Origin of the sequence: Mycobacterium colombiense CECT 3035 (genome assembly GCF_002105755.1) — a bacterium.
GTDB classification, from domain to species: domain Bacteria; phylum Actinomycetota; class Actinomycetes; order Mycobacteriales; family Mycobacteriaceae; genus Mycobacterium; species Mycobacterium colombiense.
Map to the genome: position 1 here is coordinate 4,575,756 of NZ_CP020821.1, position 454,481 is coordinate 5,030,236.

Here is a 454,481-nt window from a genome sequence, read left to right on the forward strand (position 1 = left end):
TCAATGGTGCCATCACTGTCCACTGAAATTTGCTGTCAAGCGTGAAAGACGCAGGTCAGCGCTTGCCGGGGGGACGCGCCCCACGGGCGATGCCCAGGCCTTTGACCGGTGGCTGCGACGGCGCGTCGTCGCCGTCGGTCTGCTTTGCCGGCTCCGCCTTGGGCGCCGGCTCGGCTTCGGCCTTGGGTGCCTCGGTGGCTTCGGCGGGCGCAGCCTCGGCCTTGGGTGCCGCGGCCTTGGGCGCCGCTTTCTTGGCGCCGGGCCGCTTGGCGCCCGCCGCGATACCCAATCCCTTGACCGGCGCCGCGGGTGCCTTGGCTTCTTCCTTGGCCTCGGGCTCGGCGACGGGGGCCGCTTCGGCGGTCGCCTCGGCCTTGGGTGCCGCGGCCTTGGGCGCCGCTTTCTTGGCGCCGGGCCGCTTGGCGCCGCCGGCGATGCCCAGTCCCTTGACCGGCGCGGCGGGTGCCTTGGCTTCGCCGCCGTCGGACGGGGCCTCGGCCTTGGCCGCGTCGGCTTTGGGCGCCCCGGCCGCAGGTGCGGCCTTCTTGGCGCCCGGCCGCTTGGCGCCGCCGGCGATGCCCAGCCCCTTGACCGGCGCGGGGGCGGCCTCGGTCTTCGCGGCCGCCTCGGCCTTGGCGGGTGCCTCCTCCGCCGGCGCCTCGGCGGGCGCGGTCGCCGTGGCGGTCGAGGCCTTTGGCGCCTCAGCCGCGCGCTTCTCGGCCTCCTTGGCCGCCGTGCCCTTCTCCGGCAGCGTCGCCTTGTCGTACTCGAGGGACGCGAGCAGGATCTGGGCGACGTCGAGCACCTCGACGCCGCTGCGCCCGGCCTCCTCCTGGCGGTCGTTGACGCCGTCGGTGACCATCACCCGGCAGAACGGGCACGCGGTGGCGATGGTGCTGGCCCCGGTGGCCAGCGCCTCGTCGACGCGCTCGTGGTTGATCCGCTTGCCGATGTGCTCTTCCATCCACATCCGCGCGCCGCCGGCGCCGCAGCAGAAGCTGCGCTCGGCGTGCCGCGGCATCTCGGTCAGGTTCGCCCCGGAGGTCCCGATCAGCTCACGCGGCGCCTCGTAGACCTTGTTGTGCCGGCCCAGGTAGCAGGGGTCGTGGTACGTGATGTCCTGCGACACCGGGGTCACCGGCACCAGCTTGTTGTCCCGGGTCAGCCGGTTGAGCAGCTGGGTGTGGTGCAGCACCGAGTAGTTCGCGCCGAGCTGGCGGTACTCACGGCCCAGGGTGTTGAAGCAGTGCGGGCAGGTCACGACGATCTTGCGGTCGACGGTCTCGACGCCCTCGAACAGCCCGTCCAGCGTCTCGACGGCCTGCGCGGCCAGCTGCTGGAACAGGAACTCGTTGCCCGAGCGGCGCGCGGAGTCGCCGTTGCAGGATTCGCCGGTCCCCAGCACCAGGTACTTCACCCCGGCGACGGCCAGCAGCTCGGCGACGGCCTTGGTGGTCTTCTTGGCCTTGTCGTCGTAGGCACCCGCGCACCCCACCCAGAACAGGTACTCGAACCCGTCGAAGCTGTCGACGTCCTCGCCGTAGACCGGCACGTCGAAGTCGACCTCGTCGATCCAGCTGGTGCGGTCCGACGCGTTCTGGCCCCACGGGTTGCCCTTGGTTTCCAGGTTCTTGAACAGCACCGAAAGCTCCGACGGGAACTCCGATTCCATCATCACCTGGTAGCGGCGCATGTCGATGATGTGATCGACGTGCTCGATGTCCACCGGGCACTGCTCGACGCAGGCGCCGCACGACACACACGACCACAGCACGTCGGGGTCGATGACGCCGCCCTGTTCCTCGGTGCCGACCAGCGGCCGGGTGGCCTGCTCGGGGCCGGAGCCCATGACGCGGCCGAAGCCCGACTCGGGAACGTGGTGCGCCTCGGCGTGCTGCTCGCCGGACAGCTTCTCCCCGAGCCCGCCCTCCGGGGTGCTCTCGGCGGGAGACTCCTTATTACCCAGGATGTAGGGCGCCTTGGCCATCCAATGGTCGCGCAGGTCCATGATGACCAACTTGGGCGACAGCGGCTTGCCGGTGTTCCAGGCCGGGCACTGCGACTGGCAGCGGCCGCACTCGGTACAGGTGGCGAAGTCGAGCATGGCCTTCCAGCTGAAGTCCTCGATCTTCCCGCGGCCGAATTCGGCGTCGTCGGGCGGGTTTTCGAAGTCGATCGGCTTCCCGTCGTGTTCCAGTGGCAGCAGCGGGCCGAGTCCGTCGGGCAGCCGCTTGAAGATGACGTTGATCGGCGCCGTGAAGATGTGCATGTGCTTGGAGTGCAGCACGATGATCAGGAACGCGAGCATGACCAAGATGTGCAGCAGCAGCGCCGTCGTTTCGATGATCTCGTTGGCGGGCTGCCCCAGCGGTCGCAGGATGACACCGAACAGCTGCGACAGGAAGGCGCCGTTGCCGTAGGGCAGCGTGCCGTTGTTGACGGCGGCGCCGCGCACGAACACGTAGGTGAAGACGACGTTGAAGATCATGAACAGCACCAGCCAGGCGCCGCCGGTGTGCGAGCCGTAGAACCGTGACGAGCGCCCGATCTCCTTCGGGCTGCGCATCAAGCGGATGATGGCGAAGGTGACGATGCCGAGGAAGACGGCCGTCGCGAAGAAGTCCTGCAGGAAGCCCAGCGCGTCCCAGCGCCCGATGATCGGGATGTGGAAGTTGTCCTGGAACAGCAGGCCGTAGGCCTCGATGTAGACCGTCAGCAGGATGAAAAAGCCCCACATGGTGAAGAAGTGCGCCAGGCCGGGGATCGACCACTTCAACAGCTTGCGCTGACCGAAGACCTCGGAGACCTCGGCCCAGACGCGTTTGCCGGGTTCGTCGGTGTGCCCCGGGGCCGGCTTGCCGGACGTGATCAGCTTGAACAGCCACAGGACACGCCGTGCGGCGAGTGCGGCCACGACCAGCGTCATGCCCATGCCCACGATCAGCCTGATGAGCATCTGCGTTGTCACAGAAGGTCTCCCCAATGCATAGATAATTCGGCCTGTGCTTATTTGCCTGCTTAAGCCCCGCTCATAGTTACATCTTCGCGGCTTTCAGCGCGAGAAAGGCTGCCCTAACTTGGGGTTCGTCGGCGCCTCTGGCCTGCTGGTTAATACCCGCTAACCGGATGTGAGGTTCGTCGGAGTGATGAGCGCCACCAAATTTCGTTAATTGACCCTTTGCCGAAGCCCTTTGCCGATCGCGGGGTGATTCGGACCGTCAGCGCCCGAACGGGGGCTGAAAGATGGGCCGCGAGCGCGTGGTCGTCGGGGCCGCGGTGGTGGTCGCCTGCGACGTCGTGGTGGGCGCGGCGGTCGTGGTCGTCGTGGTCGGCGGCGGCGCCGTCGTGGTCGTGGTCGACGGCTCCGGCGCGGGCGTCGTGGTGGTGGTGGCCGGCGCCTCGCTGGACGGTGGCGGCGGCGCGGGGACGACGGTGACGGTGGTGCTGTCGTTCGGCCCGGTGATGGTCACCGTCTGCGGCGGTTGGCTGGGCGGCGACGTGGGAGCGACCGGCGTGGATTTGGTCAGCAGCAGGTTGATCGCCAATATCAGGGCCACCAGCACCGCCGCGCCCGCCCCGGCCACGCTCAACACCAGGGCCGTGCGTTTGTACCAGGGCAGTTTGCCCTGGCCCTGGGCGTAGCGGCTGCCCGTCGCGTCGTCGAATTCCCGTGCCTCGTTGGCGTACTCGCCCGTGGCGTCGCGGCCGGTGTAGGGCACCGGCTCGTCGTTATCCGCGTCCTGCGACCAGGCCAGGGCGTCGTCGACGTCGGTGGCCTGCGCCCCCCAGGCGGCCTGGGTCATGTCGAGCCCGGCGGTGCCGACCATCTCGGTCGGTGTCTCCACGGCGGCGGCTGCGGCGGTCGGGGCCGCGCCCGATGCGTAGTGCGGGCCCAGCACCGCCGCACCCACCGCGGCGCTGATGGCCGGCTGGGCGGTGCTGTGCACCGGCACCCCGAAGCGCTGCCCCAACCGCGCCTTGACCAGGGGGATGTTCGCGCCACCGCCGGCGATCCCCACCGCGCTCAGCCTGGCGCTCGGAATTGCGTTGCGCCGCAACGACTCGTCGACCGAGGACAGGAAACGGTCCAGCGGGGCGGAGATGATTTGCTCGAATTCGGCGCGGGACAGCTGGGCGCCGTCGCCGGATGCCCCGGCGATCGTGCCCACCGGGGCCGTCGATAGTTGCTCCTTGGCACGCCGGCAGGCGCCGAGCAGGCGGGCCTGCGACCCGACCCGCGCGGTGCCACCGAGCATGGCGGTGCTGACGTCGGAGGCCAGCAGGTGATCCAGGACCAGCTGATCGATCGCGTCGCCGGAGAAATCGGTGTACCGGGTGGCCTGGCCGACGGGCGCAAAGCCGGCCTTGGCGTCCATCAACGTGACGGTGGTGCCGCCGGCGCCGAAGTCGCACAGCGCGACGAACCCGTCGGCGGCGAATCCGGGTGTGCCGCGCAGCGCGGCGAGCGCGGCCGTGGCATCGGACACCAGCATCGGCGCCACGCCGCCGCGCGCCAGGTCGGACTGGGCGAAGAACTCGTCGCGCAGCGCCGCGAACTGGTCTTCAGACCAATACGCGGGCACCGCGATGGTGATCGGGGTCCCGTAGCCGACCGCGCGGGCCATGGCCTCGACCGCCTCGACCGTCAGCGCCGCGCCGAGGTACTTGGTGCCGTCGGCCGCCACCAACGGCGCCCGGTCACCGACGCGCTCGACGAACCCCCGCAACACCAGGCCGGGTTCGGTGAGGTTCGGATTCTCTTCTGGCAGGCCAACTTCGGTGGGCCGCTGTTCGAACAGGGTCAGCACCGAGCTGCGGGTTATCGGGGCGCTGCCCGCGCGGGCGGCAACCAGGTTGGCCACCCCGATCGATAGCCCGAGCGACTGGCTCATCTGCTACCACCCCTGTGTCAGTTGTCCCGTTGCTGGCGCACGCTGATCCTCACCGTAGCGGTGGAACCGTGATCGGGTTCGCCACCGACTCGCTAACGCAGGCCCGGCGGCACCGTGACCGGATTCGGCACCCCGGGGATGGTGATCACCGACGGCAGCTGCGGTATGTGGTGGTGATGCGACGGCTGCTGGGTCTGTCCCCCGGTGGGCTGTTGCTGCGTCGGCTGCTGCGCAGGCGGCTGTACGGCACTGCTGCTGGGCGAGGAAGTGGTGGTCGTGGTGGTAGTCGGGGTCGTCGTCGTGGTGGTGGTCGTCGAGCTCGGCGTCGTCTTCGGAATGTGGCCGACGGTCTGCTGTCCGTGAATGAGCTCGATGATGCCGAAAACGATCAACGCGATCAGGATGACGACCGAGACCAGCCACGCGATGAGCATCTTGGGCCTGCGATACCACGGGGTCGGCTCGGCCTCCTGGTCAAACGGGTCGACGTCGCTGAATTGCTCGGATCCCTCGGGCGGGTTCGGTGGATGGCCGGCCGGCGGAACCGCGCCGGTCGGCGGCTGTTCGCTCGCACCGAAGTCGCCACCCTGCGTCGGCTGGTTGTGGAAGTCGTCGCGTGGGCCATTGGATGCCACGGGACCGATGGTACTGACCGCGCCTGCCAATCTGCAGATGCCGACCCTGCGCGGCGCATTGGTGGTTAGGTCGAGGTCGTGGATTCCCTGGTGAAGCTGTTGCGCGACACGGTCGCGGTCCGCATATCGGTCTGCGTGAGCCTCGGGGTCGCCGTGGCCGTCGTGGTGGGCAACACCGCCGGCTGGCGCTATGCGCTGGCCGGCTGGATCGTCACCGCCGGAGCGTATGCGGCCTGGACGCACCTCATCCTGCTCGGCATGGACGCCGAACAGACGTGCCGATGGGCAACGCGGGAGGATCCGACCCGGTGGGTGGCCGACGCGGTCATCCTGTCGGCCAGCGTCGCGAGCCTGGGCGGCGTCGGCTACGTGGTGGCCGCGGGCTCACGCTCGGGCCATCAGGCGCTGGCGGCCGCCGTCGTCGGCGTCCTGACCGTCGCGGCGTCGTGGGTGGCCGTGCACACGCTGTACTCGGTGCACTACGCGCGGCTCTACTACTCGGATGACCCGGGCGGCATCGACTTTCACGACCCCGAGCCGCCGCGCTTCCGGGACTTCGCCTATCTCGCCTTCACCGTCGGAATGACCTATCAGGTGTCGGACACCGAGATCGGACTGACCTCGATCAGGGCGACGGTCTTGCGCCACGCGCTGCTGTCCTACCTGCTCGGGGCGGTCGTCCTGGCGGTGACGATCAATCTGATCGCGGGGCTGGGGTCCAAGATCTCCTGAGTTCTTGGCCGAATGTCGTTTTAGTACAATACGAACGATCGCCGCGTCACCTCGGCTTTCGTGCACTTCGTGTTCCGTTTCGATGCGGAAGTCAGGCGGCAGGCCCGTAACAAGCGCCGCGCCTGCCGGGCCCGGGCGCACTGATCAGCAAGCCGAGTGAGCTGGATACGCGGATACGTTGACCGCGCCGGCGACCAATACGCACAACCGTGCGGTACCGGTTATGGCGTCGGGCTGTGAGACAACCGCGGCGAGCGACCAGCGAATCCGAGCACGGGGGAGGCGATGACGATGCCGGGCCGGCCCGCCGACCAGCCCGGGGTTCGTCAGCTCTGCTCGGACGCGGCCGGCCTGACCGACGCGGACGCGCCGCACAGCCCGGTGCGCACCGCGGCGAACGCGGGAAAGCAACTGACCGGCGCCGTGGTCACCATCGCGCTCGTCGCGGCGATCTCGGGCATGCTCTACGGCTACGACACCGGGGTCATCTCCTGGGCTCTGTTGCAGCTCACCGAGGACTTCAACCTCACCGCGGGCTGGAAGCAGGTGATCGCCGCCAGCATCCTGCTCGGCGCCGTCGTCGGGGCGCTGACGTGCAGCTGGCTGTCGGATCGCTGCGGCCGGCGCGGCACGCTGGTGATGCTGGCGGTGGTGTTCATCATCGGCGCGCTGTGGTGCGCCGACGCGCCGGACGCCGTTGTGCTGTCGCTGGGACGGCTGGTGCTGGGCTTCGCGGTCGGCGGGGCGACGCAGACGGCCCCGATGTATGTCGCCGAGCTCTCGCCGCCGGCCTACCGGGGACGGCTGGTGCTGTGCTTCCAGATCGCCATCGGGGTGGGCCTCGTCATCGCGACCCTCGTCGGGGTCGCCGACACGACCTCGTGGCGCGGGCCGATCGGACTGGCCTGCATACCGGCAGCGATCATGCTCTGGCTGTTGCTGCGTCTACCGGAGAGTCCGCGCTGGCTGGTCAAGCAAGATGATCGAAAAGCGGCGCGCACCGTGTTGGAGCATGTCCGGCCCGAGGGTTACGACGTGGACGCCGAGCTGCAGGAAGCGATCGAACTCGCCCGCGTCGAACGCACCGCCAGCACCCGCGGCTGGCCGGGGCTGCGCGACGCCTGGGTGCGCCCGGCCCTGGTCCTGGGCTGCGGCATCGCGGTGTTCACCCAGATCAGCGGCATCGAGATGATCATCTACTATTCGCCGACCATCTTGACCGACGACGGCGTGTACAGGTCCGTGGCTTTGCAGACGTCGGTGGGTCTGGGTGCGGCGTACCTGATCGCACAGTTGGTCGGGTTGGCCATCATCGACCGGGTCGGTCGGCGCCGGCTCACCCTGATCATGGTGCCGGGCGCGGCGATCAGCCTGTTCGTGCTCGGCCTGCTCTTCGTCACCAGCGACCACCGTCACGGGGTCGTGCCCTACATCATGATCTGCCTGATCGCCTTCATGCTGTTCAACGGCGGCGGTCTGCAGTTGATGGGCTGGCTGACCGGCTCGGAGGCCTACCCGCTGGCGGTGCGACCGGCGGCCACCGCCGTGCAGTCCGCGACGCTGTGGGGAACGAACCTGCTGATCACGCTGACGATGCTGTCGCTGATCAACGCGATCGGGGTCGGGCCCTCGATGTGGCTCTACGCGCTGTTCAACGTGGCGGCGTGGATATTCGTTTTCTTCCGCATGCCCGACCTGACCGGTAGAAGCCTCGAGGAGATCGAGAACAAGTTATTCCAGGGGCAGTTCCGGCCATCGGACTTCAGGCGCTGACGAATTCGGTTGCGCGGCAGGCTATTCGGGTAACGGCGCACTTGCCCAGGTGTTCGCACCGGCTATCCCGGGCAAGCTGTCCTGATGGAGCGCGAATTGCTGACCGTGGGACACGGCGCGGCAGGACGGGAGCGACTGGCCGAGTTGCTCGCCGGGGCGGGGGTCGCGCTGCTGGTCGATGTGCGGCGATACCCGGCCAGCCGGACCAATCCGGACGTGCGGCGAGAGGCCCTGGAAGGCTGGCTGCCGCAATCGGGCATCGACTATCGGTGGGAGCCGCGCCTGGGCGGGCGCCGCCACGTCGCGGCCGGGGAACCGGAGCCGGACAGCTGGTGGACGGTGGCCGCGTTCCGGGCGTACGCCGCCTACACCCGGACGCCGGAGTTCGATGCGGCGCTGGACGAGGTGCTGGCCGATGCGGCGCGGCGCACCACGGCGGTGATGTGCAGCGAGAGCGTCTGGTGGCGCTGCCACCGGCGGCTGATCGCCGACGTGGCGATGCTCGCGCACGGGGTGCCCGTGCGGCACCTCATGCCGGACGGCCGGCTCAGTCCGCACCGCCCCGCCCAGGGTGCGCGCCGCCGCCCCGACGGCCACCTGGTCTGGGACGGCCGCGATTCAGGCACCTAGAACGTGGTGACCTTCTCGACGCTGACGAACATGCCGTGCTTGGTCTGGTCGTTGGTGAAGCGGGTGCCGTCGGCGTTGGCGATGATCGTCCAGCCCTGCGCCGCGTACGTCTTGTAGTCGATGGTGACGGTCGGGATGGCGCCGAGATTGCCCAGCACCCACTGCACCTTGCCGCCGGTGTTGATGCTGACGCCGTTGGCGTGCTCACCGTCCTGCAGCGGGGAGTTGGTGAACGGGGCCTCGCAGCCGACGGTGTCCTTGTTGATCTGGCAGCGCGTCACCCCGGACTTGGTCTCGATGAACACGTAGCCGTTCTGGTCGGGCGGCAGCGGGATGGCACCCGCCGGGTTGGTCGGGTTGCTCGGCGCGGCGGACGGGCCCGGGGCCGGCGCGGCGGTGGCCGACGGCGGCGTGGACCTGGGGGTCGGGAAAGAAGGTTCGGTGGGCCCCGCTCCGGGCGAGGCCACCGGCCGGCCCCCGATGATCGAGCTGCAGCCGGACACCAGCTCGGAACCGCCCAGCAGGGCCACGAGCAGCAGGGAGCCACCGGCCAGGCTCCGCCGCGCATTCTCCGAAAACCGCACCCGCCGCTCCCCAGACGATTCGAATAGCGGCACCCAGGTTACGCACCGGGAGGCGAAAGTCGCTGCCTGGCGCGGCCATCGATACCGAGCCGATGACCCAGGTTTATCGCCGCGTGACCGGCCCGTCGGCCCGGATCTGCCCGGGCGCTACAGCCCCAACAGCTTCTCGGCGTTGCGATGGCTGATCGCGGCCCGCTCGTCGTCGGACAGCGGCAAGCCGTCGAGGAAGGCGCGGGCGTCGACCATCGATCCGAACGGGTAATCGGCGGAGAAGGCCACCCGCTCGATTCCCACCTGCGCCACCAGGTTCGCGTACGTCGCGTGGTCGTTGAAGTTGGCGAACGTGTAGTGGAAGTTCTCCCGAAGATACGAGCTGACAGGGTGATTCAGGCCGGTCAGTTCCGGTTTCAGGGTGGCGTCGAAGCGCGGCAGCATGAACGAGGTCGCCTCGCCCATGTGCCCGATGATCATCTGCAACGACGGGTGCCGGTCGAAGACGCCGCCCAGGATCATGCGCAGCGCGTGGGTGGCGGTGTTGATGTGCCACCCCCAGCCCACCGTGGCCAGCGCGAACGTGACGGGCTCGGCGAAGCCGGCGTAGCTGGATTCGATGACGCCCGCCGGCGGGATGGTCGGGTGCAGGTAGATCGGTGCCTGCAGCTCGGCCGCGCGGGCCAGGACGGGCTCGAAGAACGGGTCGTCCAGGTAGCGGCCCGGCTGTGCCCGTTGATCACCGCGCCGGGAAACCCGAGCCCGCGCACCGCCCGCTCGAGTTCGTCGGCCGCCCGGTCGGGGGCGCTGGTGGGCACGGTGGCGAAGCCGCCAACCGATCCGGGTACCGCCGCACCGCCGCGGCGAGCTGATCGTTGCAGTCGCGGGCCAGCCGCACCGCGTCGTCCGGATCCAGCTGCTCCACCCCGGGCGCGGCCAGCGACAGCACCGCCAGGTCCACCCCGGCCTGGTCCATCGCGGCGATGCGGCCGTCGCCGAGGTCGCCGGCCGGTTCCACGATGCCGGGCCGCGACGCCAGCCAGGTGCCCGGACCGCGCAGGAATTCCGTTGTGGCGTAATGCTCTTCGAGCGCGATGACACGCATCTGGCTTACCCTTCGAGGACTCGGGTGGCCGCGTTCCAGTACGGCAGCTCGTCGCGGTTGGCGGCCAGGCGGATGGTTTTGGTGTAGCCGTATTCGGCCAGCGTCTCCTGGGCGTGCTCGCGGCCGAACCCGCTGTGGCCCACCCCGCCGAATCCGCTGCCGATGGCCACCCGCGCGTAGTTGTTGACGAAGACGGCCCCGGCGCGGATCTGCCGGCTCACCCGTAGCGCCCGGTCGCCGTCGGCGGTGAACACCGCGGCGACCAACCCGTACGGCGTGCCGTTGGCGATGCGCACGGCCTCGGCCTCGGCGCTGAACCGGATCAGGGCGACCACCGGGCCGAAGATCTCCTCCTGGGCCACCCGCATGCCCGGTGTGACGCCGGTCAGCACGGTTGGTGCGACGTAGAAGCCGCCCGCGAGGCGGGGATCCTGCGGCAGCGGCGCCTGGGCGGCGATGCGGGCGCCCTCGGCCACGCCGATGTCAAGGTATTCCAGCACCTGCTTCTGCTGCGCCCGGGTGACCAGCGGGCCCACGTCGGTGCCGGGGTCGGCGCCGTCGCCCACCCGCAGCCGGCGCACCGCGGCGCACAGCTTCTCTTCGAACTCGGCATAGATGTTGTCCTGCACCAGGATTCGTGACGCCGCGGTGCACGCCTCGCCCTGGTTGAAGAAGCCGCCGTCGATGGCGGCCAGTAGCGCGTCGCGCGGGTCGGCGTCGTCGAACACCAGCAACGGATTCTTGCCGCCCAGCTCCATCAGCGCCGGCGTCAGGTTGTCGGCCGCGGTGCGCAGCACGGCCGAACCGGTGCGTGGCGATCCGGTGAAGGAGATCTTGCCCACCAGTTGGTGCTCGGCCAGCGCTGCGCCCACCGCGCCCCCGCCCGGCACGGCGTGCACCACCGGATCGGGCAGCACGGATTGGATCAGTTCGACCAGTCGCAGCACCACTGATGGCGTCTGCTCCGGCGGTTTCAGCACGACGGCGTTGCCGACGGCCAGTGCGGGCGCGATCTTTCCGGCGGTGTGGATCGGCGGCCAGTTGAACGGCACGATGCCGGCGATCACGCCGTAGGGCTCCAGCGTGGTGACGTCGAAGACCGGGCCGTAGTCGCGCGCCTGGCTCGGCAGCACCTCGACCATCCCGGCGAAGTATTCGAAGATCCCGATCGCGGCTTCGACGTCGAAGCCGCGCGCCTGGCTGATCGGCTTGCCCATTTCCCGCGACTCCAGGGCGGCGATCTCGTCGGCGTGGGCGCGGATGACGTCGGCGATCCGCCGCAGGTAGCGGCCGCGCTCGCGGGCCGGGCGTTGCTTCCAGGTCAGGTGCGCGGCGTGCGCGGCCCGCACGGCCTGGTCGACCTGCTCGCGGCCGGAGCCTTGCACGACGGTGACGACCTGGCCGGTGGCGGGGTTCTCCACGCCGAACCTGTCGTCGGCGGACGCCGACGACCAGCGGGTGCTGATCACGGTGGGGGATGGCTGATCCATGGGCATTGCCACGGTATGCCCGGCGGCATGATCAGTACCAACGATATCTTCTGATGGTTGCCATCGCCTGCGGTGATAATCGCGGGTGTGGAGCTTCGCCATCTTGAGTACTTTCTGGCCGTCGCGGACACCCGGAGCTTCACGGCCGCGGCCAAGCGCCTGCATGTCGTGCAGTCCGGCGTGTCGGCCACCATCAAGGCGCTCGAACGCGAACTGGACACCGAGCTGTTCGTCCGGAACGCCGCCGGCGTGGCGCTGAGCCCCGCCGGCGAGGCGCTGCGGCCCCACGCGCGCGCCACCCTCGACGCCGCCCGCGCGGCCAAGGACGCGGTCGATGCCGCCCGGGGCAGCGTGCGCGGCACCGTCACGGTCGGCACGCTGACGTCGGTCAGCGTCATCGACGTGCCGACCGTGCTGGCCGAGCTGCACGCCCGCCATCCCGAAGTCGTGGTGCACCTGCGCGCGGCCAGCGCCGGGTCGGCCGGCCTGGCCGCCCAACTGCGCGACGGCGACCTCGACGTCGCCTTCCTGGTCTTCACCGGCCCGCCACCGGCCGACCTGCACACCCGGCTCATCGCCTCGGTGCCGTTGCTGCTGGTGGTGCCCGCCGAGCACCCGCTGGCCCGGCGCACGGCGGTTTCGCTGGCCGACCTGGCGGGCATGTCCTTCGTCGACGGGCCGCCGGGATACGGCAACCGCGCCGTGGTCGACAACGCGTTCGCGGCCGCGGGTGTCGAGCGGACCGTTGCGGTGGAGGTTGCCGATATCGGCACCGCGGCGACCTGCATCCGCAAGGGGCTGGGAATCGGTTTTCTGAGCTGGTCCATCCTCGAGGGCATCGACAGCTCGGGCCTGGTCAGCGTCCGGATCGCCGGGCACGACCTGCAGTGGCGGCTCTATGTCGCGACCTCGGCGACCCGGCAGGCCAGCGCGGCCACCCGGGCGCTGCTCGCGCTGATCGAGGAAGTTGCCGGCGAGGCCGCGAATATTTAGCCACCCCGGGAACAAGGCGGGACCAACCGCCGTTAACATGATCAACAAGTTGAGCGAACCACACTCAATACTGGGTTGACAGCCCACCGGCCCACGGGGCAGGCTTGAGCCTGGTTCACTCAGCATAGTGGCACCAAACAAGCTCTACATATTTCAGGAGGAATCACTATGGCTCGTGCGGTCGGTATCGACCTCGGGACCACCAACTCCGTCGTCGCAGTCCTCGAGGGCGGTGACCCGGTCGTCGTCGCCAACTCCGAGGGTTCGCGGACCACGCCGTCGATCGTTGCGTTCGCGCGCAACGGCGAGGTGCTCGTCGGCCAGCCCGCCAAGAACCAGGCGGTCACCAACGTCGACCGCACCATCCGTTCGGTCAAGCGGCACATGGGTAGCGACTGGTCCATCGAGATCGACGACAAGAAGTACACCGCTCAGGAGATCAGCGCCCGCGTGCTGATGAAGCTGAAGCGCGACGCCGAGGCTTACCTGGGTGAGGACGTCACCGACGCGGTCGTCACCGTGCCGGCGTACTTCAACGACGCCCAGCGTCAGGCGACCAAGGAGGCCGGCCAGATCGCAGGCCTGAACGTGCTGCGCATCGTCAACGAGCCGACCGCGGCCGCGCTGGCCTACGGCCTGGACAAGGGCGAGAAGGAACAGACCATCCTGGTCTTCGACCTCGGTGGCGGTACGTTCGACGTCTCGCTGCTCGAGATCGGCGAGGGTGTGGTCGAGGTCCGCGCCACCAGCGGTGACAACCACCTCGGTGGGGACGACTGGGATGACCGCGTCGTCGAGTGGCTGGTCGACAAGTTCAAGGGCACCAGCGGAATTGACCTGACCAAGGACAAGATGGCGATGCAGCGGCTGCGTGAGGCCGCCGAGAAGGCCAAGATCGAGCTCTCGAGTTCGCAGAGCACTTCGATCAACCTGCCCTACATCACCGTCGACGCGGACAAGAACCCGCTCTTCCTCGACGAGCAGCTGACCCGCGCCGAATTCCAGCGCATCACACAGGATCTGCTGGACCGCACCCGCAAGCCCTTCCAGTCGGTGATCAAGGACGCCGGTATCTCGGTGTCCGAAATCGACCACGTGGTGCTGGTGGGTGGTTCCACCCGGATGCCCGCGGTGACCGAACTGGTCAAGGAGCTCACCGGAGGCAAGGAGCCCAACAAGGGCGTCAACCCCGACGAAGTTGTAGCGGTCGGGGCGGCCCTTCAGGCTGGTGTTTTGAAGGGTGAGGTGAAAGACGTTCTGCTGCTTGACGTTACGCCGCTGAGCCTGGGTATCGAGACCAAGGGTGGCGTGATGACCAAGCTCATCGAGCGCAACACCACCATCCCCACCAAGCGGTCGGAGACCTTCACCACGGCCGACGACAACCAGCCGTCGGTGCAAATCCAGGTCTTCCAGGGTGAGCGCGAAATCGCTTCGCACAACAAGCTGCTCGGCTCCTTCGAGCTCACCGGCATCCCGCCGGCTCCGCGCGGCGTCCCGCAGATCGAGGTCACCTTCGACATCGACGCCAACGGCATCGTGCACGTCACGGCCAAGGACAAGGGCACCGGCAAGGAGAACACGATCAAAATCCAGGAGGGCTCCGGCCTGTCCAAGGAGGAGATCGACCGGATGATCAAGGACGCCGAGGCGCACGCCGAGGAGGACCGTCAGCGTCGCGAAGAGGCCGACGTCCGCAACCAGGCCGAATCGCTGGTCTACCAGACGGAGAAGTTCGTCAAGGATCAGCGCGAGGCCGAGGGCGGCTCGAAGGTCCCCGAGGACACGCTGACCAAGGTTGACGCCGCGATCGCCGAGGCCAAGACGGCTCTGGGCGGCACCGACATCACCGCGATCAAGGCGGCGATGGAGAAGCTGGGCCAGGAGTCCCAGGCGCTCGGACAGGCGATCTACGAGGCCACCCAGGCCGCCGGCGAACAGGCCGGTGGCGGTGCGGCCGGCGACGGGTCTGGCTCCGCTGACGACGTCGTGGACGCGGAGGTGGTCGACGATGACCGGGAGTCCAAGTGACGGAAGGCAACCCACAGGAACAGGTGACGGTCACCGACAAGCGGCGAATCGATCCTGAGACCGGTGAAGTACGGCAGGTCCCCCCTCCCGGCGATGCGCCGGGAGGGGCGCCGGCCGGCGAGAGCGCGGCCCAGCCCGAGGGCAAAGTCGCCGAGCTCACCGCCGATCTGCAGCGGGTGCAGGCCGACTTCGCCAACTACCGCAAGCGGGCGCTGCGTGACCAGCAGGCCGCGGCGGACCGGGCCAAGGCCGCCGTCGTCAACCAATTGCTGGGCGTGCTCGACGATCTCGACCGGGCACGCAAGCACGGCGATCTGGAATCCGGACCGCTGAAGTCGGTGGCCGACAAGCTGGAGACCGCGCTGACCGGCCTGGGGTTGACGGCGTTCGGCGAGGAAGGCGAGGACTTCGACCCGGTGCTGCACGAAGCCGTTCAGCACGAAGGCGATGGCTCCCGACCGGTGATCGGCACCGTCATGCGACAGGGCTACAAGCTGGGTGAGCAGGTGTTGCGCCACGCTCTGGTCGGCGTCGTCGACACGGTTGACGACGACGGCGACGCGGCGGCCGCCACCGGTGAGTCCGCCGCGGTGGCTGGGGAAACCGAGCCGGCCGACACGGACGATAACGCCGACACCTCCGGTGATTAAGGCACAGAATCAGGACAACAACGAGAAAGGTGTAAGGGGGTGACGCGACATGGCCCAGCGTGAATGGGTCGAAAAGGACTTCTATAAGGAGCTGGGCGTCTCCTCTGACGCCAGTCCCGAAGAGATCAAACGCGCCTACCGCAAGTTGGCGCGCGATCTGCACCCGGACGCCAACCCCGACAACCCCGCCGCCGGCGAACGATTCAAAGCGGTCTCCGAGGCGCACAACGTCTTGTCGGATCCGGCCAAGCGCAAGGAATACGACGAAACCCGAAGGCTTTTCGCCGGCGGTGGTTTCGGCGGGCGCCGGTTCGACAGCGGCGGGTTCGGCGGCTTCAACGTCGGCGGTGACGGCGCCGAGTTCAACCTCAACGATTTGTTCGATGCCGCCGGCCGAAGCGGTGGCACCAACATCGGGGACCTGTTCGGCGGCTTGTTCGGGCGCGGTTCGGGCGCCCGGCCCAGCCGGCCGCGCCGCGGCAACGACCTCGAGACCGAAACCCAGCTGGATTTCGTCGAGGCCGCCAAGGGCGTGGCGATGCCGCTGCGGCTGACCAGCCCGGCGCCGTGCACCAACTGCCATGGCAGTGGCGCGCGGCCGGGCACCAGCCCGAAGGTGTGCCCCACCTGCAACGGCTCCGGCGTGGTCAACCGCAACCAGGGTGCGTTCGGCTTCTCCGAGCCGTGCACCGATTGCCGGGGCAGCGGCTCGATCATCGAGCACCCCTGCGACGAGTGCAAGGGCACCGGCGTCACCACCCGCACCCGCACCATCAACGTGCGGATCCCGCCGGGCGTCGAGGACGGGCAGCGCATCCGGCTGCCCGGCCAGGGCGAGGCGGGGTTGCGCGGTGCGCCGTCGGGCGACCTGTACGTGACGGTGCATGTGCGCCCGGACAAGGTGTTCGGACGCGACGGCGACGACCTCACCGTGACCGTTCCGGTCAGCTTCACCGAGTTGGCCTTGGGCTCAACCATTTCGGTGCCCACGCTGGACGGCAAGGTCGGCGTCCGGGTGCCCAAGGGCACGGCCGACGGCCGCATCCTGCGGGTGCGCGGACGTGGGGTGCCCAAGCGCAGCGGCGGCAACGGGGACTTGCTGGTGACCGTAAAGGTCGCCGTGCCACCCAATGTGGAGGGCGCGGCCCAGGAGGCGCTGGAGGCGTACGCCGCCGCCGAGCGTGCCAGCGGCTTCGACCCACGGGCGGGATGGGCAGGTAATCGCTGATGGCCAAGGGCTCGAGAAACTCGAGAAATGAGGACGCCCGAACCTTTTTGATCTCGGTGGCCGCCGAGCTGGCCGGCATGCACGCGCAGACGCTGCGCACCTACGACCGACTCGGCCTGGTCAGCCCGCGCCGGACTTCCGGTGGCGGACGGCGGTATTCGGAGCACGACGTCGACCTGCTGCGAGAGGTGCAACGGCTCTCGCAGGACGAGGGGGTCAACCTCGCCGGCATCAAGCGCATCATCGAGCTGACCAATCAGGTCGAGGCGCTGCAGGCCCGGGTCAAGGAGTTGACCGAGGAGCTGGCGCAGACCCGGGCCAGCCAGCGCCGCGATGTGGCGGTGGTGCCCAAGAGCACCGCGCTGGTGGTGTGGCAGCCCCGCCGGGGCCGCTGATCACACCCGGATCGAAAACTGCGTCGCCGCCGGCTCTCCCGGTGCCGCACAGCGGTAGCCGCCCCGGCGCAGCGCGTCGGTCGGTGCGGTCATCGGCTCGAAGCACACGATCGCCTTCGCGGGCTCGTCGGCCGGCGGCGCGAAAATCTGCGCCGCCGGATAGCCCCGCTCGAAGTGCACCTCGATGCGGCGCCCGCCGCCGGACACCGCGAACACCGCACCCTCGGCCACCTGGTCATAGGCGTCGTCGAAAGCGTTGTCGCCCAGTGCCTCTTCGCGTGCCGGCTGCGGCTGGGAATCGCCCGTCGGCAGGCCCTTGCCGTCGAGGCTCAGATGCCGCAACGGCGGTGTCTCGATGATCCACTCGGCCCGCGGCGCCTCGGGGAGCTGCAGATAGGGGTGGAACCCGAAGCACAGCGGCACCGCACGGTCGCCGGTCGCGGTGACCGCGGTCCGGACCGTCAGCGCCCGGTCGGCCAGCCGCGCCGTCACCGTCAGCACGTGCGGGTACGGGAAGCTGGCCAGCAATCGGGGATCGGCCCCGAAGTCCAGTTCGGCGGTCAGCTCGTTGGCGGTCTCGGCCGTCACCCGCCACCCGGGGTAGGCGGCCAGGACGCCGTGGATGGGCAGCCCGTTGGGGTCGGCGCGCACCCCGTTTTCTCCCGGCGTCAGGGTCACGGTGACGTCCTGTGCGGTATAGGTGTTCTCGCCCAATCGATTCGCCCATGGATACAGGATCGGGATGCCCATCGTCTTGCCGTCCGAGATGTAGGCGTCCAGGCCGCGGCGCTGGCCCAGCAGTTCGACTCCGGCGTCGCGCAGCGACGTGCCGATCATGCCCGCCTCGGGGACGAACTGCGCGACAACCGGCGACGACGGATCGTGCAGGGTGACGACGTGCATGGCTACCTCCATAGCGGGTCATGCTGAATGTGTTCCGGTGGCGCGCCTTTGGCGATCAGGGCGGCCTTGGTGGCGCCGACCATCGCCGGGCCGCCGCAGACCAGGATCTGCCGATCGCCCCAGCCGCCGTACTTCGTCACCACGTCGGGAAGACGCCCGATCTGGTGCACGTGCAGGCCGCGCGGTGGGGTGACGTCGGGATAGTCTGCGGCCCAAGGGGGGTCGCTGTTGTACTCGGACACGGGCGACACCGACAGCCACGAATTGTGGGAGGCCACCTGCCACAGGGTCGGCAGATCGTAGAGTTCGCAGCGGTAGCGGGCGCCGAAGAACAGGTGTATGCGCGGGTTCACCGCGAACCGCGCCAGATCCATGATCAGCGCCCGCAGTGGCGCCAGGCCGGTGCTGCCGGCGACCATCAGCACGTCGCCGCCCTCGCGGTCGACCCGCAGGCCGCCGTGCGGGCTGGACAGCCGCCACCGGTCGCCGGTGCGGGTTTCGTTGACGATCGCGGGGCTGACCAGGCCGCCGGGAACCAGGCGGACGTGAAACTCGATCCCGCCGCCGGGGTCGGCCGGAATCGCCGGACTCAAATACCGCCAGCGGTGCGGGCATTGGGGCACGTGGACGTTGACGTACTGGCCGGGGTGGTAGTCCATCGGCTGGTCGAGCAGTAGCCGGACCACGGCCAGATCCCGCGACACCCGCAGGTGCTCGAGGACGGTGCCGTCCCACCAGGCGGGCCCCTCCTCGGCGTCCGCGGCGCCGCTCATCACCCCGGTGATCAGGTTCAGCGACTGTGTGGCCGCCTCGTCGACGGCGTCGGTCCACGCGGCGCCCAGGTGGGTTCGCAGGGTCGCCAGCAACGCGCGCCGCAGGGTGTCGTAATGGTGGGGCAGCACACCGTATTTGCGGTGATCGCGACCGAGCTGGGCCAGGAACGCCACCGGCTCCTGGGCGCGGCGCGCGACCAGCTCGCCGTACACCCAGTGCAGCGCGTGGCCGAAAGCGAGCCGCTGGGCGGCCATTTCGGGCGGGAACAGATCGCGCACCGAGCCGTCGAGGGCGAACCAATGGGTGTAGAAGCGGTGCACGAGCCCGCCGGGGTCGCCGGCGGAATCCGCCGCGCCCGGGGCGAAGGCGTCGCGCAGCACCCGCAGTGCGTCGGCGTCCTCCAGGCTCACGGGCCCCGATTCTAGGCTCGGCGCGCGTGACTCAGCCCTGTCGGACGACGTTGGCGGTCCCGACGTTGTCGACCTTCGGCGAACCCCAGTGGTAGAGAAGGACATTGCCGGTCCCCGATGCGCTGACCGCATCGGCGCTGTCGACCGCGACGCGGTTGCCGCTGCCGGAAACGCTGACGCTGGTGCAGTGCCCGGTGAGGGTGATGGCGTTCTTCTGCCCGCTCACCGACAGGTAGCCGGCGTGGCAGGGGATCGTCTTCGTCATGCCGGTCCCGCTGACCTGCAGCGTGCCGGAGTCGGGGACGGTCGTCGAGGGGTTGCCGCCGGCGAGATCGGTGTGCAACCCGACCGCGACCAGCCCCGCGAGGGCCAGTGCGGCGGCCACGGCGGCGAGCAAGAAGGTCAGGGGAACGCGGCGCGGGGTTCTGGCGGGCTCGGCGCGGGCCTGATCGGGGTGCTGCGTCGTCTGTGTCATCGGAACGGGGGTACCCCGTACACCGTATTGCCCAAAACTCGGTAGAGTTGAGCGGAACAGACTCAACCTTGACGGCGTTGAACAAGCGGACAAGCATTTTTGCCAACCTTTTGTACCCGAATGGAGCTCGTCGTGGACTCTTTCAACCCGACCACCAAGACCCAAGCGGCGCTGACTGCGGCGTTGCAGGCGGCCTCGGCCGCCGGCAACCCCGAGATCCGGCCCGCGCACCTGTTGATGGCCCTGCTGACGCAGGCGGACGGCATCGCCGCGCCGCTGCTGGAGGCCGTGGGCGTCGACCCGGCCGTCATTCGCGCCGAAACGGAGCGGGTGCTGGAGCGGCTGCCGCAGATCAGCGGCGCCAGCTCGCAACCGCAGCTGTCGCGCGAGTCGCTGGCCGCCGTCACCACCGCCCAGCAGCTGGCCACCGAGATGAACGACGAGTACGTCTCGACCGAGCACCTGCTGGTCGGCCTGGCCACCGGGGACTCCGACGTCGCCAAGCTGTTGACCGGCCACGGCGCTTCGCCCCAGGCGTTGCGCGACGGGTTCGTCAAGGTGCGCGGCAGCGGCCGGGTCACCAGCCCGGAACCGGAGGCGACCTACCAGGCGTTGGAGAAGTACTCGACCGACCTGACCGAGCGCGCCCGCGAAGGCAAGCTCGACCCGGTCATCGGGCGGGACAACGAGATTCGCCGCGTCGTGCAGGTGTTGAGCCGTCGCACCAAGAACAACCCGGTGCTGATCGGCGAGCCCGGCGTCGGCAAGACGGCGATCGTGGAGGGGCTGGCCCAGCGCATCGTGGCGGGCGACGTGCCCGAGAGCCTGCGCGACAAGACCGTCATCAGCCTGGACCTGGGATCGATGGTGGCCGGCGCGAAATACCGCGGCGAGTTCGAGGAGCGCCTCAAGGCCGTCCTCGACGACATCAAGAACTCCGCCGGGCAGATCATCACCTTCATCGACGAGCTGCACACCATCGTCGGGGCCGGCGCGACCGGCGAGGGCGCGATGGACGCCGGCAACATGATCAAGCCGATGCTGGCCCGCGGCGAGCTGCGGCTGGTCGGCGCCACCACGCTCGACGAGTACCGCAAGTACATCGAGAAGGACGCCGCGCTGGAGCGCCGCTTCCAGCAGGTGCTGGTGGGCGAGCCGTCGGTGGAGGACACCGTCGGCATCCTGCGCGGGCTGAAGGACCGCTACGAGGTGCACCACGGGGTGCGCATCACCGACTCGGCGCTGGTGGCCGCGGCGACTTTGTCCGACCGCTACATCACCGCGCGCTTCCTGCCGGACAAGGCCATCGACCTGGTCGACGAGGCCGCCAGCCGGCTGAAGATGGAGATCGACTCGCGGCCCGTCGAGATCGACGAGGTCGAGCGGCTGGTGCGCCGCCTCGAGATCGAGGAGATGGCGCTGGCCAAGGAGGAGGACGAGGCGTCCAAGGAGCGGCTGGAGAAGCTGCGCTCCGAGCTGGCCGACCAGAAGGAGAAGCTGTCCGAGCTCACCACCCGCTGGCAGAACGAGAAGAACGCCATCGACGTCGTGCGCGAACTCAAGGAACAGCTGGACACGCTGCGCGGGGAGTCCGAGCGCGCCGAGCGCGACGGTGACCTGGCCAAGGCCGCCGAGCTGCGCTACGGGCGCATCCCCGAGGTCGAGAAGAAGCTCGAGGCCGCGCTGCCGCAGGCCGAGGCCCGCGAGAACGTGATGCTCAAGGAGGAGGTCGGTCCCGACGACATCGCCGAGGTGGTCTCGGCGTGGACCGGAATCCCGGCCGGGCGGATGCTCGAGGGCGAGACGGCCAAGCTGCTGCGCATGGAAGACGAGCTTGGCAAGCGCGTCATCGGCCAGAAGCGCGCGGTGACGGCGGTCTCGGACGCCGTGCGGCGTTCCCGTGCCGGCGTCGCCGACCCCAACCGGCCGACCGGATCGTTCATGTTCCTCGGGCCGACCGGTGTCGGTAAGACCGAGCTGGCCAAGGCGCTGGCGGAGTTCCTGTTCGACGACGAGCGCGCGATGGTCCGCATCGACATGAGCGAATACGGCGAGAAGCACTCGGTGGCACGGCTCGTCGGCGCCCCGCCCGGGTACATCGGCTACGACCAGGGCGGCCAGCTGACCGAGGCGGTGCGGCGGCGTCCCTACACGGTGATCCTGTTCGACGAGATCGAAAAGGCGCACCCGGACGTGTTCGACGTGCTGCTGCAGGTGCTCGACGAGGGCCGGCTGACCGACGGGCAGGGCCGCACGGTCGACTTCCGCAACACCATCCTGATCCTGACGTCCAACCTCGGGTCGGGCGGCAGCGAGGAGCAGGTGATGGCCGCGGTGCGCTCGGCGTTCAAGCCGGAGTTCATCAACCGGCTCGACGACGTGATCATCTTCCACGGCCTGGAGCCCGGCGAACTCGTGTCGATCGTCGACATCCAGCTGGCCCAGCTGCAGAAGCGGCTGGCCCAGCGCCGCCTCACGCTGGAGGTGTCGCTGCCGGCCAAGCAATGGCTGGCGCACCGCGGGTTCGACCCGGTCTACGGCGCCCGGCCGTTGCGCCGCCTGGTGCAGCAGGCCATCGGCGACCAGCTGGCCAAGCAGTTGCTGGCCGGCGACGTGCACGACGGCGACACGGTTCCGGTGAACGTCAGCCCGGACGGCGAATCGCTGATCCTGGGCTGACCCCGGAGGGGGACCATCGATGGTCCGCGACACGCGGCCGGTGCCAGCTGTGATGGGGTTGTGACCTGGTCGCCTTCTGTGTTCCGGGCCAATAGCAGATACCCTGTTTTGGATGGTCCCCCTCTGGTTCACGCTCTCCGCGCTGTGCTTTGTCGGCGCGGGGGTGCTGCTGTACGTCGACATCGATCGGCGACGCGGTCGCAGCAGGCGCCGCAAGTCGTGGGCGAGGTCGCACGGCTTCGACTACGAGCGTGAATCAGCCGACATCCTCAAGCGCTGGAAGCGCGGGGTGATGTCGACCGTGGGCAACGTGGCCGCCCAGAACGTGGTGCTGGGTCAGATCCGCGGCGAAGCGGTCTACATCTTCGATCTGGAAGAGGTCGCCACCGTCATCGCGCTGCACCGCAAGGTGGGCACCAACGTCGTCGTCGACCTGCGGCTCAAGGGACTCAAAGAGCCACGGGAGAGCGACATTTGGCTGTTGGGCGCCATCGGGCCGCGGATGGTCTACTCCACCAATCTCGATGCCGCGCGCCGGGCCTGCGACCGCCGCATGGTCACCTTCGCGCACACCGCACCGGACAGCGCCGAGATCATGTGGAACGAGCAGAACTGGACGCTGGTCGCCCTGCCGATCACCAGCACCCGCACCGAGTGGGACGAGGGCCTGCGCACCGTGCGCCAGTTCAACGACCTGTTGCGGGTGCTGCCGCCGCTGCCCGAAGAGGCCCCGCAGGAAACCGGGGCGCCCTCGGGTCTGCGCAACGCCTCACCCAGCCGGCCGCTGGCCCCGGCGGGCCGCGCCGAGCTGCCGCCCCGGCGCGCGCAGCAGGACGTGGCGGGGCTGCTCGGTCCCGATCTGCAGCCCGGTCGTCGGGCCGCCGAGCCGGTGCGCCGCGACCAGCCTCGACCCGACGGGCGTTCGGAAACCGTTCGCCGCCCCCCGCCCTCCGGGCGCAACGGCCACCAGGCCAGCAACTACCAGCGCTGACGACGGGCCGCGGATGGCCCGGCGGCCGGCCACGCCGCCGTCATTAGGATGTCGCTCATGCCCCGCCCCGTCGCCCTGATCACCGGGCCCACGTCCGGAATCGGCGCCGGGTTCGCGCGACGCTACGCCGCCGACGGCTACGACGTGGTCCTGGTCGCCCGCGACGTCGACCGCCTGACCAGGCTGTCCGACGAACTGCAGCAGCACTCCGGCCGCGTCGAGATCCTGCCCGCCGACCTCGCCGATGCCGCGGGCCGGCAACGGGTCTGCGATCGGCTCGCGGCCGGGGAAGTGCGCGTCCTGGTGAACAACGCCGGCTTCGCCACCTCCGGCGACTTCTGGTCCGCCGACCCCGCGCTGCTGCAGTCGCAGCTCGACGTCAACGTCACCGCGGTCATGCACCTGACCCGCGCGGCCCTGCCGGCCATGCTGGAGGCCGGCGCCGGCACCGTCATCAACATCGCCAGCGTCGCCGGGCTGGTGCCCGGGAGAGGGTCGACGTACTCGGCGTCGAAGGCGTGGGTGATCTCGTTCAGCGAGGGCCTGTCCGTCGGCCTGCAGGGCACCGGTGTCTCGGTGCACGCCGTGTGCCCGGGCTACGTGCACACCGAATTCCACGAGCGCGCCGGGATCGACATGGCCAGGTCGCCGTCGTTCATGTGGCTCGAGGTCGACGACGTGGTCAACCAGAGCCTGGCCGATGTCGCCCGCGGCAAGGTGATCAGCATTCCGGGCCTGCAGTACAAGGCGATCATCGCCGCCGAGCGCCTGATGCCGCGGACCCTGATGCGGGCGGTCACCAAACGAATCGGGAGTGGCCGTGGCCGGACCTGACCGCAAAGAGCTGGCGGAGCTGGTGTCGCGCCTGTCGGTGGTGCACGGCCGGGTCACGCTGTCCTCCGGCAAGGAGGCCGACTACTACGTCGACCTGCGCCGGGCCACGCTGCACCACCGCGCCTCGGCGTTGATCGGCACGCTGATGCGCGAGCTGACCAGCGACTGGGACTACGACGTGGTCGGCGGGCTGACCCTGGGCGCCGACCCGGTTGCCACCGCCGTCATGCACGCACCGGGCCGGCCGATCGACGCCTTCGTCGTCCGCAAGTCGGCGAAAACCCATGGGCTGCAACGCCTTATCGAAGGCTCCGAGGTTTCCGGCAAGCGCGTCCTGGTCGTCGAGGACACGAGCACCACCGGCAACTCCGCGCTGACCGCGGTGCGCGCCGTCCGGGAGGCCGGCGGCGACGTGCTGGGGGTGGCCACCGTGGTGGACCGCGCCACCGGGGCCGCCGAGGCCATCGAGGCCGAAGGGCTGCCCTACCGGAGCGTGCTCGGCCTCGCCGACCTGGGGCTGAGCTAGTTGCCGGCGGAACTTCGTAAGTACCAGGTATCGCATGCGCCGCAGGTGCCCCCGGCGCGGGCGATGTTCGTTGTGCCCGCCTCACAGCGACAAGGACGACGTCGGAGCGCACAGCGACAAGGACGTCGTAGCGCGCGGGCGTCCGAGCTGTCGCTGAAAGGCGGGCAATTCGCCCATTCCCTACAGCGGGGAGCGCTGGGGCGGAGTTGCGTCGGCTTGACCCCGAGCCGCTGAATCATGCGTACCGCCCTTGCGATAGTCGCGTGCGTGGTGGCCTGCCTGGCGGGCTGCTCGTCCCCCAGCCGGCCCGTGCGGCCCTACGGCGCCCAGGGCGCGCGGTTCGGGGAATCGCTGGCCCTGCTCGGCTGGAACATGTCGGTGTCGAATCTGCGCTGGGACGGCGAGTACGTGCTGGTCGACGTTGACGCGAGCCCGACGTCGGCCAAGGACCCGCACGCCAAGCCCGAGGACATCCGGTTCGGGCTGTACGGCGCGCTGGCCCACCCGATGGAGGTCGCGGGCCTGGGCAGCTGCGACGCCGCCAAGATCAGTGCGCGGGACATTCCCGCGCCGCTGTCCGCGCCGCGCGACCGGCTCACCGGCACGGTTTGCCTTGGGCCGCTGAAGGATCGAAGCCAGGTGCGCGGTGTCTACGGCTACTCGCCGCGCGATCGGATCCCGAACAGTTCGTCGGCCTACCCGGTCGCCTTCCCGGTGGGGCTGCTGCCCACCAACCCGAACGACAGCGGCGGACTGGCGGTCAAGACGGCCAGCCTGTCGGCGTGGCGGGCCGACGGCACCCCGGTGACCAAGACGCAGCTGGGCGACCCCGGGGCATTCACCGGCAACGGCTACATGCTGCTGGGGGTGGAGGCGACGGCCATCGCGGCCCGCTACCGCGACGAGTCCGCCGCGCGCGGCGGCCCGATGATGCTGCTGGCCTCGCCGACCCTGCCCGGCCCGGGCTTGAACCCGGCCTGCGCGACGTACGGCTCGTCGGTGCTGATCCTGCCCGACGCCTCGCTGGACTCGGTGCACGTCAACGCGTCGCTGTGCACGCAGGGCGAGATCAACGACGCGCTGCTCTACGCGACGCTGGCCATCGACGGCACGCACGCCGGTGTGTGGACGCAGCGATGAGCGAACCACCCGGGCCGACCGAATGGGCCGTGGCACCGCCCGCCGGCGTCGGGCCGTGGCCGGGCGAGCCGCCCGACGACCCGCGGTATGACCCAGTCCTGTTGCGCGAGGGCGACACTCGCAACGTCGTCGACGCCTACCGGTACTGGTCCCGGGAAGCGATCATCGCCGACATCGACCGGCGCCGCCATCCGCTGCACGTGGCGATCGAGAACTTCGGCCACGACGCCAACATCGGTTCGGTGGTGCGCACCGCCAACGCCTTCGCGGTGCACACCGTGCACATCGTGGGGCGGCGACGGTGGAACCGCCGCGGCGCCATGGTGACCGACCGCTATCAGCGGCTGTGCCACCACGACAGCACCGCCGAGCTGCTGGCCTTCGCTGCCGACGCCGGGCTGACCGTGGTCGCGGTGGACAACGTGCCGGGCGCGGTGCGACTGGAGGAGGCCGCGCTGCCGCGCGAGTGCCTGCTGGTGTTCGGGCAGGAGGGGCCGGGCATCACCGACGACACCCGGACGGGCGCGGGGCTGACGGTATCGATCGCGCAGTTCGGCTCGACGCGCAGCATCAACGCCGGCGTCGCCGCCGGAATCGCCATGCACACCTGGATCGAGCAGCACGCCGATCTCTCACGCGCCTGGTGAGGGCGCCTCACCTGACGTCGCCGAGGCCGGCCGCTCGTGCGGCCACCTCATATAAGGCGGCGTAGTCGCTTTGGCCATACCCGTGGCCGACCGCCGTCTGAATGAGCTGGTAGGTGGTCGCTGCCACGGGCATCGGCACTTCCAGGGCGCGAGCCGCCGTCAGCCCCAAATCGAAGTCCTTGCGGAGGTTTTCGGTGGTGAACGTGGGCTCGTAGTCTCGGGTGCGGATGATCTGGCCCTTGCTCCCGATGAAACTCGAGCCCAGCACCGAACCGTCGATGAAATCCAAGAACGCCGAAGGGCTCACGCCCCCCTTCTCCGCCAGAGTCGTTGCCTCGGACAGCGCCTCGGTGATTATGCCCACAAGTAGGTTGTGCGCCAGCTTGACCAGACGCGCCTCTTCGCCCTCTCCTGCGTAGGTCACGCTGGGCGCGATCGTTTCCAACAAGGGGCGCACCGTGTCGAAGGCCTCCGCCGGCCCGGAGGCGATGATGGACCCACGTCCCTGGGCGACCATGCCCGGATTGCCGCTGATCGGCACCGAAATGAACGCGACGCCATGACGCGCGGCCTCGGAGCGCACCTCGGCACCGGCGTCGGCGGACACGGTCGAGGTGTCCACCATGATGCCGGCCGGGGGCATCGCGCCCAGCAGACCGTCCGGCCCCAGGGTCACCGCAAGAAGGTCCGGCGAGGAGGTCACCGAGGTGAACACGATGTCGCAGCCGCCGAGCTCGCCGATGGAGTCCGCGCGGGTTGCGCCCGATTCGACCAGCGGCGCGGTTTTCGACGCCGTGCGATTCCAGACCACCACGGCATGGCCGCCGGAAATCAGGCGTTCGGCCATCGCCGTGCCCATTCGGCCCGTTCCCAGCCAGCCGATGTGACGGTCAGTCGTCATCGTTATCCCCTTTCGCAGCAACATCTTTCGCGCGTGCCACCAGCGTGGGCGGAGTCGACTGCCCGGGTTGTGGCCAATTGCCGAACGCTTCCGCGTAGCTGTGGCTCATCAACTCGAGCACGGTCCCCCACGGGTCGGCGACGTAGGCGAGCCGCCACGGACGTCCGGGAACGAATTCGTACGGCTCCGCCAGGACGGTGCCGCCATGATCGGTGACGCGCCGCACCATGCCCTCGACGTCGGGGTGCGTGATGCACAGGTGCCAGAGCCCGCGGTCGAGCCAGGGCACCGGCTCGTCCGACCGACCGCGGGTGGGAGGGTCGAGGAACTGGAACAGTTCGATGCCCACGTAGTTTCCGGTAATCAGATGCGCCTGCCAGGCTCGGCGGAACGTGTTGCCGAAGACGGACGCGGCCTCTGCGTTCCCGGTGGCCTCGAGCACACGCGGGCCCATGATGCAGCGGAAGCCGAAGACGTCGCCGTACCAGTCGATCGCGGCGAAGACGTCCGGCACCGTGAGCCCGACGTGGTTGATCGCGAGTGCGGCCATCGATTCGGTCGTCATGCGGGGCTCCCTTGCGAATTGCGTTCCCACGGCCAGCTTTCGGCGTCCCAGCTGTTCTGCAGGTCGCGGTAGAAGGGCGCCTGGTCGCCGGACAGCGACGCCTTCACCTCGCGGGTGAATGCGTCCGCTAGCACCTCCTCGTCGCCGTGCCGGATGGCGTCCAGGGTCTGGCTGGCGACGTCGTGGGGGGAGATCATGGTGTCGGACACCGTCGCCGCCATATCCGTGTCGATCCAGCCCGCGTGCACGGCAACGACTAAGGTTCCCTGCGAACGCAATTCGATGCGGGCCGCGTTGGTCAGGGCCCACTCGGCGGACTTGGATGCCCCGTATGAACCGTTGAATGGCGACGTCAACCAGCTGGCCACCGACACTATGTTGACCAGCACGCCACCACCCTGGCTGGCGAGCACCGGCGCGAACGCGCGGCACATTCGCAGCGTGCCGAAGTAGTTGGTTTCCATCTCGTCGCGGGCCGCGCTCAGGTCGGGCGAAGCCAGCAACGGCGTCCGCAGCATTGCCCCGGCGTTGTTGATCAGAACTGAGACGTCGGCACAACGCTGCGCCGCAGCGCGGACATCGTCCGGTTTGGTGATGTCCAGCCCGAGCGGAACAGCCCGATCGTCCTCGATGGAGATCGTGGCCGGATTGCGCGCCGCGGCATAAACTTTCGCCGCGCCGCGGTCGAGCAGTTCTCGCACCAACGCTTTCCCGAGCCCGCGGTTGGCTCCCGTCACCAACGCATGTGCACCGGCGATCGCAACTCCGTTATCTGTTTCCATCTCGACACCTCCCTTGTGTTTAGAATAATGAACACTATGTGCAGTATCAAGTTCAACCCTGCGCAAAAACGATTTATCGCAGCGGATCACCGTAAAACCTGGTGTACGGTTTACTGCACAAGGAGGTGGCATGACGGAGGGCCTTGGTGCACGGCTGCGCCGGGTGCGCATCGAGCGCGGAATTTCAGTGCGGGAACTCGCCCGACGAGCGGGCTGCTCTGCCAGCCTCATTTCGCAGGTCGAGCGCGGGATCACCACGCCGTCCGCGAGCGTGGTCTACTCCCTGGCGAGCGAGTTGGGTGTCTCGCTGGACTCCCTCTTCGACGTCGCGCCGCATCCGGAACTGCGCGCGTGGGGCCGTGCCGACGGCCCCGATGGGGCCGGCCTCGTTCAGCGGGCGGCCGACCGCCGGGCGATCGATCTCTTCACGGGTGTTCGCTGGGAGCGCCTCACGCCCAACCACGACGACAAGGTCGACCTCCTTGAGGTCGTCTACGCTCCGGGCGGTCAGTCCTCCGACAACGGGCGGGCCGTGCGCCACGACGGGCGCGAATACCTGCTCGTCCTGCAGGGTGAACTGGAGGCCGTCATCGGCTTCGATACCCTGCTACTCGCCGAAGGCGATTCGCTGGCGTTCGACCCGGCGACACCGCACCACTACCGAAACCGCACGTCCGATGTGGTTCGGGTGCTCTCGCTGGTCGTCCACGATTCCGCTCATAGCGCCCACTGAGCGCACACCTCGGTAGGGCAGGATCGACAGGTATGGATCAGCTCTGGGCCAACCGCGCGGCCAGCAGCGAAGCCGCTGTCACCCAACGACACCTGAGGCGGCTGTGGGGGCTGCCCGCGACCCAGCTGGGCGTGGTGGCCTGGCCGGCGACGCGGCGCCACCGCTGGTTCGGCACCTGGCACTACTGGTGGCAGGCGCATCTGCTGGACTGCCTCATCGACGCCCAGACGCGCGATCCGCAGCCGCACCGGCACACCGAGATCAACCGGCAGGTCCGCTCGCACCGGCTGCGCAACAACTTCTCGTGGACCAATAGCTACTACGACGACATGGCCTGGCTGGCGCTGGCGCTCGAACGCGCCGCCCGGATCGCCGGCGTCGAGCGCAGCCGCGCACTGCCCAAGCTCGCCAACCAATTCCTCAGGGCGTGGGTGCCCGAGGACGGCGGCGGCATCCCGTGGCGCAAGTCCGACCAGTTCTTCAACGCCCCGGCCAACGGACCCGCCGGGATCTTCCTCGCCCGCTACGGGGACCATCTGAAACGCGCTGAGCAGATGGGCAATTGGATCGACCAGACGCTGATCGATCCGGAGACCAACCTGGTGTTCGACGGCATCAAGGCCGGCTCGCTGGTGCGGGCGCAGTACACCTACTGCCAGGGCGTGGTGCTCGGGCTGGAGACCGAGCTGGCCGCCCGCACCGCCGTCGAGGTCAGGCAGCGCCACGCCGCGCGGGTGCACCGGTTGGTCGCGGCCGTGCACGAACACATGGCGCCGGCGGGCGTGCTGGCCGGCGCCGGTGGCGGCGACGGCGGCCTGTTCGCCGGGGTGACCGCCCGCTACCTGGCGCTGGTGGCCACCACGCTGCCGGGGGAGTCGGCCGACGACGTGCTGGCCCGCGACACCGCCAAGCAGATCGTGCTGGCCAGCGCGAAGTCGGCCTGGGACAACCGGCAGACGGTGGACGGGCTGCCGGTGTTCGGCCCCTTCTGGGACCGCGACGCCCAGCTGCCCACGGCCGGCGGCAAACAGGCGGAGTTCGTCGAGGGCGCGGTGATGGCGTCCGAGGTCCCCGAGCGGGACCTGTCGGTGCAGCTGTCGGGGTGGATGCTCATGGAGGCCGCCTGTAACGTCTCCGCCGAGTCGGCGCACGAGAACAGGAGCACCCTGTGAGCAACAAGGTCCACCACGACGCGGAGTCGGCCCTGGACGGCCTGCTGAAGGACGGCATCACCATCGCCGCGGGCGGCTTCGGTCTGTGCGGCATCCCCGAGAAGCTGATCCAGGCTCTGGTCGACAGCGGCATCAAGGACCTCACGATCGTCGGAAACAACGCCGGCGTAGACGATTTCGGCATGGGGCTGCTGCTCAAGGGCCGGCAGGTGAACAAGGTGATCGCCTCCTACGTCGGCGAGAACAAGGAGTTCGAGCGCCAGGTGCTGTCCGGCGAGCTCGACCTGGTGCTGACGCCGCAGGGCACGCTCGCGGAGAAGCTGCGCGCAGGCGGCGCCGGCATCCCCGGCTTCTACACCCGCACGGCCTTCGGCACCAACCTCGCCGAGGGCAAGGACACCAGGGTCTTCGACGGCACCGAATACGTTCTGGAAGAAGGCATTCGGGCCGACGTCGCGATCGTCAAGGCGTGGAAGGGCGACACCGCGGGCAACCTCGTCTACCGCAAGACGGCGCGCAACTTCAACCCGATGATCGCCACCTGCGGCGCCATCACCGTCGCCGAGGTGGAGGAGCTGGTCGAGGTCGGCGAGCTGGACCCGGACCTGATTCACACCCCGGGCATCTACGTCGACCGCATCATCGAGGGCACCGGCTACGAGAAGCGCATCGAGTTCCGCACCACCAGCGGCGGCGCCGCGCTGAAGAGCGACAGCCCGGTGCGCGAGCGGATGGCCCAGCGCGCCGCCCGGGAATTGCGCGACGGCTTCTACGTGAACCTGGGCATCGGCATCCCGACGTTGGTGGCCAACTTCATCCCCGACGGCATCAAGGTGACGCTGCAGTCGGAGAACGGATTGCTCGGCATCGGGGCCTACCCGAGCGAGGACGCGATAGACCCCGACCTCATCAACGCGGGCAAGCAGACCATCACCAGCCTGCCCGGGTCCAGCTTCTTTTCCAGCGCCGATTCCTTCGCGATGATCCGCGGCGGCCACATCGACCTGTCCATCCTGGGCGCCCTGGAGGTCGCCGAGAACGGCGACCTGGCCAACTGGATGGTGCCCGGCAAGATGGTCAAAGGACCAGGCGGCGCAATGGATTTGGTGTCCGGCGTCAAGCGCGTGATCGTGCTGATGGATCACACCGCGAAGGACGGCAGCCCCAAGGTGCTCAGCCAGTGCTCGCTCCCGCTGACCGGCAAGAACGTCGTTGACATGATCATCACCAACCTGTGCGTGTTCGACGTCGAGCCGGGGCAGGGTCTGGTGCTCACCGAGCTGCAGCCCGGCGTCACGGTCGAGGAAGTTCGTGCCAAGACGGGCTGCGACTTCAAAGTCGCGGTCTGAGCCCGCGGCCGGCTACTCGGCCGCCGGCAGCCGCTCGGATTCCCGGCCGTCTGAGCTCGTCGCCTGCTTGCGCCCCCGGTAGCTTCGCCAGGCCGCAACGAACACCGGCGTCAGCGAGACGACCAGGATCGCCAGCAGGATCTTCTGCAGGTTGTGGTGCACGAACGGCACATTGCCCATGAAGTACCCCGCCAGCGTCACGCCGCCGCCCCAGAGGATGCCGCCGACGATATCGAAGCCCAGGAACACCGGGTAGCGCATGTAGGACACCCCGGCCACCACCGGTGTGAACGTCCGGATGAACGGCGCGAACCGGGCCAGGATGATCGCCCAGGGCCCGTACTTCTCGAAGAACGCGTGCGACTCGGTCACGTGGTGCTTCTTGAAGAACCGCGAGTCTTCCTTCTTGAACAGCGCCGGGCCGATCCGCCGGCCGATGAAATATCCGGTCTGATCGCCCAGTATCGCCACGGTGGCGACGGCGGGCGCCAGCACCCAGATGCTGGCCGGCGGGTTCGGGTGCGCGGCCAGCAGGCCGCCGGTGAACAGCAGCGACTCGCCGGGCAGCAGCGGAAACAGCAGCCCGGTCTCGATGAAGACGATGACCAGGATGCCGGGCAGCACCGCGGACCCGAAGACGCCGTCGGCGCCCAACCAATACATCGGGTCGAAGATGTGGGGCAGGGCCGTCACGGCGGTGCTCATGATCCCTCAACATACCGGCGAAACGACCCTGGTCCGCACAAAGGCCGGGCTAACCCGCGCGCCGGTCCGCCGGGTAGCTGCCGAGCACGCATCGTGGTTGGGTAGGAGCAGCCGTCAGGAGGTGTCTGATGCCCATCGCAACACCAGAGGTCTACGCCGAGATGCTGCGACGCGCCAAGGACGACTCGTATGCCTTCCCGGCGATCAACTGCACCTCGTCGGAGACGGTGAACGCGGCCCTCAAGGGCTTCGCCGACGCGGGCAGCGACGGGATCATCCAGTTCTCCACCGGTGGTGCCGAATTCGCGTCCGGGCTGGGTGTCAAGGACATGGTGTCCGGCGCGGTGGCTCTGGCCGAGTTCGCTCGCCCGATTGCGGCCAGATACCCGATCAACGTTGCGCTACACACCGACCACTGCCCCAAGGACAAGCTGGACACCTATGTCCGCCCGTTGCTGGCGATTTCGGCCGAACGGGTGGCCGCGGGCGGGGATCCGCTGTTCGGGTCGCACATGTGGGACGGCTCGGCGGTGCCGATCGACGAGAACCTGGCGATCGCCCGGGAACTCCTCAAGGATGCGGCGGCCGCCAAGATCATCCTCGAGATCGAGATCGGCGTGGTGGGCGGCGAAGAGGACGGCGTCGCCCACGAGATCAACGACAAGCTCTACACCACGCCGGACGACTTCGAGAAAACCATCGACGCGCTGGGTCACGGCGAGCAGGGCAGGTACCTGCTCGCCGCCACCTTCGGCAACGTCCACGGCGTCTACAAGCCCGGCAACGTCAAGCTGCGGCCCGACATCCTGGCCCAGGGCCAGCGGGTGGCGGCGGCCAAGCTGGGGCTGCCCGAGGATGCCAAGCCGTTCGACTTCGTCTTCCACGGCGGTTCCGGTTCGCTGACGTCGGAGATCGAGGAGTCGCTGCGCTACGGGGTGGTGAAGATGAACGTGGACACCGACACCCAGTACGCGTTCACCCGTCCGATCGCCGGTCACATGTTCGCCAACTACGACGGCGTGCTCAAGGTCGACGGTGAGGTCGGCGTCAAGAAGGTCTACGACCCGCGCAGCTACCTCAAGAAGGCCGAGGCCTCGATGTCCGAGCGGGTGGTGCAGGCCTGCACCGACTTGCACTGTGCCGGAAGGTCATTGGACTGACAATGGCTCGAGTGTGCGGCTGGCCGCACACTCGGCACCCAGCGTGCGGCTGGCCGCACACTCGGCGGGAGCCGACGGGCAACGGGGCTAGCCGCTGGCGGACTGGCAGACCTTCCACTGGTCGTCGCGGTACTGCAGATCCATGCTGCGGGTGGAGCGCAGCTGCGGGTCATACGCCATGAACGTGGTGACGTTCGCCTCGGCGTGCTGGCCGTTGACCACCACCTGATCGATGCTCGCGATCACCGGATACTGCTTGGCCGCCGACACCCGCCGGTAGGTCTCGTCCCAGGCGTGCTCGTCGTAGTCGGCGTAGCCGTCGCGGGTGGTGCCGCAGGTGATGGTGCGCAGGGTGGTCAGGTCACCCCGCTGGATCGCGACGTCGAAGTTCTGGATGGTGTGCCGAACCTGGTCTTCCTGCGACACGTTGGTGTGTTTGCCCCGGGTCAGCAGCACGGTGCCCAGGATGGCGATGGCCGCCAGCGCCAGCACGATCACGACCAGCGCCAGCACCCAGCCCCAGTTGATCTGCCGGGAGGTGCGCAACTTCCCGCCGAGCCGGGGTGGGATCGATTGCGGGACAGCGGGTTTCGGTGGGACGCCGAACTGTGCGGTGCCGTCCTGGCCCGGCGGCGTCGCGAAGACCTCGGTGGCGGGCTCGGCCGTCGTGGAGATGATCGCGGTTTCTTTGGCGTCGAAGCCCGGCGCGGTGAACCGGCGCTCGCGCTGCGGCCCGTCCGGCGTTTCCTGCGGGCCGCTGTGCGGGTCGGGTCTGTTGATCACCACGGTCTCGGTCTCGGAGTCGCCGGGGACCATCGGGACGCTCTCGGTGGCGTCGCCTCCGCTGTCGAAGCCGGACTCGGCCCCCCACTCGTCGCTCGGTTCGTTGCGAGACTCGCGTGGGTCGAACCCGGGCCGTTTCGGTGTGCCGCCGCGGCCGGGTTCGGATGGGTTGGGCATGAGTACTACTGTCCTCCCGCTTCGTGGGGTAGTTGCAGAGCTTAGCGACCGAGTCGCCGGCTCGGGGCGATGGCCGAGGTGCGTCACGCGGGCAAAAGGAGCGAGCTGCAGAATAGAGCCATGACGCCGATGGGAGACCTGCTAGGACCCGACCCGATCCTGCTGCCCGCAGACGCCGAAGCCGAGGCCGAACTGCTGGCCGGTGAGAAGCCCGGCATCGTCGCGGCCGCCCATCCGACGGCGTCGGTGGCCTGGGCGGCGCTGGCCGAGCGGGCCCTGGCCGACGACCAGGCCATCACCGCCTACGCCTACGCCCGCACCGGCTATCACCGCGGCCTGGACCAGCTGCGCCGGAACGGGTGGAAGGGCTTCGGCCCGGTGCCCTACTCGCACGAACCCAACCGCGGCTTCCTACGGTGTGTGGCGGCCCTGGCGCGGGCCGCGGACACGATCGGCGAAACCGACGAGTACTCGCGGTGCCTGGACCTGCTCGACGATTGCGACCCTGAGGCGCGCCCGGCGCTCGGTCTGTGACGCGTTAAAAGCTGTCCGAGCAATCGGTGTCGTCGGGGCAGTCGATCTGAACGGTGGCGTGCTCGAGCCCGCGCGCCGATAACACCGCGCGCGCGTCATGCAGCACCCGCGCGGAGTCGCCGGCGCTGATCAGGTGCGCGGTGCACATGTCCTTGCCCGGCGACAGCGTCCACACGTGCAGGTCGTGCACGTCGATCACCCCGTCGACCGCGCCGAGCGCGCTGCGCAGTTCCTCGACGTCGATGTGGGTCGGCGACGATTCGGACAGGATCCGCAGCGCGTCGCGGGCCAGTGCGATGGCCCGCGGTAGCACCCAGAGCGCGACCAGCACCGCCACCACCACGTCGGCGTAGGGCCAGTGTGTGGTCACGGTGACCACACCGGCGATCAGCACCCCCAGGCTGCCCACGGTGTCGGCGACGACCTCCATGTAGGCGCCCTTGACCGCGAGGCTGCCCGACGAGTGGGAACGCAACAGCAGCGCGACGGCGAAGTTGGCGGCCAGCCCGGCCAGCGCGACCACGATCATCGGCACGCCGGGGACGGCCGGAGCTTCGCTGAGTCGCTGGACGGCCTCGTAGAGGATGAACGCCGCCACGCCGATCAGCAGCCCGGCGTTGGCGACGGCGGTGAACACCTCGGCGCGGTGCCAGCCGTAGGTGCGGGCTGGCGACGCGCTGCCCCGGCGGGCCAGCGTGACGGCGGCGAGTCCCATGAAGACGGCGACGACGTCGGTCAGCATGTGGCCGGCGTCGGCCAGCAGGGCGATCGAGTTGATCAGCAACGAGGTGATCAGTTCCACCACGAAGAACGCCGCCAGAATCGCCGCGGCCATGATCATGCGCGGGATCAGCCGAGCGTCGTCCGTCTCGGCCGGGGTGTGGTTGTGGCCTGCGCCCATGGCCGGAAATATATGCGTAATAACGCATATATGGCAAGGGTCAGAACCAGCGGCTCCAGAAGCGGGTCAGCGCGTTGCCCCAGCCCACCAGGACGTCCGGCACGCCGGACGCGTCGAACAAAGACAACACGACCCCGAAGAACCAATGGTTGAGCACGGGTGCCAGCAGCAAGAACAGCAGGATGACGAAGCCCCACTGCTTGGCCGGCGCCAGCGCGCGCTGGGTCTCGGGACTTAGATGCGGTTCCAGGGCGTCGTATCCGTCCAGGCCCGGGATGGGCAGCAGGTTCAGCAGCACGGCGGTGAGCTGAAGGAACGCGAGGAACGCCACCCCCGACCACAGCACCACGTGCGCCGGGTCGAAGAACAACCGCGTCGCCGCCAGCAGCAGCGCCGCCAGCACCAGGTTGGCCGCCGGGCCCGCCAGGCTGACCATGGTGCGCCGAGCGGGCGTCATGAACCAGGTCCGCACGTAGACCGCCGCGCCGGGCAGGCCGATCCCGCCCAGCAGGATGACCACCATCGGCAGCGCCAGCGACAGCCCGGGATGGGCGTAGCGGCGCGGGTCCAGGGTCAGGTACCCGCGCACGGCGTCGTCGTGATCGCCGAACCGCCAGGCGGTCACCGCATGCCCGAATTCGTGCAGGCACAGCGACACCAGCCATCCCGCGATCACGAAGACGAACACCCCGGCGTAGGCCAGGGGACGGGTGCTGATCCCGGCCGACCAGGCCAGCGCCGCGCCGACACCCGTCAGCGCTATCAGGCCCAGGAAGATCGGGCTGGGCCGTACCGATTCGCGGCGGGAGGAGGGGAAGCTCACCGATCGAAACTAGCCGACCAGCAGCCAGCCCTCGATGTTGCGGTAGAACGCCGAGCGGCGCACGGCGCGCGGCGCGGCGACGCCGTCGCGCACCACGGCGGCGCCCGTGCTGCCCAGCTGGGCGGCGCGGCCGGTGACCCAGCGCGGCCACGGCCGGCCGAGGCCTCGGCCCGCGACCGCCGCCCGCAGGCCCGGTGCGGCCGGTATCGGCTCGACCCATACGCCTTCGACGTCGCCGTCGAACAACGTGGTGTCGTCGACCACCGCCTCGCCGTGGATCGACCGCGCGCCATCCGCCGGCACCCAGCCGGCCCGCCCCACGACCACCGACCCGGTCTCGTCGCGGATCAACGTCACCCGGCGCGCCGCACCCCGCCGGGCCCGCAGCGCCGCCCGGAATCCGGCCGGCAGGCGGTAGACCCGCGTGGCCCGGGTGCGGCGGCGCGGCACGTAGGCCACCTCGATGTCGAGCCGCTCGGCGCGCAGCAGCCGGGTCAGCACCGCGGCCAGCTCGGCGTCCCCGCCCAGCACGATCAACCGCCGGTACGGACCGATCGCGGCATCGATATCGGTTTCATCGACGACCCGGTGGGTTTGTATGCCCCGCAACGGTCGGTAGCTTCGCCGCCGGCCGAAGAGAAGTGTTACGGCGGCTCGATCTCCTTGCGTCACAGCCTATCCAATCGAGAAGCAGCCAAAGTCGTTGTCTTTCAACATCTCTGGCCGGGCATGAGTCCCGATGCCGAGTTGTCTCGCCATAACGACACGGTCACAACATGGTGTCGGACTGCGAAAGTTGTTGCAACGCCGCCGGGAATCAAGCGGATACTTTACTCCTGCCACAGGGCCGACGTTGCGCGGAATCCCGCCACGAGTGGTTGAGGGAACGGAGAATGACCATTCGCCGACTTACCGCCATCTTGTCAACCGCGCGAACCGCATTGCTCGTGCCGGGTGCCGGCCCCACACGCCTCCGGTGCTGACGAAGCCGCTGCGCCCCGTTGGCGCCGTGCTGCTTTCGATTGTCCTGCTGTGCACCGCATCCGCGACAGCCGCGGCGGACGAATCGATCGTGATCGACCTGGTGCGACACGGGCAGTCGACAGCCAACGCGGCGAGCCTGATCGACACGGCGCCGCCGGGCGCCTCGCTCACCGCGCTCGGTCAGCAACAGGCGCGGACCGTCGCCGGCGTTCTCGCGGCGAAGGGTCCGGTCGCCGCGATCTTCGCGTCGCAGCTGATCAGGACGCAGCAGACCGCGGCGCCGTTGGCGGCCGCGCTGGGGATGAATGTCCAGGTGATGCCCGGGCTCAACGAGATCGACGCCGGCGTTTTCAACGGCATGCCGCAGATCAGCCTCGCCGGGCTGGCCTATCTGCTGGCCCCTGTCGCGTGGATGCTCGGGCTGCGCATCGTGCCGATGCTGGCTCCTGGCTCCGCCGACCCCAACGGTTACGAGTTCCACAAACGTTTCGACGGCGCGCTCCAAACGATGTACGGCAACGCGGCGACCAGCGCCAGCGGCTTCAACGGCATGCTCACGACGATGTACGGCAGTGCGCTTGCCAACCCGGTCCGGGCGGCGGACGGCAGGATCACCGAGGTCGCGTTCTCCAGTGAATTCGACATCGGTATCGGGACCATGATGACCGTCAGAAACCCCATACAGTTGCTCCTGCTTTTCGATCCGCTGCCCAACGGCGGCATCGTCGAGATCGAGGGCAATCCCCACGATGGCTGGACGCTGGTCAGCTGGAACGGGAAACCGGCGTGGTCCGGTTGGGCGGCCAAGCGGCCCAACCGCGGCGCCAACGGCCTGTGCCTGATGCTGGACCCGGCCACCAGGACCGGCGTCTGCGCGGCCAAGCCGCCCTCGCCGGCCGGCGCTCAGGTCGCGGCGCCGTACGGGTGAGGTCGGCCAGCCGGCTTTACCGGCTCTGTCACACCGGTCTCACCGCGTCCTGGCTTAAGCTGATTTGCCCGGCTCCTCAGCTGGCCATCGGCGGCCCGCAGGGTCGCCAGGCTAGGGTGGGTCACCGGCTGGAACACAATACGCAGGCGAGATCAGGTTGGAGCGTGTCATGCCGGCAATCGTCCTCATCGGCGCCCAATGGGGCGACGAGGGCAAAGGTAAGGCCACCGATTTGCTCGGTGGGCGCGTTCAATGGGTGGTGCGCTACCAGGGCGGCAACAACGCGGGGCACACCGTCGTCTTGCCCACCGGCGAGAACTTCGCGCTGCACCTGATCCCGTCCGGGGTGCTCACGCCCGGCGTCACCAACGTCATCGGCAACGGCGTGGTGGTGGACCCGGGTGTGTTGCTGGACGAGCTCAAGGGCCTCGAAGACCGCGGCGTGGACACCTCCAGGCTGCTCATCTCCGCCGACGCGCACCTGCTGTTGCCCTACCACGTGGCGATCGACAAGGTCACCGAGCGCTACATGGGGAACAAGAAGATCGGCACCACCGGCCGCGGCATCGGCCCCTGCTATCAGGACAAGATCGCGCGCATCGGCATCCGGGTGGCCGACGTGCTGGATCGGGAAGTGTTGACGCACAAGGTCGAAGCCGCGCTGGAGCTGAAGAACCAGATCCTGGTCAAGATCTACAACCGCAAGGCGCTGGATCCCCACCAGGTGGTCGAGGCGCTGCTGGAGCAGGCCGAGGGCTTCAAGCACCGCATCGCCGACACCCGCCTGCTGCTCAACAAGGCGCTCGAGGCGGGCGAGGCCGTGCTGCTGGAGGGGTCGCAGGGCACCCTGCTCGACGTCGACCACGGCACGTATCCCTATGTGACGTCGTCGAATCCGACGGCGGGCGGCGCGGCCGTGGGTTCGGGAATCGGCCCCACCCGGATCACCGCGGTGCTGGGAATCCTCAAGGCCTACACCACCCGCGTCGGCTCGGGCCCGTTCCCCACCGAGCTGTTCGACGAGAACGGCGAATACCTGTCCAAGACGGGCGGCGAATTCGGCGTCACCACCGGCCGGCGCCGGCGCTGCGGCTGGTTCGACGCCGTCGTCGCCCGCTACGCCACCCGGGTCAACGGCATCACCGACTTCTTCCTCACCAAGCTCGACGTGCTGTCCAGCCTGGAGACGGTCCCGGTGTGCGTCGGCTACCAGATCGACGGCGCGCGCATCCACGAGATGCCGATGACGCAGAGCGATTTGGCGCGCGCCGAACCGATCTACGAGGAGCTGCCCGGGTGGTGGGAGGACATCTCGCACGCCCGGGAGTTCGACGACCTGCCCGCCAAGGCGCGCGACTACGTGCTGCGGCTGGAAGAGCTTGCCGGGGCACATGTTTCATGCATCGGCGTGGGGCCCGGGCGCGAACAGACCATCGTGCGCCGCGACGTGCTGGCGGCCCGTCCGTGACGGATGCCGCCCAGGACGCCAAAGACCTCGACCCCGAATACGAACACCACGGCGGCTTTCCCGAATACGGGGTGGCCGACCCCGGGCCCGGCTTCGGGCGGTTCGTGGCGGCCATGCGCCGGCTGCAGGACCTCGCCGTCTCGGCCGACCCCGACGACGCCGTGTGGGACGACGCGGCCGACCGCGTCGCCGCGCTGACGGAGCTGCTGGGCCCGTTTCAGGCCGCGGTGGAGGGCCGGGCGCCGGCCGGGCGGACGCCGGGCCTGCCCGGCATGGGCAGCCTGCTGTTGCCGCCGTGGACGTTGACGCGCTACGAACCGGACGGCTGCGAGATGCAGGGCCAGTTCACCCGGTTCCACGTCGGCGGCAATTACGCGGTGCACGGCGGCGTGCTGCCGCTGTTGTTCGACCACATGTTCGGGATGGTGTCGCACGCCTCGAACCGGCCGATCAGCCGCACGGCGTTCCTGCACGTCGACTACCGCAAGATCACCCCCATCGACGCGCCGTTGGTGGTGCGCGGACGGGTCACCCGCACCGAGGGCCGCAAGGCGTTCGTCTCCGCGGAACTGGTCGACGCCGACGGCGCGCTGCTGGCCGAGGCCAACGGCCTGATGGTGCAGTTACTCCCAGGCCAGCCCTGACGCGGGCCGGGCACACACCGAGCCGACCTATCCTTGACCCGTGACTGACGGCGTGACCGACGGACGGGACGACGAAACGACGGCGCTCGTCGTGCCCCAGCAACCTCCCGCGCGCGCCGAGGCCCAGCCGGACGCTCCCCCCGACGGCAGGCCGACGGTGGTGCTGCTGGGTTCCGGCGAGATCAGCCGGGAGCTGGCGATCGACCTGGGGCGCCTCGGGGCCCGGGTGATCGCCGTCGACGCGCGCCCGCACGCACCCGCGCACAAGGTGGCCGACCAGGCCCTGGTGCTCCCGCTGTCCGACGCCGCCGAGCTGTCCGCGGCGCTGCAGCGGCTGCAACCCGACTTCGTGGTGACCGCGACCGACGCCGTCGCCGCCGGCGCCCTCGACGCGCTGGCCACCGGGTCCGGCACCGACCACACCGAGCTGGTGCCCAGCGCCCGCGCCGTGCGCCTTTGCGCCGACCGTGAGGGCCTGCGCCGGCTGGCCGCCGACGAGCTGGGGCTGCCCACCGCGCCGTTCTGGTTCGTAGGGTCGCCGGGCGAACTCGAGGCGGTGGGCGCGCACGCCGGATACCCGCTGTTGGTCAAGCCGGTGGCCGGACCGACCGGGCCGGGGCAGTCGGTGGTGGCGCGGCGCGAAGACCTCGGGCCGGCGTGGCAACGCGCGGTCGGCGGCCACACGGGCCCCGGACAGCCGCGGGTGCTGGCCGAAACGGTGGTCGAGGTCGAGTTCTCCGTGACGCTGCTGGCGGTGCGCAGCGACGGGCCGGCGGGTCCGGCGATCGAATTCTGTTCGCCCATCGGTCATCGCGGCTCCGCCGGGCAGGTGCTGGAATCCTGGCAACCCCAGAAGATGAGCCCGGCGGCGACGGACGCCGCGAAGTCGATCGCCGCGCGGATCGTCAAGGCGCTGGGCGGGCGCGGCGTCTTCGCCGTCGAATTGATGATCAATGGCGACGAGGTGTACTTCGCCGACGTCACCACCCACCCGACCGACAGCGCCTGGGTGACGCTGCGCAGCCAGCGGCTCTCGGCGTTCGAACTGCAGGCCCGCACCATCCTCGGCCTGCCGGTGGACACCATGATGGTGTCGCCGGCCGCCGCCCGCGCGATCGACCCCGTCGACTCCCACGACCCCGCCGCGCTGGCCGGCGCGCTCAGCGTGCCCGAAAGTGACCTGCGCGTGCTCGGGCGGGGCTACCGGGCGTTGGCGACGGCGCCGGAGGTGGCGGCCGCCCGCGAGCGCGCCGGCCAGGTCGCCGGCCGGCTGGCCGCGCCGGGGCCGCGCGGCTGAGCCGTTTCGCGCGAACCCACCGCCCCCAACGGGCCGCGGCGACGGCCTCGATACGATCGCAGGTCAAGGTATCGCTGCGGGTACGGGGGCAATCCGGCCGGGGCTTGACCGCTCGGGCGCGGATAGGGTGGCTGACAACGAGCAACGAGGGAATACGAGCATGAGCACAGAGCGGGCACACTCCTACGCCGGGGACATCTCTCCGCTGGAGGCATGGAAGCTGCTCAGCGACAACCCCAACGCCGTGCTGGTCGACGTGCGGACCGACGCCGAATGGCAATTCGTCGGTGTGCCCGATCTGTCCAGCCTCGGCCGCGAGGTGTTGTTCCTGGAGTGGAACACGTCCGATGGACGGCACAACGCGAAGTTCGGCGACCAGCTGCGTGAGCAGGTGCCGCCGGCCGAAGGCGACGCGCAGCGGCCGGTGCTGTTCCTGTGCCGCTCCGGACACCGTTCCATCGGCGCCGCTGAGGCCGCGACCGAGCTCGGCATCACACCGGCCTACAACATCCTGGACGGCTTCGAGGGCCACCTCGACGCCAACGGCCACCGCGGCGAAACGGGTTGGCGGGCCATCGGATTGCCATGGAAACAGGGTTGAACAGGGCTGAACCGACGATGACCCCAGCCGACGACGACTCCGTTCGCACGCCCGCGGCGCTGCCGGAGGGAGTCAGCCAGGCGACCATCGGCGTGCGCGGGGGGCTGCTGCGGTCGGGCTTCGACGAGACCGCCGAGGCGATGTATCTGACGTCGGGCTATGTCTACGAGTCGGCGGCGATTGCGGAGCAGTCGTTCACCGGCGAGGTGGACCACTTCGTCTACTCGCGCTACGGCAACCCGACCGTGACGATGTTCGAGGAGCGGCTGCGCCTGCTCGAAGGGGCGCCCGCGGCCTTCGCCACCGCGAGCGGCATGGCCGCGGTGTTCACCTCGCTGGGGGCGCTGCTGGGCGCGGGGGACCGGCTGGTCGCCTCGCGCAGCCTGTTCGGCTCGTGCTTCGTGGTGTGCAACGAGATCCTGCCGCGCTGGGGTGTCGAGACCGTCTTCGTCGACGGCGACGACCTGGCGCAGTGGGAGCAGGCGCTGTCGGTGCCGACCACGGCGGTGTTCTTCGAGACGCCGTCGAATCCGATGCAGTCGCTGGTGGACATCGCCGCGGTGTGCGAGCTTGCCCACGCCGCGGGCGCAAAGGTGGTGCTGGACAACGTTTTCGCCACGCCGCTGTTGCAGCAGGGCATTCCGCTCGGGGTCGACGTGGTGGTGTACTCCGGCACCAAGCACATCGACGGCCAGGGCCGGGTGCTCGGCGGGGCCATCCTGGGCGACAAGGAGTACATCGACGGCCCGGTGCAGAAGCTGATGCGGCACACCGGCCCCGCGATGAGCGCGTTCAATGCCTGGGTGCTGGTGAAAGGGCTTGAGACGCTGGCGGTTCGGGTGGAGCACAGCAATTCCTCGGCCTTCCGGATCGCCGAGTTCCTGGAGACCCATCCGGCGGTGAGTTGGGTCCGCTACCCGTACCTGTCCTCGCACCCGCAATACGACCTGGCCAAGCGCCAGATGTCCGGCGGGGGAACGGTGATCACCTTCGCGCTCGACTGCCCCGACAGCGCGGCCAAGGGTCGCGCCTTCGAGGTGCTGGACAAACTGCAGCTGATCGACATCTCGAACAATCTCGGCGACGCCAAATCGCTTGTCACGCACCCCGCGACCACCACCCACCGGGCGATGGGCCCGGAGGGGCGCGCGGCGATCGGGCTCGGCGACGGCGTGGTGCGCATCTCCGTCGGGCTGGAAGGCACCGACGATCTCATCGCCGACATCGACCGGGCGCTGAGTTAACCGGCCTGTTTCTCGGCGGAGTCGACGTGCTCGGCCGCCGCCAGCGTGCCGTCCTGCGCTTGGCGCTCCAGCCAGTCGACCACCGGCCGGGCGTAGATCATCTGGCTGGTGATGGCCATCTGGCCGCGGGTGCGGCCCAGGAACGAGATGCCCCAGGCGAACATGGCGGCAATGCGGTTGCGGTGGCCGATCAGGTAGTACAGGTGCAGCAGCAGCCAGGCCAGCCAGGCGACGAATCCGGCGAACTCCACCTTGCCGACCTGCGCGACCGCGCTGTAGCGCGAGATCAGCGCCATGCTGCCCTTGTTGACGTATCTGAACGGCTTGCGTTCGGCCGGATCGTCGTGGCCCTTGGCGGCCTGCTTGATGATGGCGGCCGCGTATTTGGCGCCCTGGATCGCACCCTGCGCCATGCCGGGGACGCCGGGCACCGACATCAGGTCGCCGACCACGAAGACGTACGGGTGCCCTTTGACGGTGAGGTCGGGTTCGACGATCACCCTTCCGGCGCGGTCGGTTTCGGTGCCGTCGGACTGCTCGGCGATCATCGCGCCCAGCGAACTGGCCTGCACCCCGGCCGCCCACACCTTGCACGCACACTCGATGCGGCGCTCGCCGCCGTCCTTCTCCTTGATCGTGATGCCCATGTAGTCGACCGCGGACACCATCGCGTTGAGCTGGACCTCGACGTCCATCTTCTCCAGCCGCCGCTGCGCCTTGAGGCCGAGCTTGGGACCCATCGGCGGCAGCACGGCGGGCGCCGCGTCCAGCAGGATGACGCGGCATTCGCTGGGGGTGATCGTCCGGAACGCGCCGGCCAGCGTGCGCTCGGCCAGCTGGACGATCTCGCCCGCCAGCTCGACGCCGGTGGGCCCGGCCCCGACCACCACGAAGGTCAGCCGGCGCTGGCGCTCGGCGGGATCGGTGGCGACCTCGGCGGCCTCGAACGCGCCCAGGATGCGGCCGCGCAGCTCCAGGGCGTCGTCGATGCTCTTCATCCCGGGCGCGAAGGCGGCGTACTCGTCGTGGCCGAAGTAGGACTGCTGCGCGCCGGCGGCCACGATCAGGCTGTCGTACTGCGTCACCGTGTCCATGCCCATCAGGTGGGAGGTGACCGTCTTCGCCGTGAGGTCGACGGCCGAGACTTCGCCCCACAGCACCCGCACGTTTTGCTGTCGGCGCAGGATCAGCCGGGTGGTCGGCGCGATGTCGCCCTCGGACAGGATTCCGGTGGCCACCTGATACAGCAGCGGCTGGAACAGGTGCGTGGTCGTTTTCGAGATGACGGTGATGTCGACGTCGGCGCGCCTGAGCGCCTTGGCCGCGGACAGTCCGCCGAAGCCGCTTCCGATGATGACGACACGATGGCGCGACATGCCGGTCCCTTCTTCACGGGTGGGCCTGGGTGCCAATCTTCCCAGCGCATGTCCACCGTACGACGCCACCCGGGAGAAAGGCGAGGCATCCTCCGATTGCCGGAGCGCCGCGCGCGACAACCACAAGCGGCCGAAGGGACGTCACAGGACGAAAGCCGTTGCAGGGGGTCGGGTCTCGGCACTTCACGGTTGTGCCGGCGCGGCAAGGCGCCGCGCCACCACCTGCCCAGGTATGGGGGTGGGCTGGCGTTCACCCGAAATGCCTTGTGTGGTGCAGGATCCCAGCCGGAGCCGCGCAGGATCAGCGTCCCTTTCGCGGCTCCGGCCGGTCACCCGTTGGTCTTCGCTATACGCGAAGGTAGATCCGAACGAAAAGCCGGAAATTACTTGGTGGCCCGTTCGGTTACTGCACTGCTATCCGGTGCAGGTCAAACCGGGTCCGCAATCGATAACGAGCGGAACCGTGCACGCCGAGGTCATTGGTGCTGCGAGAGCGAGGACCAAGGCGAGGACAATTTTGCCGGTACGACGTGACATAAGAACCCCCTTCGTCTGGGAGACGATTGTCTGATGCCCGACGTGGGTTAGCTTACGTGCTCAACGGCTCGTGGATAAGGGATTTCGCGAATATCACCGCCCGATTCGTCAAACGGATGACTCGCGATCGCCGGCCGGACGCGGCCGGCTCGACCCGAATGCGATTTCAGCAAAATTGCGCACACCGCAGAAATGGAAATATCCTGCGCGGCTAAGTCGGTGCGGCTATATTGGGACGCTAATTTCCGGCTGCTCGGCGTCGCCGTGCGCTAGCGGGATATGAATTCAAGTCGGCGGCCAAATCGGCGGTGGCGACGTCGCGGCGAAACTGTCAACCGGGCAATCGGTTTCGAACGGCCGCGGGGCGGCGCCTCAGCTGGGCCTAGAACGGCCACGCGTTGGCGTCGCTCTTGTACTTGGCGTTGAGGTCGCTGCAGAAGTCGGCGGCGGTGCCGGCGAGCAGGATGTAATACGTCTCGCCGCGGCGGCTTTCGTAGGAGGTGGGAGTGGTCCAGCCGTTGTTGCACATCGCGGCTTCGCCGCCGGCGGTCGTCCTGCGCCAGTTGGTCTTGGCACAGGCGACCAGGCTGTCGACATTGGGGGTGGCACTCTTGGCCGCGACCAACATCGCGCCTCCCCACTGGCCGTCGTTGCGCCGATAGGCGCGGGCGCCGAATCCGGCGTTGTTGGTCTGGCAGGTCAACGCCCGGCGCAGCAGCGCGAAGGGGCCCGCGAGCTGCTGGTTGGCGGAGCCGGCCGCGGCCGTGATGAATTGCGCCGCGTCCGAGCCGTCCACCTCCTGGACCGTATTGGGGTTGCCAAAGCTGAAGAGCTGCTGCGAGATTCCCTGCCCGGCGGCCGAGCCTCCGCCGATGATCGGGCCGGCGCCGCTGGAGGTCATCGCGGGCAGCGCGGCATCGGCGCCCGCCGCGGGCATCCCGGTGGTGGCACCCAGGGCCAGCAGCGCGGCCATGGTGCGCATCGCGCGGGCGGTGATTCTCATGCCCTTCATTTCAGCACGTGCGCGTAGTCGGCGCGGCGGTCCTCGGCAATCAAGCCGGTCAGCACGTGGCGGGTCTGCAGCGCGATGTACTCATCGACGCTGTAGATCGGCCCGAAGTGCCACTGCTTGAGCGCCCAGCCGTGGGCGAGCAGCACGATGTCGACCACGGTGAGGTCGACATCGACGCGACGGAAGACGCCCTGGGCGATGCCGGCCTCGACGACCGCGCGCAGCGGTGCGGCGGTGGCGATTTCGAGGTCCTTGATCTGGCTGCGGCCCGGCGCCGCGAGGGTGCGGCTCTCGCGGTAGGTCAGCACCACCCCGTCGAGGTTCTCGTCGACGATCTCGATGTAGCGGCGCACACCCGCGGTCAACTGGTCGACGACGTCGTCGCCGGCCGCGGCGATGACCGGGGCCAGCTGATCGCGGAACGCGTCCAGGATCCGCACGATCGTCGCGAGCAGCAGGTCCTCCTTGCCGCCGAAGTACCGGTAGATCAGGCCGACGCTGACCTTGGCCTCGGCGGCCAGATCCTGCATGGACATCTGATGAAACCCGTTGCGGCCCATGACCTTGACCGCGGCGTCGAGGACCTGACGGCGCCGCGAGCCGGCCCGGGCCGCCCGCACCGCCTCCTCGACCGGCAGCTCGCTGTAATCGGTGACCATCACACCCTCAGATGCCCAGGTCCTTGGCGATGATCGTCTTCATGATCTCGTTGGTGCCGCCGTAGATGGTCTGAATGCGGGCGTCGACGAAGGCGCGCGCCACGCCGTATTCGCGCATGTAGCCGTACCCGCCGTGCAGCTGCAGGCAGCGGTCTGCGGTGCGCACCTGCAGGTCGGTGGTCCACCATTTCAGCCGGGCGGCACGGGCGGCCGTCAGCTCACCCTCCAGGTGCTCGGCCAGGCAGTCGTCGAGATAGGTACGTGCGATGTCGATTTCGGTCGCCAGCTCGGCGAGCACGAATTGGGTGTTCTGGAAGCTGGCGATCGGTGAGCCGAACGCCGTGCGGTCGCGCACGTAGTCGAGGGTCTCGGCGAGGATGCCTTCGGCGGCGGCCACCGCCCCCACCCCGAGCGCGAGCCGTTCCTGGGGCAGGTTCTTCATCAGCTGGTAGAAGCCCTTGCCCTCCTCCTCGAGCAGATTGGCCTTCGGCACCCGCATATCGGTGAAGGTGAGCTCGCTGGTGTCCTGGGCGTGCAGGCCGATCTTCTCCAGGTTGCGGCCGCGGGAGAAGCCGGGCGTGGCGGGGTCGACGACCAGCAGCGACAGCCCGTGGTGGCGGTCCGGCGAGGTGCGCACCGCGATGACGAAGAGGTCGCCGATCTGTCCGTTGGAGATGAACGTCTTGGCGCCGTTGACGACGTAGTCGTCACCGTCGCGCACCGCCGTCGTGCGGATTCCGGCGAGGTCGCTGCCGGTTCCGGGCTCGGTCATCGCGATGGCGAGCACCGTTTCGCCGGTGACCACGCCGGGCAGCCAGCGCTGTTGCTGTTCCGGCGTGGTCAGATCGGTGAGATACGGCAGTACCACGTCGTTTTGCAGCGTGAAGGCGATGGCCTCGGCGGCCGCCCCCGCTCGCTGCAGTTCGTCGATCACGATCGCGTTGTAGCGGAAGTCGCAGACGCCCGGCCCGCCGAGATGCTCGGGCACCGAGAAGCCCAGCAACCCGAGCTTGCCCGCCTCGACGAACAGCGAGCGGTCCCACTGGCCGTCCCGCTCCCACTTCTCGTGGTTGGGCACCACCGTCTGCCGGACGAAATCGGTGACCAGGTCCCGGAACTGGTGGTGCTCGGACGTGTACTGCAGGCGTGTGGCCATCGGTGCTCCTGTGTCAGCGGAAGGCGTCGCTGCCGGTGAACGCCTGGCCGAGGACGAGCTGATGCATCTCCGGGGTGCCCTCGTACGTCAGCACCGACTCCAGGTTGACCATGTGCCGGATCACGGGATATTCCAGCGATATTCCGTTGCCGCCCAATATGGTTCGCGCGGTCCGGCAGATCTTGATGGCCTCACGGGTGTTGTTGAGCTTGCCGAAGCTGACCTGCTCGGGTCGCAACCCGACGCTGTCCTTGAGGCGGCCCAGGTGCAGCGACAGCAGCTGACCCTTGTGCAGCTCGACCGCCATGTCGACGAGCTTGGCCTGGGTCAGCTGGAAGCCGGCGATGGGGCGGCCGAACTGGGTGCGTTGGGTGGCGTAATCCAGCGCGGCCTGCCAGGCCGAGCGGGCCGCCCCCATGGAACCCCAGATGATTCCGTACCGGGCCTCGGACAGGCAGGACAGCGGCCCACGCAGCCCCTTGGCCTCGGGCAGCATCGCGTCGGCGGGCACCCGGACGTCATCGAGCACCAGCTCACTGGTGATCGACGCGCGCAGCGACAGCTTGTGATGAATCGTGTTGGCGGAAAACCCCGGCGTCTTGGTCGGCACGACGAAGCCGCGGATCCCGTCGTCGGTGGCGGCCCAGACCACCGCGACGTCGGCGACCGAGCCGTTGGTGATCCACAGCTTGCGGCCGTTCAGCACCCAGTCCGAACCATCTTGGCGCGCGCGGGTTTTCATCGCGGCCGGATCGGAGCCGACGTCGGGTTCGGTCAGCCCGAAACAGCCGAGCAGCTCACCGGTGGCCATGCCGGGCAGCCATTGCTGCTTCTGCTCCTCGGACCCGAAATTCCAGATCGCGAACATCGCCAGCGACCCCTGCACCGAGACCATCGAGCGCAGGCCGGAGTCGGCCGCCTCCAGCTCCACGCAGGCCAGCCCGTAGTGCACGGCGGAGGCGCCGCCGCAGCCGTACCCGTCGAGGTGCATGCCCAGCAGGCCGAGGTGGCCGAATCCCTTGGCCAGTTCGCGGACCGGCAGGTCACCGATTTCGAACCACTCCGCGACGTGCGGCAGGACGTGCTCGGCGCAGAATTCCCGCACGGTGTCGCGCACCGCTAGCTCGTCGCTGGAGAGCGAGGCGTCGAGGCCGAGTGGGTCGTCGCGGTCGAAGGCGGGTGGCGTCTTGGTGCTCATGGGATCAGCCTGCCATCGTCGGGGCCCCGGTCACCACCGCCGGGCCGCCGGAGTGAATGGGCATTCATTCCCGACGAATCTAGGTTCACCGCGGCTGCGCGGTCAAGGAACGCGCGGCGTCCCGGTAGTCTGCCTGCATGCTTAGGCTCCAGCGGCCGGCCTGGCTCGCGGTGGACGTGATCGGCGTGCTGGTGTTCTGCGCCGTGGGGCGCCGCAGCCACGACGAAGGCCTCAATGTCACCGGCATCGCCGTGACGGCGTGGCCGTTTCTCACCGGCACCGTGGTCGGCTGGCTGATTTCCCGCGGGTGGCGGCGGCCGACTGCGGTGGCACCGACCGGGGTCATCGTGTGGTTGTCCACCGTGGTCGTCGGCATGCTGTTGCGCAAGGCGACCTCCGCGGGGGTGGCGGCGAGCTTCGTGGTGGTGGCGACGACGGTCACCGCGCTGTTGTTGCTCGGCTGGCGCGTGGCCGCCGGGCTGGCCCTGCGGCGTCGCTCCGGCGTCTGAGGCGACCATGGCGCAGACGGCCGACGTGGCGGTGACCGCAACCTTCGGAGCGGCCGCGCGGGCCGTGGCCACTCACAAAGGCCTGCTGAGCGACCCGTTCGCCGAGCCGCTGCTGTGCGCCGTCGGGATCGACTACCTCACCCGGGCGATCAAGGATCACGTGTTCGCCGAGGACGACGGGGACGACCCGGCGATGACGGCCTTGATGGACGCGCTGGCGGCGCACACCCGGTTCGTCGACGAATTCCTGGCCGACGCCGGCCGCGCGGGCATCCGGCAGGTGGTGATCCTGGCGTCGGGCCTGGACACCCGGCCGTATCGGCTGTGGTGGCCGCGGGGGACCACCGTCTATGAGATCGATCAACCTCAGGTGCTCGACTTCAAATCCGAAGTGCTGCACGAGCTGGACGCCGAATTGGCGACCCACCGATGCGCGATCGGCGTTGACCTGCAACAGGATTGGCCGGCGGCGCTGCGTCGGGTCGGGTTCGACGCCGCCCAGCCCACGGTCTGGGTCGCCGAGCAGCTGCTCGTCGGGTATCTACCGCCCGACGAGCACAATCAGTTGCTGAACGGCGTCACCGCCTCGAGCGCGCCGGGCAGCCGGTTCACCGCCGATCACATGCCCACCTGGAATCCGTTGCAGCTCGGGGCCGAGCGCGCCTTCGTCGACGGCTGGCGGCAGCGCGGCCTGGACGTCGACCTGGCCAGCCTGACCTATCCCGGCGAATACCACTACGTGCCAGAGTATTTGGCGTCGAATGGCTGGGAGACAGCCGGTCGGAGCATCAACGATCTGCTGGGCGCGATAGGGCTGGGCAGGCGGCGGCGCACCGGGGCCGGCGATTCGGAGTTCATCCCGGAATACGTCACCGCGACACGCGTTTGAGTGTTGGTGATGCCGGAACCTTGCCCGCCGCACGGCCAACTGCGGTTCGTGTCGGCAACTCACGACGACCCGCTGGCGCAACCGCTGCTGGCCGAGCTGGCCGTCGAGTATGCGCAGCGGTACGGCGGCACGCCGAGCACCCACCTGACCTGGCTGCCCGTGCCGCGGGCCGAGTTGGCGCCGCCCGACGGTGGCCTGCTGATCGGCGTGGTGGACGGCGTGCCGGTGACCGGCGGGGCGTTTCGCCGCTACGACGCCGACACCGCGGAGCTCAAGCGGATCTGGACCGACGGCGCCCACCGCCGCCGTGGCTACGCGAGGGCGCTGCTGGCGGAGCTGGAGGCCGAGACGCGGGCGCGCGGGTATCGGCGGCTCTACCTGATCACCGGCAACCGGCAGCCCGAGGCCGAGGCGCTGTACGACGCGACGGGGTATACCCGGATCGAGCCGGACCCGCTGCCGTCGTGGGGTCCGTTCCTGCCGATCGCCTTCGAGAAGTGGCTGATCTGACCGTCTGCTTCGGCCGTCTTCGGCCTTCGCCGGTTGAGTGTGAATCGTCGGCTTTCAGTGTGAATCCTTGGTGGCGACACGCCGACAACGGCCGCCGTAGGTTCACACTCGATACCAAGGTTTCACACTCAAAGGTGTGAATTCACAAGACTTCTCCGGTCACTGGGCCAGCACGATGGCCCGTGCGGTCGCCTCCCGGATGGGGCCGCGCCACACGTCGCCGTGCCCGGGCAGCAAGACCTCGGTGTCCAGCAGGGCCAGCGCGTCCAGGCTGCGCAGCGAATTCTGCTGGCTGTGGCTGAACACCGCCGGCAGCAGCTGCGGCCCGCTGCGGCGCAGCAGCGGGTGCCCGGTGATCAGCGCGTCGCCACTGACCAGCACGCCGTCGACCACGTACGAGCAGTGCCCGCTGGTGTGCCCCGGGGTGAACACCGCGCTGGGGTGGCCCGGCAGGCCGGCGGCGACCTCGGCGGTCAGCGGCCGGGTGGACGGGATGCCGTCGCGGATCAGGCCGCCGCTGCGCAGCACGTGCAACCCCCAGGCCGCCCAGCGCGGCCGCCAAATACGCAGGGCGACATCGAAAACCGACGCCTGTTCCAGGTACTCCCGCTTGGCGTGCCCCACCTCCTCGGCGTGGCAGTACACGTCGGTGCCGTACTCGTTGGCCAGCCAGATCGCCGAGCCCAGGTGGTCGATGTGGGCGTGGGTGAGCAGGACGGCGCGCACGTCGCCGGGGCCGTAGCTCAGTTCCCGCAGCGACGACAGCACGTCCTCGCGGTCGCCGGGATATCCCGCGTCGATCAGCAGCACGCCGGTGCCGTCGACCACCAGCGTCCAGTTAACGGCCTCGCCCTGGGCGAGGTACACCGTGTCGGTCACTTGCACGAGAGTCGGCGCCGATCCCATGCCCGCGAGTGTAGGAGCCGGGCGCGGCGGGTCGCGACCGTCGGCACAGGAGTAGAAAAGACTCGTGGCTGAACTGAAACTCGGATACAAAGCGTCCGCTGAACAATTTGCACCGCGCGAGCTCGTCGAACTCGCTGTCGCCGCCGAAGGGCACGGCATGGACAGCGCAACCGTCAGCGACCACTTCCAGCCGTGGCGGCACGAGGGCGGACACGCCCCGTTCTCGCTCGCCTGGATGACCGCCGTCGGCGAGCGCACCAAGAGGCTGGTGCTGGGCACCTCGGTGCTCACCCCGACCTTCCGCTACAACCCCGCGGTCATCGCGCAGGCGTTCGCCACGATGGGCTGCCTCTACCCCGATCGCATCTTCCTCGGCGTCGGCACCGGCGAGTCGCTCAACGAGATAGCCACCGGCTACGAGGGCGAGTGGCCGGAGTTCAAGGAACGCTACGCCCGGCTGCGCGAATCGGTGCGGCTGATGCGTGAGCTGTGGCTCGGCGACCGCGTCGACTTCGAGGGCGAGTACTACCACACCAAGGGCGCCTCCATCTACGACGTTCCGGAGGGCGGCATCCCGATCTACATCGCCGCGGGCGGCCCGCAGGTGGCCAAGTACGCGGGGCGGGCCGGCGACGGCTTCATCTGTACCTCGGGCAAGGGCGAGGAGCTGTACAAGGACAAGCTGATGCCCGCCATGAAGGAGGGCGCCGAGGCGGCCGGAAAGAACCCCGACGACATCGACCGGATGATCGAAATCAAGATCTCCTATGACACCGACCCGGACAAGGCGCTGGAGAACACCCGGTTCTGGGCGCCGCTGTCGCTGACGGCCGAGCAGAAGACCAGCATCCACGACCCGCTGGAGATGGAGAAGGCCGCCGATGAGCTGCCCATCGAGCAGGTCGCCAAGCGCTGGATCGTGGCATCCGACCCCGACGAGGCGGTCGAAAAGGTCGGCCAGTACGTCAAGTGGGGCCTCAACCACCTGGTGTTCCACGCGCCCGGCCACGACCAACGCCGGTTCCTGGAGCTGTTCGAGAAGGACCTGGCGCCGCGGCTGCGGCGGCTGGCCTGAGGGGCGGCCGAATGGTCTCCGGCGCTGTGTCAGTTCAGTGACAGCGATCTACATCGCCGCCCCCGAGCCGGAGACCGGCAAGTCGACCATTGCGCTCGGGCTGCTGCACCGGTTGACCGCGACGGTCGCGAAAGTCGGTGTGTTCCGGCCCATTACGCGCTCAGACGGCGACGAGCGCGACTACATCCTGGAACTGCTGCTGACGCGGACCACCGCGGGCCTGTCCTACGAGCAGTGCGTCGGCGTCACCTACCAGCAGCTGCACGCCGACGGTGACGCCGCCCTGGCCGCCGTCGTGGACGCCTATCACGCGGTGGCCGAGGCATGCGACGTCGTGGTGATCGTGGGCAGCGACTACACCGACGTGGCACGGCCGGCGGAACTTTCCACCAACGCGCGCATCGCGGTCAACCTCGGTGCGCCCCTGCTGCTGACGGTCAGCGGCAAGGGGCGCACGGCCGCCGAGATCGCCGGCGTCATCGACGTCTGCCTGGCCGAGCTGGACGCCCAGCACGCCCACACCGCGGCGGTGGTGGCCAACCGCTGTGATCCGGACAGGCTGACCGACATCGCCGCGGCCCTGCGCAATTTCGCGCAGCGCAGCTACGTGCTGCCCGAGGAACCGCTGCTGTCGGCTCCGACGGTGGCCGAACTGGAAAAGGCGGTCGGTGGAACGCCGGTCAGCGGCGAGGAGTCGCTGCGCGAACGCGAGGTCACCGGCGTGCTGGTCGCCGGGATGACCGCCGACCACGTCCTGGAGCGGCTGCGTGACGGCATCGCGGTCATCACCCCCGGGGACCGCTCGGACGTGGTGCTCGCCGTCGCCAGTGCCCATGCCGCGGAAGGTTTTCCGTCGCTGTCGTGCATCGTGCTCAACGGCGGTTTCACGCTGCACCCGTCCATCGCCGCCCTGGTCGCGGGGCTTCGGTTGCGGCTACCGATCGTCGCCACCGCACTGGGCACCTACGACACCGCCAGCGCGGCGGCGTCGGCGCGGGGCAGGGTCACCGCGACGTCGCAGCGCAAGATCGACACCGCGCTGGAGCTGATGGACCGCCGCGTCGACATCACCGATCTGCTTGCGCAGCTCGCCCTTCCGATCCCGACCGTCGTCACGCCGCAGATGTTCATTCACCAGCTGACGCTGCAGGCCCGTTCGGATCGTAAGCACATCGTGCTTCCCGAAGGCGACGACGACCGGATCCTGCGGTCCGCCGGTCGGGTGCTGCAGCGCCGCATCGCCGACCTGACCATCCTGGGTGACGAGGCCCGAATCCGCCAGCGCGCGGGCGAACTCGGCGTGGACCTCGGTGATGCCACGGTGATCGACCCACGTGAAAGCAGGCTGCGCGACGAGTTCGCCGACCAGTACGCCGAGTTGCGCAAGGCCAAGGGCGTCACCGTCGAGCAGGCCCGCGAGGTCATGCGCGACAGCACCTATTTCGGCACCATGCTGGTGCACAACTGCTACGTCGACGGCATGGTGTCCGGCGCCGCGCACACCACCGCCCACACCGTCCGTCCCGCGTTCGAGATCATCAAGACGGTCCCCGACGTCTCGACGGTGTCCAGCATCTTCCTGATGTGCCTGCCGGATCGTGTGCTCGCGTACGGCGATTGCGCGATCATCCCGAACCCGACACCCGAGCAGCTGGCGGACATCGCGATCTCGTCGGCGCGCACCGCGGCGCGGTTCGGCATCGAACCGCGGGTGGCGATGCTGTCCTACTCGACCGGCGACTCGGGCACCGGCGCCGACGTCGACAAGGTAAGGGCGGCAACCGGATTGGTGCGCACGCGCGACCCCGACCTGCCGGTCGAGGGCCCCATCCAGTACGACGCGGCGATTGAACCGTCGGTAGCGGCCACCAAACTGCGCGACTCGCCGGTGGCCGGCCGCGCCACCGTGCTGATCTTCCCCGACCTCAACACCGGCAACAACACCTACAAGGCGGTGCAGCGCAGCGCCGGCGCACTCGCCATCGGGCCCGTGCTGCAGGGCCTGCGCAAGCCGGTGAACGACCTGTCCAGGGGCGCGCTGGTCGAGGACATCGTCAACACCGTGGCCATCACGGCGATCCAGGCGCAGGGGCAGCCATGACCGGCGGTGGCGACGCGCGCCTGGTGTTGGTGATCAACTCCGGCTCGTCATCCCTGAAATATCAAGTGGTCGAACCGGATTCGGGTGAAGCACGGGCGACGGGCCTCGTCGAGCGGATCGGGGAGGAGGCCTCGTCGGTGCCCGACCACGACGCCGCGCTGCGCCGCGCGTTCGACACGCTGGCCGGCGACGGCATCGACCTGAAGGCCAGCGGCATCGTTGCCGTGGGCCATCGGGTGGTGCACGGCGGCAACACCTTCCACCGGCCCACGCTGCTGGACGACGCGGTGATCGGCAAGCTCGACGAGCTGTCGGAGCTGGCCCCGCTGCACAATCCGCCGGCCCTCAAGGGCATCGAGGTCGCGCGCAAACTGCTGCCCGACATCGCCCACATCGCGGTGTTCGACACCGGCTTCTTTCACGACCTGCCTCCCGCGGCGGCCACCTACGCCATCGATCGCGACCTGGCGCAGCGGTATCAGATCCGCCGGTACGGGTTTCACGGGACGTCACACCGGTACGTCAGCGAGCAGGCCGCAGCGTTTCTGGACCGATCGGTCGGCGACCTGAAACAAATTGTGCTGCATCTGGGTAACGGTTGCTCCGCTTCGGCCATCGCCGGAACCCGGCCGCTGGACACCTCCATGGGCCTGACGCCCCTGGAGGGTCTGGTGATGGGCACGCGCAGCGGCGACATCGACCCCAGCGTCGTCGCCTACCTCGCGCACACGGCCGGGCTGGGGGTCGACGACGTCGAGTCGATGCTCAACCAGCGCTCGGGCGTGTTGGGCCTGTCCGGTGAGCGTGACTTCCGCCGGCTGCGGACGATGATCGAATCCGGTGACGAAGCGGCGCAATTGGCGTACAGCGTGTTCACCCATCGGCTGCGCAAGTACATCGGGGCCTACCTGGCGGTGCTGGGCCACACCGATGTCATCAGCTTCACCGCGGGGATCGGCGAGAACGACCCGGCGGTGCGCCGCGACGCGGTGTCCGGCATGGAGGAGCTGGGCATCGTGCTCGATCAGCGCCGCAACCTGGGCGGCGGCAAGGGCGCACGCCAGATCTCCGCCGACGATTCACCGGTCGCCGTGCTGGTGGTCCCGACGAACGAAGAACTGGCCATCGCCCGCGACTGCGTGAACGTGCTAGCCGGATAGGAAGCCGAGGGTGTTGCGGCCGGCGCCGACCGACGGCGCGGGATCGGTCCCGACCGTTCGCGCCAGCAGCTCGGCGTAGATGTCACGAAAATCGGTGGTGTACTTCAGGTCTCCGTTGTCGAGGTCGGTGAGGCTGGGCTGCTCGCCGTAGAAGCCGCCGTTCACCCGGGTACCCGCGACGAAGACGGGGCCAGCGGTGCCGTGGTCGGTGCCCTGCGAGGCGTTGGCCCGCACCCGGCGCCCGAATTCCGAGTACGCCAGCAGCACCACGTCGCGGCCGGCCATCTCCTGGACGAACGCGGTCACCGCCTCGTCGAACGTCTGCAGGAGCCGCTGCTGGGTCCCGCGCTCGCCGGCGTGCGTGTCGAAGCCGCCCAATTGCACCGTGTAGACCCGGGTGGGGACGCGGGCCTTGATGGCCTGGGCCACCACGCTCAGCTGGGCGGACAGCGAATTGTGCTCCTTGGCGGCGGGTTTCATTGAGGCGAAGGTGGTATCGGCCGTGCGCGCGGCGCGGTAGGCCTTGCACACCGCGGCCATCGCCGGCGTGTCCTCGGGGTCGTCGTCGCCCAGGGCGGCCATCACCGCGTCGAATTTCTCCGCCTTGCCCGGCCCGCCGCCCGGCGAAAGCGCCGCGGCCGTGCACTTGGCGCCGACGGCCAGCGGGGGCAACACGGCGCCGATGTTGACCGCCCGCAGTGGATCGTCTCCGGTGGCATCGAGCCAGCGGCCGATCCAGCCCGTCGACACCGGCTCGGCCGGTGACGCGGTCTGCCAGATGTCCATGGACCGGAAGTGGCTGTGGTCGGGCTTCGGGTAGCCCGCGCCGCGCACAATGGCCAGGCGACGCTGGTTCCACAGCCCCGCCAGTCCCTTCATCGCCGGGTTGAGCCCGAGTTGCTGATCGAGGTGCAACACATCGCCCGGGGCGTAGGCGAGTTCGGGCCGGGCGTCGTGATAGGCGTTGTCCGCGTAGGGAATCACGGTGTTGATCCCGTCATTGCCGCCGTAGAGCGTGGCGATCACCAGGATGCCGGCGCCGTCGGCCAGCGGACGGTCCCGTGCCGCGCGCATCAGGTCCGGCCAGTCGACGGCGACGGTTGCGGACAACAGCCCGGCCGCACCGGCGCCCGCGCTGGCGATCAGGAATCGGCGACGGTTCATCTCGGTCATGGCTGATCTCGCTAGGACGTCAGGTATTCGGGGGTGTTGACGGCGGTCGCGACCAACTGCGCCGGCTGGCGCACCAGCGGCTGCAGCGCGCGGGCGGTGCGGTCAGACCAGGAGCCGACGCCGATCAGATAGCCGACCGCGTCGATGCGGTCGCCGGCGGCGGTGCCCTCGATACCGGAGAGATCGCCGGCGTGTGCCAGTTCGGTCGCGGCGCGCAGGCGGACCCCGGCGCTGGCCGTCGAAAGCCACACCTGGCCGCTGGGCCAGCCCCCGACGTTGGGTGGATAGAACGGGCGCTGGCCCAATGTGCGCAAGGTCGCGTCGATCATCTTCAGGCGCTTGGGATCGTCGACCGGCACCCGCAGGGCCCGGATGACGCCGACGAGCCATTCGGCCGGGGTGTTGACTTTGCTGTTCGGCGCGGCCCGCCCCGAGGTGAACTCGTCGTCGGTCAGGACCGCCCGCGTCAGCGCGCGCAGGTCGCGGTTGGGCCCGTACGCGGCGACCAGCCGCTCGAGCACCGGCGGCGACGCCGGATCGTCGGACGCCACTTGTCGCCACAGCCGTCCCGCGACGTATTCGGCCGATTTGGATTGCGCCAGCACGGCATCGCAGAATCCGGCGGCATCGAAGTTGCCGGTCCGCCCGAACAGCGTCTTGGCGTTCGCGTCATGGCGTTTGGGCGCCATCGAGGTCGTGCCGCCGGCGCCGATCACCCACCCCGTCAGGGCCCGCGCCCCGTTGCGCACGTCGCCCTCGGTGTAGCCGTTGCCATGTCCCAACGCGAACAGCTCCATGAACTCGCGGGCCAGGTTTTCGTTGGGCGCCTTGGCGGTACTGCTCTGCGCGTCCAGCCAGCGCAGCATCGCGGCGTCGGTCAGCATCGCGTACGCGAGGGTGCGAAAATTCCCCAGCGACCCCGCGCGCAGTTTCTGATTCTGCGCGGCCATGTACGCGGCGACCCGCACCTTCTGCGCCGAGGTGGCGAAGTGGTTGTGCCACAACAGGGTCAGCTTTTCGTGCACCGGCTGCCGCACGTGGACCATGCGACGGATCCACCAGTCCGACAGCACACCCAGCTGTTCGGTCACCTGCTCGTTGTATTGCTTGTGCGCGGCCGGCGTGGCGCGCTTGCCCGGCGGGCTCGCCGCGGCGAGGGCGGGCATCGGGGTGGCGACCGCGCCGGGATCGGCGGCGGGATCGGTGGACAGCATCGCGTCCACGTAGCCGGGCCAGTCCCGGCCGACGGCCGCGTCGACCTCGGGTCCGGTCACCCCGAACCCGGCCCGGCGCAGCATGCGGGCCGTGCTGACCCACGCGGGGGACTGGCCTGCCATGCGATAACTGTGCACGGACTTCCTTGCGATTTGCTTGCGACGCCTGTGTATGCAGGTACACGCCATGCCGCAGGCGCGTGCGATGGTCGCGGCATGGGAGATGCTCCGCTGATCGGCAGCGAGGAACTGGCGTCCGGACGGCTGAGTCGCCATCGGCTGCGGGCGGCCTACCGGCCGATCTTTCCGGACGTCTACGTGCCCGCGCACGTGGCGCCCTCGCTGCGGGTGCGCACCCGGGCGGCGTGGTTGTGGTCGGGGCGCAAGGCCGTCATCGGGGGAGCGGCCGCGGCGGCGCTGCACGGCGCGCAGTGGATCCCCGACGAGGTTCCGGTCGAGCTGATACACAGCAACAGCCGTCCACCGGACGGGGTGCTGACGCGCCGCGAAACGCTGGGTGTCGGCGAGACGCAGCTGTGCGACGGGCTCGTCGTCACCACACCGGAGCGAACGGCCTTCGACATCGGCCGCCGCGGGGCCGTCCGCTCCGCGGTGGTCCGCCTCGACGCGCTCGCCCGCGCAACCGGTTTCAAGGTCGACGACGCGCTGCGGGTCGCCAAGGCACACCCACGCACGCACGGGCTGCGGCGGCTGGAAGCCGCGCTCGACCTGGTCGACCCGGGCGCGCAGTCGCCGCGGGAAAGCTATCTGCGGCTGCTCCTCATCGACGCCGGCCTGCCCCGGCCGCAGACCCAGATTCCCGTGCTCGGGGTCGACGGCCTTCCGGTCGCCTACCTCGACCTGGGCTGGCAGGAACGCCTGGTCGCCGTAGAGTACGACGGCGACCAGCACCGCACCGACCGACGGCAATACGTCAAAGACATTCACCGCGCGGAGACGCTCGAGCGGCAGGGCTGGATCGTCGTGCGGGTCGTCGCCGAGGACCGGCCCGCCGGCATCGTCCGCCGGGTACGTGCGGCGCTGGCGAAATCGGCTGTGAATCCTCGGCTTTGAGTGTGAGCCCAGAGCGGGGCTTGCCGGCGTGTCGCCGCCCGGGATTCACACCGAAAGCCGTGAGTTCACACTCGACGGCCAGACCCTAGAAAGTGCTGGTCGGCCGCACCCGGTTCGCCATGTCGACCAGCGCGTAGCGGTGCCGCTGGGTCGGGGCGACGCGGGCGAGGTTGCGCAGCGACGCCTCGACGCCCAGCCGCAAACCGTGCTCGGTGAACGGGAATCCGAGGATGTGGTTGGTGCTGGCCTTGTTGTCTTCCAGCCAGTCCATCGCGCAGCCCAGCACCAGCGCGCGGATCTGCAACACGCGGGGCTCGGTGGGCGGCAGCGCCTCCACCCGCCGGGCCGCGTCGCGGATGTCCTCTTCGGTGATCTCGCTCTTGGTCCGGCCGGACAGCAGGGTCACCGCGCTGGTCAGCCGCGCGGTGGTGAAGTGCCGCGAGGTGGCCGGCACCTCGTCCAGCGTGCGCACCGCGGCGGCCCGATCCCCTTCCGCGGACAGCGTTCTGGCCAACCCGAACGCGGCCGAGATCACGCCGTCGTTAGTCTTCCACACCGTCTCGTAGAACTTGTGGTCGTCGACGTCGCCGGCCAGCTCGGCGGTGGCGGCCAGCGCCAGCTTGGGCGCCAGCTCGCCGGGGAACGTGTCCAGCACCTCGGTGAAATGCGTTGTGGCCGAATCGTAGTCGCCGGTGAGCAGCTCGGCGACGGCCTTGTACCACACCAGTCGCCACTGCCAGCCGACCCGCTCGGCCAGGTCGTCGAGCTTGCGGGTGGCCTTGGCCACGTCGCCCAGATCCAGCAGCGCGCGCACCTCCATCAGCGGCAGCTCCACCGACTCGGACACCTCGATGCCGTCGGCGTCGAGCGTCCCGTGCCGGGCCGCGCGCAACGAGTCCAGCGTCTGGACCGGCTGGGACAACACGGTCGCCTGCAGGACGGGGGCCGCGACGTCGGCCGGATCGACCAGCGGAACCTGAAGCGCGGTAACGATTTCGCGCGCGGTCAGCTTCTCCGAGTGGACCTGACCGTCCAGGTACACGTCGGTGTGTGCGACCAGCAGGTCCACCCCGAACGTCGAGCGGCTGGGGCTGAAGATGGTCGACAGGCCGGGCCGCGGCACCCCGGTGTCAGCGGCGACCACCTCGCGCAGCACACCCATCAACTGCGCGGACATCTCCTCGGTGCTCAAGAACCGGCGCCGCGGGTCCGGATCGATGGCGCGGCGCAACAACCGTCGGAAGGAGTCGTAGGTGGTCAACACCGGGTCGTGCTCGGGCAGGCCGTCGACGTAGCGGCCGTTGCGGGTCTGCAGGTTCAGCGTGAGCGCGGCCAGCGTGCGGCCCACCGTGTAGATGTCGGTGGCGACGGTGGGGCCGGTCCGCACGATCTCGGGCGCCTGGAAACCCGGTGTGCCATACAGGTATCCGAACGAGTTGATTCGCGACACCGCGCCCAGGTCGATCAGCTTGAGCTGCTCTTCGGTGAGCATGATGTTCTCCGGCTTCAGGTCGTTGTAGACCAGGCCGATGGAGTGCAGATAGCTCAGCGCGGGCAGGATTTCCAGCACGTAGGCAACGGCCTCGGCGACCGGCAGCTTCTCGCCCTTCCCGTGCCGCAGCGGCTGACCGCCGACGTACTCCATGACGATGAGGCCGACCGGATTTCCGTGCTGGTCGGTGTGCTCGACGAAGTTGAAGATCTGCACGATCTGCGGGTGGACCACCTCGGCCAGGAACTGCCGCTCGGCCATCGCGATCGCCTGCGCCTCCGCGTCGCCGGAGTGCACCAAGCCCTTGAGCACCACCGGCCGGTCGTTGACATTGTGATCGACCGCCAGATACACCCAGCCCAGTCCGCCGTGCGCGATGCAGCCCTTCACCTCGTACTGGTTGGCAACGATGTCACCCGGATTGAGCTGCGGCAGAAACGAATACGGGCTCCCGCAGGACGGGCACCAGCCTTCCGACGTGCCCTTGGCCTTCTTGCTGGACCGCCCGACCGGTTTGCCGCAGTTCCAGCAGAAGCGCTTGGACTCCGGCACCACCGGATTGGTCATCAGTGCCTCGCGCGGGTCGATGTCCCGCCCGCGCGGGATCTCGACCAGGCCACCGCCGAGCTGCCGGACCGCCGGCACCGAGCGCGTCGCCACCGTCATGCGGTCCTGCAGATCGGTGTCTGTAGCGCCCAGCGAGATGTGGGGAAAGTCGTCGTCGTCATCGTCGTCGAAGTCGGGACGGAACAGCGCCTGGGTCGCCTGCAGCCGTCCCGTCGCCGGACCGCCGGTCTGGACGTCGGCCGGCTGGGTGCCGGGGCCCACGTCTGCAGCCTCTTCCGGGCCGGAATCCGGCTGCTCGGATTGCTTCTCCGGCTCGGCCATCAGTCCAGGTACCTCGGTACGGGTGGAGCCGGCGCGGGGCCCAGCACCGTTAACCACTTGCGGTACAACGTGTTCCAGGTGCCGTCGCGACGGATCCGTTCCAGGGTTCCGTTGACGAACCGCACCAGTCCGGTGTTGTTCAGATTGACCCCGATGCCATAGGGCTGGGTGGCCATGTTCGGGCCGACGATGTGCAGGTAGGGGTCCTCTTCGACGAGCCCGGCCAGGATCGAATCGTCCGTGCTGACCGCGTCGATCTCGCGCTGCTGCATCGCCACCAGGCAATCGGCCCAGTTGACCACCGACACCACCACCGGTGGCGGGTCGATCTGCTGGATGCGGTGCAGCGACGTGGTGCCCTTGGCCACGCAGACCCGCTTGCCGGACAGGTCGGAGACCTTGACGATCGACGAGTCGCGCGGGGCCAGGATGCGCTGGTTGGCGTCGAGGTAGACGGTCGAGAAGTTCACCTGCTTGCGCCGATCGCAGGTGATGGTCATGGTCTTGACCACGACGTCGACCTCGGAGCGCTGCAGCGCGGTGACCCGTTCGTCCGAGGACAGGATCCGGTATTCGACGTGGGACGGCGCCCCGAAGATGTCGCGCGCGATCTCGCCGGCGATGTCGACGTCGAAACCGGTGATCTCACCGGTGATCGGGTCGCGGAAGCTGAACAGGTTGCTGCCGATGTCGAGCCCGACGATCAGCCGGCCCCGGGCGCGGATGTCGGCGACCGCGGCGTCCGCCTCCGCCTTGGTGGCAAAGGGCCGCAGGCTGGCCGTCAGGTCGCAGTTCTGGTTCGGGCCGTCGGGCGGCAGCGGCGGCTGCGGCGGCAACTGCTCCATGCCGACCGGTGTCGGCGGCGGCAACGTCGGGACGCTGGCCACCCGCAGCGATTCCGTGTGTCCGCAGCCCGCCAGCAGCACCGCGGCGGCGGCCACGGTGCACGCCCGGCGAAGCAGGGGCAGGCGGATCATTATCGATACTCTTTCAGCCTCGGCCACAGGCCCAGCGCCACTGCGATGGCGGCACCCAGGCTGAGCACGACGCCGCCGACCTGGGCGCCGGACAGCCCGCTGCGCGCGTTGATGACGTCGTTGCGCAGGTGGATCCGGCCCTGGTCCATCGCCTTGACCAGCTCGTCGTCCAGCTTGTCGAACGCCGGGGTGGAGTCTTCCTCGCTGCTGCCCAGCGCCACCTGGGTGGCCGCCCGGTAGTTACCCACCGAGATGTAGGAGGTGATCCGGTCGTTGGCCTGGCGCCAGCGCAGCAGCAGCTGATCGGCGCCTTCCAGGTCCGGCTTGTCCACCGCGTCGCTGCGGGACATGTACTGGTCGAGCTGGCGGTGCATGGAATCGAGGCGCTGATAGAACGACTGCTTGCGCTTCTCCTCGTCGCCGCGCCGGATCAGCGACAGCGTCTCGTCGGCACGCGCCTGCTGCGCGGTGATGGCGACATTGGTGACGGTCTTGAGGGATTCCGCGGCAGTGTCCTTCGCGCTACGACTGGCCGTCGTAGAAATGGTCAGCGCAGTTCCAACCCAAACCACCATGACGAGAATAGCGAGTGCGCCCACCACCAGGCCGGGGTTGATTCGGCGCCGCGTGCGCCGGGCCAGCCAGCGGTGCGAGAAGGCGCCGAAGACCACGGTGGCGCCGACCACCATGATGACCGGCGCCGGGATCTGCGTCGACGCGGTGGTCTCCGCGTCCACCCGCTCCGACGTCGCCTGATACAGCTTGGCCGCGTCGGGCAGGATCGTCGACTGCATCAGGCCCGACGCCTCCGACAGGTACGACGACCCGACCGGGTTGCCCTCCCGGTTGTTGGTCCGGGCGATCTCGATCAGCCCGGTGTAGACGGCCAGCTCGGCGTTGATCCGGCCCAGCAGCTGCACCAGCGGCTCGTCGGTGAGGCCGCTCGACGCCCGGGTCACCGCGACGGACGCGTCGGTGATCGCCTGCTCGTAGCGCTGGCGAACCGGCTGCGGCTCGGCCTCGGCGATGAACGCGGTGGCGGCGGCGGCATCGGCGACCGACAGTGTGGTGTAGAGCCGCCCGGCGGCGAACGACAGCGGCTCGGTGTGGTTGAGCACCGTGGTGAGCACCTGCTGCCGGTGGTTGATGGTGGTCGAGGTGGCGAAGGCGCTGATGCCGCCGAGCGCGGCCAGCACGATCCCGATGGTCAAGATGCGGCCCGGCGTCGTCGAGATGAACCACCAGCGTGGATGAGCCGGTTCGGCCGGTGACCGCGATCCCTGCGGCTCGGTCGACGGGTGCGCCAGCTCAACCGTCACGTCTTATCAGCCCTCATCTCTCGGCCATTTCGTTTCGCTGCACGGACCTCTATAAGCGAAGTCTAAGAGCATGTTCGGGTGGATGGGTGGAGGCGGACGCAATTGACGACGCCCAAACCAAGTCTGCATATCCTGAATCCGTGCAGGGCGACGGTGACGGCTGGGTGATCTCCGACAGCGGCGCCCATTACTGGGGCCGGTTCGGAGCGGCGGGTTTGCTGGTGCGGGCCCCGCAACCCGACGGCACGCCCGCGGTGCTGCTGCAGCACCGCGCGGTGTGGAGCCACCAGGGCGGGACGTGGGGCCTGCCCGGGGGCGCCCGGGACAGCCACGAGACGCCCGAGGAGACCGCGGTCCGCGAAGCGAACGAGGAGGCCGGGCTGGTCGGTGAGCGGCTCGCCGTGCGCGCGACCGTGGTCACGGCCGAGGTCGCCGGGATCGCCGGCACGCACTGGAGCTACACCACCGTCGTCGCCGACGCCGATGAGTTGCTGCACACCGTGCCCAACCGGGAGAGCGCCGAGATGCGCTGGGTCGCCGAAACAGAGGTGGCCGACCTGCCGCTGCATCCCGGCTTCGCGGCCAGCTGGCAGCGGCTGCGCACCGCGCCGGCGGTGTTGCCGCTGGACCACGGCGACGAGCGACGGCAATACCTGCCGCGCACGATCGAGATCGAGGCCGGCGTCTTCGTCTGGTGTACCCCCGGTGACGCGGGCCAGGAGCCCTCGCAGCTGACCCGGCGGATCAGCTCGCTGCTGCCAGCGCCGAGCTGAGCCGCCGCGCCGCGGCCCGCGGGTCAGCGGCCGCGGTGATCGCCCGCACCACCACGATGCGCCGGGCGCCGGCGTCGAGCACCTCGGGCAGCCGCCGCTCGTCGATGCCGCCGATCGCGAACCACGGCTTGTCGGCGTTGAACTCGGCGGCGGCCCGCACCAGGCCCAGGCCCGGCGCCGCTCGCCCCGGTTTGGTGGGGGTGGGCCAGCACGGGCCGACGCAGAAGTAGTCCACTTCGCCGCGCGCCGCCGCGGCGGCCTGTTCGCGGTCGTGGCTGGACAGCCCGAGCAGCACGTCCGGCCCGGCGATGTCGCGGGCGATGGCCGGCGGCAGGTCGCCCTGCCCGAGGTGCAGCACGTCGGCGCCGGCCGCGCGGGCGATGTCGGCGCGGTCGTTGACGGCGAACAAGGCGCCGTGCCGGCGGGCCGCGCCGGCCAGGATCTGGCACGCCGCCAGCTCCTCGCGCGCCTCGAGCGGGCCGAACCGCTGCTCACCGGCCGATCCCTTGTCGCGCAGCTGGATGATGTCCACGCCGCCGGCCAGGGCGGCGTCGGCGAACTCGGCCAGATCGCCGCGCTCGCGGCGCGCGTCGGTGCACAGATACAACCGCGCGGTCGCCAGGACGGAAAGTCGACTATCAACGGGACGCTGCACACCGAGACGCTAGCGCGCTAGCGTGGAGCCGAAGAGAACTACTAGACACGGGAGTCCCGGGTATAGCTGCGGGGCTGAGAGTGGGCACAGCCGGACCAGCCGGATCTGCCCTTACCGTCACACCTGATCCGGATCATGCCGGCGAAGGGAGGCTCCACAATGACCGGGATGCCCTCGGGTCCCCCGCTGGGGTCGCTGGCCGTCATCGGCGGCGGCGTCATCGGGCTCGCGGTGGCGCGGCGCGCCGCGCAAGCCGGGTGGTCGGTCCGGGTGCACCGCAGCGACCAGAAGGGCGCGTCGTGGGTCGCCGGCGGCATGCTGGCTCCGCACAGCGAGGGCTGGCCGGGTGAAGAGCGGCTGTTGCGGCTGGGCCTGGAATCGCTGCGGCTGTGGCGCGAGGGCGGCTTCCTGGACGGGCTGCCGGTCGAGGTGGTCACCGCGCGCGAGTCGCTGGTGGTGGCCGTTGACCGCGCCGACGTCGAAGACCTGCGCACCGTCGCGGACTGGTTGTCCGCCCAGGGGCATCCGGTGGTCTGGGAGTCGGCCGCCCGCGACGTCGAACCCCTGCTGGCGCAGGGCATCCGGCACGGCTTCCGGGCGCCCACCGAGCTGGCCGTGGACAACCGCGCGGTGGTGGAGGCGTTGGGCGCGGAGTGCGAGCGCCTCGGGGTGGCATGGGCGCCGGCGGTGCGCGACCTGTCGCGCGTCGAGGGCGACGCCGTGGTGATCGCCAACGGTATCGACGCGCCGGCGCTGTGGCCCGGGCTGCCGGTGCGGCCGGTCAAGGGTGAAGTGCTGCGCCTGCGGTGGCGCAAGGGCTGTATGCCGTTGCCGCAGCGGGTTGTTCGTGCCCGCGTGCATGGACGGCAGGTGTACCTGGTGCCGCGCGCCGACGGGGTGGTCGTCGGGGCCACCCAATACGAACACGGGCGCGACACCGCCCCGGTCGTGTCGGGGGTGCGTGACCTGCTCGACGACGCGTGCGCGGTGCTGCCGGCGCTGGGCGAATACGAGCTGGCCGAGTGCGCCGCCGGGTTACGCCCGATGACCCCCGACAACCTGCCGCTGGTGCATCGCCTGGACGCGCGGACGCTGGTCGCCGCCGGCCACGGCCGGTCGGGATTTTTGTTGGCGCCCTGGACGGCAGAGCAGATCGTTTCCGAACTGGCCTTGGTTGGAGCACACGGATGATCGTCATGGTCAACGAAAAAAACATCGACGTCGACGCGCACACCACGGTCGCCGCGCTGCTGGATTCCCTGGGGTTTCCGGACCGCGGCGTCGCGGTGGCGTTGGACGACGCGGTGATACCTCGATCCCGTTGGGCTACAAAACTTTTCGATGGTGCCCGGCTCGAGATAGTGACGGCGGTGCAAGGTGGCTGACGCTAAACTGACGATTGGCGACCGCAGCTTCGCGTCGCGGCTCATCATGGGCACCGGGGGAGCGAGCAACCTCGCGGTGCTTGAGGAGGCGCTGGTCGCGTCGGGCACCGAACTGACCACCGTCGCGATCCGCCGCGTCGACGCCGAGGGCGGCACCGGGCTGCTCGATCTGCTCAACCGGCTGGGCATCACGCCGCTCCCCAACACCGCGGGATGCCGCGGCGCGGCCGAGGCGGTACTCACCGCACAGCTGGCGCGGGAGGCGCTGAACACCAACTGGATCAAGCTCGAGGTGATCGCCGACGAACGCACGCTGCTGCCCGACGCCGTCGAATTGGTGCGAGCCGCAGAACAATTGGTCGATGACGGGTTTGTCGTGCTGCCCTACACCAACGATGATCCCGTGCTGGCGCGCCGGCTGGAGGACGCCGGATGCGCGGCGGTCATGCCGCTGGGGTCGCCGATCGGCACCGGCCTCGGCATCACCAATCCACACAACATCGAGATGATCGTCGCCCGGGCCGGCGTGCCGGTGGTGCTCGACGCCGGCATCGGAACCGCCAGCGACGCCGCCCTGGCGATGGAATTGGGTTGCGACGCCGTGCTGTTGGCCACCGCGGTGACCAGGGCCGCCGATCCCGCCGCGATGGCTGCCGCGATGGCCGCCGCCGTCACCGCCGGCTATCTGGCCCGGCGCGCCGGACGCATCCCGAAGCGATTCTGGGCGCAGGCGTCGAGCCCACAACGATGAGTCGTTATGTCGCGCTGGGTAGTTCGATGGCCGCGGGTCCGGGCATCCGGCCCCGCGCCGCGGGGCTCCGCGGTGGTCGGGCCGATCGGCACGCAACTACGCCCACCTGATTGCGCAGCGGTACCAGTACGACCTGATCGACGTGACCTTCTCCGGGGCGACGACCGCGAATGTGCTCGCCGAGCGCCAGAGCGGCGCGCAGGCGCAGATCGCCGCCCTGGACGGCACCGAGAGCCTGGTCACGGTGACCATCGGCGGCAACGACGTGGGCTACGTTCCCCTGTTGATGGCCGCGTCCCTGCCACGCCCGCTGCGGCACGTGCCGCTGCTGGGGAATCGCATCGCCGAACTGCTGGACCGTGACGCGCGAGATCGCGCCCTGGACGGGGTGTTTGAATCGCTGTGCGCGGTCGGTCGTGCCGTGCGTCAGCGATCCACCCGGGCGCGGATCTTCTTCGTCGACTACCTGACGATCCTGCCGCCGCCGGGCGTGCCGGCGGAGCCGCTGTCGGCCGCCGACGCCGACCTGGGCCGGCACGTGGCCGCCACACTGGAGACGATGACGGCCGACGCCGCCGCGGCGACCGGTTGCGACATCATCCGCGCCGGGGCGGCGGGCCGCGAACACCACGCTTGGTCGGCGGAGCCGTGGACGACGCTGCCGGCGCGATTCGGTGTCCCGCTACCGGGACGTCCCGCTCCGTTGCACCCGAACGCCGCCGGGATGCGCGCGGTAGCGGACTTGATTGCGGCTCAGCTGTAGACGTCAGCCGTTGGTGCGCCACCACTGGTAGAGCGCGTTGACGTCGGAATTGGCGGCTGTCAGGTGACCCAACACATTCTTGGCATCGGTGGTCCAGGTCAACGTCGCGTAGTTCTTATAGGTGCCACAGGCGATCTGGCCGCCCGTCTGGCCGTTCTGCTTCCAGGTTCCCGGCGACGCGCCCGCGTCCCCACACGCGGCCAGGGACACGTCCTTGATGGTGGAGCTGAACGCCGAGCCCAGATTCGTGCTGTTGGAGAAGAGCGCGTAGACGCCGGAGCCCGGTCCGTTGGAGTCGGGGCTTTGCCCGCAAAGGAGTTCGGCCAGTTCGCCGGTTTCGGTCAGCTCCTGCGGCTTGCAGTTGTTCAGGCCGTAGCCCTTGGACAGCGAGGCGGCCAGCGTATTCATGTCCGACGCGTTGCCGGTGTTGGGTTCGGCGTTCGCGGCGCCAACACCCGCGAAAGCCAAGCTGCCGGTGAAAGCTGCTGCCGATACGACGCGCAGCGCGGTGTTCCAATGTGACATTTTCCTGACTCCTTGTGTTGAGGGGAATAAAGAGGGGCGAACGTTTCTGGGTTAGCGGTTCACGGAATCGGTTGCGGCACAGCGGCAACCTCACCCGTTAGCGCGCCACCACTGGTAGAGCGCCGCAACGTCGGCGTTGGACGCGCGCAGGTAACTCAGCGTGTTGCCGGCGTCCGTGGTCCAGATGATCTCGGCGGCGTTTCGGTACGTGCCGCAGGCCGCCTGCCCGGCGCTGACGGTCGAACCGTCCTTGTGCCAGCTGGATGGCGACTGGCCGGCGTCCCCGCACGGAACCAGGGCGTCCTCTTTGATGGTGGCCTTGAACGAGGTGGCCAGATTGTCGGCGTTGGCGAACAGGACGTACTTGGCCTGAACCGGGCCGCGCGGGTCGGGGCTCTGCCCGCAGGTGAGCACCGCCAGTTGTGTGCCGCGGTCGATGTTCTGGGCGGAGCAGTTGTTCAGGCCGTAGCCCTTCGACAGCGAGGCCGCAAGCGCGTTGATATCCGAAGCGTTCCCGGTGGTGCCCGGATCCGCGCCCGCCGAGCCGCCGCCCGCTAAGGCCAGACCGCCACTGAGCGCCGTCGCCGTCGCCGCCCTCAGCGCGTTGCTGAAATCAGACATGAATGGCTCCTTAACGGCCGCTTCTAAACACGGATAGTAGGGCTATGTCGTGGTAAAGCAATACATTCCGCAGGCAATTGTCTGTGTGGGCATCCTTCCTCGGCTGAGCCCGCAGAGGCCCAGGAAAATGATAGTGCCGCGCCGCTCGTCGCGCAGGGTCACGAATTATGTTGAGGCGGCGCCATAATCCCGACTTTCGGGGAGCACGGGGGTGCCGGGGGCCCGTCTCGACCGTGGCCGCAAAACAAGATTTCTTCATTGCTAGTGCCGATCTCAGTCCGCTCGGGTATGGTTAGCACCGCTTTACGCCAGCTAACTCCCCTTGACTGGAGCATCCATGACACAACCCCCACCTCCTCCGCCGCCGCCCTCGCCCGGTTACCCGCCGCAGCCGCCGGCCGGCCAAGCGCCGAATAACTATCTGGTGTGGTCGATCCTGGCGACCCTCTTCTGCTGTCTGCCCTTCGGAATCGTGGCGATCGTCAAGTCGAGCCAGGTGAATGGGCTGTGGGCGCAGGGCCGTTACGCCGAGGCGCAGGCGTCCGCCGAAAGCGCCAAGAAGTGGGTGATCTGGTCGGTGGTCATCGGCGTCGTCGTGGGCGTCATCTACGGCATCCTGATGGCGGTCGGTGCGCTGAACACGAACACCAATGCGGCACTCGCCGCGATGTTCTAGAGCCCGATCATGGGGACCCGCTGGGGGGCGGCGCACGCGAATCTGGGTGCACCACTGGTGGTGGCCGCAGCCACGACGTTGATGTGCGCCGCCATCTGGGCGGGTGACCCGACCACCCCGCACGGCCCGCTGCCGGTATGCCCCACCAAGGCGTTGTTGGGGATCGACTGTCCCGGATGCGGCAGCTTGCGCATGGTGTATTCGCTGATGCACGGCAATCTGTTGGCGGCCGCCAGGTTCAACGCCTTGGGCCTGGCGGCGGTCGGGCTGTTGCTGTGGGCCTACTTCGCCTGGACCTACGGGCGCCTGGTGGGCCGGCGGATCCGCGGCTGGCAACACCGGCGCTGGGCCGCCGCCGTGACCCTGTCGCTGGTGCTGGCCTGGTTCGTGGTGCGCAACATCCCCGTCGCGCCGTTCACCGCGCTGTATGTCTGATACCGCCGTGTCCTGAACCGGGCCGGTCAGGGCGCGGTCTAACCTGGGGCGCGATGGTGAACAAATCCACGACGATTCCGGCGTTGGTCGCCGTGGTCGCAATGACCGCATTCTCAACCGGATGCTTTCATCGGTCGGCTGGTTCGCAGCAAACGCCAGCTGCCGCGGGCGAATTTGCCTCTGCGTTGCGGGGCAAGGTCACCACCGACGCGATGATGGCGCACCTGTCGAAGCTGCAGGACATCGCCAACGCCAACAACGGCACCCGGGCGGTGGGCACTCCCGGCTACGAGGCGAGCGTCGACTACGTGGTAAACGTTTTGCGCGGCAGCGGATTTGACGTACAAACACCCGAATTCTCGGCGCGGGTGTTCCATGCCGACAAGCCGGAACTCACCGTCGGCGGCAAGCCGGTGGAGGCGCACGCACTGGACTTCAGCCTGGGTACCGGGCCCGACGGGGTGAGCGGGCCGCTGGTCGCCGTGCCGGCGAACAACCTGGGCTGCGCGGCCTCCGACTACGCGAACCTGCCGGTGCAGGGCGCGGTGGTGCTGGTCGACCGCGGCACCTGTCCGTTCGCCCAGAAGGAAGACGCCGCGGCGCAGCGTGGCGCCGCGGCGATGCTCATCGCCGACAACGTCGACGAACAGGAGATGGGTGGCACGCTCGGCCCGGCCACCGACGTAAAGATTCCGGTGCTGAGCGTGACCAAGTCGGTGGGCGTGCAGCTGCGCGGGCAGCCGGGGACCACCACCATCAAGCTCAACGCCAGCGCCCAAAGTTTCCGGGCCCGCAACGTGATTGCGCAGACCAAGACCGGATCGGCGACCGATGTGGTGATGGCGGGGGCGCACCTGGACAGCGTGCCCGCCGGGCCGGGCATCAACGACAACGGCTCGGGCGTGGCTGCGGTGCTGGAAACCGCTGTGCGGCTGGGGAGTTCGCCGTCGGTACACAATGCGCTACGGTTCGGTTTCTGGGGGGCCGAGGAGCTCGGGCTGATCGGGTCGCGCAACTACGTCGAGTCGCTGGACCTGACGGCGCTGAAAAACATTGCGCTGTACCTGAATTTCGACATGCTGGCCTCGCCGAACCCCGGCTACTTCACCTATGATGGCGACCAGTCGCTGCCCGCGGACGCCCGCGGCCAGCCGGTGGTGCCCGAGGGTTCGGCCGGTATCGAGCGGACACTGGTCGCGTACCTGAAGTCGGCCGGAAAGACCGCGCAGGACACGTCCTTCGACGGCCGGTCCGACTATGACGGGTTCACGCTGGCGGGCATCCCGGCGGGCGGCCTGTTCTCCGGCGCCGAGGGCAAGATGTCCGCCGACCAGGCCAAGTTGTGGGGCGGGACCGCCGACCAGCCATTCGACCCCAACTACCACCAGAAAACCGACACCCTCGACCACGTCGACCGGACCGCGCTGGGCATCAACGGTGGCGGCGTGGCGTACGCGATCGGCCTCTACGCGCAAGACATCGGCGGGCACAACGGCGTCCCCGTCATGGCCGACCGCACCCGGCACGTGCTCAACAAGTCATGATCTCTCGGCTGGGCGCTACTCTGCTGTTGATCGCCGTGCTGGCCGCGTGCTCGGCGACGCGGCCGGGGGCGCCGGCGGCGACGCCGGACCTCGGGCACAGTTTGGCCAAAAGGGTGAACGCCGAAGGCCTGCTGACGCACCTGCGTGCCCTGCAAAACATCGCCAACGGCAATGGCGGCAACCGCGCGGACGGGACCCCGGGGTTCAACGCCAGCGTGGACTACGTTGCTAAAGCCCTGCGCGACAAGGGTTTCGACGTACAGACGCCGCAGTTCGACCGGCTCTACACCGTGTCCTTGGGCAAGCCCGCGGTGACCGTTGCGGGCCGCTCCTATCCCGTCGACCAGGCGTCGCTGCTGGTTCAGACGCCGCCCGGCGGACTGACCGGCCAGCCGATCCGGCCGGCGCGGCCGTCGGGTTGCGCACCCAACGACTACCCGGCCGCCGTGCCCAAGGGCGTGATCGCCGTCGTCGATGACGCCCAGTGTTCGGTGGTCGACAAGCAGAACAGCGCGGTGGCCAAGGGCGCGAGTGCGGTGATCGTGCTCAGTTCGTCCACCGGGCGGGGAGCCCCGCCCACGCTGTTCACCACCGGCTACTTCAAGAAACTGACCGTGCCGGTTGCCGTGCTGGGTTCCTCCGGCGCCGCCGCGCTGACGGGCTCCACCGCGCCGATACGTCTGGTGCTGGATGCGCAGAACGTCAAGATCACTTCCCGAAACGTCGTGGCGCAGACCAAGACCGGGTCGGCTCACGACGTCGTCGTGGTGGGCGCGCACCTGGACGGCTCGCGCGCCGGGCCCGGCATCAACGACGACGGATCAGGGGTGGCCGCCGTCCTGGAGACGGCGCTGCAGCTGGGTCCGCTCGCTCCGGTGAACAACGCGGTGCGGTTCGTGTTCTGGGGCGCCGACCTCGACGGCCGCAACGGCGTCCTGGACTACGTGTTCGGCATGGACCGCGACCAACTCAACGACATCGCGCTGTACTTGAACTTCACCATGCTGGGTTCGCCGAACGCCGGATTCTTCACCGACGACGGCGATCAGTCCGGGCCGCCCGGCCCGGGTGTCTCGCCCGCGGATGTGCCCGAAGGCTCGGCCGGCATCGAACGCACCCTGTCCGGTTATCTGAACCTCGCCGGCAAGCGGCCCGCGGACATGCCGTTGGACACCCGGGCCGACTACCACCCCTTCATGATCGCGGGCGTGCCCGTCGGCGGGATGACCACCGGATCCTCGCAGCCGAAAACGCCCGTGCAGGCGCGGCTGTGGGGCGGCCAGGCCGGCGTGGCGTTCGACCCGAACTTCCAGGGGCCACGCGACACCGTCGACAACATCAACCGGGAAGCGTTGGCCGTCATGGGTTCCGGCGTCGGATTCGCCGTGGGCAGCTACGCCGAGTCCATCGGCGGGGTCAACGGTGTGCCGCCACACAATAAGAGGCATCGCAGCCGGGTGCCGTAACCGCGCCGTCCATAGCGCGACCCTGCCAAAAAGTTTGAGTCAGTAGAGACTGATATACTCGAACACATGTTCGAGGACGTGCGTGCTCGGTTCGACGAGGAGTTCGAGCGTTGCTATCCCTCGGCGACGCCGGTGTCGGCGGGTCTGTTGGGGCGGATCGGTGCGGCCGCGCGGGCGGAGAATCGAGCGGCTGCCGCGCAGCTGGTCGCGATCGGTGAGTTGTTTGCCTATCGGTTGTCGCGGTGTGCGGAGTGCGAGGAGTGGGCGGTCGATACCGAGGCGGCGGTGAGTGCGGAGGTGGCCGCGGCGTTGCGGATCGGGCAGGGGTTGGCCGCCAGTCGGGTGCGCTATGCCCGGGCGATGCGCGAGCGGCTGCCGAAGGTGGGTGCGGTGTTCGCGGCCGGGGATATTGATTACCGGATGTTTCAGACGATGGTGTTCCGCACCGATTTGATCACCGACAAAGACGTGTTGGGTGCGGTGGATGTCGCGCTGGCCGCCAACGTCACCCGGTGGCCGTCATTGAGCCTGGGCCGGTTGGCTGCGCAGGTGGACAAGGTGGTGGCGCATGCTGATGCCGATGCGGTGCGGCGCCGCAAGGAGCGCGTGGCCGATCGCGCGGTGTGGATTGCCGATGCGGGTGAGGGCATGTCGCATATCGAGGGCAGTCTGCTGAGCCTGGATGCGCATGCGTTGGATCAGCGGTTGGATGCGTTGGCGGCAACGGTGTGTGAGCATGATCCGCGTAGCCGTGAGCAGCGTCGCGCTGATGCGTTGGGGGCGTTGGCGGCCGGCGCGGATCGGTTGGGGTGTCGGTGCGCGCGATCGGATTGCGGGGCCGGTAAACGGTCCGCGGCGGGCCCGGTGGTGATTCATGTGATCGCCGAGCGGGCCGTGTTGGATGGTGGTGGTTCGACGCCGGCAGTTCAAATCGGTGCGGAGGGGTTGATCGCGCCGGAGCTGCTGGCCGAGCTCGCGGCCTCGGCCAGGGTGGTGCCGTTGGTGCACCCCGGTGACGCTGCTCCCGAGTCCGGTTATGTGCCCTCGCGGGCGCTGGCCGATTTCGTGCGGTGCCGGGATCTGACGTGTCGCTGGCCGGGCTGTGACCGCCCGGCCACCGACTGCGATGTGGACCATACGATCCCGTACGCCGAGGGTGGGCCCACGCATGCGTCGAATCTTAAATGCCTTTGCCGCACACATCATTTGGTGAAAACTTTCTGGGGCTGGCGAGATACCCAGCTGCCCGACGGCACGCTGATCCTGGCTTCCCCGTCGGGGCAGGTCTACGTCACCACCCCGGGCAGCGCCCTGCTGTTCCCCAGCTTGTGTCTGGCCACCGGCGCGATACCGGCGGCCGAAGCCGACCCGCCCCCGGATTACTGCGCCGACCGCACCGCCATGATGCCCAGACGCCGCCGCACCCGCGCCCAAAACCGCGCCGCTCGCATCGCCACCGAACGCATGCACAATCGCGAGGCACGGCAACCGAAACGTCGCGGCCGCGAGGCCGCCTACTTCGGTCCCGCACCGCCGGCCGAAGGTGACGGTGATCCACCGCCCTTCTAATACCGTGCCGCAAGGAGCATGTTTGCTGGATCCCCCCATTCCCGCTGCCGGGTATGGTCGACGCCTCTAGGATGAGTCTCCTTGATGCTGCCCTATAGCCGGTCGGGATGAGGTTGGTCATGAATAGCGCTGCGCTCAGGTCGGCGATCGTCTGGGCAGCGGCAGCACTCCTGGTCGCCGGCTGCACGACGTTCGTCGACGGGCGCGCGCTGTCGATGCTCAACGACCCCTTTCTGGTCGGGGGACTGCCCGCGACCAACGGACCCAGCGGAATCCGTTCGAACGCGCCCCCTCCCACCGGCAAGGTGCTCAACACCGACAACGGGCCGATCGACAACCTGGCGCTGTTGTCGGTCAACGACATCGAGGACTACTGGCAGTCGGTGTACGACCAATCGCTGCAGGGCAAGTTCGTTCCGATCAGCAAGATGGTGTCCTACAACTCCAGCGATCCGCGCAGCCCGATCGTGTGCCACAACGAGACCTACAAGCTCGTCAACGCCTTCTACACCGGCAAGTGCAACCTGATCGCCTGGGACCGCGGGGTATTCATGCCCATCGCGCAGAAGTACTTCGGTGACATGTCCGTCACCGGTGTGCTGGCACACGAATTCGGTCACGCGCTGCAGCAGATGGCGAAGCTGGTGACCCGACGCGACGCCACCATCGTCCGCGAGCAGCAGGCCGACTGCTTCGCCGGCGTCTATCTGTACTGGGTCGCCGACGGCAAGTCGCCGCGCTTCACGCTGAGCACCGCCGACGGGCTCGACCACGTGCTGGCGGGGATCATCACCACCCGTGACCCGGTGATGGACAGCGAGACCGAGAACGACGACGCCCACGGGTCGGCCCTGGACCGCATCAGCGCCTTCCAGATGGGTTTCCTCAACGGCGCCTCGGCCTGTGCGGCGATCAACCGCCACGAAATCGAGCAGCGCCGCGGTGATCTGCCAAACGCGTTGCGGGTGGACAACTCCGGGGCGCCCGAGACCGGTGAGGTGCCGATCAACCAGGACACCCTGTCGAATCTGATGGAGCTGCTGGGAAAGATCTTCGCCCCGGCCAACCCGCCGGCTCTGTCCTACCAGCCCGCGGATTGCCCCGACGCCAAGGCCACCCCACCGGCGTCCTACTGCCCGGCCACCAACACCATCGTGATCGACTTGCCCGGGCTCGCCGCCATGGGCACGGTCGCCGACGAAAAGCAGCAGACCCTGCCGCAAGGCGACGACACCGCGCTGTCCGTCGTGATGTCGAGATACGCGCTGGCGGTGCAGCACGACCGCGGCCTGCCGATGCAGAGCCCGTGGACCGCGTTGCGGACGGCATGTCTGACCGGTGTGGTGCATCGCAAGATGGCCGAGCCGATCGACCTACCCTCGCACAACCAATTGCTCTTGACCGCAGGTGATCTCGACGAGGCGGTGGCCGGCCTGCTCACCAACCGCCTAGTGGCCAGTGACGCGGACGGCACCAGCGTGCCGGCCGGTTTCACCCGGATCGCGGCGTTCCGCGGCGGCGTGACCGGCAACGCGGACGCCTGCTACTCCCGCTATCCCGGATAACGAGGATCAACCTATTTCGGCGAGCCGGGGAATCACCTCGTCGCCCAGGCGGCGGATGAAGCCGACCGGATCGGGATTACCGGGGAACGGACCGGCATTGACCAGCTCGATGCCGAGATCGGCGTAGCCCTCGACGGTCCGGAAATACCCGTCGAGGTCCTCGAACGGATCGACGAAATAGCCGACCGTCTTGCGGATCTCGCCAGGGTCGCGTCCGACCGCGTCGCAATGACGGTTGAGGACCTCGATCTTGTGCTTGATCGCGTCGACTTCGGTCACCGTGGAATTCCACACGTCGGCGTATTGCGCGACCAGACGTAGCGTCTTCTTCTCGCCGTCCCCGCCGATCAGCACCGGGGGGCGCCGAATCGGTTGTGGCGCACAGATTGTCTCGGCGAGCTGATAATGCTTGCCTTCGTACGGGCCGTCGTTATCGCTCCACATCTGCCGACAGATCTGCAGCGTCTCCTCGAGCATCTCGAAGCGCCGGCTCACCGGCGGATACGGGAAGCCCAGGGCGGCGTGTTCCCGGTCGTACCAGGCCGCGCCGAGCCCCAACATCGACCGGCCCTGCGACAAGACGTCCAGCGTCGTGACCGCCTTGGCCAGCAGTCCCGGATACCGGTAGGTGACGCCGGTGACCAACAGGCTCAGGTCGATTGTTGCCGTCTGCGCGGCCAAGAAGCCCAATGACGTGTACCCCTCGAGGAACGGATCTTCCGCCCGTCCCATGGCTTCCATCTGGAAGAAGTGGTCGGCCAGGGTGAACAGGGTGGCGCCGCCCTGCTCGGCGGCCTTGGCCGCATCGGCCAGCGTCGGGCCCAGCCTCGCCGGGTCTCCGGGCAGAAAGTCGATGAAGTGCACTCCTACTTCCATTGTGGCACCTGTCCTTTCATTGTTCGGTCAAGCGCTCGAGCAGTGAGAGCGCGTCGACGATGACCCGCCGCTCGGACTCGGTGTAGCGCTCCTGGATGGTGCGGGCCAGCCACTCCTCACGGGCGCGCCGGTCGCTTTCGGCGCGCCTCTTACCCGCCGCGGTCAACGAGACCACTTGGCGCCGGCCATCATTCGGATCCGGTGCGCGCTCGACGAGCCCGCGTTGGCCCAGCGCGGCCAGGATGGTGGCCATCGACTGGGGGCGGACCTGCTCGGCGCCGGCCAGAGCGCTGGCCGACGACGGCCCGTCCTTCCATAACCGGGTGAGCACCGCCGTCTGCGACGGAGTCAGACCGTCGACCGCGATGTCCTTCAGTCGGCGCCGTAGCCTGCTGAAGACCACCCGGATATCGCGTGCCGCCGTCACGGCGGAGTCGCTGATGCCATCCACGACACCAGCCTAAATTAGACAGGCAGAACTGTCCAGTTTTAACTGTCTAATTGCGGCCGAGCAGCTGCAGTGCCGCGTCGACGGCCAACGCCGGCACGTTCAACGTCTTGGACCGCAGATCGTGGCGGGCACTGGCGATCTCGACGACCGCGGTCGTCCCGGCGATCAATGCGGCGGCGGCGCGCAGTTCGTCGGGCGTGCCGAACGGATCCGAGGTGCCGTGCGTGAACACCGTCGGCACTGTGATGTCGGGCAGATGCTCGGTGCGGGCGCGTTCGGGTTTGCCCGGGGGGTGCACCGGATAGGAGAACAGTGTCAGCACGTCCACCGCGGCCTCCCCGGCCGCGACCACCATGGACGTCTGCCGCCCGCCGTAGGAATGTCCACCGGCGATCAGCGGGCCGTCGGCAAGGCCGCGGCACAACGTGATGGCCTCGACGATGCCGGCCCGGTCGGTAGCGGCGGACCCGGAGGGCGGGCCGCTGGGCCGGCGGCGGCGGTAGGGCAGGTTGTAGCGCACCGCGAGCCAGCCGCGCTGCGCCCATTCATCGCAAACCTGTTGCAGCAGAACGGAATCCCGGTTGCCGCCGGCGCCATGTGTCAGTACCACCACGCCCTTGGGGCTACCCGAGGGTTCGTGCGCAATACCCGCGATCTGATCGAGGAGGCGGGCGTTCATGACAGCCGAAACAGCGGGGAGACGGGGCCGTGGCCGTGGCCCAACGGGTAAGCGGCGCGCAGACATTCGGTCACCCACCGCTTGCCGAACGCGACGGCATCGGGCACCGAGAAATCGTGCGCCAGCGCGCACGCCACGGCGCTGGCGAGCGTGTCGCCGCCACCGTGGTCGTTGCCGGTGGCGACGCGCTCCGCGTCGAACTCGTGGAAATCGGCGCCGTCGTAGAGCAGGTCGCAACTGCGATCCGACGACCGCAGGTGGCCGCCCTTGACCAGAACCCACCGCGGCCCCAGCGCATGCAGCGCCTTGGCGGCCGCCCGCTGCGACGCCGGATCCACCACGTCGATGTCGACCAGCAGCCGCACCTCGTCCAGGTTCGGTGTCACCAGCGTTGCCAACGGAAACAGTTGATCGCGAAGCGAATCCAGGGCGGCGGGCGCCATCAGCGCATCACCATGCATGGACGCGGCCACCGGATCGACGACGAGCGGAACCGTCAACCCGAGCCGGCGCCAGGTGCCGGCCACGGTGTCGATGATGCGCGGCGATGCCAGCATCCCGGTCTTCGCGGCCTGGATGCCGATGTCGCCGGCCACGGCTTCGATCTGGCCGGCGACGACATCATCGGGCACCTCGTGAAAGCTCTGCACGCCCAACGTGTTCTGCACGGTCACCGCCGTCACCGACACACACGCATGCACTCCCAGCAACGCCATCGTGCGCATGTCGGCTTCGATACCTGCGCCGCCCCCGGAGTCCGACCCCGCAATGGACAGCACTCGCCGCGGCGTCGTACCCGGCGCGGGTAGCGGCAGGAATGTCACTGGGCGAGATGGCGGCGACCCGCTGCGCCCGGCTGCGCCGCGCTTGCGATCACCGCGGCCGCGCTTGCGATCACTGCTGGGCCAGCGGGAGATACACCCGGTTGCCGTGCTCGGCGAACTCGCGCGACTTTTCGGCCATGCCCTCGGTCATCGCCGCCTCGATCGCTTCCTCGCTGTCCAGGCCGTGTTTGGCGGCGTAGTCGCGGACGTCCTGGGTGATGCGCATCGAGCAGAACTTCGGTCCGCACATCGAGCAGAAGTGCGCGGTCTTGGCGGGTTCGGCCGGCAGCGTCTCGTCGTGGTAGGACCGTGCGGTGTCGGGGTCGAGCGACAGCGCGAATTGGTCATTCCACCGGAACTCGAACCGCGCCTGGCTCAATGCGTTGTCGCGCTCCTGCGCGTGCGGGTGGCCCTTGGCGAGATCTCCTGCGTGCGCGGCGATCTTGTAGGCGATCACCCCGTCCTTGACGTCCTTACGATCCGGCAGTCCCAGGTGCTCCTTGGGCGTCACGTAGCACAGCATCGCGGTGCCGGCCTGGGCGATGATGGCCGCGCCGATGGCCGAAGTGATGTGGTCGTAGGCCGGTGCGATGTCGGTGGCCAGCGGGCCCAGCGTGTAGAACGGGGCCTCCTCGCACCACTCCTCTTCCAGCCGCACGTTCTCCACGATCTTGTGCATCGGGACGTGGCCGGGGCCCTCGATCATCACTTGCACGCCATGGGATTTCGCGATCTTGGTCAGCTCGCCCAGGGTGCGCAGCTCGGCGAACTGCGCGGCGTCGTTGGCGTCCGCGATCGAGCCCGGCCGCAGCCCGTCGCCGAGGGAGAAGGTGACGTCGTAGCGGGCGAAGATCTCGCAGAGTTCCTCAAAGTTGGTGTACAGGAACGATTCCCGGTGGTGCGCCAGGCACCAGGCCGCCATGATCGAACCGCCGCGGGACACGATGCCGGTGACCCGCTTGGCGGTGAGCGGCACGTAGCGCAGCAGTACGCCGGCGTGCACGGTCATGTAGTCCACACCCTGCTCGCACTGCTCGATCACGGTGTCGCGGTAAAGCTCCCAGGTCAGCTCGGTCGGGTCGCCCTTGGTCTTTTCCAGCGCCTGGTAGATGGGCACGGTGCCGACCGGCACCGGGGAGTTGCGCAGGATCCACTCGCGCGTCTCGTGGATGTTCTTGCCGGTGGACAGGTCCATGATGGTGTCGGCGCCCCACCGGGTGGCCCACACCATCTTGTCGACCTCCTCGGCGATCGAGGACGTCACCGCCGAGTTGCCGATGTTTGCGTTCACCTTGGTTGCAAACGCCTTGCCGATGATCATCGGCTCGATCTCGGGGTGGTTGTGGTTGGCCGGGATCACCGCACGGCCCCGCGCGACCTCGTCGCGCACCAGCTCGGCCGGCATGCCCTCACGGGCGGCGATGTAGGCCATCTCGGCGGTGATCTCGCCGGCGCGGGCCCGCTGCAACTGGGTGCCGCGATCGCGGACCACGCCCGGCCGGGCCGGCAGGCCGGCGGTCAGGTCGATCGTCGCGTCCGGATCGGTGTAAGGCCCCGAGGTGTCGTACAGGTCGAAGTCGTCGCCGGTGGACAGGTGCACGCGCCGCAGCGGCACGCGCAGGGTCACGCCGTCCGGACCCTCGATTTCGCGATAGGCCTTGCTGCTGCCCGCGATCGGGCCGGTGGTCACCGACGCGTCGACGGTTCCGGGAAGGACATCAGTCATTTTTCATCTCCCTACGCCGGCATTACCCGGTCAGGTTCCTACGGTCGACGGCCCCGAGCCGTCCTCTCAGCGCACTCGGCGTGCGCTCCCGCGTCATATGGATGGGTCCGCACGCGACGTTACCCCCACCCCGGACCGAGTGACATGGCTGACGGGCTTTTCCGCCGGGGCGGTAGCCGAGGGCATTCCCGGAGTGGAAAAATGCAAACGTGCAACAGCGCAGGCGAACAGGGGAATCGTCATCCGAGGGGGGCGGCGCGCGATTTTCCGAGCCCACCGAGCCGGCCCCCGGGTATCTGAACATCGGAGCGTTCCGCTTCTTCTTCGTCGGGCAGCGCTGGGAATGGTCCGACGAGGTCGCCAGGATGCACGGTTACGAACCGGGGGAGGTCGCGCCGACGACCGAACTGCTGATGTCGCACAAGCATCCCGACGATCGAGCGCATGTGCAGGAGCTGCTCGACCACGCCCTGCAGTCCGAGGAGTCGTTCTCGAGCCGGCACCGGTTCATCGACACCGCGGGCGCCGTGCACGACGCGATCGTCGTCGCCGACCGCATGCTGGACGAGTCGGGCGCCGTGCTGGGCACCGAGGGTTACTACATCGACCTCACCAACACGTTCGACGAGACCCGCAAGGCGGTGCTCGATACCGAACTGCCGGACCTGTTCGAGAGCCGCGCGGCCATCGAACAGGCCAAGGGCGTGCTGATGTCCGTGTACCGAGTCAGCGCCGAGCAGGCGTTTCGCGTGCTGCAGTGGCGGTCGCAGGAGACCAACGTGAAACTGCGTGCACTGGCCAAGCAACTGCTCACCGAGGTCGCCACCCTGCCGCCTCCGACGGCCGCCCTGCAGAGTCAGTTCGACCATTTGCTGCTGACCGTGCACGAGAGGATTCCGCCCGAGCACATCGGGTAACCAGCGAATCGGTAAACGAGCAGTTCGGCCAGGGGTTAGTCTCTGGTATCTGCGATGCGCGCCCGCGCATCCCCGCCGCGTCGTCGGGCTTAGCGGCTGCAGATACCCGTTGACTGCGGCGAAAGGCGTGAGGTTGTTGGCCGTCGAACACGAGGCTCACGACGACGTCGTGATCGTGAGCGTCAAAGGCGATGTCGACTCGAGTAATGTCGGTGAGCTCGCCGCTCACCTGGCCACCGCGCTCGAGCTTGCCTCGGCGCAGCCCATCCGACCGGTGGTGATCGACTTGCAGGCTGTTGATTTCTTCGGAAGCGCAGCGTTGAACGCCGTGCTCGACTGCCACGAGGACGCAAAAGCCGGCGGGACGTCGATTCGACTGGTCGCCGACCACGACCAGGTGCTGCGGCCGATCCAGGTCACGGAGTTGGACCGGGTCTTCGACATCTACCCGACGTTCGCCGCGGCATTGCAACGAAGACGACAGTGATGGACTCACTGCCGGCTGACTTGGCCGCTGCTGTTTCGTTGGGCGGCGAGATGGGCCGGCGGTTCGCCGAATACGACTGGGACGCTCACCCGCTGGGATCGCCGGATCAATGGCCACCCGAATTCCGTGCGGCGGTGGCGACGGCGCTGACGTCGCGGTTCCCGATCGTGCTGTGGCTGGGGGCGCAGGATCTTTTTCTTGTCTACAACGACGCCTACATATCCGCTCTGGCTGACAAGCATCCGGCCGCGCTGGGCCGGCGTGGCCGCGAAGTGTGGTGGGACATTTGGGACTCGATCGGTCCGATGCTCGCCGGGGTCGTCGCGACGGGTGAGGCGACCTGGTCCCGCGACCTGTTGCTGTCGATGGTGATGGAAGGCCGGCGGCAGGACCGATATTTCACCTTCACCTATGGCCCGATGATCGCCGCCGGCGGCGATGTCTCCGGCATATTCTGCGCGGTTACCGAGACGACTGAGCGGGTGATGGGCGAACGGCGGCTGCATGTGCTCAACGCCGTCGCGTCCGCGGTCATGAAAACCCAGACCATCGGTGACGCGGTGAGCGCGACCGTCGAGATCTGTGCGGCACAGCCGGCGGACCTCCCATTGATCGCCATCTATGTCGCCGATGCGGAGGGTGACACCACTCTGCGGGGTGCTACCGCCGCCGCGCTGGCGGTCCTGCCGAATTCGCTCGCTCAGTTGACCGACTCGGACCCGCCGTCGCGGTCTCGGGGCGACGTACAAGAAATCGGCGATATCGCGGCACGGGTCCCCGGCATCAAGGTGGCTTTGGGCGACGACTGCCCGGACCGCGTGCTGGTGCTACCGGTGGGTGAGGGCGCGACCGCTGGCGCCTTGGTCGTCGGCACGAATCCGCGCTGTCCCCTGGACACGCAGTACCTCGGTTTCTGCAAGCTGTTGGCCGATCAGCTGTCGTCGAAGTTCGCCTCGATCGTCTCCTACGAGCTGCAGCGGCACCGCGCCGATGCGCTGGCCGAGCTGGACCGGGCGAAGACCGCCTTCTTGACCAACGTCAGCCACGAGTTCCGCACCCCGCTCACGCTGCTGCTCGGCCCGCTGGACGACGCGTTGTCGGAAGCCGCGCCGGAAAGCGTTCTCGCGCAGCGCCTCACCACCGCGGGACGCAACGCGCGGCGGCTGCAGCGCCTGGTGGACTCGCTGCTCGACTTCTCCCGCATCGAGGCCGGCCGGGCCAACGCGAAGCTGGTGTGCACGGACGTCGGCGCCCTGACCGAGCAGATCGCGTCGTCCTTCGCCGAGCTGTGCCACCGGGCGGGGCTCGAGCTCGAACTGGACTGCGCGCCGGCGCTCGCCGACGTCGACCCGGGCATGTGGGAGACGATCGTCCTCAACCTGCTGTCCAACGCGGTCAAATACACGCTGCAGGGCACGATCTCGGTGCGGGTCCGAACCGACTCCACGGACTGCGAGCTCGCCATAAGCGACACCGGAGTCGGTATCGGCGCCGAGGATCTGAACCGGCTGTTCGAGCGCTTCTACCGGGCCGACAACGCTCGTGGCCGCAGCGTCGAAGGCACCGGGATCGGGTTGTCCTTGGTCCGCGGTCTGGTCGAACTGCACCGCGGCGCGGTGGCGATCGACAGCGAGTTGGACCGTGGGACGACCGTGACCATCCGGGTGCCGCGTTCGGTCTCGGGTGCGGTCGTCGACCCGTCGCCCATCGGGCCGGACGAGACCAATCCGTATGTCGCCGAGGCCAGTCAGTGGGTGACGACGGTCGCCGACCGCGTAGCGGCCGCACCCGGGGCAACCCGCCAGCTGGTGCTTATCGCCGACGACAACGCCGACATGCGGACGCACCTGGACCGGGTGCTGTCGGCGCGGTGGGAGACGGTTCTGGTCGGCGACGGAGAGTCGGCACTGGCCGCAACGCGGAACCTGCGTCCGGACGCGATCGTCACCGACGTGATGATGCCGGGGCTCGACGGGTTCGGATTCGTCGCCGCCGTCCGCGCCGATCCGGAATTGGCGGCGACGCCGATCCTGATGCTGTCCGCCCGGGCCGGCGCGGAGGCCGTCAACGAGGGCTACGCCGGCGGGGCCGACGACTACCTGCCCAAGCCGTTCCGGTCCCAGGAGCTGATCGACCGGGTGGCGTCGAGGTTGTCCGCGGTCGGCCGCGAGCGGGACCGGCAGCGCCGCGAGGCGCAGTCCAGCCTGGCCTCGGACCTGGTGCAGCTCGACTCGGCGTTGCAGGCCACCAGCTCGGTCGGCGGGATCATGGACGCCCTGCTGGGCTCGTCGTTCGGCTCCGGCGATGCCGGTGCCATGGCGATCGGGGTGGTCGACAGCGAGCAGTTCCTGCGGTTCGAATACGCAGGCGACCTGCCCGCGGAGTTCCGCGACCGCTACCACGTCGTCGCGCTCGATGCCCCGTTGATCGGAGCCGACGTCGCGCGCACCGGTGAGTCGATGATCGTCACCGACACGTTCGAGCTGCCCCCGCGCTACGAGCACGCCGTGCACGACAGCGCGGCCAGCATCCGCGCCTGCGTCTCCCATCCGCTGCGGGACGGCGCCGGCCGCATCCTGGGCGTGCTGGCGTTGTTGTGGCCGGCGCCGCGCCAATTCGACGCCGCCGAACTCGACGCCTTCGCCCGGATGGCCGAGCTGACGTCGGCGGCCCTGGACCGGGTGCGGCTGATGGCCCGCGAACACGAGATCGCCGTCGATTTCCAAGAGCACCTGCTCGACCTGGACCGCGGCTCCACCGCCGCGGTCGTGTCGGCCGTGTACCAGCCCGCGGGGGAGGCGATGCGGGTGGGCGGCGACTGGTATTCGGTCACCCCGCTGGACCACCCCGGACGCATCGCGATATCGGTCGGCGACGTGGTCGGCCACGGACTGGCCGCCGCGATCGTGATGAGCAGGCTGCGCGCCGCGGTCGCCGCCTCCGCGCTCACCGCGGGCGAGCCGGATGCGGTGCTGGGCGCGCTGGACCGGTACGCCGCCAGCGTCGACGGCGCGCGCTGCGCGACCGTGGCGTACGCGCAGATCGACACCGAGGCGCGCGACGGTGCCGCCACCGTCAGCTACAGCTGCGCCGGGCACCCCTACCCGCTGCTGGTGCTGCCCGAAGGGCGGGCGGTGTACCTGGAGTCCGGCCGGCGCACCCCGGTGTCGGTGACCGGGAACGGCGCCAACGGCGTGACGGGGGGTGACACCGCGACGGCCGAGCTGCCGGCGGGCGGTCTGATCCTGCTCTACACCGACGGACTCATCGAACGGCCCGGCGAAACGCTCGACGACGGATTCGCCCGGCTGCAGGCGGCCGCGGTGCAGTGCGCCGGGCTGCCGGTGGAACAGATCTGCGCGGAGTTGCTGTCCCGGATGGCGCCGCCATCCGGCTACCGCGACGACGTCGTGGTGCTCGCGCTCCGGCCAAGCCACCTGGCCGCGGGCAGCTTCGCCACCGTGCTGCCGGCCGCACCCACTGAGATACCCGTCGCGCGCGAGCAGCTGCGGGACTGGCTGAACACCATCGTCGTGGAGCCGCGTCGAGAGACGGACATCCTGTTGGCGACCGGTGAGGCCGTCACCAACGCGATCGAACACGGCAGTCGCGACCAGCGACGCCAGACGGTGTCCATCGAGGCCTTCCTGCATCGGGGCACCGTCGCGGTCACGGTCAGCGACACCGGTCGGTGGATCGGTGATTCGTCGGCGAGCCTGCGCAGCCGCCGCCGCGGCCGTGGGCTCACGCTGATGAGCGGATTGGCCGACGACGTCGAAACGCTGCGCACCCCGGCCGGCACCCGGGTCACCCTGCGCTTCGAGCGCGCCGTGGCGGGGACTCCGGCGGCGAACTGACCGGCTAGGCCTCCTCCATCGCCTCGCCGAGCTCCTCGAGCAGCTTGTTGTGGTGGTTGCTGGCCAGGAAGTGTCCGGCGGCGATGACCAGGGCCACCGGCCAGTCGATGAGTTCGAGGGCCGCCAGGGCCGCCAGCCCGCCGAAGTACGCCAGCTGCTCTGGCCTGGGGATTTCCACCTGACCGACCGCCGGCAGGTTCACCACGAATGTTTCGCCCTCGCGGACCTTCTGCACCGCCTCGCGCTGGGTCGTGCCGCGCCGCGACTTCTTTTCCACCATCATTTGCCTTTCGGTAACGAAGGGTTTCCCGTCTCGCTGGGTCGCGCGTCCACCGTCGGACTTATGTCGACGATGACCGACACCGGGGGCGATCCGCTAGTTTCATCGTTTGCTTCGGTGCTGAGGGTGCCGCTACTCGAACTCTATGCGCTGTTGTGGCGCGTGGGGGTTGTCGAGATCCGGCACAACGATCGGGCTCCTCGTCGCGGCGTAGACGTGCGGCCCCGGGTGGTTCGGGGCCCGATCTGCCCGGATCCGTCCGCCCACGCCGAAGATCGGGTGGCGCGCTGGCGGTCACCGCAACTGCCGTCGGCGGTGTACAGCCAAGCCACCGGCTGAATCAGCCGCCGGTTCGCCTAATTGGTGCTGCGCAGCCCCGTGGAGCCCGCGCGGCGCCCGGCCGTTTTCTTGGCCGTGGATTTGCTGGGGGATTTCGCGGGCGTCGACTTCTGCGGTGCCGGCTCCGCGGGTACCGCCTTGAGGCTCGCCTTGACCGCGCGGGGCTCGGCCTCCTGCTTACGGCTCAGCCGCTGCAGCAGCAGGGCGCTGCCGCCGACCGCCAGCAGCAGCGGCCACTCCACCAACCCGGCGACGCCCAGCGCGCCGAAGGCCAGCGCGGCCGCGGGCGCCGAGTGGCTGCCGCTGTTCATCCCGCGCTTGACGCCCTCCGCGGCGCCGGTGACGCCGCCGATGACTCCGTTGACCGCCGCGCCACCCACGGCACCGGCGGCCGCGGTCGTCGCGGTCGCCGCGCGGTTCACCGCCTGACTCACGCCTCGGACTGCTCCGCCGATGACACTCATGATGACTCCCTGCTCTTGCTACTGACTTTTAAAGCCTGCCACCAAGCCATCGCGCAGACAACGAGAAGCCGCGCCGAATTTGCCGGAGCTTAATCTGACGCCCGGCCGCGCTGCCGGTGGTTAGTCACGCCTCACATCGATGAGCACCGGCGCGTGATCGCTGGCGGCCTTGCCCTTGCGTTCTTCGCGGGCGATCTGCGCGTCGGTCACGCGGCCCGCCAAGGCCGGTGAACCCAGGATGAAATCGATGCGCATTCCCTGTCGCTTCGGGAACCGCAGCTGGGTGTAGTCCCAATACGTGTAGACCCCGGGACCCGGCGCGAAAGGGCGCACCACGTCGGCGAATTGCGCCTCGACGATGGCCTGGAACGCGCGCCGCTCGGGTTCGGAGACATGCGTGGCGCCGGTGAAGAACTCCATACTCCAGACGTCGTCGTCGTGCGGGGCGATGTTCCAGTCGCCGGCCAGTGCGATCGCGGCGCCGGGATCCTCGCGTAGCCAACCCTCGGCCGAATCACGCAGTGCCGCAAGCCATTCAAGCTTATACGTGTAGTGCGGGTCACTCAGGGCGCGCCCGTTGGGAACGTAGAGGCTCCACATCCGGACGCCGCCGCACGTGGCGGCCAGGGCGCGGGCCTCCGCGGTGGCGGCGACTTCGGGCTTGCTGCTCCAGGTGGGCTGGCCGTCGAAGCCGATCTGCACGTCGTCGAGGCCGACGCGCGACGCGATCGCCACGCCGTTCCACTGATTGAAACCGACGTGGGCCACCTCGTAGCCGAGTTCGAAGAACGGCAGGGTGGGGAACTGGCTGTCGGAGCACTTGGTCTCCTGCATCGCCAGCACGTCGACCTCCGCGCGGGCCAGCCAGTCGATGACGCGGGGCAGCCGGGAGCGAATGGAGTTGACGTTCCAGGTGGCCAACCGCAGCGGGTTGCCGGCATCAGTCGTCCCGTCGGGCATGGGACTAGACGCTATCCCAGCCGCCCGCGCGCACCGGGACGTAGCGCCGGCGGTGGTGCAGGCGGAATCCCGGCGCCACGGCAAGCGTCGTCGTACCGGTTTCGGGCACCCGCAGGTAGCCGCGCGTCGCCCCACGCCCGGCGCCCCACGCGAGCAACGCCTCGCGCAACTCCGCCGCCGGCTCGTCGGCGTCGTCCGCGGACCGCACGCACGAGATGCCCACCCAGCGCGCGCCATCGGGTGCGCGGGTCACCGCGGCACGCGCGACCGCCGCGTCGCCGTGCCTTGCGAACGCGAGCTCGCCGTCGAGGACGGCGGTGAGCACGTCGAGCGGAACGTCGTCGCCGAATACCCGCAGCCATGCGTCGTCGGGGCGCGCCGACAGGGCGGGGGGCGGGCCGGCCGCGCGGGCGGGTGCGTCGGAAAGTTCGCGCACCACAACCCGTTCCGTGCGTTCGCCGGTCAGCCCGGGCGGAGTCGGCAGCACCCGATCGGGCAGGGCCAGTCGTGGCGTCAGCCCGCGGCGTTCATACCAGTCGACGATCGCCGGGACGCTGCTCACCTGGGCCGAAAGATCCAGCGGGACCGCGGAATTGGCGGCGAGCCCGACGCCGTGACCGGCCCGCAGCAGCCAGCCGTCCAGCCAGCAGTGCTCCGCACCCGGCCAGGCCGCGGCGGCGGCATGCTCGAGCGCGCGGATCTGCGAGGTGCGGACGGGGGTGTCGGTGAGCACCCGCAGCGCCACCGCGTCCGACGGCGCGAACTCGACGATCGCGCCGGTCTTCGTCTGCACCCGCACCATCGGTTCGACCGCCAGCAGGTGGCCCACCGCGTCGGTCAACGGCGGGACCGAACCGGCCGGGCGGCGGTAGCGAACCGTCACCCGGGTTCCCGGGTCGGGCCACGAAACCATCAGTGACCGAAGGGGTCCGGTCCCTCGCCGGGCATCCAGGACAGGCCGGGGACGCCCCAGTTGTGGGATTTGACGGCGCGTTTCGCGCTGCGAGCGTGCCGGCCGATGAGGCGATCCAGGTAGAGGAAGCCGTCCAGGTGCCCGGTCTCGTGCTGCAGCATCCGCGCGAACAGGTCGTTGCCTTCGATGGTGACCGGCTGGCCGTCGGCGTCGAGCCCGGTGACGCGGGCCCACTTGGCGCGGCCGGTCGGGAAGGACTCGCCGGGCACCGACAGGCAGCCCTCGTCGTCGTTGTCCGGGTCCGGCATGGTCTCGGGTATCTCGGAGGTTTCCAGGACCGGGTTGACGACGACGCCACGGCGGCGTTCGGTGCGGCCCCGGTCATCGGCGCAGTCGTAGACGAAGACCCGCAGGCCGACCCCGATCTGGTTGGCCGCCAGCCCCACCCCGTGCGCGGCGTCCATGGTGTCGTACATGTTCGCGATCAACTCGGCCAGATCCGATGGCAGTGAACCGTCGGCAGCGACCGGCACCGGCTGTGTCGGCGTGTGCAGGACGGGATCTCCCACGATGCGGATCGGAACGACGGCCATGGTCGGCTAAGCTACCGCACGCCCGCGGGCCGCTCAGCCTGCGATCGCAGTCTGGGCAATCTTGGCCAATCCGCCGACTCGCGGGTCTGGATGACGGCTTGAGGGTTTGGCGCGTGTTTCAATATTCGCCGAAAGACGCCCTTAGCTAAGTCAAGTCATTCGAGCAGTTCGGAATTCGCCGGAAGGGTCCAGGGGAAGCGATATGGACAGCGCCATGGCGCGGGCAAATCGATCGGGGGACGACTCTGAGATCGCAGATGGGCTGACCCGCCGCGAGCACGACATCCTGGCGTTCGAGCGCCAGTGGTGGAAGTTCGCGGGTGTGAAGGAAGACGCCATCAAGGAGTTGTTCTCGATGTCGGCGACGCGTTACTACCAAGTGCTCAACGCGCTTGTCGACCGGCCCGAGGCGCTGGCCGCCGACCCGATGCTGGTGAAACGGCTGCGCCGGCTGCGCGCCAGCAGGCAGAAGGCGCGTGCGGCGCGGCGCCTCGGCTTCGAGGTGACCTGACTCGTTACAGTAGGGCTCGATGAAAGAACGAGTTCCCGACTCCACCGGGCTGCCCCTGCGGGCCATGGTGATGGTGCTGCTGTTCCTCGGCGTCATTTTCCTGCTGCTTGGTTGGCAGGCCCTGGGTTCGTCCGGGAGCTCTGACGACGATTCGGCGTCCGCGGGGTCCAGCGCGAGTGCCACCAGCTCGGCGTCGCCGTCGCCCACCGCCAAGCCGGCCAGCACCCAGGCCGAGGTGCAGATCTACAACATCTCCTCGAAAGAGGGTGTCGCCGCGCGCGCCAAGGACCAGCTGACGTCGGCGGGCTTCAAGGTCACCAAGGTCGACAACATGACGGTGCCCGACGTCTCGGCCACCACCGTCTACTACACCGATGCCGGCGACGAGCACGCCACCGCCAATGCGGTCGGCAAGAACCTGGGCGCGCCCGTCGAACCGCGGATCCCCGCACTCAGCGGCGAGCCGCCGGGTGTCATCGTCCTCGTCGCGGGCTAGGCCGGCGGGTTTGACGGCCCGCCTCCTCCGCGAGCCGTTCCGGCTCGCATCGTCGCCGGGCTAGGCTGCTGGCTATGCCTAAGCTGCCTCCGTTGGTACTGGCCGGATGCGTCGTGCTGTTGGGCGCCTGCTCGGTACCCCAGCACGCCTCGTCGGTTCCGGGCACCACCCCAGCGATCTGGACCGGATCACCGTCGCCGTCGGCCGCGAAAGCCGCAGAGCCCGGGCCCGCCTCGGTGCCGACCATCACCACGCACCTGAAGGCGCCGGACGGCACCCAGGTGGCCACCGCGAAGTTCGAATTCAACAACGGCTACGCCACCATCACCATCGAGACCACCGCCAACGGCGTACTGACGCCGGGCTTCCACGATATGCACATCCACAAGGTCGGCAAGTGCGAGCCGAACTCGGTCCCCCCGACCGGCGGCGCGGCCGGCGACTTCCTGTCCGCCGGCGACCACTTCCAGGCGCCCGGGCACACCGGCGAGCCCGCCAGCGGGGCCCTGCCGTCCTTGCAGGTGCGCAACGACGGCTCCGGCACGTTGATGACCACCACCGACGCGTTCGACATGGAGGATCTGCTCACCGGGCAGAAGACCGCGATCATCATTCACGCCGGCGCGGCCAACTCCGCCAACGCCCCGGGCAACAACCAGACCAACGGCACGCCGGGCCCCAGCGGCATGACGATGAGTACCGGTGACGCCGGCAAGCGGGTGGCGTGCGGTGTCATCGGTGCCGGCTAGCGGGGTCAACACCCACATCGACTTCGCCCGCTCGGCACGGCCGACCCTCGGGGTCGAGTGGGAATTCGCCCTCGTCGACGCGCACACCCGCGACCTGAGCAACGAGGCCACCGCGGTGATCGCCGAGATCGGCGAAAACCCGCGCGTGCACAAGGAATTGCTGCGCAACACCGTCGAGGTGGTCACCGGCATCTGCAGCTCCGCGGGGGAAGCCATGGAGGATCTGCGGCAGACCCTGGGCCCGGCGCGCCGCGTCGTGCGCGAGCGGGGCATGGAGCTGTTCTGCGCGGGCGCGCACCCCTTCGCGCAGTGGACTTCTCAGAAGCTGACCGACGCCCCGCGCTACGCCGAGCTGATCAAGCGCACCCAGTGGTGGGGACGGCAGATGCTGATCTGGGGTGTGCACGTGCACGTCGGTATCTCCTCGCCGAACAAGGTGATGCCGATCATGACGTCGCTGCTGAACTACTACCCGCATCTGCTCGCACTGTCGGCGTCGTCACCGTGGTGGACCGGTGTGGACACCGGCTACGCCAGCAACCGGGCGATGATGTTTCAGCAGCTACCCACCGCGGGGCTGCCGTTCCAATTCCAGACGTGGGCCGAATTCGAACGCTTCGTCTACGACCAGAAGAAGACCGGCATCATCGACCACGTCGACGAAGTCCGTTGGGACATCAGGCCTTCCCCGCACCTGGGCACGATCGAGATGCGGATCTGCGACGGCGTGTCCAACCTGCGCGAGCTGGGCGCGCTGGTCGCGCTGACGCACTGCCTGGTGGTCGATCTGGATCGCAGGCTGGAAGCCGACGAGTCGCTGCCGAGCATGCCGCCCTGGCACAACCAGGAGAACAAGTGGCGCGCCGCCCGCTACGGCCTGGACGCGGTGATCATCCTGGACGCCGACAGCAACGAGCGATTGGTCACCGAGGATCTCGACGACGTGCTGAACCGGCTGGAGCCGGTGGCCCGGAAGTTGAACTGCGTCGACGAGCTGGCCGCGGTGGCCGACATCCCCCGGCAGGGCGCCTCCTATCAACGGCAGCGCCGGGTGGCCGAGGAACACGACGGCGACCTGCGCGCGGTCGTCGACGCATTGGTGGCCGAACTGGAAATCTGATGACGGAACCCTTTGAGCTGGCGATGTTTCCGCTGGAGTCGGCGCTGCTGCCCGGCCAGGACCTGCCGTTGCGGATCTTCGAGCCGCGCTATGGCGCGCTGGTGCGGCACTGCACGGACACCGGCGACCCGTTCGGGGTGGTGCTGATTTCGCGCGGGCGCGAGGTCGGTGGCGGCGACGCCCGCTGCGACGTCGGTGTCTTGTCCCGGATCACCGAATGCGTCGACCAAGGCGCCGGGCGCTACGCGCTGAATTGCCGCACGGGCGAACGTATTCGGGTGTCGGAGTGGCTGCCCGACGACCCGTACCCCCGGGCGACGGTCACGCCGTGGCCCGACGAGCCCGGCGCCGCGGTGACCGACGATCAGCTGCTCGACGTCGAAGACCGCGCCATGGCGCTGTTCGAGCGGATCGCGCAGGCGCGCGACATCAAGCTCCCCGGCCGCGACGTGATCCTGGGCGACGACCGGGGCGGTCCGCCGGGAGAGCGCCTGTTCGCGTTGGCGTCTCGCATCCCGATCGGCACGGCCGACCGGTATTCGGTGCTGTCGGCACCGACGGCCGCCGACCGCCTCGTGGCGCTGCGCGAGGCCGTGGACGCGGTCGCCGAGGTGGTGGAGTTTCAGCTGTCCGAATGACCGGGCGCGGGAAGGGCGGGTGCATGAAGGTACATCTTCAGGTCAGCGGTTCACCGGCGGAGGCGGAAGCCAGCGCCGCCGACATCGCCGCGACCGGCGCGGACGGGTTGTTCACCTTCGAGGGCCAGCACGACGTCTTCTTCCCGCTGCTGATCGCCGCCGGAACGACCGGGCTGGACCTGATGACCAACGTGGCGATCGCCCCGCCGCGCAGCCCGCTACACCTGGCGCACTCCGCCTACGATCTGCAGCTCTACAGCGCCGGCCGGTTCCGGCTCGGACTCGGTTCGCAGATCAAGGTGCACATCGAGAAGCGTTATGGCAGCAGCTGGGACAGGCCCGCGCCGCGGATGGCCGAAGCCATCCGCGCGATCAAGGCGATCTTCGCCGCGTGGGAAGGCAAGGCCCGCTTGGACTTCCGCGGCGAGTTCTACACACATACCATCATGGCCCCCAACTTCAATCCCGGTCCCAACCCGTTCGGACCGCCGCCGGTGCTGCTCGGTGCGCTGGGCCCGGTGATGACGCGCACCGCCGCCGAGGTCGCCGACGGCCTGCTGGTGATGCCGTTCAACAGTGCCCGCCACTTCGCCGAGCGCACCGTGCCCGCCATCGATGCGGGGCTGCGCCGCTCGGGGCGGACGTTCAGCGAGTTTCAGATCATCGCCCAGGCGATGGTCGCCGTGGGCCGCGACGAGGCCGACCTGGCGACCGCGATTGACGGGGTGGCCTCCCTCATCGCGTTTTACGGCTCCACGCCGGCGTATCTGCCCGTGCTCCAGGTCGAGGGTTGGGACGACGTCCAGCCCGAACTCAACGCGCTGTCCAAGCAGGGCCGCTTCGCCGAGATGCGCCGGCTGATCACCGAGGAGATGGTGTCCCGGATCGGGATCGTGGGCACCCCCGAGCAGTGTGCCGAGCACATCGCCGCCCGGTTCGGCGAGCACGTCGACGAGGTGTGCTGTTACTTCCCCGGCTACACCCCCCGCCCCGCGGACGTCGCCGACATGATCGGCGCCCTGCACCGGGTGCCCGCGCTGCCATGAGCCCCGACCTGGCCGTCGACATCGACTCGGGCGTCGCGGTGCTCACACTCAACCGGCCCGACCGTCTCAACGCCTACACCGCCGAGATGGGTGAGCTGCTGGGCCGCGCGTACCGGGATTGCGACGAGGACGACGACGTCCGGGCCATCGTGCTGACCGGCGCCGGGCGCGCCTTTTGCGCCGGGGCCGACTTCGCCGGCGACACGAGCCCCTTCGACGCACCCGCGAACGGCGGCCCCACCGGCACGTTCTCGGCCTCGCCGATCACCCCGGCGGCGTTCGAGTTGCGCAAACCGGTGATCGCCGCGGTCAACGGCCACGCGATCGGTATCGGGCTGACCATCGCGCTGCAGGCCGACATCCGCATCGTCGCCGAGAACGCGAAATACGGTGTGGTGCAGGTGCGCCGGGGTGTGATCCCCGACTGCATGTCGCACTGGACGCTGACCCAGTTGACCACCCTGGGGGTGGCCGCCGACATCCTGCTCACCGGGCGCACGTTCGGCGGTGCCGAGGCCGCCGCGCTCGGTGTCGCCAACCGCGCGCTGCCCGCCGAGCAGGTACTCGATCACGCGCTGACGCTGGCCCGCGACATCGCGCTCAACGTGGCGCCGATGTCGGCGGCGCTGTGCAAGCGCCTGCTGTGGGACACCGCGATCAAGCACTACACGCCGCAGCAGGTCGCCGCGCTGGAAACCCAGCTGCACCAACGGGTGATGGGCGGCGCCGATGCCGCCGAGGGCGTCGCCGCGTTCCTCGACCGCCGTGCCCCGCGCTTCACCGCGGAGCTGTCCCGCGAATGGACCCCGCTTCCCGAGCTATGAACCGGCGTCCGCGGTGAGCAACTCGGCCAGCGCGGTACCGAGGTTGTGCAGGTTGGTGTCCAGCGAATAGGTCCGGTCCAGAGTCCAGTTGAGAATGCCACCGGACAGGGCGCCAACCATGATGTCCGCCAAGGTTTGTGCGTCGTGGCGCGCGCTCACCTCGCCGCGCGCCACCCCCTCCTTGACCAGCTCGACAAACGTGTCGTGCAGGCTGGATCCGCGCTGGATGCCGTAGCCACTGGTGGCAAGCATTTCTCCGATCATCTCGCGGTAGGTGTCGCCCGATCCGGCCAGCGTCCCGGCGATGTCGTCGAACACCCCCACGAGCCGCGCCGGGATCGCCTCGTCGGCGCGGTCGAACACCACGTCGTGCAGGTTGACCAGCCGTTGCTCGGCCAAGGCCCGGACCATGTCCTGCCGGGTGGCGAAATGATTGAAAAACGTTCGGTTTGCCACGTCGGCGCGTTCGCAGATCTCCTCGATGGTGGTGGCCCCGACCCCGCGGTCCAAAAACAGATCGAAGGCGGCCTTGAGAATCCGCTCCCGCACCTCACGTTTGCGTCGCTCGAGCCTGGTCATGCTGTGCCACAGAGCTTCTCGGAGAGATCCCAGAGTTCGGCGGCTCGCCGCTCGTCGCGCGCGTACGGTGCCGCCGCGTGGACCACGCAGTCTTGCAGGTAGAGGCCGCCGCGGCCCGCGAGGTCGGGGCTGACGGCGGCCCACACCTGAGTGGCCGCACCGTGTTCGGGCGCGACGAAATCCAGGAACCCGTCGGAGGGTTCCGGGCTGTTCTCGGCGGCAAGCTTGCGCAGCCGCGAGAAGTCGTCGCGGGACATGTACCGCGCGAGCGAGGTGGCCACCGTGCCGGGATGCACGGCATAGCAGCGGATCCCGAAGTCGCTCAGGCGCCGGTCGGCCTCCACCGCGTGCAGGATGTTCGCGGTCTTGGCGGCACCGTAGGCGACGAACTTGTCGTACTCACGGCGCTCCCAGTTGGGATCGTCGAAATCGACGTCGCCCATCACATGGCCGCCCGAGGACAGATTCACCACCCGGGCACCGCCGGCGGCGGTGAGCTGGGGGACAAGCAGCCGGGTGAGTTCGAAGTGCCCGAAATGGTTTGTCCCGATTTGTAGTTCGAAGCCATCGCTGGTGCGGCCGAACGGGGTGAACATGACGCCGGCGTTGTTCATCAATATGTGCACCACCGTCGTGAGCTCACCGATCGCGCTTGCCGCCGCGCGAACGCTGGACAGCGCGGTGAGGTCAAGCTGGACCGTCGAGGTCTGGGCACCGGGTATCTCGGCCGCGATCCACTGGACCGCCTCTGAGAGCGCCTCTCGATTGCGGGCGGCCAGGATGACGCGCGCCCCCGCGGCAGCGAACGCCCGGGCGGACTCGCGGCCCAGCCCCGAGGACGCGCCGGTGACGACACATGTCTTGCCGGACAAGTCGATCCCGTCGACGACCTGAAGTGCGGTTGGACGGTCGGTCATGCCCGTGCGGCCTGCCATAGCGGGACTACGACGTCCGGATCGCACTCCTCGTCGACGATCCATTTACACATCCGCCGGATGGGCTCGATGGCGTCCTGCGGCATGGCGAGTGCCACGCTGCAGGCGTACCCCAGGCTGGTCAGTCGTTGCGCGCCGAACAACGGCAGGGTGTCGCGCAGCAGTCGCTTGAGCGATTCGGGATAGATGCCGATGGTCTGCGTGTAGGCATTCACGGCCGCGGTCACCTTGTCGATGCTATCCACCGGGACGATGTTGGCGACGCGCCCCGACAGCATCGGCGAATAGTCGACCGGTTCGTCGATTTGAGAAACGACGATGGCACCCTCGCGGTGCTCGCCGCCGACCACGCGATAGAAATCCTCGGCCATTCGCGAAGCCTCGACATGGTCGAGCAGTTCGCGGTTGGGGTACCGCGGCGCGGTGCTGACGACCGCGGGCAAGCTGACCAGTGCGCGGTAAATCAGTTCGCCGAGCCGGTTGGCGTTGGCCAGGCCCGCGGCGTCGGTTCCGGTGAGTACGTAGATGACCCGGGCGTTGGCGCAGCCCTCCTGGTTGGCCACACCGATGTCGACCGCCGCGCGGCGGGCCACCTCGCGCAGCGTCTCGTCATCCGCGAATGCCTCGGCACCGATGATGGTCATACTGCGTTTGGGGTCCAGCGCGATCAGCTCCAGGCCGGGCTGAATATAGCGGGTCACATGTCTGACGGATGCCAGTCCGCCCCAGGCCACGATCTTTTCGATGTGATGAGGCTGGTAGAGCGTTTGCTCGACGGCCAGATCGCCGCCCTTCCAATAGCCGACGGCCAGATGCCTGGTGATCGGGTGATCCGGTGCGATGTCTGCCAGGGTGCGGGCAATGGCGATCGCGGTGAGGGGATCGTTGGACGGCGCCTTGATGATGACGTCGGAACGGGTGATCACAGAACGCAGGATGGTCACCGCCGAGACCAGGCCGCCGTTGCCCGCTGGGATGTGCAGCACGCGCGACCCGAACGCCCGCACCCGCAATTCACGGCCGTCGCTCAACTTCTGCGGCACCCAACCGTTCAAATAATCGAGCCCGACTTGTGTCTCGGCGATTTCGGTGACATTGGCGCGGGAAAACAGCGGCGGCAGAACGCGATAGCTGTTCTCGAGCATCGCCGCCGGCAACACGTTGGCAACGAGCGAGGCCTCGTAGGCCTCCTGCAGGTGGGTGTTCGTTTCGAAGTCCAGCGCGTCGCCGAGTGCGGCGAGGACATCGAGGATCTCGGCGAAGCTGAGCTCGTAGAGGTCGGTCAGCTGGCCCGGGCTTTTCAGCGGTAGGCGTTCGACATATTTGCTCATGTCCGGCGCCTGGAATTGCGAGGCGCCGATCCGGGTCTCGAACGACACGAGATCGTCGGCGATGACCTGGCCGCGCAGGAACAGCGGGACGGTGTACGCGATCACAGCTCCACGCCCTTCATGAAGTTCACCGCTTCGTCGTGCACCTCCTGCGTTGCGGCGCAGGTGATCCGGTCGTCCTCGACGCCCCGCTTCTCGCTGTAGCGGATGATGTCGTTTTCGAACGCGACGCTGGCCTGCCCGCACGGACACTGCAGATCCCAGTTGATCGTTACCTCGTCGCCGGAGATGACACCACCCCAGTGGGCACGCAGCAGGATGTCGTAGACGGCGGCGCGGCCGGTCTGCACACCGGTTCTGGGCAACGGCTCGCTGGTATCGGGATCGAGCACGAACGGGATGACCCACGGCGCGACGTGATAGCGGCCCTCGCTGCAGCCCCAGTGGAAGGTGCTCGACTCGGAGAAGCCATAGCCGACCTGGATGCGCTCGACGCCGAGGAACGCCTTGATGACGTCCATGAAATCATCGGGCAGCGCAACGCCTTTCATGCCGCCCCCGGTGAGAATCGCCGAGTCGGGCGAGAAGACGTTACGCACGCCGCGGTCCAGTCCCGCCTTGGCGATGTCGTACATCAGGTGGTAGGTGCCCAGCATGAACACGCGCTTCCCGCGCAACTGGTCGGTGATACGGGTGAAGAACGCATCCATGTCCTCGGCCTGGCGTGCCTGCATCGCGATGAATTCGTCCTTGCGGGCGGCCAGCGCCGGGTCGATCTCGAGCCGATCGAGTTCGCCACGCGATGCCGCCGCCCGCATTTTGGAGGCCAGGAACATGAGATCGGTGTCCACCGCAAACGGATACAGCGCGTGAAATCTGGTCTCGTCCCCGCCGGTGAAGCCCCGCTTGATCATGTCGGCGATGCGCAGATGACCGAGCTTGCCGCTGGCGAAATTGGGCCACACCACATCGACCGACGGGTTGAGCTCCGCCTCCGTCGGTTCGTGGCCAAAAGTCTGGAATAGGCAGATCTTCCACAGCGTCATGCCCTCTTGGGCGCCGCGCTTGTCCTTGGGCAGGATCGAGATGGTGCCCGTGGTGCCGCTGGAGGTGATGACCTCCAACGGCGTCTGTGTGTCGAGACGGTCGATCCAGTCGTCGATCCCCGTGCAGCCGGTGGTGTCCACGCCCGATAAGTCATAACTGGTGAGCTTGTCCAGCCACCCGGTCATCAGGTCGAAGCGCTTCTTGTCGATCAGCGCTGCCGGATAGGACTTGAAGGAGGTATGCGAGAACAACAGCGGCACAACGTCGTTGAATCTCTCGAGCGCGCCGATGCCCAGCCGGTCGGCCAGCTTGCGCAGGATCTCGATGCTTTGGTAGTGCTCGGCAAAGCGGATGCGCATGGCCTGGCGCTGCAGCTCTTCCAGTTCGAGGCGACCGATGCTGTGCATCCGCGTATAGGACTGGCCGAAGAAGCTGATCGGGTCGTTCATGAACTCGTGCACCCGCAACGCTGCGTTTGCCGTGGCCGTCATCAGGGATTCCTCGATTCGTTGCCGCCCCTGATGGCACCATAGTCACTTTATGCAGTTGTAGGCAAGAGTGCAGTAAACTGCAAAAACTATGCCTGCACCGCCGGGACGCGAACCCGGCGGGCGCTGCGCCGCATCAGCCGTGGCGCCACGACGCGATGCAGCGGACCGATCAGCGCCCAGGCCGCCGGGGCGGCGATCCGTCGGCGATAGTGCAGGCGGGTGGTGAGCACCGCCCGCCTGCCGTCCTGGCGGCGCAGCGTCAACTCCCCGCGCATCAGCGGCCCGCCGACCGCCAACACCAGCTCGTCGGGATCCGACCGGACGATCGGCCAGCCGATCAGGTGTCCGGAGGACCGGGCCGGACCCAATCGCAACCGCAGCACGTGGCGGTGGATCCACGACACCAGGCGCCCGCCGGCGCCCGGGCTGTCGCCGAGGCCGTCGCGAAAGGTTTGTTCGGCCGTGCGCGCGTCGCCGGCGCTGATCGGCACTTCGAAGACATCCACGTAGTCGGCCGCGGACTCGCCGGTCTGGGCTCGGGCGTCAAACACCGCCGCCGCAACACGTTTGAGGGTGTGCCGCACGACGACGCGGTGCCCGCCGGTGCCGATCACCAGCGCGCGGTAGGCCTTGCCGTGGACGCCGGGGAAGTCCGCCCAGGTGGCCGCCCGCAACCGGGTGCGCGCGGCGCCGTCGAGGGCGTCCAACTCGAAGACCCATCGGTAGACGGCGAACCAGTGGCGCCCCTTGAGCGCGAATCGCGCCGCTGGCCGGGCCTCGTCCAGGGCGAAGCCGAAGGGCACGGTCGTTGGGTCGTGCGGGTCGCGGCACATCACCCGCAGCAGCGCCGCCCACGTGTCGTCGCGGTTGGCGTCGATGGTTATGGCATGCTCATCGATATAGGGTAATCGTTCCATATAGAAGGAATGTACTAGATCATGGCACCCCCGCGGAAGCATGAAACCGATGTGATTCTCGACGCCGCCCGGGCGCTGGTGCTCGACGGCGGCCCGCGCGCGGCCAGCGTGGCCGCCATCGCGAAAGCCAGTGGCGCGCCGGCGGGCACGCTGTATCACCGGTTCGGCAACCGGGACGGCATCCTGACCGCGGCGTGGTTGCGCGCCCTGGACCGCTTCCAGGAGCGCGCGCTGGCGGCCGAGGGCGATACCCCGACGCAAACCGCCGTGGCGATGGCCGTGGCCGCGGTCGGCTTCGCGCGCGCCCTGCCACACGATGCGCGGCTACTGCTGACGATCCGGCCCGGCGACCTGCTCGACGACGAACCCGACGCGGCCTTCCAGCGGACGCTTGCCGCGATGAACGCCCCACTGACGCAGCGCCTCGCGGCGTTGGCCCGCCAGCTGTACGGCAACAGCAGGCCGCGATCCGTCGACGCCGTCGCGCGCGCGGTGGCCGACCTGCCGTACGCCGTGGTGCGCCGCCACGCACACGACGACCCGATGCCGAGCTGGCTGGAAAAGGATGTGGCGGCGTCGGCCCTGGCCGTGCTACAGAGCTTTGGCGAACGCCCGTAGCTCGTCGACCTGCGTGGGATCCAAAGAGGGACGGACGTTTTCACGCGCCGTCGCGAGGTCGGCGGCGGTCACGTCGGTGGCGTCGATGGATCGGCGCATCGCGGTCAGCGCGGCCTCCCGCAGCAGCGCCACGCAGTCGGCGGCGCTGTAGCCGTCGAGCCCGGCCGCCACCTCGTCCAGATCGACGTCGGCGCTCAGCGGGATGGATTTGCCTGCCGTGCGCAGGATCTCGCCGCGGGCCGCGGCGTCCGGCGGCTCGACGAAGACCATGCGCTCCAGCCGGCCTGGGCGCAGCAGCGCGGGGTCGATGAGGTCCGGCCGGTTGGTGGCGCCCAGCACGACCACGTCGCGCAGCGGGTCGACACCGTCGAGCTCGGTCAGCAGCGCGGCCACCACTCGATCGGTCACGCCCGAATCGAAGCTCTGCCCGCGCCGCGGCGCGAGCGCGTCCACCTCGTCGAGGAAGACCAGCGATGGTGCGGAATCCCGTGCTCGCCGAAACAGTTCGCGTACGGCCTTTTCCGAGCTGCCGACCCACTTGTCCATCAGTTCGGAGCCCTTGACGGCGTGCACGGACAGCTGCCCGGTGCTGGCGAGCGCCCGCACGATGAAGGTCTTGCCGCAGCCCGGCGGCCCGTACAGCAGCACCCCGCGCGGCGGCTCGACGCCGAGGCGGGCGAACGTGTCCGGATGCTGCAGCGGCCACAACACTGCCTCGGTCAGCGCCTGTCTGGCCTCGGCCATGTCGCCGACGTCGTCGAGGGTGATGTTGCCGACGCTGACTTCCTCACTGGCCGAGCGGGACAGCGGCCGGATGACGGTCAGCGCACCGGCCAAGTCCTCCTGTTTCAGCTCGGGCGGCCGGCCGTCGGCGCTGGCCCGCGACGCCGCGCGCAGCGCCGCCTCGCGCACCAGCGCGGCGAGGTCGGCGACAACGAAACCCGGTGTACGCGAGGCGATCTCGTCGAGGTCGAGATCGGCGGTGGGCACGTTGCGCAGCAACGACTCCAACAGGGCTTTGCGGGTGCCTGCGTCGGGAAGCGGCAGGCCCAGCTCGCGGTCGCACAGGTCGGGGGCCCGCAGCCGGGCGTCGAGCTGGTCGGGCCGCGCCGAGGTGGCGATCAGCGCGACGCCCTCGCTGGCGACCGCGTTACGCAGCTCGCCCAGGATCAGCGAGGCCACCGGCTCGGCGGTGGCCGGCAGCAGCGCGTCGACGTCGGTGATCAGCAGCACGCCGCCGCCGTCGCGGACGGTCTGCACCGCCGACGCCACGGCCTTGAGCCGGTCCTCGGCGCCCAGCGCGCCGACCTCCGGGCCGTCCAGCGTGACCAGCCTGCGGTCGCCGCACACCGCGCGCACCAGCGTCACCTTGCCCACCCCCGCCGGCCCCGACACCAGCACGCCGAGGTTGGCGCCGGCGCCCAACGTCTTGAGCAGGTGCGGTTCGTCGAGCGCGAGCTTGAGCCATTCGACCAGCTTGGCCGCCTGCGGCTGAGTGCCTTTCAGTTCTTCGACGACCATCTCCGGCTTGGCGACCTCGACCGAAATCCGCGGCGCGGCACCGGCGCCGGGCGGCACGCCGGCGCCCCAGGTGACCAGCGAGTTGGGCTGCACGCTCACCGGCCCGTCGGGGTCGACGCCGGTGACCGTGAGCAGCTCCGAGGTCCAGCTGATGCCGACCGCGGTGGCCAGCGCGCGGGTGGCCTCCGACGTCGAGGTGCCCGGGCCCAGGTCGCGGGGCAGCAGCGACACGGCGTCACCGACGGTGATCACCTTGCCCAGCAACGCTTGTCGCAGCGTGACCGGCCTGATCGACTGGCTGGCCAGCGCCGAGCCGGACAGGGTCACCGACCGCGCGCCGTAGACGGTGACGGTGCCGACCACCACCGCGGTGCCCTCGCGCAGTCCCGCGTTGGACAGCGTCACGTCGTCGAGCAGCACCGTGCCGACCGGCGTGTCCGGGCCGGCCAGGCCCGCGACGGCCACCGTGGTGCGCGAGCCGATCAGCGACACCGCATCCCATTCGCGAATGCCAAGTGCGGCAATGGCATTCGGATGCAGTCGAACGACACCGCGGCGGGAGTCGACGGCGGAGGTGTTGAGCCGGGCGGTCAGCGTGAGCTGACGGGCCGATCCGGCGCGGTGTACGTCGTCGCCGGAGCGACTCACGGCAAGCGCCTGCCCGGCTTGCGCAGGCCCAGCCGCGCCACCGACCGGCGGTTGGGCTGCGCCCGTCGAATCGCCCGCCGCGCGGCGCGGCGTTGCTTGGGTGCGTCGTCCCACGCCTCGGGGTGCGCGGCCAGCCAGCGCGAGTTGCGGATGGCGAACGGCACGTGGCACAGGTAGGCGACGATGATGACCCAGATCAAGACGTAGGGCGCCAGCACAGCGGCCGCCGCGCAGATCGCCAGGACCGCCAGCAGCGGCGCCGCCCAACTCGGCGGCACCGCGACCGCGTGCATCTTGCGCATCGGGATCTTGCTGACCATCAGGATCGAGGTCCCGGTGATCCAGATGCACAGGAACAGCGGCGACGTCCACCAGCCGTCACCGAACTGCAGCTTGAGTCCGATGAGGCCGATCATCGAGATCGCGCCGGCCGGTGCGGGCATGCCGACGAAGAACTCGTGCGCGTAGGACGGCTGGCTGCCGTCGTCCTGCAGGGCGTTGAATCGCGCCAGCCGCAGCACCACGCAGACCGCGTAGAGCAGGATCACCACCCAACCAGCCGGCGACGTGGTCAGCAGCGTCACGTAGAGCACGATCGCCGGGGTCACACCGAAGTTCACCGCGTCGGCCAGCGAGTCGATCTCCTCGCCCATCCGCGACTGGGCGTCCAGGATGCGGGCCACCCGCCCGTCGAGCCCGTCCAGGATGGCGGCCGCCGCGATCAACGCCATCGCGGCCTTGGGCTGGTGTTCCAGGGCGAACCGGATCGACGTCAGCCCCGCGCACACGGAGAGCACCGTCATCGCGCTCGGCAGGATTTGCAGGTTGACCGCCGGCCGTCCGCGCGGCTTGCTGATCATGGCAGCTCGGCCAGGACGGTCTCGCCGGCGATCGCGCGCTGGCCCACCTTCACCAGCGGCTCGGAGCCCGGCGGCAGATAGGTGTCCAGCCTGGACCCGAACCGGATCAGGCCGTAGGTGTCACCGATCGACAGCTTGTCCCCGACGTGCGCGTCGCAGATGATCCGGCGGGCCAGCAACCCGGCGACCTGCACGGCGACCACGTCCGCGCCGCTGGCGGTGCGCAGGTGCAGGCTGGTGCGTTCGTTCTCGGCGCTCGCCGCGGCCAGGTCGGCCGAGCCGAATCGGCCCGGCTGGTGCTGCACGGCGATCACCTCCCCGCTGACCGGCGCGCGCTGCACGTGGGCGTCCAGCAGCGACAGGAAGATGCTGACCCGCGGCAGCGGCGCGTCGCCCATGCTCAGTTCCGCGGGCGGGGTGGCGAAGTCGATCACGCAGATCTCGCCGTCGGCGGGCGCGACGATCGCGCCGGGCCGGCTGGGGGGCACCCGCGGGGGATGACGGAAGAACCCCGCGCAGGCCCCGGCGGCCAGCAGGCCCGCCCGCCGCACCCATCGGTGCCTGCGGCCGACCAACGCCAGCGCCAGCCCGGCGCCGATGAACGGCCGCCCGGCCGGATGCACCGGTGGGACCGCCGAGCGCACCAACTCCAGCGCGTGTTGCGGGCTGAAGCCCGGGTCCGAAGCTGAGGGGCCGATAGTGCGGGGGCGTCGTGCCACGCGGCCATCTTACGGAGCGTGCGGCTGATTCGTAGACGCCCGCAGAGGGAACGCTCTGCGTCGACATGCAATCGAACGATCGGCGGGCGACACCGTTGCGCCGGGCGAAGGCCACGGTCACCGCCGTCTTCGTCGCGCACGGTCTGGTGTTCTCCTCCTGGGCCGCCCACATTCCCCACGTCAAGGCCGAACTCGGCCTGTCCGACGCGGCGCTGGGCACCGCGCTGTTCGGCGCGCCGCTGGGATCGGTGGTGGCCACGCTGCTCAGCCACTGGGCTCTGCCCCGCTGGGGGAGCCATCGGCTGATCCCGGTCACGGTGGCCGGCTATGTGGCGGCCGGGGCGACGGTGGGGCTGTCCGGATCAGAAGCCGCGCTGTTCGGGGCGCTCGCGCTGTGGGGGCTGTTCCAGGGGGCGCTGGACGTCGCGATGAACACCCAGGCCGGCACGGTCGAGCGGCTTGCCGGGGCGCCGATCATGGCCCGATTCCACGGCATGTGGAGCGTCGGGACGTTGGTGGGCGCCCTGATCGGTGCGGCGTGCGTCGGCGCGGGCGTGGGCCTGACCGGGCAGCTGACGGTGCTGGGGCTGGTCGTCCTGATCGCGGTGGAACCGCTGGCCCGCCACCTGATGCCCGACGCGGCCGATCCGGTCGCCGCGTCGCCGGGGGCGGGTCGGGGCAGGCGGGCGTGGATGACGCCGGCGGTGGCGATCCTGGCGGCCGTGTCGTTCGCGTCGTTCCTCTGCGAGGGCGCCGCCACCGATTGGTCGGCCAACTACCTGCGCGACGTGATCGGCGCGGGCCCGAGCGTCGCCGCGCTCAGCTACGCCGCCTACACGTGCGCGATGGTGATCACCCGGTTCGGCGCGCCCCGGCTGCATGCCCGGGTGTCCAGCCGCCGGCTGCTCCCGGCGCTCGCGCTGCTGGCCGTCGCGGGCATGAGCGTCACGCTGGTGGCGGCCAACGCCGTTGTCAGCGTGCTCGGTTTCGCCGCGCTGGGCGTCGGCGTGGCGCTGCTGGTGCCCACCGCCTTCAGCGCGGCATACGGCGCGAGCGGGGCCGGGTCGGCGATCGCCATCGTGGCCGCGACCGGTTGGCTGGGCTACCTGCTGGGGCCGCCGCTGATCGGCCATTTGTCCGGCCGGGTGGGGCTGTCGGCCGCACTGGTCACCATTCCGGTGATGATGGCGATCGTCGGCATCGCGATCCGCTGCTCCCCGGCCTTCGGCAGGGCCGACGAGTTCCACCGCGACGTGGCCACGCCCGCCGGCTAGCGCAGATCCCAGACCTGCAGGCGGGTCCCCTCGGGCACCTCGACGACGTCCTCGGGGATGTCCAGCAGCCCGTTCGCCGACGCGAGCCAGCGCAGGTGATGCGACGCCGGCGGCCCGTAACTGGTGACCGTGCTGGCGTCGTCGCTCAGCACCGCGCGCCGGAACTGACGCTTGCCGCGCGGCGACGCCAGCGACTCGGCGAGGACAGCGGTGCGGTGCGGACGGTCGGGGTCCGGCAGGCCCATCGCCCTGCGCAGCGCGGGCCGGATGAACACCTCGAACGACACCAGCGCGCTCACCGGGTTGCCGGGCAGCGTGACGATCGTCGCGCCGGCTACCCGTCCCACGCCCTGCGGCATGCCCGGCTGCATGGCGACCTTGACGAACTCCACACCCTGGTCGCCCTCGCGCCCGAACGCGTCCTTGACCACCTCGTAGGCGCCGGCGCTGACGCCGCCGCTGGTGATGATCAGGTCGGCGTCGCCCGCGTATCGGTCGATGATCGAACTGAATTGGGCCACTTCGTCTTCCGCGGTCGCGACGGCGACCAACTCGGCGCCGGCATCGCGCACCGCCCCGGCCAGCATGATCGAGTTGGACTCGTAGATCTGCCCCGGCCGCAGGGCGGTGCCCGGCGTCACCAGCTCCGAGCCCGTCGAGATCACCAGCACCCGCTGGCGCGGGATCACCGGCAACGCGGCGATGCCCAGTGCCGCCGCCAGGCCGAGCACCGCCGGCGTCACAACCTGACCCCGGCGCAGCACGGTGGTGCCGGGGGAGACGTCCTCGCCGGCGCGGCGGATGTGCCTGCCGGCGTCGCGGGGCGCGCGGATCGCCACCACGTCCACGCCGCCGTCGGTGTCCTCCACCGGAACGACGGCCGTCGCCCCTGCCGGCAGCGGCGCCCCGGTCATGATCCGGTGCGCCGTACCGGGCCGCAGCGTCAGTTCGTCGGTGCGCCCGGCCGGAATGTCCTCGGCGACCGGCAACAGCACCGGCCGTTCGGGCGTGGCACCCGACGTGTCCTCGGCGCGCACCGCGTAACCGTCCATCGCGGAGTTGTCGAAGACCGGCAAAGCCAGCTGCGCCACCACGTCTTCCGCCAGGACCAGGCCTTGGGCCTCGGTGAGCGGCACCGCGGCCGGCGGCCGGGCGCGAATCAACTCGGTGACGACCCGCTGATGTTCGGCGACTGAGCGCATCGGAGCCATTATCTCCCGGGTCAGACCGGGAAGCTGACGCCGGTGAGCTCTTCGGAGACCGCCCAGAGCCGGCGCTGCGATTCCTCGTCGTGGGACTGCGCGCTGGACTCGACCAGCTTCGGGCGGCCACGTTGCTCGAGGAAGCCGGCCGGGCCGTAGTACTGCCCGCCCTGCACGGCCGGATCGGTGGCCGCCCGCAGTGTCGGCAGCGCGCCCATGGCCGGGCTCTGGAACAGCACCGGACCCAGCACGGCCTTCAGCGGCCGGAAGACGCCGGGCAGGTTGCGGGCCAGCTCGGTGTTGGAGCCGCCCGGGTGCGCCGCGACCGCGATGGTCCTGGCGTCGGCGTTGGCGGCCAGCCGCCGCTGCAGCTCGTAGGTGAACAGCAGGTTGGCCAGCTTGGATTGCCCGTAGGCGGCGATGCGGTCGTATCCGTGTTCCCACTGCAGGTCGTCGAAGTGGATCGCGGCCCGCAGCCGGTGGCCGAGGCTGCTGACCGTCACCACCCGCGAGTCCCGCACCGACAGCAGGTTGTCGAGTAGCAGCCCGGTCAGCGCGAAGTGGCCGAGATGGTTGGTGCCGAACTGCAATTCGAAGCCGTCCGCGGTGACCTGCTTGGGCGTCCACATCACCCCGGCGTTGTTGATCAGCAGGTCGATGCGCGGGTAGGCCGCGCGCAGCGCGTCGGCGGCCGAGCGGATCGCGTCCAAAGAGGTCAGGTCCAGCTGCTGCAGCGTGACGTCCGCGCGTGGGCTGGCGGCGACGATGCGCGCCAGCGCCGCGTTGCCCTTCTCCAGGTTGCGCACGGCCAGCACGACGTGCGCGCCGCGGTAGGCCAGCACGGCGGCCGTCTCATAGCCGATGCCGGTGTTGGCGCCGGTGACGACGACGACGCGGCCGCTCTGATCCGGGACGTCGCCCTCTGACCAATTGCGGTTCTCTGTGTCGTTGGAAGCCATGGCCCAAAACATACTCATCGGCGTCCGACCGCGCCGGGTCGGGCGACGGCCTCCCGAGGGGTCCTCGCCGGTCCCGGTATCGGCGCGGCCGCGAAGAAAACCGTTATCCGGACGGCGATTTGCTGGCGTTCGGCAAATTGGCCGGCCGCTTCACCGCGCCGACGTCGCCATCTGCCCGCGGACCCAGGCGATGATCTTCGGCACCACCTCGGGCGCCTTGCTCATGGCGACGTGGCCGGTGCCCTCGATCAGGTGCACCTCGGTGTTGCGGCGGCGACGGAAGTCCGGGGTGTCGGACTGCGGGATGAAATAGTCGTCGGCCCCGTTGATCACCAGCATCGGCGAATCACTGTGCCGGGCAAGAAGATCGGAGCGGCTCAATCGCTCCATGCCGGCGCTGAGCTCGTCGAGGTTGGGGGAGAAAAGGCCGTCGCGGCCATCGGCCCCGGCCTGCAGCGCTACGTCAACGGCGACCTGACGCCGGCGGCGTAGCAACGGCAGCCGGGCGGGGTCGTCGGCCCGCAGGGCGTGCCGCACGGGGCCGTCGGGCCATCGCGGGAGGCGCGAGGGACAGGCGAGCCCGGGCTCGGTCGCGGTAGCCCCGCCCGCCGCGCTGATAGCCGCTGACCCGGAAGGTGCCGCGTTCCGGCGCGGCCACCGCCGCCGCTGGGCGCGGCCGAAAGTCCGGTGTGCTCCGGGGTTTTGGGCGTTTGATCCGCAGGCTGATCATCACCGGCGCGCTCATCGACCAATCGATTCTTTGCCGCATCCAGGCCGCAGCCCGCTTCGACGGCTGTCTTGTCCGCACGGCCACACCCTACGCGCACCGCTCCGGGAGCGGTGCAAAGTCCAGAAACGTTACGGCTGAACAAATTTCAGATTAATGCAAGGGTTTACTGCACCCAGAAATTATCGTGGCGGATGAACCACTCCCGCCGCTCTTCGTCGGTCATATCGGCCAGGGCCGCAAAGCCTTCGAAGTAGGCCTCCCGCGGTGCGCCGGGTGCGAACAACATCAGAACCGACGCCGGCTCGTCGGCCTCGTTGCGAAAACCGTGCACGCCGCCCGGCGGCACGTAGAGGAAGTCACCCTGATGTCCGTCGGCCCATTGCGTGCCGTCGTACAGCTTCATCGTCCCGGACAGGACGAAGAACGCCTCGGACATGGCGCGGTGGAAATGCGCCGGGGGCCCGCCGCCGGCCGGGGCGATGTCGACCCGGTACAGGCCGTAGTCGCCGGCGGTGTCCTGTTGGTTGGCCAAATAGTGGTACTTGACCCCGGACGTCTCATAGTCGGGCGGCTGATCGGCCCGCTTGAGCCAGGCGCTGATCTCCGGTTCGTCTTTGGTGTATCGGGGTGGTGGGTAGGGCGGCACGACGAGGGACATGCTTCCAGTGTGCGCATAGCATCGCCGGTGTGGACCGATCGACCGCCGAGGACGTTCGCGTGCACCGGCTGCTGGACGCCGAGCGCAAAGCCGCGCAACTGTTCGACGAGATCGAGCGGCGCGCCATGATCCGCCCCGGGCTCGCGGAAAAGGAACTCTCCGACCAGATCCACGACCTCGCCGGCGAGATGTTCGGGGTGACCCGGCACTGGCACCGGCGGATCGTGCGGGCCGGGGAGAACACGCTGCAGCCGTTTCACGAGCGCCCGCCGGATCGCACGATCGCCGACGGTGACATCGTCTTCCTCGATCTCGGCCCGATCTTCGAGCAGTGGGAGGCCGATTTCGGGCGGACGTTCGTGCTCGGCGACGACCCGCACAAGACGGCCCTTCGCGATGCGCTGCCACGAGTCTGGGCGGCCGGGCGCGACCACTTCGCCGGCCATCCCGAGATCACCGGCGCCGAGCTGTTCGACTACGTCGTCGGGGTGGCCCGCACCGAGGGCTTCGAGTGGGGCAGCCCGATCGCGGGCCATCTGATCGGCGAGTTCCCGCACAAGAAGATCGCCGGCCCCGGCGTCGAGTGGATCATCATGCCCGGGTCGAACAAGCCGATGCGCCGCACCGATCCGCGCGGCCGCACCTGCCACTGGATCCTCGAGATCCACCTCGTCGATCGCCCGCGCGGCTTCGGCGGCTTCTACGAGCAGCTGCTCGATGTGGGATAGCTAGTCGAGCGGATAGACCACCCCGGTGAGCTCCTCGGAGACGGTCCACAGCCTGCGCTGCGCGGCGACGTCGTGCGACCTTTCGCTGGACGCAACGACTTTCGGGTGGCCCTGCATTTCACCGAGGCCGTCGGGCCCGTAGTACTGACCCCCGAGCACGCCAGGATCGGTCGCGGCGCGCAGTGTCGGCAGGGCGCCCATAGCCGCGTCCTGCGAGATCAGGCCGAACACCGGAGTCACGACGCGCTCAGCAAGCGGCGGCAGGTTGCGGGTGAGCTCGGTGCGCGAGCCGCCGGGATGGGCAGCCACCGCGATCGTCGTCCCCTGCGGTGCCAGCCGCCGCTGGAGTTCATACGTGAACATCAGGTTGGCCAGCTTGGCCTGCCCGTAGGCCGCAATCCGGTTGTAGCGGCGCTCCCACTGCAGGTCGTCGAAATGGATGTCGGCGAGGATGCGGTGGCCCAGGCTGCTGACGGTCACCACCCGGGAGCCGGCGACCGGCAGCAGCCGGTCCAGCAGCAGCCCGGTGAAGGCGAAGTGACCCAGGTGGTTGGTGCCGAACTGCAGCTCGAAGCCGTCCTTGGTGGTCGACTTCGGCGTCCACATCACTCCGGCGTTGTTGATCAGCAGGTCGATCCGGTCGTGCGCGGACCGCAGCTGCTCGGCCGCGGCGCGGACGGAGTCCAGCGAGGTCAGGTCGAGCTCCTGCAGCGCGACGTCGGCGTCTGGGCTCTGGGCGGTGATGCGCGCGGCGGCGTCCTTGCCCTTGTCCAGGTTGCGGACGGCCAGCACCACGCGGGCGCCGTGGTCGGCGAGCGCCAGGGCCGTTTCGTAGCCCAGGCCCGTGTTGGCTCCGGTGATGACGGCGACCCGGCCGGTCTGGTCGGGGATGTCCGCGGTGGTCCATTTGGCCATGGGAGGCTCCTTGAACTTGTAGAGTAAACGGGGCGGGCGCTCCGGTTGACTGTCACTATACGGAACGCACGCCCCGCTTTGTCAACCGCGGAGGAGTGAACAGATGGCGCAACCCGCACGGCCGTTGCGCGCCGACGCGGCGCGCAACCGGGCCCGCGTGCTGGACGTCGCCTACGACACCTTTGCGGCCGAGGGCCTGTCGGTACCCATCGACGAGGTCGCGCGCCGGGCCGGTGTCGGGGCCGGCACCGTCTACCGGCACTTCCCGACCAAGGAGGCGCTGTTCCAGGCGGTCATCGAGGACCGGATGCAGCGGCTGGTCGACGACGGCCGCGCCCTGCTGGATTCCGTCGGACCCGGCGAAGCGCTCTTCGCGCTGCTGCGGTCGATGGTGCTGCACTGGGGCGCGGCGGATCGCGGACTGGTGGACGCGCTGGCCGGATTCGGGATCGACATCGCCACCGCTGCGCCCGACGCCGAGGACGCGTTCCTGGCGATGCTCGACGAGCTACTGCGAGCCGCGCAGCGGGCGGGCACGGCACGCCAGGACATCAGCGTGCGCGAAGTGAAGGCGATCATGGTCGGGTGCCAGGCGGCGGAGGCCTACAACCCGGACTTGGCCGAGCGGGTGACCGACGTCGTCGTCGACGGTTTACGCGCTGGGCGATCGGGCTGACCTCTTCTTGCACTCGGCATAGGCGAGTGCTAAGAATGACTTGGCACTCGCGACCAGCGAGTGCTAGGTCGGGACGGTGAGGCCAGGGCCGCGTCAAGCGGGGGACACCTAGCCGTCCGTCGCGGGCACTGCACCCGGCCAGAACGTGTCATCCCCAATCCGGAGGAATCACTTCGCAATGGCCAAGACAATTGCGTATGACGAAGAGGCCCGTCGCGGCCTCGAGCGGGGGCTCAACGCCCTCGCCGACGCGGTAAAGGTGACGCTGGGCCCCAAGGGCCGCAACGTCGTCCTGGAGAAGAAGTGGGGTGCCCCCACGATCACCAACGATGGTGTGTCCATCGCCAAGGAGATCGAGCTGGAGGACCCGTACGAGAAGATCGGCGCCGAGCTGGTCAAGGAAGTCGCCAAGAAGACCGACGACGTCGCCGGTGACGGCACGACGACGGCCACGGTTCTGGCCCAGGCGTTGGTCCGCGAGGGCCTGCGCAACGTCGCGGCCGGCGCCAACCCGCTGGGTCTGAAGCGCGGCATCGAGAAGGCCGTCGAGAAGGTCACCGAGACCCTGCTCAAGTCGGCCAAAGAGGTCGAGACGAAGGACCAGATCGCTGCCACCGCGGCCATCTCCGCGGGCGACCAGTCGATCGGCGACCTGATCGCCGAGGCGATGGACAAGGTCGGCAACGAGGGCGTCATCACCGTCGAGGAGTCCAACACCTTCGGCCTGCAGCTCGAGCTCACCGAGGGCATGCGGTTCGACAAGGGTTACATCTCGGGCTACTTCGTCACCGACGCCGAGCGTCAGGAAGCCGTCCTCGAGGACCCCTTCATCCTGTTGGTCAGCTCCAAGGTCTCGACCGTCAAGGACCTGCTGCCCCTGCTGGAGAAGGTCATCCAGGCCGGCAAGCCGCTGCTGATCATCGCCGAGGACGTCGAGGGTGAGGCTTTGAGCACCCTGGTCGTCAACAAGATCCGCGGCACCTTCAAGTCGGTGGCCGTCAAGGCCCCCGGCTTCGGTGACCGCCGCAAGGCGATGCTGCAGGACATGGCCATCCTCACCGGTGGTCAGGTCATCAGCGAAGAGGTCGGCCTGTCGCTGGAGAGCGCCGACGTCGCCCTGCTGGGTAAGGCCCGCAAGGTCGTCGTCACCAAGGACGAGACCACCATCGTCGAGGGCGCCGGTGACTCCGACGCCATCGCCGGCCGGGTGGCCCAGATCCGCAGCGAGATCGAGAACAGCGACTCCGACTACGACCGCGAGAAGCTGCAGGAGCGCCTGGCCAAGCTGGCCGGCGGTGTTGCGGTGATCAAGGCCGGGGCCGCGACCGAGGTCGAGCTCAAGGAGCGCAAGCACCGCATCGAGGACGCGGTCCGTAACGCCAAGGCCGCCGTCGAGGAGGGCATCGTCGCCGGTGGTGGCGTGGCCCTGCTGCACGCGACCCCGTCGCTGGACGAGCTGAAGCTCACCGGTGACGAGGCGACCGGCGCCAACATCGTCCGCGTGGCGCTCGAGGCTCCGCTGAAGCAGATCGCCTTCAACGGTGGTCTGGAGCCCGGCGTCGTGGCCGAGAAGGTCCGCAACTCGCCCGCCGGTACCGGCCTGAACGCCGCCACCGGTGAGTACGAGGACCTGCTCAAGGCCGGCGTTGCCGACCCGGTGAAGGTGACCCGTTCGGCGCTGCAGAACGCGGCGTCCATCGCGGGCCTGTTCCTCACCACCGAGGCCGTCGTCGCCGACAAGCCGGAGAAGGCGGCCGCACCCGCGGGCGACCCGACCGGTGGCATGGGCGGGATGGACTTCTAAGTCCACGACTCAAGTACGGGAAAGCCCGGCCCCCACACGGGGCCGGGCTTTTTCGTGTCTGCCGGTTCCTTGTGCCCCAGCCGCACCACCCGCCCCTGGAAGGTTCGGTGCTGGTTTTGCCCGCCTCGCAGCGACAGGCCGAATTGTCGCTCAGAGGCGGGCAATTCGCCTATTGCCCTGGCGGGGCGATGGCCGATACGACCGGCCGCGGCGGCGCCACCCTCGGCGCCCTAGGGTAAAACCCGTGGCCCTTCCGACTCCCGCACCCACCAGCACCGCCGTCGTGACCGGCGCATCGTCGGGCATCGGCGCCGACATCGCGCGCGAACTGGCCGACCGCGGTCACGGCGTCACACTGGTGGCCCGCCGCGAAGACCGGCTGCGCGAGCTGGCCGACGAACTCGCCGGCCGCGTGCGCGTGGAGGTGATCGCTTGCGACGTCGGCGATTCCGCCGCCCGGGCCGGCCTTCTCGTGGAGGTCGAGCGGCGCGGCCTGACCGCCGACATCCTGGTCAACAACGCCGGCATCGGCACCATGGGGTCGGTGACCACACTGCCCGTCGACGACGAGGTTGCTCAGGTGCGGGTCAATGTCGAGGCCGTCATCGACCTGTCCACCCGTGCGGTCCAGCAGATGGTGCCGCGCGGCCGCGGCGCGATCCTCAACGTCGGATCAACCGCGGGCTACCAACCCTTTCCGGGCCAGGTCGGCTATGCGGCCACCAAGGCGTTCGTCAACAACTACACGCAGGGGCTGCGCGGTGAGCTTGCCGGCACCGGCGTCACCGTCGCGCTGCTGTGCCCGGGCCCGGTGCGCACCGAGTTCGTGAAGAGCGCCGGCATGGACGAGCGCGACTTCGCCGATGCGTTTCCGAAGTTTATGTGGAAGCCGTCGCGCGAGGTGGCGCGCGCCGGAGTCGACGCGCTGGAGCACGATCGCGGGACGGTGATACCCGGGTTGCCGAGCCAGATCAGCACCCGGCTGCTTCAATTCATGCCCAGGCGAATCCTGTTGCCGTTATTGAAGAATCAGCACCCCAGCCTGCGCAGGGACCGCTCAGCGCGCTGACCCGGGCCAGGGCCGCCGGTGACCAGCGCATCGCCGCTAAGCCGGCAGCGAGAACACCACGCAGTCGTGCAGGCATCCCTTTGCGGCGTCGGGGGAGTCGGCGTCGCGGTGGAGCAGCGCGCGGGTGGGCACCACGGTGAGGCGCGCGGTCTCCGCGCCGGCATCGGTCACTTCGGCGGTGCCGTCGACGATCAAGGAGTAGCCCCCAGGCTCGGCGGGCGGCCACAGCAGCGTCACGTCGGCACGCTGGGCGAGGTTGTTGCGGGTCCGTCCGCCGATCAGCCCGACGTCCAGCGTCGCCCCGCGCAGCTGCGGCTCGACCGTCACGGTGTGCACCCGGTAGCCGTCGTCGACCGTGATCAAGTAGGCGTACGGGTAGTCGGCCAGCGCGTCGGACAGCGCCTGGATATCGACCTTCTTCTTGGTGCGCATGATCTTCCAGGATAGGCGCGGGATTCCGGAGCTACTGGGGTGCCGAGGGCCGCAGGAACCCGGCGATGCGCGACGTGTACCCGCGGGCGACCGCGCCGGAGCTGGCCGGGCGCGTGACGGCCGTGCTGGTGTTGGAGAAGCCGAGGTTCTGCAGCACCTGGTTCCAGGGCGGCAGCTTGGCGACGGCCGCCGACGCGTCGGCGTGATAGCCGAACATCGCCGCCACGTCCGCGGCCCACATCTGCTCGTAGGCCGCCTCGATGTCTGCGATCGCCGCCGTGCTCTGACCCAGGTGATTGTTTGCCGCCAACGCCGACACCAGGGCGCGGTTGGCCGCCACCACGGCGGGTTGCACGGTGGCGGCGAGGGCCACCTCGAAGGCGGTCGCGATCGCCGACGCCTGGTGCGACACCTCCTCGGCCTGCGCGGCCGCCGCGCTGAGCCAGCTCACATATTGGCTGGCCACGGACATCATCGCCGCCGACGAGGCGCCCTGCCAGGAGCCGCTGGCGAGATCCGTCGTCACCGAAGAAAATGACGATGCCGACGATGCCAACTCTTCGGCCAGCCCGTCCCACGCCGCCGCGGCAGCAAGCAGCGGCCCGGGACCAGGACCGGAGAAAATTAGTGCCGAGTTGACTTCTGGCGGCAACCACGCAAAATGCGGGTTCGTCACGGACCCAACTTAGCTGGTATATGCCACTTTTGGTGGCGTTATCGCGAGGCTGCGGGATCAAGCTGGCGACCACGCACCAACTTGCCTGGCCGGGCGTCGGTGGGAACGCCGTTCTCGGCGATGACTTCCCCGGCCACGATCGTCGCGACATACCCCTCGGCGGTCTGGTCCAGGCGCCGCCCCCCGGCGGGCAGGTCGTAGCTGATGATGGGCTTGTGCAGCCGCAATGCGGCGTGATCGATGACGTTGAGATCGGCCTTGTAGCCGACCCCGATCCGGCCGCGATCGGCCAGCCCGGCGACGCGGGCCGGCACCGACGTGAGCTCGCGAACCGCCTCGGCCACCGTGAACCGCCCGGCCTTGCGGTCCCGTGCCCAGTGCGTCAGGAAGTAGGTCGAATAGCTGGCGTCGCAGATCATCCCGTAGTGCGCGCCGCCGTCGCCCAGGCCGAGCACCACGTCCTCGCGGTGCAGCAGTTCGCCGACGGTGTCCAGCGAGTTGTTCTGCAGGTTGCTGGTGGCGACCAGCAGCATCGCCTTGCCCTCGTCGTCGAGCAGCCGGTCGTAGGCCTCCTCCATCGGATCCACGCCGCGGGCGCGGGCCCGGGCCCCGATGCTGGTCGACGGGTCGGGCTCGTAGTCGGGGGTGTCGCCCAGTGGGAAGATCCAGTCCCACATCTGGGCCACGTACAGGATCGGGTGCCCCTGGCCCGGCTTGTCGGCCAGGATGCGGGCGCGGACCTCGGGCTTGCGCATCTCGGCGACGCGCTCGGCCAGCGGCAGGTGCGCGATCTCGCGGTAGCTGGGGTAGAGCACGAACGGGTTGGCGGACAGCTGCAACCCGATGATCAGACCGATCGGTCGCGGCAGCAGCTGGGCGGTGACTCGGATTTCGCCGCCATCGGCGGCGCTGTTGGCCTTCTCGATCATGGTGATGGCGTCCGGCCAGGACGGGTCGCCCGAGTTGGCGACGACGAGGGTGAAGGTGACCGGCAGTCCGACGTCCTCGGCGACGTCGAACACCGTCTGCAGCACCGGCTGGTACCCGCCCGCCGGGATGTCGGGAACGAACTGCAGCAGGCCGCCGCCGCCGTCCACGACGCCGCGGGCGATCTCCTCGATCTCCTCCCTTGCAGCCTCGTAACTCGGTATGGGCGAGCCGCTTTCGGTCTTGTGGATGGTCAGCCGCGACGACGCGAAGCCGAGTGCGCCGACCTCGATCGCCTCCCTGGCGAGCTCCCGCATCCTGGCCAGGTCGTCCGGGGTGGCCGGCTCGCGGTCAGCGCCGCGCTGGCCCATCACGTACACCCGCAGCGGTGAGTGCGGCAGGTACGCGGCGACGTCGATGTCGCGCTTGCCCGATTCGAGGGCGTCCATGTATTCGGGGAACGTCTCCCACGTCCACGGCAGCCCGTCGGTCATCACGACGCCGGGAATGTCTTCCACGCCGGCCATCACGTCGACGAGCACGTCGTGGTCGGACTGGCGGCAGGGCGCGAAGCCGACCCCGCAGTTGCCCATCACCACGGTCGTCACCCCGTGCGCCGAGGACGGGGTGAGGCGCTCCGACCAGATGGACTGGCCGTCGTAGTGCGTGTGCAGGTCGACAAAGCCCGGTGTGACCAGCAGCCCGGTCGCGTCGATCTCGCGCGCTGCGGCCGCGCCGTTGACCGCGCCGACCGCTTGGATGACGCCGTCTTTCACGGCCACGTCACCGATGTACGGCTCACCCCCCAACCCGTCGACGATGGTGCCATTACGGATGATGAGGTCGTAAGTCATTCAAACAATCTACGACCGTTGCGGCGGGTCGTGCCAGGATGTTTTCCGTGATCGACCACATCGGAATCAACTGCGCCGACTATCCGAAATCCCAGCGGTTCTACGACACCGTGCTGGGGGCACTCGGGTTCACCCGGCAGCTGGATTTCGGCCGGGCCATCGGATATGGCCGCGACGGGCATGCGGCATTTTGGATCTCCGACGGTGCGGGCATGGCTCCGAACCGGGAAAACCACATCGCGTTCGAGGCCGCCGGCGAGGACGCGGTGCGCGCCTTCCACCAGGCGGCGGTGGCATTGGGCGCCGAGTCGCTGCACGAGCCACGCGTGTGGCCCGAGTACCACCCCGGTTACTTCGGCGCGTTCGTGCGCGACCCGGACGGCAATAACGTCGAAGCGGTCTGGCACGCGCGCACGTAATGTCGGTGGCATGGCCAACTCGGACGCTGCCACCCAGGAACTGCTCCGCGATGCGTTCACCCGGTTGATCGAGCACGTCGACCAGATCACCGACGGGTTGACCGACGAGGTGTCCGGCTACCGGCCTGACCCGAACGCCAACAGCATCGCGTGGCTGCTCTGGCACAGCGCGCGGGTGCAGGACATCCAGCTGGCCGACATCGCCGGCGTCGAGCAGGTCTGGTTCCGCGACGGCTGGGTGGACCGGTTCGGACTGGACCTGCCGCGTGACGACACCGGTTACGGGCACAAGCCGCAGGAGGTGGCCAAGGTGCAGGCGCCCGCGGACCTGCTGTCCGGCTACTACCACGCGGTGCACAAGCTCACCCTCGAATACGTCGCGGGGGTCACCGCCGGGGAACTGGCCCGCGTCGTCGACACGAACTGGGATCCGCCGGTGACGGCCAGCGCACGGCTGGTGAGCATCATCGACGACTGCGCCCAGCACCTCGGCCAGGCCGCGTACGTGCGGGGGATTGCGTAGATTCGCAGGCGTGCGATTCGCGGCGACCGTGCTGTTGTGGCTCATCACCACGCTCGCGCTGGCGGTCGCGATCCCCGCGGGGTGGACGCAGCTCCACGTCGTCGACGCCGACGGTTACGCCGCGCTGGCGCAACACGCGGCGATCGACCCCGCCCTGCAGTCCGCCATGGCTTCCGAATTGACCACCCGGGCAATGACTCTCATCGCCGAGCACGGCGGCGGCCGCGCTCCGGTCGACAGTTCCGAGGTGCACGACGCCGCCCGCGCCTTCACCGCCGGCCCGGCGTTTCCGCCGCTGTTCGCCCAGGCGAACCGGGCCGCGCACGGCTGGCTGTTCGGCGACCCGGGGGCCGGCGACGGCGGCAACCAGTGGGCGGTCGACGTGGCACCGATGCTCAACGACGGTGCGATTGAGCCGCTGCTCAGCCGCCACCACGTCACGGTTCCCGCGAAAATCACTGTCCCGCTGACCGTTTCGGTCCCGCACTCGATGCGGCAGGGACGGCTGAGCCGGCTGACCACCTGGGGCCCGTGGGTGAGTGTGGGCGCGGCGGCGCTGTGTGGTGTCTGCGCGCTGCTCACGGTGGCCGCCGCGCGGCGGCGTGGCAAGGCGCTGAGCAGCCTGGGCGTCTCGGCGCTGCTCGTGGGCGCCGGCGGCTGGGCGGGCATCGAGGTCGCCGGGCGCTACGTCAACGACGCGCTCAACCGCACCGCCGGCAACGTCCGCACCGTGGCCGAGGTGATAGTCGGCCACGCGGAAGCCGGTCTGCACCAATGGCTCAACGCGACCTTGCTCGCCGGAGCCGCGCTGGTGGCCCTCGGCGTGGTCGTCGCGATGCTGGGCAGCTTCGCGAAGAAGCCGTGAGCCCGGCGGCTAGCCGAACGTGAACGAAAACACCTGCAGACCTTTGCTGACCTGCATGTCCAGCTGATCGCGGTGGGCGGAGTCGTCGGCGACGATCCGGTGCAACGTGGGCGCCCCGCCGATCGGCGTCGTGGTGGTCTTGCCGTCGCGGGTCACGGTGAGCGTGCCGGTGCCACCGACGACGGCGTAGACGTCTTTCGCGGTGTAGTTCAGCCGGACCACGGAGTCGTCACCGTCGGCCGTGGCCCCTTGGTCGTCCAGGTTCCAGCGGCCGCGCAGGGCGAACTTGTCCTCGGCCAGGGTCGGCGGGAAGCTCAGCGTGGCGGCGCCGTCTTTGTAATCCCCACTGCCACCGTAGTTTCCGGACTTGCCGACACCCAGATACGTCTCGGGCGTCAGCCTGGTCTGCGGAGTCATGTCTGCCGAGTTCGTCGGCGCGGGTAACGCAACGCCGGGATGGGCGTCGGCCAGCAGCGTGCGGATCAGCCTCTCGGTGCCGTCGTAGTCGCCTTCACCGAACTTGGTGTGCCGCACTTGGCCATTCGCGTCGATCAGGTACTCGGCCGGCCAGTACAGGTTCTGGAAGTTGTTCCACGTCGCGTAGTCGTTGTCCAGTGCGATGGGATAGGTGATGTGCAGGTCCGCGGCGTCGCTGGCCACATTGGCGGTCACCCGCTCGAAGGCGTACTCGGGGGTGTGCACCCCGATGACGAGCAACCCGCTGTCGCGATAGCGGTTGTACCACCCGATCACGTGCGGGATGGCGCGCTGACAGTTGATGCACGAGTAGGCCCAGAAGTCGATCAGGATCACCTTGCCGCGCACCGCCGTCGGGTCGAGCGGCTTGCCGTCCGGGGTGTTGAGCCATCCGGTGACGCCGGTGAGGGCGGGAGCGGGTCCGCACTGTTGCAGCTCGGCGGAGCCGCTGGAGCAATCGCTGAGCGCGCCGTCGACGGTGGCGCCGGGCGGGCTCAGCGGCACCCCGCTGCCCTGGTTCGGCTGTTGCACGGGGGCCGAACCCAGGCTGCGCTCGATGTCGTTGGCCCCCAGCCTGTTCTGCATCGCCGTCGTGTAGTCGGGGACGGCGCGTTGCAGCATCGCCGGCAGGTTGAACACCAGCGCCACGGCCAACACGATCATCGCGATCCCGCCGGCGATCTGAATCACGCGCTGCCGGCGGCGGAACGCGGCCACCCGTTCGGCGACGCGCCGCCCGGCCAGCGCGAAGGCCAGCAGCGGCAACGCGTTGCCGAGGGCGAACGTCGCGGTCAACACCAGCGCGCCGGGACCGATCGACGACGTCCCGCCCGCCACGACGATCGCGGCGAGCACCGGGCCCGCGCACGGCACATACAGGGCCCCCAGCGTCAGGCCCAAGCCGAAACCATCTGTCCCAGAGCTGATTTGGCGCTGTGGAAAATATGCGAACGGCCGCTCGAGCAGGTGCTGCACGGGCGGGAAGATCAACCCCAGGCCGATCAGGATCAACACCACTAGTGCGGTCCAGCGGATCGCGTCCTGCGGCAGGTGCAGCGCCGTCAGCAGCGCGGAACCGATCAACGTGGCCAGGCTGAAACTGCACACCAGGCCGGCGATCACCAAGTATGGCCGGGTAGCAGACTTCACGCTTCGCGCACCGGCCCGGCTGCTGTCCATGCCGGACAGCAGGATCACCGGCAGCACCGGCAGGATGCACGGCGAGATACCGGTGATCAACCCGCCGAGAAACCCGATCAGGGCGACGGTCTGCACGCGCTACTCGGAGGCGCTCGACGGCGGGCAAGCGATCAGCATGGTTACACCTTTACCTGGTTTGCCGCCGCCGAGTGACCCGGGTACAAATCACGCAGCGTGCGTTATGCAAATCACACAACGTGCGTTACGCTCAGCCGGTGGCGCAACTAACATTCCAGCGCGCCCGCACAGAGGAAAAGAAGCGCCAACGTGCGGAGGCCCTCGTGGAAGCCGCACGCTCGCTGGCCATGGAAACGGGCGTCGCGTCGGTGACCCTGACCGCGGTCGCCAGCCGGGCCGGAATCCACTACTCGGCGGTGCGCCGCTACTTCACCTCGCACAAGGAAGTTCTGCTGCACCTGTCCGCCGAGGGCTGGGTGCGATGGTCGAACACGGTGTCGGAGAAGCTGGCCGAGCCCGGCGCGAAGTCGCCGTCGCGCATCGCCGAGACGCTGGCCGAGGCCCTGGCCGACGACCCGTTGTTCTGCGACCTGCTGGCCAATCTGCACCTGCACCTCGAACACGAGGTGGACGCGGAACGGGTCATCGAGGTCAGGCGGATCAGCACCGCGGCCACGCTGTCGCTGGCCGATTCGATCGGGAGTGCGCTGCCCGAGCTCGGACGGTCGGGCTCGCTCGACATCTTGCTGGCCGCATACTCGCTGGCGGCCACGCTGTGGCAAGTCGCGAACCCGCCGGAGCAACTGACCGACGTCTACGCCGAGGAACCGGAAGTGGTTCCGCCCGAATGGAATTTGGACTTCGCATCCGCCCTCACCCGCCTGCTGACGGCGACGTGTGTCGGCCTCATCGCGGAATCCTCATGAACTCAGAAAGGGGGCCGGAGCGCCGTGGCTTGGCGAGTGCAACCGGTGAAGACGGGAAGGACCTGGAGCGCCCATGACGACGACTGAGCCAAGGACCGAGCCGCTGGATAAGCTGGGTTCCGCCGGCAGGGAGGGCAACATGGTCGGTCCGCAGCGCGCCAAGAAAAAGGGTTTTTTGGGGCGTTTCTGGCTGGTCCTCACCATCGCAGCTGTCGTCGCGGTGTCGGGATTCGTCGTATACCGATTGCACGGCGTCTTCGGCGTCCACCGCGGCTCTTTCGGTGGTGGCACCTCGGGCGAGGTCCTCGACGAGTTCAACGCCAAGACGATCACGCTCCAGGTCTGGGGCCCACCCGGCAGCACGGCGACCATCAACTACCTCGACGAAAATTCCCATCCGCAGCAGGCGCTCAATGTGCCCTTGCCCTGGAGCAAAGTATTGAGTTCAACGAAGCCCGGCATCCCGGCAAACCTGGTGGCGCAGGGCGACGGCAGTTGGATCGCCTGCCAATTCGTGGTGAACAAGCACGACGGGAGCGGTGACGTCATCAAGACTCCGAATCGCTCAGATCCCAACCAAACCGTGAACGCCTTCGTCTATTGCCTGGACAAGTCCGCATGAGCGAGCCGGCCGAGGCTCCGCCGCGCGTCGACCAGCCGCTGATCCCGCCGTTCCTGCCGCGGATGATCCACCGGCTGGCGCTGCCGATCGTCCTGGTGTGGTTGGGCATCGTGTTCGTCACCAACACCGTGGCCCCCCAGCTGGAGGTCGTCGCCAAAACCCACTCGGTGTCGATGAGTCCGACGGCCGCGGTGTCCTTTCAGTCGATGATGAAGGTCGGATCGACGTTCAAAGAGTTCAACTCCGACAACTCGGCCATGATCCTGCTGGAGGGTGACAAGCCACTCGGGGCCGAAGCGCACCGCTACTACGACGAGATCGTCCGGCGCGTCGAGCAAGACAAGAAACACGTTCAGCACGTCCAGGATTTCTGGAGTGATCCGCTGACGGCGGCGGGTTCCCAGAGCCACGATCAAAAGGCGGCGTACGTCCAGGTCTACCTCGCCGGCAACATGGGCGGCGGGCTGGCGAACGAGTCCGCCGAGGCCGTCCGCAAGATCGTCAACTCGGTGCCCGCGCCGCCGGGGATCAAGGCATACGTCACCGGCGCGGGCCCGCTCTTCGCCGATCAGTCCCACGCGGGTGAGAAGGGCGTAGCGAAGGTCACGCTCGTCACGTTCGCGGTGATCATCCTGATGCTGCTGTTCGTCTACCGGTCGGTGATCACCATGCTGATCATGCTGGTCATGGTCTTCGTCGAGTTGGCAGCGGCCCGTGGTGTCGTCGCAGTCCTGGGAAATTACGGAGTCATCGGGCTTTCCACCTTCGCCAATAACATGCTGGTGCTGATGGCGATCGCCGCCGGGACGGACTACGCGATCTTTGTGGTCGGCCGCTACCACGAGGCCCGTGGTTTGGGCGAGTCGCGCGAAAAAGCGTTCTACACCATGTTCCACAGCACGGCGCATGTCGTGCTCGGTTCGGGTCTGACCATCGCCGGCGCGATGTACTGCCTGAGCTTCTGCCGGTTGCCGTATTTCGAGTCGTTGGGCGTGCCGTGTGCCGTCGGCATGCTGGTGGCGGTTCTCGCGGCGTTGACGCTGGGCCCGGCGGTGCTGACGGTGGCTTCGTTCTTCAAGCTCATGGATCCCAAGCGCACGCTGCAGACCCGGGGCTGGCGTCGCATGGGCACCGCGGTGGTCCGCTGGCCCGCACCGGTTCTCGCGGTGACCATCGGGGTCGCGTTGGTCGGTCTGCTCGCCCTGCCCGGTTACAAGACCGACTACGACAACCGCCACTTCCTGCCGGCGGACACCCCGGCCAACGTCGGCTATGCCGCCGCCGACCGGCACTTCGACCAGGCCCGCCTTAATCCCGAGCTATTGATGATCGAGACCGACCACGACCTGCGTAACCCGGCCGACTTCATCGTCCTGGACAAGGTCGCCAAGGCGGTCTTCCACATCCCCGGCATCGGCCGGGTGCAGACCATCACCCGACCGTTGGGCACGCCGCTCGACCACAGCACCCTCGGGTTTCAGATGGGTGCACAAGCCGCAGGGCGGATCCAGACCCAGCACTATCAGGACGAGCAGGCGGCAAACCTGCTCAAGCAGGCCGACGAGCTGCACAAGACGATGGCAACGCTGCATGAGCAGATGCAGGTGACCCAGGATCTCAGCAACACCACGCACGAAACCACCAGGCTCACCAAGGAAACCGTGCAGATCACCGAGAAGTTGCGCGACGACATCGCGAACTTCGACGACTTCTTGCGGCCGATCCGCAGCTACTTCTATTGGGAGAAGCACTGTTACGACATCCCGGTCTGCTGGGCACTCCGGTCGGTCTTCAACGCGCTCGACGGCATCGACCAGGTGGCCGAGAACATCGTGAACCTCAGCGCGAATCTGGACAAGCTGGATCGGATCCAGCCGAAGCTGGTGGCGCTGATACCGCCGCAGATCGAGAGCCAGCAGCGCAACCTCGACACCATCATGTCGAACTATGCGATCACGCAGGGTCTTAACGAACAGGCGAGAGCGCAGTCCGACAACGCCACCGCCCAGGGCGATGCCTTCGACAAGGCGAAGAACGACGACACGTTCTACCTTCCGCCGGAGGCGTTCAAGAGCCCGGACTTCGCGCGGGGTCTCAAGCAGTTCATCTCGCCGGACGGGCGCGCGGTCCGGCTGATCATCTCCCATGAAGGCGACCCGGCGAGTCCCGAGGGCATCAAGCACATCGAACCGATCAAGCAGGCCGTGCACGAGGCGATCAAGGGCACCCCGTGGGAGGGCGCCAAGGTCTACCTCGGCGGCACCGCCGCGACGTACAAGGACATGCACGACGGCTCCAACATCGACCTGCTGATCGCCGGAATTGCCGCAGCCACACTGATTTTCATCATCATGCTGGTGATCACCCGAAGCGTCGTGGCGGCCTTCGTGATCGTCGGCACGGTGTTGCTGTCGCTGGGCGCCTCCTTCGGGCTCTCCGTGCTCCTATGGCAGTACATCCTGGGCCTGAAGTTGCACTGGATGGTGCTGGCGATGGCGGTCATCCTGCTGCTGGCCGTCGGCTCGGACTACAACCTGCTGCTGATATCGCGGTTCAAAGAGGAAATCCACGCCGGGCTCAAAACCGGGACGATCCGCGCGATGGCCGGTTCGGGCTCGGTGGTGACCTCCGCCGGTTTGGTGTTCGCCGCCACCATGGCCACGTTCATGTTCAGTCCGCTGCTGGTGATGGCGCAGGTGGGTACGACGATCGCGCTGGGTCTGCTGTTCGACACCTTGATCGTGCGGTCGTTCATGACGCCGTCGCTGGCCACCCTGCTCGGGCGCTGGTTCTGGTGGCCGCAGCACGTGCGTCCACGGCCGGCCAGCACGATGCTGCGACCGTACGGACCGCGTCCCGCCGTGCGCGAGCTGATCCTCAACGACGTCGACGAGCACCCGGCGGGCGGAGTGGTGCAGCCGCGCTGATCGTTACGTCACGTGAGTGTCGAGATTCCTGCCGGCGGGAAGAGCTGCGAATCGGCTTGAGTGCACCCCAAAGACGATCACGCAGTTTCTTGATCGCGTTGACGACCGTAGCCCTGACCCGCAACACGTGCTGCGGCCCTACGAACCTAGGCCGGCGCGTGGACTCTAGCCTTGGGGGGCGTCGACCCTACCCTTGACAGGCCCGGGCCACCCAGGTGGACCGGTCGGCTCGGCCCAGTCCCAGACGGACATGTCGCCGGGCGGGTAGGTGTTGCAGATGTCGGTGGCCTTGGCGACCACGCCCTTGTTGTTCCAGAAGATCTTCATGTGGTTGGGCCAGGCCAGCCATAGAGGGTCGGCCTGTGGCGCAAAAAAGTTCTCGGAATAGTTCCGGCGGTCCTCCGGCGACAACGCATAGAACCAGTGCGCCTTGTCGATGGTCGCCTGCTGCACGTTCGGGTGGTTGTCGAAGTCGATCATGTAGCGCTGGTAATACACCGGGCTGGTGTCCCGGGAGGCCGCCAGGATCTGCTCGGCGTCGCACGTCGTGTTGATCATTCGGCGGGGGATCGGGAAGTCCTCCGTGGAGTCGGCTACCGCGGTCGACGGAAAGATCGCAGCGGTAACACCCAGAGCAAGGAACGCGGCGCCTGCACGCAGGCCAGTACTCAGCCGAGACATAGCAATTACGGTAACACTTTTTGGGCCGCCACGAACAGTTCCCAGGTCACTGCCAGGCTTTGGCTAGTGCATCTCAGTATCAGTCGCGATCAGGGACGATGACGTGTGTCGGGTCGGGCCGCAGCTCCGGCGGGGCCTGGCTGTAGTCGCCGAAGGGGCCGTCGCGGCGCTCGATCGCGGCCCGCACGCCGTCGGCCTCGGCGGCCTTGATGAAGGCCAGCGCGTCGGGGGTGTTGCGCATCAGGCCGTCGAGGATGCCGCCCAGCGTCTGGGTGGAGGCCAGCCCCATGTTCTCGTAGGCCTGGTTGACGATCAGCTTCTGCGCCTGCAGCTGCGACAAGGGGATCTGCGCCAGCTCGGCCGCGATCTCGGCGACCCGGGCCTCCAGCCGCTCGAACGGCACCGCCTCGTTGATCAGCTCGATCTCGGCGGCCTGGACGCCGGTCAGCGGCCGGCCGGTCAGCGAGTGCCACTTGGCCCTGGCCAGGCTGAGCCGGTAGAGCCACATCCCGGTCAGATACGCCCCCCACATCCGGCTGTAGGGCGTGCCGATCACGGCGTCCTCGCTGGCGACGACGATGTCGGCGCACAGCGCGTAGTCGCTGGCCCCGCCCACGCACCAGCCGTGCACCTGGGCGATCACCGGCTTGGACGCCCGCCAGATGGCCATGAACTTCTGCGTCGGCCCGGTCTCCCGGGCGCTGACCATCGCGAAGTCCTTGCCGGGATCCCATTTCCCGTCGGTCATCATGGCCTCGCCCCACTGCTGGAACCCGCCGCCGAAGTCGTAGCCGCCGGAGAAGGCCCGGCCCGCCCCGCGCAGCACGATGACTTTGATCGCCGGGTCACGCTCCGCCAGGCCGATGGCGGCCTCGATCTCGTCGGGCATCGGCGGCACGATGGTGTTGAGCTGCTCCGGACGGTTCAGCGTGATGGTGGCCACCGGGCCTGCCGTCCGGTACAGCAGCGTCTGGAAGTCGCTGGTTGGCATCGCTTCCTTAGGGGTCGGGCTGACGATTCTCCGGCGAGGACGCGTAGATTCGCCCACCGATCTTCAGGTACGGGGTGGTGAGGTAGGCCGAGAACGCGATGATGGCGGCGAAGACCGCCGCCGCCGCGACGCCGTTCGGCCAGAGCTGGCCCGTCCCGAACGCAAAACAGACGATGCCGATGATCGCGGTCGCCCAGTAGAACCGCCGGCCGGCGCGGCGGTGCTTGACGAAGCGATAGCGCGCCTGTGCCGCCGAGGCCAGGATGAAGATCAATCCCGTCGCGAGCAGGGTGAGTTCGATGCGTTGGATCGCGGACACGTCGACGATCCTATGGCCGCGCGAGCGTCTGCCATAGGAACGAGTAGGTCAGCGCCGACTTGAACGCCACCTGCTCGTTGTCCGCCGCGCCGGCGTGACCGCCCTCGATGTTCTCGTAGTAGAAGACCGGATGACCGGCGGCCTCAAGCGCCGCCGTCATCTTGCGGGCGTGACCCGGGTGCACCCGGTCGTCGCGGGTGGAGGTGGTCATCAGCACCGGCGGGTACCGGCGCGTCGCCGAAATGTTCTGGTAGGGCGAGTATTCGGAGATGAACGCCCAGTCGTCGGGGTCGTCGGGGTCGCCGTATTCGGCGACCCACGAAGCGCCGGCCAACAGCAGGTGGTAGCGCTTCATGTCCAGCAGGGGCACGCTGCACACCAGCGCGCCGAACTTCTCCGGGTACTGGGTCAACATGATGCCCATCAGCAGGCCCCCGTTGCTGCCGCCCTGCGCCCCGAGCTGCTCGACGGTGGTAATGCCGCGATCCACCAAATCGGTTGCCACCGCGGCGAAGTCCTCGGCCACCTTGTGCCGTCCCTCGCGCATCGCCTGGGTGTGCCAGCCTGGGCCGTATTCGCCGCCGCCGCGAATGTTGGCCAGCACATAGGTGCCGCCGCGGGCCAGCCACAGCCGGCCCAGCACGCCGCTGTATCCCGGTGTGTTCGACGATTCGAAGCCGCCGTAGCCGTAAAGCAGGGTGGGCGACGGGCCCTCGGAGGCCTGCGGACCGCCGGGCCGCACCACGAAGTAGGGGATCGAGGTGCCGTCCTGCGACGCGACGAAATTCTGTGTCACCGAGATGTTTTCGGCATCGAAGAACGCCGGGGCGGACTTGATCTGCTCGAGTCGCCCGTCGTCGGTTCCGCGCATCAGCCGCGACGGCGTGTCGAATCCGCTGGAATCCAGGAAGAATTCGTCACCGGTGTCGTCGGCGGAAACGACCACGGTGTTGGTCGCGGCGGGGATGCCGGCCAGCGGCTCGCGGCGCCAGTCGCCTGGTGACGATCGCAAGCGCGGCGGAGCCGGGCGCAGCGGGTCGTCACGCGATGGCGGCGTGACGATCTCCACGCGGCTGGCCACGTCGACCAATGAGACGATCAGCAGCCGATCCCTGGTCCACGCGTAGTGGTTCAGGGCGGTGTGCTCGTCGGGTTCGAAGACCACCTGCAATTGCGCTGTGCCGGCGAGGAATTCGTCGTAATTCGCGGCCAACAGCGACCCGGCGGTGTAGGTCGCCTCGCCCAGCGACCACTCGCTGCGCAGTTCGATCAGCAGCCACTCGCGGTGCAGGCTCACGCTGGCATCGGTGGGCGCGTCGATGCGGATGAGTTCCGACCCGCGCAACTCGTAGACCTCTTCGTTCCAGAAGTCCAGCGCGCGGCCGATCAGGGTGCGCTCGTAGCCGGGGATCCGGCTGGTGCTCGCCACCACGTTGACATCGGAACGCGCCCCCTCGAACACCGTCTCCGCCTCGGCGAGGGGGGTGCCGCGCCGCCAGCGTTTCACCACCCGCGGATAGCCGGAATCGGTCAGCGAATCGGGGCCGAAGTCGGTGCCCACCAGCACGGTGTCCGGATCGGCCCAGCTGACCTGCGACTTGGCCTCCGGAAGCGCGAACCCGTCGTCGATGAATTGCCGTGTCAGCATGTCGAATTCCCGCACGATGGTGGCGTCCGAGCCGCCGCGGGACAGGCTGACCAGTGCGCGGGTGTATTCGGGATAGATGACGCCGGCGCCGGCCCACACCCATTTCTCGCCGTCGGCCCGGCCCAGCTCGTCCACGTCGATCAGCACGTCCCACTCGGGCGACTCGGTGCGGTAGCTGTCCAGCGTGGTGCGCCGCCACAGGCCGCGCGGGTTGGCCGCGTCACGCCAGAAGTTGTAGAGGTGCTCGCCGCGGCGGACCACGTAGGGAATCCGGGCGTCGGTGTCGAGCACCTCGAGCGCCTCGGTGCGCATGCGTTCGAAGTTCTCGTCGCGAAAACGCGCCAGCGTCGGCTCGTTACGCGCCCGCACCCAGTCCAGCGCCTCGTCGCCGGTGACGTCCTCGAGCCACAGGTACGGATCTTGGGTGTCTTCGGGGGCGGCGTGAGCTTGCGACGTCATGGAAGCCATTGTGGCGCCGGCGGTAGTGTGAGGTGAATTACACAGCCGATCGAGGGGTGAGAGCAGATGACTGTTTTCGCACGTCCAGGTTCTGCCGGGGCATTGATGTCGTATGAATCCCGCTATCAGAACTTCATCGGCGGGCAGTGGGTCGCCCCGGTGAAGGGGCGCTACTTCGAGAACCCGACGCCGGTGACCGGCCAGACGTATTGCGAGGTGGCCCGCTCCGACGAGGCCGACGTCGAGAAGGCGCTCGACGCCGCCCACGCGGCGGCTCCCGCGTGGGGCAAGACCGCGCCGGCCGAGCGGGCCGCGATCCTGAACAAGATCGCCGACCGCATCGAGGAGCACACCGCCGCGCTGGCGGTGGCCGAGGTCTGGGACAACGGCAAGCCGATCCGCGAGGCGCTGGCCGCCGACATTCCGTTGGCCGCCGACCACTTCCGGTATTTCGCCGCCGCGCTGCGCGCGCAGGAGGGATCGCTGTCCCAGATCGACGAGGACACCGTGGCCTACCACTTCCACGAGCCGCTCGGCGTGGTCGGGCAGATCATCCCGTGGAACTTCCCGATCCTGATGGGCGCCTGGAAACTGGCGCCCGCGCTGGCGGCCGGCAACGCGGTGGTGCTCAAACCCGCAGAGCAGACACCGGTTTCGGTCCTCTACCTGATGTCGCTGATCGGTGATCTGGTGCCGCCCGGGGTGATCAACGTCGTCAACGGCTTCGGCGCCGAGGCCGGCAAGCCGCTGGCGTCGAGCAACCGGATCGCCAAGATCGCGTTCACCGGCGAGACCACCACCGGGCGGCTGATCATGCAGTACGCCTCGCAGAACCTGATCCCGGTCACGCTGGAACTGGGCGGCAAGAGCCCCAACATCTTCTTCTCCGACGTGCTGGCCAGGGCCGACGATTACCAGGACAAGGCGCTGGAGGGCTTCACCATGTTCGCCCTCAACCAGGGCGAGGTGTGCACCTGCCCGTCGCGCAGCCTGGTCCAGGCCGACATCTACGACGAGTTCCTCGAGCTGGCGGCGATCCGCACCAAGGCCGTCCGCCAGGGCGATCCGCTGGACAGCGAGACCATGCTGGGGTCGCAGGCCTCCAACGACCAGCTGGAAAAGGTGTTGTCCTACATCGAGATCGGCAAGGACGAGGGCGCCAAGGTGATCACCGGCGGCGAGCGCGCCGAGCTCGGCGGCGACCTGTCCGGCGGCTTCTACATGCAGCCCACCATCTTCAGCGGCAACAACAAGATGCGGGTCTTCCAGGAGGAGATCTTCGGGCCGGTGGTGACGGTGACGTCGTTCGCCGATTACGACGACGCCATCGCGATCGCCAACGACACCCTCTACGGCCTGGGCGCCGGGGTGTGGAGCCGCGACGGCAACACCGCGTACCGGGCCGGGCGCGACATCCAGGCCGGGCGGGTGTGGGTGAACTGCTACCACGTCTATCCCGCGCACGCGGCGTTCGGCGGCTACAAGCAGTCCGGCATCGGCCGGGAGAACCACAAGATGATGCTCGACCATTACCAGCAGACCAAGAACATGCTGGTGTCCTACTCCGAGAAGGCGCAAGGGTTCTTCTGATGGCTCGGCCGGCCGGGCCCCCGCCCGGGGTGGTCATCACCGCCCCGGCCGCCGAGGTGCTGACGCGGCTGCAGGCAACCCACGGCCCGGTGATGTTCCACCAGTCCGGCGGCTGCTGCGACGGCTCGTCGCCGATGTGCTACCCGCTCGGCGACTTCCTCGTCGGTGACCGCGACGTGCTGCTCGGCGTGCTCGACGTCGGGACGGACGGCGTGCCGGTGTGGATTTCGGGCCCGCAGTACGCGGCGCACTATCGCGACAAGCACACCCAGTTGGTCATCGACGTGGTGCCGGGCCGCGGCGGCGGGTTCAGCCTGGAGGCGCCCGACGGGGTGCGGTTCCTGTCCCGCGGCCGCGCCTTCACCGACGAAGAGCGGGCGTCGCTGGCCACCGCCGCGGCGATCACCGGCGCCGACTACGAACGCGGCGAACGCCCGGCGGCCCGGGGCCCGGTGGTGGCTGACGCGGCCTCGGCGGCATGCCCCCCTCGCCGGTAACCGCAGTACAGTCGGGAAAGTGATCCCTCTTCCGCGCCCCTGGTTGTTGGCCAGCGGCATGCTGATCGGCAGTGCGGTCGGACTTTTGGCGGGTGTGGCGTGCACCGTGGCCGTCCACGCAGGCATCCGCCCGGGCATCGCGATCGCGTCGGTGGTCGGCATCCTCAGCGTCGTCGGGCTGACGACGATCCTGTTTTCCGGACGACGCTGGGTCACCACGCTCGGCGCGTTCCTGCTGTCGGTGGCGCCGGGCTGGTTCGGCGTCCTGGTCGCGTTGCGGGTGACCGCCGGTGCCTGACGACAAGGACGCCGCGAACCCGGGCACCGAGGCATTCGTGCCGGACTTCTCGGATGACGAGGACGACGCCGAGCACACCGGCACCCAGTCGTGGGTCCCCGATTTCGATGACGACACCGGCGAGCACCCCGCCGCAACGGAACCCGAGGCCGCCACCGGCACCGCCGAAGAGGCGGCCACGCCCGCGCCGGATGCCGGCGAGCCGGAGCCCGCCGAGCCCGTCGGCGTGGTGCAACCGATCAACGTGCCCGGCCGGTACCTCTACCTCAAATGGTGGAAGTTGGCCCTGGTGCTGCTCGGCGTGTGGGCCGCCGCGGCCGTGATCGGGCTGGGGCTGTTCTATTGGTGGTACCACTCGGTGGACAAGACCGCCGCGCTGTTCGTGGTGCTGGTCTACGTGGTGGCGTGCGTCGTCGGCGGGGTGATGCTGGCCATGACCGAGGGCAGGCCGCTGATCTCGGCGCTGTCGATCGCGACGATGTCCGGGCCGTTCGCCGCGCTGGTCGCCGCGGCACCCCTGTACGGCTACTACCACTGCGAGCGGGTGGGGCACTGCCTCGTCGGCGTCATTCCGTATTGACGCCTCGCCCGGGCGGCCACCAAGGGTGGTGGCCAACTAGGGTGGGCTCGTGACTTCTCACTATGACGTCGTCGTCCTCGGGGCCGGTCCCGGCGGATATGTCGCAGCCATTCGCGCCGCGCAGCTGGGCCTTAGCACCGCGGTCATCGAACCGAAGTACTGGGGCGGAGTCTGCCTCAACGTCGGCTGCATCCCGTCCAAGGCGCTGCTGCGCAACGCCGAACTCGCCCACATCTTCACCAAAGAGGCCAAGACGTTCGGCATCAGCGGCGAGGCGACGTTCGACTACGGGGTCGCGTTCGACCGCAGCCGCAAAGTGGCCGAGGGCCGCGTCGCCGGCGTGCACTTCCTGATGAAGAAGAACAAGATCACCGAAATCCATGGCTACGGACGGTTTACCGACGCCCACACGATCTCGGTCGACCTCAACGACGGCGGCACCGAGACCGTCACCTTCGACAACGCCATCATCGCCACCGGCAGCAGCACCCGCCTGGTTCCCGGCACGTCGCTGTCGGCCAACGTGGTCACCTACGAGGAACTGATCCTGTCGCGCGAGCTGCCGGAGTCGATCATCATCGCCGGATGCGGTGCCATCGGCATGGAATTCGGGTACGTGCTGAAGAACTACGGCGTGGACGTCACCGTGGTCGAGTTCTTGGCGCGCGCCCTGCCCAACGAGGACGCCGAGGTCTCCAAGGAGGTCGAGCGGCAGTTCAAGAAGATGGGCGTCAAAATCCTCACCTCGACGAAGGTCGAGTCCATCTCCGACAACGGCTCGGAGGTGACCGTCGTCGTCAGCAAGGACGGCAACTCTCAAGAGCTCAAGGCCGCTAAGGTGTTGCAGGCCATCGGTTTTGCGCCCAACGTCGAGGGCTTCGGCCTGGAGGCGGCCGGCGTCGCGCTGACCGACCGCAAGGCCATCGGGATCACCGACTACATGCGCACCAACATCGAGCACATCTACGCCATCGGCGACGTCACCGGCAAGCTGCAACTGGCCCACGTCGCCGAGGCCCAGGGCGTGGTGGCCGCCGAAACCATCGCCGGCGCAGAGACTTTGGCGCTTGGCGACTACCGGATGATGCCGCGGGCGACGTTCTGTCAGCCCAACGTCGCCAGCTTCGGCCTCACCGAGGAGCAGGCTCGTGAGGAAGGCCACGACGTTGTGGTGGCGAAATTCCCGTTCACCGCGAACGGTAAGGCCCACGGCGTGGGCGACCCCAGTGGGTTCGTCAAGCTGATCGCCGACGCCAAATACGGTGAGCTGCTGGGCGGACACCTGGTCGGCCACGACGTCTCCGAGCTGCTTCCGGAGCTGACGCTGGCCCAGAAGTGGGACCTGACCGCCACGGAGCTGGCCCGCAACGTGCACACCCACCCGACCATGTCCGAGGCGCTGCAGGAATGCTTCCACGGCCTGACCGGACACATGATCAATTTCTAACGTCATGCGCACCGTCACCCCCCAGGCCATCGTCGGTGCCGTCGGTGGCCTGGCGGCCGGTTATGTCCTGTGGTTGCTGGCCATTTCGAACGGCGACAACGCGACGGCCGGCCAGTGGGCCCCGCTGGTGCTGCTGGGCTCGGTGGTGCTTGGGGCCGGTGCCGCGCTGTGGGGCTTGCGGCAGCGCCGGCGCGGCAAGCAGGCGTGGGCGGTGTTCGCCTTCGCGCTGCCGGTCCTTCCGGTGATACTGACGCTCGCCATCCTCGTCGACGTCTACCTCTAGCTAGCGCGGATGGTCCAGCGGAATGTCGAGCGCCGACATGGTTGCCGCAAGGCCGTCGTATTGGCTTGCCAATAAACAGAATTCAATCAGCTGCCGCCGATCCAGGTGGGCCGCCAGCTGCCGCCAGGTGTCGGCGGTGACGGTCCGGTCTTTGACGAATTCGTCGGTGGCCGCCAGCAGCGCCTGCTGACGCACGGTCAGGCGGGCATCGACGGGGTCCAGCTTCTCGGGCCAGGCGAAGATGGCGGCCTGCAGGTCCGCGTCCAGCCCGGCCTTGCGGGCCATCCGGCGGTGGTGCTGGAGTTCGTATTCGCACGCGCGCAGGTGCGCGACCCGCAGGATCACCAGTTCGGTGTCGACGGTGGGAAGCTTCCCGCGCAGCAGCCGGCCGCCGTACGCCAACCACGTCCAGAACAGCAGCCGGCGCTGTCCCAGCGTGGTGAAGAGGTGCATCTCCGGGGCGGCCACGGTGCGTGCGCCCAGCTTCGCGATCACCCAATTGATCGGTCCCAGTTCGCGAAACCGCCCCGGTGGGATCCGGCCGTCCGGTGGGATCACGGCTGGGTCACCAGGTAGGGAGACACCGTGCTGCGGTGCTCGTCGAGATCGAGTGCGCGTCCGAGCGCCGGGAAGGCGCGCTGCGGGCAGTTGTCGCGTTCGCAGACCCGGCAGCCCGCGCCGATCGGTGTGGCCACTGTCCCTGGTTCCCCCGAAACGTCGAGTCCTTCGGAGTAGACGAGCCGGTGAGCGTGGCGAAGCTCGCAGCCCAGCCCGATCGCGAAGGTTTTACCCGGCTGACCATACCGGGCCGCGCGACGTTCCACGGTGCGGGCCACCCACATGTAGTTGCGCCCGTCGGGCATCTGGGCGATCTGCACCAGGATCTTGCCCGGGTTGGCGAACGTCTCGTAGACGTTCCACAGCGGGCAGGTACCACCGCTGGAGGAGAAGTGAAAGCCGGTGGCGGACTGACGTTTTGACATGTTCCCGGCCCGGTCGACCCGGACGAACGAGAACGGCACACCGCGCATCGACGGGCGCTGCAACGTCGAAAGCCGGTGCGCGATGGTCTCGTAACTGATCGAGTAGAACGACGACAGCCGCTCGACGTCGTAGCGGAAGTTCTCCGCGACGTCGTGGAACTGGCGGTACGGCAGCACGGTGGCCGCGGCGAAGTAGTTGGCCAGCCCGAGCCGGGCCAGCGTGTGCGACTCGTCGCTGGTGAACTTGCCCTCCTCGACCAGAGTGTCGATCAGATCGCCGAATTCGAGGTAGGCCAGTTCGGCGGCCATCTTGAAAACCTGCTGGCCCAACGACAGGTGATTGCTGAACTCCAGCGTCTTGGTCGTGGGGTCGTAGCGGTGCAGCACGGTGTCGCCCAGGTCGATCCGGCGGTTGATGTGCACCCCGTGCACCTCGGTGAGCCGGCGGGTGAGCTCACGCGCCAGATCGCCGTGGTGCAACCGCATCTTGATGGTGAGGTCCTCGGCGGCGGTGTCCAGCTCGTGCAGGTAGTTCTGCCGTTGGTAGAAGTAGTCGCGCACTTCCTCGTGGGGCATGGTGATCGAGCCGCTGCCGCTGCCGTCGGAGAAGCGCTCCTCGGTGGCGGCCGCGAGCTGCGCCGTGGTGATCCGGTAGCGCCGGTGCAGGTTGACCACCGCACGGGCCAGCCCGGGATGGGCGCTGACCATCTCGGCGACCTCGGTCGGGTCGACGTCGATGTCGAGATCGCGGTCCATGGTGACCTCGCGCAACTCGGCCACCAGCCGGGTGTCGTCCTGCGAGGAGAAGAAGGTCGCATCCACCCCGAACACCTCGCTGATGCGCAGCAGCACCGCCACCGTCAGCGGGCGGACGTCGTGCTCGATCTGGTTGAGGTAGCTCGGCGAGATCTCCAGCATCTGGGCCAGCGCTGCCTGGGAGAACCCGCGTTCGTTGCGCAGCTGGCGCACGCGGGAGCCGACGAACGTCTTGGACACTTCTCCGAGGTTACCGGCCGTGCGAAGATCTGGTTCGCAGACTTGGCAGCGCAGGCCGTCGCGTCGAAATTGGTGTTCGGCGCACCTCGTTGGCATGATGCGACCGGGGCCTCAGGCCTTAGCCTGGGGTAACCACGAGGAGGAATCGGGGAGCGACGCCGTGAGCCTGGACAAACAACTGATGCCGGTGCCCGACGGTCACCCTGACGTTTTCGATCGCCAGTGGCCGCTGCGGGTCGGCGACATCGACCGCACCGGCCGGTTGCGGCTCGACGCGTCCGCGCGCCACATCCAGGACATCGGCCAGGACCAGTTGCGCGAGATGGGCTTCGAGGAGACCCACCCGCTGTGGATCGTCCGGCGCACCATGCTCGACCTGATCCGCCCGATCGAGTTCAACGACATGCTGCGCCTGCGCAGATGGTGTTCGGGCACCTCGAACCGCTGGTGTGAGATGCGGGTCCGCATCGATGGGAAGCGCGGCGACGGGCTCATCGAGTCCGAGGCCTTCTGGATCAACATCAACCGCGAGACCCAGATGCCCTCGCGCATCGCCGACGACTTCCTGGCCGGCCTGCACAAGACGACCTCCGTCGACCGGCTGCGCTGGAAGTCCTACCTGAAGCCGGGGAGCCGCGACGACGCGGTCGAGATCCACGAGTTCCCGGTCCGGGTCACCGACATCGACTTGTTCGACCACATGAACAACTCCGTGTACTGGAGCGTGATCGAGGACTATCTGGCGTCGCACCCGGAACTGCTGCAGCCGCCGCTGCGCATCACGATCGAGCACGAGGCGCCGGTGGCGCTGGGCGACAAGCTGGAGATCATCTCGCACGTCCACCCCGCCGGATCCACCGAGCAATTCGGCCCAGAGCTGGCCGATCGCACTGTTACAACGCTCACATACGCCGTCGGCGACGAGGCGAAAGCCGTCGCCGCGATCTTTGCTCGCTAAATCGGACAAGCGTCCCGTTAACCGCCGTTGACCTGCGCATTCTTGTTACCGGCGGGTAGCTTCTGAAACGGTTAAGTGAGTTCGCAACTTAGCAAACTTCGCAAATTTAAGCGTTCCCGTTGCTTAAATTGGCAACTGAAACGGGTGGACCAGCCCCTATGAGCTGTGTCATCTTCGACTTAGCACACCAGTGAAGTTGAGCCGCTAGCTACCGCCGGTGAGGCGTCCACTAACTCAGTAGTGAAGATCGTGAAGGAGCATGCCCAATGTCTGTCGTTGGCACCCCCAAGAGCGCCGAACAGATCCAGAAGGACTGGGACACCAACCCGCGTTGGAAGGATGTCACCCGGACCTACACCGCCCAGGACGTCGTCGCCCTGCAGGGCACCGTCGTCGAGGAGGCCACCCTGGCCCGTCGCGGCGCCGAGGTGCTGTGGGAGCAGCTCCACGACCTGGAGTACATCAACGCGCTCGGCGCCCTGACCGGCAACATGGCCGTGCAGCAGGTGCGCGCCGGCCTGAAGGCCATCTACCTGTCCGGTTGGCAGGTCGCCGGTGACGCGAACCTGTCCGGCCACACCTACCCCGACCAGAGCCTGTACCCGGCCAACTCGGTGCCGCAGGTGGTGCGCCGCATCAACAACGCGCTGCTGCGCGCCGACGAGATCGCCGCGGTCGAGGGTGACACCTCGGTGAAGAACTGGCTGGCGCCGATCGTCGCCGACGGTGAGGCCGGTTTCGGTGGTGCGCTCAACGTGTACGAGCTGCAGAAGGCCATGATCGCCGCCGGCGTGGCGGGATCGCACTGGGAGGACCAGCTGGCCTCGGAGAAGAAGTGTGGCCACCTGGGCGGCAAGGTGCTGATCCCGACCCAGCAGCACATCCGCACCCTGACCTCGGCCCGCCTGGCCGCCGACGTGTGCGACGTTCCGACCGTCGTCATCGCCCGGACCGACGCCGAGGCCGCCACGCTGATCACCTCCGACGTCGACGAGCGCGACCAGCCGTTCATCACCGGTGAGCGCACCAAGGAGGGCTTCTACCGGGTGCGCAACGGCCTCGAGCCCTGCATCGCCCGCGCCAAGGCCTACGCGCCGTTCTCCGACCTGATCTGGATGGAGACCGGCACTCCGGACCTCGAGCTCGCCGCCAAGTTCGCCGAGGGCGTCAAGTCCGAGTTCCCCGACCAGATGCTGGCCTACAACTGCTCGCCGTCGTTCAACTGGCGCAAGCACCTGGACGACTCCACCATCGCGAAGTTCCAAAAGGAGCTCGCGGCAATGGGATTCAAGTTCCAGTTCATCACGCTGGCCGGCTTCCACGCGCTGAACTACTCGATGTTCGATCTGGCCTACGGCTACGCCCGCAACCAGATGAGCGCTTACGTCGAGCTGCAGGAGCGCGAGTTCGCCGCCGAGGAGCGTGGCTACACCGCCACCAAGCACCAGCGCGAGGTGGGTGCCGGTTACTTCGACCGCATCGCCACCACGGTGGACCCGACCTCGTCGACCACCGCGCTGGCCGGCTCCACCGAAGAGGGTCAGTTTCACTGAGGACGAGCGGGCCGTGCCCGCGAGGACGAAGTGAAACCGAAGGCTTGAGTCACTGAGGACGAGCGGGCCGTGCCCGCGAGGACGAAGTGAAACCGAAGGCTTGAGTCACTGAGGACGAGCGGGCCGTGCCCGCGAGGACGAAGTGAAACCGAAGGCTTGAGTCACTGAGCGAGCTCGCGGCGCACGCCGCGCCCTGAAAATGAGATGAAGTAGCGTAGGCCCCGCCCGGCTAAACCTGGGCGGGGCCTATTGCGGTGCAAGACGATACGACACCGGAGAGAAATCAGTGAGTGACGCAACGATCCAGCGGGTAGGAGTTGTCGGGGCGGGCCAGATGGGGTCCGGCATCGCGGAGGTCTCGGTCCGTGCCGGCGTCGACGTGACCGTGTACGAGACCACTGAGGCCCTGATCACGGCCGGCCGCAACCGCATCGTGAAGTCGCTGGAGCGCGGCGTCAGCGCCGGCAAGGTGACCGAGCGGGAACGGGACCGGGCGCTGAGCAAGCTCACCTTCACCACGGACCTGAAGGACCTCGCCGACCGTCAGCTGGTCATCGAGGCGATCATCGAAGACGACGCCGTCAAGGCGCAGGTCTTTGCCGAACTCGACCGGGTCATCACCGACCCCGATGCGGTTCTGGCGTCCAACACCTCGAGCATCCCGATCATGAAGATCGCCGCGGCGACCAAGAACCCGCAACGCGTGCTGGGGCTGCACTTCTTCAACCCCGTGCCGGTGTTGCCGCTGGTCGAGTTGGTCAGCACGCTGGTCACCGACGACGCCGCCGCGGCACGCACCGAGGAATTCGCGAGCGCCGTGCTGGGCAAGCAGGTCGTGCGCTGCTCGGACCGGTCCGGCTTCGTGGTGAACGCGCTGCTGGTGCCGTATCTGCTGTCGGCGATCCGCATGGTGGAGGCCGGCTTCGCCACCGTCGAAGACGTCGACAAGGCCGTGGTGGCCGGGCTGTCACACCCGATGGGCCCGCTGCGGCTGTCGGACCTGGTCGGCCTGGACACCCTGAAGCTGATCGCGGACAAGATGTTCGAGGAGTTCAAGGAGCCGCAGTACGGGCCCCCGCCGTTGCTGCTGCGCATGGTCGAGGCCGGCCGGCTGGGCAAGAAGACGGGCCAGGGCTTTTATACCTACTGAGTAACAACTGGTGGCGCACCGGTGCCGCGATGACCGCCTATTGACGGATCGGTTAGTATGCTCGCGTTAAATAGACGAAAGGTTTGTGCCGAGTATGACCGGATTGGAACCCTATTACGAGGAGTCGCAGTCCATCTACGACGTCTCGGATGAATTCTTCGCGTTATTTCTAGACGACACGATGGGCTACACGTGCGCGTATTTCGAGCGCGATGACATGACGCTCGAAGAGGCGCAGATCGCCAAGTTCGACCTGGCGCTGGGCAAGCTGAACCTCGAGCCCGGCATGACGCTGCTGGACATCGGCTGCGGCTGGGGTGGTGCGCTGAAGCGGGCTATCGAGAAGTACGACGTCAACGTCATCGGAATTACCCTGAGCCGCAACCAGTTTGAGTACAGCAAGAAGAAGCTGGCCGGATTGCCGACGGACCGCAATATCGAGGTGCGCCTGCAGGGCTGGGAAGAATTCGAAGACAAGGTTGACCGAATTGTCACTATCGGCGCCTTCGAAGCGTTCAAATTGGAGCGCTATCCCGCATTTTTCGAACGCGCCTACGACATCCTTCCCGATGACGGCCGGATGCTTTTGCACACGATTTTGACCTATACCCAGAAACAGCAGCACGAACGCGGCGTTGCGCTCACGATGCGCGATTTGCGATTCGCGCAATTCATCGGCAAGGAAATTTTTCCCGGTGGACAGCTGCCGGCCCAGGAAGACATTTTCAAGTTCGGTGAGGCGGCGGGCTTCTCGGTCGAGCGGGTGCAGCTGCTGCAGATGCACTACGCGCGGACCCTCAACATCTGGGCGGCCAATCTGGAGGCCAACAAGGAGCAGGCCATCGCCCTGCAGTCGCAAGAGGTTTACGACCGCTACATGCACTATTTGACCGGCTGCGAGAACTTCTTCCGTCGGGGCGTCACCAACGTGGGCCAATTCACGATGGTCAAGTAGGCCAGGTCATTTAGACCAGATCAATCAGCCCCGAACGGCGATCCGTTCGGGGCTGATTGCTTTTAGCGAGCCGGTTACTTCTCCAGCGTGAATTGATTGACGTCGGTGTAGCCCTCGCGGAACAGTTTCGCGCAGCCGGTGAGGTACTTCATGTAGCGGTCGTAGACCTCTTGAGACTGGATCGCGATGGCCTGCTTGCGATTCGCCTCGAGCGCCTCGGCCCACAGGTCCAGAGTCCTGGCGTAGTGCAGCTGCAACGACTGCACCCGAGTCAAATCGAAGCCCGCCGTGACCCCGTACTCCCCGACGGTCTGGGGCGTCGGAAGCCAGCCTCCAGGGAAGATCTCGGCCAGGATGAACTGCGAGAACTGAACAATCTCGTGGGTCAGTTTCATGCCCTTGGCCCGGGCATCCTTGAACGAGGGCCGAACGATGGTGTGCAGCAACATCACCCCGCCGGGCGGCAGCGCGTCGTAGGCCATCTTGAAGAAGCGGCCGTAGCGCTGGCGGCCGAAGTGCTCGAACGCGCCGATCGACACGATGCGGTCCACCGGCTCGTGGAATTTCTCCCAGCCTTCCAGCAGCACCCTCCTGGTGCGGCCGGTGTCCATCTGGTCGAAGGACTTCTGCACGTGTTCGGCCTGGTTCTCCGACAGCGTCAGGCCGACGACGTTCACGTCGTATTTCTCGATGGCGCGCCGCAGGGTGGCCCCCCAGCCGCAACCGATGTCCAGCAACGTCATCCCCGGCTCGAGCTTCAGCTTCCCCAGTGCCAGATCGATCTTCGCGATCTGGGCCTCTTCGAGGGTCATGTCATCACGCTCGAAGTAGGCGCAGCTGTAGGTCTGAGTGGGATCCAGGAACAGCCGGAAGAAATCGTCAGACAAGTCGTAATGGGCTTGCACGTTTCCAAAGTGCGGCGTGAGCTGCACAGACATGTCGACACGAGCCTTTCTATATGCGGGGGACAGGGGTAAACGGCCAAACGGAAACCCCGCTACATCCCCCGATACCCCTCTGCATGCTAGTCCCTGCGACGGGCCAAGTCGCCCTCCCGAGGCGCGTCCATACCCTCACATGCGGCCCGCGCAATCCCCAAAACGAGCTTGTGCGGTCCGAGGGCCTTATTCGGGTCCGAGGCCGTCCTGACGCTCCCGGGGCGGCACGATCGGTGAAGGGTGCGGCTCCCCGCGAAACTTCTCCAGCGACCCGCCGACTTCGACGATTCCCTTGAGAGCGTTCCAACTCAACATGGTCAGGTAGTCGATCAATTCATCGCGACTCATCCGCGGGTACGACATCCAGGAGTGGGTGGCCAGCTGGACGCCGCCGACGATCAAATACGCCCACGGTTCCACACCGCCGGTGTCCATTCCGGCGTGTTGCATGCGGCGGCGCATCAGCACCGCGAGCATGCGCGCGATGATCCGCTCGGAGTCGGCGATGACTTTGCTTTTGCTGGCCGAGCTGTTGGACATCACGAACCGGTATGGCTCGGGCTCGTTCGCGACCGTCTCGACGTACACGCGGATGACCTCGCGGGTCAGGTCGAAGCCGTCAAGGCCCGAGGTGAGCGCCCCAGCCATGTTGGGGATCAGGGTGGTTTGAGTGAACCGCATCATCACGGCCGTCGTCAGGTCGTTCTTGTCGACGAAATAGCGGTACAGCACCGTCTTGGAAACGCCGATCTCGGCGGCGATCTCGTCCATGCTCAGCGTGCCGCCGAGCCTGCGGATCGCGTCGATCGTGCCGTCGACCAACTCGTTACGACGCTCCACCTTGTGTTGATGCCAACGCCGCTTGCGCCCGTCCATTTTGACGCTCACAGCCGTCATTTGCTCTGCCACTGTCGCCGAATTCCCATTCCCTAGACGCCCTTGATCTTACGGCGTGAGGGGGTCGGTTTCTTGTCCTGGCCGGGCGTGGGTGAGACGTCGTGAACAGTGTCGTCGCCCCAATTCACGGGAAGGATAGATGATGGAGTGGTGTCACATCGCGCCTCGGTGAGAGGCGAAGCGTCGGGCCCGCCGGGGGCGAGGCCCGATTCGCCGACGGCGGCGGCCCCCGTCCGCGCTGCTCGCGCGTCCTTTGCCGAGTCCTTCGCCGGCGCCGATCCCGAGGCCGACGCGCAGCGCCGGGTGGCGTTGCGCCGGATGAAGCTGGTGGCACTGAGTTTTCTGATCGGTGCCACCGGCGTGTTCCTGGCCTGCCGCTGGGCGCAGGCGCACGCCAGCCTGGGTGCCTGGGTGGGGTATGTCGGCGCGGCCGCCGAGGCCGGCATGGTGGGCGCCCTGGCGGACTGGTTCGCCGTGACGGCGCTGTTCAGGCACCCGCTGGGCATTCCCATCCCGCACACCGCGATCATCAAGCGCAAGAAAGACCAGCTGGGCGAGGGCCTGGGCACGTTCGTCAGGGAGAACTTCCTGTCGCCGGAGGTCGTCGAGACCAAGCTGCGCGACGCCCAGGTGTCCGGCCGGCTCGGCAAGTGGCTGTCGGAGGCCGTCCATGCAGAGCGGGTGGCGAGCGAGACCGCCACCGTGCTGCGGGTACTGGTCGAACTCCTGCGCGACGAGGACGTCCAGCAGGTGATCGACCGGATGATCGTGCGCCGGATCGCCGAACCGCAGTGGGGCCCGCCGGTCGGGCGGGTGCTGGCCACCCTGCTGGCCGAGCACCGCCAGGAGGCGCTGATCCAATTGCTGGCCGACCGGGCCTTTCAGTGGTCGCTGAAGGCCGGTGAGGTCATTCAGCGGGTGGTCGAGCGCGACTCGCCCACGTGGTCGCCGCGCTTCGTCGACCATCTGGTCGGCGACCGCATCCACCGCGAGCTGATGGACTTCACCGACAAGGTGCGCCGCAATCCGGACCACGAGCTGCGCCGGTCGGCCACCCGCTTCCTGTTCGACTTCGCCGACGACCTGCAGCACGACCCGGACACCATCGCGCGCGCCGACGCGATCAAGGAGCAGCTGATGGCGCGCGACGAGATCGCCAACGCCGCGGCGACGGCGTGGAAGACCCTGAAACGGCTGGTGCTCGAGGGCGTGGACGATCCGTCCAGCACCCTGCGCACCCGGATCGCCGACACCGTCGTCCGCATCGGCGAATCGCTGCGCGACGACGCCGACCTGCGCGACAAGGTGGACAACTGGCTGGTGCGGGCGGCCCAGCACCTCGTCTCGCAGTATGGGGTGGAGATCACAGCGATCATCACCGACACGATCGAGCGCTGGGACGCCGAGGAGGCCAGCCGGCGCATCGAGTTGCACGTGGGCCGTGACCTGCAATTTATCCGGATCAACGGAACCGTGGTCGGTTCGCTGGCGGGCCTGGTGATCTACGCCGTCGCGCAGCTGCTGGTCTAACGCATTTCTAGCAGTGCTAACAAGTGCTTGCAATAGCAAGCACTTGTAGTAGTCTGGGCGCGTCCAGATCAGCCGCCCGACCAGGAGCACGTCATGACACCCGAGGAGAAGCTCTCCGCCAAGGTGTCCAACGCTGCCTCCGAAGTGGCCTCTGACATCGGCAGTTTCATCCGTAGCCAGCGTGAACTCGCGCAGGTGTCGGTGCGCCAACTCGCCGAAAAGTCCGGGGTCAGCAATCCATATCTGAGCCAGGTGGAGCGTGGATTGCGTAAGCCCTCCGCCGATGTCTTGAACCAGATCGCGAAGGCACTCCGCGTCTCCGCCGAGGTTCTCTATGTGCGCGCCGGGATTCTCGAGCCCAGTGACAAGAGTCAGGTGCGGGACGCCATCGTCACCGACACTGCGATCACCGAGCGCCAAAAGCAAATCCTGCTCGACATCTACTCATCGTTCACCCAGCAAAACGAATCGATCCAAGAGGAGAGTCCGACCGAATCCGACAGCGAGTGATCGGCCCGTTTCACCCGGCACCGTAACCAACTGTGCTGGGGGTTTGCGCCACAAAGCGGGCTTGGCACATCGCGGTAGCGAGTTGGTGATGTATAGACGACCGGCCGTCGCGGTTACCCAACGGGGAGGACCTACGGGTTCCAGCTGAGCTGCGGAACGACCCACCCCGACACTGGCGGCCCCAGTTGCGAAGGAGACGTTTGCACCTAACTTCTCGACCAGACAGCTAATAGCACCGAATAACGCCGATAGCGAAAGCAATGAAAGGAAAGACCATGGCGGAAAACACGAACATCGAAGACTTGCGGGCCCCGCTGCTCGCGGCGCTGGGCGCGGCCGACCTGGCCCTGGCCACCGTCAACGACCTGATCGCCGGCCTGCGGGAGCGCGCCGAAGAGACCCGCGCCGAGACCCGCACCCGGGTCGAGGAGCGTCGCGCTCGCCTGACCAAGCTGCAGGAGGACCTGCCCGAGCAGTTCACCGAGCTGCGCGACCGGTTCACCACCGAGGAGCTGCGCAAGGCGGCCGAGGGCTACCTGGAGGCCGCGACCACCCGGTACAACGAGCTCGTCGAGCGCGGCGAGGCGGCCCTGCAGCGGCTGCGTAACCAGACCGCCTTCGAGGACGCGTCCGCGCGCGCCGAGGGCTACGTCGACCAGGCCGTCGAGCTGACGCAGGAAGCGCTCGGCACCGTCGCGTCGCAGACCCGCGCGGTCGGCGAGCGCGCCGCCAAGCTGGTCGGCATCGAGCTGCCCGGCAAGACCGAGGCGACCACCAAGAAGGCCCAGAAGGCCGTCGCCAAGAAGGCCCCGGCCAAGAAGGCTCCGGCCAAGAAGGCTCCGGCCAAGAAGGCCGCGGCCAAGAAGGTCACCCAGAAGTAAGCACCACCCAGCACGACGTTCGGCTCCGGGTCACCTTCGGGTGACTCGGAGTCGACGTTTTGCAGGGTGCCCCATACCCTTAAGGCGTGAACCACCTCGTGGGAACCGTCATGCTGGTCTTGCAGATCGCCGTCTTGGTCACGGCCATCTACGCGTTCGTGCATGCCGCGCTGCAACGACCCGACGCCTACACCGCCGCCGAGAAGCTGACCAAGCCGGTGTGGTTGCTGATCCTGGGCGGCGCCGTGGCGCTGACGTCCATCTTGGGGTTCGTCTTCGGCGTGCTCGGAATGGCGATCGCTGCCTGCGCGGCCGGCGTGTATCTGGTCGACGTCCGGCCCAAACTGCTTGAGATTCAAGGTAAGTCGCGCTAGCCGAATGAGGGCCCTGCTGACGGCGCCGATCGCGGCGCTCGTCGCCCTGTCCTGCCCGGTGCCGCACGCCGTCGCCGCCCCCGACCCGGGCAGCGGCTCGGCGGATCCACCGGCCCCGCCGTACATCGACCACACCCAGTGGGCGCAGTGGCAGGGCCGCAGCAGCCTGAGGGTCTTCCCGTCGCCGGCCGGCCGGGCCGCCTCGAGACTCCAGGCCACGGCGCCGGCCGACGAGGCCTGGGCCGAGGTGCTCGCCCTGTCGCCGGACGCCGACACCCCCGGCATGCGCGCGCAGTTCCTCTGCCACTGGCAGTTCGCCGAATTCGCCCAACCCGGCAAGGTCAGCTGGAACCTGGAGCCCTGGCGTCCGGTCGTCGACGACACCGAGATGGTCGCCTCCGGCTGCAACCCCGGCGGTCCGGAAGAATCCTCCTAATGGCACCCCAACCCACTCGAGCGCAGTTGGCGGCGTTCGTCGACCACACCCTGCTCAAACCCGAAGCGACCGACGCCGACGTGGCCGCGCTGGTCGCCGAAGCGGCGGCGCTAGGGGTCTACGCGGTGTGCGTCTCGCCGTCGATGGTTCCCGTCGCCGTGCGGGCCGGCTCCGGCGTGCGGGTCGCCAGCGTCGCCGGCTTCCCGTCCGGCAAGCACCTCCCGGCGGTGAAGGCGCACGAGGCGGCCCTGGCCGTCGCGTCCGGCGCCTGCGAGATCGACATGGTCATCGATGTCGGGGCGGCGCTGGCCGGCGACCTCGAGGCGGTGCGCTCCGACGTCCACGCCGTGCGCGGCGCGATCGGCGGCGCCGTGCTGAAGGTGATCGTGGAGTCGGCCGCGCTGCTGGCGCTGGCCGACGAGCCCACGCTGGCGCAGGTGTGTCGGGCCGCCGAAGACGGCGGCGCCGACTTCGTCAAGACATCAACCGGGTTTCATCCGGCCGGCGGCGCATCCGTGCGCGCGGTCGCGGTGATGGCCGAGGCCGTCGGTGGGCGCCTCGGGGTGAAGGCCAGCGGCGGCATCCGCACCGCCGAGGACGCGCTCGCGATGCTCGATGCCGGCGCTACCCGGCTGGGGCTGTCGGGCACCCGGGGAGTGCTCGACGGCCTCGGGTGACCGACCAGCTGCTCGCCGTCAGAGGTTGGCGAAGCAGGGGTCGTTGTTGTTGCTGCTGTCTTTCGGAATGGTGGCGTTGCGCGTCGAGAAGTGGCTTGTCACACCCTTATCCGTGACCTGCACGCTGTCGGCGTGGATGCCCAGCGGGTAGTTCTTGGTCAGGTTCGAGGTGAAGTCGTCCAGCGTCGATTGCACGGACTCCTTGGGCATGGTGAAACCGAGCGCATTGAAGCTGACGATCTGCAACTGCAACCCGGTGCCCGACACCACCGGCTTGGCGGTGATGTTGTCCAACATGCCCTTCAACTCGATGGTGCCGTCGGCGGGATGCGTGGTCACGGTGTTGGTGACGAACGGACCCAGCACCGGGATCGCGTTCTGCACCGACTGCTTGATGCCGTCACTGGTCCAGTCGATGGTGGCGTCCAGCGAGCCGACGGTGCCCTTCGAGTTGTCCGTGTCCTTGAGGCGGACGTCGTTGATGTTGATCGACAGCTTCATGCCCTTGGCGTCGCGGATGTTGTTGCCTGCCGTCTGCACCGAGATGTTGGTGTAGTGCTTGGTCGCCTGCTGCCACAGCATCAGGGGCGTCACCCCGAAGGATGCGGTGGCCTGGTCCTTGACCTCGCACGCCACCGCCTCGGCGACCTTGCTGTCCGCGACGTGGCGCACGTACAGCTCGGCACCGATGAGCCCGGCGATGATCAGCGCGAACACGATGATGAAGATCAGCAGGACCGACACCGGGTCGCGGCCGAAGCGGCGCTTCTTCTTCCCCGAGGTCGCGTCGTCGTCATTCGGGGGAGTGGCGAAACGCTCGGTCGGACCCGCGGGCGGGGTCGGCGGCGGCGGGTAGCCGGGCTGCTGCATGTTCGGCTGCGGCGTCCCGAAACGCTCGGTCTGCCCCGGTGGGGGACCCTGAGCGGGAGGCGGTGGGGGCGGGGGTACGTGGCCCGGGCCGCCGGTGCTGATCCGCTCGGTAGGCCGCTCTGTCGGCGGCTGGCCGAAGGGTCCCTGGTTGGAGGGACGGCCCCACTGCGACGGGTCCGGGTTGGGTGGTCCTTGTGGGTTCGTCACCCGACCGATTCTGCCCTATCAACCTGAGCAAAGTCCGAGTGGTTGCTAAGGACTGCGATGCTCTTGCGGGCCTCGGCGACACTGTCGACGTCGATATCGGCCACCACAAGCTGCGGTTTCGGGCCTGCCGACGCGATGACCTCGCCCAGCGGGGAGACCACCAGACTGCCCCGACCCCGGTCGGCGCCCCCGACGCGGGTCCGTGCGCGTCGCCGGGTCGGCCTGACCGGCCGCCGCGACGTAGCTCATCGAATCGAGCGCGCGGGCGCGCGCCAGCAGGGTCCACTGATCGAGTTTGCCAGGGCCCGAACCCCAGGACGCACACACAGCGATCACCTGGGCGCCGCGGCGCGCCAGCTCGGTGTAGAGCGCCGGAAAACGAATGTCATAACACACCGTCAGCCCCACCCGGACGCCCTCGACCGTGATCACCACCGGCTCGTGTCCGGGCGCGACCGTGCGCGATTCGGTGAAGCCGAATGCGTCGTAGAGGTGGATCTTGTCGTAGTGGGCGTGCGACTCGGGTGAATCGCCCGGCCCTGCCGCGATCAGCGTGTTCTTTACCCGCCCGTCGCCCGACGGGGTGAACATGCCGGCGACGACGGTGAGGTGGGAATCGGCCGCGATGCGTCGCACCCCGTCGGCCCACGGCCCGTCGACCGGCTCGGCCACCGGACCCAGCGGGACACCGAACCGGCACATCGTGGCCTCCGGGAAGACCACCAGGTCCGCGCCCGCCTCGGCGGCCCGGCGGCTGTACTCGTCCACCAGCCGCAGGTTTGCTGCCGGGTCGGTGCCGCTGAGGATCTGCGCCAAGGCGATTCGCATGAGCGCCAGCTTAGGCCCGGCGACGATGCGCGCCGCTGCTGCGGCGCGGGGAGGAGCTGGGCGATCCGGCTTGGCGTGCCCGCTGTCGGGAGCCTCAGGCCGATCTGGCGATCCAGTCCGTGGTGAAGCGCTGTTCCACGGCGATCAGTTCGACCAGCCGGGTCCCGATGAAGTTCTCCAACTTGCCGCCGATGATCGGGACGCGCACCTGGACGGTGGCGCGAAACGTCAGCCGGCTGCCGCCGGTCGCTGCGATGGGCTCCAGGACGGCGCTGCCGGTCAGGTTCACCGGCGCATCCACGATCGAGCCGACGACCGACCCCGACGCGGCGCCGCCGGTGACCGGCCCCCACGTCTCCTCGCGCCGGATGCGCAGGTCACCGTTGTGCAGCTGGGTGACCATCCCCGGCAGCTTGTCGCTGCGGATCACCTGCAGCGTGACGACCTCCACGGTGTCGTCGTTTCCGGACTCCCCGCCGACCCGCATCGATTCCAGCGTGGCGACGTCGACGCCGGACCCGGCCAGCCTGGCCCGCCAGTAATCCGCATCGGTGAAGGCGCGGTGCACCTCGTCGACGCTGCCGTCGTAATCGGCCGACAAGTCGAATGAACGCGGCATAGCAGGTCAGGCTACCGTTACGGGCCATGAATTCCAGCGGAGCCGGTTCGGAGTTCGCCGGTGCGGCGGTGGCCGACGCGGCGCCCCTGGCGCCCCTGACCACGCTGCGGGTCGGCCCCACCGCACGCCGCCTGATCACCTGCACCACCAGCGAACAGGTGATCGCGACCCTGCGCCAGCTGGACGCGGAAACGGCTGGCGGGCAACGCGACTCGGTGCTGATCTTCGCCGGCGGCTCCAACCTGGTGATCTCCGACGCCCTGACCGGCCTGACCGCGGTGCGGCTGGCCAACGCCGGCGTCAGCGTCGAAGGCAACCTGGTCCGGGCCCAGGCGGGCGCGGTGTGGGACGACGTCGTGGTGACCGCCATCGAGCATGGCCTCGGCGGGCTGGAATGCCTGTCCGGCATCCCCGGGTCGGCCGGGGCCACCCCGGTGCAGAACGTCGGGGCCTACGGCGCCGAGGTCTCCGACACCATCACTCGGGTGCGGGTGCTGGATCGCCGCAGCGGCGAGGTGCGCTGGATGCCGGGCGGCCAGCTGGGCTTCGGCTATCGCACCAGCGTGTTCAAACGCGGCGGCGACGGGCTCGAAATCCCTTCTGTCGTCTTGGAAGTGGAGTTCGCGCTGGACGCGTCCGGGCGCAGCGCGCCGTTGCGCTACGGCGAGCTGGCGGCCGCGCTGAACGTGGCCCCCGGCGAGCGCGCCGACCCGCAGGCCGTCCGCGAGGCCGTGCTGGCGCTGCGGGCGCGCAAGGGCATGGTGCTCGACCCGGCCGACCACGACACCTGGAGCGTGGGTTCTTTCTTCACCAACCCGGTGGTCGCCCCGGACGTCTACCAGCGGCTGGCCGCATCCGTCGACGGGCCGGTCCCGAACTACCCGGCGCCCGACGGGGTCAAGCTGGCCGCCGGCTGGCTCGTGGAGCACGCGGGCTTCGGCAAGGGATATCCGGACGACGCGAACGCCCGGTGCCGGTTGTCCACCAAGCACGCGCTGGCCCTGACCAACCGCGGCGGAGCCGGCTCTGACGACGTGATTGCGCTGGCCCGCGCCGTCCGCGACGGGGTGCGGGCTGTGTTTGGCATCACACTGGTCCCCGAACCCGTCCTGCTCGGCTGCAGGCTGTAGCGGCAAAATTCGCCGACGCGCGCGGGGCGCCGATTTGCGGTGGCCGGACCGCCCGATTTTCCCCGGTATCTTTGATTTTCGTGACCCCGTCCCACGCCCCGCGGCCGTTCAACCGGCGCGCGGCTTTGGCGACCCTCGGACTGGGTGTGCTCGCCCCCAACGTACTGGCCGCTTGCGGGGGCACGACCGCCAAGCAGGCCGAGAAGAAAGAGCAGCCCGCACCGCAGCTCAAGTACCAGCCCGCCAACGCGACCGAGAACGTGGTGCCGGTCGCCCCGGTCAGCGTCGAGGTGAGCGACGGCTGGTTCCAGCACGTCGCGCTGACGAACTCGTCGGGCAAGGCCGTCGCGGGCGCCTTCAACTCCGACCGCACCGTCTACACGACCACCGAGCCGCTGGGCTACGACCAGACCTACACGTGGAACGGCTCGGCCGTCGGGCACGACGGCAAGGCGGTCCCGGTGGCGGGCAAGTTCACCACCGTTGCGCCCACCAAGAAGATCGGCGGGGCCTTCCAGCTCGCCGACGGCCAGACCGTCGGGGTTGCGGCGCCGATCATCATCCAGTTCGACGCGCCGATCAGCGACAAGGCCGCCGTCGAAAAGGCGCTCACCGTCACCACCAACCCACCCGTCGAGGGCAGCTGGGCCTGGCTGCCCGACGAGGCCGCCGGCGCCCGCGTGCACTACCGGACCCGCGAGTACTACCCGGCCGGCACCACGGTCAACGTCGACGCCAAGCTGTACGGCCTGCCGTTCGGCGACAGCTCCTACGGCGCCGAGGACATCTCGCTGAACATCCAGATCGGCCGCCGGCAGGTGGTCAAGGCCGAGGTCTCGTCGCACCGCATCCAGGTGATCCGCGACGAGGGCGTCATCATGGACTTCCCGTGCAGCTACGGCGAGGCGGACAAGGCGCGCAACGTCACCCGCAACGGCATCCACGTGGTCAGCGAGAAGTACGCCGACTTCTACATGTCCAACCCGGCCGCCGGCTACAGCCACGTGCACGAACGCTGGGCGGTGCGGATCTCCAACAACGGCGAGTTCATCCACGCCAACCCGGCCAGCGCCGGCGCGCAGGGCAACACCAACGTCACCAACGGGTGCATCAACCTGTCCACCGGCGACGCCGAGCAGTACTTCCAGTCGGCGATGTACGGCGACCCGGTCGAGGTGACCGGCAGCACGATCCAGCTGTCCTACTCCGACGGCGACATCTGGGACTGGGCCGTGGACTGGGACACCTGGGTGGCCATGTCCGCGCTGCCGCCCCCGACCGCGCGCCCGCCGTCAACGCAGATCCCGGTGACCGCGCCGGTCACGCCGTCCAACGCGCCGACCCTGTCGGGCACCCCGACCACGACGACGTCACCGGCCAGCACCGGCCCCGCTACCCCTGGCGGTTAAACCGGGAGGTGGTGGCCTGGTCGCGCGGCTTCATCACGATCAAGTCCAGATCGACGTGCGACGGCCGCGAAGCCACAAACCCGATCACCTCGGCCACGTCGTCGGCCACCAGCGGTGTGATGCCGGTGTAGACGGCGTCCGCGCGTTCCTGGTCGCCGTCGAAGCGGACCAGCGAGAATTCCGTTTCGACCGCGCCCGGGGCGATCTCGGTGAGCCGGACCGGCTTGCCCAGTAGCTCTCCGCGCAGCGTGCGATGCATCGCCCCCTGGGCGTGTTTGGCGGCCGTGTATCCGGCGCCGCCGTCGTAAACCTCAAGTGCCGCAACGGAAGTGACGGTGACAATCAACCCGTCGCCCGACTCGATCAGCTTGGGCAGCAGCGCACGCGTGACCCGCAGCGTGCCGATCACGTTGGTCTCCCACATCCACTGCCAGTGCTCCAGCTCGGCCTCGGCGACCGGCGCCAAACCCCGGGCGCCGCCGGCGTTGTTGACCAGCACGTCGACGCGTTCCAATTTGCTCGCCAATGTTTCGACCGAGGCCCCGTCTGTGACATCGGCCACAATGGCGGTACCGCCGATTTCACTGGCCAGGGCCTCAATCCGGTCCGCCCGGCGCGCCACCGCGACGACATGAAAGCCCTGCGCAGCGAGGTTGCGGGCGGTTGCTGCGCCGATCCCCGAGCTGGCCCCGGTGATTACTGCGACTCGTTTATTCCTGCCAGTTTTAACCATCGAAACAACCTTAATGAACGTGCTAGATTTTGCGTGTGCTCCTTAGCGCCCTGTCCAACACCACCACCACCGCCGCGTGTCTGTGCGCGGCGGGTGCGTGTTGTTGCTGCGCACTTTGCCGCTCCTGACCCCAGCCAGGTGTGGCCAAGACGGCCAGCAAAAATCGGACATAAGGACGCTCGTGCGCACGAATACCCTCACCCATACCCATCATTCGCCCAGCCGTGCCGTCGGGCACCTGCCTGGTCAAAAAGGCCACCGCTCGGTGCGCCGGCAGATCGTGCCGCCGGCGCTGAACATCCCCGACTCGGCGGCCGCCTCCGTCTTCCGGGCCGTCCGGCTGCGCGGCCCCGTCGGCCGTGACGTCATCGCCGGCGTCACCTCGCTGAGCATCGCCACGGTCAACCGCCAAGTCATCGCGCTGCTGGAAGCGGGGCTGCTGCGCGAGCGCGCCGACCTGGCCGTCTCCGGAGCGATCGGGCGCCCGCGCGTGCCGGTGGAGGTCAACCACGAGCCGTTCGTGACGCTGGGCATCCACATCGGGGCGCGGACCACCAGCATCGTGGCGACCGACCTGTTCGGCCGCACCCTCGACACGGTCGAGACCCCGACACCGCGCAACCCGGCCGGCCCCGCGCTGGCGACGCTGGCCGACAGCGCCCGCCGCTACCTGCGGCGTTGGCACCGGCGGCGGCCGCTGTGGGTCGGGGTCGCCATCGGTGGCACCGTCGACGGCGCCACCGGCCAGGTGGACCACCCGCGGCTGGGCTGGCGTCAGGCGCCCGTCGGGCCGGTGCTGGCCGACGCGCTGGGCCTGCCCGTCTCGGTGGCCTCGCACGTCGACGCGATGGCCGGCGCCGAGCTGCTGCTGGGCATGCGGCGCTTCCTGCCCAGCTCGCCGACAAGCCTGTACGTCTACGCCCGCGAGACCGTCGGCTACGCGCTGGTGATCGGTGGCCGGGTGCACGTCCCCACCAGCGGACCGGGCACCATCGCGACCCTGCCGGCCCACTCCGAGCTGCTCGGCGGCACCGGTCAGCTGGAGTCGACCGTCAGCGACGAGGCCGTCGTGGCCGTCGCCCGCCAGCAACGCATCCTGCCGTTCGCCCCGGCCAACCGCCCGAACGGCTCGGCCACCGGCATCTCCGAACTGCTGCGGGTGGCACGCGCCGGCAACCAGCAGGCCAAGGACCTGCTCGCCGAGCGGGGCCGCGTGCTCGGCGAGGCGGTGGCGTTGCTGCGCGACATGCTGAACCCGGACGAGCTGGTGGTCGGCGGCCAGGCCTTCACCGAGTACCCCGAGGCGATGGAGCAGGTGGAGGCCGCCTTCGTCGAACGCTCCGTGCTGGGACCCCGCGACATCCGCCTCACCGCCTTCGGCAACCGGGTGCAGGAGGCCGGCGCGGGAACCGTCTCGCTGTCCGGGCTGTACGCCGATCCGCTGGGGGCGATGCGCCGCGCCGGGGCGCTGGATGCCCGGCTGCACGACGTGTCTAGCGACGAGTCGTCCGCCTGACGCGAGGGTGGTGTCCAGCGCGCTTGGGCTGGCCGGCGACCCATCCTGTAAAGATGACAGGGTGCGGCACGATGAGGTTTTCCGGCTGAATGAACCGCGCCGGGTCGCCGTGTTGGCGGTCCACACCTCACCACTGGCCCAGCCTGGCACCGGCGACGCGGGCGGCATGAACGTCTACGTGCTGCAGACGGCGCTGCACCTGGCGCGGCGCGGCATCGAGGTGGAGATCTTCACGCGGGCGACCGCCTCGGCCGACCCGCCGGTCGCCCGGGTGGCGCCCGGGGTGCTGGTCCGCAACGTCGTGGCGGGCCCGTTCGAGGGCCTGGACAAATACGACCTGCCCACCCAGCTGTGCGCGTTCGCCGCCGGGGTGCTGCGTGCCGAGGCATCACACGAGCCCGGCTACTACGACATCGTGCACTCGCACTACTGGCTGTCCGGGCAGGTCGGTTGGCTGGCGCGGGACCGCTGGGCGGTGCCGTTGGTGCACACCGCCCACACGCTCGCCGCTGTCAAGAACGCGGCGCTGGCCGAGGGGGATTCGCCCGAGCCGCCGCTGCGCACGGTCGGCGAGCAGCAGGTCGTCGACGAGGCGGACCGGCTGATCGTCAACACCGACGACGAAGCCAGGCAACTGATCTCGATTCACCACGCCGATCCGGCGAGGATCGACGTCGTGCACCCCGGAGTGGATCTCGACGTGTTCCGCCCCGGTGACCGCAGGGCCGCCCGGGCCGCGCTGGGGCTGCCGCTCGACGAAGACGTCGTGGCGTTCGTCGGCCGGATCCAGCCGCTGAAGGCGCCCGACATCGTGCTGCGGGCCGCCGCGCGACTGCCCGGCGTGCGCATCGTGGTGGCCGGCGGCCCCTCGGGCAGCGGCCTGGCCTCCCCGGACGGATTGGTGCGGCTGGCCGACGAACTCGGTATCACCGAGCGCGTGACGTTCTTGCCCCCGCAGTCGCGCCCGAACCTGGCGACGCTCTTTCAGGCGGCCAATCTGGTTGCGGTGCCCAGTTATTCGGAGTCGTTCGGTCTGGTCGCCCTCGAGGCTCAGGCCTGCGGAACGCCGGTGGCCGCGGCCGCGGTCGGCGGGCTGCCGGTGGCCGTGCGGGATGGGGTGACCGGCACACTGGTGGCCGGGCACGACGTCGGGCAGTGGGCGGACGCGCTGGGCCGGCTGCTGCGGTTGCCCGAGCCGCAAGCCGAGGAGATGGGTCGCGCGGCCGCAGCGCATGCCGCCACGTTCTCCTGGGACCACACCACCGACGCGCTGCTGGCCAGCTATCGGCGCGCGATCCGTGAATACACCGCCGAGCGCCGGGGGGTGGGCGCATGAGCGCCTCTACCGTCGAGCGGGTCATCGAGGATGCCCTCCAGGCCAGCGGGCTGAACTACTCCAAACATGCTGGCGCACATGGTGGTTTGTCGGGGCTGGTGGTGGAACTGCCCGGCGAGCGCAAGCTCAAGACCAACACCATCCTGAGCGTCGGCGAGCATTCGGTGCGCGTCGAGGCGTTCGTGTGCCGCAAGCCCGACGAGAACCACGAGGGCGTCTACCGCTTCCTGCTCAAGCGCAACCGCCGCCTCTACGGCGTGGCCTACACGCTGGACAACGTCGGCGACATCTATCTGGTGGGCCGCATGTCGCTGGCGTCGGTGGACGCCGACGAACTCGACCGGGTGCTCGGGCAGGTGCTCGAAGCGGTGGATTCGGACTTCAATACGTTGCTGGAGTTGGGTTTTCGTTCGTCGATCCAGAAAGAGTGGGACTGGCGGGTGTCGCGTGGCGAGTCGCTGAAGAACCTGGAGGCGTTCGCCCACCTGATCGACGACGATGACGACGATGGTTAGCGCGTGGGTGTTTTCGCGTGCGTGAGAGACTGACCGGCATGGGTGATACCGCCACGCTGGTACTGCTTCGCCATGGCGAAAGCGAATGGAACTCGCTGAACCTCTTCACCGGTTGGGTCGATGTCGGCCTCACCGAGAAGGGCCGGACCGAGGCCGTGCGCAGCGGTGAGTTGCTGACCGAGAGCAACCTGCTGCCCGACATCGTCTATACCTCGCTGCTGCGCCGGGCCATCTCGACCGCGCACCTGGCGCTGGACGCCGCCGACCGGCTCTGGATCCCGGTGCGGCGCACCTGGCGGCTCAACGAACGTCATTACGGGGCGCTGCAGGGGCTGGACAAGGCGGAGACGAAGGCCCGTTACGGTGAGGACCAGTTCATGGCCTGGCGGCGCAGCTACGACACGCCGCCCCCGCCCATCGAGAAGGGCAGCACCTACAGCCAGGACGCCGATCCCCGGTACGCCGACATCGGTGGCGGCCCGCTCACCGAGTGCCTGGCCGACGTGGTCGTGCGGTTCCTGCCGTATTTCACCGACGTCATCGTCCCGGACCTGCGCAGCGGCAAGACGGTGCTGATCGTGGCGCACGGCAACTCGCTGCGGGCCCTGGTCAAACACCTCGACCAGGTGTCCGACGACGAGATCGCCGGACTGAACATCCCGACCGGCATCCCGCTGCGCTACGACCTGGACGCTGACCTGCGGCCCGTGGTGCCCGGCGGCACCTATCTGGACCCGGAGGCGGCTGCCGCGGGCGCCGCCGCGGTTGCCAGCCAGGGGCGCGGCTGACGCCGGCACTTCCGCCCATTTGGCGAGATAAAGGCCATTTAGCCAAACATCGCGTGAACGGGAGCGGAACACCTGTAGCGCAAGGTGTGACTTGTCCGATTTTGGCCTCGTTCCGCTAGGGCAGCGTTCAGGAAGATTTGTAGGATTTGCTATGTGACTGTGTTCTCGGCGCTGTTGCTGGCCGGGGTTTTGTCCGCGCTGGCGCTGGCCGCAGGTGTACTGGTCGGTTTCCGGCTGTCACCGCGGGCGGTGCAGCGCCGCCAGCGGGTCGAGTGGACCGGGATCACCGTCGCGCAGATGCTGCAACGCATCGTGGCGCTGATGCCGCTGGGCGCGGCGGTGGTCGACGCCCACCGCGACGTCGTCTACCTCAATGACCGGGCCAAGGAGTTGGGCCTGGTGCGCGACCGCCAGCTCGACGACCAGGCCTGGCAGGCGGCGCAGCAGGCCCTGACCGGCGTCGACGTCGAATTCGACCTGCAGCCGGCGAAGCGGTCGGGCGGCCGGGCCGGGCTCTCGGTGCACGGGCAGGCCCGGTTGCTCAGCGAAGAAGATCGCCGGTTCGCCGTGGTCTTCGCCCACGACCAGTCCGACTACGCGCGGATGGAAGCGACCCGCCGCGATTTCGTGGCCAACGTCAGCCACGAGCTCAAGACCCCGGTCGGGGCCATGGCGCTGCTCGCCGAGGCCCTGCTGGCGTCGTCCGACGACTCCGAAACGGTGCGGCGGTTCGCCGAAAAAGTGCTCGTGGAAGCCAACCGGCTGGGCGACATGGTCGCCGAGCTGATCGAGCTGTCCCGGCTACAAGGTGCCGAACGTCTGCCCACGGTCATCGAGGTCGACGTCGATAAGGTTGTGGGCGAAGCGATTTCGCGTCACAAGGTGGGGGCCGACAACGCCGATATCGAGGTCCGCACTGACGCGCCCAGCGGCCTGCGGGTGCTGGGCGACGAGACTCTGCTGGTCACCGCCCTGGCCAACCTGGTGTCCAACGCCATCGCCTATTCGCCGCCAGGTTCGCCGGTGTCGATCAGCCGCCGCCGCCGCGGAGACAACGTCGAGATCGCGGTGACCGACCGCGGCATCGGGATCGCCCTGGAAGACCAGGAGCGGGTCTTCGAGCGGTTCTTCCGCGGGGACAAGGCGCGCTCACGCGCCACCGGTGGCAGCGGGCTGGGCCTGGCCATCGTCAAGCACGTCGCGGCCAACCACAACGGCAGCATCGGCGTGTGGAGCAAACCGGGAACCGGATCGACATTCACCCTTTCCATTCCGGCGGCGATGGCGTCTGATCAAGACCATGACGAATCCGAGCAAACACCGGGTCGCGACGCGCGGCCCAACCGCTCACAACGAGAGGAAGAACTAAGTCGATGACCCGCGCGTATGACGATGCAGAGCGCAGCGATGAGGAGGAATCGCGCAGATGACCAGTGTGCTGATCGTGGAGGACGAGGAGTCGCTGGCCGATCCGCTGGCCTTCCTGCTCCGCAAGGAGGGTTTCGAGGCCACCGTGGTGACCGACGGCTCGGCCGCGCTGGCCGAGTTTGACCGGGGTGGCGCCGACATCGTGCTGCTCGACCTGATGCTGCCCGGAATGTCCGGCACCGACGTCTGCAAGCAACTGCGCGCGCGTTCCAGCGTGCCCGTGATCATGGTCACCGCCCGGGACAGCGAGATCGACAAGGTCGTGGGCCTCGAACTCGGCGCCGACGACTACGTGACCAAGCCGTATTCGGCTCGCGAGTTGATCGCGCGGATCCGTGCGGTGTTGCGCCGCGGCGGTGACGACGATTCCGAGATCAGCGACGGCGTGCTCGAATCCGGCCCGGTCCGGATGGACGTGGAGCGCCACGTGGTTTCGGTCAATGGCGACACGATCACCTTGCCGCTCAAGGAGTTTGACCTCCTCGAGTACCTGATGCGCAACAGCGGGCGGGTGCTGACCCGCGGCCAGCTGATCGACCGGGTGTGGGGTGCCGACTACGTCGGCGACACCAAGACCCTCGACGTGCACGTCAAGCGCCTGCGGTCCAAGATCGAAGCCGACCCGGCCAACCCGGTGCACCTGGTGACGGTGCGAGGGCTGGGCTACAAGCTCGAAGGCTAGCCAGAGGGCTCCGCGGGCGGCGGACCGGATTCGAAAACAGTCCGGTCATCGTCGTTGGCGCTCAATTCAATACGTCCGGCCTAACGAGTTACCGGCGATCGGACTCGGCGGCACCGGAGGGGCGGGTAACCGCCGGCAGCACAAGCGTATCGATGACCTGCCGGACGAAATCGGCATCGACGGCCTGTCCACCTACGGCACGTAGCAGGCCCATCGCCACGACCACATCGGCGACAAGTAACCAGTCACGGTCACCGGGTATCTCGCCGCGGTCGGCAGCCCGGGCGAAAATGGCTGACATCACGCGGCGGCCTTTGAAGAGGATCAAATCGTCGAGCGCAGAAGTCAGATCGGGATCCTGAGCAGCTTCCAACGCGACGCGCAGGATCAGCTCATTGGAGATCAGGCCGTCATCGTTGCGGGCGGCGTGCTCAACGATGGCCTCCAGATCACCCGATAGGCTGCCGGTATCGGGCGGCTCGTCGTCCAACAGATCCGGTCGCCAATAGACCAACGCGTCGGTGATCAGTGCCGTCTTGGACGACCAACGCCGGTAGATGGCAGCTTTGCCGACACCGGCCCGTGCGGCGATGTCGTTCATGTTGGTGGCGTCGTAGCCGTGTTCGGCGAGAATCTCCAAGGCCGCGTTGAGGATTGCGGGATCACGCGACCGGTCCAGGCGCCCGCTGGTGCGTTGGCGCAGTTTTGACTGGGATTCGGTGATTGACCCGGGCCGTTCGGCCGTCGACGATGGTCTCGACGGCCGGCCAGACGTTCGGGTGACACTCATGTGGCTGGGACCCGCGGGATTGGCGCGGTGCTGTCGTCGGAATCGCGCCCGGGACGGGTCCTTTGCACGATGTTGAACGTGTTCAGCGGCCACCAGAACCAGCGGCCGAGTGCTGCGGCGATCGATGGGGTCATGAATGCGCGGACGATCAGCGTGTCGACGATAAGGCCGATGCCGATGGTCATACCCAGTTGGCCGATGACGCGCAGGTCGCTGACGATCATCGACATCATGGTGAAGGCGAACACCATCCCGGCCGCGGTGACGACGCGTCCGGTTGCTCCCATGCCGCGGATCATGCCGGTATGGAGGCCCGCGTGGATCTCCTCTTTGAGGCGCGAGACCACGAGCAGATTGTAGTCCGAGCCCACCGCCAGCAGGATCACTATGGACAGCGGGATCACGATCCATTGCACACCCAAGCCCAGGATGTCCTGCCACAACAGCACGGACAGCCCGCATGCGGTGCCCAGCGATGCGGCCACGGTGCCGACGATCACCAGTGCTGCCACCAGACTGCGGGTGATCACCAACATGATCGCGAAGATCAGGATCATCGACGCGATGACAGCGATCATCAGGTCGGTTTTGACGCTGTCCTGCATGTCGGAGTACATCGACGCGGTGCCGGCAAGCGAAACCTTGGCATTGGATAGCGGGGTGTTCTTGACGGCGTCCGCGACGATGCCTTTGAGGTCCCGGACGTGTGCGATGCCTTCGGTGGAGGCGGGGTCGCCCTGGTGGGTGATGATGAAGCGGACAGCTTTGCCGTCGGGCGAGACGAACATCTTGAGGCCACGGTTGAAATCCGGGTTGTGGAACACATCCGGTGGAAGGTAGAAGAAGTCGTCGTTCTTGGCCTGGTCGAAGTACAGCCCGATCTCGGTCGCGCCTTTGGCCAGTTCCTGTTGCTGGGCCTGGGTGCCGGCCATGGTGCTGTGGGTCGCGATCATGAAGTCGCGCATTTTTGCCATTGAGCTGATGGTGTTCTGCAGCACCGGCAGCATCTGCGGCAGCAAATGATCCAAACGATCCAAATCGGTGGTGAGGCCTTGTATTTGGTCGGCGAGTGCGTCGATCCCGTCCAGTGTGTCGAAGACTGACCGCAGTGACCAGCAGATCGGGATGTCATAGCAGTGCTTTTCCCAATAGAAGTAGCTGCGCAGCGGTCGGAAGAAATCCTCGAAATCGGAGATGTTGTTGCGCAATTCGTTGGTGGTATCCATCATCTCGTGAGTGCGGCCGACCATGCTGTGTGTGGTTTCGGTCATCTCCTTGGTGATGGTGTACATGCGTTCCATGTTGGCGATGGTCCTGCTCATCTCGTCCGCCTGCTCGAGCATTTGAGCCGAGTTGTCGTTGTTGAATTTGGCGGACTGCAGGGTGCCGGCGTTTTGCGCACCGAGCATGAACGGGATCGAACTGTGCTCGATCGGCGAACCCAATGGGCGCGTGATGGTCTGCACCCGGTCGATGCCGCGCATATGTGCCACGTTCTTGGCGACCCGGTCGATGACGAGCATGTCGGCGGGGTCGCGCAGGTCGTGATCGGCCTGCAGCATCAACAATTCGGGGTTCATCCGAGCCTGGGAGAAGTGCCGGTCCGCGACGCCCATGGCGAGGTTGGCCGGCATGTTGGCGGGGGTGAACTTCTGGTCGTTGTATTGCGGTACATAGGTCAGCAGGCTGACGAAACCGATGACAGCGATCATGGTGGTCACAAAGATGATCGGGATCGGCCATCGAACGACAGCGGTGCCGACCTTGCGCCAACCCCGTGCCGAGAGGTCACGTTTGGCGTCGAGCAGACCAAATTTGGACCCCACGGTAAGAATCGCGGGTGCCAGCGTCAGCGCCGCGGCGATGATCACCAACACCGAAATCGCGCAAGGCAAACCCATGGTGTTGAAGTACGGCAGCGTGGTGAAGCTCAGGCACATGGTGGCACCCGCAATCGTCAAGCCGGAACCCAGAATGACATGCGAGACACCGTGATAAGCCACGTAGAACGCGGTTTCGTGATCTAGGCCTTTCGATCTTTCCTCTTGATATCGGCCCAGCAGGAAGATCACATAATCCGTTCCGGCGGCCAGGGCCAGCATCGTCACCATGCTCACCGCGTACGGGGTCAAACCGATGATTTTCAGGTAACCCGCTGTGGCGGTAACGCCTTGCGCGGCAAAGAGTTCCAGGCCGATGATGACCATGGACACCAGCATCGTCACGACCGAGCGGTAGATGGCGAGCAGCATCACGATGATGACGGCGACCGACACCAACTCCATCGTTGCCATGCTTTGATGCCCGGCGACGCTGGTATCGGCGTTGAGGACGCTGTTACCGGCGACGTGGGCCTTGATGCCCGGCGGCGCCGGCACCGAGTCGACGATCTGACGAACAGCAGCCACCGAGTCATGGCTCTCACTGGTGCCCTGGGAGCCGTTGAGGAAGATCTGCACGTACGCGGACTTGCCGTCCACGCTCTGTGAGCCCGCCGCGGTCAGCGGATCACTCCAGAAATCCTGAACGTTCTGCACATGCTGGTGATCGGCCCTCAGCTTGGCAACGATCTGGTCGTAGAACTTGTGCGCGGAATCGCCGAGCTTGTCCTTCCCCTCGAGCACGACCATCGCTGAAGAATCCGAATCGTACTGCTGAAACACCTTGCCGATATTCAGCATCGCCTGATAGGACGGCGCATTGGTCGGACTCATCGGCACCGACCGGCTCGCCGCGACCTCATCGAGGGAGGGGACCAAGGTGCCCAGGCCGATCGCCACGAGCACCCAGAACACGATGATCGGCAGCGAGAAGATGCGGACCATCCGCCCCAAGAACGGGCGATGGGGCTTCGAGTGCTGGATGCTCATACGGATTTCACCAAGCAGTAGATGAACGGTTTGATCAAGTCGGTGCTGGCCCGGTCGTCGCGGACGTCGCCGTCGACCGTGACCCGGCATCGAAGGTCGCTGACGTTTCGGTCACCCTGAGCCATGATGTTGGCCGACATCGATGGCAGCGTTGTCACGATCGTGAATGACCAAGGCAGCGGAGTGTTTTCGACGAGATGGGGCTGACCGTTCTCATCGAGGTAGTTGAGGTTCGCGGTGCCCCCGGAACCTGTGATCTCGTACGTGATGTGCTTTGGGTTGAAGTTTGCGGTGATCCCAGACCCCTCCGCTGACTTCGGCGCTCGCGGTCCTCCGAATCCGTGAATACGCAGGATGGCATAGGCGCCGAGCGCCACCACGACCACTAGAAGCATCGGGATCCAGAAGCGCTTCACCAGCCGGTAAACCACCGCATGCCCCCTGCCCAATTCTGTTCATTCAAGACCCAATGGCACTCGAGTAGCGCCGCTGTTCAGCCCTAACGGAACCCGAGTTCCTTGACGGGACCGTAAGAAACCTACCTCACAACGGGGCGGACGCCCCGCCGACGCGGGGCACGACAGAACCGATGCCGGCCACGGCCGCCTCAAAGCAGGGCGGTGCGAACGACCCAGTTCCACCACCACTCACCCGCGAGACGTCGACGAAAGACGTCTTACCTGCGCTTACCCGGGCCATCACCGCGGTGCACATACATCGCCGGTGGCTGTGACTCAGCTCACCAACGGGTGTAGGTTGTGACCAAACGCATGGATTGGGGCAGCCAATGATCCGAAGGCAGAACCGTGCGGCAATCGCCGGTCCGTCTCCTGCCGCGGGGACGTTGATCACCGCTCACCGGCTGTGGGTAAGCCTGCTATTGATGCTCTTCATAGCGGGGGTCAGCGCCACCTTTGTGGCCGCCGCGCTAGGGCAGGTGCTCGTGGCCATGATCATCGGCCTCATTACCGGCGCGTTCTTCGCCGGCATGGCCAGCTGACGGATCTACGGTAATTAGGCGTGCCCTGAGCCGCATCCCACGCCCGGCAAACAACCTGTAGCGCCGGGGACGCCGCCGGGGCCGGCGAATTGGCCGCCCGAACCACAACCGACACCGGCAATGCAGCCATGCCCACCAGCACCGCCGCCCGGGCCGTCGTTTTGCCCTCCCCAGCCGCAGTTGCCGTTGCCATCGCAACCGCCCCCACCCGGGTCCTGCTTGAACGCAACGGCGTAGGTATGTGCCGCTGGTCCCGTCGACGAGGGACCGCTAACCGGTGTCATTGGTGCGATGGCAATTATCCCTGCAACTGCTCCGATTACCGCCAGTGGTTTCACGAGGGTTAGGTTAGCTAACATTCTCGGTGAGTGCCACCCGCCCACATGCGGCGCGGGCGAGAAGTCGTTTAATGCAAGATGTTTGGATCCGCTCCGGAATCCTGCACGGCGTTGCTTCCCTCGCCGACGGGAGGCCAGGGTTTACCGACGATGATCCCGAAAAGCGCGGTTACTCGGCGATGCGCGTGGCCGGGTGCACCGCGATCAGCCCTAATTTGCTGCGGCGCTTGCACATTGCGGCCAGCTCCGAATACGCCTTGGCGCCCAGCAGCTCGGTGAGTTCGTCGGCCAGGCTCTCCCACACCTGCTTGGCGCCGACGTGGGCGGCCGGATCGCCGGTGCAGTACCAGTGCAGGTCGGCTCCGCCGGAACCCCAACCGCGGCGGTCGTATTCGGTGACCCAGGTCTTGAGGATCTCGGTGCCGTCGGGCCGCGTCACCCACTCCTGGCTGCGACGGATCGGCAACTGCCAGCAGACATCCGGCTTCATGGTCAGCGGCGGCACGCCCAGCTTGAGCGCCTTGCTGTGCAGCGCGCAGCCGACGCCGCCCGCGAAGCCCGGCCGGTTCAGGAAGATGCACGCGTCTTTGTGCTTGCGGGTGCGGTACTGCGGTTGGCCGTCATGCTCGTCGAGCTCCAGATAACCCTTGCGGCCCAACCCTTTTTCGCGGAATTGCCAGTCGGCGTCGGTCAGCTTTTTCACCGCGTCGTCCAGGCGGGCGCGGTCGTCGTCGTCGGACAGGAACGCACCGTGCGAGCAGCACCCGTCGTCCGGGCGGCCTTCCACCGTGCCCCGGCACGCCGGGGTGCCGAACACACAGGTCCATCGGGAGAGCAGCCAGGTCAGGTCCGCCGCGATGAGGTGCTCGGGGTTGTCGGGGTCGTAGAACTCCACCCATTCGCGGGCGAAGTCCAGCTCGACCTCTTGTCCCGGTTCCGGATGCGAATTCGCCACGCGGTCCACGTTAGACCACGGTTCGGCCCATCCGAGCCGCTGACACTCGGGGGGCCTATGGCGGCGATCACGGCGGGTTAACCGGGTCGCGCAAAGCACCGCCCGCGAGGCTTCGTTAGGTTGTTTACGTGCGATTGGGCGTTCTCGACGTGGGCAGCAACACGGTGCATCTGCTGGTGGTCGATGCCCACCGGGGCGGTCACCCGACGCCGATGAGTTCGACGAAGGCCACGCTGCGTCTGGCCGAGGCCACCGACAGCGCCGGCAAGATCACCAAACGCGGTGCCGAGAAGCTGATCTCCACCATCGACGAATTCGCCAAGATCGCCGACAGTTCGGGCTGCGCGGAGCTGATGGCCTTCGCCACCTCCGCGGTCCGCGACGCCGGCAACTCCGACGACGTGCTGAGCCGGGTCCGCAAGGAGACCGGCGTCGAACTGCGGGTGCTGACCGGGGTCGACGAGTCGCGGCTGACCTTCCTGGCGGTGCGCCGGTGGTATGGGTGGAGCGCGGGCCGGATCATCAACCTGGACATCGGCGGCGGCTCGCTGGAGATGTCCAGCGGCGTGGACGAGGAGCCCGAGGTCGCGTTGTCGCTGCCGCTGGGCGCCGGCCGGCTCACCCGCGAGTGGCTGCCCGACGATCCGCCGGGCCGGCGCCGGGTGGCGATGCTGCGGGACTGGCTGGACGCCGAGCTCTCCGAAGCCAGCGTGAACATCCTCGAGGCGGGTAGTCCCGACCTGACGGTGGCGACATCGAAGACTTTCCGCTCGCTGGCGCGGCTCACCGGCGCGGCGCCGTCCGGCGCTGGGCCAAGGGTCAAAAGGACGTTGACAGCAAACGGCCTCAGGCAACTCATATCTTTCATCTCTAGGATGACGACCGCTGACCGGGCAGAACTGGAAGGAGTGAGCGCCGAACGGGCACCGCAGATCGTTGCGGGTGCTCTGGTGGCGGAGGCAAGCATGCGAGCGCTGTCGATCGAATCGGTGGATATTTGCCCGTGGGCGTTACGGGAAGGTCTCATCTTGCGCAAACTCGACAGCGAAGCCGACGGATCGGCCCTCATGGAGCCTTCGGTGCGCAATGCTGGAGGCCAGGTAGTTGATCGGAATCAGAACCGATCGAGAGGCGACAAACCATGACCGGACCGCACTCCGAGACCGAGAGCCCCGGCACTCGGCCCATCTCCGTTGCCGAATTGCTGGCGAGAAACGGAACCATCGGCGCCCCGGCGGTCACCCGGCGGCGTCGCCGCCGGCGCGGCGACAGCGACTCGGTGACCGTCGCCGAACTGACCGGCGACCTGCCGGTGATCCGCGATGACGACGACGAACCCGGACCCAACGCCAACGAAACCACCACCACGATCGATGCGGTCGACGCGGCCCCGCCCGCCGAGCCGGTGGCCCGGCAGGCCGCCGCCGACCCGGTAACCAAAGCCGCGCCCAAAGCGCCCTACTGGTCCGAGCCCGAGCCGCGCTGGCCCAAGTCACCGCCGCAGCCCAAGCGGGCGCCGGGCCCCGAGCGCAGCGAATACCCGCGGCCGCTGCCCGAAGCCGGCTCGTCCGGCTCGGCCGCAAACGGCACCGGGCAGGCCGGCTCCGGGGCCGAGGAGATGAGCTTCGACCCGCTGGACCACTACGCCGACATCCCGGTGGACGTCATGGACTCCGAAGTGCGCGAGGCCGAACCCGCGGTGGAGGACTCCGCCTACGTGCGCTCGTTCCTGCGATCCGGCGATGACGAGGACGACGAGGACGGCTCGGGGCCGCTGGCGACCGGAGTGCTCGGCGACGACGAGCATCTCGAGCTCGAGGACCGGCACGCGGACGCCGACGCGGACGCTCACGCCGAGCCGGGCAGGTTCGACGCGGTGTGGCGCGGCGGCGTGGTCGTGCTGCAGTCGATGCTGGCGGTCGCGTTCGGCGGCGGGCTGTTCGTGGCCTTCGACCAGCTGTGGCGCTGGAACAGCCTGGTGGCACTGGTGCTGTCGGTGCTGGTCATCCTGGGCCTGGTGGCCGGGGTGCGGGTGGTCCGCAAGACCGAGGACATCGCCAGCACGTTGATCGCGGTCGCGGTGGGTGCGCTGATCACCCTGGGGCCCTTGGCGCTGTCGTTGCAATCGGGCTAAACGGCACCGTAGACAGTGCGCCCCGCCATCAAAGTCGGCCTTTCCACGGCTTCGGTGTACCCGCTGCGGGCCGAGGCCGCCTTCGAGTACGCGGCCCGGCTCGGCTACGACGGCGTCGAGCTGATGGTGTGGGCCGAGTCGGTCAGCCAGGACGTCGCCGCGGTCAAGAAGCTGTCCAAGCGCTACCGCGTCCCGGTGTTGTCCGTGCACGCGCCGTGCCTGCTGATCTCCCAGCGGGTGTGGGGCGCCAACCCCGTCCCCAAGCTGGATCGCAGCGTGCGCGCCGCCGAGCAGCTGGGCGCGCAGACCGTGGTCGTGCACCCGCCGTTTCGCTGGCAGCGGCGCTACGCCGAGGGCTTTTCCGAGCAGGTGGCGAAGCTCGAAGCGTCCAGCGACGTGATGGTCGCGGTGGAGAACATGTTCCCTTTCCGGGCGGACCGGTTCTTCGGCGCCGGCCAGTCGCTGGAACGGATGCGCAAGCGCGGCGGCGGGCCCGGCCCCGCGATCTCGGCGTTCGCGCCCTCCTACGACCCGCTCGACGGCAACCACGCGCACTACACGCTGGACCTGTCCCACACCGCCACCGCGGGCACCGACTCGCTGAACATGGCCCAGCGGATGGGGTCGGGCCTGGTGCACCTGCACCTGTGCGACGGCAACGGCCTGCCCGCCGACGAGCACCTGGTGCCCGGGCGCGGCACGCAACCCACCGCCGAGGTGTGCCAGATGCTGGCCGGAAGCCATTTCGCCGGGCACGTCATCCTGGAGGTGTCGACGTCCAGCGCGCGCTCCGCCAACGAGCGCGAGGCCATGCTCGCCGAATCGCTGCAGTTTGCCCGCACGCATCTGCTGCGCTGACCAAGCCGGGAGAAACCCAGAAAACATGAGTGCGTTATTCACCACCGCGATGACGTTGCGGGAGGTCGGTTCAGGCGTCTTCGAGGGCGAACTCGACAAGCGTTGGACCATCGGTCCCAAGGTGCACGGCGGCGCGATGCTGGCGCTGTGCGCCAACGCCGCCCGCACCGCCTGCGCGGGCCCGTCCGGCGGCCTCGAACCGGCCGGACAGCCGGTCGCGGTGTCGGCGAGCTTCCTGTGGGCCCCCGACCCCGGCGAGGTGCAGTTGGTGACCTCGATCCGCAAACGGGGCCGCAGGATCAGCGTCGTCGACGTCGAACTCAACCAGGGCGACCGCACCGCGGTGCACGCCGTGGTGAACCTCGGCGAGCCCGAGCACTATCCGCCCGGCGGCCAGGCGAAGCCGCTGCTGTCGGCCAACCCCGTGCTGGACCTGATGGCGCCCGAGCCCCCCGACGACATCGAGCCGATCGGGCCGGGGCACCCGTTGGCCGGCCTCGTGCACCTGGGGGAGGGGTGCGACGTGCGGCCGGTGTTGTCCACGATGGCGCCGCGCAGCGACGGGCGCCCGCCGGTGATCCAGATGTGGGCCCGCCCCCGCGGGGTGGCCCCGGATGCGCTGTTCGCGCTCATGTGCGGCGATCTGTCGGCGCCCGTGACCTTCGCCGTGGACCGCACCGGCTGGGCGCCCACGATCCAGCTCACGGCGTTTCTGCGGGGCCTGCCGGCCGACGGCTGGCTGCGCATCGTCGCGACCTGCACCGAGATCGGGCACGACTGGTTCGACGAGGACCACACGGTCGTCGACAGCCTGGGGCGTCTGGTGGTGCAGGCCCGTCAACTGGCATTGGTCCCTGCCGCTCGCTAGAGCGCGGTGTCTGCGATGCTGTGCGGCATGGCAAGAATCGCGATCATCGGTGGCGGCAGCATCGGGGAGGCACTGCTGTCGGGTCTGCTGCGGGCGGGCCGGCAGGTCAAGGATCTGGTGGTGGTCGAGCGGGTACCCGAGCGCGCCAAGTATCTGGCCGACACGTATTCGGTGCTGATCAGCTCCGTGTCCGACGCGGTGGAGAACGCGTCCTTCGTCGTGGTCGCCGTCAAGCCGGCCGACGTCGAGTCGGTGATGGCGGAGATCGCCCGCGCGGCGGGCGCCGCCGAGAGCGACACCGCCGAGCAGGTCTTCGTCACCGTCGCGGCCGGAATCACCATCACCTACTTCGAGTCCAAGCTTCCGGCCGGGACACCGGTGGTGCGGGCCATGCCGAACGCGGCAGCCCTGGTCGGCGCCGGTGTCACCGCCCTGGCCAAAGGGAGGTTCGTCACCGCGCCACAGCTCGAAGGCGTCTCGGCCCTGTTCGACTCCGTCGGCGGCGTGCTGAGCGTCCCGGAGGGCCAGATGGACGCCGTCACCGCACTGTCGGGCTCCGGACCCGCGTATTTCTTCCTGCTGGTCGAGGCGCTGATCGACGCCGGCGTCGCGGCGGGTCTGAGCCGTGAGGTGGCCGCCGACCTGACCGCGCAGACCATGGCGGGCTCGGCGGCGATGCTGCTCGAGCGCATGGACGCCGACCGGCAGCTGGGTGAGGCCGAGGCCCCGGGGCTGCGGGTGGACGCCACGGCGACACAGCTGAGGGCGACGGTGACCTCGCCCGGTGGTACCACCGCGGCGGGCCTGCGTGAGCTGGAACGGGGAGGCCTGCGAGCGGCCGTCGACGCGGCCGTTCAGGCCGCCAAAATGCGCTCTGAGCAGCTAAGAATTACATCAGAGTAATCCAAGTTTTTTGAACTGATTGTCCCCCACCAGTACCAGTAACCCCATTAGTCCCGCTATTCTCCTTGTGTAAGCACGTGTGGGTGCCAGCGGAGGGGAAGCCGCTGGCATGCGCGTGCCTGACACGATTGGGTTGCGATGACGTCTAGTAACGGGCCATCAGCGCGAGATGCTGCAGGTAAGCCACGGGACGCCAGTTCCGTCGACAGCCAGCAGGGCAGGACGCAGTTTCTCACCGTCGCCGAGGTAGCGGCGTTGATGCGGGTCTCCAAGATGACGGTGTATCGGCTGGTTCATAACGGCGAGCTGCCCGCGGTCCGCGTGGGGCGGTCCTTCCGGGTGCACGCCAAGGCCGTCCACGACATGTTGGAGACGTCCTACTTCGACGCCGGCTGACCCGAACGGGTGCTGCTTGCGGGCGGCACCCCAGGCTCCGTGGTTACGCGGCGAGCGGCCGACGCCGGTTTGGTGTTCGGTGCGTTCCGCCAGGTAAAGTGTCCGGGTCCAATCTTTGAAGCAGGTCACGGTCAGATAGCGGAGTTCATGGGTTCAGTAATCAAGAAGCGGCGCAAGCGTATGTCGAAGAAGAAGCACCGCAAGCTGCTGCGTCGCACCCGGGTGCAGCGCAGAAAACTCGGTAAGTAACCCCGTCCGCGGCGTAGTGCCGCCGTCTCGCCCGGCCGTTAGGCTGTTCGGGTGGATCCGTCGAATGGGGAAGGCGCCGGGCCGGGTGACACCGCAGGCAACACGGTGCATTACCCCAAAATCGTGTTGGTCACTGGTGCCTGCCGGTTTCTGGGCGGCTACCTGACGGCTCGCCTGGCGCAGAACCCGATGATCAAAGGGGTCATCGCGGTCGATGCGATAGCGCCGAGCAAGGACATGCTGCGCCGGATGGGCCGCGCCGAGTTCGTCCGCGCCGACATCCGTAATCCCTTCATAGCCAAGGTGATTCGCAACGGCGACGTCGACACCGTGGTGCATGCGGCGGCCGCGTCGTACGCGCCGCGGTCCGGCGGCACCGCGGCGTTGAAAGAGATCAACGTGATGGGCGCGATGCAACTGTTCGCGGCCTGCCAGAAGGCGCCGTCGGTGCGCCGGGTGGTGCTCAAGTCGACCTCCGAGGTGTACGGCTCGAGCGCGCACGATCCGGTGATGTTCACCGAGGACAGCACCAGCCGTCGACCATTCCGCAACGGTTTCGCCAAGGACAGCCTCGACATCGAGGCCTACGCGCGCGGTCTGGGACGGCGCCGGCCCGACATCGCCGTGACGATCCTGCGGTTGGCCAACATGATCGGCCCGGCGATGGACACCACCCTGTCGCGTTATCTGGCCGGCCCTTTGGTGCCGACCATGTTCGGCCGCGACGCACGCCTGCAACTGCTGCACGAGCAGGATGCGCTGGGTGCGCTGGAGCGGGCGGCGATGGCCGGCAAGGCGGGCACGTTCAACATCGGTGCCGACGGCATCATCATGCTGTCGCAGGCGATCCGCCGCGCCGGCCGGATTCCTTTGCCAGTACCGGGATTCGGCGTGTGGGCGCTGGATTCGTTAAGGCGTGCAAACCGTTACAACGAGATCAGTCGTGATCAATTTGATTACTTGAGTTATGGCCGGGTGATGGATACCAGCCGAATGCGATCAGAACTCGGCTATCAGCCGAAATGGTCGACGGCGGAAGCGTTCGACGACTACGTCCGCGGCCGAAGCCTGACTCCCATTATCGACCCGCATCGGGTACGCTCCTGGGAAGGTCGCGCCATATCTTTAGCCCAGCGCTGGGGTAGCCGAAATCCAATTCCGTGGGGTGGGGTCAGGTAGGTATCGTGGCGGGTGAAACCAGAGCCAATGTCATTCCACTGCACACTAATCGGGGTCGGGTAGCGGCGCGTCGGAGAGCCGATCAAAGGGCAGAGTCATCTCGCCAGCATCCTTCGTTACTGTCTGATCCGAACGGCCGCGCGTCGGCCGAGCAGATCGCCGCGGTGGTCCGCGAAATCGACGAACACCGCCGTGCCGCGGGATCGTCGTCGGCCGACGCCCCGCTGAACGATCTGGCGCAGCGCGTCGCCTCGGTGGCCGGATTCCTCCGCCAGCGCATCACCGGTGACTACAGCGTCGACGAGTTCGGCTTCGACCCCCACTTCAACAGCGCGATCGTTCGGCCGTTGCTGCGGCTGTTCTTCCGGTCCTGGTTCCGGGTCGAGGTGAGCGGGATCGAGAACCTGCCGACCGACGGCGCCGCGCTGGTGGTCGCCAACCACGCCGGTGTATTGCCGTTCGACGGTTTGATGCTGTCGGTGGCCGTCCACGACGAGCACCCCGCGCACCGCGAGCTGCGACTGCTCGCCGCCGACATGGTGTTCGACCTGCCGGTGGTGGGCGAGGCGGCGCGCAAGGCCGGCCACACCATGGCCTGCACGACGGACGCGCACCGGTTGCTCGCCGCCGGCGAGCTCACCGCCGTGTTCCCGGAGGGCTACAAGGGGCTGGGCAAGCGGTTCGAGGACCGCTACCGGCTGCAGCGGTTCGGCCGTGGCGGATTCGTCACCGCGGCGCTGCGGACCAAGGCGCCGATCATCCCCTGCTCGATCATCGGGTCCGAGGAGATCTACCCGATGCTGACCGACGTCAAGCTGCTGGCGCGGCTGTTCGGGCTGCCGTACTTCCCGATTACTCCGCTGTTCCCGCTGGCCGGTCCCGTGGGCCTGGTGCCGCTGCCGTCGAAGTGGCACATCGCGTTCGGTGAGCCGATCTACACCGACGACTACGCGGCCTCCGACGCCGACGACCCGATGGTCACCTTCGAGCTGACCGACCAGGTGCGCGAGACCATCCAGCAGACGCTGTATCGGCTGCTCGCCGGCCGCCGCAACATCTTCTTCGGCTGAGCCGCGAAAAGGAAACGCCACCGCGGATTTCCGCGATGGCGTTGACCTTCCAAGAAGCCGACTACTTGACCATCGTGAACTGGCAGACGTTGGTGTAGCCGTCGCGGAACAGGTCCGAGCAGCCACGCAAGTACTTCAAGTAGATGTCGTAGGTCTCCTGCCCCTTGAGGGCGATCGCCTCGTCCTTGTGCGCCTCGAGTGCGTCGCCCCAGGCGGTCAGCGTCGGGACGTAGTTCTTGCCGATGAAGTGGTGGCGTTCGATCTTGAACCCGGCGTCTGTTGAGTACTTATCGACCAGGTCGACCTGGGGCAACTTTCCGCCCGGGTAAATCTCCTTGAGGATGAAGCTGATGAACCGCAGCAGGGTCATGTTGACCTGCAGGCCCATCTTCTTGCCCTCCTCGGCGCTGGGCACCACGATGCTGTGCAGCAGCATCCGGCCGTCGTCGGGCAGCAGGTCGTAGTACTTCTTGAAGAACGTGGCGTAACGCTCGTATCCGGCGTCACCTGCGCCGTCGGCGAAGTGCTCGAACGCGCCCAGCGAGACGATGCGGTCGATCGGTACGTCGCCGGGGAATTCCTCCCAGCCCTGGATCCGCACCTCCTTGCGGCGGGGGCTGTCCATCTTGTCGAACTCCGCCACGCAATGGGCGTATTGGTTCTCGCTCAGCGTCAGGCCGATGACGTTGACGTCGTACTCGGCGACGGCATGGCGCATGGTCGAACCCCAGCCGCTGCCGATGTCAAGCAGCGTCATGCCGGGCTCGAGGTTCAGCTTGTCCAGGGCGAGCTTGCGCTTGGCGTACTGCGCCTCTTCCAGCGTCTTGGTCAGGTTCTGCGGATCAGGGTTTTCGTCGAAGTAACCGCAGCTGTAGGTCATCGACGGGTCGAGCCAGAGCTTGAAGAACTCGTTCGATTTGTCGTAGTGCGACCGGACCTTCTCGACCGGAGGCTTGAGTTGCGTGCTTCCCGTGTCCCCCTGTGCAGACATTTACAAAGCCCCTAACTTCCCTGCGGATATGGATGCAACTGCCGCGGCGGTAGCTTCAACGTCCTCTTGGTTTGAAGACTCTCCCAACATTGTGACGACACTCGTGACGATCGGCTTTCCATCGGCGTCGGTCACTTCGCTGCGGATCTCCGCCAGCACCGTGCCGTGGGACTCGATCACCGAGTCGAGGTAAGTGTCGAAGTACAGCCTATCGTGGGCCAGGATCGGCCGGTGGAACTTGAATTTCTGGTCGCGATGAATGACGCGGGCGATATTGATCGGAATGCTGAACTTGGTGAAGATCTCCAGTTGCACGCGACGCCCGGCGATCGCGAGGAACGTCAGCGGCGCCACCATGTCCGAGTACCCAGCCTTTTTGGATTCACGCTCGTCGAAGTGGGCCGGGTGGTCGTCTTTGATCGCCGCCGCGAACTCACGGATCTTCTCGCGACCGACCTCGAAGTAGTCCGGTGCGCGGTAATGGCTGCCGATGAGTCCTTCGGCTTCCTTGGGGACCGTCATGGCTGTTGCCCTCCGCTCGGTTGTGTCTGCGCGGCGCAGCCTATCAGCGTGATTGCCGCCGGGAGGCCAGCGCAGCCAGGGCACCACCGGCCGCGCCGAGTGCCAACGCCGACGGCACCCCGATCCGGGCCGCTTTGCGCGCGGTGCGGAAATCGCGAATTTCCCAGCCGCGCTCCCGGGCCAGGGCGCGCAGGCGGGCGTCGGGGTTGATGGCGACCGCCGTGCCCACCAGCGACAGCATGGGGACGTCATTGAAGCTGTCCGAGTACGCGGTGCAGCGTTTCAGGTTGAGCCCCTCGCGAATTGCCAGCGAGCGCACCGCGTGCGCCTTGCCGGTGCCATGCAAGATGTCGCCGACCAGCCTGCCGGTGAAGACGCCGTCGACCGATTCCGCGACCGTGCCCAGCGCGCCGGTCAGGCCGAGCCGTCGCGCGATCGTGGCGGCGAGTTCGTAAGGCGTGGCGGTGATCAGCCACACCTGCTGGCCGGCGTCCAGGTGCATTTGCGTCAGCTCGCGGGTGCCGGGCCAGATCTTGTCGGCGATGATCTCGTCGTAGATCTCCTCGCCCAGGGCGACGAGTTGGTCGACCGATCGGCCCTCGATGAAGGCGAGCGCCTTGCGCCGGCCGGCGGCGACGTCGTTGCTGTTCTCCGTCCCCAGAATCTGGAACTTGGCCTGCGCGTAGATGAATCCGATCACGTCGCGATAGGTGAAATAGTTGCGCGTGGCCAGCCCGCGCCCGAAATGTACCGCCGACGAACCCTGCACGAGCGTGTTGTCGACGTCGAAGAAGGCGGCGGCGGTGAGGTCGATCGGGGGCTGCGGGCGGTCGTCCGAGGCGGCGGCTTCCTGCATGCCCTCGATCGCGCGGGCGGCGCTGGCGTCCGCGGCCAGCGACTCCAGGTCGACGTAACCGGGTTGGTCCGCGTTGACCGGGTCAGAGGAAGTCATCGTCAAACCTCCTAGATCGCTGTGTTGCCTGGCGACCCAGCGGGTGCCCGATCTCCAACCCTATCGGGCAGATGGCGTGCGGGCGTTGACGTGTCCCGGGTGGTCGAGTGTGACGCTGGCGGCACGACGTATTGGGGGTTCGTGACTGGACGGCCACGCTCGGTGGGGGCGCGACAGACAAGAAGATTCGTCCGTGGTCTTTTGCGATGTGTTAATTGGTTGCTGGGCCCGCGACAGTCACCGACTGGGAATCGAAGTCCGAGCAGTTAGATAATTAGAGGAGGATTCTCGTGATAACGTCGTTAACGTGCTTCTTGTGTCGCACTACTCGCTAAAGGCATTTTAGGAGAGTAAAATCCGCAAGAGGGAAGAAGTATTCGCCGCCGATCGCGGCGCCAGTGCGGAAGAAGACCCTAAGATTTCCTCTTGGGATCGTATTCGGTACCGGAGATGTCGTCCCAAAATTTCGGCGAAACATCTGTTTTGCGGTCTTCTGGCGCAACAGCATCGACCTTGGCTTGAAACTCGTCAAAGCCCCTCCTTGCACGCGCTAATTCTTCTTCTGTCGGCACAGTGACTCCAGCCTCTTCTGGTGTCGAAAAGGTCTTGCCCGCAATCTTTTTGCTCATTTGGAAATCCTGTCATTATCTAGAGGTGGTACCAGCGGAGAGGTTTGGTCAGCGTTCGATCATTTCGATAATCGTCCTGCCTGTCTGTGGATCCACAATTTTGCTTAGGACGTAAAATTTTGATCCGGCCGGGAATAATATCTCTTGCTCGCCGGGAAACATCGACACGGAAGAAACATCTCGTCCCGTAGTCGACCATATCCGGAACTCGGTGTTTCCGGCGAAAGTAGGTGACTGAGCTACAGTATGGTCCATTGAGGTGCTAGTAAAGGCGGGCTCGGTAATTATTTCTCCGGGTCGATACTGTTCGAGCACATCGGCCGGCAGATTTGTACCTCGAACCACGGCGCCTTCATACATCGGGAGCTTCTCCAACGCTTTGTGCAGTGCGTCAACACGGGCCTGTTGAGATGCGTCCAACGCGCCTTCCCTAAGGGCAGAATTTAGGTCTTGGTATCCCGGCCCAGTGTAGTGCGCCAGGGCGGCCAGATCATCCGAGTTAAGCGGGTGCAGTGGTAAATGGTGGTCGCTGCCGTCATCCGTACTCGGATCGTGCGATCTGTGACCGTTCGGGTCGTTCGGATCACCGTTGGACTGGCCATGCGGATGGCCGTCACCGGGTGGATGCGGACCGCCGTCTCCCGATCCGGGCGGCATGCCGTCAGGAGGATGCGGCGGCTCCGGCGGGTGCGCGGGAGGCTCCCCGCCGTGGGGAACCTCACCCAAGCCCGGCGGCACTTCGGCGGGGATTCCGCCTGCCATTGGGGCAGACGGCGGCGTCGGCAAGTGTGGGGCCGCCGGAGCTGCCGGTGCGGCTCCTGGCAGAGGACCGGCATGGGGAGTCGGCGCGGCCGGGGGTTCGGCGGGCCACGCCGGAGCATGGGCAGGGACCGGTTCGGGCGGTTGTGAATGGGGCAGCGGAGCGTCTCCCGCCGGCGGCCTGCCGCTCGGCTCGACGGGCGCCGGGGGCCTGCCACCCGGCTCAGCAGGCGCGGCGGCAGGTTTGGGCGGCTCGGCGGGTTTGGGCGGCTCGGCAACAGCCGGCTTTTCGACCGGCGGCGGCTTGGACTCGGTGGGACTGTGCGGCAGTGGACCATCCGCGGGCCCAGGCGCGGGCTTGCCCGACGGCCCCGGCTTGCCCTGCGGCGCGGGCGCCGGTTGGGCCGCCTCGGGCGGCTTGGGGGCGGCCGGGGGAGGCTCCGCCGGAGGTTTGACCGACGGTGGCTTCGGAATCTCGGGCGGTTTCTTCAGGCCTTTCAGCGCATCGGCAGCACCATGCCCTACTTTGCCCAGCTTGGAGAGCGGTCCGCCAGGAAGGGCGAGCGTCGCCACGTCGAAGATCGATTTTCCGAGCGCTTCGGCGGGATTTTTGCCCCACTCGTCCCAGTGCGTGATGTCCTTACCCAGCGCCTTCCAGGACTCGGCGACTCCGGGCCCTCCGTCGGGCCCCAAGCCGACGAGCGCCCCGGCCCCGGCAACCATGCCGCTCATGGTCTCGCCGTAACCCTTCGGGTCAAGCAGCGCGTGGAATTGGCTGATGTCGTACAGACCTTTGACGAGATCCCAACCCTCGACGCCGATCCCTTTGAATGTCTGGCCCACCTGATTGAGCGCCCTGCCGACTGGTGTCCCGTGTAAAAAGTGGTCCCACTCTTTGTCCGCCCAGTGCGCCATATCCTTTGCGGCGGTGGCTGCCTCGGACATGGTGGCCGTGATCTGGTCGGCGAGCGTGTCGGCTTCCTGGGCGAAGCTGTCGACCACCGTCTTGATGTCGTCGGCGATTCTTTTGATCTCGTCTTCGTCTTCGTCGGTCAGCAGATCCCAGACCTCTTTGATCCCGGTCAGCGGATCGCAGATGCGCGACACAGATCCAGGATCGCCGCGTGGACCTTATCGATCTTGGCCGCATAGGCATTGAGTTGCGCGGCGATCGTTTGGCATTGCCCCGCAACGCTTATGGTGGCGCCGGTCGCATCGGCCAACGCTTTGTTGATGGCGGCGGCCTCGGGAATCTGCTGCTCGGCAACGGCGGCCATCGTGGCGCCGCCTGCCGCCATCTCGGTCGTCATGAAGCTGGCACCCGCGGTCGTCCACGCCGCCGCGGCGGCGCGTAACTTCGCCGAATCGCCGGTGGGCCAGATCATTCCGATATACGGCGCGACCCAGCTCCAGCCCGCCGGCGCGCTGCTACCGGCGCCGACGGCCGATGGCGGATGAGCCGCCGGAGCCAGCGGCGCGGTCATCGGTGGTGGCGGCAGACTCGCGGTGCGGCCCGTGACATCCGACATCGCCTCGGCGAGCGCGTAGTTGTGCGCCGACATCCGCACGCCGTCGCCGATGCTGCACAGCCCATTGCGGGTGCTGGTCATCGCCTCGATCACCTTGGCCGCTGCGCCGTTGTAGGCGCGGCCCACCGCCGCACCCACCGGATCGTCACCGGCCATGCCCGCGCTGCCGGCCAGCGCCGTGGTCAACGTCGAGATCGCCGACCCCAACGAAACGCCGATGCCCAGCACCGTGGCACCGGCGCCGTCTAGGGCAGTCGGGTCACACGCCAGCGGCGCCATGTGTTCACGACCACATGCCGAGGTTCGTCGACATCGCGCCGGTGTAGTTGCCGTGCGCGGTCGTCGCCACCTTCTCCAATTGCGCCAGCGCCTCACGCATCATCGCCTCGCCGCGAACCCAGTGCTGGTGCGCCTCGGCATGCGCCGCCGCCGCAGCACCCGTCCACGACGTGTGCAAACGCGTTACGCGAGAATCGATTTCGGCGATCATGTCTTCGGCATAGCGTTGAAACGCCGCCATCCGCTGCACCGCTTCGGCCAACGCCTGCGGATCTACCCGAAACGCCTCAGCCACCGCGCACCGACCGCTCCGCCTGGGCGGACCCGGCCTCGTTGCTCTGATAGGCGCCGCCGGCCTGACCCACCAGGCGCGCCAGCATCGACAATCCGAGCTCCACCTCGCGGGCACCCTTGTGCCACAGCTCCCACGCGGATCCGTACGCGGTGCCCGCCGCGCCCTGCCAACCGCCCAACATCTGACCCACCTGATCGTCGAGCTGGGACAGCTGGGCCGAGAGCTGCTCGGCCGCACCGCTGAGCGAGACGGCAGCGCCCTGCATGACGACGGGATCGACCCGCAGCGTTTCGTCGGCCATGGTCGGAACGTAACGCCTGGTAGACGGCCTCACAAGTCACCGGTGAGACACTGGTGCCCATGACCGAGGGGACCGGCCGGCCGCGGGTGGAACTGTTGACCCGCGACGGGTGCAGCATCTGCGAGCGCGTGCACGCCCGGTTGGTCGAACTGGCCGATGAATTGGGCTTCGAGCTGTCGATGACCGACGTCGACGCCGCCGCGGCGGCCGGCGACACCGCGCTGCGGGCCGAGTTCGGCGACCGGCTGCCGGTGATCCTGCTCGACGGCCGCGAACACAGCTACTGGGAGATCGATGAGCCCCGATTGCGGGCCGATCTCGGCCGCTGACCAGTCCGGCACCGCCCGCTCGGCCAGCGCGGGGCAATTATTTGGTAGCCCAGCTGATAAACGTTTACCGTGGACAGCAGTTCAGTTACTGGAGGAAGCAAGGGAGCTGGCCAGGTGATGCTGCCGTGAGCGTCTTGCTCTTCGGGGTTTCGCACCGCAGTGCGCCGGTTTCCGTCCTGGAACAACTCAGCATCGACGAGTCCGATCAGGGCAAGATCGTCGACCGGGTGTTGCAGTCGCCGCTGGTGACCGAGGCGATGGTGTTGTCGACATGCAACCGGGTCGAGGTCTATGCGGTGGTGGACGCGTTCCACGGCGGGTTAGCGGTGATCGGGCAGGTGCTGTCGGAACAGTCCGGCATGTCGATGACCGACCTCACCAAATACGCGTACGTCCGCTACAGCGAGGCCGCCGTCGAGCACCTGTTCGCGGTCGCCAGCGGCCTGGACTCCGCGGTGATCGGCGAGCAGCAGGTGCTCGGCCAGGTCCGCCGCGCCTACGCCAACGCCGAGACCAACCGCACCGTCGGCCGAATTCTGCACGAGCTGGCCCAGCGCGCCCTGTCGGTGGGCAAGCGGGTGCATTCCGAAACCGCCATCGACGCCGCCGGCGCCTCGGTGGTGTCCGTCGCCTTGAACATGGCCGAACGCCGCCTGGGTGGGTTGTCGGGCAAGACCGCGGTCCTGGTCGGCGCCGGAGCGATGGGCGCTTTGGCCGCGGCGCACCTTTCGCGTGCCGGCATCGGGCAGGTGCACGTGGTGAACCGGTCGCTGTCGCGGGGCCAGCGCCTGGTCCGCAAGATCCGCGACGCCGGCGTGCGGGCCCACGCCGTGCCGCTCGAGCGCCTGGCCGACACCCTGGCGGACGCCGACGTGGTCGTCAGCTGCACCGGCGCGGTGACCCCGGTGGTCTCCCTTGCCGACGTGCACCACGCGCTGGCCGCGGCGCACCGCGACGAAGAGAAGAACCCACTGGTGATCTGCGACCTGGGCATGCCGCGCGACGTCGACCCCGCGGTGGCCGGTCTGCCCGGAGTCTGGGTCGTCGATGTGGACCGCGTGCAGCACGAGCCCTCGGCGCACGCCGCAGCGGCGGACGTCGACGCGGCGCGCACCATCGTCGCCACCGAAGTTGCTGCCTACCTGGCCGGACAACGGATGGCCGAGGTCACGCCGACGGTGACGGCGCTGCGCCAGCGCGCCGCCGATGTGGTCGAGGCGGAACTGCTGCGCCTCGACAACCGGCTGCCCGGGCTCGAGAGCGCCCAGCGCGAAGAGGTGGCCCGCACCGTGCGACGGGTAGTGGACAAGCTGCTGCACGCGCCGACCGTGCGGATCAAGCAGCTGGCCAGCGCGCCCGGCGGCGACAGCTACGCCGAGGCGTTGCGCGAACTCTTCGAACTTGACCAGACCGCCGTCGATGCCGTGGCCGCGGGCGAATTGCCAGTCATCGCAAGCGGATTCGACGCGGGCACCCCGCAGCAAACCGCCGAGTAGGCGACTGGCGAACGTGATCCGGATAGGCACCCGGGGCAGCCTGCTGGCCACCACCCAGGCTGGGGTCGTCAGAGACGCTTTGATCGCGCTGGGACACCCGGCGGAGCTGGTGACCATCACCACGGCCGGGGACCGCTCGTCGGAGCCCATCGAGTCGCTCGGGGTGGGTGTCTTCACCACCGCACTGCGCGAGGCCATGGAGGAGGGCCGTGTCGACGCCGCCGTGCACTCCCACAAGGACCTGCCCACCGCGGACGATCCGAGGTTTGCTGTGGCGGCCATACCGCTGCGCAACGACCCGCGCGATGCGGTGGTCGCGCGCGACGGACTGGTGCTCGCGGAGTTGCCAGCCGGTTCGCTGGTGGGCACCTCGTCGCCGCGGCGGGCCGCGCAGCTTAGAGCATTGGGTCTCGGTTTGGAAATCCGCCCCCTACGAGGCAACCTAGATACCAGGTTGAACAGGGTAAGCAGTGGTGATCTCGACGCGATCGTGGTAGCCCGGGCGGGACTCGCCCGGATCGGTCGCCTCGACGATGTCACCGAGACGCTAGAGCCGGTGCAGATGTTGCCAGCACCGGCTCAGGGCGCGCTCGCCGTCGAATGCCGTGCCGGTGACACCCGGTTAGCGGCAGTGCTGGCGGAACTGGACGACGCCGACACGCGTGCGTCGGTCACCGCGGAGCGAGCCCTGCTGGCCGAACTGGAGGCCGGTTGCTCCGCACCGGTGGGCGCGATCGCCGAAGTGGTCGAGTCCATCGATGAGGAAGGCCGGATCTTCGAAGAGCTGTCGCTGCGCGGCTGTGTGGCGGCGCTGGACGGGTCCGACGTGATCCGCGCGTCCGGAATCGGCAGTCCCGATCGGGCACGAGAGCTTGGGCTTTCGGTGGCCGCGGAGCTGTTCGAGCTGGGCGCCCGAGAGCTGATGAGCGAAGCGCGGCAAGACCCGGCGCGAGGAAATTAAATGCGAGTTACGTGGGAGCGACAATGACGACGCGAGGGCGTAAGCCGACACCCGGCCGCATCACGTACGTGGGCTCCGGCCCGGGTGACCCGGGATTGCTGACGACCCGGGCCGCCACGGTGCTGGCGAACGCCGCTTTGGTGTTCACCGACCCTGACGTGCCTGAGCCGGTGCTGGCCCTGATCGGCAAAGACCTGCCACCCGTGTCCGGACCGGCCCCGGCCGAGCCGGCCGCCACCAACGGCGACGGCGGTGCCGACCAGGGCAAGGTGCAACCGGCGGTGATCTGCGGCGGTCCCGATATCCGCCCGGCGTTGGGTGACCCCGCCGAGGTGGCCAAGACGCTGACAGCCGAGGCGCGCACGGGCGTCGACGTGGTGCGGCTGGTGCCCGGCGACCCGCTGACGGTCGACGGGGTCATCACCGAGGTCAACGCGATCGCGCGGAGCCACCTGCACATCGAGATCGTGCCCGGCCTGGCTCCCAGCGATGCTGTCCCGACGTATGCGGGGCTGCCGCTGGGCTCGTCGCACACGGTCGCCGATGTGCGCGACCCACATGTCGACTGGGAGGCGCTGGCCGCGGCGCCCGGCCCGCTGATTCTGCAGGCCACGTCGTCGCACCTGGCCGACGCGGCGCGCACCCTGATCGAGCACGAGCTCGCCGAGACCACCCCGTGCGTGGTGACCGCGCAGGGCACCACCTGTCAGCAGCGTTCCATCGAGACCACGCTGCACGGCTTGACCGACTCGGCGGTGCTGGGCGGTACCGACCCCGCCGGCCCGTTGACCGGTCCGCTGGTGGTCACCATCGGCAAGACGGTGGCCAGCCGGGCGAAGCTGAACTGGTGGGAGAGCCGGGCGTTGTACGGCTGGACCGTGCTGGTGCCCCGCACCAAGGACCAGGCCGGCGAGATGAGCGAGCGGCTGACCTCCTACGGCGCGCTGCCGATCGAGGTGCCGACCATCGCCGTCGAGCCGCCGCGCAGCCCCGCCCAGATGGAAAGGGCCGTCAAGGGTTTGGTCGACGGTCGCTTCCAGTGGGTGGTGTTCACCTCCACCAACGCGGTGCGCGCGGTGTGGGAGAAGTTCGGTGAGTTCGGTCTGGACGCGCGCGCGTTCTCCGGAGTGAAGATCGCGTGTGTGGGCGAGTCGACCGCCGACCGGGTCCGGGCGTTCGGGATCAGTCCCGAACTGGTGCCGGCCGGCGAGCAGTCCTCGCTGGGTCTGCTGGACGACTTCCCGCCGTACGACAGCATTTTCGACCCGGTCAACAGGGTGCTGCTGCCGCGCGCCGACATCGCCACCGAGACGCTGGCCGAGGGTCTGCGCGAACGTGGTTGGGAGATCGAGGATGTCACCGCCTACCGGACGGTGCGCGCCGCACCGCCGCCGGCGGAAACGCGCGAAATGATCAAGACCGGTGGTTTCGACGCGGTGTGCTTCACGTCCAGCTCCACCGTGCGAAACCTGGTCGGCATCGCCGGGAAGCCGCACGCGCGGACGATCATCGCGTGCATCGGTCCCAAGACCGCCGAGACCGCAGCCGAATTCGGTCTGCGGGTGGATGTCCAGCCCGAGACCGCCGCGGTCGGCCCGCTGGTCGACGCGCTGGCCGAACACGCCGCGCGGTTGCGCGCCGAGGGTGCGCTGCCGCCGCCGCGCAAAAAGAGCCGCAGGCGCTAGTGGCGATCGCAAGCGCGGCGAAGCCGGGCGCAGCCGGTCGCCACTCATGGGGCCGGAGCGCGATCGCAAGCGCGGCGAAGCCGGGCGCAGCGGGTCGCCACTCATGGGGCCGGGGCGCGATCGCAAGCGCGGAACGCGCGCAGCGGGTCGCCACTCAACGAGCATGAGTGCCTACCCGCGGCACCGTCCGCGCCGGCTCCGCACCACCCCGGCTCTACGCCGGCTGGTGGGCCAAACGTCCTTGGAGCCAAGGCATCTGGTGCTGCCGATGTTCGTCGCCGACGGCATCGACGAACCACGACCGATCACGTCCATGCCCGGCGTGGTGCAGCACACCCGTGATTCGTTGCGCGCCGCCGCCGCCAGTGCCGTCGCCGCGGGCGTGGGCGGGCTGATGCTGTTCGGTGTGCCCCGGGATGCGGACAAGGATCCGATCGGGTCGTCCGGAACCGACCCCGATGGCATTCTCAACGTCGCGTTGCGCGACTTGGCGAAGGACCTCGGCGAGGCCACCGTGTTGATGGCCGACACCTGCCTGGACGAGTTCACCGATCACGGACACTGCGGCGTTCTCGACGCCCGGGGGCGGGTCGACAATGACGCCACCGTGGCGCGTTATGTGGATCTCGCTGTGGCGCAAGCTGAATCGGGCGCTCACGTGGTGGGGCCGAGCGGCATGATGGACGGGCAGGTGGGCGCGATCCGCGACGGGTTGGACGCAGCGGGCTTCACCGACGTGGCGATTCTGGCGTATGCCGCCAAGTTCGCGTCGGTGTTCTACGGCCCGTTTCGGGAGGCGGTCGGTTCCAGCCTCTCCGGGGACCGGCGCACCTATCAGCAGGAGGCCGGCAACGCCCGCGAGGCGCTGCGCGAGATCGAACTCGACCTCGACGAAGGCGCCGACATCGTGATGATCAAGCCGGCGATGAGTTATCTCGACGTGGTCGCGGCCGCGGCGGACGTTTCGCCGGTTCCCGTCGCGGCGTATCAGGTGTCGGGGGAGTACGCGATGATTTGCGCTGCGGCCGCGAACAATTGGATCGACGAGCGCGCGGCGGCGCTGGAGTCGCTGACCAGCATCCGGCGCGCCGGGGCCGATATCGTTCTCACCTATTGGGCCGCGGATGCGGCAGGGTGGCTCTCGTGAGATGGGGCGTGCTTTGACATCAGGGTCAACCGACGGCGACACCGAACCGAAGCGCTTGTTCTACGAACCAGGCGCCAGTTGGTGGTGGCTGGCGTGCGGGCCGGCCGCCGCGGTGGCGATGGTGCTGATCGAGATCTGGAGCGGTGCCCCGGTGTCGCTGGTGGTCCCCGCGATCTTCCTGGTGCTGGTATCGGCGTTTCTCGGCATACAGGTGAAGGCGGCACGGATCCACGTCGCGGTCGAGCTCACCGAGGACGCCCTGCGCCAGGGCACCGAAACGATCCTGGTCCGCGAAATCGTCAAGGTGTATCCGGAGCCCGAGAACAACGAAGCCTCGGGGAAAGACCTGGCGCGATGGCAGTCGTCGCGGGCGCTCGGGGAACTGGTCGGCGTGCCCCGCGGGCGCGTCGGCATTGGTCTCAAGCTCACCGGCGACCGCACGGCCCAGGCCTGGGCGCGCCGCCATCGTCAGCTGCGCGCCGCGCTGACGCCACTGGTCCAGGAGCGGGTGGAGCCCACCCGATCGATGGACGGGGACTGGGACGACGACACCGGGACGGCGCAATGAACGCCCGCTACCGCGCGACGCTCGAGTTCGGGCTGGCCTGCGTCGCGCTGGTGTGCTCGGGACTGACGTGGTGGCACTCGCACCACACCGTGACCGTGGCACCGATCGCGGACGGGCAGCCCTCCACCACGTCGCTGTCGTACGACCCGCAGCTGCTGCTGCTGACTCTGGTGCTGCTGACGAGCGCCGGCGTGCTGGCGGTCCTCGGGACCGCCAGGCTGCTCCGTGCGCGGTCGCGCGCTAAGGCGTCTTCCTGACCAGCGGCAACGCCATCCGACGGCGAAGCGCGATGGCGTCGGCCCGATCCTGCAGCGCCTCGTGAACCGAGCGCATGATCGGAAAACTGGCGTCGTGACCGGTGTCATCCAGCACCTGCGTCACCGCTGAGCTGGCCACCAGGGTCCAATCCACCCCGGCGGCACGACAATCGGCATCGAACGCGTAGAGCAGCGAGATGCCGGCCTCAGCAAATTCATCGACGTCGGCCACGTCAAGCACCACGGGATTTTCTCCGAGCGTGAAGCGCGCAATGTGGTCGCTGATGCGATCGACATTGTCGTCGTCGATCTCGCCGCGAATGTGTACCACGGTCGCCAGGTGGCGGTGGTGCGCCCGGATCTGTGCGCCCTCGCAGTCAAACACGCAGTTGTCGTGGCCGGTCTGGCTGCCTGCGATCGTCATGAGGACCCCTCACTCTCCGTGGCGCTCGCGCCGTCTTCGGGGGGCGCCTCCACGCTCACCAAAGGGTGTTCATGACGTTAGGCCGCAAGCCTAAGGAGACCGGAAGCCGTGTCTAACGCTTTGCTAAGAAGCGATCGCGGGCCCACCGCGAGTGTGGGGCTGAGCAAACGCCCAGCGGGCTACCGGGGTTACAGGATTACCCCGGAAGGCCGTATGCCACACCACAACCGTCCACGCATGCCGCCGATTCCGCTGCTAGGCTGCCTAGGCTGCCGGTTGCTAGTCGGGGGGCTTGTGAAATGGCGAGAATTCCCGCTCAGCCGAAGTAGCAGCGGAACGAAGCAGCAGGATTCGGACGGGAAGAGCAGCGTGCGGGGCGGAGAGATCAAGGGCGAGATCACCGCCCTGACGGGCCTCCGTATCGTCGCCGCGCTCTGGGTGGTGCTGTTCCACTTCCGGCCGATGCTCGGCGACGTGTCGCCTGACTTCCGCGACGCGCTCGCGCCGGTGCTCAACTGCGGTGCCCAGGGCGTCGACCTGTTCTTCATTCTCAGCGGGTTCGTGCTGACGTACAACTATCTCGACCGCATGGGCCGGGCGTGGTCGACGCGCGCGACCCTGCACTTCCTGTGGCTGCGCCTGGCCCGGGTGTGGCCGGTGTACCTGGTCACCCTGCACCTCGCCGCCCTGTGGGTGATCTTCACCCTGCACGTCGGTCATGTGCCGTCGCCGGACGCCGCTTCGCTCACCGCGATCAGCTACGTGCGCCAGATCCTGTTGGTGCAGTTGTGGTTTGTGCCGTTCTTCGACGACTCGAGTTGGGACGGGCCGGCCTGGTCGATCAGTGCGGAGTGGCTGGCCTACGTTCTGTTCGCCGTCCTGGTGCTGGTGCTGCTACGGATGAAGAAGGCGACCAGGGCGCGCAGCCTGATGCTCCTGGCCTTCGCCGCATCGCTGCCGCCCGTGGTGATGCTGCTCGCCAGCGGCCACTTCTACACGCCGTGGAGTTGGCTGCCCCGCATCGTGACGCAGTTCACGGCGGGCGCGCTGGCCTGTGCCGCGGTGCGCAGGCTGCGGCTGAGTGACCGTGGTCGTCGCGTCGCCGGATATGTCTCCCTGCTGCTGTTGGCCGCGATGATCGGCGTGCTGTATTGGTTTGGCGCGCACCCGATATCGGGAGTTGTGGAGAACGACAGCGGCGGCGTCGTCGACGTGTTGTTCGTTCCGCTGGTGATATCGCTGGCCATCGGGCTCGGCAGCCTGCCGCGGGTGTTGTCGACGCGGGTGATGGTGTACGGCGGCAAGATCTCGTTCTGCCTGTACATGGTCCATGAGCTGGTGCACACCGCCTGGGGCTGGGCCGTGGAGCAATTCGAGCTCCCGACCCTGGATAACCCGTGGAAATGGAACGTCATCGGCCTGCTCGCGATTGCCCTGGTCCTCTCGGTGCTGCTGTATCACGGCGTCGAGGAGCCGGCGCGCCGGTGGATGCGCAAGATGGTCGACGTCAAGGCCGTCAGCGCGCGAAGCGATCCCGGCGATTCACACAGTAAGCTGCATCCGATCGACCGTCCGCTGGAAGCGGTTTCGGCCCGCGCGGTGTGATGGCCGCCTCAGCGGCCGGCCGCGTCTCACGGGGAATACTCGACGAGGACGCGGCGGCACCCGACGATGCCGTTGACAGTGGAGGTGAGAGTGAGTCGTCTGGCCACCTTTCTCATTGGGGTGAGTTTTCTGGCGGGCGTTGCCATCGCATACCCGGCGCAGGTGCGCACCTACGAGACGCTGACGCTCGACTTCCGGCTGAATCACGTGGCAGTGGTGGGGGATTCGTATACCACCGGAACCAATGAGGGCGGCCTGGGCTCGAGATCGTGGCCGGTGCGCGCCTGGCAGGTGCTCGGTTCGCGGGGTTCGCGGATCTCGGGCAGCGTGGCGGCCGAGGGCAGAGCCGGTTATGCCACACCCGGCGACCACGGCAGCATCTTCGAGGACCTGACCGCCAGGGCGGTCCAGCCGGACGATGCGCTGGTGGTGTTCTTCGGCTCCCGCAACGACCAGGGCGTCGACCCCGCGACCCTGACCGTAAAGACCAACGCCGCTTTGGATGTGGCGCGCCAACTCGCGCCGGCGGCGCGGTTGCTGGTGATCGGACCGCCATGGCCGACCGCCGACGTGCCGCCGTCGATGTTCCTGATTCGCGACGTCCTCGCCGGCGCCGCCGGGGCGGCGGGGGCGACGTTCATCGACCCGATCGCCGAACACTGGTTCGTCGGCCGGCCCGACCTGATCGGCGCCGACGGCGTGCATCCGAACGACGCGGGGCATCAATACATGGCGGACAAGATCGCACCGCTGATCCGCACGCAGCTGTCGACCTGACTCAGGTGTGCCGGGCGGCCTTCTGGGCGAGCTGAACCCGCGATGACACAGCGAGTTTGGCGTGAGCGTGGGCCTCAGTCGTTGGCGTGCCGCTCGTAGTCCCAGCGTTCCAAGCGATCTTGAACGTGCAGGAACGCGATCCCGGCGAAGGGCGCGGCTACTGCGATGCCGACCAGCAACAGCGGAGACATGACACTAAAACCTCCAAATACCCTTCACTGATCTGACGTTGGTCAGCCATGGGAAGTTCATTCGCTACTCACCCGCTCGCCAGGGCGCGGTCCGCGAGCGCACCCATCAGCGGTGCCACCAACTGCGCGTACTCGGTTGTCACGTGGTTGTCGTCGCGGAACACCAGGGTGTTGCCGACGATGACGGGGCAGCGGTCGGGGGTGCAGAACATGTCGGTCAGGTCGGCGTAGTGGCCGCCGTTGTGGGCCGTTACCGCCTGCTCGGCGGCGATGCCGTCACCGTCCACCGCCGCGGGTCTCGTTGGCGTACAGGCGTTCACGTCGTCGAGGTGGGCGGACAAGCACGCCGGCGTGGACGAGTGCGGGTCCGGGGCGGGCCCCAGCACCAGGACGGTCGCGCCGGTGCCGCGCAGCTGCGCCACGGTGCGTCCCAGGGTGTCGCTCCACGCCGGGTCATAGGAGGTGAAGCCGAAGTCGGCGCCGTAGCGCCGGCTCATGTCCAGCACGATCAGGCGCGGGTGCTCGGTGTTCATCCGGCCCATGATCTGGGCGCGCCACTGTTCGCATTCGGTGTACTCGCGACCCAGGTACGGGCTGGTGATGCGCAGCTCCTGCAGCGGGCAGGTGACCTTGGCCAGCGTCTCCAGCCGCCAGTGCCGCTGCTCGGCGAGCTGCTCGAAGCCCGGATTCCACATCGCGGCATGCGAGTCGCCGATCAGGGCGACGGTGGTGGGCGATGCGGTGTCGCCCGTCGCGCACTCGCTTTGTCCGACGTCGCGCCAGGACCGTACGCAGCCGTTGACGAACACGGCGGCCTTGTCGGCGGGCGCCTTGGCCAGCGGCGGGTCCAGGTTCGATGGGACGGCTCGCATGCCCACGGCCGCCGCGAGCGCCACCCGCGCCTGCTCGAACGCCTGACGAACCGCCGCCTCCTGCGGGCCGACGGCGGGGACGTTGGCCGGGGGCGTGGCGATGATGTTGGCGCGCGGGGCGGCCACCCCGTGGCCGACCGGGGCCGGGATCGCGCTCAGCAGCAGCAGGCACGCGCACGCGGTGGCGGCGCTGGCGCCGCCCGCCACGGCCAGGCTGACCTTCGCCGACCGGCGCAGCGCCGCGGCGAAGCGGCCCGGGTTCTCCACCAGGTGCAGGGTGATGACGGCGAGGCCGGCGGAGACGGCCGTGGCGCTCAGCCTGGCCGGCAGCCCCGCGGGCTCGCCGAGCAGCGCGGGCATCAGCAGCAGCACCGGCCAGTGCCACAGGTACCACGAGTACGAGATCCGGCCGACCGCGCGCATCGCCGGGCGGCACAGCAGGCGGCCGGGCCCGAGGCCGCCGGTGACGGCGCCGCCGCCGATGATCAGCGCGGTGCCCAGCACCGGCAGCAGCGCCTCGGTGCCCGGATACGGTGTGTGGGAATTGAGTTGGGTGCAGGTCAACAGGATGAACGCCAGTCCGCCCCAGCCGACGACCGCCGCGGTCCGCAGCGACAGCCGGCGCCACTGCTGCAGCGACAGGGCCACCAGGCCACCGGCGGCCAGTTCCCACGCGCGGGTGGGCAGTGAGAAGAACGCCCACGATGGCGAGGTGCGGGTCCACAGCGCGCCCGCCGTCAACGACGCCGCGGCGACCACCGCGAGCACCGCCGCGTACGGGGTCGCGCGCGTCGCCGCCCCACGAAGACGCGGGATGCGCCGCACCGCCCAGGCGACGGCGATGATCAGCACCGGCCACACCAGGTAGAACTGTTCCTCCACGCCCAGCGACCAGCAGTGCTGGAACGGCGACGGGGCGTCGGAGGCCAGGTAGTCGGTGCCGCGCTGCGCGAACCGGTAGTTGCCGACGTACAGCGCGCTGGCGATGCCGTCGAGGAACACGCTGCGCGCCTGCAGCGGGGGCAGCACCGCGGCGGCACCGATCGCGGTGATGGTGCCGACGATGGCGGCGGCCGGCAGTAGGCGCCGGGCGCGTGCGCCGTAAAACCGGCCCAGTGCAACGGTATTGGTGGTGCTCGCCTCGCGGAAGAGCAGGCCGGTGATCAGGAAGCCGGAGATGACGAAGAAGACGTCCACACCGATATAGCCGCCGGTGATTCCCGGGATGCCCGCGTGGTAGAGCACGACGGCGATCACCGCGACGGCGCGCAGTCCCTCGATGTCGGGCCGAAATCCGTTTCGGGAGGTCCGCCGCGCAGATGGGTGTGGGCTGCCGGCGACTGATTGCTCCCGAAGTGTCATCTGCGTGGGCTAGGTCGCCATCCAGGCCAGTTCACCGGGCAGCTGACTGCGCCAGTAGGCGATGTCGTGTCCGCCGAGGGAGAAGCTGCCCGCCGGTTGGGTCTTCAACTGGTAGACGAATTGTTTTGTGGCGAAATAGAAGCGGTCGAAGTTGCCGCAGTCCACCCGCAGCGGAATCGCATTCAGCGCCGGCAGGCCGAGCACGCTGTTCTGCACGAAGTCGTCGTTGCTGTCGAACGCTCCCGGCGCACTCAGCGGATACGACGTGTACAGCGCCGGGCTGATCGCGCAGATGCCGGCGGTCCGTGCCGGCCCCAGCTTGGCGCCCAGCCGGAGCGCCCCGTACCCGCCCATCGACCACCCCATGAAACCGACCCGGGAGGTGTCGAAGCCCATGGTGGACAGCATCGGCAGCAACTCGTCGAGCACCATGGCGCCGGAGTCCTCGCCGGAAGTCCTCTTATGCCAGTACGTGTTGCCGCCGTCGACGCCGACGACCGCGAACGGCGGCTTGCCCTCCTTGGCCAGTTGGGCCAGGCCGTCCGGGACGCCCATGTCGAGCATCTGGTTGGCGTCACCGTCCACGCCGTGCAGTGCGATCACCGGGCGCAGCGAACCGGTCTGGCCCGGCGGCATGGCGATCACGTAGTTGGTCTTGATCCCGCCACGGGCCGCCGACACGAACGACCCGGTGAGCCGGGTCGGCAGGGTCTTGCCCGCCGTCGGCGGCTCGAACGGCGCGGGCGCCTGCGGCAGCGTCGCGGCGCGCGAGGCGGCCGGAGCCAGCAGGGAGCCGAAGGAGAGCACGCCGGCGGCTCCGAGGGTGGCACCGGCGCCCATCCGGAGCACCGCTCGGCGTGTGAGGTCAGGCATGATCGCAATAATGCCGCCCTGAGCGGGGATTACCCGCCCAGCCACGCCGTATTGGAAGCATTGTGTGATCTGGCGTGATCTTTCGGTGCCGAAGCGGTGATTTTTCACCCGCCGCCCGGCGCGGCCGGTGCCCGCGCCGAGTTGCGGCATCGCCCGAGATCGTGATCATCGTAGCGCCGAATCCGCCCGCCGCCGCCGTCCGAATCATTGCGATCGTATTGCCTTCTGGGACAGCGAGAGACGCGGTCATGCCGGCAGCCCGCCCGGTGCCGGCGACCGTCGCGTGACGACCGCGGCCGCTTGTGATGGCGGTGTCGGGCCGGGGATGCAATCTCGCAGGTTTCAACCCTCCCCCGGCGGCTCCGACTTCAGCAGGATGGGGTGCCTGTGCACAGGAACGAAAGAGGATTGTGAATTGAGTCTGGCCTTTCATTGGTTTCTGCCGACCTACGGCGACTCGCGGAATCTGGTCGCGGGCGGACACGGCACGGCGATGTCCGGCGACCGTCCGGCCACGCTGAAGTATCTGCACCAGATCTGCACGGCCGCCGAGGACAACGGCTTCGAAGCCGTCCTCACACCCACCGGATTGTGGTGTGAGGACGCGTGGTTGACGACGGCGATGCTGGTCGAATCGACCGAGAGCCTGAAGTTCCTGGTCGCATTCCGTCCCGGGATGCTGAGTCCGACCCTGGCCGCGCAGATGGCCGGCACCTTCCAGCGGCACTCGCAGGGACGGCTGCTGCTCAACGTCGTCACCGGCGGCGAACCGCACGAGCAACGGGCCTACGGGGACTTCCTGGACAAGGAGGCGCGGTACGCCCGCACGGCCGAGTTTTTGCACGTGGTGCGCCGGCTGTGGACCTCCAGCGAGCCGGTTACCTTTGCCGGAGAACACATTCAGGTTGAGGGCGCCCAGCTGAACAACCCGCCCGACCCGATCCCCGCGGTGTTCTTCGGCGGGTCCTCGGCGGCGGCCGGGCCGGTGGCGGCCAAGCACTCCGACGTCTATCTCACCTGGGGCGAGCCGCTGAGCGCGGTCGCCAAGAAGCTCGACTGGATTCGCGGACTGGCCGTCGACGCTGGCCGGATCCTGCAGTACGGCTTGCGGATTCACGTGATCAGCCGCGACACGTCCGCCGCGGCGTGGGCCGAGGCCGACCGGTTGCTGGCGGCGATCGACCCGGCGGACGTCGAGCGGGTGCAGGCCAGCCTGACGCGCAGCGAATCCGAGGGCCAGCGCCGCATGCTGGACCTGCACGGCGGGGACAGCGGCAGACTGCTGGTCGCGCCCAACCTGTGGGCCGGGGTGGGCCTGGTTCGCGGGGGAGCGGGCACCGCCCTGGTCGGGTCGCATGCCGAGGTCGCCGAGCGGCTGGCCGAATACGCCAAATTGGGCATCAGCCACTTCATCTTGTCGGGTTACCCGCACCTGGAGGAGGCCTACTGGTTCGGTGAGGGTGTCCTGCCGCTGCTCGAGCGGATGGGCTTGTGGCGCCACCCCAACCGCCAATCGCATCCCGCGGCGGCCACGCCGTTCGCCGTCGCCTCGGCGCACTAAGGGGTCATGGCGTCCACCCTGCCCGCGTCCGCAGTCGCCATCACGGGACCCGACGCGGTTGACGAATCGTCCGAGCAGCAGCGCCGGCGGTTGCGCATCGTGGTCGCGGCGAGCCTGCTGGGCACCACGGTCGAGTGGTACGACTTCTTCCTGTACGCCACCGCGGCGGGCCTGGTCTTCAACAAGGTGTTCTTCCCCAACGAGAGTTCTTTGGTGGGAACACTATTGGCGTTCGCGACGTTCGCCGTCGGGTTCGTCATGCGGCCCATCGGGGGCCTGGCGTTCGGCCACATCGGCGACCGGATCGGTCGTAAGCGCAGCCTGGCGTTGACCATGCTCATCATGGGCGGCGCGACGGCGCTGATCGGGGCGCTGCCGACGGCCGCGCAGGTCGGGGCGTGGGCGCCGGTGCTGCTGCTGGTCCTGCGGGTGCTGCAAGGCTTCGCGCTGGGTGGCGAGTGGGGCGGGGCGGTGCTGCTGGCCGTCGAGCACAGCCCCGGCGACCGGCGCGGACGCTACGGGGCGATTCCGCAGGTCGGGCTGGCGCTGGGCCTGGCCCTGGGCACCGGCGTCTTCGCGTTCCTGCAGGTTGCCTTGGGCCAGACGCGCTTTCTGTCCTACGGCTGGCGCATCGGCTTCCTGCTGAGCGTGTTACTGGTGGCGATCGGCATAGTGGTGCGGCTGCGGGTCGAAGAGACCCCCGCGTTCCGTCAGTTGGGCGAAATGGAGGCCGCGTCCACCGTGCCCATCCGGGACATCGTCCGTGAACCCCGTTCACGGCGAAACACTTTGCTGGGACTGCTGTCTCGCTGGGCGGAGGGCTCGGCCTTCAACACCTGGGGCGTCTTCGCGATCAGCTACGCCACCGGCGCGCTGGGCTTCAACAAGGTCTCGGTTCTGGTCGTGGTCACCATCGCCGCCTTGCTGATGGCGGTGCTGCTGCCCGTCTCGGGAGCGTTGACCGACCGGTACGGTGCACGACGGGTGTACCTGGTGGGGGTTGCCCTCTACGGCCTGGCGGCCTTCCCCGCGTTCGCCTTATTCGGCACCAAAAACCTGGTCTGGTTCGGGCTGGCGATGATCCTCGTGTTCGGCGTGGTGCACGCGCTGTTCTACGGCGCGCAAGGCACCCTCTACTCGTCGCTGTATCCCACCCGCACCCGCTACACCGGTTTATCGTTCGTCTACCAGTTCTCCGGCGTGTACGCGTCCGGGGTGACGCCGATGATTCTCACCGCGCTGATCGCGGCCGTCGGCGGGGCGCCCTGGCTGGCCTGTGGGTATCTGGTGGTGACCGCGGTGATCAGTGTGATCGCCACGGCCCTGATCCGGGACCGCGACCTGTATCTTTAAGCGACGCCGCTTGGCATCCGGGTCGCCGATGTGCTGTGGTAACAAGCGTGGTCCGGAATGGCTAGCAATCCACAACTGCGCCAAGGATTGTCGCAGCGGCAGCTGAGCATGATCGCCCTCGGCGGCGTGATCGGCGCCGGTCTGTTCGTCGGGTCCGGTGTGGTGATCAAGGACACCGGCCCCGCGGCGTTCCTCACCTACGCCCTCTGCGGCCTGCTCATCGTGCTGGTGATGCGGATGCTGGGCGAGATGGCGGCCGCCAACCCGTCGACCGGATCGTTCGCCGACTACGCGGCCAAGGCCCTGGGCGGCTGGGCGGGATTCTCGGTCGCCTGGCTGTATTGGTACTTCTGGGTGATCGTGGTGGGCTTCGAGGCGGTCGCCGGCGGGAAGGTGCTCAACTACTGGTTCCATGCGCCGCTGTGGCTGCTGTCGCTGTGCCTGATGCTGTTGATGACCGCGACCAACCTGTTCTCGGTATCGTCCTTCGGCGAATTCGAATTCTGGTTCGCCGGAATCAAAGTCGCGACGATCGTGATCTTTCTGGTGGTGGGGACGGTGTACGTCCTGGGGTTGGTGCCGGGCCATCACGGCGGCCTGGCCAATCTGGCATCGCACGGTGGATTCTTTCCCCACGGGGTCGGCGCGGTGTTCGCCGCCATCGTGGTGGTGATCTTCTCCATGGTGGGCGCCGAGATCGTCACCGTTGCCGCCGCCGAAAGCCGCGATCCCGAGCTCGCGGTGCAGAAGGCGACCCGATCGGTCGTGGCCCGCATCGGGATCTTCTTCGTCGGCTCGGTCTTCCTGCTCGTGGTGCTGTTGCCCTGGGACTCCGTCGAACTCGGCGCCTCGCCCTACGTTGCCGCGCTCAAACACATGGGGCTTTCCGGCGCCGATCAGGTGATGAACGCCGTCGTCCTCACCGCGGTGCTGTCCTGCCTGAACTCCGGTCTCTACACCGCGTCGCGCATGCTGTTCGTGCTCGCCGAGCGCGGCGAAGCGCCGAGGCGGTTGGTCCAACTGAGCGGGCGCGGCGTGCCCCACTTCGCGATCTTGTGTTCGTCGGCGGTCGGATTCGGATGTGTCGTCATGGCGCGCGTCGCGCCGAACACGGTGTTCCTCTTCCTGCTCAACTCGTCGGGCGCCATCATCTTGTTCGTCTATTGGCTGATCGCGTGCTCGCAGATCATCCTTCGCCGCCGGACACCCGCGGAGAAGCTGACGGTGAAGATGTGGTTCTACCCGGTGCTGTCGATTCTCACGCTCACCGGGATCACCGCCGTGCTGGTGCAGATGGCGTTCGACCACACCGCCCGCAGCCAGCTGTGGCTCAGCCTGCTGTCCTGGGCGGTGGTGCTGGGGCTGTACGTCCTGGCGCGATCACGCGGGCGCGTCGGCGGACTGAGTCCGTCGCATGAGCGCTAGCGAAATCCAACGTCACATGACAGGTGATTAGTCGGTACCGACGGGCGTGACGCAAGGTCGAGCGCTCAGCCGAAAACCGCGCGGATTGCGCTGCGGCACAGAACTTTCCGGACAATCAGCTCCATCGCCGTTCGATCGACTTGATCAGGGCGGTCAGGGTCGCGTTCACCGGCGCCGCGACACCCACCCGCGCGCCCTGGCGCGGGACCGCGCCGTTGATGACGTCGATCTCGCTGACCCGGTGCGCCTCGTGATCCAGCAGCGCCGACGGTTTGGCGCCGGGCATCTGTGCGCCGAAGGCACGGACGTGTTCGACGGCATCGGTGACGGCGACCGCGATGCCCGAGGCCCGCGCGACCGTCCACGCCTCCGTCGCGGCCGCCTGGCTGACCGGCGCCATGTCCGGGTCGTCCATCACCTGGCCGACGGTCATGCCGGTCAGCGCGCACGGTGCGCTGTAGGCGGCGTTGCAGATCAGCTTCTCCCATTGCATGGCGGCGATATCGGTGACCGCGGCGGCATCGAATCCCGCGTCGCTCCACGCCCGCGCGATCGACTCGACCGTCGCGAGCGGCAGCGACGAATAAGCGCCGAAGCGCATCGCTTTCATGGCGTTGTGCCGCACGTGCCCGGGGGCGACGGTCGCCGCGCCGAATCCGCTGGCGATGCCGACCGCGACCCGCTCCTCGCCGACGATACCCGCCACCGTCTCGGCTGATCCCAGGCCGTTCTGGATGGTCAGTACCGGGGTGGCGGCACCGAGCATCGGAATCGCTTGTCGCGCACCGGTTGACACGTCGGCGGCCTTCACGGCCAGCACGATCAGATCCATCGCCTCGTCCGGCGCGGTGGTGCTCGCCCGCAGCGGCACCACCCGGTCGTAGCCCGGACCGGTGACCCGCAGCCCGTGCCGGGCGATCTGATCGATCGCGGGCTGATAGCGGTCGATCGCCAGCACGTCGTTGCCCGCCGCAGCCAGCCTGGCGGCATAGATGGAACCCATTGCACCGCAACCGATTACCGCGATCTTCATCCGCACGCTCTCCCGTCGGTCAGCTCGGCGATCAGTTCGGCCAGGCCCGCCTTCTGCTCGAGCCCGAAGCCCGCGGCGTCCGTCGGCGAGACCCGTCCCGCCGACAGCGCGCAGGCGTCGGGGTAGCCGCCGAACGGCGCGAACACGCCGGGGTAGGCCTCGCAGCCACCCAGGCCCAGCCCGGCCGCCACGTGCAGGTTGATCAGATGACCGCCGTGCGGGAAGGCGAAGCGGCGATCAAAGCCATGAGACTCCAGGACGTCGAGCATCCGGAGGTACTCGGTCAGCCCGTAGCTCAGTCCCGGATCCATCTGGAAGACATCGAGATTGGGCCGCATGCCGCCGTAGCGCACCAGGTTCGTCGCATCCGGCACCGAGAAGAGGTTCTCCCCGGTGGCCACCGCGCCGTCATAGCACTCCGTCACCGCCCGGTTCAGCGCGTAATCCAGCGGCTCGCCGGGTTCTTCGTACCAGCGCAGGCCGTAGGGAGCCAGCGCGCCCGCCCAGCGGGTCGCCTCGGCCCGGTCGAACCGGCCGTTCGCGTCGACCGCGACCCGCTTCGCGTCGCCGACGGTCTCGATGACGGCCTCGACCCGCGCGAGGTCCTCGCCCAGCGCTGCGCCGCCGATCTTCATCTTGACCGCGTCATAACCCGCGTCGAGGTATCCACGCATTTCCGTTCGCAGCCTGTCGATGCCGCCGCCCGCGTAGTAATAGCCGCCGGCGGCGTAGACGGGCACCGATGCCGCGGGCGCACGCCCGGCGTGGCGGGCGAGGGTGACGCAGGCCGGCTCGTCGCGCAGTTTGGCGTTCAGGTCCCAGCAGGCCAGCTCCAGCGCGGCCGCGGCCGCCGCCCGGTCGCCATGGCCGCCGGGCTTCTCGTCGGTGAGTGCGCACGCCAAAACCGCGGCGGGATCGACGCATCCGGACTCATCCAGCAGCGCGGCGGGCGGCGCGGCCAGCAGCCGCGGGATCATCCGGTCGCGCAGGATCCCGCTCTGGGCGAACCGCCCGATCGAATCGAACGCCACCCCCACCACGGGCCGTCCGTTCCGGATCACGTCGGTGATCACCGCGACCAGCGAGACGGTGTGGTGGGAGAAGTCGACCACCGCGTTGGCGGGGCCGCCCGGTCGGCCGCGGTCCAGCCCGACCGCCCGCTCGACGATCCCCGTGATCCGCATCACCCGATGGTCAGGGAGTCCGCGTGAGCAACACCGCTTGCTCGAACGGCAACCGCGCGAAAACCGCTCGCGCCCGGCGTGTTACGTGCGCCGCGGCCTCGTCCTTGGTGACCACGCGCGGATCGGCGATGCCGAATTCCTTGCCCTTGCTGCGCAGCCGCCCGCCTCCGGCGGCCTTCAGATTCTTCAGCCAATCCCGGTCCGGCCCGTAGGTCAGCAGGATGGCAACCCCGGGTTTGCCTTCGACATCGGTGGTGAACACGTTGACCGGCGTGCGGTACGGCTTGCCCGAGCGCCGCCCGACATGCTCGACGATCCCGAATGACGGGAGCCAACCGGCCCACATCCGCTGGATCGGGTTGGTGACGTGGCGGTTGAAGCGGGCAAGTCCTTGTGGGAGTTGCATGCCTCCATCCAACTCGCAGGCGCCGGGCGAGGACAACCCCGGCTTTGGCGCCGCAAAGGGTCTACTGTCGTCTCATGGGAGAGGTGGCAGGTGACGAGGCCGCCCGGCGCGCGCAGGAGCTGTTGCACCGGGGGCAGGAGCTGGCCGAAGGCAAGGCCATCACCGCCGCCGACGTGAAGCGCGCGGCCGAACGCGCCGAGGCTTCACGTGAGCGCGACGAGGCGGCGCACCGCCGCGAGGTGGATCGCCACTACCAGGCCGGCGTCGCGCACGAGCGGGCCGCCCAAATCCAGGAACGCGCGGTCGCCGAGGGCCTCGGCGACGTCGCCGCGCACCGGCGGGCGGCGGAAAAGGAGCACGAGGCCGCGCGCCGCAACTTCATCGCCGCCCAGGAAGCCGGGCAGCACGACGCCGGTTAACCCGGGCGCCGGGTGCGCGCCGCCCCCCGTTAGCAGGTTCTGCTACACCCTGTAGTGGAATGGCCCGCGAGGGCTGGGACACTGGTTGCCATGGGAAGCAGTGATCAGGCAACCGCGCACGCCACCGGGGTCCCCCGGGCCACGGCGGCGTCGGCCCGGTTGTTCGAGGATGCCTGCGCCGTCATTCCCGGTGGGGTGAACTCGCCCGTCCGCGCGTTCACCGCGGTGGGCGGCACGCCGCCGTTCATCACCGAGGCGCGCGGGTGCCGGCTGACCGACGCCGACGGCAATCAGTACGTGGACCTGGTCTGCTCGTGGGGCCCGATGATCCTCGGTCACGCGCACCCAGCCGTCGTCGAGGCCGTCGCCGCGGCCGCCGCGTCGGGCCTGTCCTTCGGGCGCCCACGCCGGCCGAGAGCGAGCTGGCCGCCGAGATGATCGGGCGGGTGGCTCCCGTCGAGCGCATCCGGCTGGTCAACTCCGGCACCGAGGCGACGATGAGCGCGGTGCGGCTGGCCCGCGGCTTCACCGGCCGCGCGAAGGTCATCAAGTTCTCCGGTTGCTACCACGGCCATGTCGACGCCCTGCTCGCCGACGCGGGCTCCGGGGTGGCGACGCTGGGCCTGCCGTCCTCGCCCGGGGTCACCGGCGCGACGGCGGCCGACACGATCGTGTTGCCCTACAACGATATCGACGCCGTGCGGCAGAGCTTCGCCCGATTCGGCGACCAGATCGCGGCGGTGATCACCGAGGCCAGCCCCGGCAACATGGGCGTGGTCCCGCCCGTGCCCGGCTACAACGCGGCGCTGCGCGCGATCACCGCCGAGCACGGCGCGCTGCTGATCATCGACGAGGTGATGACCGGCTTCCGGGTCAGCTGGAGTGGTTGGTACGGAATCGATCCCGTCGAGGCCGACCTGTTCACCTTCGGCAAGGTGATGAGTGGTGGGCTGCCGGCCGCCGCGTTCGGCGGCCGGGCCGAGGTGATGGAGCGGCTGGCGCCGCTGGGCCCGGTGTATCAGGCCGGCACGTTGTCGGGAAACCCGGTGGCGATGGCGGCCGGGCTGGCCACGCTGCGCAACGCCGATGCCGCCGCCTATGCCACGCTGGACACCAACGCCGATCGCCTGGCCGGGCTGTTCGCCGAGGCGCTGACGAATGCCGGTGTGGCGCACCAGGTTCCGCGAGCCGGCAACATGCTGAGCGTGTTCTTCTCCGAAACCCCGGTGACGGACTTCGCGTCGGCGCGGGCCACCGAGACGTGGCGGTATCCGCCGTTCTTCCATTCGCTGCTGGACGCGGGCGTCTACCCGCCGTGCAGCGCCTTCGAGGCGTGGTTCGTCTCCACCGCGCTCGATGACAGCGCGTTCGACCGGATCGCCGGCGCCCTGCCCGCCGCGGCCCGGGCCGCCGCGCAGGCCGGGGAGGGGAAGTCCTGATGGCCGAGCACACCCGGGTGCACGTCGTGCGCCACGGCGAGGTCTACAACCCCAGCGGCATCCTCTACGGGCGGCTGCCCGGCTTTCACCTCTCCGACAACGGCCGCGCGCAAGCGGCCGCGGTGGCCGACGCGCTGGCGAACCGGGACATCGTCGCGGTGATCGCCTCGCCGCTGCAGCGGGCGCAGGAGACCGCCGCGCCCATCGCCGCCAAGCACGGCCTGCCCGTCGACACCGACCCGGACCTGATCGAATCGGCGAACTTCTTCGAGGGCAAACGGGTCAGCCCCGGCGACGGCGCCTGGCGCGACCCGCGGGTGTGGTGGCAACTGCGCAACCCCTTCCGGCCGTCCTGGGGTGAGCCCTACGCCGAGATCGCGGCCCGGATGCAGACCGCCGTGGACAAGGCCCGCGCCCGCGCCGCCGGCCACGAGGTGGTGTGCGTCAGTCACCAACTTCCGGTGTGGACGCTGCGGCTGCACGTGACCGGCCGGCGCCTGTGGCACGACCCACGGAAGCGCGAGTGCGGCCTCGCGTCGGTGACGACCCTGGTCTACGACGGCGACCGGCTGGCCGGCGTCGAGTACAGCGAACCGGCGGGCTCTTGCCCGCCATGATCGTCGGGCGCCTAGCGGTGGCCGGGGCGGCGGTGGCGATGGTGCTCACCGGCTGCTCGTCCGGGCACGACGCCGTCGCCCAGGGCGGCACCTTCGAATTCGTCTCGCCCGGCGGCAAGACCGACATCTACTACGACCCGCCGTCCAGCCGTGGCCGCCCGGGACCGCTGTCCGGGCCCGACCTGACCGATGCCGCGCACACGCTGTCGCTGGACGACCCGATCTTCGCGGGGCGGGTCGTGGTCATCAACATCTGGGGCCAGTGGTGTGGACCGTGCCGGGCCGAGGTCACCCAGCTGCAGCAGGTGTATGACGCCACCCGCGGCGCCGGGGTGTCGTTTCTCGGCATCGACGTCCGCGACAACAACCGGCAGGCGGCGCTGGACTTCGTCAACGACCGCCAGGTGACCTACCCGTCCATCTACGACCCGGCGATGCGCACCCTGATCGCCTTCGGCGGTAAATACCCCACCACGGTGATCCCGTCCACGCTGGTCCTGGACCGCCAGCACCGGGTCGCCGCGGTGTTCCTGCGCGAATTGCTGGCGACCGACCTGAAGCCGGTGGTGCAGAAGGTGGCCGGGGAGTGACCGGATTCACCCAGATCGCCGCCGCCGGACCGCTGCTGGTGGCCCTCGGCGTCTGTCTGCTGGCGGGGCTGGTGTCGTTCGCCTCGCCGTGCGTGGTGCCGCTGGTGCCCGGCTACCTGTCCTATCTGGCCGCGGTCGTCGGGGTGGACGAACAGCCGCCCGAAGGCGCCATCGCGGCGCCGCCGGGCGCCCGCTGGCGAGTCGCGGGGTCCGCGGCGTTGTTCGTCGCCGGGTTCACCACCGTGTTCGTCCTCGGCACCGTCGCCGTCCTCGGCATGACGACCACGCTGATCACCAACCAACTGCTGCTGCAGCGGGCCGGGGGAGTGCTGACCATCGTGATGGGGCTGGTGTTCGTCGGCCTCATCCCGGCCCTGCAACGGCAGGCCCGGTTCAGTCCGCGGCAGCTGACCACGGTCGCCGGCGCGCCGGTGCTGGGCGCGGTGTTCGCGCTGGGCTGGACGCCGTGCCTGGGGCCGACGCTGGCCGGCGTGATCACCGTCGCCTCGGCGACCGACGGCGCCAGCGTGGCGCGCGGAATCGTCTTGGTGATCGCCTACTGCCTGGGCTTGGGCATCCCGTTCGTGCTGCTGGCGTTCGGCTCGGCGGGCGCGGTGGGCGGCCTGGGCTGGCTGCGCCGGCACACCCGGGCCATCCAGATCTTCGGCGGCGTCCTGCTGATCGCCGTGGGCGCGCTGCTGGTCACCGGGGTGTGGAACGACTTCGTCTCGTGGCTGCGCGACGCGTTCGTGTCCGACGTGAGGTTGCCGATTTGAGGCGCCTTCTCGCCGTGGCCCGCAACACCTGGCGCGCGCTGACCTCGATGGGCACCGCGCTGGTGCTGCTGTTCCTGCTGGCGCTGGGCGCGATACCGGGGGCGCTGCTGCCGCAGCGCAACCTCAACGCCGGCAAGGTCGACGACTACCTGAAGGCCCATCGGGTGATCGGGCCGTGGCTGGACCGGTTGCAGGCCTTCAACGTGTTCTCCAGCTTCTGGTTCACCGCCATCTACGTGTTGCTGTTCGTGTCGCTGGTCGGCTGCCTCACGCCGCGGATGATCGAGCACGTCCGCAGCCTGCGGTCCACCCCGGTGGCCGCCCCCCGCAACCTGGCCCGGCTGCCCAAGTACGCCAGTCACCAGGTCCAGGCCGGGCCCGACGAGCTCAACGCCCTGGCCAACACGCTGGCCGAGCGGCTGCGCGGCTGGCGCACCGCCATCCGGCACCGGGACGGCGCCGAGTCCGATTCCGAAGCGGTGGAGGTGTCCGCCGAGAAGGGCTACCTGCGCGAGTTCGGCAACATCGCCTTCCACTTCTCCCTGCTGGGCCTGCTGGTCGCGGTGGCCGCCGGCAAGCTGTTCGGCTACGAGGGCAACGTCATCGTCATCGCCGACGGCGGCCCCGGCTTCTGCTCGGCCTCGCCGGCGGCGTTCGACTCGTTCCGGGCCGGCAACACCGTCGACGGCACCTCGCTGCACCCGCTGTGCATCCGGGTCGACGACTTCGTGGCGCACTACCTGCCGTCCGGGCAGGCCACCTCGTTCGCGGCGAACATCGACTACCAGTCCGGCGCCGACCTGACCGCCAACACGTGGCGGCACTACCGGCTGGAGGTAAACCACCCGCTGCGCATCGGCGGCGACCGGGTGTACCTGCAAGGCCACGGTTACGCGCCGACCTTCAGCGTCACCTACCCGGACGGGCAGATCCGCACGGCGACCGTGCAGTGGCGACCCGACAACCCGCAAACGCTGCTCAGCTCCGGTGTGGTGCGCATCGACCCGCCCGCCGGCAGCTACGCCAACGCCGCGGAGCGCCGCAACCATCAGATCGCCATCCAGGGCCTACTGGCCCCGACCGAGCAGCTGGAAGGCACGCTGTTGTCCTCGCGGTTCCCGGCGCTGGACGCCCCCGCGGTGGCCGTCGACATCTACCGCGGCGACACGGGGCTGGACACCGGGCGACCGCAGTCGTTGTTCACCCTGGACCCCCGCCTGATCGAGCAGCACCGGCTGACCAAGGAGAAGCGGGTCAACCTGCGCGCCGGCCAATCGGTCCGGATCGACCAGGGGCCCGCGGCCGGCACGGTGATCCGCTTCGACGGCGCCGTCCCGTTCGTCAACCTGCAGGTCTCGCACGACCCCGGCCAGACCTGGGTGCTCGTCTTCGCGATCACGATGATGGGCGGTCTGGTGGTGTCGCTGCTGGTGCGCCGCCGCCGGGTGTGGGTCCGTCTGACCCCGGACGCCGGCGGACCGCCGGGTACCGTGAACGTCGAACTGGGCGGCCTGGCGCGCACCGACAACTCAGGTTGGGGCGACGAGTTCGAGCGACTCTCCGAGCGGCTGCTGGCCGGGCTCGGCGACACCGGCGCCGTCAAGAGGAGTTCTGAGGTGGACGTGAAATGAATACGGTGCACGTCAACATCGAGCTGGCGCGCTACTCCGACTGGGCGTTCACGTCGGCGGTGGTGGCCCTCGTCATCGCGCTGCTGCTGCTGGCGTTCGAGCTGGCCTATGTGGGGGCCCGAGCCGGCGGGCGCCGCGCGGACCAGCGCGCCCGGGTGCTGGCCGGAGCCGTCAGCGTCGACTCCGGCACCCCGGGCGTCGTCGAAGAGGCCGCCGGCCGCCCGGTCGACGAGCGCGTCGGCCGCGCCGGGCTGTCCGTGGTGTACCTGGGCATCGGGCTGCTGCTGGCCTGCCTGGTGCTGCGCGGCCTGGCCACCCTGCGGGTGCCGTGGGGCAACATGTACGAATTCATCAACCTGACCTGCCTGTGCGGGCTGATCGCCGGGGCGGTCGTGCTGCGCCGCCCGCAATACCGCCCGCTGTGGGTGTTCCTGCTGCTGCCGGTGCTGATCCTGCTCACGGTGTCCGGGCGCTGGCTCTACACCAACGCCGCGCCGGTGATGCCCGCGCTGCAGTCCTACTGGCTGCCCATCCACGTGTCGGTGGTCAGCCTGGGATCGGGCGTCTTCTTGGTCGCGGGCATCGCCAGCATCCTGTTCCTGCTGCGGACCTCGCCGCTGGGCGAGCCCGACCGCGCCGAGCACAGCGCGCTGAGCCGGCTGGTGCAGCGGTTCCCGGACGCGCAGACCCTGGACCGCATCGCATATCGGACGACGATTTTCGCTTTTCCGGTGTTCGGTTTCGGCGTCATTTTCGGGGCGATCTGGGCGGAAGAGGCCTGGGGCAGATATTGGGGTTGGGACCCCAAAGAGACTGTGTCATTTGTCGCCTGGGTGATTTATGCCGCGTACCTGCATGCCAGGTCGACGGCGGGATGGCGGGACAGGAAAGCCGCCTGGATCAATGTCGCAGGGTTTGTGGCCATGGTCTTCAATTTGTTCTTCGTTAACCTGGTCACTGTGGGCCTGCATTCTTATGCGGGCGTCGGGTGACGGTGCACAACCGGCCCGAATAACGCACAACATGCCGAATAACGCACAACAAGGGGGAGTGCAGTGACCGAGCATCCGACGTCGGGCGTGGGGGTGCCCGAACAACCGACCACGCAGATACCCCCACAGACAGCGTCGGCGGCGGAGGAGCGGGAGGCCGCCGAACCGCAGGCCCATTCGGGTGGCGAGGACGCCCCCACCCGCGCGTTCGCCGGATTCCGCACCGAGCGCCGCGTCCCCGGCCCCGAGCGCCAGCAGGCCGCGCCGCCCACGCCGCCCAGGCCGGGTGGCATGCCGCCGTGGGACCCCACACCGATGACCGGCATCCCGCGGGTCGATCCGACCGCGTACGGCGCGTACTACGACGGTCAGGAGGCGCCACCCACCCAGATGCAGGGGGTCCCGCAGCCGCGTCCGGAGCACCTGCCGCACACGCCGTATCCGGAGCTGTCCACCGGCATGCTGCTGCGCCCGGTCGCCCCGCCGCCGTCGGACGGCTGGCGGCTGCTGCTGTTCAAACTGTCAGGCGGCCTGATCAACCTGGGTGAGAGCCCGCGGGCCACCCGGTACAACAACCTGGTCGCCCAGGTGAACCGGCCCCTGCGCGGGTCCTACCGGGTCGCGTTCCTGTCGCTCAAGGGCGGCGTCGGCAAGACCACGATCGCCGCGACGCTGGGCGCCACCTTCGCCTCCATCCGCGGCGACCGGGTGGTGGCCGTGGACGCCAACCCGGACCGCGGCACGCTGAGCCAGAAGATCCCGCTGGAGACGGCGGCGACGGTGCGCCAGTTGCTGCACGACGCCGGCACCATCGAGCGCTACAGCGACGTGCGGCGCTACACCTCCAAGGGCCCGAGCGGTCTGGAGGTGCTGGCGTCCGAAACGGATCCCGGTATCTCGGATGCCTTCAGCGCCGAGGACTACGGCCGGATCCTGGACATCCTGGAGCGGTTCTACGGCCTGGTGCTCACCGACTGCGGGCCCGGCCTGCTGCACTCGGTGATGAGCGCGGTGCTGGACAAGGCCGACGCGCTCGTCGTGGTCAGCTCGGCGTCCATCGACGGCGCGCGCAGCGCCTCGGCGACGCTGGACTGGCTGGACGCCCACGGCCACGAGGATCTGGTCCGCAATTCCATCGCGGTGATCAACGGGGTGAAGCCACGCCCGGGCAAGGTCGACATGAACAAGGTGATCGACCACTTTTCCCGGCGCTGCCGCGCCGTGCAGCTGGTGCCGTTCGACCCGCACCTGGAAGAGGGCGCCGAGATCGAGCTGGACCGGCTACGCCGCGGGACGCGCGAAGCGCTCACCGAGCTGGCCGCCATCGTCGCAGACGGGTTTCCCGGCGACCAGCACAACCCGGGAGTGCTCGGCTAGCTGACGCGGCGGGCCGCCGCCATCGAGCTGGCGCTGCGGTCGCAAGCGCGGCGAAGCCGGGCGCGGCGGGCCGCCGCCATCGAGCTAGCGCGGGTTGTTGTCGCCATGACCCAACCGGCGCAAAAAGTCTGGATCGTCGTCGGGTCCGATGACGCGCGTCTTCGGCCGGTGGGCCTGCGACCGCGCCGCACGCCAGCCGACATAGATCAGCGTCCCCAAAATCACGACGAGCAGCAGGTAGAGCACCAAACACCTCCTTGGGGCGAATATACCCGCGCCGTAGGCTCAGGCTGTGTCACACGAAGCTAGCGACGACAGCACCGGCCGCGCCGAGAACCACGCCGCCGACGAGTCCGCCGCGCAACCGGCAGGAAACCGCGTCGCCGTGCACGTTGCCGCGTACATGGCGGCGCGGGTGCTGCTGGCGGTGGCGCTCACCGGCGTGATCTACGGTGTCGCGCGTCTGGCGGGCATCGCGCAGTTCCCGATCGTGGTGGCCGTGCTGTTCGCCCTGATCATCGCGATGCCCCTGGGCATCTGGGTGTTCGCCCCGCTGCGCCGCCGCGCCACCGCCGCGCTCGCGATCGCCGGGGAGCGGCGGCGCCGCGAGCGCGAACTGCTCCAGGCCCGGCTGCACGGGGACGCCGCGCCCGACGACGGCGGCGGCGAGCAAGAGTCGGGGCGCGGTTAGCCGTTCGGCAGCCGGACGACCTGGGCGGCATAGCTCAGGCCCGCGCCGTAACCGAGCAGCAGGGCCAGGTCGCCGGCCTTGGCCGCGCCGGTCGCCAGCACTTCGGCCATCGCCAGCGGGATGGACGCGGCCGAGGTGTTCCCGGTGTGCTCGATGTCGTTGGCCACGACGGCATCCGGGCGCAGATCGAGGCTCTTGGCCAGCACCTCGTTGATCCGGCTGTTGGCCTGGTGCGGCAGGAACACGTCGATCTCGTCGGGCCGGACGCCCGCCGCGTCCATCGCCTGACGGCCGACCTTGCCCATCTCGAACGCCGCCCACCGAAACACCGCGCTGCCTTCGAGGCGCAGGTACGGGCGCTCGCCGGTGCGGTTGTCCAGGAAGTCGATCCACTCGATGTCCTGGCGGATGGCGGTGGCCTGCGCGCCGTCGCTGCCCCAGACGGTGGGTCCGATGCCCTGGTCGGGTGTCTCGCCCACCACCACCCCGGCGGCGCCGTCGGCGAAGATGAAGCAGTTGCTCCGGTCCTGCATGTCTACCGTGCAGGACAGCTTCTCCGAGCCGAGCACCAACACCTTGGCGGCCGTCCCGCCGCGAATCATGTCGGCCGCCACGCCCAGCGCGTAGCCGAAGCCCGCGCAGCCGGCCGAGATGTCGAACGCGGGTACGCCGGTGGCACCCAACGCCGTCGCGACCGCCGGCGCGCACGGCGGGGTCTGGGTGAAATGGGTGCTGGTGGCGACGAGGACGCAATCGATGTCGGATGGTTCGAGCGAGGCCTTGGCGATCGCCTCCTGTCCGGCCGTGGTCGCCATGGAGGTGACGGATTCGTCGCGCCTGGCGAACCGGCGGGTTTTGATCCCGGTCCGCGAATAGATCCACTCGTCGGACGAGTCGATGTTCTCGCAGAGCTCGTCGTTGGTGACCACCCGTTCGGGCCGGTACGACCCTACGCTGAGCAAGCCGATGTTCCTGGGCCCGCTGGTCGCGGAAATCTGCTTCATTGCGGTCCTTCGCTATCGCCCGAGCCGACGCAAAAGTACCCCAAACGGGGCGCCCTCGGAGGCCTTTGTCTGCACTATAGGTAACCGCCGCTGGGGACCTAGGTGGCCAGCGCCAACGCCGCGGCCACCGCGACCGCCCACAGGACCATCGCCAGCCCGGTGTCGCGCAGCACCGGGATCAGCTCCGGGCCGCCGCGGCCCGACCGCACCGGGGCCGCCGCGCGCAGGGCCAGCGGCGTGGCCACCAATCCGGCGGCACACCACGGGGTCGCCAGCATCAGCACCAGGGTCAGCACCGCGGCGGTCCCCAGCAGCGCCTGGTACAGGATCCGGGTGCGGGCATCGCCGAGCCGCACGGCCAGCGTGACCTTTCCCGAGCGCGCGTCGGTCGGGATGTCCCGCAGGTTGTTGGCCACCAGCACCGACGACGACAGCGACCCGATCGACACCGCCAGCACCAGGCCCACCCAGTCCACCCGCAGCGCCTGGGTGTACTGGGTGCCCAGCACCGCGACGAGTCCGAAGAACAGGAACACCGCGACCTCGCCAAAACCGGCGTAGCCGTAGGGTTTCGAGCCGCCGGTGTACAGCCAGGCCCCGGCGATGCAGACCGCTCCCACCGCGATCAGCCATGGCGCGCTGAACACCGCCAGCGCGAGCCCGGCGAGCGCGCCGACGGCCAGGCTGGCGACCGCGGCGGCCAGCACCGCCCGCGGCGCCGCCAGCCGCGAGCCGACCAGGCGCACCGGGCCGGCGCGGTCGTCGTCGGTGCCGCGGATGCCGTCGGAGTAGTCGTTGGCGTAGTTGACGCCGATGGTCAGCGCGAGCGCGACGGCCAGCGCCAGCAGCGCCTTCCACCACACCGCGGAATGCAGCCACGCCGCCGCACCGGTTCCCGCGACGACCGGCGCCACCGCGTTGGGCAACGTCCGCGGCCGCGCTCCGGAAACCCACTGCCCGAAATTGGCCACACGAACATCCTGCCAGGATGCGGGGCGTCGATCCGCGGGCCCCGCGCCCGCGAGCACCGCGGGCGTCATGCACCACAATGGTCGGATGCTCGGAGTCATCGGCGGCAGCGGCTTCTACACCTTCTTCGGATCCGACTCCCGCGACGTCGCCGTGGACACCCCGTACGGGCCGCCCAGCGCTCCCGTCACCGTCGGCGCCATCGGCGACCACGAGGTGGCGTTCCTGCCCCGCCACGGCGCCGGGCACGAGTTCTCCGCGCATACCGTGCCGTACCGCGCCAACATGTGGGCGCTGCGCAAGCTGGGCGTGCGGCGGGTGTTCGCGCCGTGCGCGGTCGGCAGCCTCAAACCCGAACTCGGCCCGGGGGCCGTCGTGGTGCCCGACCAACTCGTCGACCGCACCCGGGGCCGCGCCGACACCTACTTCGACTCCGGCGGCATCCACGTCGACTTCGCCGACCCCTACTGCCCGACGCTGCGCGAGGCGGTGACCGGCCTGCCCGACGTGGTCGACGGCGGCACCATGGTGGTGATCCAGGGGCCGCGGTTTTCCACCCGCGCCGAGAGTCGGTGGTTCGCCTCCGCCGGGTTCTCGCTGGTCAACATGACCGGCTATCCGGAGGCGGCGCTCGCCCGCGAGCTCGAGATATGTTACGCGGCAATCGCTTTGGTGACCGACCTGGATGCAGGTGTGAGCACCGGCGAGGGCGTGAAGGCCGTCGACGTGTTCGCCGAATTCGAGAAGAACATCAAAGTGTTCAAGACCCTGGTGCGCCGGGCCATCGGCCGGGTCGCCGCCGACCGCACCTGCACGCACTGCCTGCCCCACGCCGGAGTCGCCCTGCCCATCGAGCTGCCGTGAGGGTGCTGCTGACCGGGGCGGCCGGTTTCATCGGCGCGCGGGTGGACGCGGCGCTGCGGGCCGCGGGGCACGAGGTGGTCGGCGTGGACGCGTTGCTGGCCGCCGCGCACGGGCCAAACCCGGTGCTGCCGCAGGGATGTCACCGCGTCGACGTGCGCGACGCCGACGCGCTGGCACCGCTGCTGGCGGGCGTGGATGTGGTGTGCCATCAGGCGGCGATGGTGGGGGCGGGGGTGGACGCCGCCGACGCCCCCGCCTACGGCGGGCATAACGACCTGGCCACCACGGTGCTGCTGGCGCAGATGTTCGCCGCCGGGGTGCGCCGCCTGGTGCTGGCCTCGTCGATGGTGGTGTACGGGCAGGGGCGCTACCACTGCGACCGGCACGGACCCGTGGATCCGCTGCCGCGGCGCCGCGCCGACCTCGACGCCGGAATCTTCGAACACCGGTGCCCGCTGGGCGGGGAGGAACTGCACTGGCGCCTGGTCGACGAGGACGCCTGCCTGCGGCCGCGAAGCCTGTACGCCGCCAGCAAGACCGCCCAGGAGCATTACGCGCTGGCCTGGTCGGAGGCCACCGGCGGATCGGTGGTGGCGCTGCGCTACCACAACGTCTACGGCCCGGGCATGCCGCGCGACACCCCCTACTCCGGGGTGGCGGCGATCTTCCGGTCGGCGCTGGAAAAGGGTGACCCGCCAAGGGTTTTCGAGGACGGCGGGCAGATGCGCGACTTCGTCCACGTCGACGACGTGGCCGCCGCCAACGTCGCGGCGACACAGTGGGGCGAGGGCTTCACCGCCGTCAATGTCTGCTCGGGACAACCCATTGCGATCTCGCAGGTGGCCGCCGCGCTGTGCGACGCGCGCGGCGCGTCGTTGTCCCCGGTGGTCACCGGTCAGTACCGCAGCGGCGACGTGCGCCACATCGTCGCCGACCCGGCACGGGCCGCCGAGGTGCTCGGTTTCCGGGCGGCCGTCGCTCCGCGCGACGGGTTGCGCGAGTTCGCGTTCGCGCCCCTTCGCTAACCCTGCGGGGGCCGGTAGATCTGCGGCTTCTGCGCGGGCATCTGGCGCGTGCCGGAGTCGTCACCGCGGAAGATCCGGGGCGCATTGCCCATCGGCGGTATCTCCGTGGTGGGCGGTTCGTTGTCCCCGCCGGGGACGCCGGCCGGGATGCGGGTGGTCGCCGCGGCCGACGGCCCCGCGCCCTGGCCCACCGGGACCCGGGTGGTCGGTGCCGCCGCGTTCGTCGCGGCGGCGCGCCTGCGGGCCGCGCGCCGGGCCAGCCGTCGACCGCTCAGATGACCGGCGACGATGGCCGCCACCAGGATGCCCAGGGCCACGCCGCACAGCGTCACGTCGAACGTACTGGTGATCTGCTGGGCCAGGTTGTTGCCGTAGACCGGGTGCAGCGCAGGAGAATTGGGCGAGTCTTCGAACCGCGGCGCCAACTCGAGGCCCACGACGACGCGGGCGACACTGAGCGTGGCGACGAGCCCGCACAGCGACGTGACCATTCTCGCCGAGAGGGTGGCCAGCCGGCGGCGCAGCCAGATCGCGAGCACCGCGGTGGCCAGATCGAACGCGGCCAGCACGATGCTGGAGTACCGGGAGAACGGGTAGTTCAGGGTCACGCCGACGACGAGGTCGGTGATCCGCATCGCCACCGACCCGACGGACCAAACGGCGATGAGCAGCAGGCCATTTCGGGTCGTCGCGCGCCACGCGGACTCCTCGGTCGGCGAGGTGTTGCGGCGACCGAACAGGGCCCGCGGCGCGAACAGCGCCGCGCCGGCCGCCCACGCCAGGTAGCCCTCGAACCCGACGCCGGCGGTGGAGGTGTTCTGCGCGATGCCGTGGAACGCGTCGATGTCGCGACCGGCGGGCAGGAACCACACCAGGACGCCGGCGGCCAGCGTCGACGTGCCGAGCGCGACGGTGGCCAACCGGCTCTCCCGCGCGCTGCGCAGCAGCCACCTCGAAGCGACCAGCACCGCGAGCAGCGCCACCACGCCGTACACCACCGCGGTCGCGATCACGGCGATGTTCTGCTTGCCGAATTCCGCCGCGCCGCCGGTGCTTTGCAGCGCGTAGCGCACCCGCCAGTACAGGTTGAAGCCGAAGCTGAGTACGGCCGCGAGCATCGACAGCGAGCCGATGAGGCGCGCCGACCTGTGCCACCCGGTGGACTCGTCGCCGGCCGGGACCGGTCCGGCGAGCGCGCCGGCGGGCACCGCCTGGGCGCTCAGCAGCGAGCCGGCGATCCCGGCCCAGGCGCCCGGCCCGACACCGCCCGGCACGGTGACTGTGCCACCGAAGCGGACGGTCTCGTAGGCGTCGAACACGACGAAGCCGAGCACCAGCAGCAGATAGGGGACATTGAGCGCCAGCCGAAGCCGGGCGGCCCGCGCCGGGTTGAAGCGCGCGCCGGACGACCGCCAGGAACCGGCGATCCCGACCGCGAGGACGGCCAGCACCGTCGCCGCAATCAGCACCCCGAACAGGACCGTGCTGCTGCCCGGGATTCCGATGCCGAAGTAGAGGTTCCACGGCAGGAATACCGCCAGCACCAGCAGCGCCACCGCGGTCAGGTCGCCCCAGTACCGTTTCGTCCCGGCGGCGGCCGGTGCGGCGGCGCCCGTGGCATGCGGGCGGATGATGCGCGGCCCCTGCGCCTGCTGCGTCCGACCGCGGATGGGACCGGTCGGCGTCTCGTCGCTGCTCTGGCTCACCATGCCCCCCGGGATTCAAGGACGGATATTGTCGGTGCGGCTTCGGGTGTTCGGCGAGGGGTTACCCCGCCGAGTGAAATGCACTGCTCGCTTGCGAACATATTCTCCGTTCGGATGCCGTGGCAGTGGCTGTTGCCGGCTGCTGGGGCGGAGACGATTCCGCGGTGAGGCGTCCTGTCGTTCGAAAAGCTGGTTACGCTGCGCTAGTAGACGAAGCTTGTCGCTGAATGATCGATACTGCCAACGGTATCGCAAGTGTAATGATGCCGGGACATTGCTGGTTGCGGGGTGGCCGGCGTGAAGGAGAACCGGGATGGACGTCGTTTTGGGGGTTGCGGTCACCGGACCCGTCGCGCGGTTGGCCCTGGTCGGGTCGGGCGCGCAGGGTGCCGACGTGATCGACCAATCCGTCGTCGACCTCGCTGACAATCCGATCGGCACGCTGACCGAGACCGTGGTCGGCACGAACCGGCTGCTGGCCGGCGAGAACCACCGGCTGGTCGGCACCCGGCTGTGCTGGACCGACCATCCCGCCGCCGACCAGCTGCGGCGGGCGCTGGAGGACTCGGGAGTGCACAACGTCGCGGTGCTCTCGGAATCGCAGGCGGTGGCCGCCCTGATGCGCGCGGCCGGGCGGCCCGGCGCGGCGCTGGTGATGGACGACGCGACCGCGACGCTGTCGATGGTGGGCGCGGGCGACGGCGATCCCGACGCGCCGCCGACCGTGTTGGCCTCCCAGCCGCTGGCGGGTGCGTCAGGCGGCGACGCGACGGCGGCGTTCCACACCATGATGGCGAACCTGAGCGCCCAGCCCGGCGCCCCGCAGGACGTGTACCTGCTCGGGGCGTCGCCCGATCTGCACCGGGTCGCCGACGAGCTTCGCGACACGTCGACCATGCGGGTGCGGGTCGCCGAGGATCCCACCTTTGCGCTGGCCCGCGGCGCCGCGATCGCCGCCGCGCCGGCCGCGGTGCTGGGAGCCGGCGGCGCGACGGCCATGGCGCCGGCGATCGGTTTGACCGGCGACGAGACGGCCATGGCCCCGGCGGCCGGCGATGCCACCGCGATGGCGCCGGCGTTCGGCGATGCCACCATGGCGGTCCCGGCGGGGGCCTCGCCGGGGATGAGACCACCGCGGTGCCGGCAGCGGAGTTCGCGGACCCGAACGCCGAAGATCACCAGCTGGCCTATTCGATGGCCGACGAGGGTGAGCAGTATCCCGGCGAATTCGATGAGTACGACCCCGAATTCGACGACTACGAGTACGGCGCCGTCGACGAGGAGGCGCCGACGAAGCTGTCGCGGCGATCGCTGGTGATCGGCAACGCCGTCGTCGCCTTCGCGGTCATCGGATTGGCGTCGCTGGCCACCGCGATCGCGGTCGCCGTTGAACCGACCGCGAGCCGCCAGCCGGTGGTGGGCGTGCAGAACGGCACCCCCGGCAAGTTCATGCCGATCCTGCCGAGCCAGCAGCAGGCGCCGCTGCCGCCGCCCCCGGCCGACGCGCCCAACGCCGGGTTCCAGGGCGGCACCGTCCCGGCGCCCAACAACGTCCCGGCCCCCAGCAGGTCGCGCCCCCGTCGGGAGGCGGCGTGCCCGCCGTCCCCGCCCCCGAGGCCCCGGTCAACCCCGGTGTCGTGCCCAATCCCGATCCGGGCTGGGCGCCACGCCCGAATCCCATTGTGCCGGTACCTATTCCGATACCCATCCCGATCCCGGGGTGGGGGCCGAACTACCCGCCGTACAACCCGCCCTATAACCCGCCTTACACGCCGCCGACGACCACGTACCAGCCGCCGACCACAACGTACGAGCCGCCGACGACGACGTATTCGCCTCCGACGACGACGTATTCGCCGCCGAGCACCACGCATGAGCCGCCGACGACGACGTATTCGCCTCCGACGACGACGTATTCGCCGCCGAGCACCACGCACGAGCCGCCGACGAGCACCTATTCGCCGCCGAGCACCCGGGAAACCACCCAGGCGCCGCTGCCGACGCACACCCAGCAGACCATGCCGCCGACGCACTCGCAGCCGGTCTACCCGCAGCAGCCGCTATACCCGCAGGAGCCACACCCCCACCGCGGGTTCTGAGCGTGCCCGACAGCTTGGTCACGGTGGTGTTGCCCTGCCTCAACGAAGAGGAGTCGCTGCCCGCGGTGCTGGCCGCGATCCCCGCCGGCTACCAGGCGCTGGTGGTGGACAACAACAGCACCGATGACACCGCCGGGGTGGCGTGCCGGCACGGCGCGCGCGTCGTCGCCGAACCGCGGGCCGGGTACGGCTCGGCCGTGCACGCCGGCGTGCTCGCCGCGACCACGCCGATCGTGGCGGTCATCGACGCCGACGGCTCGATGGACGGCGGTGAGCTGCCGCGGCTGGTCGCCGAGCTGGAGAGGGGCGCCGACCTGGTGACCGGCCGGCGCCGGCCGGTGCCCGGGCTGCACTGGCCGTGGGTGGCGCGGGTGGGCACCGTCGTCATGAGCTGGCGGCTGCGCACCCGCCACGGCCTGCCGGTGCACGACATCGCGCCGATGCGGGTGGCCCGGCGCGAGGCGCTGCTGCAGCTGGGCGTCGTCGACCGGCGGTCCGGATATCCGCTGGAACTGCTGGTGCGTGCGGCGGCCGCCGGCTGGCGCGTCGTCGAACTCGACATCAGCTACGGGCCGCGGACGGGCGGCAGGTCGAAGGTCAGCGGTTCGCTGCGCGGCAGCATCACCGCGATCCTCGACTTCTGGAAGGTGATCTCGTGACGCTGCCGGTGACCCTGCTGGTGGTCGCCAAGGCGCCCGAGCCGGGCCGGGCCAAGACGCGGCTCGCGGCGACCGTCGGCGACCGGGCCGCCGCCGAAATCGCCGCCGCCGCACTGCTTGACACGCTCGACGCGGTGGCCGCCACGCCGGTGTCGTCGCGGGTGGTGGCGCTGGCCGGCGACCTGGACGGCGCGGCGAACGCCGCCGAGATCCGCCGGCGGCTGGCGTCGTTCACGGTGATCGCCCAGCGCGGTGCGGATTTCGCGGCCCGGCTCGCCAGCGCGCACGCCGACGCGGCCGGGGGGTTACCGGTCCTGCAGATCGGCATGGACACCCCCCAGGTGAGCGCGGACCTGTTGGCCCGCTGTGCGCGCCGGCTGCTCGAGACGCAGGCCGTGCTCGGGCCGGCCCACGACGGCGGCTGGTGGGTGCTCGGCGTGAGGCAGCCCGCGATGGCGCAGTGCCTGCGCACCGTGCCGATGTCCGCCCCCGACACCGGCGATCTGACCTTGAAAGCGTTGCGCGACAACGGCATTGATGTGGCGACCGTTGAGGCGCTGGCGGACGTGGACGTCGTCGACGACGTCGCGGGGGTGCGCGACGCCTGCGCACCCAACAGCCGGTTCGCGCGCGTCACCCGTGCGGCCGGCCTCTAGGCGGGCTACCAGTTCGTCAGGATGATCGTGTTGAGCGCCAGGGCGCCGACGGCGTTGAGCGCCAACCAGATCCGGTGTGAACGTACCGGCAGGAGTGCGGCGGCCGCGGTGAGCCAGATGGTGAACGGCAGCCAGATGCGTTCCACCTCGGCCTTGCTCAGCATGCTCAGGTCCGCGAAGACGATGGCGGCCAGCACCCCAAGCAGCAGCAGGTGAAAACCGGAGCGGCGGCGGATGGCGGGCCAGTCGAACACCCTGCTGATTCCCGCGACGCCGCCCAGCCCGATCGCGCACACCACGCACGCCAGGTTGGCCCAGCTCCAATACTGGAACGGCCGGTCCTTGGCGATGCCCTGCCAATAGCGTTGCTGCACCAGGGTATAGCCGTCGAACCAGAAGAACCCGGCGACGGCGAAGGCGGCCGCCACCGCGATCGCGGCCAGCGCGGCCGGGCCCAGGGCCCGCAGGATCGCTCGCCAGTGCGCCAAGCCACTGGCCGGCTGCTGGGCGCCCACCAGCACCGCCAGCGCGGGCAGCCCCATCAACATCAGGCCGTAGTTGCAGAACACCCCCCAGCCCAGCAGCAGGCCGGCGCCCGCGGCCGTCAGCGCGGGGAAGCGGACCGGGCGGTGCACCGCCACGGCCAGCAGCGCGATGCCCCACGCCGCCACCCCCGCGAAGTAGCCGTCGGCCGACACCGCCACCCAGATCGCCGTCGGCGCCAGGGCGACGAACGGGGCGGCGCGGCGCGCGGTCGGCTCGTCGGCCAGCGCGCGCACGGCGATCACCACCGCGGCCGCCGCGCTCGAGCCGGCCAGCAGGCACAGCAGCCCGGCCCAGGCGCCGCCGTGCAGGCCGAGCCGGTCCAGCCAGACGAACGTCAGCAGCGCGCCGGGTGGATGCCCGGACACATGCGTGGTCCACGAGTTCGGCTGGTAGTCCACGATCCGGCCGGCGAACGTGCGCAGCGTCGCGCCGATGTCGGTGATGCCGGGCACCTGCGACAGGTATTCGTCGCGGGTGGTCAGCCGGCCGGCGAAGCCGCGCTGCCAGCCGTCGATCATCGCCAGCGCGAACGCCCACCCGCACGCGGTGGCCCAGCTGCCCAGCGTCAGTGCGCGCCACGAAAGGCGTTGCGCCAGAGGCGGTCCCCAGGCGACAACGGCGATCGCGAGGGCGATGGCGGGCCCGGTTCCCCAGCCGGCGTGGATCAGCCATTCGCCGAAGATCGGCGCGGCGCCGGCGTGGGTGGCGAACTTCTCGGCGCCGACGTCGAGCCGCGGCCGCACGCCGATGTTCATCCGCGGCAGCACGAACGCCGCCGCCACCAGCACCACCCCGACCGTGACCGCTACCGCCTCGCGCACTGCCTCCCGTCGAGCGATCCTCACGGACGAACAGCCTATTGATCGCTCGGGCCGGCGAACCGGCGCACCAATGCCGTCCGGTCGACCTTGCCGATGCCGCGGCGCGGCAGGGCGTCGACGACGTGCAGCTCGCGTGGTGCGGCCGTGGCGTCCAGGGTGCGGGTCACCTGCGCGCGCAGCGCGTCCAGGGTCGGCGCGGCCGCCCCGTCGCGCAGCACGATCGCGGCCACCACCCGCTGCCCCAGCCGGTCGTCGGCCACCCCGAACACCGCGCAATCGCTCACGGCCGGATGGGTGCACAGCGCCGCCTCGACCGGCTGCGGCAACACGGTCAGCCCGCCGGTGCTGATCGCGTCGTCGGCGCGGCCCAGCACGGTCAGCACGCCCGCGTCGCTGACGGCGCCGAGGTCGTCGGTCACGAACCAGCCCGGCTCGGCGAACGGATCGGGGTCGACCGGGTTGCGGTAGCCCTTGGCCAGGGTCGCGCCGCCGATGACGATGCGCCCGTCGACCGTGCGCAGCCGCACCCCGTCCAGCGGGACACCGTCGTACACGCAGCCGCCGGCGGTCTCGCTCATCCCGTAGGTGCGCACCACGGTGATGCCCGCCGTGGCCGCTTCGTCGAGCACCGGGCGCGGCGCGGGTCCGCCGCCGAGCAGCACGGCATCCAGTTCGGCGAGGGCGGCCGCGGCGGCCGGGTCGCCGAGCGCCTTGGCCAGCTGCGCGGCAACCAGCGAGGTGTAGCGCCGCCCCGAGCCCAACGCCCTTATGGAGCCGGGCAATTCGGCGATGTTGAACCCGGCGGTGACGTCCATCTCGACCAGTGCCGAGCCGGCGAGCAGGCTGCGCACCAGAACCTGCACGCCGGCGATGTGGTGGGGTGGCAGGGCGAGCAGCCAGCTGCCCGGGCCGCCGAGGCGGTCGTGGGTGGCCGACGCGCTAGCGGTCAGGGCGGCGGCGGTCAGCAACGCGCCCTTGGGAATTCCGGTGGTGCCCGACGTCGCCGCGACCAGCGCCACGTCGTCGTCAATGACCTCCCCGACGCGCAGCCCCGCCCGCAACGCATCCGCCTCGCGGTCGTCGCCCTCCGGCAGGGCGACCAGTGCGGCATCACGCCCGTCCAGCACCCGCTCGAGCGCGGGCAGCAGCGACGAGGCCGCCGAACCCGGCGGGACGTGCAGCGCGCGCAGTACGGCTATGCCGGGTCCCCGGCCTCGTCGGCGTCGTCGAACGGCCAGCCCTGCGCCGCCAACCGCACCCGCACCCGCTCGACGTCGGCGGGTGACGGCAATTCATCGGTGATCTGGGTGATCAGCACGCCGATGTCCACATCATCGAACTCGCCGCGCCGAACCAGCTCGCAGGCCACCGCCTTGGCTTCGTCGTTGGACAGCCGGCGGGTCAGCAACGCGAGCACCGGGAAGGTGTCGGTCGGTGGCACGCCTTCGGGATATCCCGCGCGGAGCCAGGAGACGATCGAATTCAGGAATCCGTTCACGCTCTGACAACACCCCCCGGTGTTTGGCTTAGCAAATCCGTGGGCACCAATCGATGCTACTTGGGCTTTGCTCCGAGGAAAGCGGTGCCGGTTTGGTGGGCGATGAAGTCGCGGGAGATGTAGGCCAGTGCGAAGGCGATCACCACGAACACCACGGCGAAGATCGCCCACGCGAACGCCAGCAGCATGGGGTTCTTCTGCGGCGAGCTGCCGTCGGTCCCGACCTCTCCGGCGCCGATCGCCTGGAACCGCAGGCCCAAGGCGAACAACCCCGGCAACGCGGCGCCGGCCAGCTGGCGAAGAGCAGGATCTTGAGGGAGGCCTGGTAGTTGAACCAGTCGCTGAAGTGACTCATCACGCGTTCGCCTTCATGGTGGGGTCGTCGGAGTCGAATCGGGGGGTGCTACCGCCGCCGACCGTGGGTCCGGCGTCCGCGGGCGGGTGGTGATCGTCGGATTCCTCGAGCCCGGTGGTCAGGTCGCCCTTCCATTCGGCGTTGACGTTGTGGTGGTCGACCTTGACCTTGCGCGACCGGATGTAGATCGTCGCCGAGACCGCGATCAGCAGCGAGAACCCGATGATCGCGCCGGGGTATCCGCCGATGAGGTGGACGATCCAGTAGGTGAGCGCGCCGACCAACCCGGCCAACGGGAGCGTGACCAGCCAGGCAACGCCCATGCGGCCGGCCACTCCCCAGCGGACCTCGCCGCCGGGCTTGCCCAGCCCGCTGCCCAGCACCGAACCGGTGCACACCTGCGTCGTCGACAGCGCGTAACCGAAGTGGGTGGACAGCAGAATCACCGCGGCCGAAGAGGATTCGGCCGCCATGCCCTGCGGCGACTGGATTTCCACCAGCCCCTTGCCCAGGGTGCGGATGATCCGCCAGCCGCCCAGGTAGGTGCCCGCAGCCATCGCCAGGGCGCAACAGACGATCACCCACAGCGGCGGCGACGCGGCGGTCTTGCTGACCGCGCCGTAGGACATCAGCGCCAGGAAGATGATGCCCATCGTCTTCTGTGCGTCGCCGGTGCCATGCGCCAGCGAGACCAGGGAGGCCGAGCCCCACTGCCCGTACCGGAATCCGGCCTCGGTGCGCTTCGTGTCGAGGCCGCGCGTGACGCGGTAGACCAACCAGGTCGCTATCGCTCCGACGGCGATGGCCAGGATGGCGGCGACGACGGCCGGGATGAGCACCTTGGATACGAGGCCCTTCCAGATCACCCCGTGGGCGCCGACGGCGGCGATGGTGGCGCCGACGATGCCGCCGATCAGGGCGTGCGACGAACTCGAGGGGATGCCGAGGAGCCAGGTCAGCAGGTTCCACACGATGCCGCCGACGAGGCCGGCAAACACCAGCTCCAGCGTGACGATGTGCCCGTCGATGAGGCCTTTGGCGATCGTCGCGGCGACGGCGGTGGACATGAACGCACCCACGAGGTTCAGCACCGCGGACAGCGCTACCGCCACCTTGGGCTTGAGCGCACCGGAGGCGATGGAGGTCGCCATCGCGTTGCCCGTGTCGTGGAAGCCGTTGGTGAAATCGAAAGCGAGTGCCGTGATTACGACAATGATCAAGAGGAACAATTGGATGTTCACAGCGCCTGATTCTGGTGGTAGGAGGTTTCCATTGTCGAATGCTGGGGGAGCCGAATCGCGGGTGTACCTTGAACCGTCGCCAGATGTTACCTCTCAGTTAACCGGCGTTTCCCGGACGTTCACCTCGGGTGTCACGCCGTAACGGGTGGTCGGAGGGGATTTCCAGGAAAATCAACGTGATTCCGTCCGGGTCGAGCACATGCATTTCATAGAGGCCCCAAGGTTCCTGGCGCGCCTCGCGCGCAATGGACACTCCGCGGCCGCGAAGCTCGGCCTGGGTCGCCTCGATGTCGCGGACCTGTAGCCACAGCGCGCCCGGGAAGGGGCCGCGCGAGTGGTCCGGGGAGCCGTAACCGGCGAGTTCCAGCAGCGACTGGCCCGCGAAAAATACTGTGCCCCCGCCGTATTCGCGGGCTATCGCCAGGCCGATCTGGTCGCGGTAGAAGCTCAGCGACCGCTGATAGTCCGCCGGCCGGAGCAGCATCCGGCTGGCCAGGATCTCCATAGCGTCGTGTCTATCACAGTGCCGGTCGGAAACCGCCGGCCGAGCCGGCCGGGTCAGCCGTCGGTCTTGCGGTTGGGCTGGATGCTCTGGCGCTGCATGACGGCGTTCACCCAGCGCGGGCCGAACGTGTCCAGTGCCTTGGCGGCGATCGCCATCCGGGGTGCGATGCGCACCGGGCGGGTGCGGGCGGCGGTGATCATCCACTCGCCGGCCTCCTCCGACGTCAGCGCCGGCATCCCCTCGTAGGCCTTGGTCGGCGCGATCATCGGGGTGGCCACCAGCGGGTAGTACAGCGTGGTGGAGTGCACGCCCTTGTCGCCCCACTCGGTCTCCACCACCCGGCTGACCGTTGACAGCGCGGCCTTCGAGGCGTTGTACACCGCGAACAGCGGCGAGGCCTCCGAGAGCACACCCCACGTCGAGACGTTGATGATGTGGCCGTCGCCGCGCTCGATCATCCCGGGCGCCAGCCCGCGGATCAGCCGCAGCGGCGCGTAGTAGTTGAGCACCATGGTCCGCTCGACGTCGTGCCAGCGTTCCAGCGACTCGGCCAGGGGCCGGCGGATGGACCGGCCGGCGTTGTTGATCAGGATGTCGATGCCGCCGAGGCGCTTTTCGACGTCGGCGACCAGCGCGTCTACGGCGTCCATGTCCGAGACGTCGCAGGGGATCGACAGCGCTTCACCGCCCGCGCCGGTGATCCGCTCGGCCAGCGCGTCCAGCAGATCCTGGCGGCGCGCGACGACGACCACCGTGGCGCCCGCCCGGGCGAACTGTTCGGCGGCGGCCTCGCCGATCCCGGACGACGCCCCCGTCAGCAGGATGCGCTTGCCGCCCAGCTCGATCGGCTTGATCAGCGGACGGTTGACCAACACTTGCGGCGCCATCGGGGGTCGCATGGTTGCCAGCACGAACTGGTCGGCGATCCGGCGGAGGGGACTCTTGCTCACGTGACGCGAGTCTAGGCGGCGCCGCCGGTGCGCCCGCCGCTAGAAGTAGCGGGGGAACCGGCTCCAGTCCGGATCCCGCTTCTGAAGGAAGGCGTCGCGGCCCTCGACGGCCTCATCGGTCATGTACGCCAGCCGGGTGGCCTCGCCCGCGAACAGCTGCTGGCCCACCAGGCCGTCGTCGAGCAGGTTGAACGCGAACTTCAGCATGCGTTGCGCCTGCGGGGATTTGGCGTTGATCTCGCGCGCCCACTCGATGGCCTCCGATTCCAGCTGCGCATGGCCGACGACCGCGTTGACCGCGCCCATCTGATGCATCTGCTCGGCGGTGTAGGGCCGGCCCAGGAAGAAGATTTCGCGGGCGAACTTCTGGCCGACCTGGCGGGCCAGGTACGCGCTGCCGTAGCCGCCGTCGAAGCTGCCGACGTCGGCGTCGGTCTGCTTGAAGCGGGCGTGCTCGCGGCTGGCCAGGGTGAGGTCACAGACCACGTGCAGGCTGTGCCCGCCGCCGGCCGCCCACCCGTTGACCAGGCAGATGACCACCTTGGGCATGAACCGGATCAGCCGTTGCACCTCGAGGATGTGCAGCCGGCCGGCGCGTGCGGGGTCGACGGTGTCGGCGGTGTCGCCGCTGGCGTACTGGTAGCCGCTGCGCCCGCGGATGCGCTGATCGCCGCCGGAGCAGAACGCCCAGCCGCCGTCCTTGGGCGATGGGCCGTTGCCGGTGAGCAACACGACACCGACGTCCGGAGACATCCGGGCGTGGTCGAGCACCCGGTAGAGCTCGTCGACGGTGTGCGGCCGAAACGCGTTGCGCACCTCGGGCCGGTCGAACGCGACCCGCACCGTGGCGTCGTCGACGTGGCGGTGGTAGGTGATGTCGGTCAGGTCGCCGAACCCGTCCACCGGGCGCCAGGCCTGCGCATCAAAGGGGTTGTCACTCAATCTGTTTGAACTCCTATGCCGGGTCCAGCCGGAATACCGGACACACGCCGGCCAGCGCCTCGAACTCCTCGGGGCGTCCGTCGGTGACCAACCCAGAGCGTTTCATGAAGCCGACGCCGGTGGGCACCTCGGTGGGGAACGCCCGCAGGAACGGCCGCGCCGCGTCGGGCGACAACTCCACCATCCGCACCCGTTCGGAGTGCCGGCCGCGGGCCAGCGTCGCGTACTGCGCGGCGCGCACGTTGCGGATCCAGTCCGCTCCCGGAAAGCCGCCCACCACATACCGATTGCCGTCCACCGTCATCGGTGTCACCGGCGTCGAGCGGGGCGTCCCGGACTTGCGTCCGGGCACGGTCAGCACCACCGGGCTTTCGCCGCCGAAGCTCAGTCCGAGCCGCGACATCCGGATGAAGACCTTGTTCGCCGGCTTCAGCCACCAAGGTGGTTTCAGCCCGTCGGGCGTACCCATGCCTGACACAGTAGTCAGGTCTGCGGCGCCTCCAGGAAGGGTTCGACGCCGTGCGCCCAGGGGTCGGCGCCGGGAGTGGCGACGGCGTCGAGCCGGGCGATCGCCTCGGCGCTCAGCGTGACGCCGGCCGCGCCGACGTTCTCCTCGAGGTGGGCGATCGACCGGGTGCCGGGAATCAGCAACGTGTTCGGCGTGTGGGCCAACAGCCACGCCAGCCCGACCTGGGCGCCGGTGACGCCCAGCTGGCCGGCGATGTCGGTGACCACCGGGTGGTCGGCGACCTTCGGGAACCCCGGGAACGCCGAGCCGAGCGGGAAGTAGGGCACCCACGCGATGCCCTCGTCCGCGCACAGCTGCAGCGCGGCCTCCTGGGAGCGGTCCAACAGGCTGTAGGCGTTCTGGACGCAGACGATTCCGGCGGGCAGCGCGCGCCGCACCGTTTCGAGGGGCACGGCGCTGATGCCGATCCCGCCGATCTTGCCCTCGTCGCGCAGCGCGATCATCTCGGCGAGCTGGTCGTCGAGGTCGACGATCTGATCGCCCTCGGCGGCCACGCCGGGGCCGAGCTCCATCCGGCGCAGATTGACCACCGGAATGCAGTCCAGGCCGAGCTGGCGCAGGTCGTCCTCGACCGCGGCGCGCAGCTCGGCGGGCTGCTGCGCGGCGGCGAGCCGAATCGGTTGTTCGCCCGTGTAGCGGGCGCCGACCTTGCTGACGATGACGAGGTCGTCGGGGTAGGGGGCGAGCGCCGCGCGGATCCGGCGGTCCACCTCGCCGGGGCCGTAGAACGACGCGGTGTCGATGTGGTTGACCCCGAGTTCGACGGCGCGACGCAGCACCGCGGCCGCGTCGTCGACGGTCAGCGTCTCGAACAGTTGCATGGCGCCGTAGCCCATGCGCGCGACGGGGGCCGTGCCGATGCTGCCGATGCCGCCGGGCTGTGGTTTGTCGGTCATGATGCTCCTTGGCTCGTGCCACACTGGAGAAAAATGCGGAGGACCCTCCGCTTCGGTCAGCGTAGCAGAAACGGAGGAGTCTCCGCTTTGGTCGGACGGTCGGATGCGCGTCGCAATCGGGAACGGCTGCTGGAGGCGGCCGCCGCGGCGTTCACCGCGCCCGGCGGGGCGGTGTCGCTGGAGTCGATCGCCCGCGACGCCGGGGTCGGAATCGGCACTCTCTACCGCCATTTCCCGACCCGGGAGGCCCTGGTCGAGGCGGTGTACCGCGCCGAGCTCGCCGAGGTGGCCGCGGCCGCCGAGCAGCTGCTCAAGCGGCACCCGCCCAAGACCGCGCTGCGTCGCTGGATGGATCGGTACGCGGGCTTCGTCGCCGCCAAGCGCGGAATGGCCGAATCCCTGCAGGCGATCTTCGCTTCCGGCGTCATGGAACCCACCCAGACGCGCGACAGCATCGTCGGCGCCGTTCAGCTGCTCCTGCAGGCGGGCGCCGACGACGCGACCCTGCGCGCCGACGTGCAGGCCGACGACGTGGTGTCCAGCCTGATCGGCATCTTCCTGGCCAGCGGTTCGCCGGAGCAGACCGGCCGCATGCTCGATCTGCTCGTCGCCGGGGTCGAGGCCTAGCTCAGCCGACCGCGCGTCCGGCGCCCTCCCAGAACTGCGCGCGCACGGCCTTCTTGTCCGGCTTGCCCAGCGCGGTCACCGGCACCGACTCGACGACGATCACCTGCTTGGGCGACTGCACCGAGCCCTTGCGCTCCTTGACCGCGGACTGGATCTCGGCGGTCACCCGCGCCACCGCCTCGTCGTCGGAGGGATGGTCGGGCCGCAGCACGATCACGGCGGTCACGGCTTCGCCCCACTTCTCGTCGGGCGTGCCGATCACGCACACCTGCGCGACGGCCGGGTGCTCGGCGACGACGTCCTCGACCTCGCGCGGGAACACGTTGAACCCACCGGTGACGATCATGTCCTTGACCCGGTCGACGATGAACCAGAAGCCGTCCTCGTCCTCGCGGGCCATGTCGCCGGTGTGCAGCCAGCCGTCCTTGAACGTCTTGGCCGTCTCCTCGGGCAGGTTCCAGTACCCGCCGGAAAGCAGCGGCCCGGACACGCAGATCTCGCCGACCTCGCCCTGCGGCACCGGGTTGCCGTCGGCGTCCAGCAGCGCCGTGCGGGCGAACAGGGTGGGCCGCCCACACGAGGTGAGCCGCTTCTCGTCGTGGTCCTTCTTGGCCAGGTACGAGATCACCATCGGGGCTTCGGACTGCCCGTAGTACTGGGCGAAGATCGGCCCGAAGCGACGGATGGCCTCGGCCAGCCGCACCGGGTTCATCGCCGAGGCGCCGTAGTAGACCGTCTCGAGCGAGGAGAGGTCACGGGTGTGCGAATCCGGATGGTCCATCAGCGCGTAGATCATCGACGGCACCAGCATGGTCGCGGTGATCTTCTGCTCCTCGATCACCCGCAGCACCTCGGCCGGGTCGAACTTGGTGAGCACCACCAGCTCGCCGCCCTTGATGATGGTCGGCACGAAGAACGCCGCCCCGGCGTGCGACAGCGGGGTGCACATCAGGAAGCGCGGGTTCTCCGGCCACTCCCACTCGGCCAGCTGGATCGTGGTCATCGTGGTGATCGACTGCGCGGTGCCCAGCACGCCCTTGGGCTTGCCGGTGGTGCCGCCGGTGTAGGCCATCCCGCCGATGTGATCGGGCGGAAGGTCGGCCGCCACCAACGGCTTTGGCGAATACTTCGCGGCCTCGGCCACCAGGTCCACCGCGGAATCGCCGAGCGCCTCGGGGACCGGGCCGATGGTCAGGACCTGCTTGAGGCCGGGCACCTTCTCCAGCAGGCCCAACGCGCGCTCGACGAACATCGGGTTGGGGTCGATGATCAGTGACGTCACGCCGGCGTCGCCCAGCACGTACGCGTGGTCGTCCAGCGAGCCGAGGGGGTGCAACGCCACGCGGCGGTACCCCTGGGTTTGTCCGGCGCCGATGATCATCAGCACCTCGGGCCGGTTCAGCGACAGCAGCCCGACGGTGGCGCCGGTGCCCGCGCCGAGCGCCTCGAACGCCTGAATGTATTGGCTGATCCGTTCGGCGAGCTGACCACCGGTCAGCGTGGTGTCACCGAGATGCAACACCGGCTTGTCCTTGTTGCGCTTGAGCGCACCGACGGTCAGGTGTCCGGAATGAATGGGATGGCGCAACAGATCGTCACTCATGTGGCCAGACTAGAACGTGTTGCAATTTGGGTCAGCCGCACCCTGTTCAACATCGTCGATCAGTACCATCGCTCCCCATGGGGCAGGCAGATCTCGTCGTCACCGGAACCATCCTCACCGTCGACGAGACGCGTCCCACGGCCCAGGCGCTCGCCGTCGCCGACGGCAGGATCGTCGCGGTCGGCACCCGCGCCGAAGTCGCGGGATTCGCCGGTCCCGGCACCCGGACCGTCGACGTCGGTGACGGCTGCGTCATGCCGGGTTTTGTTGAGGCACATGGGCATCCGCTGATGGAGGCGGTCGCGCTGTCGGACCGCATCGTGGACATCCGCCCGGTCACCATGCGCGGGGCCGACGACGTCGTCGCGGCGATCCACCGCGAGGTCGCCCGACGCGGCTCCGACGGCGCCTACCTCAACGGCTGGGATCCGCTGCTGCAGAGCGGACTTCCGGAACCGACGCTGAGCTGGCTGGACGACGTCGCACCGGACAGCCCGCTGGTCATCCTGCACAACTCCGGGCACAAGGCCTACTTCAACTCGCGCGCGGCCAAGCTGCACGGCCTGAGCCGCGACACCCCCGACCCCAAGGGCGCCAGGTACGGCCGCGACGCCCACGGCGAACTCGACGGCACCGCGGAGGAGACCGGCGCGGTGTTCCCGCTGCTGGGCGGGGCCATCGACTTCGCCGACTACCCGCGGATGCTGCTCGCCGAATGCGCCCGGCTCAACCGCGCCGGCCTGACCACCTGCTCGGAAATGGCCTTCGACCCGAACTTCCGGCCGGTGGTCGAGCAACTGCGCGAGCGGCTCACGGTCAGGCTGCGCACCTACGAGATCTCCAACCCGCAGATGTCCACCGAGGCCACTCCCGGGCAGGGCGACGACCTCCTGCGTCAGGTCGGCATCAAGATCTGGGTCGACGGCTCGCCCTGGATCGGCAACATCGACCTCTCGTTCCCGTACCTGGACACCGAGGCCACCCGGATCATCGGCGTCGTGCCCGGCACCTGCGGATGCGCCAACTACACGGCCGAACAGCTGCACGAGATCGTCGGCGCGTACTTCCCGCTGGGCTGGCCGATGGCCTGCCACGTGCAGGGCGACGCCGGCGTCGACACCATCCTCGACGTCTACGAGGAGGCGTTGCGCCGGCACCCGCGCGACGATCATCGGCTGCGGCTCGAGCACGTCGGCGCCATCCGGCCCGAGCAGTTGCGGCGCGCCCACGACCTCGGCGTCACCTGCAGCATCTTCGTCGACCAGATCCACTACTGGGGCGACGTCATCGTCGACGGGTTGTTCGGCGAGGAACGCGGAACCCGTTGGATGCCGGCCGGATCCGCGGTGGCCACCGGGATGCGCATCTCGCTGCACAACGATCCGCCGGTGACGCCCGAGGAGCCGCTGCGCAACATCAGCGTGGCCGTCACCCGCACGGCGCCCAGCGGCCGGGTGCTCGGCCCGAGGAACGGCTGACCGTCGAGCAGGCGATCCGCGCGCAGACCATCGACGCGGCCTGGCAGCTGTTCTCCGACGACGTGATCGGCTCGCTGGAGGTCGGCAAATACGCCGACCTGGTGGTGCTGTCGGCCGATCCGCGAACCGTGCCGCCCGAGCAGATCGCCGACCTCGAGGTGCGGGCGACGTATCTGGCGGGTCGCCAGGTGCACGGCACGTGACGCCGCCGCTCGAGGACCTGCTCGACCGCCTGCACGTGGTGGCGCTGCCCATGCGGGTGCGGTTTCGCGGCATCACCACCCGCGAGGTCGCACTGATCGACGGCCCGGCGGGGTGGGGCGAGTTCGGGGCGTTCGTCGAATACGAGCCGCCCGAGGCCGCGCACTGGCTGGCGTCGGGCATCGCGGCGGCCTTCCGGGAGCCGCCGCCGACCCGCCGCGGCCGCGTCCCCATCAACGCGACCGTGCCGGCCGTGCCCGCCGCGCAGGTGGCCGAGGTGCTGGCGCGCTTCCCCGGCGCGGGCACGGCCAAGGTGAAGGTCGCCGAGCCCGGCCAGACGCTGGCCGACGACGTCGCGCGCGTCGACGCCGTGCGCGAGCTGGTGCCGACCGTGCGGGTGGACGCCAACGGCGGCTGGAGCGTCGAGGAGGCGGCCGCGGCGGCGGCCGCGCTGACCGCCGGCGGCCCGCTGGAATACCTCGAACAGCCCTGCGCGACGGTCGACGAGCTCGCGGAGCTGCGCCGGCGGGTTGACGTGCCGATCGCCGCCGACGAAAGCATCCGCAAGGCCGAGGATCCGCTGGCCGTGGTCCGCGCCGGCGCCGCCGACATCGCGGTGCTCAAAGTCGCTCCGCTGGGCGGGATCTGGGCCATGCTCGAGATCGCCGCGCAGATCGACATCCCGGTCGTGGTGTCCAGCGCGCTGGATTCGGCGGTCGGCATCGCCGCCGGACTGACCGCCGCGGCGGCCCTGCCGCAGCTGCGGCATGCCTGCGGGCTGGGCACCGGCGGGCTGTTCGTCGAGGACGTCGCCGAGACGGTCGCGCCCGTCGACGGCTGCCTGCCGGTGCGCCCGGTGACGCCCGATCCGGGGCGGCTGCACGCGCTGCGCGCGGCGCCGGAGCGGCGGCAGTGGTGGATCGACCGGGTCAAGGCCTGCCATCGGTTGCTTGTACCGTCGAGCGAGTGATCAACCTGGCTTACGACGACCGCGGCTCCGGGGAGCCCGTGGTCTTTATCGCCGGCCACGGCGGCGCCGGACGGACCTGGCACCCCTACCAGGTGCCCGCGTTTCTGGATGCCGGCTACCGCGTCATCACCTTCGACAATCGCGGGATCGGCGCCACGGAGAACGCGAACGGCTTCTCGACGCAGACCATGGTCGCCGACACCGCGGCGCTGATCGAGGGCCTGAACGCGGCCCCGGCCCGCATCGTCGGCATGTCGATGGGCGCGTTCATCGCCCAGGAACTCATGCTGGCGCGGCCCGAGCTGGTCAGCTCGGCGGTGCTGATGGGCACCCGCGGCCGCATGGACCGGGCCCGGCAGTTCTTCCGCGACGCCGAGGCCGAGCTGGCCGACGCAGGCATCGCGCTGCCCGCCGCCTACGAAGCGAAAATCCGCCTGCTGGAAAACTTTTCCCGCAAGACGCTCAACGATGACACCGCCATCGCCGACTGGATCGCGATGTTCTCCACCTGGCCGGTCAAGTCCACCCCCGGCATGCGCGCCCAGCTGGATGTCGCGCCGTACACCAGCCGATTGACCGCCTACCGCAGCATCGCGACCCCGGTGCTGGTGATCGGCTTCTCCGACGACGTGCTCACCCCGCCGTATCTGGGCCGCGAGGTGGCCGACGCGCTGCCCAACGGCCGCTACATGCAGATCCCCGACACCGGCCATCTCGGCTTCTTCGAGCGGCCCGACGCCGTCAACGCGGCCATGCTCAAGTTCTTCGGCGACGCCAAGGGCTGAGCGCGGTTCCGCTGCGCGGAGGGCATCGTCAGCGGGCTGTGAGCTATTGCCCGCTTCCTCCCCCTCCGCTGCGCGGAGGGCATCGTCAGCGGGCTGTGACAGGCTGTAGGAGTGAACCCCTCGACGACACAGGCTCGCGTCGTCGTTGACGAGCTGATTCGCGGCGGCGTCCGCGACGTGGTGCTTTGTCCCGGTTCGCGGAACGCCCCGCTGGCCTTCGCGTTGCAGGACGCCGACCGCTCCGGCCGCATCCGCCTGCACGTCCGCATCGACGAGCGCACCGCCGGCTATCTGGCCATCGGCCTGGCCATCGCGGCCGGCGCGCCGGTCTGCGTCGCCATGACCTCCGGCACGGCCGTCGCCAACCTCGGCCCGGCGGTGATCGAGGCCAACTACGCCCGGGTGCCCCTGGTCGTGCTCTCGGCCAACCGGCCCTACGAGCTACTGGGCACCGGGGCCAACCAGACCATGGAGCAGCTGGGCTACTTCGGTACCCAGGTGCGGGCCACCATCAGCCTGGGCCTGGCCGAGGACGCCCCCGATCGGCTGGATGCCCTCAACGCCACTTGGCGATCGGCCACCTGCCGGGTGCTGGTGGCCGCCACCGGATCCCGCACCGCCAACGCCGGACCCGTGCAGTTCGACATCCCGCTTCGCGAGCCCCTGGTGCCGGATCCCGACCCGCAGGCGCCGACGCCGCCGGGCCGCCCGGGCGGGCGGCCGTGGACCTACACGCCGCCGGTCAGCTTCGACCAGCCGCTGGACGTCGACCTGTCACCCGACACGGTCGTCATCGCCGGGCACGGCGCCGGTGTGCAGCCCAACCTCGCGCAGCTGCCCACCGTCGCCGAGCCCACGGCGCCCGCCCCGGCCAATCCGCTGCACCCGCTGGCGCTGCCGTTGCTGCGGCCCAAGCAGGTGATCATGCTCGGCCGCCCCACCCTGCACCGGCCGGTGTCGGCGCTGCTGGCCGACCCGCAGGTGCCGGTGTTCGCGCTGACCACCGGGCCGCGCTGGCCGGACGTCTCGGGGAACTCGCAGGCCACCGGGACGCGGGCGGTCACCACCGGCGCGCCCAGCCCGGCGTGGCTACAGCGCTGCGCCGAGATCAATCGGCACGCGCTGGCGGCCGTGCGCAGCCAGCTCGCGGCGCACCCGCTCACCACCGGCCTGCACGTCGCGGCGGCCGTGGCCGACGCCCTGGCGCCGGGCGATCAGCTGGTGCTCGGGGCCTCCAACCCGGTGCGCGACGCGGCGCTGGTCGGCCTGGACACCCGCGGCATCCGGGTGCGGTCCAACCGCGGCGTCGCCGGGATCGACGGGACGGTCTCCACGGCCATCGGGGCGGCCCTTGCACACGAGGGGTCGCGCGAACGCGACGGCGGCCCGGACGGCCCGGCGCGCACGGTCGCGCTGATCGGGGACCTGACGTTCGTGCACGACAGCTCCGGGTTGCTGATCGGCCCCACCGAGCCCACCCCGCGCCGGCTGACCATTGTGGTCTCCAACGACAACGGCGGCGGCATCTTCGAACTGCTCGAGCAGGGCGACCCGCGGTTCTCCGACGTGTCGTCGCGGGTATTCGGCACCCCGCACGATGTCGACGTGGGCGCGCTGTGCCGCGCCTACCACGTCGAGAGCCGCCAGATCGAGGTCGGCGAATTGGCCACGGCCCTCGACGAACCCGCGCCAGGGATGCGGGTGCTGGAGGTCAAGGCCGACAGGTCGTCGCTGCGGCAGCTGCACGCCGCCATCAAGGCCGCGCTGTGAGGCGCACGTAGATGGCGATATCTCCAAAAGTTCTGCTGCGCATCCTGATTCATGGGCGTAGCGACGAACCCCCGAAGACCCGGGCGCGGATTGCGTTGCGGTGGGCCCGGATTGCGGTGCTGATCGTGACCGGCCTGGTCACGCTGCAGTCCGTGCTACTGGTGGCCGGCGCCTGGCGCGACGACATCGCGATCACCCACAACATGGGTGTCGCGCAGGCCGAGGTGCTCAGCGCCGGCCCGCGCCGCTCCACCATCGAATTCGTCACTCCGGAGCGCGTCACGTATCGCCCCGAGCTCGGCGTGCTCTATCCGTCCCATCTGGCCACCGGGATGCGCATCTACGTCGAATACAACAAGAACGACCCGAACCTGGTCCGCGTGCAGCACCGCAACGCCGGGCTGGCGATCATCCCGGCCGGGTCCATCGCGGTGGTGGCCTGGCTGGCCGCGGCGGCCATGCTGGTCGCGCTGGCGCTGCTGGACAAGTGGCTGGACCGCCGCGACGACCCCGGCGACGCATCGCCGAGACCGGCCACAAAAAGTGTCGGACCTGCAAATTTCGCGTGACGTATACACACAGGCAACCTTGTCGACAGCCGACGCTGAGACGGTAGTGGTGTGCGCGTTGCCATCGTCGCGGAATCGTTCCTCCCCGAAGTCAACGGTGTCAGCAACTCGGTGATCCGGGTGCTCGAGCATCTGCGCCGGACGGGTCACGAAGCACTCGTCATCGCCCCCGACGCGCCGCCCGGGCAGCCCCGTGCCGACCGCATCTACGACGGGATCCGCGTTCACCGGGTGCCCTCGCGAATGTTTCCCAAGGTGACCACCCTGCCGCTGGGCGTGCCGACGCCCCGGCTGGTGAAGGTGTTGCGCGGGTTCGATCCGCACGTGGTGCATCTCGCTTCGCCGGCGCTGCTGGGCTACGGCGGGGTGCGGGCGGCGCGGTGGCTGGGGGTGCCGACGGTCGCGGTGTATCAGACCGACGTCCCGGGCTTCGCGGCGAGCTACGGCATTCCGATGACGGCCCGGGCCGCCTGGGCCTGGTTCCGGCACCTGCACGGGCTCGCCGACCGCACCCTGGCGCCATCCAGTGTGACAATGGAATCGCTTGTCGCACATCGCTTTCCACGCGTACACCGGTGGGCGCGCGGCGTCGATGTGCTGCGGTTCGCGCCGTCCGCGCGCAGCGAGGCGCTGCGCGCGCAGTGGTCACCGCGAGGCAAGCCGATCGTCGGATTCGTGGGCAGGCTCGCGCCCGAGAAACATGTCGAGCGACTCATCGGGCTGGCCAAGGCCGACGCGGTTCAGCTCGTCATCGTGGGCGACGGTGTCGACCGCGGCAAGCTGCAATCGGCAATGCCGACAGCGGTTTTCACGGGTGCGCTGTACGGCGATGAGCTCGCCGCGGCGTACGCCAGTATGGACGTGTTCGTGCATCCCGGTGAGCACGAGACGTTTTGTCAGGTCGTGCAAGAAGCGCTGGCGTCGGGGTTGCCGGTGATTGCCCCCGACGCCGGCGGCCCACGAGACCTCGTCACCCCGTGGCGAACGGGTCTGCTGTTGGCCGTCAACGAGTTCGAGTCCCGCCTGCCGGACGCGGTCGCGCACCTGATCGCCGAACGGTCGCGCTACGCGCTGGCCGCCCGGCGCAGCGTGGTCGGCCGCAGCTGGCCGGTGATCTGCGACGAACTCCTCGGCCACTACGAGGCGGTGCTGTCGCCGTTCGTCCGCCGACAACTCGGCACGACGCGCTACGCGCAGGGCGAATAGCGCGCCGGCTAGCCCTGCGCCAGTTCGGCGACGGGCTGCCATTCCTCCCAGTTCCGCAGCCGGCTCTCGTAGTCGGCCTTCGCGGTCTCCAGCGGAGAAGCCCCGAAAAAGACTCGCAGCGGCGGCTTTTCGGCGTCGACCACCTTCAGCAGCGCCGCCGCGGACGCCGACGGGTCACCCGGGCTGGCCCACCGGCGGCTGCGCTCGGCCTGGACGGCGGCGCGGACGTCGTCGTAGGCCGGGATCGGATCGGCGTGCTTGGCCGAGTCGCCGGCCCAGTCGGTGTCGAAACCGCCCGGCTCGATCAGTGTCACGTGCACACCGAACGGCGCGACCTCCTGCGCCAGCGCCTGGGAGAAGCCCTCCAGCGCCCACTTCGACGCGTGGTACATGCCGACCAACGGGAACGCGGTGATGCCCCCGATCGAGGACACCTGAATGATGTGGCCGCTGCCCTGCTCGCGCAGATAGGGCAGCGCTGCCTGGGTGATCCACAGTGCCCCAAAGACGTTCGTCTCGATCTGGTCGCGCGCGTCCTGCTCGGAGAGCTCCTCGACGAAACCGAATTGACCGTATCCGGCGTTGTTCACCACGATGTCGAGCCGGCCGAAGTGGTCGTGCGCCTGCTTGACCGCCGCGAAGTCGGCCGCCCGGTCCGTGACGTCGAGCCGAATCGGCAGCAGGGCGTCGCCGTACTTGCGCGCCAGGTCGTCCAGCGAGGCGGTGTCGCGCGCCGTGGCGGCGACCTTGTCGCCGCGCTCCAGGGCCGCGATCGTCCACGCCCGGCCGAAACCTCGCGATGTACCGGTGATAAACCAAACTTTTTCAGTCACGCCTTGCTACAACGCCGTCCGCGCCGCCTCATTCCCGCGCCGGGTAGCGTCTCAGTGGTGAGCCGTGCGGAGTTGGACAAGGATCCCCGGGATGTCGCGTCGATGTTCGACGGCGTCGCCCGCCGGTACGACCTGACCAACACCGTGCTGTCGATGGGCCAGGACCGGTACTGGCGCAAGGCCACCCGCTCGGCGCTGGACATCGGGCCCGGTCAGAAGGTGCTGGACCTCGCGGCGGGCACCGCGGTGTCCACCGTGGAGCTGCAGAAGTCCGGGGCGTGGTGCGTGGCCGCCGACTTCTCGGTCGGCATGCTGGCGGCGGGTGCGGCGCGCGACGTGCCGAAGGTCGCCGGCGATGCCACCAGGCTGCCGTTCGGCGACGATGTATTCGATGCCGTGACAATCAGTTTCGGGCTGCGCAACGTCGTCGACACCCAGGCCGGGCTGCGCGAGATGGCCCGCGTCACGCGCCCGGGCGGCCGGTTGGTGGTGTGCGAATTCTCCACGCCCAGCAACGCGCTGTTCGCCACCGTCTACAAGGAATACTTGATGCGGGCGCTGCCGCGGGTGGCGCGGGCGGTGTCGAGCAATCCCGAGGCGTACGTGTACCTCGCCGAATCGATCAGGGCGTGGCCCGATCAGGCGGCGCTGGCGCAGCAGATAACCCAGGCCGGGTGGTCCGGGGTGCGCTGGCGCAATCTGACCGGCGGCATCGTCGCCCTACACGCGGGGCACAAGCCCCTGCGCTGAGACGGTTCTAGTGATTGCCGGCGGCTTGCACGAAGCCGACCTGGTCGGGGCAGTAGTGGTCGACCGCGGCGCCGAGGAACTGGAACGCCTGACCCTGGGTGGTGCCCCGCGGCAGGTTGCGCTGGATGAACGTCGCCGACTTGTACGCGTCGCCGTCCACGCCCCGGCCGATCCGTTCGCAGGTGATCTTGCCCAGCCAGGCCAGCTGGTCCTGCGGCTGGTAGATGCCGAAGCCGTTGACGGTGTTCTTGAACGGCGCGTCGTAGTCGCTCGGGGGCGACGGCGTCCGCGGGGTGGGGTACGGCGCCGTCGGCGGCGGATCCGCCTGCGCCGGCACGGAGAGCTGCGCCGGCATGGCCAGCGCGGCCAGAGCGATTGCAGCGGCGGCTCCGATAGTAGCCAGGCTCGTTCCCTTCATTAGCTGGACTATACACGCCTCGGTTGGGGTGCGCGGAGGAAAGCCAATCGCCGGCCGACGGACCCACCGAGAGCTCGGCAACGCGTCGACCTGCGACGATGCGGGCGCTTGGTCAGCTGAAGGGCGTGCGACGGTCGAGCAGCCGCGACAGCCGGCCGCCGCCGCGCCAGGCGCGCGCCACCCAGTCCGCGTCGTCGTCGGTGACCAGGTTGGCCATCACCCGCACGGCGATTGTCATCAGCGTCGTCGAGCGCATCGCGACCGGCCCAGTCGACGGCAGGAACCTCTGGAAGGTCAGCAGCAGGGCCAGCCGGCGCGCCACCGAGAAGCCGCGAGCGTAATGCTCCTGCAGCAGCGACGGCCACACGCGCGACAAATCGGGGCACTCCAGCAGCGCCGCGGCCAGCCGCCCGGTCTCGAGTCCGTAGTCGATGCCTTCGCCGTTGAGCGGGTTCACACAGGCCGCGGCGTCGCCGATCAGCATCCAGTTGGCGCCGGCCACCCCCGACACCGCGCCGCCCATCGGCAGCAGGGCCGACGCCACGGCGCGCGGGTGGCCGGTGAAGCCCCACTCGTCGCGGCGCAGGTCGGTGTAGTAGTCGATCAGCGGGCGCAGCGCCAGGTCGGCGGGCCGTTTCGACGTCGACAACGCGCCGACGCCGATGTTCACCTCGCCGTTGCCGAGCGGGAAGATCCAGCCGTAGCCGGGCAGCACTTTGTCCTTGCCGCCGTCGGGTCCGCGTAGTTCCAGATGCGACGTCAGCCAGGGATCGTCGGCGCGCGCGGTGGTCAGATACCCGCGCGCGGCGACGCCGTACACCGTTTCCTGGTGCCAGCGCCGGCCCAGCTTGCGGCCCAGCGACGAACGCGCGCCGTCGGCCACGATCAAGCGGTCGCAGCTCACGTCGGTGCCGTCTGCCAGCGTCACCGATGTCACCCGTCCCGATGAATCATGCTGTGCCGCAACGACCTTGGTCCCCAGCAGCATCCGCGCCCCGGAGTCCTCGGCGACCTTGCGGATCCGGTCGTCCAGCTCGAAGCGGGCCACCGCGCTGCCGGTCGACGGGAACGACGGGCCGGGCCAGTCGACCTCCACCTCGCCGCCGAACCCGCTCATCCGCAGTCCCCGATGCCGGATGCGGGTGTCCAGCCAGTCGCGCAGCCCCAGCCGCTCCAGCTCGGCGACCGCGCGCGGGGTCAGCCCGTCGCCGCAGGCCTTGTCGCGGGGAAAGCTCGCCGAATCGATGACCAGGACGTCGTTGCCCGCGCGGGCGGCCCAGGCCGCCGCCGCCGAACCGGCGGGTCCGGCGCCCACGACCACGACGTGGGCTCGGGTCGCTGGCGTCCTCATGCACACCAGTATGTTTGGTCCCGTGAGTACTCCGGCGACGGTGGTGGCGGGCGTTGACTTCGGTGACCCCGCTTTCGCGGCGACCGTGCGGGACGGTGTGGGGCGGATCGAGCAGCTCATGGACACCGAGCTGCGCAGCGCCGACGACATCATGACCGAGTCGCTGACGCACTTGTTCAAGGCCGGCGGCAAGCGGTTCCGCCCGCTGTTCACGGTGCTCTCGGCGCAGCTCGGGCCCAACCCGGAGAGCGTGGACGTGACCATCGCCGGCGCCGTCATCGAGCTGGTACACCTGGCCACGCTGTACCACGACGACGTGATGGACGAGGCCGAGGTTCGTCGCGGCACCCCCACCGCCAACGTGCGCTGGGGCAACAACGTCGCGATCCTGGCCGGCGACTATCTGTTCGCCACGGCCTCCCGGTTGGTCTCCCGGCTGGGACCCGAGGCGGTGCGACTGATCGCCGAGACGTTCGCCCAGCTGGTGACGGGCCAGATGCGCGAGACGCGCGGGTTCGTCGAGGGATCCGACCCGATCGAGCACTACCTGAAAGTGGTGTACGAGAAGACCGCGTGCCTGATCGCGGCGGCGGGCCGGTTCGGCGCCATGTTCTCGGGCGCCGACGCCGATCAGGTGGAGCGGCTGAGCCGCCTCGGCGGCATCGTGGGCACCGCCTTCCAGATCTCCGACGACATCATCGACATCGACAGCGACTCCCACGAGTCCGGCAAGCTGCCCGGCACCGACGTGCGCGAAGGCGTGCACACGCTGCCCATGGTCTACGCGCTGCGCGAACCCGGGCCCGAGGCGGCGCGGCTGCGTGAGCTGCTGGTCGGGCCCATCGACGACGACGAGGTGGTGGCCGAGGCGCTGGCGCTGCTGCGGGCGTCGCCGGGCATGGCCAAGGCCAAGCGGTCGCTTCAGGACTATGCGGCGCAGGCCCACCAGGAGCTGGCCCTGTTGCCGGACGTCCCCGGCCGCCGCGCGTTGCAGACGCTGGTCGACTACACCATCAGCCGGCACGGCTAGTGACGATCGCGAGCGCGGCCGCGGCGATCGGGAGCGCGGCGTAGCCGGGCGCAGCGGGTCGCCGCATAGTCCAAGCCGGGCGAAGCGGGTCGGCACCATTCGGCCTAGCGTCGCCTCCAATCGCCCCATGGAACCAACGGGGCCGTCTCGGGCGTTCAATGAGCTGTAACCGGCAATAACGCACGACCCGAGTGTTCCAAGGAGGACACCGATGACCTGGCATCCGCATCACAACACGTTCAAGACGTTCGCGTTGTTGGTTGGCATGTCCGCGTTGATCGTGTTCGTCGGGTCGCTGTTCGGCAGGACCGCGATGTTCCTCGCGGTGCTGTTCGCCATCGGCATGAACGTCTACACGTACTACAACAGCGACAAGCTGGCGCTGCGGGCGATGCGCGCACAGCCGGTGTCGGAGGTGCAGGCGCCGGCGATGTACCGGATCGTGCGCGAGCTGGCGACGGCGGCGCACCAGCCGATGCCCCGCCTGTACATCAGCGACACCAACGCTCCCAACGCGTTCGCGACCGGGCGTAACCCCCGCAACGCGGCGGTCTGCTGCACCACCGGCATTCTGGACATCCTCACCGAGCGCGAGCTGCGCGCCGTGCTGGGTCACGAGCTCTCGCACGTCTACAACCGCGACATCCTGATCTCGTGCATCGCCGGCGCGCTGGCGTCGGTGATCACCGCGCTGGCCAACATGGCCATGTTCGCCGGCATGTTCGGCGGTAACGACCGCGACGGCGAGAATCCCTTTGCGCTGCTGTTGGTTTCGTTGCTCGGTCCGATCGCCGCGACCGTGGTGCGGTTGGCGGTGTCGCGGTCACGCGAATACCAGGCGGACGAATCGGGCGCGGTGCTGACCGGCGACCCGCTGGCATTGGCGTCGGCCCTGCGCAAGATCTCCGGCGGGGTCCAGGCCGCCCCGCTGCCGCCGGAGCCCCAGCTGGCCAGCCAGGCGCACCTGATGATCGCCAACCCCTTCCGGGCGGGTGAGCGGATCGGGTCGCTGTTTTCCACGCACCCGCCGATCGAGGACCGGATCCGTCGGCTGGAGCAAATGGCCGGGCGCTAGAAACGGCGGCGAAACGCCGGGTGCACGTGGCCCAAACCGCAGGTAACATCGAAGTTACCTGTAGTCCCCGGGCTGGCGATGTATGAAAGCCGTGATTGCGATGCCGGACCTTAACTCAATCGATATTCACGAAGCCGGGCTGGCGCTGGATCTGCCCGACTTGATCTTCGAAACGCGTGCCGGTGCCGGCATGAATCAGGCCCAATTGGCCGAGGCGATGGGCACCAGCCACGAAGCCGTCGCCGCGTGGGAGGACGGGAGCGAAGTGCCCCGCGTCGACGTGCTGCAACGGCTGGCGCAGGTGTGCGGCAAGCGCTTGCACATCCGCATCGACGTGGACTGACCGGCCGGGCAATGCGGGGAGCTCTCTGCTGGTAGTGAGTGAGCTCAAAATCCGCTAGCGGCGACCGGGGCCACGCACGCCCTGGCCCAATTACGCTGCGGCCCCGGGCCTTTGCGCCTCCACCAACTGTTCGTGCGCGTCGCGCTGACCCGTCTCGATCGCACCCTGGATGTGCACCGTCCCGCCGGTCGCCTCATGCTGTTGCTGCCAGTCGGTGATCGCTTGGTGCGCAGCGTGATCGAGGTAATGCACGGCGATGTCCACCGTCGCCGTGGCGCCCCGCGGAACCGCCGCCAGCATCCGTGTCAGCCTCGGCAACGCCAGGAAGGTGCATGCCGCGCCCTGAATGCTCACCCGCCATTCGTCGTCGACCGGCGTGGCTTCGATCTTGGCCCGGATCACCCGCCAGCCGGTCAGCGTGATGGCCAGCGCGAGCCCGATCATGACACCGTGCAGCAGGTTGAGGAAGATGACGCTGACGGCCGTGACGACGTAGACCGCGAGATCGCCGTTTTTCATTGCGGTTTCGATGTGGGCCGGCTTGAGCAGCTGAATCCCGATGACGATGAGCAGACCGGCCAGGGCGGCGGTCGGGATCTCCTCGACCAGCCCGGCGAACGGGATGGTGAACAACAGGATCCAGACTCCGTGCATGATCGCCGAGGCGCGGGATTTGGCCCCCGCGTTGACGTTTGTCGAGCTGCGGACGATGACGCCGGTGATCGGGAGCCCGCCCACGGTGCCCGACACGATGTTGGCGGCGCCCTGTCCCACCAGTTCGCGGTTGAAATCGGTGCGCGGCCCGTTGTGCATCCGGTCGACCGACACCGCCGACAGCAGGCTCTCGACACTGGCGATCAGCGCCACCGTGATCACCCCGATCGCGAACGCGCCCCAGTTGCCGTGGGGAAGCTCTGGCAGCCGCAGCGCGTCCAGCGGTGACCCCTCGAGGTCGATCCGCCGCACGTGGAACGGGAAGACCACCGAGATCACGGTCACCGCCACGATGGCCACCAGGGGACCGGGAACGCGACGTACCTTGGCCGGAACCCATCGCCACGCCACCAGGATTGCGATCACCAACACCCCCAGGATCACGCCCGGGCGGTGCGCGCCGATGATCTGGCCGGGCAGCCCGATCAGGTTGTGCCAGGCCGTGCTTTTGGATTTACCGCCGAGCAAGACGTGCGCCTGCTGCAGAGCGATCGTGATGCCGATGCCGGCCAGCATCGCGTGCACGACGACAGGCGAGATCGCCAGGGCCGCCCGCGCCACCCGGCTGAGTCCCAGCAGGACCTGCACGGCCCCCGCGGCGACGGTGATCAAGCACGTTATGCCCCAACCGAAGTCGGCGACCAGACCGGCGACCACCACCGTCAACCCGGCGGCGGGACCGCTGACCTGCAGCGGGGATCCGCCCAACGCGCCGACGATGATTCCACCGACGACCGCGGCGATCAGGCCGGCGAGCACCGGGGCGTTGGACGCGATCGCGATGCCCAGCGACAGGGGAAGCGCGACCAGGAAGACCACCAGCGATGACGGCAGGTCGTGTCGGATGACGCCGCGCAGTCGATTGGCCCGGGGTTCAACGTTGTGCATCGGTCGCTTCCCTCGTTAGGTGTTAGCGGGGGATGTCCGATATCCGCCCCATGTTCGTCTAGTTACCTCTTCGTAACGTGTTGGCATACAGACGATTACACCGGGACGACCCGCAAGATCGCGCCGGGAATCCCTGGTCACCTGGAACGACGGTATTTTGCTGGCAAAGGCCGGTCAAGCGGACGGGCCCTGCCCATAGAGAACGCAAAGATTTGAATTCCCTAGCGTTGACCGCCCAGATCAGAAGCCCGAGCCGTGCACCTCATGGCCGGGGACCTCGGCGATCAGGCCCCGATAGGCCTGTTCGACGGACGAGCCGTGGTTGATCACGGCGTCGACCTCGCGGGCGATCGGCATGGTGAGGCCGAATTCGTTGGCAAACTCCATGATCACGCTGGCGGCCTTGACGCCCTCGGCGACCTGGTTCATCGAGGCGATGATCTCGTCGATCGGCTTGCCCGCGCCCAGTTGTTCACCGACGTGCCGATTGCGGCTGCGCTGGCTGGTGCAGGTGACGATCAGGTCGCCCAGCCCCGCCAGGCCCGGGAAGGTGTCCGGATTGCCGCCCAGGGCGACGCCGAGCTTGGTCATCTCGCGCAGCGCGCGGGCGATCACCAGCGCGCGGGTGTTCTCCCCGATGCCCAGCGAGTAGCCCATCCCGACCGAGATGGCGTAGACGTTCTTCAGCGCCCCGGCCATCTCCACCCCGATGACGTCGTCGGTGGTGTACACGCGGAAGCGCCGGGTGCGGAACAGCCCCGACAGCCGGGTCGCCAGATGCTGGTCTGGCATCGCCAAAACCGCCGCGGCGGCGTAGCCCTCGCCGACCTCGCGCGCGATGTTCGGGCCGGCCAGGATGCCCGCGGGGTGTCCGGGCAGCGTCTCCTCGATGATCTGCGACATCCGCATGTTGGTGCCCTGCTCGAGCCCCTTGACCAGCGACACCACCGGCACCCACGGCCGCAACTCCTTGGCCAGCTCGCTCAGCACGCCCCGAAAGCCGTGCGAGGGAACGCCCATCACGACGACGTCGGCGGAGTTCGCCGCCTCGGCGAAATCGGTGGTGGCGCGCAGGGTGTCGCTCAGCACGACGTCGTTGCCGAGATACCGGCTGTTGCGGTGGTTCTCGTTGATGTCGCCGGCCGTCGCCTCGGAGCGCACCCACTGCAGCGTCGGTCCGCGACGCGCGCAGATCGATGCCACGGTCGTGCCCCACGAACCGCCACCGAGGACAACGACTTTGGGTTCGCGCTTCTCAGATGCCATGGCGATCAGCGTATTGCGGACACCTGCGATTTAGTAGCAATTCACGATGCCGGGGCGGCGACCGGCGGGTCTGCACACCGCGCGCCGCGCGGGGCGGCGTCCGCGGCTGCCCATGCCGAATTCATAGATATTCGCGACAACATTTGCGTTCGATCGGCCGGCGGCCGCGATGAATGCCGGGTCGCGGTTAAAGTCCATGCACGACTCATAATTATTTCTCGGCAATAATTTGCTTTTAAACTATGCAGCCGGGCCCGGGCTCACGCCGCCCGGAAATCGGCACAAAGCCGCTGGTCGGTGGCGGGTGTAGCGGGGCGGGAAAAACGCCGCAGAACGGCGTTTGGGTAAAAAATCAGCATGAATATTGGCGAAAAGGCGAGCTCAGCGTTCTTTCGAATAATTCGTTGCGCTGAATTCGTCGAACCGTCGTTTAGCGTTTCGCGGCATCCGAACACAAGCCGAAGGGAAAACGCAATGTCTTTCGTAACGGTCCATCCAGACAAGCTGTCGGCGGCGGCGAGCAACCTGCAGTCGATCACCGCGGCTCTCCACGTCGGCAACGCGGCCGCGGCCATCCCGACGACCGGTGTCGTGCCGGCCGCCGTCGACGAGGTGTCCGTATTGACGGCGGCGCAGTTCGCCGCCCACGCGGCCCGGTTCCAGGCGCTGGCCGCCCGCGCCCTCGCGGTGCATGAGCTGCTGGCGGCCACCCTGGCGCAAAGCGCGGGGAGCTACACGGCCACCGAGGCCGCGAACTCCGCGGCGTCGGCGCTCTAGGACGGAGACAGCGACGTGGACTACGCGCTACTGCCGCCCGAGATCAACTCGGGGCGCCTGTATGCGGGCCCGGGAGCGGGTTCGTTGTTGGCCGCCGCCGCGGGCTGGGATGAGCTGGCCGCACAGCTACACGTCAGCGCGGCGTCCTTCCAGTCCGTCATCGCGGCGCTGACCAGTGGACCGTGGTCGGGTCCGTCGGCGCTGGCCCTGGCGGCGGCGACCACCCCGTGTGTGACGTGGTTGCGCACCAGCGCGGGCAACGCCGAACTGGCCGCCAGCCGGGCGGCGAGCGCCGCGGCCGCGTACGAGACGGCGTTCACCCTGACCGTGCCCCCGTCGGTGATCGCGGCCAACCGCGCGCTGCTGGCGTCGTTGATCGCGTCAAATGTCTTGGGGCAGAACGCCGCCACCATCGCCACCGTCGAGGCGGCGTACTTCGAGATGTGGGCGCAAGACGCCGCGGCGATGTACGGCTATGCGGCGTCCGCGGCCGCGGCCACGCGGTTGGCCGACTTCGATGAGCCACAGGAGGTGACCAACCCCGCCGGCTCGGCCGAGCAGGCCGCCGCGGTCGCGAAAGCCGTTGGCAACTCGGGCCGGACCGGTGCGCAAGACGTTTCGGCGTACGCAACCGATGCGGTGCCGGAGAACCTGCAGACCCTGTCGCAGCCCACCTTGGGCAATCTCAAGCCGATCGACGAATGGATCTCGGAGAACACCCCATTCGACGACATGGCCTCGATGTACTCGAAATACATTGTCCCGTATGTCTCCTCGGGGCAGGTCGGCGTTCAGACCGCGCAGTCCTTCGGCCAGATCAGCAACGGGATCACGGCCATGAGCACATTCGGCAAGGCCTTGGCCCCCGCGGCCTCGTCGGCGGCTCAGGCGGCGGGAAACGGCGCCAACGCACTGGGCGCGGCCGGAGCCGGCCTGGGCAACGCCGGGTCGGTGGCCGCGGGCGCGGGGCGCGCGATTCCATTGGGCGCGTTGTCCGTCCCGCCCAGCTGGGCACCGGTCACCGCCGTCACCAACCCGGGGGTCGCGACGCTGACGAGCGCGACGGCCGCCGTGCCGCACGCCGTGGACGGGGTGCATCCCGTGCCGATGGCACCGTTCGGTCCGATGGCCGGACAAGGGGTGTGGCGCAACCTCCCGACCTACGGATTCAAACCGTCGGTGATGGCCCGACCCCCGGCGGCGGGCTAACTAGCCGGCCAGCGATGTCCGGTCGTCGACACGGCCGAACACCATCGCCTCCTCGATCCGGTCGAACCGGTAGTCGAGGGCGTCGGCCAGATAGTTCTGCCGCACGTTCCACGGCCGCTTGGTGCCCGACTTCGGCAGCATGTGCACCGAGCGCAGCACGTAGCCGGCGTTGATGTCCCACGACGGCTTCTCGGTCATCGGCTCGTTGCCCCGATGCGGGGCGGCGTGGGTGTAGCCGTGAGAGGCCATGTGTTCCATCAGCTTTGCCGTGGCTCGCGCGGTGATGTCGGCGCGCAGCGTCCATGACGCGTTGGTGTAGCCGACGCACCAGAACAGGTTCGGCACGTCTTCGAGCATGTGCGCCTTGTAGACGAAGCGGTCGCTGGTCTTGATCTCGGTGCCGTCCAGGCTGATCGCGGCCCCGCCCAGCGCCTGCAGCTGCAGCCCGGTGGCGGTGACGATGATGTCGGCGTCGAGGTGCCCGCCGGATTTCAGCGCGATGCCGGTCGCGTCGAAATGGTCGATGTGGTCGGTGACCACCTCGGCGCCGCCCGCGGTGATGGCGTTGTACAGGTCGGCGTCGGGGATCAGGCACATCCGCTGGTCCCACGGGTTGTAGCGCGGCTTGAAGTGGGTGTCCACGTCGTAGCCGGCGGGCAGGCTGTTGATCGCCTTGCGGCGCAGCAGCCACCGCACCAGCCCGGGTGCCTTGCGGGACAACGCGAAGAACACCGCCTCCGTCAGGGCGCTGTACATGCGGACGACGAGATGAGCGGGCTTGCCGGGCAACAGCTTCCGGGCGATCGCGGCGACGGTGCCGTACTTGGATGCCGAAATGAGATAGGTCGGCGAGCGCTGCAGCATGGTGACCTTCGCGGCGCGGTCCGACAGCGACGGCAGCAGCGTGACCGCCGTCGCGCCGCTGCCGATCACCACCACCCTCTTGCCGGTGTAGTCGAGGCCTTCGGGCCAGTGCTGCGGGTGCACCACGGTGCCCTCGAACTGCTCGATGCCGGGGAAATCGGGGGTGTAGCCCTCGTCGTAGTTGTAGTAGCCGCTGCCGAAGAACAGGAAGCGCGCGCGGTACAGCTTGCGTGCGCCATCCTGCTCGACGGTGACCGTCCAGGTGTCGGTGGCCGAGTCCCAGTCCGCCGAGCGCACGTAGCTGTTGAACCGGATGTGCCGGTCGATGCCGTACTTGTGCGCGGTGGCGGCCAGGTACTCGCGGATGTGCACGCCGTCGGCGACGCCCTCTCTGCGGGTCCACGGCTCGAACGGGAAGGACAGCGTGAAGATGCTGCTGTCCGAGCGCACCCCGGGGTAGCGGAACAGGTCCCACGTCCCGCCGATCTGCGCGCGCCGCTCCAGCACGGTGTACGTCATGTGCGGATTGCGCTCAATGATCCGGTAGGCCGCGTCGATGCCGGAGATGCCGGCACCGACGATGATCACGTCGGAGTATCCGGCCTCCGTGGCACCGCTATCGGCGGCTTCCTGGGGAGTCACGGTCATCGTGAACCTCGCTCAAATTGTGGGACTCGTCACTAGCGTAGTGACCCACCGGTTGGTGGGGCTAATAACGCGCTAATGCGCGGCACGGCATGCCAGCCGCACGGTCATCGGTAGTTGACGAACTGCAGCGCCACGTCCAGGTCGGCCTGCTTAAGCAGCGCCTGGACGGCCTGCAGATCGTCGCGCTTTTTGCTGGTGACCCGGATTTCCTCGCCCTGGATCTGGGTCTTGACGGACTTGGGGCCGTCGTCGCGGATCAGCTTGGTGATCTTCTTGGCGTTCTCGCTGCTGATGCCCTGCTTGAGGGTGCCGCTGATCTTGTAGGTCTTGCCGGAGGCCTGCGGTTCGCCGGCGTCGAAGGCCTTCATCGAGATGTCACGGCGGATCAGCTTCTCCTTGAAGACGTCGACGGCCGCCTTGACGCGTTCCTCGGTGGACGACGTCAGCTCGATGGCCTCGTCGCCCTTCCAGGCGATTGTGGTGTCGGTGCCGCGGAAGTCGAATCGGGTGGACAACTCCTTCGCCGCCTGGTTGAGCGCGTTGTCGACCTCCTGGCGATCCACTTTGCTGACGATGTCGAACGATGAGTCCGCCATGCGTTCCGTCCCTTCACTCGGTGATAGGCGTTTGTGCTTTGTCTACTCGCTCGTTGTAACCTGTCTGGCGGCAGGTTGCCCGAGCGGCCAATGGGAGCGGACTGTAAATCCGTCGCGAAAGCTTCACAGGTTCGAATCCTGTACCTGCCACCAGAGGCTTGTTGGCCACGGCGCGTCCGCAGCTTCCGGCGCGGGCGTTGTCCGCATCCGCGCCGCATCGCGGGGCCCGACCGACAGCGCCGCCGCGCGAAAGCCTGGATGCGCACCCTCACGGCGCCACGGTCACCGGCACGGCCGCTGGACCGATCCGGCTCGCTGACATCTGCCGGCCGGCGCCGGGGTCCTGGTTGGCGTCGTCGCATCCGGCTCGGGTACCACTGCCGAAAGCCCGCTCTAAATGTACGAATGTCAAACAGCCCCGCCGAAATGCGAACGGCCGCAATCCTTCCCACCGTGTGATTTCGCGGGTAGCGTTGTATTTACCTGGGAAAGGTGGTTGCCCATGAGCGCCACATCGGACATCGCCAAGGCGACGGGACTGTTTCAACACGGCGTCGACCTGATGGATTCCGCCGATAGCGTGGGTGACCTGGTAGCCGCGCGAAACACGTTGCAAGACGCTATGTTCGAATTGCTGGACGTGAAAGTCATGCTTGCGTCCGGCGATCCCATGGTGGCGCGCCTGGATGAAACGGTGCGGCGCGGGAACGTCTACCTCGACGGCCTAGACGTTTTCATCGATGAAGCGACGGGATGAACCCTTTTGGCAGGATTCCTGACCGAGACGGCACCCCGGCGCTGACTCCTCCCAACCCAACCCCGGCGTCGGGGTGTCCTGCTGTGCGCGTTACCGACACCCGTTGTGTCCGAGGCCTTCCTCGTCGCACAACCAAACCCGCGCCGGACCGCCCGGCCGCGCGACTCACCGGGCGGTGGTGAATACCGTCCGGTCGGCCGCCGCCCTAAAATCCGTCAGATGGGACCCAGCCGGGCGCAGGTCAACGCCACTCTCGTACCCCCTCATGCACGTGGCGGCTGAAGCGCAACTGAGCGGCTGACGGTTCCGTGCAACTCCGCTACCTCAGCATCCCGGCGCTGATCGCCGCAGCCGGTGGCGACCCGTGGGCGATCAACCAAAGCCTGCAGGCCGGCAGCCCGCTGCAGATCTCCAATCTGGCCGGGGCGTTTCTGCGGGCGGGGCGATGCACGGCCGAGACCAACGACGCCTTCGAGCAGGCCCGCGCCCGCTTCGAAGCCGCGTGGAACCATCGGGACGGCGGCCATCCGATCAACGACTCCGACGAGGTGCAGCGGGTGACGAAATCGCTTGGGGCGCAGGCATTGCAGCTGCCCAAGATCGGGGCGGACCTGGAAAACATCGCCGCGGCGCTGGCTGAGGCGCAGAAGGCCGCTGCCGCACAGATCGCCGCGCTGGAGGCCCAGCTGCAGGAGCTCGACGATCTGATCGGCGAAGCCGTCGACATGGAAGGCGACGAGGACCTCACGGCGGCCGACATCGATGCGCTCGAAGCGCTCATCGCCAGGTGTGAGGGCGATGCCATCCGCGACACCAAAGCCGCGCTGGGGCAGCTGCAGACGACGCGCGACGGCTACTCGAACGCGTTGCAGAGCGCCCTCGGAGCCCTGCACGGCGACGGCTACGACCCCGCGGCCATCCGGGACGCGGAGGGGCCGTTGTCGCCGCTGCCCGCGCTGCCCGATGACCCCAGGCAATTCGCGCAGGTGTGGAGCTCGCTCACGCCGGAGCAGAAAGATGCGGAGTACCAACACAATCCGTACATCGGCAACCACAACGGGATGCCCGCGGTGGACCGCGATCATTACAACCGGCTCACCCTCGCCACCGAGTTGAGCGGCGCCCAGGCCGCCGCCGCCCAGGCCGACGCACTCAAGGCAGCGCATCCGGATTGGGCGCAGGGCAAGAACATTCCGCCGCCCAACGAGCCGGGAGCGATCTTCGACGATCGCCTGGCCTACGAGGCGTGGCAACGCCAATACGATGCCGCCCGCAACGGGGCCAAATACCTGCCCGACCTCCAGGCCGTCGACAAGGCCGTCAGGATGAGCCCGGATCGAAAACTCATGTTGCTGGACACCAAAACGGGCAGGCAGGCCCGCGCGGCGATCGCCGTCGGCGACCCCGACGCGTCCACCCACGTGTCGGTCACGGTGCCCGGCCTCAACACCACGGTGCACGGTGCCATCGGCAGCATGTCGGACGAGGCGACCCGGCTCAGAAGCGAAGCGCTGCGGCAGCTGAGCCTGGCTCCCGGCCACGAGCACGACACCGTCTCGGCGATCGCCTGGATCGGCTACGACCCGCCGCAGGTGCCCGGCTTCGACGACCTCGGCAAGTCGCTGGCCGGCGGCTGGGGTGTCAGCCACGACGACATCGCCCGCGCCGGTGCCCACGACCTGGCCGGCTTCTACGACGGGATACAGGCCGCCCACCACGGCGGCCCCGCCGATCTCACCGCGATCGGCCACTCCTACGGTTCGCTGACCACCGGCCTGGCTTTGCAGGAGCCCGGCGACCACGGCATCTCGCGCGCACTGTTCTACGGATCACCGGGCATCGAAGCGTCCACGCCGCAACAGCTCCACCTGCAGCCCGGCCACGTGTTCACCATGGAAACCCCCGACGACCCGATCCAGTGGACCTACGACGGCCCCGCCATCGCCCACACGGTCGCCCCGTTCCTGCCGCCGCCGCTGAGCACGCTGGCCGAAACCGTCCTGGGCGCGGCCGACGCCACCGGGGCCGGCCACTTCGGACCGAATCCGGCCACCAATCCCAACTTCACCCACCTTGCGACCGGGGCCGCCACCGTGCCCGACGGCCACGGTGGCACCCTCAACCTGGGTGACGCGCACGGGCACAGCGACTACCCCCGCTTCCCCGACGGCGGCGGCACCAGGACGACCAACTACAACATCGCGGCCGTGCTGGCCGGACTGGGAGATCAGGCGGTTCCACAGAAGTGACGAACAATCGAATACCGAGCACCCCGAGACGGCCACGCCACGGACTGATCCTGGCCGCCGTGGCCGCCACCGCACTAGCCGCAACAGGATGCCACGTGAATCAACCCCCCCAACCGCCCCCGTCCGCCGATGCCGCCAAGGCCCTGGCAACGCTGAAATCGCTGCCGTCGTTCGAGGACACCCAGACCCAGGTACAGGCCGCGATGAACGAAATCACCTCGGCCACAAGCAAATTGATACCCTCAATTACCTGGGAAACCCCGCACGAGGGCTCCGGCCTGGGCTGCGAACGACCCTACGACCAGACCGACGGGCGCGGCTACTTCCTGCCGGACGCGGTGGCCGCCAACGTCGCGGTCTCCGAGCAGCAGTGGGCGAACATCCAAGAGACCGCCAAACAGGCGGCCGCCAAGCTGGACGCCACCGACATGCAGGTCATGCACGACAATCCCGGAAACCACGACGTCGGCTTCTACGGCCCGACCGGGATCTTCATCAAGGTCGGCTACCGGGGCAACCTCGTTGTGTCGGGCTACACCGGCTGCCGGTTGCCGCGCGACAAGAAATAGCGTCGGGGGTCACTCGAGGCGATCGCGCCTGCCGCCGGCCCCGACGGCCGCCAGCGCCGCCTCGTCCCGCCCCGGGCACACGCTGGGTTCCGCATTCGGGGCATCGGCGTTTTCGATCGCCTGGCTGCGGCCCAGGGCGACCGTGGCGGCGACCATCGCCGCGACCGCGACGGCGAGGGCGAGCGCCGTGAGGTCGCCCACCGCCAGGTGCTCACCGAGCACGACGACCCCGAGCAGGACGGCGACCACCGGTTCACCCACCAGCATGATCGGCACCGACGCCTGCAGCGCGCCGGCGTGAAACGCGGAGTTCTGCACCACGGTCACGGTCACCGCCAGCGCCACCAGCACGTACGGGGCGGGGACGGTCATGAGCGCGTGCCATCCGCCCAGCGAGTAGCGGTGGGTGCAGACCTTCGTGACGACCGCGATCATGCCGAGCAGGATCGCCACCGCGACGCCCAGCAGCGAGACCCGCACCCGGCCGGCGGCGCGATGGGCCGCGATGACGCAGGCGATCACCGACGGCACGGTGATCGCCAGCGCCAGCGTCCACGCCGGAATCGGGGGACGACTGTGGCCTTCGCGGGGCTGACCCACCAGCAGGAAGACCGCCAGCGCGGCCGTCAGCAGCATCGCCCAGCCCCACTGGACCCGGCTGATGCGTTGGTGGCACAGCGCCGCGCTCAACGGCAGCGCGAACAGCAGCGACGACACCAGCAGCGGCTGGACCAGCAGCAGCGAACCGTGCGCCAGCGCCATGGCCTGAAAGACGTAACCGGCGACGGCGGCAAAGGTCCCCGCCCACCACAGCGGCTGGCGGACCAGCGTCGTCGCCATCGCCGCGGACATGGCCTCATCACCCGGGACGCGGTGGGTGGCCCGCTGGCGGACCACGATGCCCACCGCGGCCCAGAACGCGGAGAGCAAAGCCGAGAAGATTGCAACCGCGTGTGTCGTCACCCACCCCATGCCCCAAGGGGTACCCCTGACCTCGCCGGGGTTAACTCGCCCTTTCGGCGCCGACCCGCCCCGCCTTACCCTGGGTGGCCGGCGGGAAGTTCGTCCCGGCCGGCTGATCGAAAGGAAACATGCTGCGTACCAAGGTAATCACCACAGTGGCGATCGTCGCGGCCATCGCGTCAGCGGCGTTGACGCTGCTGCCCTGGATCGACTTGAGCCACTTGGGTTTTCCCATCCGGTGGAATGGTCTCGGCATCTACGACGGAGAGGATGCCGACCACTACGGCGCGTTGCTCAGCGGCATGGTGAACAGCACGCCGGGTTGGGTCGTGCTGATCGCCGCGATCGCGGCCGCCGCCGCATTGCTGGCCGCATCGCGAGCGCGCTGGCTGGGCTTCGTCGCGTGCGGCTGCGCCGCGGTCGCATTCGTCACTTCCGTCCTGTGCTGGCTGTATCCGGCCCTGCTGGTCGACGGCACCAAACACGAGATGGGGGCCTCAGGGCTGGCGGACCGGGAGTTTGTGAACTCCAGCGCGCTGATGGCCGAGGCCGCGGCCACCGCCGTACTGGTGATCGCTACCGCGCTCGCCGTCTTCGCAACGAAACGCGTTGTCGGCGAAGACGATTGACGTCGCATGAGGTGAGCGCGCGGCGGTATCGGAAGGCCGGGCACACCTCCGACGTAGTTCAGGCCTCAATCGCCATCGCCCGCAGCACTTTTCGCTCTGGCAACGGCGAGCGCGGCGCAGACCACCAGCACGCCGGTGGCCCCGACTTCGGCGAGCAACGCGCCGGAATTCAGCACCTCTCGGTCCGGCACCAAAGAGATGCCCAATTCGTGCTTGGCATCGCCGGCCAGTATCGCCGGATACACCAGACACAGGACGGCGGTGACGAATGCGATGACCGCGCACCCGCAGGCGACGACACCGAGCGCCCGCACCCGCGCAGCGCCCAGCAGCGCGCCGGCGGCCGCGACCGAGGCGACCAGCACGATCCATCCCGGGGTGCCGTCGACCATGCCGGTGAGCACATGGCCATAGTGCTCGCCATGCTCGCCGACGTAGATGCCCAGGCCATTCCACCGGATGGGCAATCCCAGCCGGCTCACATCGATCCATGGCAAGAATGTCAGCGCGGCACAGACGATGGCCGCGACTACGGCGACTAGGGTGATTGGCTTGGCGCGCACGCGTTTTCCCCTCGATCCGTTCGCCTGCCGACGCTTTCGGCTAACGCGGCGAAACGCCTGTCGTTCAGCTCCGTCATGAGCCGGGCATGATCTCGACGGGATTCTCGCTCAACGGCTCGACAACAATCGCCACGTCCTTCATCAGCTCGATCGAGCGGATGGTCTCGGCGACACTGCGCACGTCTCCCTCGAGAATCATGTAGCCGGCGCGATTCATCTTTTCATAGAAAGCCATGAGCGACTCCCTGCTACGGAACACCGGGAAGTACTGCACGCCGTCGCGCCCGAGCAGGAACACCTTCTCTTTGCCGTCTTTGGTGTTGCCGAAGGGGGTGGAGTAGTAGACCTTGGCATCGCTCAAGGTTGGTTGGGCTCGACTTCGCCTTCTGAACAGTCCCATGGCATCTCCTGGTTGGCGACGAGTGCGACATTACCGCCGAACTTCTGGTCTGCGGCTCATCGCTTCGTTGTTCACGCCCGTATTGGCGCGCAACCCGGGAGCTACCGCGCCGAGCCGAGCCGAATGAATCGCTAGCGTGGAGTGCGAATCGGTCGGGGGTTGATCAATCGCCCTTGTGCCACAAGCGATCCGTGTTGCTTGAGGCGTTGAGTCCGGATGTTGACCTCATAGCTGAGGATTTCCTCGATCTGTCCGAGTTGCTCGCTGAGGTACCTGTACAGATCGTCGATGTCTCGGCAGATGACAATCGCCACCAGGTTTTTGGTCCCACTGACCGCGCCGGCAAAGGCGATGTGGTGGTGCGCCGCGATGCGCTCGCCCACACGGTGGACGTCACGGGGTGCCAGCGTCAGCCACAGCATCGCGCTGAGCTGGTGGCCGAGCCGTTCCGGCAAGAGGTCGACGTCGTAAAGCAGCGCGCCGCAAGCTTCCAGCGCCGCGATTCGCCGGCCCAGCCGCGCCACCGACCAGCCCGCGCGTGCGGCGAGCTTGGGTTGCGACATCCGGCCGTCCTCGGCGAGCGCCTCGAAGATCGGGCGGTCGTCCGCGGTCGGCAGGCACCGTTGAGCGCCTGACAGCGGGCCGGTCCGCTCGGCCAGGATCTCCGCGGCCTGCCGATCGGTGAGCGTGGGGCCATAGCCGGTCCATGGAGCGCTTGCGGGGTGACCGAACGAATGCAGCAGCAGATCGATGGTGATGTCGGTTACGGAGGTCGTCCGCGGCAGGAGCTGCAGCAGATCCTCACGACCGTTGTCCAGTGGTGCGCGGATGACGCAGACCAGATCAGTCCATCCGGCCAGCACGTTGGCATGGGACACGTCTGGCCGGCGCACCAGCGCGTCGGCCAGCTTCTGGATGCGTTCGGGTGCGGCGCGCATCCGGCACACCCAACTCCCTTCGCCGTCGACCCACCGGTTCTCCAGCCCGACAACGCGCACCACGCCGTCGCGGCGCAGTCGATGGTAGCGCCGCGCGACCGTCTGTTCGGTGGCCTCGATGACGGTGGCGATCCGCCGAAACGACACGCGGGGAGCCAACTGCACGGCATGCAGAATCTGCGCGTCCAGTCGGTCAAGCACAAAGAAAAGTATGCGTTGGCAACGGCTCAAATGAGGATTTCTCGCGATTTTCGCTGCGACCATCGCAAGTTCGGTGGTGGCGCTGCGAGCCTGGAGACCATGAACCTGACAGGCAACACCGTCTTGGTCACCGGTGGCGGCAGCGGGATCGGTCGCGCACTGGCCGAAACCCTGCATCGAGCGGGCAACCGGGTCGTGATCGCCGGGCGCCGTCGCGACGTGTTGCAGGCCGTCGCCGATGCCAACCCGGGCATCGAACACCGCCATCTAGACCTGGCGGAGCCGGACAGCATCGATCGGCTGGCCACCGAACTGACCGGCAGCCACCCGGGTCTCAACGTCCTGGTCAACAACGCGGCGGTCATGCGCACCGAAGACCTATCGTCCGGCGAGGCCGCACCGGCCGAAGTCGCCGAGCAGACGGTCGCGGTCAACCTGCTGGGCCCGATACGGCTCACCGCGGCGCTGTTACCCACCCTGCTGTTGCAACCCGAGGCCGCAATCGCCAACGTCACCTCCGCTTTGGCGTTCGTCCCCAAAGCGGTCGTGCCGACTTACTCAGCGACGAAGGCGGGCCTGCACGCCTACACCCAGTCTCTTCGCCACCAGTTGCGGCACACTCCGATCCAGGTCATCGAGATCATCCCGCCGCGGGTCGAAACCGACATGATCGCCGAGCAGGGCGGCGCGGGCGCGATGTCGTTGAATGCCTTTGTCGCCGAAATGTTTTCGTTATTACACAGTCAACCTGACGCCGCAGAGATCGTAGTCGATGCCGCCCAGCGGGTGCGATTCGCCGCCCGCGACGGCCACTACGACGACGTCTTCGCGGCAATCAACCCTTAAGGAGTGACCACCATGCGCATCGGAATTGGATTGCCCAGCCATATCGCGCACGTGCCGGGACCGTTGACTGCCGAGTGGGCGAGCCGAGCCGAACAGCGGGGTTTCGCCCAACTCGCCGCGATAGACCGGCTGGTGTACGAAAGCCTCGACTCGATCGTCGCGACGGCCGTGGCCGCGGGCGCAACCACCGACATCGGCCTCATGACCAACGTGCTGCTGGCTCCGCTGTACCCCGCCGTGCTGCTGAGCAAGCAAGTCACCACCCTCGCCGACGCATCTGGTGGGCGGCTCACCCTCGGCCTCGGCATCGGGAGCCGATCCGACGACTACGCCGCCGTCGGCGTCGACTATTCGCGACGCGGACGCATTCTCGACGAGACCGTGGCCGTGCTGCGCGACACGTGCGAAGGCCACACCGTGACCGGCGACAAGGCGTTGGCCCCTGCGCCGATGCGGATTCCGATTCTGTTCGGCGGACGAGCGGACGCGACAATCCGCCGGGTGGCCACGATCGGTGACGGCTGGACCGCGGGCGCGTTGCGCGACTACGCGAACCAGGCCGCGCTCGCCGACCGGGTGCGCGTGGCATGGGCGGAGGCGGGCCGCGCGGAGCGCCCGCGGCTTCACGCCAGTGTCAACTTCGCCTTCGGCGATGCCGGCACCATCGCTGCCGGTCGTGCTCACCTCAGGCGTTACTACGGCTTCAAGCCCGACTATGCCGCCCTCAACGTCGAGGACATGCTCAGCTCCGCCAACGAGGCGGCCCAGACCGTGCGCGCCTACCGCGACCTAGGCTTCGACGGAATCATGTTCCACCCCTGCGTCGCCGAGATCGACCAGATCGACCGCCTGGCAGACGCGGTCCTCTGATGACTTTCCCTGCAGCACAGAGCATCTCGTTCCACTACGGGACGCACTGGGCTTCGGGCGTCGCCGCGCCCGCCGTCGTGAGCGCCCTGCGCCGGACGCGTCACGCCTGCGGGGCCGGCCCCGCCGACGATGCTGCAGCGCGAATCCGATCGGCAACCTTCGCTGCGCCGAAGCAGCGGACTTTGGTCACCCGGTCGGCGGTGTGTATGGCGATGATCTTGGTGAGGACACCCGGCAGCACTTCGACCGATTCGATCGAGCGGAGGTCGACGACGATGTCCAGCTGTCCCGACTGGATCGAGCGGTTCAGCGCGTTGGCGTGGAACGCAACGTCGGTATCGGTAACGGTGAGCCTGCCCCCGACCCACAGGCCACCGTAGCGGCGCCGGTAGCGGTCCAGCACTCGCCTATTGACCGACGTCGTCGCTGCGGTGACATCGACGTCCGCGATCAGCGCGTTGGCCACGCGGGAGATGATGACGGTCACCGGTTGCCTAGCCTATCGCTTCATTTGTTCTTTTCGCCGGACGATTCGTCGGGCGGCTCGTGAGTCTGACGGCGTCGACCTGCGGCGCTAGCGTGCTCGGTGATTGCCGTGGGGACGTGCGTGCACTTGCCGGCCAGATAGAGCGGCCAGTCGGTCGATGGCGGGGGCGTGTTCATGGATTGGTTGAGGTGGCGCGAATTGGCCGCTGCGTTGTAGGGCCGCTGAGCGGCTCTGGGCGAAGGTCAGGGCTTCGGCGCATAGATCCGGTGGCAGGTGCAGGGGTGTGCCGGTGGCCGACGCGATGTCCCAACTATGCGTGAGCAGATCCGCCACACGAAGGGCCAGCCGGCTGCTTAGTTGCGGCGGCGGGATACCGACGGCCGAGTCGCCTATCTGGGTCGCCAGCGCCTCGTTCAGTGCCTCGACCGAGTGGCGGTAGCTGCCCAGGAAATCACCGGGTGTGGTTGTGCCAGCAGGTGTTTGGAAGCCAGCGGGGAGCATTCGATCGGCGAAATCGAGGTTGACCTCGACGAGGTGCTGTGCGACGTCGGCGACACTCCAGCCTGTGCACGGAGTCGGAGCCATCCAATCCTCCTCGGCGAGATGCGCGAGAAGGTCATCGACGGCCTGGGCGGCGCGGCTCAAGTGCGTCTGGTCAGCGAAAGGCATCACGGGGACCTTTCCGTCGGGGGAATCAAATAGTAAGAAATATAAGGCAAAATTAAGAATACGGTAAGGCGCGGTCTCCAGGCCAATACCGGCGTTGCCGGTCATCTGCGCGCATGCCATGCAATACATCTGCGCCGGCACACCCTCAACTGCAGCTGGCAGTAGCTGGCAGCGCGGTGGGTGGAGCTGGCAGTGCCTCGCAAGCATCATCGGTGGAGTGAGCGGAACTTCGGATCCAAAGACTTTTGTTGTCAAATTCGCCGAGTTCTGGGCAGATCCGTCGCGTCATGGTTTGGCCGGACTCCTGCACCAAGATGTGGTGCTTATGCAGCCACTCGTACCCCGGATGGTCGGGATCGAAGCTGCGCAAACCCAGTTCCAACGCTTCGGGTACTGCCTTCCCGGCCTGCACGCCCATGTCGACTACTGGAGCGGGGATGAAGATGTGGTCTTCATAGAATTTCGGCTCCACGCCCACATCGCAGGACATTTAATCGAATGGCCCAACGTGAATCGTCTGTGCCTCCGCGATGGCAGGGCGATCGAACGCGTCACTTACTTCGACCCCGTAGCAATGCTGCCCACGCTGTTGCGTCACCCCTCGATAGCGTGGCGCTGGTGGCGCTCTCGCGTCGGCGTCCCTCAGCCTCGCTGAGGAATCGCGAGTTGTGGAGCACGAGCACGTTCGCCATGCAGCAGGTAAAGGGTTCGCCTAGATACCTCCCGCGGCGATAAGCTGCGCATGTGCGCGAGACGTTCGGCGAGAAGTTCGACGTCCCGCCCGGCTACCTAGACACAGCCTCGATCGGACTTCCGTTCGCTCGCGCGGCCGATACGTTGCTCGACACGGTACGGCAATGGACAGCGGGCGGCATCCGGGTGACAGACTTCGATGACGACATCGCAATGGCGCGTGCCGCTTTCGCCCAACTGGTAGGCGTATCGCCGACTGATGTGGCGACCGGGACCAGCGTGTCTCAACTTGTCGGACTTGTCGCCGCAAGCGTGCCGAACGGCGCCAGGATCCTGACGGTGCGCGACGAATTCACCAGCGTGACATTTCCGTTCGCGGCGCAGCAGCATCGCGGCGTCACCGTAACTGAGGTCCCACCGAGCGATCTGATATCGCAGATGCGCGGAGATGATCTGGTCGCGGTCAGCGCGGTGCAATCCGCCGACGGCGCAGCGATAGATCTCGACGAACTGCGTGTCGCGGCACAAGATGTCGGGGCTGTCGTGTTGCTCGATGTCAGCCAGGCAGCCGGCTGGCAACCGCTGAGATTGGGTTGGGCGCATTTTGCTGTCGGCGCCGGATACAAGTGGCTGTTGGCGCCGCGCGGTGCTGCCTGGATGGCAACGCACCCCGAGGTGCTCGCTGGTCTCGTCCCGCAGGTGGCGAATTGGTCCGCGGCACAAAACATGTGGTCGAGTCTGTACGGCCTGCCGCTCCGGTTGTGTGACCAGGCGCGTCGTCTCGATTCGTCTCCTGTGTGGTTCGCGCAGCGCGGGGCGGCAGTGTCGCTGCCGTGGCTGACCGGCCTGGACCTCACGGTGGTACGCGAGCACTGCGTGGGCCTGGCTGACGCGGTGCTGGCCGGCTTAGGCCTTCCTTCGCGCAACTCGGCGATCATCTCACTCGACCTAGCGAGCCAGGCCACGCAGCGGTTAGCAGACGCTGGCGTCACGGTCAGCACCCGGGCTGGCCGGACCCGGTTGTCGTTTCACCTCTACAACACCCCCGACGACGTCGGCCTAGTCCTGCAGGCACTCGCCTGAGTCGGATCCGGCGCATCGTCCTCGATCTCTGAGCTCACCACCGTCGCGCCGGATGAAAATTATTGGTGTACAGAGCAATACGGCCCCCGCCATATTCGATCCCTGCATATCCGCTTAGAACAGCCCTTAAGCGGGATGCAGGCTGACCGGGATGCCGGAATAGCGCACCATGCCGGTCACCACGTCGATGTCGTCCTTGTTGGTCAGGCGGTTGACGTTGGCTACGTGGTGGCCGTGCGGGATCGACACCGCGCCGCGCCGGATGGAGTCGTCGACCTTGGCGATGCCGGTCAGTTCACCGCTGCTGCTGCGGACAATCACCTTCTCACCGTCGGCGACCCCCGCGGCGGCGCCGTCGTCGGGATGGATGAGGATCTCGGGCGCCTCGCCGAGAAAGTCGAGCTGCCCGTTGAGCTTTCGGCGTTGCCTGCGCGGCACCATCACCAGCGGTGCGGGCGGCTGCAGGGCCGCGAGCTGGTCGACCAGCAGCGGTGGCGCCAGCCGCCAGCCACCCATCCGCGCGATATGGTCATCGACCCAGGCCGCCGGTAGCTCGCGCGGCGCCTCCGCCCAGCCCACGGCCGCCACCTCGTCGAAACCCGTTCGCGCGCCGGCCAATAGGACAGCCAGCACATCGTCGTCGGTGCTGGTGTCGGGATTGCCGAGATTGCCGAGGTCGTAACCGAGCCGGCGGCCGAGTTCGGCGAACACCCACCACATCGAGCGCCGTTCGCCGACCGGCGCGACGACGGCCGGGCTGTACTGCACCGACACATGCGAACTGAGGATGTCGTGGATGGTGATGTCGGGGCGCTCCAACGGATCCTTGGTGGGCAGGACGTGGGTGGCCAGCTCCGTGGTCTCGTTGTTGATGATCTCGGTGGTGGCGAACACCTCGAGGTGTTGCAGGGCCGGAATTAGTTTGCCCGTCTCGGGAAACGAGGTGACCAGGCTGCCACCGACGTTGATCAGGGCACGGATGTTGCCTGCGGCGATCTCGTCGGGCAGCACCGCGCACGGCCATTCGTTGATGAAGGCCTGCGCCTCGGGACGGCTGCGCGGTCCGGGGCCGAACGCCCCCTCGATCGGCGTGACGGGCAGGAACTCGCCGAAAGTTTCCAGCTGGTAAGCGAATCCGGGATGGAACCAGGTGCCGCCGGGCCGGTTCATAGCGCCGGTGAGGATCATCAGCACCCATGCGAGCCACTGCGTGACGTTGGCGCGCTCGGCCGTCATGGTGACGCCCGTGCCGGTTTCGACCGCGACGCACTCGGCGGCGCGCACCGCCTCGCACAGCCGGACCAGGTCGGCCGCGGCGACGTCGGCGAGCTGCGCGGTGTGTTCGAGTGTGAACGGCTCCACCGCGGCGGCCAGCTCGTCGATGCCCTGCATCGGGACATCGGTTTTCATTCCGTCGCACAGGATTTCGCGCACCAGGTAGGCGAGCACCGCGTGGTCGGTACTGGGTCGCGGCGCCAGGTGGGCGGTGGCCAGCCGGGCCGTCTCGGTGCGGCGCGGGTCGATCACCCACACCTGCCCGCGGCGGGCGATCTCGCGCACCGTTCCGGTCGGGTTGGGCATCGAGATCGCATGGCCGTGCGACACAACGGGATTGACACCGACGAGCAACAGGAAGTCGGCGTTGTCCAGGTCGGTTCTTCCGGACAACCCCATGAATCCACCGACGAGGTCGGAGACCAAGGGTTTGGCGGTGCCGTCGATGGTCAGCGGGCTGAACTTGGCCGGGGTGCCGATGGCGGCGTGCAGCGCCTCGGCCATCCGGAAGCCGGCGCTTTCCATGGTGGAGAAGTAGAACGCGACCGACTCGGGTCCGTGCCGGTCGATGATCTCCTTGAGCCGGGCGCCCAGGTCGTCCAGGCAGGCGTCCCAGGTGGCGTCCCGCAGCCGGCCGTCCACTCGCATCCGCGGGCGTTCGAGTCGGTCCGGGTGGTGGTGGAGCTGCGGCAGCGCGCGGCCCTTCGGGCAGGTGTAGCCGTGCGAGAAGGGATGCTCTTGGTCGCCGCGGACGCGGATCACCTCGTCGCCGTCGACGTCGACGAGGATGCCGCAGACCGAGGTGCAGACACGGCAGAAGCTACGCACCGTTTGCATACTTCGGTAACGTACTCTCGCATTTCGAGAAGACCTATCGCATTTTCGAGAATGGCCATGCCATTTTGGTCAACGGCGCTCTCGGGAAAGCGCTCACGGTTAGGCGACCCTTAGCTATCATCGCCGGGTGACCGAGACAACCACCCAGCCGGTGACCGACGAATTCGACGATCGACGGCCGGTGTCACTGCGAACACGTGGCCGTTGGCTGCGGTGGGGGCTGCTGTCGGTGTGGGGGCCCGGCCTGGTGGTGATGCTGGCCGACACCGACGCGGGGTCGCTGATCACCGCGTCGCAATCCGGCGCCCAATGGGGCTACCGGATGGTGCTGCCGCAGCTGATCTTGATGCCGGTCCTCTACGTCGTGCAGGAGATGACGGTGCGCCTGGGCATCGTCACCAAGCGCGGGCACGGCTCGCTCATTCGGGAGCGGTTCGGCCGCGGCTGGGCGTGGCTCTCGGCGTTCACCCTGTTCGCCTCGGCGATCGGGGCGTTGCTGACCGAATTCGCCGGCGTGGCCGGTGTCGGTGAGCTGTTCGGTGTCTCGCGGTGGGTGAGCATTCCGGTCGCGACCGTCGCGCTGCTGGCGCTGGCGCTGACCGGCAGCTACCGGCGCGTCGAGCGCATCGGCCTGGTCGTCGGGGCGGCCGAGCTGGCGTTCCTGGTGGCGATGGTGATGGCCCGCCCGGATCCGAAGGCGCTCGTGCACGGCCTGACGTCGATGCCGCTGGGCAATTCGTCGTATCTGCTGTTGGTCGCGGCCAACGTCGGCGCGGTCATCATGCCGTGGATGATCTTCTACCAGCAGGGCGCGGTGGTCGATAAGCGGTTGTCGGAGAGCACGATTCGCCAGGCTCGGTACGACACCGCGTTCGGGGCGGTGCTGACCCAGCTGATCATGATCGCTGTGGTGATCACCATGGCCTCGACGATCGGCCGGCACGGCGGCGGGGCGGAGCTGCAGACCGTGGGCCAGATCGCCCAATCGCTGACGCCCTACCTGGGCCACGTCGGCGGGACGGTGCTGTTCGGCCTGGGCATGCTGGGTGCGGCGCTGGTGGCGGCGATCGTCGCCTCGCTGGCCGGGGCGTGGGGGCTCGCGGAGGTGTTCAGCTGGAAGCACACGCTCAACGAGCGGCCCAACCGCGCCACCGCCAAGTTCTACCTCACCTACGGGCTCGCCCACATCGTGGGCGCGGTGCTGGTGCTGGCCAGCGTCGACCTGGTCAACCTGGCCGTCGACGTCGAGGTGATGAACGCGCTGCTGCTGCCGATCGTGCTGGGCCTGCTGCTGGCCCTGGAGGCCAGGGCGCTGCCCGAGCAGTGGCGAATGCGGGGGCTGCACAAACACCTCACCCGCGCACTGTGTTTCGTGACCATCGGCTTCGGCCTGTACATGGTCCCGCAGGCCCTCGGCTTGTTCTGAGCGCGAGAACTCAGAACCACGGCCCGGGATAGTGGCCGTCCTGGTCTTGCACCATGACGATGTCCTTGCACTCGCCGTTGGACCCGGGCGCCGTCTCGCCGCGGCAGACCAGGGTCCACCCGGAGATGCGCTCGAAGGGTCGCAACGACCAGCTCGAGGCGACGGGATCGGGTGCGGGCAAGGCGATTACGGAGAACGTCCCGGCGGTCCCGGTGATGTAGAGGTGGTCTTCGAAAAACGCCAGCTTGGCGATCGACAGCTTCTTGGCGTCGTCTCGGCTCTTCTGGAAGTCCCACTGCTGGCTGCGCAGGTTCCACACGCCGAAGCCGAATTGGGAGGTCTGCGAGTCGTGGCCGTCGACGAACAATTTCCCATCCGACAGTGCCGCGGTCAGCCCGCCGCCGGAGATCCGGTCGGAATCGCCGATCTTGATGATGGACTTGGCGTTGAGGTCGTAGAACATCGTCGACAGCACGGGAGGGTTGTCCGAATCCCAGTGCGTGATCTTCACCAGTTTGTTTGGGCCGTCGGTCAATTCGGCGTCGACGGATTGCACGTCGTTGTCCTGGTAGATCGCCTCCCCGCTGGGCCGGCGCAGCTCGGCGCCGGATGTCTTGGCGGGCTCGGTGTTGCGTTGGAACGCGAGAACGTCCTGCCAGACCCGGCCGGGTTGCGGGTCGTTCCACAGCATCGACAGGTCGGCGCCGGACAGCACGACGGTGCGGGGCGGCGACGCGGCGCCGTGCCCATCGGTGAAGGCGTTGAGCCACGCCACCCCCGAGGCGGTCGAGGCCAGCCCCCAATCCTTCGGCGCGGCCAACTTCAGGTCGGGAGCGGGCGGCTGCAGCTCCTTGCTGGTCACCTGCTGGCCCGACTTGGAGTCGAAGACGTAGGCGGTGGTCGTGGTGACCCCGGGGGACGGGGCCTGCGCCGGCGTGGCGGTCGTGACGACGTACACGACCTTCATGTCGTCGGCGGTGCCGGTCAGCGCGCAGATGGCGCCGGTGAGATTCTGCCCGGCCGGGATGGCGGGGATGGCGGGCGCCACGTACCGCCCGCTCTTCGGATCGAAGATCTTCGGCCGGATGTCGTCGAGCGCCGTTTTGCCTGCCGAGAACTTCTCCGGGCAGCCGAAATACGCCGTTCCGCCATAACTTTTCCAGTCCTTCTCCAGCGGGCCGGTGATCGGGGCGGGCGGGGCAGCCGCGCGGGCACTGGTTTTCGGGACCGAGGTCGAGGTGGTCGGGGTGAGCGCGGGCGGCGCCGCGGTCTCCGAGCAGGACGCGATGGCCAGGCAGCCGACCGCCGCGACCGCGGCACGCCCGTAGGTGAACAGGCGGTGCCGGGCCGCATGCATCCAGGCTGCACGCATTGAAAACCCCCGTTAAGTTCGTGTAACCAAGGAGCGTAGAGCCGCCCCGATGCGACCGCGACTCGGGCGCACGGCGGCCTTTGTCACAGCGAATGCCGGCGATGCCTACCGGTCGTACTCGATGGGCAGGCTCATCGGCCCGCTCAGGCTCACCATCGGTTTCCACGGCGCCGGCCCCGCCATCCGCGGGTTCTGCAGCCGGTTCGCGAGGACGTTCAGCGCCTCGGCGATCTCCCGCCTGGCCAGGTTGGCGCCCAGGCAGTAATGCACGCCGCCGCCGAAGGTCAGGATGGGCGGCGCCGCGTCGCGGGTGATGTCGACGCGGTCGGGGTCGTCGTAGACCGCCGGATCACGGTTGGCCGCAAAGGTATTCACCAGCACCGCGGTGCCGGCGGGGAACGAGCAGCCGTCGAGCTCGGCGTCCTCGACCACCAGGCGCAGGGTGCCGCAGGCGATCGGCGAGTGCCGCATGGTCTCCTCGACGGCACGCATCGCCAGCTCGGGCCGCTGCCGCAGCCGCTCCCACTGCTCCGGGTGTTCGCACAGCACCTGCACCGAGGCGGCCACCTGGTTGCGCGTGGTGTCCGTCCCCGCCAGCAGCAGGCCACCGGCCAGCATGCGCAGCTCGGCGGCGTCGAGGCGGTCACCCTCGTCCTCGGCGCGAATCAGGTCGGAAAGCAGGTCATCGGTCAAACTGTGCCGGCGGCGCTCGACCATCTCGTCGACGTAGGCGTCGAGCTCGCGCCACGCGCGCATCACGACCGGCTCGACCGCGCGCAGGTCGACGGTGAAGCTGAAGGCCTTGAACACGTCGTCGGCCCACAACGAGAACTGTTGCCAATCCTCGCGGGGCGCGCCGAGCAGCGCGCAGATGATCGGCACGGGGTAGGGGCGCGCGATGTCGGTGACGACGTCGCAGTGGCCCGCGTCGGCCACCTGATCGACCAACTCGTTCATCACGCCGGCCATGGTGTCGTGCAGGCGGGCGACCGTTCGGGGGGTGAACGCCTTGGAGCACAGGCTGCGCAGCCGATGGTGCGCGTCGCCCTCCAGGCACAGCAGGCTGTTGGCGACTTTGTCCCACAGCGGGCCCGAGTCGATGCCCTGGGCGAGCAGGTTGATGCCGGGCGGGATCTGGAAGCGGGGATCCCTGAGCACGGAACGGACCAGGTGGTAGGAGAGCACCTCGGGCCCGTGGGGTCCCATCGCGACGGGGGCCTGCCGCTGCGCCTCCCGCAGTCGCGGGTAGACCTGCGTGGGGGTTTCCTCCGGGTCATAGGACAGCGTCGGCAGATCGGCTTCGAAAACGCTTGGGGGAGCGGCACCGACGGTCATGACGGTCTCCTTGGTTCCGCAGAACGCTGCGGACGACTTTCAGATAATGTATGGCCAGCACGGGGGAGTGTCAACGATATCGCCGACCGGTCCGCGCGAGCGCCATACACCATGGAGAAAACGCATTGCCGGGGCCCCGATCGCGCGGCGCCGCTCAATCGTGCGCGCGCAGCCGCACCATCCGCGTCGTCGACGTCTCGTCCAGCTCGACCACATCGGAGCGCGAGCGCAGGAAGTCGCTGAATGAGCGGAATCCCAAAGACCTTTCGCTGAACGATGGGTCCATCCGCTTCATCTGCGCCTTCACGGCGGAGTTGTGCAGCCAGTCGACGTCGTCCTTCTCCAAGCCGATCCGCAGGGCCCGCGTCAGTAGCGCGGTGGCGGCGGCCTGCGGGTCGGGCTGCTCGTCGGGCTCGTCGGGCTCGTCGGGCTCGTCGGACTTGGCCGACTTGGCGCGGGTAGCCCGCTTTTTCGGCTTGGCCGCGTCCGCGTCGGCCGGCGCCGGCACCGGAACCCCGGGCAGCGCGTCGTAGATGACGAACTCGTCGCAGGCGGCCGCGAGCGCCCGGCTCGACGCGCCCGCCACCCCGATGCCCACCACATACCGGCCGAGCCTCTTGCAGCGCTGGGCCAAGGGAATGTAGTCGGAGTCGCCGGCCACGATCACCACGTGGGTCAGGTCGGGCAGCCGGAACATGTCCTCGACCGCGTCCACGGCCAACCGGATGTCGGCCCCGTTCTTGCCGTAGGCCGCCGCCGGGAACAGCTGCACCAGGTCGACCGCGCGGGCCACCAGCTGTCCGCGATACCCGGCGTTGATGTCCGCCGACCAGTCCGCGTAGGCGCGGGTGAGCACCAGGGTTCCGAAGGACGAGGCGAAGTCGAGGATCGCGGCGACGTCCACCGTCGCCCGGTCCAGCCGTTCGGCATACTGCTCGAGCCCCTTGGCCTTGTCCCGCTGGAACGAATTGCGCCCGTTGATCTGGTCGTAGCGGGAGATCACGATGTTGTCGAAGTCGAGGTAGACGGCCACTCGGGTCGCAACCGGTTCGGTCATGCACTAGATCATTACTGAGCAGGACCAAAGCGGGTACCCAGACCTCATGAATGAGGTGAAGTTTCTCCAGCTGCACGGCGATCGCATCGCGTACCGCGATGAGGGCGACGGTGACGTGCTTTTGCTCATCCACGGCATGGCGGGCAGTTCGGAGACCTGGCGGGCCGTGATCCCGCCGCTGTCGAAGAAGTTCCGCGTCATCGCGCCGGACCTGCTCGGCCACGGCGAATCGGCGAAGCCCCGCACGGACTACTCGCTGGGCGCGTTCGCGGTGTGGCTGCGCGATTTCCTGGACGAGCTCGGCGTCAGCCACGCCACCGTCATCGGCCATTCGCTCGGCGGCGGGGTCGCCATGCAGTTCGTCTACCAGCACCCCGACTATGCCCAGCGCTTGATCCTGATCAGCAGCGGCGGCCTGGGCCCCGACGTGGGATGGGTGTTGCGGCTGCTCTCGGCGCCCGGGGCGGAGTTCGTCCTGCCGATCGTCGCGCCGCCGCCCGTGCTGTCCGTCGGCAACAAGCTGCGGTCCTGGATGAGAAGCGCCGGCATCCGCTCGCCGCGCGGCGCGGAGCTGTGGAGCGCCTACTCGTCGCTGTCGGATGGCCAAACACGGCAGTCGTTTTTGCGGACGCTGCGATCGGTCGTGGATTACCGCGGGCAGGCGGTCAGCGCACTCAACAGGCTGCGGTTGCGCGAGGACCTGCCGGTCATGGCGATCTGGGGGGAGTGCGACGGCATCATTCCCGTCGCTCACGCCTACGCCGCGCACGAGGCGCGCACCGACGCGAGGCTGGAGGTGCTGCCCGATGTCGGCCACTTTGCGCAGGTCGAGGCGCCCGAGCAGGTGGTGGAGCTGATCGAGGACTTCATCGCCAGCGGCGAGCGCCGCGATACGCAGAGCCCGCAGCCATCAGAGCCGAGCTAGCCTGCCGCCGAGCACATCTTCAGCGCGACGCGGGGGTCGCCGTCCTGACGCTCTCGCGGCCACCGAGATTGGTGGCCGCGGTGATCACGGCGCGCTCGATCTGTCGTAGCGCGTGCACCGCGGTGAGGAAGCGCCGGGTATCTGCGCGGGTGTCGCCGCGGCCGTCGCCGTCCTGTTGCCGGGCCACGGTCTCGGCGGCGTCCAGGTCGTCGGCCGCCGAAACCAGGGTCGGCGCGTGGCCGCCCTCGATGGCCTCCTCCAACGCGTCGATGTTGCGTCGCGTCTGGTCCGCGGCCGCCGAGAACGCCTGCGCCAGTTCGGAGGCCAGCGAGGGTGACCCGACGGGATCCCGATACTGCTCGGCGCTGCGCGCCAGGCTGCGGCCGTACCGGTCGCAGGCGGTGAAGATCCGCAGCGCGCGCCGGATGCTGCGCCGTCCGGCAAGTCCGGCGACTCCGGCCAGCAACGGTTTGGCGGTGACCCGGAACTGCTGCAGGTCCCGGTCGAGCTGACGCGCCTGCTCCGACGGGCTGGCGCCGTCCTGGACACCGAACATGGTCGCGGTGGAGACCTCGATCAGCGCGGACAGGCTCGTCAAGAAGGCGCGGGCTTCGCTGCGGATCGCCGTTCTGGTGTTGGTCGGCAGCACCACCACCGCGACGGTCGCCCCGATGACGGCGCCGATCGCGGTCTCTTCGATCCGCAGCATCAGCACACCGAACGAGAACTGGCCGAGCAGGCCGTACAACAGCGCCAGCATCGTGGTGATCCAGAAGGTCATCAGGCTGTACGTGACCGTCATGAAGTAGAAGGCGCAGAACAGGCACACGAAGATGCCGGCCAGCGCGGCGGTCTTGTGGCCGGTCAGCAGCGTGGCCACCAACACGCCGCACGGCACGCCGAGCAGCGTCCCGAGCAGGCGCTGCCAGCCCTTGGTCAGGGTTTCGCCCCAGGAGTTGGTGCCGGCGAAGATGACGAACGCCGCGATCACCGCCCAATACCAGCGCGCCGGCGACACCAGTTCGCCGACGACGATGGCCAGGGACGCGGCGACCGAGACTTGGACGGCCTGCCGGGTGGTCGGGCGCAGCCCGGCGGCCGGCTCCTCCCCGGCGGCCTCCTCGGGAACGGCGTCCTCGGGCGGCTGAGGGCGCTCGCCGTCGCCGTCGTCGAGGGGCCGGCCGGTGGCCACCCGGTCGACGATCGCCCGCACGTCGGACGTCGCCGATGCGGCGTTGATGATCGCCAGCGCGAGGCGGCGCACGGCCGTGCCGGCCTCGTCGTCGGCGGGCCCGCGCTGCTCGTCGAGCAGCCGCTGCGCGCGGTCCGCCGCCCGGCGCAACCCGTCGGGTTCGGGAAGGCGGATGGCCCGCGACAGCTGGGTGAGGGCGTCGACGAGGGCGGCCCGGGTGGGCGCGGGCATGGAATCGGGGTCCTCGCAGGCGATGACGGCCGCCCGGCGGCCGGCGGTGGCGACCCATTCGATGGCCAGCTCCGCGTCCAGCAGCCAGGGGGCGAGTTGTTCGGCGGTGACGCCGGGCCACACGGTGCCGGGGTCGGCCTTGTCTTCGATCTGGCTCTGCACCATCAGTGCGGTCTCGTTGAGCCGGATGGTGCGGGCCCGCATCCGGCGGCGCCGCCGCTCGTCGAGGCGGCCCGTGCGCACCGCCTCGGCGGTGGTGTCCAGGACGATCGCCATCCGGGCCCGCAGCGCCCGGATGGTGGCACGCAGCACCCGCTCCGGCCGGTCGGGCATCACGTAGGCGCTCATCACGTACGTGCACACGGTGCCCACCGCGACCGCGCCGATCATCCAGGGCAGCTCCGCGAGCCGGGCCCGCAGATACAGCGTGAAGAAGTAGGACATGAACGCGACCATGCCCAGCGCCCGGCCCCGCGCCCCGTAGCGCCGGATGTAGGCCGCGGTGAACACGACGAGCACGAAGACGACGTCGCTGGCCACCGTGTGCGGCGCCAGCACCGCCGCGGCGGTGATGGACACCGCCGCGGGCAGGGGCAGCAGCGCCATCGTGATCCGCTGCTGGTGCGGGTCGGGTTCGTTGACGGATCGGGACGCGACCATCGTGATGACGACGCCCAGCAGGGCGACGGTCAGCGGTTGCCCCGTCGCCCGGGTGAGGACGAAGAGGGCCAGCAGGGAAAGGCCGAGCGCGGCCGTCGTCCGGGTGGCCATTCGCAGCCGCAGCAAGCCAGGATCCGAGCCGATCACCCAATTGCGAGCGCGTTCGTAGATTATCGGGAGACCGCCTCTCTTGCGTGTACTCAACATGGTTACCCGAACCGCGACGGGGCGACCAAGCTAGTCTTCGACATCGTGACCCCGCCGACGCTCGCGAAGCTGGCTGACGGTCGTGACCTGCTGTTCTTCGCGCTGCCCGGGCATCGTCCGGCGCCGGTCGAGGACCGCAGGCCGCTGCCGGCGCGTGAGCCCGCCGCGCAGTCGCAGTTGCGGTTCGACCGGTCCACCGGGCAGTGGGTGATCGTCGCGGCGCTGCGCCAGGACCGCACCTACAAGCCGCCACCGGACGCGTGCCCGCTGTGCCCGGGCCCGACCGGACTGACCAGCGAGGTGCCCGCGCCCGACTACGACGTCGTCGTGTTCGAGAACCGGTTCCCCAGCCTGTCCGGCGCGCTGCCGTCGCTGCCCGCCTCGCCGCCCGTGGCCGCCGGGGACGGCTTCGTGACCGCGCCCGGGCACGGCCGCTGCGAGGTGATCTGCTTCTCCGCCAACCACACCGGGTCCGTCGCCCAGCTGGAGCCGGCGCACGCGCGGCTGGTGGTCGAGGCGTGGCGGCATCGCACCGCCGATCTGATGGCCCGGCCGGGCATCGAGCAGGTGTTCTGCTTCGAGAACCGCGGCGAGGAGATCGGCGTGACGCTGACCCATCCGCACGGTCAGATCTATGGCTATCCCTACCTGACGCCGCGCACCGCGACCATGCTGGAGCAGGCTCGACAACACCGAAACCGGCACGGTGGCAACCTGTTCGGCGACCTGCTGGCCCGCGAGGTCGCCGACGGCAGCCGCATCATCGCGCGCGACGAGCTGTTCACCGCGTTCGTGCCGTTCGCGGCCCGCTGGCCCGTCGAGGTGCACATCTACCCGAATCGGTTCGTGCGCAACCTGACCGAACTCGACGAGGACGAATTGGACGCGTTCGTCGGCGTGTACCTCGACGTGCTCGGCCGGTTCGACCGGATGTATGCCCCCGCTGTCGGGCCGCTGCCCTACATTTCGGCGCTGCACCAATACGCCGACACCGCGGCCCAGGCCGAGGGCTACTTCCACGTCGAATTGATGTCCATCCGGCGCAGCGCCACCAAGCTCAAGTACCTGGCCGCCTCCGAATCGGCGATGGACGCCTTCATCGGCGACGTCACACCGGAAAGCGTGGCCCAGCGGCTGGTCGAACTGCGATGACGATCCGCTACGCCGCGCCGGGACGGGTCAACCTGATCGGCGAACACACCGACTACAACCTGGGTTTCGCGCTGCCCATCGCCTTGCCGCAGCGCACCGTCGCGACGTTCGCGCCCGCCGACGACGGCGCGATCACCGTGGTGAGCGACCGCGCGGACGCCCCGGTGCGCGTTCCGGTCGGCACCGCTCCCGGCGAGGTGACCGGCTGGGCGGCCTACGTGGCTGGCGTGGTGTGGGCGCTGCGCCAGGGCGGTCACCCGGTGCCCGGCGGCACCATGTCGATCACCAGCGACGTGGAGATGGGATCGGGCCTGTCCTCCTCGGCGGCGCTGGAATGCGCGGCGCTGGGCGCGATCACCTCGGCCGCAGGCGTCCGCATCGACACCAAGGAGCAGGCCCGGCTCGCCCAGCGGGCCGAGAACGAGTATGTGGGCGCGCCAACGGGTTTGCTCGACCAGCTCGCCGCGCTCTTCGGCCGGGACGCGACGGCGGTGCTGATCGACTTCGCCGACCTGACCGTCACGCCGGTGGCATTCGACCCGGAGTCCGCGGACGTCGCGTTGCTGCTGATCGACTCCCGGGAGCGGCACAGCCACGCCGGCGGCGACTACGCGGCACGGCGGGCGTCGTGCGAGCGGGCCGCCGCCGACCTGTCGGCGTCCTCGTTGCGCGCGGCCGCCGATCGCGGGGCCTCCGACCTGTCGGCCGTGCGCGACCCCGTCGACGCCCGCCGCGCCCGGCACGTGTTGAGCGAGAACCGGCGGGTCATCGACTGCGTTGCGGCGCTGAAAAATTCGGACTACCCCGAAGCCGGGCGGCTCTTCACCGCCTCGCACGCCTCCATGCGCGACGACTTCGAGATCACCACTGAACGCATCGACCTGATCGCCGGCACCGCGGTGCGGGCGGGCGCGCTGGGGGCGCGGATGACCGGCGGCGGCTTCGGCGGCTGTGTGATCGCCCTGGTGCCGCTGGACCGCACCGGGGAGGTCGGCGAGGCGGTGCAACGCGCCGCGATCGACGCCGGCTTCGAGCGGCCGACCGTCCGCCGGACCCGCGCGGCCGCGGGCGCCGGCCTGCTGTGAGAGATCAACGGCGGGCGGCGGCGAATGTCCCTGACGGGCGCCCGAACTTACTTGCCCGGCAATTTCGCGATTCTGCCGATGACCACTGGTCACTAAATGTAACGTGAACCCCCATGGGGGTATCTCACTCCTGCATGTGCAGAACAGGTTTCTCCGGCCGAGCAGTAGCGATCGGTGCGCGATCGCTACCGATTGCTGCCGCCCATCCCATCGCCGTCGATGCGAAACGTGCACCGTGGCTTGGAATTTAGACGGCCAAGCCGCGGCGATCGAGCGGGGGCTGGGCGGCGCCACCCCGCAATCCGTCGGCTGGTTCCGCTTCTACTTCGAAGGCCAGCGCTGGGTGTGGTCCGACCAGGTCCAGCGCATGCACGGGTACGAACCGGGCACCGTGACACCCACCACCGAGTTGGTGCTGTCCCACAAGCATCCGGCCGATCGCCCCCAGGTGACCGACGGCATCAACGACATGATCAGGCGCCGCCGGGCGTTCTCCACGCGGCATCGCATCGTGGACACCGGCGGGATGATTCACCACGTCCTCGTGGTGGGCGACCCGTTCTGCGACGAGGACGGGAAAGTCGTCGGCACCCACGGCTTCTACATCGAACTCACGCCGGCACCCGCCCGCGCCCGGGAGGACTCCATCAGCGCCAAGGTCGCCGAAATCGCCGGGCGCCGCGGCGTAATCGACCGCACCAAAGGCATGCTGATGCTGATCTACGGGATCGACGAGGACGCCGCGTTCAACACGCTCAAGACGCTGTCCCAGTCGGGGAACATGAAGCTCGGACTGCTCGCCCAACGCATCGCCGACGACTTCGCGGCGCTGGGCAAAGAGGTGATCACCGCGCGCTCGCGCTTCGACCAACGCCTGCGTGAGGCGCACCTGCGCTCGCCCGGCGCCGGCGGCGACGGCTGAGCGGGCGCGGTTCTACTCCGCCGGACTCAGCCGGACCGCACCGAGATGCAGCCGATCGACCGCCTCGGCGAACTCATCGCGGGTCGGGATGCGCTGGTCGCGGAACTTCAGCCCGATCATGCGTTGCGCGCGCTGAACACCGTAGGACTCGGCGCAGCGCGACAACAGGTCGGAGACGGCACCCCGGTCGCGAATCAGCTCACCGCGCATCGCCGTCGACTTGCCGTCGTACACCACCTGGACCGGCCCGCCGCCGCGGAAGTTCTGCTTCCATCCAGCGCCGGTCAGCGCGTAGAGCTGGCCGTCAATCAGGTGGGCGCTCAACGGAATTGAATACGGCCGGCCCGTCTTGCGCCCGGTGAAGTTCAACACCATGAACTGATTGCGGGCGAGGCCGGCCAGCGGGCTGCGCAGCAGGAATCCCATCGCCGGATTGACCAGACGCATCAGCGCCGACGGTGGATGCCCGGCGTCCACCGCATACGACTGCTCTGTCATGGAATCACCGTAGAGCCAACCGGGGTCCGCGGCCTAGAAACTCAGCCGGTGATGGTGGTGTTGTCGTCGGCCTCCAACCCGTCGGCGTTGAGCTGCAGCACGTACACCGCCGCCCTGGTATCGGGTTAGGTTCTGCACCTCGCCCGGCGCGTGCTGGATGAGCTTGGCCGGGTCGACGTCGCCGGTCAGCCGGGAGATGTTTTATCACCCGATTTGTGGTCGTGTCCGCGACCGGCGAGCACCGAACTCAGCGCCACGGAAAGGATTGCTAACGCCAAATGTTTCGTCGATCTAATCTCCCAAAGAATTAGGCTTCGACCAGCGCCGGCCGTGCTGGGGATGACAGCAATCCAATTAGCCCGACACTTTGCCAGAATCTTTTGGACTTTCCCGGCTCCGCGGCCGGTCGCCGATCGTTATCCAATTCGTCGGCCAAAACGCCACCCGAATACGACGTTGTGCAGTCGTTTTCCAGTATTAGACAGGTATGCGGTCGCGGCGGGCCCTCATTGCGGTCATCGCGGCGTCGGCCGTCTTCATGGTCTTCATCGCGGCGGCCCCGCCGCGGGGATACGACGGCCCGCCGCTGTTCGTGGCCAACCCCGTCGACCACGTCGCGACCCTCATCGGCACCGGGACGGGTGGCGAGACGGTGGGGGAGATCAACAACTTCCCGGGCGCCACCGTGCCGTTCGGCATGGTCCAGTACTCGCCGGACACCGTCGGCAACTACGCCGGCTACAACTACGACAACCCGCGCGCGAGCGGGTTCAGCATGACCCACGCCTCGGTGGGATGCGCTGCCTTCGGCGACATCTCGATGCTGCCGGTCACCGGCGAAATCGGCCTGCAACCCTGGAACGCCACCGAGAGGATCGCCCACGACGACACGGAGCAGGGCATGCCCGGCTACTACACCGTGCGGTTCCCCGGCACCGGGGTGAAGGCCGAACTCACCGCCACCGCGCACACCGGCGTCGGCCGCTTCAGCTACCCGCGCAACGGACGGCCCGCGGTGCTGCAGGTGCGCTCCGGCTCGTCGCTGGCGGGCAACTCCCGCGCCACCATCCAGATCGGCGAGGACAACACCACGATCACCGGCTGGGCCACCAGCGGCGGATTCTGCGACAAGCCGAACGCCTACACCGTGTACTTCGCGATGAGGTTCAGCCAGCCGTTCACCTCGTACGGATCCTGGGACCGCAGCGCGGTTTACGCCGGCGCCCGCAGCGCCAACGCGCCGTACAGCGGCGGGTATGTGGAGTTTCCGGCCGGCTCGACGCTGCAGGTGCGCACCGCGATCTCCTACGTCGGCATCGAGGGGGCGCGGGCGAACCTGGCCGCCGAGGGCGCGGCGAACTTCGACGACGTCCGCGCGGCGGCGTCGAGGGAATGGAACGCCGCGCTGTCGCGCGTGACGGTCGCCGGCCGCAACGTCGACGACCTGACCACCTTCTACACCGCCCTGTACCGATCGCTGTTGCACCCCAACATGTTCAACGACGCCGACGGGCGCTACGTCGGGTTCGACGGCTCCATCCACATGGTGGCCGCCGGCCACACGCAATACGCCAACTTCTCCGACTGGGACACCTACCGATGCCTGGCGGCGCTGCAGGCCCTGCTGTTCCCGGAGCGGGCCGGCGACATGGCCCAATCGCTGGTGAACGACGCCGAGCAGAGCGGCGCGCTGCCCCGGTGGGCGTTCGCCAACGCCGCGACGGGTGAGATGAGCGGGGACAGCGTGGTACCGCTGATCGTGAACCTGAACACCTTCGGCGCCAACGGCTTCGACACCAAAACCGCGTTGCGCTACATGGTGGATGGGGCGACCAAGGGCGGTGCGGGCCTGGGCGGTTACGTGGAGCGCCGCGGCATCGCCACCTACCAGCGGCTGGGCTATGCGCCGTTCACGCTGGAGTTCGGCCGCAACGGCTGGATCGCCGACGCCTCGATCACCCTTGAATGGTCGGTGGACGACTTCACCATTTCCCGATTCGCCGACTCGCTGGGCGATGCCGCGACCGCCGCCGAATTCGCGAATCGGTCCCAGTACTGGCAGAACCTGTTCAACCCGACCACCCGATACATCCTGCCGCGCAGCTGGACCGGCTACTTCCGGCGCGGGCCGGGGTTCGTCGTCGCCCCGGACAACTTCGGCCAGGTGGGGTACGACGAGGGCAACGCCGAACAGTACGTCTGGTCGGTGCCGCACAACGTCGCCGGGCTGGTGACCGCGCTCGGCGGACGCGCGGCCGTGGCCGATCGGCTCGACAAGTTCACCGAAAAGCTCAACGTCGGGCCCAATCAGCCCTACCTGTGGGCCGGCAACGAGCCGAGTTTCGGTGTGCCGTGGCTGTACAACTACATCGGTCAACCGTGGAAGACCCAGCGCACGGTGGACCGGGTGCGCGGGCTTTTTGCTCCGACGGCCGACGGCGAGCCGGGCAACGACGACCTGGGAGCGCTGGCCAGCTGGTACGTGTGGGCGGCGCTGGGCCTGTACCCGGCCACCCCGGGAACGCCGATCCTGACGGTGGGTGCGCCGTTGTTCGACCGCATCGACATCGCGCTGCCGGAAAACAAATCCATCCGGATCGCGGCCCCCGGCGCCTCCGGGCCGCACCACCTCAAATACATCAGCGGGCTGAAGATCGACGGCCAGGCCACCGACCGCACCTGGTTGCCCGAGTCGATCATCCGCACCGGCGGCACGCTCGCCTTCTCCCTGGCCGCCTATCCCGACAAACATTGGGGCACAGCCGAATCAGATGCGCCGCCGTCGTTCGGGACGGGCAGTTCGGCGGTCGCCGTCAACGTCGATCAGCCCGTCGTCACGATCGCACCGGGACACAAGGGCAGCGTCACCCTCGATGCCCAACGCATGACCGACGGCGCCGACGGCTACACCATCACCGGCACCTCGTCGGACGCCGGGATCGGCGCGCAGCCAGTGTCGGGCCGATTCGCCGCCGACGGATCGGCCAGCGTCACCGTCCCGATCACCGTGGCGCAGTCGGTGCCCGAGGACTATTACCTGGTGTCCTTGACCACCACCGTCGGCCAAAGCACGCGCACCTCAACGGTTCTCGTCGTCACGCAGACCGACACCGAGAGCTAGGCCCTCAGACCATCTCGTTGGTGGTCAGCCAGCGCATCACCGGCCACCCGACGAACACCGGTAGCCAGCAGGTCAGCATCCGGTACAGCAGGACCGACGGCACGCCGACGGCCGCGGGCACCCCGAACGCGGCCAGGCCACCGATCAGGGCCGCCTCCACCGCCCCGACACCACCGGGTGTGGGCGCCGCGGAGGCCAGCGTGCCCCCGACCATGGTGACCACCGTGACGGCCACGAAAGTCGTTCCGCCACCGAAGGCTTCGATGCTGGCCCACAATGCCAGCGCCGCGCCGAGGGTGGTGCCCGCACAACCAAGCAGGATCAGGGCCAGGCGCTTCGGTTCGCGGGCCAGCTTGACCAGATCGGTCACCACCTCGTTGAGCTTGGGGCGCACCTCGGTCGCCAGCCACTTGCGCAGCGTGGGCACGAACAGGAAGGTGCCGACGATGCCCAGCGCGATCCCCGCGATCAGATACAGCAGCGTCGCACTGGGGACGAAGTGCCGCAGGTTCATCGAGGCGCCGGCCGCGGCGCTGAACAGGATCAGCAGCGCCAGATGCGCGATCACCTGTACCGACTGCTGCAGCGCCACCGCCGCGGTCGCCCGCATCGCCGACAGGCCGCTCTTCTGCAGGAACCGGGTACTCAGGGCGAGCCCGCCGACGCCCGCCGGGGTGGTGGTCGCGGCAAAAGTGTTGGCCACCTGGGCGATTGACAGCGTCCAGAAGTTCACCATGCCGTCGGCGCACGCCCACAGCGCGGCGGCCGCACCGACGTAGGTCAGCGCCGACACCAGCAGGCCCAGCAGCGCCCACCACCAGTTCGCGGTCTTCAGCTGCGAGAAGAACGTCGGCGCGGTGCTGATGAAGGGGTACGCCACATAGACCAGCGCGCCGAAGAGCACCAGCTGGACGATCTGGCTGCGGGTGAACCTGGTGATGGTCTGCGGCTTGATTTGATCGGCACCGGTCTGACGCTTGACCTCGGCGCGCGCGCCGGAGATGACGGCACCGGCGTCGGGCACCGATCGCCGAATAGACCGCGGCACAGCGACTTTCGTGAGCCGGCGGGATGCGCTCAAGATGATGTCCTTGCCGAACACCTCGATGGCCGCACGCACCGCCGGCTTCGGGTCGTACAGGGCGGAGGCGGTCACCAGCAGCTGGGCGATGTCGGATTGCAGCTGGGCGTCGGTCGCCCCGTATTCGGCGCTGCCGAAACCGCCGAACATCACGGTGTCGTCCTCCACCGTGATGTGGTGGCTGCGCAGGTCGCCGTGGGCGATCTGGCGATCGTTGAGGATACGCAGCGATTCCCACAGCCGCGCAACGGGAGTCGCCTTGGCGCATTCGGCGATCGGCGTGCCGAGAGGGGGCCGGTGCGAATACAGCATCCAGCCCCGGTCCAGGGGGGCGACGGCGACCGTCGCCGTGTTGGCCAGGCCCGCATCGCCGATGGCGATGCCCATCAACGCGCGATGCTCCACCGCCCGCCGCATGGAGGTCACCAGGGGCGCGGTCTCGGCGTCGCGCAGCCGCAGCTTTCCCCACAGCTGGCGCAGCGCGCCGCCGCTGCGCTGGTGCGGGCCGTACAGCTCGATCAGCGCCGTCTCGCCGAGATGTTCGCCGTCGGCCGACAGGATCAACGGCCCGCGGCCCGCCGGCCGGACCACGGTGAGCCGCGAGACGGCGAAGCCGCCCTTGGCCAGGGCACGCACCGCGGCATCCAACGGCACCTCGAGCGCGGGAGTGCCGACCACGAGCACCACCAGCGCGCCGACGACCCAACCGACCGCCAGACCGAGCAACGAGCGCGCCGGGACGATGGCGCTGATCACCAGATGGATCGGGACGAAGGCCAGCAGCAGCGCCCACCACCAGTGTCGCCAGCGCGCCGGCAGCCAGGGCCCCGACACCGTCAGCACCGCTGCCAGCATGCCGATCCAGCGCGGGTCGTCGAGGAATTGCGCCGGAACCGTGCTGAGCCGATCGGGAATGTCGAAGTGCCATCGTGGTGACGCGATTCCGCTGGCGCTGATCGACAGCAACAGGATCGCGCCGAACCCCGCGGCGGCGTACGCTCCCAGCAATTTCCACTGCCCGGCGACGATCAGGCCGATGAGGATCACGAAGGGCAAAGCCACGATTGCGAACCCGTACACCAGGTACACCGCGTCGGATTGCGTGGGTGACAACACACCGACGATCTGCGACACGGACTTCTCCAGCGCGATCCACTGCGGGCGGGTGATCACCGAGCCCGTGATCACCACCGCCAAGAAGAGCGAGGCCAGCATCAGCCGCAGGATGTCGTTGGTGCGCCGGGCCAGCGGGTGCAGCAAGTTGCCGGAGACGACGATGTCGCGCCCGTCAACTCGCATGAACGTCCTTCGGATTCGCGCTGACACCGTGCTTTCCGCCCGCGCAACGGCCCGCCGACAAGTTAACTCAATACCCGGTCCGTTGACAGCTTCCACTCATCCGGCGCGCGTAGGGTCGGGTACGTAGGCGTGCTAGCGAATTGGGGAGGCACCGGCGTGGCCAGGACGGACAACGACAGCTGGGAGATCACCGAGAGCGTGGGAGCGACGGCACTCGGGGTGGCGGCGGCCCGGGCCGCGGAGACCGAAAGCGAGAACCCGCTGATCAGCGACCCGTTCGCGCGGGTGTTCCTGCAGGCCGCCGGAAAAGGCGTGTGGGACTGGTTCGCGGCACCCAATCTGCCCGCCCAGATCGCCGAGATCGATCCGGACCTCAAGCCGCGGATGCAGGGCATGGTCGACTACATGGCCGCGCGGACGGCCTTCTTCGACCGGTTCTTCCTCGACGCCACCGCCGCGGGCGTGCGGCAGGTGGTGATCCTGGCGGCGGGGCTGGACTCGCGGGCGTGGCGGCTGCCCTGGCCGGACGGCACCACGGTGTACGAGCTCGACCAGCCCCGGGTGCTGGACTTCAAGGCGTCGACGCTGCGCGACAAGGGCGCCCAGCCGACCTGCGAGCTGGTCAGCGTTCCCGTCGACCTGCGTCACGACTGGCCGTCCGCTTTGCAGCGGGCCGGATTTGACGCCGAAGCGCCGAGCGTGTGGTCGGCCGAGGGGCTGTTGCCGTTTCTGCCGGCGGCCGCCCAGGAGTTGTTGTTCGACCGGGTACAGGCGCTCGCCACGCCAGGCAGCCGGATCGCCGTGGAGGCGCCCGGACCCGACTTCCTCGACGAGGGCGCCCGTGCCCGGCAGCGCCAGACCATGCAGCGGGTGCGCGACCTGATGGCCGAACTCGAGCCCGACCGCGACATTCCCGACGTGCAAGACCTGTGGTACTTCGAGGAACGTGAAGACGTGGGGGACTGGCTGGGCCGGCACGGCTGGGACGTGACGGTCACCCCGGCGCCGGAGCTGATGGCCGGCTACGACCGTAGACCACCACAAGACATCGACGACGCCACGCCGCAGACGCTGTTCGTGGCGGCGCAGCGGACGGGAAGGGACTGAGGATGGCGAGGACCGACAACGACAGCTGGGAGATCACCGAAAGCGTGGGGGCGACCGCGCTGGGGGTCGCTTCGGCCCGCGCGGCGGAGACCCGCAACGAAAACCCGTTGATCACAGACCCGTTCGCCCAGGTGTTCCTCGACGCCGCGGGTGACGGCGTGTGGAATTGGCACTCCGCGGGCCAGCTGCCGGACGAGGTCATCGAAGCCGAACCGACGTTGCCGCTGCAGATGCAGTCGATGGTCGGCTACATGGCTTCGCGCACAGCGTTTTTCGACAAGTTCTTCCTCGACGCCGCCGCCGCGGGCATCCGCCAGGCGGTGATCCTGGCGGCCGGCCTGGACGCGCGATCCTGGCGGCTGCCCTGGCCGGCGGGTGTCACGGTATACGAGCTCGACCAGACCCGGGTGCTGGACTTCAAGGCCGCCACGTTGGCCGAGCATGGGGCCGCGCCCGCCTGCAACCGGGTCGCTGTGCCGGTGGACCTGCGCCAGGATTGGCCGGCCGCGTTGCGGCAGGCGGGTTTTGACGCGTCCGCGCCCAGCGTCTGGTCGGCCGAGGGGTTGATGCCGTATCTGCCCGCCGCCGCCCAGGATCTGCTGTTCGACCGCATTCAGGGGCTGACCGTTCCGGGCAGCCGGGTCGCCGTGGAGGCGCTGGGTCCTACGTTCCTCGACCCGCAGTTCCGCGCCAAACGCCGTGAGCGGATGGACCGGATCCGCGGGCTGATGGCCGGCGTGGACCCGGACCGCGAGGTGCCGCGGACCGACGAGCTCTGGTATTTCGAGGAACGCGAGGACGTCGGTGAGTGGTTCGGCCGGCACGGCTGGGACGTGACCGTGACACCGGCCGACGAGCTGATGGCCGGCTACGGGCGCGCGGCGCCCGAGGAAGTCCGCGACTACGTGCCCGGCAATCTGTTTGTGGCGGCGCAACGCTCGGCGGATTAGCCGCCCCGCAAAGACTCGGAAAGATTCGCGACACGCCGGTGGTCTGACCACCTGACTGGCCGTCGGGCGGCCACACTGGCCGCATGGCGCTGCAGCCGGTGATTCGCCGATCGGTGCCTGAAGCGGTTTTCGACCAGATCGCGACCGACGTGCTCAGCGGCGAGATGCAGCCGGGCTCGCCGCTGCCCAGCGAGCGCAGGCTGGCGGAGGTCTTCGGGGTGTCCCGCCCCGCCGTCCGTGAGGCGCTCAAGCGTCTCTCGGCGGCCAGCCTGGTCGAGGTGCGCCAGGGCGGCGTCACGACCGTGCGGGATTTCCGCCGGCACGCCGGCCTTGATCTGCTGCCCCAGTTGCTGTTTCGCCAGGGCGAACTCGACGCGGCCGTTTTTCGCAGCATCCTCGAGACCCGGCTGCGTATCGGTCCGAAGGTCGCGGAATTGGCGGCCGAACAGCACGGACCCGAACTGGCTGCGCTGCTCCAAGATTCGCTGCGCCGCCTGGAGGCCTCTCAGAGCCCGGTCGAGTGGCATCGTGACACCCTCGCGTTCTGGGACCACATGGTCGACAGCTCCGGCTCGATCGTATTCCGGTTGATGTACAACCCTTTCCGTGCGGCGTATGAGCGGGCGCTGACCGCGCTGGCCACCGCGATGAACGACGAGGTCAACCGCGCGGACGGGTACCGCGAACTGGCCGAGGCGATCTGCGCCGGAGATGCGGCCGAAGCGGGCCGAGCGGCCCGGGACGTCCTCGAACTCGCCAACGCCACGATGATCGCCGCGCTGCACCGGCAGGAGACGCGGCGATGAGCACCCACACCGTGCTCGCCACGTATCTTCGCGGCCAGGTCCAGCCCGGGATCGACGCGGTCGGCGGCTTCTTCCGCACCTGCGCGCTGACCGGCAAAGCGTTGTTCCGGCGGCCCTTTCAGTGGCGCGAGACGATCGAGCAGGGTTGGTTCATCACCAGCGTCTCGCTGCTGCCCACCCTCGCGGTCGCGATTCCGCTCACCGTGCTGATCATCTTCACCCTAAACATCCTGCTGGCGGAGTTCGGCGCCGCCGACATCTCCGGCGCCGGTGCGGCGTTGGGGGCGGTGACGCAACTGGGCCCGCTGACCACCGTGCTGGTGATCGCCGGTGCCGGATCCACCGCGATCTGTGCCGACCTGGGCGCGCGGACCATCCGCGAGGAGATCGACGCGCTCGAGGTGCTCGGCATCGATCCGATCCACCGGCTGGTGGTGCCCCGCGTCGTCGCCGCCACCATCGTCGCCACCCTGCTCAACGGCGCGGTGATCACCATCGGCCTGGTCGGCGGATTCGTGTTCGGTGTTTTCATCCAGCACATTTCGGCGGGCGCCTACGTCGGCACCCTCACCCTGATCACCGGCCTGCCCGAGGTGGTCATCTCGGTGGTCAAGTCGGCCATCTTCGGAACCATCGCCGGGCTGGTCGGCTGCTATCGCGGCCTGACCACCAAGGGCGGCCCCAAGGGCGTCGGCACCGCCGTCAACGAAACGCTGGTGCTGTGCGTGATCGCGCTGTTCGCCGTCAACGTGGTGCTGACCACGATCGGCGTGCGGTTCGGGACGGGTCGCTGACATGGCGACCGCAGCGGTGTTGCGCGCCCGCTATCCGCGCACGGCCGCCAACCTCAACCGCTACGGTGGCGGCACGGCCCGAAGGCTATGGCGGATCGGCATTTTCGCGAGGTTCGCCCGGATCAGCGTCGGACAGATCGGATGGGCACTGCGCCATTACCGGCGGGAGACGTTGCGGCTGGTCGCCGAGATCGGCATGGGCACCGGCGCGATGGCCGTCGTCGGCGGCACGGTCGCGATCATCGGGTTCGTCACGCTGTCCGGCGGATCGCTGATCGCCATCCAGGGCTTCGCGTCGCTGGGCAACATCGGCGTCGAGGCGTTCACCGGATTCTTCGCCGCACTGGCCAACACGCGCATCGCCGCACCGATCGTCGCCGGGGTCACGCTGGCCGCCACGGTCGGTGCCGGCGCGACCGCCCAGCTGGGTGCCATGCGGATCAGCGAGGAGATCGATGCGCTGGAAGTCATGGGCATCAAATCGATTTCGTTCCTGGTCTCCACCCGGATCCTGGGCGGCCTTGGCGTGATCGTGCCGCTGTACGCCCTGGCCCTGGACATGGCTTTCACGTCGGGCCAGGTCGTCACGACCGTGTTCTACGGCCAGTCGAACGGCACCTACGAGCACTACTTCCGCACGTTTCTGCGCCCCGAGGACGTCGGCTGGTCGGTTCTGGAGGTCGTCATCATCGCGGTGGTGGTGATGATCACCCATTGCTACTACGGCTATACCGCCAGCGGTGGCCCGGTCGGCGTGGGCCAGGCGGTCGGCCGATCGATGCGATTCTCGCTCGTCTCGGTGGTGGTTGTGGTCCTGCTCGCCCAGTTGGCGCTCTACGGCGTCGACCCGAACTTCAATCTGACGGTGTAACGGCCATGGCGACGCCGGTGCCGCGGATGGGGCGACGCGCGTGGGTGTACGCCGAGGGTGTCATCCTGCTGTTGCTCTGCGGGCTGGTTCTGACGTTGGTGTACCTACAGTTTCGCGGGGACTTCACGCCCAAGACCGAGCTGACGATGGTCGCGACCCGGGCCGGCCTGGTGATGGAGCCGGGATCCAAGGTCACCTACAACGGCGTCGAGATCGGGCGGGTGGCCGGCATCTCGGAGATCGAGCGTGACGGCGCCCCGGCGGCCAAGCTGCTGCTGGATGTGGACCCCCGCTACATCGAGCTGATCCCGGCGAACGTGGTGGCCAACATCGAGGCGGCCACGCTGTTCGGCAACAAGTATGTGTCGCTGATCGCGCCGGAAAACGCGTCGCGACGGCGGATCTCGCCGCACGATGTGATCGACGCCCGGTCGGTGACCACCGAATTCAACACGCTGTTCGAAACGGTCACCTCGATAGCCGAGAAGGTGAGTCCGATCGAGCTCAACGCGACGTTATCCGCGCTGGCGCAGGCGCTGGACGGCCTCGGGGGCAAATTCGGCGAGTCCATCGTCAACGGCAATGAGATTCTGGCGCAGCTGAATCCGCGGATGCCGCAGATCCGCTACGACGTGCGGCGGTTGACGGACCTGGCCCGGGTGTACACCAAGGCATCACCCGACCTGTGGGATTTCCTGAGCAACGCGGTGGCCACCGCACGGACCCTGACCCGCCAACAGGGCGACCTGGACGCCGCGCTGTTGGCGGCGGTGGGCGTGGGCCACACCGGTGAAGACATCTTCGCCCGTGGCGGGCCGTACCTGGCGCGGGGCGCCGCGGACCTGGTGCCCACCGCCGACCTGCTAGACACCTACAGCCCCGAACTGTTCTGCATGATCCGCAATTTCCACGACGCCGCCCCGGAAGTCGCGAAAGCGGCCGGCGGCAACGGCTATTCGTTGGCAGCGGCCGGATCGATCATCGGTGCGCCCAATCCCTATGTCTACCCGGACAATCTGCCCAGGGTGAACGCGCACGGTGGCCCCGGCGGGCGGCCGGGCTGCTGGCAGAAGATCACCCGGGATCTGTGGCCTGCACCGTATCTGGTGATGGACACCGGCGCCAGCCTGGCGCCCTACAACCACCTCGAAGTCGGCCAGCCGCTGGCCACCGAGTTCGTCTGGGGCCGCCAGTACGGGGAGAACACGATCAACCCATGACGAGGAATCCATGAAAGGCACCGGCACCGCAGTCAAACTCGGCGTCTTCTGGTCCGTGCTGGCGCTGTTCACCGTGATGATCATCGTCGTGTTCGGTCAGGTGCGATTCGATCGCACCACCGGCTATTCCGCGGTGTTCACCGACGCGAGCGGGCTGCGGGCCGGGCAGTTCGTGCGCGCGTCCGGCGTCGAGGTGGGCAAGGTCGCCAAGGTGACGTTGACCGACGGGGACACGCGGGTGTTGGTGGAGTTCAACGTGGATCGGACGCTGCCGCTGGATGAGGGGACGACCGCGTCGATCCGCTACCTCAACCTGATCGGCGACCGCTACCTGGAGCTCAAGCACGGCACGAGCGGGCGGCGGCTGCCCCCGGGCGGCGAGATCCCCCTCGACCGCACCCAGCCGGCGCTGGATCTCGACGCCCTGATCGGCGGGTTCCGGCCGCTGTTCAAGGCATTGGACCCCAACAAGGTCAACAGCATCGCCCAGTCGATCATCACGGTGTTTCAGGGGCAGGGCGCCACCATCAACGACATCCTCGACCAGACGGCGGCACTGACCGCGGCGCTTGCCGATCGCGACAAGGCGATCGGCGAGGTGATCAACAACTTGAACACCGTCCTGGCCACGACGGTCAAGCACGAGAAGGAGTTCGACCGAACGGTCGACAAGCTGGAGCTGCTGATCACCGGCTTGAAGGACCGGGCCGATCCGCTGGCCGCGGCGGCGGCGCACATCAGCGACGCGGCCGGAACCGTGGCGGGTCTGCTGAGCGAGGATCGGCCGGCGCTACGCGGCACGCTCGGGCACCTCGAGGGCATCCAGCAGTCGCTCATCAACGACCTGCCGACCCTGGACAACGTGCTGGAGAAGCTGCCGGGCGCGTTCCGCGTCATCGGCCGCGCCGGCGGCATCTACGGCGACTTCTACAACTTCTATCTGTGCGACATCTCGATCAAGGTCAACGGATTACAGCCCGGCGGTCCGGTGCGCACGATCAAGCTTTTCGGACAGCCGACGGGGAGGTGCACGCCGCAATGAGGACGCTGACCGAGTTCAACCGCACCCGCGTCGGCCTGATGGGCACGCTGGTGACGCTGCTCGTTGTCGGTGTGGGACAAAGCTTCACCAGCGTGCCGATGCTGTTCGCCACGCCGACCTACTACGCGCAATTCGCCGACACCGGCGGCATCAACGCCGGCGACAAGGTGGAAATCGCCGGGGTGAACGTGGGATTGGTGCGTTCGCTGGTGATCCGCGGCGACCGGGTCCTGGTGGGCTTCTCGATGCCCGGCAAGACGATCGGGACGCAGAGCCGCGCCGCGATTCGCACCGATACCTTCCTCGGCCGCAAAAACATGGCGATCCAGCCCCGCGGCCCGGATCCATTGCGGCCCAACGGTATAATCCCCTCCGCGCAGACCACGACGCCATACCAGATCTACGATGCGTTCGTCGATGTCACGAAGGCGGCGACGGACTGGAACATCGACGTCGTCAAACGGTCGCTGAACGTGTTGTCGGAGACGTTCGACCAGACCGCACCGCACTTGAAGGCAGCCCTGGACGGCGTGGCCAAATTCTCCGGCACCATCGGTCACCGCGACGATCAGATCAAGCAGCTGCTGACGAACGCCGGCAAGATCACCCGGATACTCGGCGACCGCGGCCCACAGGTCGACGGCCTCCTGGTCGACGCCAACACCCTGCTCGCCGCGTTCCGGCAGCGCAGCCAGGCGCTGAGCGTTCTGTTGAGCAACGTGTCGGCGGTGTCGACGCAGGTGTCCGCATTCATCAAGGAGAACCCCAACGCGCACCATGTGCTGCAGCAGCTGGGCACCGTCAGCGACGAGCTGGTCAAGCGCAAGAAGGAACTGTCCGACGTGCTCGTGTTGGTCAGCAGATATACCGCATCCCTGACCGAGGCGGTCGCGTCCGGACCGTTCTTCAAGGCCATCGTGGCGAATCTGCTTCCCTACCAAGTCCTTCAGCCGTGGGTCGACGCGGCGTTCAAGAAGCGGGGCATCGACCCGGAGAACTTCTGGCGCAGCGCGGGGCTGCCGGCGTTTCGCTGGCCGGACCCCAACGGCACCCGGCTGCCCAATGGCGCACCACCGCCGGGGCCGCGGGTGCTCGAGGGCACCCCGGACCACCCGGGTCCGGCCGTCCCGCCGGGATCGCCGTGTTCGTACACGCCCGCCGCCGACGCCCCGCCGCGGCCGGGAGATCCGTTGCCGTGCGCACTTTCCGGCCAGGGCCCGTTCGGCCCGGTCCCCGGCGGGTTCCCGGCCCCGCTCGACGTCGAGGCGTCGCAGCCCAACCCCGACGGACCGCCCCAGGCCCCGGGTATCCCGAGCGGCGGCCGCCCGGGTGAGGCCCCGCCGGACGTTCCCGGCACTCCGGTGCCGCTCCCGGCGCACGCCCCGCCGGGGGCGCGTACCGAGAAGCTGCCGGCGCCGTTCGCCGCGCCCGACGGGACGGGGGGCAATGGCCGATGAGCACCATCTTCGACATCCGTAACCTGCGACTGCCCAAGGTATCCGCCCGGGCGTTGGTGGTGGCGGCGCTGGCGGCGGTCTTCGTCTTCATCGCGGCCGCCGCCGGGGTTCAGCTGTACCGGAAACTCACCACGACCACCGTCGTCGCGTACTTCTCCGAGACCCTCGCGCTCTACCCGGGCGACAGGGTTCAGATCATGGGAGTGCGGGTCGGGTCGATCGACAAGATCGAGCCGGCCGGCGACAAGATGCGAGTCACGTTGCACTACAACAGCAAATACCGGGTACCGGCAAAGGCCACGGCGTCGATCCTCAATCCCAGCCTGGTGGCCTCGCGCACCATCCAGTTGTCACCGCCGTATACCGGTGGCCCGGTGCTGCGTGACGGCGAGGTCATCCCGATCGAGCGCACGCAGGTGCCCGTCGAGTGGGATCAGCTGCGCGACTCCATCAACGGGATCCTGCGGCAGCTCGGTCCGACACCCCGGCAACCGGCGGGGCCGTTCGGCGACGTCATCGAATCGGCCGCCGACAACCTGGCCGGCAAGGGGAAGAAGGTCAACGACACCCTGAACAGCCTGTCGCAGGCCCTGACCGCGCTTAACGAGGGCCGCGGAGACTTCGTCGCCATCACCAAGAGCCTAGCCGAGTTCGTCACCGCGCTCTATCAGCACAAGCAACAGTTCGTCGCGCTCAACGACAACCTGGCCCAGTTCACCGACTGGTTCACCAAGTCCGATCACGAGGTGGGAGACACCATCACGCGCCTCGACGACGTGCTCGGCGATGCTCGAAAGTTCTTGAACGACAACGGGTCTGTTCTGACCCGCGATGTCGACAACCTCGGTGACGTGACCACCACGATCCTGCAGCCCGAGCCGCGAAACGGCCTGGAAACCGCCCTGCACGTGCTGCCCACCTTCGCCGGCAACTTCAACAACCTCTACCAGCCCGCGCACAGCTCGTTGGTGGGGCTGTTCGCGTTTCCCAACTTCGCCAATCCGATTCACTTCCTGTGCAGCGCCATCCAGGCCGGCAGCCGGCTGGGCTATCAGGATTCGGCCGAACTGTGCGCGCAGTATCTGGCCCCGGTGCTCGATGCCATCAAATTCAACTATCCACCGGCCAGCCTGAACCTGTTCAACTCCGCGGCGACCCTGCCCAAGGAGGTGGCCTACTCCGAAGAGCGACTGCACCCGCCGCCCGGATACAAAGACACCACGGTGCCGGGGATCTTTTCGCGCGACACCCCCTTTTCGCACGGCAACCACGAGCCGGGGTGGGTGGTCGCGCCGGGAATGCAGGGGACGCAGGTCCAGCCGTTCACCGCCGACATGCTCACGCCCGAATCCCTGACCGAGTTGATGGGTGGTCAAGACGCCGCACCGCCGCCGCCGGGGACCAACGCCTCCGGACCGCCGAACGCCTTCGACGAGTCGAATCCCCCAGCCCCGCCGTGGTTTCCGCGGCCCGCACGCCCGGGGCCGGCCCAGTGATGCGCCGGATGGTCGACGCCGCCCGCCGCGGGTTGGTGGTCCTGCTGGTCCCGGCGATGTTGACGTCCTGCAATTGGCGGGGCATCGCCGACGTGCCGCTGCCGGTCGGCCACGGCACCGGCGCCGACCACATGACGATCTACGTGCAGATGCCGGACACGCTGGCGTTGAACACCAACAGCCGGGTCAGGGTCGCCGACGTATGGGTCGGCACGGTGCGGGCGATCACCCTGAAGAATTGGATCGCCACGCTGCGGCTGGATCTCGATCCCGGGGTGCGGCTCCCGGCGAATGCGACCGCAAAGATCGGCCAGACCAGCCTGCTGGGCACCCAGCACGTCGAGCTGGCCGCGCCGAAGAACCCGTCCGCGCAACCCCTGAAGAGCGGCGACACGATCCCGCTCAGGGATTCCTCGGCCTATCCCACCGTCGAGCGGACGCTGGCCAGCGTCGCGGTGATCCTCAACGGCGGCGGCATCGCGAACCTCGACGCGATCCAGACCGAGGTCGTCAACATCCTCGATGGTCATGCCGAGCAGATTCGCGAATTCCTCGGGCGGCTGGACACTTTCATCACCGAGTTGAATCGCCAGCGCGATGACCTCACCGGCGCGATCGATTCGAGCAACGAATTGCTGACCATTTTCGCGAACCGCAAGGACACGCTGGACCGGGTCCTGACCGACATCCCGCCCCTGATCCGGCATTTCGCCGATACCCGCGAACTGTTCGCCGACGCCACCGAATCCCTGGGCCGGTTCAGCAGCGCCGCCAACCGGGCGCTCGCCGATACCCGGCCGAACCTCTACCGCAGCCTGCTGTCGCTGCAGCGGCCGCTGGGCCAACTCGTCCCAGCCTCCCCGTTCGTGGCCGGCGCACTGAAATTGGGCCTCACCGCGCCGTTCAACATCGACGACGTCAACCAGGTGATCCGCGGCGACTACGTCAACGTCTCCGCCGCGCTCGACCTGACTCTGTCCACCATCGACAACACGATGCTCACCGGCACCGGGCTTTCCGGCGCACTCCGGGCGCTCGAGCAGTCGTGGGGACGGGACCCGAACACCATGATCCCGGACGTCCGCTACACGCCGAACCCGAACGACGCCCCCGGCGGGCCACTGGTGGAAAGGGGCGAATGAAAGATGTTGCCCCGCATGATCAAAACTCAGCTGGTGCTACTGACCGCGGTGGCGGTCGCCGCGGTGGTGGTGCTCGGCTGGTACTACCTGCGGATACCGAGCCTGGTCGGCGTCGGTCGATACACCCTCTACGCCGAGCTGCCGCAGTCCGGGGGCCTGTATCGGACGGCCAACGTCACCTATCGGGGAATCACCATCGGCAAGGTCACCGCCGTCGAACCGACCGAGCGGGGCGCGCGCGCAACGCTGAGCATCGAGGACGGCTACCGGATACCGGCCGACGCGTCGGCCAATGTGCATTCGGTCTCGGCGGTCGGCGAGCAGTACGTCGACCTGGTATCGACCGCCAACCACGGTCCGTACCTGGCCGATGGCCAGGCGATCAGCAAGAGCACGGTGCCCAGCCAGATCGGTCCCGCCCTGGATGCCGCCAACCGCGGATTGGCGGTGCTGCCCAAAGACAAGGTCGCCTCGCTGCTCTACGAGGCGTCGCAGGCCGTGGGCGGACTCGGCCCGTCGCTTCGGCGCCTGGTGGACGCCACCCAGGCGATCGCGCACGACTTCCGGGGCAGCGTCGGCGACGTCGACGACATCATCGAACGTTCGGCGCCCATCATCGACAGCCAGGCCGATTCCGGTGAGACGATTGGGCGTTGGGCCGCCAACCTGAACACCTTGGCCGCGCAGACCGCGCGGCAGGATCGGTCGCTGCGCAGCATTCTGGCCAACGCAGCACCGACGGCCACGCAGGTGAACGCCACCTTCGGCGGCGTGCGGGAGTCGTTGCCGCAGACGCTGGCCAACCTCGAGGTCGTGATCGACATGCTCAAGCGCTACCACAACGGCGTCGAGCAGGCGTTGGTCTTCCTGCCGCAGTCGGGGGCGATCGCGCAGTCGGTGACCGCGCAATCGCCGGGCCAGGCCGCGCTGGGGGTCGGTGCCATATCGCTCAACCAGCCACCGCCGTGCCTCACCGGATTCCTGCCGGCTTCGGAGTGGCGCGCGCCGGCGGATACCAGCACCGCGCCGCTGCCGGCCGGCACCTACTGCAAGATCCCGATGGATGCGACGAATGTCGTTCGCGGAGCGCGCAATTACCCGTGCGTGGATGTGCCGGGCAAGCGGGCCGCGACTCCGCGGGAGTGCCGCAGCCCCGAACCCTACGTGCCCTTGGGCACCAACCCCTGGTATGGCGACCCCGACCAGATCCTGACCTGCCCCGCACCGAGCGCGCGGTGTGACCAACCCGTGAAGCCGGGCCTGGTGATCCCGGCGCCGTCGGTGAACAACGGCCTCAATCCGCTGCCCGCCGACCAGCTGCCGGGCACCCCTCCGCCGGTCAGCGACCCGCTGCAGCGGCCCGGATCGGGCACCGTGTTGTGCAACGGGCAGCAGCCGAACCCGTGCGTGTACACCCCGAGTGCGCCGCCCGCAGCGCTCTACGACGTGCGCAGCGGCACGGTCGTCGGTCCCGACGGTGTGGTCTATTCGGTTGCGAATTCGGCCAATATCGGCGACGAGGGCTGGAAGGAGATGCTGGGGCCCGCGGGCTGATCGGAGCCCGGGCTAGTTGTTGTTGGTGGTGGTTGGGGTTGGAAGGGTGTGTACCAGCACCAGTCGGCGCGTTCGCCAGTGGGTCCGGGGCAGGGCGGTACCGCGGGTGGGGGTGTTGTTGGTGGGCGGGCCAGGGATCCCGGGCTCAGCGTCCGGCCGTCCTCGTCGGTGACGACGGGGGCGTGTGCGGGTCCGGTGATGGTGATGAGGCCTCGATGGTCCTTCGGAGACACCTCCACGATCGAAGACATAACGCCATCATCGCAGCCACCACCGACAAGGATCGCCGCTCTGTGGCCGCTGGAACTGAAGTGGCACAAGGGATTCAACGGCAGCGGAAGGCCCTTACGAATCCGACTCAGGCGAACCGTTGCCCTCGTCGTCCTTCGCGTGCCCACGCCATTTCCGGTATCCGCGATGCGCGGCGAACGCGCCGGCGATCGCGCTGATGCACCACACCGCTATCGCGGCGTAGGCCAATGGCGAGGAGCGGTTCCCGATCGAGGCGCCCAGCGCGGTGTAGGCGAACGCGCGCGGGGCCGAGCCGATGAACGCGCCAACGGCCATCTGCCACACCGGAACTCCGAACGCCCCGAATGCGTACGAGGCCAGCGCGTCCGAGATGCCGGGGACGAAGCGCTGGCCGACGACCGCCCACAGGCCCCCGCGCCCGATCAGCGCGTCCATACGATCGGCCCGCATCGCGCCCAGCAGCGCGCGGGCGCCCTCGCGGCCGGCCCGCCGACCGACGAAGCTCGCGACGATGGCGGTGCCCACCGTCGCGCCCAGCGTCACGAAGACGCCTAGCAGCGGCCCGAACAGCAACCCGCTGCCCGCGGCCAGTATCGAGCCGGGCACGAACAACGCACCGACCACCGCCGAGACCACCACGTAGGTCAGGGGCGCCGCCGGGCCGGTCGCCGACACGATGGCCCGGATCTCGTCGATGTTGATCACCCGCGCGACGGCCACCAGATAGAAGACAGCGCCCAGGAATGCGGCGAACACGGCGAGGCGCACGATGTGAGCCCGCCGCGATGCCGTTGGGGGAGCGTGGTTGTCGTCCATGCCGACCGCTACCCGAACGACCGCAGCCGCTGCCGCAGCCCGGTTGCCCGCACCGCGCGGCGCTCGATGGCGGCGCGCACCGAAGCCTCGGGGCCCACCACCCGCACTTTGGTCTTCGCCCGGGTCACCGCGGTGTAGAACAACTCCCGCGTCAGCAATCGCGAATCTTCCGGCGGTATCAACACCGTCACCTCGTCCGCCTGGCTGCCCTGGCTCTTGTGGATGGTCATGGCATGCATCGTCTCCACCTCACCGAGGCGGCTGGTCGCGAAGTCCAGCGGTCCGCTCGCGGCGGCGACGACCGCGCGCAGGCCGTCCGCTCCCGCCACCGTCACGCCGGTGTCGCCGTTGTAGAGGCGCAGGCCGTAGTCGTTGGCCGTCACCAGCAGGGGGCGCCCGGCGTACCATTGCGACCAGGCCGGCTGGCCCGTCGCCTCGCCAATCCACTTCTGCACCAGCGTGTTCCAGTGGTTTGCGCCGTAGGGGCCCTCGCGGTGCGCGCACAACAGCCGGTGCTCGTCCAGCGTGGCCAGCGCCTCGTCGACCGCGCCGAGCAGCGCGGCCGAGCGCAGCCGCAGCGCGTGGGTGACCAGCACCTCGCGCAGCCGCTCGGCCGGCCGCTCGGCATCCACCCACTCGATGTGTTCACCGCCGGCCACCAGCAGCTGCACGACGCGGTCGCCGTCGCCGACCCGGATCGCCTCGGCCAGTGCGCCGATCGAGGTGCCGAACCGGTGTGGCGTGCGCAGCGCCGCCACCCGCACGTCGTCGCGGGCGGCCAGCCCGTCCACCAGGTCGGCCAGCACCGCGCCCGCTTCCACCGAGGCCAGCTGGTCGGGGTCACCGACCAGGATCAACCGGGTGTCCGGCCGCACCGCTTCGACCAGCCGCGCCATCATGGTCAGCGACACCATCGACGTCTCGTCGACCACGATGACGTCGTGCGGCAGCCGATTGCCGCGATTGTGCTTGAACCGCACGGACGTATCCGGCCGGGGACCGAGCAGGCGGTGCAGCGTGGTCCCCGACAGCCCGGTCAGGCGCGCCCTGTCCACCGCGGTGAGCTCCTCGCTTCCCGCGGCCACCGCCTCGGCCAGCCGGGCGGCCGCCTTGCCGGTTGGTGCGGCCAGCGCGATCCGAGGTCGGGGCCGGCCGGCGCGCTCCGCCTGTTCGACCAGCAGGGCGAGCAGGCGGGCGACCGTGGTGGTCTTGCCGGTGCCGGGCCCGCCGGTCAGCACGGTCAACGCCTGCGCCACCGCGACCTCGGCGGCGGCCCGCTGTTCCTCGTAGCCGGGACCGAAAAGCCGTTCGTAGCTGGATGATTCGACGGTCTCCGGGGCCACCGACAGGGCCAGCAGGTCGGCGCAGACCTGCTCCTCCTCGATCCAATACCGGTCGAAGTAGAGCAGGTCGCCCAGCAGCCGCAGCACCGGCGGCGTTTGAAGCAGGGCGCTAGCCCGCGCCGCCGCCATCCAGTCGTCGGCGCCGGGCCAGGGCAGGTAGTCGTCGGCGCCGACCTGGGCGGGCACGCTGCGCAGGTCGACGCAGACCGAACCGCCCCGCAGCGCGCGCACCACCAGGGCGACCGCCAGCGCCACCCGCTCGTCGGTTTCGCCGGTGAGCGAGGTAAGCCGTTGCGCCACATGCACGTCGGCGGGCTCGAACACACCGGCATCGGTGAACGTGCGCAGCAGCCCGGTGGCGAACTTGGCTTCGACGGTCACACGGCCACCGCCTGGGCGTCGAGCAGGTCCGAGAGGGCGACGATCAGCGACCACGGCGGCCGCCAACCGAAGACGCCCGCCGGGTGGCCGTCCAGCACCGGGGTCTGCGGGCCGCACATGCCCCGCAGGAACAGGTACAGCACGCCGCCGAGGTGCCGGCTCGGGTCGTAGTCGCGCAACCGCCAACGCAAAAAGCGATGCAGCACCGCGCAATACAGCAGCGCCTGCATCGGATAGTCCGAGTGCAGCATCGCCTCCGCCATCCGGGACCGGTCGTAGTCGGCGGCGGTCAGCGGCCGCTCCGGGTCGCCGAGCCGGTTGGTCTTGTAGTCCACCACCACGTAGCGGTGCCCCGCGCCGTCGGGGACGCGCAGCACGGCGTCGATCGAGCCGGTGAGGTAGCCGCGCAGCGGCTGATCGCCCAGCCCGTGCTCGGCCAGCCGGTCGGCGTACGAGGCCAGCACGTCGTCGGCCGGCAGGTGCTCGCGCAACAACGGCGCCAGATCCGCCACCCGCACCCGCGGCGCCGTCGGACCACGATCGCCGCCGGCCAGGGGGATCTCAAAATCCAGTTCGCGCAATCGATCCGACAGTCCGATCTGGCGCAGCGTCCTACCCCCGGTCAACGGGCCCAGCGGCGTGTCGTGCATCGGCACCATCGCCGCGGCCAGCTCCTCGGGGGTCGCGGCCACCGGCCACCACGCCGCGTGCGCCACGATCTGGGCCTGCAGTTCGGCGGCCAGGTCCGGGGCGAACGGGTCGGCCGTCTCCAGCACGGCGTGCACCAGGGTGCCGAACGTGGCCCCGGCCGGCAGGTCGGCCATCGGGGAGGGCACGTCCGGTCCGGATGCCGCGGACACCAACGGAATGTCGCCGGCCTCGTCGTCGAGTTCGCCGATCTCGGGTTCGCTGCTCACCCCGCTGGCCTGCGCCGCCCGGATCAAGCCGGAGTAGGAGGTGCGCCGCCAGCCGGTGTCGATGCCGCGGTGGAAGTGGCGGTTCTGCAGGCCGGTGGGCACCGGCTCGGCGGGCAGTGACGGGGCCGCCGCCACCAGCGACTCCTCGATGACCGGCCCGCCGGCCGCCTCCCACTCACGCAGCCTGGCCATGGCGTCGGCGTCGGAGACCTTCGCGGGTTCGCACCGGTCCGGCACCACCGGCTCGCCGGGCCGGCGGCCGCGCAGCAGCCGCGACAGGCCGCCGTTGGGTTCGTAGTACGCCGGTGACCACCACGCCACCACCTGGGTTTGCGCCCTGGTCAGCGCCACGTAGGTCAGCCGGCTGTCGTCGCTGGCATCCTCTTTACGGCCCAGCCGCTCAACGGCTTTGAAGTCGGGGCTGTCCTTGCCGCCGACGTGCAGGCAGCGGGTGCCGTCCTCGTCGTGGAACAACACCACGTCGCTGTCCTGGGTGTTGCGGTTGAACGCGAACGGCAGGTACACGATCGGGTACTGCAGCCCCTTGCTGACGAACACGGTCATGATCTGCACGGCCGCGGCGTCGCTGTCGAGCCGGCGGTTGCGTTCGGGCGCCCCGCTGCGCTCGTCGCGCTGCCGGCGCAGCCAATCGCGCAGCGCGGGCAGGCTGTAGTGCTCGCGGTGCGCGACGTCCTGCAGCAGCTGGGTGATGTGCGCCAGGTCGGTCATGTGCCGCTCACCGCCCTGCCAGGTGAGCAGGCGATTGCCCATGCCCAGCAATTGGGCGGCCTCGAAGATGGCCGCGACACCGCGTTCGCGGGCGTGACCGGCCCACTCCCGCAGGGTCTTCGCGATCCGGTCGGTGAGCGCGTCGCCGCCGGCCGCCAGTGTTTCGGCGGTCTCGCCGAAGAACATCGTCGCCGCGGCCGCGCGCACCATCCCGGGCCGGTGCGGCTGATCGAAGGCCTCCAGCAGGCACAGCCAATCCTCGGCGGCCTCCGAGGTGAACACGTCCGAGTTGCCGGTGTAGACCGCGGGCACGCCCGCGGCGCACAGCGCCTTGAAGCACGCGTGCGCGTCGCGATGCTTCTCCACGATGACGGCGATGTCCCGGGCCGCCAGCGGCCTACCGGCGAACGTGGCACCGCTGGCCAGCAGCGCGCGGATGTCCGACGCGAGGTCGGCACCGATGTGCTCGCGTACCTGGTCGATCGGCAGGTTTTGAACACCGCGGCGGCCCAACGTCTTTCGGGCGACCACGCGCAGCCGGAACGGGTCGTTGCGCGGCGCGCCCGCGAGGCGATGACCACGGTGATGCGCGTCGACGTCGTTCACCACGATCGCCGGGTCACCGAGTTGGGCGCCGCGCAACACCACCTGCAGCCGCTGCAGCAGCGCGGAGTCGCTGCGCCAGTTGGTGGCCAGCGTCTTGCGCTCACCCGCCGTCTCGGCCGCCCGCAGGTAGGTCACGATGTCGCCGCCGCGAAACGCGTAGATCGCCTGCTTCGGATCGCCGATCAGAACGACGGTGGAACGCCCACTGAACGCGCGGTCGATCACCTGCCATTGCACCGGGTCGGTGTCCTGGAACTCGTCGACCATCACGATCGGCCAGCGTTGATGCATGCGCAGCCGGGCGGGGGAGTCGTCGGTGGCCAGCGCGTCGGCCAGCCGGATCAGCAGGTCGTCGTAGTCGAGCACCCCGAGCCGGCGCTTGCGCGTATCCAGCTCGGCCAGAACATCATTGGCGAACCTGACGCTGGCGGCGGCCCGCGAGTCGGGATCCGGGTGCAGCGGGCGCAGCTGGGTCGACGGATTCTTGGCGACCTCGCGGGCGAGCCGCAGCGCTTCGCGGTAGTGCAGCGCCGGGTCGTCGCGCTCCTGACCGAAGTGGGCCAGGTACAGGTCGTCGACGATCTCGGTCACCAGGTCGTCGAGGCTGTCGAGCAGCGTGACGCCGGCCGCGGTGTCCCCGGCGATGCCGAGGGAGCGCAGCACCAGCTGGCAGAACTGGTGGGTGGTGGCGATCGTCGCCGCGTCGAAGCCGGCCAGTGCGTCGCGAAGCCGCTGCTCGCGCGCCGCGCGCTGTTGGTCGGTGCCGTCCAGCAGATAGGCCACCACCTGGTTGTCGCCGGCGGTCGACGGATCCGCGAAAGCCCGGACGGCGTCCACGATTTGGCAGCGGACGCGTTCGCGCAGCTCCTGGCTGGCGGCCCGGCCGAACGTGATGAGCAGCATCTGGTCCAGCTTCGCGGCGCCGTCGGCGATGTAGCGCGTGACGAGCCCGGCCAACGCGAAGGTCTTACCGGTCCCCGCGCTGGCCTCCAGCACGGTGGTGGAGCGCTCGGCCGGCAGCGCACCCAACAGGTCGAAGCGCTCCATCAGATGAGCTTCCGCTCGGCGCGCAGCATCGGCAGCCAGACCCGTGCGGCGTAGGCGCCGAGCCGGTTGTCCTCGCCGTCGCACTCCTCGCCCGGCCGCACGGGCGCCATCAGCTCCTCCAGCGGCGCGCCCTTGCCCCACGCCCGCGCGTGCGCCGGGGCCTGGTCCTCGCCCGGGAAGCGATCGCTGGATTTCCATCGGTACCGCGCCTCGGCCACCGGGTCCTCGCCGCCGTAGCGGGCGGCGGCCCAGGCATAGGACGTCTTGATGGGCAACGGAATCGGCTCACGCCGTCCCGCGTCGTAGATCGCCACCAGCTCGCGCAGCACCCCGACGGCCTGCTCGCCGTCGCCCGGCCGACCCAGCCCCTCGGTGCGGGTGCTGACGCCCCGGCGCATGCGGCCGACGCACACCGCGGCCCAGTCGCGCCCCGGATCGTGGGCGACCAACGCCAGCAACGGGATCCACGATTCGAGCAGATGCTTGCCGTCCAGCCGCGAATACGTCACCGACACCAGGCGGTCGTCATACACCGGCGACACCGTACCGGTGAGGCGCCGCCCGCCGCCGAGGTCGACGTCGACGTCGTAGGCGGACGCGTCGGCCGGGCGGTCGCGGTGCATGTGGCGGAGCGCCTCGCTCGCCAGCAGGGCGGCCTGGTCGCGGATCTCGGTGACCTTGCGCCAGCCCAGCTGACCAGGCGGCAGCGTGCCGCGCCGCCACTCGGCCTGGCGCGCGTCGTCGGGGGTCATCCCGCGCAGGATGTCGCCCAGCATCCGGTCGCCGACGGTCCACTCCTCGAGGCCGTCGATGTCGACGGGCATGGCATCCTGCACGCCGTCGACGTCGTAGGGCAGCGTGAATTCCAGCGCGCGGAAGAAGCCCTTCACCGGGTCCTTGAAGAAGCCGACCAGGTCGGCGAGGATGACGTCGCCGGCCGGCGGTGCCGGCAGCGGTGCCGAGATGAACTTCGGCTGTTCGGCGTGGTCGCCGGCGGCCGCGCGCGCCGCGCGCAGCACCGTGGGGTCGAAACTGAACGGCACGTCCGGGACGAGTCCGCCGGGGATGACGTTGCGAATGTCGAACGGCTGCAACGGATGTTCGACGACGATGCGGTCGCGCACCTTGGTCGCGGTGGTGACGTCGAGGGTGTCCAGCAACTCGGCCAGCGGCACCGCCGGCGGGCGGGGCTGGCCCGAATACTCGTTGGCGCCGGTGTAGGTGATCACCAGCTTCTCGGTGGCCGCGCCGATCGCGTCGAGCAGCAATTGCCGGTCCTCGGAACGGATGTCGCGTTCCCCGGTCATCGGGCATCGCGCCAGCGCGTCGTCACCGTCGACGATGCCGAGCCGCGGGAAGAGCCCGTCGTCCAGGCCGACCAGGCATACCACCCGGTGCGGCACCGAGCGCATCGGCACCATGGTGCACACCGTCAGGGTGCCGGTGCGGAAGTTGGCCCGCGTCGGGCGGCCGGCCAGGCGCCGGGTGAGCAGCGCGCGAATGTCGGGCAGCCGCAACGCGATATCGCCGCGGGGCCCGGCCTGGCCCAGCGTCTGAGCGAACTCGCGGTTCATCTGGCCGGTCTGCCATTCGTCCGCATCGCGGACCCGCGTCAGCAGCGCGACGCCCTCGGTGATGGCGGCCAGCCATTCGCTCAGCGGCCGGGTGCCGCTGAGCGCGTCGAGGGTGTGCTGCAGCCGCGCGACGAATTCGGCGAACTGGCCGGCCAATTGGACACGGTTGCTGCTGACGTCGTCGAGCGGCAGCGTCGCGTCTATCCACGCGTTCGAATCGTCGGACATCGCGACCCCGGCCAGTATCCGGTCGATGCCGAAACGCCAAGTGTTGTGCACGAAGTCGACGTGATAGGGCCGCCGATGCCGCTGATCCAGCCCCCACCGGATGTTCGCCTGCCGGACCCAGCGGGTGATGGCCTCCAGGTCGTCGTCGGTGAATCCGAATTGGGCGCGCACCGGCGGCGCCTGGGCCAGGTTGAGCACCTCGCTGGCCGTCACCCGGCCGGCCGCCAGGGTCAGCAGTTGCGCGGCCACCCCCAGCAGCGGGTTGGTCTGGATCGGCGAGCGGTCGGCCAGCCGCACTCGCAGCTGGTGGGCCGGATGGGCGCCGTGCACCACATCGCCCAGGCCGAAGTCGGCCATGATCAGCGGCGCGTAGGTCTCGATGTCCGGGCACATCACCAGGATGTCGCGCGGCTCGAGCGTCGGGTCGTCGGCCAGCAGCCCGAGCAGCACCTCGCGCAGCACGTCGACCTGGCGCGCCGGGCCGTGGCAATTGTGGATCTGCACCGATCGGTCGCCGGCCGCCATCGTGCGGTCAAGTGGGCGAACGGCATTGGCGGCGATGTCGGACTGCAGCCAGCCGAGCAGCGTGTCCGGGCGCGCGGCGCCGGCCAGATAGTCGTCGGTGGCCGGATCCGCCGGCAGGCCGCGTTGCAGTTCGCGCAGATCGCGTCCGAGCGTCGCGAGCAGCGGATGCGACACCGCCCGATGGCTGACGTCGTCGCGCCGCGGGACCGCGCCGCGGGCGCCGGCCAGCGCTCGCCACAGCGCGTCGCTGGGGTGCGGCAGCCACAGATGCAGGTCGTGGTGGGTGGCCACGGCCTCCAACAGCTCGATATCGGTGCGGGTCAACCGGGTGTGCCCGAACAGTGACAGCCGGGACGGCAGCTCGGTGGGGGCCTCCCGCAGCCGCGCGATGGTCCTGGCGTGGCGGACGTGCGGCGGGTCGGCGGCGACCCGCGCGACCAGCGCCCGCCACAGCTCGGGCTGCCAGCGCAGGTCCTCGTCGAGATCACCGGGCTCGCCGTTGCCCCAGTCGACCAGCAGCTGCGGGCGCTGCCGCGCGTAGGAGTCGAACAGCCCGGCCAGCCGGCGTGCCACCTCGTACCGGCGGCCCTGGCGCAGCTCGCCCTCCGCGCCGGTGTGGAAGTGGCCCACATGCATGGCCAGCGCGCGGCACCACGGCTCGTCCAGCGAGCAGTCGATCGCCTCCAGCAGCGGCCAGGCCATGGCGTCCGGCGACCACGGATCGTTGTCGGCAGTGCCGGTGATCTCGGCGATCAACGAGCCCGGGGTGCGAAACGCCACCCCGGCGCACACCCCGTCGCCGGCGCGCGCACCGAGCACGTGCGACAACCGCTGGCTGAGCCAGCGTTCCACCCCGCGCGCCGGGACCACGACGAGTTCGGTGGCGAACGGGTCGGCCGGCGGGTTGGCCAGCAGAGCGCCGAGACCGTCGGCCAACAGATCCGTGCGCTCGGCACGGTGCAGATGAAGCGGCATTGCGCTGTCACGATAAACCCCAGCGCCCGGGCCGCGGTGCTACTTGGCCAGCGTGAACTGGTTCACGTCGATGTATCCGACCCGGAATGCGTTGGCGCAGCCGGTCAGATAGCGCATGTAGCGCTGGTAGACCTCTTCGGACTGGATCTCGACGGCCTCGCTGTGGCGCGCCTGCAAGGCCTCCGCCCAGTGGTCGAGGGTCCTGGCGTAGTGCAGTTGCAGCGACTGCCTGCGCTTGAGGTTGAACCCCATCTTCGACGCGTGGAACTCCACGATCTCGATCGCCGGCAATTGACCGCCCGGGAAGATCTCGGTGGCGATGAATTCGTTGAAGCTGGTCTGTTCCTCGGTCATCGGCAGGTCGCGCTCGACGATCTGCTGCGGGGTCAGCATGGTGATCGTGTGCAGCAGCATCACGCCGTCCTCGGGCAGGGTGCGGTAGGCCATCGCGAAGAAGTCGTCGTAGCGGTCGTAGCCGAAGTGCTCGAACGCGCCGATGGAGACGATCCGGTCGGCCTGCTCGTCGAATTCCTCCCAGCCGTGCAGCAACACCCGCCTGCTGCGCTGGGTGTCCATGGCATCGAAGAGCCTCTGCACGTGCGCGGCCTGATGCTCCGAGAGGGTCAGGCCGACGACGTTCACGTCGTAGTTTTCCAGCGCCCGGCACATCGTGCCGCCCCAGCCGCACCCGATGTCCAGCAGCGTCATGCCCGGCCGCAGGCCCAGCTTGCCCAGCGAGAGATCCATCTTGCGCAACTGCGCCTCTTCCAGCGAGATGTCCCGGTTGCGATCCCAATATGCGCAGCTGTAGGTCATGGTGGGGTCGAGGAACAACCGGAAGAATTCGTCGGACAGGTCGTAGTGGGCTTGTACCTCTTCGAAGTGCGGCGTCAGGTGCTCTGCCACGGCGGATACCCGCCTTTCTGACTTGGGGCCATTCGGTTGTTCACGAGACGGCGGATCGATTGGTTCACCACGGCTTCCCGAAAACGTGGCGATCAAACCCGAGCGGCCATCCCGGCAAACTGGATCGGACCGGCGTCGGATGGCCACCGCGGCGTGGCCGACTTCGCAGAAAATTCGTGTTTAACTGTGGCCCAAGGCGTTTGGTTGCGTTGGCACCCGATCACTCACACTTGCCGGAGCTAGACTACGGGCGAACGCGCAATCCCCGCCTGGGAATTCACCCGATCCTACGCCGGTTTGCTCGAGAAGACAGTCGCTGAAGGGAGTCAGATGGAAGCCTGGGACGCGCTCCGCGCACGTCGCAACGTGCGGGAGTACCAATCGAAGCCGGTACCGCCCGAGGACCTGGACCGCATCGCAGAGGCCGGCTGGCGCGCGCCGTCGGCCAAGAACCGGCAGCCGTGGGACTTCGTCATCGTCACCGACCGTGAGCAGCTGGCCGAGCTGTCCACGGTCTGGCGGGGCGCGGGCCACATCGCCGGTGCCGCGGCCGCGATCGCCATCGTCGTCCCGGTGCCGCCGGACGAGCGCCGGGTGATCACCGACAACTACGACGTCGGCCAGGCCACCATGGCGATGATGATCGCCGCCACGGACCTGGGTCTGGGCACCGGGCACTCGTCGGTGGGGGACCAGGACAAGGCGCGCGCCATCCTGGGCGTGCCCGACGAATACCTGGTGGCCTTCCTGCTCGGCGTCGGCTATCCGGCCGATCGCCCGCTCGCCCCGATCCGCAAGCCGAACCGGCGGCCGTTCGCCGAGGTCGTGCACCACGGCCGTTGGTGATCGGCACCGCGAAAAACCTTCGGCGCCTGGTTCTCCACTCGCCTGGTCACCGCGACCACGCCGGAGTGAGAGCCGGCGGGCATGCTTAAGGCCATGAACAGAACCGAAATCACCGAACAGGTCGTCATAGCCCGGCTGCGCGAGGGGCTGACGTGGCAACAGCTGGCCGACGCGATCGACAGGCCGCTGATGTGGACCACGGCGGCGTTGCTCGGTCAGCACCCGATTCCGGTGGAGCAGGCCAAGGTTCTGGCGCAGAAGTTGAAGCTGGACGAGTCCGTGGTGCCGGTGCTCGCCGCCGCCCCGATGCGCGGCGGGCTGCCCACCGCGGTCCCCACCGACCCCACCATCTACCGCTTCTACGAGGCGCTGCAGGTGTACGGCGGTGCCCTCAAAGAGGTGATCGCCGAGCAGTTCGGCGACGGCATCATGAGCGCCATCAACTTCAGCCTCGACGTGCAGAAGAGGCCGCATCCGTCCGGCGACCGGGTCGTCGTGACATTCGACGGGAAATTCCTTCCCTATCAATGGGTTTCGTCGGAGCAGTAGATGGCCCCCAAGGCGGCACCGACGAAACTCGTGGACCTGGTGCTCTCCGGCGGGGGCGTCAAGTTCATCGGCCTGGTGGGCGCCATCGTCGCCCTCATGGACGCCGGATATTCGATCAAGAGGGTGTCCGGGGTCTCGGCGGGCTCGGTGGTCGCGGCGATCCTGGCCGCCGGATCCGACGGCCAGTTGACCGGCGCTCAGGTCAAGGAACTCGCGTTCTCGGTTCCGTTGCGCAAGTGGCGCGACGCGGGACCGGTCCCGTATCTCGGTGCGGCCTGGGGGCTGGTGCGGGACACCAGCATGTATCGCGGCGACGTCGCCCACGACTGGATCCGCAGCGAGCTGAAGAACCTGGGCGTCACCTCGTTCGGCGATCTGAAGCTCGACGCGGACGATCTGCTCGAGGGGCGCCGCGACAAGCTGGTGGTCACCGTGGCCGACGTGACCGCCGCGCAATTGGTCCGGTTTCCATGGGACTACCGGCGGCTCTACGGTCTGGACCCCGACGAGCAGCCGGTGGCCGCCGCCGTGCGCGCATCGATGGCGATCCCGTTCTTCTATCGCCCGGTGAAGCTGGCCGGCGCCGACGGGACGACCTCCACCCTGGTGGACGGCGGTGTGCTGTCGAACTTTCCCATCGATACCTTCGACCGGCCCGACGGCAGGGCGCCGCGCTGGCCCACGTTCGGCATCACGGTGTTGCCGCGGGTGGCCGAGGGCATCGGCGCCGTGATGCCCGCCCTGAAACCGTTGCGCTTCTTCGAGCAGACGGCCCTGCTGGAAAGCCTGCTCACCACCATGCTCGCCGGCCATGACCAGACCCACCTGAGCCGGCCATGGGTCGCCGCCCGCGCCATCGCGGTCGAATCGACCAATGTCGGAGTGCTCGACTTCGACATCGGTCGAGGGCGTCTGGAAGAGCTCTACGACAGCGGTTATGCGGCGGCGACGGAGTTCCTGTCGACCTGGGATTGGCCGGCCTATCTGGATCGGTTCCGGTGAGACGCCCCGCCCCTGCCGGGTGAAGTGACGGCACGGCGCGCGCGTGCCAGACTGGCCTTCGAGGAGGCGAAGGGAACGCGGTGGCGGCCAGCGGCGGTCACCGCGTTCGCCGTTTCAGTTCATCAAGACTTGCGGGGAAAGCTCTTTGAGCATCGCGTTGGCCCAGCGCATCTGGCGCAGCGTCTCGGGGTGACAGCGCGAGGTCAGGCTCAGCAGTTCGGAATCCTTGGCGGCCTGCGCGCCCTGGGCCAGCAGCTCCCAATCCAGCGAGACGCCGGCCGACAGCCGGTGCAGCCGGCGCAGGTCGGCGAGCAGCGCCAGGCCGGGCTCCGGCCGGTGCCGCAGCAGGCCGCTCATCCGCGACTGCACAAATCCGGTGATCGCGCCGGTACGCGGGTCGGCGGACAGCCGCAGCCCGTAGTGACGGCCGTGCCGCGCCAACTCGCTGACGTGATCCTGCGACCAGCGGGCCATGTCGCCGGCGAGGTGATAGATGTCCTGGTCGCTGTGGTGGCGCGCGGCCACCACGTTGAACTCGTGCGCCAGCTTGCGTTCGGAGCGGTGCAGCTCGCGGATCGCCAACTTCAGCTTCACGGCCGGCCTCCCGTCGCGACGACCTCGGTGACACCGGCCGGCTCGCCGCCGACCGTCGCCGGTACCGACCCGTTGACCGGCGTCGACGCCGCGGTGGTCGGCGCGTGCCCATTCCGGTCGGGTGGCCGCACCTTGAGCTTGCGCAGCCGGGCGGCGGCGGTCTTGTAGATCGGCTGCTTGGACACCGGATCCCAATCGGTCAGCGTCATTTCGTTGCCGGCCCGATGATGGGTCTTGCCGTCGGTGTCCCAGTAGCCGTAATGGAAGGGCACGAACAGCACCCCGTCGCGGATGCCGCAGATGCGTGCGGCGCACACGACGCAGCCGCGCGGCGTCCTCACCTCCACGAGATCGCCCTCGCCGATGCCCAGGCGCTGGGCGTCGCGTTCGGACACCTCGACCCACACCTCGGGGGCGGCTTGCTGAAGTTGTTGTGCCCGTGCGGTTTTGGTGCGGGTATGGAAATGATAGACGGTGCGGCCGGTGATCAGCGCGAACGGAAAATCGGGGCTGGGCCGCTCGTGCGGGGGCACGTATTCGGCCGCCTTGATGATGGCCTTGCCGAAGGGGTTCATCGAGCGGTACTCGTCGGGCTGCAGTGGCGCGCCGGTGATCATGTCCTTGCCGTATGCCTCGCAATAGTCGGGTGCCGCCCAGAATTTCGCATCGGCATAGAGCCGTTCGGTGCCGTCGGGATGCTCTGCGTTGCAGGGCCATTGGATGCCGCTGCCGCCGCGCAGCTTGTCATAGGTCAGGCCCGTGTAGTCGCACGGCCGGCCCGCGGTGCATTTCTTCCACGCCTCGAACGCCGACTCCGCGTCCGTCCAGGGCGGGAACGGTTGGCCGTCGGAGTCGCGGAAGTCCATCCGGCGCGCGTAGTCCAGGAAGATATCGAGGTCGGAGCGCGCCAAACCCGGTGGCTCCACGGCCTTTTCGGACAGGTGCACGGTGCGGTCGGCGTTGGTGAAGGTTCCGGTCTTCTCCGCCCACGCCGCGGCGGGCAGCACCACGTCGGCCAGCGCGGCGGTCTCTGTCATGAAGATGTCCTGGACGATGAGGAACAGCCGCTCCTGCGACAGGATGTCGCGGATCCGGCGCAACTCGGGCAGCGACACCGCCGGATTGGTGGCGGTCACCCACAGCATCCGCAGCGTTCCCTCCTCCGCGTAGCGGAAGATCTGCATGGCGTGCGTCGGCGGGCCGTAGTGCGGGATCTGCAGCAGGTCCAGGTTCCACAATCGCGCCAGCTCGGCGACGTGGGAGTCGTTGGACCAGTTGCGGAAGCCGGCCAGGTCCCCGTCGGCGCCGCACTCGCGGGTGTTCTCCGCGGTCGGCTGCCCGTTCATCTGCAGCACCCCGCAGCCCGGCTTGCCCAGCATGCCGCGCACCAGGTGAATGTTGTTGACCTGCACGGCCGCCGCGGTGGCCTGGTGGGACTGGTAGAAGCCCTGCAGCACGGTGGACATCAGCCGCTTGGCCGTGCCCAGCAGCCGCGCCGCGCGCCGGATGTCGTCGGCAGCCACACCGCAGATGTCGGCCACCCGCTCGGGTCCGAACTCCTCGACCCGGCCGCGCAGTTCGTCGAAACCGACTGTGTTGGAATCGATGTAGTCGCGGTCGATCCAGCCGTGACCGATGATCTCGTGCAGCAGGCCGTTCATCAACGCCACGTTGGTGCCCGGCAGCGGAGCCAGGTGAACGGTCGCGTGCCGCGCGACCGGCGTGAGCCGGGGGTCGACGCAGACGATGGCCGGCGGCGATTCACCGGCCAGCCGGTCCAGCATCCGCGCCCACAGCACCGTCTGCGTCTCGGCGACGTTGTGCCCGAACAACGCGATGACGTCGGCGTGGTCGACATCGGTGTAGGAACCCGGTTGCCCGTCGCAGCCGAACGACTCCTTGAGCGCCTCCGCCGCCGTCGCCGTGCACAGCCGGGTATTACCGTCGACGTGGTTGGTGCCGATCGCCCCGTGCGCGATCGCCCCCTGGGTGTAATACGCCTCGGCGAACAGCTGTCCCGACGTGTAGAAGCCGATTGAGCTGGGGCCATAGCTGTCGAGCAGGCCCTTGGTGCGGTCCACGATCCGCTGCATCGCGGTGTCCCAGTCGCAGGGCTTCAGCTTGCCGTGGACCCGGATCATCGGTGTGGTGAGCCGGTCCGCCGAGGCGTTGGCCTGCCAGCCGAAGAGGTCCTTCGGGTCGAGCCGCCCGTGGTTGACCCGGTCGACGGCGCGGCCGCGCACCCCCACGATCCGCCCGTCCTTGACGGCGATGTCCAGGCCGTCGCCGTTGGAGTGCAGCACCGCGGCCGATTGCACCCAGCGATCCACCGACTCGGGGCTGATCCCGTCGGCCAGGTAGGTGTCGACGCGCTCCGGCCACCGGGTGCCGGGTTCGTAGGGAGTCCGCGTGCCCCAGGGGTCCGCGATGCGATCTATGGCCATTCCGGTGACTTCCCCGGCAGCGGCCCGCGAAACCGGCTCGGGCGGACGCCCTCAGCGGCTCACACCCCGAATTCGGCTTCGATCCCGTCGATGCCGGCGCGGATGGCCGCCAGGCCGTCGGCCCGGGTCCGCAACTTGGTGGCGGCGTGCGCGCGCTGATGCAGGCCGGCGAATTCGCGAGCGGCCTCCAGGGCGCGGTCCACCACCACCTCCGGCAGCACGATCTCGTCGATAAAGCCTGCGGCGAGCGCGGTTTCACCGAAGAAGGTCTTTGCCAGCCCGCTGGCCTGCTGGTAGGCCGACGGGGTCAAACGCAGCTTCATGATCTCTAAGGCGGCATAGGGGATCACCATGCCGATCGCGACCTCGTTGGCCTGAATGTTGTAGGCGTGCGCGGCGACCCGATGATCGCCCGCCGACAACAGGAACGCGCCCATCGCGATGGCATGGCCGGTGCACGCCATCACCACCGGCTTGGGAAAGGACAGCAGGCGGTACGCCAGCTCGAACCCGCCACGCAGCATGTCGATCGCGGGCTGCACCTCGCCGGAGGTCAGGATCTTCAGGTCGAAGCCGCCACTGAACACCCGGTCGTTGCCGGTGATCACCAGCGCCCCGGCGTCGTCCGCCTCGGCCGTGTCGATCGCGTCGTTCAGGGCCTGCTGCATGGTGGGGCCCAGCGCGTTGACCTTGCCGTCGTCCATCTTGAGGACGGCGATGGAGTCCTTGATGCTGTAGTGGACCGGGGCGCTCATCGGTTGCTCCTTGCCGTCAGGCGGGCTGGCTGTGGTGTTTGCCCAGGTCGTCTTCGGCGTAACTCCAGCGCAGGCTCACGTCGGTGGGTTCGTCGAGTTGGCGGGTGCGCCACCTGTCTTGGGTTTCCCGGACCGCGGCGTTGATCCGTTCGATCTCGCTGCGGAACACCTCGGGCCGGGTTTCCTTGCTGGCGTAGTGGAAGTAGGTCAGCAGGCCGCGCAGCAGCTCCAGCTTCTCCTTCTCCCGCTTCGCCAGGTCGTGGGTGGTCATCAACTCGATGCGCTGGACGGGCGGCAGGGCGTCCCAGTCCAGCACGACGTCGGTGTGCAGCGGGGAGCGCTCCCGCTCCCAGAACCGCCGGCCGCGCGGACGATCGGGCCGGTCGTAGTAGGTCAGGGTGCCGGTGAAGCGGGATTCGATGCCGCTGCCGATCTCGGCGCGGTCGAGCGCGGAATCCCACACCATGCGCCATTCCTGGCCGGGCGCCAGCATCGGCAGCTCGCGGGGCAGCCGCAGTTCGATGACGTCGGCGTAGCCGTCGGTGGCGTTCTCGTATTCCGCCACCGTCGGGGGATTGACGAAGGAGAACCCGATGTCGTAGGCCGCGGTGCGGCCGAAGTTCCGGACGACGAGTTCGATCACGTGCCAGTCGGCGGAATGCGGCTCCATGAACATCGCGACCTGGGGGCGCGTCTGCTCGGCCGCCGCGCGGCGATTGCGGTTGATCTGAGCGTTGGTGAAGATCAGCGTGACGACGGCCAGGACGATTGCCGCCCATGCTGCCCACGCTATCCAGGTGCTGGACCCGACGTGCGTGACATCATGCCAGCTGTCCTGGATCCAACCCATGGAATCCACCCTCCGCTTATATCACAGGGGAGGTCGTCGGATGGTCGTACCGAGCGATCCCCGGGGAGCTCAGCCGCCCATCAGCATTCGCCATTGATCAAGGTCCGAGGCCCGGTACACGTAGTTGGAACGCTTGACCTCCGAGAGCGACGCGCTGGGCTCCGCGGAGTACCAGTGGCCCGGAAACACCGTCGGGTCACCGGGCAGGGTGGCGAGCCGCTGCAGGCTGCGGTACATCTCGTCGGAGTCGCCGCCGGGGAAGTCGGTGCGCCCGCAGCCCTCCAGGAACAGCGTGTCGCCGGCGACGAGGCGGCCGTCGAGCAGAAAGCACTGGCTGCCCGGCGTGTGGCCCGGGGTGTGCAGCAGCTCGATCTCGATGTCGCCGATGCTGACCTTGTCGTGGTTCTCATGGGAGGTCAGGTCGCCCAGGCCTATCCCGGTGACCCGCGAAACCCACAGTGCCTCATGGGTATTGACGTGTACCGGCACCGGCGCACGCTCCAGCAGTTCGGCCAGGCCGGCCAGCGCGAACCCCATCATCGACCCACCGACGTGGTCGGGGTGGTGGTGGGTCACCAGCACGCCGGACAGGTGCATGCCGTCGGCCTCGAGCGCGTCGAGCAGATCGCCTGCGGCGTAGGCCGGGTCGACGACCACGCAGTCACCGGTCTGCCGGTCGCCGATCAGGTAGGCGAAGTTGCGCATCTGCGTCGCGATCATGTCGCCGGCGGCGAAGTCGCGGCCGGAGAGCAGTTGACGAAAGTACAGCCGGTCCTCGGGCACGTGACCAGACTAGGACGCTGCGCGACACCGCCGTTCCGGGCCCGGTTCGGCCGGTATCAGGTGGGTACTGTTGGCGCATGAAGAAGAAGGTCGAAATCGAGGTCGACGTCGATCTGGTCGATGAGGCCATCCGCCGCTTCCATCTCCTCGACGCCCGCGAGGCCGTCAACCTCGCGTTGCGGACCCTGCTTCACGATGGCGATTCCGTCGAACAGGACGACGCGTACGACGAGTTCAGCGACCTCAGCGCCTGGCAGCCTCACCGCAACGGCGGCGGAGCCCCCTGATACCCGTGGTTTGGTTCCGCTGCGAGCCAGGCTGTACCCTCTTTTAGGCCCGCGCGGAGGAGAAGATCGCTGCGGGCGAACGGCCCCCTTAGCTCAGTCGGTAGAGCGTTTCCATGGTAAGGAAAAGGTCAACGGTTCGATTCCGTTAGGGGGCTCGGCGGACGCCGAGCAGGCGTGGCGGCCCCGAATGGGGTGGCCAGAGGCGATGTAGCTCAGTCGGTTAGAGCGAACGACTCATAATCGTTAGGTCGCCGGTTCGAGTCCGGCCATCGCTACAACACAACAACACAGTTTTTTTGAAGGAATCGAGAGAGAACCGTCATGGCGTCCAGTACCGACGTACGGCCGAAGATCACCTTGGCATGCGAGGTGTGCAAGCACCGCAACTACATCACCAAGAAAAACCGCCGGAACGACCCGGACCGACTGGAGCTGAAGAAGTTCTGCCCCAACTGCGGTAAACACCAGGCGCATCGGGAGACGCGCTAGCGGTCACCCGCGGGCGTTTACTCCGATTGACTAGGTAGTTTAAGAACCGTGCCGTTAAGCGAGAGCATCGTCGGGATGCACTACCGCTACCCCGATCATTACGAGGTGGAGCGGGAGAAGATCCGCGAACACGCGACGGCCGTGCAGAACGACGACGCCTGGTACTTCGAGGAGAAGGCGGCGGCCGAACTCGGCTACAAGGGACTGCTCGCCCCGCTGACGTTCGTCTGCGTGTTCGGCTACCAGGCGCAGACGGCCTTCTTCAAATACGCCAACATCTCCGTCCAGGACGCCCAGATCGTTCAGGTCGACCAGGTGCTGAAGTACTTCGCCCCGCTCGTCGCCGGGGACAAGCTCTACTGCGACGTTTATGTGGACTCGATGCGTGTGTCGCACGGTACCCAGATCATCGTCACCAAGAATGTCATCACCAACGAGGCCGGTGACGTCGTGCAAGAGACCTACACGACCCTGGCGGGCCGTGCCGGCGAGGATGGAGAAGAGGGATTTACTGATGCCACTGCGTGAGTTCAGCTCCGTGAAGGTGGGCGACCTGCTTCCGGAGAAGACCTACCCGCTGACCCGACAGGATCTGGTGAATTACGCGGGCGTCTCCGGCGACCTGAACCCGATCCACTGGGACGACGAAATGGCCAAGGTCGTCGGCCTGGACACCGCGATCGCGCACGGCATGCTGACCATGGGCATCGGCGGCGGCTACGTCACCGCGTGGATCGGTGACCCGGGTGCCGTGACCGAGTACAACGTGCGGTTCACCGCCGTGGTGCCGGTGCCCAACGACGGGAAGGGCGCCGAACTGGTCTTCAACGGCCGGGTCAAGTCCGCCGACCCCGAGACCAAAGCCGTGACCATCGCGCTCACGGCCACCACCGGCGGCAAGAAGATCTTCGGCAGGGCCATCGCGTCCGCAATACTCGCATAGCCCATGGCGCTCAAAACAGACATCAGGGGGATGATCTGGCGCTACCCGGACTACTTCGTTGTGGGGCGGGAGCAACTGCGCCAGTTCGCACTGTCCATCAAAAACCGGCACCCGGCCCACTTCGAGGAAGACGCGGCCGCCGAGCTCGGCCACGACGCGATCGTCGCGCCCCTGACCTTCGGGACGATCTTCGCCAAGCTGGTCCAGCTGGACTTCTTCCGGCACGTCGACATCGGCATGGAGACGCTGGTGATCGTCCAGGTCGACCAGCGGTTCGTGTTCTCCAAGCCGATCAAGGCCGGTGACAAGCTGTGGGCCCGGATGGACATCCAGTCGGTGGACGAGCGCTTCGGCGCCGACATCGTCGTCACCAAGAACATCTGCACCAACGAGCACGGTGAGGTGGTCCTGGAGGCCTACACGACACTGATGGGCCAGTACGCCGACAACTCGGCGAACCTGCGCTGGGACCCCGACTCCGGCCAGGTCGTCAGAACGGCGTAATTAGTATTCGGCTCTCACACCGATGTACACTCGGTCCTCGGGGTTTTCCCAGCATTAGCGCGCTTTCCGTGAGTCGAGCAATCGGAAGGCGCGCGTGTCATGTAGGCCCCGGTAGGTAAGCGCAGGTTGGCCTGCCAACCGCGAAGGGGCGTAGCTCAACTGGCAGAGCAGCGGTCTCCAAAACCGCAGGTTGCAGGTTCAAGTCCTGTCGCCCCTGCTAATGGCGAACGTGCTGGCATGGTGGACACTGGAAGGAAGTTCCACCACCGGCGGGACGGTTCGCGAGGTACGAGCAAACAAAGGAGCATGCGGTGAGCGACGAAGGCGACGTTGCCAACGACGCCGCAAGCGACGGCACTGACAAAGAGGACGGCCGCGCGAGCGGCGGTCGGACGGCGGTGGTGACGCGGCCACAGCGCCCCACGGGCAAACGGTCCCGGCAGCGGGCCGCCGAGGCCGGCGACGACGCCGAGTCGTCGGCCGACGTCGAGGCCGCCGCGCCGGAGAAGGCCAAGAAGGGCGCCTCCAAAACGGGCGGGGCCAAGAAGGCCGCGAAGAGCCGGGCCGGCGACCATCGGGTCAACCCCTTCGTGTTCGTCTACAACTACCTCAAGCAGGTCGTTGCGGAGATGCGGAAGGTCATCTGGCCCAACCGCAAGCAGATGCTCACTTACACCTCCGTTGTGCTGGCTTTCCTGGCCTTCATGGTGGCGCTGGTCGGCCTGGCGGACTTCGGCCTGACCAAGCTGGTGCTGTTGGTGTTCGGCTGAGCGAGTGACGCCACTTTTGAAAGTGACAGAGAGGACTCAAACCGTGACTACCTTCGACGGTGACCCGTCCGCGGGTGACGCGGTCGACCTGAAAGAGACCGACGAAGCCGCGCAGGCCACGGACACTTCTGCAGGCGCCGAGGTCACCGAGGCGACTGCGGACGAGGCTGCCGGCGAGACGGCCGAGGCCGCCGGGGCGTCCGAGGAGACGGCCGAAGAGGCCGACCCGGCCGCCGCGCTCAAGGCGGAGCTGCGCAGCAAGCCCGGCGACTGGTACGTCATCCACTCCTACGCGGGCTACGAGAACAAGGTCAAAGCCAACCTCGAAACCCGTGTGCAGAACCTCGACGTCGGCGACTACATCTTCCAGGTGGAGGTGCCCACCGAAGAGGTCACCGAGATCAAGAACGGTCAGCGCAAGCAGGTCAATCGCAAGGTGCTGCCCGGCTACATCCTGGTGCGCATGGACCTCACCGATGACTCGTGGGCCGCGGTGCGCAACACCCCGGGCGTCACCGGCTTCGTGGGGGCGACCTCGCGTCCGTCGGCGCTGACGCTCGACGACGTGGTGAAGTTCCTGCTGCCGCGCGGCGCGACGAAGAAGGCCGCCAAGGGTGCGGCCACCACCGCCGCCGCCGCCGAGGTCGGCGGGCTGGAGCGTCCGGCCATCGAGGTCGACTACGAGGTCGGCGAATCGGTGACGGTCATGGACGGCCCGTTCGCGACGCTGCCGGCCACCATCAGCGAGGTCAACGGCGAACAGCAGAAGCTCAAGGTGCTGGTGTCGATCTTCGGCCGCGAAACCCCGGTCGAATTGACCTTCAGCCAAGTCTCCAAGCTCTAAACCGGCGCACACGCCGGGCGTAACCCAGGAAGGAACAGCACAATCTCATGGCCCCGAAGAAGAAAGTCGTCGGGCTGATCAAGCTTCAGATCCAGGCGGGGCAGGCCAACCCGGCGCCGCCGGTCGGGCCCGCGCTCGGTCAGCACGGCGTCAACATCATGGAGTTCTGCAAGGCATACAACGCTGCCACGGAGAACCAGCGCGGCCAGGTCATCCCGGTGGAGATCACGGTCTACGAGGACCGCAGCTTCACCTTCGCGCTCAAGACCCCGCCCGCCGCCAAGCTGCTGCTCAAGGCCGCCGGCGTGGGCAAGGGGTCGGCCGAGCCGCACAAGACCAAGGTCGCCAAGGTCAGCTGGGACCAGGTCAAGGAGATCGCCGAGACCAAGAAGGCCGATCTGAACGCCAACGACATCGACGCGGCGGCCAAGATCATCGCCGGCACCGCCCGGTCGATGGGCATCACCGTCGAGTAATAACCTCCAAAGACCGTGGGAGGGCTGGCTTCGGCCCGAGTTAACCACGACCCAACACCGGATTGGATGAATCAATGAGCAAGAACAGCAAGGCATACCGCGCCGCCGCCGAAAAGGTGGACCGCGACAACCTCTACACCCCGCTGGAGGCGGCCAAGCTCGCCAAGGAGACGTCGTCGAGCAAGCAGGACTCCACCGTCGAGGTGGCGATCCGGCTCGGCGTCGACCCGCGCAAGGCCGACCAGATGGTCCGCGGCACGGTCAACCTGCCACACGGCACCGGCAAGACCGCCCGCGTGGCGGTGTTCGCGGTGGGCGACAAGGCCGAGCAGGCCCAGGCCGCGGGCGCCGACATCGTCGGCAGCGACGACCTGATCGAGAAGATCCAGGGCGGCTGGCTGGAATTCGACGCCGCGATCGCGACCCCGGACCAGATGGCCAAGGTCGGTCGGATCGCCCGCGTGCTCGGTCCCCGCGGCCTGATGCCGAACCCCAAGACCGGCACGGTGACCCCGACGTCGCCAAGGCCGTGTCCGACATCAAGGGCGGCAAGATCAACTTCCGGGTGGACAAGCAGGCCAACCTGCACTTCGTCATCGGCAAGGCCTCGTTCGACGAGAAGGCCCTGGCCGAGAACTACGGCGCCGCCCTGGACGAGGTGCTGCGGCTCAAGCCGTCCGCCTCCAAGGGCCGCTACCTGCGCAAGATCGTGGTCTCGACGACGACCGGACCGGGCATCCCGGTCGACCCGGCCGTCACCCGCAACTTCTCGGAGTCCTAGCCACCGCACTCGACGATGCGCCGCCGCAGAAACGCGCGGCCGGGGTCGGATCCGTTGGACTCCAACGCCTCTCGATACCAGGGCAGCGCATCGGCGGGTCTGCCCGCGCGCCGCAGCAGGTCGGCGCGCACGATCGCGACGAGATTGGACCGGGTCAGCCGCGGATCGGGTGCCACCTCGTCCAGGGCGGCCAGGCCCGCGGCGGGGCCGTCGCGGAATCCGATCGCCAGCGCGCGGTTGGCGGCCACCACCGGCGAGCCGGTCAATCCCAACAGCCGGTCGTAGGCGGCGCAGATGGTCACCCAGTCGGTCTGCTCCCAGGACGGCGCCGTGGCGTGCAGCGCGGCGATCACGGCCTGGGGCAGATAGGCGCCCGTCGAGCCCTCGGCGCGACGCAACCGCTCGAGACCGCGTGAAATGCGCTCCCGGTCCCATCGGCGCCGGTCCTGGTCCTCGAGCGGCACCAGCATTCCGCTGTCGTCCACCCGGGTCGCGCGGCGCGAATCGTGCAGCAGCATCAGGGCGGACAGGGCGTGCGCCTCGGGCTCACCGGGCAGCAGCGCGCACAACTCGGCGCCGAGCCGGATCCCTTCGTCGCACAGGTCGTCCCGGATGGCCGACGGACCCGCGGTCGACCAGTAGCCCTCGGTGAACACCGAATACACGCAACCGAACACGTGCGGCGTGCGCTCGGGCAGCAACTCGGCCGGCGGCACCCGCAGCGGGATGTTCGCGTGCCGAACCTTGTTCTTGGCGCGCGTGATTCGCTGACCGACGGCCGCCTCGGTCTGCAGCAGCGCCCGCGCGATCTCGCCGACGGTCAGGCCGGACACCAGCCGCAGCGTGAGGGCCAACTGCGATTGCCGGTCCAGCGCCGGGTGCGCACAGGTGAACATCATCCGCAATTCGTCGTCGCGTACCGGATGCGGCTCGGAGTGATCGGTACGCGCCCTGATGTCGTCCAACACAGCCGCCAATTCCTTTCCGGGACGCACGGATTCGCGGCGCAGCCGGTCCCGGGCGCGGTTACGGCCGACGGTCACCAGCCAGCCGCCCGGGTTCTCGGGCACCCCGTCGCGCGGCCAAGTGCGCAGCGCTTCGGCGCAGGCCTCCTGGACGGCGTCCTCGGCGACGGTGAGGTCACCCGACCACCGCGCGAGCGCGGCCACGGCCGGGCCCCATTCCCGGCGGAAGACGCCGTCCAGGTCGGGCATCCGCTACAGGCCGGACACGCCCGCCAGTTGGCGCAGCTGCACCGTCGAGGCGGGGATCATCGACGCGACCTTGATCGCCTCGTCGCGATCGCCGGCGCCCAACAGGTAGATGCCGGTCGCGATCTCGGCGCCCTCGACGTAGGGGCCGTCCGTGATGAGGACCTCGCCGTCACGCACCCGCACGGTGGTCGCCGTGGAGCGGTCGTGCAACGCGGCGCCGCCGAGCACGCGATCGCCTGCGGCGGCGTGCAAATCCGCGTGCTTGGCCGCGACCGCCTCCCACTCCGGTGTGCCCGGCGTGTGCGCGGTGGCGGGCGGCTCCAGCAGGAGCGCCAGCCAGTCGTTGCCGGTCGGCTTGCGCGTCGGCTCGATCGAGTGCACCACCGGCCACAGCTCCACCGCCCCGAACGCGGCGATCGGGACGTCGCGCGCCAGCGCCAGCGCCTCGTCCAGGTTTTCCGCTTCGAAGACGTAGTAGCCGCACGCCACCTCGGCGGACTCCGCGAAGGGCCCGTCGGTGACCGTCGGCGCGTCCGGGCCGCCGGTGATCACCGCGGCGGACGCGGCGGGTGCCAGCGCGTCACCGGCCTTGATCGCCGATCCGGCCTTGGCGTGGAAGTTCTCCCAGGCGGCCATCGCGGTGGCGGCATCGTCGGGCGTACGGTCCTGCTCCTTGCTGATCAACAAGGCGAAGTACTGCATGTTCGTCACCTCCGGTAGTGAGCGAAGCCGTGTGCTCCACTCTCTACCTACTCGACGAACCGCGCAGCGCCAATCCGACAGGAGGCGCGGAAATCAGGCGGCCGCGCCCGGCTTGAGGTAGGTCACCAGGCTGACGTCGAGCATCTCGTCGCCGAAGTAGTGCTCGCAGCCGCGCAGGTACTTGATGTAGCGGTTGTACACCTCTTCGGAGGTGACCTCGATGGCCTTGTCCCGGTTCGACTCCAGCGTGTCGCCCCAGATGTGCAGCGTCTTGATGTAGTGCGGCCGCAGCGAAAGTGGCTCGGGCACAACAAATCCCGCCTTCTCGCCGTGATCGACCATCATCTGCGTGGACGGCAGCCGGCCGCCCGGGAAGATCTCGGTGACGATGAACTTGATGAACCGCGCCGTCTCGAAGCTCAGCTTCTTGCCGCGCGCCGCCAGGTCGTACGGGTGGTAGCTGACGCTGCTCTGCACGGTCATCCGGCCGTCGTCGGGCATGATGTCGAAGGTCCGCTTGAAGAAGTCGTCGTAGTTCTCGTGGCCGAAATGCTCGAAGGCCTCGATCGACACGATGCGGTCGACGGGCTCGTTGAAGTCCTCCCAGTTCTGCAGGCGGACCTGGCGCGAGCGGCCGGTGTCGACGGAATCGAGCAACGCCTGGGCGCGGGCGTGCTGGTTCTTGGACAGCGTCAGGCCGATGACGTTGACGTCGAACCGCTCGACGGCGCGCTTCATCGTGGTGCCCCACCCGCAGCCGATGTCCAACAGGGTCATGCCCGGCTTGAGGTCCAGCTTGTCCAGGTTGAGGTCGATCTTGGCGTACTGGGCCTCTTCCAGACTCATGTCGTCGCGCTCGAAATAGGCGCAGCTGTAGATCCGGGACGGATCCTGGAACAGGCCGAAGAAGTCGTCGGAGACGTCGTAATGCGCCTGGATGTCCTCCGAACGCGTCCGCGTCTTCGTTGGGCTAGTCGGTTGCTCAGCCATTTTCGTCCTGTTCTCCTCCGATGAGGTCCACTTCCTACCACCCGCGCACGCATCGGAGGGGTCGCATTTGACCAGCAACGATACCCAACGGCGAGGCGTAATTTCGAAAAGGGTGCGGGTGCGCGTCGCGGGCCCGGCCGCGGATACGGAGTCTACTTTTCCAGGGCGGACTGGTTCACGTCCACCCGACCGGCCCGCTACTTGGTGAGCGTGTACTGGGCGACGTTGGAGATGCCCTTGCGGAACAGTTCCGCGCAGCCGGTCAGGTAGCGCATGTAGCGGTCGTAGACCTCTTCGGACTGGATGGCGATGGCCCGTTCGCGATTGGCCTCGAGGTTGGCCGCCCAGGTGTCCAGCGTGCGCGCGTAATGCGGCTGCAGATATTGCGCCTGCTCGAGCGAGAATCCGCTGGCCCGGGCATTGTCGACGATATCGGGTTCGCCGCACATGCCCCCGCCGGGAAAAATTTCCTTGCCGAGGAAGCGCAAGAATCGCAGATCCGACATCGTGATCGTGATGCCGTGCTCGCGCCAGTAGGTCTGCGGATGCGTGAAAATGCTGTGCATCAACATTCGGCTGCCTTCGGGAAGGGTCTTAAAGGCCCAATCCCAGAACGCGGGCCAGCGTTCCTTTTTGAACGCGTCGAACGCTTCGAAGCTGATGATTCGATCGACCTGCTCGTCAAACTCTTCCCAGCCCTGCAGCCGGGCCTCGGCGCGCCGCGTGGTCGGGATCGCCTCCAGCCTCGCCTTGGTGCGCGCGTAGTGGTTGCGGCTCAGCGTGATGCCAATGACATTCACGTCGTACTTCTCGACGGCGCGGACCACCGCGCCGCCCCAGCCGCACCCGACGTCGAGGACCGTCATCCCCGGCTCGAGTTGCATCTTGTCCAGCGCCAGATCGATCTTGGCGAGCTGCGCCTCTTCCAGGGTCATGTCGTCGTTCTTGAAGTAGGCGCAGGTATACACCATGTTCGGGTCGAGGAACAGTGCAAAGAAGTCGTCCGAAATGTCGTAGGTCGCCTGCGACTCTTCGTAATACGGCTTCAGCTTGGCCATTTGGGACACCCACCCTTCTCTGCCAACGGTACAGCCCCGCGACATGGACGGAAAATCACGGGGATGCGTTTCTGCCGAGTGTTTTTGGCTAGCAGGCTCTGCTGAAGTTTTTCGTCAGCACGCCGATCACCTGTTCCCACAACTGCTGTGGAAGATCATGGCCCATTCCGTCGAATGTCACCAATTGTGCGCCGTCGATCGCCCGCGCCACGGCGCGACCTCCGAACGGCCGCATCAGCTTGTCGGCGCGGCCGTGGATCACCACGGTGGGCGCGGTGGTCCGGCGGTTGTAGCGGCGCAGGCTGCCGCTGCCCAGCACCGCGCCGAAATGCCGCGCGACGCCCTGCGGGTAGTAGTTGCGGTCGTAGCCCTCGGCGGCCTCGGCGCGGGCCTGTTCTTCGGGCACGCGATAGCGCGGGCTGCCGATGATGTTGCCGACGCGCACCGCGTTGTCGATGATCACCTCGCGCGGCGAGCTCGGTGGCGGGCCCTTCAGCAGCGCCAGCAACGCGCGCGGGGCCGGCGGCGGCAGCAGCGCCGAATTGTTGCTGGAGAAGATGACCGCCAGGGTGCTGGTCCGCGCGCGGAATCGCGCGGCGAAGATCTGCGCGATCATGCCGCCCATCGACGCGCCCACGATGTGGGCGCGCTCGATGCCCAGATGATCGAGCACGGCGGCGGCGTCGTCGGCCATGTCCTCGAGCTTGTACGCCGAGCGGCTGGGCAGACCCAGCCAGGACCGCAGCAGCTTGATCACCAGTGGCTGTCCCGAGCTGCGGTGCTGCGTCTTGCTGGACAGGCCGACGTCGCGGTTGTCGTACCGGATGACGCGCAGGCCGTGGCCGACCAGCTGCTCGCAGAACGCGACCCGCCACAGCAGCAGCTGGGCCCCGAGCCCCATGATCAGCAGGACGGGCGGGTCGTCGATGTCGCCCATGTCCTCGTAGTACAGCTTCAGATCGCCGGAAATGGCGTGTCCCGTGCGGACCTGCACCGCGGTGCTCCTATACCTCGACGTCGGAGGAGTGCTCGCGACTGACCTCGACCATGAAGTTCGCGAAATAGCCGGTCAGCTGCGGATCCGACATCATCTGCCACTTGGGCGCCAGCAGCTTCATGTACCGCTCGACGTAGAGGAATTGCTTGCCGATCAGCACCAGCTCGCGGGGAGCTTGACGTCGTAGGCATCGGCCAGCGCGGACAGCTGCCGGCCGATGTCGGCGTAGGACATGTCGCCCAGCGTCGACATGGTCAGCGGGGTGGCGAAGCGCTCCAGGTCCTTGGCGGCCTCGGCCTCCGGCTTCATGGTGCCGACCGCGCCCATCAGCACGACGATCTTGCCCGCCGCGGCGTGGTCCTTCTTCACCAGCAGCGCGTAGACCAGCTCACGCAGCAGCCAGCGGGTGCGGGGATCGATGCGGCCCATGATGCCGAAGTCGAAGAAGACGATGCGGCCCGCCTCGTCGACGTAGAGGTTGCCGGCGTGCAGGTCGCCGTGGAACAGGCCGTGCCGCAGTCCACCCTCGAACAGCGAGAACAGCAGCGCTTTGACCAGTTCGGTTCCGTCGAAGCCGGCCTTGCGGATGGCGGCGACGTCGTCGATGCGGATGCCGTGCACCCGCTCCATGGTCAGCACCCGGTCGCTGGTGAAGTCCCAGAACACCTGCGGCACCCGGATGTTGCGGCCCAGCGGCGAGGCGTGCAGGTGCGACACCCACGCCTCCATCGACTGCGCCTCCAGCCGGAAGTTCAGCTCCTCGGCCAGGTTGTCGGAGAAGTCGGCGACCACGTCCTGCGCTGAGAGCCGGCGCCCCAGCTTGGCCAGTTCGACGGCCTGGGCGAAACGCTTGAGGATCTGCAGGTCGGCCGCGACCCGGCGCCGGATGCCCGGGCGCTGGATCTTGACGACGACCTCCTCGCCGGTGTGCAGGGTGGCGTAGTGCACCTGCGCGATCGACGCCGACGCGAACGGCGTCTCGTCCCATTTGGCGAACAGTTCCGCCGGGTCACCGCCGAGGTCCTCGACGAACAGCTTGTGCACCTCGTCGGCGTCGGCGGGCGGCACCCGGTCCAGCAGGCCGCGGAATTCGCGGGACAGCGATTCCCCGAACGCGCCGGGACTGGACGCGATGATCTGACCGAACTTGACGTACGTCGGTCCCAGGTCGGCGAAGGTTTGGGGGAGCTGCTTGATCACCTTCTGCTGCCACGGGCCGCGGCCCGGCAGCTTGGTGACGATGCGGGCGGCGGTGCGGGTGACCTGCCAGCCGGTCACGGCAACCCGGGCCGCTTCGACCGGCAACGGCACCCGGTCGAGCTTGGCGCCCTCTCGATGTTTGGCAGAGCTCATCTGTGCAGTGTGCCAAATCGGCGCGGATGAGGCCCAATCCTCTAACTCGGGCGCCCGCCGCCGTCCCCGCTCTTCCAGGGCTGCACCCAGCCCTCGATCGCCCAGTCCTCCCGCGCGGCGATCAACTCGTACATGGTGGCGCCGTCGATCGACTCCCGGATGATGTCGGCATGCCCGGCATGGCGGGCCAGCTCGTTGATCACGTGCAGGATCACCCAGCGCACCGACCAGGCCTGCTGATTCTTGGGAAACCACGGGATGTCCCGCGGCACCGGCACCGCGGCGTCCAGGTCGGCGGTCTCCACCAGCCGCAGCGAGGTCGCGCTCTGCGCCTCGAACGCCTCCAGCAGCCCGGCCAGCGTCTCGTCCGGCCGCATCACGTGCTGGTCGGCGAACTCCGCGGCGATCTGCTCGAACGGGCGCGGGTCCTTCGGCGGCGCGTCGGGGGCCGCGGCGACGCGCGCCATCCAGCTGCGCTGCATCCCGGTCGCGTGCTTGACCAGCCCGCCGATCGACAACGCGCTGACCGAGGGCGTGCACCGGGCCTGCTCGTCGGTGAGGCCGTGGCTGACCGCGAAATACGCGCTCTGGTGAAACGCCAAGAATTCGCGCAGGGCGCTGCGTTCGTCGGCGACCGGCGGGGCGAGGGCGGGCACGGTCGGATGTTAGCTCGATCCTGGGTCTCGCGCGCCGTAAGGTGCGGGGATGCAGGTGGTTTCGGCATGCGAATAACCAAGGCCGAGTCGACCGAGCTCTTCGTCGGGCCCCCGGACGCGCCGCTGCAGCTGGTCCGCGTCACCGTCTCCGGGTGCGCCGAACCCGCGCCGATCCGTATCGACGGCGGCGGCGTGCGAGGGCGGGCGGTCGCCGAGCCCGGGCGCGAGGTCGTCGAGGTCGCGGTGCGCGTCGACGATGCCGTCGTCGGGCAGCGCCGGCCCGCCCTGGCGCACGCCGGCGGCCACCGGCTGCCGTTCGAGTTCACCGTCGCCGAACCCGGCTGGACCATGTACATGGTCAGCCACTTCCACTACGACCCGGTGTGGTGGAACACCCAGGGCGCCTACACCAGCGAGTGGACCGAGGACCCGCCGGGGCGGGCCCGCCAGACCAACGGCTTCGACCTGGTGCATGCGCATCTGGAGATGGCACGCCGCGACCCCGAGTACAAGTTCGTGCTGGCCGAGGTCGACTACCTCAAGCCGTACTGGGACACCCGCCCCGAAGACCGGGCCGATCTGCGCCGCTTCATCGGCCAGGGTCGCGTCGAGGTGATGGGCGGCACCTACAACGAACCCAACACCAACCTCACCAGCCCCGAAACGACGATTCGAAACCTGGTGCACGGCATGGGTTTTCAGCGCCACATCATGGGGGCAAACCCGGCCACCGCGTGGCAGCTGGACGTGTTCGGCCACGATCCGCAGTTTCCGGGGATGGCCGCCGACGCCGGCCTGACGTCGAGTTCGTGGGCCCGGGGACCGCACCACCAGTGGGGCCCGGCGCTGGGTGGCGGCTCCGATGGTGACGTCGAGCGCATGCAGTTCGCCAGCGAATTCGAGTGGATCTCGCCGTCGGGCCGCGGCCTGCTCACCCACTACATGCCGGCGCATTATTCGGCGGGCTGGTGGATGGACTCCGCGGCGTCGCTGGGCGAGGCCGAGGAGGCCACGTACCAGCTGTTCGATCAGCTCAAGAAGGTCGCGCTGACCCGCAACGTGCTGCTGCCCGTCGGCACCGACTACACCCCGCCCAACAAGTGGGTCACCGACATCCACCGCGACTGGGCCGCCCGCTACACCTGGCCGCGCTTCGTGTGTGCGCTGCCGTGCGAGTTCTTCGCGGCGGTGCGCGCCGAACTGGCGCATGGGCGCGGCGCGCCTCGAGAACCATCGCCGCAGACCCGGGACATGAACCCGATCTACACGGGCAAGGACGTGTCCTACATCGACACCAAGCAGGCCAATCGTGCCGCCGAGAACGCCGTCCTGGCCGCCGAGCGTTTCGCGGTGTTCGCGGGGTTGCTGACCGGCGCCCCCTACCCGCAGGCCGCGCTGGCCAAGGCGTGGGTGCAGCTGGCCTACGGCGCGCACCACGACGCCATCACCGGTTCGGAATCCGACCAGGTGTACCTCGATCTGCTGACCGGCTGGCGCGACGCCTGGGAGCTGGGCCGCGCGGCCCGCGACAACTCGCTGGCGATGCTGTCGGGCGGGGTCGGTTCCGGCCCGGGCGAGGTGATCGTGTGGAACCCGCTGACCTGCCGGCGCACCGACGTCGTCACCGCGCGCCTCGACCCGCCGCTGGGCGCCCGGGTGCGGGTGCTCGACGCCGACGGGGCCGAGCAGGCGGCGCACGTCGAACACGACGGCCGGTCGGTCAGCTGGCTGGCGCGCGACGTGCCGTCGCTGGGCTGGCGGGCGTACCGGCTGGTGCCCGCGCCCGAACGCGACGATCCGGCCGGCTGGGAACCGGTCGCGGGGTCGGTGATCGCCAACGAGCACTACCGCATCCGGGTGGACAAGGCCCGCGGCGGCGGGGTGGCCTCGCTGGTGCAGGACGGCCGCGAGCTGATCGCCGATGGCCGGGTGGGCAACGAGCTCGCCGTCTACGAGGAGTACCCGGCGCACCCCAGCCAGGGTGAGGGCCCCTGGCACCTGCTGCCCAAGGGGCCGGTGGTGTGCTCGTCGGCGACGCCCGCGCGGGTGCAGGCCTTCCACGGGCCGCTCGGTGAGCGGGTGGTGGTGCGCGGCCGGATCGGCACGCTGCTGCGCTACACCCAGACCCTGACCCTGTGGCGCGGCGTCGCGCGGGTGGACTGCCGCACCACCATCGACGAGTTCAGCGGCGCCGACCAGCTGGTGCGGCTGCGCTGGCCGTGCCCGGTGCCCGGCGCGATGCCGGTCAGCGAGGTGGGCGACGCCGTCGTCGGGCGCGGTTTCGCGCTGCTGCACGACGGCGCGGGCGGCTCCCGCTCGGTGGACACCGCCCGGCACCTGTGGACCTTGGACAACCCGGCGTACGGCTGGTTCGGCCTGTCCTCGGCGGCCCGGGTCCGGGTGCCGGGCGCCGGCGTGCGGGCGATCTCGGTCGCCGAGGTGGTGTCGCCGGCCGAGGCGGTGTCCGGGCCGCTGGCCCGGGAGCTGATGGTCGCGCTGGTGCGCGCCGGCGTCACGGCCACCTGCAGCGCCGCGGGCAAGCCGCGCTACGGCCACCTCGAGGTCGATTCGAACCTGCCCGACGTGCGCATCGCGCTGGGCGGGCCCGCCCGCAACGCGTTCGCGAAGGCCGTGCTGGCCAACGCTCCCGCCCACCGCGACGAGCTGGAGCGGCAGTTGGCGGCGACCGGCCGGGCCCTCGTCTGGGTGCCGGCCGAGGCGCCGCTGGACGCGGTGTGGGTGCCCGACGCCGACCTGCGTTCGCCGCGGGCGCTGCCGGTGCTGGTCATCGACGGCCGCGACGAGGACGAACTGCGGGCGGCGATCGCGGCGGTGGCCGGCGACCTCGGCGACGCCGAGATCGCCGTGACACAGCAATCACCGTCGGGGACGGGCGCTTTCGAGGACCGCACGGTCGCCCTGCTCAACCGCGGGGTGCCCAGCTTCGCCGTCGACACCGAGGGCACCCTGCACACCGCGCTGATGCGGTCCTGCACCGGCTGGCCGTCGGGCATCTGGATCGACGACCCGCGCCGCACCGCGCCCGACGGCTCCAACTTCCAGCTGCAGCACTGGACCCACGCCTTCGACTACGCGCTGGTGAGCGGGGCGGGTGACTGGCGCCAGGCCCGGATCCCCACCCCCAGCGCCGAGTTCTCCCAGCCGCTGCTCGCCGTCACGCCGGGCCGGCGCGCCGCAGCGCTGCCGCCGACCGGATCGCTGCTGCGGGTCGAGCCGGAATCGGTGCAGCTGGGCGCCCTCAAGGCCGCGGGCAACCCACTGACCGCGGGTAGCGCGGCGCCGCTGGACCCGAACACGGTCACCCTGCGGCTGGTGGAGACCACGGGCGCCCGCACCGCCGTCGTGATCGACTCCGACGTCGCGACGCTGAGCGACCTGCGGCGCGTCGATCTGCTGGAAACCCATCCCGAACCCGTGTCCTCGGTCGAGCTGCACGGCTACCAGGTGGTGACCGTGTTGGCCCGCGCCGACGCGCCCCCGGCCGCGGCCGGCGGCGCCGCCCTGGCCCCGCACGCCGAGGTCGCGCAGCCGCTGTACGCGCGGTATTGGCTGCACAATCGCGGCCCCGCGCCGCTCGGCGGGCTGCCGGCGGTCGCCCACCTGCACCCGCCGCGGGCGAACGCGGAGCCCGGCGGCGAGGTGACGCTGCGCCTCACCGTGGCCGGCGACTGCACCGACGCCACGCTGCGCGGGACCGTCAGCCTCCGCTGCCCGGACGGCTGGACGGCCAGGCCCGCCGAGCTGCCCGTCACCCTGCGCAGCGGCGACCACTGCCACCAGGACGTGGTGGTGTCGGTCCGGGAGCGCGCCGCACCCGGCCGCTACCCGATCCGCGCCGAACTCCGCATCACCGGCGACGAGGTCCCGGTGTGCTGGCACCAGCCCGTCGAGGACGTCTGCGTGGTGACCGTGGGCGGCGCGGACGACGAGCTGGTGTACCTCGCCGACGGGCCGGCCGACGTCGCGCTCGCACCCGGCGAGGCGGGCGCCCTGCAGGTCACGGTCGGCAGCCACGCCGGCGCCGACCTGGCGCTGGAGGCGCACCTGATCAGCCCGTGGGGCACCTGGGAGTGGATGGGTCCGGGCGCCCTCGGCGCGGTGCTACCCGCCCGCGGCACCGTCGACCTACGCTTCCAGCTGACGCCGCCGGCCTGGCTGGAAGCCGGTCGGTGGTGGGCGCTGGTGCGGATCGGCTGCGCCGGACGACTGGTCTACTCGCCGGCGGTGAAGGTGACGGTGACATGAGCATCCACCCGATAGCGACCGTGGCCGGCGTGCCCGTTTCGTCGGGCGTCGTGGACGACGCCGAGGCCAGGCTGCGCACCACACGGGGAGCGGGCGCCCTGCCCCGCAGCGGCACCAGCGAGGGCCGCCAGCTGCGGCGGTGGCTGACCCAGCTCGTCGTCACCGAGCGGGTGATCGCCGCCGAAGCCGAGGCCCGCGGGCTGAGCGCGCGCGGCGCGCCGTCCGAAGCCGAGCTGCTGCCCGACGTGACCGCCCGGCTGGAGATCGGCAGCGTCGCTGCCGCCGTGCTGACCGATCCTCGCGCCCGGGCGCTGTTCGCCGACGTCACCGCCGCGGTGCGGGTGGACGACACCGAGGTGGCCGCCTATCACGCCCGCAACCCGCTGCGCTTCGCCCCGCCGCAACGGGGCGAACATGGTTGGCGCACAACGGCATTGGCGGCCCCGCCACTGGACGAGGTGCGGTCGGCGATCGAGGAGCTCCTGCGCGGCGCCGCACGCCGGCGCGCCTTCCGGTTGTGGCTGGACGCGCGGCGAGCCGCGCTGGTGCGGCTGGCGCCCGGCTACGAGCATCCCGGCGACCCCCGCCAACCCGACAACACCCACCGGCACTGAGCGCCATGCTCACCCTCTGCCTGGACATCGGCGGCACCAAAATAGCTGCCGCGCTGGCGGATTCGGCGGGAAAACTGGTCTATACCGCCATCCGTCCGACCCCGGTCACGCCCGCCGCCGGCGATGTGTGGGCCGTCATCGAGGCGATGATCGCCGACGCGCTGCGGGCGGCGGACGCTGCGGTCGGCGCCGTCGGGATCGCCTCGGCCGGGCCCATCGATCTGCGCAGCGGCTCGGTCAGCCCGATCAACATCGACAGCTGGGACCGTTTTCCGTTGCGCGACAAGGTCGCCGCGGCGGTGCCGGGATTGCCGGTGGTGCTTGCCGGTGACGGCGTCTGCATGGCGTTGGGGGAGCACTGGATCGGCGCGGGGAAGAACGCGGCCCCGGACGCCCGGTTCCTGCTGGGCATGGTGGTCTCCACCGGGGTGGGCGGCGGGCTGGTGCTCGACGGCGTCCCCTACTCGGGGCGCACCGGCAACGCCGGTCACGTCGGGCACGTGGTGGTCGAGCTGGGCGGGCGGCCCTGCACCTGCGGCGGCCACGGCTGCGTGGAGACCGTCGCGTCCGGGCCGTGGATGGTGCGCCGGGCGCGGGAGAGCGGATGGTCCGCGCCGCCCGAGGCGGGAGCCCGCGACCTGGCCGCCGCGGCGGCCGCCGGAGACCCGTTGGCCCAGCGGGCATTCCATCGGGGCGGCGAGGCGCTCGCCGCGATGATCGCCTCGGTCGGTGCGGTGTGCGATCTGGATCTCGTGGTGATCGGGGGAGGCGTCGCCAAATCCGGGCCGGTGCTCTTCGACCCGTTGCGGGCGAAGCTCGCCGAATACGCCGGGCTGGACTTCCTGTCCGGGCTGCGGGTGGTGCCGGGTGAGCTCGGCGGCGAGGCCGGCCTGATCGGCGCAGCCCGGCTGGCGACCCTCGCGCCCGGTGCCATGCCAAGGTCGTTGCCATGAACAACAGCATCGACGCCCTCGCGGTCGTGGTCACCGGACTGATGGTTGGCGTGGAACTGGCGGTCGCGGTCTTCTTCAACCCGCTCATCGCCCGGCTGCCCGACGACGGGTTCCGGGCGGCCCGCGGCGGGGCCGCCCGGGCGCTGGGCACGACGATGCCGTTCTGGTATGCCGTCACCCTGCTGCTGGTGGCCTCGCTCGCCATCCAGGAGCGCGGCGAGCAGCGCGACTGGCTCTGCGGTATCGCGGCGGGGCTGATGGCCGTGGTGATAGTGCTGACGGTCGCGCTGCTGGTGCCGATCAACAACCGCATCGCGAAGTGGCCGAGCACCGGTGAGCTCTCGCGCGAGCTCGCCGCGCGCTGGGACCGGCGGCACCGGGTGCGGGTGATCCTGCTGCTGGCGGTGTTCGTCCTGCTGGTCCTGGCCGTCACCTGAGGCCGCCGTTTTGGCTGATCGCGCTGGCCACGCTATTGTGTTAGCCGATCCACCGAAGACCGTCGGTCACCGAGCAATCGGTTGAAGGTCCGGGAGCATCCCGGCGGCCCACGCAGGAGGACGAGGCATCACCGCCGGCTCGCGCCGGCGTATTTTCACGCCCCGGCCGCTTCTGCGCCGGGGCGTTCGTCGTTCTTCGGGGAATCGAGACGACACGTCGCATTGACTTTCACTTCAGGAGGTAGGCATGGCCAGGGCTGACAAGGCCACCGCCGTTGCAGACATCGCCGAGCAGTTCAAGGAATCGACCGCCACCCTGATCACGGAGTACCGCGGTCTGACCGTGGCCAACCTGGCCGAGCTGCGGCGCTCGCTCAACGGATCGGCCACCTACTCGGTGGCCAAGAACACGCTGGTGAAGCGGGCGGCATCGGAGGCCGGGGTGGAGGGGCTCGACGAGCTCTTCGCCGGCCCGACGGCCATCGCCTTCGTCACCGGGGAAGCGGTCGACGCCGCCAAGGCCATCAAGACCTTCGCCAAGGAACACAAGGCGCTGGTCATCAAGGGCGGCTACATGGACGGCCGTGCGCTCACGGTCGCCGAAGTCGAGCGCATCGCGGACCTCGAGTCGCGCGAGGTGCTGCTGGCCAAGCTGGCCGGTGCGATGAAGGGCAACCTCGCCAAGGCGGCGGGGCTGTTCAACGCTCCCGCTTCGCAGGTCGCCCGGCTCGCGGCGGCGCTGCAGGAGAAGAAGGCTGCGGAAGGTCCCGCGGCCGCCGCTGCGGAGCCCGCAGCCGCAGAACCCGCTGCGGAAGCACCCGCTGAGGCGGCGGAAACGCCGGCCGAAGCCGAATAACAACCAACCCCGAACCTGGAAAAACAAGGAAGGACCCACACCATGGCAAAGATGTCTACTGACGACCTGCTCGACGCATTCAAGGAAATGACCCTGCTGGAGCTCTCCGACTTCGTGAAGAAGTTCGAGGAGACCTTCGAGGTCACCGCGGCCGCCCCGGTCGCCGTCGCCGCCGCCGGTGGTGGCGCCGCCGGCGGTGCGCCCGCCGAGGCCGCCGAGGAGCAGTCGGAGTTCGACGTCATCCTCGAGGCCGCCGGTGACAAGAAGATCGGCGTCATCAAGGTGGTCCGCGAGATCGTCTCCGGCCTGGGCCTCAAGGAGGCCAAGGACCTGGTCGACGGCGCGCCCAAGCCGCTGCTGGAGAAGGTGGCCAAGGAGGCCGCCGACGAGGCCAAGACCAAGCTCGAGGCCGCCGGCGCCACCGTCACCGTCAAGTAAGTCGCAAGCGCGCAAACCCCCGGGATCGCCATCCCGGGGGTTTCGCGTGTTCAGCGCCTGGCCGACTGCAGCGACCGTGCCACCCGCTCGGGTGAATCGCCAAGCGCGACAAGCAAGTTCGTCGTCATCGCGCCAAGCACCGGTGCGACCGCCGAGTCGTCGTCGCCGTAATAGCCGGCCAGCTCCAGCATGACGAACCCGTGGATCAGCGCCCAGAACTGCGCCGCGGTGGCTACGACGGACGCATCGTCGTTCGCGACACCCACGGTGATCCGGCCGGCCAGCATGCACCGGTGCACCCCGCGCACCACGTGCGCGAAGCTCGGGTAGCTCCGCTCGATCTCGGCGACGCTCAGCGTCAGCACGTTGTGGGCGGGCGCGTTGATGCCGTGCGCGCTGGTGCTGCCGAACATCAGCCGATACATGTGCGGGCGCCCGATGGCGTAGCGGCGGTAGGCGGCGCCGGTGACGAACAAGTCGGCGACGGGGTCGGCGGTCGGCGGCACCGTCAGCGCGGCGTCGAACTGCCGCAGGCCCTCCTCGGCCACCGCCGCGATCAGCCCCCGCATCCCGCCGAAGTGCGTGTACACCGCCATCGTGGAGGTGCCCGCGGCGCCGGCCACCTTGCGCGTCTGCAGGGCGTCGGGCCCGTGCTCGTCGAGCAGGCCGACCGCGGCGTGCAGCATCTCGTCGCGAACGCTGCGCTGAACCTCTGAAGTCATCGTTGCCATCTTCTCATCGGCGGCGTACCGTGCCAATAACGCTGCAATAACGATGTTATAGGAGCTCAGCCATGGTGACCACGGAAACCGTCAAACCCGCCAACCCCTATCTCGAGGACTTCCTGGCGCCGGTGAACGCCGAAGTCACCGCACACGATCTGCGCGTCACCGGGCACATTCCCGAACACCTCGACGGCCGCTACCTGCGCAACGGCCCCAACCCGGTCGCCGAGGTGGACCCGGCCGTCTACCACTGGTTCAGCGGCGACGCCATGGTGCACGGGGTGGCGCTGCGCGACGGGCAGGCCCGCTGGTACCGCAATCGCTGGGTGCGCACCGCGCACGTGTGCAGAGCATTGGCCCAGCCGGCGCCGCGGGGGTTGGACCCGCGCGCCGGGATGCTGTCCGTCGGCCCGAACACCAACGTGCTCAGCCATGCCGGGCAGACGCTCGCGCTCGTCGAGGGGGGCGGGGCGAACTATCGGCTGACCGAGGAGCTGGACACCGAGGGGCCGTGTGATTTCGACGGCACCCTGTTCGGCGGCTATACCGCCCATCCGCACCGCGATCCGCGCACCGGCGAATTGCACGCCGTGTCCTACGCCTTCACCCGCGGGCGCACCGTGCAGTACTCGGTGATCGACACCGCCGGCCGCGCCCGTCGCACCGTCGACATCGAGGTCGGCGGGTCGCCGATGATGCACGACTTCTCCCTGACCGACAACTACGTGGTGATCTACGACCTGCCGGTGACGTTCGATCCCGTGCAGGTGATGCCGGCGGACGTGCCGCGGTGGCTGAGTTTGCCGGCCCGGCTGGTGATGCAATCGCTGATCGGGCGCGTCCGCGTCCCGGGACCGCTGACCGCGATGATCAACCGCAATCGCGAGCCGATCAACCGGATGCCCTACCGCTGGAACCCTGACTACCAGGCGCGCATCGGAGTCATGCCGCGCGAGGGCGGCAATAAAGACATCCGCTGGTTCGACATCGAGCCCTGCTACGTCTACCACCCGCTCAACGCCTACTCCGAGATGCGCGATGGCACCGAGGTTTTGGTGCTCGATGTGGTCCGCTACTCGCGGATGTTCGACCGCGACCTGCGCGGCCCCGGCGACAGCCGGCCGACCCTGGATCGCTGGACCCTCAACCTCGCGACCGGGGCGATCGCCAGCGAACGCCGCGACGATCGCCCGCAGGAGTTCCCGCGCATCAACGAGACCCTGCTGGGCGGGCGGCACCGATTCGGCTACACCATCGGCACCGACGGCGGCTACCTGGCCAACGGTGCGTCCGAGATGTCCACCGCGCTCTACAAGCACGACTTCGCGACCGGATCGAGTGCCGTCGCCGCCCTCGATGCCGGCCTTTTGCTCGGCGAGATGTCCTTTGTGCCCAACCCCGCCGCCCGCGCCGAGGACGACGGCATCCTGATGGGCTTCGGCTATCACCGCGACAGCGATGAGGGCCAATTGCTCATGCTGGACGCGCAGACGCTCGAGCGGGTGGCCACCGTGCACCTGCCGCAGCGGGTGCCGATGGGCTTCCACGGCAACTGGGCGCCCGCTGGCTAACACGTGCGTCAAATAAGTTGTGCCGTGCGGGCTTCCGGCTGATCTCAGGACCGTCAATTTTCTCCGCTGTCGCCCGCATCCCTGCTGCCGTGTGGCAGGCGTGCGCTACAGTGACTCATGCCACATAAAAGGGCAGGTGGCGGGCACGACTTTCGACGGAAGGATTCCCCATGGGCGTCGCTATCGAGGTGAATGGACTGACGAAGTCCTTCGGCTCCTCGAGGATTTGGGAAGACGTGACGCTGGAAATCCCCGCCGGGGAGGTCAGCGTCCTGCTGGGGCCGTCGGGTACCGGCAAATCGGTTTTTTTGAAGTCTCTGATCGGTCTGTTGCGGCCCGAGCGTGGCTCGGTGGTGATCGACGGCACCGACATCCTGCAATGTACGGCCAAGGAGCTCTACGAGATCCGCACGCTGTTCGGCGTGATGTTCCAGGACGGCGCGCTGTTCGGTTCGATGAACCTGTTCGACAACGCGGCGTTCCCGCTGCGCGAGCACACCAAGAAGAAGGAAGGCGAGATCCGTGACATCGTCATGGAGAAGCTGACCCTGGTCGGTCTCGGTGGCGACGAGAAGAAGTTCCCCGGCGAGATCTCCGGTGGTATGCGCAAGCGCGCCAGCCTGGCCCGCGCCCTGGTGATGGACCCGCAGATCATCCTCTGCGACGAGCCCGACTCCGGTCTGGACCCGGTCCGTACCGCGTACCTGAGCCAGTTGATCCTCGACATCAACGCCCAGATCGACGCCACGGTGCTGATCGTTACCCACAACATCAACATCGCCCGCACGGTGCCGGACAACATGGGCATGCTGTTCCGCCGCAAGCTGGTCATGTTCGGTCCGCGCGAGGTCCTGCTGACCAGCGACGAGCCGGTCGTGCGGCAGTTCCTCAACGGTCGCCGTATCGGGCCGATCGGCATGTCCGAGGAAAAGGACGAGGCCACCATGGCCGAGGAGCAGGCCGCGCTGGACGCCGGGCAGCACGCCGGCGGTGTCGAGGAGATCGAAGGGGTGCCCCCGCAGATCGTCGCGTCGCCGGGCATGCCGGAGCGCAAGGCGGTCGCCCGGCGTCAGGCGCGGGTGCGGGAGATCCTGCACACCCTGCCGCAGAAGGCACAGGCCGCGATCATCGACGACATGGAAGGCACCCACAAGTACCGGGCGCACGAGGTCGGCGACTAGGCCACCGGCCCGGCGTGTTTTGCGATAACTCCGCGTAAACACGACGGCCCGCCCTCTTGACGACGGGCCGCAAACGGGCCAGTCTGTTGGGCAGCATGTATCCAGCGGAAAGTCGAAACGCCAGCCAGCGCCGATGTCCCTGGACTGCTGATGCTGGGAAGTTGAGGAATGCGCCGTCCTGCGCTATTGTTGGACGTTGCGCTGGCTACCTCCTGCCCACCTCACCCGCCACCTGACACCGTGGTCTAAGCCTGAGCCCCCTCAAGCGGCTTAGTTCTAGTTGCGCGTGAGATCCGGACAGATCGTTCGCCGGCCGAACCGACACAATTCGCGGCGAGCTGGCCGGTGGTCCCGGTCTTCGTGAGTCGCACGAGGTGCTGGAAGGATGCATCTTGGCAGATTTCCGCCAGAGCAAGACGGATCGCCCACAAAGTTCCTCTAACGGAAGTTCTTCAAACGGCTCCGTGCCCGGAGCGCCCAACCGAGTTTCCTTCGCCAAGCTCCGCGAACCGCTCGAGGTTCCGGGGCTGCTCGACGTGCAGATCGACTCCTTCGAGTGGTTGATCGGCGCGCCGCGGTGGCGTGAGGCCGCGATGGCCCGCGGTGAGACCGCGGCAGGAGCGACTCCGGTGGGCGGCCTGGAAGAGGTGCTCTACGAGCTCTCGCCGATCGAGGACTTCTCCGGCTCGATGTCGCTGTCGTTCTCCGACCCCCGTTTCGACGAGGTCAAGGCGCCGGTCGACGAGTGCAAAGACAAGGACATGACGTACGCGGCCCCGCTGTTCGTCACGGCCGAGTTCATCAACAACAACACCGGCGAGATCAAGAGCCAGACGGTCTTCATGGGTGATTTCCCGATGATGACCGAAAAGGGCACCTTCATCATCAACGGGACCGAGCGTGTGGTGGTCAGCCAGCTGGTCCGCTCGCCGGGCGTGTACTTCGACGAGACCATCGACAAGTCGACCGAGAAGCTGCTGCACAGCGTCAAGGTGATCCCGAGCCGCGGCGCGTGGCTGGAGTTCGACGTCGACAAGCGCGACACCGTCGGCGTCCGCATCGACCGCAAGCGCCGCCAGCCGGTCACCGTGCTGCTCAAGGCGCTGGGCTGGACGAACGAGCAGATCACCGAGCGGTTCGGTTTCTCCGAGATCATGATGTCGACGCTGGAGAAGGACAACACCGCCGGCACTGACGAGGCGCTGCTGGACATCTACCGCAAGCTGCGTCCGGGCGAGCCGCCGACCAAGGAGTCGGCGCAGACCCTGCTGGAGAACCTGTTCTTCAAGGAGAAGCGCTACGACCTGGCCCGCGTCGGCCGCTACAAGGTCAACAAGAAGCTCGGCCTGAACGTCGGCGCGCCGATCACGTCGTCGACGCTGACCGAGGAAGACGTCGTCGCCACCATCGAGTACCTGGTCCGCCTGCACGAGGGCCAGGCCACGATGACGGTCCCCGGCGGCACCGAGGTGCCGGTGGAGACCGACGACATCGACCACTTCGGCAACCGCCGGCTGCGCACCGTGGGCGAGCTGATCCAGAACCAGATCCGGGTCGGCATGTCGCGGATGGAGCGCGTGGTCCGTGAGCGGATGACCACGCAGGACGTCGAGGCCATCACGCCGCAGACCCTGATCAACATCCGGCCGGTCGTCGCCGCGATCAAGGAGTTCTTCGGCACCAGCCAGCTGTCGCAGTTCATGGACCAGAACAACCCGCTGTCCGGGCTCACCCACAAGCGTCGCCTGTCGGCGCTGGGCCCCGGCGGTCTGTCCCGTGAGCGCGCCGGCCTGGAGGTCCGTGACGTGCACCCGTCGCACTACGGCCGCATGTGCCCGATCGAGACCCCGGAGGGTCCGAACATCGGTCTGATCGGCTCGCTGTCGGTGTACGCCCGGGTCAACCCGTTCGGCTTCATCGAGACGCCGTACCGCAAGGTCGTCGACGGTGTGGTCTCCGACGAGATCCACTACCTGACCGCCGACGAGGAGGACCGCCACGTCGTGGCGCAGGCCAACTCGCCGATCGACGACAAGGGCCGGTTCGAGGAGTCGCGTGTCCTGGTCCGCCGGAAGGCGGGCGAGGTCGAGTACGTGCCGTCGTCCGAGGTGGACTACATGGACGTGTCGCCGCGCCAGATGGTGTCGGTGGCCACGGCCATGATCCCGTTCCTCGAGCACGACGACGCCAACCGTGCCCTGATGGGTGCCAACATGCAGCGCCAGGCGGTTCCGCTGGTGCGCAGCGAGGCGCCGCTGGTGGGTACCGGCATGGAGCTGCGCGCGGCGATCGACGCCGGCGACGTGGTGGTGGCCGACAAGGCCGGCGTGATCGAGGAGGTCTCCGCCGACTACATCACCGTGATGGCCGACGACGGCACCCGGCACACCTACCGGATGCGCAAGTTCGAGCGGTCCAACCACGGCACCTGCGCCAACCAGTCGCCGATCGTCGACGCGGGGGAGCGGGTCGAGGCCGGCCAGGTCATCGCCGACGGTCCCTGCACCGAGAACGGTGAGATGGCGCTGGGCAAGAACCTGCTCGTGGCGATCATGCCGTGGGAAGGGCACAACTACGAGGACGCGATCATCCTCTCCAACCGGCTGGTTGAGGAGGACGTGCTCACCTCGATCCACATCGAGGAGCACGAGATCGACGCCCGCGACACCAAGCTGGGCGCCGAGGAGATCACCCGGGACATCCCGAACGTCTCCGACGAGGTGCTGGCCGACCTGGACGAGCGCGGCATCGTGCGCATCGGTGCCGAGGTCCGCGACGGCGACATCCTGGTCGGCAAGGTCACCCCGAAGGGTGAGACCGAGCTGACCCCGGAGGAGCGGCTGCTGCGCGCGATCTTCGGTGAGAAGGCCCGCGAGGTTCGCGACACCTCCCTGAAGGTGCCGCACGGCGAGTCCGGCAAGGTCATCGGCATCCGGGTGTTCTCCCGCGAGGACGACGACGAGCTGCCGGCCGGTGTCAACGAGCTGGTGCGCGTCTACGTGGCCCAGAAGCGCAAGATCTCCGACGGTGACAAGCTCGCCGGACGCCACGGCAACAAGGGCGTCATCGGCAAGATCCTGCCGCAGGAGGACATGCCGTTCCTGCCGGACGGCACCCCGGTGGACATCATCCTGAACACGCACGGTGTGCCGCGACGGATGAACATCGGCCAGATCCTGGAGACCCACCTCGGGTGGGTGGCCAAGTCCGGCTGGAACATCGAGGGTTCGCCCGAGTGGGCGGTCAACCTGCCCGAGCAGCTGCGGCACGCGCAGCCGGACCAGATCGTGTCGACGCCGGTGTTCGACGGCGCCAAGGAGGAGGAGCTGCAGGGCATGCTGTCCTGCACGCTGCCCAACCGCGACGGTGAGGTCATGGTCAACGGCGACGGCAAGGCGGTGCTGTTCGACGGCCGCAGTGGCGAGCCGTTCCCGTACCCGGTGACCGTGGGCTACATGTACATCATGAAGCTGCACCACCTGGTCGACGACAAGATCCACGCCCGCTCCACCGGTCCGTACTCGATGATCACGCAGCAGCCGCTGGGTGGTAAGGCGCAGTTCGGTGGTCAGCGCTTCGGTGAGATGGAGTGCTGGGCCATGCAGGCCTACGGCGCGGCGTACACGCTGCAGGAGCTGTTGACCATCAAGTCCGACGACACCGTCGGCCGGGTCAAGGTGTACGAGGCGATCGTCAAGGGCGAGAACATCCCGGAGCCGGGCATTCCCGAGTCCTTCAAGGTGTTGCTCAAGGAACTGCAGTCGCTGTGCCTCAACGTCGAGGTGCTCTCCTCGGACGGTGCGGCGATCGAGCTGCGCGAAGGCGAGGACGAGGACCTCGAGCGGGCGGCGGCGAACCTGGGAATCAACTTGTCCCGCAACGAATCTGCTTCAGTGGAGGACCTGGCGTAGCGATACGCCGGGCAACCTCTGATTGGTTACTAAACCCGCAAGGGGAAAGGGAGTTACGTGCTCGACGTCAACTTCTTCGATGAACTCCGTATCGGCCTGGCCACCGCGGAGGACATCAGGCAATGGTCTTACGGCGAGGTCAAGAAGCCGGAGACGATCAACTACCGCACGCTGAAGCCGGAGAAGGACGGCCTGTTCTGCGAGAAGATCTTCGGACCGACTCGCGACTGGGAGTGCTACTGCGGCAAGTACAAGCGCGTCCGGTTCAAGGGCATCATCTGTGAGCGCTGTGGCGTCGAGGTGACCCGCGCCAAGGTGCGTCGCGAGCGGATGGGCCACATCGAGCTGGCGGCGCCCGTCACGCACATCTGGTACTTCAAGGGCGTGCCGTCGCGGCTGGGCTACCTGCTCGACCTGGCGCCGAAGGATCTCGAGAAGATCATCTACTTCGCCGCCTACGTCATCACCTCGGTCGACGACGAGATGCGTCACAACGAGCTCTCGACGCTCGAGGCCGAAATGATGGTGGAGCGCAAGGCGATTGAGGACCAGCGCGACGCCGACCTGGAGGCCCGGGCCCAGAAGCTCGAGGCCGACCTGGCCGAGCTGGAGGCCGAAGGCGCCAAGGCCGACGCGCGCCGCAAGGTCCGCGACGGCGGCGAGCGCGAGATGCGTCAGCTGCGCGACCGGGCCCAGCGCGAGCTGGACCGGCTCGAGGAGATCTGGACGACCTTCACCAAGCTGGCTCCCAAGCAGCTGATCGTCGACGAGAACCTCTACCGCGAGCTGATCGACCGCTTCGGTGAGTACTTCACCGGCGCGATGGGCGCGGAGTCGATCCAGAAGCTGATCGAGAACTTCGACATCGACGCCGAAGCCGAGTCGTTGCGTGACGTCATCAAGAACGGCAAGGGGCAGAAGAAGCTTCGCGCCCTCAAGCGGCTCAAGGTGGTCGCCGCGTTCCAGCAGTCGGGTAACTCCCCGATGGGCATGGTGCTCGACGCCGTCCCGGTGATCCCGCCGGAACTGCGCCCGATGGTGCAGCTCGACGGTGGCCGGTTCGCCACCTCGGACCTCAACGACCTGTACCGCCGCGTGATCAACCGCAACAACCGACTCAAGAGGCTGATCGACCTCGGCGCGCCCGAGATCATCGTCAACAACGAGAAGCGGATGCTGCAGGAGTCGGTGGACGCGCTGTTCGACAACGGCCGTCGCGGCCGCCCGGTCACCGGACCGGGTAACCGCCCGCTGAAGTCGCTCTCCGACCTGCTCAAGGGTAAGCAGGGCCGGTTCCGCCAGAACCTGCTCGGTAAGCGTGTCGACTACTCGGGCCGTTCGGTCATCGTGGTCGGTCCGCAGCTCAAGCTGCACCAGTGCGGTCTGCCCAAGCTGATGGCGCTGGAGCTGTTCAAGCCGTTCGTGATGAAGCGGCTGGTGGACCTCAACCACGCGCAGAACATCAAGAGCGCCAAGCGCATGGTGGAGCGTCAGCGTCCCCAGGTGTGGGATGTCCTCGAAGAGGTCATCGCCGAGCACCCGGTGCTGCTGAACCGCGCGCCCACCCTGCACCGGCTGGGTATCCAGGCCTTCGAGCCAATGCTGGTGGAAGGCAAGGCGATCCAGCTGCACCCGCTGGTGTGTGAGGCGTTCAACGCCGACTTCGACGGTGACCAGATGGCGGTGCACCTGCCGCTGAGCGCCGAGGCGCAGGCCGAGGCCCGCATCCTGATGCTGTCCTCGAACAACATCCTGTCGCCCGCGTCGGGCCGCCCGCTGGCCATGCCGCGTCTGGACATGGTGACCGGTCTGTACTTCCTGACCACCGAGGTCGACGGCGACAAGGGCGAATTCAAGCCGGCCGCCAAGGACGAGCCCGAGGTCGGGGTGTACTCCTCGCCGGCCGAGGCGATCATGGCGTCGGATCGCGGCGTGCTGTCGGTGCGGGCCAAGATCAAGGTGCGGCTGACCCAGTTGCGTCCGCCGGCCGAGATCGAGGCCGAGCTGTTCGGCGCCAACGGTTGGCAGCCGGGCGATGCGTGGATGGCCGAGACCACTTTGGGCCGTGTGCTTTTCAACGAACTGCTGCCGGTCGGCTACCCGTTCGTGAACAAGCAGATGCACAAGAAGGTGCAGGCGGCGATCATCAACGACCTCGCCGAGCGCTACCCGATGATCGTGGTCGCGCAGACCGTGGACAAGCTCAAGGACGCCGGTTTCTACTGGGCGACCCGCAGCGGTGTCACGGTCTCGATGGCCGACGTGCTCGTCCCGCCGCGCAAGAAGGAGATCCTCGACCAGTACGAGGAGCGGGCCGAGAAGGTCGAAAAGCAGTTCCAGCGTGGTGCTTTGAACCACGACGAGCGCAACGAGGCGCTGGTGGAGATCTGGAAGGAAGCCACCGACGAGGTCGGTCAGGCGCTGCGTGAGCACTACCCGGCCGACAACCCGATCATCACGATCGTGGACTCGGGCGCCACGGGTAACTTCACCCAGACGCGAACGCTGGCCGGCATGAAGGGCCTGGTGACCAACCCGAAGGGTGAGTTCATCCCGCGTCCGGTCAAGTCCTCGTTCCGTGAGGGCCTGACCGTGCTGGAGTACTTCATCAACACGCACGGCGCTCGAAAGGGCTTGGCGGACACCGCGTTGCGTACCGCGGACTCGGGTTACCTGACCCGTCGTCTGGTGGACGTCAGCCAGGACGTCATCGTCCGCGAGCACGACTGCGAGACCGAGCGGGGCATCATCGTCGAGCTGGCCGAGCGCCAGGCCGACGGCACCGTGATCCGCGACCCGTACATCGAAACCTCGGCGTACGCGCGGACTCTGGGCGCCGACGCGGTCGACGAGGCCGGCAACGTGGTCGTTCCGCGCGGTGAGGACCTGGGTGACCCCGAGATCGAGGCTCTGCTGGCCGCGGGCATCACGTCGGTCAAGGTGCGCTCGGTGCTGACGTGCACCACCGGCACCGGTGTGTGTGCGACCTGTTACGGGCGTTCGATGGCGACCGGGAAGCTGGTCGACATCGGCGAGGCCGTCGGTATCGTCGCCGCGCAGTCCATCGGTGAGCCCGGTACCCAGCTGACCATGCGTACGTTCCACCAGGGTGGTGTCGGTGAGGACATCACCGGCGGTCTGCCCCGGGTTCAGGAGCTGTTCGAGGCCCGCATCCCGCGCGGTAAGGCGCCGATCGCCGACGTCACCGGGCGGGTTCGTCTCGAGGACGGTGAGCGGTTCTACAAGATCACCATCGTTCCCGACGACGGCAGCGAGGAGGTCGTGTACGACAAGCTCTCCAAGCGGCAGCGGCTGCGTGTGTTCAAGCACGAGGACGGTTCCGAGCGGGTGCTGTCCGACGGCGACCACGTCGAGGTGGGCCAGCAGCTGATGGAAGGCTCGGCCGACCCGCACGAGGTGCTGCGCGTGCAGGGCCCCCGCGAGGTGCAGATCCACCTGGTCCGCGAGGTCCAGGAGGTCTACCGCGCCCAGGGTGTGTCGATCCACGACAAGCACATCGAGGTGATCGTCCGCCAGATGCTGCGCCGCGTCACGATCATCGACTCGGGCTCGACGGAGTTCCTGCCCGGCTCGCTGATCGACCGGGCCGACTTCGAGGCGGAGAACCGCCGGGTGGTGGCTGAGGGCGGTGAGCCCGCCGCCGGACGTCCGGTCCTGATGGGTATCACGAAGGCGAGCCTCGCCACCGACTCGTGGCTGAGTGCGGCGTCGTTCCAGGAGACCACGCGAGTGCTGACCGATGCGGCGATCAACTGCCGCAGCGACAAGCTGCAGGGTCTGAAGGAGAACGTGATCATCGGAAAGCTGATCCCGGCCGGTACCGGTATCAACCGGTACCGCAACATCCAGGTGCAGCCGACCGAGGAGGCCCGGGCCGCCGCGTACACGATCCCGTCCTACGAGGATCAGTACTACAGCCCGGACTTCGGCCAGGCCACCGGTGCCGCGGTGCCGCTGGACGACTACGGCTACAGCGACTACCGCTAGTCGACAACGAAAAAGCCCCGGGTTCGCCCGGGGCTTTTTCGTTGCGCTGGTGTCGGGGCCCGTCACTAGACTGGCCGACGTGCTCATCGGTTCACACGTCCGCAATGACGACCCGCTGGCCGCCGCGCAAGCCGACGGCGCCGACGTGGTGCAGTTCTTCCTCGGCAACCCGCAGAGCTGGAAGAAACCGAAACCCCGCGACGATGCCGAGGCGCTCAAAGCCTCGGCGGTGCCGCTGTACATCCATGCCCCGTATCTCATCAACGTCGCCTCGGCGAACAACCGCATCCGGATCCCGTCGCGCAAGATCTTGCAGGACACCTGCGACGCGGCGGCGGAAATCAACGCGACGGCGGTCATCGTGCATGGCGGCCACGCCGACGACGACGACATGGAAGCCGGCTTCGAGCGCTGGGTCAAGGCGCTGGACTACCTGGAAACAGACGTGCCGGTGTATCTGGAAAACACCGCAGGCGGCGACCACGCAATGGCCCGCTATTTCGACACCATCGGCAAACTGTGGGATCACATCGGCGACAAGGGAATTGGCTTCTGCCTGGATACCTGTCACGCCTGGGCCGCCGGCGAGGCGCTGATCGATGCGGTCGACAGGATCAGGGCCCTGACCGGACGCATCGATCTGGTGCACTGCAACGACTCGCGGGACGCGGCGGGCTCCGGCGCCGACCGGCACGCCAACTTCGGCACCGGCCAGATCGACCCGGACCTGCTCGTCGCCGTGGTCGAGGCCGCCGACGCGCCGGTGATCTGCGAGACCGCGGACGAGGGCCGCAAGGACGACATCGCCTTCCTGCGGGAGCACACCACGGGCTGACCCCGCTGTTACACCTCTTGTGCAACTGTCGGGAAAATGTAACATTGGTGGCATGTCGGACACCCACGTCGTCACCAACCAGGTCCCACCCCTGGAAAACCACAACCCGGCCAGCTCCGCGGTGCTCATCGAGGCCCTGATCCGCGAGGGCGGGCAGTGGGGCCTGGACGAGGTCAACGAGGTGGGCGCGCTGTCGGCCACCCACCAGGCCCAGCGCTGGGGTGAGCTCGCCGACCGCAACCGCCCCATCTTGCACACCCACGACCGCAACGGGCACCGCATCGACGAGGTCGAATACGACCCCGCCTACCACGAACTCATGCGCGCGGCCGTCGCCCACGGCATGCACGCCGCGCCCTGGGCCGACGAGCGCCCGGGTGCCCACGTCGTCCGCGCCGCCAAGACCTCGGTGTGGACGGTCGAGCCGGGCCACATCTGCCCGATCTCGATGACGTACGCCGTCGTTCCGGCGCTGCGCTGCAACCCCGAACTGGCCAAGGTGTACGAGCCGCTGCTGACCAGCCGCGAGTACGACCCCGAGCTCAGGCTGGCCACCACCAAGCCCGGCATCACCGCGGGCATGTCGATGACCGAGAAGCAGGGCGGTTCCGACGTGCGCGCGGGCACCACCGAGGCCACCCCCAACGCCGACGGCAGCTACCGCCTCACCGGTCACAAGTGGTTCACCTCGGCGCCGATGTGCGACATCTTCCTGGTGCTGGCGCAGGCGCCGGGCGGACTGTCCTGCTTCATGCTGCCCCGGGTCCTGCCCGACGGCACCCGCAACCGAATGTTCCTGCAGCGCCTCAAGGACAAGCTCGGCAACCACGCCAACGCGTCCAGTGAGGTCGAATACGACGGCGCGATCGCGTGGCTGGTGGGGGAGGAGGGGCGCGGCGTGCCCACCATCATCGAGATGGTCAACCTCACCCGGCTGGACTGCACGCTGGGCAGCGCCACCAGCATGCGCACCGGCCTGACCCGGGCGATCTACCACGCCCAGCATCGAAAGGCCTTCGGCGCCTACCTGATCGACCAACCGCTGATGCGCAACGTGCTGGCCGACCTTGCCGTCGAGGCGGAGGCGGCCACCATGGTCGCGATGCGGATGGCCGGCGCCACCGACAAGGCCGTGCGCGGCGACCAGCGCGAAGCGCTGCTGCGCCGCATCGGGCTGGCGGCCAGCAAGTACTGGGTGTGCAAGCGTTCCACCCCGCACGCCGCCGAGGCCCTGGAATGCCTGGGCGGCAACGGCTACGTCGAGGACTCCGGCATGCCGCGGCTGTACCGGGAGGCGCCGCTGATGGGCATCTGGGAGGGCTCGGGCAACGTCAGCGCGCTGGACACGTTGCGCGCCATGGCAACTCGTCCCGAGTGCGTCGAGGTGCTGTTCGACGAGCTGGCCGACGGCGCTGGGCAGGACCGGCGGCTGGCCGACCACGTTGACGCGCTGAAGAAGCAACTCGGCGACCTGGAGACCATCGCCTACCGCGGCCGCAAGGTCGCCGAAGACATCTGCCTGGCGCTGCAGGGCTCGCTGCTGGTGCGCCACGGCCACCCGGCCGTAGCCGAGGCTTTCCTGACCACCCGGCTGGACCGACGGTGGGGCGGCGCCTTCGGCACCATGCCGGACGGGCTCGACCTCGCACCGATTCTGGAGCGGGCGCTGGTAAAGGGCTGAGCCGCAACATGACTCACGCGATCAGGCCAGTCGACTTCGACAACCTCAAGACGATGACCTACGAGGTCACCGATCGGGTTGCGCGCATCACGTTCAACCGGCCGGACAAGGGCAACGCGATCGTCGCGGACACCCCGCTGGAACTCTCGGCGTTGGTGGAGCGCGCCGACCTCGACCCGAACGTGCACGTCATCCTGGTGTCCGGTCGAGGCGAGGGCTTCTGCGCGGGCTTCGACCTGAGCGCCTACGCCGATCGCACCGGCTCGGCCGGCGGCACCGGTGCCTATCAGGGCACCGTGCTGGACGGAAAGACCCAGGCGGTCAACCATCTGGCCGATCAGCCGTGGGACCCGATGATCGACTACCAGATGATGAGTCGCTTCGTGCGCGGCTTCTCCAGCCTCATGCACGCCGACAAGCCGACGGTGGTCAAGATCCACGGCTACTGCGTGGCCGGCGGCACCGACATCGCGCTGCATGCCGACCAGGTGATCGCCGCCGCCGACGCCAAGATCGGCTACCCGCCGACCCGGGTGTGGGGCGTCCCGGCGGCCGGGCTGTGGGCGCACCGCCTGGGTGATCAGCGCGCGAAAAGGCTGTTGTTCACCGGTGATTGCATCACCGGAGCGCAGGCCGCCGAGTGGGGATGGGCGGTCGAGGCGCCGGACCCGGCGGACCTCGACGAGCGCACCGAGCGGCTGGTCGAGCGGATCGCCGCGGTGCCGGTCAACCAGCTGATCATGGTCAAGCTCGCGCTGAATTCCGCTCTGCTGCAACAGGGGGTGGCCACCAGCCGGATGGTCAGCACGGTGTTCGACGGGGTGGCCCGGCATACGCCCGAGGGGCACGCGTTCGTCGCCGACGCCGTCGAGCACGGGTTCCGCGAGGCGGTGCGGCACCGGGACGAACCGTTCGGCGACCACGGCCGCCGCGCGTCCGGGGTGTAGCCATGCCGGACATGACGGCGCGGTCGGTGGTGCTCAGCGTCCTGCTCGGCGCTCACCCCGCGCACGCCCGGGCCAGCGAATTAGTCAGGCTCACATCGGATTTCGGCATCAAGGAGTCGACCCTGCGGGTGGCGTTGACCCGCATGGTCGGTGCGGGCGACCTGATCCGCTCCGCCGACGGCTACCGGCTCTCCGATCGCCTGCTGGCCCGTCAGGAGCGCCAGGACGCCGCCATCGACCCGCGGGTGCACCCCTGGAACGGCGAGTGGGTCACGCTGATCGTGACCAGCGTCGGAAATGACGCGCGCACCCGCGCGGCGCTGCGAACCACCTTGCACGACAAGCGCTTCGGTGAGCTCCGCGAGGGGGTGTGGATGCGGCCCGACAACATCGAGGCCGAACCCGGCCCCGAAATCGCCGCCCAGGCGCGGGTGCTGCGGGCGCGCGACGACGACCCCGCCGGGCTGGCCGCGCAGCTGTGGGACCTGCCGGCCTGGGCCCAGAACGGTCATCGGCTGCTCGACGAGATGGCCAGCGCGCCAGATATTCCCGCCCGTTTCCTGGTGGCCGCAGCGACGGTGCGCCACCTGCTCACCGACCCGGTGCTGCCCGACGAGCTGCTGCCGGCCGACTGGCCGGGCGCCCGGTTGCGGGCGGCCTACCACGACTTCGCCGCCGAACTGCTGCGGCGGCGCGAACCACTATTTGCGGAGGCGACATGAGCGAACCGGTGCGGGTCGAGCGCAACGGCCCGGTGACCACGGTGATCATCAACCGGCCGGCGGCCCGCAACGCGGTCAACGGCCCGACGGCCGCCGCGTTGTATTCGGCGTTCGAGGAGTTCGACCGCGACGACACCGCGTCGGTGGCGGTGCTCTGGGGTGACAACGGAACCTTCTGCGCCGGAGCCGATTTGAAGGCCTTCAACACCCCCGACGCCAATGCGGTGCACCGCACCGGCCCGGGCCCGATGGGGCCGACACGGATGGTGCTGTCCAAGCCCGTCATCGCCGCGGTAAGCGGCCACGCCGTCGCCGGCGGCCTGGAACTGGCCGTCTGGTGCGACCTGCGGGTGGCCGAAGAGGACGCCGTGTTCGGCGTGTTCTGCCGGCGCTGGGGGGTTCCCCTGATCGACGGCGGCACGGTGCGGCTGCCCCGGCTGATCGGGCACAGCCGCGCGATGGACATGATCCTCACCGGCCGCGCGGTGGCCGCCGACGAAGCTCTGGCCATCGGGTTGGCCAATCGGGTGGTGCCCAAGGGTCAGTCGCGCCAGGCCGCCGAGGAATTGGCGGCGCAGCTGGCGGCGCTGCCGCAGCAATGCCTGCGCTCCGACCGGCTCTCGGCGCTACACCAATGGGGCGCAACCGAATCCGACGCGATCGACTTCGAATTCGCCAGCATCTCCCGGGTCGCCGCGGAGGCGAACGAAGGGGCCGGGCGCTTCGCGGCGGGCGCGGGACGGCACGGGGCCCGGCCGGCTAGCGCCGCACGGGCGCGGGGTTCAGCTGCCCTTGTTGATCGTGTTGCTCTGGCCGATCTTGTCGACCTTGGGGTCGCCGTCCTTATAGGTGATGGTGTTGTTCATCCCCAGCACGGTGATGCGGGTGTTCACCTTGTCGAAGGTGATCTTGTTGTTGGTGCCGCTGACCGTGGCCGTCTCGCAGGTGCCGGTGACGGTCAGGTTGTTGTCCGACCCGCCGACGTTCAGCGACTTGCCGCTGGCGCAGTCCAGGGTGGTGGTGGTGCCCATCGATCCGTAGTTGATCGTGTTGCCGATCTCGATGGACGCGGTGGTGCTCGCCCCGCTCGAGCCCGTCGTCGGCGCCGCGCCGGCACTGGTCGTCGCGCTGCTCTTGGTGGTGGTCGTCGAGGACCCCGCGGGCGGGTTGGCCGTCGAACTGCAGCCGGCCAGTACCAGGGCCGCCGCGGCCGGTGTCATGGCGAGCACGGCCAGGCGCAGCGAGCGGTCACGGATGTTGGCGGGCATGGTTCCTCGATTCTTGATCCGATGTTGTTGTGGTGTCACGGTTTAGCCCGGCACCTGCTGGAGCCGGTTGGTCATGCCCAGTTCGCGGCCGCGGTCCCACAGGGCGGGCTGACCGCTCTTGTAGAACACCGTCTGGTTGTAGCCGTACACGGTGATGTCGTGCGAGACGGAGTCGGCGATGACGGTGTTCGACGAGCCCATCACCGTCACGGCGTAGCAGTTGCCCAGCGCGGTGACGGTGATGCCGCTGCCGTTGACCATCAGCGTGGCGTCGTTGCAGTCGACGGTCTGCTCGATGTCCTCCCCGATCACGTGGGTGTCACCGTTTTTGGCCTGCGCAATCCCCGGCAGGGCGACGACGGCGATGACACAGGTGGCCAGTGACCCGGCGACAGTCGTCCACTTCACTGCGGGCCCCCTTTTGGACGGGTCGGCTGCTCGAAACGAGGCAAGCATGACATTACGTGCATTTGCATGCCCGGTGGCAGACTTTATTTTGCGTTGCTCTGCGCTCGTGTCGCCGCCGGGGAGCTTAAAGTCTGAACGGGCGTCAACTAGAGTCATTAGTTAACCGCAACCCGTATACGCAATCGAAGGGCGACCGCCATGGCAGCTCCACCGGATCCGCCACCGGCGGCCGGGCGCCAGCGCGCGGGTCGGCCCGCTTCCCGTCCGGCCAAGCTGAGCCGGGACGGTATCATCGACGGCGCCCTGACGTTCCTGGACCGCGAGGGCTGGGACGCGCTGACCATCAACGCGCTGGCGATGCAGTTGGGCACCAAGGGGCCGTCGCTGTACAACCACGTCGACAGCCTGGAAGACCTGCGGCGCGCGGTGCGGATCCGCGTCATCGACGACATCATCACCATGCTCAACCGCGTGGGCCAGGGCCGCGCCCGCGACGACGCGGTGCTGGTGATGGCCGGGGCCTACCGCAGCTACGCCCACCATCACCCGGGCCGCTACTCGGCCTTCACCCGGATGCCGTTCGGCGGCGACGATCCCGAGTACACCGCCGCCACCCGCGGCGCGGCCGCGCCGGTGATCGCGGTGCTGTCCTCCTACGGTCTGGACGGCGAGGCGGCGTTCCACGCGTCGCTGGAGTTCTGGTCCGCGCTGCACGGCTTTGTATTGCTGGAGATGACGGGCGTGATGGACGAGATCGACACCGACGCGCTGTTCTCCGACATGGTGCTGCGGCTGGCGGCCGGCCTGGAAAGGCGCACCGCCACCGATGGCGCGCGCTACTAGAGCAGATGGCGTCGCCGTCGCTTTGACCTGCGAGACCGGCGGCGGGTATTGTGGTCCCTCGTGCCTGGCGGCTTACGGCGCCTAACCGTAAGGGAGTGAATGCCGGGCGAATTCGCGTGTCCACGGAGCATCGGACCAAGTCCGGTGCGCAGCGCATGCGACACACCCGGACGCGGGGTGATGCGGCCGGACATAACTGCAGTACACAGACTTGAAAACGCTAGAAGTATGCCGAACACGAACACAGAAAGCCGGTAGATGCCAACCATTCAGCAGCTGGTCCGCAAGGGTCGCCGCGACAAGGTCGCGAAGGTCAAGACCGCGGCCCTGAAGGGCAGCCCGCAGCGCCGTGGCGTATGCACCCGCGTGTACACCACCACCCCGAAGAAGCCGAACTCGGCGCTTCGGAAGGTCGCTCGCGTGAAGCTGACGAGCCAGGTTGAGGTCACCGCCTACATTCCCGGCGAGGGCCACAACCTGCAGGAGCACTCGATGGTGCTGGTGCGCGGCGGTCGTGTGAAGGACCTGCCCGGTGTCCGGTACAAGATCATCCGCGGTTCGCTCGACACCCAGGGTGTCAAGAACCGCAAGCAGGCTCGCAGCCGTTACGGCGCCAAGAAGGAGAAGAGCTGATGCCGCGCAAGGGGCCCGCGCCGAAGCGCCCGTTGGTCAACGACCCGGTCTACGGGTCGCAGCTGGTGACGCAGCTGGTGAACAAGGTGCTGCTGGACGGGAAGAAATCGCTGGCCGAACGCATTGTTTATGGAGCGCTCGAGAACGCTCGGGAAAAGACGGGTACCGACCCGGTGATCACCCTCAAGCGCGCAATGGACAACGTCAAGCCCTCCCTCGAGGTGCGCAGCCGCCGCGTCGGTGGCGCTACGTACCAGGTCCCGGTCGAGGTGCGTCCGGATCGCTCCGTGACGCTGGCACTGCGTTGGTTGGTCAGCTTCTCCAAGCAACGCCGCGAGAAGACCATGGTCGAGCGGCTGGCCAACGAGATCCTGGATGCCAGCAATGGCCTCGGTGCCGCCGTCAAGCGGCGCGAGGACACCCACAAGATGGCCGAGGCCAACCGCGCCTTCGCGCACTATCGCTGGTAGGGGATCCAACCGCGTCAAGGCAGGGTGGCCGGGCGCAAAGCGACAGCGAATAACCAAGCAATCGAAAGAGTGGGAAGACTTCTGTGGCACAGAAGGACGTGCTGACCGACCTCACCAAGGTCCGCAACATCGGCATCATGGCGCACATCGACGCCGGCAAGACGACGACGACCGAGCGCATCCTCTACTACACCGGTATCAGCTACAAGATCGGTGAGGTGCACGACGGCGCCGCCACCATGGACTGGATGGAGCAGGAGCAGGAGCGGGGGATCACCATCACCTCCGCGGCTACCACCTGCTTCTGGAAAGACAACCAGATCAACATCATCGACACCCCGGGCCACGTCGACTTCACCGTCGAGGTGGAGCGCAGCCTGCGCGTGCTCGACGGTGCCGTGGCCGTGTTCGACGGCAAGGAGGGTGTCGAGCCGCAGTCCGAGCAGGTCTGGCGGCAGGCCGACAAGTACGACGTCCCGCGCATCTGCTTCGTCAACAAGATGGACAAGATCGGCGCCGACTTCTACTTCTCGGTGAAGACCATGGAGGAGCGCCTCGGCGCCAACGCCATCCCGATCCAGCTGCCCGTCGGCTCCGAGGGTGACTTCGAGGGCATCGTCGACCTGGTCGAGATGAACGCCAAGGTGTGGCGCGGCGAGACGAAGCTGGGCGAGACGTACGACACCATCGAGATCCCGGCCGAGCTGGCCGAGAAGGCCGACGAGTACCGCACCAAGCTGCTCGAGGCCGTCGCCGAGACCGACGAGGCGCTGCTGGAGAAGTACCTGGGTGGCGAGGAGCTCACGGTCGAGGAGATCAAGGGCGCCATCCGCAAGCTGACCATCAGCTCGGAGGCCTACCCGGTGCTGTGCGGCAGCGCGTTCAAGAACAAGGGCGTGCAGCCCATGCTGGACGCCGTCATCGACTACCTGCCCTCGCCGCTGGACGTGCCGCCGGCCGTCGGCCACGTGCCGGGCAAGGAGGACGAAGAGGTCACCCGCAACCCGTCGACCGACGAGCCGTTCTCCGCGCTGGCGTTCAAGGTCGCGACCCACCCGTTCTTCGGCAAGCTGACCTACGTCCGGGTGTACTCGGGCAAGGTCGACTCCGGCAGCCAGGTCATCAACGCCACCAAGGGCAAGAAGGAGCGGCTGGGCAAGCTGTTCCAGATGCACTCCAATAAGGAGAACCCGGTGGAGACCGCCTCGGCCGGTCACATCTATGCGGTGATCGGGCTCAAGGACACCACCACCGGTGACACGCTGAGCGACCCGAACCAGCAGGTCGTCCTCGAGTCGATGACCTTCCCCGACCCGGTCATCGAGGTGGCCATCGAGCCCAAGACGAAGAGCGACCAGGAGAAGCTGAGCCTGTCGATCCAGAAGCTCGCCGAGGAAGACCCGACCTTCAAGGTGCACCAGGACGCAGAGACCGGCCAGACCGTGATCGGCGGCATGGGCGAGCTGCACCTGGACATCCTGGTCGACCGCATGCGGCGTGAGTTCAAGGTCGAGGCGAACGTCGGCAAGCCGCAGGTGGCCTACAAGGAGACCATCCGGCGCGTGGCGGAGAAGGTCGAGTTCACCCACAAGAAGCAGACGGGTGGCTCGGGCCAGTTCGCGAAGGTGCTGATCAACCTCGAGCCGTTCCACGGCGAGGACGGTGCGACCTACGAGTTCGAGAACAAGGTCACCGGTGGCCGTATCCCGCGTGAGTACATCCCGTCGGTGGACGCCGGAGCCCAGGACGCGATGCAGTACGGCGTGCTGGCCGGCTACCCGCTGGTGAACTTGAAGGTCACCCTGCTCGACGGGGCTTTCCACGAGGTCGACTCGTCGGAGATGGCCTTCAAGATCGCCGGTTCCCAGGTGCTGAAAAAGGCTGCGCAGCAAGCCCAGCCGGTGATCCTGGAACCGATCATGGCCGTCGAGGTCACCACGCCCGAGGACTACATGGGCGACGTGATCGGCGACCTGAACTCTCGCCGTGGCCAGATCCAGGCCATGGAGGAGCGAAGCGGTGCGCGCGTCGTCAAGGCGCATGTGCCGCTGTCGGAGATGTTCGGCTACGTCGGCGACCTGCGGTCCAAGACCCAAGGCCGGGCGAACTACTCCATGGTTTTCGATTCGTACGCCGAAGTGCCGGCCAACGTGTCAAAGGAGATCATCGCGAAGGCGACGGGCCAGTAACGGCCAGCGGAGTAATCTTGCCGGGTCATTGGAATGCCTTGGGCGCGGCACAACTGAAAACACCAACACTGCTTTAACGAGCACCAACTAGTCCAGGAGGACACAGAAGTGGCGAAGGCGAAGTTCGAGCGGACGAAGCCGCACGTCAACATCGGGACCATTGGTCACGTTGACCACGGCAAGACCACGCTGACCGCGGCTATCACCAAGGTTCTGCACGACAAGTACCCGGCACTCAACGAGTCGCGTGCGTTCGACCAGATCGACAACGCGCCCGAAGAGCGTCAGCGCGGTATCACGATCAACATCTCCCACGTGGAGTATCAGACCGAGAAGCGTCACTACGCCCACGTCGACGCCCCGGGTCACGCCGACTACATCAAGAACATGATCACCGGTGCCGCCCAGATGGACGGCGCGATCCTGGTGGTCGCCGCGACCGACGGCCCGATGCCGCAGACCCGGGAGCACGTGCTGCTGGCCCGTCAGGTCGGTGTGCCCTACATCCTGGTCGCGCTGAACAAGGCCGACATGGTCGACGACGAGGAGCTGCTCGAGCTCGTCGAGATGGAGGTCCGCGAGCTGCTGGCCGCCCAGGAGTTCGACGAGGACGCCCCGGTCGTGCGGGTCTCGGCGCTCAAGGCGCTCGAGGGCGACGCCAAGTGGGTCGAGTCCGTCGAGCAGCTGATGGAGGCCGTCGACGAGTCGATCCCGGACCCGGTCCGCGAGACGGAGAAGCCGTTCCTGATGCCCGTCGAGGACGTCTTCACCATCACCGGTCGTGGCACGGTGGTCACCGGTCGTGTCGAGCGCGGCATCATCAACGTCAACGAAGAGGTCGAGATCGTCGGCATCAAGCCGACCAGCACCAAGACCACCGTCACCGGCGTGGAGATGTTCCGCAAGCTGCTGGACCAGGGTCAGGCCGGCGACAACGTCGGGCTGCTGCTGCGTGGTATCAAGCGTGAGGACGTCGAGCGCGGTCAGGTCGTGACCAAGCCCGGCACCACCACCCCGCACACCGAGTTCGAGGGCCAGGTCTACATCCTGTCCAAGGACGAGGGCGGCCGGCACACGCCGTTCTTCAACAACTACCGTCCTCAGTTCTACTTCCGCACCACCGACGTGACCGGTGTGGTGACGCTGCCGGAGGGTACCGAAATGGTGATGCCCGGTGACAACACCAACATCTCGGTGAAGCTGATCCAGCCCGTCGCCATGGACGACGGTCTGCGGTTCGCGATCCGTGAGGGTGGCCGCACCGTCGGCGCCGGCCGGGTCGTCAAGATCATCAAGTAGTTTCGAACCACCGCAAAGCCCGGATCGCCGACTCGGCGATCCGGGCTTTGTGCGTTGCGGCGGCGTCGGCCCGGAGCGGCGGGGGAGAAATCATGCGGCAACGGCGGCGCCTGGTTTAGGATTTGCTCATAATTCTCCTGACCGTAGCGTTGCGGGGAGGTTCCGATGTCGTTCGTTCAGGCGACGCCCGAATTCGTCGCGGCGGCCGCCGGGGATCTGGCCAGGATCGGCACGACGATCAGCTCTGCCAACACCGCCGCGTTCGGCCCGACATCGGGCGTGCTGGCGCCCGGCGCCGACGAGGTGTCGGCGAGTATCGCCGCGCTCTTCGACGCGCACTCCCAGGTCTATCAGGCGCTCAGCGCCCAGGCAGCCGCGTTCCACAGCCAGTTCGTCCAGCTGATGAATGGCGGTGCGGCGCAGTATGCCTTCGCCGAGGCGGCCAACACCTCGCCCTTGCAGTCGGCGGCGGGCCCGGCGTCGGTGGCGGCTCAGGTGCCGGCGGTGAGCGCCGGCGCCGTGGGTACGTCCGCGCCGACCGCGCCCGCGGGCCGCTGGCCGCGGCGATGGCGCCGGCCGCGGCCGCGGTGACGCCCGCACCGGCCGGCACGCCGGCCGCGGCGGCCCCGGCGGGGTCGGCGACGCTGGCCTCGGCCACCATGCCGGCCGGCGCGGCGCGGGTGGTGACGCCGGCCTACGCGCCGGCCGGGTCGCCCACCCCCGTGCAGCCGGCGGCCTCGATCGCGACGCCGGCCGGAACACCCGCCGCGCCGATGCAGACCGCGGTGCCGTCGCAGACCGCGCCGGCGTCCACGATGCCGGTATCGGCGCGCACCGCCGCGCCCGCCCCGGCGCAACCCGCACACCCGGCCCAGCCGGCGGGCCCACCGGTCAAGCGGGTGCCGATCGTGCCCACCGAGACGGTGTAGCCGGCCGGACGCGGTTTGCGCGTATAGCAGTCGTCGCGGCAGCCTTGGCGCTACTCTGACACCGATTCCCCAGTAAGCCGAGGAGGGGCATGTGTTAGCGCGCTACCTGAAGGCACAGTTGGTGGTTTTGCTGTGCGGCGGCCTGGTGGGACCGATCTTCCTGATCGTGTACTTCACTCTCGGGCTCGACAACCTGCTGCAGTGGATGTTCTACGTCGGCCTGGTGATCACCGTCGCCGACGTGCTGATCGCGCTGGCCCTGGCGAACTACGGGGCCAAGTCGTCGGCCAAGGTGGCCGCGCTCGAGCAGAACGGGGTGCTGGCGCTCGCCCAGATCACCGGGATCACCGAAACCGGGACGTGGGTGAACAACCAGCAGGTCGTCAAGGTGCACCTGCACATCGCCGGCCCGGGGCTGCTGCCGTTCGACAGCGAGGACCGGGTCATCGCCAGCGTCACCCGGCTCGGCAACCTCAACGCCCGCAAGGTGGTGGTCCTGGTCAACCCCACCACCAGCGAATACCGAATCGACTGGGAGCGAAGCGCTTTGGTCAACGGCCTGGTGCCCGCGCAGTTCACCGTGGCCGAGGACAACAAAACCTATGACCTGAGCGGGCAGGCCGGCCCGTTGATGGAGATCCTGCAGATCCTCAAGGCCAACAACGTCGCGCTCAACCAGATGGTCGACATCCGGTCGAACCCGGCCCTGCGCGCCCAGATCCAGGCGGTGGTGCGCCGCGCCGTCGACCAGCAGGCCCGGCCGCGCAGCCGGCGCCGGCCGCGGCGCCCGCGGCGGCGGCGGTCGTCACGCCGCCCGAACCGTCGATCGCCGCGCGGCTGCAGGAGCTGCAGGATCTGCACGCCAGCGGGGCGCTCACCGACGCCGAATACACCAGCCGGCGCGCGGCGATCATCGCCGAAATCTGACGGGCCGCCCGGCAACGCCGGGTGAATTAGAACACGTTTCAATTGCGCTGCTAGCCTGGCTTGGTCTATCGGCGGGCGAAGGGATTACAGGTGGCTGGACAGGCCGGATCACTGCAGGGGCGGGTCGCGTTCATCACCGGGGCCGCCCGCGGGCAGGGGCGCTCGCACGCGGTGCGGCTGGCCCGCGAGGGCGCCGACATCATCGCGCTGGACATCTGCGCGGCGGCATCCGCCAGCGTGACGTACACGCCGGCCACCCGCGAAGACCTCGACGAGACCGCCCGCCTGGTGGAGAACGAGGGCCGCAAGAGCCTGGCCCGCGAGGTCGACGTCCGCGACGACGCCGCGCTGCGCGACCTGGTGGCCGACGGGATCGAACAGTTCGGCCGGCTCGACATCGTGGTGGCCAACGCCGGAGTGCTGAGCTGGGGCCGCGTTTGGGAGCTCACCGACGAGCAGTGGGACACCGTCATCGGCGTCAACCTGACCGGCACCTGGCGGACGCTGCGCGCCACCGTGCCCGCCATGATCGAGGCGGGAAACGGCGGATCCATCGTCGTGGTCAGCTCGTCGGCGGGCATCAAGGCCACCCCGGGCAACGGCCACTACTCGGCCAGCAAACACGGACTGACGGCGCTGACCAACACGCTGGCCATCGAGCTCGGCGAATTCGGCATCCGGGTCAACTCCATCCACCCGTACTCGGTGGACACCCCGATGATCGAACCCGAGGCGATGATGGAGATTTTCGCCAAGCATCCCACCTTCGTGCACAGCTTTCCGCCAATGCCGGTGCAGCCCAACGGCTTCATGGCCGCCGACGAGGTGGCCGACGTGGTGGCCTGGCTCGCCGGCGACGGCTCGGGCACCCTCACCGGCACCCAGATCCCCGTGGATAAGGGTGCCCTAAAGTACTGAGGCGCCATCGTGCTAAGAACTCCACGTGAGTAGTGACGCAAGCGCGACCAACGGAATCGTGATCGTCGGCGGCGGATTGGCCGCCGCCCGCACCGCCGAGCAGCTGCGGAAATCGGAGTATTCCGGCCCCATCACGATCGTCAGCGACGAGGTGCACCTGCCCTACGACCGCCCGCCGCTGTCCAAAGAGGTGCTGCGCAAAGAGGTCGACGACACCGCGCTCAAACCCCGCGAGTGGTACGACGAGAACGACATCACCCTGCGACTGGGGTCGGCCGCGCGCAGCCTGGACACCGCGGCCCAGACGGTGACTCTGAACGACGGCACCACGCTGGCCTACGACGAACTCGTCATCGCCACGGGCCTGGTGCCCCGGCGCATCCCGGCGATCCCGGACCTCGAGGGCATCCGCGTGCTGCGGACCTTCGACGAAAGCATGGCGCTGCGCGAGCACGCGTCCGCCGCCCAGCGCGCCGTCGTCATCGGCGCCGGCTTCATCGGCTGCGAGGTGGCGGCCAGCCTGCGCAGCCTGGGCGTGGACGTGGTGCTGGTGGAGCCGCAGCCCACCCCGCTGGCCGCGGTGCTCGGCGTGCAGATCGGCGAGCTGGTGGCCCGGCTGCACCGCGCCGAAGGCGTCGACGTCCGCCTCGGGGTCGGGGTGACGGAGGTGCGCGGCGACTCGCGCGTGGAGGCGGTGGTGCTGAGCGACGGCACCGAACTGCAGGCCGACATCGTGGTCGTCGGCATCGGCTCGCGCCCGGCGACCGAATGGCTCGAGGGCAGCGGCGTCGAGGTGGACAACGGCGTCATCTGCGACGAGGCCGGACGCACCAGCGCGCCGAACGTGTGGGCGCTCGGCGACGTCGCCTCGTGGCGCGACGCGACGGGACATCAAGGGCGAGTTGAACATTGGAGCAATGTTGCCGATCAGGCCCGCGCCGTGGTACCCGCGATGCTGGGCCAGGATGTGGCACCGATCGTCGTGGTCCCGTACTTCTGGAGCGACCAGTACGACGTCAAGATCCAGTGCTTGGGCGAGCCGGAGGCCGACGACGTCGTCCACGTCGTCGAGGACGACGGCCGCAAGTTCCTGGCCTACTACGAACGCGACGGCGCCCTCGTCGGGGTGGTCGGCGGCGGGATGCCGGGCAAGGTCATGAAGGCCCGCGCCAAGATCGCCGCGGCCGTTCCCATCGCCGAAATGCTGGGCTGATCGGTATCTTTCGCGTTCGCGGCTAGCCGACGGCGGCCGCGTACCGGTCGCTGGGAACCTCCGTGCTGCGGATCACCGTGGCGAGCTGCTCGGCGATGCCCGGCGCGGTGACGATCGTCGACGCGGAGCTGTGGGTGTGCGGGTTGCCCTGCGCGTCGGTGAGCCGCGCTCCGGCCTCGCGGGCGATCAGGGTTCCCGCGGCGGTGTCCCACGGCTTGTTGGACATCATCACGCACGCGTCCAGCGCGCCCTCGGCGACGAACGCGAGGTCGAGGGTCGCGGCGCCGATCATCCGGATGCGCTCGACGCGGGGCACCAGCTCCGTGGTGAGCGCCAGCCGGTGCCGGTTGAGCCGGCCGGCGTCGTGGCCGACGGCGTAGTCGCCGAGGGACACGATGGCGCCGCTGAGGCTGTCGGTGGCGCTGGCGGTGATCCGTTGCCCGTTCACGAACGCGCCTTTGCCCTCGATCGCGTGGTAGGTCTTGCCCAGCAGGGGAGCGTGGGTGACGGCCACCACGGTGCGACCGGAGTGCAGCAGGGCCAGCGATACCGCGCACATCGGCAGGCCGTGGACGAAGTTCGACGTCCCGTCGATGGGGTCGAGGACCCAGAGCCACTCGGACGTCTCGATCTCCGGCTGCTGCTCGGACTCCTCGGCCAGTAGCGCGATGTCGGGTGTGGTCTGGGCCAGGTATGCGGCGATGTCGCGCTGGATTGCGAGGTCGACGTCGGTGACCGTGTCGCGGTCACCCTTGTGCTGCACCGAACTCGGCTGCGACTTCTTCAGCGTGGTGGCGCCGATTTGTGTTGCCTGCCAGGCGATTTCGAAAAGTTCTTGCATTGTCTTCATGGGACAGGTCTGCCTCGCTTCCGGTATTGGCGTGCGTTCGGCGTTCGTCGAGCATAAGGGATCGCCGAATTCGCGTCGCGTGCACCCCGCGTCAACACGGAAATCGAAAGCGCTTAGACCATCAAGGGTTTCGCTTGATTACCCCGGTCTGCCTGGAGGTTCGTCGCGAATTGCGCTTACGCCGCAGCCTAATTCGATGGTGATACACCTCACTTTGGTGCATTTGTCCCCCAGGCCCACCGGTTTCGACGTCGCGGCACTGTAGTCGGTGTCACATAATTGCCATCGTCGGCAACGCCAAACGCATTGTGCTGGAAACTCGTAACTCTGGTCGATGACGAATTTTGCTGCGCCGGCATGTGTCGTCGGGCTTCGTGCAGCGCTTGGCGAGCTTGGCTACTGTCTGCAAGCGAGCGATGTTGCGGGACCTTTTCACAACGCAGTGGGTTGGCTGAACGCCCGGCCTGCGGGCCGCCGCCGAATCATCGTTCCTTTCCCAGAAAACAACCAACTTGAGCAGGCAGGTGATTGGCAAGTGACAGTGATTGATGAGATATACAGCTCGGCCAGCGCGATTCCGACCGTCGCTCTCAACGACGAGGCGAAGATGCCCGTACTTGGCTTGGGGGTAGCCAAGTTGTCCGACGAGGAGACGGAAAGCTCGGTGCTCGCGGCGCTGGAGGCCGGCTGTCGCCTCATCGACACCGCCGCCTCGTACGGCAACGAGGAAGCCGTCGGGCGCGCGATCGCCGCCTCGGGCATTCCCCGTGAGGAGTTGTTCGTCGCCACCAAGCTCGGCACCTCGAAGCAGGGCTTCCACACCGCCCAGGAATCGTGCAAGGCGAGCCTGGACCGACTCGGGCTGGACTACCTCGACCTCTACCTGATCCACTGGCCGGCGCCGAAGCTGGGCAAATACGTGGAGAGCTTCGAGGGCATGCAGGTGGCGCGCGACGAGGGGCACGCCCGCTCGATCGGCGTCTGCAACTTCACCGAGGAGCTGCTGGCGACGGTCATCGAGGAGACCGACGAGGTGCCCGCCGTGAACCAGGTCGAGCTGCACCCGCGGCTGAACCAGGCCGACCTGCGCATGGCCCACGCCGAGCACGACGTGCAGACCCAGTCCTACAGCCCGCTGGGCGTCGGCAAGATGCTCGAGGACCCGACGGTGACGTCGATCGCCGCCGAGTACGGCCGCACCCCCGCACAGGTGCTGGTCCGGTGGAACCTGCAGTTGGACAACGTCGTGGTCTCGCGGTCGTCCAAACCCGAACGCGTCGCCCAGAACCTGGACGTGTTCGACTTCACGCTCGAGCCCGAACACATGGCGGCCATCGAGGGGCTGCACGACGGCACCCGCGTGCTGCACGACCCGATGACCTTCATGGGCACGTAGTAAGCCAGTCCACCGGTGGGCCGTGCGGATGGCATTCGCCCAGCGTCTGCGCGCCGCCGTCGGGCCAGACGCGGGCCCGCACCACGAACCTGATGGGTGCCCCCGGGCCCGAACGCGCGGGCTCCATCGTGAGGTGGGCGAACGGCGAGCCGGTGCCGGCCCGGGCGGCCACCGCGTCCACGTGCGCGCGCACCGCGGCGCGTTCGTCGACGGACAGGTACTGCCAGGTGATCGAATGCCACAAGACGGTCAGCGCACCGTCGGCCAGCGTCAGCCCGGCGACCGCGTCGCCGGCGGTCCTGCGCTCGAGGGCCGCCGGCACGCGGCGGGCGACCTCGATGGCGCCGCGCAGCCGCGCCAGCCGGGCGGCCTGGTCGGGCCAGACATAGCTCAGCACGGCCAGCTCCCCGTCGGCGCGGCCGACGTCGATGGGCGCGATGTCATACCCGTGCCGCGCGACGATGCGCACGTCGCCCGGCGGTGGCAGCGCACCGCGCCACGCGTCGTCGATGAGCACCGGAGAGTCGGCCGGGCCCCACCCGCCGCCGGCGAAGCCGTAGCGGTAGTGGTCGGCGCGCAGGTTCAGCCCGGCGCTCGAGCCGATCTCGAAAAGCCGTATGGGCAACCCGAATTCGCGATTGACGAGCAGCAGTCCGCCGATCAGGGCGGCCGATCGGCCCACCTCGTTGGTCTGCGGTGGCTGGCCGAGCGCCGCACGCAGCGCGTCGGCGTGGCCGGCGGCGGTGTCCAGGATTTCCGGCCAGGCGGACCGGGCGTCCCACCCGCCGCCGGTGCTGGGATAGAAGCGGCGCAACCGCGCCGCCCGGCCGTCGAGCACCAACCGGTGCAGCCCGCCGAGCAACCGCAGCGGCACAGCGTCGCGCGACGGGGCGTCTTCGCGCCCGGACAGGATGCTCGCGAAGACACCGCCGGCTTCGACGTCGCGGGCGACCAGTTCGAACAGCTCGCCGTACATCGGCGAGCCCGACGAGGCGCAGAACCTGCCCTGTGACCGCAGGGTGTGCACCAGGTGTTCGGCCGTCACCCGCCCAGCCCGTGCAGTCCGGCGCCGACGACGTCGAAGGCGTTGCCCAGGGCAACCGGCAGTGGGACGGATTCGTCGCCCAGCCAGTGCTCGTAGGCCGACAGGGCTACCCCGAGCATCGTCCAGGCGACCGTCTGGGGCAGCAGATCCGCGGTCTTGCAGTCCATGCGGCGCGCCACGAACCCGGCGATCACCTCACGCCAGCCGGCGTACATCGTCATCGAATACGCTTGCAGCTCAGCGGTTTGCAGGATCACCCGCATGCGCTGGCGGTGCCGGGCGGTCTCGGATTCGTCAAAGGTGTTGAACGCCAACAGCGCAGCCCGCAGCGCGTCACCCAGGCCCACGTCGGCATCGACGTTGTCGAGCAGATCGCGCAGGTGCGCAAGGTGATTGTCGAAGTCGCCCCACGGGATGGCGTTCTTGGACGCGTAATAGCGGAACAGGGTCCGGCGGGAGATGCCGGCGGCCTGGGCGACGTCGTCGACGCTCACGTCGGCGAAACCGCGGGCCGTGAACATGTCGATGGCGACGTCGGTGATGTGGTGCGGGGTGGTCGAGCGGCGCCTGCCCACCCGCGGCTGCGGCATCATCGGACCCCGCCCTTCCATTTCGGCACTCGATGCCATATTCTGGCGGCGAGTGTGACTCAGACCCCATCGTTGTCAAGACCGGACGAAAGGCAAGGCCCCGTGGACCACGAGACCGAAACTGACACCCAACTCGTCACCGAGACCCTGGTCGAAGAGGTGTCCATCGACGGCATGTGCGGGGTCTACTGACCGTGCCCGCGTCCGCGCAGGCTCGGGCGGCGGCGCCGTTCGACCCTGATCGCGGCTGGCGATTGCACCCGCAGGTGGCGGTTCGGCCCGAACCGTTCGGCGCGCTGCTCTACCACTTCGGTACCCGCAAGCTGTCGTTTCTGAAGAACCGCACCATCCTCACGGTGGTGCAGTCGCTGGCCGACCATCCCGACATCCGGTCCGCCTGCCGGGCGGCCGGAGTGGACGACGCCGCGCAGCCGCCGTACCTGCATGCGCTGGGTGTGCTCGTCGAGTCCAACATGCTGGTGCCCCGGAAGGACCCTCAATGACCACAGCGGCCCCCGTCCCCCGGCTGATCGAGCAGTTCGAGCACGGCCTCGACGCGCCCATCTGCCTCACCTGGGAACTGACGTACGCCTGCAACCTGGCCTGCGTGCACTGCCTGTCGTCGTCGGGCAAGCGCGACCCGCGCGAGCTGTCCACCCGTCAGTGCAAGGACATCATCGACGAGCTGGAACGCATGCAGGTGTTCTACGTCAACATCGGCGGCGGGGAACCCACTGTGCGCCCGGACTTCTGGGAACTGGTCGACTACGCGACCGAACACCACGTCGGCGTGAAGTTCTCCACCAACGGCGTCCGGATCACGCCCGAGGTCGCGGCGCGGCTGGCGGCCAGCGACTACGTGGACGTCCAGATCTCGCTGGACGGCGCGACCGCCGAGGTCAACGATGCCGTCCGCGGGCCCGGTTCGTTCGACATGGCGGTGCGGGCGCTGGAGAATCTGGCCGCGGCCGGATTCAAAGACGCCAAGATCTCGGTGGTGGTCACCCGGCACAACGTCGACCAGCTCGACGAATTCGCCGCGCTGGCAAGCCGTTACGGCGCCACGCTGCGGATCACCCGGCTCCGCCCGTCCGGGCGCGGCGCCGACGTCTGGGAGGAGCTGCACCCCACCGCCGACCAGCAGGTCCAGCTCTACGACTGGCTGGTGGCCAAGGGCGAGCGGGTGCTCACCGGCGACTCCTTCTTCCACCTGGCCCCGCTCGGCCAATCCGGCGCCCTGGCCGGTCTGAACATGTGCGGCGCGGGGCGCGTCGTGTGCCTGATCGATCCGGTCGGCGACGTCTACGCCTGCCCGTTCGCCATCCACGACCGCTTCCTGGCCGGAAACGTGGTGTCCGACGGCGGCTTTGACAACGTCTGGAAGAACGCCCCGCTGTTCCGCGAGCTTCGCGAGCCGCAGTCCGCGGGCGCCTGCGGCAGCTGCGGTCACTACGACAGCTGCCGGGGCGGGTGCATGGCCGCCAAATTCTTCACCGGCCTGCCGCTGGACGGGCCGGACCCCGAATGCGTGCAGGGCCACAGCGCGACGGCGCTGTCGCACGACCGCGAGACGCCGCGCCCCCGCGCCGATCACTCCCGCGGCAAGCGCATCCGCCAGCCGGTGCCGCTCACGCTGTCGCTGCGGCCCCCGGCCGTCACGCCGGCGACACCGCCGGCCCGCATGTGTAACGAAAGCCCTGTGTAACGATGGCCGACGCATGGTTTGAGACCGTCGCCATCGCGCAGCAACGCGCCAAGCGGCGGCTGCCGAAATCGGCCTACTCGTCGCTGATTTCGGCCAGCGAAAAGGGAGTCACGGTCTCCGACAACGTGGCAGCGTTCAGCGAACTCGGATTCGCCCCGCACGTCATCGGCGCGCAGGAAAAGCGCGACTTGTCGACGAACGTTATGGGACAAGAGATTTCGTTGCCGGTGCTGATCTCGCCGACGGGCGTGCAGGCGGTGCACCCCGACGGTGAGGTCGCCGTGGCGCGGGCCGCCGACGCCCGGGGCACCGCCATGGGGTTGTCCTCGTTCGCCAGCAAGCCGATCGAAGAGGTCATCGCGGCCAACCCCAAGCTGTTCTTCCAGGTGTACTGGCTGGGTGACCGCGACGCCATCGCGGCGCGGGTCGAGCGCGCCCGCGCGGCCGGGGCGGTCGGGCTGATCGTCACCACCGACTGGAGCTTCTCGCACGGCCGGGACTGGGGCAGCCCATCGATCCCGGAGAAGATGGACTTCAAGACCATCGTCAAGATGAGCCCGGAGGTCATCACCAAGCCGCGGTGGTTCCTGCAGTGGGCGAAGACCATGCGGCCGCCGGAGCTGCGGGTGCCCAACCAGGGCCGGCGCGGCGAGCCCGGGCCGCCCTTCTTCCAGGCGTACGGGGAGTGGATGGGCACTGCGCCGCCGACCTGGGAGGACATCGCCTGGCTGCGCGAACTGTGGGGCGGGCCGTTCATGCTCAAGGGCGTGATGCGCGTCGACGACGCCAAAAGGGCGGTGGATGCCGGGGTTTCGGCCATTTCGGTGTCGAACCACGGCGGCAACAACCTGGACGGCACGCCGGCCTCGATCCGCGCGCTGCCCGCGGTGGCCGCGGCCGTCGGCGATCAGATCGAGGTGCTCCTCGACGGGGGCGTGCGGCGCGGCAGCGACGTCGTCAAGGCCGTGGCGCTGGGGGCGCGCGCCGTGATGATCGGCCGGGCCTACCTGTGGGGGCTGGCCGCGGCCGGCCAACCGGGCGTGGAGAACGTGCTCGACATTCTGCGCGGCGGCATCGACTCGGCGCTGATGGGTCTCGGCCTCTCGTCGGTTCACGACCTCGGGCCCGACCACGTTCTGGTGCCGCCGGGATTCACCCGGGCGCTGGGTGTGCCACCGGGCGGCGCTCAGCAAAAGCCGGAGTAATCAGGGCGGATATCTCCGGATTAAGTGACGTTTGCGCAAATCGTGATACGGGCGGGGTAACCGTGACGAACGAGCCCACAATTCGAACGCCCAGTGAACGACCCCGAAAAAAAGTTTTTTTCAAGCTTCAACAATTGGTGCACGCCAGGTGAATTCGTCCTACCATCACCGAGTGTCCGTACTCGGCGAATTGGGAACCGCGACGTCGAGCCAGCTATCAAGCGCGTCGGCGTCGGTAATGGTTCCGGTGGGATCGACCGAACAACACGGTCCGCACCTGCCGCTGGACACCGACACCCGGATCGCGACGGCGGTCGCCGGCGCCGCCCGAGCCCGGCTGGGACGCGAGTGGCTGGTGGCGCCGGCCATCGCCTACGGCGCCAGCGGTGAGCACCAGAGTTTCGCCGGGACGATCTCGCTGGGCACCGAAGCGCTGACGCTGCTGCTGGTCGAGTACGGCAGGTCGGCGGCCGGCTGGGCCCGGCGCCTCGTCTTCGTCAACGGCCACGGCGGCAACGTCGAGGCGCTGAGCAGCGCGGTGGCCCTGTTGCGCGCCGAGGGCCGCGACGCCGGCTGGTGTCCGTGCCTGACCGCCGGGGGGGACGCCCACGCCGGCCATACCGAAACCTCGGTGTTGCTGCACATCTCGCCGGCCGTGGTCCGGACCGAGCAATCGGTGGCCGGCAACACCGCGCCCCTGCCCGAGCTGCTCGGGTCGATGCGTCGCGGGGGAGTCGCGGCGGTCAGCCCGGTCGGGGTGCTCGGTGACCCGACCACCGCCACCGCCGCCGAGGGCGAACGGATCTTCACCGAGATGGTCGACGGCTCCGTCCGCCGGGTGTCCCGCTGGCGGCCCGGGCCCGACGGGATGCTCACATGAGCGGGCCCCGGCTGCCGGACGGGTTCGCCGTCCAGGTCGACCGCCGGGTGCGGGTGCTCGGCGACGGCTCGGCGCTGCTGGGCGGTTCGCCGACCCGGCTGCTGAAGCTGGCACCCGCCGCGCAGGACATGCTCGCGGATGGCCGGCTGAAGGTGCGCGACGAGCTGTCCGCCCAGCTCGCCCGCACCCTGCTGGACGCCACGGTGGCCCATCCCCGGCCCGCGGGCGGCCCGTCGCACCATGACGTGACCGTGGTGATCCCGGTGCGGGACAACCTTTCTGGGGTGCGACGCTTGGTGAGCTCGCTGCGCGGGCTGCGTGTGGTCGTGGTGGACGACGGCTCGTTCCCCCCGATCCAGCCGGAAGACTTCGTCGGCGCGCACTGCGACATCGAGGTGCTGCGCCACCACCGCAGCAAGGGCCCGGCGGCGGCCCGCAACACCGGGTTGGGGGCCTGCCGGACGGACTTCGTCGCGTTCCTGGACTCCGACGTCGCACCGCGCCGGGGCTGGCTGGAGGCGCTGCTCGGTCACTTCTGCGACCCCACCGTCGGCCTGGTCGCGCCCCGCATCGTGGGCCTGTCGCACAGCGAGAACGTGGTGGCCCGCTACGAGGCGGTGCACTCCTCGCTCGACCTCGGCGAGCGGGAGGCGCCGGTGCTGCCGCACAGCACGGTGTCCTACGTGCCCAGTGCGGCCATCATCTGCCGGTGCTCGGCGATCCGGGAGGTCGGCGGGTTCGACGAGACCCTGCAGTCCGGCGAGGACGTCGACCTGTGCTGGCGGCTCATCGAGTCGGGTACCCGGCTACGCTACGAGCCGATCGCGCTGGTCGCCCACGATCACCGCACCGAACTGCGGGATTGGCTTGCGCGCAAAGCCTTTTACGGCGGTTCGGCGGCTCCGCTGTCGGTGCGCCACCCGGACAAGACGGCGCCGGTGGTGATCTCCGGCTGGGCGCTGATGACCTGGATCCTGATGGCGTTCGGCTCCACCCTGGCGCGGCTGGCGTCCATCGTCCTGGCCGTGCTGACCGGGCGCCGGATCGCGCGGGCGATGCGCAGCGCCGAGACGTCCATGACCGATGTCGCGATGATCGCGGGCCGCGGACTGTGGTCGGCGGCGCTGCAGCTGGCGTCGGCCCTGTGCCGGCACTACTGGCCGCTGGCGCTGGTGGCCGCCACCATGTCGCGCCATTTCCGGCGGGTGGTTCTGGTCGCGGCCGTGATGGACGGGGTGGTCGACTGGCTCCGCCGCCGCGACGCGATCAGCGACGACATCGAGCCGATCGGGCTGCCGACCTACCTGGTGCTCAAGCGCGTCGACGACCTGGCGTACGGGCTGGGATTGTGGTGGGGTGTGCTACGGGAACGCAACGTGCGCGCCCTGAAACCCCAGATCCGGAGCTAACCACCGCCTTGACCACAGCCGCCTCGCACAGCGACGTGCTGATCGTCGGCGCCGGCAGTGCAGGATCGGTTGTTGCGGAACGTCTTTCCACCGACCCGCGGTGCGCGGTGACAGTCCTGGAGGCGGGGCCCGCCCTCGACGACCCGGGACTGCTCGCCCAGACCGCCAACGGGTTGCAGTTGCCGATCGGCGTCGGCAGTCCGCTGGTGCGGCGCTACCAGACCCGCCTCACCGACGAACCCGCCCGCCAGCATCCCCTCGTGCGGGGGGCGACGGTGGGCGGATCGGGCGCGATCAACGGCGGCTACTTCTGCCGCGGGCTGCCGCGCGACTTCGACCGCATCGCCATCCCGGGCTGGGCATGGGCCGACGTGCTGGACAGCTTCCGCGCCATCGAGACCGACCTGGACTTCGACGGGCCCGCCCACGGCCACAGCGGCCCGATCCAGGTGCGCCGCACGCACGAGATGACCGGGACCACCGAGCGATTCATCGCCGCCGCCGAGCGCGCCGGGTTCGGCTGGATCGCCGACCTCAATGACATGGCACCAGAACAGGTTTCGGGAATAGGCGCCGTCCCGCTCAACATCGTCGACGGCGTGCGGCGCGGGTCGGGCGCGGGATACCTGATTCCGGCGCTGGGCCGGCCGAACCTGGACCTGCGCGCGCGGACCCGGGTGGCCCGGCTGCGTTTTGCCGGTGCCGTCGCGGTGGGTGTCGACGCGGTCGGCCCGCACGGAAGGATGACCCTGACCGCCGACCGAATCGTGTTGTGCGCCGGTGCGATTGAGACGGCCAGGCTGTTGATGGCCTCGGGCATCGGCGACGAGCCGATGTTGGCCGACGCGGGCGTGCCGGTGGTGGCGCCGCTGCCCGTCGGCATGTCGTTCAGCGATCATGCCGAGTGGGTGCTGCCCACCGATTGGACGGTGGCGCCCGGACGGCCGGTGCTCGAGGTGGTGCTCAGCACGGCCGATGACCTCGAGATCAGGCCGTACACGGGCGGATTCGTCGCGATGACCGGCGACGGCACCGCCGGGCACGCCGACTGGCCGCACCTCGGCGTGGCGCTGATGCAGCCGCGTGCACGGGGGCGCATCACGCTGGTCTCGGCCGACCCCGACGCGGCGCCGCGAATCGAGCACCGCTACGACAGCGAGCCCGACGATGTCGCGGCGCTGCGCCGGGGCAGCGAGCTGGCCCGCGAATTGGCCGGCGGCACAATCGATGCCACCGCCGCCGTCTGGTCGACCTCGCAGCATCTGTGCGGCACCGCGCCGATGGGCCTCGACGGCGATCCGCACGCCGTCGTCGACCCCAGGTGCCGGGTGCTCGGCATCGACAACCTGTGGGTGATCGACGGCTCGATCCTGCCCGCGATCACCAGCCGCGGCCCGCACGCGACGATCGTGATGATCGGGCACCGGGCCGCGGGGTTCGTTCAGTGATTCGACAGCATCCGGCGCACCGCGCGTAGCTGGCGGCCGTCGCGGCCGGGCGCCCACACCCCGATCGCCACGGCGGCGACGGCGACGATCGCGGCCATCGTGATGGTGGACGCGTGCAGGGCCGCCAGGAACGCGGACTTGCTGATGTCGGCCAGCTGCCGGCCCTGGGGCCCGAGCCGGTTGGCGATCTCGACGGCCTTGGCCAGCGAGTCGGTGGCCTGGCCGCGGACCGGTGGGGGAAATCCGGCCAGCCGGGGCGCAAGCTCGTGCGAGTAGCGTCCGGCCAGGATGGAACCGGCCACCGCGATGCCCAGCGCGCCGCCCATCTCGCGCGACGTGTCGTTCACGGCGGAGGCCACGCCCTGCTTCTCGTCGGGAACCGCACCCATGATCGCCGAAGTCGTTGGCGCAGTGCAGATTCCGATTCCGGTGGCCAGAATCAGGGTGGGCCAGGCGAATTCGAAGTACGTCGAGTGCAGGCCGAGCCCATACATGCACCCGAACCCGACGGCCATCAGCAGTGTGCCGACGAACAACACCAGCCGCAGCCCCAACTTGGGCACGTACCAGAACGACAGGGCCGAGAAGATGGCCAGCGGCACCATGAACGGCCCGAACGCGACCGCGGTCGTCAGCGCGGAATAACCCATGATCTGCTGCACGTACTGCATGCCGATGTAGAAGAACCCGAAGGTGGCGCCGAACAGGATGACGATCGCGGTCACCCCGGTGGCGAAGTTGGGGTCGGCGAACAGCCGGACGTCCAGCAGCGGTTGCCTGCCCCGCAGGGCCAGCCGCAACTCGAGGGCGCCGAACGCCGCGGCGATCACCGCGCCGACCGCCAGTCCGCCCCACACCACCGGGTCACTCCAGCCGCGCCCGGGTGCTTCCAGAATGGCGGCCACCGCGATGGCGACCGCCGCGCCGATCAGGACCGCGCCCAGCGCATCGACCCTGGGGGCGCCCGCATCGCGCGACGACGCGACGGTGCAGGCCAGCGCGAAGATCACCAGCCCGGCGATGCCCAACGACCAGAAGATCGCGTGCCAGTCCCACAAGCGCAGCAGCAGGCCGGAACCCAGCATGCCCAGGACGCCGCCGGAGCCGGCCGTCCCGGCCCAGATGCCAACGGCCTTGGTGCGGTCGTCTTTTGGATAGGCCACCGTCAGCAGCGACAGCGTGGCGGGCATGACGAAGGCGGCGCCGATGCCGGCCACCGCGCGCCCCGCGATGATCTGGGCCGGATGGTGCAGCAGCGCCGGGGCGGTCGAACCGAGCGCGAACACCAGCAGCCCGATCAGCAGCGCACCGCGCCGGCCGTAGCGGTCACCGATCGCGCCGGCCGGCAGCAGCAGGCAGGCCAGGGCCACGGTGTAGCCGTCGACGACCCAGTTCAGCTGCGACGCGGTGGCCGAGGTGGCCACCGCGAGGTCGCCGAGCGCGGTGTTCAGGGCCGTCATCGACGCCACCACCAGGGCCACGGCCATGCAGGCGACGGCCAGCGTCCAGTTTCGGGCCTGGAAGCTATCGCCGATGCCGATCCCGTCAGTACGCTGGTCAGACCGGACAAGGGTTTCGACCATGCGGTGCGCCTCCTCGGGAGCGTGGCGAAGTTTTGAGACCAATAGTCTTGTAGGTAGACCGATGGTCTCGTCCTCAAACAGGGAGGTGGGTCACAATCGACACCGAGACGTCCGACCCGCGCCCCGCGAGATCGCGGGCCAGGCTGCTGGAAGCCGCCGTCACGCTGTTGCGTGCCGGGGGCCCCAGCGCGGTGACGGTCGACGCGGTCACCCGCACCGCCAACGTGGCCCGGGCGACCCTGTATCGCCACTTCCCCAGCGGAAACGACCTACTGGCAGCGGCTTTCAACAGCCTGATCCCGCCGGCGCCCAGCCCGCCCGCCGCGGGTTCGCTGCGCGACCGGCTGGTCGCGGTGGTGCTGGCCCAGGCCGAATCCGTCGCCCAGGCGCCCACCATGATGACCGCCATGTCCTGGCTCGCGCTGGGGCGCGACCTGGAGGGGCTGCCCGAGCCGCGGCACAGCCACGACGCCGACAGCGCGGCGATCACCACCCTGCGCGAGCGCATCGCCCAGCAGTACGCCGAGCCCTTCGACGCCATCTTCGACAGCCCGGAGGCCGCCGAGCTGGGGGAGGTGGACCGGTCGCGGGCGATCGCTCTGCTCATCGGCCCGCTGGTGCTGGGCCGCCTGTCCACGCTGCCCGATTTCGACTACCACCAGTGCGCGCTGGCGGCCGTCGACGGCTTCTTACATGTGCAATGCGGCAGGGCCGCCGCGGCGAACATCGAATCGGCGGGCGCCTGACGCTTTGGCTCCCGCAATCGCAGGGTCGCTGACCTGCGCTTTTGCGCATTGGCGCTAGCGTGCTCGAGTCGGGTGCGAGGGATTCGGTGCGAGATCGCGGCCGAATTTTGTTCGGGCCAGGATCTGAGGCATACTGTTCAGGTTGCCTTGAGCCGGGTTTGCGCCTGGTCGGGCATACGACCAGCGTCCAAACGGGCGCGTCCGGTCCCATCCTTTGAGAGCGACGAATTTCGATCGCGGATGAGGCTGCGTGAGGGTGACACGCCCGACCGCGGGGGCCGGTGGACCACGACAGGTAAACAGCGGCGCAATATCCGGCGCAACGCTCGATCGGCCCAGAGTTGGCCGTCCCGATCGGCGCGCCGGTGGCACTGAGGACATTTGTGCCCGGGTACCGGGCCTAGGACCACTGAGCCCGGATACCGGGTCTCAACAGGAGTGAGGGTAGGAGAAGCGTGGCGGGACAGAAGATCCGCATCAGGCTTAAGGCCTACGACCATGAGGCTATTGACGCGTCGGCGCGCAAGATCGTCGAGACCGTCGTCCGCACGGGTGCCAGTGTCGTAGGTCCGGTGCCGCTGCCGACTGAGAAGAACGTGTATTGCGTCATCCGCTCACCGCACAAGTACAAGGACTCGCGGGAGCACTTCGAGATGCGCACGCACAAGCGCCTCATCGACATCCTCGACCCGACGCCGAAGACCGTCGACGCGCTGATGCGCATCGACCTTCCGGCCAGTGTCGACGTCAACATCCAGTAGGAGATCGGCGACTCATGGCAAGAAAAGGCATTCTGGGTACCAAGCTGGGCATGACGCAGGTGTTCGACGAGAACAACCGGGTCGTGCCGGTGACGGTCGTCAAGGCCGGCCCGAACGTGGTGACCCGGATCCGTACCCCCGAGCAGGACGGCTACAGCGCCGTGCAGCTGGCCTACGGCGAGATCAGTCCCCGCAAGGTCAACAAGCCGGTCACCGGTCAGTACGCCGCCGCGGGCGTGAACCCGCGCCGCTTTTTGGCCGAGCTGCGGCTGGAGAACCCCGAGGCTGCCGCCGAGTACGAGGTCGGCCAGGAGCTGACGGCGGAGATCTTCGCCGACGGCGCCTACGTCGACGTCACGGGCACCTCCAAGGGCAAGGGCTTCGCCGGCACCATGAAGCGCCACGGCTTCCGTGGCCAGGGCGCCAGCCACGGTGCCCAGGCGGTGCACCGCCGCCCGGGTTCCATCGGCGGTTGCGCCACCCCGGCCCGGGTGTTCAAGGGCACCCGGATGTCGGGCCGGATGGGTAGCGATCGCGTGACCGTCCAGAACCTGTTGGTGCACAAGGTCGATACCGAGAACGGCGTGCTGCTGATCAAGGGCGCCGTCCCCGGCCGCACCGGTGGACTCGTCGTGGTCCGCAGCGCGGTCAAACGAGGTGAGAAGTGATGGCAGAAGGCTCCAAGACGCTCAAGATTGACGTCAAGACGCCGGGCGGCAAGGTCGAGGGCTCCATCGAGCTGCCGGCCGAATTGTTCGACGCCCCGGCCAATATCGCGCTGATGCACCAGGTCGTCACCGCCCAGCGGGCGGCGGCGCGTCAGGGCACCCACTCGACCAAGACGCGTGGCGACGTCAGCGGCGGTGGCCGCAAGCCGTACCGGCAGAAGGGAACCGGCCGGGCCCGACAGGGTTCGACGCGTGCCCCGCAGTTCACCGGCGGCGGCGTCGTGCACGGCCCCAAGCCCCGCGACTACAGCCAGCGCACCCCGAAGAAGATGATCGCCGCGGCGTTGCGCGGCGCACTGTCCGACCGGGCGCGCAACGGCCGCATCCACGCGATCACCGAGATCGTCGCCGGCCAAACCCCGTCGACCAAGAGCGCCAAGGCTTTCCTGGGCACGCTGACCGACCGCAAGCAGGTGCTGGTCGTGATCGGCCGCAGCGACGAGGCCGGCGCCAAGAGCGTGCGCAACCTGCCCGGTGTGCACCTCCTGACCCCCGACCAGCTCAACACCTATGACGTGCTGCGCTCCGACGACGTGGTGTTCAGCGTCGAGGCGCTTAACGCCTACATCGCCGGGGCGACCGGCGGTGTCGCCGACAAGGATGTGGAGGTTTCGGCGTAGATGGCGACCATCACTGACCCCCGCGACATCATTCTCGGCCCGGTCATCTCGGAGAAGTCCTATTCGCTGCTCGACGACAACGTGTACACGTTTGTGGTGCACCCGGATTCGAACAAGACGCAGATCAAGATCGCTATCGAGAAGATCTTCTCCGTCAAGGTCGCATCGGTGAACACCGCGAACCGGCAAGGTAAGCGCAAGCGCACCAGGACCGGATTCGGCAAGCGCAAGAGCACCAAACGGGCCATCGTCACGCTGGCGCCGGGTAGCAAGCCGATCGATCTGTTCGGGGCACCGGCGTAGCCGCCGCGAGAGGAAACCTGATTAGACATGGCAATTCGTAAGTACAAGCCGACGAGCCCCGGCCGCCGCGGCTCGAGCGTCTCCGATTTCTCCGAGGTCACTCGGTCCACCCCGGAGAAGTCGCTGGTGCGTCCGCTGCACGGCCACGGTGGGCGAAACGCGCACGGCCGCATCACCACCCGCCACAAGGGTGGTGGCCACAAGCGTGCCTACCGGGTGATCGACTTCCGTCGCAACGACAAGGACGGCGTCAACGCCAAGGTCGCGCACATCGAGTACGACCCCAACCGCACCGCGAACATCGCGCTGCTGCACTTCCTGGACGGCGAAAAGCGCTACATCATTGCGCCGCAGGGACTCTCGCAGGGCGACGTGGTGGAGTGCGGGCCGAACGCGGACATCAAGCCGGGCAACAACCTGCCGCTGCGCAACATCCCGGCCGGTACCGTGATCCACGCCGTGGAGCTGCGTCCGGGCGGTGGCGCCAAGCTGGCGCGCTCGGCCGGGTCCAGCATCCAGCTGCTCGGTAAAGAGGGCACCTACGCGTCGCTGCGTATGCCCAGCGGTGAAATCCGCCGCGTCGACGTGCGCTGCCGCGCCACGGTCGGCGAGGTCGGCAACGCCGAGCAGGCGAACATCAACTGGGGTAAGGCCGGCCGGATGCGGTGGAAGGGCAAGCGCCCCTCGGTCCGTGGTGTCGTCATGAACCCGGTGGACCACCCGCACGGTGGTGGTGAGGGTAAGACCTCCGGTGGTCGTCACCCGGTGAGCCCGTGGGGCAAGCCCGAAGGCCGCACCCGCCACCCGAACAAGGCCAGTAACAAGCTCATTGTCCGACGCCGGCGCACCGGCAAGAAGCACGGTCGCTAGGAAGTCAGGAGTAGCACATGCCACGCAGCCTGAAGAAGGGCCCGTTCGTCGATGGCCACCTGCTCAAGAAGGTGGACACGCAGAACGAGAAGAACACCAAACAGGTGATCAAGACATGGTCGCGGCGTTCGACGATCATTCCTGACTTCATCGGCCACACCTTCGCCGTCCACGACGGACGCAAGCACGTCCCGGTGTTCGTCACCGAGGCGATGGTCGGCCACAAGCTTGGTGAATTCGCGCCCACCCGCACCTTCAAGGGACACATCAAGGACGACCGGAAGGCCAAACGGCGATGACCACAACGGAATTCCCCTCGGCGGTGGCCAAAGCGCGTTTCGTGCGGGTGTCGCCGAGAAAGGCGCGCCGGGTGATCGACCTGGTGCGCGGCCGCTCGGTGGCCGACGCGCTGGACATCCTGCGCTGGGCGCCGCAGGCCGCCAGCGAGCCGGTGGCGAAGGTGATCGCCAGTGCCGCGGCCAACGCGCAGAACAACAACGGTCTGGACCCGGCGACCCTGGTTGTCGCCACCGTCTACGCCGACGAGGGCCCCACCGCCAAGCGCATCCGACCGCGCGCCCAGGGCCGCGCGTTCCGGATCCGCAAGCGCACCAGCCACATCACGGTCGTGGTGGAAAGCCGGCCGGGCAAGGACCAGGGATCGGCGAAGTCGACCCGGGCCCGCCGCGCCGAGGCCAGCAAGGCCGCCGCGAAGGCGCCCGCCAAGAAAGCGCCGGCCAACAAGGCGCCCGCCAAGAAGGCCGGGGCCGGTTCGGGGACCAAGGCGCCCGCGAAGAAGGCCGCTGCCAAAGCCGAAGCCAAGACGTCTGAGACCTCTGACGCGAAGGGAGGCTCAGACTAGTGGGCCAGAAGATCAATCCGCACGGCTTCCGGCTGGGCATCACCACCGACTGGAAGTCACGCTGGTACGCCGACAAGCAGTACGCGGACTACGTCAAGGAAGACGTCGCGATCCGGCGGCTGCTCTCGACCGGCCTGGAGCGGGCCGGGATCGCCGACGTGGAGATCGAGCGCACCCGCGACCGGGTCCGGGTGGACATCCACACCGCGCGCCCCGGCATCGTCATCGGCCGTCGCGGCACCGAGGCCGACCGGATCCGTGCCGACCTGGAGAAGCTGACCGGTAAGCAGGTGCAGCTCAACATCCTCGAGGTCCGAAACCCGGAGTCGCAGGCACAATTGGTGGCCCAGGGCGTCGCCGAGCAGCTGAGCAACCGCGTGGCGTTCCGCCGCGCGATGCGTAAGGCCATCCAGTCGGCGATGCGCCAGCCCAACGTCAAGGGCATCCGGGTGCAGTGCTCCGGCCGCCTCGGCGGCGCCGAGATGAGCCGCTCGGAGTTCTACCGCGAGGGCCGGGTGCCGCTGCACACGCTGCGCGCCGACATCGACTACGGCCTGTACGAAGCCAAGACCACCTTCGGCCGGATCGGCGTGAAGGTGTGGATCTACAAGGGCGACGTCGTCGGTGGGAAGCGCGAATTGGCCGCGGCCGCTCCGGCGGGCGCCGAGCGTCCGCGCCGCGAGCGTCCGTCGGGCACCCGCCCCCGCCGCAGTGGCGCGTCGGGCACCACGGCCACCAGCACCGAGGCTGGCCGCGCGGCCGCGAGCGCCGAAGAGGGCGCAGCAGCCGCGACCCAGGCCGCACCCGCTGCAGAACCACAAAGCACGGAGAGCTGAATCATGTTGATTCCCCGCAGGGTTAAACACCGTAAGCAGCACCACCCCCGCCAGCGCGGCATCGCCAGTGGCGGCACGGCGGTGAACTTCGGTGACTACGGCATCCAGGCTCTGGAGCACGCCTACGTCACCAACCGCCAGATCGAGTCCGCTCGTATCGCCATCAACCGGCACATCAAGCGTGGCGGCAAGGTGTGGATCAACGTCTTCCCGGACCGCCCGCTGACCAAGAAGCCCGCCGAAACCCGGATGGGTTCGGGTAAGGGTTCGCCGGAGTGGTGGGTCGTCAACGTCAAGCCGGGCCGGGTGCTGTTCGAACTCAGCTACCCCAACGAGCAGACCGCCCGGGCGGCGCTGACCCGCGCAATCCACAAGCTGCCGATCAAGGCACGCATCGTGACTCGAGAGGATCAGTTCTGATGGCCGTGGGAATTTCGCCTGGCGAACTGCGCGAGCTCACCGAAGAGGAACTCGCCGAGCGGTTGCGCGAATCCAAGGAAGAGCTTTTCAATCTGCGTTTCCAGATGGCGACCGGACAGCTCACCAACAACCGCCGGCTCCGCACGGTGCGTCAGGAGATCGCGCGCGTCTACACCGTGCTGCGCGAACGAGAACTGGGCTTGGCTTCCGGGCCCGACGGTAAGGAATCGTGATGGCAGAAGCGAAGAAGGCTGCCCCCAAGAAGGCCGCCGCAACCGAGGCCGCGTCGAAGGACGGGAACGCCAAAGGCCCCAAGCACACTCCCGCCAACCCGAAGGTGCGCGGCCGCCGCAAGGTGCGCATCGGTTACGTGGTGAGTGACAAGATGCAGAAGACGATCGTGGTCGAGCTCGAAGACCGCGTGCGTCACCCGCTGTACGGCAAGATCATCCGGACCACCACGAAGGTCAAGGCGCACGACGAGAACAGCACCGCCGGGATCGGCGACCGCGTCTCGCTGATGGAGACCCGCCCGACGTCGGCGACCAAGCGTTGGCGGCTCGTGGAAATTCTGGAAAAGGCGAAGTAACCCGCCGGCGTATTCGCGTTCGCCGGGCGTAACCTCACTGCGAAAGAACGCCGGAATTTTCGCAGTGGCGTTACGCTCGGCGCATGTCTGACGACTTCAACGGGAAGATCGAGCTCGACATCCGGGATTCCGAACCGGATTGGGGGCCCTACGCCGCGCCGACGGCGCCGGAGAACTCGCCGAACATCCTGTATCTGGTGTGGGACGACACCGGCATCGCCACGTGGGACTGCTTTGGCGGCCTGGTCGAGATGCCCGCCATGACGCGAATCGCCGAGCGCGGTGTGCGGTTGTCGCAATTCCACACCACCGCGCTGTGCTCGCCGACCCGGGCGTCGCTGCTGACCGGACGCAACGCGACCACCGTCGGCATGGCGACCGTCGAGGAATTCACCGACGGTTTCCCCAACTGCAACGGACGGATCCCCGCTGACACGGCGCTGATCTCCGAGGTGCTCGCCGAGCGCGGTTACAACACGTATTGCATCGGCAAGTGGCACCTGACGCCGCTCGAAGAGTCCAATCTGGCGTCGACGAAACGACACTGGCCCACCTCGCGCGGCTTCGAGCGGTTCTACGGGTTCATGGGCGGCGAGACCGATCAGTGGTACCCCGACCTCGTCTACGACAACCACCCCGTCAGCCCCCCGGGGACACCGGAAGACGGCTACCACCTGTCCAAGGACATCGCCGACCGCACCATCGAATTCATCCGCGACGCCAAGGTGATCGCGCCGGACAAGCCGTGGTTCAGCTACGTGTGCCCCGGGGCCGGGCACGCGCCGCACCATGTCTTCAAGGAGTGGGCGGACCGCTACGCCGGCCGGTTCGACATGGGCTACGAGCGCTACCGCGAGATCGTCCTGGAAAAGCAGAAGTCGATGGGCATCGTGCCGCCGGACACCGAACTGTCCCCGGTCAACCCGTATTCGGACGTCAAGGGACCCAACGGCGAGCCGTGGCCGCTGCAGGACACGGTGCGGCCGTGGGACTCGCTGGGCGACGAGGAGCGCAAGCTGTTCTCCCGGATGGCCGAGGTGTTCGCCGGGTTCCTCAGCTACACCGACGCCCAGATCGGCCGCATCCTGGACTATCTCGAGGAGTCCGGCCAGCTCGACAACACCATCATCGTGGTGATCTCCGACAACGGCGCCAGCGGTGAGGGCGGGCCCAACGGGTCGGTGAACGAGGGGAAGTTCTTCAACGGCTACATCGACACGGTGGAGGAGAGCATGAAGCTCTTCGACCACCTGGGCGGGCCGGAGACCTATAACCATTACCCGATCGGCTGGGCGATGGCCTTCAACACGCCCTACAAGCTGTACAAGCGCTACGCCTCGCATGAGGGCGGCATCGCCGATACGGCAATCGTCTCGTGGCCCAACGGCATTGCCGCGCACGGCGAGGTCCGCGACACCTATGTCAACGTCTGCGACATCACCCCGACCGTCCTCGACCTGCTGGCCATCACGCCGCCGGAGACCGTCAAGGGCATCGCGCAGAAGCCGCTCGACGGCGTGAGTTTTAAGGCGGCCCTTGACGATCCGGGCGCCGACACCGGCAAGAAGACCCAGTTCTACACCATGCTGGGCACCCGCGGCATCTGGCATGACGGCTGGTTCGCCAACACCGTCCACGCCGCCACACCGGCCGGCTGGTCGCACTTCGAGGCCGACCGCTGGGAGCTTTTCCACATCGAGGCCGACCGCAGCCAGTGCCACGACCTGGCCGCCGAGCAGCCCGACAAGCTGGAAGAGCTGAAGGCGCTGTGGTTTTCGGAGGCCGCCAAGTACAACGGGCTGCCGCTGGCGGACCTGAACATGATGGAGACGCTGAGCCGCTTCCGGCCCTACCTGGTCGGCGAGCGGTCGAACTACACGTACTATCCCGACTGCGCGGACGTCGGCATGGGTGCCGCGGCCGAGCTGCGCGGCCGCTCGTTCGTCGTGGTGGCCGACGTGACCGTGGACACCACCGGCGCCGAGGGCGTCCTGTTCAAGCAGGGCGGCGCCCACGGCGGACACGTCCTGTTCATCCAGGACGGACGGCTGCACTACGTGTACAACTTCCTGGGTGAACGCCAGCAGCTGGTCTCGTCGTCGGACCCGGTGCCGTTGGGGCGGCACCTGTTCGGGGCCAGCTATTCGCGCACCGGCACGGTCGAGAACAGTCACACGCCGCTGGGCGACGTCACGTTGTTCATCGACGACAAGGTCGTCGGCACGCTGGCCGGGGTGACCACCCATCCCGGCACCTTCGGGCTGGCCGGTGCGGGCATCACGGTCGGGCGCAACGGCGGATCGGGGGTGTCCAGCCGCTACAAGGCGCCGTTCACGTTCACCGGCGGCACCATCGCCCAGGTCACCGTCGACGTGTCCGGCCGGCCCTACGTGGATGTGGAAACCGAAATCGCGCTTGCCTTTTCGCGGGACTGATGAGTACCCCAATGACACCCGGGACTCCGGCGCCGCCGCCACCGACCGGCGCGCGAGGGCGGCAGATCGCGATCGCGATCGGGGCCGTCGCCTCCCTCATCGTCATCTACGTGTTGTCGCTGATCGCCGTGCACCTGCTGGCCAAATCGGCGCCCCCGCTGCCCGCGGTGGACCTGAGCAAGGTCGAGGCCGAGGACAGCGTGGTGCAGGTGCGGCTGGAGAAGCTGGACCCCGTCGCGAACCGGTTGACGGTCAATGTGCTGGTGTACCCCAAGGACACCCTGTACGACAAGAACTTCGGCGTGCTGACGGCCGACGCGGCGGTGCGGCTGTACCCCGACAACGACCTGGGTGACCTGCAGTACCCGATCGGCAAGGCGCCCGCGCAGGTGACCACCACGATCGAGGCGCACGGTGACCCCGCGAACTGGCCGTTCGATTCGTACCGCACCGGGGTCATCTCCGCCGATGTGTTCACCGGCTCCGGCGCCAACAAGGAGAAGACCGCGGCCCGCGTCGAAGCCACCGGCGGGCTGGACGGGTGGGACGCCACCGTCACCCGCGTCCACGACGCCGAAGACAACAACCCAGATGTCAAGGACGACTTGGTGATTACCCTGCACCGGGCCAAGGGGCAGCTGATCTTCGACGTCGGCATCTGCCTGGTGTTGATCTCGCTGCCCGTCCTGGCGCTCTGGGTCGCCATTCCGGTGGCCCTGGGCAGGACGTCGTTCCTGCCGCCGCTCACCACCTGGTACGGCGCCATGCTTTTCGCCATCGTCCCGCTGCGTAACATCCTGCCGGGCAGCCCACCGTACGGTTCGTGGGTCGATCAGGCCATCGTGCTCTGGGTGTTGATCGGGCTGGTCGGCGCGCTGACGCTGTTCCTGGTCGGGTGGTGGCGGCAACGCGATCGAAAAACGCCTACCAAGACCTGAATTCGCTCACTCGGGCTTCGGTGCGTCCACCGAGCTGATCGCGTCCACCGCGCTGGAGACCCGCGCCTGGAAGTCGGCCGACAACGGGATGTAGCCGTTCCTGGCCAGTTCGATCTGGCCGGGACCGATGGCCGCCTGCAGAAAAGCCTTGACCGCCTTGGCCACATCGTAGGTCGGGTACTTCGAGCAGACGATCTCGTAGGTGGCCAACACGATCGGGTAGACGTCGGGTTGGGCCGGGTTGTAGAACGACGACAGGTCGAGCACCAGATCGTTTCCCGCGCCGGTGATCTTGGCGCCCTTGATGGTCTTGCCGACCGTGTCGGTGCCGATCCGGACCGGGCGCAATGACCTGCGGCTGGCCGGCGTCTTGATCTCGGCGGCGAACAGGCCCTGCTGCAGCGCGAACGAGAGTTCGTTGTAGCCGATCGCCCCCTCGGTGCTCTTCACGGCGGCCGCGATGCCGGTGTTGCCGACGGCGCCGGTGCCGACACCGCCGTTGAAGGTCTTGCCCGCCCCCTTGCCCCAGGCCCCGCCGGACGCGGACTGCAGGTAGGCCTGGAAATTGTCGGTGGTGCCCGAGCCGTCGCTGCGGTAGATGACGTGGATATCCTCGGCCGGCATCGAGGCGTTGAGGGACGCCAGGGCGGGGTCGTCCCAGCGCGTGATGGCGCCGTTGAAGATCTTGGCCAGCGTGGGCGCATCGAGCACCAGGGAGTCGACGGCGGCGAGGTTGTAGGTGATGGCCAACGGGCCGAACACCACCGGCAGGTTCCACGCGTCCGCGCCGCCGCACCGCCGCTTGCCGGCGGCGTATTGGTCTCCCGACAGCGGCGTGTCCGATCCCGCGAAATCGGTTTTGCCGGCGAGGAAGTCGTTGATGCCGTTGCCGGACCCGTTGGCGGTGTAGTTGAGGGTCTGCGACGAGCAGGCCTGACGATAGGCCTCGATGAATTTGGTCATCGCGTTGGCTTGCGCGGTCGAGCCGCTGGCCGTCAGGGTCTGCTTGCCGCCACAGTCGACCTTGGCCCCGGCGGTGTACGGCAGGCTCGCGGGGGAGTTGCTGCAGGCGGAGACCAGCATGGCGCCGGCCGCCAGGGCGCCGACGACCGAACGATTGCGCTTCACCCGTCGACAATTACCGCGACGGATTAACAGGCAAACAAAATCCGGATGAACTGCAGCGCCGACCGGCGGTCCGCGTCAGGTTTGCGCGGCCGGGCGGGCGATCTCGGCCGAGCCGGCGCAGTGGTTTCGCTGGATCGGCCGGCACCGTCCGATCTGCCGGCGAAAATTACCTCCGCATGACGAATTTTTAAACTCGGCCCCCCGCGGGCGGGAGTTCGCTAGCATCCGGCTTCGAGTGCTCCGAATCCCCCATGGAGGTGTTCACCGATGACCCATCAAGCGCCACCCTCACCACCGCCTCCCGCGCCGCCGGAGCAACCACCCGCGGCGCCCGCGCCGGCGGCCGCGTCCGGCCGGCGCAAACGGCGCAGGGTCATCGCCATTGCCGCCGTCGCGGGCTTCGTCGCCGTGTACGTCCTGTCGCTGTTCGGCGTGCATCTGTTGGCCCAGACCGCGGGTCCGCTCAAGCCGCCGGACCTCAACGCGACCAGCGACACCGTCGTGCTGGTGCGCCTCGAGAAGCTGGACACGGTCGCCAACCGCCTCACGGTCAAGGTGCTGGTGATCCCGGAGGAGTCGATGTTCGACAAGCGCCTCGACGTGCTCAAGACCGACACCGCGGTGCGGATGGACCCGCCGAACGACCTGGGGGACTTGCAGTACCCGGCCGGTAAGTCGCCGGCACAAGTCGCGACGACCATCGAGGCGCGCGGCAACCCGAACAACTGGCCGTTCGACTCCTACAGCACCGACACCCTCTCCGCCGACGTGCTCGTCGGCCAGGGCGATGCTCGTCGCTACATACCCGCGCGGGTGGAGGTGACCGGCGGGCTGGACGGCTGGGACGTCGGCGTCCAGCGGGTCGGCGAAGCCAGCCAGGACTCGGACCGCGCCGACAACGTCATCATCACCCTGCACCGGGCCAAGGGACCGCTGATCTTCGACCTCGGCATCTGCCTGGTGCTCTTCGCGCTGCCCGCCCTGGCTTTTGCCGTGGTGATTCAAGTCGCCCTGGGGCGAAGGAAATTCGTGCCGCCCTTCGTGACGTGGTTCGCCGCCCTGCTGTTCGCCGTCATCCCCATCCGCAACTTCCTTCCGGGCGCGCCACCGCCAGGCGCGTGGATCGACCAGGTCCTGGTGCTCTGGGTGCTGATCGCACTCGTCGCGGCGATGGCTCTGTACATGCTCACCTGGTACCGGCAATCGGACTAGCGGTCGTCATACCCTGAAGGGGTGCGCAGCGAGCTGGTCGACCTTCCGGGCGGGTCATTCCGCATGGGATCGACCAGCTTCTACCCCGAAGAGGCGCCGATCCACACCGTGACGGTGGGTCCGATCGCGGTGGAACGGCACCCGGTGACCAACGCGCAGTTCGCCGAATTCGTCGACGCCACCGGATATGTCACGGTGGCCGAGCAGCCGATCGACCCGGCGCTGTACCCGGGGGCGAACGCCGACGATTTGTGCCCGGGCGCAATGGTTTTCCGTCCGACCCCGGGGCCGGTCGACCTGCGTGACTGGCGGCAGTGGTGGCGCTGGGCGCCGGGGGCCAGCTGGCGTCATCCGTTCGGTCCCGACAGCGATGTCGCGGACCGCGGCGATCATCCGGTGGTGCAGGTGGCGTATCCGGACGCGGCCGCCTACGCGCGCTGGGCCGGGCGGCGGCTGCCGACCGAGGCCGAGTGGGAGTATGCGGCCAGGGCCGGATCCACCACGACCTACCCGTGGGGCGACGAGGCCACCAGTGGCGGGCGGTTGATGGCCAACACCTGGCAGGGCAGCTTCCCGTACCGCAATGACGGCGCGCTCGGCTGGGTGGGAACCTCACCCGTCGGCACGTTCGCGCCCAACGCTTTTGGGCTGCTCGACATGATCGGCAACGTGTGGGAGTGGACGGCCACCGAGTTCACCGCGCACCACCGGCTCGAGGCGCCGCCCAAATCCTGCTGCACGCCGTCCGGTCCGGCCGACCCGTCCGTCAACCAGACCTTGAAGGGCGGCAGCCACCTGTGCGCGCCGGAGTATTGCCACCGCTACCGTCCGCCGGCCCGGTCGCCGCAGTCGCAGGACTCCGCGACCACGCACATCGGGTTTCGCTGCGTGGCGGACTTGCCGCAGGGATAGCAAATCCTTCGCGCCGCGCCGCCCGGTGCCGGCACGTTCGCTTCGGCCGGTGAAGTTAACGGTGCGTGTCCGGTGGGTGTCGGGCGCCTGTTGTGTTTCTGGACAGGGTATTTCACCCGGCATCCGGTTCCGTCATTCGCTAACATCTGACGACGTGTCACCCCGCCGCAGCCCGATGCCGCCAGCGGTGCCGGCCCGGCGCCAGCAAGCCCTTCGGCATGCGCGGCCCACCATTGCTCGCGGCCGCGGCCGATGACCACCGAGGCTCCGAGCCCGGTCGCGCCGGCCCCGGCTCCGCCCGCGAGGAAGAAGCGCGAGGCGCCGCGGATCGCGATCGGCGTGTGCATTCTCGCGGCGGTCATCGTCGTCTACGTGCTGTCGCTCTTCGGTGTGCATTTCCTGCAGCGGTCGGAAGGGCCGCTGCCCCCGCTGGACCTGAGCCAGGGCGGCGGCGACGCCACGATCGTGCAGCTGCGCCTCGAAGAGCTGAAGCCGGTCGCCAACCGCCTGTCGGTCGAGGTGCTCGCCTATCCCGGGATTGCCCAGTACGACAACCGTTTTGACGTGCTGGCCAACGACGTCGCGGTACGCCTATATCCCACAAGCGATCTGGGCGATCTGCAATACCCGAAGGGCAAGGCACCCGCGCAGCTCAGCACCACCATCGAGGCGCACGGCGACCCCGGCAACTGGCCGTTCGACTCCTACCAGACCGAGCCGATCGCGGCCGACGCCTTCGTCGGGACCGGCGACAACCGCAAGAAGGTGCCCGCCCGCGTCGAAGTGACCGGCGCGCTGGACGGCTGGCAGATCAGCGTCAACCGGGTGCACGACCCGAGCGCGCTGCCCACCTCGCGCGCGAGCGACAACGGCAACGTGGTGATCACGCTGAAGCGGGCCAAGGGGCCGCTGATCTTCGACCTCGGGATCTGCCTGGTGCTGATCAGCCTGCCCACCCTGGCCCTGCTGGTCGCCATCCCGATGGCGCTGGGCAGAAGGAAGTTCCTGCCGCCGTTCGCCACCTGGTACGCCGCGAACCTGTTCGCGATCGTCCCGCTGCGCAACATCCTTCCGGGGGCGCCGCCGCCCGGTTCGTGGATCGACCAGGCGATCGTGCAGTGGGTGCTCATCGCGCTGGTCGCGGCCATGAGCCTGTACATCGTGGCCTGGATCCGGCAGGGCGACTGACGGCGCTGGCCGCACCCGGGCGGCATGGCCGAACGTGTGTTCGAGGATGTTGTTGCGAGGTTCGCTGAGCTGGTCCCGGCGAGCTCTGCCTCGCCCACCACCTGCGGCCCCGAACAGGAACCCACGAGCGATGAAGGAACAAGTTTGTGTCGGCGCATAGCGCCGTCCAGGTCCACACATCGCCCTACCCGTTCTCGCCGCGGTGCTGATCAGGCATGTTCTTCTGCTTGGCGTAGCAGAACGACCTCATCTCGTCGCACTAAATGTTCTTGCAGGGCAGTCAAATAGCGCGGCGTGCTGATATTCGGCGCAGGCACCGCCCAGCTCCACCAACAACTTGGTGATGGTGTTCTTCGCAGCCCCGGTTACCCGCACCGTGGCGCGGATCGACATGCCTTCAATAAGGCGGCCCACAATCGCTGCCCGCTGATCGGGTGCTCAACCGGTTGACCACACTGACCATTGTGCTTGAGCGGACCCAAAATCACGACTGGGGGTTTTTGTGTATGCGCGTCGGCCCCACAAAAGTTTGTGGGGGGATGGTATCGTGGCACACATGGAGTCCTCATTTGATGTTGGTCAGCTCAGCGAAGCCCTCGCCAGCCTCAATGAAACCGCTGCTGGTCTTGAGAAGCGCCTCGCCGAAATCCGGGATCTGCAGAAACAGATAGTGGCGATCGTCAAGCAGGCCGAGCGCCTGAGCCGTTACGACCTAGTGGTTGAGGGGGCCTCCACAACGGTTCCCTCGGAGCCCCACGAAGCGCTGCCAACAGTGGGCGAAGGGGCCACCTTCACCGACGCGGTAATCGCCGTATTTGAGCAGCGCCCCGCAGCCATCCTCGGCGTCGACGAGGTGCTGGAAATACTGCAAGGAAGCAGGCAGGACGCCACCAAAGAGAGGGTGCGGAACGCTCTCTATTACGCGGACAAACAAGGGAAGTTGCATCGAGGCCACCGCGCCAAATTTTCCCTCAAAGACACCTCAACCCCGGCGGCAACCGGGGTTGAGGTTAACGAGGAGCTGAACGGCAGCTCCTCCCGAGAGATAGGAGGTGGTCGAGATGAAGCCTCGACCCCGCCTGGCGATCAAGGTGGTGCTGCGTCTAACGCGCAATTCCATCTCGGTCGTCTTGGCGATCGAGCCCCCATAGGAGGCTGATCGCCGCCCGTGGCCTCGTCTAACGGCGAGGTTCACGGGCCTCTCAAACGGGCGGTGCACGGTGCCGGGTTGGCCTCTGGAAACCAACACCCGAGGGGTTCGAGTCCCCTACCGTCCACCATTTAGTTGTTGCCACTGCTCTAGTAGCAGCAACTTAATTATACATACCGACTGAGTCATTTGACTCAGTTCAGGGATGTAGACACGCGCTCCAGCCCAGGTCAGGGGGACTGCTTGCGGGCGATCTCTGATCGCTGGTCTGCCCCGAGCTTGTCGGCGCGTGCCCTTCCGCCCTTCAGGCCGCCCTTGCGGCCGAGCGCGACCGCTGTCGGGGCTTTGCCGCAAACCACATCTCGCACGAGTCGTTCGATACCGGCGAGTGCCTCGGATTTGTCGGGCTCAAGCCATGACAGCGATAGAAGCTCTTGGGCACAACCAAACCCACTTAACCAAACCCACTTATTGTCTTGAACTGACCACTCGACCCGGTAGGTGTAGTCATCTGGCGTTTAGTCGGTAGCATCGCTCACTATGTACGCGGCCAAAGAGTTAAGGTCACGTGGGCGTTTCCTTGAGCCGTCAAGCATAACCGCGTCATCCCACCAGGGCGCCCGAGCCCGGTAAATTGCTCGCTTCAAACTGACCCACGACCGCCTTCGCGCAGAATTTGGCTCTGAGCAGGTCGTCCCCTAGACTCTAGGGGTTGCCTTGGGCAGACCTCGGCCGGTGCGAATCGGCCCCGCGTGCCCTTCGGTGACAAAGACCGCGCACGTCAGGTTTTGGTGGGTCATGCCCGCCGAATGCCCACCCCGGTGGGCTCTCCTGCCGTGCACACGCAACCCAGGTCAGGAGATCGAGTGATTCAGCAGGAATCGCGACTGAAGGTCGCCGACAACACCGGCGCCAAGGAGATCTTGTGCATCCGTGTGCTCGGCGGTTCGTCGCGACGCTACGCCGGCATCGGTGATGTCATCGTCGCCACCGTCAAGGACGCCATCCCCGGCGGCAACGTGAAGCGCGGGGACGTCGTCAAGGCCGTCGTGGTGCGCACGGTCAAGGAGCGCCGCCGCCCCGACGGCAGCTACATCAAGTTCGATGAGAACGCCGCGGTGATCATCAAACCCGACAACGACCCGCGCGGGACGCGCATCTTCGGGCCGGTGGGCCGCGAACTGCGCGAGAAGCGGTTCATGAAGATCATCTCGCTGGCCCCGGAGGTTTTGTAAATGAAGGTCAAGAAGGACGACACCGTCCTGGTGATCGCCGGTAAGGACAAGGGCGCCAAAGGCAAGGTGCTGAAGGTCTACCCGGACCGCGAACGCGTGCTCGTCGAGGGCGTCAACGCGATCAAGAAGCACACCGCGGTTTCGACCAACCAGCGCGGCGCGCAGTCGGGCGGGATCGTCACCCAGGAAGCGCCGATCCACATCTCCAACGTGATGGTCGTCGACTCGGACGGCAAGCCCACCCGGGTCGGTTACCGGGTCGACGAGGAGACCGGCAAGCGCGTTCGTATCTCCAAGCGCAACGGCAAGGACATCTGATGAGCACTGCAGAAAAGGTTCAGCCGCGCCTGAAAGAGCGCTACCGCAGCGAGATTCGCGATTCGCTGCAGCAGCAGTTCGGCTACGCCAACGTCATGCAGATCCCGACGGTGACCAAGGTCGTCGTCAACATGGGTGTCGGCGACGCGGCGCGGGACGCGAAACTGATCAACGGCGCGGTCAGCGACCTGGCCCTGATCACCGGGCAGCGCCCCGAGATCCGTCGCGCGCGCAAGTCCATCGCGCAGTTCAAACTGCGTGAGGGCATGCCGATCGGTGCGCGGGTCACCCTGCGCGGCGACCGGATGTGGGAGTTCCTGGACCGCCTCACCTCGATCGCGCTGCCCCGTATCCGCGACTTCCGCGGGCTTTCGCCCAAGCAGTTCGACGGTGTCGGCAACTACACCTTCGGGCTCGCCGAGCAGTCGGTGTTCCACGAGATCGACGTGGACAAGATCGACCGGGTCCGCGGCATGGACATCAACGTCGTCACCTCGGCGACGAATGACGACGAAGGACGAGCGCTGTTGCGGGCCCTCGGCTTTCCGTTCAAGGAGAACTGAGTAGATGGCAAAGAAGGCACTGGTCAACAAGGCCGCACGCAAGCCGAAGTTCGCGGTGCGCGGCTACACCCGTTGCAACAGGTGCGGCCGCCCGCGCGCGGTCTTCCGCAAATTCGGCCTGTGCCGGATCTGCCTGCGCGAGATGGCGCACGCGGGCGAACTGCCCGGCGTGCAGAAGAGCAGCTGGTAACAGCCCAAACCCCCAAGACCAACCCAGAACAGGTGCGCGACAGGCCCAGAACGGGAACCACCGCGAGGAAGGTGACAGACACTGTCATGACTGCGACGACGACGATGCAGGGCGCAGCGATCAAGAGGAGTGGCGCTCGATGACAATGACGGACCCGATCGCAGACTTCTTGACGCGTCTGCGTAACGCCAATTCGGCGTATCACGACGAGGTGACGTTGCCGCACTCGAAGCTGAAGGCAAACATCGCCCAGATCCTCAAGAGCGAGGGCTACATCACCGACTACCGGACCGAAGACGCTCGGGTCGGCAAGTCGCTGATCGTCCAGCTCAAGTACGGGCCGAGCCGGGAGCGAAGCATCGCCGGCCTGCGCCGCGTGTCCAAGCCCGGTCTGCGGGTGTACGCGAAATCCACCAATCTGCCACGCGTGCTCGGCGGCCTGGGTGTGGCGATCATCTCCACGTCCTCGGGTCTGTTGACCGACCGCCAGGCAGCCCGACAGGGCGTGGGCGGCGAAGTCCTCGCGTACGTCTGGTAAGGGCCGGGAGGTAACGAAAGACTATGTCTCGCATTGGTAAGCAGCCGGTTCCGGTCCCGTCCGGAGTCGACGTGACGATCGATGGTCAGAAGGTGTCGGTGAAGGGGCCTAAGGGCGCCCTGGACCTGACGGTGGCCGAGCCGATCACCGTGTCGCGCAACGACGATGGCGCGATCGTGGTCGCGCGTCCGAACGACGAACGGCGCAACCGCTCGTTGCACGGACTCTCGCGCACCCTGGTGTCCAACCTGGTCACCGGCGTGACGCAGGGGTACACCACCAAGATGGAGATCTTCGGCGTCGGCTACCGGGTGCAGCTCAAGGGCTCCAACCTCGAGTTCGCGCTGGGCTACAGCCACCCCGTGGTGATCGAGGCTCCGGACGGCATCACGTTCGCCGTCCAGTCGCCGACGAAGTTTTCCATCACCGGGATCGACAAGCAGAAGGTCGGCCAGATCTCGGCGAACATCCGCCGTCTGCGCCGCCCCGACCCGTACAAGGGCAAGGGCGTGCGCTACGAGGGTGAGCAGATCCGCCGCAAGGTCGGAAAGACAGGTAAGTAATCATGGCGCAAACAAAAGCTGGCACCGCCACGCGAAAGCCGGTGGGGCAGAGCGTTTCCGCGACTCGGCGCGTCTCTCGGCTGCGCAGGCACGCGCGTCTGCGCAAGAAGATCGCCGGCACCCCGCAGCGTCCGCGGCTGGTGATCAACCGGTCCGCGCGACACATTCACGTGCAACTGGTCAACGACGAGAACGGCACCACGGTGGCCGCCGCGTCGTCGATCGAGGACGACGTGCGCAGCCTGCAGGGCGACAAGAAAGCCCGCAGCGTGCGGGTGGGCCAGCTGATCGCCGAGCGCGCCAAGGCCGCCGGCATCGACAGCGTGGTCTTCGACCGTGGCGGCTACACCTACGGCGGACGGATCGCGGCGCTGGCCGATGCCGCACGCGAGAACGGATTGCAATTCTGATGGACAAGAGCTTGAACACGACTGGAAGGACCGCATAATGGCGGAGCAGCCGACCGGCGGACAAGGCGCCGGCGACAGCCGTGACTCGCGCGGTGACCGCGACAGCCGCGGTCGTCGGGGCGACGGCGGTCGTGGTGGCCGCGACCGCGACGGCGACAAGAGCAACTACCTGGAGCGGGTTGTCGCGATCAACCGTGTCTCCAAGGTGGTCAAGGGTGGTCGGCGATTCAGCTTCACCGCGCTGGTGATCGTCGGCGACGGCAACGGCATGGTCGGTGTCGGCTACGGCAAGGCCAAGGAAGTTCCCGCGGCCATCGCCAAGGGCGTCGAGGAGGCCCGCAAGGGCTTCTTCCGGGTTCCGCTGATCCGCGGGACCATCACGCACCCGGTGCAGGGTGAGGCGGCCGCCGGCGTGGTGCTGCTGCGCCCGGCCAGCCCCGGTACCGGTGTGATCGCCGGTGGCGCCGCCCGTGCGGTGCTGGAATGCGCCGGCGTGCACGACATCCTGGCCAAGTCGCTGGGTAGCGACAACGCGATCAACGTGGTGCACGCGACCGTCGCCGCGCTCAAGCTGCTGCAGCGCCCCGAGGAGGTGGCCGCTCGCCGCGGCCTGCCCATCGAGGACGTTGCGCCGGCCGGAATGCTCAAGGCGCGCCGCGAAAGTGAAGCGATGGCCAGTGCGGCGGCCCGCGAGGCCCAGACCTCGGGGGCGCAGCCATGAGCAGTCAACTGAAGATCACCCAGGTGCGTAGCACCATCGGGGCCCGCTGGAAGCAGCGCGAGTCCCTGCGCACCCTGGGCCTGCGAAAGATTCGCCAGTCAGTGGTCCGCGAGGACAACGCGCAGACCCGTGGCCTGATCGCGGTGGTCAGCCACCTCGTCGAGGTGGAGCCGGCCGAGGCGACGGCCACGGGCACCGGAGGTAGCAAGAAATGACGATCAAGCTGCACGACCTCAAGCCGGCGCGCGGGTCGAAGACGGCTCGCACGCGGGTCGGCCGCGGTGAGGGCTCCAAGGGTAAGACCGCCGGTCGCGGCACCAAGGGCACCAAGGCCCGCAAGAACGTGCCGACCACCTTCGAGGGTGGCCAGATGCCGATCCACATGCGGCTGCCCAAGCTCAAGGGCTTCCGCAACCGGTTCCGCACCGAGTACGAGATCGTCAACGTCGGCGACCTCAATCGGCTTTTCCCGCAGGGCGGTTCGATCGGCGTGGACGAGCTGGTGGCCAAGGGCGCGGTTCGCCGCAACTCGCTGGTCAAGGTCCTCGGCGACGGCAAGCTGACGGTCAAGGTCGAGGTGACCGCGCACAAGTTCAGCGGCAGCGCGCGCGAGAAGATCACCGCCGCGGGCGGCTCGGCCACCGAGCTGTCCTAGCTCAGCTGCGGAATCACTTCCGCGGCAAGGCGTTCCATCTGCTCGTGGTTCTCTGCCGGGTCGACGCCGACGGGGTTCAGTAGCACCATCTGCGCCCCGGCGTCGATCACCTCGCGCAACCCGCGCACCACGTCGTCGGGTGTGCCCGACACCGGTACGTCCTGCACGCCGGGCATCTTCCCGTAGATGCGGTCCAGCCCGGCGAGCACCCGCTCCCGGGCCCTGGCGGGGTCGTCGTCGACCATCAGGTAGACCCGTTTGCCGATGGTGAAGTTCGCGGGGTCCTTCTGTTGCTCGTCGAGCTCGCGGCGCACCACGGTGACGGCCCCGGCGAACGCCTCGGTGGTCGACGAACCGGCGCCCAGAAACGAGTCGCCGTGCCGCACCGCGCGGGCCAGCGCCTTGGGCGCCAAGCCCCCGAACCAGATCGGCGGATGCGGCCGCTGCACCGGCTTGGGTTGGATCGGCAAGTCGTCGACGTCACGGAACCGGCCGTGAAACGTCACCCTCGGCTCGTCGGACCACGCCGCCTTCATCAGCTCCAGGCCCTCGGTGAAATACGAGATGAAGGTCTCCTTGTCCACACCGAACGCCGCGAACTGCCGCCTGCCGCCGCCCGGCGCGACGCCGATGTCCAGCCGGCCGTGGCTGAGCCGGTCGACGGCGGTGGCGGCCGAGGCCAACTGCAGGGGGTCGTGCAACGACGTCACCAGGACCGCGACACCCAGGCGCAGCCGCTCGGTGCACGCCGCGCAGTACGCCAGCAGCTCCAGCGGCGCCAGCAGCGGTGCGGGCCCGATGATCTGCTCGAGCAGCCAGCCGCCCTCGAACCCTAGGTCTTCTGCACGCGCGAGAAACGCGCGCAACCCGGCTCCGTCGAATCCGTCGTAATCGAACTGCGGGATCGCGATGGAAAACCTCACCCGACCACCGTACGGCCGTGCATCGGTAGTCTGCAGACATGTTCGCTTTCCTGCCCTCGATCCCCGGGGTCGGCGAGGTCCGAGCCCTCGCCGGCCGGGTCGACACCGCCCGCCATCACGGCGTGCCCAACGGGTGCGTGCTCGAATTGGACCTGCGCTCGATGCCGCCGGAGACGTCGGGCTTCGATCCGCTGGCGATCATCACCGGGGGCAGCCGGCCGGTCGCGCTGCGCGACATGGTCGCCGCCATCCACCGGGCGGCTGAGGACTCGCGGGTGGCCGGGCTGATCGCCCGGGTTCAACTCGGCGCGTCGCCGTCGGCCGCGGTGCAGGAGCTGCGCGAGGCCATCGTCGAGTTCACCGCCGCCAAGCCCTCACTGGCCTGGGCCGAGACCTACCCGGGCACGCTGTCGTACTACCTGGCATCGGCGTTCGGTGAGGTCTGGATGCAGCCGGCCGGAAGCCTCGGGCTGATCGGCTTCGCCAGCAATGCCACCTTCCTGCGAGACGCGTTCGACAAGGCCGGCATCGAAGCCCAATTCGTCGCGCGCGGCGAATACAAGTCGGCCGTAAACCGTTTCACCGAGCACGGCTTCACCGAGGCCCACCGCGAGGCCGTCACCCGGATGCTGGAAAGCTTGCAGGAGCAGGTGTGGGAAGCGGTGGCACGCTCGCGCAAGCTCGACACCGGCGTGCTCGACGCGCTGGCCGACCGCGCCCCGCTGTTGCGTGAGGAGGCCGTGTCGTCGGGACTGGTCGACCGGATCGGATTCCGGGATGAAGCCTATGACCGCATCGCGGAACTGGTTGGCGTGCAAGACGTTTCCGAGGAGAATGCGCCACCGCGGTTGTACCTGTCGCGTTATGCCGGCGCGGCCCGGTCCCGGCTGTCCCCGCCGGCGCCCCCGGTTCCCGGGCGCCGGCCCAAGCCAAAGGTGGCCGTCGTCAACATCGACGGCACCATCGTGGACGGGCGCGGGGGACCGCAGTTCCTGCCGTTCGGCGCCTCCACCGTCGGCAGCGACACCATCGCCCCGGCGTTGCGGGAGGCCGCCGCCGACGAATCGGTGTCCGCGATCGTGCTGCGGGTGAACAGCCCGGGGGGCTCGGTGACCGCATCGGAAACCCTTTGGCGCGAAGTGAAAAGGGCTCGAAAGCTCGGCAAGCCGGTGGTGGCGTCGATGGGCGCGGTCGCCGCCTCGGGCGGCTACTACATCGCGGTGGCGGCCGACGCGATCGTCGCCAGCCCGGCGACGATCACCGGTTCGATCGGCGTGATCACCGGCAAGCTGGTGATTCGCGATCTGCTGGAGCGCCTCGGCGTCGGGCTGGATAGCGTGCGCACCAACGCCAATGCCGATTCCTGGTCGATCGAGGCGCCGTTCACCCCGGAGCAGCGCGCCCACCGGGAGGCCGAGGCCGACCTGGTGTACGCCGACTTCCTGGAGCGGGTCGCCGACGGCCGCAACCTGACCACCGAGGCCGTCGATCGGGTCGCCCGGGGCCGGGTGTGGACCGGCGCCGACGCGCGCGAGCGGGGCCTGGTCGACGAACTGGGCGGCTTTCGCACCGCGCTGCGCCGCGCGAAAATCCTTGCGGGACTTGATGAAGACACCGACGTGCGCCTGGTGACCTACCCGGGTGGCTCGCTGCTGGACATGCTGCGGCCTCGGGCCTCCTCGCAACCGGCCGCCGCGTCGGTGCCCGACGCGCTGGCCGCACTGCTGGGCCGCACCATCGGCGGCGTCCTGGACAGCGTGGAACGGTCCTACACCGGGGCCAGCGCGTTGTGGCCGGGGCCCTGGCGCCTGTAGCCCCGATGGTGGCGACCCGCAGCGCCCGGCTACGCCGCGCTTGCGATCGCCACGAGTCCGATGGTGGCGACCCGCAGCGCCCGGCTACGCCGCGCTTGCGATCGCCACTAGCCCGAGCCGGTCAGCTTGGCGCTGATGAAGATGATCTCGCCGAGCGGGTCGTCGTTCTCGGGGGCGGGCGCCTCGATGCCGTTGCGCTCGAACAGTTCCGTTCGCGTGATGCCCTCGGCCCGCCAGCCGATGCTGGACAGGTAGTCGACGACGTGGTTGCGTTCGCCCGCGTAGACCAGCGACGCCATGTCGATGTCGACGCCGTGCTCCCGGAACGACCCGGACATCTCGCGCACCCGTTCGGCGTCGAAATCCACGATGCCGGGCACGAATTCGGTGGCGATGGTGCTGCCCGGCCCGCTGAGCGCGGTGATGTTGTCGAACAGCCGGTCCTGGGCGTCGGGCGGCAGGTAGATCAGCAGGCCCTCGGCCAGCCAAGCCGTGGCCGCCGTCGTGTCGAATCCCGCCGCCTTCAGGGCCGCGGGCCAGTCCGCGCGCAGATCGATCGGAATGGTGCGCCGTGACGCGGTCGGCTCCGCGCCGACGTCGGCCAGGGTGTTGCTCTTGAATTCGATCACCCGCGGCTGGTCGATCTCGTAGACCACCGTGCCGGCCGGCCAGGGCAGCCGGAAGGCGCGCGAGTCCAGCCCGGAGGCCAGGATCACCACCTGACGCACCCCGCCGCCGGTGGAGTCGATGAAGTAGTCGTCAAAGTACTTGGTGCGCACGGCCATTCCGTCGACCATCGACTGGATGCGCACCGGCGAGGCATTCTCGATCGCGTCCACGTCGAGGTCGCCGTCCATCATCTTGGTGAAGAAGTCCACCCCGACCGCGCGCACCAGCGGCTCGGCGAACGGATCGTTGATCAAACCGCGGGGATCCTTGGTCGCCATCGCACGACCGGCTGCGACCATGGTCGCGGTCGCGCCGACGCTGGACGCCAGGTCCCACTCATCGTCGTGAGTGCGTGACATAGTCGGCAACCCTACTTCAGCGTCGCGTCGACGTAACTCAGGTCGCCGAAGGCCGCGAGCACCTCTTCGGGGAATTCGAAGCCGTTATGCGCGTACAGTTCCCGGACGGAGTGGGCCGTCACATCCCAGCCGTGCTCGGCCAGGTAGTCGACGACGACGCTGCGCTCACCGCGATAGAACAGGTCGCCCGCATCGAGGTTGAACCCGGCGCGCCGCCACCGTTCGGTGATGCGTTGCAGGCGCTCGTCGGTGAACGAATTGGGGTCCGGCACGTGTTCGGTGGCCAGCCTGCTGCCCGGCGCGCTGAGCGAGGCGATGTTGTCGAACAAGCGGTCCTGGGCCTCCGGTGGCAGGTAGGGCAGCAGTCCTTCGGCGCTCCACGCGGTCGGCCGGGTGACGTCAAAGCCGCTCTCCCGCAACGCGGCGGGCCAGTCATCGCGCAGGTCGATGCCTACGGTTCGACGTTCGGCGGTCGGGGCGGCGCCGAGATCGGCCAGCGTGTTGGTCTTGAACGCGATGACCTGTGGCTGGTCGATCTCGTAGACCACGGTGCCCGCGGGCCACGGCAACCGGTAGGGCCTGGTGTCCAGGCCGGCGGCGAGGATCACCGCCTGGCGGACACCGTCTTTGGTGGCATTGATGAAGAAGTTGTCGAAGAACCTGGTCCGCACGGTCATCTGCTCGGCCCGGGTCTTGCGGTTCATCAGCGGGTCGTCGGCGAAATCGACATCGTCGTCGAGGATCCGGATGAAGGGGTCCAGCCCGACGGCGCGGACCAAAGGATCGGCCAGTCGATCGTCGAGCAGCGGGTTGGGTCCCTGCGAAGCCACGGCGCGGGAGGCGGCGACCATCGTGGCCGTCGCTCCCACGCTGGACGCCAGGTCCCAACTGTCGCCCTCGGTTCGTCCCGTGTCAGCGGTCATTGCAGATGGCTCCTACTTCTTCTCGAGTGTTCCGCTGGTGTACAGCATCTCGCCCATGCGCACGTCGTCGTCGGTGAGTGGGTCAAGCCCGTTGGCGGCGAACAGTTCTGCGATGCTGGCGCTGTTGAGGCGCCAGCCCCGGTCGGCCAGGTACTGCACCGCCTCGTTGCGGTCGCCGAAGTAGACCAGGCCTGCCATGTCCAGCTCGAAGCCGTGGGCGCGCCAGCGCTCGGAGATCGTCTGCATGCGCTCCTTCATCTTCTCCTCGGCGCCGGGCTCGGGCTTGGGTGCGCTCTCGGTGGCCAGCCGGCTGCCGGGCGCGCTGAGCTCGGTGATGGTGTCCAGCAGGCGATCCTGCGCCTCGGGCGGCAGGTAGCCGAGCAGACCCTCGGCGCTCCACGCGGTCGGCTGGGCCGGGTCGAACCCGGCGTTGCGCAGCGCGGCGGGCCAGTCGTCGCGCAGGTCGACGGCCACCACGCGCCGCTCGGCGGTGGGGGCGGCGCCCAGGTCGGCCAGCGAGCGGGTCTTGAATTCGATGACCTGCGGCTGGTCCACCTCGTAGACCACGGTGCCCGCGGGCCACGCCAGCCGGTACGGGCGGGCGTCCAGCCCGGACGCCAGGATCACCGCCTGCCTGATGCCCGCGTTCGTGGCGCCCAGGAAGAACTCGTCGAAGAACTTGGTGCGGACCGCCATGTTGTCGGCCATCCGCGACATCGCGCCGGCAGAGCCCGCGGCACCGTCGTGCACGTCGTTCAGCTCGGCGGGATCCAGCTCGCCGCTGGCGAGCCGGGAGAGCAGGTCCACGCCGACCAGCTTGACCAGCGGCTCGGCGAAGGGGTCGTTGATCAGCGGTTTGTCGGCCCTGCTGGCCATGGCGCGGGCCGCCGCGACCATGGTCGCGGTCACGCCGACGCTGGACGCCAGGTCCCAGGTGTCGCCTTCGTACCTGGTGGAGGTCATGTTGGGTGCCCCTATCGGAGGTAGTAAAGCTAATATTTAGCCGATATAACAAGCTTCTCCCACTGTACGCTTCCCGCGATTCGCGGCAACCTTTACTGATGGCGTACGCAACGCGGCCGGGAGCGTCCCGATGAGGGCGCTCGTCTACGGCGTTTCGCCCGAGCCCGTCGAGGTCCCCGACGACGCGAACACGTTGACCCGGAACCTGGCGCGCACCCCGACCGCGCTGCGCGACCTGCCGGATCCCGAACCGCCGCACGAGGACTGGGTGATCACCCGGCCGCGGCTGACCGGCATCTGCGGATCGGATTCCAAGCAGATCCTGATGGACTTCGGCGAGGGCGACACCGACAACGCCATGGCCGCGTTCTGTTCGTTCCCGCAAGTCATGGGCCACGAGGTGGTCGCCGACGTGGTGGCGCTGGGCCCCAAGGCCCGCGGGCTGAGCGTGGGGGAGCGGGTGGTGCTCAACCCGTGGCTGTCCTGCGGGCCGCGCGGCATCCGACCGCGCTGTCCCGCATGCGAAGCCGGCGACTACAGCCTGTGCTGGAGCTTCGCCGACGGTGACCTCAGACCGGGCATCCACACCGGGGTCTCGGCCGACGTGACGGGCGGCTACGCCGAACTGATGCCGGCGCACGACAGCATGCTGTTCGCCGTGCCCGACTCGATCCCCGACGAGATGGCCGTCTTCGCCGACCCGTTCTCGGTGTCACTGCACTCGATCACCCGCCACCCGCCGCCGCGCTCGGGGGCCGCGCTGGTGTACGGGGCGGGCTCGCTGGGATTGTGCGCGGTCGCGATCCTGCGGGCGCTGTATCCCGACGTGGCGGTCGCGGTGGTGGCGCGCTTCCCCGCGCAAGCCGAGCTGGCCCGACGGTTCGGCGCCGCGAAAGTCCTTGCGCACGAACCTCCGTCGCCACTCATCGAAGAGCTCGTCGGCTGGGGCGGTGGCCGGCTGCGCCAGCCGCTGCAGGGCCTGCCGATGGCCCACCCCGGCGCCGTCGACGTCGTCTACGACACCGTCGGCAAGCCCGAGACCTTCGAGGTCGGCATCCGGGTCCTGCGCTCGCGGGGAACGCTGGTGAAGGCCGGCGTTCACGCGCCGGGCCGGTGGGAGGACAGCCCGCTGTACTTCAAGGAGCTCTCGTTCGTCGGCTCGAACGCGTTCGGCGTCGAGGAGGTGGACGGGCGGCGCAAGCACGCCATCGCCCACTACCTCGACCTGGCCGCCGCGGGCCGAATCGACCTGCGCCCCATGCTCACCCACACGTTCGGGTTGGGGCAGTGGCGCGAGGCCTTCTGGGCGATCGCGAATCAGGGCGACAGCGGCGCGGTGAAGGTGGCGATCGACCAGCGTCAGGGGTTGGCGCGCAGGTAGCCGTAGACCGAGGCGAAGTTGCGGTTGACGTCCTCGGGGATCGGCACCGGACCGCCGAGAGCTCTTGCACCCCAGACGATTTGGGCGGTCCGTTCGACCAGCGCGGTGATGTGCAGCACCTTGTCGGGCCGCGGCCCCACCGCGACCAGGCCGTGGTTGGCGATCAGCGCGGCGCCGCGGCCCTCGAGCGCTTTGACCGCGTTGGCGCCGACATCGGGCGTGCCCGAGGCGGCGTAGTCGGTGCACCGGACGTCGCCGCCGCAGTACACCGCGAACTCGTCGATGCACGCCGGGATCGATTCGTGGGCGATGGCGAACATGGTCGCCCACACCGGATGGCTGTGGATGACGCTGCCGACGTCGTCGAAGGCCCGGTAGCAGGCCAGGTGCAGCTGCATCTCCGACGACGGTGAGCGGCCCTCGTCCGCCCGCAGCACCGAGCCGTCCGCATCGACGAGCACCAGGTCGTCGAGCCGCATGTCGCGATAGTCGACCGACGACGGGGTGATGACGACGTTGCCGTCGGCGCGGCGCGCTGAGATGTTGCCGGCCGTCCCCTCCACCAGGCCGCGGCGCAGCATGTCCTTGGCGGCATCCAGCACCGCCGTCTCCGGGTTGTCGACGAACTTCATGGCCCCAGCACCTCCGGGTTGACGATGTGAGCGGGCGCGTTGCCGGCCAGCAGCGCCTCCAGGTCGTCGGCCACCATCTGCGCCTGCCGCGCCTCGGTGTCGAAGGTGGCGCCGCCGATGTGCGGCGTCAGCACCACGTTGCCCATCGCCACCAGCGGGTGATCGGCCGGCAACCATTCGCCGGCGAAGTGGTCCAGGCCCGCGGCGCCCACCTTGCCCGCGACCAGGGCGTCGACCAGGGCGTCGGTGTCGTGCAGCTGGGCGCGGGCGGTGTTGAGGAAGACCACGCCGTCGCGCATTGCCGCAAACTCCCGCGCCCCGATCATGCCGGCCGTGTCGTCGGTGACCGGGGCGTGCAGCGAGACGACGTCGGCCTCGCCGAGCAACTTGTCGAGGCTGTGCCGTGCCTCGGGGTTGTAGGGGTCGCACGCGATCACCCTCATGCCCAGCCCGGACAACCGCCATTGCGTCGCCCGGCCGACGGCGCCAAGGCCCACCAGACCCGCGGTGAGTCCCGCGATCTCCGCGGCGCGGAACCGCTGATACGGGATGCTGCCGTCGCGAAAGATGTTGCCGCTGCGCACATCCGCGTCCGCGGCGAGCACGTGACGGGTGGCGGCGAGCAGCAGGGCGACCGTCATCTCGGCGACCGCGTCGGCGTTGCGGGCCGGGGTGTTCAGCACCGGGATGCCGGCCGCGGTGGCCCCGGCGATGTCGACGTTGTTGGGGTCGCCGCGGGTGGACGCGATCACCCGCACGCCCCGCTCGAACACCGGGCCGCGCACCGAATCGCTTTCCACCACCACGATTTCGGCGGCCTCGCCGGCGATCCGTTCGGCCAGCTGCTCGGGGCTGTAGATGCGCAGCGGGGTCTGCTCGATCCAGGGGTCGTACACCACGTCGGCCAGCTCTCGCAGTTTGGCGAAGCCCGGCCCCCGCATCGGGGCCGTCACCAACGCGCGTGGTTTAGACGTCACGAGTGCCAATGCTGGCGTACGGTGACGCCCGTGTCACGCAAAGACGTCACAATCGGCATCGACGTCGGCAGCACCGCGGTCAAGGCGATATCCGCCGACGCCGACGGCAACGTGACCGCCCGCGTGCGCATCCCCCATGAGCTGCGGGTACCGGCGCCCGACCGGCTGGAGCACGATGCCGAGGCGGCGTGGCGGCGGGGACCGTCGGCGGCCCTGAACGAACTGGTCCACCAACCCGGCATCGCCGCGGCGGCCGTCTCCGCGATGGTGCCGTCGATCACCGCCGTCGACGACACCGGCGCACCCATCACACCGGGACTGCTCTACGGCGACGCCCGCGGCCGCACGCCGGGCGGGGACGCGCAGCCGCTGCCGGCGCTCGGCGAGGCCGCCGAATTCCTGCGCTGGACGGCCGCCCACGCGCCGGGCGCGGCGGGTTACTGGCCCGCGCCGGCGGTGGCCAACCACGCGCTGTCGGGGCAGGCGGTGATCGACATCGCCACCGCCGCCACCGCATTCCCCTTGTTCGACGGCACCGGCTGGAACCCCGAGGCCTGCGCCGAGCGCGGCGCGGCCGTCGAACAGCTGCCGCGGGTGGAGAGCATGGGAGCCGTCGTCGGACAGCTGCGCGGCACCGACGCCGCCCTGGCCACCGGTGCCATCGACGCGCTGTGCGAACAGATCGTCGCCGGCGCCGACAACGACGGCGACGTGCTGGTGATGTGCGGGACCACGCTGATCGTGTGGACCACCATCGCCGAGGCCCGCCAGATGCCCGGCCTGTGGACCATCCCGCACACCGCTCCCGGCAAGAGCCAGATCGGTGGGGCCAGCAACGCCGGCGGGCTGTTCCTGGGCTGGGTGGATCGCGTTGTGGCAGCGGCGGACCCGACCGCCGTCGAGCCAGGGCGCGTCCCGGTGTGGGAGCCGTACCTGCGGGGCGAACGCACGCCGTTGCACGACCGGGACCGCCGGGGCGCGCTCGAGGGGCTGGATCTGACCCACGACGCCGCCGCGCTGCGCCGCGCCGCCTACGAGGCGTCCGGCTTCGTGGTCCGTCGGCTCATCGAACTGTCCGGCGCGCCGGTGTCGCGCATCGTGGCCACCGGCGGCGGCACCCGGGTGGCGGCGTGGCTGCAGGCCATCGCCGACGCCACCGGGCGGCCGGTCGAGGTGTCCGGTGTCGCGGAGGGGGCCGCGCTGGGGGCGGCGTTCCTGGCGCGGATGGCGGTCGGCCTGGAGACGACGATCGCCGACGCCGCCCGATGGGCGCGCACCGAGCGCGTCGTCGAGCCCGACCCCGCGTGGGCGAGCGCGGTCGAGGATCGCTACCAGCGCTTCGCAGGAGCTGGGAAACCGCAGATGTAGCGCGGTGGCCCGACCGGCGTTCTAGGCTGGTGCCATGACCGACCAGGACCGCAAAGCCGCCCGCCGCGAAATCGCCGACGCTCTGTTGAAAGCCCTCGAACGACGGCACGAAGTGCTCGACTTGATCGTGGAGGCCGGCAACAAATCGGAGGCGGTCAAGGCCATCGCCGGTCTGCTCGGCACCTCGAACACGGGCGCCGAAGCGGTCTTCGGCCTGTCCTTCGACCGGCTCACCAAGGATTCGCGCAAGACGATCCAGGCCGAACTCGAGGACCTGAACAAGCAGCTGAGCTTCACTCTGGGCGAGCGCCCGGCGAGCTCGGGGGACACCCTCGAGCTCCGGCCGTTCTCCGCGAGCGAGGACCGCGACATCTTCGGCGTCCGCACCGCGGACATGGGTGGCGCGTCGGGCGACGGGTCCGGCGGGCGGGCGGGCAACCTCGACGACGAGATCAGGGCCGCGCTGGGCCGGGTCGACGACGAAGAGGCCGCGTGGTTTGTGGCCATCGACAACGGCGAGAAGGTCGGCATGGTGTTCGGCGAGCTGGTCCGTGGCGAGGTCGACGTCCGGATCTGGATCCACCCCGATCACCGCAAGCGGGGTTACGGCACTGCCGCGCTGCGCAAGTCGCGCTCGGAGATGGCCTGGTGTTTCCCCGCGGTGCCGATGGTGGTGCGGGCCCCGGCCGCCAATCCCGGCTGACGTCAGCGCAGGACGGCGTCGACCGCGATGTGGTTCTGCAGCGACTGCAGGCTTTCGCCCGATGCGACGGGCAGCCCGGCCTCGGCGAACATGTCGGCGCGGGTGCGCGTCGACACCTGCCAGCCGTGGTCGGTCAGATACGCCGCGGCGGGGGTGCGCTCGCCGCGGTAGACCAGCTCCGACACGTCGACGTCGAAGCCGTATCGCCCCCACCGCCTGGCCATCGCCTTCGCGCGCTTCTCCAGCAGGTGCGGGGTGCCGCCGTCGTGGTATTCGGTCGCCAGCCGGCTGCCCGGGGCGCTCAGCGTGGTGATGGCGTCGAACAGCCTGTCCTGCGCCTCCGGCGGCAGATACATCAGCAGCCCCTCCGCGCTCCACGCGCTGGGCCGCGACTCGTCGAAACCCGTGTCGCGCAAGGCATTCAGCCAGTCATCGCGCAGGTCGACCGACACGGTGCGCCGCTCCGCCGTGGGCTGCGCCCCCAACTTGGCCAGGGTGGCGGACTTGAACTCGATGACCGCGGGCTGGTCGACCTCGTACACCACGGTGCCCGCCGGCCAGGCCAGCCGGTATGGTCGCGAATCCAGGCCGGAGGCCAGGATGACGACCTGGCGGATGCCCGAAGCGGTTGCGTCGGTAAAGAATTCGTCGAAGTAACGGGTGCGCACGGCCATCATGTTGACCATGCGTTGCAGGTTGAACTCGGCGTCGGGGTCGGCGTCGGCGTCGATACCGCCCGTCTCGTCGGTGATCTCACCGTCGAGCACCCGGATGAAGAACTCGGCGCCCACCGCGCGGACCAGCGGGTCGGCGAACGGATCGTCGATCAGCGCGCCGGGCTGCCGTCCGGCCAGCGCCCGGCACGCGGCGACCCAGGTCGCCGTGGCGCCGACGCTCGAGGCCAGGTCCCAGGTGTCTTGGTCGGTGCGTGTCACGAAGCCTCCTTCGTCAGTGTCGCGGTCACGTATCGGATGTCGCCGAACGCCGCCATCGACGGCTGCTCGGGAAATTCAAAACCGTTGGCCGCGTACAGTTCCGGGGTGCTATGCACCTCCGAGCGCCAGCCCCGCTCGGACAGGTAGGCCACCACGTCGTTGCGCTCGCCGGGGTAGACCAGATCGGCCCAGTTGAGGTCCAGCCCCATCCGCCGCCAGCGCTCGCTGATCTCTCGGCCACGCTTTTCGATGCGGCCCCGGATGTCGGGCGCGTAGCCGGCGCCGATCCGGCTGCCATCGGCCGACTGCGCGGTGATGTGGTCGAACAGGCGGTCCTGGGCGTCCGGCGGCAGATAACCGAGCAGCCCTTCAGCGCTCCACGCCGCGGGCGCGCTCGCGTCGAATCCACTGTCGGCCAACGCCGCCGGCCAGTCGTCGCGCAGGTCGACCCCCACCGCCCGCCGGTCGGCGCTCGGTGTCGCGCCCAGCCCCGCGAGGGTGCGGGTCTTGAACTCGATCACCCGGGGCTGGTCGATCTCGTAGACCACCATGCCGGGCGGCCAGGCCAGCCGGTAGGCGCGGGTGTCCAGCCCGGAGGCCAGGATGACCGCCTGGCGGATGCCGGCGCCGGCGGCGTCGAGGAAGAACGAATCGAAGAACCGGGTGCGGACCGCCATGCCCTCACCGAGGCGGCGCGGCGTGAACGCCGGATCGTCCTCGGGTGTCTCGATGTCTCCGTTCATCATTCGGATGAAGGCCTCGACCCCGACGGCGCGCACCAACGGCTCGGCGAAGGGATCGTCGATCAACGGGTCGGGACCCTTGGAGGCCAGGGCCCGCCGGGCGGCGACCGCGGTGGCGGTGGCGCCCACGCTGGACGCCAGATCCCAACTGTCGCCGTCTGATCGCTTGCTGTCGGTCTCCGGCATGGCTAACCCAGGGTGGCGGTGACGGCGACGATGTTGCGGAACTGCGCCATCGCCTCGTCGTCGTGGAACTGCAGGCCGTAGTCGCCGAACAGGTCGCGGCGCGGCCGCGCGGCCACCTCCCAGCCCTTGCCGGTGAGGTAGTCGACGACGTTGTTGCGCTCGCCGTCGAAGAACAGTCCCGACAGGTCGATGTCGCAGCCGACCTTGGCCCAGCGGTCGTTGAACTCCTGGGCGCGCTGCGACATCGTGGTGCCGGCGGTCTCGGGGTGATACTCGGTGGCCAGCCTGCTGCCGGGGGCGCTGAGCCCGGTGATGTTGTCGAAGAGCCGGTCCTGGGCGTCGGGCGGCAGGTACATCAGCAGGCCCTCGGCGCTCCACGACGTCGGCTGCGTCACGTCGAAGCCGCCGGCGCGCAACGCGGCGGGCCAGTCGTCGCGCAGATCGACGCTGACCGTGCGCCGCTCGGCGGCCGGGGCGACGCCCAGGCTGGACATGGTGGTGCTCTTGAACTCGATGACGGCCGGCTGATCGACCTCGTAGACCACGCTGCCGGCCGGCCAGCTCAGCCGGTAGGCGCGGGCGTCCAGGCCGGCGGCGAGGATCACCGCCTGGCGAACGCCGTCGCGGGCGGCATTGAGGAAGAAGTCGTCGAAGAAGCGGGTGCGCACGGCGATGGAGTCGGTCTCCAGTCCCAGATCCTTGCCGCTGCCCTCGTAGCCCTCGGAGTCGCCGACCTCACCATCGACCAGGCGGCGGAAGAAATCCAGGCCGACGGCGCGCACCAGGGGCGCGGCGAACGGGTCGTTGATGATGGGCTCGGTGGCCTCGCTGGCCAGCGCGCGGGCTGCGGCGACCATGGTGGCCGTGGCGCCGACGCTCGAGGCCAAGTCCCAGCTGTCTTGGTCAGTGCGTGTCATGCTGCTCCCAAGTTACTTAGCAAATGCAACGATTCAGGGGAACTCTACGCCTCGCGGCTTACGGCTTGCTGTGTTTTCCGGGGCGCGTTGCGGCGGCGGCGCAAACGCCCGGTGAACGGCGCCGCGAGGGCCCGCAGGAAAGGCCCTGACCGGACCTGCCCGGACCAGCTGTTAGTCTCGTACACGGTTTGACGCGCTATAGAGAAGTCGGCCGTACGTCCTGGCCTGCGGGTGTTGGGCGCGTGATGCAGGAAACCCCCGGCTGCGCAGGAGGAAGAGTTGCTTTCCGCTTTCATCTCATCGCTGCGGACAGTCGACCTGAGACGGAAGATCCTCTTCACGCTTGGCATCGTCGTCTTGTACCGGGTCGGCGCCGCGCTACCGTCGCCTGGCGTCAACTACCCGAACGTCCAGCAGTGCATCAAAGAGGCCAGCGGCGGCGCGGCCGGACAGATCTACTCGCTGATCAACCTGTTCTCGGGTGGTGCGCTGCTCAAGCTCACCGTGTTCGCGGTGGGGGTGATGCCGTACATCACCGCGAGCATCATCGTGCAGCTGCTCACGGTGGTCATCCCGCGGTTCGAGGAACTGCGTAAGGAAGGCCAGTCCGGCCAGGCCAAGATGACGCAGTACACGCGTTATCTGGCCATCGCCCTGGCCATCCTGCAGGCCACCAGCATCGTGGCCCTGGCGGCCAACGGCGGGCTGCTGCAGGGCTGCTCGCTGGACATCATCGCCGACCAGAGCATCTTCACGCTGGTCGTCATCGTGCTGGTGATGACCAGCGGCGCCGCGCTGGTGATGTGGATGGGTGAGCTGATCACCGAGCGCGGCATCGGCAACGGCATGTCCCTGCTGATCTTCGTCGGCATCGCGGCGCGCATCCCCGCCGAGGGCAAGACGATCCTGGACAGCCGCGGCGGGATGATCTTCGCCGCGGTCCTGATCGCCGCGCTGGTCATCATCGTCGGCGTGGTCTTCGTCGAGCAGGGCCAGCGCCGGATCCCGGTCCAGTACGCCAAGCGCATGGTCGGGCGCCGCATGTACGGCGGAACCTCGACGTACCTGCCGCTGAAGGTCAACCAGGCCGGCGTTATCCCGGTGATCTTCGCGTCCTCGCTGATCTACATCCCGCACCTGATCACCCAGCTGATCCGCAGCGGCGCCGGCGGGGTGGGCAACAGCTGGTGGGACAAGTTCGTCGGCACCTACCTGTCCGACCCGAGCGACCCCGTCTACATCGCCATCTACTTCGGCCTCATCATCTTCTTCACGTACTTCTACGTCTCGATCACGTTCAATCCCGACGAGCGTGCCGACGAGATGAAGAAGTTCGGCGGCTTCATTCCCGGCATCCGGCCGGGCAAGCCGACCGCGGACTACCTGCGTTTCGTGCTGAGCCGGATCACCCTGCCGGGTTCGATCTACCTCGGCGCAATCTCGGTGCTGCCCAACTTGTTCTTGCAGATCGGCAACAGCGGAGCGGTTCAGAATCTGCCGTTCGGCGGTACCGCGGTGTTGATCATGATCGGCGTGGGCTTGGATACGGTCAAGCAGATCGAGAGTCAGCTCATGCAGCGCAACTATGAAGGGTTCCTCAAGTGAGAGTCGTTTTGCTGGGACCGCCGGGGGCGGGCAAGGGAACGCAGGCCCAGAAGCTCTCGGAAAAGCTGGGGATCCCGCAAATCTCCACCGGTGAGCTGTTCCGTAGCAACATCGAGAACGGGACCAAGCTCGGCCTGGAGGCCAAGCGCTACCTGGACGCCGGCGACCTGGTGCCCTCGGAGCTGACCAACCAGCTCGTCGACGACCGGCTGAACGACCCCGACGCCGCCAACGGCTTCATCCTGGACGGCTACCCGCGCTCGATCGAGCAGGCCAAGGCGCTGCACGAGATGCTGGGACGCCGGGGCACCGACATCGACGCGGTGCTGGAATTCCGGGTCTCCGAGGACGAGTTGCTGCAGCGCCTCAAGGGCCGCGGCCGCGCCGACGACACCGAAGAGGTCATCCTGAACCGGATGAAGGTCTACCGCGACGAGACTGCGCCCCTGCTGGACTACTACAGCCACGAGCTCAAGACGGTTGACGCCATCGGCACCCTGGACGAAGTCTTCGCCCGCGCGCTGCGGGCGCTGGGCAAGTAGGGATGAACCCGCTGGCGCGGCTGCGGAGCCGCAAGGTGGTGCCGCAGCGCAGTGCCGGCGAACTCGACGCCATGGCCGCGGCGGGCGCGGTGGTCGCGGCCGCATTGCGGGCGGTCCGCGCGGCCGCGGTGTCGGGGGTGTCGACGCTGAGCCTGGACGAAATCGCCGAATCGGTGATCCGCGACGCCGGCGCGGTGCCGTCGTTCCTGGGCTACCACGGTTACCCGGCGTCGATCTGCGCGTCGGTCAACGAGCGGGTGGTGCACGGGATCCCGTCGGCCGCCGAGATTCTGGCGCCCGGTGACCTGGTGTCGATCGACTGCGGCGCGGTGCTGGACGGCTGGCACGGCGACGCCGCGGTCACGTTCGGGATCGGGACGCTGGACGCGGCCGACGAAGCGCTGTCGCAGGCGACCAGGGAATCGCTGGAGGCCGGGATCGCGGCGATGGTGCCGGGGAACCGGCTGACCGACGTCTCGCACGCCATCGAGATGGGCACGCGCGACGCCGCGGCCCGCTACTCGCGGGCCTTCGGGATCGTCGAGGGCTACGGCGGCCACGGCATCGGCCGGCAGATGCACATGGACCCGTTCCTGCCCAACGAGGGCTCGCCCGGGCGCGGGCCCCTGCTGGCCGCCGGGTCGGTGCTGGCCATCGAGCCCATGCTGACGCTGGGAACCGGCAAGACCGTCGTGCTCGACGACCAGTGGACGGTCACCACCACCGACGGGTCGCGCGCGGCGCACTGGGAGCACACCGTCGCGGTCACCGACGCCGGTCCGCGCATCCTGACTTTGCCCTCGTAGCAGGGCTAGCCTTGAACTAAACGCCCACTCGCCTCGTTTCAGTAGGCGGAGGTGATCGAGTGGCTCGGGTTGCTGGCACTGGAAGGGCGTCCGGCGCTGCGGAGGCCGCTCTGATGAAGGCGCTGTACGACGAACACGCCGCGGTGTTGTGGCGTTACGCGTTGCGGCTGACGGGGGACGCGAGCCAGTCCGAGGATGTGGTGCAGGAGACGTTGCTGCGGGCGTGGCAACACCCCGAGGTCGTCGGCGACACCGAGCGCTCGGCGCGGGCGTGGTTGTTCACCGTGGCCCGCAACATGATCATCGACGACCGGCGCAGCGCGCGGTTCCGCAACGTCGTCGGCTCGACCGACGTCACGGGGGCACCCGAGCAGTCCACGCCGGATGAGGTCAACGCGGCGCTGGACCGGTTGCTGATCGCGGATGCGATGGCCCAGTTGTCCGCCGAACACCGGGCGGTGATCGAACGGTCCTACTACCGCGGTTGGACCACCACACAGACTGCTGCAGACCTCGGCATCGCCGAGGGAACGGTGAAGTCGCGACTACACTATGCCGTGCGGGCGTTGCGACTCACTCTGCAGGAACTTGGGGTTACCCGATGAGGGCCTCCGATTGCTTGAGGGGTGAGAAGAATGGATGAAATGAGGACGCCGGTGGCCGATCTCGGCCCTCCCGAAGACCGCTACGCGATGTGGGATGCCGCATACGTGCTGGGCTCCTTGCCGGCCGCGCAACGCCGCGAATTCGAGACGCACATGGCGCACTGCCCGGCCTGCCGCTCGGCCGTCGCCGACCTCAGTGGCGTGCCGGCCCTGCTGTCCCAACTCGACGGTGACGAAGTGGCCGCGATCGACCAGTCCGGCCCGGCGCCGGAGATGTCTGAAAAGTTGCTGCCGTCCCTGCTGGCGACCGTTCGCTGGCGGCGGCGCCGCACCCGGGTGGTGACCTGGGTGGCGTCGACGGCAGCGGCCGCGGTGCTGGCGATCGGGGTGTTCGTCGGTCTCGAGGGGTGGTCGTCGACTCCGTCCCAGCAGGTGACTGCGTCGGAGCCGATGGCTCAGGTGGGCACCAGCCTGCTGACGTCGACGGTCGCCGTCAGCAGCCAGCACTGGGGGACGTCGATCAACCTGCGCTGCGTGTGCCTGGCCCCGTTGACCGCGCACCACGACACGCTCGCGATGGTCGTGGTGGGGCGTGACGGCAGCCAGACCCGGCTGGCGACGTGGGTGGCCGTGCCCGGCCACACCGCGACGCCCGCGGGCGCGATCTCGACGCCGATCGATCAGATCGCCGCCGTGCAGGTGGTGGCCGCCGATAGCGGCCAGGTGCTGCTGCAACGCTCGCTGTAGGGATCGGAGCCAGCGTGTCCGGCTACGCGCGTCCGCTTCGGGTGCTCGTCGTGGGCGCCGGCGTGGCCGGCATCTCCGTTGCCCGCGGATTGCTGCGCGACGGACACGACGTCACCGTGTTCGAGCGGCGTCCCGACGTGCGGGCGGCCGGCGGCGCGGTGACCATCTGGTCCAACGGCGAGACGGTCCTGAGCCAGCTGGGCGTGGACATGGACGGTGCCGGCAGGCCGCTGGCCAGCGTCCGCGCCGTGACGTCCACGGGCCGCAGGCTCGGCACCCTCGACGTGACCACGATGGCGCGGCGGCTGGGCGCGGCCGTCCGGATGGTTCCGCGCCGCGTCCTGCTGGACCGGCTGCTCGAAGGGTTCCCCGCCGACCGCATCAGGTGCGACTCCCGGGTGATTGCGTTGGCCCGCAACGGCAACGGTGTCCGGGTCGACTTCGGCGACGGCACCATCGCCGAGGGCGACGTGCTGATCGGCGCCGACGGGCTGCACTCGGTGGTGCGGGAATGTGTTGGCGCGCAAGGCGCGCGGCCCACCGGCTGGTGCAGCTGGCAGGGGCTGGCCACCGTTCCGGAGATCGCGGACTCCGATGCCGCGCTGATGATCATCGGTGCGCGGGGAAACCTCGGCCTGTGGCCGGCCGGCGGCACCGACGTGCAGTGGTGGTTCGACCTGCCGTGGTCGTACGAATTCGTCAGGCCGCAGCGTCCGATCGAGTTGATCCGCACCCACTTCTCGGGGTGGTCCGACTCGGCCGATCGGGTGCTCGCGGCGTTGACCGATGACGATCTGGCCCCCTCGCCGTTCCCGCATTTCCGGCATCCGATTCCGCCCGCCGGCGACGGCCCGGTCACGTTGCTCGGGGATGCCGCGCACACGATGCCGCCCACCCTGGCGCAGGGGACCAACCAGGCTCTGCTCGACACGATGGTGCTGTGCAAGGCGCTGGCGGAAATGCGTGGCGGGGGGAACGGCGCCGACGTTTCGCGCGCGCTGCGCTGGTACGAACGGACGCGGCGACGCAAGGTCCGGGCCGTGTCGTGGGTGGCGTCGCTGCCGGTGTCGCACGGCGAACGCGTGCTGAGGCCGGCCGCACTGATCTCGGACCGGGTGCAGGCCCGCGCGCTGACGACGTTTCTGCGCGTCACGAGCCACCGACGGATGTCGGACCAGATCAGCCGGGACCTGGGGCTAGTGGCGAAGATCCCGTCGAGCCCGTGAACGACCGGGCCGACTTCGTCACCGTACGAGGAGATTTCGACGCGCCCTCCCGCTGGCTCTGGCTGGTGAAGTGGTGCGTGCTGGCGCTGCCGCACTACCCGATCCTGATCGCGCTCTACCTGGCGTATCCGTTCTCGACCGTCGCCGCCGGCGTGGCCATCCTGTGCACCGGGCGGTATCCGAGGCCGCTCTTCGACTTCAACGTGGGGGTGCTGCGCTGGTCATGGCGGGTGATGAACTACCGGTTCCCGATGAACAGCACCGACAAATACCCGCCGTTCACCCTCGCGTCGCGGCCCGACTACCCCGGTGATCTGGCGGTCGAGTACCCGGAGCGGCTGAAAAACTGGGCGGTGCTGGTGAAGTGGTTGCTGGCGATCCCCCAGGTGCTGCTGTGCTGGTCGATGGAGGCGCTGCTGCAGGTGCTGTGTGTCATCGCCGCGCTCGCGTTGTTGTGCACCGGCACGATCCCGCGGGGCATCTTCGATCTGCTCATGGGCATGGTGCGCTGGCGGTACCGGGTGGCGGCCTACGTGTCGTTGATGCGCGACGAATACCCGCCGTTCCGAATGGATTTGGGCGGCCGATGATCATCCGGAACTTCGCGTTTCCCTACGTCTATCGATACGGGCAGCCGATTTTCGACCGGTTGTTCTACCACCGGTATCGACGGGCCGCGCTGAGCAACGCGACGGGCCGGCTGTTGATGCTCGGCCTCGGGCCCGGCACCGACCTGATGTTTCTGCCTGCCGCGGTGACGTCGGTCGCCGCCGTGGAACCCGACCCGTCCTTCCGGCGGATGGCCGCGCGGCGCGCCTTCCGCCACGGCATCGCGGTCGACATCGTCGAGGGCACGGGTGAGTCGATTCCCTTCCCGGACAACCGTTTCGACTCCGTGCACATCGGGCTGGTGTTGTGCTCGGTCGATGACGTGGCCGTCACCCTGGGCGAGATCCGGCGGGTGCTGACGCCCGGGGGCAGGCTCGTCGTCCTCGAGCACGTGCGGGGGGAAGGAGCGACGGGCCGGTGTCAGGACCTCGTCGCCAGGCCGTGGTCGTGGCTGGCCGGGGGATGCGAGCCGAACCGGCGGACCCTCGACGCGATCGCCGGGGCGGGATTCGATACCAGCGCGCTGCGCAGCATTCCCCGAACGCCGGTGCCCTTCCCGTGCAAGCCCCATCTGCAGGGCTTCGCCGTGCTCACTCGACGCTGACCGCCTCGACGATGTTGAGATGCGCCGCCCGCCGCGCCGGTGGCACCGAGCCGAGCAGGCTGATCGCCAGCGCGCCGAGCGTGAAGGCGAGCGCCAGCGGACTCAGCCGAAAGCCGACCTCGAAGTTCATCACGTCCCCGCTGATGCGGCTGAACAGCCACTGGTCCACCAGCCCCAGCGCGAGCCCCAAAACGCCACCGACGACACCGATTCCGGCCGCCTCGGCCAGGACCATCCGCAACGCGAAGCGCCGGCTGGCTCCCATTGCGCGCAGCACACCGATCTCGCGCCGGCGTTCGATCACCGACAGCGTCAGCGTGTTGAGCAGTGCGACGCCGGCTACCGCCACGACGATCACCCACACCGCGTTGGCGATGAACATGCTCTGGCGCAGCGGAGCTTCCAGCCCCGCCAGCGCCGCGGGACCGTCGTACACGTGGTTGGGCGCCGGCACCGCGTCGCGAACGGTGCTCAGCAGGCGCTGCCGGTTCACCCCGGGCGCCGCGGCGATCTGCAGTGTCGTCGCCGCGGGGCGGTCGAACCACGCCCGCAGGTCCTCGAGGTCGATCCCGACCGTGCCGATGACGGTCGAGAAGAACGGCACCAGGGCCAGCACCGTCGCGTCCCGCGGGCCGTGCGGCGTCTGCAGCCGCAGTCGGTCGCCGGCGCGGACGTGCAGAATCGCGCCCAGATTCTGCGTGAGCACCACGCCGCGGCCGGCGAGCGCCTCGGCGCGCACCCGCTCGTCGAGCGCCCGGAACAGCGCATCGTGGCTGCCGGCGGAAAACCCGTCGAGCAGGACGCGGGTACCCCCGACGACGGCGAACCCGAACGCGCCCTCGGTCACTCGTGCCACGCCGGGCAGGGCGCGGACCTTCTCGGAAAGGCCTTGTGGCAGAACGTCGGTCGGGTAACTGTCGGGAGCGTCCGCGCTCACCCAGACGTCGGCGTCGGCGACCGGCGACAGGATGTCGCGCGCCGATCGGATCATGTCGGCGTTCGTACCGGTGATCACGACGGTGGTGAGCACCCCGATGAGCACGGTCATCACCGTCGCCCACACCCGTCGCGGCGCACGCCGGATCGTGGCCGCCGCGAGCCCCCCGAACGATCCGAACACACGCGCCGTCGCCGCCGCGGCCTCGACGATGGGCACGGTGCACGCGAACCCCAGGGCGATCTCGGCGCCCAGCAGGGCGGCCATCGCGACCACCGCGTAGCTGCCGCGCTGCCCGGTCACGATCGACGCCGACGCCGCCAACACCGCGACCGCACCGACCCCGCAGGCGATGCGCAGCCAGCGGGGCACCGCGTCGGCCGCCGAGGCCCCCACCGGGGCCAGCGCCTCGACCGGTGACACCTTGTAGACCTGCCGTGCCGCCATCGCCGACGCCGCCACGCTGGTGAGCGCCGTCACCGCCAGCGCCAGCGGTACGGCGTAACCGGGCAGCCAATACTGCACGCGGGCTTCCAGCCCCTGCGTCACCGCCGGCGGCAACCGGCCAATCGCGATGTGCCCGGCCACAATTCCCACGCCGGACCCGATGGCCCCGCCGATCAGCCCGAGGATCGCGGCCTCGGCGAGCATGTCGCCGACGATGGTGACGCGCCGGCCACCGATCGCGCGCAGCATCGAGACGACCGGCCGCCGCTGGGTGATCGCCATCGTCATCGTGGTGTAGATCAAAAACGCGCCGACCACCAACGCGACCGCGGCGCCCAGCAGGGCCATGTAGTTCATCAGCCGCACACCGTCGCCGGCCCGGGCGGCGCGGAAGCTGGGGGCCGCGACGATCGCCCGGCCGTGCACCGCGCCGCTGACCGCCGCGCGCACCGCGCCGAGGTCGGCGCCGGGCTTCGTGGCGATCAGGATCGAGTCGAGTTGGCCCGCGCGACCGGTGGCGTTCTGCGCCAACGCAAGTGGCGCCAGCACGTAGTGCCCGCCGTTGAGGTCCGCGTACTGTTTACCCGCGAGCACGTCGGTGACCGTGACCGATGCCGAACCCAGTTGGAATGCCTGGCCTTTGGCGTAGCCGACGCGCGGTCCGACCTGAACTCCGGAGGGAACGGCCTGCCCGGGCTGGACGCCCCCCTGGTGCAGCGCCTCCTTGAGGGCACCGCCGAGCGCGGCGGTGCTAGCATCCGCGCCCAGCAGCAGCACCGGCCCCGACGGCGTGGACGCCGACGTCCGGATCATCGGCGCCGCGGTGGCGACGCCCGGGACCGCGGCCACCTCGGCCAGGATCGAGTCGGGAAATCCGGCGTCGGTGATGCCGGACACCTCGAGCGCGGCGACGCCAGCGATCCCGTCGGCCAGCCGGCTGACCGACCCGGTGATCGACCCGAAGATTCCGAACACCGCAACCAAATACGTTGCCGAGACGGCCATTACCGCGATCGACGCGAACGTGCGGCGGCGATGCGTGGCGAGCTCACGCAGGCTGAACACCCGCAGCCTGCTCGCCGTGGCGGTGATCGCCGGCCCGGGTTTCACCCGGCGACCGCCATGACGTCCGAACCGACCCGGCCGTCCTGCAGCGTGATCACCCGGTCGGTGGCCGCGGCCGCGTCGGAGTTGTGAGTCACCATCACCACCAGCCGGCCCCGACCGTCCTCGTGCGCTACCTCGGCAAGCAGCGCCAAAACGGATGCTCCGGTGGTGGAATCGAGGTTGCCGGTGGGCTCGTCGGCCAGGATCAGCGGCGGGTTCATCATCAGGGCGCGCGCCACCGCGACCCGCTGCATCTGGCCGCCGGACAGTTCCGCGGGCCGATGCTGGCTCCGGTTGCCGAGCCCGACCCGATCCAGCAGCGCGAGCGCGTCCGGTTTGGCCCTGCCCAGCCGGACACCGTCGAGCAATTTCGGGATCGCCACGTTCTCCCACGCCGACAGCGTCGGCAACAGATTGAAGAACTGAAAGATGAAACCCACCCGCTGATGACGGAACCGCGACAGTTCAGCGTCGCTCAGCCGGCCGATCTCTTCGCCGTCGAACGCTATCGACCCTGAATCGGGGGAATCCAGGGCGCCGAGCAGGTGCAGCAGCGTGCTCTTGCCCGCCCCGGAGGGCCCGACGACCGACACGAACTGCCCGTCACCCAGCCCCAGGCTGACCTCGTCGAGCGCCCGCACCGATTGACCGCCGACCGTGTACTCGCGCACCACGTCGCGCAGTTCGATGGTCATCTAGGCACCACGAGGACGAGCGGTGAACGGTTCACACCCGCGATGAACCGACCGGGCCGCTCCCTCGTTTCTTCAGGCATGCCCGGCAGGTACCGGGTGGTCGACCATATCGTCGGACACCTAGCGGCAATCGGAGTCGATCACGTCTTCGGAGTGGACGGCGCCAACATCGAGGACGTTTACGACGCCGCGCACTTTCACCCCGACATCAACGCGGTGCTGGCCAAGCACGAGTTCTCCGCGGCCACCATGGCCGACGGGTACAGCCGCAGCGGGGCCGGCCTGGGTGTGGTCGCCGCGACCTCGGGCGGTGGATCGCTGAACCTCGTCGCCGGTCTGGGCGAGTCGCTTGCGAGCCGGGTGCCGGTGCTGGCGCTGGTCGGCCAGCCCGCCAGCGCGATGGACGGCCAGGGCAGCTTCCAGGACACCAGCGGCGCGAACGGATCGCTGAACGCCGAGGCGCTGTTCTCGGCGGTATCGGTGTTCTGCGAGCGGCTGCGCAGGCCGGCGGACATCGTGTCGGTGCTGCCCCGGGCCGTCGCCGCGGCGCACACCGGCGGCCCGGCGGTGTTGTTGCTGCCCAAGGACATTCAGCAGGCGATTCTGGAATGCGGCCAGAACGGGAGGCCGGTCGAGGGCCTGCGTCCCATCGGCAACCCGGACGCGATCGCCGAAATGCTGCGCGACGCCAGCGGCCCGGTGACCATCATCGTCGGCGAGCAGGTCGCCCGCGACGACGCCCGCGTCGAGCTCGAAGCCCTGCGCGCGGTGTTGCGGGCGCGGGTGGCCACCGTGCCCGACGCCAAAGACGTCGCGGGCACTCCCGGCCTCGGATCGTCGTCCGCGCTCGGGGTGACCGGCGTCATGGGTCACCCGGGTGTGGCTGAAGCGGTGGCCGGCAGCGCCGTGTGCCTGGTCGTGGGCACGCGCCTGTCGGTCACCGCGCGCGCCGGGCTGGACGACGCGCTGGCGGCGGTGCCGACGATCTCGCTCGGGTCGGCGCCGCCGTATGTTCCATGCCCGCACGTGCACGCCGACGACCTGCGCGGCTCGCTGCGCCTGCTGACCCAGGCACTGTGCGGTCCGGCGCGGCCCACCAAGGTGCGGGTGCCGGGTACGCTGCCGCCCACCGAGATGACGCCGCCGCCCTGCGCAGGCCCGGGCCTGCGGTACCGCGACGCGATGGCGGTGCTGGACGGTGTCCTGCCCGACGGCGCCGACATCGTGGTGGACGCCGGCAACACCGGCGCCGCGGCGATCCACTATCTCCCGGCGCGCCGCGGCGGCAGGTTCGTCGTGGCGCTCGGTATGGGCGGCATGGGCTACAGCTTCGGCGCCGGGATCGGAATGTCGTTCGGGCGCGCCAACAGTGGCCGGCCCGGCGGCCGCACCGTGGTGATCGCCGGCGACGGCGCGTTCTTCATGCACGGCATGGAGGTGCACACCGCGCTGCAATACCGGCTACCGATGACGTTCGTACTGTTCAACAACAACGCGCACGCCATGTGTGTCACCCGCGAGCAGCTGTTCTACGACGACATCTACAGCTACAACCGTTTTCGTCCCAGCCGGCTCGGCGCCGGTTTGGCGGCGATGTTCCCGAGCCTGACGTCGGTGGACGTCAGCGACGCCGACGGGCTCGGCGCGGCGATGAACGCCGCCCTGGGCATCGACGGGCCGGCGGTGATCAGCGTCGAGTGCGCCGCCGACGAGATCCCGCCGTTCGCCCCCTTTCTCGCCGCATTGGCATCGAAAGGCGGCGCCGTGAACCAAGTTTCATTCGACAAGGAGATTCAGAACAATGTCGCTGCCAGCGCTTGAGGACATCGGAGACCTCATCGACGGGGTCACCCGCATCGAAACCAGCCCCAGGGAGAAGGCCACGCCGATCATCATGGACATGATGCGCTCGGTGTACCCGCACGATCAGGTCTTCGGACAGTACTGCACCGTCAACGATTACGTCGACTGTCCGCCCGACGACTTGTTCGAGTACATGGCCGACACCCGCAGCCTGGAGGAGTGGACCTACAGCCTGCGCGGCTTCACCCCCACGGATGAACCCGGGTTGTGGCTGGCCCACGACCGACTCGGCTCCGAAACCGAGATCTACACCCGCACCGTCGCCAACGCGCAGGCGCGGACGGTGGATTACCACTGCGCCTGGGATCAGGGCAAGCACCTGTGGATGATCTACCTGATGCGCGTCATCGACGCCCAGACCGTCCTCGACAGGCCGGGTTCGGTTGTGCTGTGGACGAATTGCCACCACCCGTTCTATGACCACAACCCGTATCCGGAGACCGCGCCCGCCCAGCGACCGGTATGGGTCGGCGACTTCTGGGACATGTTCGGCGCCGGCCACCTGCTGGAGATGCGCAACCTGAAGGCGATCGCCGAGTACCGGCACCGCAACGGGCTCCCGGTGACGCCGGCATGGATGAGGTGAGCGCGCCATGGATAACCCGCGCGTCAGCCTGATCGACGTCGCCACGTATCTGCCCGGTGAGCCGATCCCCGCCGACTACTACGCGCAATTCGCCGAGTCGGATGACCTGCGTGACAACGTGATGTTTCGCGCACCGAAGTTTCGCCATCACGTCGCGGCGGACGAGAGTTCCATCGACATGATCGAACGCGCGGCCCAGGGGCTGATCGAGCGGCACGGCCATGACGTGGTCGAGGGCGCCGACGTGCTGATCACCCACACTCAGGTGCCCGACATGGCGTTCTACGGCCAAGGTGGTGGCATCGCACATCGGCTGGGCATGCGGCCGTCCTGGGTGCTCGACCTGAACAACGGCGGTTGCGCCGCATTCGTGTTGGCGCTCAACGTGGCCCGTAAACTACTGGCGGCCGGTGAGGGACGCACCGCGATCATCGCCATCGCCCAGAATGCGGCCGGCCAGTTCTTCGATCAACCGACGATCCGCCGCAAGGCGCAGTCGGCGGTGCCCGGCGACGGGGCCGCGGTGGGCCTGGTGGCGGTGGGCGACCAGTCATCCATCCTCGATGTCGAGTGCCGCACCTACGGCGAGTACGCCGGGGAGATGACGCTTTCCTACGACCCGCCGCGCAAGTGGTGGCAGGCCGGTGCCGGCGAGGGCAGCATCGGGTTCACCGAAAGCAAGATCACCAAGGTGCTGGCCCGCGGCAACCGGCAGGTTCCCGAGGTGGCGCTGGCGGTGTGCGACCGAATCGGGCTGGCCGCCAAGGACATCGACCTGTTGGTCACCAACCAGCCGAACCGGGCCTTTCTGCGCAATTGGCGAGACGCGCTGGAGCTGCCGAAGTCGAGGCACCTCGACACTTTCGATGAGTGCGGCAACCTGTTCGGCGCCGGGATCCCGATCAACCTGGACCGCGCGATATCCGACGGCCGTCTCGGGGCCGGGCAGGTGGTCATGATGGCGGCCTTCGCGCACGCCGGTGACTTCGCGGGCGCCGCCGCGGTGCGCTGGGGTGGGCGGGGCTGATGCAACCCGCCCCGGGGCTGATGGCCGGCGATATCTGCGCCGCGTTGCCCGACGCGGTGGATCCATTCGCCTTGTCGCTCAACGAGAATCCCTTTCCTCCGCTGCCGGCGGTGCGTTCGGCGTTGGTCCGGTCGGTGTGCGCGGCGAATCGGTATCCGGAGTTCCTGCCGGAGCGGTTGCGCCATGTGATCGCGGCGCACATCGGCATGCCCGCCGAACGGGTGGTGCTGGGCGCCGGGGCGACCGGGGTGGTGCTGCAAGCGCTGCAGGCGCTGACCGCGCCGGGGGACACGATGGCGATGGCCTCGCCGACGTTCGACGGGTATCCGATCGTGGCGCAGATGGCGCGGCTGAATCCGTCGCTCGTTCCGCTGGACGAACGCGGCCACAACGACCTCGACGCGCTGGCCGATGCGGCCGCGCAGGCGCGCGTGGTGGTGCTGTGCCGGCCGCACAACCCGACCGGCACGCTGGAGCCCACCAGGGCCGTCGTCCGGTTTCTTCGCCGGGTGCCGCGCGACACCGTCGTGCTGCTCGACGAGGCCTATATCGAGTTCGCCGCAGCCGAGCACCGTTTCGACGTGGCGGCATTGGTCGCGCGATTTCCCAATGTGGTGGTGGTGCGGACCTTTTCCAAAGCCTATGGCCTGGCGGGGCTGCGGATCGGGTACGGGGTGGCCTCCCGCGAGCTGGCCGCGCTGCTGTGGTCCCAGCAGCTGCCGTTCGGCATCGCCATCACCAGTCTGCTTGCCGTCGCGGCGTCCTACTACGCGGAAGACGAACTGCTGCGCCGGATCCGGCTGATCACCGCCGAACGCCGCTATCTCCGGATGCGCCTGAGCGCGATGGGGATCTACACGACCGATGCCCACGCAAATTTCACGTATCTGCCTTCGCGGGGTGGGCAGTGCCGGCCGTGGCGTGAGGTTTTCGGCGACAGCGGGCCGCGGGTGCGGTACTACGCGGACGGCGGCGCGCGGATCACCGTGGGCGGCCGCGCGTCGACGACGGCCGTGCTGTCGGCGTTGGGAAAGGACCCGCTCGGGCGCCAGGTGCGGTAAGAAAGGGGCGTGGCGCAAGCACAACCGGAGAAGCGTGATCCGATCGCGGCGGCGCGCGCCAATTGGGAGCGCGCGGGGTGGGGTGACGTCGCACCGGGCATGGTGGCGGTGACCTCGGTGATGCGCGCGCACCAGATACTGCTGGCACGCGTCGAGACGGCGTTGCGCCCCTACGACCTGAGCTTCTCGCGATACGAATTGTTGCGCCTGCTGGCCTTCAGCCGGACCGGTGCGCTGCCGATCACCAAGGCCTCCGACCGATTGCAGGTCCACGTCACCAGCGTGACCCACGCGATCCGCCGGCTGGAGGCCGACGGGCTGGTGCAGCGGGTGCCGCATCCCACCGACGGGCGCACCACGCTGGTGCAGATCACCGAGCTGGGCCGCTCCACGGTCGAGGACGCCACCGTCACGCTCAACAAGCAGGTGTTCGCCGACATCGGCATGGACGCCGCCGAGTCCGCGGCGCTGGTGTCGTCCATCGAAACGTTGCGCCGCAACGCGGGCGACTTCTAATCGCGCACCGCGGCGGCGACGGAGGGCGCGGCCTCGGATTGGGGATAGTGACCGACACCGGGAAGCTCGGTCACCGTCGCGTGCGGCAGGACCTTGACGGCCTGTTCGAGGACATGGCGGCCCGACACCGGGTCGTCAAGCCCCCACACGAGGTGCAGAGGGCCGTCCCAGTGGGCGAGGGCCGCTTCCCACCGACGGTGATGGATGGCCCGCTCGGCGTTGTATTTGATCAGCAAGTGCGCGAGCTTGTGACCGTTGTCTCGCGACATGCCCAGCCACAAGTCCTCGAATTCGGTGTCGGTGAACCGCGATCCGCGAACGCCTTCGAGTCCGGATCGCGCCCTCGCGGCGTCGACACGGCCGGCCAGCAATTTTCCGACGACCGGTAGCAGCAATAATTTCTGCAGCCGTGTCGGGCGGTACGCGCTGTAGACGATTCCTGAGTTCAAGACGACGAGCCTGTCGATGGTGAAACCGAGCCGTCCCCGATTGGCCCGGTCGGCGAGTTCCTGGCCCACGATTCCGCCGTAGTCGTGGACCACCAAGCTGACCGGATCCACGCGCAGGTGCGCCGCGAGATCTTCCACGGTGTCGGCGGATTCGGCAACGGAGTACTCGTACGGGTTGGGCTTGTCCGACGCGCCGTAGCCCAGAAAATCCATCGTGATGACGTGGTGGTCCCGAGCGAGGTCGCCGGCCAGGGCGGCGTAGTCGTAGGACCAGGTGGGGAAACCGTGCAGCAGCAGCACCGTCGGGCCGGTTCCGCGCCGCCGAAACGCGATGCGGTGACCCCGCCGAATCGTCAGGGTTTCGTTCTCGTCGATCCACTGCGCGGCTGAATGCACAGGCAAATCTGGATACATTCATGTATCGTAATGCAGGTCTGTACGACCTGCAATCGGGAGGCGCTGGTGGCTCGCTTGACCCGGGCTGAGCAACGCGAACAAACCCGGCAGCGTCTCGTCGAGGCCGCAGGCAGGGTGTTCTGCCGGGTGGGGTTCGAAGCGGCGCCAATCGACGTCATCGCAGAGGAGGCCGGGTTCTCCCGGGGCGCCTTCTACTCGAACTTCGAGTCGAAGGACGACCTGTTCCTCGAGCTGATCCGCCATCACCTCGACGCGGAGGTCGACACGCTGGGCCGCGCGCTCGATCGCATCAAGTCCGCCGCCGACCTCGCGCCGGCGATCGAACGCCGCTACCGCGTCCTCGGCGAGGACAGCAGCTGGTGCCTCCTGACCACCGAGTTTCAGCTCTACACGATGCGCGGGGGTGCCAAGGCGAACGAATTCGGCGAGATCTACGAGTCTTACCGGCGCCGTCTGGGCGATCTCATCGGCGCCCACTTCGAGCGCCTCGGCATCGAATCGAGTTTGACCCCATATGAATTCGGCGTGGCCCAGATTGCGCTGTCACACGGACTGGCGCTACAACGGGCGGCCGACGGCTCGCTGAAGGCGAATCTCACCGCGCGCGCACTTGCCACATTCGTCCGCGGCGCGCTCGCCGAAAACCGCCGAGGGAAAGGCCGTTAGCTGCTGCGCAGCATCTCGATGACGGCGCTGAAGTCCTTGTCCGCATGCTCGGCGGCGAATGCCGCGTAGATCTCGGCGGCGTGTGTGCCCAGCGGCGCCGCGGCACCACTGGAGGACACCGCATCCATCGCCAGGCCGAGGTCCTTGTTCATCAGCGCGGTGGCAAACCCCGGTTTGAAGTCGTTGTTCGCCGGGGAGGTCGGGACCGGGCCCGGCACAGGGCAATTGGTGTGCACCGCCCAGCAGTTGCCGGTGGCGCCGGTGATGACGTCGAACAGGGACTGGGCGGACAATCCGAGCTTCTCGGCCAGGATGAACGCCTCGCCGATCGCGATCTGCTGCACCGCAAGCACCATGTTGTTGCACACCTTGGCGGCCTGCCCGGCCCCGGCCGCGCCGCAGTGAATGATCTTGCCCGCCATGGGTTCCAGCACCGGCCGCGCTCGCCGCACGGCGTCCTCGTCGCCACCCACCATGAACGCAAGCGTCCCGGCGACGGCGCCCTTCACCCCGCCCGAGACGGGGGCGTCCAGCTGCGCGACGCCGCTCGACTCGGCCAGCGCGTGCACCTCGCGGGCATCGTTGACCGAGATGGTGGAGCTGTCGATGAACAGGGCGCCGGGCCGCGCGGCGGGCAGGATCTCCGCGTAGCAGCGCTTGACCAGTTCCCCGTTGGGCAGCATGGTGATCACCACGTCCGACCCGGCCACCGCGGCGGTGGCGCTGTCGAATCCGGTGACGCCGGCCTCGGCCGCGGCGGACAGCGCCGCGGACACGGGATCGAATCCGCGCACCGCATGTTTGGCCGCAACAAGATTGGTCGCCATGGGCCCACCCATGTGGCCCAGGCCCAGGAAGGCCACCGTCAGGTGCTCGGTCATCTGGAGCCCTTTCTATGCGGTTGTTTACGCGGTTGTTTATGCGGTTGTGCGGACCCGCGCGGCTTCGGCCCGACCGATGACCACCCGCATGATTTCGTTGGTGCCTTCCAGGATCCGGTGCACCCGCAGGTCGCGGACGATCTTTTCCAGACCATACTCGCGCAGGTAGCCGTAGCCACCGTGCAGCTGCAGGGCTTTGTCGGCGACCTCGAAGCAGGTGTCGGTGACGTAGCGCTTGGCCATCGCACACAGCTCGACCTTGTCGGGATCGTCGGTGTCCAGCGCATTGGCCGCCCGCCACAACATCATTCGCGATGTTTCGAGGCCGGTGGCCATGTCGGCCAGGGTGAAGCGGATGGTCGGCTCGTCGAGCAGGGACGACCCGAACGCCTGCCGATCGCGAACGTAGGCCCCGGCCTTGTCCGAGGCGGCCTGGGCGCCGCCGAGCGAGCACGCGGCGATGTTGAGCCGACCGCCGTTGAGCCCGTTCATCGCGATGCCGAATCCGGCGCCCTCACCCTCGGCGCCGCCCAGCATCGCGTCGGCCGGCACCCGCACCCCTTCCAGGATCACCTGCGCGGTGGGTTGGGCGTGCCAGCCCATCTTCTCCTCGAGGGCACCGAAACTCAATCCGGGAGCGCCCTTTTCGACCACGAAGGCCGAGATGCCGCGCGGCCCCTCGTTACCGGTGCGGGCCATCACCACGTAGACGTCCGAGGCGCCCGCGCCGGAGATGAACTGCTTGACGCCGTCCAGCACATAGTCGCCGCCCTGCTTGACCGCGCGGGTGCTCAGCGCACTGGCGTCGGACCCCGCGCCCGGTTCGGTGAGGCAGTAACTGGCGATGACGTCCATCGACGCCAGCCGCGGGACCCAGTCCTTGCGCTGCTCGGCGGTGCCGAAGGTGTCGATCATCCACGCGCACATGTTGTGAATCGACAGGAACGCGGCGGTGGTGGGGTCGGCGATGGCCAGCTGCTCGAAGATGCGGACACCGTCGAGCCGGCGCAGTCCGCTCCCGCCGACGTCCTCGCGACAGTAGATCGCCGCCATGCCGAGCTCGGCGGATTCGCGCAGCACGTCGACCGGGAAATGTTTGGCCGCATCCCATTCCAGGGCGAAGGGGGCCAGACGCTTGGCGGCGAACGCGGCGGCCGTCTCGGTGATCACCCGTTCGTCGTCGTTGAGGGTAAATGAAGCCATGAAGCAGTCAGCCCTAATCCATTGTGGGAATGACGAATTCGGCGCCATCCTTGATGCCGGACGGCCAGCGGGACGTCACGGTCTTGGTCTTGGTGTAGAAGATGATCGACGAGGGGCCGTGCTGGTTGAGATCGCCGAACCCGGAACGCTTCCAGCCGCCGAAGGTGTGGTAGGCCACCGGCACCGGGATCGGCACGTTGACGCCGACCATGCCGACCTGCACGCGGGAGACGAAGTCGCGGGCCGCGTCGCCGTCGCGGGTGAAAATCGCCACGCCGTTACCGTATTCGTGCTCCGACGGCAGCCGCAGGGCCTCCTCATAATCATGCGCGCGCACGATGCACAACACGGGCCCGAAGATCTCGTCGGTGTAGATCGACATGTCCGGGGTGACGTGGTCGAACAGGGTGGGGCCGATGAAGAAGCCGCCCTCGAGGTTGGCGTCGCCGAAAGTCAGGTCGTCACTGGAACGTTCGCGGCCGTCGATGACCAACTCGGCTCCCGCGTCGACGCCCTGGGCGATGTAGTCGCGCACCCGCGCCACGGCGGCCTCGGTCACCAGCGGGCCGTAGTCGGCCTTGGGGTCCAGGCTGTGGCCGACGCGCAGGTTGTTGATCCGCTCGATGAGCCGGGCGCGCAGCCGGTCGGCCGTCTTGTCGCCGACCGGGACTGCCACGCTGATCGCCATGCAGCGCTCGCCGGCGCTGCCGTATCCGGCGCCGATCAGCGCGTCGACGGCCTGGTCCAGGTCGGCGTCGGGCATCACGATCATGTGGTTCTTGGCGCCGCCGAAGCACTGCGAGCGCTTGCCGGTGGCCGCGGCCCCGGCGTAGATGTACTGGGCGATGTCAGAGCTGCCGACGAACCCGACCGCCTGGATGTCGGGGTGGTTCAGGATCGTGTCGACGGCCTCCTTGTCGCCGTGCACGACCTGGAACACGCCGGGCGGCAGGCCCGCCTCTACGAACAGTTCGGCCAGCCGCACCGGGACCGACGGGTCACGCTCGCTGGGCTTGAGCACGAACGCGTTGCCGCAGGCCAGCGCCGGGCCGGCCTTCCACAGCGGGATCATCGCCGGGAAGTTGAACGGGGTGATGCCGGCGACCACACCCAGCGGCTGGCGCAGCGAATAGACGTCGATGCCCGGTCCGGCGCCCTCGCTGTACTCACCCTTGAGCAGGTGGGGGATGCCGATGCAGAACTCGATGACCTCGATGCCGCGCTGGATGTCGCCCTTGGCGTCGGGCAGCGTCTTGCCGTGCTCGCGGGACAGCAGCTCGGCGAGTTCGTCGATGTGCTTGTTGACCAGCTCGATGAAGCGCATCATCACCCGCGCGCGCCGTTGTGGATTTGTTGCGGCCCAACCCTTTTGGGCCTCGACGGCGGATGCCACCGCGGCATCGATGTCGGCCTGGCCGGCCATCGGCACCGTCGCCTGAACAGCCCCGGTGCTGGGGTCGAAGACGTCAGCGCTGCGGGCGGACTGGCCGGCGGTGCGCTGCCCATCGATGAAGTGGGGAATCTGTGTGGTCATGGGGCCCTCGAGTGTGGTTGACGGGCGTAAGCGGATACTTGCATATCCTAGTAACCCGGTTCGACCCTTGGCAAGGCGGGAGCGGGCTAGCCTGACAGCTGATGCACACCATCGAGGCCGACTACCTGGTGGTCGGGGCGGGCGCCATGGGCATGGCGTTCGTCGACACGCTGGTCTCCGAGACGGAGGCCCGCGTGGTCGTGGTGGATCGCTACCACGCGCCCGGCGGGCACTGGACCATGGCCTATCCGTTCGTGCGGCTGCATCAGCCCTCGGCGTTCTATGGTGTCAACTCGGCACGGCTGGGCGGCGACACCGTCGACCAAGTCGGTTGGAACCGTGGCCTTTACGAGCTGGCGACCGCCGGCGAGATCTGCGCGTACTACGACCACATCATGCACCGGGAGTGGTTGCCGACCGGCCGGGTCGATTACTTCCCCATGAGCGAATACCTCGGTGACGGCCGGTTTCGCACGCTGGCCGGCGTCGACCACTCCGTCCGCGTGACGCGGCGCGTCATCGACGCCACCTACATGCGGGTCACCGTCCCGGCCATGCGGCGCCCGCCGTACGCCATCGCCGCCGGCGTCGACTGCGTTCCGCCCAACGACCTGCCCCGGCGCACCGCACACCAGCGTTACGTGATCGCCGGGGCCGGCAAGACCGGCATCGACACCTGCCTGTGGCTGCTGAGTCACGGTGTCGAGCCGGACCGGCTGACCTGGATCATGCCCCGCGACTCCTGGCTGCTGGACCGCGAGACGATGCAGCCCGGGGCGTTGTTCGCCGACAAGCTCAAGGCGAGCTTCACCGCGCAGCTGCGTGCGATCAACGAAGCGGACTCGGTGCCGGATCTGTTCGCGCGTCTCGAGGAGGCCGGCGTGCTGTTGCGGATCGACCGCGCGGTCCGGCCCACCATGTACCGCTGCGCGACGGTCACCCGGCTCGAACTCGAGCAGTTGCGGCGCATCACCGACGTGCTGCGGATGGGCCACCTGCTGGCCATCGAGCCGGGCAGGATGGTCCTGGACGGCGGCACCGTCGCGCTCCGCGGTGGCGAGCTGTTCATCGACTGCACCGCGGACGGCGCCGAAAAGCGGCCAGCCACAGCAATTTTCGATCCCGGGCGGATCACCCTGCAGAGCGTGCGCGGGTGCCAGCAGATCTTCAGCGCCGCGCTGATCGCCCACGTCGAAGCTGCCTACCGGGACGACGCCGCCCGCAACGAGCTGTGCGTGCCCCTGCCGCATCCGGACACCGACGTCGACTGGATGCGGCTGGCGCTGGCCGACTACAGCAATCAGCTGCGCTGGTTCGACGACCCGGAGTTGATGTCCTGGCTGTCCGCGGCCCGCCTGGACCTGTTCGGCCATCTGATCGGCCACCTGCTCCCGTCCGCGTCGGCGAAGCCGCGGGTGCGGGAACGGATTCTGGGCATCGCCAAGTCCGTCTTCACCGCCACCGCCACCAAGCTCGACCGGCTGATGGCCGCCGAAGCCGCACTCGCGGTGCCCTGACCCGTGTAACCCGAGTCGATATTCATCGGGTGAAGGAGGCATGTGGCGGCAAACGAACCCGTCGGCCCGCGACCCCTGCGCGCGGTGCCCGACGACGACGGCGGCTACCCGAACTGGGAGGCCGTGTACTCCGACAACGTGACCTGGGTGTACCGCACGTTGTTCGCGCGCGTCGGCAACCAAACCGACGCCGAAGACCTCACGGCCGAGGTGTTCCTCGCCGCGCTGCGGCCGCTGCGGCTGACCGCGACCGTCGCCGAGGTCCGGGCCTACCTGCGGGCGACGGCCAGGACGGTGCTGGCCGCGCACTGGCGCGAGACGCTGGGCCGGGAGATAACCTCGATCGAGGACATCGAACAACCAGCCGAGAGCCAGGACGCGATCAGCACCGCGCCGCAGCGCGTTGCCCGGGTTCTGGACAACCTGCCGGACCGGTACCGCCAGATTCTGGAATCGCGCTTCCTGCAGGGCAATTCGATCAAGGAGTCAGCCGCGGAACTCGGGATCAGCGTGGCCAATGCCAAAGTGCTGCAGCACCGCGCCCTGCGGCTGGCCGCACAGGTCAACGATGGGGGCCGGCCATGAACGCGCGAGGGCTGCGACGTTACGTCGACGATCTGTTGCGGGGCCGGCGGCCCAGGCCGTTTGCGCCCAACGACTTCGAGGCCGCGCAACTGCGCACGGCGATCGAGCTGCGCGCCGCCCGCGAGGACGGTGACTCCCCGCGCCAGGAATTCGTCACCGACCTGCGCCGGCGTATCGCCGAGCAGATGTCCGGCGCGCCAACCCAACCGCCGCAGGTGCGCGGCAGCACGCGCCGCCAGGTCATCGTCGGCACGTCGGCGGCCGCCACCGCCGCGGTCGCCGCGGTGTCCGTCGATCGCGCGCTGATCGCGGGGCAAACGGGCGAGGGCCGCACCCCCGAGGTCGCCGCCGGGCAGCTCACCCCCAGCGAGGGGAGCTGGCAGCGCGTCGCGGCCGGCTCGGAGGTGCCCGACGGTGCCACGCGCGCCTTCGACCTCGGCTCGGTGACCGGATTCGTCCGCCGGGTCGGCGGCCAGGTCCAGGCGATCTCCGGGGTGTGCACCCATCAGGGCTGCAAGCTGTGGTTCGACGCGCCCGACGACACGCTGCGCTGCCCCTGCCACACCACGTCGTTCTCGCCCAGCGGGCAAGTGCTCACCCACCAGTTGCCGATCGCGCCGAAGCCTTTGCCCGCGTTGATGGTTCGTGAGGTCAACGGGGTCATCGAGGTATTCGCCCCGCCGCACACCGAGCGGCCGGCCTGAGCCGTGTAACCCACCGCCCTATCTCTGGGCATGGATATCCGCATGCATCGAAGGCGTTCGGCGGCCATGGCGGCCGCAGGCGTGCTGCTGTTGGCCGGTTGCTCCCAGTCCCGGCCGGTTGCGACCACCGCCGCGCCCAGCACCGGAACGTCGATCACCGCGCCGGCGGCTCCGGTGCGCGGCGACCAGGTCACCATCGACGGCTTCGCGTTCGCGCCGGTGACACTGACCGTGCCCGCGGGGACCACCGTCACGTGGACCAACCGCGACGAGGAACCCCATACGGTGGCCGCCAGCGACGGTTCGTTTCATTCACCGGGGATGGGAACCGGGGCCACCTTCACCCATACCTTCCCCACCGCAGGGACTTTCGACTACGTCTGCTCGATCCACCCGATGATGCGCGGCACCGTGGTGGTGACGGGGTGAGCGCCGACGACGATGCAGCGCGAAGCGATGAGGAGGAGCGGCGGATGGCCACCGCCCAGCAAAGCGGCATGACCCGCCGCCAGCTGATCCGGCACGGGGCCTGGTTCGGGGCGGCGGTCGGATTCGCCGTGACCGGTGGCGAGGTCATCTCGCACGTGGCGGGCCAGGCGAAGGCGCAGCACGCGGCGGGCCGGCCCGCCCTGCGGTTCGCCCAGATCAGCGACAGCCATATCGGTTTCACCGGGGCGCCCAACCCGGACGTCGCCGGTACGTTCGGCCACGCGATCGAGCAGGTCAACAACCTCGGATACACACCGGATTTCGTCATCCACACCGGTGACCTCACCCACCTGTCCAGCCCGGAGCAGTTCGACCAGGTGAAGCAGATGATGACGGGCCTCAAGACGCCGCACGTGTTCACCGTGCCGGGGGAGCACGACTCGGTCGACGATGCGGGCCAGAAGTACCGAAACGCGTTCGGCGCCAGCTCCGTTGGCGACGGGTGGTACAGCCTCGACATCGCCGGCGTGCACCTGATCGCGTTGGTCAACACGCTGAATCTGCGCAAGCTCGGGCATCTGGGTGCCGATCAGCTGGAGTTCGTCAAGAAGGACGTCGCGCGTCTTTCCAGCGATACCCCCATCATCGTCTTCAGCCACATCCCGCTGTTCGCGATGTACCCGCAATGGGGCTGGGGCACCGACGATGCCACCCAGGCGCTGAGCTACCTGCGGCGCTTCTCCTCGGTCACCTGCCTCAACGGCCATGTCCACCAACTGTTCTCCAAGACGGAGGGCAACGTCGCGTTCTACAGCGGCACCACCACCGCGTACCCGCTGCCGCGACCGGGTGATGGGCCCGCGCCCAAGCCGGTCACCCTGCCGGCCGGCAAGCTGCGCGACGCGCTGGGCATCCGCGAGGTCAGCTACACCAGGGGAGAGGTCGCGCTGGCCTTGAAGGAGACTGCACTGCAATGACTTTGACGAGTATCGTGATCCGCCTCGGCCTGGCCGCGTCGTTGATCGTCAGCGCCGCCGGCCACGCCTACCTCTATGTGCACGGCTACCAACATATTCCGGAGATCGGTACGGCGTTCATGGCCCAGGCCAGCCTTTCGTTCGCGATCGCGCTGCTGATCCTGGTGGGCGGCCCCGCCTGGCTGCGCTGGGCCGGTGCGGCGGTGGCGGCCGGCTCGCTGGTCGCGTTCGTCTTGTCGCGCACCGTCGGCCTGTTCGGCTTCTCCGAACGGGGCTGGGAGCCGGCACCGTACGCGGCCGTCACCGTCGCGGCCGAGCTGTTGACGGTGGTGCTGTGGGGGCTGGATGGAGGCCTTCGGCTTCGAGGGGCCCAGACCACCGTCGTTTGAGCCGGCGTTTGAGCGACGGGAGTGCTCGCGGCTAGGCGCCCGGGGCCTCCGGGGCGGGCTGGTCTGCGCGGGCGTCGGCCGTGCTGACGGGCCCGGGCTCGTCGGAGCTGGACGGGACGGGAGCCGACCACTTGATCCGCAGCCGGCGCTTGAGGGACATCGAGGGCTTCTCGATGAGGAACCAGCTCGCCGCGGCAAGCGGCAGGGTGGTCGCCACCGCGGCGACAAAGAACAGCACCGGGTGCAGGCGCGTCGCGAGCCCGCTGACCGCCAGCAATTGCTGCGCCGGGAAGGCGTAGATGTAGACGCCGTAGGACAGATCGGTGCGCAGCCTCAACCGTTCGCTCTTGAGCAGGGAGCCCGACACCACGACGGCGTAGGCCAGCGGGAGCGCCCCGACCACCCGGTAATCGGGCAGCAGCAACCCGGCCGCCACGACGATGACGATGCAGACCGCGACCAGCGACCATCGGGCCGGGATGGCGTCCCGCCACTGATACATGACGGCGCCGGCCGAAAACATGATGGCCGAGCGCACCGCGAGCTGCGGGATGGTCCATACCCCGGGGAACGTCAGGGGCGGCACCGCCAACGCCGCCAGTGTTGCCAGTACCAGGATCGCGGGGGATATCCAGCGCCGATTGCCGAGCCCGGCCACCCCGATGGCGGCAACGAAGAGGTAGCACAGCAGTTCCCACACCAGCGACCACATGGAACCGTTCCAGGCGGGTCCCCCCGGCACCCCGTGCAGCGTGCCGTCGATGCTGGGCTGCAGGTAGGCGATCGCACTGTTTTTCACGACGTACTCGAGCGGAGCGATGGAGCCGAGCAGCTTGGTGGCCGAACCGCCCTGGATCGCCAGACTGAGCGGGGCGAAGACGAACGCGGTCACGATCAGGCAGATGTAGAAACCGGGCAGGATGCGCAGTGCGCGGGCGGTGAGATAGTCACGCAGTCGCGGGTCGGTGAGCCAGCTCCGGGTGATGAGAAAGCCCGAGATCGCGAAGAATCCGTCGACACCGACCGAGAAGAAGAGCTGCAGGATCGGCTTGGGTGGCATGTGGCCGGTGATGGGCCACGAGTGGAAGAGCATCACCTCGGCCGCCAGCGCCAACCGAAGTGCGTTGAGCGCGTTTCTTCGCGGGTCGAATACCTGCCCTAGTTTCATCCAGCCTCCGCCCCCTGCGCACCACTCATCGTCGGCGCCATCGTACGGGCCAAAAGCCGACGGGCGCTGACGCGGGCAGTGGCCTCGATCAGGTCGCAGCCTCGCGATTCTTTGCCGGCAACGCCGCGTCTTGCGTCTTCACATCGTCGCGATCATGGGTAGGCGGCACCGGGGACTCCGGTGGCATCGCCATGGTCGCTTGCTCGCGAGAGCCGGCGGATCTCTGTTTCAGTCGCGCCTTGAGCGACCTCGCCGGCTTTTCGACCAGGAACCAGCTCGCCGCGGCCAGCGGCAGGGTGGCCAGCGCCACGGTCAGGCAGAACACGATCGGATTGAGGCTGAGCAGGCCGAGGACCGCCAGCAGCTGCTGGGTCGGATACGCGTAGATGTACATGCCGTAGGACAGGTCCGTGCGCAACCTCAATCGCTTGTTGTGCAACAGGGACCCGGAGACGATGACGGCGTAGGCCAACGGCACCGCGGCGACCACCCGGTAGTCCGGCAACTGGCCGGCCACCAGCACGATGACCACGCTCACCGCGACCAGCGACCAGCGGGCGGGAATCACGTCGCGCCACTGATACAGCAGCGCTCCGGCGGCGAACATGATCGCCGCCCGGCAGGCCAGGAAGACGATGACGATGCCGACGTTGCCGGTCGGTTTGTTGAACACCTCGGGGAACGTGACGGGAGGCATCATGGACGCCCCGATGGCGGCCGCCACCAATATCACCGGCGAGACCCACCTGCGGTTGGCCAGTCCGGCCACGCCGATGGCGGCGACGACCAGATAGCACATCACTTCCCAGAACAGTGACCACAGCGACGCGTTCCAGATGCCGGCGTTCGGGATGTCGAACGGGGTGCCGCCCACGTCGGGCTTGAGCCACAGGACCGCGATGTTCTTCAGGACGTACTCGAACGGGGCGAACGAGAACAGCAGCTTGGTCGGCGAACCGCCCTGGATCGCCACGCTGAGCGGGGCGAACACGAAGGCGGTCACGATCATGCAGACGTAGAAGCCGGGCAGGATGCGCAGGGCCCGGGCGGCGAGGTAGGCGCGCAGCTTCGGGTTGCTCAGCCAACTCGCGGTGATGAGGAATCCCGAGATGGCGAAGAACCCGTCCACCCCGACGGACAGCAGGAGTTGCAGAACGGCCCGCAGCGAGGGCAGGTGGCCGTGAACCGGGTAGGTGTGCCAGAAGATGACCTCCGCCGCGAGCGCTAACCGCCATGCGTTCAGTGCGTTGCTTCGCGGATCGAAAACCTGCCCTAGCTTCATCGGCGTCCCCCGCCACCCGCATCGGGCATCATCGGCATCATCATCGGCGCAATCTTAGCGCCCTCTAAGAGAGAAAAGGGCCGGTTCACGCTATCCGACGGATCGGGCGGCCGCAAACGCGACGCTAATCGACGCGTGTCCAACAAGGGTCGAACGGCGTTGCGCGAGATGGCACATCGCCGCGCCGTCAGCCGCGCAGACCGTCGATGAATGCCTTCGTCTCGTCCCAGGTGGGCAGCAGGCCGGAGGCGCGCACTTCCTCGAGGCTGGGTGCCGCCGCGTCGCGATCGGACAGGTTGGGCGGCGCCCCGTCCACCAGCGGCCAGTCGATGGCCAGCGCGGGATCGGTTGCGCGGATCGTGTGTTCGCGCTGCGGGTTGTATTCCGCCGAGCACAGATACATGACCGTCGAATTGTCTTGCAGCGCCAGGAAGCCATGCCCCAGGCCTTCGGACAAATAGATCGTCCGGTGATCGGTGTCGTCGAGCAGCACCGAATCCCATTGCCCGAACGTCGGCGAACCCACCCGAATGTCGACGACGACGTCGAACACCGAACCACGAACGCAGGTCACGTACTTCGCCTGGCTGGGCGGCACCTCGGCGAAATGCAGTCCGCGCAGCACACCGGCCGACGACACCGAGCAGTTGGCTTGCCGGACGTCGAGGCGATGACCGGCGAAGGAGCGGAACCCCTTGTCGGTGAGCCATTCGAAGAAGTGGCCGCGCGAATCGCCGTGCACGGCAGGGGTGATCTCCCAGGCGCCGGGAACTTTCAGTTCGCGAACATCCACGCTACTGCCCACGCTCTTCGTAGCGGGCTTCCGAGGCGTCTTTCAACGGCCGCCACCACGATTCGTTCGCGCGATACCAGTCAATGGTGGCACGCAGCCCTTCCTCGAAGTCGGTATGCTTTGGCGCCCAACATAATTCGTCGTACAGCGTGGACGGGTCGATGGCGTACCGCAGATCGTGGCCGACGCGATCGGTGACGTGGTCGAAATCGTCGGGCTCGCGGCCCATCATCTGCAGCAGCGTGCGCAGCACGGTCAGGTTGTCGCGCTCGCCCTCGGAGCTGATCAGGTAGGTGCGCCCGATCTCGCCCTTGTCCAGGATGCGCCGGACCGCGCTGTTGTGGTCGTCGACGTGAATCCAGTCGCGGACGTTGGCGCCGGTGCCGTACAGCTTGGGCCGCCGGCCGGTGAGCACGTTGGTGATCTGGCGCGGGATGAACTTCTCGACGTGCTGATACGGCCCGTAATTGTTGGAGCAGTTCGAGATCGTCGCGCGCACCCCGTACGAGCGCACCCAGGCGCGCACCAGCATGTCGGCGGCGGCCTTGGTCGCCGAATACGGGCTGGACGGGTTGTAGGGCGTCGCCTCGGTGAACCGCTGCGGGTCGTCGAGCTCCAGGTCGCCGTAGACCTCGTCGGTCGAGATGTGGTGCAGCCGCACGCCGTAACGGCGCACCGCCTCCAGGATGGTGAAGGTGCCGACGACGTTGGTGTGCAGGAACGGCTCGGGGCCCTCCAGCGCGTTGTCGACGTGGCTCTCCGCGGCGAAATGCACCACCGCGTCGGATTCGGCGACCAGCCGCGACACCAGCTCGGCGTCGGTGATGTCACCGATCACCAGCTCTATCGAGTCCTCGACGTCGGCCAGTGACTCGCGCCGACCCGCATAGGTCATGGCGTCGAGCACCGTCACCGAATCCTCGGGGTGTTCGCGGACCGTGCTGTGCACGAAGTTGGCGCCGATGAATCCAGCGCCGCCGGTGACCAGTAACCGCATGCCCAAACCCTAACGGAGCCGATCGGTCAGTTGGCGGCAGTTAGCCCCAGAGGTCCGGCCAATTCGCTTAGCGCAGGTAGCAGCGTTTCCTCGTCGTGCCCGCCCAGCACCTGGATCGCCACGTGGTCGGCTCCGGCCTCCAGATGTTCACCCAACCGCCGCGCGATGTCCTCCGGGGTGCCATAGGCGACCACCGAGTCGATCAGCCGGTCGCTGCCGGGCTTGTGCACGTCGGCTTCGGTGAACCCCAGCCGCAGCCAGTTGTTCACGTAGTTGCTCAGGCCCAGGTAGAACTCGACGGTCTGACGCCCGATCGCGCGCGCCCGCTCCGCGTCGGTGGTCAGCACCACCTTGTGCTCGGGCGCCAAATACACCGCACCGCCGAGTAACTCGCGCGCCTTGGCGGTGTGTTCGGGGGTGGTCAGGTAGGGGTGCGCGCCGGCGCTGCGCCGTGCCGCCAGACCCAGCACCCGCGGCCCGAGCGCCGCGAGCACCCGCCGGCTGGTCGGCACCAGCGCGGCGTCGAGTTCGTCGAGGTAGGAGACCAGGGCGTCGTATGGCTTCACGTATTCCTGGGTGTGCTCGGGGTGGCCCACCCCGATGCCCAGCAAAAACCTTCCCGGATGGCCGGATTCGATGCGGTGGAAGGATTCGGCGACGTCCGGGGCGGGCGCCGACCAGATGTTGACGATCCCCGTGGCAAGCTGCAGCGACGTCGTGCGCGCCAGGGCGGGTTCGGCCCAGGACAGATCGGCGTCCGGTGATCCGCCGATCCACGCGGCGCCGTAGCCCAGCGACTCGATGCCCGCGGCCAACTCGGGGGAGACGGATCGGGTGGGCAACCACACGCCGTACCGCCCCAGCTCGGGTTTGAGCGAAACTCCCTCGGTCATCTGCTCCCCCTCGCCGTGTCAGGACTGCTTCAACCCCAGCGGCCCGGCCAGCTCGGCCAGCGCCGAGACCAGGTTTTCATCCTTCGTCAGAACCTGCACGGGGACGTGATCGGCGCCCGCGTCGAGGTGTTCTTTGAGCCGCGCCGCGATCTGGTCCACGGTGCCATACGCCACCACCGCGTCCACCAGACGGTCGCTGCCGGGGCGGGTGATCTCGTCCTCGCTGAAACCCAGCCGCTTCCAGTTGTTTCGGTAGTTGGCGAGGTTGAAATAGATGTCGAGCGCCTTGCGGCCGACCGTCCGCGCCTTCTGGGCGTCGGTGGTCAGGATCGCCTTGTGCTCGGGCGCCAGGAACGCCGACGGGCCGATGATCTCGCGGGCCCGCGCGGTGTGTTCCGGGGTGGTCAGGTACGGGTGCGCCCCGGCCGAGCGCTCAGCGGACAGCTTGAGCACGCGCGGGCCCAGCGCAGCCACCACGCGGCGGTTGGCGGGCACGCCGTAGTCATCGAGCTGCTTGAGGTAGTCGGTGAGCGCGTCGTAGGGCTTGCGGTACTCGGTGTGCGCCTCGGGATGACCGACGCCGATGCCCAGCAGGAACCGGCCCGGGTACGCCTTGTCGATGCGGTGAAAGGATTCGGCCACCGGCTTGGCGGCGGCGGTCCAGATGTTGACGATGCCGGTGCCCACCTGCAACGTCGTGGTCGCCTCCAAGAGGGGCTCGACCCAGGCCAGCTCGGCGGGCGGCGAACCGCCGACCCAGACGGCGCCGTAGCCCAGCGCCTCGATGTCCCTGGCCTGTTCGGGTGTGACGCCGCGTCCGAACGATCCGAACCGGCCCAGATTGGGTTTGCTCGCTGCATCGGTCATGGTGTTCCCAACCTGCGTCCCGCGGCGGCTATTCCGGGTCGGCTACATCCTCGTCGGGATCGTCGAGAACGGCACCGGCGACGCCGGCGGCGGGCGGCTCCAGCGGCAGCAGCACGATGAACCGGGTGTCGCCGGGTCTCGACTCCACCCGCAGGTCCCCGCGGTGCTTCTTCACCACGATGTTGAACGCCAGGTCCAGGCCCAGCCCGGTGCCCTCACCGAAGGGCTTGGTGGTGAAGAACGGCTCGAAGATGTGCTCGCGGATGTCCTCGGGTATGCCCGGCCCGGTGTCGCAGATCTCGATGCGCGCCAGCGTCTCGCCCTCCCGGCAGGTGCGGATGGTCAGGGTGCCGCCGCTATCGCGCATCGCGGCGATCGCGTTGTCGATGATGTTGGTCCACACCTGATTGAGATCGCCTGGGTAGCAAGGGATTTCGGGCAGCGTCTGGTCGAACTCCTTGACCACCGTGATGGTGGGGTTCGTACCCGCGTCCCTGCTCGGGTCCTTGGTCAATCGATCGGCGAACATCACCAGCGTGCTGCGCAGCAGATCGTGCACGTTGGTCACCTGGAACGGGGCCCGATCCAGCTGCGAATACTGCTTGGCGTCGGCGACCAGCGCCGAAATCCGTTTGCTCGCTTCGAGAATCTGGTTCATCAGCAGCTCGCTCTCGATGGTGTAGTTGATCCATCGGATCGCCTGCTCCAGCGATGTCGACGCGAGCTCCTCGGTGACCGCGGAGATCCGCTCCAGCCAATCGGTGTCGATGCCGCCCTCGACGAACGTCGGCGCGATGTCCCACCCGCCGTCGATGCCGTGGTCTTCCAGCCAGTCGCCAACGGCGTCCTCGCGGTCGGAAGTCTCCAGCGCGCTCAAATGCTGCGACCCTCCGGGAGCGGCCGACTTGGCGACCTGCTCGGCGACCCGCTCCTGCAGCCGCACCAGGGCGCTCAACGCCTCGGGCGTGATGGTGCCGTCGGCGAGCATCGCGAGCTTGTGGCGCATGTTGGCCACGCGTTCGCGCAGGTCCGCCGCGGACCGCGAGATCGCCGCGGCGGGATTGTTCAGCTGGTGTGTCAGCCCCGCCGACAGCCGGCCCAGCGCCAGCAGCTTCTCCCGGTTGTCGATGATCCGGCGGGTGCGGTCGGTGCCCACGGCGATGCCGTCGAGCAGGTGCACCGCCATCGGGAACTGGTCGCGCATGAACTGCGCGAACACCGGGGCGTCCATCACGAAGAAGCGTGACGGCTTGGTCACGTGCACCGAGGCGTCGTAGTTCTTCTGCTTGCCTCCGGTGAACGCCCGCCAGGCCCCGCAGTACACGCCGCGCTGCGAGGTCCGGTTGGTCTCGATGTCCTGGCCGCCGGAGAGCTTGGTCATGGTCAGCTCCCCGTCGATCAGGACGTAGAAGCAGGTCGCCGGTTCGCCCTCGACACAGATCGGGCCCGGTTCGTAGTGCTGGATGTGCCCGTTGCTGCACAGCACCGCGAGCTGCTCGTCGGTGAGCGCCTCGAACAGGAACAGGCTGCGCAGCTCGTCGGGCTCACACGGCATGGGCCTCGCTTCGGCGGCGGTCATGCTCCTCCTAGTTCTCGGCCAGGTATCGGTGCACCAGCATCACCGCCATCGACCCTTCACCGACGGCGGCGGCGACCCGTTTGGCGGAGGTGGCGCGGACGTCGCCGGTGGCGAACACCCCGGGCACGCTGGTCTCCAGGTGATGCGGCGGGCGTTCCAGCGTCCAGCCGCACACGTTGCGCAGGTCCGGGCCGGTCAAGATGAAGCCGTGGTCGTCGCGGGCCAGCACCCCGTCCAGCCAGTCGGTGCGCGGGGCGGCGCCGATGAAGATGAACATCCGGCCGCAGGTGACGTCCTCGGTTTGGCCGGTGCGGTTGTTGACCAGCCGCAGCTGCTCGAGGTGCCCGTCGCCGGTAGCGCGCTGCACCTCGGTGCAGGTCAGCACGTTGATCTTGGGGTTCGCCTCGATCTGCTGGATCAGGTAGTAGGACATCGACGCCTCCAGCGACGGCGCCCGCACCACGATGTTGACCGACTTGGCCGTCCGGGACAGGTACATCGCGGCCTGGCCGGCCGAATTGGCCCCGCCGATCACGTAGACCTCTTCGTCCTCGCAATCCGAGGCGACCGAGATCGCCGCGCCGTAGTGGACGCCGCACCCGGTCAGCTCGCTGCAGCCCTCGGCCTGCAGCTGGCGGTAGGCGACCCCGGTGGCCAGGATGACCGCGTGCGCGTCGATCGACCCGCCGTCGGCGAACCGCACGGTCCGCTTGGAGCCGTTCACCTCGAGGGCGGTGGCCTTGCGGGCGGTGATCAGCTCGGCGCCGAACTTCTCCGCCTGCCGCCGCGCCCGGTCGGCCAGCTGCCCGCCCGACACCCCGTCGGGGAAGCCCAGGTAGTTCTCGATGCGCGAGCTTTGCCCGGCCTGGCCACCGGTGGCGGTGTGCTCGATGAGCACCGTGCGCAGCCCCTCGGAGGCGCCGTACACGGCCGCGGCCAGGCCCGCGGGCCCGCCGCCGACCACGATCAGGTCGTAGAACTCCTGCGACGGCGTGGTGGTCAGGCCCAGGGTCTCGGCCAGTTGCGCGTCGGTCGGTTCGACCAGGGTGTCGCCGCGCTGGGTGACCACCACCGGCAGCCGCCTGCCGTCCTCGCCGGCCGCGGTGAGCAACCGCTCGCCGGCGGGTTCGTCGGCCATGAACCAGGTGTAGTAAAGGCCGTTGCGGGCCAGGAAGTCGCGGACCTGCCAGGACCGCGCCGACCAGCGGTGGCCGATCACCTTGGTGTGCGGGATGGGGTGCTCGGGTGCGGCCCGCCAGGCGTCCAGCAGCCCGTCGATGACGGGGTAGAACTTCTCCTCCGGCGGATCCCACGGCTTGAGCAGGTAGTGGTCCAGGTCGACGACGTTGATCGCGTCGATGGCGGCGTGGGTGTCGGCGTAGGCGGTCAGCAACACGCGGCGCGCCGCCGGGTACAGGTCCATCGCCTGCTCGAGGAACTCGATGCCGCTCATCTGCGGCATCCGGTAGTCGGCGATCAGCAGCGCGACCGTCTCGCCGCGCAACTTGAGCTCCTTGAGCGTGCCCAGCGCGTCGGGCCCGGACTCCGCGCGCACGATCCGGTGCTCCTCGCCGTAGTGGCGGCGCAGGTCGCGGGCGACCGCCCGGGACACCGAGGGATCGTCGTCGACGGTCAGCATGACGGGCTTGCGCTGGCTTGAGGGGTTGGTCATCGGCGTTAAGTATGCGCTCGTCAGCAGCCGTGTGGGAGGCCGAGCGGGCGGGCCGCGTTCCGCCGGCAGCGATTTTGGTGGAGCGAGAATAACCAGGTATCGTGGAACAACGGTGCGGCATCCGCGCCGACTTTTTGTGTGCCAAGTCCCTAGGAATTTCCTGTCACCGGCTCACGTTCCAAGTCGGTGCAGTGTCGCGTCGGATCGGCGCAGACGAGAACGAAACTATACGACGAGGACTCTTAACTAGTTATGGCCAAGAAGGACGGCGCCATCGAGGTGGAAGGCCGGGTGGTCGAGCCTCTGCCCAATGCGATGTTCCGCATTGAGCTGGAGAACGGTCACAAGGTGCTTGCCCACATCAGCGGCAAGATGCGGCAGCACTACATCCGCATCCTGCCCGAGGACCGGGTGGTGGTGGAGTTGTCTCCCTACGACCTGTCCCGCGGCCGCATCGTTTACCGGTACAAGTAACGCGCCTGACCTACCAGCAATCTACGAACGAATACAGAACAGGATCGAACAGCCGTGAAGGTGAACCCGAGCGTCAAGCCAATCTGTGACAAGTGCAGGGTGATCCGTCGGCATGGGCGGGTCATGGTGATCTGCTCCGATCCGCGCCACAAGCAGCGCCAGGGCTGATCCGCCCCGACCGCGACACAACTGAATGCAGACCTCCCAGCACCACTGAGCGAATAGGTCGCTCATCACGCCCGGACGGAGGCCGGGCCCCGGTAAAACCCAGATGGGGCCGGGAACGGGCTGGGATCAGACCTCCGCCTAGAAAAAGAGGAAACGCCACCTATGGCTCGACTAGTAGGCGTCGATCTTCCGCGTGACAAGCGGATGGAGATCGCGCTGACCTACATCTTCGGCGTCGGCCGCACCCGGTCGAACGAGATCCTGGCCGCTACCGGCATCGACCGGAACCTGCGCACCCGGGACCTGACCGATGACCAGCTGACCCACTTGCGTGACTACATCGAAGCGAACCTGAAGGTGGAGGGTGACCTGCGCCGCGAGGTTCAGGCCGACATCCGGCGCAAGATCGAGATTGGTTGCTACCAGGGCCTGCGGCACCGCCGCGGCCTGCCGGTGCGCGGCCAGCGGACCAAGACCAACGCGCGCACCCGCAAGGGCCCCAAGCGCACCATCGCCGGCAAGAAGAAGGCCAGGTAATCACCCATGCCACCAGCCAAGAAGGCAGCCGCTGCCCCCAAGAAGGGGCAGAAGACCCGTCGCCGGGAAAAGAAGAACGTCCCGCACGGTGCCGCCCACATCAAGAGCACGTTCAACAACACGATCGTGACCATCACCGACCCGCAGGGCAACGTCATCGCCTGGGCGTCGTCGGGCCACGTCGGGTTCAAGGGCTCGCGGAAGTCGACGCCGTTCGCCGCGCAGCTGGCCGCCGAGAACGCGGCCCGCAAGGCGCAGGAGCACGGCGTCAAGAAGGTCGACGTGTTCGTGAAGGGCCCGGGCTCGGGCCGGGAGACGGCGATCCGGTCGCTGCAGGCCGCCGGTCTGGAGGTCGGCGCGATCTCCGACGTCACCCCCCAGCCGCACAACGGCGTTCGTCCCCCCAAGCGCAGAAGGGTCTAGGAGATAACCAATGGCTCGTTACACCGGACCCGTTACCCGCAAGTCGCGCCGGCTGCGCACCGACCTCGTCGGCGGCGACCAGGCGTTCGAGAAGCGCCCCTACCCGCCCGGCCAGCACGGCCGCGCGCGGATCAAGGAGAGCGAATACCTGCTGCAGCTGCAGGAGAAGCAGAAGGCCCGCTTCACCTACGGCGTGATGGAAAAGCAGTTCCGTCGCTACTACGAAGAGGCCGTGCGCCAGCCCGGTAAGACGGGTGAAGAGCTGCTGCGCATCCTGGAAAGCCGGCTGGACAACGTCGTGTACCGCGCCGGCCTGGCCCGCACCCGCCGGATGGCGCGGCAGCTGGTCAGCCACGGACACTTCAGCGTCAACGGCGTGCACGTCAACGTGCCCAGCTACCGGGTGTCGCAGTACGACATCATCGACGTGCGGGACGGCTCGCTGAACACCGTGCCGTTCCAGATCGCGCGGGAGACGGCGGGCGATCGCCCGATCCCGAGCTGGCTGCAGGTGGTGGGGGAGCGTCAGCGCATCCTCGTGCACCAGCTGCCCGAGCGGGCGCAGATCGACGTGCCGCTCGCCGAGCAGCTCATCGTCGAGTTCTACTCGAAGTAAAGACCCCCTGCGCGCAACCCGGCGCAGGTCTTACCGGCATCAAATAGCGGGTGCCGAGAAGGAGAAGAAGAAACACCATGCTGATCTCTCAGCGACCCACATTGTCGGAGGAAGTCCTCACCGACAGCCGCTCCCAGTTCGTCATCGAGCCGCTGGAGCCGGGATTCGGTTACACCCTGGGCAATTCGTTGCGCCGCACGCTGCTGTCCTCGATCCCGGGTGCGGCCGTCACCAGCATCCGCATCGACGGCGTGCTGCACGAGTTCACCACCGTGCCGGGCGTCAAGGAAGACGTCACCGCGATCATCTTGAACCTCAAGAGCCTGGTGGTGTCCTCCGAGGAGGACGAGCCGGTCACCATGTACCTGCGCAAGCAGGGCCCGGGTGAGGTCACCGCGGGAGACATCGTGCCGCCCGCCGGTGTCACCGTGCACAACCCCGACCTGCACATCGCGACGCTGAACGACAAGGGCAAGCTCGAGGTCGAGCTGGTCGTCGAGCGCGGCCGCGGCTACGTGCCTGCCGTGCAGAACCGCGCCTCGGGTGCCGAAATCGGCCGTATCCCGGTCGATTCCATCTACTCGCCGGTGCTCAAGGTCACCTACAAGGTGGACGCCACCCGTGTCGAGCAGCGCACCGACTTCGACAAGCTGATCCTGGACGTCGAGACCAAGAGCTCGATCAACCCGCGTGACGCGCTGGCGTCGGCGGGTAAGACCCTGGTCGAATTGTTCGGCCTGGCGCGCGAACTCAACGTCGAGGCCGAGGGCATCGAGATCGGGCCGTCGCCGGCCGAGGCCGACCACATCGCGTCGTTCGCCCTGCCGATCGACGACCTGGATCTGACCGTGCGGTCCTACAACTGCCTCAAGCGCGAGGGCGTTCACACCGTCGGCGAGCTGGTCAGCCGCACCGAGTCCGACCTGCTCGACATCCGCAACTTCGGTCAGAAGTCCATCGACGAGGTGAAGGTCAAGCTGCACCAGCTGGGCCTGTCGCTCAAGGACAGCCCGCCGAGCTTCGACCCCTCGCAGGTCGCGGGCTACGACGTCGCCACCGGCACCTGGTCCAGCGAGGCGTCCTACGACGACCAGGACTACGCCGAAACCGAACAGCTGTAACGACACAACCGACGAAAGTCCGTCCCGGCCCTACCTGATACGGGGGCCGGCCCCCAATGAGGAGATAGTCGCAATGCCCAAGCCCACCAAGGGACCTCGCCTCGGCGGGTCGTCTTCGCACCAGAAGGCGCTGCTCGCCAACCTGGCCACCTCCCTGTTCGAGCACGGCCGGATCAAGACGACCGAGCCCAAGGCGCGGGCGCTGCGGCCCTACGCGGAGAAGCTGATCACCCACGCGAAAAAGGGTGCGCTGCACAACCGTCGAGAGGTGCTGAAGAAGATCCGCGACAAGGACGTGGTGCACGCCCTGTTCGCGGAGATCGGCCCGTTCTACGCCGACCGCAACGGCGGCTACACCCGCATCATCAAGGTCGAGCCGCGCAAGGGCGACAACGCGCCCATGGCCGTGATCGAGCTGGTGCGGGAGAAGACGGTCACCTCCGAGGCCGACCGGGCGCGACGGGTGAAGGCTTCCAAGAAGTCCGACGCCCCCGTCGCGGCCGCGGCGGCACCTCAGGCGGCTGTCGAGCCTGCCGAGGCCGTCGGCCCGACGGCCGGGGAGGCCACCGCCGAGGTCGAGGAGACCCAGGCCTCTGAGACCGAGGCCTCGGTGACCGAGGCCGAGCCGACCAAGGCGCAGGCCGAGGCCGAGGACAAGGCCGACAAGGCCGTGGCCGCGCGGGCGGAAGCCGAAGCCGCCGAGGCGAACGACGAGGCTGACGAGAGTTAGCGAGGACGTCCGTCTGCGGCTTGATATCGCCTACGACGGAACAGGTTTCGCGGGCTGGGCCGCTCAGGCCGGCCAGCGGACCGTGGCGGGAGTTCTCGACGAGGCGCTGACGACGGTGTTTCGCACGCCGGTGCGGCTGCGCGCGGCGGGACGCACCGACGCCGGAGTGCACGCCACCGGGCAGGTGGCTCATGTCGACGTGCCGCCGGAGGCGCTGCCGAACGCGTACCCGCGCGCACCGCGCGTCGGTGAGCCCGAGTTTCTGCCGCTGCTGCGCCGGCTGGGCCGGTTTTTGCCGACCGACGTCCGGGTGGTCGGCATCGCCCGCGCGCCGGCGGGTTTCGACGCCCGGTTCTCGGCGCTGCGGCGCCACTACGTGTATCGGCTCTCGACGGCGCCGTGGGGCGTGCAGCCGCTGCAGGCCCGCTACGTCACCGCCTGGCCGCGCCCGCTGGACGTCGAGGCGATGGCGACCGCATCGCGAGACCTGCTGGGATTGCATGACTTCGCCGCGTTCTGCCGTCACCGCGAGAACGCCACCACCATCCGCGACCTGCAGCGGCTGGAGTGGACCCGCGACGGCGACCTTATCACCGCGCAGGTCAGCGCCGACGCGTTCTGCTGGTCGATGGTGCGCTCGCTGGTCGGCGCGCTGCTGGCCGTCGGCGAACACCGCCGCCCCGTCTCGTATTGCCGCGAATTGCTCAGCGCCACAGAGCGTTCCAGCGACTTCGCGGCCGCGCCCGCCCATGGGTTGTCGCTGGTCGGTGTCGACTATCCGCCCGATGACCAGCTGGCCGCGCGCAACCTGATCACCCGCGACATCCGCTCGCGCGACTGAGCGCTCAGAGCCGCGCGGCGACGAAACCCGCGGCCTGATCCACCAGCCCGGAATCGATGTACGAGGGCTGCAGGTGCGACGGCCAATTCAAACCGCCGGAACAGATCGGGTCACCCTTGGCGCACACGTCGATCGTCTTGCCGGCGAAGGCCGGGCTGAAATCGGGCACCGGCCCGAGGATTCCGCGGGTGCCGTTGCCGAACAGGGCCACCGCGGCGACCTGCTGATCCAGGGCCGGCGGCAGCGGGTTGGTGAACCCGAACGCCGGTTCGGTCACCGCGACCACGAGGTCGGCGGACGCGGCGCCCAGCGAATAGCCGCCCAGCACCTCGCGGGTGCTCGGGCAGCTTCGCGCCATCTGCTGGACGTGGGCGCTCATGTCGTTGGCGCCCTTGGCCGGACTCACGTCGGCGGGATAGTTGACCCCGTAGGCCCCGACCGGCAAACGGGTCTTTGCGCGCAGGGAATTGACGAACGCCGCGCCGACATAGCCGACACCGGGCGGTTCCTCGCGGCCGCGCGCGAACACCACTTCGGCGCCGGGACACCCCGCCGATGCCGCCGGCGCCCCGAACGTGGTGACCGCCAGGGCAAGCAGCGAGGACGCGGCGATGGAGGCGGCGCATGCCACGCCACACCGGCGGTGGCTCAACGCTAGACCCTGGCCGCCACGAAATTCGCTGCCCTGTTGGTCAATCCGGGGACGTAGCTCAGGTGCGAACTCCACTGCATGCCGCTCGAGCAGATCGGGTCGCCCGGGTTGCACAGGTCGATGGTCTTACCCTCGAAATTCGGGGACAGGGCGCTCATCAGTTGACCCGCCCGGCCGGACGGGTTGCCGAACAGCGCGACCGCGGCGACGTGATCGGCGGCCGCGGACGGCAACGGCTGACGGTAGCCGAGGCCGGACACCGGTGCGGCCGTGACGATGTCGACGACGGCCGCGCCCTGCGAGTATCCACCCAGCACCAGTTTGGTGTTGGGGCAGTTGGCGGCCATCTGCTGGATGTGGGTGCTGGCGTCGTTGGCGCCGTTGGCGGCGGCCAGGAAGTCCTTGCTGGCCGGGTAGTTCACCCCATATGCGCCAACGCTTTTGCGGGTCTGCTCGCGCAACGCGCTGACGAACGCACCGCCCACCTTGCCGACACCGGGCGGCTCGTCGGTGCCGCGTGCGAACACCACCTCAACGCCGGGGCACGACGCCGACGCATGCGGAACCAATTGGGGAGCAACCAATAACGCGCCAACCGCGCCAATTCCGATGCCCAGCCCTAACGGGATAAGCCTCACACAGCGATGTTAAGGGGGCGTTGATAACCCGACGGTAACGATTTAGACGAGAGGTGCTTGCGGTGAGTCGGTGGCCGGGGCCGGCGCGGCCGGAGTCGGCAGCGACGGCGCGGGCGACGGCCCGGTGCCGCCGTGGATCGAGGGGCCCGAATCCGGCGGGTTCTGCCCGTAGACCGGCGACTGCTGGCCGTAGCCCGGCTGCTGCGGGACGGGGCCCAGCGGCGGGCCGAACGCGGGCGACTGCTGGCCGAGGCCGGCGGCCGCCAGCTTCTGCGCGACGAACGACGCGGCCTGGGTGGTGTAGACGGGGACGTAGCCCTCGGTGTGCCCGCTCCACTCGTTGCCTTCGCCCGCGTGGCAGATCGGGTCGTTGGGGTTGCAGTAGTCGGCGGCCTTAGAGCCCAGCATCGAGCTCTTGGTGGGCAGCGACCCGCCGGCGCGGTCGGCCACGTCACCGAAGGTCACTACGGCGGCGATGTTGTTGGCGTACTGCGCGGGCAGGGTGTTGCCCCAGCTGATGCCGCCGATCGGGACGCCGGCCACGATGTCCATCACCGACGCGCCCTGCGAGTACCCGCCGAGCACGATCTTGGTGTTCGGGCAGGTTTCCACGCTCTTCTTGACGCGGTCGATGGTGTCGTTGGCGCCGTCGCCGCCGTGCAGCTGCAGCTTGCTGGCGGCGTAGTTCACCCCGTACGGCAGGATGTTCAAGCCGGTCTGCTGGCGCAGCGAGTCCACGAAGGCGTCGCCGACCCGGCCCAGGCCGTTGGGCTCGTTGGTGCCCCTGGCGAAGACCACCTCGACGTCCGGGCAGTCGAAGGCGGAGGCTTTGGGCGCTGCGGCGGGGGTGGCGAGCAGGCCAGCAGCGATAACCAGGGCAGAGGCACCCAGGCCGATGAAGCGAGTTGCCGACCGCGCGGTGCCCGCCCGACGGGTACGTACACGGTGAGTTTTCACCGGGCAATTTTACCCAAATCGTGATGTGTTGAAACCCCGGCGACCTGTGGATAACCGCGCTAACGGCGCGGATCGGCGGCCTACCTTCGGTGTCAACGGATTCACGGGATGGGGAGAGTCAGTGCCGCGTCAGCCGGCCACGTGGTTGCACGTCAGCGCGTACCGGTATTTGCTGCGGCGCACCGAACGGGCGTTGCTGCGCGAGGCGGCCGGGCTCCCCACCCACCCCCGTTCGGGGCCGGTGGCGCTCGGGTGCGTCGCCGCGGCGGTCGCCATGGCGGGTTGCGCGGTCCTCGGTTTGCTGCGACCTCATGTGGCGCTGGATCGCGCGCAGATCGTGGTGAGCCGGGAATCCGGTGCCCTGTTCGTCCGGGTGGGCGATGTCTGGCATCCGGTGCTCAACCTGGCCTCGGCCCGGCTCATCGCGGCCACGGCCGCCGACCCGCAGCCGGTCCCCGAATCCGCCCTGGGCGCCACCAAACGCGGCCCGCTGCTGGGCATTCCGGGCGCACCGCAATTTCTCGGCAGGCCGCTGTCCGTAGGGGATATGGGTTGGTCGATATGCGCTAGCACCGGCGCTAGCACCACGACGGTGATCGTGGGTCGCCGCTCCGAGGGCCCGGCGGTGCACCCCGTGCCCGAAGGGCACGCGATCCTGGCGGCCCCGCCTTCCGGTTCGCCGGCCTACCTGCTTTACGACGGCCACCGGGCGATGGTGGACCTCGACGACGCCGCCGTGGTCCGCGCACTGCGCATCGAGGGGCGTGCGCCGCTGCCGGTCGCGCAGGCATTGCTGAATGCGGTGCCGGAAGCGCCACCGATCGCGCCGCCTCGGCTCCGCGGTCGCGGCGGCGCGGCGCCCGGATTGCCCGGATTCGCGGTCGGCAGTGTGCTTCGCATCACACGGGCCGACGGCGACGAGTTTTACGCGGTGCTGGCGACCGGGGTGCAGCGCATCGGCCGGGTGGCCGCCGACCTGCTGCGCCTTCGCAACCCGCAGGGAACGGCCAACCCCGTCACCGTCGCCCCCGACGCGATCCGGGCCGCGCCGGTGGTCGCCGAGTTGCCGGTTGCCCTCTTTCCCGACCGGGCGCCCACGCTCGCCCCGCCCGCCGGCACGTTGTGCGCCGGCTGGGAGGAGGCGAGAACGGGCGTCACGCTCCTGGCCGAGAACGCACTGCCGATCCCGCCCGATCGCACGCCGGTCGCCCTGGCGCAGGCCGACGGCGACGGCCCCGCGCTGGACGCCGTGTACGTGCCGCCCGGCACCAGCGCCTACGTGCGCGCCGGCGATGAGGCCGGCACCCGCTACCTGATCGCCGACACCGGGGTCCGGTTCGCCGTTCATGACGACGCCGCCGCGCACGACCTCGGCCTCGGCGACGCGGGCCCGGCGCCGTGGCCGCTCCTCAGTCTGTTGCCGGCGGGGCCGGAGCTGAGCCGGCAGAACGCATCAATCGCTCGGGATGCGGTCGCGCGTTCGCCGTGAGCGACCTCGTATCGCCCCGGCTGCCAGAGCGACGGTCAGCGCAACCAGGCAGACCGCGGCGCCCCGGAGCGCGGTGTCGCGGGCGCGGGAGTCGCGCGGTGGGATCGGCGGCGACGGCGCGATCGGCACCGGTGCCGGTGGTGGGGCGGCGTGGTCGGCGGCCGGACCCATACCGGTGCTGACGGCGGCGACGGGATCGATCGTGCCGTTGCCGACGACGGGATCCCATCCGGCGGGTGGATGATGCGCGGTCGTCTCGATGCGCTGCATCACCTGGCGGGCGGTCAGCGCGGGGAAGCGGGCACGGATCAGCGCGGCCAGTCCGCTGACCATCGGGGCCGCAAAGCTCGTGCCGGATACCGGTTCCGGCGCGAGCGACGCCACCGCCTCACCGGGCGCGGCGACATCCACCCAGGGCCCGGCAAGGGTGAACGGCGATGGCGCGCCATGGGAATTCACCGACCCGACGGTCAGCACGTAGTCGTCGTACCACGCGGGACTGACGGCGACCGTGATGGTCTGCCAGGTGACGTCGGCCCGCTGCGATGGGCACTGACCGGCGCCACCGGTGTTGCCGGCTGCGGCCACGATGACGGAATTCTTGACGTCGACGGCGTAGGCCAGTGCCGCGCCCAGCGCGCGATCGTCGAGCGCGGTCGCCACCGGTGCGCACGCAACCGACGAGATGTTGATCACCGAGGCTCCCAGATCAGCGGCCGTTCGAACGGCCTTCGCCAGGGTGTCGACGTCACCGACCCCGACGCGGGACCGGTCGCCGGTGGGGGCGAACTTGGCGCTGGACTGGCGAATGCTGATCAACGTGGCCTCCGGGGCGACCCCGCTGAAGCCGTCGGCCTTCGAATCGGCTGTGGCCGCGATGATTCCGGCCACCAGCGTGCCGTGAGCGTCGCAATCCTGCGTGCCGTCGCCGGTCGACACGTAGTCGCCGCCGGGCACCACATCGGGCAGCCGACGGTGCCGTGAGATCCCGGTGTCGATCACCGCGACCCGCTGGCCGGCGCCGCGGGTGAGTGGCCAGACCGCCGACAGGTCGCCCAGGCCCGATTGCTGATTGCGGCCCGGCCCCGCGTCGGCCGTCATCGGCGCGCAAATCTCGCGCTGCACGGTTGGCCACGGGGACGCCGGCAAACCGGGCTTGGGCAACCACCTGTCGTCGACGTCCGGCGGCGAAAAAGCCTGCGCCGTCGGCGTTCCGAACGCGCTCTCGAGGGTCAGCGCCAAGGCCACCAGCAGCCGCCCTGCGCACGCACCCCTCATGTGAGGTTCCATCCCCGGGCCGCGGCGTAGAGACCGCATATCCAGCAGGTCAACGGAACCATCGCGGCCAGCGCCAGCCACTCCAGCAGCCCGGCGCCTGCGCGCAGGACCGGCGAGGCGGGACGCGCCGGGCCGGCCCAGCCGAAGTACATCGCCGCGGCGACGGCCAGAGTCGTCGCGGCCGCGATCCACGGTCCGGGCACCGTTGCGCGCGCGGCGGCAACACCCAAGGTCGTTGCGGAAACGGAAATTCCGCCGATGGCGAACACCAGCATTCGTCTCACGTCGCCGCATCGCGCACGCAGCAGCAGGAGCGCGCCGGTGAGCGTGCCGAAGGCGGTGCACGACAGGCGCGGTGCTCCGGCCAGCACGGTGGCTACCCCTCCTGCCGCGGCCGATATCGACAATCCGGCGAGCAGGCCGGTCAGCCACCTGTCGGCGTGGACCGCGCGGGAGCGTGTCCTCGCGTCGCGGGGCTCGGTCTCCGCCGTCTCCAGCCGGGGTGACAACCCGGCCAGCGCGATCGATGCGCGCGCCGCCACCGGAAGCAGGCAAACGGAGATCAGCGCAGCCGCCGACGCGACGACGCGCAGCGGCGCCGCACCGAGCACGCCGACCAGCCCGGCCACCGCGATCACCACCGCACAGACCGACATCGCCGTCAATGGCACCGTCCCACAACCCGATACGCGCATCGCGACAACCGTCGTGACGCCGGCCGCCGCCGCGGCCAGTAACACGTCGGAAGCGCCGAACGCCCCGGGAACCGCCACAAAGCCGGCGATCGCCATGGACGCCGTGGCGATGACGCTCAAAGCCAGCCCGGCGGTCTGATCTCGATAGCGGCGGTGCGCGATGGCCGCCAGCACGAGGGCCAGGCCGCCGGCCGCCGCCAACGCGATCACCGTCGCGGTGACATCTCGTTCGCCGTTGGCGTGCAGCGTGTTACGCACGATTGCCAGCCCTCCGGCTCCGCTGAACAGCATCGCCGCGACCACGCCGATGAGCCGGACCGCACGCGCACGTGCGGCGCCGCCGTTCGGTGTGGCCGTCGCGTCGAGTGCGGCCGAGACCACCTCGGCGACGTCGAAGTGGCGTGGCGCGGGCAACGGCGCGCCACTTAGGCTCAGCACCAGAAGGGCGCCGTCACCGATGTCCTGCTGCGCCAGCGTCATCGACGGGTCCAAGCGGGACGCGCCGGGCACCGATAAGCGGTACCGCGAGGCCTCGTGATCGGGGCGGTCAACCCCGAGGAGGTCGACGACCGACGGAATCAGCGCGGCGACAGGAACTTCCGCGGGCACGGTGATGTCGACGGCCGCGGTGCCCCAATGCACTGCCACGCGCCGCATCCCGGTATCGATTGCAGGCAACAGCGAACCCTTCGGTCGAATTACCAAGAAGATAGCCAGGTCTGCACGGCGGGGCATCCGGTTGTCCACAGGTGACTTGTCGCCAATTTCGCTGCTGCCTACCGTCGTCGGACCGGGAGGTGTGGGATGACGGATGCTGTGGTGCCTGCGACGCCGGGCGCGGACATCGTCGTCGACGCCCCGCCGGAGCTGCCGTCCACGGCGGCGCCGGGCATGCTGTTGCGGTTGCTGCCGATTGCGCTCTCACTGACGTGCATGGGCGCGATGGCGGCGGTGTTGACCACGGGCACCGGCGCGACCCGCAACCCCGCGTTCCTGGCGTTGCCGGCGACGATGCTGGTTTCGACCGTGGTGACGGGGCTGACCGGCCGCGCCGGCCGGCGAGGCGGTGGGCTCGATACCGACCGCGATCACTATCTCGGCTATCTCGGCGGCCTGAGTCGATCCGTGGCCGAAGTCGCTGCGGCGCAGGTGCGCTCATCGCTCAGCCGGCACCCCGATCCCGACACGCTGTGGACCCTGATCGGCGGCCCGCGAATGTGGGAACGGCGGCCAACCGACGCCGACTTCGGCTTCGCCCGCGTCGGCATGGGGAGCCGGCCACTCGCCCGGCGGCTGGTGGCCCCGCAACTTCCGCCGGACGAGCTGCGCGATCCGGTCACCGCGACGGCACTACGGCGCTTCCTGGACGCACACTCGACGGTCCACGCCACGGTCACGATCGGGCTGCGCGCGGGAACGCTCGCGACGGTCGACGGCGATCCGGACCGGGTGCGCGGGTTACTGCGCGCGATCGTCTGCCAACTCGCCGTGCTGCATGCGCCGGATCACATGCTGATCGCGGCCGTCGTCGACGACGAGAATCGCGGTCGCTGGGATTGGCTCAAATGGCTTCCGCACAACCAACATCCGTTGGATATCGACGAGGCGGGTCCGGTGCGGATGCTCTACTCGAGCGCCGCGCAGGCCCAGCGCGCGCTCGTCGCGGTGCGGGGCCCCGAACTCGTCGTGGTCACCGATCTCTGCGAGGGGTTCGATCCGATCGCCGGTGCAACCACCATCGGGACCGGGACCGGCGACGACGGCGCGCCGCCGCGATTTCGGACGCCCGCACTGATCGCGCCAAGATGGTGTCCCGACCAGATGAGCGCCATCGACGCGCTGGTATGCGCGCGCCGGCTGGCCGGGCACCGCGCACGTGGGGCCGGCCCGGGAGGCGCCGACCCCGATTGGCCAAAGCTGGCCGGGCTTTTCGCCCCGGAGCGCTTCGACCCGGCCGCCCTGTGGCGTCGCCAACGGCACCGCGATCGACTCCGCGCGCCGATCGGAACCACCGTTGAGGGTGTTTCGCTCGAGCTGGACATCAAAGAACTGGCCGAGGGCGGGGTGGGCCCACATGGCCTGTGCATCGGCGCCACCGGGTCGGGAAAGTCCGAGCTGCTGCGCACCATCGCGCTGGGCATGATGGCCCACAACTCGCCGGAAACGCTCAACCTGCTGCTCGTCGACTTCAAAGGCGGTGCAACCTTTCTCGACTATGCCCGCGCCCCACACGTAGCCGCGGTGATCACCAACCTGGCCGACGACGCGCCGCTGATGGCCCGGATGCGTGATGCGTTGGCCGGCGAGATGAACCGTCGCCAGCAGCTGCTGCGGACGGCGGGCTGCGTCAGCGCCGCGGCATACGAACGGGCGCGCCGGGATGGTGCGTTCCCCCCACTGCCCACTTTGTTCGTCATCGTCGACGAGTTCTCCGAACTGCTGAGTCAGCATCCCGACTTCGCCGACATGTTCGTCGCGATCGGGCGCCTCGGCCGGTCGCTGGGCATGCACCTGCTGCTGGCCAGTCAGCGACTCGATGAGGGACGCCTGCGCGGACTGGAAGCCCACCTGTCCTACCGGATCTGCCTGAAAACGCTGTCCGCCAACGAATCCCAATCCGTATTGGGTAGCCTCGACGCGTATCGACTGCCGAGCATCCCAGGCGCCGGCTTTTTGCGCATCGGCGGTGGCGAGCCCGTTCGCTTCCAGGCGGCGCTGGTGTCGGCGCCGCTGCCGGCGACCACCGCGGGCCGCGCGGCCACCGCGGCGGACGGTTCGGCCCGGGTGTTCGGCAGCCGAACGGTGGGGGCGGTCAGCCGTGCCGCCGAGCCGAGCGGGACCCCCGAACGGACCGTCGCGAGCGCCGTCCTGGACCGGCTGTCCGGCCAGGGTCCTCGCGCGCATCGGGTTTGGCTGCCACCGCTCGGGCCGGCGCCGGCGCTGCACACCGTGCTGGCCGACGCCGCGTGCACGTCGGGGGGCCTCGCGGTCCCGATCGGCACCGTCGACCGGCCCCTCGACCAGTGCCGGGCGCCGCTGATGGTCGATATGTCCGGGGCCGCAGGCAATCTGGCGGTCGTCGGCACCCCCCAATCGGGGAAATCGACGGCACTGCGCACCCTGATGACCGCCCTGGCCGCCACGCACGATCCTGGCCAGGTGCAGTTCTACTGCCTGGATTTCGGTGGCGGCGCACTGTCGGCGATGCGCCCGCTGCCGCACGTCGGTGCCGTCGCCGGGCGGGCGGAGCCGCGCCTCGTCGGTCGGATTGTCGCCCAATGCGAGTCGGTCGTTCGTCGGCGCGAAGCTTTGTTCCGAGAGCACGGCGTCGCGTCGATCGCCCAATACCGGCAGCGGCGCGGGGATCTCGACGCGGCCGGTGATCCGTTCGGTGACGTCTTCCTCGTCATCGACGGCTGGGCAAGCGTGCGCCAAGAATTCGGCGCGCTGGAAGAGTCGATCAGCATGCTTGCGGCTCAGGGACTTTCGTACGGTGTGCACGTGGCGTTGTCGGCGTCGCGGTGGGCCGAGATCCGGCCCGCGCTGAGGGACCAGATCGGCACGCGCATCGAGTTACGGCTGGGCGACCCCGCCGACTCCGAAATCGACCGGAAGGCCGCGCAGCATGTTCCGCGGAACCTTCCGGGCCGGGGCCTTTCCCCAGAGGGTCTGCACATGATGATCGCCCTGCCGATCGCCGAGGTGCCCGCCGGGGAATCGGCCGCCCCACCGATACCCCTGTTACCAGCGCGCGTCGATCGCGACACCGTGCTGCGGCGGTCGGGCGCCGAATCAGGCACGCGGATACTGCTGGGTCTGCGGGAGTGCGAACTACGGCCGATCGCCATCGATTTCGAGCGCGATCCGCAGTTGCTCGTCCTCGGCGACAACCACTGCGGGAAGACCGCGACGCTGCGGACCTTGTGCCGGGAGATCGTCCGCACCAAGACGCCCGCGCAGGCCCGGCTGGTCATCGTCGACTTCCGGCGCGCGCTGCTCGGTGTGGTCGAGTCAGAACATCTGGGCGGTTACGCCGTGTCACCCGCGGCCCTGGCCATGTTGCTGCCCGACCTGCTCGAGTCTCTGCAGGCGCGGATGCCGCCGCCCGACGCGAGCCAGGCCCAGTTGCGCAGTGGCTCCTGGTGGTCCGGACCGGACGTCTATGTTGTCGTCGACGACTACGACCTTGTCGCCGGCCCGGCGGGCAATGCGTTGGCACCGCTCACCGAATTCTTACCGTACGCGGCGGATCTGGGCCTACATCTGGTCATCGCGCGCCGCAGCGGCGGGCTCGAGCGCGCGATGTTCGAGCCACTGTTGGCCAGTCTGCGCGACCTCGGTTGTGCATCACTGAGGATGAGCGGAGTCCCGCCCGAGGGCGCATCGCCCGGTTCCACTGCCCCGCCGCGGTTGCCGCCGGGGCGCGGCATCCTCACCACCACTCGGGGCGGTGACGACGAACTCGTCCAGGTCGCCTGGAGCCCACCGTGAGTGAACACCCCGCCATCATCGAAGCCGGACCCGGCACCATCCGCCGGTTGTGTTGCGCCACAAGCGGCGTCGACGACGACGAGATGGCCGACATCGTTCGGGCGGCACTGGATGCGGTTGACGACCCGGTGGCGCTGGTGGGGGACCGGCCGCTCGCCGTCGATGCGCTGTGGGAAACCGCGTTGCGTTCGGCAAGCCGCGGCCACCGCGACGGAACGATCGTCGTGCACCCGTCGTGGTGGTCGGCGTCGCGCGTGGGCGTGGTGAGCGCGGCCGCGGCGGCCGTGGCCGGTCGCACGCACACGCGATCGTCGCTGCTGATGCGGGCGTCGAGCGCCGCGCCGGACGCGACGGTGGTGGTGGAAATTGCCGAGCGGCTGGTGGCGATCACCGGGGGCGGGGTCACGGCGATACCGCGCACGGCGGAGCCACCTTGCGTCGCCCGCGACGTAGCGGACGTCGTGGCGGCCACGGCGCCGGAAACGGTGCTGATCGATACGCCGAGCGGTGTCGGTGGTGCCTCGGAGCTGGGGCGGCTCATCACCGAAGCGGTGCGCGGAGCCGGGCAGCCCATCTCGGAAACCCTTCTAGTCAACGACATTCGGCTGGCACGCGTCGCGCGGTCGGCATACCCGGCGGCCCCCCAGCCGTCGGCGGCGGCCGCCATTGCGCCTTCCCGCGAGGGCCGGATGCGCGGCCGGATGCTCAGCGGGCTCGGGGCGGCCGCCATCGTGGTCGCCGCGGCGTCGCCAACCGCGGTGACGATGGGCCGATCCGGCCGGGTGGTGCCGAAGCCCGTGGAAACCGCGCCCACGACGTTTCTGGTGGAAGGCCGGGTGGCGCTGTCGGTGCCCGCGACGTGGTCGTCGCAGCGGGTGGTCGGGGGACCGGGCTCGGCCCGGGTGCAGGTCACCTCGCCGACGGATCCCGACCTGGCCCTGCACATCACCCAATCGCCGGTCGCCGGCGAGACCTTGAGCGGTACCGCCGAGCTGTTGAAGCGGGCGATCGATGCCGAAGCCCCCGGGGTGTTCGTCGACTTCAACCCGTCCGCAACCAGCGCGGGCCGGCCGGCCGTGACGTATCGCGAAGTCCGCCCGGGCCATCACGTGCGCTGGACGGTGCTGGTGGACGGCCCGGTTCGGATCAGCATCGGTTGCCAGAGCCGGGCCGGCGACGAAGGCGCCGTCACCGACGCGTGCGAGCAGGCGGTGCGGTCCGCCCACGCGATCGGATGAAAACTCGGTGGAACCGAAGGACCGCCCCGGCGGTCGTAGTTGGTATGGCTGCATCGAACCCACTGAGCACCGACTTCGACCTGATGCGGTCGGTGGCGGGCACCACCGACGCCCGCAACGAAGAGATCCGGGCGATGCTGCAGGCATTCGTCGGCCGCATGAACGGCGTACCGCGCTCGGCCTGGGGTGGGCTTGCCGCCGCGCGCTTCAAAGACGTGATGGACCGCTGGAACGTCGAGTCGCTGCGGCTGTACCACGCCCTCAACACCATCGCCGACACCATCCGGCACAACGCGGCCACCCTGCAGGAAGCCGGCCAGAACCACGCACACCACATCGCCGCCGCCGGCGCGAACCTGTAACGAGAGAGGATCCCCGTGGACCCGGTGCTGTCCTATAACTTCGGCGAGATCGAACACTCGGTGCGCCAGGAGATCCACGCCACCTCGGCCCGCTTCAACGCGGCGCTGGACGAGCTGAGCTCGCGGATCGCTCCGCTGCGGCAGCTCTGGACCAGCGAGTCGGCCGCCGCCTACCAGGCCGAGCAGCTGAAATGGCACCAATCGGCGACCGCGCTCAACGAGATACTGGCCGAGCTGGGAAATGCCGTGCGTGACGGCGCCGAAGAGGTGGCCGACGCCGACCGCCGGGCCGCCGGCGTCTGGGGGCGGTAGCGGCCGAACAGACCACCGCGCGGTCCTAGCCGCGCCGTGAGACTGTGTGGTCCTGGCGGGGGAGAGCCGCCGGGACCACACAGTCATTTTGACCTGCGGGGATGGCGGTCGGTAAGCTGCTCCGTTGGCGTGCGGTACGCCGGGGCCTCGGGTCAATGTCGGTCGCCGAGACCAAGCCCTCACCGCGGACGCCTGACCGGCCCCCGGGTCACACCGGGATCCACCCTCGAGAAGA

General features: G+C 68.7%; 442 protein-coding genes, 5 tRNA genes, 14 pseudogenes and 1 riboswitch (1 of these 462 only partly in view). Of the genes and pseudogenes, 279 read left to right on the plus strand and 182 right to left on the minus strand.

Annotation, left to right across the window (positions count from 1 at the left end; all coding sequences use genetic code 11):
• From B9D87_RS21480 to B9D87_RS21495, 4 genes are all read right to left on the minus strand, one after another.
• Positions 1-23: the 5' portion of a pyridoxal phosphate-dependent aminotransferase gene (locus B9D87_RS21480; RefSeq protein ID WP_007768679.1), read on the minus strand. The gene continues 1,270 nt to the left of window position 1, outside the view; the window shows 23 of its 1,293 coding nt (coding positions 1-23); it begins with the start codon at positions 21-23; its stop codon lies off the left edge, out of view.
• Between the two features lie 32 nt (positions 24-55).
• Positions 56-2,968, minus strand: coding sequence for a (Fe-S)-binding protein (locus B9D87_RS21485; protein ID WP_007768677.1), 2,913 nt, complete (start codon positions 2,966-2,968; stop codon positions 56-58).
• A gap of 250 nt (positions 2,969-3,218) precedes the next feature.
• Positions 3,219-4,892, minus strand: coding sequence for an Hsp70 family protein (locus B9D87_RS21490; RefSeq protein ID WP_007768660.1), 1,674 nt, complete (start codon positions 4,890-4,892; stop codon positions 3,219-3,221).
• 92 nt (positions 4,893-4,984) lie between these two features.
• A complete protein-coding gene (locus tag B9D87_RS21495; RefSeq protein WP_007768652.1) occupies positions 4,985-5,527 on the minus strand; it encodes a hypothetical protein in 543 nt (180 codons plus the stop codon).
• 78 nt (positions 5,528-5,605) lie between these two features.
• Here B9D87_RS21495 and B9D87_RS21500 point away from each other — a divergent pair, with 78 nt between their 5' ends.
• The 3 genes from B9D87_RS21500 (at position 5,606) to B9D87_RS21510 (ending at position 8,662) form a co-directional block, all read left to right on the plus strand.
• The gene (locus B9D87_RS21500) at positions 5,606-6,259 is read left to right on the plus strand and encodes a DUF1345 domain-containing protein (RefSeq protein WP_007768651.1); all 654 of its coding nucleotides are present in this window, start codon (positions 5,606-5,608) and stop codon (positions 6,257-6,259) included.
• Between the two features lie 423 nt (positions 6,260-6,682).
• Positions 6,683-8,032 carry a sugar porter family MFS transporter gene (locus B9D87_RS21505; RefSeq protein WP_040629569.1) on the plus strand — a complete coding sequence of 450 codons (1,350 nt, stop codon included), beginning with the start codon at positions 6,683-6,685 and terminating at the stop codon, positions 8,030-8,032.
• 84 nt (positions 8,033-8,116) lie between these two features.
• Positions 8,117-8,662: a DUF488 domain-containing protein gene (locus B9D87_RS21510; RefSeq protein WP_007768649.1), complete on the plus strand. Its 546-nt coding sequence runs from the start codon at positions 8,117-8,119 to the stop codon at positions 8,660-8,662.
• Here B9D87_RS21510 and B9D87_RS21515 read toward each other — a convergent pair.
• The 4 genes from B9D87_RS21515 to B9D87_RS21525 all read right to left on the minus strand — a co-directional run bounded on the left by B9D87_RS21515 (position 8,659) and on the right by B9D87_RS21525 (position 11,832).
• Entirely contained in the window at positions 8,659-9,246 is a 588-nt protein-coding gene (locus B9D87_RS21515; protein ID WP_007768647.1) for a hypothetical protein, read from the minus strand. The two genes, B9D87_RS21510 and B9D87_RS21515, sit on opposite strands and share 4 nt — an antisense overlap.
• A 147-nt stretch (positions 9,247-9,393) precedes the next feature.
• Positions 9,394-10,077 (minus strand): amidohydrolase family protein, encoded by a 684-nt coding sequence (locus B9D87_RS21520; protein ID WP_254425570.1) that lies wholly within the window; start codon positions 10,075-10,077, stop codon positions 9,394-9,396.
• Positions 9,977-10,342: a hypothetical protein gene (locus B9D87_RS27620; RefSeq protein ID WP_254425575.1), complete on the minus strand. Its 366-nt coding sequence runs from the start codon at positions 10,340-10,342 to the stop codon at positions 9,977-9,979. The genes B9D87_RS21520 and B9D87_RS27620 overlap by 101 nt, the downstream gene beginning before the upstream one ends.
• A gap of 5 nt (positions 10,343-10,347) precedes the next feature.
• The gene (locus B9D87_RS21525; RefSeq protein ID WP_007768630.1) at positions 10,348-11,832 is read right to left on the minus strand and encodes an aldehyde dehydrogenase family protein; all 1,485 of its coding nucleotides are present in this window, start codon (positions 11,830-11,832) and stop codon (positions 10,348-10,350) included.
• 87 nt (positions 11,833-11,919) lie between these two features.
• Here B9D87_RS21525 and B9D87_RS21530 point away from each other — a divergent pair, with 87 nt between their 5' ends.
• The 5 genes from B9D87_RS21530 (at position 11,920) to B9D87_RS21550 (ending at position 17,129) form a co-directional block, all read left to right on the plus strand.
• A complete protein-coding gene (locus B9D87_RS21530) occupies positions 11,920-12,825 on the plus strand; it encodes a LysR family transcriptional regulator (protein WP_007768626.1) in 906 nt (301 codons plus the stop codon).
• Between the two features lie 168 nt (positions 12,826-12,993).
• Positions 12,994-14,856, plus strand: coding sequence for a molecular chaperone DnaK (gene dnaK / locus B9D87_RS21535; protein WP_007768623.1), 1,863 nt, complete (start codon positions 12,994-12,996; stop codon positions 14,854-14,856).
• Positions 14,853-15,506, plus strand: coding sequence for a nucleotide exchange factor GrpE (grpE, locus tag B9D87_RS21540; RefSeq protein ID WP_007768618.1), 654 nt, complete (start codon positions 14,853-14,855; stop codon positions 15,504-15,506). Before dnaK ends, grpE begins: the two co-directional genes overlap by 4 nt.
• Before the next feature lie 49 nt (positions 15,507-15,555).
• A complete protein-coding gene (gene dnaJ, locus B9D87_RS21545; RefSeq protein WP_007768613.1) occupies positions 15,556-16,734 on the plus strand; it encodes a molecular chaperone DnaJ in 1,179 nt (392 codons plus the stop codon).
• Positions 16,734-17,129, plus strand: a complete 396-nt coding sequence (locus B9D87_RS21550) for a heat shock protein transcriptional repressor HspR (protein ID WP_040629363.1) — start codon at positions 16,734-16,736, stop codon at positions 17,127-17,129. The genes dnaJ and B9D87_RS21550 overlap by 1 nt, the downstream gene beginning before the upstream one ends.
• Here B9D87_RS21550 and B9D87_RS21555 read toward each other — a convergent pair whose 3' ends face one another.
• Genes B9D87_RS21555 through B9D87_RS21565 form a run of 3 tightly spaced genes read right to left on the minus strand, consistent with a single transcriptional unit; the run spans position 17,130 to position 19,691 of the window.
• Positions 17,130-18,032: an aldose 1-epimerase gene (locus B9D87_RS21555; RefSeq protein WP_007768609.1), complete on the minus strand. Its 903-nt coding sequence runs from the start codon at positions 18,030-18,032 to the stop codon at positions 17,130-17,132.
• A 2-nt stretch (positions 18,033-18,034) separates the two neighbouring features.
• The gene (locus tag B9D87_RS21560; RefSeq protein ID WP_007768602.1) at positions 18,035-19,216 is read right to left on the minus strand and encodes an FAD-binding oxidoreductase; all 1,182 of its coding nucleotides are present in this window, start codon (positions 19,214-19,216) and stop codon (positions 18,035-18,037) included.
• Positions 19,217-19,247: 31 nt separating this feature from the next.
• Positions 19,248-19,691 carry a DUF3060 domain-containing protein gene (locus tag B9D87_RS21565; RefSeq protein ID WP_007768598.1) on the minus strand — a complete coding sequence of 148 codons (444 nt, stop codon included), beginning with the start codon at positions 19,689-19,691 and terminating at the stop codon, positions 19,248-19,250.
• A 132-nt stretch (positions 19,692-19,823) separates the two neighbouring features.
• On the opposite strand from B9D87_RS21565, the gene clpB reads away from it, so the two are divergent.
• The 6 genes from clpB (at position 19,824) to B9D87_RS21600 (ending at position 26,508) form a co-directional block, all read left to right on the plus strand.
• Complete coding sequence (gene clpB, locus B9D87_RS21575; RefSeq protein WP_007768594.1) at positions 19,824-22,370, plus strand: ATP-dependent chaperone ClpB; 2,547 nt, start codon at positions 19,824-19,826, stop codon at positions 22,368-22,370.
• Positions 22,371-22,482: 112 nt separating this feature from the next.
• Positions 22,483-23,361 (plus strand): trehalose monomycolate transport factor TtfA, encoded by an 879-nt coding sequence (ttfA, locus tag B9D87_RS21580; RefSeq protein ID WP_007768592.1) that lies wholly within the window; start codon positions 22,483-22,485, stop codon positions 23,359-23,361.
• Between the two features lie 57 nt (positions 23,362-23,418).
• Positions 23,419-24,195 carry an SDR family NAD(P)-dependent oxidoreductase gene (locus B9D87_RS21585; protein WP_007768590.1) on the plus strand — a complete coding sequence of 259 codons (777 nt, stop codon included), beginning with the start codon at positions 23,419-23,421 and terminating at the stop codon, positions 24,193-24,195.
• The gene (gene pyrE, locus B9D87_RS21590) at positions 24,182-24,721 is read left to right on the plus strand and encodes an orotate phosphoribosyltransferase (protein WP_007768588.1); all 540 of its coding nucleotides are present in this window, start codon (positions 24,182-24,184) and stop codon (positions 24,719-24,721) included. The genes B9D87_RS21585 and pyrE overlap by 14 nt, the downstream gene beginning before the upstream one ends.
• Positions 24,722-24,958: 237 nt before the next feature.
• Complete coding sequence (locus B9D87_RS21595; RefSeq protein WP_040629361.1) at positions 24,959-25,861, plus strand: hypothetical protein; 903 nt, start codon at positions 24,959-24,961, stop codon at positions 25,859-25,861.
• On the plus strand, positions 25,858-26,508 hold the full coding sequence (locus tag B9D87_RS21600) for a TrmH family RNA methyltransferase (protein ID WP_007768582.1): 651 nt from the start codon (positions 25,858-25,860) through the stop codon (positions 26,506-26,508). The genes B9D87_RS21595 and B9D87_RS21600 overlap by 4 nt, the downstream gene beginning before the upstream one ends.
• A gap of 7 nt (positions 26,509-26,515) precedes the next feature.
• On the opposite strand, the gene B9D87_RS21605 is transcribed toward B9D87_RS21600, so the two are convergent.
• Genes B9D87_RS21605 through B9D87_RS21615 form a run of 3 tightly spaced genes read right to left on the minus strand, consistent with a single transcriptional unit; the run spans position 26,516 to position 28,756 of the window.
• Positions 26,516-27,409 (minus strand): NAD(P)-dependent oxidoreductase, encoded by an 894-nt coding sequence (locus tag B9D87_RS21605; protein ID WP_040629359.1) that lies wholly within the window; start codon positions 27,407-27,409, stop codon positions 26,516-26,518.
• Positions 27,399-27,974, minus strand: coding sequence for a VOC family protein (locus tag B9D87_RS21610; RefSeq protein ID WP_007768575.1), 576 nt, complete (start codon positions 27,972-27,974; stop codon positions 27,399-27,401). Before B9D87_RS21610 ends, B9D87_RS21605 begins: the two co-directional genes overlap by 11 nt.
• On the minus strand, positions 27,971-28,756 hold the full coding sequence (locus B9D87_RS21615) for an SDR family oxidoreductase (protein WP_007768570.1): 786 nt from the start codon (positions 28,754-28,756) through the stop codon (positions 27,971-27,973). The genes B9D87_RS21610 and B9D87_RS21615 overlap by 4 nt, the downstream gene beginning before the upstream one ends.
• 130 nt (positions 28,757-28,886) lie before the next feature.
• Between B9D87_RS21615 and B9D87_RS21620 the strand changes: the two genes are divergently transcribed.
• Genes B9D87_RS21620 through B9D87_RS27740 form a run of 3 tightly spaced genes read left to right on the plus strand, consistent with a single transcriptional unit; the run spans position 28,887 to position 32,010 of the window.
• Complete coding sequence (locus tag B9D87_RS21620; protein WP_007768569.1) at positions 28,887-29,489, plus strand: helix-turn-helix domain-containing protein; 603 nt, start codon at positions 28,887-28,889, stop codon at positions 29,487-29,489.
• Between the two features lie 32 nt (positions 29,490-29,521).
• Positions 29,522-30,661: a glycoside hydrolase family 76 protein gene (locus B9D87_RS21625; protein WP_007768568.1), complete on the plus strand. Its 1,140-nt coding sequence runs from the start codon at positions 29,522-29,524 to the stop codon at positions 30,659-30,661.
• The gene (locus B9D87_RS27740) at positions 30,658-32,010 is read left to right on the plus strand and encodes a 3-oxoacid CoA-transferase (RefSeq protein ID WP_007768567.1); all 1,353 of its coding nucleotides are present in this window, start codon (positions 30,658-30,660) and stop codon (positions 32,008-32,010) included. Before B9D87_RS21625 ends, B9D87_RS27740 begins: the two co-directional genes overlap by 4 nt.
• A 12-nt stretch (positions 32,011-32,022) precedes the next feature.
• On the opposite strand, the gene B9D87_RS21635 is transcribed toward B9D87_RS27740, so the two are convergent.
• Positions 32,023-32,715 carry a DedA family protein gene (locus B9D87_RS21635; protein ID WP_007768566.1) on the minus strand — a complete coding sequence of 231 codons (693 nt, stop codon included), beginning with the start codon at positions 32,713-32,715 and terminating at the stop codon, positions 32,023-32,025.
• A 128-nt stretch (positions 32,716-32,843) separates the two neighbouring features.
• Here B9D87_RS21635 and fbaA point away from each other — a divergent pair, with 128 nt between their 5' ends.
• The gene (fbaA, locus tag B9D87_RS21640) at positions 32,844-33,875 is read left to right on the plus strand and encodes a class II fructose-bisphosphate aldolase (RefSeq protein ID WP_007768564.1); all 1,032 of its coding nucleotides are present in this window, start codon (positions 32,844-32,846) and stop codon (positions 33,873-33,875) included.
• Positions 33,876-33,962: 87 nt separating this feature from the next.
• Here the strand turns inward: fbaA and B9D87_RS21645 are convergent, their stop codons facing one another.
• Positions 33,963-34,835 carry an Rv0361 family membrane protein gene (locus B9D87_RS21645; RefSeq protein WP_007768562.1) on the minus strand — a complete coding sequence of 291 codons (873 nt, stop codon included), beginning with the start codon at positions 34,833-34,835 and terminating at the stop codon, positions 33,963-33,965.
• 120 nt (positions 34,836-34,955) lie between these two features.
• Between B9D87_RS21645 and B9D87_RS21650 the strand changes: the two genes are divergently transcribed.
• A complete protein-coding gene (locus tag B9D87_RS21650; RefSeq protein WP_007768560.1) occupies positions 34,956-35,369 on the plus strand; it encodes a DUF3151 domain-containing protein in 414 nt (137 codons plus the stop codon).
• 4 nt (positions 35,370-35,373) lie between these two features.
• On the opposite strand, the gene B9D87_RS21655 is transcribed toward B9D87_RS21650, so the two are convergent.
• The 3 genes from B9D87_RS21655 to B9D87_RS21665 are packed head-to-tail and all read right to left on the minus strand — an operon-like array spanning position 35,374 to position 37,765.
• The gene (locus B9D87_RS21655; protein ID WP_007768558.1) at positions 35,374-36,270 is read right to left on the minus strand and encodes a cation diffusion facilitator family transporter; all 897 of its coding nucleotides are present in this window, start codon (positions 36,268-36,270) and stop codon (positions 35,374-35,376) included.
• 40 nt (positions 36,271-36,310) lie between these two features.
• Positions 36,311-37,093, minus strand: a complete 783-nt coding sequence (locus tag B9D87_RS21660; RefSeq protein WP_007768557.1) for a site-2 protease family protein — start codon at positions 37,091-37,093, stop codon at positions 36,311-36,313.
• Between the two features lie 9 nt (positions 37,094-37,102).
• Positions 37,103-37,765, minus strand: a complete 663-nt coding sequence (locus B9D87_RS21665; RefSeq protein ID WP_040629356.1) for a hypothetical protein — start codon at positions 37,763-37,765, stop codon at positions 37,103-37,105.
• 337 nt (positions 37,766-38,102) lie between these two features.
• Here B9D87_RS21665 and B9D87_RS21670 point away from each other — a divergent pair, with 337 nt between their 5' ends.
• From B9D87_RS21670 to B9D87_RS21695, 6 genes are all read left to right on the plus strand, one after another.
• A complete protein-coding gene (locus B9D87_RS21670; protein WP_040629565.1) occupies positions 38,103-39,005 on the plus strand; it encodes a histidine phosphatase family protein in 903 nt (300 codons plus the stop codon).
• A gap of 169 nt (positions 39,006-39,174) precedes the next feature.
• Positions 39,175-40,473 (plus strand): adenylosuccinate synthase, encoded by a 1,299-nt coding sequence (locus tag B9D87_RS21675; protein ID WP_007768553.1) that lies wholly within the window; start codon positions 39,175-39,177, stop codon positions 40,471-40,473.
• Complete coding sequence (locus tag B9D87_RS21680; RefSeq protein ID WP_007768552.1) at positions 40,470-41,117, plus strand: PaaI family thioesterase; 648 nt, start codon at positions 40,470-40,472, stop codon at positions 41,115-41,117. Before B9D87_RS21675 ends, B9D87_RS21680 begins: the two co-directional genes overlap by 4 nt.
• A 40-nt stretch (positions 41,118-41,157) precedes the next feature.
• A complete protein-coding gene (purT, locus tag B9D87_RS21685) occupies positions 41,158-42,414 on the plus strand; it encodes a formate-dependent phosphoribosylglycinamide formyltransferase (protein WP_040629353.1) in 1,257 nt (418 codons plus the stop codon).
• 160 nt (positions 42,415-42,574) lie between these two features.
• Positions 42,575-43,015, plus strand: coding sequence for a rhodanese-like domain-containing protein (locus tag B9D87_RS21690; RefSeq protein ID WP_007768547.1), 441 nt, complete (start codon positions 42,575-42,577; stop codon positions 43,013-43,015).
• Positions 43,016-43,032: 17 nt separating this feature from the next.
• Positions 43,033-44,259 carry an O-succinylhomoserine sulfhydrylase gene (locus B9D87_RS21695; RefSeq protein ID WP_007768544.1) on the plus strand — a complete coding sequence of 409 codons (1,227 nt, stop codon included), beginning with the start codon at positions 43,033-43,035 and terminating at the stop codon, positions 44,257-44,259.
• Here B9D87_RS21695 and B9D87_RS21700 read toward each other — a convergent pair.
• From B9D87_RS21700 to B9D87_RS21720, 5 genes are all read right to left on the minus strand, one after another.
• A complete protein-coding gene (locus tag B9D87_RS21700) occupies positions 44,256-45,635 on the minus strand; it encodes an NAD(P)/FAD-dependent oxidoreductase (RefSeq protein ID WP_007768542.1) in 1,380 nt (459 codons plus the stop codon). The two genes, B9D87_RS21695 and B9D87_RS21700, sit on opposite strands and share 4 nt — an antisense overlap.
• 919 nt (positions 45,636-46,554) lie before the next feature.
• Positions 46,555-47,175, minus strand: coding sequence for a hypothetical protein (locus tag B9D87_RS21705; RefSeq protein WP_007768541.1), 621 nt, complete (start codon positions 47,173-47,175; stop codon positions 46,555-46,557).
• Between the two features lie 5 nt (positions 47,176-47,180).
• Positions 47,181-47,843, minus strand: coding sequence for a TetR/AcrR family transcriptional regulator (locus B9D87_RS21710; RefSeq protein ID WP_007768538.1), 663 nt, complete (start codon positions 47,841-47,843; stop codon positions 47,181-47,183).
• Positions 47,844-47,850: 7 nt separating this feature from the next.
• On the minus strand, positions 47,851-48,999 hold the full coding sequence (locus B9D87_RS21715) for an acyl-CoA dehydrogenase family protein (RefSeq protein WP_007768536.1): 1,149 nt from the start codon (positions 48,997-48,999) through the stop codon (positions 47,851-47,853).
• A gap of 13 nt (positions 49,000-49,012) precedes the next feature.
• Positions 49,013-50,197: an acyl-CoA dehydrogenase family protein gene (locus B9D87_RS21720; RefSeq protein WP_007768533.1), complete on the minus strand. Its 1,185-nt coding sequence runs from the start codon at positions 50,195-50,197 to the stop codon at positions 49,013-49,015.
• A 137-nt stretch (positions 50,198-50,334) separates the two neighbouring features.
• Here B9D87_RS21720 and B9D87_RS21725 point away from each other — a divergent pair, with 137 nt between their 5' ends.
• Genes B9D87_RS21725 through B9D87_RS21735 form a run of 3 tightly spaced genes read left to right on the plus strand, consistent with a single transcriptional unit; the run spans position 50,335 to position 52,105 of the window.
• Positions 50,335-50,706 (plus strand): DUF3054 domain-containing protein, encoded by a 372-nt coding sequence (locus B9D87_RS21725; RefSeq protein WP_040629349.1) that lies wholly within the window; start codon positions 50,335-50,337, stop codon positions 50,704-50,706.
• Between the two features lie 7 nt (positions 50,707-50,713).
• A complete protein-coding gene (locus tag B9D87_RS21730) occupies positions 50,714-51,595 on the plus strand; it encodes an SAM-dependent methyltransferase (protein ID WP_007768519.1) in 882 nt (293 codons plus the stop codon).
• Positions 51,596-51,601: 6 nt separating this feature from the next.
• The gene (locus tag B9D87_RS21735; RefSeq protein WP_040629564.1) at positions 51,602-52,105 is read left to right on the plus strand and encodes a GNAT family N-acetyltransferase; all 504 of its coding nucleotides are present in this window, start codon (positions 51,602-51,604) and stop codon (positions 52,103-52,105) included.
• Positions 52,106-52,264: 159 nt separating this feature from the next.
• Here the strand turns inward: B9D87_RS21735 and B9D87_RS21740 are convergent, their stop codons facing one another.
• Entirely contained in the window at positions 52,265-53,011 is a 747-nt protein-coding gene (locus tag B9D87_RS21740; RefSeq protein WP_040629345.1) for an MBL fold metallo-hydrolase, read from the minus strand.
• Between the two features lie 64 nt (positions 53,012-53,075).
• On the opposite strand from B9D87_RS21740, the gene fgd reads away from it, so the two are divergent.
• Genes fgd through B9D87_RS21755 form a run of 3 tightly spaced genes read left to right on the plus strand, consistent with a single transcriptional unit; the run spans position 53,076 to position 57,347 of the window.
• Positions 53,076-54,086 (plus strand): glucose-6-phosphate dehydrogenase (coenzyme-F420), encoded by a 1,011-nt coding sequence (gene fgd, locus B9D87_RS21745; protein ID WP_007768513.1) that lies wholly within the window; start codon positions 53,076-53,078, stop codon positions 54,084-54,086.
• A gap of 37 nt (positions 54,087-54,123) precedes the next feature.
• A complete protein-coding gene (gene pta / locus B9D87_RS21750) occupies positions 54,124-56,187 on the plus strand; it encodes a phosphate acetyltransferase (protein ID WP_007768511.1) in 2,064 nt (687 codons plus the stop codon).
• Positions 56,184-57,347 carry an acetate kinase gene (locus B9D87_RS21755; RefSeq protein ID WP_007768510.1) on the plus strand — a complete coding sequence of 388 codons (1,164 nt, stop codon included), beginning with the start codon at positions 56,184-56,186 and terminating at the stop codon, positions 57,345-57,347. Before pta ends, B9D87_RS21755 begins: the two co-directional genes overlap by 4 nt.
• On the opposite strand, the gene B9D87_RS21760 is transcribed toward B9D87_RS21755, so the two are convergent.
• Positions 57,336-58,520, minus strand: coding sequence for a DUF1501 domain-containing protein (locus tag B9D87_RS21760; protein WP_007768508.1), 1,185 nt, complete (start codon positions 58,518-58,520; stop codon positions 57,336-57,338). The genes B9D87_RS21755 and B9D87_RS21760 overlap by 12 nt on opposite strands.
• 11 nt (positions 58,521-58,531) lie before the next feature.
• Positions 58,532-59,857, minus strand: a complete 1,326-nt coding sequence (locus B9D87_RS21765; protein ID WP_007768506.1) for a DUF1800 domain-containing protein — start codon at positions 59,855-59,857, stop codon at positions 58,532-58,534.
• A gap of 93 nt (positions 59,858-59,950) precedes the next feature.
• Between B9D87_RS21765 and B9D87_RS21770 the strand changes: the two genes are divergently transcribed.
• On the plus strand, positions 59,951-60,808 hold the full coding sequence (locus B9D87_RS21770) for an endonuclease domain-containing protein (protein ID WP_007768503.1): 858 nt from the start codon (positions 59,951-59,953) through the stop codon (positions 60,806-60,808).
• An 85-nt stretch (positions 60,809-60,893) separates the two neighbouring features.
• Here B9D87_RS21770 and B9D87_RS21775 read toward each other — a convergent pair whose 3' ends face one another.
• Genes B9D87_RS21775 through glnX form a run of 3 tightly spaced genes read right to left on the minus strand, consistent with a single transcriptional unit; the run spans position 60,894 to position 65,484 of the window.
• Positions 60,894-63,188 (minus strand): serine/threonine-protein kinase PknG, encoded by a 2,295-nt coding sequence (locus B9D87_RS21775; protein WP_007768500.1) that lies wholly within the window; start codon positions 63,186-63,188, stop codon positions 60,894-60,896.
• Positions 63,188-64,165 (minus strand): glutamate ABC transporter substrate-binding protein, encoded by a 978-nt coding sequence (locus B9D87_RS21780; RefSeq protein WP_007768492.1) that lies wholly within the window; start codon positions 64,163-64,165, stop codon positions 63,188-63,190. Before B9D87_RS21780 ends, B9D87_RS21775 begins: the two co-directional genes overlap by 1 nt.
• The gene (glnX, locus tag B9D87_RS21785; RefSeq protein WP_007768490.1) at positions 64,165-65,484 is read right to left on the minus strand and encodes a protein kinase G-activating protein GlnX; all 1,320 of its coding nucleotides are present in this window, start codon (positions 65,482-65,484) and stop codon (positions 64,165-64,167) included. Before glnX ends, B9D87_RS21780 begins: the two co-directional genes overlap by 1 nt.
• Before the next feature lie 140 nt (positions 65,485-65,624).
• Between glnX and B9D87_RS21790 the strand changes: the two genes are divergently transcribed.
• Entirely contained in the window at positions 65,625-66,257 is a 633-nt protein-coding gene (locus B9D87_RS21790) for an NUDIX hydrolase (protein ID WP_040629343.1), read from the plus strand.
• Here the strand turns inward: B9D87_RS21790 and thiE are convergent.
• A complete protein-coding gene (gene thiE / locus B9D87_RS21795) occupies positions 66,229-66,912 on the minus strand; it encodes a thiamine phosphate synthase (protein WP_040629341.1) in 684 nt (227 codons plus the stop codon). The two genes, B9D87_RS21790 and thiE, sit on opposite strands and share 29 nt — an antisense overlap.
• Before the next feature lie 168 nt (positions 66,913-67,080).
• Between thiE and thiO the strand changes: the two genes are divergently transcribed.
• From thiO to B9D87_RS21815, 4 genes and pseudogenes are all read left to right on the plus strand, one after another.
• Complete coding sequence (gene thiO / locus B9D87_RS21800) at positions 67,081-68,103, plus strand: glycine oxidase ThiO (protein ID WP_007768483.1); 1,023 nt, start codon at positions 67,081-67,083, stop codon at positions 68,101-68,103.
• Entirely contained in the window at positions 68,100-68,297 is a 198-nt protein-coding gene (thiS, locus tag B9D87_RS21805) for a sulfur carrier protein ThiS (protein ID WP_007768477.1), read from the plus strand. Before thiO ends, thiS begins: the two co-directional genes overlap by 4 nt.
• Positions 68,290-69,048 (plus strand): thiazole synthase, encoded by a 759-nt coding sequence (locus tag B9D87_RS21810; RefSeq protein WP_007768474.1) that lies wholly within the window; start codon positions 68,290-68,292, stop codon positions 69,046-69,048. The genes thiS and B9D87_RS21810 overlap by 8 nt, the downstream gene beginning before the upstream one ends.
• Positions 69,045-69,811: pseudogene (locus tag B9D87_RS21815) on the plus strand (SGNH/GDSL hydrolase family protein). The gene B9D87_RS21810 and the pseudogene B9D87_RS21815 overlap by 4 nt, the downstream one beginning before the upstream one ends.
• A 3-nt stretch (positions 69,812-69,814) precedes the next feature.
• Here B9D87_RS21815 and B9D87_RS21820 read toward each other — a convergent pair.
• Both B9D87_RS21820 and B9D87_RS21825 read right to left on the minus strand, forming a co-directional pair.
• Complete coding sequence (locus tag B9D87_RS21820; protein ID WP_007768471.1) at positions 69,815-70,336, minus strand: hypothetical protein; 522 nt, start codon at positions 70,334-70,336, stop codon at positions 69,815-69,817.
• A gap of 90 nt (positions 70,337-70,426) precedes the next feature.
• Positions 70,427-70,957: a hypothetical protein gene (locus B9D87_RS21825; RefSeq protein WP_007768468.1), complete on the minus strand. Its 531-nt coding sequence runs from the start codon at positions 70,955-70,957 to the stop codon at positions 70,427-70,429.
• Positions 70,958-71,294: 337 nt separating this feature from the next.
• On the opposite strand from B9D87_RS21825, the gene B9D87_RS21830 reads away from it, so the two are divergent.
• The 6 genes from B9D87_RS21830 (at position 71,295) to B9D87_RS21855 (ending at position 78,212) form a co-directional block, all read left to right on the plus strand.
• Positions 71,295-71,633: a CD225/dispanin family protein gene (locus B9D87_RS21830; protein ID WP_040629335.1), complete on the plus strand. Its 339-nt coding sequence runs from the start codon at positions 71,295-71,297 to the stop codon at positions 71,631-71,633.
• Positions 71,634-71,642: 9 nt separating this feature from the next.
• The gene (locus B9D87_RS21835) at positions 71,643-72,068 is read left to right on the plus strand and encodes a DUF2752 domain-containing protein (protein WP_007768465.1); all 426 of its coding nucleotides are present in this window, start codon (positions 71,643-71,645) and stop codon (positions 72,066-72,068) included.
• A gap of 53 nt (positions 72,069-72,121) precedes the next feature.
• Complete coding sequence (locus tag B9D87_RS21840; protein WP_007768463.1) at positions 72,122-73,612, plus strand: M28 family metallopeptidase; 1,491 nt, start codon at positions 72,122-72,124, stop codon at positions 73,610-73,612.
• The gene (locus B9D87_RS21845) at positions 73,609-75,078 is read left to right on the plus strand and encodes a M28 family peptidase (protein ID WP_007768461.1); all 1,470 of its coding nucleotides are present in this window, start codon (positions 73,609-73,611) and stop codon (positions 75,076-75,078) included. The genes B9D87_RS21840 and B9D87_RS21845 overlap by 4 nt, the downstream gene beginning before the upstream one ends.
• Before the next feature lie 66 nt (positions 75,079-75,144).
• Positions 75,145-76,647: an HNH endonuclease signature motif containing protein gene (locus tag B9D87_RS21850; protein WP_007768459.1), complete on the plus strand. Its 1,503-nt coding sequence runs from the start codon at positions 75,145-75,147 to the stop codon at positions 76,645-76,647.
• Between the two features lie 119 nt (positions 76,648-76,766).
• Positions 76,767-78,212 carry a neutral zinc metallopeptidase gene (locus B9D87_RS21855; RefSeq protein ID WP_007768457.1) on the plus strand — a complete coding sequence of 482 codons (1,446 nt, stop codon included), beginning with the start codon at positions 76,767-76,769 and terminating at the stop codon, positions 78,210-78,212.
• A 6-nt stretch (positions 78,213-78,218) separates the two neighbouring features.
• Here B9D87_RS21855 and B9D87_RS21860 read toward each other — a convergent pair whose 3' ends face one another.
• The 5 genes from B9D87_RS21860 to thiC form a co-directional block, all read right to left on the minus strand.
• Positions 78,219-79,088, minus strand: a complete 870-nt coding sequence (locus B9D87_RS21860; protein WP_040629332.1) for an LLM class F420-dependent oxidoreductase — start codon at positions 79,086-79,088, stop codon at positions 78,219-78,221.
• Between the two features lie 16 nt (positions 79,089-79,104).
• Positions 79,105-79,539, minus strand: coding sequence for a MarR family winged helix-turn-helix transcriptional regulator (locus B9D87_RS21865; protein WP_007768451.1), 435 nt, complete (start codon positions 79,537-79,539; stop codon positions 79,105-79,107).
• A gap of 46 nt (positions 79,540-79,585) precedes the next feature.
• A complete protein-coding gene (locus B9D87_RS21870) occupies positions 79,586-80,218 on the minus strand; it encodes an alpha/beta hydrolase family protein (protein ID WP_007768448.1) in 633 nt (210 codons plus the stop codon).
• Positions 80,215-81,042 (minus strand): bifunctional hydroxymethylpyrimidine kinase/phosphomethylpyrimidine kinase, encoded by an 828-nt coding sequence (gene thiD / locus B9D87_RS21875; protein ID WP_007768446.1) that lies wholly within the window; start codon positions 81,040-81,042, stop codon positions 80,215-80,217. Before thiD ends, B9D87_RS21870 begins: the two co-directional genes overlap by 4 nt.
• A 70-nt stretch (positions 81,043-81,112) precedes the next feature.
• Positions 81,113-82,768 carry a phosphomethylpyrimidine synthase ThiC gene (thiC, locus tag B9D87_RS21880; protein ID WP_007768444.1) on the minus strand — a complete coding sequence of 552 codons (1,656 nt, stop codon included), beginning with the start codon at positions 82,766-82,768 and terminating at the stop codon, positions 81,113-81,115.
• A riboswitch (TPP riboswitch) is annotated at positions 82,760-82,870 on the minus strand. (Overlaps the previous gene by 9 nt.)
• Positions 82,871-82,977: 107 nt before the next feature.
• Here thiC and B9D87_RS21885 point away from each other — a divergent pair.
• The 3 genes from B9D87_RS21885 (at position 82,978) to B9D87_RS21895 (ending at position 88,029) form a co-directional block, all read left to right on the plus strand.
• A complete protein-coding gene (locus B9D87_RS21885) occupies positions 82,978-83,685 on the plus strand; it encodes a PAS and ANTAR domain-containing protein (RefSeq protein ID WP_007768441.1) in 708 nt (235 codons plus the stop codon).
• 127 nt (positions 83,686-83,812) lie between these two features.
• On the plus strand, positions 83,813-84,172 hold the full coding sequence (locus B9D87_RS21890; protein WP_007768439.1) for an STAS domain-containing protein: 360 nt from the start codon (positions 83,813-83,815) through the stop codon (positions 84,170-84,172).
• Positions 84,172-88,029 (plus strand): SpoIIE family protein phosphatase, encoded by a 3,858-nt coding sequence (locus B9D87_RS21895; protein WP_007768437.1) that lies wholly within the window; start codon positions 84,172-84,174, stop codon positions 88,027-88,029. Before B9D87_RS21890 ends, B9D87_RS21895 begins: the two co-directional genes overlap by 1 nt.
• Before the next feature lie 4 nt (positions 88,030-88,033).
• On the opposite strand, the gene B9D87_RS21900 is transcribed toward B9D87_RS21895, so the two are convergent.
• Entirely contained in the window at positions 88,034-88,309 is a 276-nt protein-coding gene (locus B9D87_RS21900; protein ID WP_007768435.1) for a hypothetical protein, read from the minus strand.
• A gap of 72 nt (positions 88,310-88,381) precedes the next feature.
• On the opposite strand from B9D87_RS21900, the gene B9D87_RS21905 reads away from it, so the two are divergent.
• Positions 88,382-88,648 (plus strand): Rv1535 domain-containing protein, encoded by a 267-nt coding sequence (locus B9D87_RS21905; protein ID WP_007768433.1) that lies wholly within the window; start codon positions 88,382-88,384, stop codon positions 88,646-88,648.
• Positions 88,649-88,665: 17 nt separating this feature from the next.
• Here the strand turns inward: B9D87_RS21905 and B9D87_RS21910 are convergent, their stop codons facing one another.
• The 4 genes from B9D87_RS21910 to B9D87_RS21925 form a co-directional block, all read right to left on the minus strand.
• Positions 88,666-89,112 carry a hypothetical protein gene (locus B9D87_RS21910; protein WP_040629322.1) on the minus strand — a complete coding sequence of 149 codons (447 nt, stop codon included), beginning with the start codon at positions 89,110-89,112 and terminating at the stop codon, positions 88,666-88,668.
• 120 nt (positions 89,113-89,232) lie between these two features.
• Positions 89,233-90,039, minus strand: coding sequence for an exodeoxyribonuclease III (locus tag B9D87_RS21915; RefSeq protein WP_174320879.1), 807 nt, complete (start codon positions 90,037-90,039; stop codon positions 89,233-89,235).
• Positions 90,040-90,076: 37 nt separating this feature from the next.
• Positions 90,077-90,985, minus strand: a complete 909-nt coding sequence (locus tag B9D87_RS21920) for an N-acetylglutamate synthase, CG3035 family (protein WP_007768421.1) — start codon at positions 90,983-90,985, stop codon at positions 90,077-90,079.
• Positions 90,985-91,578 carry a peptide deformylase gene (locus B9D87_RS21925; protein ID WP_007768416.1) on the minus strand — a complete coding sequence of 198 codons (594 nt, stop codon included), beginning with the start codon at positions 91,576-91,578 and terminating at the stop codon, positions 90,985-90,987. The genes B9D87_RS21920 and B9D87_RS21925 overlap by 1 nt, the downstream gene beginning before the upstream one ends.
• Before the next feature lie 202 nt (positions 91,579-91,780).
• Here B9D87_RS21925 and napA point away from each other — a divergent pair, with 202 nt between their 5' ends.
• The 7 genes from napA to B9D87_RS21960 all read left to right on the plus strand — a co-directional run bounded on the left by napA (position 91,781) and on the right by B9D87_RS21960 (position 96,962).
• Positions 91,781-92,089, plus strand: a complete 309-nt coding sequence (gene napA / locus B9D87_RS21930; RefSeq protein ID WP_007768412.1) for a nucleoid-associated protein NapA — start codon at positions 91,781-91,783, stop codon at positions 92,087-92,089.
• Between the two features lie 19 nt (positions 92,090-92,108).
• Entirely contained in the window at positions 92,109-92,585 is a 477-nt protein-coding gene (locus B9D87_RS21935) for a LytR C-terminal domain-containing protein (protein ID WP_007768409.1), read from the plus strand.
• Between the two features lie 74 nt (positions 92,586-92,659).
• The gene (sodC, locus tag B9D87_RS21940) at positions 92,660-93,334 is read left to right on the plus strand and encodes a superoxide dismutase[Cu-Zn] (protein WP_040629321.1); all 675 of its coding nucleotides are present in this window, start codon (positions 92,660-92,662) and stop codon (positions 93,332-93,334) included.
• The gene (locus B9D87_RS21945) at positions 93,315-94,454 is read left to right on the plus strand and encodes a glutamate--cysteine ligase (protein WP_174320878.1); all 1,140 of its coding nucleotides are present in this window, start codon (positions 93,315-93,317) and stop codon (positions 94,452-94,454) included. Before sodC ends, B9D87_RS21945 begins: the two co-directional genes overlap by 20 nt.
• Entirely contained in the window at positions 94,454-95,092 is a 639-nt protein-coding gene (locus B9D87_RS21950) for an LON peptidase substrate-binding domain-containing protein (RefSeq protein ID WP_007768400.1), read from the plus strand. Before B9D87_RS21945 ends, B9D87_RS21950 begins: the two co-directional genes overlap by 1 nt.
• A gap of 23 nt (positions 95,093-95,115) precedes the next feature.
• Entirely contained in the window at positions 95,116-96,138 is a 1,023-nt protein-coding gene (locus B9D87_RS21955) for a TIGR03617 family F420-dependent LLM class oxidoreductase (RefSeq protein WP_007768398.1), read from the plus strand.
• The gene (locus tag B9D87_RS21960; RefSeq protein ID WP_007768396.1) at positions 96,135-96,962 is read left to right on the plus strand and encodes an enoyl-CoA hydratase/isomerase family protein; all 828 of its coding nucleotides are present in this window, start codon (positions 96,135-96,137) and stop codon (positions 96,960-96,962) included. The genes B9D87_RS21955 and B9D87_RS21960 overlap by 4 nt, the downstream gene beginning before the upstream one ends.
• Here B9D87_RS21960 and B9D87_RS21965 read toward each other — a convergent pair.
• The 5 genes from B9D87_RS21965 to B9D87_RS21985 all read right to left on the minus strand — a co-directional run bounded on the left by B9D87_RS21965 (position 96,957) and on the right by B9D87_RS21985 (position 102,262).
• Positions 96,957-97,541 carry a TetR/AcrR family transcriptional regulator gene (locus B9D87_RS21965; protein ID WP_007768395.1) on the minus strand — a complete coding sequence of 195 codons (585 nt, stop codon included), beginning with the start codon at positions 97,539-97,541 and terminating at the stop codon, positions 96,957-96,959. The two genes, B9D87_RS21960 and B9D87_RS21965, sit on opposite strands and share 6 nt — an antisense overlap.
• Positions 97,538-98,458, minus strand: coding sequence for an SDR family NAD(P)-dependent oxidoreductase (locus tag B9D87_RS21970; protein ID WP_040629561.1), 921 nt, complete (start codon positions 98,456-98,458; stop codon positions 97,538-97,540). The genes B9D87_RS21965 and B9D87_RS21970 overlap by 4 nt, the downstream gene beginning before the upstream one ends.
• A complete protein-coding gene (locus B9D87_RS21975) occupies positions 98,455-99,912 on the minus strand; it encodes an acyl-CoA reductase (RefSeq protein WP_007768391.1) in 1,458 nt (485 codons plus the stop codon). Before B9D87_RS21975 ends, B9D87_RS21970 begins: the two co-directional genes overlap by 4 nt.
• Positions 99,909-101,345 carry a long-chain-fatty-acid--protein ligase gene (locus tag B9D87_RS21980; protein WP_007768389.1) on the minus strand — a complete coding sequence of 479 codons (1,437 nt, stop codon included), beginning with the start codon at positions 101,343-101,345 and terminating at the stop codon, positions 99,909-99,911. The genes B9D87_RS21975 and B9D87_RS21980 overlap by 4 nt, the downstream gene beginning before the upstream one ends.
• Before the next feature lie 86 nt (positions 101,346-101,431).
• On the minus strand, positions 101,432-102,262 hold the full coding sequence (locus tag B9D87_RS21985) for a DUF2867 domain-containing protein (RefSeq protein WP_007768386.1): 831 nt from the start codon (positions 102,260-102,262) through the stop codon (positions 101,432-101,434).
• A gap of 21 nt (positions 102,263-102,283) precedes the next feature.
• On the opposite strand from B9D87_RS21985, the gene B9D87_RS21990 reads away from it, so the two are divergent.
• Complete coding sequence (locus tag B9D87_RS21990) at positions 102,284-102,880, plus strand: TetR/AcrR family transcriptional regulator (RefSeq protein WP_007768383.1); 597 nt, start codon at positions 102,284-102,286, stop codon at positions 102,878-102,880.
• On the opposite strand, the gene B9D87_RS21995 is transcribed toward B9D87_RS21990, so the two are convergent.
• Genes B9D87_RS21995 through B9D87_RS22005 form a run of 3 tightly spaced genes read right to left on the minus strand, consistent with a single transcriptional unit; the run spans position 102,854 to position 106,628 of the window.
• Positions 102,854-105,049, minus strand: a complete 2,196-nt coding sequence (locus B9D87_RS21995; protein WP_007768380.1) for an AAA family ATPase — start codon at positions 105,047-105,049, stop codon at positions 102,854-102,856. The two genes, B9D87_RS21990 and B9D87_RS21995, sit on opposite strands and share 27 nt — an antisense overlap.
• Positions 105,046-105,909 carry a CDP-diacylglycerol--serine O-phosphatidyltransferase gene (pssA, locus tag B9D87_RS22000; protein WP_007768378.1) on the minus strand — a complete coding sequence of 288 codons (864 nt, stop codon included), beginning with the start codon at positions 105,907-105,909 and terminating at the stop codon, positions 105,046-105,048. Before pssA ends, B9D87_RS21995 begins: the two co-directional genes overlap by 4 nt.
• Positions 105,906-106,628, minus strand: coding sequence for a phosphatidylserine decarboxylase (locus B9D87_RS22005; protein WP_085977773.1), 723 nt, complete (start codon positions 106,626-106,628; stop codon positions 105,906-105,908). The genes pssA and B9D87_RS22005 overlap by 4 nt, the downstream gene beginning before the upstream one ends.
• A 65-nt stretch (positions 106,629-106,693) precedes the next feature.
• Between B9D87_RS22005 and B9D87_RS22010 the strand changes: the two genes are divergently transcribed.
• Complete coding sequence (locus B9D87_RS22010; RefSeq protein ID WP_007768373.1) at positions 106,694-107,902, plus strand: MFS transporter; 1,209 nt, start codon at positions 106,694-106,696, stop codon at positions 107,900-107,902.
• Here the strand turns inward: B9D87_RS22010 and moeA are convergent.
• From moeA to B9D87_RS22030, 4 genes are all read right to left on the minus strand, one after another.
• Positions 107,899-109,104 (minus strand): molybdopterin molybdotransferase MoeA, encoded by a 1,206-nt coding sequence (gene moeA / locus B9D87_RS22015; RefSeq protein WP_007768371.1) that lies wholly within the window; start codon positions 109,102-109,104, stop codon positions 107,899-107,901. The two genes, B9D87_RS22010 and moeA, sit on opposite strands and share 4 nt — an antisense overlap.
• A gap of 20 nt (positions 109,105-109,124) precedes the next feature.
• Positions 109,125-110,063: an SDR family NAD(P)-dependent oxidoreductase gene (locus B9D87_RS22020; protein ID WP_007768369.1), complete on the minus strand. Its 939-nt coding sequence runs from the start codon at positions 110,061-110,063 to the stop codon at positions 109,125-109,127.
• 150 nt (positions 110,064-110,213) lie between these two features.
• Positions 110,214-110,600 (minus strand): alpha/beta fold hydrolase, encoded by a 387-nt coding sequence (locus B9D87_RS22025; protein ID WP_007768367.1) that lies wholly within the window; start codon positions 110,598-110,600, stop codon positions 110,214-110,216.
• 356 nt (positions 110,601-110,956) lie between these two features.
• Positions 110,957-111,451 carry a cupin domain-containing protein gene (locus tag B9D87_RS22030; RefSeq protein ID WP_007768365.1) on the minus strand — a complete coding sequence of 165 codons (495 nt, stop codon included), beginning with the start codon at positions 111,449-111,451 and terminating at the stop codon, positions 110,957-110,959.
• A gap of 29 nt (positions 111,452-111,480) precedes the next feature.
• On the opposite strand from B9D87_RS22030, the gene B9D87_RS22035 reads away from it, so the two are divergent.
• Complete coding sequence (locus B9D87_RS22035) at positions 111,481-112,179, plus strand: M24 family metallopeptidase (RefSeq protein WP_007768363.1); 699 nt, start codon at positions 111,481-111,483, stop codon at positions 112,177-112,179.
• On the opposite strand, the gene B9D87_RS22040 is transcribed toward B9D87_RS22035, so the two are convergent.
• Positions 112,180-113,094, minus strand: a complete 915-nt coding sequence (locus B9D87_RS22040) for an SDR family NAD(P)-dependent oxidoreductase (protein WP_007768362.1) — start codon at positions 113,092-113,094, stop codon at positions 112,180-112,182.
• A 103-nt stretch (positions 113,095-113,197) separates the two neighbouring features.
• Between B9D87_RS22040 and B9D87_RS22045 the strand changes: the two genes are divergently transcribed.
• From B9D87_RS22045 to B9D87_RS22055, 3 genes are all read left to right on the plus strand, one after another.
• Positions 113,198-113,770 carry a TetR/AcrR family transcriptional regulator gene (locus B9D87_RS22045; protein WP_007768361.1) on the plus strand — a complete coding sequence of 191 codons (573 nt, stop codon included), beginning with the start codon at positions 113,198-113,200 and terminating at the stop codon, positions 113,768-113,770.
• A 178-nt stretch (positions 113,771-113,948) separates the two neighbouring features.
• Entirely contained in the window at positions 113,949-115,574 is a 1,626-nt protein-coding gene (groL, locus tag B9D87_RS22050; RefSeq protein WP_007768358.1) for a chaperonin GroEL, read from the plus strand.
• A 244-nt stretch (positions 115,575-115,818) separates the two neighbouring features.
• A complete protein-coding gene (locus B9D87_RS22055) occupies positions 115,819-116,643 on the plus strand; it encodes an SDR family NAD(P)-dependent oxidoreductase (RefSeq protein ID WP_007768355.1) in 825 nt (274 codons plus the stop codon).
• 36 nt (positions 116,644-116,679) lie between these two features.
• Here the strand turns inward: B9D87_RS22055 and B9D87_RS22060 are convergent, their stop codons facing one another.
• From B9D87_RS22060 to B9D87_RS22070, 3 genes are read right to left on the minus strand one after another with little or no spacing between them, the layout of a single operon-like run.
• Positions 116,680-117,075, minus strand: coding sequence for a hypothetical protein (locus B9D87_RS22060; protein ID WP_007768354.1), 396 nt, complete (start codon positions 117,073-117,075; stop codon positions 116,680-116,682).
• A gap of 31 nt (positions 117,076-117,106) precedes the next feature.
• Positions 117,107-117,751 (minus strand): PPE family protein, encoded by a 645-nt coding sequence (locus B9D87_RS22065; protein WP_077091087.1) that lies wholly within the window; start codon positions 117,749-117,751, stop codon positions 117,107-117,109.
• Between the two features lie 38 nt (positions 117,752-117,789).
• Positions 117,790-119,532, minus strand: coding sequence for an N-acyl-D-amino-acid deacylase family protein (locus B9D87_RS22070; RefSeq protein ID WP_007768351.1), 1,743 nt, complete (start codon positions 119,530-119,532; stop codon positions 117,790-117,792).
• Between the two features lie 47 nt (positions 119,533-119,579).
• Between B9D87_RS22070 and B9D87_RS22075 the strand changes: the two genes are divergently transcribed.
• The 3 genes from B9D87_RS22075 to B9D87_RS22085 are packed head-to-tail and all read left to right on the plus strand — an operon-like array spanning position 119,580 to position 121,339.
• Entirely contained in the window at positions 119,580-119,951 is a 372-nt protein-coding gene (locus B9D87_RS22075; protein WP_040629555.1) for a VOC family protein, read from the plus strand.
• Positions 119,952-119,961: 10 nt separating this feature from the next.
• Positions 119,962-120,474: a mycothiol transferase gene (locus tag B9D87_RS22080; RefSeq protein ID WP_007768347.1), complete on the plus strand. Its 513-nt coding sequence runs from the start codon at positions 119,962-119,964 to the stop codon at positions 120,472-120,474.
• A gap of 10 nt (positions 120,475-120,484) precedes the next feature.
• Positions 120,485-121,339, plus strand: coding sequence for a hypothetical protein (locus B9D87_RS22085; RefSeq protein ID WP_007768345.1), 855 nt, complete (start codon positions 120,485-120,487; stop codon positions 121,337-121,339).
• Between the two features lie 9 nt (positions 121,340-121,348).
• Here the strand turns inward: B9D87_RS22085 and B9D87_RS22090 are convergent, their stop codons facing one another.
• Complete coding sequence (locus B9D87_RS22090; RefSeq protein WP_007768343.1) at positions 121,349-123,091, minus strand: cytochrome c biogenesis protein DipZ; 1,743 nt, start codon at positions 123,089-123,091, stop codon at positions 121,349-121,351.
• Between the two features lie 122 nt (positions 123,092-123,213).
• Between B9D87_RS22090 and B9D87_RS22095 the strand changes: the two genes are divergently transcribed.
• The 3 genes from B9D87_RS22095 to B9D87_RS22105 all read left to right on the plus strand — a co-directional run bounded on the left by B9D87_RS22095 (position 123,214) and on the right by B9D87_RS22105 (position 127,449).
• Positions 123,214-123,900: a TetR/AcrR family transcriptional regulator gene (locus tag B9D87_RS22095; RefSeq protein ID WP_085977772.1), complete on the plus strand. Its 687-nt coding sequence runs from the start codon at positions 123,214-123,216 to the stop codon at positions 123,898-123,900.
• A gap of 73 nt (positions 123,901-123,973) precedes the next feature.
• Positions 123,974-124,522, plus strand: coding sequence for an MmpS family transport accessory protein (locus tag B9D87_RS22100; RefSeq protein ID WP_007768340.1), 549 nt, complete (start codon positions 123,974-123,976; stop codon positions 124,520-124,522).
• Positions 124,519-127,449 carry an MMPL/RND family transporter gene (locus B9D87_RS22105; protein ID WP_007768337.1) on the plus strand — a complete coding sequence of 977 codons (2,931 nt, stop codon included), beginning with the start codon at positions 124,519-124,521 and terminating at the stop codon, positions 127,447-127,449. The genes B9D87_RS22100 and B9D87_RS22105 overlap by 4 nt, the downstream gene beginning before the upstream one ends.
• Positions 127,450-127,614: 165 nt before the next feature.
• Here the strand turns inward: B9D87_RS22105 and B9D87_RS22110 are convergent, their stop codons facing one another.
• From B9D87_RS22110 to B9D87_RS22125, 4 genes are all read right to left on the minus strand, one after another.
• Positions 127,615-128,130: a DUF5078 domain-containing protein gene (locus tag B9D87_RS22110; RefSeq protein ID WP_040629314.1), complete on the minus strand. Its 516-nt coding sequence runs from the start codon at positions 128,128-128,130 to the stop codon at positions 127,615-127,617.
• Between the two features lie 79 nt (positions 128,131-128,209).
• Positions 128,210-129,121 carry a crotonase/enoyl-CoA hydratase family protein gene (locus tag B9D87_RS22115; RefSeq protein ID WP_007768335.1) on the minus strand — a complete coding sequence of 304 codons (912 nt, stop codon included), beginning with the start codon at positions 129,119-129,121 and terminating at the stop codon, positions 128,210-128,212.
• Positions 129,122-129,128: 7 nt separating this feature from the next.
• Positions 129,129-129,440 (minus strand): hypothetical protein, encoded by a 312-nt coding sequence (locus B9D87_RS22120; protein WP_007768334.1) that lies wholly within the window; start codon positions 129,438-129,440, stop codon positions 129,129-129,131.
• Positions 129,441-129,450: 10 nt separating this feature from the next.
• Positions 129,451-131,547, minus strand: a complete 2,097-nt coding sequence (locus B9D87_RS22125; protein ID WP_007768333.1) for a prolyl oligopeptidase family serine peptidase — start codon at positions 131,545-131,547, stop codon at positions 129,451-129,453.
• Between the two features lie 66 nt (positions 131,548-131,613).
• On the opposite strand from B9D87_RS22125, the gene exaC reads away from it, so the two are divergent.
• Genes exaC through B9D87_RS22155 form a run of 6 tightly spaced genes read left to right on the plus strand, consistent with a single transcriptional unit; the run spans position 131,614 to position 136,242 of the window.
• Complete coding sequence (exaC, locus tag B9D87_RS22130) at positions 131,614-133,137, plus strand: acetaldehyde dehydrogenase ExaC (protein WP_007768332.1); 1,524 nt, start codon at positions 131,614-131,616, stop codon at positions 133,135-133,137.
• On the plus strand, positions 133,137-133,634 hold the full coding sequence (locus B9D87_RS22135; RefSeq protein WP_007768331.1) for a DUF779 domain-containing protein: 498 nt from the start codon (positions 133,137-133,139) through the stop codon (positions 133,632-133,634). Before exaC ends, B9D87_RS22135 begins: the two co-directional genes overlap by 1 nt.
• Positions 133,635-133,653: 19 nt before the next feature.
• Positions 133,654-133,932, plus strand: coding sequence for a putative holin (locus B9D87_RS22140; protein WP_174320870.1), 279 nt, complete (start codon positions 133,654-133,656; stop codon positions 133,930-133,932).
• Complete coding sequence (locus B9D87_RS22145) at positions 133,925-134,512, plus strand: hypothetical protein (RefSeq protein ID WP_007768329.1); 588 nt, start codon at positions 133,925-133,927, stop codon at positions 134,510-134,512. Before B9D87_RS22140 ends, B9D87_RS22145 begins: the two co-directional genes overlap by 8 nt.
• Before the next feature lie 49 nt (positions 134,513-134,561).
• Positions 134,562-135,959 (plus strand): dihydrolipoyl dehydrogenase, encoded by a 1,398-nt coding sequence (lpdA, locus tag B9D87_RS22150; RefSeq protein ID WP_007768328.1) that lies wholly within the window; start codon positions 134,562-134,564, stop codon positions 135,957-135,959.
• 4 nt (positions 135,960-135,963) lie between these two features.
• On the plus strand, positions 135,964-136,242 hold the full coding sequence (locus B9D87_RS22155) for a hypothetical protein (RefSeq protein WP_007768327.1): 279 nt from the start codon (positions 135,964-135,966) through the stop codon (positions 136,240-136,242).
• Here the strand turns inward: B9D87_RS22155 and B9D87_RS22160 are convergent, their stop codons facing one another.
• Positions 136,243-136,797, minus strand: a complete 555-nt coding sequence (locus B9D87_RS22160; protein ID WP_040629554.1) for a carboxymuconolactone decarboxylase family protein — start codon at positions 136,795-136,797, stop codon at positions 136,243-136,245. It lies immediately after the preceding gene.
• A complete protein-coding gene (gene ramB, locus B9D87_RS22165; protein ID WP_007768325.1) occupies positions 136,797-138,221 on the minus strand; it encodes an acetate metabolism transcriptional regulator RamB in 1,425 nt (474 codons plus the stop codon). Before ramB ends, B9D87_RS22160 begins: the two co-directional genes overlap by 1 nt.
• 160 nt (positions 138,222-138,381) lie before the next feature.
• Between ramB and B9D87_RS22170 the strand changes: the two genes are divergently transcribed.
• The 4 genes from B9D87_RS22170 to B9D87_RS22185 all read left to right on the plus strand — a co-directional run bounded on the left by B9D87_RS22170 (position 138,382) and on the right by B9D87_RS22185 (position 142,837).
• A complete protein-coding gene (locus B9D87_RS22170; protein WP_007768324.1) occupies positions 138,382-139,179 on the plus strand; it encodes an acyl-[acyl-carrier-protein] thioesterase in 798 nt (265 codons plus the stop codon).
• Between the two features lie 266 nt (positions 139,180-139,445).
• Entirely contained in the window at positions 139,446-140,732 is a 1,287-nt protein-coding gene (aceA, locus tag B9D87_RS22175; RefSeq protein ID WP_007768323.1) for an isocitrate lyase, read from the plus strand.
• Between the two features lie 286 nt (positions 140,733-141,018).
• Positions 141,019-141,882, plus strand: coding sequence for a 3-hydroxybutyryl-CoA dehydrogenase (locus B9D87_RS22180; RefSeq protein ID WP_040629310.1), 864 nt, complete (start codon positions 141,019-141,021; stop codon positions 141,880-141,882).
• A gap of 94 nt (positions 141,883-141,976) precedes the next feature.
• Positions 141,977-142,837 (plus strand): cyclopropane mycolic acid synthase family methyltransferase, encoded by an 861-nt coding sequence (locus B9D87_RS22185; RefSeq protein ID WP_007768319.1) that lies wholly within the window; start codon positions 141,977-141,979, stop codon positions 142,835-142,837.
• 74 nt (positions 142,838-142,911) lie between these two features.
• Here the strand turns inward: B9D87_RS22185 and pcaA are convergent, their stop codons facing one another.
• Both pcaA and B9D87_RS22195 read right to left on the minus strand, forming a co-directional pair.
• On the minus strand, positions 142,912-143,775 hold the full coding sequence (pcaA, locus tag B9D87_RS22190; protein ID WP_007768317.1) for a cyclopropane mycolic acid synthase PcaA: 864 nt from the start codon (positions 143,773-143,775) through the stop codon (positions 142,912-142,914).
• A 186-nt stretch (positions 143,776-143,961) separates the two neighbouring features.
• Positions 143,962-144,684: a TetR/AcrR family transcriptional regulator gene (locus tag B9D87_RS22195; protein WP_040629308.1), complete on the minus strand. Its 723-nt coding sequence runs from the start codon at positions 144,682-144,684 to the stop codon at positions 143,962-143,964.
• Positions 144,685-144,819: 135 nt separating this feature from the next.
• Between B9D87_RS22195 and B9D87_RS22200 the strand changes: the two genes are divergently transcribed.
• From B9D87_RS22200 to deoC, 6 genes are all read left to right on the plus strand, one after another.
• Positions 144,820-146,202 carry a DUF445 domain-containing protein gene (locus tag B9D87_RS22200; RefSeq protein ID WP_007768311.1) on the plus strand — a complete coding sequence of 461 codons (1,383 nt, stop codon included), beginning with the start codon at positions 144,820-144,822 and terminating at the stop codon, positions 146,200-146,202.
• 93 nt (positions 146,203-146,295) lie between these two features.
• On the plus strand, positions 146,296-146,712 hold the full coding sequence (locus B9D87_RS22205) for a helix-turn-helix domain-containing protein (RefSeq protein ID WP_007768307.1): 417 nt from the start codon (positions 146,296-146,298) through the stop codon (positions 146,710-146,712).
• A 275-nt stretch (positions 146,713-146,987) separates the two neighbouring features.
• Positions 146,988-147,593 carry a heparin-binding hemagglutinin HbhA gene (hbhA, locus tag B9D87_RS22210; protein WP_007768304.1) on the plus strand — a complete coding sequence of 202 codons (606 nt, stop codon included), beginning with the start codon at positions 146,988-146,990 and terminating at the stop codon, positions 147,591-147,593.
• An 86-nt stretch (positions 147,594-147,679) separates the two neighbouring features.
• Entirely contained in the window at positions 147,680-147,967 is a 288-nt protein-coding gene (locus B9D87_RS22215) for a DUF2516 family protein (protein ID WP_040629303.1), read from the plus strand.
• A gap of 4 nt (positions 147,968-147,971) precedes the next feature.
• Positions 147,972-148,403 carry a DUF2599 domain-containing protein gene (locus tag B9D87_RS22220; RefSeq protein WP_007768295.1) on the plus strand — a complete coding sequence of 144 codons (432 nt, stop codon included), beginning with the start codon at positions 147,972-147,974 and terminating at the stop codon, positions 148,401-148,403.
• Positions 148,403-149,080 (plus strand): deoxyribose-phosphate aldolase, encoded by a 678-nt coding sequence (gene deoC, locus B9D87_RS22225; protein WP_007768292.1) that lies wholly within the window; start codon positions 148,403-148,405, stop codon positions 149,078-149,080. Before B9D87_RS22220 ends, deoC begins: the two co-directional genes overlap by 1 nt.
• A gap of 18 nt (positions 149,081-149,098) precedes the next feature.
• Here the strand turns inward: deoC and B9D87_RS22230 are convergent, their stop codons facing one another.
• The 3 genes and pseudogenes from B9D87_RS22230 to B9D87_RS22240 form a co-directional block, all read right to left on the minus strand.
• Positions 149,099-150,157, minus strand: coding sequence for an LmeA family phospholipid-binding protein (locus B9D87_RS22230; RefSeq protein ID WP_040629301.1), 1,059 nt, complete (start codon positions 150,155-150,157; stop codon positions 149,099-149,101).
• Positions 150,154-150,985, minus strand: a pseudogene (locus tag B9D87_RS22235) (carbon-nitrogen hydrolase family protein). Before B9D87_RS22235 ends, B9D87_RS22230 begins: the two are co-directional and overlap by 4 nt.
• A gap of 94 nt (positions 150,986-151,079) precedes the next feature.
• Complete coding sequence (locus B9D87_RS22240) at positions 151,080-151,604, minus strand: DUF2505 domain-containing protein (RefSeq protein ID WP_007768285.1); 525 nt, start codon at positions 151,602-151,604, stop codon at positions 151,080-151,082.
• Positions 151,605-151,630: 26 nt separating this feature from the next.
• On the opposite strand from B9D87_RS22240, the gene B9D87_RS22245 reads away from it, so the two are divergent.
• Positions 151,631-152,734 (plus strand): UDP-N-acetylmuramate dehydrogenase, encoded by a 1,104-nt coding sequence (locus B9D87_RS22245; RefSeq protein ID WP_007768283.1) that lies wholly within the window; start codon positions 151,631-151,633, stop codon positions 152,732-152,734.
• Positions 152,735-152,766: 32 nt separating this feature from the next.
• A complete protein-coding gene (locus tag B9D87_RS22250) occupies positions 152,767-154,143 on the plus strand; it encodes a L,D-transpeptidase (protein WP_174320877.1) in 1,377 nt (458 codons plus the stop codon).
• Here B9D87_RS22250 and B9D87_RS22255 read toward each other — a convergent pair.
• Positions 154,127-154,876, minus strand: coding sequence for an SDR family NAD(P)-dependent oxidoreductase (locus tag B9D87_RS22255; RefSeq protein ID WP_007768276.1), 750 nt, complete (start codon positions 154,874-154,876; stop codon positions 154,127-154,129). The two genes, B9D87_RS22250 and B9D87_RS22255, sit on opposite strands and share 17 nt — an antisense overlap.
• 238 nt (positions 154,877-155,114) lie before the next feature.
• Between B9D87_RS22255 and B9D87_RS22265 the strand changes: the two genes are divergently transcribed.
• From B9D87_RS22265 to regX, 6 genes are all read left to right on the plus strand, one after another.
• Positions 155,115-156,392, plus strand: coding sequence for an ROK family transcriptional regulator (locus B9D87_RS22265; RefSeq protein WP_085977781.1), 1,278 nt, complete (start codon positions 155,115-155,117; stop codon positions 156,390-156,392).
• Positions 156,393-156,453: 61 nt separating this feature from the next.
• Complete coding sequence (gene mshA / locus B9D87_RS22270) at positions 156,454-157,728, plus strand: D-inositol-3-phosphate glycosyltransferase (RefSeq protein WP_007768270.1); 1,275 nt, start codon at positions 156,454-156,456, stop codon at positions 157,726-157,728.
• Positions 157,725-158,243, plus strand: coding sequence for a type III secretion system chaperone family protein (locus tag B9D87_RS22275; RefSeq protein ID WP_007768268.1), 519 nt, complete (start codon positions 157,725-157,727; stop codon positions 158,241-158,243). The genes mshA and B9D87_RS22275 overlap by 4 nt, the downstream gene beginning before the upstream one ends.
• A 38-nt stretch (positions 158,244-158,281) precedes the next feature.
• Positions 158,282-159,031 (plus strand): phosphoglyceromutase, encoded by a 750-nt coding sequence (locus B9D87_RS22280; protein ID WP_007768265.1) that lies wholly within the window; start codon positions 158,282-158,284, stop codon positions 159,029-159,031.
• A gap of 153 nt (positions 159,032-159,184) precedes the next feature.
• Positions 159,185-160,408 carry a sensor histidine kinase gene (locus B9D87_RS22285; RefSeq protein ID WP_007768264.1) on the plus strand — a complete coding sequence of 408 codons (1,224 nt, stop codon included), beginning with the start codon at positions 159,185-159,187 and terminating at the stop codon, positions 160,406-160,408.
• A gap of 49 nt (positions 160,409-160,457) precedes the next feature.
• Positions 160,458-161,141: a two-component sensory transduction protein RegX gene (gene regX, locus B9D87_RS22290; protein WP_007768263.1), complete on the plus strand. Its 684-nt coding sequence runs from the start codon at positions 160,458-160,460 to the stop codon at positions 161,139-161,141.
• Positions 161,142-161,229: 88 nt separating this feature from the next.
• Here regX and B9D87_RS22295 read toward each other — a convergent pair whose 3' ends face one another.
• From B9D87_RS22295 to B9D87_RS22320, 5 genes are all read right to left on the minus strand, one after another.
• Complete coding sequence (locus tag B9D87_RS22295) at positions 161,230-161,865, minus strand: TetR/AcrR family transcriptional regulator (protein ID WP_040629550.1); 636 nt, start codon at positions 161,863-161,865, stop codon at positions 161,230-161,232.
• A gap of 62 nt (positions 161,866-161,927) precedes the next feature.
• Complete coding sequence (locus B9D87_RS22300; protein WP_007768260.1) at positions 161,928-164,801, minus strand: MMPL/RND family transporter; 2,874 nt, start codon at positions 164,799-164,801, stop codon at positions 161,928-161,930.
• Entirely contained in the window at positions 164,798-165,196 is a 399-nt protein-coding gene (locus B9D87_RS22305; protein WP_052002419.1) for an MmpS family transport accessory protein, read from the minus strand. The genes B9D87_RS22300 and B9D87_RS22305 overlap by 4 nt, the downstream gene beginning before the upstream one ends.
• A gap of 619 nt (positions 165,197-165,815) precedes the next feature.
• On the minus strand, positions 165,816-166,139 hold the full coding sequence (locus tag B9D87_RS27635; RefSeq protein WP_080598485.1) for a PE-PGRS family protein: 324 nt from the start codon (positions 166,137-166,139) through the stop codon (positions 165,816-165,818).
• 169 nt (positions 166,140-166,308) lie between these two features.
• On the minus strand, positions 166,309-167,103 hold the full coding sequence (locus B9D87_RS22320; protein ID WP_007768255.1) for a DUF3109 family protein: 795 nt from the start codon (positions 167,101-167,103) through the stop codon (positions 166,309-166,311).
• A gap of 119 nt (positions 167,104-167,222) precedes the next feature.
• Here B9D87_RS22320 and B9D87_RS22325 point away from each other — a divergent pair, with 119 nt between their 5' ends.
• The 9 genes from B9D87_RS22325 (at position 167,223) to B9D87_RS22365 (ending at position 174,751) form a co-directional block, all read left to right on the plus strand.
• Positions 167,223-168,239, plus strand: a complete 1,017-nt coding sequence (locus B9D87_RS22325; protein ID WP_007768252.1) for a Ppx/GppA family phosphatase — start codon at positions 167,223-167,225, stop codon at positions 168,237-168,239.
• Positions 168,236-169,228: an Rv0497 family membrane protein gene (locus B9D87_RS22330; RefSeq protein WP_007768249.1), complete on the plus strand. Its 993-nt coding sequence runs from the start codon at positions 168,236-168,238 to the stop codon at positions 169,226-169,228. The genes B9D87_RS22325 and B9D87_RS22330 overlap by 4 nt, the downstream gene beginning before the upstream one ends.
• 15 nt (positions 169,229-169,243) lie before the next feature.
• Positions 169,244-170,086 carry a sugar phosphate isomerase/epimerase family protein gene (locus B9D87_RS22335; protein WP_007768247.1) on the plus strand — a complete coding sequence of 281 codons (843 nt, stop codon included), beginning with the start codon at positions 169,244-169,246 and terminating at the stop codon, positions 170,084-170,086.
• 25 nt (positions 170,087-170,111) lie between these two features.
• The gene (locus tag B9D87_RS22340) at positions 170,112-170,954 is read left to right on the plus strand and encodes a thioesterase family protein (protein ID WP_007768244.1); all 843 of its coding nucleotides are present in this window, start codon (positions 170,112-170,114) and stop codon (positions 170,952-170,954) included.
• Positions 170,955-170,981: 27 nt separating this feature from the next.
• A complete protein-coding gene (proC, locus tag B9D87_RS22345; protein WP_174320869.1) occupies positions 170,982-171,857 on the plus strand; it encodes a pyrroline-5-carboxylate reductase in 876 nt (291 codons plus the stop codon).
• 138 nt (positions 171,858-171,995) lie between these two features.
• Complete coding sequence (locus B9D87_RS22350; protein ID WP_040629292.1) at positions 171,996-172,253, plus strand: cell division/environmental response transcriptional regulator; 258 nt, start codon at positions 171,996-171,998, stop codon at positions 172,251-172,253.
• A 147-nt stretch (positions 172,254-172,400) separates the two neighbouring features.
• Positions 172,401-172,502, plus strand: coding sequence for a 30S ribosomal protein bS22 (locus tag B9D87_RS22355; protein ID WP_003402602.1), 102 nt, complete (start codon positions 172,401-172,403; stop codon positions 172,500-172,502).
• A gap of 51 nt (positions 172,503-172,553) precedes the next feature.
• Entirely contained in the window at positions 172,554-173,681 is a 1,128-nt protein-coding gene (locus B9D87_RS22360) for an SDR family oxidoreductase (protein ID WP_007768235.1), read from the plus strand.
• Entirely contained in the window at positions 173,663-174,751 is a 1,089-nt protein-coding gene (locus B9D87_RS22365) for a lysophospholipid acyltransferase family protein (RefSeq protein ID WP_174320868.1), read from the plus strand. The genes B9D87_RS22360 and B9D87_RS22365 overlap by 19 nt, the downstream gene beginning before the upstream one ends.
• A gap of 61 nt (positions 174,752-174,812) precedes the next feature.
• Here the strand turns inward: B9D87_RS22365 and B9D87_RS22370 are convergent, their stop codons facing one another.
• The 7 genes and pseudogenes from B9D87_RS22370 to B9D87_RS22400 form a co-directional block, all read right to left on the minus strand.
• On the minus strand, positions 174,813-175,742 hold the full coding sequence (locus B9D87_RS22370) for a cyclopropane mycolic acid synthase family methyltransferase (protein WP_007768230.1): 930 nt from the start codon (positions 175,740-175,742) through the stop codon (positions 174,813-174,815).
• On the minus strand, positions 175,743-176,264 hold the full coding sequence (locus tag B9D87_RS22375; protein ID WP_007768227.1) for an FAS1-like dehydratase domain-containing protein: 522 nt from the start codon (positions 176,262-176,264) through the stop codon (positions 175,743-175,745).
• A gap of 43 nt (positions 176,265-176,307) precedes the next feature.
• Positions 176,308-177,216: an HAD family hydrolase gene (locus B9D87_RS22380; RefSeq protein ID WP_007768225.1), complete on the minus strand. Its 909-nt coding sequence runs from the start codon at positions 177,214-177,216 to the stop codon at positions 176,308-176,310.
• A gap of 413 nt (positions 177,217-177,629) precedes the next feature.
• Positions 177,630-177,845 carry a hypothetical protein gene (locus B9D87_RS22385; RefSeq protein WP_080598483.1) on the minus strand — a complete coding sequence of 72 codons (216 nt, stop codon included), beginning with the start codon at positions 177,843-177,845 and terminating at the stop codon, positions 177,630-177,632.
• 48 nt (positions 177,846-177,893) lie between these two features.
• Positions 177,894-180,412: pseudogene (locus tag B9D87_RS27640) on the minus strand (ADP-ribosyltransferase).
• Positions 180,413-180,416: 4 nt separating this feature from the next.
• Positions 180,417-180,707: a WXG100 family type VII secretion target gene (locus B9D87_RS22395; protein WP_007768220.1), complete on the minus strand. Its 291-nt coding sequence runs from the start codon at positions 180,705-180,707 to the stop codon at positions 180,417-180,419.
• The gene (locus tag B9D87_RS22400; protein ID WP_007768219.1) at positions 180,700-181,008 is read right to left on the minus strand and encodes a WXG100 family type VII secretion target; all 309 of its coding nucleotides are present in this window, start codon (positions 181,006-181,008) and stop codon (positions 180,700-180,702) included. The genes B9D87_RS22395 and B9D87_RS22400 overlap by 8 nt, the downstream gene beginning before the upstream one ends.
• 59 nt (positions 181,009-181,067) lie before the next feature.
• Here B9D87_RS22400 and B9D87_RS22405 point away from each other — a divergent pair, with 59 nt between their 5' ends.
• The 7 genes from B9D87_RS22405 to B9D87_RS22435 all read left to right on the plus strand — a co-directional run bounded on the left by B9D87_RS22405 (position 181,068) and on the right by B9D87_RS22435 (position 187,451).
• Positions 181,068-181,337, plus strand: a complete 270-nt coding sequence (locus tag B9D87_RS22405) for a glutaredoxin family protein (RefSeq protein WP_007768218.1) — start codon at positions 181,068-181,070, stop codon at positions 181,335-181,337.
• A gap of 125 nt (positions 181,338-181,462) precedes the next feature.
• Positions 181,463-182,833, plus strand: coding sequence for a glutamyl-tRNA reductase (locus B9D87_RS22410; RefSeq protein ID WP_007768217.1), 1,371 nt, complete (start codon positions 181,463-181,465; stop codon positions 182,831-182,833).
• A gap of 13 nt (positions 182,834-182,846) precedes the next feature.
• Complete coding sequence (gene hemC / locus B9D87_RS22415; protein WP_007768215.1) at positions 182,847-183,794, plus strand: hydroxymethylbilane synthase; 948 nt, start codon at positions 182,847-182,849, stop codon at positions 183,792-183,794.
• A gap of 23 nt (positions 183,795-183,817) precedes the next feature.
• A complete protein-coding gene (locus B9D87_RS22420; RefSeq protein WP_007768213.1) occupies positions 183,818-185,479 on the plus strand; it encodes a bifunctional uroporphyrinogen-III C-methyltransferase/uroporphyrinogen-III synthase in 1,662 nt (553 codons plus the stop codon).
• A gap of 163 nt (positions 185,480-185,642) precedes the next feature.
• Positions 185,643-186,626, plus strand: coding sequence for a porphobilinogen synthase (gene hemB, locus B9D87_RS22425; protein WP_007768210.1), 984 nt, complete (start codon positions 185,643-185,645; stop codon positions 186,624-186,626).
• Position 186,627: 1 nt separating this feature from the next.
• Positions 186,628-187,194: a transport-regulating membrane protein Mce1N gene (mce1N, locus tag B9D87_RS22430; protein WP_044483691.1), complete on the plus strand. Its 567-nt coding sequence runs from the start codon at positions 186,628-186,630 to the stop codon at positions 187,192-187,194.
• A complete protein-coding gene (locus B9D87_RS22435; protein ID WP_007768206.1) occupies positions 187,191-187,451 on the plus strand; it encodes a hypothetical protein in 261 nt (86 codons plus the stop codon). The genes mce1N and B9D87_RS22435 overlap by 4 nt, the downstream gene beginning before the upstream one ends.
• Here the strand turns inward: B9D87_RS22435 and B9D87_RS22440 are convergent.
• Positions 187,435-187,875, minus strand: coding sequence for an STAS domain-containing protein (locus B9D87_RS22440; RefSeq protein WP_007768204.1), 441 nt, complete (start codon positions 187,873-187,875; stop codon positions 187,435-187,437). The two genes, B9D87_RS22435 and B9D87_RS22440, sit on opposite strands and share 17 nt — an antisense overlap.
• Before the next feature lie 369 nt (positions 187,876-188,244).
• Here B9D87_RS22440 and B9D87_RS22445 point away from each other — a divergent pair, with 369 nt between their 5' ends.
• Both B9D87_RS22445 and B9D87_RS22450 read left to right on the plus strand, forming a co-directional pair.
• Positions 188,245-189,480: an acyltransferase family protein gene (locus tag B9D87_RS22445; RefSeq protein WP_007768203.1), complete on the plus strand. Its 1,236-nt coding sequence runs from the start codon at positions 188,245-188,247 to the stop codon at positions 189,478-189,480.
• Between the two features lie 90 nt (positions 189,481-189,570).
• Complete coding sequence (locus tag B9D87_RS22450) at positions 189,571-190,257, plus strand: Rv0518 family GDSL lipase (RefSeq protein WP_007768201.1); 687 nt, start codon at positions 189,571-189,573, stop codon at positions 190,255-190,257.
• Positions 190,258-190,516: 259 nt separating this feature from the next.
• Here B9D87_RS22450 and B9D87_RS22455 read toward each other — a convergent pair whose 3' ends face one another.
• On the minus strand, positions 190,517-192,682 hold the full coding sequence (locus B9D87_RS22455) for an acyltransferase family protein (RefSeq protein ID WP_040629279.1): 2,166 nt from the start codon (positions 192,680-192,682) through the stop codon (positions 190,517-190,519).
• Positions 192,683-192,691: 9 nt separating this feature from the next.
• Positions 192,692-193,555 (minus strand): alpha/beta hydrolase, encoded by an 864-nt coding sequence (locus B9D87_RS22460; RefSeq protein ID WP_100882060.1) that lies wholly within the window; start codon positions 193,553-193,555, stop codon positions 192,692-192,694.
• Between the two features lie 415 nt (positions 193,556-193,970).
• Here B9D87_RS22460 and B9D87_RS22465 point away from each other — a divergent pair, with 415 nt between their 5' ends.
• The 3 genes from B9D87_RS22465 to B9D87_RS22475 are packed head-to-tail and all read left to right on the plus strand — an operon-like array spanning position 193,971 to position 197,894.
• Entirely contained in the window at positions 193,971-195,116 is a 1,146-nt protein-coding gene (locus B9D87_RS22465; protein ID WP_007768192.1) for an LLM class flavin-dependent oxidoreductase, read from the plus strand.
• A gap of 6 nt (positions 195,117-195,122) precedes the next feature.
• Positions 195,123-196,469: an MFS transporter gene (locus B9D87_RS22470; protein ID WP_007768190.1), complete on the plus strand. Its 1,347-nt coding sequence runs from the start codon at positions 195,123-195,125 to the stop codon at positions 196,467-196,469.
• Between the two features lie 57 nt (positions 196,470-196,526).
• The gene (locus tag B9D87_RS22475; protein WP_040629271.1) at positions 196,527-197,894 is read left to right on the plus strand and encodes an amino acid permease; all 1,368 of its coding nucleotides are present in this window, start codon (positions 196,527-196,529) and stop codon (positions 197,892-197,894) included.
• A gap of 115 nt (positions 197,895-198,009) precedes the next feature.
• Here B9D87_RS22475 and B9D87_RS22480 read toward each other — a convergent pair whose 3' ends face one another.
• Genes B9D87_RS22480 through B9D87_RS22490 form a run of 3 tightly spaced genes read right to left on the minus strand, consistent with a single transcriptional unit; the run spans position 198,010 to position 200,517 of the window.
• Entirely contained in the window at positions 198,010-198,927 is a 918-nt protein-coding gene (locus B9D87_RS22480) for a ketopantoate reductase family protein (protein ID WP_007768186.1), read from the minus strand.
• Positions 198,924-200,111, minus strand: a complete 1,188-nt coding sequence (locus B9D87_RS22485; RefSeq protein WP_007768185.1) for an enolase C-terminal domain-like protein — start codon at positions 200,109-200,111, stop codon at positions 198,924-198,926. Before B9D87_RS22485 ends, B9D87_RS22480 begins: the two co-directional genes overlap by 4 nt.
• A 10-nt stretch (positions 200,112-200,121) precedes the next feature.
• Positions 200,122-200,517, minus strand: coding sequence for a nitroreductase family deazaflavin-dependent oxidoreductase (locus B9D87_RS22490; RefSeq protein WP_007768175.1), 396 nt, complete (start codon positions 200,515-200,517; stop codon positions 200,122-200,124).
• Between the two features lie 74 nt (positions 200,518-200,591).
• On the opposite strand from B9D87_RS22490, the gene B9D87_RS22495 reads away from it, so the two are divergent.
• The 8 genes and pseudogenes from B9D87_RS22495 (at position 200,592) to B9D87_RS22530 (ending at position 208,358) form a co-directional block, all read left to right on the plus strand.
• A complete protein-coding gene (locus B9D87_RS22495; RefSeq protein ID WP_007768173.1) occupies positions 200,592-200,936 on the plus strand; it encodes a hypothetical protein in 345 nt (114 codons plus the stop codon).
• Between the two features lie 90 nt (positions 200,937-201,026).
• Positions 201,027-202,375: pseudogene (gene hemL / locus B9D87_RS22500) on the plus strand (glutamate-1-semialdehyde 2,1-aminomutase).
• On the plus strand, positions 202,375-202,992 hold the full coding sequence (locus B9D87_RS22505) for a histidine phosphatase family protein (protein ID WP_007768169.1): 618 nt from the start codon (positions 202,375-202,377) through the stop codon (positions 202,990-202,992). The pseudogene hemL and the gene B9D87_RS22505 overlap by 1 nt, the downstream one beginning before the upstream one ends.
• Positions 202,989-203,582, plus strand: coding sequence for a TlpA disulfide reductase family protein (locus B9D87_RS22510; RefSeq protein WP_040629268.1), 594 nt, complete (start codon positions 202,989-202,991; stop codon positions 203,580-203,582). Before B9D87_RS22505 ends, B9D87_RS22510 begins: the two co-directional genes overlap by 4 nt.
• Positions 203,579-204,358: a cytochrome c biogenesis CcdA family protein gene (locus tag B9D87_RS22515; protein WP_007768165.1), complete on the plus strand. Its 780-nt coding sequence runs from the start codon at positions 203,579-203,581 to the stop codon at positions 204,356-204,358. Before B9D87_RS22510 ends, B9D87_RS22515 begins: the two co-directional genes overlap by 4 nt.
• A 47-nt stretch (positions 204,359-204,405) precedes the next feature.
• Positions 204,406-205,989 (plus strand): cytochrome c biogenesis protein ResB, encoded by a 1,584-nt coding sequence (locus B9D87_RS22520; protein ID WP_052002417.1) that lies wholly within the window; start codon positions 204,406-204,408, stop codon positions 205,987-205,989.
• Entirely contained in the window at positions 205,986-206,981 is a 996-nt protein-coding gene (ccsB, locus tag B9D87_RS22525; protein WP_007768159.1) for a c-type cytochrome biogenesis protein CcsB, read from the plus strand. Before B9D87_RS22520 ends, ccsB begins: the two co-directional genes overlap by 4 nt.
• A gap of 63 nt (positions 206,982-207,044) precedes the next feature.
• The gene (locus B9D87_RS22530; protein WP_007768157.1) at positions 207,045-208,358 is read left to right on the plus strand and encodes a MinD/ParA family ATP-binding protein; all 1,314 of its coding nucleotides are present in this window, start codon (positions 207,045-207,047) and stop codon (positions 208,356-208,358) included.
• Positions 208,359-208,442: 84 nt separating this feature from the next.
• Here the strand turns inward: B9D87_RS22530 and B9D87_RS26615 are convergent, their stop codons facing one another.
• Positions 208,443-208,604, minus strand: coding sequence for a hypothetical protein (locus B9D87_RS26615; RefSeq protein ID WP_085977768.1), 162 nt, complete (start codon positions 208,602-208,604; stop codon positions 208,443-208,445).
• Positions 208,605-208,650: 46 nt separating this feature from the next.
• Between B9D87_RS26615 and B9D87_RS22535 the strand changes: the two genes are divergently transcribed.
• Positions 208,651-209,049 (plus strand): DUF4229 domain-containing protein, encoded by a 399-nt coding sequence (locus B9D87_RS22535; protein ID WP_007768154.1) that lies wholly within the window; start codon positions 208,651-208,653, stop codon positions 209,047-209,049.
• Here the strand turns inward: B9D87_RS22535 and B9D87_RS22540 are convergent.
• Positions 209,046-210,053 carry a beta-ketoacyl-ACP synthase III gene (locus tag B9D87_RS22540; RefSeq protein ID WP_007768153.1) on the minus strand — a complete coding sequence of 336 codons (1,008 nt, stop codon included), beginning with the start codon at positions 210,051-210,053 and terminating at the stop codon, positions 209,046-209,048. The genes B9D87_RS22535 and B9D87_RS22540 overlap by 4 nt on opposite strands.
• Before the next feature lie 98 nt (positions 210,054-210,151).
• Entirely contained in the window at positions 210,152-211,024 is an 873-nt protein-coding gene (locus B9D87_RS22545) for a 1,4-dihydroxy-2-naphthoate polyprenyltransferase (protein ID WP_007768151.1), read from the minus strand.
• A gap of 85 nt (positions 211,025-211,109) precedes the next feature.
• Between B9D87_RS22545 and B9D87_RS22550 the strand changes: the two genes are divergently transcribed.
• Both B9D87_RS22550 and B9D87_RS22555 read left to right on the plus strand, forming a co-directional pair.
• Positions 211,110-211,886, plus strand: a complete 777-nt coding sequence (locus B9D87_RS22550; protein WP_040629261.1) for an S-methyl-5'-thioadenosine phosphorylase — start codon at positions 211,110-211,112, stop codon at positions 211,884-211,886.
• Positions 211,883-212,911 (plus strand): NAD-dependent epimerase/dehydratase family protein, encoded by a 1,029-nt coding sequence (locus tag B9D87_RS22555; protein ID WP_007768147.1) that lies wholly within the window; start codon positions 211,883-211,885, stop codon positions 212,909-212,911. Before B9D87_RS22550 ends, B9D87_RS22555 begins: the two co-directional genes overlap by 4 nt.
• On the opposite strand, the gene B9D87_RS22560 is transcribed toward B9D87_RS22555, so the two are convergent.
• Entirely contained in the window at positions 212,908-214,620 is a 1,713-nt protein-coding gene (locus B9D87_RS22560) for a DUF7937 domain-containing protein (protein ID WP_007768144.1), read from the minus strand. The genes B9D87_RS22555 and B9D87_RS22560 overlap by 4 nt on opposite strands.
• A 310-nt stretch (positions 214,621-214,930) precedes the next feature.
• On the opposite strand from B9D87_RS22560, the pseudogene B9D87_RS27960 reads away from it, so the two are divergent.
• Positions 214,931-215,575: pseudogene (locus B9D87_RS27960) on the plus strand (DUF7159 family protein); the annotation flags it as partial.
• Between the two features lie 298 nt (positions 215,576-215,873).
• Here B9D87_RS27960 and B9D87_RS27965 read toward each other — a convergent pair.
• On the minus strand, positions 215,874-216,167 hold the full coding sequence (locus B9D87_RS27965) for a hypothetical protein (protein WP_302476091.1): 294 nt from the start codon (positions 216,165-216,167) through the stop codon (positions 215,874-215,876).
• Positions 216,168-216,209: 42 nt separating this feature from the next.
• Here B9D87_RS27965 and B9D87_RS27970 point away from each other — a divergent pair, with 42 nt between their 5' ends.
• Genes B9D87_RS27970 through B9D87_RS22575 form a run of 3 tightly spaced genes read left to right on the plus strand, consistent with a single transcriptional unit; the run spans position 216,210 to position 218,031 of the window.
• Positions 216,210-216,716: a hypothetical protein gene (locus B9D87_RS27970; protein ID WP_302476092.1), complete on the plus strand. Its 507-nt coding sequence runs from the start codon at positions 216,210-216,212 to the stop codon at positions 216,714-216,716.
• Positions 216,717-216,718: 2 nt separating this feature from the next.
• Positions 216,719-217,375, plus strand: coding sequence for a glycosyltransferase family 2 protein (locus B9D87_RS22570; RefSeq protein WP_193787384.1), 657 nt, complete (start codon positions 216,719-216,721; stop codon positions 217,373-217,375).
• Positions 217,372-218,031 (plus strand): TIGR04282 family arsenosugar biosynthesis glycosyltransferase, encoded by a 660-nt coding sequence (locus tag B9D87_RS22575; RefSeq protein ID WP_007768138.1) that lies wholly within the window; start codon positions 217,372-217,374, stop codon positions 218,029-218,031. Before B9D87_RS22570 ends, B9D87_RS22575 begins: the two co-directional genes overlap by 4 nt.
• A gap of 5 nt (positions 218,032-218,036) precedes the next feature.
• Here the strand turns inward: B9D87_RS22575 and B9D87_RS22580 are convergent, their stop codons facing one another.
• The 10 genes and pseudogenes from B9D87_RS22580 to B9D87_RS22625 form a co-directional block, all read right to left on the minus strand.
• Entirely contained in the window at positions 218,037-219,398 is a 1,362-nt protein-coding gene (locus tag B9D87_RS22580; RefSeq protein ID WP_007768135.1) for a hypothetical protein, read from the minus strand.
• Between the two features lie 35 nt (positions 219,399-219,433).
• Positions 219,434-220,525, minus strand: coding sequence for an o-succinylbenzoate--CoA ligase (gene menE / locus B9D87_RS22585; RefSeq protein WP_007768133.1), 1,092 nt, complete (start codon positions 220,523-220,525; stop codon positions 219,434-219,436).
• Positions 220,526-220,593: 68 nt separating this feature from the next.
• A complete protein-coding gene (locus tag B9D87_RS22590) occupies positions 220,594-220,896 on the minus strand; it encodes a DUF3349 domain-containing protein (protein WP_007768131.1) in 303 nt (100 codons plus the stop codon).
• Positions 220,897-220,952: 56 nt separating this feature from the next.
• A pseudogene (locus tag B9D87_RS22595) lies at positions 220,953-221,251 on the minus strand (hypothetical protein).
• Positions 221,251-222,492, minus strand: coding sequence for an inorganic phosphate transporter (locus tag B9D87_RS22600; protein ID WP_007768122.1), 1,242 nt, complete (start codon positions 222,490-222,492; stop codon positions 221,251-221,253). Before B9D87_RS22600 ends, B9D87_RS22595 begins: the two are co-directional and overlap by 1 nt.
• 97 nt (positions 222,493-222,589) lie before the next feature.
• Positions 222,590-222,997 carry a VOC family protein gene (locus B9D87_RS22605; RefSeq protein ID WP_007768119.1) on the minus strand — a complete coding sequence of 136 codons (408 nt, stop codon included), beginning with the start codon at positions 222,995-222,997 and terminating at the stop codon, positions 222,590-222,592.
• A gap of 53 nt (positions 222,998-223,050) precedes the next feature.
• On the minus strand, positions 223,051-223,947 hold the full coding sequence (locus tag B9D87_RS22610) for an SDR family oxidoreductase (RefSeq protein WP_007768116.1): 897 nt from the start codon (positions 223,945-223,947) through the stop codon (positions 223,051-223,053).
• Positions 223,948-223,986: 39 nt separating this feature from the next.
• Entirely contained in the window at positions 223,987-224,889 is a 903-nt protein-coding gene (locus tag B9D87_RS22615) for a 1,4-dihydroxy-2-naphthoyl-CoA synthase (RefSeq protein ID WP_007768114.1), read from the minus strand.
• Positions 224,890-224,902: 13 nt separating this feature from the next.
• Entirely contained in the window at positions 224,903-225,358 is a 456-nt protein-coding gene (locus B9D87_RS22620) for a nitroreductase family deazaflavin-dependent oxidoreductase (RefSeq protein ID WP_007768111.1), read from the minus strand.
• Between the two features lie 14 nt (positions 225,359-225,372).
• Positions 225,373-226,314: an aldo/keto reductase gene (locus B9D87_RS22625; RefSeq protein WP_007768108.1), complete on the minus strand. Its 942-nt coding sequence runs from the start codon at positions 226,312-226,314 to the stop codon at positions 225,373-225,375.
• Positions 226,315-226,401: 87 nt separating this feature from the next.
• On the opposite strand from B9D87_RS22625, the gene B9D87_RS22630 reads away from it, so the two are divergent.
• Positions 226,402-226,941, plus strand: coding sequence for a TetR/AcrR family transcriptional regulator (locus tag B9D87_RS22630; protein WP_007768106.1), 540 nt, complete (start codon positions 226,402-226,404; stop codon positions 226,939-226,941).
• 1 nt (position 226,942) lies between these two features.
• On the opposite strand, the gene fadD8 is transcribed toward B9D87_RS22630, so the two are convergent.
• The gene (gene fadD8, locus B9D87_RS22635; protein ID WP_007768100.1) at positions 226,943-228,544 is read right to left on the minus strand and encodes a fatty-acid--CoA ligase FadD8; all 1,602 of its coding nucleotides are present in this window, start codon (positions 228,542-228,544) and stop codon (positions 226,943-226,945) included.
• A gap of 254 nt (positions 228,545-228,798) precedes the next feature.
• Between fadD8 and B9D87_RS22640 the strand changes: the two are divergent.
• The 6 genes and pseudogenes from B9D87_RS22640 (at position 228,799) to B9D87_RS22665 (ending at position 235,523) form a co-directional block, all read left to right on the plus strand.
• Positions 228,799-230,225 (plus strand): annotated as a pseudogene (locus tag B9D87_RS22640) (amidohydrolase).
• A gap of 50 nt (positions 230,226-230,275) precedes the next feature.
• The gene (locus tag B9D87_RS22645; RefSeq protein ID WP_238553380.1) at positions 230,276-231,193 is read left to right on the plus strand and encodes an o-succinylbenzoate synthase; all 918 of its coding nucleotides are present in this window, start codon (positions 230,276-230,278) and stop codon (positions 231,191-231,193) included.
• Positions 231,190-231,978, plus strand: a complete 789-nt coding sequence (locus B9D87_RS22650) for an alpha/beta fold hydrolase (RefSeq protein WP_007768092.1) — start codon at positions 231,190-231,192, stop codon at positions 231,976-231,978. Before B9D87_RS22645 ends, B9D87_RS22650 begins: the two co-directional genes overlap by 4 nt.
• A gap of 111 nt (positions 231,979-232,089) precedes the next feature.
• Positions 232,090-233,748: a 2-succinyl-5-enolpyruvyl-6-hydroxy-3-cyclohexene-1-carboxylic-acid synthase gene (gene menD, locus B9D87_RS22655; protein ID WP_007768089.1), complete on the plus strand. Its 1,659-nt coding sequence runs from the start codon at positions 232,090-232,092 to the stop codon at positions 233,746-233,748.
• An 11-nt stretch (positions 233,749-233,759) separates the two neighbouring features.
• Positions 233,760-234,317: a DUF3592 domain-containing protein gene (locus B9D87_RS22660; RefSeq protein ID WP_040629252.1), complete on the plus strand. Its 558-nt coding sequence runs from the start codon at positions 233,760-233,762 to the stop codon at positions 234,315-234,317.
• A gap of 51 nt (positions 234,318-234,368) precedes the next feature.
• Entirely contained in the window at positions 234,369-235,523 is a 1,155-nt protein-coding gene (locus tag B9D87_RS22665) for a glycosyltransferase family 4 protein (RefSeq protein ID WP_007768083.1), read from the plus strand.
• 8 nt (positions 235,524-235,531) lie between these two features.
• Here the strand turns inward: B9D87_RS22665 and B9D87_RS22670 are convergent, their stop codons facing one another.
• Positions 235,532-236,356 carry an SDR family oxidoreductase gene (locus B9D87_RS22670; RefSeq protein WP_007768081.1) on the minus strand — a complete coding sequence of 275 codons (825 nt, stop codon included), beginning with the start codon at positions 236,354-236,356 and terminating at the stop codon, positions 235,532-235,534.
• Between the two features lie 57 nt (positions 236,357-236,413).
• Between B9D87_RS22670 and B9D87_RS22675 the strand changes: the two genes are divergently transcribed.
• Positions 236,414-237,106 (plus strand): demethylmenaquinone methyltransferase, encoded by a 693-nt coding sequence (locus B9D87_RS22675; RefSeq protein WP_007768079.1) that lies wholly within the window; start codon positions 236,414-236,416, stop codon positions 237,104-237,106.
• Between the two features lie 7 nt (positions 237,107-237,113).
• Here B9D87_RS22675 and B9D87_RS22680 read toward each other — a convergent pair whose 3' ends face one another.
• Both B9D87_RS22680 and menJ read right to left on the minus strand, forming a co-directional pair.
• A complete protein-coding gene (locus tag B9D87_RS22680) occupies positions 237,114-237,524 on the minus strand; it encodes a DUF732 domain-containing protein (protein ID WP_007768077.1) in 411 nt (136 codons plus the stop codon).
• 112 nt (positions 237,525-237,636) lie between these two features.
• Complete coding sequence (menJ, locus tag B9D87_RS22685; protein WP_040629247.1) at positions 237,637-238,875, minus strand: menaquinone reductase MenJ; 1,239 nt, start codon at positions 238,873-238,875, stop codon at positions 237,637-237,639.
• A gap of 22 nt (positions 238,876-238,897) precedes the next feature.
• On the opposite strand from menJ, the gene grcC1 reads away from it, so the two are divergent.
• From grcC1 to B9D87_RS22700, 3 genes are all read left to right on the plus strand, one after another.
• Complete coding sequence (gene grcC1 / locus B9D87_RS22690) at positions 238,898-239,905, plus strand: nonaprenyl/(2E,6E)-farnesyl/geranylgeranyl diphosphat synthase (protein ID WP_007768072.1); 1,008 nt, start codon at positions 238,898-238,900, stop codon at positions 239,903-239,905.
• Positions 239,906-240,116: 211 nt separating this feature from the next.
• Entirely contained in the window at positions 240,117-240,980 is an 864-nt protein-coding gene (htpX, locus tag B9D87_RS22695) for a zinc metalloprotease HtpX (RefSeq protein WP_007768070.1), read from the plus strand.
• Positions 240,981-241,062: 82 nt separating this feature from the next.
• Positions 241,063-241,323 carry a helix-turn-helix domain-containing protein gene (locus B9D87_RS22700; protein ID WP_040629244.1) on the plus strand — a complete coding sequence of 87 codons (261 nt, stop codon included), beginning with the start codon at positions 241,063-241,065 and terminating at the stop codon, positions 241,321-241,323.
• Positions 241,324-241,413: 90 nt separating this feature from the next.
• Here the strand turns inward: B9D87_RS22700 and B9D87_RS22705 are convergent, their stop codons facing one another.
• A complete protein-coding gene (locus tag B9D87_RS22705; RefSeq protein WP_007768064.1) occupies positions 241,414-242,925 on the minus strand; it encodes a SulP family inorganic anion transporter in 1,512 nt (503 codons plus the stop codon).
• 240 nt (positions 242,926-243,165) lie between these two features.
• A complete protein-coding gene (locus B9D87_RS22710; RefSeq protein ID WP_007768063.1) occupies positions 243,166-244,191 on the minus strand; it encodes an NAD(P)H-dependent glycerol-3-phosphate dehydrogenase in 1,026 nt (341 codons plus the stop codon).
• A gap of 474 nt (positions 244,192-244,665) precedes the next feature.
• Here B9D87_RS22710 and B9D87_RS22715 point away from each other — a divergent pair, with 474 nt between their 5' ends.
• Together B9D87_RS22715 and B9D87_RS22720 are read left to right on the plus strand one after the other, a co-directional pair.
• Positions 244,666-244,968 (plus strand): PE family protein, encoded by a 303-nt coding sequence (locus tag B9D87_RS22715; protein ID WP_007768062.1) that lies wholly within the window; start codon positions 244,666-244,668, stop codon positions 244,966-244,968.
• A 15-nt stretch (positions 244,969-244,983) separates the two neighbouring features.
• Positions 244,984-246,177, plus strand: coding sequence for a PPE family protein (locus B9D87_RS22720; protein WP_007768061.1), 1,194 nt, complete (start codon positions 244,984-244,986; stop codon positions 246,175-246,177).
• Here the strand turns inward: B9D87_RS22720 and B9D87_RS22725 are convergent, their stop codons facing one another.
• Together B9D87_RS22725 and B9D87_RS22730 are read right to left on the minus strand one after the other, a co-directional pair.
• Positions 246,178-247,689, minus strand: a complete 1,512-nt coding sequence (locus tag B9D87_RS22725) for a flavin-containing monooxygenase (protein WP_007768060.1) — start codon at positions 247,687-247,689, stop codon at positions 246,178-246,180.
• 104 nt (positions 247,690-247,793) lie between these two features.
• Positions 247,794-248,285, minus strand: a complete 492-nt coding sequence (locus tag B9D87_RS22730; protein WP_007768058.1) for a YajQ family cyclic di-GMP-binding protein — start codon at positions 248,283-248,285, stop codon at positions 247,794-247,796.
• A 69-nt stretch (positions 248,286-248,354) separates the two neighbouring features.
• Here B9D87_RS22730 and B9D87_RS22735 point away from each other — a divergent pair.
• The 4 genes from B9D87_RS22735 (at position 248,355) to B9D87_RS22750 (ending at position 251,860) form a co-directional block, all read left to right on the plus strand.
• Positions 248,355-248,438, plus strand: a tRNA-Tyr gene (locus B9D87_RS22735).
• Positions 248,439-248,787: 349 nt separating this feature from the next.
• On the plus strand, positions 248,788-249,042 hold the full coding sequence (locus tag B9D87_RS22740) for a hypothetical protein (RefSeq protein WP_007768056.1): 255 nt from the start codon (positions 248,788-248,790) through the stop codon (positions 249,040-249,042).
• A gap of 308 nt (positions 249,043-249,350) precedes the next feature.
• Positions 249,351-251,291, plus strand: coding sequence for a putative alpha/beta hydrolase (locus tag B9D87_RS22745; RefSeq protein WP_007768054.1), 1,941 nt, complete (start codon positions 249,351-249,353; stop codon positions 251,289-251,291).
• Between the two features lie 95 nt (positions 251,292-251,386).
• Positions 251,387-251,860 carry an LppA family lipoprotein gene (locus B9D87_RS22750; RefSeq protein WP_007768052.1) on the plus strand — a complete coding sequence of 158 codons (474 nt, stop codon included), beginning with the start codon at positions 251,387-251,389 and terminating at the stop codon, positions 251,858-251,860.
• 9 nt (positions 251,861-251,869) lie between these two features.
• Here B9D87_RS22750 and B9D87_RS22755 read toward each other — a convergent pair whose 3' ends face one another.
• Positions 251,870-252,832, minus strand: coding sequence for a DMT family transporter (locus B9D87_RS22755; RefSeq protein WP_007768049.1), 963 nt, complete (start codon positions 252,830-252,832; stop codon positions 251,870-251,872).
• Between the two features lie 119 nt (positions 252,833-252,951).
• Between B9D87_RS22755 and B9D87_RS22760 the strand changes: the two genes are divergently transcribed.
• Positions 252,952-253,452, plus strand: coding sequence for a hypothetical protein (locus B9D87_RS22760; protein ID WP_007768046.1), 501 nt, complete (start codon positions 252,952-252,954; stop codon positions 253,450-253,452).
• Positions 253,453-253,517: 65 nt separating this feature from the next.
• Here B9D87_RS22760 and B9D87_RS22765 read toward each other — a convergent pair whose 3' ends face one another.
• The 3 genes from B9D87_RS22765 to B9D87_RS22775 all read right to left on the minus strand — a co-directional run bounded on the left by B9D87_RS22765 (position 253,518) and on the right by B9D87_RS22775 (position 255,617).
• Positions 253,518-254,015 carry a hypothetical protein gene (locus B9D87_RS22765; protein WP_007768043.1) on the minus strand — a complete coding sequence of 166 codons (498 nt, stop codon included), beginning with the start codon at positions 254,013-254,015 and terminating at the stop codon, positions 253,518-253,520.
• A 73-nt stretch (positions 254,016-254,088) separates the two neighbouring features.
• Entirely contained in the window at positions 254,089-254,415 is a 327-nt protein-coding gene (locus B9D87_RS22770) for a hypothetical protein (RefSeq protein ID WP_040629236.1), read from the minus strand.
• Positions 254,416-254,546: 131 nt separating this feature from the next.
• Complete coding sequence (locus B9D87_RS22775) at positions 254,547-255,617, minus strand: Lrp/AsnC family transcriptional regulator (protein WP_052002398.1); 1,071 nt, start codon at positions 255,615-255,617, stop codon at positions 254,547-254,549.
• A gap of 36 nt (positions 255,618-255,653) precedes the next feature.
• Here B9D87_RS22775 and B9D87_RS22780 point away from each other — a divergent pair, with 36 nt between their 5' ends.
• Positions 255,654-256,400, plus strand: coding sequence for an SDR family oxidoreductase (locus B9D87_RS22780; protein ID WP_007768035.1), 747 nt, complete (start codon positions 255,654-255,656; stop codon positions 256,398-256,400).
• A 12-nt stretch (positions 256,401-256,412) separates the two neighbouring features.
• A complete protein-coding gene (locus B9D87_RS22785; RefSeq protein ID WP_007768034.1) occupies positions 256,413-257,270 on the plus strand; it encodes an LLM class flavin-dependent oxidoreductase in 858 nt (285 codons plus the stop codon).
• 100 nt (positions 257,271-257,370) lie between these two features.
• On the opposite strand, the gene B9D87_RS22790 is transcribed toward B9D87_RS22785, so the two are convergent.
• Positions 257,371-257,757: a hypothetical protein gene (locus B9D87_RS22790; protein WP_007768032.1), complete on the minus strand. Its 387-nt coding sequence runs from the start codon at positions 257,755-257,757 to the stop codon at positions 257,371-257,373.
• Between the two features lie 87 nt (positions 257,758-257,844).
• Positions 257,845-258,531, minus strand: coding sequence for a TIGR03086 family metal-binding protein (locus tag B9D87_RS22795; RefSeq protein ID WP_157373205.1), 687 nt, complete (start codon positions 258,529-258,531; stop codon positions 257,845-257,847).
• Between the two features lie 112 nt (positions 258,532-258,643).
• Between B9D87_RS22795 and B9D87_RS22800 the strand changes: the two genes are divergently transcribed.
• Both B9D87_RS22800 and B9D87_RS22805 read left to right on the plus strand, forming a co-directional pair.
• The gene (locus B9D87_RS22800) at positions 258,644-259,081 is read left to right on the plus strand and encodes a nuclear transport factor 2 family protein (protein WP_040629233.1); all 438 of its coding nucleotides are present in this window, start codon (positions 258,644-258,646) and stop codon (positions 259,079-259,081) included.
• Between the two features lie 89 nt (positions 259,082-259,170).
• The gene (locus B9D87_RS22805) at positions 259,171-260,202 is read left to right on the plus strand and encodes an aminotransferase class V-fold PLP-dependent enzyme (protein WP_007768024.1); all 1,032 of its coding nucleotides are present in this window, start codon (positions 259,171-259,173) and stop codon (positions 260,200-260,202) included.
• A 126-nt stretch (positions 260,203-260,328) separates the two neighbouring features.
• Here B9D87_RS22805 and B9D87_RS22810 read toward each other — a convergent pair whose 3' ends face one another.
• The gene (locus B9D87_RS22810) at positions 260,329-262,314 is read right to left on the minus strand and encodes a molybdopterin-containing oxidoreductase family protein (protein ID WP_007768021.1); all 1,986 of its coding nucleotides are present in this window, start codon (positions 262,312-262,314) and stop codon (positions 260,329-260,331) included.
• A 127-nt stretch (positions 262,315-262,441) separates the two neighbouring features.
• Here B9D87_RS22810 and B9D87_RS22815 point away from each other — a divergent pair, with 127 nt between their 5' ends.
• Entirely contained in the window at positions 262,442-263,740 is a 1,299-nt protein-coding gene (locus tag B9D87_RS22815) for an NRAMP family divalent metal transporter (protein WP_007768018.1), read from the plus strand.
• 10 nt (positions 263,741-263,750) lie between these two features.
• Here the strand turns inward: B9D87_RS22815 and B9D87_RS22820 are convergent, their stop codons facing one another.
• From B9D87_RS22820 to B9D87_RS22830, 3 genes are all read right to left on the minus strand, one after another.
• On the minus strand, positions 263,751-265,112 hold the full coding sequence (locus B9D87_RS22820) for a hypothetical protein (RefSeq protein ID WP_415623717.1): 1,362 nt from the start codon (positions 265,110-265,112) through the stop codon (positions 263,751-263,753).
• Positions 265,113-265,217: 105 nt separating this feature from the next.
• Positions 265,218-266,447 (minus strand): cytochrome P450, encoded by a 1,230-nt coding sequence (locus B9D87_RS22825; RefSeq protein ID WP_007768008.1) that lies wholly within the window; start codon positions 266,445-266,447, stop codon positions 265,218-265,220.
• Between the two features lie 154 nt (positions 266,448-266,601).
• Positions 266,602-267,504: an NYN domain-containing protein gene (locus B9D87_RS22830; protein ID WP_007768003.1), complete on the minus strand. Its 903-nt coding sequence runs from the start codon at positions 267,502-267,504 to the stop codon at positions 266,602-266,604.
• 46 nt (positions 267,505-267,550) lie between these two features.
• Between B9D87_RS22830 and B9D87_RS22835 the strand changes: the two genes are divergently transcribed.
• Complete coding sequence (locus B9D87_RS22835; RefSeq protein ID WP_007768001.1) at positions 267,551-268,429, plus strand: alpha/beta fold hydrolase; 879 nt, start codon at positions 267,551-267,553, stop codon at positions 268,427-268,429.
• A gap of 19 nt (positions 268,430-268,448) precedes the next feature.
• Here the strand turns inward: B9D87_RS22835 and B9D87_RS22840 are convergent, their stop codons facing one another.
• Complete coding sequence (locus B9D87_RS22840; protein ID WP_007767999.1) at positions 268,449-270,659, minus strand: FUSC family protein; 2,211 nt, start codon at positions 270,657-270,659, stop codon at positions 268,449-268,451.
• Between the two features lie 105 nt (positions 270,660-270,764).
• Here B9D87_RS22840 and galT point away from each other — a divergent pair, with 105 nt between their 5' ends.
• The 3 genes from galT (at position 270,765) to B9D87_RS22855 (ending at position 273,878) form a co-directional block, all read left to right on the plus strand.
• Positions 270,765-271,871: a galactose-1-phosphate uridylyltransferase gene (galT, locus tag B9D87_RS22845; RefSeq protein WP_007767997.1), complete on the plus strand. Its 1,107-nt coding sequence runs from the start codon at positions 270,765-270,767 to the stop codon at positions 271,869-271,871.
• On the plus strand, positions 271,868-272,956 hold the full coding sequence (locus B9D87_RS22850) for a galactokinase (protein WP_007767995.1): 1,089 nt from the start codon (positions 271,868-271,870) through the stop codon (positions 272,954-272,956). The genes galT and B9D87_RS22850 overlap by 4 nt, the downstream gene beginning before the upstream one ends.
• A gap of 235 nt (positions 272,957-273,191) precedes the next feature.
• A complete protein-coding gene (locus tag B9D87_RS22855; RefSeq protein ID WP_007767993.1) occupies positions 273,192-273,878 on the plus strand; it encodes a PAS and ANTAR domain-containing protein in 687 nt (228 codons plus the stop codon).
• Positions 273,879-273,890: 12 nt separating this feature from the next.
• Here the strand turns inward: B9D87_RS22855 and B9D87_RS22860 are convergent, their stop codons facing one another.
• Entirely contained in the window at positions 273,891-274,376 is a 486-nt protein-coding gene (locus tag B9D87_RS22860) for a hypothetical protein (RefSeq protein ID WP_007767988.1), read from the minus strand.
• Between the two features lie 33 nt (positions 274,377-274,409).
• Positions 274,410-274,574: an LpqN/LpqT family lipoprotein gene (locus B9D87_RS27650; RefSeq protein ID WP_367648973.1), complete on the minus strand. Its 165-nt coding sequence runs from the start codon at positions 274,572-274,574 to the stop codon at positions 274,410-274,412.
• Between the two features lie 289 nt (positions 274,575-274,863).
• Between B9D87_RS27650 and B9D87_RS22870 the strand changes: the two genes are divergently transcribed.
• Positions 274,864-277,497: a GH92 family glycosyl hydrolase gene (locus tag B9D87_RS22870; RefSeq protein ID WP_007767986.1), complete on the plus strand. Its 2,634-nt coding sequence runs from the start codon at positions 274,864-274,866 to the stop codon at positions 277,495-277,497.
• 4 nt (positions 277,498-277,501) lie between these two features.
• Here the strand turns inward: B9D87_RS22870 and B9D87_RS22875 are convergent, their stop codons facing one another.
• A complete protein-coding gene (locus tag B9D87_RS22875; RefSeq protein ID WP_007767984.1) occupies positions 277,502-279,877 on the minus strand; it encodes a lysylphosphatidylglycerol synthase transmembrane domain-containing protein in 2,376 nt (791 codons plus the stop codon).
• A gap of 156 nt (positions 279,878-280,033) precedes the next feature.
• Here B9D87_RS22875 and B9D87_RS22880 point away from each other — a divergent pair, with 156 nt between their 5' ends.
• The 11 genes from B9D87_RS22880 (at position 280,034) to B9D87_RS22930 (ending at position 292,316) form a co-directional block, all read left to right on the plus strand.
• Positions 280,034-280,984 (plus strand): class I SAM-dependent methyltransferase, encoded by a 951-nt coding sequence (locus B9D87_RS22880; protein ID WP_007767982.1) that lies wholly within the window; start codon positions 280,034-280,036, stop codon positions 280,982-280,984.
• 2 nt (positions 280,985-280,986) lie between these two features.
• Positions 280,987-281,934, plus strand: a complete 948-nt coding sequence (locus tag B9D87_RS22885; RefSeq protein ID WP_007767980.1) for a class I SAM-dependent methyltransferase — start codon at positions 280,987-280,989, stop codon at positions 281,932-281,934.
• Between the two features lie 83 nt (positions 281,935-282,017).
• Positions 282,018-282,740, plus strand: a complete 723-nt coding sequence (locus B9D87_RS22890) for a FadR/GntR family transcriptional regulator (protein ID WP_007767978.1) — start codon at positions 282,018-282,020, stop codon at positions 282,738-282,740.
• A complete protein-coding gene (locus B9D87_RS22895; RefSeq protein WP_007767976.1) occupies positions 282,737-283,534 on the plus strand; it encodes an MlaE family ABC transporter permease in 798 nt (265 codons plus the stop codon). Before B9D87_RS22890 ends, B9D87_RS22895 begins: the two co-directional genes overlap by 4 nt.
• A 1-nt stretch (position 283,535) precedes the next feature.
• The gene (locus B9D87_RS22900; protein WP_007767974.1) at positions 283,536-284,405 is read left to right on the plus strand and encodes an ABC transporter permease; all 870 of its coding nucleotides are present in this window, start codon (positions 283,536-283,538) and stop codon (positions 284,403-284,405) included.
• Positions 284,406-284,410: 5 nt separating this feature from the next.
• Entirely contained in the window at positions 284,411-285,625 is a 1,215-nt protein-coding gene (locus B9D87_RS22905; protein ID WP_007767973.1) for an MCE family protein, read from the plus strand.
• A gap of 10 nt (positions 285,626-285,635) precedes the next feature.
• Positions 285,636-286,667, plus strand: coding sequence for an MCE family protein (locus B9D87_RS22910; protein ID WP_007767970.1), 1,032 nt, complete (start codon positions 285,636-285,638; stop codon positions 286,665-286,667).
• Positions 286,664-288,124, plus strand: a complete 1,461-nt coding sequence (locus B9D87_RS22915) for a virulence factor Mce family protein (RefSeq protein WP_007767967.1) — start codon at positions 286,664-286,666, stop codon at positions 288,122-288,124. The genes B9D87_RS22910 and B9D87_RS22915 overlap by 4 nt, the downstream gene beginning before the upstream one ends.
• Positions 288,121-289,620: a virulence factor Mce family protein gene (locus B9D87_RS22920; protein ID WP_007767966.1), complete on the plus strand. Its 1,500-nt coding sequence runs from the start codon at positions 288,121-288,123 to the stop codon at positions 289,618-289,620. The genes B9D87_RS22915 and B9D87_RS22920 overlap by 4 nt, the downstream gene beginning before the upstream one ends.
• Positions 289,620-290,762 carry a virulence factor Mce family protein gene (locus B9D87_RS22925; protein WP_052002415.1) on the plus strand — a complete coding sequence of 381 codons (1,143 nt, stop codon included), beginning with the start codon at positions 289,620-289,622 and terminating at the stop codon, positions 290,760-290,762. Before B9D87_RS22920 ends, B9D87_RS22925 begins: the two co-directional genes overlap by 1 nt.
• A gap of 3 nt (positions 290,763-290,765) precedes the next feature.
• Positions 290,766-292,316 (plus strand): MCE family protein, encoded by a 1,551-nt coding sequence (locus B9D87_RS22930; RefSeq protein WP_007767959.1) that lies wholly within the window; start codon positions 290,766-290,768, stop codon positions 292,314-292,316.
• A 20-nt stretch (positions 292,317-292,336) separates the two neighbouring features.
• On the opposite strand, the pseudogene B9D87_RS27860 reads toward B9D87_RS22930, so the two are convergent.
• The 6 genes and pseudogenes from B9D87_RS27860 to B9D87_RS22960 all read right to left on the minus strand — a co-directional run.
• Positions 292,337-292,537: pseudogene (locus B9D87_RS27860) on the minus strand (hypothetical protein); the annotation flags it as partial.
• A gap of 124 nt (positions 292,538-292,661) precedes the next feature.
• Complete coding sequence (locus B9D87_RS22940) at positions 292,662-293,384, minus strand: TVP38/TMEM64 family protein (protein ID WP_007767957.1); 723 nt, start codon at positions 293,382-293,384, stop codon at positions 292,662-292,664.
• Positions 293,385-293,392: 8 nt separating this feature from the next.
• On the minus strand, positions 293,393-295,108 hold the full coding sequence (gene recD, locus B9D87_RS22945; RefSeq protein WP_007767955.1) for an exodeoxyribonuclease V subunit alpha: 1,716 nt from the start codon (positions 295,106-295,108) through the stop codon (positions 293,393-293,395).
• The gene (recB, locus tag B9D87_RS22950) at positions 295,105-298,407 is read right to left on the minus strand and encodes an exodeoxyribonuclease V subunit beta (protein ID WP_007767953.1); all 3,303 of its coding nucleotides are present in this window, start codon (positions 298,405-298,407) and stop codon (positions 295,105-295,107) included. Before recB ends, recD begins: the two co-directional genes overlap by 4 nt.
• Entirely contained in the window at positions 298,407-301,709 is a 3,303-nt protein-coding gene (recC, locus tag B9D87_RS22955; RefSeq protein WP_007767950.1) for an exodeoxyribonuclease V subunit gamma, read from the minus strand. The genes recB and recC overlap by 1 nt, the downstream gene beginning before the upstream one ends.
• 39 nt (positions 301,710-301,748) lie before the next feature.
• Complete coding sequence (locus B9D87_RS22960; RefSeq protein WP_007767948.1) at positions 301,749-302,615, minus strand: cyclopropane mycolic acid synthase family methyltransferase; 867 nt, start codon at positions 302,613-302,615, stop codon at positions 301,749-301,751.
• A 330-nt stretch (positions 302,616-302,945) separates the two neighbouring features.
• Between B9D87_RS22960 and B9D87_RS22965 the strand changes: the two genes are divergently transcribed.
• The 3 genes from B9D87_RS22965 to B9D87_RS22975 all read left to right on the plus strand — a co-directional run bounded on the left by B9D87_RS22965 (position 302,946) and on the right by B9D87_RS22975 (position 305,012).
• Positions 302,946-303,461 carry a nitroreductase family protein gene (locus B9D87_RS22965; protein ID WP_007767945.1) on the plus strand — a complete coding sequence of 172 codons (516 nt, stop codon included), beginning with the start codon at positions 302,946-302,948 and terminating at the stop codon, positions 303,459-303,461.
• Between the two features lie 93 nt (positions 303,462-303,554).
• Entirely contained in the window at positions 303,555-304,010 is a 456-nt protein-coding gene (gene cynS, locus B9D87_RS22970; protein ID WP_007767942.1) for a cyanase, read from the plus strand.
• Positions 304,011-305,012 carry a patatin-like phospholipase family protein gene (locus B9D87_RS22975; protein ID WP_007767939.1) on the plus strand — a complete coding sequence of 334 codons (1,002 nt, stop codon included), beginning with the start codon at positions 304,011-304,013 and terminating at the stop codon, positions 305,010-305,012. It abuts the gene before it with no gap.
• Between the two features lie 114 nt (positions 305,013-305,126).
• Here B9D87_RS22975 and B9D87_RS22980 read toward each other — a convergent pair whose 3' ends face one another.
• The 5 genes and pseudogenes from B9D87_RS22980 to B9D87_RS23000 form a co-directional block, all read right to left on the minus strand.
• The gene (locus B9D87_RS22980; RefSeq protein WP_007767936.1) at positions 305,127-305,606 is read right to left on the minus strand and encodes a hypothetical protein; all 480 of its coding nucleotides are present in this window, start codon (positions 305,604-305,606) and stop codon (positions 305,127-305,129) included.
• The gene (locus B9D87_RS22985; RefSeq protein WP_007767934.1) at positions 305,603-308,050 is read right to left on the minus strand and encodes a molybdopterin oxidoreductase family protein; all 2,448 of its coding nucleotides are present in this window, start codon (positions 308,048-308,050) and stop codon (positions 305,603-305,605) included. Before B9D87_RS22985 ends, B9D87_RS22980 begins: the two co-directional genes overlap by 4 nt.
• A gap of 59 nt (positions 308,051-308,109) precedes the next feature.
• Positions 308,110-308,805, minus strand: coding sequence for a crotonase/enoyl-CoA hydratase family protein (locus B9D87_RS22990; RefSeq protein WP_007767933.1), 696 nt, complete (start codon positions 308,803-308,805; stop codon positions 308,110-308,112).
• Positions 308,802-309,655: pseudogene (locus B9D87_RS22995) on the minus strand (DUF8453 domain-containing protein). The gene B9D87_RS22990 and the pseudogene B9D87_RS22995 overlap by 4 nt, the downstream one beginning before the upstream one ends.
• 69 nt (positions 309,656-309,724) lie before the next feature.
• Positions 309,725-310,438 (minus strand): MBL fold metallo-hydrolase, encoded by a 714-nt coding sequence (locus B9D87_RS23000; RefSeq protein WP_007767931.1) that lies wholly within the window; start codon positions 310,436-310,438, stop codon positions 309,725-309,727.
• Between the two features lie 77 nt (positions 310,439-310,515).
• Between B9D87_RS23000 and B9D87_RS23005 the strand changes: the two genes are divergently transcribed.
• The 12 genes and pseudogenes from B9D87_RS23005 (at position 310,516) to rplA (ending at position 315,532) form a co-directional block, all read left to right on the plus strand.
• Positions 310,516-310,725 (plus strand): type II toxin-antitoxin system VapB family antitoxin, encoded by a 210-nt coding sequence (locus tag B9D87_RS23005; RefSeq protein ID WP_007767929.1) that lies wholly within the window; start codon positions 310,516-310,518, stop codon positions 310,723-310,725.
• An 82-nt stretch (positions 310,726-310,807) separates the two neighbouring features.
• Positions 310,808-310,880 (plus strand) — tRNA-Thr (locus B9D87_RS23010).
• A gap of 46 nt (positions 310,881-310,926) precedes the next feature.
• Positions 310,927-311,000: transfer RNA gene (locus B9D87_RS23015), tRNA-Met, on the plus strand.
• Between the two features lie 46 nt (positions 311,001-311,046).
• Positions 311,047-311,214, plus strand: a complete 168-nt coding sequence (gene rpmG, locus B9D87_RS23020; RefSeq protein WP_003898538.1) for a 50S ribosomal protein L33 — start codon at positions 311,047-311,049, stop codon at positions 311,212-311,214.
• A gap of 48 nt (positions 311,215-311,262) precedes the next feature.
• Entirely contained in the window at positions 311,263-311,742 is a 480-nt protein-coding gene (hadA, locus tag B9D87_RS23025) for a (3R)-hydroxyacyl-ACP dehydratase subunit HadA (protein ID WP_007767867.1), read from the plus strand.
• Positions 311,729-312,157 (plus strand): (3R)-hydroxyacyl-ACP dehydratase subunit HadB, encoded by a 429-nt coding sequence (hadB, locus tag B9D87_RS23030; protein WP_007767865.1) that lies wholly within the window; start codon positions 311,729-311,731, stop codon positions 312,155-312,157. Before hadA ends, hadB begins: the two co-directional genes overlap by 14 nt.
• A gap of 3 nt (positions 312,158-312,160) precedes the next feature.
• Complete coding sequence (hadC, locus tag B9D87_RS23035; protein WP_007767863.1) at positions 312,161-312,661, plus strand: (3R)-hydroxyacyl-ACP dehydratase subunit HadC; 501 nt, start codon at positions 312,161-312,163, stop codon at positions 312,659-312,661.
• Between the two features lie 144 nt (positions 312,662-312,805).
• Positions 312,806-312,878 (plus strand) — tRNA-Trp (locus B9D87_RS23040).
• Between the two features lie 94 nt (positions 312,879-312,972).
• Positions 312,973-313,431, plus strand: a complete 459-nt coding sequence (secE, locus tag B9D87_RS23045) for a preprotein translocase subunit SecE (protein WP_007767862.1) — start codon at positions 312,973-312,975, stop codon at positions 313,429-313,431.
• 43 nt (positions 313,432-313,474) lie between these two features.
• Complete coding sequence (gene nusG, locus B9D87_RS23050) at positions 313,475-314,275, plus strand: transcription termination/antitermination protein NusG (protein WP_007767861.1); 801 nt, start codon at positions 313,475-313,477, stop codon at positions 314,273-314,275.
• A 47-nt stretch (positions 314,276-314,322) separates the two neighbouring features.
• A complete protein-coding gene (rplK, locus tag B9D87_RS23055; protein WP_007767860.1) occupies positions 314,323-314,751 on the plus strand; it encodes a 50S ribosomal protein L11 in 429 nt (142 codons plus the stop codon).
• Between the two features lie 74 nt (positions 314,752-314,825).
• Positions 314,826-315,532 (plus strand): annotated as a pseudogene (gene rplA / locus B9D87_RS23060) (50S ribosomal protein L1).
• Here rplA and B9D87_RS23065 read toward each other — a convergent pair.
• The 7 genes and pseudogenes from B9D87_RS23065 to B9D87_RS23095 form a co-directional block, all read right to left on the minus strand.
• On the minus strand, positions 315,529-316,746 hold the full coding sequence (locus B9D87_RS23065; protein WP_007767858.1) for an RNA polymerase sigma factor: 1,218 nt from the start codon (positions 316,744-316,746) through the stop codon (positions 315,529-315,531). The pseudogene rplA and the gene B9D87_RS23065 overlap by 4 nt on opposite strands.
• Positions 316,747-316,749: 3 nt before the next feature.
• Positions 316,750-317,448: a YciI family protein gene (locus B9D87_RS23070; protein WP_007767857.1), complete on the minus strand. Its 699-nt coding sequence runs from the start codon at positions 317,446-317,448 to the stop codon at positions 316,750-316,752.
• 93 nt (positions 317,449-317,541) lie between these two features.
• Complete coding sequence (mmaA4, locus tag B9D87_RS23075; protein ID WP_007767856.1) at positions 317,542-318,438, minus strand: hydroxymycolate synthase MmaA4; 897 nt, start codon at positions 318,436-318,438, stop codon at positions 317,542-317,544.
• Positions 318,439-318,635: 197 nt separating this feature from the next.
• On the minus strand, positions 318,636-319,496 hold the full coding sequence (locus B9D87_RS23080) for a cyclopropane mycolic acid synthase family methyltransferase (protein ID WP_007767855.1): 861 nt from the start codon (positions 319,494-319,496) through the stop codon (positions 318,636-318,638).
• Positions 319,497-319,584: 88 nt separating this feature from the next.
• Positions 319,585-320,433, minus strand: coding sequence for an alpha/beta fold hydrolase (locus tag B9D87_RS23085; protein ID WP_415623650.1), 849 nt, complete (start codon positions 320,431-320,433; stop codon positions 319,585-319,587).
• A 67-nt stretch (positions 320,434-320,500) separates the two neighbouring features.
• Positions 320,501-321,846, minus strand: a pseudogene (locus tag B9D87_RS23090) (ABC1 kinase family protein).
• A gap of 41 nt (positions 321,847-321,887) precedes the next feature.
• Positions 321,888-322,502, minus strand: a complete 615-nt coding sequence (locus tag B9D87_RS23095) for a DinB family protein (protein WP_007767849.1) — start codon at positions 322,500-322,502, stop codon at positions 321,888-321,890.
• Positions 322,503-322,568: 66 nt separating this feature from the next.
• Here B9D87_RS23095 and B9D87_RS23100 point away from each other — a divergent pair, with 66 nt between their 5' ends.
• The 6 genes from B9D87_RS23100 (at position 322,569) to rplL (ending at position 330,066) form a co-directional block, all read left to right on the plus strand.
• Positions 322,569-326,768, plus strand: a complete 4,200-nt coding sequence (locus B9D87_RS23100; RefSeq protein ID WP_007767846.1) for a glycoside hydrolase family 38 N-terminal domain-containing protein — start codon at positions 322,569-322,571, stop codon at positions 326,766-326,768.
• Positions 326,765-327,382 (plus strand): DUF7158 domain-containing protein, encoded by a 618-nt coding sequence (locus tag B9D87_RS23105; protein WP_007767842.1) that lies wholly within the window; start codon positions 326,765-326,767, stop codon positions 327,380-327,382. The genes B9D87_RS23100 and B9D87_RS23105 overlap by 4 nt, the downstream gene beginning before the upstream one ends.
• A gap of 5 nt (positions 327,383-327,387) precedes the next feature.
• Complete coding sequence (locus B9D87_RS23110) at positions 327,388-328,335, plus strand: ROK family protein (protein ID WP_007767838.1); 948 nt, start codon at positions 327,388-327,390, stop codon at positions 328,333-328,335.
• On the plus strand, positions 328,332-328,772 hold the full coding sequence (locus B9D87_RS23115) for an anthrone oxygenase family protein (protein WP_007767836.1): 441 nt from the start codon (positions 328,332-328,334) through the stop codon (positions 328,770-328,772). Before B9D87_RS23110 ends, B9D87_RS23115 begins: the two co-directional genes overlap by 4 nt.
• Positions 328,773-329,019: 247 nt before the next feature.
• A complete protein-coding gene (gene rplJ / locus B9D87_RS23120) occupies positions 329,020-329,628 on the plus strand; it encodes a 50S ribosomal protein L10 (protein WP_007767833.1) in 609 nt (202 codons plus the stop codon).
• Between the two features lie 42 nt (positions 329,629-329,670).
• A complete protein-coding gene (gene rplL, locus B9D87_RS23125; RefSeq protein ID WP_007767831.1) occupies positions 329,671-330,066 on the plus strand; it encodes a 50S ribosomal protein L7/L12 in 396 nt (131 codons plus the stop codon).
• A 50-nt stretch (positions 330,067-330,116) separates the two neighbouring features.
• Here rplL and B9D87_RS23130 read toward each other — a convergent pair whose 3' ends face one another.
• Complete coding sequence (locus tag B9D87_RS23130; protein WP_040629534.1) at positions 330,117-330,788, minus strand: TetR/AcrR family transcriptional regulator; 672 nt, start codon at positions 330,786-330,788, stop codon at positions 330,117-330,119.
• Between the two features lie 71 nt (positions 330,789-330,859).
• Between B9D87_RS23130 and B9D87_RS23135 the strand changes: the two genes are divergently transcribed.
• The 9 genes and pseudogenes from B9D87_RS23135 to B9D87_RS23180 all read left to right on the plus strand — a co-directional run.
• Positions 330,860-332,362: a carotenoid oxygenase family protein gene (locus B9D87_RS23135; protein WP_007767825.1), complete on the plus strand. Its 1,503-nt coding sequence runs from the start codon at positions 330,860-330,862 to the stop codon at positions 332,360-332,362.
• A 170-nt stretch (positions 332,363-332,532) separates the two neighbouring features.
• A complete protein-coding gene (locus B9D87_RS23140; RefSeq protein WP_007767822.1) occupies positions 332,533-333,543 on the plus strand; it encodes an ABC transporter ATP-binding protein in 1,011 nt (336 codons plus the stop codon).
• Positions 333,544-333,935: 392 nt separating this feature from the next.
• Complete coding sequence (rpoB, locus tag B9D87_RS23150; RefSeq protein WP_085977766.1) at positions 333,936-337,454, plus strand: DNA-directed RNA polymerase subunit beta; 3,519 nt, start codon at positions 333,936-333,938, stop codon at positions 337,452-337,454.
• A 57-nt stretch (positions 337,455-337,511) separates the two neighbouring features.
• Entirely contained in the window at positions 337,512-341,462 is a 3,951-nt protein-coding gene (locus B9D87_RS23155; RefSeq protein ID WP_007767818.1) for a DNA-directed RNA polymerase subunit beta', read from the plus strand.
• Positions 341,463-341,541: 79 nt separating this feature from the next.
• Positions 341,542-342,297 carry a deoxyribonuclease IV gene (locus B9D87_RS23160; protein ID WP_007767812.1) on the plus strand — a complete coding sequence of 252 codons (756 nt, stop codon included), beginning with the start codon at positions 341,542-341,544 and terminating at the stop codon, positions 342,295-342,297.
• Positions 342,298-342,349: 52 nt separating this feature from the next.
• Entirely contained in the window at positions 342,350-343,978 is a 1,629-nt protein-coding gene (locus tag B9D87_RS23165) for an acyl-CoA dehydrogenase family protein (protein WP_007767807.1), read from the plus strand.
• An 8-nt stretch (positions 343,979-343,986) separates the two neighbouring features.
• Entirely contained in the window at positions 343,987-344,925 is a 939-nt protein-coding gene (locus B9D87_RS23170; RefSeq protein WP_007767806.1) for a crotonase/enoyl-CoA hydratase family protein, read from the plus strand.
• A gap of 2 nt (positions 344,926-344,927) precedes the next feature.
• Positions 344,928-345,647 (plus strand): PaaX family transcriptional regulator C-terminal domain-containing protein, encoded by a 720-nt coding sequence (locus tag B9D87_RS23175; protein ID WP_007767804.1) that lies wholly within the window; start codon positions 344,928-344,930, stop codon positions 345,645-345,647.
• Positions 345,644-346,417: pseudogene (locus tag B9D87_RS23180) on the plus strand (crotonase/enoyl-CoA hydratase family protein); the annotation flags it as partial. The gene B9D87_RS23175 and the pseudogene B9D87_RS23180, both read left to right, overlap by 4 nt.
• Before the next feature lie 12 nt (positions 346,418-346,429).
• On the opposite strand, the gene B9D87_RS23185 reads toward B9D87_RS23180, so the two are convergent.
• Together B9D87_RS23185 and B9D87_RS23190 are read right to left on the minus strand one after the other, a co-directional pair.
• Positions 346,430-346,915: a DUF3060 domain-containing protein gene (locus B9D87_RS23185; protein ID WP_007767798.1), complete on the minus strand. Its 486-nt coding sequence runs from the start codon at positions 346,913-346,915 to the stop codon at positions 346,430-346,432.
• 42 nt (positions 346,916-346,957) lie between these two features.
• Positions 346,958-347,323: a DUF3060 domain-containing protein gene (locus B9D87_RS23190; RefSeq protein WP_007767796.1), complete on the minus strand. Its 366-nt coding sequence runs from the start codon at positions 347,321-347,323 to the stop codon at positions 346,958-346,960.
• Between the two features lie 198 nt (positions 347,324-347,521).
• On the opposite strand from B9D87_RS23190, the gene B9D87_RS23195 reads away from it, so the two are divergent.
• The 10 genes and pseudogenes from B9D87_RS23195 to B9D87_RS23235 all read left to right on the plus strand — a co-directional run bounded on the left by B9D87_RS23195 (position 347,522) and on the right by B9D87_RS23235 (position 356,744).
• Positions 347,522-348,166 carry a TetR/AcrR family transcriptional regulator gene (locus tag B9D87_RS23195; protein WP_007767795.1) on the plus strand — a complete coding sequence of 215 codons (645 nt, stop codon included), beginning with the start codon at positions 347,522-347,524 and terminating at the stop codon, positions 348,164-348,166.
• Between the two features lie 258 nt (positions 348,167-348,424).
• The gene (gene rpsL, locus B9D87_RS23200; RefSeq protein ID WP_007767794.1) at positions 348,425-348,799 is read left to right on the plus strand and encodes a 30S ribosomal protein S12; all 375 of its coding nucleotides are present in this window, start codon (positions 348,425-348,427) and stop codon (positions 348,797-348,799) included.
• On the plus strand, positions 348,799-349,269 hold the full coding sequence (gene rpsG / locus B9D87_RS23205; protein WP_007767793.1) for a 30S ribosomal protein S7: 471 nt from the start codon (positions 348,799-348,801) through the stop codon (positions 349,267-349,269). Before rpsL ends, rpsG begins: the two co-directional genes overlap by 1 nt.
• An 83-nt stretch (positions 349,270-349,352) precedes the next feature.
• Complete coding sequence (gene fusA / locus B9D87_RS23210; protein ID WP_007767792.1) at positions 349,353-351,458, plus strand: elongation factor G; 2,106 nt, start codon at positions 349,353-349,355, stop codon at positions 351,456-351,458.
• Positions 351,459-351,566: 108 nt separating this feature from the next.
• Positions 351,567-352,757, plus strand: a complete 1,191-nt coding sequence (gene tuf, locus B9D87_RS23215; RefSeq protein ID WP_007767791.1) for an elongation factor Tu — start codon at positions 351,567-351,569, stop codon at positions 352,755-352,757.
• A gap of 165 nt (positions 352,758-352,922) precedes the next feature.
• On the plus strand, positions 352,923-353,348 hold the full coding sequence (locus B9D87_RS27655; RefSeq protein WP_367648961.1) for a PE family protein: 426 nt from the start codon (positions 352,923-352,925) through the stop codon (positions 353,346-353,348).
• A complete protein-coding gene (locus tag B9D87_RS27660) occupies positions 353,324-353,686 on the plus strand; it encodes a hypothetical protein (protein ID WP_254425576.1) in 363 nt (120 codons plus the stop codon). Before B9D87_RS27655 ends, B9D87_RS27660 begins: the two co-directional genes overlap by 25 nt.
• 91 nt (positions 353,687-353,777) lie before the next feature.
• Positions 353,778-354,613, plus strand: a pseudogene (locus B9D87_RS23225) (SHOCT domain-containing protein).
• A 90-nt stretch (positions 354,614-354,703) separates the two neighbouring features.
• Positions 354,704-355,531: a mycofactocin-coupled SDR family oxidoreductase gene (locus B9D87_RS23230; protein WP_007773614.1), complete on the plus strand. Its 828-nt coding sequence runs from the start codon at positions 354,704-354,706 to the stop codon at positions 355,529-355,531.
• Positions 355,532-355,556: 25 nt separating this feature from the next.
• Positions 355,557-356,744 carry an FAD-dependent oxidoreductase gene (locus B9D87_RS23235; RefSeq protein WP_040631000.1) on the plus strand — a complete coding sequence of 396 codons (1,188 nt, stop codon included), beginning with the start codon at positions 355,557-355,559 and terminating at the stop codon, positions 356,742-356,744.
• A 22-nt stretch (positions 356,745-356,766) separates the two neighbouring features.
• On the opposite strand, the gene B9D87_RS23240 is transcribed toward B9D87_RS23235, so the two are convergent.
• On the minus strand, positions 356,767-357,594 hold the full coding sequence (locus B9D87_RS23240; RefSeq protein WP_040630998.1) for an inositol monophosphatase family protein: 828 nt from the start codon (positions 357,592-357,594) through the stop codon (positions 356,767-356,769).
• 535 nt (positions 357,595-358,129) lie between these two features.
• Between B9D87_RS23240 and B9D87_RS23245 the strand changes: the two genes are divergently transcribed.
• Positions 358,130-358,990, plus strand: a complete 861-nt coding sequence (locus tag B9D87_RS23245) for an aldo/keto reductase (protein ID WP_052002544.1) — start codon at positions 358,130-358,132, stop codon at positions 358,988-358,990.
• Here B9D87_RS23245 and B9D87_RS23250 read toward each other — a convergent pair.
• Positions 358,977-360,035 carry a DUF2332 domain-containing protein gene (locus B9D87_RS23250; RefSeq protein ID WP_007773609.1) on the minus strand — a complete coding sequence of 353 codons (1,059 nt, stop codon included), beginning with the start codon at positions 360,033-360,035 and terminating at the stop codon, positions 358,977-358,979. The two genes, B9D87_RS23245 and B9D87_RS23250, sit on opposite strands and share 14 nt — an antisense overlap.
• Positions 360,032-360,628, minus strand: a complete 597-nt coding sequence (mftR, locus tag B9D87_RS23255; RefSeq protein ID WP_167540332.1) for a mycofactocin system transcriptional regulator MftR — start codon at positions 360,626-360,628, stop codon at positions 360,032-360,034. The genes B9D87_RS23250 and mftR overlap by 4 nt, the downstream gene beginning before the upstream one ends.
• A gap of 99 nt (positions 360,629-360,727) precedes the next feature.
• Between mftR and mftA the strand changes: the two genes are divergently transcribed.
• The 7 genes from mftA (at position 360,728) to mftG (ending at position 367,272) form a co-directional block, all read left to right on the plus strand.
• Positions 360,728-360,817 carry a mycofactocin precursor MftA gene (gene mftA / locus B9D87_RS23260; RefSeq protein WP_007773607.1) on the plus strand — a complete coding sequence of 30 codons (90 nt, stop codon included), beginning with the start codon at positions 360,728-360,730 and terminating at the stop codon, positions 360,815-360,817.
• Complete coding sequence (gene mftB, locus B9D87_RS23265) at positions 360,802-361,128, plus strand: mycofactocin biosynthesis chaperone MftB (RefSeq protein WP_007773605.1); 327 nt, start codon at positions 360,802-360,804, stop codon at positions 361,126-361,128. The genes mftA and mftB overlap by 16 nt, the downstream gene beginning before the upstream one ends.
• Entirely contained in the window at positions 361,125-362,330 is a 1,206-nt protein-coding gene (gene mftC / locus B9D87_RS23270; protein ID WP_007773604.1) for a mycofactocin radical SAM maturase, read from the plus strand. The genes mftB and mftC overlap by 4 nt, the downstream gene beginning before the upstream one ends.
• Before the next feature lie 2 nt (positions 362,331-362,332).
• Positions 362,333-363,535 (plus strand): pre-mycofactocin synthase MftD, encoded by a 1,203-nt coding sequence (gene mftD / locus B9D87_RS23275; protein ID WP_007773603.1) that lies wholly within the window; start codon positions 362,333-362,335, stop codon positions 363,533-363,535.
• Between the two features lie 148 nt (positions 363,536-363,683).
• Positions 363,684-364,415: a mycofactocin biosynthesis peptidyl-dipeptidase MftE gene (gene mftE, locus B9D87_RS23280; protein WP_007773601.1), complete on the plus strand. Its 732-nt coding sequence runs from the start codon at positions 363,684-363,686 to the stop codon at positions 364,413-364,415.
• Positions 364,412-365,824 (plus strand): mycofactocin biosynthesis glycosyltransferase MftF, encoded by a 1,413-nt coding sequence (gene mftF, locus B9D87_RS23285; protein WP_007773599.1) that lies wholly within the window; start codon positions 364,412-364,414, stop codon positions 365,822-365,824. The genes mftE and mftF overlap by 4 nt, the downstream gene beginning before the upstream one ends.
• 8 nt (positions 365,825-365,832) lie before the next feature.
• Positions 365,833-367,272 carry a mycofactocin dehydrogenase MftG gene (mftG, locus tag B9D87_RS23290; RefSeq protein WP_007773597.1) on the plus strand — a complete coding sequence of 480 codons (1,440 nt, stop codon included), beginning with the start codon at positions 365,833-365,835 and terminating at the stop codon, positions 367,270-367,272.
• Here the strand turns inward: mftG and B9D87_RS23295 are convergent.
• Positions 367,266-368,855: an MFS transporter gene (locus tag B9D87_RS23295; protein WP_007773596.1), complete on the minus strand. Its 1,590-nt coding sequence runs from the start codon at positions 368,853-368,855 to the stop codon at positions 367,266-367,268. The genes mftG and B9D87_RS23295 overlap by 7 nt on opposite strands.
• A gap of 191 nt (positions 368,856-369,046) precedes the next feature.
• Here B9D87_RS23295 and B9D87_RS23300 point away from each other — a divergent pair, with 191 nt between their 5' ends.
• The 14 genes from B9D87_RS23300 to B9D87_RS23370 all read left to right on the plus strand — a co-directional run bounded on the left by B9D87_RS23300 (position 369,047) and on the right by B9D87_RS23370 (position 378,963).
• Positions 369,047-369,601 carry a TetR/AcrR family transcriptional regulator gene (locus tag B9D87_RS23300; protein WP_007773594.1) on the plus strand — a complete coding sequence of 185 codons (555 nt, stop codon included), beginning with the start codon at positions 369,047-369,049 and terminating at the stop codon, positions 369,599-369,601.
• Positions 369,602-370,056: 455 nt separating this feature from the next.
• Positions 370,057-370,362 (plus strand): 30S ribosomal protein S10, encoded by a 306-nt coding sequence (gene rpsJ, locus B9D87_RS23310; protein WP_003873519.1) that lies wholly within the window; start codon positions 370,057-370,059, stop codon positions 370,360-370,362.
• A 14-nt stretch (positions 370,363-370,376) separates the two neighbouring features.
• On the plus strand, positions 370,377-371,030 hold the full coding sequence (gene rplC, locus B9D87_RS23315; protein ID WP_007773591.1) for a 50S ribosomal protein L3: 654 nt from the start codon (positions 370,377-370,379) through the stop codon (positions 371,028-371,030).
• Positions 371,027-371,710, plus strand: coding sequence for a 50S ribosomal protein L4 (gene rplD / locus B9D87_RS23320; protein WP_085977845.1), 684 nt, complete (start codon positions 371,027-371,029; stop codon positions 371,708-371,710). The genes rplC and rplD overlap by 4 nt, the downstream gene beginning before the upstream one ends.
• On the plus strand, positions 371,711-372,013 hold the full coding sequence (gene rplW / locus B9D87_RS23325; protein WP_007773589.1) for a 50S ribosomal protein L23: 303 nt from the start codon (positions 371,711-371,713) through the stop codon (positions 372,011-372,013).
• Positions 372,014-372,040: 27 nt separating this feature from the next.
• Complete coding sequence (gene rplB / locus B9D87_RS23330; protein WP_007773586.1) at positions 372,041-372,883, plus strand: 50S ribosomal protein L2; 843 nt, start codon at positions 372,041-372,043, stop codon at positions 372,881-372,883.
• 17 nt (positions 372,884-372,900) lie between these two features.
• Positions 372,901-373,182, plus strand: coding sequence for a 30S ribosomal protein S19 (gene rpsS / locus B9D87_RS23335; RefSeq protein ID WP_007773585.1), 282 nt, complete (start codon positions 372,901-372,903; stop codon positions 373,180-373,182).
• Positions 373,179-373,745: a 50S ribosomal protein L22 gene (gene rplV / locus B9D87_RS23340; protein WP_007773584.1), complete on the plus strand. Its 567-nt coding sequence runs from the start codon at positions 373,179-373,181 to the stop codon at positions 373,743-373,745. The genes rpsS and rplV overlap by 4 nt, the downstream gene beginning before the upstream one ends.
• Complete coding sequence (gene rpsC / locus B9D87_RS23345) at positions 373,745-374,581, plus strand: 30S ribosomal protein S3 (RefSeq protein ID WP_007773583.1); 837 nt, start codon at positions 373,745-373,747, stop codon at positions 374,579-374,581. Before rplV ends, rpsC begins: the two co-directional genes overlap by 1 nt.
• Before the next feature lie 3 nt (positions 374,582-374,584).
• Positions 374,585-375,001, plus strand: coding sequence for a 50S ribosomal protein L16 (gene rplP, locus B9D87_RS23350; protein WP_007773582.1), 417 nt, complete (start codon positions 374,585-374,587; stop codon positions 374,999-375,001).
• Complete coding sequence (gene rpmC, locus B9D87_RS23355; RefSeq protein ID WP_007773580.1) at positions 375,001-375,234, plus strand: 50S ribosomal protein L29; 234 nt, start codon at positions 375,001-375,003, stop codon at positions 375,232-375,234. Before rplP ends, rpmC begins: the two co-directional genes overlap by 1 nt.
• Positions 375,234-375,590, plus strand: a complete 357-nt coding sequence (gene rpsQ, locus B9D87_RS23360) for a 30S ribosomal protein S17 (protein WP_007773579.1) — start codon at positions 375,234-375,236, stop codon at positions 375,588-375,590. The genes rpmC and rpsQ overlap by 1 nt, the downstream gene beginning before the upstream one ends.
• An 83-nt stretch (positions 375,591-375,673) precedes the next feature.
• Positions 375,674-378,025, plus strand: coding sequence for an arylsulfatase (locus tag B9D87_RS23365; RefSeq protein WP_007773578.1), 2,352 nt, complete (start codon positions 375,674-375,676; stop codon positions 378,023-378,025).
• Between the two features lie 11 nt (positions 378,026-378,036).
• Entirely contained in the window at positions 378,037-378,963 is a 927-nt protein-coding gene (locus tag B9D87_RS23370) for a DUF4436 domain-containing protein (protein WP_007773577.1), read from the plus strand.
• A gap of 6 nt (positions 378,964-378,969) precedes the next feature.
• Here the strand turns inward: B9D87_RS23370 and pstS are convergent, their stop codons facing one another.
• The gene (gene pstS / locus B9D87_RS23375) at positions 378,970-380,091 is read right to left on the minus strand and encodes a phosphate ABC transporter substrate-binding protein PstS (protein ID WP_007773576.1); all 1,122 of its coding nucleotides are present in this window, start codon (positions 380,089-380,091) and stop codon (positions 378,970-378,972) included.
• A gap of 267 nt (positions 380,092-380,358) precedes the next feature.
• Between pstS and B9D87_RS23380 the strand changes: the two genes are divergently transcribed.
• The 3 genes from B9D87_RS23380 (at position 380,359) to B9D87_RS23390 (ending at position 383,403) form a co-directional block, all read left to right on the plus strand.
• Positions 380,359-381,303 (plus strand): DUF4436 domain-containing protein, encoded by a 945-nt coding sequence (locus B9D87_RS23380; protein WP_007773575.1) that lies wholly within the window; start codon positions 380,359-380,361, stop codon positions 381,301-381,303.
• Between the two features lie 21 nt (positions 381,304-381,324).
• The gene (locus B9D87_RS23385; protein ID WP_007773573.1) at positions 381,325-382,215 is read left to right on the plus strand and encodes a formylglycine-generating enzyme family protein; all 891 of its coding nucleotides are present in this window, start codon (positions 381,325-381,327) and stop codon (positions 382,213-382,215) included.
• A gap of 252 nt (positions 382,216-382,467) precedes the next feature.
• Entirely contained in the window at positions 382,468-383,403 is a 936-nt protein-coding gene (locus B9D87_RS23390; RefSeq protein ID WP_007773568.1) for a DUF4436 domain-containing protein, read from the plus strand.
• Positions 383,404-383,522: 119 nt separating this feature from the next.
• Here the strand turns inward: B9D87_RS23390 and B9D87_RS27975 are convergent.
• A pseudogene (locus B9D87_RS27975) lies at positions 383,523-383,857 on the minus strand (IS1 family transposase); the annotation flags it as partial.
• Positions 383,858-383,959: 102 nt separating this feature from the next.
• Here B9D87_RS27975 and B9D87_RS23395 point away from each other — a divergent pair.
• The 12 genes from B9D87_RS23395 to rplO all read left to right on the plus strand — a co-directional run bounded on the left by B9D87_RS23395 (position 383,960) and on the right by rplO (position 389,746).
• Complete coding sequence (locus B9D87_RS23395; RefSeq protein ID WP_007773567.1) at positions 383,960-384,562, plus strand: hypothetical protein; 603 nt, start codon at positions 383,960-383,962, stop codon at positions 384,560-384,562.
• Positions 384,563-384,611: 49 nt separating this feature from the next.
• Positions 384,612-384,683 (plus strand) — tRNA-OTHER (locus B9D87_RS26885).
• A gap of 736 nt (positions 384,684-385,419) precedes the next feature.
• Positions 385,420-385,788, plus strand: a complete 369-nt coding sequence (gene rplN, locus B9D87_RS23400; protein ID WP_003403649.1) for a 50S ribosomal protein L14 — start codon at positions 385,420-385,422, stop codon at positions 385,786-385,788.
• The gene (gene rplX / locus B9D87_RS23405; protein ID WP_007773561.1) at positions 385,789-386,106 is read left to right on the plus strand and encodes a 50S ribosomal protein L24; all 318 of its coding nucleotides are present in this window, start codon (positions 385,789-385,791) and stop codon (positions 386,104-386,106) included. It abuts the gene before it with no gap.
• A complete protein-coding gene (rplE, locus tag B9D87_RS23410) occupies positions 386,106-386,669 on the plus strand; it encodes a 50S ribosomal protein L5 (RefSeq protein WP_007773560.1) in 564 nt (187 codons plus the stop codon). The genes rplX and rplE overlap by 1 nt, the downstream gene beginning before the upstream one ends.
• A gap of 4 nt (positions 386,670-386,673) precedes the next feature.
• A complete protein-coding gene (locus B9D87_RS23415; RefSeq protein WP_007167851.1) occupies positions 386,674-386,859 on the plus strand; it encodes a type Z 30S ribosomal protein S14 in 186 nt (61 codons plus the stop codon).
• A 139-nt stretch (positions 386,860-386,998) separates the two neighbouring features.
• Positions 386,999-387,397: a 30S ribosomal protein S8 gene (gene rpsH, locus B9D87_RS23420; RefSeq protein ID WP_007773558.1), complete on the plus strand. Its 399-nt coding sequence runs from the start codon at positions 386,999-387,001 to the stop codon at positions 387,395-387,397.
• Positions 387,398-387,420: 23 nt separating this feature from the next.
• Complete coding sequence (gene rplF, locus B9D87_RS23425) at positions 387,421-387,960, plus strand: 50S ribosomal protein L6 (protein ID WP_007773556.1); 540 nt, start codon at positions 387,421-387,423, stop codon at positions 387,958-387,960.
• 41 nt (positions 387,961-388,001) lie between these two features.
• Entirely contained in the window at positions 388,002-388,370 is a 369-nt protein-coding gene (rplR, locus tag B9D87_RS23430; RefSeq protein ID WP_007773555.1) for a 50S ribosomal protein L18, read from the plus strand.
• A gap of 37 nt (positions 388,371-388,407) precedes the next feature.
• Positions 388,408-389,091: a 30S ribosomal protein S5 gene (gene rpsE / locus B9D87_RS23435; RefSeq protein WP_007773554.1), complete on the plus strand. Its 684-nt coding sequence runs from the start codon at positions 388,408-388,410 to the stop codon at positions 389,089-389,091.
• Positions 389,088-389,306 (plus strand): 50S ribosomal protein L30, encoded by a 219-nt coding sequence (gene rpmD, locus B9D87_RS23440; RefSeq protein ID WP_007773553.1) that lies wholly within the window; start codon positions 389,088-389,090, stop codon positions 389,304-389,306. The genes rpsE and rpmD overlap by 4 nt, the downstream gene beginning before the upstream one ends.
• On the plus strand, positions 389,303-389,746 hold the full coding sequence (gene rplO / locus B9D87_RS23445) for a 50S ribosomal protein L15 (RefSeq protein ID WP_007773551.1): 444 nt from the start codon (positions 389,303-389,305) through the stop codon (positions 389,744-389,746). Before rpmD ends, rplO begins: the two co-directional genes overlap by 4 nt.
• Here the strand turns inward: rplO and B9D87_RS23450 are convergent.
• Entirely contained in the window at positions 389,743-390,669 is a 927-nt protein-coding gene (locus B9D87_RS23450) for an LLM class flavin-dependent oxidoreductase (RefSeq protein WP_007773550.1), read from the minus strand. The two genes, rplO and B9D87_RS23450, sit on opposite strands and share 4 nt — an antisense overlap.
• A 38-nt stretch (positions 390,670-390,707) precedes the next feature.
• Between B9D87_RS23450 and sppA the strand changes: the two genes are divergently transcribed.
• Positions 390,708-392,483: a signal peptide peptidase SppA gene (gene sppA / locus B9D87_RS23455; protein ID WP_007773548.1), complete on the plus strand. Its 1,776-nt coding sequence runs from the start codon at positions 390,708-390,710 to the stop codon at positions 392,481-392,483.
• 107 nt (positions 392,484-392,590) lie between these two features.
• On the opposite strand, the gene B9D87_RS23460 is transcribed toward sppA, so the two are convergent.
• The 3 genes from B9D87_RS23460 to B9D87_RS23470 are packed head-to-tail and all read right to left on the minus strand — an operon-like array spanning position 392,591 to position 395,397.
• On the minus strand, positions 392,591-393,511 hold the full coding sequence (locus tag B9D87_RS23460) for a class I SAM-dependent methyltransferase (RefSeq protein WP_007773547.1): 921 nt from the start codon (positions 393,509-393,511) through the stop codon (positions 392,591-392,593).
• Positions 393,512-393,522: 11 nt separating this feature from the next.
• Positions 393,523-394,434 (minus strand): class I SAM-dependent methyltransferase, encoded by a 912-nt coding sequence (locus tag B9D87_RS23465; protein WP_007773546.1) that lies wholly within the window; start codon positions 394,432-394,434, stop codon positions 393,523-393,525.
• 12 nt (positions 394,435-394,446) lie between these two features.
• Positions 394,447-395,397, minus strand: coding sequence for a class I SAM-dependent methyltransferase (locus B9D87_RS23470; RefSeq protein WP_007773544.1), 951 nt, complete (start codon positions 395,395-395,397; stop codon positions 394,447-394,449).
• Positions 395,398-395,527: 130 nt separating this feature from the next.
• On the opposite strand from B9D87_RS23470, the gene B9D87_RS23480 reads away from it, so the two are divergent.
• Complete coding sequence (locus B9D87_RS23480; RefSeq protein ID WP_007773542.1) at positions 395,528-396,778, plus strand: zinc-dependent alcohol dehydrogenase; 1,251 nt, start codon at positions 395,528-395,530, stop codon at positions 396,776-396,778.
• Here the strand turns inward: B9D87_RS23480 and B9D87_RS23485 are convergent.
• Positions 396,757-397,410, minus strand: coding sequence for an L-fuculose-phosphate aldolase (locus B9D87_RS23485; protein ID WP_007773540.1), 654 nt, complete (start codon positions 397,408-397,410; stop codon positions 396,757-396,759). The genes B9D87_RS23480 and B9D87_RS23485 overlap by 22 nt on opposite strands.
• A complete protein-coding gene (locus B9D87_RS23490) occupies positions 397,407-398,387 on the minus strand; it encodes an NAD(P)-dependent oxidoreductase (RefSeq protein WP_007773537.1) in 981 nt (326 codons plus the stop codon). The genes B9D87_RS23485 and B9D87_RS23490 overlap by 4 nt, the downstream gene beginning before the upstream one ends.
• Before the next feature lie 30 nt (positions 398,388-398,417).
• Here B9D87_RS23490 and B9D87_RS23495 point away from each other — a divergent pair, with 30 nt between their 5' ends.
• Positions 398,418-399,755 carry a xylulokinase gene (locus B9D87_RS23495; protein ID WP_040630990.1) on the plus strand — a complete coding sequence of 446 codons (1,338 nt, stop codon included), beginning with the start codon at positions 398,418-398,420 and terminating at the stop codon, positions 399,753-399,755.
• A gap of 34 nt (positions 399,756-399,789) precedes the next feature.
• On the plus strand, positions 399,790-400,458 hold the full coding sequence (locus B9D87_RS23500) for a GNAT family N-acetyltransferase (protein WP_007773533.1): 669 nt from the start codon (positions 399,790-399,792) through the stop codon (positions 400,456-400,458).
• Between the two features lie 2 nt (positions 400,459-400,460).
• Here the strand turns inward: B9D87_RS23500 and B9D87_RS23505 are convergent, their stop codons facing one another.
• The 3 genes from B9D87_RS23505 to B9D87_RS23515 are packed head-to-tail and all read right to left on the minus strand — an operon-like array spanning position 400,461 to position 403,239.
• Entirely contained in the window at positions 400,461-401,393 is a 933-nt protein-coding gene (locus tag B9D87_RS23505; protein ID WP_007773532.1) for a class I SAM-dependent methyltransferase, read from the minus strand.
• Positions 401,390-402,322 carry a class I SAM-dependent methyltransferase gene (locus tag B9D87_RS23510; RefSeq protein ID WP_007773530.1) on the minus strand — a complete coding sequence of 311 codons (933 nt, stop codon included), beginning with the start codon at positions 402,320-402,322 and terminating at the stop codon, positions 401,390-401,392. Before B9D87_RS23510 ends, B9D87_RS23505 begins: the two co-directional genes overlap by 4 nt.
• 2 nt (positions 402,323-402,324) lie before the next feature.
• Positions 402,325-403,239, minus strand: a complete 915-nt coding sequence (locus B9D87_RS23515) for a class I SAM-dependent methyltransferase (protein WP_007773528.1) — start codon at positions 403,237-403,239, stop codon at positions 402,325-402,327.
• A 279-nt stretch (positions 403,240-403,518) separates the two neighbouring features.
• Between B9D87_RS23515 and secY the strand changes: the two genes are divergently transcribed.
• The 8 genes from secY (at position 403,519) to B9D87_RS23555 (ending at position 409,983) form a co-directional block, all read left to right on the plus strand.
• On the plus strand, positions 403,519-404,844 hold the full coding sequence (gene secY / locus B9D87_RS23520; protein WP_007773527.1) for a preprotein translocase subunit SecY: 1,326 nt from the start codon (positions 403,519-403,521) through the stop codon (positions 404,842-404,844).
• Positions 404,841-405,386 carry an adenylate kinase gene (locus tag B9D87_RS23525; protein WP_007773526.1) on the plus strand — a complete coding sequence of 182 codons (546 nt, stop codon included), beginning with the start codon at positions 404,841-404,843 and terminating at the stop codon, positions 405,384-405,386. Before secY ends, B9D87_RS23525 begins: the two co-directional genes overlap by 4 nt.
• Before the next feature lie 2 nt (positions 405,387-405,388).
• Complete coding sequence (map, locus tag B9D87_RS23530; RefSeq protein ID WP_007773525.1) at positions 405,389-406,192, plus strand: type I methionyl aminopeptidase; 804 nt, start codon at positions 405,389-405,391, stop codon at positions 406,190-406,192.
• Positions 406,193-406,305: 113 nt separating this feature from the next.
• Positions 406,306-406,797 (plus strand): sigma-70 family RNA polymerase sigma factor, encoded by a 492-nt coding sequence (locus tag B9D87_RS23535; protein WP_007773520.1) that lies wholly within the window; start codon positions 406,306-406,308, stop codon positions 406,795-406,797.
• 30 nt (positions 406,798-406,827) lie between these two features.
• Positions 406,828-407,544, plus strand: a complete 717-nt coding sequence (locus tag B9D87_RS23540; RefSeq protein ID WP_040630986.1) for an anti-sigma factor family protein — start codon at positions 406,828-406,830, stop codon at positions 407,542-407,544.
• Between the two features lie 14 nt (positions 407,545-407,558).
• Positions 407,559-408,770 (plus strand): FAD-dependent oxidoreductase, encoded by a 1,212-nt coding sequence (locus B9D87_RS23545; RefSeq protein WP_007773518.1) that lies wholly within the window; start codon positions 407,559-407,561, stop codon positions 408,768-408,770.
• The gene (locus tag B9D87_RS23550; protein ID WP_007773517.1) at positions 408,767-409,360 is read left to right on the plus strand and encodes a DUF4389 domain-containing protein; all 594 of its coding nucleotides are present in this window, start codon (positions 408,767-408,769) and stop codon (positions 409,358-409,360) included. Before B9D87_RS23545 ends, B9D87_RS23550 begins: the two co-directional genes overlap by 4 nt.
• Positions 409,357-409,983, plus strand: a complete 627-nt coding sequence (locus B9D87_RS23555; RefSeq protein ID WP_007773516.1) for a class I SAM-dependent methyltransferase — start codon at positions 409,357-409,359, stop codon at positions 409,981-409,983. The genes B9D87_RS23550 and B9D87_RS23555 overlap by 4 nt, the downstream gene beginning before the upstream one ends.
• Here B9D87_RS23555 and B9D87_RS23560 read toward each other — a convergent pair.
• Both B9D87_RS23560 and B9D87_RS23565 read right to left on the minus strand, forming a co-directional pair.
• Positions 409,970-412,477 (minus strand): FtsX-like permease family protein, encoded by a 2,508-nt coding sequence (locus B9D87_RS23560; RefSeq protein ID WP_007773514.1) that lies wholly within the window; start codon positions 412,475-412,477, stop codon positions 409,970-409,972. The two genes, B9D87_RS23555 and B9D87_RS23560, sit on opposite strands and share 14 nt — an antisense overlap.
• Positions 412,474-413,169, minus strand: a complete 696-nt coding sequence (locus tag B9D87_RS23565; RefSeq protein ID WP_007773512.1) for an ABC transporter ATP-binding protein — start codon at positions 413,167-413,169, stop codon at positions 412,474-412,476. Before B9D87_RS23565 ends, B9D87_RS23560 begins: the two co-directional genes overlap by 4 nt.
• A 78-nt stretch (positions 413,170-413,247) precedes the next feature.
• On the opposite strand from B9D87_RS23565, the gene B9D87_RS23570 reads away from it, so the two are divergent.
• The 5 genes from B9D87_RS23570 to B9D87_RS23590 are packed head-to-tail and all read left to right on the plus strand — an operon-like array spanning position 413,248 to position 418,222.
• Positions 413,248-414,990 carry a thiamine pyrophosphate-binding protein gene (locus B9D87_RS23570; RefSeq protein ID WP_085977844.1) on the plus strand — a complete coding sequence of 581 codons (1,743 nt, stop codon included), beginning with the start codon at positions 413,248-413,250 and terminating at the stop codon, positions 414,988-414,990.
• Positions 414,971-415,618, plus strand: a complete 648-nt coding sequence (locus B9D87_RS23575; protein ID WP_007773510.1) for a hypothetical protein — start codon at positions 414,971-414,973, stop codon at positions 415,616-415,618. Before B9D87_RS23570 ends, B9D87_RS23575 begins: the two co-directional genes overlap by 20 nt.
• A 7-nt stretch (positions 415,619-415,625) precedes the next feature.
• Positions 415,626-416,645 carry a 3-oxoacyl-ACP synthase III family protein gene (locus B9D87_RS23580; protein ID WP_007773509.1) on the plus strand — a complete coding sequence of 340 codons (1,020 nt, stop codon included), beginning with the start codon at positions 415,626-415,628 and terminating at the stop codon, positions 416,643-416,645.
• Positions 416,645-417,706 (plus strand): pyridoxal phosphate-dependent aminotransferase, encoded by a 1,062-nt coding sequence (locus tag B9D87_RS23585; protein WP_040630980.1) that lies wholly within the window; start codon positions 416,645-416,647, stop codon positions 417,704-417,706. The genes B9D87_RS23580 and B9D87_RS23585 overlap by 1 nt, the downstream gene beginning before the upstream one ends.
• 9 nt (positions 417,707-417,715) lie before the next feature.
• Positions 417,716-418,222: a MarR family transcriptional regulator gene (locus B9D87_RS23590; RefSeq protein ID WP_007773505.1), complete on the plus strand. Its 507-nt coding sequence runs from the start codon at positions 417,716-417,718 to the stop codon at positions 418,220-418,222.
• Here B9D87_RS23590 and B9D87_RS23595 read toward each other — a convergent pair.
• Complete coding sequence (locus B9D87_RS23595; protein ID WP_007773503.1) at positions 418,219-419,067, minus strand: alpha/beta fold hydrolase; 849 nt, start codon at positions 419,065-419,067, stop codon at positions 418,219-418,221. The genes B9D87_RS23590 and B9D87_RS23595 overlap by 4 nt on opposite strands.
• Between B9D87_RS23595 and B9D87_RS23600 the strand changes: the two genes are divergently transcribed.
• Positions 419,062-419,754 carry a TetR/AcrR family transcriptional regulator gene (locus tag B9D87_RS23600; RefSeq protein WP_080598608.1) on the plus strand — a complete coding sequence of 231 codons (693 nt, stop codon included), beginning with the start codon at positions 419,062-419,064 and terminating at the stop codon, positions 419,752-419,754. The genes B9D87_RS23595 and B9D87_RS23600 overlap by 6 nt on opposite strands.
• On the opposite strand, the gene mmsB is transcribed toward B9D87_RS23600, so the two are convergent.
• From mmsB to B9D87_RS23615, 3 genes are read right to left on the minus strand one after another with little or no spacing between them, the layout of a single operon-like run.
• Positions 419,751-420,635 (minus strand): 3-hydroxyisobutyrate dehydrogenase, encoded by an 885-nt coding sequence (gene mmsB / locus B9D87_RS23605; RefSeq protein WP_007773500.1) that lies wholly within the window; start codon positions 420,633-420,635, stop codon positions 419,751-419,753. The two genes, B9D87_RS23600 and mmsB, sit on opposite strands and share 4 nt — an antisense overlap.
• Before the next feature lie 36 nt (positions 420,636-420,671).
• Positions 420,672-421,838: an acyl-CoA dehydrogenase family protein gene (locus B9D87_RS23610; RefSeq protein ID WP_007773499.1), complete on the minus strand. Its 1,167-nt coding sequence runs from the start codon at positions 421,836-421,838 to the stop codon at positions 420,672-420,674.
• A 13-nt stretch (positions 421,839-421,851) separates the two neighbouring features.
• Positions 421,852-423,372, minus strand: a complete 1,521-nt coding sequence (locus tag B9D87_RS23615; RefSeq protein ID WP_007773498.1) for a CoA-acylating methylmalonate-semialdehyde dehydrogenase — start codon at positions 423,370-423,372, stop codon at positions 421,852-421,854.
• A 101-nt stretch (positions 423,373-423,473) separates the two neighbouring features.
• Between B9D87_RS23615 and B9D87_RS23620 the strand changes: the two genes are divergently transcribed.
• From B9D87_RS23620 to B9D87_RS23645, 6 genes are read left to right on the plus strand one after another with little or no spacing between them, the layout of a single operon-like run.
• The gene (locus B9D87_RS23620) at positions 423,474-424,889 is read left to right on the plus strand and encodes a hypothetical protein (RefSeq protein WP_007773497.1); all 1,416 of its coding nucleotides are present in this window, start codon (positions 423,474-423,476) and stop codon (positions 424,887-424,889) included.
• 42 nt (positions 424,890-424,931) lie between these two features.
• The gene (locus B9D87_RS23625; RefSeq protein ID WP_007773496.1) at positions 424,932-425,474 is read left to right on the plus strand and encodes an RNA polymerase sigma factor; all 543 of its coding nucleotides are present in this window, start codon (positions 424,932-424,934) and stop codon (positions 425,472-425,474) included.
• Positions 425,471-426,178, plus strand: coding sequence for a Rieske (2Fe-2S) protein (locus B9D87_RS23630; RefSeq protein WP_007773495.1), 708 nt, complete (start codon positions 425,471-425,473; stop codon positions 426,176-426,178). Before B9D87_RS23625 ends, B9D87_RS23630 begins: the two co-directional genes overlap by 4 nt.
• A 30-nt stretch (positions 426,179-426,208) precedes the next feature.
• A complete protein-coding gene (locus tag B9D87_RS23635; RefSeq protein ID WP_040630978.1) occupies positions 426,209-426,607 on the plus strand; it encodes a cupredoxin domain-containing protein in 399 nt (132 codons plus the stop codon).
• 44 nt (positions 426,608-426,651) lie between these two features.
• Positions 426,652-427,584, plus strand: coding sequence for a metallophosphoesterase family protein (locus B9D87_RS23640; RefSeq protein WP_007773493.1), 933 nt, complete (start codon positions 426,652-426,654; stop codon positions 427,582-427,584).
• Positions 427,581-427,973, plus strand: a complete 393-nt coding sequence (locus tag B9D87_RS23645) for a hypothetical protein (protein ID WP_007773492.1) — start codon at positions 427,581-427,583, stop codon at positions 427,971-427,973. The genes B9D87_RS23640 and B9D87_RS23645 overlap by 4 nt, the downstream gene beginning before the upstream one ends.
• A 31-nt stretch (positions 427,974-428,004) precedes the next feature.
• Here the strand turns inward: B9D87_RS23645 and B9D87_RS23650 are convergent, their stop codons facing one another.
• The 8 genes from B9D87_RS23650 to B9D87_RS23685 all read right to left on the minus strand — a co-directional run bounded on the left by B9D87_RS23650 (position 428,005) and on the right by B9D87_RS23685 (position 437,224).
• Positions 428,005-429,141: an acyltransferase family protein gene (locus tag B9D87_RS23650; RefSeq protein ID WP_040630976.1), complete on the minus strand. Its 1,137-nt coding sequence runs from the start codon at positions 429,139-429,141 to the stop codon at positions 428,005-428,007.
• Between the two features lie 88 nt (positions 429,142-429,229).
• A complete protein-coding gene (locus B9D87_RS23655) occupies positions 429,230-430,423 on the minus strand; it encodes an acyltransferase family protein (RefSeq protein WP_007773490.1) in 1,194 nt (397 codons plus the stop codon).
• 187 nt (positions 430,424-430,610) lie between these two features.
• Positions 430,611-431,216, minus strand: coding sequence for a dTDP-4-dehydrorhamnose 3,5-epimerase (rfbC, locus tag B9D87_RS23660; RefSeq protein ID WP_007773489.1), 606 nt, complete (start codon positions 431,214-431,216; stop codon positions 430,611-430,613).
• 1 nt (position 431,217) lies between these two features.
• A complete protein-coding gene (gene rfbB / locus B9D87_RS23665; protein WP_007773488.1) occupies positions 431,218-432,213 on the minus strand; it encodes a dTDP-glucose 4,6-dehydratase in 996 nt (331 codons plus the stop codon).
• A gap of 26 nt (positions 432,214-432,239) precedes the next feature.
• Positions 432,240-433,106 (minus strand): LLM class F420-dependent oxidoreductase, encoded by an 867-nt coding sequence (locus B9D87_RS23670; RefSeq protein WP_007773485.1) that lies wholly within the window; start codon positions 433,104-433,106, stop codon positions 432,240-432,242.
• An 18-nt stretch (positions 433,107-433,124) separates the two neighbouring features.
• Positions 433,125-433,973: an LLM class F420-dependent oxidoreductase gene (locus B9D87_RS23675; RefSeq protein WP_007773483.1), complete on the minus strand. Its 849-nt coding sequence runs from the start codon at positions 433,971-433,973 to the stop codon at positions 433,125-433,127.
• Between the two features lie 28 nt (positions 433,974-434,001).
• Positions 434,002-435,552, minus strand: coding sequence for an ATP-binding protein (locus B9D87_RS23680; RefSeq protein ID WP_007773481.1), 1,551 nt, complete (start codon positions 435,550-435,552; stop codon positions 434,002-434,004).
• A 7-nt stretch (positions 435,553-435,559) separates the two neighbouring features.
• Entirely contained in the window at positions 435,560-437,224 is a 1,665-nt protein-coding gene (locus B9D87_RS23685) for an NAD(P)/FAD-dependent oxidoreductase (protein WP_007773480.1), read from the minus strand.
• Positions 437,225-437,476: 252 nt separating this feature from the next.
• Between B9D87_RS23685 and infA the strand changes: the two genes are divergently transcribed.
• The 8 genes from infA to truA all read left to right on the plus strand — a co-directional run bounded on the left by infA (position 437,477) and on the right by truA (position 442,134).
• On the plus strand, positions 437,477-437,698 hold the full coding sequence (gene infA / locus B9D87_RS23690; protein ID WP_003418601.1) for a translation initiation factor IF-1: 222 nt from the start codon (positions 437,477-437,479) through the stop codon (positions 437,696-437,698).
• A 54-nt stretch (positions 437,699-437,752) separates the two neighbouring features.
• Positions 437,753-437,866 (plus strand): 50S ribosomal protein L36, encoded by a 114-nt coding sequence (gene rpmJ / locus B9D87_RS23695; RefSeq protein WP_003879483.1) that lies wholly within the window; start codon positions 437,753-437,755, stop codon positions 437,864-437,866.
• 162 nt (positions 437,867-438,028) lie between these two features.
• Positions 438,029-438,403 (plus strand): 30S ribosomal protein S13, encoded by a 375-nt coding sequence (gene rpsM, locus B9D87_RS23700; RefSeq protein ID WP_007773477.1) that lies wholly within the window; start codon positions 438,029-438,031, stop codon positions 438,401-438,403.
• A gap of 6 nt (positions 438,404-438,409) precedes the next feature.
• The gene (rpsK, locus tag B9D87_RS23705; protein WP_007773475.1) at positions 438,410-438,826 is read left to right on the plus strand and encodes a 30S ribosomal protein S11; all 417 of its coding nucleotides are present in this window, start codon (positions 438,410-438,412) and stop codon (positions 438,824-438,826) included.
• A gap of 10 nt (positions 438,827-438,836) precedes the next feature.
• Positions 438,837-439,442 (plus strand): 30S ribosomal protein S4, encoded by a 606-nt coding sequence (gene rpsD / locus B9D87_RS23710; protein WP_007773473.1) that lies wholly within the window; start codon positions 438,837-438,839, stop codon positions 439,440-439,442.
• A gap of 77 nt (positions 439,443-439,519) precedes the next feature.
• A complete protein-coding gene (locus B9D87_RS23715) occupies positions 439,520-440,563 on the plus strand; it encodes a DNA-directed RNA polymerase subunit alpha (protein ID WP_007773471.1) in 1,044 nt (347 codons plus the stop codon).
• Between the two features lie 73 nt (positions 440,564-440,636).
• Positions 440,637-441,293 carry a 50S ribosomal protein L17 gene (gene rplQ, locus B9D87_RS23720; protein ID WP_007773469.1) on the plus strand — a complete coding sequence of 219 codons (657 nt, stop codon included), beginning with the start codon at positions 440,637-440,639 and terminating at the stop codon, positions 441,291-441,293.
• Positions 441,280-442,134 (plus strand): tRNA pseudouridine(38-40) synthase TruA, encoded by an 855-nt coding sequence (truA, locus tag B9D87_RS23725; RefSeq protein WP_080598601.1) that lies wholly within the window; start codon positions 441,280-441,282, stop codon positions 442,132-442,134. Before rplQ ends, truA begins: the two co-directional genes overlap by 14 nt.
• Positions 442,135-442,138: 4 nt before the next feature.
• Here the strand turns inward: truA and B9D87_RS23730 are convergent, their stop codons facing one another.
• The 3 genes from B9D87_RS23730 to B9D87_RS23740 are packed head-to-tail and all read right to left on the minus strand — an operon-like array spanning position 442,139 to position 444,381.
• On the minus strand, positions 442,139-442,765 hold the full coding sequence (locus B9D87_RS23730) for a cutinase family protein (protein ID WP_007773466.1): 627 nt from the start codon (positions 442,763-442,765) through the stop codon (positions 442,139-442,141).
• A 23-nt stretch (positions 442,766-442,788) separates the two neighbouring features.
• The gene (locus B9D87_RS23735) at positions 442,789-443,424 is read right to left on the minus strand and encodes a cutinase family protein (protein ID WP_040630970.1); all 636 of its coding nucleotides are present in this window, start codon (positions 443,422-443,424) and stop codon (positions 442,789-442,791) included.
• Positions 443,425-443,466: 42 nt separating this feature from the next.
• Positions 443,467-444,381, minus strand: coding sequence for a cutinase family protein (locus B9D87_RS23740; protein ID WP_415623634.1), 915 nt, complete (start codon positions 444,379-444,381; stop codon positions 443,467-443,469).
• Positions 444,382-444,502: 121 nt separating this feature from the next.
• On the opposite strand from B9D87_RS23740, the gene eccB reads away from it, so the two are divergent.
• Positions 444,503-445,870: a type VII secretion protein EccB gene (eccB, locus tag B9D87_RS23745; RefSeq protein WP_007773463.1), complete on the plus strand. Its 1,368-nt coding sequence runs from the start codon at positions 444,503-444,505 to the stop codon at positions 445,868-445,870.
• Here the strand turns inward: eccB and mycP are convergent.
• Together mycP and eccD are read right to left on the minus strand one after the other, a co-directional pair.
• Positions 445,835-447,148, minus strand: coding sequence for a type VII secretion-associated serine protease mycosin (gene mycP, locus B9D87_RS23750; RefSeq protein WP_007773462.1), 1,314 nt, complete (start codon positions 447,146-447,148; stop codon positions 445,835-445,837). The two genes, eccB and mycP, sit on opposite strands and share 36 nt — an antisense overlap.
• Entirely contained in the window at positions 447,145-448,500 is a 1,356-nt protein-coding gene (gene eccD, locus B9D87_RS23755) for a type VII secretion integral membrane protein EccD (protein ID WP_007773460.1), read from the minus strand. The genes mycP and eccD overlap by 4 nt, the downstream gene beginning before the upstream one ends.
• Before the next feature lie 147 nt (positions 448,501-448,647).
• Here eccD and eccCb point away from each other — a divergent pair, with 147 nt between their 5' ends.
• From eccCb to B9D87_RS23775, 4 genes are read left to right on the plus strand one after another with little or no spacing between them, the layout of a single operon-like run.
• Positions 448,648-452,334: a type VII secretion protein EccCb gene (gene eccCb / locus B9D87_RS23760; RefSeq protein ID WP_040630969.1), complete on the plus strand. Its 3,687-nt coding sequence runs from the start codon at positions 448,648-448,650 to the stop codon at positions 452,332-452,334.
• Positions 452,331-453,572 (plus strand): type VII secretion-associated protein, encoded by a 1,242-nt coding sequence (locus B9D87_RS23765; protein WP_007773458.1) that lies wholly within the window; start codon positions 452,331-452,333, stop codon positions 453,570-453,572. Before eccCb ends, B9D87_RS23765 begins: the two co-directional genes overlap by 4 nt.
• A 44-nt stretch (positions 453,573-453,616) precedes the next feature.
• Positions 453,617-453,934, plus strand: coding sequence for a WXG100 family type VII secretion target (locus B9D87_RS23770; protein ID WP_007773457.1), 318 nt, complete (start codon positions 453,617-453,619; stop codon positions 453,932-453,934).
• Between the two features lie 9 nt (positions 453,935-453,943).
• Complete coding sequence (locus B9D87_RS23775; RefSeq protein WP_085977842.1) at positions 453,944-454,246, plus strand: WXG100 family type VII secretion target; 303 nt, start codon at positions 453,944-453,946, stop codon at positions 454,244-454,246.
• Positions 454,247-454,481 lie beyond the last annotated feature (235 nt).

Coding starts and splice junctions, on each gene's coding strand:
- B9D87_RS21490 (WP_007768660.1), bottom strand. CDS start 4,892: ATGAGCCAGTCGCTCGGGCTATCGATCGGGGTGGCCAACCTGGTTGCC.
- B9D87_RS21510 (WP_007768649.1), top strand. CDS start 8,117: ATGGAGCGCGAATTGCTGACCGTGGGACACGGCGCGGCAGGACGGGAG.
- B9D87_RS27620 (WP_254425575.1), bottom strand. CDS start 10,342: ATGCGTGTCATCGCGCTCGAAGAGCATTACGCCACAACGGAATTCCTG.
- B9D87_RS21525 (WP_007768630.1), bottom strand. CDS start 11,832: ATGGATCAGCCATCCCCCACCGTGATCAGCACCCGCTGGTCGTCGGCG.
- dnaK (WP_007768623.1), top strand. CDS start 12,994: ATGGCTCGTGCGGTCGGTATCGACCTCGGGACCACCAACTCCGTCGTC.
- dnaJ (WP_007768613.1), top strand. CDS start 15,556: ATGGCCCAGCGTGAATGGGTCGAAAAGGACTTCTATAAGGAGCTGGGC.
- B9D87_RS21550 (WP_040629363.1), top strand. CDS start 16,734: ATGGCCAAGGGCTCGAGAAACTCGAGAAATGAGGACGCCCGAACCTTT.
- B9D87_RS21555 (WP_007768609.1), bottom strand. CDS start 18,032: ATGCACGTCGTCACCCTGCACGATCCGTCGTCGCCGGTTGTCGCGCAG.
- B9D87_RS21565 (WP_007768598.1), bottom strand. CDS start 19,691: ATGACACAGACGACGCAGCACCCCGATCAGGCCCGCGCCGAGCCCGCC.
- ttfA (WP_007768592.1), top strand. CDS start 22,483: ATGGTCCCCCTCTGGTTCACGCTCTCCGCGCTGTGCTTTGTCGGCGCG.
- B9D87_RS21585 (WP_007768590.1), top strand. CDS start 23,419: ATGCCCCGCCCCGTCGCCCTGATCACCGGGCCCACGTCCGGAATCGGC.
- B9D87_RS21595 (WP_040629361.1), top strand. CDS start 24,959: ATGCGTACCGCCCTTGCGATAGTCGCGTGCGTGGTGGCCTGCCTGGCG.
- B9D87_RS21600 (WP_007768582.1), top strand. CDS start 25,858: ATGAGCGAACCACCCGGGCCGACCGAATGGGCCGTGGCACCGCCCGCC.
- B9D87_RS21605 (WP_040629359.1), bottom strand. CDS start 27,409: ATGACGACTGACCGTCACATCGGCTGGCTGGGAACGGGCCGAATGGGC.
- B9D87_RS21610 (WP_007768575.1), bottom strand. CDS start 27,974: ATGACGACCGAATCGATGGCCGCACTCGCGATCAACCACGTCGGGCTC.
- B9D87_RS21615 (WP_007768570.1), bottom strand. CDS start 28,756: ATGGAAACAGATAACGGAGTTGCGATCGCCGGTGCACATGCGTTGGTG.
- B9D87_RS21620 (WP_007768569.1), top strand. CDS start 28,887: ATGACGGAGGGCCTTGGTGCACGGCTGCGCCGGGTGCGCATCGAGCGC.
- B9D87_RS21625 (WP_007768568.1), top strand. CDS start 29,522: ATGGATCAGCTCTGGGCCAACCGCGCGGCCAGCAGCGAAGCCGCTGTC.
- B9D87_RS21635 (WP_007768566.1), bottom strand. CDS start 32,715: ATGAGCACCGCCGTGACGGCCCTGCCCCACATCTTCGACCCGATGTAT.
- fbaA (WP_007768564.1), top strand. CDS start 32,844: ATGCCCATCGCAACACCAGAGGTCTACGCCGAGATGCTGCGACGCGCC.
- B9D87_RS21645 (WP_007768562.1), bottom strand. CDS start 34,835: ATGCCCAACCCATCCGAACCCGGCCGCGGCGGCACACCGAAACGGCCC.
- B9D87_RS21650 (WP_007768560.1), top strand. CDS start 34,956: ATGACGCCGATGGGAGACCTGCTAGGACCCGACCCGATCCTGCTGCCC.
- B9D87_RS21655 (WP_007768558.1), bottom strand. CDS start 36,270: ATGGGCGCAGGCCACAACCACACCCCGGCCGAGACGGACGACGCTCGG.
- B9D87_RS21675 (WP_007768553.1), top strand. CDS start 39,175: ATGCCGGCAATCGTCCTCATCGGCGCCCAATGGGGCGACGAGGGCAAA.
- B9D87_RS21690 (WP_007768547.1), top strand. CDS start 42,575: ATGAGCACAGAGCGGGCACACTCCTACGCCGGGGACATCTCTCCGCTG.
- B9D87_RS21695 (WP_007768544.1), top strand. CDS start 43,033: ATGACCCCAGCCGACGACGACTCCGTTCGCACGCCCGCGGCGCTGCCG.
- B9D87_RS21700 (WP_007768542.1), bottom strand. CDS start 45,635: ATGTCGCGCCATCGTGTCGTCATCATCGGAAGCGGCTTCGGCGGACTG.
- B9D87_RS21705 (WP_007768541.1), bottom strand. CDS start 47,175: ATGAGAATCACCGCCCGCGCGATGCGCACCATGGCCGCGCTGCTGGCC.
- B9D87_RS21710 (WP_007768538.1), bottom strand. CDS start 47,843: ATGGTCACCGATTACAGCGAGCTGCCGGTCGAGGAGGCGGTGCGGGCG.
- B9D87_RS21715 (WP_007768536.1), bottom strand. CDS start 48,999: ATGGCCACACGCCTGCAGTACACGTCCGAGCACCACCAGTTCCGGGAC.
- B9D87_RS21720 (WP_007768533.1), bottom strand. CDS start 50,197: ATGAGCACCAAGACGCCACCCGCCTTCGACCGCGACGACCCACTCGGC.
- B9D87_RS21725 (WP_040629349.1), top strand. CDS start 50,335: ATGCTTAGGCTCCAGCGGCCGGCCTGGCTCGCGGTGGACGTGATCGGC.
- B9D87_RS21730 (WP_007768519.1), top strand. CDS start 50,714: ATGGCGCAGACGGCCGACGTGGCGGTGACCGCAACCTTCGGAGCGGCC.
- B9D87_RS21740 (WP_040629345.1), bottom strand. CDS start 53,011: ATGGGATCGGCGCCGACTCTCGTGCAAGTGACCGACACGGTGTACCTC.
- B9D87_RS21755 (WP_007768510.1), top strand. CDS start 56,184: ATGACCGGCGGTGGCGACGCGCGCCTGGTGTTGGTGATCAACTCCGGC.
- B9D87_RS21760 (WP_007768508.1), bottom strand. CDS start 58,520: ATGACCGAGATGAACCGTCGCCGATTCCTGATCGCCAGCGCGGGCGCC.
- B9D87_RS21765 (WP_007768506.1), bottom strand. CDS start 59,857: ATGGCAGGCCAGTCCCCCGCGTGGGTCAGCACGGCCCGCATGCTGCGC.
- B9D87_RS21770 (WP_007768503.1), top strand. CDS start 59,951: ATGGGAGATGCTCCGCTGATCGGCAGCGAGGAACTGGCGTCCGGACGG.
- B9D87_RS21775 (WP_007768500.1), bottom strand. CDS start 63,188: ATGGCCGAGCCGGAGAAGCAATCCGAGCAGCCGGATTCCGGCCCGGAA.
- B9D87_RS21780 (WP_007768492.1), bottom strand. CDS start 64,165: ATGATCCGCCTGCCCCTGCTTCGCCGGGCGTGCACCGTGGCCGCCGCC.
- thiO (WP_007768483.1), top strand. CDS start 67,081: ATGCCCTCGGGTCCCCCGCTGGGGTCGCTGGCCGTCATCGGCGGCGGC.
- thiS (WP_007768477.1), top strand. CDS start 68,100: ATGATCGTCATGGTCAACGAAAAAAACATCGACGTCGACGCGCACACC.
- B9D87_RS21820 (WP_007768471.1), bottom strand. CDS start 70,336: ATGTCACATTGGAACACCGCGCTGCGCGTCGTATCGGCAGCAGCTTTC.
- B9D87_RS21825 (WP_007768468.1), bottom strand. CDS start 70,957: ATGTCTGATTTCAGCAACGCGCTGAGGGCGGCGACGGCGACGGCGCTC.
- B9D87_RS21830 (WP_040629335.1), top strand. CDS start 71,295: ATGACACAACCCCCACCTCCTCCGCCGCCGCCCTCGCCCGGTTACCCG.
- B9D87_RS21835 (WP_007768465.1), top strand. CDS start 71,643: ATGGGGACCCGCTGGGGGGCGGCGCACGCGAATCTGGGTGCACCACTG.
- B9D87_RS21840 (WP_007768463.1), top strand. CDS start 72,122: ATGGTGAACAAATCCACGACGATTCCGGCGTTGGTCGCCGTGGTCGCA.
- B9D87_RS21845 (WP_007768461.1), top strand. CDS start 73,609: ATGATCTCTCGGCTGGGCGCTACTCTGCTGTTGATCGCCGTGCTGGCC.
- B9D87_RS21850 (WP_007768459.1), top strand. CDS start 75,145: ATGTTCGAGGACGTGCGTGCTCGGTTCGACGAGGAGTTCGAGCGTTGC.
- B9D87_RS21855 (WP_007768457.1), top strand. CDS start 76,767: ATGAATAGCGCTGCGCTCAGGTCGGCGATCGTCTGGGCAGCGGCAGCA.
- B9D87_RS21860 (WP_040629332.1), bottom strand. CDS start 79,088: ATGGAAGTAGGAGTGCACTTCATCGACTTTCTGCCCGGAGACCCGGCG.
- B9D87_RS21870 (WP_007768448.1), bottom strand. CDS start 80,218: ATGAACGCCCGCCTCCTCGATCAGATCGCGGGTATTGCGCACGAACCC.
- thiC (WP_007768444.1), bottom strand. CDS start 82,768: ATGACTGATGTCCTTCCCGGAACCGTCGACGCGTCGGTGACCACCGGC.
- B9D87_RS21895 (WP_007768437.1), top strand. CDS start 84,172: ATGGACTCACTGCCGGCTGACTTGGCCGCTGCTGTTTCGTTGGGCGGC.
- B9D87_RS21900 (WP_007768435.1), bottom strand. CDS start 88,309: ATGGTGGAAAAGAAGTCGCGGCGCGGCACGACCCAGCGCGAGGCGGTG.
- B9D87_RS21905 (WP_007768433.1), top strand. CDS start 88,382: ATGACCGACACCGGGGGCGATCCGCTAGTTTCATCGTTTGCTTCGGTG.
- B9D87_RS21910 (WP_040629322.1), bottom strand. CDS start 89,112: ATGAGTGTCATCGGCGGAGCAGTCCGAGGCGTGAGTCAGGCGGTGAAC.
- B9D87_RS21920 (WP_007768421.1), bottom strand. CDS start 90,985: ATGGTTTCGTGGCCCGACCCGGGAACCCGGGTGACGGTTCGCTACCGC.
- B9D87_RS21925 (WP_007768416.1), bottom strand. CDS start 91,578: ATGGCCGTCGTTCCGATCCGCATCGTGGGAGATCCCGTCCTGCACACG.
- napA (WP_007768412.1), top strand. CDS start 91,781: ATGGACAGCGCCATGGCGCGGGCAAATCGATCGGGGGACGACTCTGAG.
- B9D87_RS21935 (WP_007768409.1), top strand. CDS start 92,109: ATGAAAGAACGAGTTCCCGACTCCACCGGGCTGCCCCTGCGGGCCATG.
- sodC (WP_040629321.1), top strand. CDS start 92,660: ATGCCTAAGCTGCCTCCGTTGGTACTGGCCGGATGCGTCGTGCTGTTG.
- B9D87_RS21950 (WP_007768400.1), top strand. CDS start 94,454: ATGACGGAACCCTTTGAGCTGGCGATGTTTCCGCTGGAGTCGGCGCTG.
- B9D87_RS21955 (WP_007768398.1), top strand. CDS start 95,116: ATGAAGGTACATCTTCAGGTCAGCGGTTCACCGGCGGAGGCGGAAGCC.
- B9D87_RS21960 (WP_007768396.1), top strand. CDS start 96,135: ATGAGCCCCGACCTGGCCGTCGACATCGACTCGGGCGTCGCGGTGCTC.
- B9D87_RS21965 (WP_007768395.1), bottom strand. CDS start 97,541: ATGACCAGGCTCGAGCGACGCAAACGTGAGGTGCGGGAGCGGATTCTC.
- B9D87_RS21970 (WP_040629561.1), bottom strand. CDS start 98,458: ATGACCGACCGTCCAACCGCACTTCAGGTCGTCGACGGGATCGACTTG.
- B9D87_RS21980 (WP_007768389.1), bottom strand. CDS start 101,345: ATGACGGCCACGGCAAACGCAGCGTTGCGGGTGCACGAGTTCATGAAC.
- B9D87_RS21985 (WP_007768386.1), bottom strand. CDS start 102,262: ATGGAACGATTACCCTATATCGATGAGCATGCCATAACCATCGACGCC.
- B9D87_RS21990 (WP_007768383.1), top strand. CDS start 102,284: ATGGCACCCCCGCGGAAGCATGAAACCGATGTGATTCTCGACGCCGCC.
- pssA (WP_007768378.1), bottom strand. CDS start 105,909: ATGATCAGCAAGCCGCGCGGACGGCCGGCGGTCAACCTGCAAATCCTG.
- B9D87_RS22010 (WP_007768373.1), top strand. CDS start 106,694: ATGCAATCGAACGATCGGCGGGCGACACCGTTGCGCCGGGCGAAGGCC.
- moeA (WP_007768371.1), bottom strand. CDS start 109,104: ATGCGCTCAGTCGCCGAACATCAGCGGGTCGTCACCGAGTTGATTCGC.
- B9D87_RS22020 (WP_007768369.1), bottom strand. CDS start 110,063: ATGGCTTCCAACGACACAGAGAACCGCAATTGGTCAGAGGGCGACGTC.
- B9D87_RS22030 (WP_007768365.1), bottom strand. CDS start 111,451: ATGTCCCTCGTCGTGCCGCCCTACCCACCACCCCGATACACCAAAGAC.
- B9D87_RS22040 (WP_007768362.1), bottom strand. CDS start 113,094: ATGGCCAAATGGACCACCGCGGACATCCCCGACCAGACCGGCCGGGTC.
- B9D87_RS22045 (WP_007768361.1), top strand. CDS start 113,198: ATGGCGCAACCCGCACGGCCGTTGCGCGCCGACGCGGCGCGCAACCGG.
- groL (WP_007768358.1), top strand. CDS start 113,949: ATGGCCAAGACAATTGCGTATGACGAAGAGGCCCGTCGCGGCCTCGAG.
- B9D87_RS22060 (WP_007768354.1), bottom strand. CDS start 117,075: ATGCGCACCAAGAAGAAGGTCGATATCCAGGCGCTGTCCGACGCGCTG.
- B9D87_RS22070 (WP_007768351.1), bottom strand. CDS start 119,532: ATGACTTACGACCTCATCATCCGTAATGGCACCATCGTCGACGGGTTG.
- B9D87_RS22080 (WP_007768347.1), top strand. CDS start 119,962: ATGGCCAACTCGGACGCTGCCACCCAGGAACTGCTCCGCGATGCGTTC.
- B9D87_RS22100 (WP_007768340.1), top strand. CDS start 123,974: ATGACGACGACTGAGCCAAGGACCGAGCCGCTGGATAAGCTGGGTTCC.
- B9D87_RS22105 (WP_007768337.1), top strand. CDS start 124,519: ATGAGCGAGCCGGCCGAGGCTCCGCCGCGCGTCGACCAGCCGCTGATC.
- B9D87_RS22110 (WP_040629314.1), bottom strand. CDS start 128,130: ATGTCTCGGCTGAGTACTGGCCTGCGTGCAGGCGCCGCGTTCCTTGCT.
- B9D87_RS22115 (WP_007768335.1), bottom strand. CDS start 129,121: ATGCCAACCAGCGACTTCCAGACGCTGCTGTACCGGACGGCAGGCCCG.
- B9D87_RS22125 (WP_007768333.1), bottom strand. CDS start 131,547: ATGACGTCGCAAGCTCACGCCGCCCCCGAAGACACCCAAGATCCGTAC.
- exaC (WP_007768332.1), top strand. CDS start 131,614: ATGACTGTTTTCGCACGTCCAGGTTCTGCCGGGGCATTGATGTCGTAT.
- B9D87_RS22135 (WP_007768331.1), top strand. CDS start 133,137: ATGGCTCGGCCGGCCGGGCCCCCGCCCGGGGTGGTCATCACCGCCCCG.
- B9D87_RS22155 (WP_007768327.1), top strand. CDS start 135,964: ATGCGCACCGTCACCCCCCAGGCCATCGTCGGTGCCGTCGGTGGCCTG.
- aceA (WP_007768323.1), top strand. CDS start 139,446: ATGTCTGTCGTTGGCACCCCCAAGAGCGCCGAACAGATCCAGAAGGAC.
- B9D87_RS22185 (WP_007768319.1), top strand. CDS start 141,977: ATGACCGGATTGGAACCCTATTACGAGGAGTCGCAGTCCATCTACGAC.
- pcaA (WP_007768317.1), bottom strand. CDS start 143,775: ATGTCTGTGCAGCTCACGCCGCACTTTGGAAACGTGCAAGCCCATTAC.
- B9D87_RS22205 (WP_007768307.1), top strand. CDS start 146,296: ATGACACCCGAGGAGAAGCTCTCCGCCAAGGTGTCCAACGCTGCCTCC.
- hbhA (WP_007768304.1), top strand. CDS start 146,988: ATGGCGGAAAACACGAACATCGAAGACTTGCGGGCCCCGCTGCTCGCG.
- B9D87_RS22220 (WP_007768295.1), top strand. CDS start 147,972: ATGAGGGCCCTGCTGACGGCGCCGATCGCGGCGCTCGTCGCCCTGTCC.
- deoC (WP_007768292.1), top strand. CDS start 148,403: ATGGCACCCCAACCCACTCGAGCGCAGTTGGCGGCGTTCGTCGACCAC.
- B9D87_RS22240 (WP_007768285.1), bottom strand. CDS start 151,604: ATGCCGCGTTCATTCGACTTGTCGGCCGATTACGACGGCAGCGTCGAC.
- B9D87_RS22245 (WP_007768283.1), top strand. CDS start 151,631: ATGAATTCCAGCGGAGCCGGTTCGGAGTTCGCCGGTGCGGCGGTGGCC.
- B9D87_RS22255 (WP_007768276.1), bottom strand. CDS start 154,876: ATGGTTAAAACTGGCAGGAATAAACGAGTCGCAGTAATCACCGGGGCC.
- B9D87_RS22275 (WP_007768268.1), top strand. CDS start 157,725: ATGAGCGCCTCTACCGTCGAGCGGGTCATCGAGGATGCCCTCCAGGCC.
- B9D87_RS22280 (WP_007768265.1), top strand. CDS start 158,282: ATGGGTGATACCGCCACGCTGGTACTGCTTCGCCATGGCGAAAGCGAA.
- regX (WP_007768263.1), top strand. CDS start 160,458: ATGACCAGTGTGCTGATCGTGGAGGACGAGGAGTCGCTGGCCGATCCG.
- B9D87_RS22300 (WP_007768260.1), bottom strand. CDS start 164,801: ATGAGCATCCAGCACTCGAAGCCCCATCGCCCGTTCTTGGGGCGGATG.
- B9D87_RS22305 (WP_052002419.1), bottom strand. CDS start 165,196: ATGCTTCTAGTGGTCGTGGTGGCGCTCGGCGCCTATGCCATCCTGCGT.
- B9D87_RS22330 (WP_007768249.1), top strand. CDS start 168,236: ATGACCGGACCGCACTCCGAGACCGAGAGCCCCGGCACTCGGCCCATC.
- B9D87_RS22340 (WP_007768244.1), top strand. CDS start 170,112: ATGAGTGCGTTATTCACCACCGCGATGACGTTGCGGGAGGTCGGTTCA.
- proC (WP_174320869.1), top strand. CDS start 170,982: ATGGCAAGAATCGCGATCATCGGTGGCGGCAGCATCGGGGAGGCACTG.
- B9D87_RS22350 (WP_040629292.1), top strand. CDS start 171,996: ATGACGTCTAGTAACGGGCCATCAGCGCGAGATGCTGCAGGTAAGCCA.
- B9D87_RS22355 (WP_003402602.1), top strand. CDS start 172,401: ATGGGTTCAGTAATCAAGAAGCGGCGCAAGCGTATGTCGAAGAAGAAG.
- B9D87_RS22370 (WP_007768230.1), bottom strand. CDS start 175,742: ATGTCTGCACAGGGGGACACGGGAAGCACGCAACTCAAGCCTCCGGTC.
- B9D87_RS22375 (WP_007768227.1), bottom strand. CDS start 176,264: ATGACGGTCCCCAAGGAAGCCGAAGGACTCATCGGCAGCCATTACCGC.
- B9D87_RS22380 (WP_007768225.1), bottom strand. CDS start 177,216: ATGACTTCCTCTGACCCGGTCAACGCGGACCAACCCGGTTACGTCGAC.
- B9D87_RS22385 (WP_080598483.1), bottom strand. CDS start 177,845: ATGAGCAAAAAGATTGCGGGCAAGACCTTTTCGACACCAGAAGAGGCT.
- B9D87_RS22400 (WP_007768219.1), bottom strand. CDS start 181,008: ATGGCCGACGAAACGCTGCGGGTCGATCCCGTCGTCATGCAGGGCGCT.
- B9D87_RS22405 (WP_007768218.1), top strand. CDS start 181,068: ATGACCGAGGGGACCGGCCGGCCGCGGGTGGAACTGTTGACCCGCGAC.
- B9D87_RS22420 (WP_007768213.1), top strand. CDS start 183,818: ATGACGACGCGAGGGCGTAAGCCGACACCCGGCCGCATCACGTACGTG.
- hemB (WP_007768210.1), top strand. CDS start 185,643: ATGAGTGCCTACCCGCGGCACCGTCCGCGCCGGCTCCGCACCACCCCG.
- mce1N (WP_044483691.1), top strand. CDS start 186,628: ATGGGGCGTGCTTTGACATCAGGGTCAACCGACGGCGACACCGAACCG.
- B9D87_RS22435 (WP_007768206.1), top strand. CDS start 187,191: ATGAACGCCCGCTACCGCGCGACGCTCGAGTTCGGGCTGGCCTGCGTC.
- B9D87_RS22440 (WP_007768204.1), bottom strand. CDS start 187,875: ATGACGATCGCAGGCAGCCAGACCGGCCACGACAACTGCGTGTTTGAC.
- B9D87_RS22455 (WP_040629279.1), bottom strand. CDS start 192,682: ATGACACTTCGGGAGCAATCAGTCGCCGGCAGCCCACACCCATCTGCG.
- B9D87_RS22460 (WP_100882060.1), bottom strand. CDS start 193,555: ATGCCTGACCTCACACGCCGAGCGGTGCTCCGGATGGGCGCCGGTGCC.
- B9D87_RS22470 (WP_007768190.1), top strand. CDS start 195,123: ATGGCGTCCACCCTGCCCGCGTCCGCAGTCGCCATCACGGGACCCGAC.
- B9D87_RS22475 (WP_040629271.1), top strand. CDS start 196,527: ATGGCTAGCAATCCACAACTGCGCCAAGGATTGTCGCAGCGGCAGCTG.
- B9D87_RS22480 (WP_007768186.1), bottom strand. CDS start 198,927: ATGAAGATCGCGGTAATCGGTTGCGGTGCAATGGGTTCCATCTATGCC.
- B9D87_RS22485 (WP_007768185.1), bottom strand. CDS start 200,111: ATGCGGATCACGGGGATCGTCGAGCGGGCGGTCGGGCTGGACCGCGGC.
- B9D87_RS22490 (WP_007768175.1), bottom strand. CDS start 200,517: ATGCAACTCCCACAAGGACTTGCCCGCTTCAACCGCCACGTCACCAAC.
- B9D87_RS22495 (WP_007768173.1), top strand. CDS start 200,592: ATGGGAGAGGTGGCAGGTGACGAGGCCGCCCGGCGCGCGCAGGAGCTG.
- B9D87_RS22505 (WP_007768169.1), top strand. CDS start 202,375: ATGGCCGAGCACACCCGGGTGCACGTCGTGCGCCACGGCGAGGTCTAC.
- B9D87_RS22510 (WP_040629268.1), top strand. CDS start 202,989: ATGATCGTCGGGCGCCTAGCGGTGGCCGGGGCGGCGGTGGCGATGGTG.
- B9D87_RS22520 (WP_052002417.1), top strand. CDS start 204,406: ATGGGCACCGCGCTGGTGCTGCTGTTCCTGCTGGCGCTGGGCGCGATA.
- ccsB (WP_007768159.1), top strand. CDS start 205,986: ATGAATACGGTGCACGTCAACATCGAGCTGGCGCGCTACTCCGACTGG.
- B9D87_RS22540 (WP_007768153.1), bottom strand. CDS start 210,053: ATGAAGCAGATTTCCGCGACCAGCGGGCCCAGGAACATCGGCTTGCTC.
- B9D87_RS22550 (WP_040629261.1), top strand. CDS start 211,110: ATGCTCGGAGTCATCGGCGGCAGCGGCTTCTACACCTTCTTCGGATCC.
- B9D87_RS22560 (WP_007768144.1), bottom strand. CDS start 214,620: ATGGTGAGCCAGAGCAGCGACGAGACGCCGACCGGTCCCATCCGCGGT.
- B9D87_RS22605 (WP_007768119.1), bottom strand. CDS start 222,997: ATGGAGATCCTGGCCAGCCGGATGCTGCTCCGGCCGGCGGACTATCAG.
- B9D87_RS22620 (WP_007768111.1), bottom strand. CDS start 225,358: ATGGGTACGCCCGACGGGCTGAAACCACCTTGGTGGCTGAAGCCGGCG.
- B9D87_RS22625 (WP_007768108.1), bottom strand. CDS start 226,314: ATGACCGACAAACCACAGCCCGGCGGCATCGGCAGCATCGGCACGGCC.
- fadD8 (WP_007768100.1), bottom strand. CDS start 228,544: ATGAGTGACGATCTGTTGCGCCATCCCATTCATTCCGGACACCTGACC.
- B9D87_RS22645 (WP_238553380.1), top strand. CDS start 230,276: ATGCGGGTGCGGTTTCGCGGCATCACCACCCGCGAGGTCGCACTGATC.
- B9D87_RS22660 (WP_040629252.1), top strand. CDS start 233,760: ATGGCGATATCTCCAAAAGTTCTGCTGCGCATCCTGATTCATGGGCGT.
- B9D87_RS22680 (WP_007768077.1), bottom strand. CDS start 237,524: ATGAAGGGAACGAGCCTGGCTACTATCGGAGCCGCCGCTGCAATCGCT.
- menJ (WP_040629247.1), bottom strand. CDS start 238,875: ATGAGGACGCCAGCGACCCGAGCCCACGTCGTGGTCGTGGGCGCCGGA.
- htpX (WP_007768070.1), top strand. CDS start 240,117: ATGACCTGGCATCCGCATCACAACACGTTCAAGACGTTCGCGTTGTTG.
- B9D87_RS22700 (WP_040629244.1), top strand. CDS start 241,063: ATGAAAGCCGTGATTGCGATGCCGGACCTTAACTCAATCGATATTCAC.
- B9D87_RS22705 (WP_007768064.1), bottom strand. CDS start 242,925: ATGCACAACGTTGAACCCCGGGCCAATCGACTGCGCGGCGTCATCCGA.
- B9D87_RS22710 (WP_007768063.1), bottom strand. CDS start 244,191: ATGGCATCTGAGAAGCGCGAACCCAAAGTCGTTGTCCTCGGTGGCGGT.
- B9D87_RS22715 (WP_007768062.1), top strand. CDS start 244,666: ATGTCTTTCGTAACGGTCCATCCAGACAAGCTGTCGGCGGCGGCGAGC.
- B9D87_RS22725 (WP_007768060.1), bottom strand. CDS start 247,689: ATGACCGTGACTCCCCAGGAAGCCGCCGATAGCGGTGCCACGGAGGCC.
- B9D87_RS22730 (WP_007768058.1), bottom strand. CDS start 248,285: ATGGCGGACTCATCGTTCGACATCGTCAGCAAAGTGGATCGCCAGGAG.
- B9D87_RS22740 (WP_007768056.1), top strand. CDS start 248,788: ATGAGCGCCACATCGGACATCGCCAAGGCGACGGGACTGTTTCAACAC.
- B9D87_RS22755 (WP_007768049.1), bottom strand. CDS start 252,832: ATGGGGTGGGTGACGACACACGCGGTTGCAATCTTCTCGGCTTTGCTC.
- B9D87_RS22760 (WP_007768046.1), top strand. CDS start 252,952: ATGCTGCGTACCAAGGTAATCACCACAGTGGCGATCGTCGCGGCCATC.
- B9D87_RS22770 (WP_040629236.1), bottom strand. CDS start 254,415: ATGGGACTGTTCAGAAGGCGAAGTCGAGCCCAACCAACCTTGAGCGAT.
- B9D87_RS22775 (WP_052002398.1), bottom strand. CDS start 255,617: ATGGTCGCAGCGAAAATCGCGAGAAATCCTCATTTGAGCCGTTGCCAA.
- B9D87_RS22780 (WP_007768035.1), top strand. CDS start 255,654: ATGAACCTGACAGGCAACACCGTCTTGGTCACCGGTGGCGGCAGCGGG.
- B9D87_RS22785 (WP_007768034.1), top strand. CDS start 256,413: ATGCGCATCGGAATTGGATTGCCCAGCCATATCGCGCACGTGCCGGGA.
- B9D87_RS22795 (WP_157373205.1), bottom strand. CDS start 258,531: ATGACCGGCAACGCCGGTATTGGCCTGGAGACCGCGCCTTACCGTATT.
- B9D87_RS22810 (WP_007768021.1), bottom strand. CDS start 262,314: ATGCAAACGGTGCGTAGCTTCTGCCGTGTCTGCACCTCGGTCTGCGGC.
- B9D87_RS22820 (WP_415623717.1), bottom strand. CDS start 265,112: ATGCGTGCAGCCTGGATGCATGCGGCCCGGCACCGCCTGTTCACCTAC.
- B9D87_RS22825 (WP_007768008.1), bottom strand. CDS start 266,447: ATGACCGTCGGTGCCGCTCCCCCAAGCGTTTTCGAAGCCGATCTGCCG.
- B9D87_RS22830 (WP_007768003.1), bottom strand. CDS start 267,504: ATGACCGAACCGGTTGCGACCCGAGTGGCCGTCTACCTCGACTTCGAC.
- B9D87_RS22835 (WP_007768001.1), top strand. CDS start 267,551: ATGAATGAGGTGAAGTTTCTCCAGCTGCACGGCGATCGCATCGCGTAC.
- B9D87_RS22850 (WP_007767995.1), top strand. CDS start 271,868: ATGACGATCCGCTACGCCGCGCCGGGACGGGTCAACCTGATCGGCGAA.
- B9D87_RS22860 (WP_007767988.1), bottom strand. CDS start 274,376: ATGACAGAGCAGTCGTATGCGGTGGACGCCGGGCATCCACCGTCGGCG.
- B9D87_RS22870 (WP_007767986.1), top strand. CDS start 274,864: ATGCGGTCGCGGCGGGCCCTCATTGCGGTCATCGCGGCGTCGGCCGTC.
- B9D87_RS22875 (WP_007767984.1), bottom strand. CDS start 279,877: ATGCGAGTTGACGGGCGCGACATCGTCGTCTCCGGCAACTTGCTGCAC.
- B9D87_RS22885 (WP_007767980.1), top strand. CDS start 280,987: ATGGCGAGGACCGACAACGACAGCTGGGAGATCACCGAAAGCGTGGGG.
- B9D87_RS22890 (WP_007767978.1), top strand. CDS start 282,018: ATGGCGCTGCAGCCGGTGATTCGCCGATCGGTGCCTGAAGCGGTTTTC.
- B9D87_RS22895 (WP_007767976.1), top strand. CDS start 282,737: ATGAGCACCCACACCGTGCTCGCCACGTATCTTCGCGGCCAGGTCCAG.
- B9D87_RS22900 (WP_007767974.1), top strand. CDS start 283,536: ATGGCGACCGCAGCGGTGTTGCGCGCCCGCTATCCGCGCACGGCCGCC.
- B9D87_RS22905 (WP_007767973.1), top strand. CDS start 284,411: ATGGCGACGCCGGTGCCGCGGATGGGGCGACGCGCGTGGGTGTACGCC.
- B9D87_RS22910 (WP_007767970.1), top strand. CDS start 285,636: ATGAAAGGCACCGGCACCGCAGTCAAACTCGGCGTCTTCTGGTCCGTG.
- B9D87_RS22915 (WP_007767967.1), top strand. CDS start 286,664: ATGAGGACGCTGACCGAGTTCAACCGCACCCGCGTCGGCCTGATGGGC.
- B9D87_RS22920 (WP_007767966.1), top strand. CDS start 288,121: ATGAGCACCATCTTCGACATCCGTAACCTGCGACTGCCCAAGGTATCC.
- B9D87_RS22925 (WP_052002415.1), top strand. CDS start 289,620: ATGCGCCGGATGGTCGACGCCGCCCGCCGCGGGTTGGTGGTCCTGCTG.
- B9D87_RS22930 (WP_007767959.1), top strand. CDS start 290,766: ATGTTGCCCCGCATGATCAAAACTCAGCTGGTGCTACTGACCGCGGTG.
- B9D87_RS22940 (WP_007767957.1), bottom strand. CDS start 293,384: ATGGACGACAACCACGCTCCCCCAACGGCATCGCGGCGGGCTCACATC.
- recB (WP_007767953.1), bottom strand. CDS start 298,407: ATGGAGCGCTTCGACCTGTTGGGTGCGCTGCCGGCCGAGCGCTCCACC.
- recC (WP_007767950.1), bottom strand. CDS start 301,709: ATGCCGCTTCATCTGCACCGTGCCGAGCGCACGGATCTGTTGGCCGAC.
- B9D87_RS22965 (WP_007767945.1), top strand. CDS start 302,946: ATGGAAGCCTGGGACGCGCTCCGCGCACGTCGCAACGTGCGGGAGTAC.
- cynS (WP_007767942.1), top strand. CDS start 303,555: ATGAACAGAACCGAAATCACCGAACAGGTCGTCATAGCCCGGCTGCGC.
- B9D87_RS22975 (WP_007767939.1), top strand. CDS start 304,011: ATGGCCCCCAAGGCGGCACCGACGAAACTCGTGGACCTGGTGCTCTCC.
- B9D87_RS22985 (WP_007767934.1), bottom strand. CDS start 308,050: ATGGCCATAGATCGCATCGCGGACCCCTGGGGCACGCGGACTCCCTAC.
- B9D87_RS22990 (WP_007767933.1), bottom strand. CDS start 308,805: ATGAGCGCCCCGGTCCACTACAGCATCAAGGACTCCATCGCCGTCCTC.
- B9D87_RS23005 (WP_007767929.1), top strand. CDS start 310,516: ATGAAGAAGAAGGTCGAAATCGAGGTCGACGTCGATCTGGTCGATGAG.
- rpmG (WP_003898538.1), top strand. CDS start 311,047: ATGGCGTCCAGTACCGACGTACGGCCGAAGATCACCTTGGCATGCGAG.
- hadB (WP_007767865.1), top strand. CDS start 311,729: ATGCCACTGCGTGAGTTCAGCTCCGTGAAGGTGGGCGACCTGCTTCCG.
- hadC (WP_007767863.1), top strand. CDS start 312,161: ATGGCGCTCAAAACAGACATCAGGGGGATGATCTGGCGCTACCCGGAC.
- rplK (WP_007767860.1), top strand. CDS start 314,323: ATGGCCCCGAAGAAGAAAGTCGTCGGGCTGATCAAGCTTCAGATCCAG.
- B9D87_RS23065 (WP_007767858.1), bottom strand. CDS start 316,746: ATGCCCGACCTGGACGGCGTCTTCCGCCGGGAATGGGGCCCGGCCGTG.
- B9D87_RS23070 (WP_007767857.1), bottom strand. CDS start 317,448: ATGCAGTACTTCGCCTTGTTGATCAGCAAGGAGCAGGACCGTACGCCC.
- mmaA4 (WP_007767856.1), bottom strand. CDS start 318,438: ATGGCTGAGCAACCGACTAGCCCAACGAAGACGCGGACGCGTTCGGAG.
- B9D87_RS23080 (WP_007767855.1), bottom strand. CDS start 319,496: ATGGCCAAGCTGAAGCCGTATTACGAAGAGTCGCAGGCGACCTACGAC.
- B9D87_RS23085 (WP_415623650.1), bottom strand. CDS start 320,433: ATGGGCGACATCGACGACCCGCCCGTCCTGCTGATCATGGGGCTCGGG.
- B9D87_RS23100 (WP_007767846.1), top strand. CDS start 322,569: ATGCGAATAACCAAGGCCGAGTCGACCGAGCTCTTCGTCGGGCCCCCG.
- B9D87_RS23105 (WP_007767842.1), top strand. CDS start 326,765: ATGAGCATCCACCCGATAGCGACCGTGGCCGGCGTGCCCGTTTCGTCG.
- B9D87_RS23110 (WP_007767838.1), top strand. CDS start 327,388: ATGCTCACCCTCTGCCTGGACATCGGCGGCACCAAAATAGCTGCCGCG.
- B9D87_RS23115 (WP_007767836.1), top strand. CDS start 328,332: ATGAACAACAGCATCGACGCCCTCGCGGTCGTGGTCACCGGACTGATG.
- rplJ (WP_007767833.1), top strand. CDS start 329,020: ATGGCCAGGGCTGACAAGGCCACCGCCGTTGCAGACATCGCCGAGCAG.
- rplL (WP_007767831.1), top strand. CDS start 329,671: ATGGCAAAGATGTCTACTGACGACCTGCTCGACGCATTCAAGGAAATG.
- B9D87_RS23130 (WP_040629534.1), bottom strand. CDS start 330,788: ATGACTTCAGAGGTTCAGCGCAGCGTTCGCGACGAGATGCTGCACGCC.
- B9D87_RS23135 (WP_007767825.1), top strand. CDS start 330,860: ATGGTGACCACGGAAACCGTCAAACCCGCCAACCCCTATCTCGAGGAC.
- B9D87_RS23140 (WP_007767822.1), top strand. CDS start 332,533: ATGGGCGTCGCTATCGAGGTGAATGGACTGACGAAGTCCTTCGGCTCC.
- B9D87_RS23165 (WP_007767807.1), top strand. CDS start 342,350: ATGTCGGACACCCACGTCGTCACCAACCAGGTCCCACCCCTGGAAAAC.
- B9D87_RS23170 (WP_007767806.1), top strand. CDS start 343,987: ATGACTCACGCGATCAGGCCAGTCGACTTCGACAACCTCAAGACGATG.
- B9D87_RS23175 (WP_007767804.1), top strand. CDS start 344,928: ATGCCGGACATGACGGCGCGGTCGGTGGTGCTCAGCGTCCTGCTCGGC.
- B9D87_RS23185 (WP_007767798.1), bottom strand. CDS start 346,915: ATGCCCGCCAACATCCGTGACCGCTCGCTGCGCCTGGCCGTGCTCGCC.
- B9D87_RS23195 (WP_007767795.1), top strand. CDS start 347,522: ATGGCAGCTCCACCGGATCCGCCACCGGCGGCCGGGCGCCAGCGCGCG.
- rpsL (WP_007767794.1), top strand. CDS start 348,425: ATGCCAACCATTCAGCAGCTGGTCCGCAAGGGTCGCCGCGACAAGGTC.
- rpsG (WP_007767793.1), top strand. CDS start 348,799: ATGCCGCGCAAGGGGCCCGCGCCGAAGCGCCCGTTGGTCAACGACCCG.
- B9D87_RS27655 (WP_367648961.1), top strand. CDS start 352,923: ATGTCGTTCGTTCAGGCGACGCCCGAATTCGTCGCGGCGGCCGCCGGG.
- B9D87_RS27660 (WP_254425576.1), top strand. CDS start 353,324: ATGGCGCCGGCCGCGGCCGCGGTGACGCCCGCACCGGCCGGCACGCCG.
- B9D87_RS23240 (WP_040630998.1), bottom strand. CDS start 357,594: ATGAAGACAATGCAAGAACTTTTCGAAATCGCCTGGCAGGCAACACAA.
- mftR (WP_167540332.1), bottom strand. CDS start 360,628: ATGATGCCGCAGCCGCGGGTGGGCAGGCGCCGCTCGACCACCCCGCAC.
- mftC (WP_007773604.1), top strand. CDS start 361,125: ATGACCACAGCGGCCCCCGTCCCCCGGCTGATCGAGCAGTTCGAGCAC.
- mftD (WP_007773603.1), top strand. CDS start 362,333: ATGGCCGACGCATGGTTTGAGACCGTCGCCATCGCGCAGCAACGCGCC.
- mftF (WP_007773599.1), top strand. CDS start 364,412: ATGAGCGGGCCCCGGCTGCCGGACGGGTTCGCCGTCCAGGTCGACCGC.
- B9D87_RS23295 (WP_007773596.1), bottom strand. CDS start 368,855: ATGGTCGAAACCCTTGTCCGGTCTGACCAGCGTACTGACGGGATCGGC.
- rplC (WP_007773591.1), top strand. CDS start 370,377: ATGGCAAGAAAAGGCATTCTGGGTACCAAGCTGGGCATGACGCAGGTG.
- rplW (WP_007773589.1), top strand. CDS start 371,711: ATGGCGACCATCACTGACCCCCGCGACATCATTCTCGGCCCGGTCATC.
- rplB (WP_007773586.1), top strand. CDS start 372,041: ATGGCAATTCGTAAGTACAAGCCGACGAGCCCCGGCCGCCGCGGCTCG.
- rpsS (WP_007773585.1), top strand. CDS start 372,901: ATGCCACGCAGCCTGAAGAAGGGCCCGTTCGTCGATGGCCACCTGCTC.
- rplV (WP_007773584.1), top strand. CDS start 373,179: ATGACCACAACGGAATTCCCCTCGGCGGTGGCCAAAGCGCGTTTCGTG.
- rplP (WP_007773582.1), top strand. CDS start 374,585: ATGTTGATTCCCCGCAGGGTTAAACACCGTAAGCAGCACCACCCCCGC.
- rpmC (WP_007773580.1), top strand. CDS start 375,001: ATGGCCGTGGGAATTTCGCCTGGCGAACTGCGCGAGCTCACCGAAGAG.
- rpsQ (WP_007773579.1), top strand. CDS start 375,234: ATGGCAGAAGCGAAGAAGGCTGCCCCCAAGAAGGCCGCCGCAACCGAG.
- B9D87_RS23365 (WP_007773578.1), top strand. CDS start 375,674: ATGTCTGACGACTTCAACGGGAAGATCGAGCTCGACATCCGGGATTCC.
- B9D87_RS23370 (WP_007773577.1), top strand. CDS start 378,037: ATGACACCCGGGACTCCGGCGCCGCCGCCACCGACCGGCGCGCGAGGG.
- B9D87_RS23380 (WP_007773575.1), top strand. CDS start 380,359: ATGACCCATCAAGCGCCACCCTCACCACCGCCTCCCGCGCCGCCGGAG.
- B9D87_RS23390 (WP_007773568.1), top strand. CDS start 382,468: ATGACCACCGAGGCTCCGAGCCCGGTCGCGCCGGCCCCGGCTCCGCCC.
- B9D87_RS23395 (WP_007773567.1), top strand. CDS start 383,960: ATGGAGTCCTCATTTGATGTTGGTCAGCTCAGCGAAGCCCTCGCCAGC.
- rplX (WP_007773561.1), top strand. CDS start 385,789: ATGAAGGTCAAGAAGGACGACACCGTCCTGGTGATCGCCGGTAAGGAC.
- rplE (WP_007773560.1), top strand. CDS start 386,106: ATGAGCACTGCAGAAAAGGTTCAGCCGCGCCTGAAAGAGCGCTACCGC.
- B9D87_RS23415 (WP_007167851.1), top strand. CDS start 386,674: ATGGCAAAGAAGGCACTGGTCAACAAGGCCGCACGCAAGCCGAAGTTC.
- rpsH (WP_007773558.1), top strand. CDS start 386,999: ATGACAATGACGGACCCGATCGCAGACTTCTTGACGCGTCTGCGTAAC.
- rplF (WP_007773556.1), top strand. CDS start 387,421: ATGTCTCGCATTGGTAAGCAGCCGGTTCCGGTCCCGTCCGGAGTCGAC.
- rpsE (WP_007773554.1), top strand. CDS start 388,408: ATGGCGGAGCAGCCGACCGGCGGACAAGGCGCCGGCGACAGCCGTGAC.
- rpmD (WP_007773553.1), top strand. CDS start 389,088: ATGAGCAGTCAACTGAAGATCACCCAGGTGCGTAGCACCATCGGGGCC.
- rplO (WP_007773551.1), top strand. CDS start 389,303: ATGACGATCAAGCTGCACGACCTCAAGCCGGCGCGCGGGTCGAAGACG.
- sppA (WP_007773548.1), top strand. CDS start 390,708: ATGTTCGCTTTCCTGCCCTCGATCCCCGGGGTCGGCGAGGTCCGAGCC.
- B9D87_RS23460 (WP_007773547.1), bottom strand. CDS start 393,511: ATGTCACGCACTCACGACGATGAGTGGGACCTGGCGTCCAGCGTCGGC.
- B9D87_RS23465 (WP_007773546.1), bottom strand. CDS start 394,434: ATGACCGCTGACACGGGACGAACCGAGGGCGACAGTTGGGACCTGGCG.
- B9D87_RS23470 (WP_007773544.1), bottom strand. CDS start 395,397: ATGACCTCCACCAGGTACGAAGGCGACACCTGGGACCTGGCGTCCAGC.
- B9D87_RS23480 (WP_007773542.1), top strand. CDS start 395,528: ATGAGGGCGCTCGTCTACGGCGTTTCGCCCGAGCCCGTCGAGGTCCCC.
- B9D87_RS23485 (WP_007773540.1), bottom strand. CDS start 397,410: ATGAAGTTCGTCGACAACCCGGAGACGGCGGTGCTGGATGCCGCCAAG.
- B9D87_RS23500 (WP_007773533.1), top strand. CDS start 399,790: ATGACCGACCAGGACCGCAAAGCCGCCCGCCGCGAAATCGCCGACGCT.
- B9D87_RS23510 (WP_007773530.1), bottom strand. CDS start 402,322: ATGCCGGAGACCGACAGCAAGCGATCAGACGGCGACAGTTGGGATCTG.
- B9D87_RS23515 (WP_007773528.1), bottom strand. CDS start 403,239: ATGACACGCACTGACCAAGACAGCTGGGACTTGGCCTCGAGCGTCGGC.
- map (WP_007773525.1), top strand. CDS start 405,389: ATGAACCCGCTGGCGCGGCTGCGGAGCCGCAAGGTGGTGCCGCAGCGC.
- B9D87_RS23535 (WP_007773520.1), top strand. CDS start 406,306: ATGAAGGCGCTGTACGACGAACACGCCGCGGTGTTGTGGCGTTACGCG.
- B9D87_RS23540 (WP_040630986.1), top strand. CDS start 406,828: ATGGATGAAATGAGGACGCCGGTGGCCGATCTCGGCCCTCCCGAAGAC.
- B9D87_RS23555 (WP_007773516.1), top strand. CDS start 409,357: ATGATCATCCGGAACTTCGCGTTTCCCTACGTCTATCGATACGGGCAG.
- B9D87_RS23565 (WP_007773512.1), bottom strand. CDS start 413,169: ATGACCATCGAACTGCGCGACGTGGTGCGCGAGTACACGGTCGGCGGT.
- B9D87_RS23570 (WP_085977844.1), top strand. CDS start 413,248: ATGCCCGGCAGGTACCGGGTGGTCGACCATATCGTCGGACACCTAGCG.
- B9D87_RS23575 (WP_007773510.1), top strand. CDS start 414,971: ATGTCGCTGCCAGCGCTTGAGGACATCGGAGACCTCATCGACGGGGTC.
- B9D87_RS23580 (WP_007773509.1), top strand. CDS start 415,626: ATGGATAACCCGCGCGTCAGCCTGATCGACGTCGCCACGTATCTGCCC.
- B9D87_RS23585 (WP_040630980.1), top strand. CDS start 416,645: ATGCAACCCGCCCCGGGGCTGATGGCCGGCGATATCTGCGCCGCGTTG.
- B9D87_RS23600 (WP_080598608.1), top strand. CDS start 419,062: ATGCACAGGCAAATCTGGATACATTCATGTATCGTAATGCAGGTCTGT.
- mmsB (WP_007773500.1), bottom strand. CDS start 420,635: ATGACCGAGCACCTGACGGTGGCCTTCCTGGGCCTGGGCCACATGGGT.
- B9D87_RS23610 (WP_007773499.1), bottom strand. CDS start 421,838: ATGGCTTCATTTACCCTCAACGACGACGAACGGGTGATCACCGAGACG.
- B9D87_RS23615 (WP_007773498.1), bottom strand. CDS start 423,372: ATGACCACACAGATTCCCCACTTCATCGATGGGCAGCGCACCGCCGGC.
- B9D87_RS23620 (WP_007773497.1), top strand. CDS start 423,474: ATGCACACCATCGAGGCCGACTACCTGGTGGTCGGGGCGGGCGCCATG.
- B9D87_RS23630 (WP_007773495.1), top strand. CDS start 425,471: ATGAACGCGCGAGGGCTGCGACGTTACGTCGACGATCTGTTGCGGGGC.
- B9D87_RS23635 (WP_040630978.1), top strand. CDS start 426,209: ATGGATATCCGCATGCATCGAAGGCGTTCGGCGGCCATGGCGGCCGCA.
- B9D87_RS23640 (WP_007773493.1), top strand. CDS start 426,652: ATGGCCACCGCCCAGCAAAGCGGCATGACCCGCCGCCAGCTGATCCGG.
- B9D87_RS23645 (WP_007773492.1), top strand. CDS start 427,581: ATGACTTTGACGAGTATCGTGATCCGCCTCGGCCTGGCCGCGTCGTTG.
- B9D87_RS23650 (WP_040630976.1), bottom strand. CDS start 429,141: ATGAAACTAGGGCAGGTATTCGACCCGCGAAGAAACGCGCTCAACGCA.
- B9D87_RS23655 (WP_007773490.1), bottom strand. CDS start 430,423: ATGAAGCTAGGGCAGGTTTTCGATCCGCGAAGCAACGCACTGAACGCA.
- rfbB (WP_007773488.1), bottom strand. CDS start 432,213: ATGCGGTTACTGGTCACCGGCGGCGCTGGATTCATCGGCGCCAACTTC.
- B9D87_RS23670 (WP_007773485.1), bottom strand. CDS start 433,106: ATGACCGAGGGAGTTTCGCTCAAACCCGAGCTGGGGCGGTACGGCGTG.
- B9D87_RS23675 (WP_007773483.1), bottom strand. CDS start 433,973: ATGACCGATGCAGCGAGCAAACCCAATCTGGGCCGGTTCGGATCGTTC.
- B9D87_RS23680 (WP_007773481.1), bottom strand. CDS start 435,552: ATGACCGCCGCCGAAGCGAGGCCCATGCCGTGTGAGCCCGACGAGCTG.
- B9D87_RS23685 (WP_007773480.1), bottom strand. CDS start 437,224: ATGACCAACCCCTCAAGCCAGCGCAAGCCCGTCATGCTGACCGTCGAC.
- infA (WP_003418601.1), top strand. CDS start 437,477: ATGGCCAAGAAGGACGGCGCCATCGAGGTGGAAGGCCGGGTGGTCGAG.
- rpsM (WP_007773477.1), top strand. CDS start 438,029: ATGGCTCGACTAGTAGGCGTCGATCTTCCGCGTGACAAGCGGATGGAG.
- rpsK (WP_007773475.1), top strand. CDS start 438,410: ATGCCACCAGCCAAGAAGGCAGCCGCTGCCCCCAAGAAGGGGCAGAAG.
- rpsD (WP_007773473.1), top strand. CDS start 438,837: ATGGCTCGTTACACCGGACCCGTTACCCGCAAGTCGCGCCGGCTGCGC.
- B9D87_RS23715 (WP_007773471.1), top strand. CDS start 439,520: ATGCTGATCTCTCAGCGACCCACATTGTCGGAGGAAGTCCTCACCGAC.
- rplQ (WP_007773469.1), top strand. CDS start 440,637: ATGCCCAAGCCCACCAAGGGACCTCGCCTCGGCGGGTCGTCTTCGCAC.
- mycP (WP_007773462.1), bottom strand. CDS start 447,148: ATGAGGGGTGCGTGCGCAGGGCGGCTGCTGGTGGCCTTGGCGCTGACC.
- eccD (WP_007773460.1), bottom strand. CDS start 448,500: ATGCGGCGCGTGGCAGTGCATTGGGGCACCGCGGCCGTCGACATCACC.
- eccCb (WP_040630969.1), top strand. CDS start 448,648: ATGACGGATGCTGTGGTGCCTGCGACGCCGGGCGCGGACATCGTCGTC.
- B9D87_RS23770 (WP_007773457.1), top strand. CDS start 453,617: ATGGCTGCATCGAACCCACTGAGCACCGACTTCGACCTGATGCGGTCG.